The organism is Parapedobacter defluvii (genome assembly GCF_014642075.1).
Taxonomy (GTDB): domain Bacteria; phylum Bacteroidota; class Bacteroidia; order Sphingobacteriales; family Sphingobacteriaceae; genus Parapedobacter; species Parapedobacter defluvii.
Genome location: NZ_BMIK01000001.1, coordinates 230,687 through 692,059 on the forward strand (window position 1 = coordinate 230,687; position 461,373 = coordinate 692,059).

At 47.9% G+C, this 461,373-nt stretch carries 368 protein-coding genes and 3 pseudogenes (2 of these 371 only partly in view); 248 read left to right on the forward strand and 123 right to left on the reverse strand.

The genetic code is table 11. From position 1 onward, the window contains the following. From lptC to IEX60_RS00835, 6 genes are all read right to left on the reverse strand, one after another. Positions 1–509, reverse strand: partial view of an LPS export ABC transporter periplasmic protein LptC gene (lptC, locus tag IEX60_RS00810; protein ID WP_188746422.1) — the 5' portion only. 79 nt of this gene lie to the left of the window's left edge; only the first 509 of its 588 coding nucleotides appear in the window; the start codon lies at positions 507–509; its stop codon lies beyond the left edge, outside the window. 24 nt (positions 510–533) lie between these two features. Then, on the reverse strand, positions 534–1,871 hold the full coding sequence (gene bamG / locus IEX60_RS00815) for a BamG family beta-barrel-assembly machinery protein (protein ID WP_188746424.1): 1,338 nt from the start codon (positions 1,869–1,871) through the stop codon (positions 534–536). A gap of 8 nt (positions 1,872–1,879) precedes the next feature. Beyond that, on the reverse strand, positions 1,880–2,581 hold the full coding sequence (gene purQ, locus IEX60_RS00820) for a phosphoribosylformylglycinamidine synthase subunit PurQ (protein WP_188746427.1): 702 nt from the start codon (positions 2,579–2,581) through the stop codon (positions 1,880–1,882). 101 nt (positions 2,582–2,682) lie between these two features. Next, entirely contained in the window at positions 2,683–3,663 is a 981-nt protein-coding gene (locus tag IEX60_RS00825; protein WP_188746428.1) for a DUF6427 family protein, read from the reverse strand. 180 nt (positions 3,664–3,843) lie between these two features. Further along, positions 3,844–4,695, reverse strand: a complete 852-nt coding sequence (locus IEX60_RS00830) for a UDP-2,3-diacylglucosamine diphosphatase (RefSeq protein ID WP_188746431.1) — start codon at positions 4,693–4,695, stop codon at positions 3,844–3,846. A 218-nt stretch (positions 4,696–4,913) separates the two neighbouring features. After that, on the reverse strand, positions 4,914–5,561 hold the full coding sequence (locus IEX60_RS00835; protein ID WP_188746433.1) for an O-methyltransferase: 648 nt from the start codon (positions 5,559–5,561) through the stop codon (positions 4,914–4,916). Positions 5,562–5,694: 133 nt separating this feature from the next. On the opposite strand from IEX60_RS00835, the gene IEX60_RS00840 reads away from it, so the two are divergent. Beyond that, the gene (locus tag IEX60_RS00840) at positions 5,695–6,549 is read left to right on the forward strand and encodes an endonuclease/exonuclease/phosphatase family protein (RefSeq protein WP_229717337.1); all 855 of its coding nucleotides are present in this window, start codon (positions 5,695–5,697) and stop codon (positions 6,547–6,549) included. Between the two features lie 14 nt (positions 6,550–6,563). Here the strand turns inward: IEX60_RS00840 and ilvD are convergent, their stop codons facing one another. From ilvD to IEX60_RS00855, 3 genes are read right to left on the reverse strand one after another with little or no spacing between them, the layout of a single operon-like run. Next, positions 6,564–8,255 carry a dihydroxy-acid dehydratase gene (gene ilvD / locus IEX60_RS00845; protein WP_188746436.1) on the reverse strand — a complete coding sequence of 564 codons (1,692 nt, stop codon included), beginning with the start codon at positions 8,253–8,255 and terminating at the stop codon, positions 6,564–6,566. Positions 8,256–8,294: 39 nt separating this feature from the next. Then, positions 8,295–9,368: a Gfo/Idh/MocA family protein gene (locus tag IEX60_RS00850; RefSeq protein WP_188746438.1), complete on the reverse strand. Its 1,074-nt coding sequence runs from the start codon at positions 9,366–9,368 to the stop codon at positions 8,295–8,297. Continuing rightward, positions 9,355–10,245, reverse strand: coding sequence for an amidohydrolase family protein (locus tag IEX60_RS00855; RefSeq protein ID WP_188746440.1), 891 nt, complete (start codon positions 10,243–10,245; stop codon positions 9,355–9,357). Before IEX60_RS00855 ends, IEX60_RS00850 begins: the two co-directional genes overlap by 14 nt. Before the next feature lie 173 nt (positions 10,246–10,418). Between IEX60_RS00855 and IEX60_RS00860 the strand changes: the two genes are divergently transcribed. The 38 genes from IEX60_RS00860 to IEX60_RS01045 all read left to right on the forward strand — a co-directional run bounded on the left by IEX60_RS00860 (position 10,419) and on the right by IEX60_RS01045 (position 64,165). Further along, on the forward strand, positions 10,419–11,306 hold the full coding sequence (locus tag IEX60_RS00860) for an AraC family transcriptional regulator (protein ID WP_188746441.1): 888 nt from the start codon (positions 10,419–10,421) through the stop codon (positions 11,304–11,306). A 253-nt stretch (positions 11,307–11,559) separates the two neighbouring features. Beyond that, positions 11,560–14,601, forward strand: coding sequence for a SusC/RagA family TonB-linked outer membrane protein (locus tag IEX60_RS00865; protein WP_188746443.1), 3,042 nt, complete (start codon positions 11,560–11,562; stop codon positions 14,599–14,601). A 25-nt stretch (positions 14,602–14,626) separates the two neighbouring features. Beyond that, positions 14,627–16,408 (forward strand): RagB/SusD family nutrient uptake outer membrane protein, encoded by a 1,782-nt coding sequence (locus IEX60_RS00870; protein WP_188746445.1) that lies wholly within the window; start codon positions 14,627–14,629, stop codon positions 16,406–16,408. Next, on the forward strand, positions 16,399–17,667 hold the full coding sequence (locus tag IEX60_RS00875; protein ID WP_188746446.1) for a sugar MFS transporter: 1,269 nt from the start codon (positions 16,399–16,401) through the stop codon (positions 17,665–17,667). The genes IEX60_RS00870 and IEX60_RS00875 overlap by 10 nt, the downstream gene beginning before the upstream one ends. Positions 17,668–17,698: 31 nt before the next feature. Further along, complete coding sequence (locus IEX60_RS00880) at positions 17,699–20,425, forward strand: alpha-L-rhamnosidase (RefSeq protein WP_188746448.1); 2,727 nt, start codon at positions 17,699–17,701, stop codon at positions 20,423–20,425. Between the two features lie 5 nt (positions 20,426–20,430). After that, positions 20,431–22,236, forward strand: a complete 1,806-nt coding sequence (locus IEX60_RS00885; protein WP_188746450.1) for a glycoside hydrolase family 71/99 protein — start codon at positions 20,431–20,433, stop codon at positions 22,234–22,236. Beyond that, on the forward strand, positions 22,233–25,019 hold the full coding sequence (locus tag IEX60_RS00890) for a glycoside hydrolase family 78 protein (RefSeq protein WP_188746452.1): 2,787 nt from the start codon (positions 22,233–22,235) through the stop codon (positions 25,017–25,019). The genes IEX60_RS00885 and IEX60_RS00890 overlap by 4 nt, the downstream gene beginning before the upstream one ends. A 7-nt stretch (positions 25,020–25,026) precedes the next feature. Continuing rightward, complete coding sequence (locus tag IEX60_RS00895; protein ID WP_188746454.1) at positions 25,027–26,784, forward strand: hypothetical protein; 1,758 nt, start codon at positions 25,027–25,029, stop codon at positions 26,782–26,784. Further along, the gene (locus tag IEX60_RS00900) at positions 26,774–28,888 is read left to right on the forward strand and encodes a DUF5722 domain-containing protein (protein WP_188746457.1); all 2,115 of its coding nucleotides are present in this window, start codon (positions 26,774–26,776) and stop codon (positions 28,886–28,888) included. The genes IEX60_RS00895 and IEX60_RS00900 overlap by 11 nt, the downstream gene beginning before the upstream one ends. Then, a complete protein-coding gene (locus tag IEX60_RS00905) occupies positions 28,885–30,219 on the forward strand; it encodes an alpha/beta hydrolase family protein (protein WP_188746459.1) in 1,335 nt (444 codons plus the stop codon). Before IEX60_RS00900 ends, IEX60_RS00905 begins: the two co-directional genes overlap by 4 nt. 9 nt (positions 30,220–30,228) lie before the next feature. Further along, positions 30,229–31,416: an SGNH/GDSL hydrolase family protein gene (locus IEX60_RS00910; RefSeq protein ID WP_229717338.1), complete on the forward strand. Its 1,188-nt coding sequence runs from the start codon at positions 30,229–30,231 to the stop codon at positions 31,414–31,416. A 44-nt stretch (positions 31,417–31,460) separates the two neighbouring features. Next, on the forward strand, positions 31,461–32,390 hold the full coding sequence (locus tag IEX60_RS00915) for an alpha/beta hydrolase (RefSeq protein WP_188746461.1): 930 nt from the start codon (positions 31,461–31,463) through the stop codon (positions 32,388–32,390). A 136-nt stretch (positions 32,391–32,526) separates the two neighbouring features. Continuing rightward, positions 32,527–32,913, forward strand: coding sequence for a RidA family protein (locus tag IEX60_RS00920; RefSeq protein ID WP_188746463.1), 387 nt, complete (start codon positions 32,527–32,529; stop codon positions 32,911–32,913). Positions 32,914–32,919: 6 nt separating this feature from the next. Next, entirely contained in the window at positions 32,920–33,909 is a 990-nt protein-coding gene (locus tag IEX60_RS00925; RefSeq protein ID WP_188746465.1) for a 3-hydroxyacyl-CoA dehydrogenase family protein, read from the forward strand. Positions 33,910–33,915: 6 nt separating this feature from the next. Continuing rightward, positions 33,916–35,223 carry an aspartate aminotransferase family protein gene (locus IEX60_RS00930; RefSeq protein WP_188746467.1) on the forward strand — a complete coding sequence of 436 codons (1,308 nt, stop codon included), beginning with the start codon at positions 33,916–33,918 and terminating at the stop codon, positions 35,221–35,223. A gap of 6 nt (positions 35,224–35,229) precedes the next feature. Beyond that, the gene (locus IEX60_RS00935) at positions 35,230–36,111 is read left to right on the forward strand and encodes a 3-hydroxyacyl-CoA dehydrogenase NAD-binding domain-containing protein (protein WP_188746469.1); all 882 of its coding nucleotides are present in this window, start codon (positions 35,230–35,232) and stop codon (positions 36,109–36,111) included. Positions 36,112–36,183: 72 nt separating this feature from the next. Beyond that, the gene (locus IEX60_RS00940; RefSeq protein WP_188746471.1) at positions 36,184–37,266 is read left to right on the forward strand and encodes a dipeptidase; all 1,083 of its coding nucleotides are present in this window, start codon (positions 36,184–36,186) and stop codon (positions 37,264–37,266) included. A gap of 8 nt (positions 37,267–37,274) precedes the next feature. After that, complete coding sequence (locus tag IEX60_RS00945) at positions 37,275–38,636, forward strand: hypothetical protein (protein WP_188746473.1); 1,362 nt, start codon at positions 37,275–37,277, stop codon at positions 38,634–38,636. 15 nt (positions 38,637–38,651) lie between these two features. Next, positions 38,652–39,779, forward strand: coding sequence for a D-TA family PLP-dependent enzyme (locus IEX60_RS00950; protein ID WP_188746475.1), 1,128 nt, complete (start codon positions 38,652–38,654; stop codon positions 39,777–39,779). A 20-nt stretch (positions 39,780–39,799) separates the two neighbouring features. Then, positions 39,800–40,816, forward strand: a complete 1,017-nt coding sequence (locus tag IEX60_RS00955) for a glycoside hydrolase family 43 protein (protein ID WP_188746478.1) — start codon at positions 39,800–39,802, stop codon at positions 40,814–40,816. A gap of 13 nt (positions 40,817–40,829) precedes the next feature. Then, the gene (locus IEX60_RS00960) at positions 40,830–43,163 is read left to right on the forward strand and encodes a hypothetical protein (protein WP_229717339.1); all 2,334 of its coding nucleotides are present in this window, start codon (positions 40,830–40,832) and stop codon (positions 43,161–43,163) included. A 264-nt stretch (positions 43,164–43,427) separates the two neighbouring features. Next, positions 43,428–46,661 (forward strand): SusC/RagA family TonB-linked outer membrane protein, encoded by a 3,234-nt coding sequence (locus IEX60_RS00965; protein WP_229717340.1) that lies wholly within the window; start codon positions 43,428–43,430, stop codon positions 46,659–46,661. Positions 46,662–46,673: 12 nt separating this feature from the next. After that, complete coding sequence (locus IEX60_RS00970; protein WP_188746480.1) at positions 46,674–48,140, forward strand: RagB/SusD family nutrient uptake outer membrane protein; 1,467 nt, start codon at positions 46,674–46,676, stop codon at positions 48,138–48,140. Between the two features lie 11 nt (positions 48,141–48,151). Next, complete coding sequence (locus IEX60_RS00975; RefSeq protein ID WP_188746482.1) at positions 48,152–49,495, forward strand: sialidase family protein; 1,344 nt, start codon at positions 48,152–48,154, stop codon at positions 49,493–49,495. Between the two features lie 4 nt (positions 49,496–49,499). Next, positions 49,500–51,278 carry a DUF4350 domain-containing protein gene (locus IEX60_RS00980; RefSeq protein WP_188746484.1) on the forward strand — a complete coding sequence of 593 codons (1,779 nt, stop codon included), beginning with the start codon at positions 49,500–49,502 and terminating at the stop codon, positions 51,276–51,278. A 194-nt stretch (positions 51,279–51,472) separates the two neighbouring features. Then, complete coding sequence (locus tag IEX60_RS00985; RefSeq protein ID WP_229717341.1) at positions 51,473–52,528, forward strand: sialidase family protein; 1,056 nt, start codon at positions 51,473–51,475, stop codon at positions 52,526–52,528. Between the two features lie 5 nt (positions 52,529–52,533). Then, positions 52,534–54,033 (forward strand): sulfatase family protein, encoded by a 1,500-nt coding sequence (locus IEX60_RS00990; protein ID WP_188746489.1) that lies wholly within the window; start codon positions 52,534–52,536, stop codon positions 54,031–54,033. Between the two features lie 49 nt (positions 54,034–54,082). Further along, on the forward strand, positions 54,083–55,180 hold the full coding sequence (locus IEX60_RS00995; RefSeq protein ID WP_188746491.1) for a sialidase family protein: 1,098 nt from the start codon (positions 54,083–54,085) through the stop codon (positions 55,178–55,180). Positions 55,181–55,205: 25 nt separating this feature from the next. Then, on the forward strand, positions 55,206–56,147 hold the full coding sequence (locus IEX60_RS01000) for a dihydrodipicolinate synthase family protein (protein ID WP_188746493.1): 942 nt from the start codon (positions 55,206–55,208) through the stop codon (positions 56,145–56,147). A gap of 2 nt (positions 56,148–56,149) precedes the next feature. After that, on the forward strand, positions 56,150–56,863 hold the full coding sequence (locus IEX60_RS01005) for a GDSL-type esterase/lipase family protein (protein ID WP_188746496.1): 714 nt from the start codon (positions 56,150–56,152) through the stop codon (positions 56,861–56,863). Between the two features lies 1 nt (position 56,864). Further along, on the forward strand, positions 56,865–57,653 hold the full coding sequence (locus IEX60_RS01010) for an SDR family oxidoreductase (protein ID WP_188746498.1): 789 nt from the start codon (positions 56,865–56,867) through the stop codon (positions 57,651–57,653). Beyond that, entirely contained in the window at positions 57,644–58,630 is a 987-nt protein-coding gene (locus IEX60_RS01015; RefSeq protein ID WP_188746501.1) for a hypothetical protein, read from the forward strand. Before IEX60_RS01010 ends, IEX60_RS01015 begins: the two co-directional genes overlap by 10 nt. Next, positions 58,623–59,855, forward strand: coding sequence for an MFS transporter (locus tag IEX60_RS01020; protein ID WP_188746503.1), 1,233 nt, complete (start codon positions 58,623–58,625; stop codon positions 59,853–59,855). The genes IEX60_RS01015 and IEX60_RS01020 overlap by 8 nt, the downstream gene beginning before the upstream one ends. A gap of 63 nt (positions 59,856–59,918) precedes the next feature. Further along, on the forward strand, positions 59,919–60,713 hold the full coding sequence (locus tag IEX60_RS01025) for an HpcH/HpaI aldolase family protein (protein WP_188746505.1): 795 nt from the start codon (positions 59,919–59,921) through the stop codon (positions 60,711–60,713). 10 nt (positions 60,714–60,723) lie between these two features. Continuing rightward, positions 60,724–61,677 carry an aldo/keto reductase gene (locus IEX60_RS01030; protein ID WP_229717344.1) on the forward strand — a complete coding sequence of 318 codons (954 nt, stop codon included), beginning with the start codon at positions 60,724–60,726 and terminating at the stop codon, positions 61,675–61,677. Further along, complete coding sequence (locus IEX60_RS01035; RefSeq protein ID WP_188746508.1) at positions 61,674–62,594, forward strand: Gfo/Idh/MocA family protein; 921 nt, start codon at positions 61,674–61,676, stop codon at positions 62,592–62,594. The genes IEX60_RS01030 and IEX60_RS01035 overlap by 4 nt, the downstream gene beginning before the upstream one ends. 9 nt (positions 62,595–62,603) lie before the next feature. Continuing rightward, positions 62,604–63,380 carry an SDR family oxidoreductase gene (locus tag IEX60_RS01040; protein ID WP_188746509.1) on the forward strand — a complete coding sequence of 259 codons (777 nt, stop codon included), beginning with the start codon at positions 62,604–62,606 and terminating at the stop codon, positions 63,378–63,380. 11 nt (positions 63,381–63,391) lie between these two features. Next, positions 63,392–64,165 carry a 3-hydroxybutyrate dehydrogenase gene (locus IEX60_RS01045; protein ID WP_188746511.1) on the forward strand — a complete coding sequence of 258 codons (774 nt, stop codon included), beginning with the start codon at positions 63,392–63,394 and terminating at the stop codon, positions 64,163–64,165. Between the two features lie 27 nt (positions 64,166–64,192). Here the strand turns inward: IEX60_RS01045 and IEX60_RS01050 are convergent, their stop codons facing one another. After that, positions 64,193–65,146, reverse strand: coding sequence for a polysaccharide deacetylase family protein (locus IEX60_RS01050; protein WP_188746513.1), 954 nt, complete (start codon positions 65,144–65,146; stop codon positions 64,193–64,195). 194 nt (positions 65,147–65,340) lie between these two features. Between IEX60_RS01050 and IEX60_RS01055 the strand changes: the two genes are divergently transcribed. Continuing rightward, complete coding sequence (locus IEX60_RS01055) at positions 65,341–66,417, forward strand: dipeptidase (RefSeq protein ID WP_188746515.1); 1,077 nt, start codon at positions 65,341–65,343, stop codon at positions 66,415–66,417. A 9-nt stretch (positions 66,418–66,426) separates the two neighbouring features. Here IEX60_RS01055 and IEX60_RS01060 read toward each other — a convergent pair whose 3' ends face one another. The 3 genes from IEX60_RS01060 to IEX60_RS01070 form a co-directional block, all read right to left on the reverse strand. Continuing rightward, positions 66,427–67,302, reverse strand: a complete 876-nt coding sequence (locus IEX60_RS01060) for an AraC family transcriptional regulator (protein WP_188746517.1) — start codon at positions 67,300–67,302, stop codon at positions 66,427–66,429. Between the two features lie 121 nt (positions 67,303–67,423). Beyond that, positions 67,424–68,470, reverse strand: a complete 1,047-nt coding sequence (locus tag IEX60_RS01065; RefSeq protein WP_188746519.1) for an acyltransferase family protein — start codon at positions 68,468–68,470, stop codon at positions 67,424–67,426. 16 nt (positions 68,471–68,486) lie between these two features. Continuing rightward, positions 68,487–69,047 carry an ankyrin repeat domain-containing protein gene (locus tag IEX60_RS01070; protein WP_188746521.1) on the reverse strand — a complete coding sequence of 187 codons (561 nt, stop codon included), beginning with the start codon at positions 69,045–69,047 and terminating at the stop codon, positions 68,487–68,489. Between the two features lie 207 nt (positions 69,048–69,254). Between IEX60_RS01070 and IEX60_RS01075 the strand changes: the two genes are divergently transcribed. Then, positions 69,255–71,321, forward strand: coding sequence for a helix-turn-helix domain-containing protein (locus IEX60_RS01075; protein WP_188746523.1), 2,067 nt, complete (start codon positions 69,255–69,257; stop codon positions 71,319–71,321). Positions 71,322–71,347: 26 nt separating this feature from the next. Further along, entirely contained in the window at positions 71,348–72,319 is a 972-nt protein-coding gene (locus IEX60_RS01080; RefSeq protein WP_188746524.1) for a Gfo/Idh/MocA family protein, read from the forward strand. On the opposite strand, the gene IEX60_RS01085 is transcribed toward IEX60_RS01080, so the two are convergent. From IEX60_RS01085 to IEX60_RS01130, 10 genes are all read right to left on the reverse strand, one after another. After that, the gene (locus IEX60_RS01085) at positions 72,291–73,460 is read right to left on the reverse strand and encodes a PepSY-associated TM helix domain-containing protein (protein WP_188746526.1); all 1,170 of its coding nucleotides are present in this window, start codon (positions 73,458–73,460) and stop codon (positions 72,291–72,293) included. The genes IEX60_RS01080 and IEX60_RS01085 overlap by 29 nt on opposite strands. Before the next feature lie 4 nt (positions 73,461–73,464). Continuing rightward, complete coding sequence (locus tag IEX60_RS01090) at positions 73,465–76,074, reverse strand: TonB-dependent receptor domain-containing protein (protein ID WP_229717345.1); 2,610 nt, start codon at positions 76,072–76,074, stop codon at positions 73,465–73,467. Between the two features lie 139 nt (positions 76,075–76,213). After that, positions 76,214–77,182 carry a FecR family protein gene (locus IEX60_RS01095; protein WP_188746528.1) on the reverse strand — a complete coding sequence of 323 codons (969 nt, stop codon included), beginning with the start codon at positions 77,180–77,182 and terminating at the stop codon, positions 76,214–76,216. A gap of 121 nt (positions 77,183–77,303) precedes the next feature. Beyond that, a complete protein-coding gene (locus IEX60_RS01100; RefSeq protein WP_188746530.1) occupies positions 77,304–77,882 on the reverse strand; it encodes an RNA polymerase sigma-70 factor in 579 nt (192 codons plus the stop codon). A gap of 62 nt (positions 77,883–77,944) precedes the next feature. Next, positions 77,945–78,976: a sensor histidine kinase gene (locus IEX60_RS01105; protein ID WP_188746532.1), complete on the reverse strand. Its 1,032-nt coding sequence runs from the start codon at positions 78,974–78,976 to the stop codon at positions 77,945–77,947. A 20-nt stretch (positions 78,977–78,996) separates the two neighbouring features. Then, positions 78,997–79,338 carry a hypothetical protein gene (locus tag IEX60_RS01110; RefSeq protein WP_188746534.1) on the reverse strand — a complete coding sequence of 114 codons (342 nt, stop codon included), beginning with the start codon at positions 79,336–79,338 and terminating at the stop codon, positions 78,997–78,999. 7 nt (positions 79,339–79,345) lie between these two features. Further along, on the reverse strand, positions 79,346–79,747 hold the full coding sequence (locus tag IEX60_RS01115) for a response regulator (protein WP_188746536.1): 402 nt from the start codon (positions 79,745–79,747) through the stop codon (positions 79,346–79,348). Between the two features lie 154 nt (positions 79,748–79,901). Next, complete coding sequence (locus IEX60_RS01120) at positions 79,902–80,912, reverse strand: SMP-30/gluconolactonase/LRE family protein (RefSeq protein WP_188746538.1); 1,011 nt, start codon at positions 80,910–80,912, stop codon at positions 79,902–79,904. Continuing rightward, on the reverse strand, positions 80,909–81,160 hold the full coding sequence (locus IEX60_RS01125) for a DUF4342 domain-containing protein (RefSeq protein ID WP_188746540.1): 252 nt from the start codon (positions 81,158–81,160) through the stop codon (positions 80,909–80,911). The genes IEX60_RS01120 and IEX60_RS01125 overlap by 4 nt, the downstream gene beginning before the upstream one ends. Before the next feature lie 78 nt (positions 81,161–81,238). Further along, positions 81,239–81,484, reverse strand: coding sequence for a RagB/SusD family nutrient uptake outer membrane protein (locus tag IEX60_RS01130; RefSeq protein ID WP_188747550.1), 246 nt, complete (start codon positions 81,482–81,484; stop codon positions 81,239–81,241). 53 nt (positions 81,485–81,537) lie between these two features. On the opposite strand from IEX60_RS01130, the gene IEX60_RS01135 reads away from it, so the two are divergent. Both IEX60_RS01135 and IEX60_RS01140 read left to right on the forward strand, forming a co-directional pair. Then, positions 81,538–83,955, forward strand: coding sequence for a TonB-dependent receptor (locus IEX60_RS01135; protein ID WP_188746542.1), 2,418 nt, complete (start codon positions 81,538–81,540; stop codon positions 83,953–83,955). A 3-nt stretch (positions 83,956–83,958) separates the two neighbouring features. Then, a complete protein-coding gene (locus tag IEX60_RS01140; RefSeq protein ID WP_188746544.1) occupies positions 83,959–85,134 on the forward strand; it encodes a PepSY-associated TM helix domain-containing protein in 1,176 nt (391 codons plus the stop codon). A 166-nt stretch (positions 85,135–85,300) separates the two neighbouring features. Here the strand turns inward: IEX60_RS01140 and IEX60_RS01145 are convergent, their stop codons facing one another. Continuing rightward, the gene (locus IEX60_RS01145; RefSeq protein WP_188746546.1) at positions 85,301–86,479 is read right to left on the reverse strand and encodes an MFS transporter; all 1,179 of its coding nucleotides are present in this window, start codon (positions 86,477–86,479) and stop codon (positions 85,301–85,303) included. 69 nt (positions 86,480–86,548) lie between these two features. Here IEX60_RS01145 and IEX60_RS01150 point away from each other — a divergent pair, with 69 nt between their 5' ends. The 5 genes from IEX60_RS01150 (at position 86,549) to IEX60_RS01170 (ending at position 91,371) form a co-directional block, all read left to right on the forward strand. Continuing rightward, a complete protein-coding gene (locus tag IEX60_RS01150; protein WP_188746548.1) occupies positions 86,549–87,601 on the forward strand; it encodes a sensor histidine kinase in 1,053 nt (350 codons plus the stop codon). Next, a complete protein-coding gene (locus IEX60_RS01155; protein WP_188746550.1) occupies positions 87,598–88,314 on the forward strand; it encodes a LytR/AlgR family response regulator transcription factor in 717 nt (238 codons plus the stop codon). Before IEX60_RS01150 ends, IEX60_RS01155 begins: the two co-directional genes overlap by 4 nt. 113 nt (positions 88,315–88,427) lie before the next feature. Continuing rightward, a complete protein-coding gene (locus IEX60_RS01160) occupies positions 88,428–90,437 on the forward strand; it encodes a TonB-dependent receptor plug domain-containing protein (protein ID WP_188746552.1) in 2,010 nt (669 codons plus the stop codon). A 31-nt stretch (positions 90,438–90,468) separates the two neighbouring features. Further along, the gene (locus IEX60_RS01165; protein ID WP_188746555.1) at positions 90,469–91,110 is read left to right on the forward strand and encodes a hypothetical protein; all 642 of its coding nucleotides are present in this window, start codon (positions 90,469–90,471) and stop codon (positions 91,108–91,110) included. A gap of 18 nt (positions 91,111–91,128) precedes the next feature. Continuing rightward, entirely contained in the window at positions 91,129–91,371 is a 243-nt protein-coding gene (locus IEX60_RS01170; protein ID WP_188746557.1) for a hypothetical protein, read from the forward strand. A 52-nt stretch (positions 91,372–91,423) separates the two neighbouring features. Here IEX60_RS01170 and IEX60_RS01175 read toward each other — a convergent pair whose 3' ends face one another. Together IEX60_RS01175 and IEX60_RS01180 are read right to left on the reverse strand one after the other, a co-directional pair. Next, positions 91,424–92,008 carry a YdeI/OmpD-associated family protein gene (locus IEX60_RS01175; protein WP_188746559.1) on the reverse strand — a complete coding sequence of 195 codons (585 nt, stop codon included), beginning with the start codon at positions 92,006–92,008 and terminating at the stop codon, positions 91,424–91,426. Between the two features lie 23 nt (positions 92,009–92,031). Continuing rightward, positions 92,032–92,535: a DinB family protein gene (locus tag IEX60_RS01180; RefSeq protein ID WP_188746561.1), complete on the reverse strand. Its 504-nt coding sequence runs from the start codon at positions 92,533–92,535 to the stop codon at positions 92,032–92,034. 99 nt (positions 92,536–92,634) lie between these two features. On the opposite strand from IEX60_RS01180, the gene IEX60_RS01185 reads away from it, so the two are divergent. The 3 genes from IEX60_RS01185 to IEX60_RS01195 all read left to right on the forward strand — a co-directional run bounded on the left by IEX60_RS01185 (position 92,635) and on the right by IEX60_RS01195 (position 95,765). Continuing rightward, positions 92,635–93,237 (forward strand): DedA family protein, encoded by a 603-nt coding sequence (locus tag IEX60_RS01185; RefSeq protein WP_188746563.1) that lies wholly within the window; start codon positions 92,635–92,637, stop codon positions 93,235–93,237. A 212-nt stretch (positions 93,238–93,449) separates the two neighbouring features. After that, a complete protein-coding gene (locus IEX60_RS01190; RefSeq protein ID WP_188746565.1) occupies positions 93,450–94,814 on the forward strand; it encodes a Gfo/Idh/MocA family protein in 1,365 nt (454 codons plus the stop codon). A gap of 6 nt (positions 94,815–94,820) precedes the next feature. After that, positions 94,821–95,765, forward strand: a complete 945-nt coding sequence (locus IEX60_RS01195) for a sugar phosphate isomerase/epimerase family protein (protein ID WP_188746567.1) — start codon at positions 94,821–94,823, stop codon at positions 95,763–95,765. An 8-nt stretch (positions 95,766–95,773) separates the two neighbouring features. On the opposite strand, the gene IEX60_RS01200 is transcribed toward IEX60_RS01195, so the two are convergent. The 3 genes from IEX60_RS01200 to IEX60_RS01210 all read right to left on the reverse strand — a co-directional run bounded on the left by IEX60_RS01200 (position 95,774) and on the right by IEX60_RS01210 (position 97,797). Further along, positions 95,774–96,328, reverse strand: coding sequence for a dihydrofolate reductase family protein (locus IEX60_RS01200; protein ID WP_188746570.1), 555 nt, complete (start codon positions 96,326–96,328; stop codon positions 95,774–95,776). 147 nt (positions 96,329–96,475) lie between these two features. Next, positions 96,476–97,249 carry a hypothetical protein gene (locus IEX60_RS01205; RefSeq protein ID WP_188746572.1) on the reverse strand — a complete coding sequence of 258 codons (774 nt, stop codon included), beginning with the start codon at positions 97,247–97,249 and terminating at the stop codon, positions 96,476–96,478. Positions 97,250–97,575: 326 nt separating this feature from the next. After that, complete coding sequence (locus IEX60_RS01210; protein ID WP_188747552.1) at positions 97,576–97,797, reverse strand: TlpA disulfide reductase family protein; 222 nt, start codon at positions 97,795–97,797, stop codon at positions 97,576–97,578. A 348-nt stretch (positions 97,798–98,145) separates the two neighbouring features. Between IEX60_RS01210 and IEX60_RS01215 the strand changes: the two genes are divergently transcribed. Then, on the forward strand, positions 98,146–98,817 hold the full coding sequence (locus tag IEX60_RS01215; protein WP_188746574.1) for a hypothetical protein: 672 nt from the start codon (positions 98,146–98,148) through the stop codon (positions 98,815–98,817). A 19-nt stretch (positions 98,818–98,836) separates the two neighbouring features. Here the strand turns inward: IEX60_RS01215 and IEX60_RS01220 are convergent, their stop codons facing one another. From IEX60_RS01220 to proB, 6 genes are all read right to left on the reverse strand, one after another. Beyond that, positions 98,837–99,439: a hypothetical protein gene (locus IEX60_RS01220; RefSeq protein WP_188746576.1), complete on the reverse strand. Its 603-nt coding sequence runs from the start codon at positions 99,437–99,439 to the stop codon at positions 98,837–98,839. A 35-nt stretch (positions 99,440–99,474) separates the two neighbouring features. Continuing rightward, positions 99,475–99,672, reverse strand: coding sequence for a hypothetical protein (locus IEX60_RS01225; RefSeq protein ID WP_188746578.1), 198 nt, complete (start codon positions 99,670–99,672; stop codon positions 99,475–99,477). Positions 99,673–99,700: 28 nt separating this feature from the next. Next, a complete protein-coding gene (locus IEX60_RS01230; RefSeq protein ID WP_188746580.1) occupies positions 99,701–99,922 on the reverse strand; it encodes a hypothetical protein in 222 nt (73 codons plus the stop codon). Between the two features lie 83 nt (positions 99,923–100,005). Continuing rightward, positions 100,006–100,965 carry a TolB family protein gene (locus tag IEX60_RS01235; RefSeq protein WP_188746582.1) on the reverse strand — a complete coding sequence of 320 codons (960 nt, stop codon included), beginning with the start codon at positions 100,963–100,965 and terminating at the stop codon, positions 100,006–100,008. An 88-nt stretch (positions 100,966–101,053) separates the two neighbouring features. Then, positions 101,054–102,301: a glutamate-5-semialdehyde dehydrogenase gene (locus IEX60_RS01240; protein ID WP_188746584.1), complete on the reverse strand. Its 1,248-nt coding sequence runs from the start codon at positions 102,299–102,301 to the stop codon at positions 101,054–101,056. Between the two features lie 9 nt (positions 102,302–102,310). Then, a complete protein-coding gene (gene proB, locus IEX60_RS01245) occupies positions 102,311–103,345 on the reverse strand; it encodes a glutamate 5-kinase (RefSeq protein ID WP_188746586.1) in 1,035 nt (344 codons plus the stop codon). A 124-nt stretch (positions 103,346–103,469) separates the two neighbouring features. Here proB and IEX60_RS01250 point away from each other — a divergent pair, with 124 nt between their 5' ends. After that, a complete protein-coding gene (locus IEX60_RS01250; protein ID WP_188746588.1) occupies positions 103,470–104,327 on the forward strand; it encodes an SPFH domain-containing protein in 858 nt (285 codons plus the stop codon). Positions 104,328–104,365: 38 nt separating this feature from the next. Then, a complete protein-coding gene (locus tag IEX60_RS01255) occupies positions 104,366–104,539 on the forward strand; it encodes a type II toxin-antitoxin system antitoxin (protein WP_188746590.1) in 174 nt (57 codons plus the stop codon). A gap of 7 nt (positions 104,540–104,546) precedes the next feature. On the opposite strand, the gene IEX60_RS25055 is transcribed toward IEX60_RS01255, so the two are convergent. Further along, positions 104,547–104,780 carry a PH domain-containing protein gene (locus IEX60_RS25055; RefSeq protein WP_188747554.1) on the reverse strand — a complete coding sequence of 78 codons (234 nt, stop codon included), beginning with the start codon at positions 104,778–104,780 and terminating at the stop codon, positions 104,547–104,549. A 188-nt stretch (positions 104,781–104,968) separates the two neighbouring features. Here IEX60_RS25055 and IEX60_RS01265 point away from each other — a divergent pair, with 188 nt between their 5' ends. Beyond that, entirely contained in the window at positions 104,969–105,241 is a 273-nt protein-coding gene (locus tag IEX60_RS01265) for a type IX secretion system membrane protein PorP/SprF (protein ID WP_188746593.1), read from the forward strand. A 22-nt stretch (positions 105,242–105,263) separates the two neighbouring features. Here IEX60_RS01265 and IEX60_RS25060 read toward each other — a convergent pair whose 3' ends face one another. Together IEX60_RS25060 and IEX60_RS01275 are read right to left on the reverse strand one after the other, a co-directional pair. Next, the gene (locus tag IEX60_RS25060; protein WP_373284993.1) at positions 105,264–105,509 is read right to left on the reverse strand and encodes a putative toxin-antitoxin system toxin component, PIN family; all 246 of its coding nucleotides are present in this window, start codon (positions 105,507–105,509) and stop codon (positions 105,264–105,266) included. Positions 105,510–105,561: 52 nt separating this feature from the next. Beyond that, positions 105,562–105,756, reverse strand: coding sequence for a hypothetical protein (locus tag IEX60_RS01275; RefSeq protein ID WP_188746598.1), 195 nt, complete (start codon positions 105,754–105,756; stop codon positions 105,562–105,564). A gap of 283 nt (positions 105,757–106,039) precedes the next feature. Between IEX60_RS01275 and IEX60_RS01280 the strand changes: the two genes are divergently transcribed. After that, positions 106,040–107,665, forward strand: coding sequence for a hypothetical protein (locus IEX60_RS01280; protein ID WP_188746600.1), 1,626 nt, complete (start codon positions 106,040–106,042; stop codon positions 107,663–107,665). A gap of 679 nt (positions 107,666–108,344) precedes the next feature. Next, complete coding sequence (arr, locus tag IEX60_RS25065; protein WP_373284994.1) at positions 108,345–108,758, forward strand: NAD(+)--rifampin ADP-ribosyltransferase; 414 nt, start codon at positions 108,345–108,347, stop codon at positions 108,756–108,758. A gap of 412 nt (positions 108,759–109,170) precedes the next feature. On the opposite strand, the gene IEX60_RS01290 is transcribed toward arr, so the two are convergent. After that, the gene (locus tag IEX60_RS01290) at positions 109,171–109,509 is read right to left on the reverse strand and encodes a PadR family transcriptional regulator (RefSeq protein WP_188746604.1); all 339 of its coding nucleotides are present in this window, start codon (positions 109,507–109,509) and stop codon (positions 109,171–109,173) included. Between the two features lie 41 nt (positions 109,510–109,550). Between IEX60_RS01290 and IEX60_RS01295 the strand changes: the two genes are divergently transcribed. From IEX60_RS01295 to IEX60_RS25070, 3 genes are all read left to right on the forward strand, one after another. After that, positions 109,551–109,793: an IS1096 element passenger TnpR family protein gene (locus tag IEX60_RS01295; RefSeq protein WP_188747556.1), complete on the forward strand. Its 243-nt coding sequence runs from the start codon at positions 109,551–109,553 to the stop codon at positions 109,791–109,793. Between the two features lie 127 nt (positions 109,794–109,920). Further along, positions 109,921–110,079 carry a hypothetical protein gene (locus IEX60_RS01300; RefSeq protein ID WP_188746606.1) on the forward strand — a complete coding sequence of 53 codons (159 nt, stop codon included), beginning with the start codon at positions 109,921–109,923 and terminating at the stop codon, positions 110,077–110,079. A gap of 249 nt (positions 110,080–110,328) precedes the next feature. Next, on the forward strand, positions 110,329–110,457 hold the full coding sequence (locus IEX60_RS25070) for a GNAT family N-acetyltransferase (RefSeq protein ID WP_373284995.1): 129 nt from the start codon (positions 110,329–110,331) through the stop codon (positions 110,455–110,457). A gap of 670 nt (positions 110,458–111,127) precedes the next feature. Here the strand turns inward: IEX60_RS25070 and IEX60_RS01310 are convergent. The 4 genes from IEX60_RS01310 to IEX60_RS01325 all read right to left on the reverse strand — a co-directional run bounded on the left by IEX60_RS01310 (position 111,128) and on the right by IEX60_RS01325 (position 114,439). Next, entirely contained in the window at positions 111,128–112,816 is a 1,689-nt protein-coding gene (locus IEX60_RS01310; RefSeq protein ID WP_188746608.1) for a hypothetical protein, read from the reverse strand. A 6-nt stretch (positions 112,817–112,822) separates the two neighbouring features. Continuing rightward, on the reverse strand, positions 112,823–113,218 hold the full coding sequence (locus IEX60_RS01315; RefSeq protein ID WP_188746610.1) for a DUF5675 family protein: 396 nt from the start codon (positions 113,216–113,218) through the stop codon (positions 112,823–112,825). Between the two features lie 425 nt (positions 113,219–113,643). Continuing rightward, positions 113,644–113,853, reverse strand: coding sequence for a hypothetical protein (locus IEX60_RS01320; protein WP_188746612.1), 210 nt, complete (start codon positions 113,851–113,853; stop codon positions 113,644–113,646). A 148-nt stretch (positions 113,854–114,001) separates the two neighbouring features. Next, positions 114,002–114,439, reverse strand: a complete 438-nt coding sequence (locus IEX60_RS01325) for a PH domain-containing protein (protein WP_188746614.1) — start codon at positions 114,437–114,439, stop codon at positions 114,002–114,004. A gap of 181 nt (positions 114,440–114,620) precedes the next feature. On the opposite strand from IEX60_RS01325, the gene IEX60_RS01330 reads away from it, so the two are divergent. From IEX60_RS01330 to IEX60_RS01345, 4 genes are all read left to right on the forward strand, one after another. Further along, entirely contained in the window at positions 114,621–115,481 is an 861-nt protein-coding gene (locus tag IEX60_RS01330) for a hypothetical protein (RefSeq protein WP_188746616.1), read from the forward strand. Between the two features lie 428 nt (positions 115,482–115,909). After that, positions 115,910–116,524, forward strand: a complete 615-nt coding sequence (locus tag IEX60_RS01335) for a hypothetical protein (protein WP_188746618.1) — start codon at positions 115,910–115,912, stop codon at positions 116,522–116,524. A gap of 8 nt (positions 116,525–116,532) precedes the next feature. Continuing rightward, a complete protein-coding gene (locus IEX60_RS01340; protein ID WP_188746620.1) occupies positions 116,533–117,015 on the forward strand; it encodes a DUF6934 family protein in 483 nt (160 codons plus the stop codon). A gap of 17 nt (positions 117,016–117,032) precedes the next feature. Then, positions 117,033–117,224: a hypothetical protein gene (locus tag IEX60_RS01345; RefSeq protein ID WP_188746621.1), complete on the forward strand. Its 192-nt coding sequence runs from the start codon at positions 117,033–117,035 to the stop codon at positions 117,222–117,224. Between the two features lie 688 nt (positions 117,225–117,912). Here IEX60_RS01345 and IEX60_RS01350 read toward each other — a convergent pair. The 9 genes and pseudogenes from IEX60_RS01350 to IEX60_RS25090 all read right to left on the reverse strand — a co-directional run. Further along, the gene (locus tag IEX60_RS01350) at positions 117,913–118,440 is read right to left on the reverse strand and encodes a hypothetical protein (protein ID WP_188746624.1); all 528 of its coding nucleotides are present in this window, start codon (positions 118,438–118,440) and stop codon (positions 117,913–117,915) included. 183 nt (positions 118,441–118,623) lie between these two features. After that, positions 118,624–118,893, reverse strand: coding sequence for a putative toxin-antitoxin system toxin component, PIN family (locus IEX60_RS25075; RefSeq protein WP_188746625.1), 270 nt, complete (start codon positions 118,891–118,893; stop codon positions 118,624–118,626). A gap of 130 nt (positions 118,894–119,023) precedes the next feature. Next, positions 119,024–119,230, reverse strand: coding sequence for a hypothetical protein (locus tag IEX60_RS01360; RefSeq protein WP_188746627.1), 207 nt, complete (start codon positions 119,228–119,230; stop codon positions 119,024–119,026). Between the two features lie 188 nt (positions 119,231–119,418). Further along, positions 119,419–119,529: pseudogene (locus tag IEX60_RS25080) on the reverse strand (hypothetical protein); the annotation flags it as partial. A gap of 91 nt (positions 119,530–119,620) precedes the next feature. Beyond that, entirely contained in the window at positions 119,621–119,839 is a 219-nt protein-coding gene (locus IEX60_RS01365; protein WP_146088618.1) for a hypothetical protein, read from the reverse strand. A 326-nt stretch (positions 119,840–120,165) separates the two neighbouring features. After that, positions 120,166–120,510 carry a carboxymuconolactone decarboxylase family protein gene (locus IEX60_RS01370; RefSeq protein ID WP_229717346.1) on the reverse strand — a complete coding sequence of 115 codons (345 nt, stop codon included), beginning with the start codon at positions 120,508–120,510 and terminating at the stop codon, positions 120,166–120,168. Between the two features lie 65 nt (positions 120,511–120,575). Beyond that, positions 120,576–121,054 (reverse strand): annotated as a pseudogene (locus tag IEX60_RS25085) (Abi family protein). Between the two features lie 318 nt (positions 121,055–121,372). Then, on the reverse strand, positions 121,373–122,002 hold the full coding sequence (locus IEX60_RS24780) for a transposase (RefSeq protein WP_229717348.1): 630 nt from the start codon (positions 122,000–122,002) through the stop codon (positions 121,373–121,375). A 106-nt stretch (positions 122,003–122,108) separates the two neighbouring features. Next, positions 122,109–122,492, reverse strand: a pseudogene (locus IEX60_RS25090) (IS110 family transposase); the annotation flags it as partial. A gap of 387 nt (positions 122,493–122,879) precedes the next feature. On the opposite strand from IEX60_RS25090, the gene IEX60_RS01385 reads away from it, so the two are divergent. The 3 genes from IEX60_RS01385 to IEX60_RS01395 all read left to right on the forward strand — a co-directional run bounded on the left by IEX60_RS01385 (position 122,880) and on the right by IEX60_RS01395 (position 124,256). Continuing rightward, positions 122,880–123,146: a hypothetical protein gene (locus IEX60_RS01385; protein ID WP_188746629.1), complete on the forward strand. Its 267-nt coding sequence runs from the start codon at positions 122,880–122,882 to the stop codon at positions 123,144–123,146. Positions 123,147–123,363: 217 nt separating this feature from the next. Then, entirely contained in the window at positions 123,364–123,522 is a 159-nt protein-coding gene (locus IEX60_RS01390; protein WP_188746631.1) for a DUF3892 domain-containing protein, read from the forward strand. 305 nt (positions 123,523–123,827) lie between these two features. After that, positions 123,828–124,256: a hypothetical protein gene (locus tag IEX60_RS01395; protein WP_188746632.1), complete on the forward strand. Its 429-nt coding sequence runs from the start codon at positions 123,828–123,830 to the stop codon at positions 124,254–124,256. Positions 124,257–124,558: 302 nt separating this feature from the next. Here IEX60_RS01395 and IEX60_RS01400 read toward each other — a convergent pair whose 3' ends face one another. Next, a complete protein-coding gene (locus IEX60_RS01400) occupies positions 124,559–124,798 on the reverse strand; it encodes a helix-turn-helix domain-containing protein (protein ID WP_188746634.1) in 240 nt (79 codons plus the stop codon). Positions 124,799–125,272: 474 nt separating this feature from the next. Here IEX60_RS01400 and IEX60_RS01405 point away from each other — a divergent pair, with 474 nt between their 5' ends. From IEX60_RS01405 to IEX60_RS01440, 8 genes are all read left to right on the forward strand, one after another. Further along, a complete protein-coding gene (locus IEX60_RS01405; protein ID WP_188746637.1) occupies positions 125,273–125,863 on the forward strand; it encodes an RNA polymerase sigma-70 factor in 591 nt (196 codons plus the stop codon). A gap of 69 nt (positions 125,864–125,932) precedes the next feature. Further along, entirely contained in the window at positions 125,933–127,102 is a 1,170-nt protein-coding gene (locus IEX60_RS01410; RefSeq protein ID WP_188746639.1) for a FecR family protein, read from the forward strand. Between the two features lie 218 nt (positions 127,103–127,320). Continuing rightward, positions 127,321–130,572 carry a SusC/RagA family TonB-linked outer membrane protein gene (locus IEX60_RS01415; protein ID WP_188746642.1) on the forward strand — a complete coding sequence of 1,084 codons (3,252 nt, stop codon included), beginning with the start codon at positions 127,321–127,323 and terminating at the stop codon, positions 130,570–130,572. A 4-nt stretch (positions 130,573–130,576) separates the two neighbouring features. Further along, a complete protein-coding gene (locus IEX60_RS01420) occupies positions 130,577–132,283 on the forward strand; it encodes a RagB/SusD family nutrient uptake outer membrane protein (RefSeq protein ID WP_188746644.1) in 1,707 nt (568 codons plus the stop codon). A 117-nt stretch (positions 132,284–132,400) separates the two neighbouring features. Beyond that, positions 132,401–133,396, forward strand: coding sequence for a BT_3987 domain-containing protein (locus IEX60_RS01425; protein ID WP_188746646.1), 996 nt, complete (start codon positions 132,401–132,403; stop codon positions 133,394–133,396). Positions 133,397–133,408: 12 nt separating this feature from the next. Beyond that, positions 133,409–134,491: a hypothetical protein gene (locus tag IEX60_RS01430; protein WP_188746648.1), complete on the forward strand. Its 1,083-nt coding sequence runs from the start codon at positions 133,409–133,411 to the stop codon at positions 134,489–134,491. Next, positions 134,488–136,329 carry a right-handed parallel beta-helix repeat-containing protein gene (locus IEX60_RS01435; protein WP_229717350.1) on the forward strand — a complete coding sequence of 614 codons (1,842 nt, stop codon included), beginning with the start codon at positions 134,488–134,490 and terminating at the stop codon, positions 136,327–136,329. The genes IEX60_RS01430 and IEX60_RS01435 overlap by 4 nt, the downstream gene beginning before the upstream one ends. Positions 136,330–136,663: 334 nt before the next feature. Further along, a complete protein-coding gene (locus IEX60_RS01440; RefSeq protein ID WP_188746650.1) occupies positions 136,664–136,909 on the forward strand; it encodes an agmatine deiminase family protein in 246 nt (81 codons plus the stop codon). Positions 136,910–137,298: 389 nt separating this feature from the next. Here IEX60_RS01440 and IEX60_RS01445 read toward each other — a convergent pair whose 3' ends face one another. Then, positions 137,299–137,640: a WYL domain-containing protein gene (locus IEX60_RS01445; RefSeq protein WP_188746652.1), complete on the reverse strand. Its 342-nt coding sequence runs from the start codon at positions 137,638–137,640 to the stop codon at positions 137,299–137,301. Between the two features lie 167 nt (positions 137,641–137,807). Between IEX60_RS01445 and IEX60_RS01450 the strand changes: the two genes are divergently transcribed. After that, a complete protein-coding gene (locus IEX60_RS01450) occupies positions 137,808–138,635 on the forward strand; it encodes a HipA family kinase (protein WP_308420722.1) in 828 nt (275 codons plus the stop codon). Continuing rightward, a complete protein-coding gene (locus IEX60_RS01455; protein ID WP_188746656.1) occupies positions 138,632–139,465 on the forward strand; it encodes a glycosyltransferase family protein in 834 nt (277 codons plus the stop codon). The genes IEX60_RS01450 and IEX60_RS01455 overlap by 4 nt, the downstream gene beginning before the upstream one ends. A 105-nt stretch (positions 139,466–139,570) precedes the next feature. Here the strand turns inward: IEX60_RS01455 and IEX60_RS01460 are convergent, their stop codons facing one another. The 8 genes from IEX60_RS01460 to IEX60_RS01495 all read right to left on the reverse strand — a co-directional run bounded on the left by IEX60_RS01460 (position 139,571) and on the right by IEX60_RS01495 (position 148,301). Further along, positions 139,571–140,776 carry an N-6 DNA methylase gene (locus IEX60_RS01460; protein WP_188746658.1) on the reverse strand — a complete coding sequence of 402 codons (1,206 nt, stop codon included), beginning with the start codon at positions 140,774–140,776 and terminating at the stop codon, positions 139,571–139,573. Then, on the reverse strand, positions 140,776–141,627 hold the full coding sequence (locus IEX60_RS01465; protein ID WP_188746660.1) for a hypothetical protein: 852 nt from the start codon (positions 141,625–141,627) through the stop codon (positions 140,776–140,778). The genes IEX60_RS01460 and IEX60_RS01465 overlap by 1 nt, the downstream gene beginning before the upstream one ends. Next, on the reverse strand, positions 141,627–143,360 hold the full coding sequence (locus IEX60_RS01470; protein WP_188746662.1) for a zinc ribbon domain-containing protein: 1,734 nt from the start codon (positions 143,358–143,360) through the stop codon (positions 141,627–141,629). The genes IEX60_RS01465 and IEX60_RS01470 overlap by 1 nt, the downstream gene beginning before the upstream one ends. Positions 143,361–143,506: 146 nt before the next feature. Then, positions 143,507–144,418 carry a hypothetical protein gene (locus tag IEX60_RS01475; protein WP_188746664.1) on the reverse strand — a complete coding sequence of 304 codons (912 nt, stop codon included), beginning with the start codon at positions 144,416–144,418 and terminating at the stop codon, positions 143,507–143,509. After that, positions 144,408–146,414: an ORC-CDC6 family AAA ATPase gene (locus IEX60_RS01480; protein WP_188746667.1), complete on the reverse strand. Its 2,007-nt coding sequence runs from the start codon at positions 146,412–146,414 to the stop codon at positions 144,408–144,410. Before IEX60_RS01480 ends, IEX60_RS01475 begins: the two co-directional genes overlap by 11 nt. 9 nt (positions 146,415–146,423) lie before the next feature. Next, positions 146,424–147,314, reverse strand: coding sequence for a phosphoribosyltransferase-like protein (locus IEX60_RS01485; RefSeq protein WP_188746669.1), 891 nt, complete (start codon positions 147,312–147,314; stop codon positions 146,424–146,426). An 87-nt stretch (positions 147,315–147,401) separates the two neighbouring features. Then, positions 147,402–147,719, reverse strand: coding sequence for a hypothetical protein (locus IEX60_RS01490; protein ID WP_188746671.1), 318 nt, complete (start codon positions 147,717–147,719; stop codon positions 147,402–147,404). A gap of 309 nt (positions 147,720–148,028) precedes the next feature. Next, on the reverse strand, positions 148,029–148,301 hold the full coding sequence (locus IEX60_RS01495) for a helix-turn-helix domain-containing protein (RefSeq protein WP_188746673.1): 273 nt from the start codon (positions 148,299–148,301) through the stop codon (positions 148,029–148,031). A 608-nt stretch (positions 148,302–148,909) separates the two neighbouring features. Here IEX60_RS01495 and IEX60_RS01500 point away from each other — a divergent pair. Genes IEX60_RS01500 through IEX60_RS01510 form a run of 3 tightly spaced genes read left to right on the forward strand, consistent with a single transcriptional unit; the run spans position 148,910 to position 155,118 of the window. Next, on the forward strand, positions 148,910–150,520 hold the full coding sequence (locus IEX60_RS01500; RefSeq protein WP_188746675.1) for a carboxypeptidase-like regulatory domain-containing protein: 1,611 nt from the start codon (positions 148,910–148,912) through the stop codon (positions 150,518–150,520). A 22-nt stretch (positions 150,521–150,542) separates the two neighbouring features. Continuing rightward, complete coding sequence (locus IEX60_RS01505) at positions 150,543–153,728, forward strand: SusC/RagA family TonB-linked outer membrane protein (RefSeq protein ID WP_188746677.1); 3,186 nt, start codon at positions 150,543–150,545, stop codon at positions 153,726–153,728. Between the two features lie 10 nt (positions 153,729–153,738). Further along, complete coding sequence (locus IEX60_RS01510) at positions 153,739–155,118, forward strand: RagB/SusD family nutrient uptake outer membrane protein (RefSeq protein WP_188746679.1); 1,380 nt, start codon at positions 153,739–153,741, stop codon at positions 155,116–155,118. A gap of 50 nt (positions 155,119–155,168) precedes the next feature. Here the strand turns inward: IEX60_RS01510 and IEX60_RS01515 are convergent, their stop codons facing one another. Together IEX60_RS01515 and IEX60_RS01520 are read right to left on the reverse strand one after the other, a co-directional pair. Then, the gene (locus IEX60_RS01515; protein ID WP_188746682.1) at positions 155,169–155,570 is read right to left on the reverse strand and encodes a hypothetical protein; all 402 of its coding nucleotides are present in this window, start codon (positions 155,568–155,570) and stop codon (positions 155,169–155,171) included. Positions 155,571–155,657: 87 nt separating this feature from the next. Further along, complete coding sequence (locus IEX60_RS01520; protein WP_188746683.1) at positions 155,658–156,242, reverse strand: MauE/DoxX family redox-associated membrane protein; 585 nt, start codon at positions 156,240–156,242, stop codon at positions 155,658–155,660. A gap of 98 nt (positions 156,243–156,340) precedes the next feature. Between IEX60_RS01520 and vapB the strand changes: the two genes are divergently transcribed. After that, positions 156,341–156,544 (forward strand): type II toxin-antitoxin system VapB family antitoxin, encoded by a 204-nt coding sequence (gene vapB / locus IEX60_RS01525; protein ID WP_188746685.1) that lies wholly within the window; start codon positions 156,341–156,343, stop codon positions 156,542–156,544. A gap of 24 nt (positions 156,545–156,568) precedes the next feature. Here vapB and IEX60_RS01530 read toward each other — a convergent pair whose 3' ends face one another. Together IEX60_RS01530 and IEX60_RS01535 are read right to left on the reverse strand one after the other, a co-directional pair. Further along, on the reverse strand, positions 156,569–157,174 hold the full coding sequence (locus IEX60_RS01530) for a Crp/Fnr family transcriptional regulator (RefSeq protein ID WP_188746687.1): 606 nt from the start codon (positions 157,172–157,174) through the stop codon (positions 156,569–156,571). A 51-nt stretch (positions 157,175–157,225) separates the two neighbouring features. Continuing rightward, positions 157,226–157,633: a hypothetical protein gene (locus IEX60_RS01535; RefSeq protein ID WP_188746689.1), complete on the reverse strand. Its 408-nt coding sequence runs from the start codon at positions 157,631–157,633 to the stop codon at positions 157,226–157,228. A gap of 343 nt (positions 157,634–157,976) precedes the next feature. Between IEX60_RS01535 and IEX60_RS01540 the strand changes: the two genes are divergently transcribed. The 17 genes from IEX60_RS01540 (at position 157,977) to IEX60_RS01620 (ending at position 181,218) form a co-directional block, all read left to right on the forward strand. Next, a complete protein-coding gene (locus IEX60_RS01540) occupies positions 157,977–158,807 on the forward strand; it encodes a LytTR family transcriptional regulator DNA-binding domain-containing protein (RefSeq protein ID WP_188746691.1) in 831 nt (276 codons plus the stop codon). A 144-nt stretch (positions 158,808–158,951) separates the two neighbouring features. Beyond that, complete coding sequence (locus IEX60_RS01545; protein WP_188746693.1) at positions 158,952–159,488, forward strand: YceI family protein; 537 nt, start codon at positions 158,952–158,954, stop codon at positions 159,486–159,488. Positions 159,489–159,595: 107 nt separating this feature from the next. Then, entirely contained in the window at positions 159,596–160,396 is an 801-nt protein-coding gene (locus IEX60_RS01550; protein WP_188746695.1) for an IclR family transcriptional regulator, read from the forward strand. Positions 160,397–160,545: 149 nt separating this feature from the next. After that, the gene (locus IEX60_RS01555) at positions 160,546–163,662 is read left to right on the forward strand and encodes a SusC/RagA family TonB-linked outer membrane protein (protein ID WP_188746696.1); all 3,117 of its coding nucleotides are present in this window, start codon (positions 160,546–160,548) and stop codon (positions 163,660–163,662) included. Between the two features lie 22 nt (positions 163,663–163,684). Next, entirely contained in the window at positions 163,685–165,148 is a 1,464-nt protein-coding gene (locus tag IEX60_RS01560; protein ID WP_188746698.1) for a RagB/SusD family nutrient uptake outer membrane protein, read from the forward strand. A 13-nt stretch (positions 165,149–165,161) separates the two neighbouring features. Continuing rightward, the gene (locus IEX60_RS01565; protein WP_188746700.1) at positions 165,162–166,031 is read left to right on the forward strand and encodes a sugar phosphate isomerase/epimerase family protein; all 870 of its coding nucleotides are present in this window, start codon (positions 165,162–165,164) and stop codon (positions 166,029–166,031) included. Beyond that, positions 166,031–166,792 (forward strand): SDR family oxidoreductase, encoded by a 762-nt coding sequence (locus IEX60_RS01570; RefSeq protein WP_188746702.1) that lies wholly within the window; start codon positions 166,031–166,033, stop codon positions 166,790–166,792. The genes IEX60_RS01565 and IEX60_RS01570 overlap by 1 nt, the downstream gene beginning before the upstream one ends. 41 nt (positions 166,793–166,833) lie before the next feature. Then, a complete protein-coding gene (locus IEX60_RS01575; RefSeq protein WP_188746704.1) occupies positions 166,834–167,562 on the forward strand; it encodes an SDR family oxidoreductase in 729 nt (242 codons plus the stop codon). 9 nt (positions 167,563–167,571) lie between these two features. Continuing rightward, a complete protein-coding gene (locus IEX60_RS01580; RefSeq protein WP_188746706.1) occupies positions 167,572–169,065 on the forward strand; it encodes an FAD-dependent oxidoreductase in 1,494 nt (497 codons plus the stop codon). Next, on the forward strand, positions 169,058–170,611 hold the full coding sequence (locus IEX60_RS01585) for an SLC5 family protein (protein ID WP_188746708.1): 1,554 nt from the start codon (positions 169,058–169,060) through the stop codon (positions 170,609–170,611). The genes IEX60_RS01580 and IEX60_RS01585 overlap by 8 nt, the downstream gene beginning before the upstream one ends. A gap of 14 nt (positions 170,612–170,625) precedes the next feature. Then, positions 170,626–172,440 (forward strand): right-handed parallel beta-helix repeat-containing protein, encoded by a 1,815-nt coding sequence (locus IEX60_RS01590; protein WP_188746710.1) that lies wholly within the window; start codon positions 170,626–170,628, stop codon positions 172,438–172,440. 12 nt (positions 172,441–172,452) lie between these two features. Further along, on the forward strand, positions 172,453–174,153 hold the full coding sequence (locus IEX60_RS01595) for a glycerol-3-phosphate dehydrogenase/oxidase (RefSeq protein ID WP_188746713.1): 1,701 nt from the start codon (positions 172,453–172,455) through the stop codon (positions 174,151–174,153). Between the two features lie 2 nt (positions 174,154–174,155). Then, the gene (locus IEX60_RS01600; RefSeq protein WP_188746715.1) at positions 174,156–175,013 is read left to right on the forward strand and encodes a class I fructose-bisphosphate aldolase; all 858 of its coding nucleotides are present in this window, start codon (positions 174,156–174,158) and stop codon (positions 175,011–175,013) included. Beyond that, positions 174,997–176,496, forward strand: coding sequence for a CoA-acylating methylmalonate-semialdehyde dehydrogenase (locus IEX60_RS01605; protein ID WP_188746717.1), 1,500 nt, complete (start codon positions 174,997–174,999; stop codon positions 176,494–176,496). Before IEX60_RS01600 ends, IEX60_RS01605 begins: the two co-directional genes overlap by 17 nt. Beyond that, a complete protein-coding gene (locus IEX60_RS01610) occupies positions 176,496–177,674 on the forward strand; it encodes an iron-containing alcohol dehydrogenase (RefSeq protein WP_188746718.1) in 1,179 nt (392 codons plus the stop codon). The genes IEX60_RS01605 and IEX60_RS01610 overlap by 1 nt, the downstream gene beginning before the upstream one ends. A gap of 16 nt (positions 177,675–177,690) precedes the next feature. Next, positions 177,691–179,193, forward strand: coding sequence for an FGGY-family carbohydrate kinase (locus IEX60_RS01615; RefSeq protein ID WP_188746720.1), 1,503 nt, complete (start codon positions 177,691–177,693; stop codon positions 179,191–179,193). A gap of 153 nt (positions 179,194–179,346) precedes the next feature. Beyond that, positions 179,347–181,218, forward strand: a complete 1,872-nt coding sequence (locus IEX60_RS01620; RefSeq protein ID WP_188746723.1) for a tetratricopeptide repeat-containing sensor histidine kinase — start codon at positions 179,347–179,349, stop codon at positions 181,216–181,218. Positions 181,219–181,319: 101 nt separating this feature from the next. Here IEX60_RS01620 and IEX60_RS01625 read toward each other — a convergent pair whose 3' ends face one another. From IEX60_RS01625 to IEX60_RS01675, 11 genes are all read right to left on the reverse strand, one after another. After that, on the reverse strand, positions 181,320–181,625 hold the full coding sequence (locus IEX60_RS01625) for a DMT family transporter (RefSeq protein ID WP_229717351.1): 306 nt from the start codon (positions 181,623–181,625) through the stop codon (positions 181,320–181,322). 145 nt (positions 181,626–181,770) lie between these two features. Beyond that, positions 181,771–181,983: a hypervirulence associated TUDOR domain-containing protein gene (locus IEX60_RS01630; protein ID WP_188746725.1), complete on the reverse strand. Its 213-nt coding sequence runs from the start codon at positions 181,981–181,983 to the stop codon at positions 181,771–181,773. Positions 181,984–182,081: 98 nt separating this feature from the next. Continuing rightward, positions 182,082–183,335 carry an RNA polymerase sigma factor gene (locus IEX60_RS01635; protein ID WP_188746728.1) on the reverse strand — a complete coding sequence of 418 codons (1,254 nt, stop codon included), beginning with the start codon at positions 183,333–183,335 and terminating at the stop codon, positions 182,082–182,084. Positions 183,336–183,342: 7 nt separating this feature from the next. Then, positions 183,343–183,687, reverse strand: a complete 345-nt coding sequence (locus IEX60_RS01640; protein ID WP_188746730.1) for a YciI family protein — start codon at positions 183,685–183,687, stop codon at positions 183,343–183,345. A gap of 71 nt (positions 183,688–183,758) precedes the next feature. Further along, positions 183,759–183,938, reverse strand: a complete 180-nt coding sequence (locus IEX60_RS01645) for a hypothetical protein (RefSeq protein ID WP_188746732.1) — start codon at positions 183,936–183,938, stop codon at positions 183,759–183,761. 7 nt (positions 183,939–183,945) lie between these two features. Beyond that, complete coding sequence (locus IEX60_RS01650) at positions 183,946–184,698, reverse strand: HpcH/HpaI aldolase family protein (RefSeq protein ID WP_188746734.1); 753 nt, start codon at positions 184,696–184,698, stop codon at positions 183,946–183,948. After that, complete coding sequence (locus IEX60_RS01655; RefSeq protein WP_188746737.1) at positions 184,695–185,777, reverse strand: phosphotransferase family protein; 1,083 nt, start codon at positions 185,775–185,777, stop codon at positions 184,695–184,697. The genes IEX60_RS01650 and IEX60_RS01655 overlap by 4 nt, the downstream gene beginning before the upstream one ends. Beyond that, a complete protein-coding gene (locus tag IEX60_RS01660) occupies positions 185,777–186,778 on the reverse strand; it encodes a bile acid:sodium symporter family protein (RefSeq protein WP_188746738.1) in 1,002 nt (333 codons plus the stop codon). The genes IEX60_RS01655 and IEX60_RS01660 overlap by 1 nt, the downstream gene beginning before the upstream one ends. After that, positions 186,775–188,058 carry a sialidase family protein gene (locus IEX60_RS01665; protein WP_188746740.1) on the reverse strand — a complete coding sequence of 428 codons (1,284 nt, stop codon included), beginning with the start codon at positions 188,056–188,058 and terminating at the stop codon, positions 186,775–186,777. Before IEX60_RS01665 ends, IEX60_RS01660 begins: the two co-directional genes overlap by 4 nt. A gap of 37 nt (positions 188,059–188,095) precedes the next feature. Next, positions 188,096–189,733: a RagB/SusD family nutrient uptake outer membrane protein gene (locus IEX60_RS01670; protein ID WP_188746742.1), complete on the reverse strand. Its 1,638-nt coding sequence runs from the start codon at positions 189,731–189,733 to the stop codon at positions 188,096–188,098. A 10-nt stretch (positions 189,734–189,743) separates the two neighbouring features. After that, entirely contained in the window at positions 189,744–192,689 is a 2,946-nt protein-coding gene (locus IEX60_RS01675) for a SusC/RagA family TonB-linked outer membrane protein (RefSeq protein WP_188746744.1), read from the reverse strand. A 287-nt stretch (positions 192,690–192,976) separates the two neighbouring features. Here IEX60_RS01675 and IEX60_RS01680 point away from each other — a divergent pair, with 287 nt between their 5' ends. After that, positions 192,977–193,867, forward strand: coding sequence for a helix-turn-helix domain-containing protein (locus IEX60_RS01680; protein WP_188746746.1), 891 nt, complete (start codon positions 192,977–192,979; stop codon positions 193,865–193,867). Positions 193,868–193,908: 41 nt separating this feature from the next. On the opposite strand, the gene IEX60_RS01685 is transcribed toward IEX60_RS01680, so the two are convergent. Then, positions 193,909–194,463, reverse strand: coding sequence for a hypothetical protein (locus IEX60_RS01685; protein ID WP_188746748.1), 555 nt, complete (start codon positions 194,461–194,463; stop codon positions 193,909–193,911). 252 nt (positions 194,464–194,715) lie between these two features. Between IEX60_RS01685 and estT the strand changes: the two genes are divergently transcribed. Further along, a complete protein-coding gene (gene estT / locus IEX60_RS01690; RefSeq protein ID WP_188746750.1) occupies positions 194,716–195,564 on the forward strand; it encodes a macrolide hydrolase EstT in 849 nt (282 codons plus the stop codon). A 16-nt stretch (positions 195,565–195,580) separates the two neighbouring features. Here estT and IEX60_RS01695 read toward each other — a convergent pair whose 3' ends face one another. After that, positions 195,581–196,828, reverse strand: coding sequence for a metallophosphoesterase (locus tag IEX60_RS01695; RefSeq protein WP_188746753.1), 1,248 nt, complete (start codon positions 196,826–196,828; stop codon positions 195,581–195,583). A gap of 147 nt (positions 196,829–196,975) precedes the next feature. Between IEX60_RS01695 and IEX60_RS01700 the strand changes: the two genes are divergently transcribed. The 7 genes from IEX60_RS01700 to IEX60_RS01730 all read left to right on the forward strand — a co-directional run bounded on the left by IEX60_RS01700 (position 196,976) and on the right by IEX60_RS01730 (position 204,889). Beyond that, positions 196,976–197,605 carry a hypothetical protein gene (locus IEX60_RS01700; protein WP_188746755.1) on the forward strand — a complete coding sequence of 210 codons (630 nt, stop codon included), beginning with the start codon at positions 196,976–196,978 and terminating at the stop codon, positions 197,603–197,605. Further along, positions 197,605–197,898 carry a winged helix-turn-helix domain-containing protein gene (locus IEX60_RS01705; protein WP_188747562.1) on the forward strand — a complete coding sequence of 98 codons (294 nt, stop codon included), beginning with the start codon at positions 197,605–197,607 and terminating at the stop codon, positions 197,896–197,898. Before IEX60_RS01700 ends, IEX60_RS01705 begins: the two co-directional genes overlap by 1 nt. A 51-nt stretch (positions 197,899–197,949) precedes the next feature. Then, positions 197,950–199,404 carry a cell envelope integrity protein CreD gene (gene creD / locus IEX60_RS01710; protein WP_188746757.1) on the forward strand — a complete coding sequence of 485 codons (1,455 nt, stop codon included), beginning with the start codon at positions 197,950–197,952 and terminating at the stop codon, positions 199,402–199,404. Between the two features lie 67 nt (positions 199,405–199,471). Next, positions 199,472–200,341: a DUF4886 domain-containing protein gene (locus tag IEX60_RS01715; protein ID WP_188746759.1), complete on the forward strand. Its 870-nt coding sequence runs from the start codon at positions 199,472–199,474 to the stop codon at positions 200,339–200,341. Beyond that, entirely contained in the window at positions 200,338–201,468 is a 1,131-nt protein-coding gene (locus IEX60_RS01720) for an acetyltransferase domain-containing protein (RefSeq protein ID WP_229717352.1), read from the forward strand. Before IEX60_RS01715 ends, IEX60_RS01720 begins: the two co-directional genes overlap by 4 nt. A gap of 177 nt (positions 201,469–201,645) precedes the next feature. Beyond that, positions 201,646–203,058 carry a sugar MFS transporter gene (locus tag IEX60_RS01725; RefSeq protein WP_229717353.1) on the forward strand — a complete coding sequence of 471 codons (1,413 nt, stop codon included), beginning with the start codon at positions 201,646–201,648 and terminating at the stop codon, positions 203,056–203,058. 160 nt (positions 203,059–203,218) lie between these two features. Next, on the forward strand, positions 203,219–204,889 hold the full coding sequence (locus IEX60_RS01730; protein WP_188746761.1) for a sodium/sugar symporter: 1,671 nt from the start codon (positions 203,219–203,221) through the stop codon (positions 204,887–204,889). A gap of 17 nt (positions 204,890–204,906) precedes the next feature. On the opposite strand, the gene IEX60_RS01735 is transcribed toward IEX60_RS01730, so the two are convergent. After that, entirely contained in the window at positions 204,907–205,809 is a 903-nt protein-coding gene (locus IEX60_RS01735; protein ID WP_188746763.1) for an AraC family transcriptional regulator, read from the reverse strand. Between the two features lie 206 nt (positions 205,810–206,015). On the opposite strand from IEX60_RS01735, the gene IEX60_RS01740 reads away from it, so the two are divergent. The 8 genes from IEX60_RS01740 (at position 206,016) to IEX60_RS01775 (ending at position 220,177) form a co-directional block, all read left to right on the forward strand. Further along, entirely contained in the window at positions 206,016–206,771 is a 756-nt protein-coding gene (locus tag IEX60_RS01740) for an SDR family NAD(P)-dependent oxidoreductase (RefSeq protein WP_188746766.1), read from the forward strand. 2 nt (positions 206,772–206,773) lie between these two features. Next, on the forward strand, positions 206,774–207,529 hold the full coding sequence (locus IEX60_RS01745) for an SDR family NAD(P)-dependent oxidoreductase (RefSeq protein WP_188746768.1): 756 nt from the start codon (positions 206,774–206,776) through the stop codon (positions 207,527–207,529). A gap of 259 nt (positions 207,530–207,788) precedes the next feature. Beyond that, positions 207,789–210,011 (forward strand): hypothetical protein, encoded by a 2,223-nt coding sequence (locus tag IEX60_RS01750; protein ID WP_188746770.1) that lies wholly within the window; start codon positions 207,789–207,791, stop codon positions 210,009–210,011. Between the two features lie 38 nt (positions 210,012–210,049). Then, the gene (locus IEX60_RS01755; RefSeq protein WP_188746772.1) at positions 210,050–213,172 is read left to right on the forward strand and encodes a SusC/RagA family TonB-linked outer membrane protein; all 3,123 of its coding nucleotides are present in this window, start codon (positions 210,050–210,052) and stop codon (positions 213,170–213,172) included. Between the two features lie 49 nt (positions 213,173–213,221). After that, on the forward strand, positions 213,222–215,117 hold the full coding sequence (locus IEX60_RS01760; protein ID WP_188746774.1) for a RagB/SusD family nutrient uptake outer membrane protein: 1,896 nt from the start codon (positions 213,222–213,224) through the stop codon (positions 215,115–215,117). 29 nt (positions 215,118–215,146) lie between these two features. Next, positions 215,147–216,337 carry a DUF5000 domain-containing lipoprotein gene (locus tag IEX60_RS01765; protein WP_188746776.1) on the forward strand — a complete coding sequence of 397 codons (1,191 nt, stop codon included), beginning with the start codon at positions 215,147–215,149 and terminating at the stop codon, positions 216,335–216,337. A 94-nt stretch (positions 216,338–216,431) separates the two neighbouring features. Continuing rightward, positions 216,432–217,613 carry a DUF4998 domain-containing protein gene (locus IEX60_RS01770; RefSeq protein WP_188746778.1) on the forward strand — a complete coding sequence of 394 codons (1,182 nt, stop codon included), beginning with the start codon at positions 216,432–216,434 and terminating at the stop codon, positions 217,611–217,613. A 38-nt stretch (positions 217,614–217,651) separates the two neighbouring features. Further along, positions 217,652–220,177, forward strand: a complete 2,526-nt coding sequence (locus tag IEX60_RS01775; protein WP_188746780.1) for an alpha-galactosidase — start codon at positions 217,652–217,654, stop codon at positions 220,175–220,177. 324 nt (positions 220,178–220,501) lie between these two features. Here IEX60_RS01775 and IEX60_RS01780 read toward each other — a convergent pair whose 3' ends face one another. Continuing rightward, complete coding sequence (locus IEX60_RS01780) at positions 220,502–221,401, reverse strand: helix-turn-helix domain-containing protein (protein WP_188746781.1); 900 nt, start codon at positions 221,399–221,401, stop codon at positions 220,502–220,504. Between the two features lie 238 nt (positions 221,402–221,639). On the opposite strand from IEX60_RS01780, the gene IEX60_RS01785 reads away from it, so the two are divergent. From IEX60_RS01785 to IEX60_RS01825, 9 genes are all read left to right on the forward strand, one after another. After that, positions 221,640–224,750, forward strand: a complete 3,111-nt coding sequence (locus tag IEX60_RS01785) for a SusC/RagA family TonB-linked outer membrane protein (protein ID WP_188746782.1) — start codon at positions 221,640–221,642, stop codon at positions 224,748–224,750. A gap of 15 nt (positions 224,751–224,765) precedes the next feature. Next, positions 224,766–226,415, forward strand: a complete 1,650-nt coding sequence (locus tag IEX60_RS01790; RefSeq protein WP_188746783.1) for a RagB/SusD family nutrient uptake outer membrane protein — start codon at positions 224,766–224,768, stop codon at positions 226,413–226,415. 1 nt (position 226,416) lies between these two features. Further along, a complete protein-coding gene (locus IEX60_RS01795) occupies positions 226,417–229,119 on the forward strand; it encodes a glucosidase family protein (protein WP_188746784.1) in 2,703 nt (900 codons plus the stop codon). 7 nt (positions 229,120–229,126) lie between these two features. Continuing rightward, positions 229,127–230,752, forward strand: a complete 1,626-nt coding sequence (locus tag IEX60_RS01800; protein ID WP_188746785.1) for an SLC5 family protein — start codon at positions 229,127–229,129, stop codon at positions 230,750–230,752. 97 nt (positions 230,753–230,849) lie between these two features. Continuing rightward, positions 230,850–231,614, forward strand: coding sequence for a PIG-L deacetylase family protein (locus IEX60_RS01805; RefSeq protein WP_188746786.1), 765 nt, complete (start codon positions 230,850–230,852; stop codon positions 231,612–231,614). After that, a complete protein-coding gene (locus IEX60_RS01810; protein WP_188746787.1) occupies positions 231,601–232,542 on the forward strand; it encodes an aldose epimerase family protein in 942 nt (313 codons plus the stop codon). Before IEX60_RS01805 ends, IEX60_RS01810 begins: the two co-directional genes overlap by 14 nt. 25 nt (positions 232,543–232,567) lie before the next feature. Then, the gene (locus tag IEX60_RS01815) at positions 232,568–233,743 is read left to right on the forward strand and encodes a mandelate racemase/muconate lactonizing enzyme family protein (protein WP_188746788.1); all 1,176 of its coding nucleotides are present in this window, start codon (positions 232,568–232,570) and stop codon (positions 233,741–233,743) included. An 8-nt stretch (positions 233,744–233,751) separates the two neighbouring features. Beyond that, complete coding sequence (locus IEX60_RS01820; RefSeq protein WP_229717354.1) at positions 233,752–234,510, forward strand: SDR family NAD(P)-dependent oxidoreductase; 759 nt, start codon at positions 233,752–233,754, stop codon at positions 234,508–234,510. A 5-nt stretch (positions 234,511–234,515) separates the two neighbouring features. After that, positions 234,516–235,271 (forward strand): SDR family NAD(P)-dependent oxidoreductase, encoded by a 756-nt coding sequence (locus IEX60_RS01825; RefSeq protein ID WP_188746789.1) that lies wholly within the window; start codon positions 234,516–234,518, stop codon positions 235,269–235,271. 78 nt (positions 235,272–235,349) lie between these two features. Here IEX60_RS01825 and IEX60_RS01830 read toward each other — a convergent pair whose 3' ends face one another. Beyond that, a complete protein-coding gene (locus IEX60_RS01830) occupies positions 235,350–236,429 on the reverse strand; it encodes an exo-alpha-sialidase (RefSeq protein ID WP_188746790.1) in 1,080 nt (359 codons plus the stop codon). A gap of 130 nt (positions 236,430–236,559) precedes the next feature. Between IEX60_RS01830 and IEX60_RS01835 the strand changes: the two genes are divergently transcribed. From IEX60_RS01835 to IEX60_RS01845, 3 genes are all read left to right on the forward strand, one after another. After that, positions 236,560–236,703, forward strand: coding sequence for an SDR family oxidoreductase (locus tag IEX60_RS01835; protein ID WP_188746791.1), 144 nt, complete (start codon positions 236,560–236,562; stop codon positions 236,701–236,703). 323 nt (positions 236,704–237,026) lie between these two features. Then, positions 237,027–237,437, forward strand: coding sequence for an Rrf2 family transcriptional regulator (locus IEX60_RS01840; RefSeq protein WP_188746792.1), 411 nt, complete (start codon positions 237,027–237,029; stop codon positions 237,435–237,437). A gap of 43 nt (positions 237,438–237,480) precedes the next feature. Next, positions 237,481–238,329, forward strand: coding sequence for an SDR family oxidoreductase (locus IEX60_RS01845; RefSeq protein WP_188746793.1), 849 nt, complete (start codon positions 237,481–237,483; stop codon positions 238,327–238,329). A 27-nt stretch (positions 238,330–238,356) separates the two neighbouring features. On the opposite strand, the gene IEX60_RS24950 is transcribed toward IEX60_RS01845, so the two are convergent. Further along, positions 238,357–238,482: a hypothetical protein gene (locus tag IEX60_RS24950; RefSeq protein ID WP_262892301.1), complete on the reverse strand. Its 126-nt coding sequence runs from the start codon at positions 238,480–238,482 to the stop codon at positions 238,357–238,359. A 526-nt stretch (positions 238,483–239,008) separates the two neighbouring features. Here IEX60_RS24950 and IEX60_RS01850 point away from each other — a divergent pair. Continuing rightward, positions 239,009–240,034, forward strand: a complete 1,026-nt coding sequence (locus tag IEX60_RS01850; protein WP_188746795.1) for an NHL repeat-containing protein — start codon at positions 239,009–239,011, stop codon at positions 240,032–240,034. A 26-nt stretch (positions 240,035–240,060) separates the two neighbouring features. Here the strand turns inward: IEX60_RS01850 and IEX60_RS01855 are convergent, their stop codons facing one another. Further along, positions 240,061–240,777 (reverse strand): GntR family transcriptional regulator, encoded by a 717-nt coding sequence (locus tag IEX60_RS01855; protein WP_188746797.1) that lies wholly within the window; start codon positions 240,775–240,777, stop codon positions 240,061–240,063. Positions 240,778–241,106: 329 nt separating this feature from the next. Between IEX60_RS01855 and IEX60_RS01860 the strand changes: the two genes are divergently transcribed. The 32 genes from IEX60_RS01860 (at position 241,107) to IEX60_RS02015 (ending at position 285,964) form a co-directional block, all read left to right on the forward strand. After that, entirely contained in the window at positions 241,107–243,269 is a 2,163-nt protein-coding gene (locus tag IEX60_RS01860) for a GH92 family glycosyl hydrolase (protein ID WP_188746798.1), read from the forward strand. Positions 243,270–243,282: 13 nt separating this feature from the next. Next, on the forward strand, positions 243,283–244,539 hold the full coding sequence (locus tag IEX60_RS01865) for a hypothetical protein (RefSeq protein ID WP_188746799.1): 1,257 nt from the start codon (positions 243,283–243,285) through the stop codon (positions 244,537–244,539). A gap of 35 nt (positions 244,540–244,574) precedes the next feature. Then, positions 244,575–247,736 (forward strand): SusC/RagA family TonB-linked outer membrane protein, encoded by a 3,162-nt coding sequence (locus IEX60_RS01870; RefSeq protein WP_188746800.1) that lies wholly within the window; start codon positions 244,575–244,577, stop codon positions 247,734–247,736. Between the two features lie 11 nt (positions 247,737–247,747). Further along, a complete protein-coding gene (locus tag IEX60_RS01875; RefSeq protein WP_188746801.1) occupies positions 247,748–249,643 on the forward strand; it encodes a RagB/SusD family nutrient uptake outer membrane protein in 1,896 nt (631 codons plus the stop codon). Positions 249,644–249,661: 18 nt separating this feature from the next. Further along, positions 249,662–250,438, forward strand: coding sequence for a DUF3823 domain-containing protein (locus IEX60_RS01880; protein WP_229717355.1), 777 nt, complete (start codon positions 249,662–249,664; stop codon positions 250,436–250,438). Positions 250,439–250,448: 10 nt separating this feature from the next. Beyond that, positions 250,449–252,362, forward strand: a complete 1,914-nt coding sequence (locus IEX60_RS01885; protein WP_229717356.1) for a GxGYxYP domain-containing protein — start codon at positions 250,449–250,451, stop codon at positions 252,360–252,362. Between the two features lie 17 nt (positions 252,363–252,379). After that, entirely contained in the window at positions 252,380–254,125 is a 1,746-nt protein-coding gene (locus IEX60_RS01890) for a GxGYxYP domain-containing protein (RefSeq protein WP_188746802.1), read from the forward strand. Positions 254,126–254,257: 132 nt separating this feature from the next. Beyond that, positions 254,258–256,561 carry a GH92 family glycosyl hydrolase gene (locus tag IEX60_RS01895; RefSeq protein ID WP_188746803.1) on the forward strand — a complete coding sequence of 768 codons (2,304 nt, stop codon included), beginning with the start codon at positions 254,258–254,260 and terminating at the stop codon, positions 256,559–256,561. A 32-nt stretch (positions 256,562–256,593) separates the two neighbouring features. After that, complete coding sequence (locus tag IEX60_RS01900; RefSeq protein WP_188746804.1) at positions 256,594–257,799, forward strand: fascin domain-containing protein; 1,206 nt, start codon at positions 256,594–256,596, stop codon at positions 257,797–257,799. A 38-nt stretch (positions 257,800–257,837) separates the two neighbouring features. Continuing rightward, on the forward strand, positions 257,838–260,864 hold the full coding sequence (locus IEX60_RS01905) for a SusC/RagA family TonB-linked outer membrane protein (protein ID WP_188746806.1): 3,027 nt from the start codon (positions 257,838–257,840) through the stop codon (positions 260,862–260,864). Between the two features lie 22 nt (positions 260,865–260,886). Then, the gene (locus IEX60_RS01910; protein ID WP_188746808.1) at positions 260,887–262,503 is read left to right on the forward strand and encodes a RagB/SusD family nutrient uptake outer membrane protein; all 1,617 of its coding nucleotides are present in this window, start codon (positions 260,887–260,889) and stop codon (positions 262,501–262,503) included. Between the two features lie 16 nt (positions 262,504–262,519). Then, positions 262,520–263,380 carry a hypothetical protein gene (locus tag IEX60_RS01915; protein ID WP_188746809.1) on the forward strand — a complete coding sequence of 287 codons (861 nt, stop codon included), beginning with the start codon at positions 262,520–262,522 and terminating at the stop codon, positions 263,378–263,380. Between the two features lie 21 nt (positions 263,381–263,401). Next, entirely contained in the window at positions 263,402–264,706 is a 1,305-nt protein-coding gene (locus IEX60_RS01920) for a hypothetical protein (RefSeq protein ID WP_188746811.1), read from the forward strand. A gap of 75 nt (positions 264,707–264,781) precedes the next feature. Continuing rightward, a complete protein-coding gene (locus IEX60_RS01925) occupies positions 264,782–267,145 on the forward strand; it encodes a PSD1 and planctomycete cytochrome C domain-containing protein (RefSeq protein WP_229717357.1) in 2,364 nt (787 codons plus the stop codon). A gap of 20 nt (positions 267,146–267,165) precedes the next feature. Then, positions 267,166–268,644 (forward strand): DUF1501 domain-containing protein, encoded by a 1,479-nt coding sequence (locus IEX60_RS01930; RefSeq protein ID WP_229717358.1) that lies wholly within the window; start codon positions 267,166–267,168, stop codon positions 268,642–268,644. 69 nt (positions 268,645–268,713) lie between these two features. After that, positions 268,714–270,870: a chitobiase/beta-hexosaminidase C-terminal domain-containing protein gene (locus IEX60_RS01935; RefSeq protein ID WP_188746813.1), complete on the forward strand. Its 2,157-nt coding sequence runs from the start codon at positions 268,714–268,716 to the stop codon at positions 270,868–270,870. A gap of 48 nt (positions 270,871–270,918) precedes the next feature. Beyond that, the gene (locus IEX60_RS01940; RefSeq protein ID WP_188746816.1) at positions 270,919–271,749 is read left to right on the forward strand and encodes a class I fructose-bisphosphate aldolase; all 831 of its coding nucleotides are present in this window, start codon (positions 270,919–270,921) and stop codon (positions 271,747–271,749) included. A gap of 6 nt (positions 271,750–271,755) precedes the next feature. Then, positions 271,756–272,901 carry a Gfo/Idh/MocA family protein gene (locus tag IEX60_RS01945; protein WP_188746819.1) on the forward strand — a complete coding sequence of 382 codons (1,146 nt, stop codon included), beginning with the start codon at positions 271,756–271,758 and terminating at the stop codon, positions 272,899–272,901. A 32-nt stretch (positions 272,902–272,933) separates the two neighbouring features. Next, on the forward strand, positions 272,934–273,500 hold the full coding sequence (locus tag IEX60_RS01950) for a D-lyxose/D-mannose family sugar isomerase (protein WP_188746821.1): 567 nt from the start codon (positions 272,934–272,936) through the stop codon (positions 273,498–273,500). 10 nt (positions 273,501–273,510) lie between these two features. Then, entirely contained in the window at positions 273,511–274,569 is a 1,059-nt protein-coding gene (locus IEX60_RS01955) for a carbohydrate kinase family protein (protein WP_188746822.1), read from the forward strand. A 45-nt stretch (positions 274,570–274,614) separates the two neighbouring features. After that, positions 274,615–275,430 carry a sugar phosphate isomerase/epimerase family protein gene (locus IEX60_RS01960; protein WP_188746824.1) on the forward strand — a complete coding sequence of 272 codons (816 nt, stop codon included), beginning with the start codon at positions 274,615–274,617 and terminating at the stop codon, positions 275,428–275,430. A gap of 5 nt (positions 275,431–275,435) precedes the next feature. Continuing rightward, positions 275,436–276,335: an SMP-30/gluconolactonase/LRE family protein gene (locus tag IEX60_RS01965; RefSeq protein ID WP_262892302.1), complete on the forward strand. Its 900-nt coding sequence runs from the start codon at positions 275,436–275,438 to the stop codon at positions 276,333–276,335. 58 nt (positions 276,336–276,393) lie between these two features. Next, positions 276,394–277,038, forward strand: coding sequence for a 3-keto-disaccharide hydrolase (locus IEX60_RS01970; RefSeq protein ID WP_188746828.1), 645 nt, complete (start codon positions 276,394–276,396; stop codon positions 277,036–277,038). Further along, the gene (locus tag IEX60_RS01975; protein ID WP_188746829.1) at positions 277,038–277,892 is read left to right on the forward strand and encodes an AraC family transcriptional regulator; all 855 of its coding nucleotides are present in this window, start codon (positions 277,038–277,040) and stop codon (positions 277,890–277,892) included. The genes IEX60_RS01970 and IEX60_RS01975 overlap by 1 nt, the downstream gene beginning before the upstream one ends. 60 nt (positions 277,893–277,952) lie before the next feature. Further along, positions 277,953–278,381, forward strand: a complete 429-nt coding sequence (locus IEX60_RS01980) for a c-type cytochrome (RefSeq protein ID WP_188746830.1) — start codon at positions 277,953–277,955, stop codon at positions 278,379–278,381. Positions 278,382–278,585: 204 nt separating this feature from the next. Beyond that, entirely contained in the window at positions 278,586–279,962 is a 1,377-nt protein-coding gene (locus tag IEX60_RS01985; protein WP_188746831.1) for a Gfo/Idh/MocA family protein, read from the forward strand. Between the two features lie 154 nt (positions 279,963–280,116). Then, positions 280,117–281,433, forward strand: coding sequence for a Gfo/Idh/MocA family protein (locus IEX60_RS01990; protein WP_188746832.1), 1,317 nt, complete (start codon positions 280,117–280,119; stop codon positions 281,431–281,433). Continuing rightward, entirely contained in the window at positions 281,434–282,453 is a 1,020-nt protein-coding gene (locus tag IEX60_RS01995) for a formylglycine-generating enzyme family protein (RefSeq protein WP_229717359.1), read from the forward strand. 13 nt (positions 282,454–282,466) lie between these two features. Further along, positions 282,467–283,069, forward strand: a complete 603-nt coding sequence (locus tag IEX60_RS02000) for a 3-keto-disaccharide hydrolase (protein ID WP_188746833.1) — start codon at positions 282,467–282,469, stop codon at positions 283,067–283,069. Positions 283,070–283,124: 55 nt separating this feature from the next. Continuing rightward, complete coding sequence (locus IEX60_RS02005; RefSeq protein ID WP_188746834.1) at positions 283,125–284,207, forward strand: Gfo/Idh/MocA family protein; 1,083 nt, start codon at positions 283,125–283,127, stop codon at positions 284,205–284,207. An 11-nt stretch (positions 284,208–284,218) separates the two neighbouring features. Then, entirely contained in the window at positions 284,219–285,151 is a 933-nt protein-coding gene (locus IEX60_RS02010; RefSeq protein WP_188746835.1) for a sugar phosphate isomerase family, read from the forward strand. 21 nt (positions 285,152–285,172) lie between these two features. Then, entirely contained in the window at positions 285,173–285,964 is a 792-nt protein-coding gene (locus IEX60_RS02015; protein ID WP_188746837.1) for a PIG-L deacetylase family protein, read from the forward strand. Here IEX60_RS02015 and IEX60_RS02020 read toward each other — a convergent pair. Further along, positions 285,933–286,697 (reverse strand): SDR family NAD(P)-dependent oxidoreductase, encoded by a 765-nt coding sequence (locus tag IEX60_RS02020; RefSeq protein WP_188746840.1) that lies wholly within the window; start codon positions 286,695–286,697, stop codon positions 285,933–285,935. The genes IEX60_RS02015 and IEX60_RS02020 overlap by 32 nt on opposite strands. Before the next feature lie 322 nt (positions 286,698–287,019). Between IEX60_RS02020 and IEX60_RS02025 the strand changes: the two genes are divergently transcribed. The 21 genes from IEX60_RS02025 (at position 287,020) to IEX60_RS02125 (ending at position 322,290) form a co-directional block, all read left to right on the forward strand. Next, on the forward strand, positions 287,020–287,910 hold the full coding sequence (locus tag IEX60_RS02025) for an AraC family transcriptional regulator (protein WP_188746842.1): 891 nt from the start codon (positions 287,020–287,022) through the stop codon (positions 287,908–287,910). 307 nt (positions 287,911–288,217) lie between these two features. Beyond that, on the forward strand, positions 288,218–289,717 hold the full coding sequence (locus IEX60_RS02030; protein ID WP_188746844.1) for a M81 family metallopeptidase: 1,500 nt from the start codon (positions 288,218–288,220) through the stop codon (positions 289,715–289,717). Continuing rightward, positions 289,717–290,529 (forward strand): SMP-30/gluconolactonase/LRE family protein, encoded by an 813-nt coding sequence (locus tag IEX60_RS02035; protein ID WP_188746846.1) that lies wholly within the window; start codon positions 289,717–289,719, stop codon positions 290,527–290,529. Before IEX60_RS02030 ends, IEX60_RS02035 begins: the two co-directional genes overlap by 1 nt. 21 nt (positions 290,530–290,550) lie before the next feature. After that, entirely contained in the window at positions 290,551–291,945 is a 1,395-nt protein-coding gene (locus IEX60_RS02040) for a hypothetical protein (protein WP_188746848.1), read from the forward strand. A gap of 95 nt (positions 291,946–292,040) precedes the next feature. Continuing rightward, the gene (locus IEX60_RS02045) at positions 292,041–293,414 is read left to right on the forward strand and encodes a sugar porter family MFS transporter (protein WP_188746849.1); all 1,374 of its coding nucleotides are present in this window, start codon (positions 292,041–292,043) and stop codon (positions 293,412–293,414) included. Between the two features lie 82 nt (positions 293,415–293,496). Further along, the gene (locus IEX60_RS02050; protein WP_188746852.1) at positions 293,497–294,981 is read left to right on the forward strand and encodes a hypothetical protein; all 1,485 of its coding nucleotides are present in this window, start codon (positions 293,497–293,499) and stop codon (positions 294,979–294,981) included. Between the two features lie 41 nt (positions 294,982–295,022). Beyond that, positions 295,023–296,582, forward strand: coding sequence for a hypothetical protein (locus IEX60_RS02055; protein ID WP_188746854.1), 1,560 nt, complete (start codon positions 295,023–295,025; stop codon positions 296,580–296,582). A 27-nt stretch (positions 296,583–296,609) separates the two neighbouring features. Beyond that, entirely contained in the window at positions 296,610–297,575 is a 966-nt protein-coding gene (locus tag IEX60_RS02060) for a mannonate dehydratase (RefSeq protein WP_188746856.1), read from the forward strand. A 12-nt stretch (positions 297,576–297,587) separates the two neighbouring features. After that, entirely contained in the window at positions 297,588–300,578 is a 2,991-nt protein-coding gene (locus IEX60_RS02065; protein WP_188746858.1) for a cellulase family glycosylhydrolase, read from the forward strand. 41 nt (positions 300,579–300,619) lie between these two features. Next, positions 300,620–301,927, forward strand: coding sequence for an aspartate aminotransferase family protein (locus tag IEX60_RS02070; RefSeq protein ID WP_188746861.1), 1,308 nt, complete (start codon positions 300,620–300,622; stop codon positions 301,925–301,927). 16 nt (positions 301,928–301,943) lie between these two features. After that, a complete protein-coding gene (locus IEX60_RS02075) occupies positions 301,944–305,060 on the forward strand; it encodes a SusC/RagA family TonB-linked outer membrane protein (protein ID WP_188746863.1) in 3,117 nt (1,038 codons plus the stop codon). Between the two features lie 26 nt (positions 305,061–305,086). After that, positions 305,087–306,643 carry a RagB/SusD family nutrient uptake outer membrane protein gene (locus tag IEX60_RS02080; RefSeq protein WP_188746865.1) on the forward strand — a complete coding sequence of 519 codons (1,557 nt, stop codon included), beginning with the start codon at positions 305,087–305,089 and terminating at the stop codon, positions 306,641–306,643. A gap of 237 nt (positions 306,644–306,880) precedes the next feature. After that, positions 306,881–309,991 carry a SusC/RagA family TonB-linked outer membrane protein gene (locus IEX60_RS02085; protein ID WP_188746867.1) on the forward strand — a complete coding sequence of 1,037 codons (3,111 nt, stop codon included), beginning with the start codon at positions 306,881–306,883 and terminating at the stop codon, positions 309,989–309,991. Between the two features lie 16 nt (positions 309,992–310,007). Further along, the gene (locus tag IEX60_RS02090) at positions 310,008–311,738 is read left to right on the forward strand and encodes a RagB/SusD family nutrient uptake outer membrane protein (protein ID WP_188746869.1); all 1,731 of its coding nucleotides are present in this window, start codon (positions 310,008–310,010) and stop codon (positions 311,736–311,738) included. 42 nt (positions 311,739–311,780) lie between these two features. Beyond that, positions 311,781–313,124 (forward strand): hypothetical protein, encoded by a 1,344-nt coding sequence (locus IEX60_RS02095; protein WP_188746871.1) that lies wholly within the window; start codon positions 311,781–311,783, stop codon positions 313,122–313,124. A 23-nt stretch (positions 313,125–313,147) separates the two neighbouring features. Next, positions 313,148–313,873: a GDSL-type esterase/lipase family protein gene (locus IEX60_RS02100; protein WP_188746873.1), complete on the forward strand. Its 726-nt coding sequence runs from the start codon at positions 313,148–313,150 to the stop codon at positions 313,871–313,873. A gap of 7 nt (positions 313,874–313,880) precedes the next feature. Then, a complete protein-coding gene (locus IEX60_RS25020; protein WP_308420723.1) occupies positions 313,881–314,309 on the forward strand; it encodes a glycosyl hydrolase family 28-related protein in 429 nt (142 codons plus the stop codon). Further along, the gene (locus IEX60_RS02110) at positions 314,306–314,707 is read left to right on the forward strand and encodes a hypothetical protein (RefSeq protein WP_188746878.1); all 402 of its coding nucleotides are present in this window, start codon (positions 314,306–314,308) and stop codon (positions 314,705–314,707) included. The genes IEX60_RS25020 and IEX60_RS02110 overlap by 4 nt, the downstream gene beginning before the upstream one ends. A gap of 270 nt (positions 314,708–314,977) precedes the next feature. Next, complete coding sequence (locus IEX60_RS02115; protein ID WP_188746880.1) at positions 314,978–315,829, forward strand: fumarylacetoacetate hydrolase family protein; 852 nt, start codon at positions 314,978–314,980, stop codon at positions 315,827–315,829. Between the two features lie 20 nt (positions 315,830–315,849). After that, on the forward strand, positions 315,850–319,290 hold the full coding sequence (locus tag IEX60_RS02120) for a pyruvate carboxylase (RefSeq protein WP_188746882.1): 3,441 nt from the start codon (positions 315,850–315,852) through the stop codon (positions 319,288–319,290). A gap of 54 nt (positions 319,291–319,344) precedes the next feature. Beyond that, on the forward strand, positions 319,345–322,290 hold the full coding sequence (locus IEX60_RS02125) for an FAD-binding and (Fe-S)-binding domain-containing protein (RefSeq protein ID WP_229717360.1): 2,946 nt from the start codon (positions 319,345–319,347) through the stop codon (positions 322,288–322,290). A gap of 7 nt (positions 322,291–322,297) precedes the next feature. Here the strand turns inward: IEX60_RS02125 and IEX60_RS02130 are convergent, their stop codons facing one another. The 18 genes from IEX60_RS02130 to IEX60_RS02210 form a co-directional block, all read right to left on the reverse strand. Continuing rightward, positions 322,298–322,702 (reverse strand): response regulator, encoded by a 405-nt coding sequence (locus IEX60_RS02130; protein WP_188746884.1) that lies wholly within the window; start codon positions 322,700–322,702, stop codon positions 322,298–322,300. A gap of 16 nt (positions 322,703–322,718) precedes the next feature. After that, a complete protein-coding gene (locus tag IEX60_RS02135) occupies positions 322,719–325,394 on the reverse strand; it encodes a PAS domain-containing protein (protein ID WP_188746886.1) in 2,676 nt (891 codons plus the stop codon). 248 nt (positions 325,395–325,642) lie between these two features. After that, complete coding sequence (locus IEX60_RS02140) at positions 325,643–327,079, reverse strand: Glu/Leu/Phe/Val family dehydrogenase (protein ID WP_188746889.1); 1,437 nt, start codon at positions 327,077–327,079, stop codon at positions 325,643–325,645. Positions 327,080–327,087: 8 nt separating this feature from the next. Next, a complete protein-coding gene (locus tag IEX60_RS24795) occupies positions 327,088–327,306 on the reverse strand; it encodes a CcmD family protein (protein WP_229717361.1) in 219 nt (72 codons plus the stop codon). Positions 327,307–327,511: 205 nt separating this feature from the next. Further along, positions 327,512–328,180, reverse strand: coding sequence for a cytochrome c biogenesis protein (ccsA, locus tag IEX60_RS02145; protein WP_188746891.1), 669 nt, complete (start codon positions 328,178–328,180; stop codon positions 327,512–327,514). Between the two features lie 64 nt (positions 328,181–328,244). After that, positions 328,245–328,904: a heme exporter protein CcmB gene (locus IEX60_RS02150; protein WP_188746893.1), complete on the reverse strand. Its 660-nt coding sequence runs from the start codon at positions 328,902–328,904 to the stop codon at positions 328,245–328,247. 46 nt (positions 328,905–328,950) lie between these two features. After that, the gene (locus tag IEX60_RS02155) at positions 328,951–329,295 is read right to left on the reverse strand and encodes a YtxH domain-containing protein (protein WP_188746895.1); all 345 of its coding nucleotides are present in this window, start codon (positions 329,293–329,295) and stop codon (positions 328,951–328,953) included. Between the two features lie 95 nt (positions 329,296–329,390). Continuing rightward, a complete protein-coding gene (locus IEX60_RS02160; protein WP_188746897.1) occupies positions 329,391–330,308 on the reverse strand; it encodes a WD40 repeat domain-containing protein in 918 nt (305 codons plus the stop codon). A 15-nt stretch (positions 330,309–330,323) separates the two neighbouring features. Beyond that, complete coding sequence (gene hisIE, locus IEX60_RS02165) at positions 330,324–330,908, reverse strand: bifunctional phosphoribosyl-AMP cyclohydrolase/phosphoribosyl-ATP diphosphatase HisIE (protein WP_188746899.1); 585 nt, start codon at positions 330,906–330,908, stop codon at positions 330,324–330,326. A gap of 16 nt (positions 330,909–330,924) precedes the next feature. Then, the gene (hisF, locus tag IEX60_RS02170) at positions 330,925–331,677 is read right to left on the reverse strand and encodes an imidazole glycerol phosphate synthase subunit HisF (RefSeq protein ID WP_188746901.1); all 753 of its coding nucleotides are present in this window, start codon (positions 331,675–331,677) and stop codon (positions 330,925–330,927) included. A 6-nt stretch (positions 331,678–331,683) separates the two neighbouring features. Continuing rightward, entirely contained in the window at positions 331,684–332,433 is a 750-nt protein-coding gene (locus IEX60_RS02175; protein WP_188746903.1) for a 1-(5-phosphoribosyl)-5-[(5-phosphoribosylamino)methylideneamino]imidazole-4-carboxamide isomerase, read from the reverse strand. Between the two features lie 19 nt (positions 332,434–332,452). Next, positions 332,453–333,046, reverse strand: a complete 594-nt coding sequence (gene hisH, locus IEX60_RS02180) for an imidazole glycerol phosphate synthase subunit HisH (RefSeq protein WP_188746906.1) — start codon at positions 333,044–333,046, stop codon at positions 332,453–332,455. 86 nt (positions 333,047–333,132) lie between these two features. Then, the gene (gene hisB, locus IEX60_RS02185) at positions 333,133–334,272 is read right to left on the reverse strand and encodes a bifunctional histidinol-phosphatase/imidazoleglycerol-phosphate dehydratase HisB (protein WP_188746908.1); all 1,140 of its coding nucleotides are present in this window, start codon (positions 334,270–334,272) and stop codon (positions 333,133–333,135) included. 59 nt (positions 334,273–334,331) lie between these two features. Beyond that, the gene (gene hisC / locus IEX60_RS02190) at positions 334,332–335,396 is read right to left on the reverse strand and encodes a histidinol-phosphate transaminase (protein WP_188746909.1); all 1,065 of its coding nucleotides are present in this window, start codon (positions 335,394–335,396) and stop codon (positions 334,332–334,334) included. Positions 335,397–335,421: 25 nt separating this feature from the next. Further along, on the reverse strand, positions 335,422–336,333 hold the full coding sequence (locus IEX60_RS02195; RefSeq protein WP_188746911.1) for a ribonuclease Z: 912 nt from the start codon (positions 336,331–336,333) through the stop codon (positions 335,422–335,424). Next, the gene (locus tag IEX60_RS02200) at positions 336,330–336,767 is read right to left on the reverse strand and encodes an STAS domain-containing protein (protein WP_229717362.1); all 438 of its coding nucleotides are present in this window, start codon (positions 336,765–336,767) and stop codon (positions 336,330–336,332) included. Before IEX60_RS02200 ends, IEX60_RS02195 begins: the two co-directional genes overlap by 4 nt. A gap of 81 nt (positions 336,768–336,848) precedes the next feature. Further along, complete coding sequence (locus IEX60_RS02205) at positions 336,849–337,811, reverse strand: phosphoribosylaminoimidazolesuccinocarboxamide synthase (protein ID WP_188746913.1); 963 nt, start codon at positions 337,809–337,811, stop codon at positions 336,849–336,851. Between the two features lie 62 nt (positions 337,812–337,873). Beyond that, positions 337,874–338,842, reverse strand: coding sequence for a PhoH family protein (locus IEX60_RS02210; RefSeq protein ID WP_188746916.1), 969 nt, complete (start codon positions 338,840–338,842; stop codon positions 337,874–337,876). A gap of 233 nt (positions 338,843–339,075) precedes the next feature. On the opposite strand from IEX60_RS02210, the gene IEX60_RS02215 reads away from it, so the two are divergent. Genes IEX60_RS02215 through IEX60_RS02225 form a run of 3 tightly spaced genes read left to right on the forward strand, consistent with a single transcriptional unit; the run spans position 339,076 to position 342,292 of the window. Continuing rightward, complete coding sequence (locus IEX60_RS02215; RefSeq protein WP_188747592.1) at positions 339,076–339,855, forward strand: SAM hydrolase/SAM-dependent halogenase family protein; 780 nt, start codon at positions 339,076–339,078, stop codon at positions 339,853–339,855. Positions 339,856–339,867: 12 nt separating this feature from the next. After that, the gene (locus tag IEX60_RS02220) at positions 339,868–340,407 is read left to right on the forward strand and encodes a hypothetical protein (protein ID WP_188746918.1); all 540 of its coding nucleotides are present in this window, start codon (positions 339,868–339,870) and stop codon (positions 340,405–340,407) included. Positions 340,408–340,462: 55 nt separating this feature from the next. Continuing rightward, a complete protein-coding gene (locus tag IEX60_RS02225; protein ID WP_188746920.1) occupies positions 340,463–342,292 on the forward strand; it encodes an ABC transporter ATP-binding protein in 1,830 nt (609 codons plus the stop codon). Here IEX60_RS02225 and msrC read toward each other — a convergent pair. Both msrC and IEX60_RS24800 read right to left on the reverse strand, forming a co-directional pair. Continuing rightward, complete coding sequence (gene msrC / locus IEX60_RS02230; RefSeq protein WP_188746922.1) at positions 342,275–342,754, reverse strand: free L-methionine (R)-S-oxide reductase MsrC; 480 nt, start codon at positions 342,752–342,754, stop codon at positions 342,275–342,277. The two genes, IEX60_RS02225 and msrC, sit on opposite strands and share 18 nt — an antisense overlap. Positions 342,755–342,784: 30 nt before the next feature. Further along, a complete protein-coding gene (locus IEX60_RS24800; RefSeq protein ID WP_229717363.1) occupies positions 342,785–343,243 on the reverse strand; it encodes a transposase family protein in 459 nt (152 codons plus the stop codon). A gap of 111 nt (positions 343,244–343,354) precedes the next feature. Here IEX60_RS24800 and IEX60_RS02240 point away from each other — a divergent pair, with 111 nt between their 5' ends. The 14 genes from IEX60_RS02240 (at position 343,355) to IEX60_RS02305 (ending at position 363,140) form a co-directional block, all read left to right on the forward strand. Continuing rightward, positions 343,355–344,434 carry a LacI family DNA-binding transcriptional regulator gene (locus tag IEX60_RS02240; RefSeq protein WP_229717364.1) on the forward strand — a complete coding sequence of 360 codons (1,080 nt, stop codon included), beginning with the start codon at positions 343,355–343,357 and terminating at the stop codon, positions 344,432–344,434. A gap of 196 nt (positions 344,435–344,630) precedes the next feature. Beyond that, positions 344,631–345,623, forward strand: a complete 993-nt coding sequence (locus IEX60_RS02245) for a Gfo/Idh/MocA family protein (protein WP_229717365.1) — start codon at positions 344,631–344,633, stop codon at positions 345,621–345,623. Positions 345,624–345,665: 42 nt separating this feature from the next. After that, positions 345,666–347,006 (forward strand): Gfo/Idh/MocA family protein, encoded by a 1,341-nt coding sequence (locus IEX60_RS02250; RefSeq protein ID WP_229717366.1) that lies wholly within the window; start codon positions 345,666–345,668, stop codon positions 347,004–347,006. Between the two features lie 26 nt (positions 347,007–347,032). Then, entirely contained in the window at positions 347,033–348,352 is a 1,320-nt protein-coding gene (locus IEX60_RS02255; protein ID WP_188746926.1) for a sugar MFS transporter, read from the forward strand. A gap of 36 nt (positions 348,353–348,388) precedes the next feature. After that, a complete protein-coding gene (nagA, locus tag IEX60_RS02260) occupies positions 348,389–349,621 on the forward strand; it encodes an N-acetylglucosamine-6-phosphate deacetylase (RefSeq protein ID WP_188746928.1) in 1,233 nt (410 codons plus the stop codon). A 159-nt stretch (positions 349,622–349,780) separates the two neighbouring features. Beyond that, positions 349,781–351,286, forward strand: a complete 1,506-nt coding sequence (locus IEX60_RS02265; RefSeq protein WP_188746930.1) for an MFS transporter — start codon at positions 349,781–349,783, stop codon at positions 351,284–351,286. A 3-nt stretch (positions 351,287–351,289) separates the two neighbouring features. Continuing rightward, positions 351,290–351,514 (forward strand): DUF6814 family protein, encoded by a 225-nt coding sequence (locus IEX60_RS02270; RefSeq protein ID WP_188746932.1) that lies wholly within the window; start codon positions 351,290–351,292, stop codon positions 351,512–351,514. 117 nt (positions 351,515–351,631) lie between these two features. Continuing rightward, positions 351,632–353,143, forward strand: a complete 1,512-nt coding sequence (locus IEX60_RS02275) for a carbon-nitrogen hydrolase family protein (protein ID WP_188746934.1) — start codon at positions 351,632–351,634, stop codon at positions 353,141–353,143. 70 nt (positions 353,144–353,213) lie between these two features. Next, positions 353,214–353,810 carry an RNA polymerase sigma-70 factor gene (locus tag IEX60_RS02280; RefSeq protein WP_188746936.1) on the forward strand — a complete coding sequence of 199 codons (597 nt, stop codon included), beginning with the start codon at positions 353,214–353,216 and terminating at the stop codon, positions 353,808–353,810. A gap of 99 nt (positions 353,811–353,909) precedes the next feature. Beyond that, the gene (locus tag IEX60_RS02285) at positions 353,910–355,088 is read left to right on the forward strand and encodes a FecR family protein (RefSeq protein ID WP_188746938.1); all 1,179 of its coding nucleotides are present in this window, start codon (positions 353,910–353,912) and stop codon (positions 355,086–355,088) included. Between the two features lie 154 nt (positions 355,089–355,242). Then, complete coding sequence (locus IEX60_RS02290; protein ID WP_229717367.1) at positions 355,243–358,707, forward strand: SusC/RagA family TonB-linked outer membrane protein; 3,465 nt, start codon at positions 355,243–355,245, stop codon at positions 358,705–358,707. A 51-nt stretch (positions 358,708–358,758) separates the two neighbouring features. Beyond that, positions 358,759–360,657, forward strand: a complete 1,899-nt coding sequence (locus tag IEX60_RS02295) for a RagB/SusD family nutrient uptake outer membrane protein (protein ID WP_229717368.1) — start codon at positions 358,759–358,761, stop codon at positions 360,655–360,657. A 15-nt stretch (positions 360,658–360,672) separates the two neighbouring features. Next, complete coding sequence (locus tag IEX60_RS02300) at positions 360,673–361,887, forward strand: DUF4959 domain-containing protein (RefSeq protein ID WP_188746944.1); 1,215 nt, start codon at positions 360,673–360,675, stop codon at positions 361,885–361,887. Between the two features lie 23 nt (positions 361,888–361,910). Continuing rightward, positions 361,911–363,140 (forward strand): DUF4998 domain-containing protein, encoded by a 1,230-nt coding sequence (locus IEX60_RS02305; RefSeq protein WP_188746946.1) that lies wholly within the window; start codon positions 361,911–361,913, stop codon positions 363,138–363,140. 117 nt (positions 363,141–363,257) lie between these two features. On the opposite strand, the gene sov is transcribed toward IEX60_RS02305, so the two are convergent. The 4 genes from sov to dacB all read right to left on the reverse strand — a co-directional run bounded on the left by sov (position 363,258) and on the right by dacB (position 374,732). Next, on the reverse strand, positions 363,258–370,229 hold the full coding sequence (sov, locus tag IEX60_RS02310; RefSeq protein WP_188747598.1) for a T9SS outer membrane translocon Sov/SprA: 6,972 nt from the start codon (positions 370,227–370,229) through the stop codon (positions 363,258–363,260). Positions 370,230–370,359: 130 nt separating this feature from the next. After that, the gene (gene ruvA / locus IEX60_RS02315; protein WP_188746948.1) at positions 370,360–370,941 is read right to left on the reverse strand and encodes a Holliday junction branch migration protein RuvA; all 582 of its coding nucleotides are present in this window, start codon (positions 370,939–370,941) and stop codon (positions 370,360–370,362) included. An 8-nt stretch (positions 370,942–370,949) separates the two neighbouring features. Then, complete coding sequence (locus tag IEX60_RS02320; protein ID WP_188746950.1) at positions 370,950–373,238, reverse strand: NADP-dependent malic enzyme; 2,289 nt, start codon at positions 373,236–373,238, stop codon at positions 370,950–370,952. Positions 373,239–373,316: 78 nt separating this feature from the next. Further along, positions 373,317–374,732, reverse strand: a complete 1,416-nt coding sequence (gene dacB, locus IEX60_RS02325) for a D-alanyl-D-alanine carboxypeptidase/D-alanyl-D-alanine endopeptidase (protein ID WP_188746952.1) — start codon at positions 374,730–374,732, stop codon at positions 373,317–373,319. Between the two features lie 116 nt (positions 374,733–374,848). Between dacB and IEX60_RS02330 the strand changes: the two genes are divergently transcribed. After that, positions 374,849–376,375, forward strand: coding sequence for a GH3 family acyl-acid amido synthetase (locus IEX60_RS02330; protein ID WP_188746953.1), 1,527 nt, complete (start codon positions 374,849–374,851; stop codon positions 376,373–376,375). Here the strand turns inward: IEX60_RS02330 and IEX60_RS02335 are convergent. After that, on the reverse strand, positions 376,372–377,040 hold the full coding sequence (locus tag IEX60_RS02335) for a hypothetical protein (protein WP_188746955.1): 669 nt from the start codon (positions 377,038–377,040) through the stop codon (positions 376,372–376,374). The genes IEX60_RS02330 and IEX60_RS02335 overlap by 4 nt on opposite strands. Before the next feature lie 110 nt (positions 377,041–377,150). Between IEX60_RS02335 and IEX60_RS02340 the strand changes: the two genes are divergently transcribed. Beyond that, positions 377,151–378,929, forward strand: a complete 1,779-nt coding sequence (locus IEX60_RS02340) for an aminopeptidase P family protein (RefSeq protein ID WP_188746957.1) — start codon at positions 377,151–377,153, stop codon at positions 378,927–378,929. A gap of 214 nt (positions 378,930–379,143) precedes the next feature. On the opposite strand, the gene IEX60_RS02345 is transcribed toward IEX60_RS02340, so the two are convergent. Continuing rightward, entirely contained in the window at positions 379,144–381,684 is a 2,541-nt protein-coding gene (locus IEX60_RS02345) for a family 20 glycosylhydrolase (protein WP_188746959.1), read from the reverse strand. 159 nt (positions 381,685–381,843) lie between these two features. Here IEX60_RS02345 and IEX60_RS02350 point away from each other — a divergent pair, with 159 nt between their 5' ends. The 6 genes from IEX60_RS02350 to cysQ all read left to right on the forward strand — a co-directional run bounded on the left by IEX60_RS02350 (position 381,844) and on the right by cysQ (position 391,000). Beyond that, positions 381,844–384,915: a SusC/RagA family TonB-linked outer membrane protein gene (locus IEX60_RS02350; protein WP_188746961.1), complete on the forward strand. Its 3,072-nt coding sequence runs from the start codon at positions 381,844–381,846 to the stop codon at positions 384,913–384,915. Between the two features lie 106 nt (positions 384,916–385,021). Next, on the forward strand, positions 385,022–386,596 hold the full coding sequence (locus tag IEX60_RS02355) for a RagB/SusD family nutrient uptake outer membrane protein (protein ID WP_188746963.1): 1,575 nt from the start codon (positions 385,022–385,024) through the stop codon (positions 386,594–386,596). 3 nt (positions 386,597–386,599) lie between these two features. Next, positions 386,600–387,991 carry an aryl-sulfate sulfotransferase gene (locus IEX60_RS02360; RefSeq protein ID WP_188746965.1) on the forward strand — a complete coding sequence of 464 codons (1,392 nt, stop codon included), beginning with the start codon at positions 386,600–386,602 and terminating at the stop codon, positions 387,989–387,991. Then, complete coding sequence (chrA, locus tag IEX60_RS02365) at positions 387,988–389,196, forward strand: chromate efflux transporter (protein ID WP_188746968.1); 1,209 nt, start codon at positions 387,988–387,990, stop codon at positions 389,194–389,196. The genes IEX60_RS02360 and chrA overlap by 4 nt, the downstream gene beginning before the upstream one ends. Positions 389,197–389,199: 3 nt before the next feature. Next, complete coding sequence (locus IEX60_RS02370; protein WP_188746969.1) at positions 389,200–390,207, forward strand: sulfotransferase family protein; 1,008 nt, start codon at positions 389,200–389,202, stop codon at positions 390,205–390,207. Continuing rightward, the gene (cysQ, locus tag IEX60_RS02375; RefSeq protein ID WP_188746971.1) at positions 390,200–391,000 is read left to right on the forward strand and encodes a 3'(2'),5'-bisphosphate nucleotidase CysQ; all 801 of its coding nucleotides are present in this window, start codon (positions 390,200–390,202) and stop codon (positions 390,998–391,000) included. Before IEX60_RS02370 ends, cysQ begins: the two co-directional genes overlap by 8 nt. Here cysQ and cysC read toward each other — a convergent pair. From cysC to IEX60_RS02410, 7 genes are all read right to left on the reverse strand, one after another. Next, entirely contained in the window at positions 390,949–391,464 is a 516-nt protein-coding gene (gene cysC / locus IEX60_RS02380) for an adenylyl-sulfate kinase (RefSeq protein ID WP_188746973.1), read from the reverse strand. The genes cysQ and cysC overlap by 52 nt on opposite strands. Before the next feature lies 1 nt (position 391,465). Continuing rightward, positions 391,466–395,632, reverse strand: coding sequence for a hybrid sensor histidine kinase/response regulator transcription factor (locus tag IEX60_RS02385; protein WP_188746975.1), 4,167 nt, complete (start codon positions 395,630–395,632; stop codon positions 391,466–391,468). A 57-nt stretch (positions 395,633–395,689) separates the two neighbouring features. Beyond that, positions 395,690–396,547 carry a glycoside hydrolase family 16 protein gene (locus IEX60_RS02390; RefSeq protein ID WP_188746977.1) on the reverse strand — a complete coding sequence of 286 codons (858 nt, stop codon included), beginning with the start codon at positions 396,545–396,547 and terminating at the stop codon, positions 395,690–395,692. Between the two features lie 212 nt (positions 396,548–396,759). Then, positions 396,760–397,263, reverse strand: a complete 504-nt coding sequence (locus IEX60_RS02395; RefSeq protein WP_188746979.1) for a hypothetical protein — start codon at positions 397,261–397,263, stop codon at positions 396,760–396,762. Positions 397,264–397,436: 173 nt separating this feature from the next. Beyond that, positions 397,437–399,038 carry a SusD/RagB family nutrient-binding outer membrane lipoprotein gene (locus tag IEX60_RS02400; protein WP_188746981.1) on the reverse strand — a complete coding sequence of 534 codons (1,602 nt, stop codon included), beginning with the start codon at positions 399,036–399,038 and terminating at the stop codon, positions 397,437–397,439. 11 nt (positions 399,039–399,049) lie between these two features. Then, positions 399,050–402,433, reverse strand: a complete 3,384-nt coding sequence (locus IEX60_RS02405) for a SusC/RagA family TonB-linked outer membrane protein (RefSeq protein WP_229717369.1) — start codon at positions 402,431–402,433, stop codon at positions 399,050–399,052. A 154-nt stretch (positions 402,434–402,587) separates the two neighbouring features. Then, complete coding sequence (locus tag IEX60_RS02410; protein ID WP_229717370.1) at positions 402,588–403,781, reverse strand: ROK family protein; 1,194 nt, start codon at positions 403,779–403,781, stop codon at positions 402,588–402,590. A gap of 242 nt (positions 403,782–404,023) precedes the next feature. Between IEX60_RS02410 and IEX60_RS02415 the strand changes: the two genes are divergently transcribed. The 3 genes from IEX60_RS02415 (at position 404,024) to pnp (ending at position 407,934) form a co-directional block, all read left to right on the forward strand. After that, the gene (locus IEX60_RS02415; RefSeq protein WP_188746983.1) at positions 404,024–404,782 is read left to right on the forward strand and encodes a class I SAM-dependent methyltransferase; all 759 of its coding nucleotides are present in this window, start codon (positions 404,024–404,026) and stop codon (positions 404,780–404,782) included. Between the two features lie 341 nt (positions 404,783–405,123). Beyond that, complete coding sequence (gene rpsO, locus IEX60_RS02420) at positions 405,124–405,402, forward strand: 30S ribosomal protein S15 (RefSeq protein ID WP_188746985.1); 279 nt, start codon at positions 405,124–405,126, stop codon at positions 405,400–405,402. A gap of 393 nt (positions 405,403–405,795) precedes the next feature. Then, positions 405,796–407,934, forward strand: a complete 2,139-nt coding sequence (gene pnp / locus IEX60_RS02425) for a polyribonucleotide nucleotidyltransferase (RefSeq protein WP_188746987.1) — start codon at positions 405,796–405,798, stop codon at positions 407,932–407,934. 60 nt (positions 407,935–407,994) lie between these two features. On the opposite strand, the gene IEX60_RS02430 is transcribed toward pnp, so the two are convergent. Further along, entirely contained in the window at positions 407,995–410,235 is a 2,241-nt protein-coding gene (locus IEX60_RS02430; protein WP_188746989.1) for a GH92 family glycosyl hydrolase, read from the reverse strand. A 215-nt stretch (positions 410,236–410,450) separates the two neighbouring features. On the opposite strand from IEX60_RS02430, the gene IEX60_RS02435 reads away from it, so the two are divergent. Next, positions 410,451–411,470: a LacI family DNA-binding transcriptional regulator gene (locus tag IEX60_RS02435; protein ID WP_188746991.1), complete on the forward strand. Its 1,020-nt coding sequence runs from the start codon at positions 410,451–410,453 to the stop codon at positions 411,468–411,470. Here IEX60_RS02435 and IEX60_RS02440 read toward each other — a convergent pair. Further along, positions 411,424–411,804 (reverse strand): methionine-R-sulfoxide reductase, encoded by a 381-nt coding sequence (locus tag IEX60_RS02440; RefSeq protein ID WP_188746993.1) that lies wholly within the window; start codon positions 411,802–411,804, stop codon positions 411,424–411,426. The two genes, IEX60_RS02435 and IEX60_RS02440, sit on opposite strands and share 47 nt — an antisense overlap. 366 nt (positions 411,805–412,170) lie before the next feature. Here IEX60_RS02440 and IEX60_RS02445 point away from each other — a divergent pair, with 366 nt between their 5' ends. The 16 genes from IEX60_RS02445 to IEX60_RS02520 all read left to right on the forward strand — a co-directional run bounded on the left by IEX60_RS02445 (position 412,171) and on the right by IEX60_RS02520 (position 429,422). After that, positions 412,171–413,463, forward strand: a complete 1,293-nt coding sequence (locus IEX60_RS02445; protein ID WP_188746995.1) for a c-type cytochrome — start codon at positions 412,171–412,173, stop codon at positions 413,461–413,463. A 46-nt stretch (positions 413,464–413,509) separates the two neighbouring features. Continuing rightward, a complete protein-coding gene (locus IEX60_RS02450) occupies positions 413,510–416,524 on the forward strand; it encodes a TAT-variant-translocated molybdopterin oxidoreductase (RefSeq protein WP_188746997.1) in 3,015 nt (1,004 codons plus the stop codon). A gap of 31 nt (positions 416,525–416,555) precedes the next feature. Continuing rightward, positions 416,556–418,037: an NrfD/PsrC family molybdoenzyme membrane anchor subunit gene (gene nrfD, locus IEX60_RS02455; RefSeq protein WP_188746999.1), complete on the forward strand. Its 1,482-nt coding sequence runs from the start codon at positions 416,556–416,558 to the stop codon at positions 418,035–418,037. Between the two features lie 2 nt (positions 418,038–418,039). Further along, complete coding sequence (locus IEX60_RS02460) at positions 418,040–418,576, forward strand: DUF3341 domain-containing protein (protein WP_188747001.1); 537 nt, start codon at positions 418,040–418,042, stop codon at positions 418,574–418,576. Then, complete coding sequence (locus tag IEX60_RS02465) at positions 418,569–419,192, forward strand: c-type cytochrome (protein ID WP_308420725.1); 624 nt, start codon at positions 418,569–418,571, stop codon at positions 419,190–419,192. The genes IEX60_RS02460 and IEX60_RS02465 overlap by 8 nt, the downstream gene beginning before the upstream one ends. A gap of 20 nt (positions 419,193–419,212) precedes the next feature. Beyond that, a complete protein-coding gene (locus IEX60_RS02470) occupies positions 419,213–420,448 on the forward strand; it encodes a quinol:cytochrome C oxidoreductase (RefSeq protein ID WP_188747006.1) in 1,236 nt (411 codons plus the stop codon). Between the two features lie 94 nt (positions 420,449–420,542). Continuing rightward, a complete protein-coding gene (locus tag IEX60_RS02475) occupies positions 420,543–421,853 on the forward strand; it encodes a cytochrome c oxidase subunit II (protein WP_229717373.1) in 1,311 nt (436 codons plus the stop codon). Between the two features lie 32 nt (positions 421,854–421,885). After that, positions 421,886–423,778: a cytochrome c oxidase subunit I gene (locus tag IEX60_RS02480; protein ID WP_188747010.1), complete on the forward strand. Its 1,893-nt coding sequence runs from the start codon at positions 421,886–421,888 to the stop codon at positions 423,776–423,778. Between the two features lie 6 nt (positions 423,779–423,784). Continuing rightward, the gene (locus IEX60_RS02485) at positions 423,785–424,837 is read left to right on the forward strand and encodes a COX15/CtaA family protein (protein ID WP_188747012.1); all 1,053 of its coding nucleotides are present in this window, start codon (positions 423,785–423,787) and stop codon (positions 424,835–424,837) included. Between the two features lie 116 nt (positions 424,838–424,953). Continuing rightward, the gene (gene cyoE / locus IEX60_RS02490; RefSeq protein ID WP_373284996.1) at positions 424,954–425,853 is read left to right on the forward strand and encodes a heme o synthase; all 900 of its coding nucleotides are present in this window, start codon (positions 424,954–424,956) and stop codon (positions 425,851–425,853) included. A 5-nt stretch (positions 425,854–425,858) separates the two neighbouring features. Continuing rightward, a complete protein-coding gene (locus IEX60_RS02495; RefSeq protein ID WP_188747014.1) occupies positions 425,859–426,440 on the forward strand; it encodes a cytochrome c oxidase subunit 3 in 582 nt (193 codons plus the stop codon). Between the two features lie 9 nt (positions 426,441–426,449). Next, entirely contained in the window at positions 426,450–427,178 is a 729-nt protein-coding gene (locus tag IEX60_RS02500) for a cytochrome c oxidase subunit 3 (protein ID WP_188747017.1), read from the forward strand. A 25-nt stretch (positions 427,179–427,203) separates the two neighbouring features. Next, entirely contained in the window at positions 427,204–427,581 is a 378-nt protein-coding gene (locus IEX60_RS02505) for a cytochrome C oxidase subunit IV family protein (protein ID WP_188747019.1), read from the forward strand. A gap of 86 nt (positions 427,582–427,667) precedes the next feature. Further along, positions 427,668–428,294, forward strand: coding sequence for an SCO family protein (locus tag IEX60_RS02510; RefSeq protein ID WP_188747021.1), 627 nt, complete (start codon positions 427,668–427,670; stop codon positions 428,292–428,294). Positions 428,295–428,384: 90 nt separating this feature from the next. Continuing rightward, the gene (locus IEX60_RS02515) at positions 428,385–428,912 is read left to right on the forward strand and encodes a DUF420 domain-containing protein (RefSeq protein ID WP_229717374.1); all 528 of its coding nucleotides are present in this window, start codon (positions 428,385–428,387) and stop codon (positions 428,910–428,912) included. Positions 428,913–428,957: 45 nt separating this feature from the next. Beyond that, positions 428,958–429,422, forward strand: a complete 465-nt coding sequence (locus IEX60_RS02520; protein ID WP_188747024.1) for an ABC transporter ATPase — start codon at positions 428,958–428,960, stop codon at positions 429,420–429,422. A gap of 144 nt (positions 429,423–429,566) precedes the next feature. On the opposite strand, the gene mtgA is transcribed toward IEX60_RS02520, so the two are convergent. Next, positions 429,567–430,301, reverse strand: a complete 735-nt coding sequence (gene mtgA / locus IEX60_RS02525; RefSeq protein ID WP_188747026.1) for a monofunctional biosynthetic peptidoglycan transglycosylase — start codon at positions 430,299–430,301, stop codon at positions 429,567–429,569. Between the two features lie 371 nt (positions 430,302–430,672). Between mtgA and IEX60_RS02530 the strand changes: the two genes are divergently transcribed. The 12 genes from IEX60_RS02530 to IEX60_RS02585 all read left to right on the forward strand — a co-directional run bounded on the left by IEX60_RS02530 (position 430,673) and on the right by IEX60_RS02585 (position 444,672). After that, positions 430,673–431,182, forward strand: a complete 510-nt coding sequence (locus tag IEX60_RS02530; RefSeq protein WP_188747028.1) for a hypothetical protein — start codon at positions 430,673–430,675, stop codon at positions 431,180–431,182. 67 nt (positions 431,183–431,249) lie between these two features. Beyond that, positions 431,250–431,765 carry a hypothetical protein gene (locus IEX60_RS02535; protein ID WP_188747030.1) on the forward strand — a complete coding sequence of 172 codons (516 nt, stop codon included), beginning with the start codon at positions 431,250–431,252 and terminating at the stop codon, positions 431,763–431,765. A gap of 304 nt (positions 431,766–432,069) precedes the next feature. Then, positions 432,070–432,528, forward strand: coding sequence for a hypothetical protein (locus tag IEX60_RS02540; RefSeq protein WP_188747032.1), 459 nt, complete (start codon positions 432,070–432,072; stop codon positions 432,526–432,528). A 180-nt stretch (positions 432,529–432,708) separates the two neighbouring features. After that, on the forward strand, positions 432,709–435,318 hold the full coding sequence (gene mutS / locus IEX60_RS02545) for a DNA mismatch repair protein MutS (RefSeq protein WP_229717375.1): 2,610 nt from the start codon (positions 432,709–432,711) through the stop codon (positions 435,316–435,318). A 75-nt stretch (positions 435,319–435,393) separates the two neighbouring features. Beyond that, positions 435,394–435,852: a hypothetical protein gene (locus IEX60_RS02550; RefSeq protein WP_188747034.1), complete on the forward strand. Its 459-nt coding sequence runs from the start codon at positions 435,394–435,396 to the stop codon at positions 435,850–435,852. 104 nt (positions 435,853–435,956) lie between these two features. Beyond that, positions 435,957–437,291, forward strand: a complete 1,335-nt coding sequence (locus tag IEX60_RS02555; protein WP_188747036.1) for a dihydroorotase — start codon at positions 435,957–435,959, stop codon at positions 437,289–437,291. 16 nt (positions 437,292–437,307) lie between these two features. Next, positions 437,308–438,324, forward strand: coding sequence for a S66 peptidase family protein (locus tag IEX60_RS02560; protein WP_188747038.1), 1,017 nt, complete (start codon positions 437,308–437,310; stop codon positions 438,322–438,324). After that, positions 438,321–439,799 (forward strand): M14 family zinc carboxypeptidase, encoded by a 1,479-nt coding sequence (locus IEX60_RS02565; RefSeq protein ID WP_188747040.1) that lies wholly within the window; start codon positions 438,321–438,323, stop codon positions 439,797–439,799. The genes IEX60_RS02560 and IEX60_RS02565 overlap by 4 nt, the downstream gene beginning before the upstream one ends. Positions 439,800–439,962: 163 nt before the next feature. Continuing rightward, entirely contained in the window at positions 439,963–440,952 is a 990-nt protein-coding gene (locus IEX60_RS02570; RefSeq protein ID WP_188747042.1) for a DUF6807 domain-containing protein, read from the forward strand. Between the two features lie 19 nt (positions 440,953–440,971). Further along, positions 440,972–441,814 (forward strand): ThuA domain-containing protein, encoded by an 843-nt coding sequence (locus tag IEX60_RS02575; protein WP_188747044.1) that lies wholly within the window; start codon positions 440,972–440,974, stop codon positions 441,812–441,814. A 23-nt stretch (positions 441,815–441,837) separates the two neighbouring features. Beyond that, positions 441,838–443,256: a Gfo/Idh/MocA family protein gene (locus IEX60_RS02580; protein WP_188747046.1), complete on the forward strand. Its 1,419-nt coding sequence runs from the start codon at positions 441,838–441,840 to the stop codon at positions 443,254–443,256. 24 nt (positions 443,257–443,280) lie between these two features. Next, entirely contained in the window at positions 443,281–444,672 is a 1,392-nt protein-coding gene (locus tag IEX60_RS02585) for a putative oxidoreductase C-terminal domain-containing protein (RefSeq protein ID WP_188747048.1), read from the forward strand. A 35-nt stretch (positions 444,673–444,707) separates the two neighbouring features. Here IEX60_RS02585 and IEX60_RS02590 read toward each other — a convergent pair whose 3' ends face one another. Together IEX60_RS02590 and IEX60_RS02595 are read right to left on the reverse strand one after the other, a co-directional pair. Further along, positions 444,708–445,736 carry a dipeptide epimerase gene (locus IEX60_RS02590; RefSeq protein ID WP_188747050.1) on the reverse strand — a complete coding sequence of 343 codons (1,029 nt, stop codon included), beginning with the start codon at positions 445,734–445,736 and terminating at the stop codon, positions 444,708–444,710. Beyond that, positions 445,733–446,965 carry a C40 family peptidase gene (locus IEX60_RS02595; protein WP_188747052.1) on the reverse strand — a complete coding sequence of 411 codons (1,233 nt, stop codon included), beginning with the start codon at positions 446,963–446,965 and terminating at the stop codon, positions 445,733–445,735. Before IEX60_RS02595 ends, IEX60_RS02590 begins: the two co-directional genes overlap by 4 nt. 94 nt (positions 446,966–447,059) lie before the next feature. Between IEX60_RS02595 and IEX60_RS02600 the strand changes: the two genes are divergently transcribed. The 9 genes from IEX60_RS02600 to IEX60_RS02655 form a co-directional block, all read left to right on the forward strand. After that, a complete protein-coding gene (locus IEX60_RS02600) occupies positions 447,060–448,085 on the forward strand; it encodes a glycosylasparaginase (RefSeq protein WP_188747054.1) in 1,026 nt (341 codons plus the stop codon). 84 nt (positions 448,086–448,169) lie between these two features. After that, positions 448,170–451,160: a sensor histidine kinase gene (locus IEX60_RS02605; RefSeq protein WP_188747056.1), complete on the forward strand. Its 2,991-nt coding sequence runs from the start codon at positions 448,170–448,172 to the stop codon at positions 451,158–451,160. Positions 451,161–451,168: 8 nt separating this feature from the next. After that, positions 451,169–451,921, forward strand: a complete 753-nt coding sequence (locus IEX60_RS02610) for a hypothetical protein (RefSeq protein ID WP_188747059.1) — start codon at positions 451,169–451,171, stop codon at positions 451,919–451,921. Positions 451,922–452,042: 121 nt separating this feature from the next. Next, complete coding sequence (locus IEX60_RS02615; protein WP_188747061.1) at positions 452,043–452,675, forward strand: response regulator; 633 nt, start codon at positions 452,043–452,045, stop codon at positions 452,673–452,675. Positions 452,676–452,841: 166 nt separating this feature from the next. Further along, positions 452,842–453,486, forward strand: a complete 645-nt coding sequence (locus tag IEX60_RS02620) for a response regulator (RefSeq protein ID WP_188747063.1) — start codon at positions 452,842–452,844, stop codon at positions 453,484–453,486. 260 nt (positions 453,487–453,746) lie between these two features. Then, complete coding sequence (locus IEX60_RS02625; protein WP_188747065.1) at positions 453,747–454,382, forward strand: response regulator; 636 nt, start codon at positions 453,747–453,749, stop codon at positions 454,380–454,382. Positions 454,383–454,555: 173 nt separating this feature from the next. Further along, positions 454,556–457,234: a beta strand repeat-containing protein gene (locus tag IEX60_RS02630; protein WP_188747067.1), complete on the forward strand. Its 2,679-nt coding sequence runs from the start codon at positions 454,556–454,558 to the stop codon at positions 457,232–457,234. 799 nt (positions 457,235–458,033) lie between these two features. After that, positions 458,034–460,601, forward strand: coding sequence for a T9SS type B sorting domain-containing protein (locus tag IEX60_RS24805; RefSeq protein ID WP_373284997.1), 2,568 nt, complete (start codon positions 458,034–458,036; stop codon positions 460,599–460,601). Between the two features lie 137 nt (positions 460,602–460,738). Continuing rightward, positions 460,739–461,373, forward strand: partial view of a PorP/SprF family type IX secretion system membrane protein gene (locus IEX60_RS02655; RefSeq protein WP_188747070.1) — the 5' portion only. It continues 259 nt past the right edge of the window; 635 of the gene's 894 nt are visible here — the first part of the coding sequence; it begins with the start codon at positions 460,739–460,741; its stop codon lies off the right edge, out of view.

Genomic DNA, 461,373 nt, shown 5'->3' on the forward strand with positions numbered 1-461,373 from the left:
CCATCTGAATGAAATGAGGAACCCATGATGTGCCCCCTTCCATCCTTGAACTGCGCTTCAATAGGCACATGGTTATAAAACGTATTGGCTTTCTGATCGTGGATAACTTCTTCGGTTTTTATGACAGAACCATCGGCCCGCGTAATGACCACATTATCCCGGAATTCGGTCAGCTCTTCGGCCTCCTTCTGGATGGCATAGTTGGATGTGATGCGTTGGGTTTCCACTCCATTTTCATCGAAAAAAACGATGGTAACTCCCTTTTGGAATTCGTAGTACGGTTTTTCTACGTTATAATGCCGCATCTCCGGCGCGGTCATTTTTGCCTTTACCAGTGCGGAATCGCTGTAGACGACCGTGACGTGCAGGGAGATGTCTACCGGTTCTTCGGCCTGAATGGCGGCTATCCGGTCCACTTCCTTCAGGTCGGTTTCACAGGATGAAAACAGTAGGGTGCCGATGCAGGCACACGCTGCAAAACGAAAGATATTTCTGCCAATTAACCGCATCGCTGACCATCCTGAATCCAATCGCTAATCATAGCGGTTGCGCCTGAACCAACGTTCGTTGAGCGTAAACCCTAAGTTGAAGTTAATGTAGCGCTCGCGCACCAGGTTGTTGGACAGGGTACCCATCTGACCAAATTCGGTCGAGAAATTGATTTTATAAAAGGATGTTCCGAACAGGGAAGGCAGGGGAAAACCAAAACCTACCGTCAATGCCATTTGCTTGATATCCTGATTAGCGATGTTGATGTAAGACTTGTTATATTTAAAACCGAGCCGGTAATCCACTACGCCCAAGTAATTCACTGAGGTGATATCCGGAGTGATCTGGCCGCCGACCGAAAACCCATAACTGTCTGTGAGTCCCGGATTGTCTCCACCGATCCGGAAATCGCTCCATTTTGCATAATTGAAATCGCCACCGATCATCCAATGATTGCCCTTAGCAAAGCTGAAACCCACGCTGTGCTTCATTGGCATGCTGATTTGTTGTTTTTGACCTTCGTACGTATCAATGGAATCAACAGGTAGGTTTTCAAAGTCGTCTTTCACACTGGTTGGAGTACGGGTTACAACACGTGATGCCGTGGTGTTAAGTGGATTACCCGCGGTTCCGGTATAACCGATGGTCAGGCTTAGGTTGTTGCCAAGTGGCTGGAAATATTGGGCCCCATAATCAAAACTGAACCCCTTGATGTACTGGCTGCTATCTATCCGCACATTTAGGCCACCCACATCGTTTGGAAATTCAATGGATCGGATGTTGTTCAGCGTACCGAAAAGGTAGGATACATTGGCTCCTACACTGAAATTTTTGTTTAATTGGACTCCGTAGCCCAAATACGCTTTCGTGGCGCCTCCGGCTCCTGCATATACGGTCCGGATGTCTGTGGTATCAATGGATCCGGGGATGGCGTAACTAAACCCTACATCCGAAAAAGGCATGATGCCAAAGCTGATGCCGCCGGGGCGCCCCAATGGGATACCGAAGTTGATGTGGCTGAGTGCGAAATTGTAGGAATTTTCAGAAAGCTGGCTCCGGCTCAATTGTGTGACATTTCCAAATACACCGACATCTACTGTGGTAAGTCCCAAAGCGGAGTAGGATGCCGGATTGCCCACATTGATGTTGCCATAGCCGCTCAGGTAGCGTACGCCGGTTGCAATGCCACCCATCGCCCGTGTTTGAGGTAACAGATCCCCACGGATCTCTCCCAAACCAAAACGTGAATAAGGAGAACTGGTGGTAGAACGCTGACCGTATATCAGGGTACTTGACAAAAGGAAGACAAGAAAAACAAAAGCTTTCAGGGTATGCTGCATGATAATGTTCGGGTACTTTGGAATGGGGAAGTGATGCTGCATGTGCGTCATTAAATCGGATGCGATAAAGCCGTGGAGAGAATGGACTCGAAAATAACCAACCCATCCGTATTGCCCAATAGGTTATCCGCGGCACGTTCCGGATGTGGCATCATGCCAAATACATTCCGTGCACGGTTGCATACGCCGGCGATGTTTTCCACAGATCCATTGGGGTTTGCCGCGTCGGTTACGTGACCAGCCGCATCACAATAACGGAGTAATACTTGGTCGTTGTCATGTAGGGACTTCAGCGTATCGTTGTCAACAAAATAATTTCCCTCACCATGCGCAACCGGGATTTTATAGGCACGTCCGGTTTCCATTTGTGAGGTAATCAGGGACTGGGTGGTTTGAGGGGTTAAGTATATGTTTTCGCAAATAAATTTCCGTTGCCGGTTGTGTAACAGTGCTCCGGGTACCAAGCCCGCCTCGGCTAATATCTGGAAGCCATTACAGATGCCTAAGAGGTAACCTCCGTTGTTTGCATAGGCGATAATCTCCTGCATGATGGGGGAGAAACGTGCAATGGCACCGGAACGTAAATAGTCGCCATACGAAAATCCTCCCGGCAACACGATAAATTCCGCACCCTGTAAGTCGTGGTCTTTGTGCCACAGGCGGACCACTTCTTGTCCCATAATGTGTTCCAATACATAGATGATGTCCTCATCACAATTGGAACCCGGAAATATAACGACACCAAACTTCATGCAACGCTGTAAATTAAAAATGTATGCAAAGCTATCTAATTTTTAGTTGCCACAGGATACCCTTTTTGTTAAAAAAGGTTAAAACGCTGTTTATAAATTGCTTAGAAAAACTGAAAATAGATGATTGTGAGGACCAAAAGGACGTAAACGCTTTCATAGAACCATCTCGTGGTTGCGTAGTTAAAATAATACGTCATGCAAATGGCGATAGGGGGAACCGCCAAAAGAAAATGGCTTATGGACCAATCTGCATTGAGGTAAAAAGATACAACAGCGAGCATAAACATGCAGAAAAGCAATTGAAACGACTTACGGATATGCACAACGCTTTTAAAGAGATTCTGACGCAGCGAAAGGAAAAACAATACGAGGATAAAGATTACGGGAAGCAATACCAGGTAGTCGTAGATATCGATGTGTACGGATGTTGGGAAGGGATAAGCCAACGGGAGCCAGATTTCATAAAATTCTGCCATCCGGTCAAACCAGAGGTATACCACACCCAATAGAAAATAGACCGTAGCAAAGCCGATCGGCGCGGCCAGCCATTCACGCCAGTTGAAGGGACGAAAAATGATCAGGCTGCACCAGAGCAATAGCAGCATGACAATGAAGGGAAAATATACCAGACTTCCCAATGCGACAATCATGCCCAAGTCGAACATCAATGGCTTGATTTCGGCGTGTCGGTAGATGCTGAATAATTTATCCAGCATCCATATGGAAAGGAAGTTGCAAATGAGAATCGGCGATAGCACCAGGAATGGCAGGAAGAGGCTGGCCAGGGTCATGTACAGCAGCGCTGGCAGAAAGCTCGATCGGCCTACCAAGTTGAAGCGATTGACCGTCCGGTTAATCAACAGGGCTTGAAAGATGGTGAGTACCAACGTGATCAATACGTTGGCTTGCGGGGTAATGTTTTCCGGAGAAAGCTTGCCTGTGAAATTGGCAATGGCGGGCTCAAAAAAGACCGGCATCAGGTTTCTCGGTAAATGCATAAACACACCCAAGCACAGTACAAGGCCCGTTACGGATAATAGCAGGATGTTTAACGGCGTGTATTTCCGAAACTGATTAATCACGCTGCAATTATAGTGGTTAATTTTGACAGTTGACAGTTAATAATTGACAATTGATAGTTGACAATTGATAGTTGATAATTGACAGTTGTCCACTATCCACTATCCACTATCCATTATCCACTATCCACTATCCACTATCCATTATCCACTATCCATTATCCACTATCCACTATCCACTATCTAAGCCATCGGTTCCGATTTAAGCAGGTCGAGCAACCGGCGGATGTCAAGCTTGCCGTCCAGGCTGTCATTGTCGGATGTATCTGGATCCAGATCGGCAGTGAGGTAGTCGGCTGCTTGGTAGCGGTATACCTGCCAATTTCCTTTGTGATATTCAAGTGCGGTAAGGTTTTCCACCCAATCGCCGGAATTAAGATAGGTTACCGTTCCTTTTTCGGTCTCGATTTGCCGGATTTCGGGTTGATGTATGTGGCCACAGATGACGTATTGATACCCCTTTTCAATGGCCAACGTAGCGGCCGTTACTTCAAAGTTATTGATGAATTTAACGGCATTTTTGATGCTGTTTTTGATTTTTTTTGACAGGCTCATTTTTTCCCGGCCCAACTTCATCAGGATCCAATTAACCAAACTATTGAGCAAGATCAGGGTGTCGTATCCAATGGCACCGAGGCGCGCAAGCCACTTGGAATGTTGCATGGTGACGTCGAAAATGTCGCCGTGGAAAACCCATGCGCGTTTTTTTCCGACGCGTAAGGACAGTTTGTTGGTGATGGTCAGTGACCCCAATTGGAAATCGGCAAATTTACGTAGCATTTCATCGTGGTTGCCGGTCAGGTATGTCACCGGAACTCCTTCGGCTACGAACTTGAGGATTTTCCGGATTACCTTCATGTGCGATTCGGGCCAGTAGCGTTTGCTGAATTGCCAAATATCGATGATGTCCCCATTCAAAAGGATTTTTTTGGGTTTGATGCTCTTCAGATACCGTAGCAGTTCTTTGGCGTGGCATCCATAGGTGCCCAAATGTACGTCTGATAGGACGACCAGATCTACTTCCCGTTTGTTCATAGGCTGCGGGTATTACTTAATCTTCTTCCTCTTCAAACCGCACGTCGATGTATTTGGTAACTAAATAAGACAATCCACCGAGACACAGGATGATGATGCAACTGGTTAATTCTAATGTGTATACCATATTGCACACAAATGTGATGAATAAACATTACCTGAATATTATTAATGGGTTAAATAATATCCTGTATTTTTTGGAGTTTGAAAGATCACAGTTATTTTTTCCGGCTGATCGCGATACCTGAATTGCTCGACCGGTCTACCGTGGTTTCGTAGCCCGGCTGGCTGCTCACAAAATCCATATATTCCTTTATGCCGCCGATGGATTGCAGCACATTGTGGGCGGTGAAGGTACCGCCTGTTTTGAGTTTTGGGTCAACGTCTTTGAAATATTGGATGTACCAGTCCTTGTCTGCGTCCGAAAAGACAAAATCGAGCGGCCCCTCCACTCCCTTTACCAGCTGATGGGCATCGCCCAGCCGGAAATCCACAAGATCAGCCAGCCCCAGGAATTTTAGGTTTTCGATGGCCTCCCGTTGCCTGTTTTCGTCGATTTCAAGGGTGACGAGCCTACCGCCCGTTTTGCTGAGTGCCCAGGCAATCCAAACGGTAGAATGACCTGTGGATGTACCGATTTCCAGTGCAGACTGATAGTGGTTGTTTACGATGAGATCATGCAGTACCTTCCCGTCTTCATACGGCACATTGAGGTCCTGCCATGCCGACCGTTTTTCTGTCAGGAATTTTTCCACGCGTTTGTCCAATTCGCTTCGGGTCTCGGTGACCTGGGCCATGCATCCCGCCACTAGGCTAAACAAAAAGATGCACGACAGTGCTGGTTTGATTCGAAGAGCAACTTTCATGGCAATAACCGGTATATATGTGTAAAAACATATGGTGTCAGGTTTTATTTAGAGAATCCGGTTAATAATTAAAAAATGATAGCTTTGCAGGGGAGCATACTAGCAGGTTTTTGTGCATTTTTTAATACATCGTATGATATTCCGTCGACAACTGCTGAAATACATTGTTTATCTGCCAATCCTTGTGGTGACCTTGTTGGTGTCCGCCAAAAATGATGTAGAACCAATTGAAGGTCAATCGGCACCGGGGCAGGAATGGAAAGGTCCCGAATTGAAAGTAATGGCTTATAACATTCACCACTGCAATCCGCCCAGTCAGCCAGATTTGATTGACGTTGAAGCGATCGCCAAGGTCATTCAAAACGAGTCGCCAGATTTGGTGGCCCTGCAGGAAGTGGATGTGCATACGCGCCGGTCAGGCGAGGATCTGCACCAGGCAAAAGCGCTGGCAGAATTGACCGATATGCACTATTATTTCAGGAAAGCTATCGACTATGAAGGCGGTGAATACGGTATTGCCGTGCTTTCGAGGTTTCCGATTGAAGATACACTGGGTTTTGCATTGCCCATGGCACCCGGCCTTAACGCCGAACCCAGGGCTGTCGCAGCTGTCAAAGTGAAACTGCCGGATGGCCAAATGCTGATAGTTGCTAGCACACATCTTGATCTGGCTACACAGCATCGTTCTTTGCAGGCACAAAAAATTGTGGAATCCTTTACGAAAGACAATTACCCGGTGATCGTGGCCGGCGATTTCAATGATGTAGTGGGAAGCGAACCCATCGAAATCATGGATCAGGCATTCCGCCGGACCTGCGTAGGAGACAATTGCCCGGGGACGATTCCTGTAACAACTCCCAACCGAATTATCGACTATGTTTTTTATCGCCCATCTTCAGCGATGCGTGTGACCGAACACCGGGTTGTGGCAGAAACCTATGCGTCTGATCACCGTCCGGTGGTAGCTGTATTACAGCTAAAGGATTGACCGGTCCGCTCGTTTTATGCCGTGATTTTGCTATCAGTGATACATCCGATGGATGCAGATGATACCATCTGCGCATACTTGAATAATACACCCTGGGTGATTTTCGGAACAGGCTTGGTCCATTGTGACCGCCGCAGACTGATTTCGTCTTCGCTCAGTTTGGCATCTACCCGATTGTTGCGGACATCGATGGTCAGCGTATCGCCGTCCTTTAGCAGTGCAATGAGTCCTCCTTCTGCCGCTTCCGGTGAAATGTGGCCCACGACAAATCCGTGTGTGCCACCCGAGAAGCGGCCGTCCGTAATCAGTGCCACTTCCTTGCCGAGGCCCGCACCCATGATGGCAGCGGTCACCTTCAGCATCTCCGGCATGCCGGGACCACCTTTGGGCCCCACATAGCGAATGACGATCACGTCTCCTTTGCGGATTAGCCCTTTCTTTACGGTGTCGACGGTTTCATCTTCGCTGTCGAATACCCTTGCCGTACCTTCAAAGAACTCACCTTCTTTGCCGGTTATCTTCGCTACGGCACCTTGGGGGGCGATGTTCCCATAGAGGATTTGTAAGTGCCCGGTAGGTTTCAGGGGTTTATCCAGCGGCGTCAGAATATTCAGCTCGTTGTTCCAGGGCTGAATGTCTTCGAGGTTTTCACGAAGTGTTTTACCGGTAACGGTCAGGCAGTCGCCGTCAAGTAGTCCTTCTTCCAACAGAATTTTTAACACGGCGGGTGTACCGCCACTATCGTGTACGTCTTCCATCATGTATTTGCCGCTTGGTTTCAAGTCGGCAATCAGTGGCGTATGGTTACTGATGTACTGGAAATCATCCAATGTTAGGGGAAGGCCAAAAGCCTGTGCGATGGCCAGGTAATGCAAAACGGCATTGGTGGAACCGCCTAATGCCATCACGACCACCAATGCATTTTCCAGCGACCTGCGGGTAACGATGTCACGCGGCTTCAAATCCAATTGGAGCAGGTTTTTGATCGCTGCTGCGGCCGCAACGCATTCCTGCTTCTTTTCGTCGCTGGTAGCGGGGTTGGACGAGCTATAGGGGAGTGAGAGACCGAGTGCTTCGATGGATGAAGACATGGTGTTCGCCGTATACATGCCGCCGCATGCGCCTGCACCGGGGCATGCGTTGCGGATAATCTGACTCAGCTCTTCCTCATCTATGAGGCCCGCCACCTTAGCGCCATAGGCTTCAAACGTGGAAAGAACATTGATTTTTTTTCCTTTGTGCCGGCCGGAATGAATACTTCCGCCATAAATCATCAGTGCAGGACGGTTAAGCCGTCCCATGGCAATTGCCGCTCCGGGCATGTTTTTGTCGCATCCCATGATGGTGACCATCCCGTCATACCATTGGCCACCCATAACGGTTTCGATGCAATCCGCAATAAGGTCGCGCGAGGGCAGTGAGAAGTTCATGCCGAAGGTGCCCATGCTGATGGCATCGCTTACACCGATGGTGTTGAAGGTGAGTCCGTTCAAGTCGACTGTTTTGAGCGCGTCGGTGACAATCGCCGCGAGGTCATTGAGGTGCATGTTGCACGGATTTCCTGCCCAGCCCGCACTGGCAACGCCTATCTGCGGCAGCTTGATGGTCCGTTCGTCCAAGCCGATGGCATGCAGCATGGCCCGTGAGCCTGGCTGGTCTTCGTTTTCAGTAAGTTTACGGCTAAATTTATTTAATACAGTATCCATTAAGTACTTAGTAGTATGTTAGTAATTGCTAAACAGGGGTCATTCGGGAAGGATCGTACCACCTCCATCGTTTGATAAATACGCGGCTTCTACGAGGCGCATGGTATCATATGCGTGTTTCACCGAGGTAATGTGGGCAGCATCGGGATCTTCAATGGCGCATTGCAAATCGGCCATGGTGGCCATGAAGGCATCGGGGTACCAGGCACCGGGAATAGGTTCTTCCACCCAACCCTTGTCCGGATGTTCCGAAAGGAAATACGCAAAATGATCCGCTTCACCTTTCGGAAAATTGATGTTTTTTCCCAGTGTTGCCTTGATTGCACCTTTCGTTCCTTCCCATTTCACGAAAGAATCCTGGTGTTCCAATCCGAAGTCATGCCCATGATTGGTATTGACAAATGCACGGATGGGCCTGTCGTAGTCGAAAACAATGATGGAACGGGTGGAAGCCAATTGCATCTGTTTGGGATGCTGGAACGTTTTGGCATAAATCTGCTTCGGCATTCCCAAGAAGTATTTGATCATGTCCATATAGTGGATGCTGTGGTAAAGCATTTCCATGCGGGGGATACCGAATAGAAACTCCCACAGCTCCCAGGGATGATAGATATTCATCCGTATTTCCATATCATGCAAATCGCCGATGGCACCCTGGTCGATGAGGTGTTTGGCAGCAATGATGGAGGGAATCAATTTCATCTGGAAATTCACGCTGGCTGTGAACTGTTTGGATTCACAGATGCGGAGAATTTCTTTGGCCTCTTCCAATGTTTCGCCCATCGGTTTCTGCATCATCACGTTGGAGCCCCGGGGCAGTTGGCTGAGAATATCAATCAGCCGGGATGCCGGTACGGCGATGTCGAATACGGCACCCGGTGGGGTGCTGTGGATCAGTGCATCCAAGGAGCTATGTACTTCGGGGATCTCAAACAACGAGGCCACCCGTTTTGCCTTTTCGGGCTGTAGGTCATAGATACCAAGAACGGGCCAGTTTGCTTTCCGATAAGCCGGGAGATGGGCTTCTTCCATGATACCTCCGGCGCCGATGACGACGATCGGCCGGGGATGCGAGGGCAACCTAAAGTCGGCAGAAAGTTTATATTGTGTCATGTGGATCGTATGAATCAATTTGATAGAAATCAAGTGCATTTTGATAAAACACCCGGGTTAGTTCATCCGGCGAGAGCCCCCGGCACAATTGCAGGGCGGTGTCAAACCAACGCGCGTAGTCGGATGCGAGTGTCACGACGGGCCAGTCCCCGCCGAACGCCATGCGAGCCGGTCCGAAATGTTCCATGACCACCTCCACATAAGGCTGGAGATCGGCCACGGTCCACCGGTCCCAATCGGCTTCGGTAACCAAGCCCGAAAGCTTGCAATGGACACGAGGATTTTTTGCCAGTTCCGTTATGTGGTGTTTCCATTGCGAGAACGCGTTGGTTCGGATAGCAGGTTTGCCAAAGTGATCGAGCATATAGCGTACATCCGGAGCCGCCTCTACCAGCTTCACCGCAGCAAGTAGCTGGTGGGCTTTCACGCATAGATCAAAACTCAGATTGTGCTGGCATAACAACTCCATATGGGCAATGAAACGCGGATTACCATATAATGAGATGGATTCTTCTTCCAGCCGACGGATGCCCTTTACCAATTTGTTCGTTGTGAGCGCCTTCAATTTTTCGAGTGCCTGATCGGATTCCAATGGAAAATAGGCGACAATGCCGCAGATACGGGAGTCCTGTGTGGCTAGCTGTGTCACATAGTCGACCTCGGTTTGATATTCATCGGGCAGGCATTCACATTGAAGAAAGATCAAATTCGAAATAGGTATCTCTTTGGTCGCTTCCCGGTATTCGGCAAGTCCCAACGTTTTTTTTATGGCCGGTACGTCATCCAACCACGGATAGCTCATTTTGGAAAGGTCCCAAAAATGCACATGCGCATCTGTAATTCGAAGGCTACTATAACTGGTGTTTAACGGTGTCATAAAATTTTTTTAAAGGTATACGAAAAATTACCGTAGCGATGGTATTGGATTAGCCAGTATCTGTACGAATTTGATTTATTGCTATTTTATTGATCTTTTTATCTTATTTTCGGTATTTAATTGACATTATAGTTGTGAATTTATAAAATTCCTGTCAAAAAAATATATATCCAATGAAACCCATTTATGCCAAACCCCCATTAGGTAGTCGCGCAGCCTTCCAGGTCAGAAAGGATTATTTTGATGTGCTGGATACAAAATGGCATTATCATTCGGAATATGAGTTGGCCTATATTAACTATCCGCATGGCAAGCGGATAGCGGGCAATAGCATTGCTACCTTTGAAGGGGGCGATTTGGTGTTTTACGGTCCCAACCTTCCGCACGCCTGGTCGCACGAGCCCGTCGCAGAAGAACAGAAAGGTTATAATAAAGGCCTTTTATACGATGCCATTGTGGTTCACTTCAGTGAGTCGTGTTTTGGTGAATCTTTTTTTGCCATTCCGGAAATGAGTGCCATACAAGCGATCCTTAAGAAAAGCACACGGGGTTTACTGGTGCACGGTACGTCGCGAAAACGTATTGCACAATGGATGACACAGCTGGTGGATGATACGGGATCGAAGCGGGTTATTTTATTGCTCCAAATATTGGAAGAGTTGTCTACCTCAAAGGAATATGGTCTCCTGTCATCGGCGGGGTACTGGGATAACCTCAACGATCACGATGCGGTACGGATGAGCAGCATCTATGAGTATATCATTCAAAATTTCACCAAAGAGATCGCATTGGAGGAGATTGCTACCCAGGCGCATATTTCCCCTTCGGCTTTTTGCCGGTATTTCAAAGCGCGTACCAAGCGAACGCTTAAAGAATTTGTAAATGACCTGCGTATCAATTATGCGTGTCAACTGCTGGAGGAAAACCGGCATAGCATCACCCAGATCTGCTTTGAAGCGGGATTCAATAACATTTCCAATTTTAACCGCCGGTTTAAAGAAATCAAGGGAATTACCCCGCAACAGTACCGAACCAATATATTAGGTATCTATCATAAATAACCACAAACAAGTCAGACTGGGCTTGATTCAATCCTAAGCAAGGTCAAAAGCGTATTGATAGTAGCCAAATCCGTACTGGTCTGGATAGCTATTTACGGCTTTTTTTGTGTTTATAATTATAAACCCTGATAATCGATGCAGTATCAAGGACCCGTGGTATTTTTCCACATAAAGCTAACCAGTATCCGCTTGCTACTTGGACCGGCAGGCTTGCGCTAAACGATTAAATTAAACCTTTATGAAAAAGTTATGTATGTGTAGATGTTTACTCTTAACCTTACTTCTTGGGACACTAGTCAATTTTTCCCTTTATGCCCAGAACGCGGTTACAGGTTCCGTGAAGGATGAAAGCAGTAATCCACTTGCGGGTGTGTCTGTACAGGTCGAGGGAACCACGATCGGTACGAAAACCGACGAAAATGGTCAATATACCATTTCTGTTCCAGACGGCGACGCGGTGCTTGTTTTTTCATTTGTGGGGTATTCACCGGAAAAGGTGACTGTGGGAACACAACGGCGTGTTGACGTCACACTGCTGGGGTCTGCAACGGAGTTGGAAGAGGCCGTCATTGTGGGTTACGGAACTCAAAAGAAAGTAAGTGTGGTGGCTGCTATTTCGACGATGAAAGCCACGGCCCTGCGGCAAACGCCTGCCTCTAACATAGGTATTGCATTAGCCGGGCGTTTACCCGGATTGAGCGTACTTCAGCGGTCGGGGGTTCCGGGGGGTGAGCAATTGGATTTTTATATACGTGGCCGCAGCACGATCAATGGGCAGCAACCCCTGATGCTTGTTGACGGTGTGGAACGTGATTTTACAGCATTGGATCCCCGGGAAGTCGAAACCATCTCGATTTTGAAGGATGCTTCGGCTACCGCTGTGTATGGTGTACGCGGTGCAAATGGTGTCATCATGGTGACCACCCGGCGGGGACATTCGGGCAAACCGGTCATTGATATTACAACAGAACAATCCTTTCAGGCACCGACCCGTCTGCCGGCAATTGTGAACGCTTATGACTATGCCCGTTTATACAATCAGGTGGAGCTGCAAAACGGACGTGCACCGGTCTATGACGATGTTGCGCTGGAGCATTACCGGTTGGGCGATCGTCCGGAATTGTATCCGGTACGGGACTTTGTCCATGAATTTATGAAAGACGCATTTCCTATGCGGAGAGTTAACGTGAACGTAGGTGGTGGAAACGACCGGATGCGTTATTTCACTACGGTTGGATATCTCTTTCAGGATGGTATTTTCAAAACAGAGAAATTTGATGAATACGATTACGATCCCTCTTCGAAGGCCAATCGTGTCAACTTCCGGTCTAATTTTGACATCGATATCAATTCGTCGTTGAGCATGTTTCTCAACGTGAGCGGTTATATGCAAAAGAAGAACGATCCGGTCGTAGTGCCAAACAACGGAGCTTACCTAGATGATGTCAATGCATATTCCGTTGTAATCGGTTCGTTGCTGCAAACCCCCAGTAATTATCACAACGATATCACCCCCGACGGTGAGGTGCTTTCCACTCCTTTGAAAGGTGGGAACATTAACAATGTTCCTTACGGCATGCTGAACCGTTCGGGCTTCCGCAATACATTAACCAATCAGGTAACCGCAACATTGGGTGCGGAACAAAAGCTTGAATTTATCACGCCGGGCTTATCGGCAAAGGTGGTTGCTTCTTACGATGCCACTTCGATTAATCAGCAGATAAGGCAAAGAACCTTCCAGCTGTATGAGGCGAAACGGGATCCGAACGACCCGGACGGCGTGGTGTATGAACCGACGGGGACGATGACAAACAGTTCTTTATCTGACTCACAGGCCCAATCACAATGGAATTTGATGAATATCGATGCGTCGGTGAATTATTCCCGTACATTCGGCATGCACGATGTAACGGGTATGCTCCTGTTTAATCGGTATCAGCGGGTAATCAATATCGATCTTCCTTATAATTACGTGGGGTATGTCGGGCGTGCTACCTACGGCTACGATAACCGGTATCTTGCTGAAGTCAATTTTGGGTACAACGGTTCCGAACAGTTTGCACCCGGCCACAAAATGGGCTTTTTTCCTTCCTTCTCTGTGGGCTGGGTTGCCTCAGAGGAAGATTTTATAAAGGATGCGATGCCGTGGCTTTCATTTGCGAAGATCAGGGCCTCTTATGGGCAAGTGGGCAATGATAACATGAACGGAGCCCGCTTTGCGTTCCTTACTTTGTGGAACGGCAGTTATGAATCGCAAATTGGTAATACCGAACTTGAATGGGAGAAAGCCAGTAAGGCCAATATCGGATTGGAAACCCGCTTCTTCAACGATTTCAGTTTTGATGCAGACGTTTTTTATGAAAGGCGTAATAATATTTTGATTCCTGCCGATGGACTTGTCCCTACCGGAGTTTTTGGAACGGGAGGGGTGTTTGTTTCGGGAATCATTCCGAAGGTGAATGCAGGTGAAATCGAAAATAAGGGGTTTGAACTTGTGGGTGGCTATCAAAAGAGTTTCAATCCGGATACACGTCTTGACATCAAAGTGAATGGTGCTTTTAACCGCAACAAGGTGCTTTACCTGAGTGAAGTCTTGCTTCCCGAAGATTATACCTATCGCCTGCGTAGCACCGGTTATCGCTTAGGGCAGCAATGGGGATACAAAACCGCCGGTTTTTTTAACTCGGAAGACGAAATTCAGAACTGGTACGACCAATCAGGCATTGGAGCAACTCCCAAATTGGGCGATCTGAAATATGTGGATACAAACGGCGATGGAGTCGTTACCGAGCAAGATCAGGTACCCATTGGTAATCCTGAAATGCCCGAGTGGACATTTGGCGCAGCGTTTAGTTTCCAGATCAAGGGATTCGACTTTAGCATGATGTGGCAGGGAGTTGCGGGTAGAAGCTATCTTTTGACCGGACAACGAATATGGGAAACCTACAATTTCAACGAGTGGCATAAGGAAGCATGGAGCCAGGAGCGATTTGATGCCGGACTGCCGATTACGTATCCGCGCCTGGAACCGGGCAGCAATGCCAGCAAGCTTCCTTCTGATTTCTGGTATACCGATGGAAGTTACATCCGGCTGAAAAATGCGGAGATCGGCTATACGCTTCCGCAGCAACTATCAAAACGAATAGGGGCTACTTCTATACGGCTTTATGCCAATGGATTGAACCTGTTTACGTTTGATCGGTATCCGGTAAAATACCAGGATCCTGAACAGAATAATGAGTTATTGTATCCGGTTTTCAAAGCGTATAACTTCGGATTGAATGTGTCTTTTTAGCAGTTTCACGAAAATATTAACAATCATGAGGCAGATAATTTTAACGTTACTAGCAGGGTTGGGGCTTGTTTTCCAATATGGCTGCGAAAAGGTGCTGGAGAAAACCCCGGATGGTCAGACGACCATTGATAAAGTATTGAACAATTACAATCGTACCAAGGGACTGATTGATGTTGCTTACAATGAAATCTACCAAGCCCGTGATCAGATTTCATTCGTTCATAACACGATGGAGTGCTTGACCGATAATGCATTTTGGGCAGCTACTTACAATGCCTACGAATGGCACAACGGTGCACTTTCTTTATCCAATCCGGTAATCAATTGGCCCTGGGCTTCACCCAGTGAGCAGTTATGGCCCGACTTCTGGCGAGGCATTCGGTTGGCAAATAATGCCATTAAATACCTGCCGCAGTCAACGGTCATTACCGAACAGGAGCGGCGGACATGGATTGCGGAAGCACGTGTATTGCGTTGCTGGTACTACATGAATCTACTGGAGTTTTACGGTCCCATGCCTTGGATTGAGGAACCATTTGAGCCGACTTACATGGGATGGAATGAACTGGTACGGCCAACTTACGACGAGCTGGCTTCTAAAATTGAGCAGGAGTTGCTGGATGTAATTAATTCGCGGGTTTTGCCGGATCGTCAGCCTACGCAGGAAGCCCGCCGTGTGGACAATGGCATTGCGTATTCCATCCGTGCCCGTGTATTGTTATATAATGCTAGTCCGCTTAATAATCCCGAAAATGACCAAAACAAATGGCGACGGGCAGCTGACGCAGCCCAGGATGTACTAAATATGCCCAACTACAGCTTGGTGAGCATGTCCGATTACAAGCGCCTGTTCATCGGTGCATTTTCAACCCCGGTAACAGAGATTATCTGGCGGTCCTGGACCGATAATTCGCATATTAATAACGCGAATGGTGTAGACGTTGGCAGCTATCCCTATGCAAGTATCAACCACATGTGGAACTGCGGTGAGTCGCCCACACAAGAGTTAGTGGATGCCTTTGAAATGACAAATGGTGCCTTGCCTGTAACGTATGACGACGCTACCCGTACCCGTGTAACGGTGACGCCCGAGGCCGCTGAATTAGGTTATAGCGAGGCTGCCGGCGGCGATCCGTATGCTAACCGCGATGCTCGCTTTTACATCAACATTGTGCACAACATGATGAACTACGGCGTGCCCTATAACTGCACGGAACCCTACATCATCGAAACCTTTGTGGGTGGGCGTAATGGCTTTAACGACGTGATTTCGCAGGAAACGCAACGCTCCTGTACCGGCTATTACAGTGGTAAGGACAAGCAGATCAAATATTGGGGGCCGGGAGGCAGCCAAGGTCATGAGCCTACACACTGGGTGTTTTTCCGCCTGGCGGAATTTTACTTGCAAAAGGCAGAAGCGCTGTGTGAACTCGGTGATTTGGAAGGTGCCATGACCGCGCTGAATGTGATCCGGCAACGTGCCCTGCAGCCCAGACTTCAGGATGTACCCGGATTTGTTAATACCCAGGAATTTATCCGCGAGCGGATACGCAATGAGCGCCGTGTGGAATTCTGTCTGGAAGGACAGTACCGTTTTGACGATCAACGCCGGTGGAAGATTCTCAACGAAACGAACCGCTTCGTTACCGGCATGCGGATCACCAAGGGAGCCGATGGCAAATTCAGTTATGAACGGAAAAAAATCCGTGATTACCAATCGTATACCGACAAGTACCTGGTGATGCCGATTCCGCTGGAAGACGCGAAGAAAATGACTGGATTAACCCAGCCTGCGGCATGGCAATAGATCAAATAAGGCAGGAGGACGAAGTACGGAGCATAACTACGCCTCGTAAGCATACGTATGTGCTGCCATTGGTGATGGTTACCACGTTATTTTTCATGTGGGGTTTGGCCATCAGTATGCTGGATGTGCTGAACAAACATTTCCAGGATGTGTTGCAGGTGTCGAAGGGGCAGTCGGGGTTGGTGCAGTTCGCCGTGTACGGGGCCTATTTTCTAATGGCCTTGCCGGCGGGATATTTTGTACGGCGTTTCGGCTACCAGCGCGGAATATTACTGGGGCTATCCCTGTACGCGATGGGAGCTTTCTTATTTTATCCGGCAGCTCAGGTAGCTACGTTCGGTTTTTTCCTTACCGCACTGTTTGTAATTGGCTGCGGCCTGGCAATCATAGAAACAGCCGCTAATCCGTATGTAACGGTATTAGGAACTCCCGAAGGGGCCGTATTCAGGCTTAACCTTGCCCAATCCTTTAATGGGCTTGGCGTTGTCTTGGGGCCGCTGATCGGCGGGTTGGTTCTGTTTGCAGCGGACAATGGTTCCGGGTTGGAATCTGTCCGGCTGCCCTATCTGTTAATTGGTGGAGTGGTACTGCTGCTGTTTGTGGTGTTTTCTTTGGTAAAACTCCCGGAGATTGCCACGGAAAGTACGACAACTGAGGACGAAACGGATGCAGCAGCCGGGCAATCCAAGGGATTATTTCAATACCGCCATTTTGTGTATGGTTTGATTGCCCAGTTTTTTTACATCGGTGCCCAGGCAGGTGTGTGGGGCTTTTTTATAAACTATGCGGTGGATGATGTAGGAGATATGACCAATCAAACGGCTTCGTTTTATCTTTCGGCAGCGATGGTATTGTATACCGCGGGTCGCTTTATGGGGACCGCCTTGCTGCGGTATGTGTCACCCGTCAAGCTGTTGACGGTTTATGCGCTGGTCGCGGCGCTGTCTATGGTGCTGGTTATGCTCAACCTTGGGTTTATATCCTTGTATGCATTGATGTTAAGTTGTTTTTGTATGAGTATCATGTTCCCGACCATCTTTGCACTAGGGTTGAAAGGATTAGGTAAAGAGACGAAGAAAGCAGGATCCTATATGATTATGAGCATAGTGGGTGGTGCCTTAATTCCGCCAATGATGGGGCTGCTTGCAGATGCCGTGAATACGTCATCCGCTTTCGCATTACCCTGTCTTAGTTTTGTGGTCGTTTTCTGCTTTGCAAAGTGGGGGTACAAAGAACGTGTAAATGCGAGCGTGAGTTAATTGGTTGAAGGTTATAAACGAATAAAAACGAATGAACAAGTTAGGTATTGTGGTGGGAGACTTTATAAGGCAGTTTGTGCTATTGATGATTTTATGGAGTGCTCCGGTTTCGTCCGGATGGTGCATGGCCGATTGGCGGGTAGCGGGATTGAAGGTGGAGTATGCGGAGCATCCCAAGGGCATAGCTATTGCACGGCCCCAATTCAGTTGGCAAGTTTCCGGTGAACAACGGAATATCAAGCAGCAGGCTTATCAAATATGGGTAGCCGATTCGCCGGAAAAATTGGCCAGCTCCGAAGGAAATATCTGGGATAGCGGGGTTGTGCAATCGGCTCAGTCTGTGGGCGTTTTGTTCAATGGTCAAGATTTGGAGAGCCGTAAGGCTTACTACTGGAAAGTGAAAGTATGGGCGGAGCAGGGTGGGGAAGCCGTGGAAAGTGAGGTTGCATCTTTTGAAACGGCATTGCTGCATGAATCGGACTGGCAGGCAGACTGGGTAGGGTTTCCTTTTGGCTGGGTAGGCAAGGTGCTTTATTTCCGTCATGTCTTTCAGTGCCCTGCTGATGTTGTGTCCGGTAAAGTATACCTGGCGGGAATTGGATACCACGAGTTGTCGATCAATGGGCAAAAAATAGGAAAAAATGTCCTTGATCCTGCAACAAGCGACTATTCCAAGCGGATTTACTATACCACGCTTGACGTAACGGACCACCTCAAAAAGGAGAATGTAATGCTCATTGCAGTCGCTCCGGGTTGGTACGGTGTACCTAAGCTCCGGTTGCAGATGGAATTGGCATTTGCCGATGGAACAACCAAGCGAATCACCTCCAACGATATCCGGAATGTAACCTTGGGCCCAACCGTTCGCTCGGGCATCCTCGACGGCGAATATTACGATGCCCGGAAGGAACAGGAAAATTGGCTGCTTCCTACCGATACCATCATCAAGGGACTTCCGAATAAAACCTGGGGAGTCGCTCCCATTGTGGAGCCTCCTGGAGGCAAAATGGTATCGCAGCACATTGAACCCATTCAGGTTGTGGAAGAATTTCACCCGGTTGACATGAAGGAAGTGTCCCAGGGGGTCTATGTACTGGATGCCGGCCAGAATCTTGCCGGGTGGGTGAAGCTGCATGCAAAAGGAGAACGGGGAGATGTAGTGACCCTGAAATTTGCAGAAACAGTTTATCCGGATGGAACCGTAAACCAGGAGAATCTGCGGACGGCAGAAGCGACCGATACCTATGTGCTGAAGGGTGACCCAAAAGGAGAATCCTGGGAGCCAGCCTTCACCTATCACGGCTTCCGCTATGTGCAGGTGGAAGGGTATCGATCGCCGCCTGCGGTAACGGACTTTACCGTCAAACGGGTACGGTCTGCCGTGGCCGATGCGGGCCAATTTGCCAGCAGCAACGACCTGCTGAATGCCATCTGGCTTATGGTCAAACGTACGGAAGCGAGCAACCTCCATAGCATTCCAACGGATTGCCCGCAGCGCGATGAACGCATGGGCTGGATGAACGACATGACTGTGCGGATTGAGCAGGCGATCTATAATTTTGATATGTCCAGGTTCTATCCGAAATACTTGGACGACGTTGCAGATACCCAGGACGAATTGGGTAGAATTACCGATACCGCTCCGTTTCGATACGGCGGCAGGCCGGCGGATCCGGTTTCCGCGAGTTACCTGCTATTGGCATTGAAAACCTACGAATATTACGGGAATCGGGAGATCCTCCGCCAGCATTACCCGGGACTCAAAGCATGGGTGGATTATTTGACCACCCGTACCAAAGACGGGATTGTAGATTATAGCTATTACGGCGACTGGGCGCCCCCGGCGGAGTTCGGTGTGTCGGGAGCCGGTTACGGGGCGATTTCCAAAAACACACCCGGAGACCTGATGTCTACAGGCTTCCTGTATTATTGTGCGGATATCATTTCCCAGATGGCCACTGTGCTCGGGAATCAATCCGATGCAGAAACCTATAAGCGTTTGGCCACCGAAACCGGGGAGGCATTCAATCGCCAATTTTGGGATGAAAACGCCGGAGGATATGGTTCTAACAATCAATCCTGCAATTCCTTCGCCCTCTTCCTGGGCCTGGCAGATGGTGACCGCAAGACCCGGACATTGGAGAACCTGGTGAATGACGTAATTGAAAAAGAATACCACCTGACAACCGGCAATATCTGCACGAAATACGTATTAGAAGTGCTCACCGAAAATGGGCGTATCGATGTGGCTTATAAAATCGCTACCCAAACCACGTATCCCAGTTGGGGGTATATGTTGGCGAACGGAGCTACCACGCTATGGGAGCGGTGGGAATACGCTACCGGTGGATCCATGAATTCACACAATCACCCCATGATGGGTTCTGTCGGTTCGTGGCTGTATAAATACCTGCTGGGTATTGTGCCGTCGATCGATAAGCCGGGTTTCGAAGAATTTGTGATCAAGCCCTACATCCCGGCAGGATTGGATTCCTGCAAAGGGACGTACCAATCGGTACGGGGTGAGGTGGGAAGTGCCTGGCAAAAAAACCGTGGCAAACTGGCACTGGCGGTCAGCATTCCGGGAAACAGTACGGCAACCGTTTATGTGCCAGCCACGAGTGCAGGTAAATTGACCGTGGATGGTAAGCCTTACAGCAGGCATGACCAAGTGGTATACCGGGGCCAAGAAGGTACGTATGCGGTATTTACCGTACCTTCGGGTAACTATCGTTTTGAATCCGTTTGGAAAGATTGACAGCCATGAAAGTCTGGTTACTGCTTCTTCTTTTGTTGTCGGGATGGTTGCCTCCGGTATCGCGGGCACAGGAGCCCGGTACCTTCTATACGTTGAAAAATACCGTAGGCATCGACCAATTTGGCCGGTCTTTCAAACCTTATGGCGAAGAACGGCCCAATAAGCAAGTAGGTATGTTTTTCTGGTTATGGATCGGGCAGCCCTATGCCAGCGGGGCCTACGATGCAACGGAAATCCTGAAGCTGCCCGATGGAAAGCGCCTGCTCTTTGATTTCGATCACCAGAATGATCGCATCAGCCCGAATGGCCAGGCCCATTTCTGGGGGAAGCCACTTTGGGGATATTATAACTCGGAAGACGAATGGGTGATGCGCAGGCAAATACAGCTCCTCATACAGGCAGGGGTCGATTACATCGTGTTCGATGCGACCAATGCAGTCACCTATAAACCGGTTTACCTCAAACTGATGTCGGTGATCAGCGAATACCTGGCGGCAGGATGGCCTGCACCTAAAACGGTGTTCTACACGCATTCCCGGTCGATGCAGACAACCACGCAGCTTTACGAAGAGCTGTACAGCCAGCAACTGTATCCGGAAACCTGGTATCGGGTCAATGGCAAACCGCTGATTATTGCCTATGAACAGGTGGAAGACGATCATGCCGAAGCCCTGAGCCGGGGAGACACTGCCTATGTAGCTCCTCCATACCGTGAAGATATACAGGATTTCTTCTCTTTCAAGCGGCCGCAATGGCCTTTTGACCCCTTTCATGCAGACGGCTTTCCGTGGATTGAATGGTCTTTCCCACAGCCGCTGCATACCGATGTGATGAATGTAACCGTTGCCAGCCATCCCAGTGTACCCATGTCTTATTCGCTTACCCGAGACTCCGTCAACTGGGGAAGGGGATGGGATCCGTTTTTGAAAAAGAACGTGGCCGAAAACGTCGATCAAGGTACTTTTTTCCAACACCAATGGAACCACGCATTGAATGTGGACCCACCGCATGTCTTTGTGGGCGGCTGGAATGAGTGGATTGCTTATAAGCAACCCTGGGGAGGAGAGTATATGCTGTGCGATGCAACGGATAGGGAGTATTCGCGGGATATTGAACCGATGTCCGGTGGCTACGGGGATGCCTTTTATATCCAGCTGATTAAAAATATCAGGCAATATAAAACAACAGCCTGTGCAGCGGAACGTGTTAGAAATCGGAAGAAAGAGATCGATATTCACGCAGGTGTTGAACAATGGGATGATGCCAAGGCAGCATACCGCATGATCGGTGAAAAGCAACCGCCGCGGGACGCATATGGTGCGTCACAGACCCTGCGGTATACGCAGCCGGCTCCCCGGAACAATCTACAGCGGATTCAGGTATGTCACGACGATCAACATATTTATCTGTTGATCCGCGCGGCAGACGCTATCAAACCCTATAACGGTGACGGTAATTGGATGAACCTGTTTGTGGGCATCGGTCAGCCATCGCTCAAGGGATGGGAAGGCTATGAGTTCCTGATTAGCCGGGATTCCGCGGGAAATGACTTACGTATTGCCCGGTTGGCGGCGGATTTCGGCCAAATACCGGTGGGCACGGCAAGATTTACCGTTGAGGGGAATACCCTGCAAATGGAAATCCCCAGGGCAGCTTTGGGGATCGACGAGAAAACGGCTTCGCTTTACTTTAAGGTGGCAGACGGGGTCGATCATCCCGCGGATATCATGGATTATTACGTATCAGGTAGCGTGATGCCTATGGGACGGCTTAGCTACCAGTATGATTTAGAAGAACACACAACAAGATGAGATTGCAATTTATCGTTATCCTATTCCTATTCGTTGGTTCCTGCGGTTTGAAACAGCCTTCCTTGGAGGTGGTCTCGTTGACGGTGGAAGGGCGGGAGAATTTTCCGGGTATTGAAGAAAAACAACCACTTTTGAGCTGGGAGATCCGTTCGTCCAGCCGGGCTACGGAACAAACCGCCTACCAGGTACTGGTTTCATCATCCGGGGAAAAACTGGCGGACAACCAGGCGGATTTATGGGACAGCGGAAAAATTAATACCGATTCGAGTATTCATGTTGCTTACAAAGGTGTTGCCCTGGAGAGTTACCAGCGTTGTTATTGGAAGGTTAGGGTTTGGACCAATCACGGTGATTCTGTGTGGAGTGCGGTGCATCACTGGCAAATGGCGATGCTTCATCCGGAAGACTGGAAGGCGCAGTGGATCGGCTTGGATACGTTTAGTGCAGGCGATCGGCCCTACGATCAGGATACCCGGCTCGCTGCACGCTATTTACGCAAAGAGGCCACGATTGAAAAAGAAATCCAGGCCGCTACCGCCTATATCAGCGGACTGGGTTTGTATGAATGTTATATCAATGGCGAGAAGGTGGGCAATGATGTCTTGACGCCTACGTTGACGGACTATGACAAAAGAGTTCCTTACAATGCGTATGACGTGACCGACCGACTGAAAAAAGGGGCCAACGCAATCGGTGTGATTCTGGGGAACGGCCGGTTTTTCGGTATGCGGGATTTTCACGGCAATCCCAATCCGATGACGGGAAGCAGGCAGGTGACCTATGGTTTCCCCCGGCTGCTGCTGCAGATCCGCGTGGAATACCGGGATGGCAGTGTGGAGTACATTCATTCAGACGGGAGTTGGAAGGTTACGGACCAGGGGCCGATCCGTGCCAATAATGAATACGATGGAGAGGAATACGATGCAACCCTGGAATTTGCCGAATGGGATACACCCGGATTTGATGATCGGACCTGGAAGGCGGTTGATTTGATGGACGCGCCGAAGGGCGTTCTCTATTCACAGCCGAATGAGAACATAAAGATCAAGGAAACACTTGTTCCAAAAGAAGTATATGCAACCAATAGGGGAACTTATATGGTGGATATGGGGCAAAACATGGTTGGATGGCTGAAGATCAACCTGAAAGGAAACGCTGGGGATACCATAAAGCTGGTTTTCGCCGAACGGATGAAAAACCGGGACACATTATATACGGAAAACCTGCGGTATGCGCGGGCAACCGACACGTATGTCATGAAGGGAGAAGGCACGGAGCAGTGGCATCCCATCTTTACCTACCATGGATTCCGATATGTAGAAGTGTTTGGCCTGTCCACACCGCCAACAGTAGCTGATTTTGAAGGACAGGTCGTTTATGACGACGTGCAGACCATCGGTGATTTTACCTCTTCCAATGAAACCCTGAATCAGATTTTCAAGAATGCTTACTGGACGATACGGAGCAACTACCGGGGCATTCCGACGGATTGCCCCCAGCGGGACGAGCGGGTGGCATGGCTTGGCGACCGAATCATGAGTTCCTACGGCGAAAGCTTTATCTTCGACAATTCACGGTTATATGCCAAATGGATGGATGACATACAAGTCGCCCAAAACGAAAACGGCAGTCTTCCGGATGTTGTGCCGGCCTATTGGATCGTCCACAACGACAATGTAACGTATCCAAGTGCGTATATCATCATTCCCGAGATGCTGCGTAAGCAATTTGCAGACGAAGCTACCTATCGGAAGCACTATCCGGGGATGAAAAAATGGATGAATTACATGTGGGATACCTACAGCACCGATGACCTGGTTCTGAAGGATGTTTACGGCGACTGGTGTGTGGCTCCGGAAGAGGGTACGGATGTGATCTGGACGAATGACCCGAAACGTACAACCGATGGAGGGCTGGTTGCCGCTTCCTACTATTACTATTGTTTGACGCTGATGAAGAATTTTGCTTCGCTGCAAGGTATGGATGAAGATGCGGCTTATTTTGACACCCGTGCCCAACGTGTAAGAAGCGCATTCAATAAGCGGTTCTTCCATTCCGATAGCCTGTATTATGGCAACAATACCACCACGGCCAACCTGCTGCCACTGACGTTCGGTATGGTGGAAGCGGAAAACCGGGATGCGGTCTTTAACCGGATTTTGGAAAAAACAGCGGAATATGGCAATCACATCCATACGGGAATCATGGGGGCCATGTGGTATATGCGCGGGTTGTCCGATCATGGCAGACCGGATCTGGCGTATACCGTCGCGACCCAAAAAACCTATCCAAGCTGGGGCTATATGATCGAAAACGGAGCCACCACCATCTGGGAGCTTTGGAACGGCAATACCGGGCATCCGCTGATGAATTCCTGGAATCATCAGATGCTGTTGGGCGATCTGCTGATCTGGTATTACGAATACCTGGCGGGAATAAAGTCAGATCCGGGACAGACCGGATTTAAAGGGGTTGTCATGCATCCGATATTCCCGGAAGGACTGGAGTACGTTAACGCATCGTACCGGTCCATTTACGGAATGATCAAAAGCCACTGGCGAAAGGAGAATCAAACGCTGCGGTGGCAGATTACCATTCCACCGAATGCAACGGCCCGTGTTTCTTTACCGGCGAATACGGAAAAGGCGATTAAGGAAGGCGGAGTTCCCCTCGGGGAAGTACCCGAAATCAGACTGCTGGATAAAGACGATCGCCAGGTGTGGGTAGAAATCGGTTCCGGAGACTACGATTTTGTTGTGGCAGACGTTAAATGGGGGGAGTAAACTAATCATGAAGCGTTTTCTTTATATCGTTATCGCCTGGCAATCCGTTTTTTGGGTATACGCTCAGGGTAACGTTGATTCACCACCGGAAGCCAATCGCTTCTCTGTGATGAGCCTTTCGGGTACGGATGCCCTGGGCAGGCGTATCGAAGCCGCACGCAAAAGGCCGGAGGATGCCAAGTACGTCGGCGTATTTTATTCCGTTTGGTTGGGGCAACATCGTTCCGGACAGCAAGGGATATACGATATCCAGCAATTGCTGGACACGAATCCATCGGCCCTGAAGAATCCGGATGGTACCCCCGAGAGCCCGCTGCATGAATTCCACTTCTGGGGTGAGCCACTGTATGGCTATTATAGTATGAGTGATCCCTGGATTGCAGCCCGTCATATTGAATTGCTCACCAACGCTGCCATTGATTACCTTTGCATCGATGCGACCAATAATGTGGTTTATGAGTCTTCTACCAAAAACGTATTGGATGCGTTGTTGAATTTCCAGCAGCAGGGATTCAACGTTCCGAAGGTTGTATTTTACACCAATTCATATTCCGGGATTACGGTAGATAAACTATATGATCAGTTTTATAAATCGGGGATATATGAGACGCTGTGGTTTAAACCGGGCGGAAAACCGATGATTATCGGGATTACGGAAAAGAACGGAAATGCTTCCGATCAAACGAAATATGCACAGCAGGGTAAACCGTTCACCGAATATATAAAGCCAGCCATGAAGGACTATTTTGACGTTCGGGAATCCCAATGGCCAAACGGCGATTACCATGCGCATTCCATTCCCTGGATGAGCTGGCAGTATCCACAATGGAATCACCACGGTGCAGTGGCGGTGCCCGTAGCCCAGCATAGCCACTCGGTTATCTATGCCAGCAGCATGGATCCCGAGTGCAGTAGGGGTTACAACAACCGCACCAAGGAAGTGGAGACAGACTGGACGGCCGGGGCGAATTTTGAGACCATGTGGGACGCCGTTTTCGCCAGTAAAGAGAAGATTGATAACGTGCTGGTCACTTCTTTCAACGAATGGATGGCCATTAAGTATGCGAATGATGCACGCGATGTGTTTTTCGTAGACGTCTACAACCCTGAATTTTCGCGTGACATCGAAATGATGAAAGGTGGCTATAACGACAATTTCTACCTGCAACTGGTTCGGAATGTACGGAAGTTCAAATTTTCGGATGACGGGGATGGCGACGGTAATCCACGGGGAAATGTGCAGGCTACCTATGTCGATTTCAGAGGAGATGCCCGGCCCCGGAATTTTTCGAATGCAACCGGAACAGGTACCTATACCGATACGAGCAACCGAAATGATATCACGGAAATAAACGTTACCCACGATAACGAGAAGCTGTATTTCAGGATAAAAACCGACACCGACATTACGCCATATAATGGAACCGACCTCAATTGGATGAACATTCTGATCCGGTCAACGGGCGAGAAAGATTTTGCCGGATATCATTATATTATCAACCGGAAACCCGGATCAACCCATACCTCAATAGAACGGTCTGTAGGTGGGTACGATTGGGTAAAGAGCGGCGAAGCAACCTATGTTATCAACGGAAATGTAATGCAGGTGGCTGTATCTTTGGAACAGTTAGGACTGACGCCAGAAAACTGTGCTATCGAATTTAAGGTAGCCGATCACGTTACCCGATACGATGACATCATGGATTATTATGTTACCGGTGATAGCGCTCCTTTGGGTCGCCTGAGCTTTAGCTATGGACGGTAATATTCGCATCGGCATATTGGCTGTATTGCAGGCTATTTGGTTGGGGACGACAGCTTTTCATTTACAGGAGAAGCCTTGGTTGCTTCAATTCTGTAAGGAGCGATCGACCGAGATCGAATATTCCGAAGCCGGCGGCTATTTTTCGTTTATGACCACGGGCAACCATCCGGTTATCTCCACACTTCCATTTACCGGTGATCTTCCCGGAGAATATGCCATACTGAGTTTTGAGTATTTTGCCACCGATTACCAGGACAAGTTTACGATCGCATTGGTGGATGAAAATGGGGAGAAGCGGGAGTTGGAGACTCAGCTCGGGATCAGGGAGGGGTGGTCATTCCACTCGATTTCACTGACGGAGATAAGGGGTTTATGGGGAAAAAGGGGAGACTACCTGCAGATTATGCCGGGAGAAAAAAAGGGGTATGTCATACATGTCCGAAATTTGCATTTGCGTACCCTTACGGTTGCAGAAAAGAAAAAAGAACAGGAGCGGGAACAGAAAGAGGCGTCAGAGCAACGTTCGCTGATGCGCATGAACCGCTATTTATCCGCTTCTTTTGATTCGGAGGTCACAGACGTAGCGTTAGGGAAAAACACCGTTACGGTCAGTGGGAAGGCCGGCAATCAGGATCACCTCTTCCTGGCCGAAATACCGTTGTGGATGGATGCTTATGCGCTTGGAGAAATTACGCATCTGATCCCCCTTCGATCCGGGGGTACATTTAAACAGCAAATCGAACGTTTCAGTCCGACGGGTGATGACTGCGCTCTTTCGCGGTGGATGGTCGTTAGGAAAGTCGGAAATCAGATTTCGGCAGAAAGCAATGCGAGGTATGCGGATCGTATCTACGCGGTGAATCAGTATGCGGAAGAGCATCCGGCAAATAGAAAGGGTTTGGCAGATTTTGATGCATCTAGGCCAGAAATGATCGAAGACCTTGATTCGTTGGGTATTACCAGTGTAAATGTCAATTTTTGGTCGCGGGAAATACTCCGATCCAAGCCGGATAGCGCCACCGTGCCCCACTTGTATAACGGTCGCCTGTTTTATATCAATTCGGATTGGTTGAAACGGATGGATGCGACGATTATGGAAGCGACTAAAAGGAATATTATCGTTTCAGCGATTATTTTAATCGACCACGCAGCTGTTACCCCCGATGAGCATATTGCGTCGGTACTCCCTCATCCTGATTACGACCCCTCAGGGATCTATACGATGCCCGATATGACAACGAAAGAGGGTGTGATACACTATGCAGCGATGCTTGATTTTATCGCCAGCCGATATGGAAGAGCAGACAAAAAATTTGGTAGGATACATCATTGGATTGCTCACAATGAAATTAATGCAGGGTGGGTGTGGACAAATATCGGTGAAAAACATCCACTCCGTTATATGGATGTATACCATAAGTCTATGCGGGTTATTTATAACATCGCCCGGCAATATAATCCACATGCCAACGTGTTTATATCGTTGGATCACCATTGGCATCAGGTATCCGACCCTCAATTTTACCCTGCGACCACCTTGTTGGAAACATTATTGGAGTTTTGCCGAAAAGAAGGGGATTTTGAGTGGGGAATCGCTTATCATCCATTTCCGGAATCGTTGTTTGAACCCAAGAGCTGGCTCGATAAGCGAGTGGACTACACCTATGAGAGTCCGCTGATTACGTTTAAGAACATCGAGGTATTAGCTGCATGGACCAAAGATACGGGTACCTTTTTCAACGGAAGCAAACGCAGGGTGATACATTTTTCCGAACAAGGACCGAATTCCAAGTCTTATACACCTAACGACTTAACCGAACAGGCTGCCAGCTTGGCTTACGTTTGGAAAAAGATGAAAGCACTGGATGGCATAGAAACATTCCAGTATCATTTTTGGCGGGATTTCCGGGGCGAAGGAGGATTGCGATTGGGCTTAAGGCGTTTCCCAGACGATATTGACGCTCCTTCGGGCAAGAAGCCAATATGGAATCTTTATCAATCATTGGATACGCCGAAGGAAAACGAAGCCTGTGCCTTTGCATTGCCCATTATCGGGATAAAAGACTGGGAAGAAGTGAACTACAAGGGAAAAATCGAAAAATGAAGAAATTGAGAATACGTATGTTTTTTATTATCACTTATGCTTTCATGGCATTGTCTTCTCTATGTGAGGCCAATGGAAGGACGGTGACCGTACCGCCTACATCACAGGTAGAAAAAAGGGTGGTAAGTAGCGGCACGATATATCGTGTGGTTGTGAAGCACGCTGATACGGCTAACTACGCGGTATACAATGTATTCATCCCTGCCGGTGTGGAGAGGGTCCGTGGGGTGTTTATTCACCAACATGGCTGTGGCATGGAGGGACGAGGCGCATCAACTGCATATGACATACACTATCAGGCATTTGCTAAAAAGTGGGGATTGGCAATTGTGGGGCCGGACTTATATTACAGGAACGGATGCAACGTTTGGAAAAATCCCGAATCCGGATCGGGACCGTCTTTGCTGGAAGCTTTAGAAATGATCGGAAATGCGTCTTGCCATGCTGAATTGAAAGACGCGCCATGGCTCCTCTGGGGGCATTCGGGCGGTGGATATTGGACACTCGCCATGATGAAAAATTATTCCCAACGGATACTCGCCGCATTTTGCTATTCGCCGGCTTTTGATCCGGTATGGGACTATCCCGATGCAGCGCTGAAGATACCCCTTATGATTCGCCATGCCGGGGCAGGAGATGCCAATGCGTCTGATGTACGCTGCTGGCAAACAGCGGTAAATACGTTTCATAAACTGAGGGAGAAAGGGGGGCTTGTCAGCATCGCTTACACGCCGTATCAAAACCACAATTACAGTTTTGTGCGATACATGGCTATTCCGTTTTACGAATCGGTGCTTTCCAAACGTCTTCCCACAGGGGCACAGGGTTCATTTAAGGAAATGAAAGATATGGACAAAACCAAGGGATGGCTGGCCGATACCTTGTCACTGAATACGTATGCCTACGACAAATATCCCGGAGATCCAGCTGCATTGTCATGGTTGCCGGATTCCATAGTTGCAGCCAAATGGAAGGAATTTGTCATTACAGGAACGGTCATTGACCGGACTCCTCCGCCTGTGCCCTATGGATTGACAAAAAAACGCCTTCATAACATGGCTGTTGAACTGACCTGGAAAGCGGATGCCGATATCGAATCTGGTATTAAGCAGTTTCATATTTACGATGGAGCCCGATTGATTGCGCGGTTTCCCGAGCATGGTGTATACCAGTGGTTTGATACCAACGGGGACGATGCAATCCCCATGTCGGTATTACCGGAAATGAAAACGGTAGTAATGGTGCCCATGGCTGCGGACTCGACCCTTTCCATCAGTACCGTCAATCATTTTGAATTAGAATCGTCAAAAGTAGCTTTTCAAAGTAAATAACTGTATTGTATGAATGATACCTCACGCTTGAAATATACCTCATTAGGTTTGGTGATGATGGGCTTCTCGGCATTCCTTTATGCCAAGAAACCCACACCCGTATTATATAACCGGATCATTACCGGCCCAGGGGACTACCCAGAATTGGTAACTGACGGGGGGGATGCTCAATTTACGAGGGATGGATTGCGTATTGCCGGAAAAGATCGCATCGTTAAACTTAATTATTATTATGCGTTGGCCGAAAGGCTGGTACGGTACCATGTCCGGTTTTCTGAAGATGCGGTAGGTGTCTTCCAAAGTGACAAGGGAGATTTTAAGGCCTTCGTCGATATGCGTCATAAACGTATTTCCCTTGGTACGGATCCCGTTAGTGAAAAGGAGACTGACTTTTTGGACGCTAACCATGACTACATTGTGGAAGTGCACCGTGATTACCAAACTTCGAAATTGCGGATAGTAGACCTTTTTACGGGTGATTTTGCCGAAGTCTCCGCTACGATGGACGGGGCCGGAGGTGTGGGCGAGGGAGCCTTAGGAACTGGATTTTTTGTAGGACGCCAATACGATTACTACTGCTTTGGACTCGCGGAAGGAACCGCGTTATTCGTCAAACAAATCTGTGTGTTGGCGAAAGAATCCGATTTGACATTGTTGATCTATGGAGATTCCATTACCGAACCGGAAGGATACTTCCCAACAGCGGACTTCCCGTGTGCCTGGACACAGCTTATTATGGAACATATATCCGGAAAAGCGATGTCCAGTGGCCGTGGCGGTACCACCATTCATGAATTACTTGAGCGCATTAAAAACGAACTTCCTTATGTCCAGGCTAAGTATGTCATGATCACCATCGGTACCAATGGAGGAAATACGGAGGAAAACTTAAGTGAGCTGGTGGAATATATCCTAGCTCAGGGTTCGATTCCAATCCTGAATAACATTCCCTGCAACGAGAGCGGCACTCAGATTCCGGTAAATGCAATGATCGAAAAGGTACGCCAAAAGTACGGAATCAATGGGTGTAAGTTTGATTTAGCAACATCTTTAAACCACGACGGTCGGGAAGTGGATCAAACGACGATGTATTTTGAGGACTACGACTGGGGGAAAATTTACCATCATCCCAATGTAAAAGGGTCGCTGCAAATGTATACCCGGACGTTGATTGATGTCCCGGAAATCTACGAATAGCAGGTGTTCGTTTGTTGGTTGAATAAATTCTTGTACTTTGGCGTATGGAATCTGTAAAATCTCGCAATTTCAAATCGGCAATATTTTTTATCTTATCCCTTCTTGCGGTTACCTATTGCCCGGCACAGCAGCGTATACCGCTTTATGAAGGGGCCGTGCCCAATTCCAAACCGACAGCTGACCGGGAACGGGACGAACCGAATGCGGCGGTGGATACGCTGACCTTTCAGGTTTCTGTGCCCAGCTTGACCGTTTTTTTACCTCCTCCTGAAAGGGCCAATGGCACGGCCGTGATTATTTGCCCGGGCGGTGGATATCACGTATTGTTGACGAAGCGGGAGGGTTCGGATATTGCCCGGGAGTTTACTAAACTTGGCGTCGCTGCATTTGTGCTTCGGTACCGTTTGCCCGATGATGAAATCCTGGTTGATAAATCCATCGGCCCTTTGCAGGATGCCCAGCAGGCCATCCGCCTGGTGCGGGAAAGGGCCGGCGTTTGGGGGATAAATCCAGCCAAAATCGGTATCATGGGGTTTTCGGCGGGCGGACATCTGGCTGCTACTGCTGGCACTCATTTTGAAAAGGCTGCTATTGAGAACGTGCGGAATACAAGTTTGCGTCCGGATTTTATGCTGTTAATCAACCCGGTGATCAGTATGACGGATCGTGTCGGGCATACGGGATCACGGGATAACCTGTTGGGTGCCGCGCCACCCCTTGATCAGATCCAGGTCTTTTCAAATGAATTGCACGTGGATTCACTGACTCCACCCACTTTTTTGGTGCATTCGGATGCAGATGTAGTAGTACCGGTAGCGAATAGCTTTATTTTTTATGAGGCCCTCCACAAGAATAAGGTTACTGCGGGATTGTATATTTATCCTACCGGAGAGCATGGCTTTTTAACCGCTCCGACATTTGATGAGTGGTTTGGAAGGTGTATGTATTGGATGAAAGAACTGGCCTTACTGTAGTATCAGACGACGCGGATCCGGCAGCTGCGGGTGTTGAAAAATAATACTATAAATAAACATAAATGTAATAGACCTCCCAACGCTATTCCGCTACCTTTGTTTACAAGTAATTACCAGCGATAAAAACGTAGTGGATATGAGTAAACAAAAAATTGTGCACCCTAACCGGGATGCAAACTTTGTAACGGGAGCTTATTCCGATGGAGTCATTGCAGGAGGTTTTCTTTTTGTAAGCGGCCAGGCCTCTGTTGATTTCAAAACCTCCAAATTCGTATTAGGTACGATCGAAGAAGAAACCCAACGTACCCTTGATAATATTCAGGCCATTTTAGGGGCAGCCGGAGTTTCCCTAGATGACGTGGTAAAAACTACGGTACATCTGAAAGATATCGCCGAATTTGACCGTTTCAATGCGGTATATGCAACGTATTTCACCGGCGTCCGGCCTGCACGTACAACGGTGCAGTCGGTTTTGGCCGAAGGCATCCGTGTAGAGATTGATTGCATCGCGAAACTGCCGTAACGGGTTATGGACAACAGACAAATTAAACCCATACAGGTCGGTGTGGTGGGACTGGGACTGATGGGTAGTAGTATCGTCGTGTCTTTATTGGCTTCCGGTTATCCGGTGATTGCGCTGGCACCGGTGCCGGGTGAGAAAGAAAAAGCTGCCAAGCATATCGGCGATTTACTGCGCCATGCGAACGGGGCGGGTATTTTACCAAAAGGTATCTCGTCATGCGTCGACGCGTTGAAGCTGGTGGAAGATTATCAGCAATTGGCGGATTGCCGGGTGGTGCTGGAATGTGTGGTAGAAAATCAGGAAATAAAAAGAAGGGTTTATGAGCAGATCGCGGATTCGGTGGATAACAGCGCTGTGATCGCTTCCAATACGTCGGCCATCCCGATCAGTGAATTACAGCGGTTGGTGCCGAATCCAGGTCGTTTTTTAGGAATTCATTGGGCGGAGCCGGCCTATATGACCCGTTTTTTAGAGGTAACGTGTGGTCAGGATACCGATCTGCAGGTTGCAGAATATATAGTGTCATTGGGGCTGAGGTGGGGAAAAGAACCGACACTGCTCAAAAAGGATATCCGGGGGTTTATTACCAATCGGTTGATGTATGCGGTTTACCGGGAAGCGTTGTCATTGGTTGAAGCGGGGCATACTACCCTGACGGATGCCGATAAAGCTTTCCGCTACGATGCAGGCGCCTGGGTTACGCTGATGGGGATTTTCAGACGCATGAGTTTTATGGGGCTGGAGGATTCCCTGAATACATTCAAACGGTTATTCAGCCAACTCAACAATCGGGAAGATGTGCCCGCTATTATGCAACAACTGGTGGCGAATGAAGCCAAAGGAATACATAATCGATCCGGATTATACACGTATACGGAAGAAAACGCAAAAAAATGGGAGGCAGCGTTCGCGCAATTCAACCGGGATATCTATGAACTGGCCTCGCGGTATAACGAACGGCAATTGCCCCTGACAAGGAAAGAACATATATTGTAAGAAAGCATGGCGACAAATCGTTACCAGGAATCCGCCCGGTTATTGGGCCGGGCAAAACAGGTATTGGCAAGTGGGGTTTCTTCTGAATTCCGGAAATATAACCACCCGCATGCTATTTTTTATACACACGGCCAAGGAAGCCGCATTTACGACGTAGATGGAAATGAATACCTCGACTTTACCTTAAGTCAGGGCCCTTTGATCGTGGGGCATTCCCACCCCGCCGTGTTGGCTGCTATACAGGAATATTCCACACAAGGGCAATTGTTTGCAGGGCAACACCTGAAAGAAATCGAACTTGCGGAGAAACTCCACCAACTCATCCCCTCGGCTGAGTTGATGCGCTTCTGCCTGGATGGTTCCGAGGCGGTACAGACCGCTTTCCGTGTAGCACGGGCCAAAACCGGTAAACCAAAATTCCTCCGATTTGAAGGTCATTACCACGGTTGGCTGGATAATGTAGCGTGGGGCATCAGTGCACCTTCCATAGATGCGCTGGGCAGCCGGGAACATCCGCAGGCTTATCCCTGGTCAGGTGGTTTATCGGCCTACAGCCGGGAGGAATTTATGATACTACCCTGGAACGATATCGAGTTGGTACGCCGGACGGTGGCGGAGCATTGTGGTGAACTGGCGGCAATCATCACCGAACCGGTGATGTGTAATAACGGTTGCATCGTCCCGCAACCTGGATTTTTAGAGGGACTGCGTGAGCTATGTGACACGTATGGTATTGCCTTGATTTTTGATGAGGTGATCACGGGATTCCGGCTGGGTCTCGGAGGGGCGCAGCAATATTTCGGGGTTACGCCAGACCTGTCCATTTTTGCGAAAGCGATCGCAAGTGGATATCCCATCAGCGCCATTGTGGGAAAGCGGGAATGGATGGAAGAAATCGAGACAGCCCGTGTTATCCACGCCGGTACCATGAACGCCAGTAATGCGACCGTGGCCGCAGCGTTGGCTACCATCGACGTATTGGAGCAGGACCCTGATACGTATGCCCGTATGTTCCGATTGGGCAGAAAGTTGATGCAGGGCTTGCGAGAGGCCGCAGACAAAACAGGCCAATCCCTGTTGGTGCAGGGGATGGGTCCGATGTTCAATACTTCCTTTACACCGTTGCAACAGATACGTGATTACCGCGATACGCTTTCGAACGATAAGGCCAAATTGAATGCATTTATTGCCGGACTACACGACCGGGGTATCCGTGTAATCGGCAGAGGATTGTGGTATATCAGTGCGATACATACCGATGAAGAAATTGAACAGGCTGTTGCTGTCGCCACCGAAGTATTGAAATCCTTGTAACTACCTATGGCGCAGATGATAGAAGAAACGAATAAACCGCTCCCTCCCTTATTGATCGTCGGCGATGGAAAGCTGGCATACAGCGTCGTGGGTAATGCGCTACGCGCAGGTCATGAAACAACGCTATTGACATCGGATGCGGATGCGGCTTACCGGGCGGTGGCACAAGCGATACCGGAACGTATGAAAAAACTGATTTTATGGGAAGATTGGCCGGTTGCGTTGCCGCACGAATGGGTAGTTGCCGTTACGGAAGAGTGTAGCGATATCAAGCAACGACTCATCCGGCGACTGGAGGATTGCGTGAGCGACCACGCCATCATCGCGATTAACATGGAAGGTATCCCTTTGGAGGAGTTGCAGGCTTCCGGCCGGCATCCGGAGCGGATTCTGGGGTTGAACTGGTGCTACCCTGCGGATCTGACTTTTTTCCTGGAAATCATTTGCAATGAAGAGACGGATCCGGAACACGTACGTACACTGGAGGCAATGGCGAAAACAGCATGGGAAAAAGATCCCTATACTGTAAAATCTGGATTCAGTGTGCGTGCACGGATGATGGCAGCTTGGGCCAGGGAAGCATTTTACCTGGTGGAAAATAACTATGCTTCGATGGAGAGCATCGACCGCGCCTGTCGGAACGACGCCGGATATTACCTGCCTTTTGCGGGCAATTTCAGGTACATGGATCTGATGGGTACCTACGCGTACGGTGTGGTAATGAAGGACCTCAATCCGGAGCTTTCCAAGGCAACTGTTTTACCCGCATCCGTAGTGGATGACTTTCCCGACTATGGCGTCGATCATCCGGAGCATTGGGAAAAAATAGTTCGTAAATTTAGTGAGGAAATCAGGGAACTGATCTTAAAATATCCGCATGAAACCTGACATGCCAGCGCCTGACCAAAGGCGATGAAAATTCAGGTTCCATGAGGCCATTGAAAAATAAATTATTTTCGAATGACTCGATTGATCATTGATGCTCACCTGGACCTGGCGATGAACGCCATGGAATGGAACCGGGATCTGTCCCGTCCATTGGATGAGATACGTAACGGTGAATTGAACCTTCACGACCGGCCGGACCGGGGAAAGGGAACCGTCTGCCTGCCGGAATTGCGCAAGGGAAAGGTCGGCATCGTGGTTGCCACCCAGTTGGCGCGTGTCCGTCCATCCAGTTATACACCTACCGCATGGAATTCCCCGCAACAGGCGTGGGCCATGACCCAGGCGCAACTTAGCTGGTATCGGGAAATGGAGACCCTTGGGGAAATGGTGCAGATCGTGGATTTAGCGGGGTTGGAAAAACAGGTCGAACTGTGGAATGATGGCCAACAGGCAGATGAAGGCAAACCGGTCGGCTATATCCTAAGCTTGGAAGGGGCCGATTCATTGGTGGATATTGACTACCTTTATCGGGCGCACAGCTATGGCTTACGGGCAATGGGGCTGTCGCACTTCGGGCCCGGGCGATATGCCGATGGTACGAAGACCGCCGGTCGGATCCATCCGCAGGGGTTGGAACTGATGAAGGCAATGGGCGAGTTGAATCTGATTTTGGATGTCACCCACCTCACGGATGAAGGGTTTGACCAAGCGCTGGACCTATACGAAGGGCCGATATGGGCGAGTCATCATAACGTGCGGAAATTCGTGCCCAACCAACGGCAACTGACTGATGTACAGATCAAAAAGCTGATCGGAAGAGGAGCGGTTATCGGCGGGATGCTGGATTGCTGGGCAATGGACATCCGGTTTATCGATACGGTATCGGATCCATGGCAACTGGATATCCGGCTGGAACAATTGGTGGATCATTGGGATCACATCTGCCAGTTGGCCGGAAATCCCCATCACATTGGCATCGGCAGCGACCTGGATGGTATTTTTGGCACCGAACAAAGTCCATGGGATCTGAATTCCATTGCAGATTTGCAGAAATTTGAAGCTATTTTGCAGCGGCGTGGATACAGCGAGTCGGACATTGATCATATTTTTCACGGCAATTGGCTGCGGTTTCTGCGGAACGCGTGGAAGAAATAAGTAGTACTATGCAACAACATTCCTTTAAAGCCGGGACTGCACGGGTGGATATCACACCACCGTTGGGGACCGTAATCAATGGTGAATTTACGAGCCGCTATGCGAACCATATTGCCGATCCGCTTTATGCCAAGGCGATGGTCATGCAGGATGATGGGACCACCTTACTTTTCCTGATCGTGGATATCTGTGTCATGCAACGGGATTTTCTCGATGAGGTGAAGCATATCATTGCAGAAGAGACCGGCATCCCGTTAGAAAATCAGTTGATTTCCAGTACGCATACGCATTCGGCCGGTTCCGTTGCCGACTTACTGATGGGACATGTAGACTGGGGATACCGAAAGAAATTACCTGCCTTGCTTGTCGAGGCGGCCGTGATGGCGCAACGGAGCCTGATGCCTGCAAAAGTTGCCTATGGTTGGTTTGACGAGCCCAGGCATATGGTATGCCGGCGTTACCGCATGAAATCCGGCTACCAGCCGTTTAATCCGGTGAGCGGTGGAGTAGATGCGGTGAAAACCAATCCCTTCGGCGACGAGCGTGATATTGTCGAACGTACGTCTAAACCGGATACGGAATTGCGGTATTTGGCGGTGAAGGGTATAGACGATCAATGGATCGGTTTACTTGCCAATTATTCCCTGCACTACGTGGGCGATTGCGAGCGGGGTACGATCAGCGCGGATTATTTCGGATGCTTCGCCAAAGCACTGGCTGAATCCTTGGGTGCGGGTTCTGCATTCGTGGGCATGATGAGCAACGGAACCAGCGGCGAAGTAAATATCTGGGATTTCCTCGATCCCGACCGCTATCCGTCGGGGAATCATGAGAAAAGCCGGTTGATCGGCAGGGCGCTTGCCGCCGGCGTGGTGGAATCCCTAAACGATGTCGTTTGGGAAGCCCAACCCGTATTGGACAGCCGCTACGCCGAAATAACGGTGGGCCTGCGCAAACCGACGCCGACGGAATTGGAGCGTGCCAAAGAACTAGTAGAACAAACCGACTACGAAAACATCCATTTTGACCGGAAGGGATATCAGCAGGTGTATGCACGGGAGCAGGTATTACTAGCCGAATATCCGGATGAAAAGCAGGTACCGGTACAGGCATTCCGAATCGGTTCGGGCCTGATCGGTGCACTTCCGGGTGAGTTTTTCGCTGAAACAGGTTTGCGTATCAAAGTTGGGCGACCCGACAAAAAGTATTTTACAATTTGTTTAGCCAATGATTATGTAGGCTATGTGCCCCCGGCACATGAATTGAAACAGGGTGGCTACGAATGCTGGCGCTGCCGTTCAAGTCATTTGGCCGAAAATGCCGAAGATATCCTTAGGAATACCCTGGTGGCACAAATCAATAGTCTTTGACAAAAACGTTATCCTATGCAACCCATCGATACTTGGTACAGGATTCGCAAGGAGTCGGATGTCGATTCGCCGGCCTTGTTGGTGTTTCCGGAACGTATTAAACAGAACATCGCGCTCCTGAAAAGCATGATTGATGATCCAAAACGTTTACGGCCGCATGTAAAGACCCATAAGACCAAGGAGATTCTCCAGCTTCAACTCGACGCAGGGATTACCAAGTTCAAGTGTGCCACCCTGGCTGAAGCAGAAATGCTAGGCGAGTGCGGAACCCCGGATGTACTATTGGCATATCCATTGTATGGTCCGAAGCTATCCCTTTTTCTGTCGTTGAAGCAAAAATTCCCAAAAACCAAATTTTCGGCTATTGTAGACCATCCGGAAGCTGCGGATGCATTGTCAGCGGCCGCCGTACAGGAAGGAACGCTTGTTGACGTTTATGTGGACCTGAATATCGGAATGGGCCGTACCGGTATCAAACCCGGAGCGGAGGCGCTTGCCTTGTATCGACAATGCGGGCAATTGGAAGGACTGGCTATTCAAGGCTTCCATGCGTACGATGGCCACGTACACGAACGGGATATTGAAAAGCGGAAGGTGATCTGTGCGCGGAATTTTGAAGCAGTGGACCAGCTCATGCAACAGGTACAGCAGGCCGGGTTCCCAAAGCCACGCGTGGTTATCGGAGGCTCGCCGTCATTTCCGGTTTATGCGGCGTACCCCGATGTGGAATGCAGTCCGGGTACGTTTGTGCTATGGGATAAAGGATATGCCGACGGCCTACCGGACCAGCCGTTTCTTCCTGCAGCGGTATTGTTGACGCGTATCGTGTCTATGCCCGATGTGAACCGGCTGTGTGTGGACCTGGGGCACAAGGCCGTCGCGGCTGAAAATCCATTGGAGCGGAGGGTGTATTTCCTGAATGCCCCCGATCTGAAACCCATTAGCCAAAGTGAGGAACATCTGGTATTGGAAGCACCGTCGGGACATTCGTGGAAAGTGGGCGATGTGCTGTATGGATTGCCCTATCATATTTGCCCCACCGTGGCGCTATACAACTACCTCATGGTAATCGAACAAGGTACCTATGTTGGGCGCTGGGCCGTAGCGAGCAGAAACCGGTTGTCTAAGGTAAACGATTTGTGAATTGTTGCTATTTTTGAGCCATGCAGAAGAAAAGACAGTTTATTCCGTTGGTTATTTTCATGGTTTCCTACCTGTTGGGCGGGCTGTATGCAAGCGCGCAGGAGCAGGTTTCAAAAATACACATAAAGGATCTATCTATACGTGATCCGTATATCTTAGCGGATCAACAAAGTCAGTCCTATATCCTTTATAAATCAGCACCGGTCAAGAATAAACAAGGTGCGGATGCAAGCGGAGTGGTTGCCTACCGGAGTACGGACCTGGAATATTGGGAAGGCCCTTATGTGGTATACACGACGCCGCCGGACAACTGGATCAAGGGTGCGGTATGGGCGCCCGAAGTGCATTCCTATCAAGGAAAATATTACTTGTTTGCTACGCTTAATTCCGATATTGAATGGAAACTGCAACGGGAAGGTTTTCCAAAATACACCTTCAGGGGGACGCAGCTGTTTTATGCAGATAATCCCATGGGACCGTTTCTGCCGTTTGAGGAAAAGTTGCCGCATACGCCGATGGACCGCATGGCATTGGACGGAACGCTGTGGGTTGAAAATGGGATTCCTTATCTGATTTACTGCCACGAATGGGTGCAGATAGAAGATGGTACCCTAGAGTTGGTGCAACTGGAGCGGGACCTTTCAAAAACAGTGGGGCCTTCATTGACACTTTTCCATGCGTCAAGTGCTCCCTGGTCTACCGGAAGCCGTCACGCGGACGGTACGCTCACCTACGTTACAGATGGTTGTTTTCTCTATCGGACCCGGACGGGTAAGCTCTTGATGATCTGGTCCAGCTTCAAAGCGGGAAGTTACGCGATCGGTATTGCGGAGTCTACCACCGGAAAACTGACAGGACCGTGGATACAACAAGAAAAGTTGCTTTTTGATCAGAATGGCGGACATGGTATGTTATTCAAGACATTTGATGGGCGGCTTATGCTGACGTTCCATAGCCCCAATTCACCTTCGGGCGAAGAGCGTGCCAAAATTTACGAAGTGGTTGATACCGGAAATACGTTGGTTTTGAAAGATTAACCGGATGTAACTGATGAATTTTAACCGTAGACAGTTTATTGCTGCTAATGCGGCACTAGGTGGACTCTTATGGCTGAACCAACTGCCTTTTCCCGCTGCGGCCCGCACCATTTCGACCGATAAAGCTGCGTTGCAGGTAAGTCATTTTCCAAATGCGCTATATGCCTTCGTTTGGCGGAATTGGGGGTTGGTGCCGCTGGATCGGATGGCCAATACGGTGGGTGCCACACCCGCGCAGTTGCAATCGATCGCTTCGTTCATGGGGTTGGGGGATGCACCGAAAGTCACGGCTGAACAGTGGGAACGGAGCTACCTTACGGTTATTCGCCGTAATTGGCATCTCTTACCTAAAAGCCAACTTCAGGTATTGATGGGTTGGGATGAAGCCCAGTTGGAATTCACGTTAAAAGAAGACGATTTCTTCTACATCAAGTTAGGAAGCCTAAAACCAGCCTGCCCGCCTGTATACTACAATCAATTATCGGTGCTCGACGAAAAAACTAAAATTTCCTTTATGCAGTTGCTGAAAGCATCGTTTCCGGAAGGGTTGCCAACCGAACAGATGCCTTATTTTCAGTTTGTGAACGAATTGTCGGCACCGTTTACCGATGCGAAAGGAAAATCAACTGAGTCCATTCAGGCCGGTTTCAGCCCCCGGATTGCCTATCCGTATTTTGCGCTCTTTGGCGATCCCTTACTTGATCCGGAGATTGATTCCTATCCAGACGCGTACTTAGAGCGACTGGCTGCGTCGGGGGTAGATAGTATCTGGATGCACATTGTGTTGAGTAAACTTACACCCTTTCCCTGGGATCCTTCCATTAGTACCCACTGGGAACACCGCTTGACCAACCTCAAAGCCCTTACCGAACGGGTGCGGAAACACGGTATCGGCATTTACCTTTACCTGAATGAACCGAGGCATCAGCCGGAAGCCTTTTTTGAGAAATACCCTGATCTTCGTGGCCAAGGCACGGCATTATGTACCTCCCATCCGGCCGTACAGCAATACCTGGAAGGCTCCATCGCGTTGATTGTTGAGCGGGCGCCGCAGCTCGCGGGGTTCTTTTCGATCACAGCGTCCGAAAACCCGACCCACTGCTGGTCGCACGGACAGGGAGATAAATGCCCTAGATGTGCGTTACTGGGCCCGGAAAAAGTAATCAGTACATTAAACAACCTATATACGAAAGGAATTAACCGCGGTTATGCGTCCGCAGTTGCATCGGGAAAAGGTGACGTTGCGGACGGACGTCCGAAGTTGATTATTTGGGATTGGGGTTGGCGGGATGATTGGGCCGCAGGTATCATTCCGGAGTTAACCACCGACCATACCTTACTAATGAGTGTCAGCGAGTGGGAATTGGAGATTGAGCGAGGGGGCGTAAGGAGCAAGGTTGGAGAATATTCCATTTCCGCTATCGGACCCGGTCCCAGAGCCCGGCGGCATTGGGAGATTGCCAAACGGCATGGCCTGAAGACCATGGCCAAGATACAAGCCAATAATTCATGGGAGATCGGAGCGGTTCCCTACATACCCGCTGTGTATAACGTGGCCAAGCATATTGATCAACTCCGGAAGGAGGGCATAGCAGGCATCATGTTGAGCTGGACGCTCGGTGGGTATCCATCGCCTAATCTTGAAGTCGTTTCACTCATGGGGAGCGATCGGAATCTCCCGGCAGATGATGCGATCCGGACGGTCGCTAGGCGTCGTTTCGGAAGTGCAGCAGACGCGATTGTCGGCGCCTGGCGAGACGTTAGCACACATTTCAGCAAATTTCCATACCATATCAGTGTGGTTTATAATGCTCCGCTACAATGTGGGCCGGCTAACTTACTGTGGTCTGAACCGACGGACTACAAAGCCACGATGGTGGGGCTGCCTTATGACGATGTAACCAGTTGGCGGGCCATCTATCCCCCATCTGTTTTCGCGGGATTGCTTCGTGAAATCGGAGAGGCTTTTGCCGAGATTATACGTCGGTTAGACGATGATTGTACAAAGCTGAATTTAAACCAGACGGAGCAAAAAGCCGTACGGCTGGAACGAAATATTATCGAAACGATTTCCATTCATTATCAGAGTATTGCCAATCAAGTTGACTTTATTACCTTAAGAGACCAATTGCCTGACGCGGAATCAGATCGGGCAAGGGTTAAGCGAGCGCTTTCCGAGGTATTGAGCCGCGAAATCAGGCTTGCCCGGCGGATGGCGGCGCTGCAAACCAGCGATTCGCGACTGGGTTACGAAGCCTCCAATCAGTACTTTTATACATCAGCTGATTTATATGAGAAGGTTTTGAATTGTACAGAATTACTGAATAAGTGGGCAGCTGAAATGTAATCAGTCATTTGTTTCTGCCGTGAGTCCTCATGCATACCTAACCTAATAAAACCCTTATAGTACTATTTTTTATAATCAGTGGTACTATTTTTTATCTGTGATTTTAGTGCGAAATATTGTACTACTAATGTAAAGAAAAGTAGTAGGGTACGGTAAATAGCTCCGCTATATTTGAAATGTAATAACCAGTTATAGTGTATCAACTTGTGGGCGAGGGAAGGATGAATGGTAACAGAAATTGCCATACAGGTAAAATGTTAATATATGGTTCAATCATACTTTTATTTATCTAACGATGTTATGAAGAGTGGCTTTATTCAAAAAGGTGGCATTGTCTGTCTTATGTTGTTCTTGTTTTTCCAGATAACTGCGGTGCAAGCTCAATCACAGGTAAGTGGCCGGGTGACAAATACTGCTGGCGAGCCGTTATCAGGTGTCAATGTTACTATGGCAGGAACTGCAGTAGCGACCAATGATCAAGGAGAATATGTGATCAAGGTGCCACCGGGTGCCGAATCGATTGTGTTTTCGTATTTAGGTATGAAAACTCAGGAATTGGCTTTTACAGGTCAGCGTACTATTAATGTCACATTAGAGGCTGATGGGACTAATCTAGACGAGGTTGTCGTTGTGGGCTATGGAACGCAATCGAGAGAAACGTTGACAACGGCCGTTTCAAAAATGGATACCCGGGCATTGGAAAACATCCCTTATTCAAACGCCGCTTCGGCATTGCAGGGGACCGTGTCTGGCGTAAGGGTGCAGAGCACTTCGGGTCAGCCTGGAGCAGCGCCCCGCATTATTGTTCGAGGAGGGACATCCATAAATAACCCCAATGGTGCAGCACCTCTGTATATTATCGATGGAGTTATCAGATCAAATATGAATGATATCAATTCGGATGATATAGAATCCTTGCAAGTTTTAAAAGATGCTGCGTCAACTGCGATATACGGTGCCAGGGGCTCGAATGGTGTTGTAATCATCACTACCAAATCAGGTACCTCAAATAAGACCCGGGTGACTTATTCATATAACTTGACTTCATCAGAAGTTGGTAAGACCTATGATATGGCATCTGCAAGAGATTATATCTATTACAGTAGGATTGGGGCTGTCGCTGCTAACCGGAAAGTGCCCGGTTCTGATCAAGCGTTAGGGCAGCCATCAGCTTGGGGTACGGGGAATGATTTAACTAAAAATACGGGGTTCACCACACAATACCTGACTTCTGAAAATGAGCATAAATTAAACGAAGGCTGGCAAAGTATGCCGGATCCTGTTGATCCTTCGAAGACTATTATTTTTAAGGAAACAGACTGGCAGGATGTTCTGTTTCAACGTGCTATGTCCCATGATCATTATTTGTCCGTTTCAGGCGGGACGGACAAAGCACAGATTAGCGGCAGCGTAGGGTATCTTAAAAGCACCGGCGTGGCAATCACAACGGCTTATGATAGACTATCGGCCAACTTAAGTGGCGATTTGAAGATCAATGATAAACTCACCTTCAATAGTAAATTATTATATACCTACTCTGGCAACAATACGGTGTACAGTGATACGGAACTCTTTTTCCGGTCAGCTGGGTTAGCACCTACTGCCAAATATACCTTTGAAGATGGAACATTGGCTCCGGGTAATGCCAGAAATATGGGGAATCCTGCTTATTATTTGAATAACCGGGATAATAAAAATAGCATAGAGAATCTGAGTGTACTGGCTGGGGCGGAGTGGAGGCCCATTGATGGTTTGACGATATCTCCTCAAGCTTCTTTATATAAAGTTGCCAACGACAATTATGCATTTATTCACTCTTATCTCAATGGTGTGGGCAACTACAATGAAACACGTCCTGCCTCGTCGGCCTATAACAAAACCATGCAGACCCAAGCGGATCTTGTGGCTGCCTATAACAAAGTTTTCGATAAACACGGGATAGACGCGACTGCCGGTTTTTCATTTTTTAGGCGTTATGTTTTTGGATTATCTGCCTCCGGCCAGGGTGCAGCAACGAACTTGATTCCCACGTTGAATGCTTCTTCAACGCCAGTTGCTGTATCAGGTAATGAAAGTAACTTTGCGATGCTCGGTTATTTTGGACGCTTAAACTACAATTATGACCAAAAATACCTTGTGTCCATCACGGGGCGGTACGACGGTGCGTCTAACTTAGGCCAAAATCATAAGTGGGGGTTTTTCCCCGGAGTATCGTTAGGGTGGAATGTACATCGGGAAGATTTCTTTGAACTCATTTCGCCTGTTGTCTCCCAATTGAAGCTGCGTGGAAGCTATGGGGTAAACGGCAACATCAGTGGCTTATCAGATTTCCATGCACAAGGAGCTTATTCGGTTGGAAATCGATATTTGGGAGAATCGGCAATTGAGAATACCGTACTTGCCAATTCTGATTTACGATGGGAACAATCCAAGACATTTGACGTAGGGGTTGATCTTGGATTATTTGATAACCGGATTAGTGTATTGTTTGATTATTACAATCGTACTACCGATGATTTAATCACCAGTTTGACACTGCCTCCATCGACAGGATTTTCGAGTATAACAACTAACCTCGGCAGTTTGCAAAACAGAGGCATCGAAGTTGAATTTACGGCTGCATTAACCCGCAGTGATTCACCATTAGCATGGGATATTTCTTTCAATGCGTCCACTACTAAATCAAAGATATTGAAATTGCCCGAAAACGGAGCCGAGAATAATCGGGTAGGAGGTGTATATGTTTGGGACCCCAGCATCAATGGATATAACTGGTTAGGAGGATTGCAGGAAGGAGGACGAATAGGTGATTTCTTTGCGTGGCAACAAGTTGGAATTTATTCGACTGATGAGGAAGCAAAATCGGCACCAATTGATCAAACTATGCCTTTCGCTGACAAAACCAAATATGGTGGAGACGTTAACTATTTAGATTTGGATAGGAATGACACACTTGATACACGCGACTTGGTTTATCAGGGGAATCCATATCCAACCCTGACCGGTGGATTTTCAACTTCGCTGTCTTACAAGGGAATTGGCCTGTATATCAGAATGGATTATACTAAGGGGCACACCATTTATAATTATGCTAAGATATTTCAAAGCGGAACATGGGCGGGAAATCTGAATATCCCGCAAGAAATGGTTGACAAGGCCTGGAAGCAAGAAGGAGATATCGCTACCCGATCTCAATATATCCCCGGCACCGCAAATTATAGTTACTGGCGAGGCAGCGCCTATCATTTGACTTCCACCAATTCCGAATTTTATGAACGGGGGGATTTCCTTTGTCTACGTGAAATTACACTTAGCTACAATTTACCCCAATGGATCGCCAATAAAATAAAATTAAACGATATACGCTTAAATCTAACAGCGAACAACCTTTTTTATTTCACGGACTATACAGGAATGAACCCTGAAGATGGGGGACTAGACCAAGGTCGATATCCGATGCCGCGAAGCCTGATTTTTGGAATTAAACTAGGGTTATAAATGACAAGAACGATGAAAAAGAGTCTAAAAATAATTATAGTTGGCATACATATAGGCCTCTTAGGTGGGTTGAGTTCATGCGAAACTGCATTATCGCCCGATCCAACAAGCGTCATTACGAATGCATCTTTTTGGAAGACAGAAGATGATGCGAACGGTGCACTCACCGGCTTGTATGTAAAATTAAGGAGCCTGGCTAATCTCAATCTGTTTATCTGGGGTGAAGCACGTAGCGAGGTAATGGAATGGGGGCGGTTAAGTGGCACGTTGGATTATGACCGTTATTATAATAATACCTTGAATCCGACATCGGCGGGGCCAACTTGGCAAACGATTTATAGTGCGATTAATGACTGTAATTTAATTCTTCAGTATGTTCCGGGAATCAGTTTTGCCTCGGAGCAAAGTCGCAATACTATCATTGCACAGGCTTATACTGCGCGGGCTTTTCTGTACTTTGTTTTAGCACGTACATGGGGTGAAGTTCCCATTCGTACCGAACCATTGGAGGGATATTCGCCAGATGATATACATAAAGCACGCGCTAGCTTGGTGGATGTATTTCAGCTTATCAAACAAGATATCCAAACTGCTGAATCACTATATGCAGACAATTCCTTCCCCGGGGGAAGTAGAAATTACTGGACCAAGCCAGGGCTTTACGCGTTGAAAGCAGACGTATACCTTTGGACGGGAAAAAAGCTGGATGGAGGCGAAACTGATTTTAATGTGGCTATCGAGGCTTGCAATCAGGTTGGACAGGCAGATGTAGCGTTACTTCCCAATTTTGGTGATTTGTTTAAATACGATAATAAGAATAACAAGGAAATAATCATGGCTATTGGAAACAAGGAGTTTGAGGTTGGCAACAATTATTTCTATAACATGTATTCTGCCCGTCTTCCCAACGATCTGGATCCGATAACAGGAGAAGTGATAGGACAGACATCGGGTGGTGTAGTTTGGACAGTCACCGACTTGGTAAAGGATCAATTTACTGATGAGGATACGCGAAAGGATGCATCATTTATCGAATGGCAATCTGAAACGTTTTATCCTACCCTTATTGTCAAGGGGCGGGGTGTGTTGATATCGGGAGTTAGGTATTTTACGAGCGATTTTATTGTCTATCGTTATGCTGATGTTTTATTAATGAAAGCGGAAGCCAAGAATGCGATTGGACAGAATCCGGAGGAAGAAATCAATCAGATCAGACAACGAGCATTCCAGACTAATTTTGAAGATTATCGGTTTGTCAATGGATCTCCATCGGCTAATGACGACGCCATTTTGAAGGAACGGCTTCTTGAGCTTGTTTTCGAAGGCAAACGTTGGTGGGATTTAAACCGTTTTGATAAGGCTTTTGAAATAGTTCCTTCCCTTCAGTCACGTCAACAAGACCGATATTTAGAATATTTCCCGATTTCAGAGCAAGTGCTAAGCCTTGAACCAATGGTTAAACAAACAGCTGGATATTAAAACCAAATTAGATGAAAGCTTTATTCACAAACGCGATGCTGGGACTTGTGGCACTCAGCTGCCATCAATCCTCCGATGTCCCGATGACAGAATGGCAGGAGCAGGGAATTGCTTCTTATGCAGAAATTCAGCATGGTTTACCAACCTATGAGGGTGTGACAGGTGTTTATAAACGAAAAAATGAGGCCAACTTAACAGTTTCATTAGCGGAACCGTCTGTTGTAAGCGTGGCCGATCAGGAATATGGTTGGGGTTACTTTCAGTTTCCTAACATATATCGGGCACTGGATGGACGGTTGGTAGCGTCTTGGAACATGGGGGCAGATGCGGCCGAAAGCTATGGAAAGGGGCTTAATAGCTTTGCTGTTTCGAGTGATGAAGGAAAAACGTGGGAAGAAGTGGAAGGAGAGATGCCTTTGGGTGGGGGGCTCGTGTTGAAAGATGGCACATCCATTAAAAACCATACGCCAGTAGCGTTGAAAGTGTCTGAGCTGGATTTGCCCAAACCTGTTGATTCCAACAAGGAAGCCTACGGTAGGAGCTTTGCGTATTATCGTATGTCCGAGCTTCCAGATACCTTGCGTGGCGTATACATCGCTCGGCTCAGTCCTGGCAACAGCCGTTGGAATGTGGAACACAATGTGCTGAATGATCCAGAGGCATTGCGATATACGGATGGTAACTTATTTCCTGTAGTTTGGTGGGGCGATATGCGCATAGAGGCCGACGGTAGTGTTGCAACTGTTACGTATCCCAGCTTCTATGAGGTGTCAGGTAAGGTACCTGCGGCCGGAGTCAGTTTCTACCGTTCAAAGGATGGGGGTAAGTCTTGGGATATCGTGAGCAAAATTCCTTATCAACCCGACTTGAAGCTTGATTCCAATGGAGGTAAACGGCTTTCCTTAGGATTTACGGAACCTGCTTTTGAGATTCTCAAAGACAGTACTTATCTGTGTGTCATGCGTACTACGGATGGTTTGGGAAATAGTCCGATGTATTTGAGTAGTTCGGATGATCGTGGAAGAACATGGACCAAACCGCAAGTTTTTACCAGCTCTGGTGTATTACCCAAATTGTTGCAGTTGGACAATGGCGTATTGGTATTGGCTTCCGGTAGACCGGGGATGCAGCTTCGGTTTTCCACCGATGGCAAGGGCCACAAGTGGACAGACCCATTTGAAATGCTTCCGTTTGAAGGACAGAAGGAGCAGGTTTCATGTGGATATCCAGACTTGCTGCCCTTGGGGCCTAATCGTTTCTTAGTGATCTATTCTGATTTTTCCCATAAAAATGAAAAAGGGGAAATTAGAAAGGCTATAAAAGTGAGAGAGGTAACGGTGGAGCAAGTCGAATAACGGCATGATGCAAAAAGGAAATATAAATATAGTTCGGTGGCTTCGAATTGGTTTGATTTGGTTATCTTGCTTATCGATAACCCTTAGCTATGCTAAATGGTCTCAATCCATTCAAATGGGAGGGGATAGTGTGTTATGGTTCAATCCTCATTCATCTGAACGGACGCGATTACTTTTCGACTATTATCATCACGGGTTGCCCAATACCAAAGTAGGTAACCACCTAATTACCGGAAGTTGGGTGGATAATGACGGGCGTTATGGATGGGATGACTTCGTGCATACCAATACTTTTGATCATGCCTATACGATATTGGAAGAGGAATTTACCATTGGTGCAAATCGGCAACCCTACAAAGAAAACCTGTTGCAAACGACGGATGGAGTGGTGATTATTGCTGCAGATAATCCAAAGTTGATTCCTCGTTCGAAACTGATCAGTGATGAGGAAATCACGGCCTTGCGAAACTTCGTCAACCGGGGAGGGAGTCTGATGTTGATGTTGAATGGTGGTGGAGCAGGGAGGTTTTCGGAATCATTTGAATCAAAACAAGTCCGGAAACTTGTTAATGGCTTTGGGTTGGATTGGAATGATGATGATACGCATTATTCGGATAATGTGTTGCCTAAGGGACATCCTTATTTTTATGATGTACCAACGTTTCATTATGGGGCAGGTTGCACATTGAAAATTTTACCTGAAGCAAGCCGACCCGAGGTATTACTTAATGTTTATGCTGATGAAGGGTATCCAGATCGTTCGGTTAATGGACCAGGAATTGTAATGACGAGACCTGGCCGTGGTAAATTCATTTTGGTTGGCGATGCTGGCTCATGGACGGGAAACCTATCCAGACCTTGGGCAGAGAATGAGCGCGTGCTGAAGCAACTTTTCCGGTATATGAAACCTGATCAAGGAGTGCAAGCAGCAACCTATGAACTAGGTAAGCCGCTAATCTATGATGTTACCGTAGCGGGAATGCAGGCAATACCATTAGCTAATACACTTTCAGGGGTATCCCGGCCCCTGTATAAGTCCTTTTCTCCAAGGCCCATTACTGATATGCCGTTCATTGAATCAACTGCTTCGATAACGCTCATTCCGCGTGCTGAAACCGACTTAAAATCGATTCGTGCAGAAGGAATAGTTTCCGATTTTCAATGGTTTGACAGGCCAACTACATCTAGTGAGGAACAAACGTTTTCCTTGATGATCAGTAAACAGGGTAAAGTTTCAGATTTGGAGGCGAGTGGTGAACATGCACGGTGGCTCGCTCCAGACCTTCCGGCATTGATCGCATTGCTTCCTGTTGACGGGATACGTCCCGGCGATTCTTGGGAATCTATTGAAAATTTACGTATTCCTAATTTACGTGGCACGGATCTTCCAACAGTTAAGCTAACGAATATCGATATACACTATGTGAAAAATGACGTATGTGGCGACAAGGATTGCAGGCTTTTACAATCATCCGGCGAGATGTGGCTCGACGATTTAGGTATAAAAGTAACCGATCTTCTTCCGGAAGAAGAGGTAAAACGCGTAGGGGGTAGTAACTATCGCTATTTCAATAAGCGCGGCGGCAAACTCCTATTCAAGCGAGAACAATGGGTCGATATGCAATCGGGTATGGTAGTTAAGGCACGACTGCAGACGAGAGTGATCGCATGGATTCAGGATACGAGAAAGCCCGTAGCGACGAATAACGCGGATAAAGATAATGAGATGATCGTTTCATTGGCTAATATAACGACATTTAGTTTAAATGAAGCCCATAGATAGTATTTTTAGTCGAGAAGAATTGTTCAATATTTTAGGTTTTGGTTTAATAGGTCAACGATATGTTTATTAAAAGGATGCGATTAGTAGTCACTTTGATTGGATTAATTTGGTTGCAATGTGCTTATAGCAACATTCAGCGGGACACAATTCCTGTAGTACGAAAGGTCAAAGATGTGTTGATATATAAAGATACAATGTATCATAATGCTTTCCCTTCCATTATCAAGCAACCGGACGGGGAACTCCTTGTTGCTTTTCGTCGGGCTCCTGACAGGAAGGTATTTGGAGAATCGATAACCAGTCATGTTGATCCAAACAGTTATTTGGTGGCCGTGCGGTCACGGGATGGGGAACACTGGTCTCCGGAACCGGAACTGATTTATGCGCACCCATTTGGTGGGTCTCAAGATCCCTGTCTATTACAACTCCGTGACGGGAGTATTCTCTGCGCCAGTTATGGATGGGCTTTCCTGCGCCCTGAAGGAATGTCTAATCTGAAGCAGCCTTATTTTGAGGCTGGGGGCGCGATATTTTTAGGTGGCTATCTACTACGGTCGACCGATGGTGCAAAAACTTGGCAGGGGCCTATATATCCGCCGCACATTGAGCCGGAAATTAATTACAATGCAATGGGCAAGCCGCTTCCTGCTTATAACCGGGGCGCGCTATATGAGGGAAAGGACGGTCGTATCTTTTGGGTGGTTGCTGCTAGTGACGCAAACAAACCCAATAAAAAGACATCCAATTATCTGCTTATATCTGAAGATAAAGGACTCACCTGGAAATACAGCAGCGTGGTTGCTACTGACAGTCAAGCCTCATTTAATGAGACATCTGTATATGAAACTCCTAAAGGTGATATCGTCGCTTTTCTCCGCACAGCCAATATGGACGATCAGGCTTGTATTGCGCGATCAACGGATGGAGGTAAGAGTTTCGGGAATTGGGAAAAAATGGGTTTTCAGGGGCATCCCTTGCAGGCCATGCGATTACCCGATAATCGGGTGCTTTTAGTGTACGGATATCGACATAAACCTTATGGTATCCGGGCAAGGATTCTCAATCCGGAATGTACCGATTATGCAACGGCACCGGAAATCATACTGAGGGAAGATGGCGGGGGTACGGATTTAGGATATCCCTGGTCCGTACAATTAGATACGAATCATGTGTTGGTTGTTTATTACTACAATATAAATAACGGACCACGGCATATAGCAGGTACCCTTCTTGAGATACCAAGTAAGTAGTTCACATGAAGTGCAGCAGAAGTATATTTTATTTAAAGAGTATTATCATATTTCTGCTTTTCTGCGGTTATAGGCCGGTTGAGCGCAAACCAAACATATTACTTATCATCTCGGAGGACCACGGTCAACATTTATCCTGCTACGGAGACTCTGTTATCCAGACCCCTCATTTGGATGCGCTTGCAGATGAGGGTGTCTTATTTTACAATGCTTATGTAACACAATCCGTCTGTAGCCCCTCCCGCAGCTCAATATTATCTGGCTTATACCCACATCAAAATGGGCATTTGGGATTGGCCACGCATGGATATCATTATGTAGGAGCTGTTGAGAATATCTACCGGATTCTAAAACGAGAAGGGTATAGAACAGGAATGATCGGAAAATTACACGTGAATCCAGAAAGTGATTTTCCAATTGATTATCATCCAATTAAGGATTCGAATTTTGAAAAACGTTCATTGAAAAGATATAGCGAATATGCACGTGACTTTATCAATGCATCCGATGCGCCCTTTTTTCTGATGGTAAACTTCCCCGATGCCCATTGGCCGTTTCAAGCGCAGGTGGAACAACGACCCTTAAAAACGGTATCACCAGATGATATATCGGTTTTTCCATATATCGGATGGGACAATAAAACCATAAGAACCTATGTTGCGAATATTTACAACTGTATTTTACGATTGGACCAATGCATCGGAGAACTTGTACAAATGCTGACAGAATCGGGAAAGGAAGATAACACATTGGTGATTTATTTGTCTGATCATGGAGACCAGATGGCGCGGGGAAAATACGATGTCTATGAGGCTTCCAATCGTATACCCTTCATTGTTAAATGGCCCGGTGAAACCCAACGAGGCATGGTTTCTGAATCTTTGGTGTCCACTGTAGATATTGTTCCAACAATATTAGACGCACTTGATTTAGAGAAATCGGATGCCATGACAGGATCAAGTTTACTGCCTCTTCTGAAGAATCCCAATCATCGATTTAGAAAATACCTATTCACGGAAAAAAATTGTGATTATAAAGAATCTTACTTTCCGCGTAGAGCCGTCCGCGATCATCGCTTTAAGTTAATCTATACGCTTCTATCCGATAGGACTAATCCATTAGCAACTTCTTATTTATCAGACCTGTCAAATCCCGTGTTTATGGGTGGCCCCAAGCGGAAGGAGCTGATAGGTTCACCCGATATTATAAAAAAAATGTATGACGACTGGGAAAGACCTGCTCAAATTCAACTATATGATCTCCAAAACGATCCGTGGGAATATAACAATGTTTCTGAAGATCCACGTTTTTTAAAAGAAAAAGAGCGACTATTTAGAGCACTGAAGCAATGGCAAAAAGATACTGACGATCCGTTGCGCTTTCCGGATAAGTTGAAATTGCTCACTATAGAACACGATACAATCTCGACTTCCAGTAACAAAAAGAACTGGAATTATCCGAGTTATCTATATGGCCAGAAAGGAGAAAATAGCAGAGGGTATTGAAAGAAGGTTTGAGTGCTTTAAATAATGTTTCAAGACAACAATTAAATCGATGATTGCTACAATTTGTACTTTTTTATTGGGCGGCCTGTTGTTGGTTGACCCAATTGCTCATCTTAGCAATGTAGAGCCCCCTATTTATCGTGCGGAAATTAAAGAAAGGTATATTTCTGTAGACAGTGTATGTGCTTGGCCCAATTTAACCATGTTGGGTGATAGTACAATCATTGCCACCATTTTTAATAAACCTTCTCATGGCTTGGTGGAAGGTGATGTGGAATGCTGGGCAAGTAAGGATGGGACCGACTGGAAAAAACATGGAACTCCTGCACTGCACGATGCAACAGCGACCACCCGGACGAATGTGGCTGCTGGATTAACAAAGCATGGTGATTTGCTGGTTTTGTCATCCGGCTGGTTACTTAAGCCTGCAGAGGCACCTAACCCTTCAAGAGGAGCTATTATCAAAGCATGGATTTCCCGGTCTTCAGACGGAGGGAAAACTTGGACGGTTGATAAACACTCATTTCCCCCGGCAGAGAAAGGAAGGACGGAATATATTCCATTTGGTGATATTTTCATTGCGGATGATGGATCATTGCGGACAACGTGCTATTCAATTACAAGGGACCGGAGGGAAGATAAGGTGACTTTATTTCGAAGTGACGACGATGGATATACTTGGAAAAAGATGGTTGATATCATTGAACAACATAACGAAACAGCCCTTTTTCGGGTAAAAGATAACGTTTGGCTAGCTGCTGCAAGGAGCTCAACCGAAGCACATGTCAACTTGTTCCGTTCCGAAGACGACGGTTATACATGGCAAAAAATTAGGGCAATAACGGAATTGCGGCAGATCCCAGCGCATATTATGTTGTTGAAAGGGGGGCAGTTATTGCTGACCTACGGTAACCGTAATGCTGGCAGATTCGGTATTAAAGCCAAAGTAAGTGACGATAATGGAATCACGTGGAGTCAAGAAATAACGTTGATAGATGACCTATCAAGCGGAGATTCAGGATATCCATCCAGCGTGCAGCTTGCTTCCGGAGAAATCGTGACGGCATATTATGCCGCCGGAACCACCGCCCACCATCGTTATCACATGGGAACAGTCAAGTGGATATTGGAAAAAGCTGAAAAATAATAAAAGCATATTTATCGTAATCCATATGTTCGCAAATCCATTACAACCCAATACGCTGAAAGGAGTTTGGGGAACGTTGCAGATTCCTTTTAACACCGATGATACCATTGATTACCCGCTTCTGAATGAAGGGATCGATTTTTTGGTGAGAACATCACTACATGGTATCTATTCCAATGGCACGGCTGGAGAATTTTATAATCAGACGGAAGTGGAGTTTGATAAAATCAATGAAATGCTGGCAGAACGGTGTAAAAGAACGGAGCGTGCATTTCAGATCGGTGCTAGTCATATGAGCCCCATTATTTCCCTAGAACGAATCAGACGTGCCAAGGCGCTGAATCCACAGGCATTTCAGGTAATTTTTCCCGATTGGCTACCGATGACAATTGAAGAACAAATTCTTTTTATGATCAAAATAGCTGAGGAGGCGAATCCAATACCCATTGTACTTTATTTACCCGGGCATGCGAAGACAAAGTTAAGTGTGAAGGATTTGGAATACCTTTCCGATCATATTCCTGGTCTTATAGGCATTAAGATCGCAATGATTACTCCGGACCGATATGCGGATATGAGAAAACTGAATCAAAGGATGTCCGTGTTCATTCCTGGACATCATCTAGCAACCGGAATAAAGGAGAAGATTGGATCTGGTTCTTATTCCAATGTAGCTTGCATTAATCCAGACGCTGCCCGAAAATGGTATGACATCATGCTATCTGATGTGGAAAGAGGCATGCTGATTGAAAATATGGTAAGGAAATTCTTTGATGAGGAAATCATCCCGTTAGCCTCAAGGGGGTACTCCGACCCCGCTTTGGATAAATTGTTAGCTGCTGTGGGAGGTAAAATACCGGCAAATACCCGATTACGCTGGCCATATAAGAGCGCTGATGATAAACAAGTCGTTGCAGTGCGTGCTGCTGCAAGAAAGATATTACCCGATTTTTTTGATATACAGTAGCGATGCAATATAATATGCTGAAATCTATATCATTTGTTGTGTTTCTGCTTTATGTGGCCAACGCTGCTGCCCAATCGACATGGGATAGCCTATATAGGCCGGATATTTATCCGTTTCTTGTGGAGCAATCCCGACAATATTCACGATCCGAAAATGACATTATTTTCTTGGGGAACAGTATTACGTTTTGGGGGAATTGGACAGAAATGTTGAATAATCGATATGTCAGGAATCGGGGGATACCCGGAGATATAACCTATGGTGTGTTGGAAAGACTGCCATACATTGCGGAAGGTCATCCCGACCGTATTTTTATTATGATCGGAATTAATGATCTTGCACGTAATATTCCAGATCGTGTTATCTTAACTAATTATCGACGTATGATTAGAATAATTAAGGAAATTTCACCAAAAACAAAAATCTATTTTCATACGCTGCTTCCAACAAATGAGTCATTTGAAAAATTGAAAAGTCACTATGGTAAGGCAAAACACATACTGGATATCAATGCCGAATTGAAAATGCTGGGTACGAATGAATCGATACAAGTAATCGATCTATATAAGTACTTCGTCGGTTCCGATGGAAGGCTAAAATCTGTTTACACCTGGGATGGTGTGCACTTGACAGCGGCAGGTTATCGTTTGTGGCTCGACATTCTCAAAGAAAATGGATGTTTGCCTTCCGGTCAAAAGTTAACATCAACAAATTGATATGATTGCCGCAAATTCATTGTTTGACTTAGAAAATAGAACCATCTGGGTATTAGGTGGGGCAGGATATTTAGGTACTGCTGTTACGCTGTTATTAGCAAAAATGGGAAGCAATGTGGTATGCATAGACATGGGAGGTAAAGCTGAAAAACTGATCCAAGAAACCACATTATCGACAAAGATTACCGGGATCAGTTTAGATGCTAACAAGTTGGATGCAGTATCTTCTTTTATTGAAAATGAGTTAATGCATCAAAAGTGCCCCCATGGGTTTGTTAATCTAACCTATGCATCCAGTAACCGGCGATTTGAGGAATTGACTTACGCTGAATTTGATGAAGTAAACCACAGTGGAATCACAGCCCCTTTTTTCATCAGCAGGCTTATTGGTCAAAAAATGGCTGCAAATGGTGGCGGCAGTATTGTACTTTTTTCCAGTATGTATGGTATCGTGGCGCCTTACCCTTCGGTGTATCGTCAGCCCATGAATAAAAATCCGATAGAATACGGTATTGGGAAAGCGGCAATCAGTCAGATGGCCAAATATATGGCAGTCCATTGGGCGAGTCAACATGTACGGTGCAATTGCGTCGCTCCCGGACCTTTCCCGAACCCAATGGTGCAAAGTCAGCATCCGGATTTCGTTGAACGATTAAAGGACAAGGTGCCGATGCAACGCGTTGGTAGACCAGATGAAATAGCCGGGGTCGTAGCTTTCTTATTAGCCGATGCTTCCTCCTATATGACGGGGCAGACACTTGTTGTAGATGGGGGGTGGACATGTTGGTAATCGAATGTAAAAAGGTTAAGTTTTTATCAATATTGATAGTGGGTGGGTTTATACTGCTTTCAACTGTAGTACTTGCTGATCCGAAAATAATTCCAGATATGAGAAACGACGAACCATTGTCTGATTTGCGTTCCCTGTTACACACAGAAAAAGAATGGATTAAAGTACATGTAGCCGAATTCCTCATTTGGGAAAACGAATATACGGATGAGGTAAAAAATGTGTTTTTGGAGGAAGAACGTCAATTTAGAAATACGCCGAAATATAGAATTGGCATTTGGCGGGTACTGGCGCAGGTGGCCCAAACCAAGCAAGAACGTTGGAAATGGGAAAATAAAATTGTTGAAGTCTACTCTAACCCCACCAGCCCCGATCGCCCTCATGCCATTGAAACGTTGGCCAAGTTGAAACATGCCGCGCCGGGAATTTCACCCGATTGGGTAAGACAAATTAAGGATTCGGTTATTGACCCATTTGCAATCTATCGGCTTTGGAACGCTGCTTATAATCAGGAAGTAGGGATGGACTCGGTCAGAGCAACTTGCATTTCCTTGTTGGCCACATCTATACGGGAGGAACGTGACGAGCTTATTCCGGTTATTTCATATGTATTTCGTTATCTAAAGCCTTTTGAGATCGCGGACTGGGATAAAATCAAAACGGTTGCAATGGGATTTCAGGGAGATGAATCGGTTTATGCCAATTTGTTAGCTACTGCTTGGTTGACGGTGCCGGATTCAGCAGTCGGAGAGCTACAGCCTATAAAGAACAGGTTAACAGTGTTTTTAGATGAGAAAATACATTTATTGCAGGTTTTTAGTGCTTTTGCTGAAAAAGGAGGCGCTAACGAATTGAATCAATTGATAAGGATATATACCGAAATATCGGATAGAAATTTGCAAGAATATGATGCCGATGTCCATGCGATGGCAGCTTATGCGATTGTAAAAATAAAGGGAAGGTTGATTAATGACTAATCGAAAATTTTACCCCTGGTTTTTAGTAGCACTTCTGTGCATAGTTGGGGCGCTTAATTATCTCGACCGTATGACGATTACCACCATGCGGTCAAGCATCGTTGAAGCCATCCCCATGACGGATGCTGAATTCGGTTTGTTAACATCTGTCTTTCTTTGGGTATACGGGTTTGCCAGTCCGTTTGCGGGCTATCTTGCCGATCGATTTAATCGAAGTAAGGTCATTATCGGTAGTTTATTCTTTTGGTCGTTGGTTACGTGGTTGACCTCGATGGCAACTTCCTTTGAACAATTATTGGCGGCGAGGGCGTTAATGGGAATCAGTGAGGCATGCTATATTCCCGCTGCGATGGCATTGATTATGGATTGGCATACCGGCAGTACAAGGTCTACAGCTACCGGTATCCATGTGGCTGGAGTCATGGTTGGTCAAAGCCTCGGTTTTATCGGCGGATGGTTGGCGGAAGCGCATAGTTGGAATCACGCTTTCAGTATTTTCGGTATTGTTGGCATTGGGTATGCCTTTGTCTTAGTGTTTTTCCTGCACGACCGGAAAGCTGAAATCAAGGCAGGGGATTTGGATACCCATCAGCAAGAAGCTCAAACAGATCTTAGGGAGGCACTGAAGCGATTATTCGGTGATACTTCTTTCATCATGGTTTTGATCATCTGGGGAATAGCCGGAGCGATCAGTTGGATGGTAAGCGGCTGGTTGCCCACTTTCTACAAGGAAAGATTTAACCTTTCCCAAACGGAGGCAGGTATTTATTCCACGGCCTATTTTTTCCCGGCTATGCTGGTCGGCGTCATTGGCGGTGGGGCGTTGGCCGACTGGTGGTCTAAGACGAATTCCAGGGCACGGATGTGGTTGCCTGCCATCGGGTTCCTCATTGCAGTACCTGCTGTTTTTGTAGCCAGCTACACGATGCTGCTATGGGTAACAGTTATCGGTTTCTTGGTGTATGCATTAACACGGCCATTTATTGACGCCAACATGATGCCCATCTTGGGTATGATTGCAGATAAACGCTATCTTGCAACGGGTTACGGCTTTTTGAATCTGTGTAGTTGCGTTATTGGTGGGATCGGGATTTATATTGCCGGAGCTTTGCGGGATGAACAAGTAAATCTTACGCTGATATTTCAGTTAGCCGCGTTAAGCATGGTAGTCTGCGCACTGTTATTATTCCGGCTAAAACCTAAAGCCAAGCCAATCGATGAATAATGTAAGCCTCATCACCGATAAAGAACAAACCGAGTATAACGAGCGCATAAATAATTTAATAAGATGAGAAAAAGCAGGGTATTAAATAAATTACGATCGGGGGGCATCGCCAGCTGTTTTAAAGTTAACCTGAAAGATGCTCAGGTTTCCGAGATCGCCGCGATTGCCGGTTTCGATTGTGTGTGGGTAGATTTAGAGCACATTGGTCAGGATTGGTCGGTCATCGCTTCCCATGTATGGGCAACCAAAGCACATAATGCCGATCTGATGGTGCGTGTGCCGCGTGGTTCGTACAGTGACTACGTCAAGCCATTGGAAATGGACGCAACAGGTATACTGGTGCCCCATATAATGGGCCTAGAAGATGCTAAAAAGGTGATACATATGACCCGTTTTCATCCCGTTGGTCGGCGGCCGATAGATGGAGGCAATGCGGATGGAGCGTATACCGCACTGGATTTCAACGATTATTTAGTGTCAGCCAATCGTGAGCGCTTCATTGTATTGCAGATTGAAGATCCTGAGCCGTTGGATGAATTGGAGGAAATTGCTCAATTAGATGGATTTGATATGTTGTTCTTCGGTCCCGGTGATTTCAGCCAAGGCATCGGCGCTCCGGGACAATGGGATCATCCGCTGCTATTGGAGACACGGAGGCGTGTGGCCGAAGTAGCCAATCGGTATGGGAAATATGCAGCTACCGTCGGTTCATCAGCAAACCTGCAGGATTTGACGGATATGGGCTATCATTTTGTGAGTGTGGGAGCCGATGTAGTCGGATTGAGGGATTACTGCCGAAATATCGTTGGGACGTTTGGCCAAAAAGGAACACAGGGCAAATCGTATTTGGAACAATAAATAAACGGAAATGAAGAAACGAGCGTTGGGAAATACCGGTATACAGATTTCCGAGATTGCATTTGGGGGAGTCGAAATCGGCATTCCCTATGGGATTGGCGTAAAAAGTGAGGCAGATATGCTGACCGAGGCGGACGCCATTAAACTGCTGCACAATGCGCTGGGCCACGGAATCAATTTTTTCGATACGGCGAGGCTCTATGGCGAAAGTGAGCGCATCATGGGGAACGCTTTTTTCGGTAGGCGGCAGGAAACGATTCTAGCAACCAAATGCCGGCATCTCAGAGATTCCGAAGGGAAAATCCCCCCGTATGCGGCGCTTAATGAGCTGGTACGTACGTCTCTGAAGGAGAGTTTACGGGCACTGCGCACGGACTACATCGATCTGTACATGGTTCATTATGCAGATATAGACTTGCTGGCCAATGAAGACGTTCTCAACCTATTCACGAAATTGCGAGAAGAGGGTACAGTGAGGGCCATCGGAGTATCCGTTTATAAAACCGAAGAAACGAGGCAGGCGATTCAAGCCCACGTGTGGAACGCCATCCAATTGCCCTTCAACCTAATGGATCAAAGCCAGGGGCAATACTTTAACGATGCTGCCCAAAACGGAATCGGTATCATCGTCCGGTCCGTGCTGATGCGGGGCATGCTGAGCGACCGGAGGGCCAAATTACATCCAGCTCTCAAAGACGTCGAAACACACCTTGCCAAATATCGAGAGTTGTTGCGTGCAGGGTTTACCGATTTGCCTCAGTTGGCAACAAAATTTGCATTGGCTCATCCGGAGGTATCTGCCGTGTTGGTAGGGATTGACAAACAGGCCTATCTCGAAGATGCGCTGAACGCTGTCAAAGGTGTATACATGGACGATGACTTGTTGAAGGAGGCTCAGGCGTTAGCCTATCCGGACCCAGCGTTTTTGAATTTAGCAGAATGGGATAAAAACGGATGGTTATGATTCGTATCGGTATAATCGGCATGAGCGAAGGGAATGCACATCCCTACTCTTGGTCTTCCATCATTAATGGACGCTTTGACGGGAACGAAATCAGTCGGTTGGGGTACCCGGCTGTAACCGCTTATTTGGAAGCTAACCGGGATACATTGGGTATTCCGGATGCAACCGTGACCCATGTGTGGTGCCAGGAACGTACCCTGGCGGAAAGCATTGCACATTCGTCGGGCATTGCGTCCGTAGTAGCGCAATTGGATGAGATGGTGGGCCAGGTAGATGCGGTGATTTTGGGACGGGATGATCCCGAAAATCATGTGGCAATGGCTAAGCCGTTTATTGAAGCAAAAATTCCTGTTTTTATTGATAAGCCCCTGGCTTATTCGCGCGAAGATCTGGAATGGTTTGCAGACCAGGTTCGGAATGGACGATTCATTATGTCGTGTTCTTCCATGCGCTATGCCAACGAATGCCGTGTTGCCAAACAGGAGTTGTCCAGCCTGGGAAGCATCGAATTAATTACGGCGGTGGGAAAAAAAGACTGGAAGAAATACGGTATTCATCTGCTGGAGGCCATATTTGCAGTGATGCAAGATTTGAAGCCGTTGAGTGTGCAGCATATCGGCGAATTAGATCGGGAAATTGTCCATGTGCAGACGGCTGATGGTCCGGATATCATGCTTCATCTGTTTAATTCCATTTCTGGTACCTTTCAAGTATCTTTTTTTGGAACCAACCATTGGAAGCTGGTTGATATCCGGAATTCCTATTCGATGTTCCGCGATAACATGATCGAATTTGTCCGATCCGTACAGGAAGGAAAACCGCGTTTGCGTTTCGAAGATACCTATCAGCTCATCAACGTGATCCTAGCGGCGAATGAAAGTCGTTTGGAAAACGGAAAACGTATTTTACTATCCTAAGAAATTGCCATGAATGTAAAGGAACTATTGAGTTTAAAAAATAAAGTGATTGTGGTTACCGGAGGCTCGGGTAAATACGGCAAGTGCATTGTAGAAGGGCTCGCTGAAGCCGATGCTACCGTGATCACCACCTCCCGTGATCCAAAGAGTGCGGAGGGTACAGCGGAATCCTTCCGTCAGGTTGGCTATGACGTGCACGCTTTGGTGGTGGATCAGGCAATTCCCGATTCTGTAAATACATTAAAGCAGCAGATTACGGAAAGGTTTGGTAGGCTGGATGGTTTTGTGAACAATGCCGTATCACGCCCGATGAAAGGGTATGGCGCGCCTTTGGAACAATTTGAGTTATCCATGCGGGACAACGCTACGGGGATGTTTCACCTGCTCAGGGAAATGACGGATTTAATTGTTCGCTCGGGCGGAGGCAGCGTGATTAACATCGCCTCCATGATGGGGATGAAGGGACCCGATTTGTCCAATTATGAGGGTACCGACATGGGTGACCTACCTCCGGATTATTTCTTCCATAATGCGGGTTTGATTAACCTGACCCGGTACATGGCCAAAATGCATGCAGGCAAAAATGTACGTTTCAATTGCATCAGCCCCGGAGGATTGTTTAATGACCAGCCGGAGCAGTTTCTGAAAAACTATTGCAAAAAGGTTCCCTTGGGCCGGATGGCAAACCGGGATGATATCAAAGGACTGGTTGTTTTGTTAGCATCTGATGCGGGGGCGTATATAAACGGAGAGAATATCCTAATGGATGGCGGATTGAATGCCTAATTGTGAAGGATATGAATAACAGGGTAGTACTCATTACAGGAAGCGCAGGAGGCATCGGCCTTGAAATTGCAAAAGCAATGGCTGAGAATGGCTATACGGTATGTCTTACGGACTTGAATGGGGCTGCTGTGACATTGCAGGCAAATCTGCTAGTCGAGCAGGGTCATCTGGCCATAGGAATCGGTTGCGATGTGACGGACGAAAACCAATTGAAGTCAGCTATTCAGCACGTTGTTGCTGCATATGGTCGATTGGATGTGCTCATCAATAATGCTGGGGTGCAATATGTTTCAATGATCGAGGATTTTCCTTCCGAACGGTTTGAGCAGTTAGTAAAAATCATGCTTACCGCACCATTTTATTCCATAAAACATGCTTTTCCGATTATGAAAGCACAGCGATTTGGCCGGATTATCAACATGGCTTCCATTAATGGCTTGGTGGGATTTGTAGGCAAAGCGGCTTATAACAGTGCCAAACATGGTGTCATAGGGTTGACAAAAGTTGCCGCGTTGGAAGGGGCATTACACGGAATCACGGTAATTGCCCTTTGTCCAGGTTATGTGGATACTGACCTGGTCAGGAATCAATTGGGAGATATAGCCAAGCAACGTAATATTGAGGTTGAACATGTTTTAGAAGAAGTGATTTATCCGTTGGTACCGCAAAGGCGATTGCTTGACGTTTGTGAAATTGCGGATTATGTTATCTTTTTAGCCAGTGATCGGGCCAAAGGAATCACAGGACAAGCTGTAGTGATTGATGGGGGATATACTGCACAGTGATGGATATAGGGGGGATGGATTAAATGTTCAGGGGTTTGACGCCCGTTGTAATTCCAGCAATGGCCGGTAACTGATGAGCTGTACATTTTTTCTAGCTAAGGCTTCTCTGATCTTGCTGCTCTCGGTAAAAGCTTTTAATTCATCGGCACGTTTACGGGCCGTTCCGGTAATGGCTTCCAGCTCCGGGGTCAGCTCGGAAGCATGCAGATACAATTCAGTCACACCCGGTTTCAGGTTATCGATGATGTTTACCCAAAAATCTTCGACTTCTCCATAGTTCTGCAGCTCTTCGTAGATCAGATAATCGGGAAACACCAATCCCAGTTGGATGCATTTTTCGCGCATGCCACCCTGGCCATATTTTTCCAACGTAGATTGGGAGGCCATGCGTAGGGGAAGATTGAATGTTTTGGCTAAACGCGCATATTGTTCAAAATAGGCGGGATCCAATTGAAAAGTTCCCATATGCGAATCAATATGTGTGATGGGCAATCCATACGACAATGCTTTTTCAATCTGTGCTTTACCCTCTTCATACGCTTGTTCGGCATTGCCATGTTGGTAAACTTCTTGCACTCCTTTCCAGAAATACCCATTGCTATCAACCAGTGAGCGGACACGGTCGATCGGCGCAACCGGCCCCCATTTGTAGTGCTTCCATTCCGATGTTAGGGTAAGGTGCACTCCGAAATCCTTATCCGGATGGGTTTTCGCGAAATCCACAATTTCCGTTGCCCAAGGGCAGGTAAACATGATGGTGGAAGAAGAAATCAGCCCTTCCTGGAGGCCTTTGATGGTTCCTGTATTGGCTGCATGGCACATCCCCGCATCATCGTTATTGACGATGAGGAGTATGGCGTTTTTGGGATAGCCCAATCGTTCTACCAATGTTTGACTTGTTACGGTGGCCGCGTATCCGAGTAATAGGGAGAGTGTTAACGTCAGACGCGACCTGTTGTGGAGTGACCATTTTTTCATCATTCCCAAAGATATGGATTATGTTTAATGAATTTTATGGATGGTTTAGAAGAAAACAGTCGTATTGTATTAGCATCGAATGCCGATAGGCGTTAATTTTGTTTAAGGAAGCCCGGATGTGGGAAGAGACATTTGCTACTGAAGTATCCGGTTGACATTGTAAAAGAGAAACTGGAATCAGAAAAAAATAATCCATCATGTTACTGATCGACGCCCATTTGGATTTGGCAATGAATGCCCTGGAGTGGAACAGGGATTTGAAAAAGCCTGTACAAGCGATCCGCCAACGCGAAGCGGGGCTGAATGACAAGCCTGACCGTGGTAAAGGGACCGTGTCATTGCCAGACCTGAGAAGAGGGGAAATCGGGCTGGTGGTCGCCACGCAGATTGCACGGTATGTAGCACCCGGGAGTCCACTGAGTGGTTGGAATTCGCCCGAGCAAGCCTGGGCTCAAACACAGGGCCAACTGGCCTGGTACCGGGCAATGGAAGAAGCGGGCGAGATGGTACAAATTGCCGATTGTGTTGCGCTTGAGGAGCATATCGCACGATGGAACGATAAGTCGGTACCTAACGAGCATAAACCCATCGGATACATACTGAGTCTGGAAGGAGCTGATTCGCTGGTCGACCTCTCCTATTTGGAAAAAGCCTATGCCTATGGTCTACGAGCGATTGGGCCGGCGCACTACGGTGATGGACGATATGCACCCGGAACGGGTAGTTCCGGACCGCTTAAAGCTGCCGGAAGGGAATTGCTTCGCGAAATGGATCGGTTGAATATGGTGCTGGATGTGACGCATCTTACCGACGAGGGATTTAAGCAGGCACTCGATATTTTTCAAGGGCCAGTTTGGGCAAGTCATCACAATTGCCGGGCGCTCGTAAACCACCAACGACAGCTTACCGACGAGCAGATCCGTGAGCTCATTCGCCGGGATGCAGTGATTGGGGGTGTTTTTGATGCGTGGATGCTTCACAATCGTTGGGAAAGAGGGGTTTCAGATCCGGAAACAGCAGGCGTCTGTTTGGAGCGTATCGTCGATCATTTTGATCACATCTGTGAATTGGCGGGAAATACCCATCACATCGCAATCGGGAGTGATCTGGACGGTGGTTACGGAAAGGAGCAATCTCCATATGACCTTGATCGCATCAGTGATCTGCAACGGTTGGTGGAAATATTAGTGGCTCGCGGTTACTCCGAGGCGGATATTCAGCGGATTTTTCACGGTAATTGGCTACGATTCTTGCGCAAGAATTTGAAAGGATAGCACCAAGGTCTAAGCGGACTTCAACTCCAGCATGCGTCTGTATTCACTCGGCGACATCCCTTTCAGCCGCTTAAACTGCCGGTTAAAATTGGCTAAATTGTTGAATCCACACTCATACGCAATGTTTACCACGTTTTCATCGCTGTCTGCCAGCAATTTGCATACATGGCCGATGCGGATGGTGTTCAGGTATTCCACAAACGTCATCCGGTAGTGTTCTTTGAAGAAATTGCAGAAAGTGGTGGTGGCCATACTGGCTTCGGATGCTACCTCGTTCAACGTGATTTCGCGGTGGAAATTGCGCAGGATATAATCTGTGATTTTGCTGTACCGATCTGAATAATATCCCTGGGTATGCTGCATGTAATTGGGGCTGGCCAATGGTTCGTAATCGGTGCTGTGGGCAAGAATGTCAAATATAGCAAAAAGCGAGGATAGGCGCTTTAGTCCGCTTTCGCCGATCATCGCATTCATCAAGCAATTGATTTGCAACCGTGTCCTGCCATTGATGACTAAGCCACGTTTTGATAAATCAAGCACTTTTTTGAGCGGTTCCATTTCAGGTAGGCAGAGGAAATTTTCACCCAGGAAATCTTCCACGAAATGCACGACTACCGCACTGGCTTCCTGCTTGGCCTGACCCTGTACGTAGGCGGCATCATTCACCCATACATGGGGGAGTGCAGGGCCCATAAAGACCAGATCGCCCTCATCAAAATGCCCGATGTGATCACCTACCATTCGTCTGCCCGTGCTTCTATTCACCAAGACAAACTCATATTCGGGATGATAGTGCCAGGGACAGGGAAAATAAGTGCCCTGTTCGGTAAATACGATAAAGGATTTGTCAAACTCCTTGGGCAAACGGTATTCTACAGCTTTCATAGCCTGGTCAGTAAGTTAGTGATGCTAATTTACTGATTTCGGATATGGAATCCAATGGGTTGGCGTGATAATGGTAAAATAGTATTAGAATTGAGAAATAATATAGAAATGGAGCTGCCGGTCAATTCAACCCAAACAAAGGCCTTAGGAATCTTAATCGCCGGATAATCAGCTCGTACGATAAAAAGCATCCTGCTGTGGTAAACAACAAAACCAAGAGGAACTGGATCGGCACGGGGATGGGAAGTGGAAAGATAAGCAGCGACCCCAAGTAGAGGAAGATCATGTGTACGATATAGATCGGATACGCAGCTTTACTTAGGTAACTTAACACCTTGCTGGGGTGATTGAGGTACCGATAGCCCAATGCAAAGACAGTGAGGATCCAACAGTTGGACTCTATGGATAGCAAATAGAGGGGAGCCATCGGTTGAAAAAAGATCAGTCGCAAAACGAAGAGACCAACAGCAGCTGTAAAAAATAGCCACCACCAGCGGAGTAGCATATTCCAAAATGGGCTGCCGCACCACACGAAAAAGAAACCGAAGAAAAAAGCCAGCAATCCCAGGAAAAATCCGTGCCAGGTCATTGCATACAGTTCGAATGGTATCGGATGAAGGATCAATGCCTCCGCGATAAATAGGGCAAACACGGGGAGCAACCCCAATGGCGTACGCAATACATTTGCTGCCCAACGGGCAAACCGTTGACCTTCCTGCCGTTTTAGATAGAGAAAGGCCGGGGATAAGAGGACGACATAGCTAAACAGGTTGCCCAAAAACCAGAGGTGACCCGGGCCGGGAGTATAACCTGGGTCAAAATGGTAGTAACGTTGCCAAAGGTATATATGAACCGGCACGATCGCCACCATGCCAAATAGGAATGGTAGCAGGATCCGTCTGGCGCGTTCCCGTACAAGCTGACTCCAGGTGCGGTTGCGCAGGGCAAAATAAACTCCCATGCCGGATACGAAGAATAACAACGGAATCCGCCATACATTCAGCAGGGTCATGGGGATCCAAAGGGATAACCAGGGTTGGTCATTACCGATGAACCCAATCGCAATACCCCAGGGCTGGAAACCGATGGCTACATGGTATATTAACAGCAGACCGATGGCTATAACCCGGATCCAATCGATGTCATACCTTCTTTCTAATGTACGCATGGGAAGGATTGTTTGGTTACTTTAACAGATTTGCGATTTCCGGCCTGACTTTTTCGAGGTGGGGATAGTCAAGTTTCAATCCCATTGGTGCCAACACCTTACCCACCATATCGTACGTACTTTTTACTTCCTTAAAAGGCGCAGCGACAGATTCGTATGCGGTTGCACCGTATTTATTCTTAATGGTTTTATCTGCCCCGGCATTTAACAGCAGTTGGACAATTTCACGCCGACCAAAGAAAGCGGCACTGATGAGGGCGGTAGAACCTTCGCTATTCCGGAAATTGAGGTCGGCACCTGCATCAATAAGAAGCTTAGCCATCTCAGGTTGCCCGAACACTGCTGCGGTGATGAGCGGACTTGATCCGCCGAAAGGATCCTTAACGTTGATATCCTTGCCCGCGGCGAGGTATTGCCGAAGTGCTGCTTCATCGCCGGTGGCTACGGCCGTATGAATGTCGTTTGCGGATGCGTTTTGTTGTGTGGAACGATTGTCGCCTGTGCAGGCCGCTATAAAGGCGACACAAAGGAACAGGATCCAGTTGGCAGTTTGGTGAAATGTGTGTGGAATGTGCATGATCGTGTGAATTTAACAGATACAATTACGGATTGATTTGTGAACGAAACAAAGGTCTGCTACCTCACGGTTTTGGAACAGCAGCTATGCGGAAAAATGTGTCAAGTTTGATAACGTGGATGAAAATTATGGCGCATTCCTATAAATTATGGCGCAAGTACTCCCGCAACTGTTATCTTTGTTTGTTGATGCAATGCGCAGTGAACCATGTCTGATTCTTCTCCCATTGATAACCAATTCATTGCCCAGGTAGCCGCTACGGTTATGGAAAACCTGTCAGACGAGCACTTCGGCGTGTCTGAATTGGCGGCTAAGATGCATATGAGTCGGTCCAATCTGCTTCGGCGGATTAAGCATGCTACCCATCAATCTGCGAGTCAACTGATCCGGGAAATCCGGTTGAAGCGTAGCATGGAGTTACTGGGTAGCGGCGATTTCACCGTTTCGGAGGTAGCCCACCGGGTGGGATTCAGCGGAACCTCTTATTTCATCAAATGTTTCCGTGAGTATTACGGTTATCCACCGGGAGAGGCAGGGAAGCGGCGGGGAGCCGGACAGCCTGTTGCAGATAACGGAACACCGGGACAAAGGCGCTTCGGATCCCGGCTCTTACTTGCAGGCGCTTTGATCGCGGTGGTTGCGGTCGGCATCGGTATCTACCTCGCGACCCGTCCGGCATCCCAAGAGCCGCTCGAAAAATCCCTCGTCGTTTTGCCTTTCAAAAATGACAGCAGTGACTCAACCAATCGGTATCTGATCAATGGATTGATGGAAGCCACATTAAACCACCTGCAGCAGATAAAAGATTTGCGGGTGGTCAGCCGGACTTCGGCCGAGAAGTACCGGCATACTGCCAAGTCTATTCCCGAATTGGCCGACGAGCTGCACGTCAGCTATGTAGTGGAGGGGAGCGGACAGAAAATCGGCAACCGCATCGTGCTCAACATCCAGTTGATAGACGCGCAGAAAGACAACCACCTATGGGCAAGGCAATATGAACGGGAGGTGACCGATATCTTCCGGCTCCAGCAAGAAATTGCCAAAGATATCGCCGGCGAGGTTCGCGCGATTGTAACGTGGGAAGAACAGAAACGGATTGAGCGGATACCGACCACGGATCTGGTGGCCTACGACCTGTTTTTGAAGGCAACGGAACGGACGCGTCAGGGAGGGCGGGAGAATCTGCAAACCGCTGTTTCACTGCTCGACAAGGCGATTGAACGTGACCCTGAATTTGCACTCGCCTATGCCGTGAAGGCAATTGCGTACTACTACCTGGATGTATTTCAGGTGCAACGGCAGTATGGCGAGGTAATCGGCATAAACGCAGACAAGGCATTGTTATACGATCCATCTTCGGCTGAATGTTTGTTTGCCAAGGGATTATATTACGTCAACCAGAAGGCGTATGAGTCAGCGATTCCCTACCTGGAAAAAGCACTGGAGTACAAACCCAATTCGGCGTTGGTCATCCATTTCCTCTCCGATTTCTACAATAGCTATGTGCCCAATACCGCCAAATACCTGGAATACGCCCTTCAGGGAATCCGGTTGGATCCGGCTGCGAATGACAGTGCCACCACGAGTTTTAACTACCTGCACCTGAGTAACGCGTTAGCCCAGACGGGCTTTATCGACGAGTCACTGCGGTATATCGAGCAATCGTTAGCCTACAATCCGGACAATTCTTTTGCGCAATGGGTCCGGGCAGTGGTCGTATATGCAAAATACCGGGATCCTGCCCGGACAGAAAAGCTGTTGCAGACCCAATTGGCGAAAGATTCGAATCAGATGCACATCCTGCAGGAGCTGGGCAAGTTGTATTTTCATACCGGAAAGGATAAGGCTGCGTTTCGCTATTACCAGCGTTTTTTGCAATTGCGCGAAGCACAGCAGCTGGATTTTTTCCCGACGGTCGATTTAGACATGGCCATCCTTTGGTCCAGACGGGGCGACCGGGAGAAATCCGAACGTTGTTTTGCCCGCTTCAAAGCTTTTGCCGATGCCGATCAATCGATTTATAAACACATGAACCTAGCGATGTACGCCGCATACCGGGGCAATGTTCCCGATGTGATCAATCACCTTCGTTTATTTTCAAAGGAAGACAATTACCAATATTGGGTCCTCTTATTTAAGGACGATATCATGGTTGCACGTTTTAAGGATGAGCCGGCTTTTAAGGCAGCGTTTGGCGAGATCGAAACGAAATTCTGGAATAAAAACACCGAAATCAGGGAGACATTGGAAGAGAAGGGATTGTTGCACGATTAAATGTTGTACGATTAAATTTAGAACATATGGAAATAAACTGGGGAATTATCGGCGTAGGAGATGTAACGGAAGTGAAGAGCGGCCCTGCATTCCAAAAAATCGAACACTCCGATTTGGTGGCTGTTATGCGCCGGGATGCCGCCAAAGCAAAGGACTATGCGGAAAGACATGGGGTGCCCAGGTGGTATTCTGATGCACAACAGCTTATTGACGACCCGGAAGTGAATGCAATTTACATTGCAACGCCACCGGATTCACATGTGTTTTATGCGTCGGCGGCTCTTCGGGCCGGAAAGCCGGTATACCTCGAAAAGCCGATGACGTTGAACGCAACCGAAGCAGACGAACTGTTGCGGTTGCAGCAAACCCATCGGGGCAAACTGACGGTTGCCCATTACCGGCGGGAACAGCTCTATTTCAAAAAGGTAAAAGAACTTATTGATTCGCATATCGGTGTACCGAGGATCGCCAGCCTACGCTACCATCAGCAGCCGCTTTCTGCAGAAACCATGCAATCTCCCCGTATGCAATGGCGATTGAATCCAACGCAATCGGGCGGGGGGCTGTTTCACGATCTGGCCCCGCACCAGATCGACCTGATGTATTATTTTTTTGGAAACATTGCGTTCAGCAAGGGTATTGCACATAATCAAGCGGGGCTATACCGTGCTGCCGATGTCGTATCCGGACAGATTTTATTTGAAAATAACGTGCTTTTCAATGGGCAATGGGCATTTAACGTAGCCGAAGATTCGGATGTCTGTGAAGTGATCGGTTCGGAAGGACGGATATCGTTCTCCGTATTCAACTATCAGCCGATCGAACTGGTCAACGAACAGGGAGTCCGGCGTTTTGCATTTGAACCGCCTGCCCACGTACAGCAGCCGATGATTGCTGCCGTTGTTGCCTATTTCCGGGAAGAAGGTCCCAACCCCTGCAGTGCACAAGAGGGTCGCGAAGTGATGCGTGTCATGGACAGTTTTGCCGGCGGATTTTAGTGGTTTGGCTCTTTTTACCCCATTTTTGGTTATACCAGATGAGAAAACCGGTGATGGGTAGCGACGCGCAAACAAGCGAGGCGAGGAAGGCGAGTATCTTACCGGGTAATCCGAGGAATGATCCCACGTGGAGGTCGAAGTTCATGGCCCGTATTCTTTCAGCCCCGTTGAGACCGTCTGTTCCGTAACTGCTTAACAATTTACCCGTATGCCGATCGTAATAAGACCATTCAAAATAATAAGTACGGCTTTTTAGTTGTCGGATCTGAAAATCATAGGGTGCAGTGGGCTTATCCCGGACGCGCATGGACACCATATCGGCTTTGGGGTATTTTTGCAATACATCGTTCAATGCCCGATCCAGTGATGAGGTTGAGGTAGTGGACGGAGGCATAGTCACCGGAACTACCCGCTCTACTTTTCGCTGCCCTCCGCTGAACAGGAAGTATAGCGATTGATCAACCCAGGTGAAGGAAAAAACCAATCCCGTTCCGGCCAATACCAGAGCGGGAATGAGGGTATAAAATCCCAGGACATTGTGCAGGTCGTAATTGACCCGTTTGAATTTAGCGCGCCATTTGATTTGAAAACTTTGTTTGAGCGCCTTTCGCGTCCATTTTTTTGGCCACCAGAGGATGAGTCCGCTGAGGAGTAAAAAAACAAAAATCAACACGGAATACGCGACGATAGGTTGACCGATTTTATGCCCAAGCAATAAGTGGGTGTGCACGGCAAGTACAAGCTGGAAAAATTCGTTGTTGGTATTTTCCACATGGATGACTTCAGCCGTATAGGGATTCACGTATACACGGAAATTATAGCGGAAATAACCCCAATGGCCGAAGCCATCAGGGTTGATATCCAGCGCCCGGAAGGTCCAGCTGCGATTGGGCGCGGGATGGATATCGCATCGGCTGATTTCATATTCGTTGCCAAGGGCTTCTTGGACGTTTGCCAGCATAACGGACAGCGGCTGCACCGTATGGTTCGTCGGCGTTACGAATAGGCGATCGGGGTAACATATTGCCTTAAGTTCATCGGTAAATACGTAGATACATCCCGTGATGCTCACGATAAAGACCACCAGGCCCGTAACGATACCCAGCCACAGGTGCAACCATCCATTTAACCGGCTAAGCATGGTGTTAAAAAGAATAGCTAATACTTAGATTAGCCTTCGCACCGTTGCCCATGTAGTACTGTTCGTTCCGTGCATTATATTGGCTGTAAAAGGGAAAATATGCATTGTTGAACAGGTTTTCCACACCGAGGCTTGCACGCAAGGCCCGGTTAAACTGATAGGAAGCATTCAGGTTAACCAGGTTGACCGCCTTGGTAGGCCCCTCTGCATTCCGGTATTTACCGTTGTCTTGGGGAGCAAAGCGGTCGCGGTTGCCTGTGTGTGCCCAAAAGAGTTGTAGTTCAAGCTTTTCAGCCGGAGCATAGTACACATAGGCCGTCGCTTTGGGAGGTGCTATGCGTGCGCCGGTAAGGTATTGCTTGGTACCATTCTCCAATTCGGCTTTACCTTCTACATAAGCATAGGTTGCTCCTATTGATAGGTTCGGTAGCAGATAGGCGTCTGCAGTCAATTCATACCCGTAGACACGTTCCGGAGCCCGTTGTGGAATCATGTGGCCATCGCCGCGATCCACCAAATTGGCTCCCAATTCAGACGTGCTGATATAATAAGCAGCGGTGAGATGGAATTTGCCGAATCGGCTGCTAACACCCGCTTCGTAATTGTTGGTAATGATCGGGTCAGTCTGTACCTGTGAGAGCGTACTTTCTTCGGCACTTCGTACAATACGTCCCAGTTCGTTAAGTCCAAACCCCTGTGAAAAACTCACAAACGGATTGAGTGCATCGAACTTGGTGTAGCGGAACCCCGCATTGAACATGGTAGCGCGGTAAGAAATGGTCCCTCCGGTCACGGCAATAACCCCTTCTCCATTCGGCCCCTTGGCCAAGGTATTGAAGTCGGCTATCTTCACTTGGGCGTTTTCGTATCGGATACCTCCCTTGAAGATCAGGTACTGGGCAATATCTGCCTTCAGCTGCGCATAGGGTGCAAAGTTTGTCATGTTCATATCAGGTACATAAATCCGGCCATCGAGCAGGGGTTGGCTGGTTACATCGCCAAGCAGATCCAGTCCGTAGACCACATTTCCCTTCAACACGTTCCCGCCCCATGGGGTGCTCAGGTTTAAACGTACTCCCCGCTTTTTGGAGCTGATCTGGGTCTGTCCGGGGCCGTACCAGCCTGACGAACTCGCTACGTATCGATTGGTTGAAAGAAACCGGTGGTAGTAGCCCGTCAGTTCCAGCGACGTATGCAGGGGAAGTGCTTCGTGGCGATAGGTGAGGTACGCATTGTGGTTCTGCGGAGTACCTGCCGGTGCACCGGGGTACTCGCCTTTGACGCCGATCGCGGGTCGTTCACCGTACACACCATCCTGGTTGATGTAGTCGGTTTCCTGCAGGCTTTTGAATGTGTTGTAAGAAAGCGTCAGATTGCTCACCTCGTTGAGTTGGTAAGCAGCTTTTGCAAAGATGTTGTAAGAATAAGTCTGACTCAGTCCGTCGTCTTGTGCAAGTACATTGCCGTCGGCATCCTTGAATACACCGTTGTAGTTATAGGTACCGCCCACTACGTACGAAAATTTATTAAGTGTGCCGTGGAGCGTTTGCGATAGCCGGTAACCAACCGTATTGGCTAAATACGCCGGATGGCCATTGGTACCCACGGTGGTTTGTCCGGCAATTTTCTTGTTCCCATCGGGTTTTTTGGTAATGTAGTTGATGATACCGCCTCCCGATCCGTTACCGTAAATGGAGGTAGCTCCCTTGATTACTTCCACACGCTCGATGACCGCAGGGTCGATGGAGCGGATATCGCGGTTGCCATTCATCAGTGGCGTAGACTGGGGAATACCGTCAATGAGCACCAACACGCTGCGCCCACGGAGTGTCTGGCCGGAGTTGGTCGCCTTATTGGTTGACGGGCCGAGGCCCGGGACAGTAAAACCGAGTATTTCGCTGATCGAGTTGTTGATGGTCGCCTGCTTTTCGATCTGCGCGGTGTTGAGTATCGTCACGGAGGAAGGCACTTCGTCGATGCTTTCCTGCACGCGGCTAGCGGTTACCACCACTTCAGATAGCTGCCCCATCTGCTGAAGGGTGAAGCCTACTTCCTGGGTTTGGTTGGCCGCCACTTCGATCGCATGCAGTTCGTTGCCGTATCCAACCGAAGTTGCTTTTAATTGATAGGATCCGGGTTCCACATTTTCGAGCCTGAAATGGCCCCGTTCATCGGTACGTGTGCTGCGGTACCCCTGGATACCCACGGTTACGTAAGGCGCGGGTTTGCCGTCGGAGGTCTGCACGGTTCCGACGATGGTGCTTTTGCCTTGTGACGCCTGAATAAGAATTTGATTGCCCTTGGTACGGGCAGCTTTGATACCATCGCCCAGGAGCTGCACGAGTATGTCAGAGACCGTTGCATTCGTAAACTGCAGATTTACTCGCCGGTCTAAATCCAACAATGTGTTGCTGTAAGAAAAGGTACAATGGGCAACTTCCCCAATGCGTTCAAATGCTTCCGTCAACGTAATTCCCGTAGCCTGGACAGAAATACGCCGTTGCAGGGGATCATTTTGTGCATGGGAAAGCAGGGGGGCGAATACCATGCAAAAGAAGGTGAATAAAAAGGGAAGCAGGTATCGAAGGCCCGCTGGACTTAGGTCAAATTTCATACTTTTGTACATATGCTGATTGAGTTAAACAATTAGTGTATTTCAAATTTGGCCGGGTATTGGTTTGCGAGACGGATGCCCGGCCTTTATTTTCGGAATGTGTTTTTATCGTATTCTTAGGAAGGATCTTTCATGTTACTTAGTATATCGTGATGTGTTGATTAATTATCTGATAACGGAATTGCATGACAAATGAGAGGTCATCCATAAGTTCCTTTAAAGCGGCATTGTCAAAAGAGCCTGTGAACGTCATGGTGTTAAGTTCTTCACGTTTAATCTCGACGGTTACACCGTACCATCGCTGGATACGCTTGGCAATATCAGCGAGGCGATGGTTGTTGAATACCAAGTTATTGGTTTTCCAAGCCAGCCTATCTGTGGGTATGTTGTCAATGGAGGTGAGGGAACCCCCGGTTTGGTACCTGGCACCCTCGCCTGCATGAACAACGAGCTCTTTGGATGCATGCAGTGACGCAAAGCGGACCGAACCCTGTTCGACAAGCACAGTTTGTTGTTCGTCGGGATAAGCGGTGAGATTGAATGCCGTTCCCAGCACCTCGGTGACGGTTTGATCCGTTGTAATGCGAAAAGGTCGTTTGCTATCAGCAGTTACATCAAAATAGGCTTCTCCCACGAGATATACCTCGCGGCTGTCGGCCGGGAAGCGGTCCGGATAACGTAACGTACTGCCTGCATTGAGGTATACCACCGTTCCGTCCGGCAAGGTAAGCTGCCCCTTTTTTCCATTGGGGATTTCCACTGTCCGGGTGATTTGTGCGGCGGGTGCATCCACCGGATTTTTATTCTTTTTCAAGAATAGCAGCAGCGTTCCCACACTCAGTACCGCGAGGAAGATCGCTGCGACGCGGATGATTGGTTTAAATTTTATGCTGCGAGGCCCGGTGGTAACACTTTCTTTTGGTGATTGATGTTGTTGCAATCCCTGATTGTCCTGTATGCGTTGCCATATTCGGTCTCCGATGTCTGGGTCATCGTCTTCAGCAGGAGACGGATGAGACGTTGCCGATGGAGTCGTTTCATTAAGCCAGGCGATTACGGCGTCCCGTTCCTCCGGGCTACACAACCCTTCGTGATATCTCTGAAGCATTTCAGGCGTAACCTCCATATATTTCCTGCCATTTGTTATTGGTTATTCGGATGACAGGAAGAAACGGAGGGATTCGCTGGATAGGTTTTTTATAAATTACTGACTCAGTGATTGTTAATTTCTATCTATTTTGGAGGTAGAACGTTTCGCCATATTGTTTTCTCAGTTTTCTTGAGAGAAAATGACGTGCCCGTATCAGGTGTTCCTTTACGGTGTGTACGGATATATCCATCGTGTTGGCTACTTCGCGGTAGCTGTAGCCTTCTTCAATATTGAGTTTGTAGACTTGCTGACATCGATCGGGTAGTTGATCTACCAATGCTTCAACATGAGCAGATAGTTCACGGAAATAGCAGTGCTCTTCTGTGTCGTTGCGGTCGTTACTGGGAGTCGCTGTAAGGCTATCTTCGTGTTTCTTACGGGAAGCAAGCTGCCGGTGGTAATCGAATATTTTTAATTTCACAGCCCGGAACAGATAGCCTTCAACAGTTGCGGTGTCGATGGCCATTTTATCTTTTCTTTGCCAAAGGCTCTCAAACACACTTTGGATGATTTCTTCGGCAACGGCTTGATTACGCACGTACGATAGGCAGTAGCGGTATAACTTGCTCCAATGTGCCCGATAAAGCGATTCAAAATAGGCTGCGTCCAATTCCTTGGAAGGTTGTTGAGCGGTTATGGTATTGCCTGATGTTGCCACAGTTGGTGCAAAATTAATCTTATTCAGAATAAATCCAAATAATTGATTAAATACACGCTGGATTATTGTGCGGCGGCTGAATGATTTTCAATAGGGAGTGAAACAATAAACTGGGAGCCACTTTGTCCGTCGCTTTCCACCCTGATGGTACCTCCGTGTGATTCAATAATCATTTTTGTGAGGTAAAGCCCCAGTCCGGTTGTAGGTTCTCCCGCAGTGCCCGGTCGTTTTGCTTTGGTAAATTTATCAAATATCCGTTTCTGCATGGCTTTCGGGATGCCGATCCCGGTATCATGAACCACAACCTGGGCTCCACCGTCGGGCGCTTCGCGGGTGGATACGGTAATTACCCCTCCCGGGTGGGTAAACTTGATGCTATTCCAAAGTATATTATTGATGGCCCGTGTCAGTTTCGGACGGTCTGCTTTAATCACTTTATTAGACCGCAGTTGTTTGGTTAAAACAAGTTGTTTTATCTCAAATTTATCAGAAAGCGAATCTGCGCATGTATCTACCAGTTCGTCTAGATTCTCGTCCGCAAGCATCAGTGCTTCGTCTTGGGATTGTTCGATGATGAGGATATCCTGAATGAGTACCTGTGCATAATCACACGTTTCACTTAGCTTATCAATCAGGTATTGGTGTTTGTTCAATGCAGGGTCTGCCTTCAATATGGTTCCCAACATGCTTATGGTGGCGATGGGACTACGTAGGTCGTGTGCTACCGCCAGCAAAGCAACTTTTTGCTTTTCATGATATGCGTGAAGGTGGAATAGGATGTCAGACTGTTTGATGATACCGAAGAAGCTGTTTTGATAATTGACCGGAAGTACATTATTTCCGGTTGTTCTCATGAGGTTGAGTACTGTATTTATTGAGTCAGAATAATTCACTGTGGGGCGGTAAAGCAAGCAGTCGATAACCAACTGGTGCGGCTTCATGGCGAGGTCGGCAGCTGTCAGGATTCCAATGGGTTTTTTATGATCCAGTACAACCACGGCATCCTGTTGCTGCAATAGCTTCTTCGCAACGCTAACCCCCGTATAGGCATCGAGCGTTACATATTGCTTGGTTATCAATGCCGTTATATTCATACTTCAGATGTATCTGGGTTTTATTCGTTAATATTATACATCGATATCCGTACCTTCACATCCACTTGTATGAGTTCACCTTCCCCTACATGCCTGAATACATGACGCTGCAATACCTGAATGAGCCGTTCTGCCGGAATTTTGGTCAGCAGTTTCCGGTTTATGAATACGGCTTCTATGTGTTCAGCCTCAGCACCGGTATCTACAGCTTGAAATACACCGGGAGCGAGCAGGTCCAGGGATTTCCCCAACCCGTGCTTACCCTGTACCGCATTTTTGGCTAACACCAGTACATCGTTTGATAGCGGTAGCTTAAGCTCTTCAAAGCTGATGTCAATTCCGTATGTTTTGCCTGCGTTCAAGAGAATACTATTTAAAGAATAATACCAACGGCTCCTGCGTCATCAACTTGCACAAGGTTTCTCTGGTCAGCGGTTTTTTGTTGAAAGCAATTACCTGATCATATGATTTTGATTTTACTTCATCGAACACTTCTTCAGAGGCTGTATTGACAATGACCCACACATCTTTTCCGTAGGGTTTTGTGCAAATGGAATCCAGCACCCCCCATCCGTCTATGTGAGGCATATGGATGTCAAGCAGAATTAGTATTTTTTTGCCGGCTAAAGCTTCCCGTTCAATGTGTTCAAGCGCGCTGAGTCCATCGTAGCACACCGTGGGTTCATCGAGTGGCCACACTGATTTAACCAATGTCTTTTGTATTTTCCCCAGCATCACGTCATCGTCTACAATAAATATACTCAGATCCATATAACCTTTTCCCATCTCATAACAGACGGCAAAGGTAGGAACGTGTATTAATTATACAAGTTTAAACTACTTGATAATCAGATATTGTAGCGGATTTCTGACACGGGAAGGCTTAAGAGACCTTGTTGTTCAGATCTGATGGAATGAAGAAGGGTTACCGTAATTTCAGTCTCAGTACATACCCATCATTGGTGATATAGATGGTCTTTTCATCGGCTGATAAAGCGACGTTCGATGCCGCCTCGTCCAGCTTTATTTTTCCCAGCACATTGCCTTCCTGGTTGAATATCCATATTCCCCCCGGACCGCTGGCAAATACATTTCCGTTTTTATCGATTTTCAGCCCATCGGGTAAGCCTTTTAGGCCATCGCGCTCGTCTGTGGCACTGTAAAATAAGGTCGGAGTCGACAGCGTATCCCCCACGTTCAGCATGTACCAGTTGGCGGCATTGGGATCCGAGCTGGCTATCAATACTTTTTTCTCACCCGGGAAGAATGCAATGCCATTGGGTCTGGTGATGCTGTTAGCCAGCAAGGTAACCTCGCCGTTTGGTGTTACTTTGTATACGCCGTTGAAGGGGATTTCCTTGGTAGGATCGTCGTCATTTTGTGCAGGCAGTCCATAAGGCGGATCGGTAAAAAACAGGTCGCCGGCGCTGTTATACACGGCATCGTTCGGACTGTTGAAACGCTTACCGTTGTATTGGTTTACCAACGTAACATACGTTGCGTTGGGCTGGTTTAAGGATGCATCCATTCTGGCCATCTGCCGGTTGCCATGCTGGCAGAGAACGAGGTTGCCCGACCCGTCTAACACAAGCCCGTTGCTGCCGGGCTCTTTGCTATTGCTGGGTGTGGTATCGGTGTAGCCGCTCGGCCGCAGGTAAACTTCCATTCCCTTTTTTTCCGTCCATTTATAGACGGTATTGGTCGGAACATCCGAAAACAGGAGCATCTGTTCACTTTCTATCCACAGCGGGCCTTCACTCCATTCAAAACCTTCTGCAATAATTTCAGCCCTGGCATTTGTGTCGAGAATGGCATCCAACGCCGGATCGAGGCGCTCAATGCTGCCGGTGCGTTTATACTTTGTCTGCTGGGAGTGCTGTGTGTTGTTACAGGCCATTGCCGCAACCAAAACGAAAGGGATTGAAAGCCACTTCATAAGCCCTCCGCATCTTCGTCGCGTTCCACCGTGATGGAACATTCGGTAACCAGGGCAGCGAGTGCACCGACAGCCGCAAAGAGCGGAGCCAGCAAGGCGCCCACCACACCTACGGTTACCGGGAAGCTCATGATTTCCTTGCCGGATTTGTCGGATATGATGATTTTCCGTACGTTGCCCTCGGCAATGATATCTTTGATCTTTTTTAGTAATTCCTCACCTTTTACGAAAAATGATTCTTTGTTCATGGCCTTTCCTGTTATCCAGAAACAAAGATAACATTCTCGGCTCAACTTATTGCAGCGAATCTCTTATTGGTCCATCCGTTAGAAATAACCGGGATTTTGAATGATTTGTGGATTGATATCAACTTCCGATTGGGGAATGGGAAACAACAGGTGGTGTTCGTCAATCACATAAGCGTCCGATGCTAAGAACGGTTGTTCTTCCTTGATGCGATCTCCGAATGCATTGATTACTTCCAGCGCCTGTCCGGTTCTGATCAGGTCTGTCCAGCGGTGGTTTTCAAAAGCCAGCTCGACACGCCGTTCATGGAGGATAAGAAATTTTATTGTTTAGATTTAATTTAAATTATATTTTTGACGCACATTTATCAAAGGGTTATATGAATACTAAATATTACAGCATTTTTCTTTTTCTATGTATTTCTACGCTAGCTTGTGCGCAAACCGGTACGATTAGCGGTACCATACATACGGTGGATGGACGCCCTGCGGAGTCCGTGAATATTACGATAAAGGGGACCAACCGGGGTGCCACAGCCGATGGGAGGGGTAATTACCAGATTAACAACGTACGGGAGGGAACCCAAGTTGTGGTGGCTTCTTTTATCGGTTTGGTAACGCAGGAGCAGACTGTGACGGTCCGCGCCGGAGAAACCGCGGTCGTCAATTTTGTGCTTGCCGAAAATGAGGCTCAATTGCGTGAGGTCATTGTTTCCGCGCAGCGATCGCCCAACCGCAATACGCAGGTTGCAAAAATCCCGCTTAAAAATCTCGAAAATCCACAGGTATACAATTCGGTATCGGCCGAGGTAATGAAGCAGCAGGTGGTGACCACGTATGACGATGCATTCCGCAACATTCCCGGCATCACACGTACCTGGGAGGCCACTGGCCGTGCGGGCGACGGGGCAGCATACTTTGCCTTGCGCGGTTTTGATGCGCAGCCGGCGTTGACCAATGGGTTGCCGGGACTGGCCAGCGGCAACCTGGATCCGGCGAACGTGGAGGAAATCCAGGTAATCAAAGGACCATCGGGCACCCTATTCGGTGGGAGCTTCTACAGCTATGGCGGACTGATCAATACGGTTACGAAACAGCCCTATGACGGATTTGGTGGTGAAGTAACGTACAATTTCGGTAGTTACGGTTTGAACCGGATCACGGCGGATATCAACACCCCCCTGAGCAAGACGGAGAAAATTACGGCACGCGTCAATGCGGCCTACCATTCGGAAGGAAGCTTTCAGGATGCGGGTTTTAAAAAGTCATTTTTCATTGCCCCTACGCTGGCTTATCACGTCAATGATCGGCTTTCTTTCAACGTGATGGCCGAGATATTGGAAGAAGAACGGTCCGTAGCACCGGTGTTTTTTCATTCCGATCGCTTAAGTCCGCTTGATTTCCGCACCATTGAGGAGCTAAACCTCAATCCGAAGCTGTCCTTCACCAGCAATGACATCACCATCAAGAACCCCAAATATAACCTGCAGGCACAGATGGTCTATAAGCTGTCTGAACAGTGGACCTCCCAAACGGTGGTTTCCCGTGGTACGGTGAAGTCCGATGGATACTATACGTATATTTGGGATGACGTGGCGGGTGACAATTCCTTTAGCCAGTATTTCCACAAGGAACAGTTCACGCTGCATACAACCACCATCCAGCAAAACTTCAACGGTGATTTCAGGATCGGTAACCTGCGTAACCGCTTGCTGGTAGGCTTGGATTATTACAGCCGCAACGCCATTGATAACGGTTCGGGCTGGGGTTGGGCCCGTAATGTAACGCCACAGGGCGATGTGGATTACATCGATCCGTTTTCGGGAGAAGAGTTGCCCCCGGTATACCTCACGCAAGCGTCTGTAGAAAACCTGTTGGGAGGCTTGGAAGGCACATCGAGTAACATCGTAAACAGTTCCTATGGGGCTTATTTTTCCAACGTGCTCAACGTAACTCCTGGTTTGACGGCCATGGTAAGCCTTCGGGCTGACTACTTCGACTCCAAGGGCGAAAAAAGCATGACGGACGACGACTATGACCAATTTGCACTGTCGCCGAAATTAGGATTGGTATACCAACCCCTGCGCGATAAGCTGTCGCTCTTTGTCAACTACATGAATGCATTCATCAATGTAGACCCCCAATCGGTATACGATACCGATGGGAATTTTTTGGAAGTTAAGTCATTCAAGCCTGAGCAAGCCAATCAGTGGGAGTACGGTGTAAAGGCCAATCTGTTTGGCGATAAACTATTTGGCACGGTATCGGTTTACGACATCAAGGTGTCGGATCGTGTCTATCCCGACCCGGCAAACCCCAATAATTCCGTACAGGGAGGCAAGGTAGGCAGCAAAGGATTTGAGATCGACCTGAATGCCCACCCGGCACGGGGATTGAGTTTGCTGGCGGGATACAGTTATAACGAGACCAAGGTGATCACCGGCAATGGCGATGATTTCTATTCGGAGCCGGGCCGTAGCCCCGGAGGGCAAGGGCCGCAGCATTTGGCCAATCTGTGGGCAAACTACCGTTTCCCCGAAGGAAAACTCAAAAACTACGGCGTCGGTCTTGGGGGCAATTACGCCGGCCGGTATAAGGTGATTGATAATAGTGCAACCGGGGTATTTTACCTGCCCGCCTATACGCTGGTCAATGCAAGTTTGTTTTATAACGGTGACCGCGTGCGAATTACCGCGAATCTGAATAACCTGACCAATGAGCAATACTACACCGGCTACTGGTCGGTCAATCCGCAAAAAAGACGTAATTTTGCTGCCAGCATAGCCTATAAATTTTAACGAATGAGGGCACAGACAATCAATCGGTGGTTTCACATCCATAAATGGACCAGTCTCGTCTGTACACTGTTTCTGTTGATGCTGTGTATTACCGGATTACCGTTGGTATTCTATGAAGAAATAGATCATTTTCTGCACGACGAAATCGAGGCAACGCCCCCCACCGAGGGGGCGCCCCATCTTTCGGCCGATGTGGTACTTAGAGCGGCGATGGAAGAGCTGCCCGGTAAAGTGGCCAAATACGCATTCTGGGACGAAGACCATCATCCGGGGCAGTTGTTCCTGACCCTGGCTGATTCGGCAGAAGCACCCATAGAAGCCGACCATTACCTCACCATGAACCAATATACGGCTCATGTGCTGGAAGCACCGCCCAACGAAATGGACTTTATGCTGGTGATGTACTACCTGCATGTCGAGATGCTGGCAGGTATTCCGGGGAAGCTATTTCTCGGGTTTATGGGGGTGCTGTTCATGTTATCGATGATTTCAGGCGTAGTATTGTATGGGCCGATCATGAAACGGTTCGATTTCGGGATGATCCGTACGGAGAAATCCCGCCGGCTGCGTTGGCTCGACCTGCACAACCTGTTGGGCATTGTGACGCTTGCCTGGGCATCGGTGGTGGGTATTTCCGGCGTGATCAATACGTTGGCCGACCCGGCGCTGGAGGCATGGCGCGACGGGCAGCTTGCCGAAATGGTTGCAACCTATAAGGATCAGCCTAAGGCAAGCGGTGAATTTGCCTCCCTGCAGGCAGCTCTTGATACCGCCCGGGCTGCTGCTCCCGAAATGGAGGTCTCATTTGTGGCATTTCCGGGTACACTGTATTCCAGCAACCACCACTATGCTGTGTATATGGTAGGGAACACACCGCTGACATCACGCATCATCAAGCCGGCACTCATCGACGCCAAAACCGGCCAGCTCACCGATATGCGCGATATGCCCTGGTACCTCAAAGCCATCTTTATTTCCCAACCCTTCCACTTTGGCGACTATGGGGGCATTCCCATGAAAATCCTGTGGGTGGTTTTGGACCTGTTCACGATAATCGTCCTAATTTCGGGACTGTATTTATGGTTTGCCAGGCGGAAAGCGCGTGCCGCCCAGTTGAAGCGGGTTCTTCGGCAGGCTGAATCGCTTACATTATCCAGTCTACAGGAAGATGCAAACTAACCAGCAGCATACTTTTTTAAAGCTTTGGGGCATACCGGTGTTCCTCTTTGTGATTACCATTGCGGGACTGCTGTTGGCCATCATAGGCACCGGAATTTGGCATGGTCTCTCCTGGATCACCCTTTCCATCCCTGTATATTTTACGGTGAAACACGGGAAGGCTTTTTTATCTTCTCACGCCGTAGGTGAGGGCGACCAAAAGCAAAAGAGCAGCCAAAAAGCCAAAGGCCGCCGCCAATGAAAAATGGTGGGCGATAAATCCCAGTAAAGCTGGCCCGGTAAGCTGACCGGCGTATCCGATGGTTGTGATAGCGGGTATGCTTACCGTAGGTGAAATTCCGGGCAATCTGCCGCCTTCGCTGAAAAACAACGGTACAATATTAGCCGCTCCGATCCCCACCAGCACAAAGCCGAAAAGTGCTAAGAAAACCCACGGACTGAAAATGGCAATCACTACCCCGCCTGCCGCCACCAGGCTGCCGCCAACCACGACAGTCCTGCCGTTCAGACGGGCTACGATGCCATCTCCCACTAATCGCATAACTGCCATGGCAACGGAAAAAGCTGCATATCCTGCTCCGGAAAAAACAGGATCAATGCCCTTAATATCCCGTAGGAAAATAGCGCTCCAATCCAGCATGGCACCTTCCGCAAGGAAAACGGCAAAACACATCATCCCCAGGAAAAGGACACTTCCATGAAGCCATTGGAAACGCTGTTTGGGGGGAGTGGTTTGTTTTTCGTTGGTCGAAAACCGTTCAATCGCTTCCTGCTCAATATTGCGGGGAAAGAGGTTTTTATATTGTATGCCGGTGATCAGCACAAGCAATACCGAAATACTGATAGCCGCATGCACGGGATTCAGTCCGAGCTTAATCAAAAAGCCCAGCCCGAGCGAACCGAATAGCCCGCCTACACTGAAAAGCCCATGAAGCGAGGACATGATGGGGCGGCCGAACAGGTTTTGAACCTGTACACCGTGTGCATTCATTGCTACATCAATGGACCCAATGCTTGCGCCAAATACAAATAGCGCAACCGCCATCGGGATAACCGACGGAATGAGGAGCAACAACGGCAGGGAAATCGCCATGACACACGCACTGCAAGCCATAACGATGCGGCTGCCGAAGCGATTCGCTAATATACCGGCAAGCGGCATCATGATCAGCGCCCCTCCGCCCAGCAGCAGCAGCAACAGCCCCAGGTTGGCCTCGTTCAATTCCAAACGATCCTTGGCATACGGTACCATCGGTGCCCAACTGGACATGCCCAAGCCACATACTAAAAAGATCAATTGGGTGGCCTTGCGCGCATTTTTCAGGTAAGCCGGTGTTGCATCCATACGTAACTATTTTTCGCAAAATAATGCTTTTTTTCATTATGGGCCTTGCCTTGTTGTTGCAATTGAAACGTGAGTTCGTTAGGTTTGTCTTTACGCATGCGTGTCTCATCCTCATACATCGTCTTTTTTTTCCATGCCATTGTATGGGGCGGCATCCTTTTTTTTCCATTTTTTATCGCAGATCCGGAGACGGAATATGCCATCGGTGCCATTCCCGGTGCTTTTTTCACCTTGGCGGGTCTCATTCACCTGACGTTGTTTTATGTCAATGCATACTACCTCTTTCCCAAGTTCTTTAATCGGCGTATATGGTGGCTGTATGTGCTGCTGTCTGTTATTTTAGTGGGTGCCTCACTTGCGCTCAAGACGGTTATGCTACACGGGTTATTTCCCGAAATACCGACAACAGCTGCTACCAACCGGATTGTCTTTGCGCCCAGTTTCGGATTTTATGTTGCCAGCATTGTTTATCGCAAAATATTGAACAACATCCACCGGGAGCGCCAGCAGAAGGAGGAACGGGCAGAGCGGTTGGCTACCGAACTGAAATTCCTGCGTTCGCAGATCAACCCGCACTTTTTGTTCAATACGCTTACCAACCTTGTGTCGTTGGCACGGAAAAAATCCGAATTGCTGGAACCTGCACTGATCCAGCTTTCCGACCTGATGCGTTACATGCTGTACGATACACAGGGCAGACGTGTACCGCTGTCGAAGGAAATCACGTACCTCCGCAACTACATCGGGCTGCAGCAACTTCGCTTTGAAGAGAACATCGACGTGTCTACTGCAATCGAATTGCCTCCCGATACGGAGCCGCAATACCTCATCGAACCCATGCTGCTTATCCCTTTTGTCGAGAATGCCTTTAAGCATGGCACCAGCCACCTGGAGCATCCGGAAATTATCGTCCGCCTGTCGGAACAGCAGGGACAATTGGTGTTCAACGTCAGAAACCGGATTGCACCCCCTTCGGTCGAAACCAGCAAAGACCGGGATTCCGGAATCGGCCTTGCAAACGTTAAAAAAAGGCTGGATCTCCTGTACCGCGATGCCTATCGACTCGATATTGACGAACGGGACGGTTGGTATGAGGTGACCCTTAAACTCATCCTGTCATGATGCGATGCTTAGCGATAGACGATGAAAAACTGGTCCGTGATCTCCTGGAAGACAACATACGGAAGGTACCCTACCTTCAGTTAGTGGCCAGCTGCAAAAATGCGATGGAAGCGATTGACGTGCTTCAGCGGGAATCCATCGACCTGATCTTTCTCGATATCCAGATGCCTGGACTCAGCGGCTTGCAGTTCCTTCGTTCGCTTCCGAATCCCCCGTTGGTGGTTTTGGTGACCGCCTATGAACAATATGCATTGGAGGGGTTTGAATTGGACGTGGTGGATTACCTGTTGAAACCGTATGGATTCGACCGGTTTCTCAAAGCCTGCAACCGGGCGTTCGAGCGTCATCAATCGCGGCAAGATGCCCTGCGCACGTCGGCATCTCCTGCGGACGACTTCTTTTTTGTCAACGTTGAGTATACTCAGGTTAAAATCAACGTTGCGGATATCCGTTACGTCGAAGGGCTCAAGGATTATGTAAAGATTCATCTGGTATCAAGCGATAAGCCCGTGCTCACGCGGATGACCCTTAAATCGATGGAGGAGCGCCTGGCAGGAGCACCGTTCATTCGCACGCACAAATCGTATTTGGTTTCCATTCCCCATGTTACCGCGGTCAAACGAGATACAATTTATATCGGAGAGCGGGAACTTCCCATCGGTGACGCCTATCGGGAGCAGGTCGAACGCATCATCCGCCCGTCCATCAACTAAGAAAGTCTACACATTCTGGCTGTTCGTCGCAGCTACACGCCGGTTGGTCTACACATCCAAAATCGGAAGGATATGCCCTGTAGTTTTGTTACTGGATCAAACGGAACAACACTATGGAAACTCCAGGAATCATCGGCCTTTTGATAACCGTACTATTGTTATCAGGCAACCTAGGCGCGGTAAGCCAAGAGCGGCCAAAAGACAGTCTTACCAATCAAACAGATCGCATCGCCAAAGGGGAGAAGCGGAGGGTACTGGAAGAGGTGCAGGTCAGCGCGGGCACCTTTGAGGCGAGCGACAAGGCGAAGGGGGCCTCGCTCACCCCGATTGATGCCGTGACCGTTGCCGGAAGCAATAACGACCTGTCGCAGGCACTTCGCGCATTGCCGGGTGCACAGCAGATCGGCGAGCAGGAAGGTTTGTTTGTACGCGGCGGCACCGGTGAGGAGGCCAAGCAATTCATGGATGGCATTTTGGTGAAGCACCCCAATTTTCCTTCCGTGCCGGGTATCCCGCAGTATGCACGCATCGATCCATTCCTGTTCAAGGGTATCCTGTTCAGCACGGGTGGCTACTCGGCCCTGTATGGCCAGGCGATGAGCAGTGCACTGATTTTGGAGAGTATCGATATTCCCGAAGCCACCGAGGCCAGTTTCAGTTTATTTCCGGCGAATACCGGGATAGGATTCCAACGGCGGGCGGACGACGGTAACAGCGGTTATGGTATCAATCTGGCATACAGCAACCAACGGCTGTATAATTCCGTTGTTCCCCAAGCCCCCGAATACTTCGCAGGCCCCAGTTACTTGCAGGGAGACGCCCATTTCCGGATCAAAACGGGCGACCGCGGAATCCTGAAGTTCTATACCAATTGGAACGGCAGTGAAGTGGGTCTTACCCAACCGGACATCAACAACCCGGACCTCCGCTCGGCGTACTCCGTGCGCGGGCGGAATACATACAACAACCTGAGTATGGTCCGCTATTTTGGCAATAACTGGAAAATGGACGCCAGCGGGGGGTACAGTTTCCTCCGCACAGCCATCCGTTCGGATGATGCCGGACATTCCGATCTGGATGAACACTTTGCCCAGTTGCGTGCCGTTTTCACCAAAGGGTTCGCCCGCAATCAGGCCATCCGTTTCGGTGCCGAGCATTTCTTTACCCGCGAAACGGGGATGTGGGAAGATCGGCCTGTCGGGCTTACCGACCAACTCACTGCTGCATTTGCGGAGGGAGATATTTACCTTACCCCGAATATGGCCGCCAAAATAGGCGGACGTGCCGAACATTCATCTGCCTTGCGGCGCTGGGCGTTCGCTCCCCGTGCCAGCCTCGGCTATCGCCTTGGGGCAGCCGACCAGTTGAATGCGGCGTACGGTATTTTCTACCAGACACCCGCATCGGTTTACCTGTATGACCACCCTGAGCTGGGATTCTCACAGGCTACACACTACGTTGTTAACTTTACCCACAACGCCGGCAACCGGTTTTTCAGGGCAGAGGCGTATTACAAGCGGTACCGCGGACTGTTGCGGACGGATCCCGTACTCGCTACCTCCGGTACGGGCGATGCTAAGGGCTTCGAATTCTTTTTCCGTGACAAGCGCACGTTTACCAACCTGGATTACTGGGTTACGTATACCTATATCGATACCAAGCGGCAGTTTCTGGACTATCCTGAACTGCTGAAACCGACCTTTGCTGCGCCTCATACGGGTACGCTGGCGGTGAAGAAATTTTTCCCGGCTCTTTCCACCAACGTCAATGTGTCGTATGCGTTCGCTTCGGGCAGGCCGTATTATGACATTGCACCGTCATCCGGATCGGAGGCATCGATAATCCGGCAGGCAGGTACCACAAAGCCGTACAGCGTTGTAAATCTGCACATCGCCTACCTAACCAGTTTCTTCCGGCGGTCGAAGCTGAAAAATTTTTCAGGTATCGGTGTGGGTGTAAGCAACCTGTTGGGTACCAAGCAGGTATTCGGCTACAACTACAGTGCCGATGGCCAGCATCGGCAGGCCATTACCCTCCCTGCGCCCCGCTATTACTACATCGGTGTGTTTATGAATTGGGGCGTGGACCGCAGGGACGATTTTATGGACAATCAACTTCTTTAATTATCACATCATACACAAAATCACAAAAGCAATGAAACGAGTTATGATCATGCTTGTAGCACTGATTTCGATCAGCGGCTTCGCCCAAGAGCAGGGCGGCTCAAGCACCCTTGAACAATTGGTGGCCAAATTGGATAGCGTCACCACAGTGGCAGACTACGAGGCACTGGAAGCCCAATTCGCAACGCTTTCCGAGACCGATGAACAATGGCTGTCACCCTACTATGCAGCGTTATGCGATGCCAACATCGGATTTCTGCTTGAAAAGGAAGGCGAGCGTATCGAACCCTACAGCGATCGCGGCCTTGAACAGTTGAAAGAAGCCCGGGCGCGGATCGACACTGCGACACAGCGAAAAGAACTGGCTGAGGTATATGTGGTGGCCAGTCTACTGTACCGCACCAAGGTATTCATCAATCCGATGACCATGGGGCCTAAGTACGGTCCGACCGCAGGAAAATACCTGGAGCTGGCGTTGAATCTTGAAGCCGACAATCCCCGCGCCATTTACGTAGATGCCTGGAATAAATACCATACCCCGAAAGCGTGGGGAGGCGATAAGGGCTTGGCGAGGCAACTCGCCCAAAAGAGCCTGGCATTGTTGGCTAAAGAGCCTCAAGGTGTCCATCCTCATTGGGGAATCCGCGAGAATAAGGAGTTATTAAACGATTAATCACAAAAAAATACAGTTATGTTTTTTCCATTCATCATGATCGTGCGGCTGCTGTTTGCGGCCAGCATGGTCTTCATTATCGGTTATGTTTTCGGTGGGTTTTCGAAGAAACGGTCGTTGACCCGGCTGACCAAAGTCGCCGTCGTATTGATCATCGTACTGTTTGTCGCGGCAAATATATTTTTCACGCGGCAGCTGATTCATGGACATAAAGACGGACGCTTTGGCGGCTTTTGCACCGAGCAATCGCACACGCCATAAAAGGAGCCGCAGGGAGAGAGCCGTTTTAGTAATAATGAGACGGCTCTCTTTTTCAATCCATTAATCCTTTTCCTTCCAATATTTTAGGGATATACTTTTCAATTCGGGATTCCCGGGTTTTGGACTGCTTAGCCTGTGAAAAGTAAAAAATATAGGCCCGTTGCCTACCGGGCGTCAAGGCTTTGAAAGCCGTTTTCAGGGCCGGAAATTCTTCCAATTTCTGTTGAAGTTCTTCGGGGATGGTAAAATCCTCCGTCTTTTTCAAGGGTACTTTCAATCCGGCCTTTTCCACTTCAACGGCTTGGTGAACATAAGCTTTCAGGGTTTGCTCCAACGCTGTGATTTCCTTAACGGTGGTAAACCGGATCTGACGTGCCGCTTGTACATTTTCCGTTTGTTGGATTAATATTCCATGGTCGTCTTTCAGTAAGGCACCCTTAAAAAAAAGCAGGGCGCAGTATTCTTTAAACCCGTGTATGAGTACGATATTTTTACGGTGGAACGTGTAGCAGGGCTGGCCCCATTTCAATTCTTCGGTGAGCCCGCAATCGAGGATAATCCTTCGTAAAGCGGCATACTCCCTCTTCCATTTGCTATCCTCGTTAAAAAACCAGTCAACTTTTGGGTTTGTCGTCATATCCCGCTTATATTGAGGAAGCGTTAACTACCCTTACTTTCTTCGTAAGTTGGTCCGTAGAGCCCAGGCACTTTGTTGCCGGTGGCACGCAGGTAAACAATCATCTCGCCACGGTGGTGGTAAACATGATTAAAGAGAAAACTACGCGCAACGATGCCCCTCGGCATCGGGCCAAGCACGGTGCGATCGCCGATTTTCATGGTCCAAGGGGTCTGCAAGCTTTCTTCGGTGACGGAGTTCAGCGCTGCCCGGGCCTTTTCAACGTTTTTTTCAAAAAAGTCAAGGGTTGCATGGAGGTCATCCGGCGCTCCGCGTTCAACACGGTCGGCGGCCACATCATATACGTCCTGAGTAAGTGTGCCTACGTACCAGTAGTAGATTGTGGCAATGTGTTGTGCCAGTTCACCCATTGTCCAAGAAGTTGGGGCAGGCCTAAAGCCGAGATCTTTCTCAGGGATTGCCTGCAATAATCTCCGGGTACTGTTTACTTCGTGTTCAAATTCAGCGATTAAGGATTGTACAATCATAATGGATGTATTTTGTATTTCAACGGGTGTACCCAGTGTTTTAGTATTTTTAAGACGTTTATTCCCTATCTTTAACGGCAGATAACGATCAATTAAAAGATGTTTGATGCGGAGGCGTTAATTCAATTCGGTGGGTTGCTGCTTATTCTGTTAGCAATTTATGCGCAAACCGGGCTCATTTTCTTTTTTTTCCTTCCCAGTGGTGCACTTCTTTTTATGGCCGGGGTGTTGATTGCTAGCGGTTCGTTTTCGCACAGTCTTTTCGTGCTATGCAGTTTGGGTATCCTGGCTTCTTTACTGGGCAATGCCACCGGGTACATGATTGGCTATAAGGCTGGACCGCTTTTGTACCGCAGGCCGGATTCGAGGTTTTTCAAAAAGCAGCATTTAACCGTAGCCGAAAAATTTTACAACAAATATGGTGCACTGGCTTTGTCCATTGGTGTATTTTTTCCGTTGATCCGTACGTTTGGGCCCGTTGTTGCCGGTATTATCCAACTGAAATTTAGCCGTGTCGTACTATTTGTCTTTTTAGGTTCCGTGGGCTGGATCCTTTCCATTGCGGCGGCCGGCTATCTCATAGGCAGCATGCCGTTTTTACGGCCTTATCTCAACTATGTCGTCGTTGGCATCATTGTTCTTGTCACCGTGCCGATCGTCATTAAAATCATCAAGGGGTTTCGGAAAAATATTCGGAGCTAAAAAAACGAAAGGCCCGGCATTTTGGGGTAGCCGGACCTTTCTTATCAACCTAAACCTACATCATAAACGTAGGCGCTGCTTGCTTATTGTTTATTCATTCAAAAATTTATTCATCATCACCTGATCAATGCTTGGATAACGGAGCAGGGGGTATAGTCGTCATTTAAATATTATCTTTATACTTTTGTTCCTCAAAGAAAAAACCGAAGATTATGATTGACTTTAGTCTGAACCGCAGGGAATTTATTCAAGGTACGGGCGCTGCGCTAACCCTGTCGGCCCTGAAAACCAACCGGTTGGTATTTGCAGGCACGGCATCCGGCAACCTGCGGGTTGGTTTAATTGGTGCCGGCTGGTACGGGAAAAGCGACCTTTTCAAGCTCATTCAGGTCAGCGATGTTCAGGTTGTCGCCGTGTGCGACGTGGATAGAAACCATTTGGAAGAAGCCGGAAAGATGATCAGTGAGCGGCAGGTTTCAAAGAAAGTACCCGCATTGTACGGAGATTACCGGAAGATGCTGGCAGACCATAAATTGGATCTCGTTCTCATCGGTACTCCCGATCATTGGCATGCGCGCCAAGCCATTGACGCCATGACCTCCGGTGCACATCTTTATTTGCAAAAGCCCGTTAGCGTAGATGTGCTGGAAGGAGAAGCCATACTCAACACCGCACGGAAATACAACCGGAAAGTGCAGATAGGCACACAAAGGCGAAGCACACCCCATCTCATTGATGCGAAAGAACGGGTGATTGATAAAGGTTTGCTAGGCAAGATATCCCATGTGGAGATGTGTTGTTACTACCACATGCGAAAGAATGGGAATCCGCCTGTAGCACCCGTTCCCGACTTTCTGGATTACGAAATGTGGACTGGCCCAGCACCATTGCGCCCCTATGATGGTTTGCCGCATGGCAGCTGGTGGCGGACGTTTATGGAGTATGGAAACGGAATTACCGGCGATATGTGCGTCCATATGTTTGACGCGGTACGCTGGCTGTTGCAACTTAAATGGCCAAAACGGGTCAGTGCCACCGGAGGCATCTACGTTCAAAAAGGAGGGAAGTCAAACATTGCCGATACGCAGACGGCTATTTTTGAGTACGATGAACTGAACTGCGTGTGGCAGCATCGTGCATGGGGAACCCCGGCTGATCCCGATTATCCGTGGGCATTTATTATTTACGGGGATAAAGGCACCCTAAAGGGAAGTGTCATGAAGTATGAGTTTATCCCCGTTGGCAATGGCGACCGTATCGTGAAAGATGTGGTGTATGAGCGGGAAGAATTCCCGGAAGATCTAAACGAACCCCGGATAGAGTTGCACACGGCACCCGCTACGCGGCGGCACATGCTCAACCTCCTGTCGGCTATTGAAAACGACCAGTTACCCGTTGCAGATATTGAAGAGGGGCATATATCCACCGCCAGCTGCATATTAGCCAATTTATCCATGCAGTTGAATCGGCCACTTGCCTACGATCCGCAAAAGAGAATATGTATGGACGATCCCGAAGCAACCCAGCTATTAAGGCGGCCCTACCGGACACCCTGGCAACACCCCTATATAAGGTAGTTAACTATGAAAATCGAAATAACACGCCGTGAAATGCTGCGCAATTCAGGCATAGCACTCGCTGCAGGCGGACTCATGGGAACAACATCTTTTTCTCCGCGCCCGTTTCGGGTGAGTCTCAATACCTCAACTATCCGTGGCTATCAACTCCCGGTCGAAAAACAGATTGACCTTTGCGCGGAAGCTGGTTTTGACGGGATTGAGCTATGGGTAAGCGATGTGGAAGCCTACGTTAAACAGGGCGGAACAGTAGCGGAGCTGGGCAGGCGCATCAAACAGCATGGACTGGTACTGGAAAACATGATTGCTTTTTCGACCTGGATGGCAGACGATGCAGTAGAAAGAGCCGCAGGAATACAAAAAATGCATCAGGACATGGAGCTGACGGCAGGTTTAGGGGGGAAATATATCGCGGCTCCCGTTCAGGGCATACCTGCTGTCGTGAAGCAGAAATTGCCGGAATACAGTGACCGTTATCGCGTGATTCTTGAGGAAGGCGTCCAAGCGGGCGTTACGCCTCTTTTGGAACTGTGGGGTGGTGGCGCATTAAACCAACTTTCTGATACGGCTGCCATCACGATAGGCGCTGCCCATCCGAACGCATCCATCTTGCTGGACTTTTACCACCTTTACCGCGGTGGCAATTCGTTTGATTCACTCAGGCAGCTAAACGGCGGTGTTTTGCCGGTATTCCATATAAACGACTATCCCGGATCTATCCCCCGGGAAGCGCTGGAAGATGCTGACCGGGTATTTCCCGGTGACGGTTCCTGCCCGTTTAATGAAATTCTGCCGCTTTTGCAGGAGATAGGTTTCCGTGGGGCCTTTTCCATCGAACTTTTTAATAAGACTTACTGGGACTCAATGGACGTCGTGACACTGCTGAAGAAAAGCTACCATAAAACGGCCGCTGCATTGTCAAACAAAGGCGGCAAACATGGGGGATCCTGAACAACAGGTTATTTTGTATACCTTACTACAATACCGCCTGTTTCAAGCGGTTGACTGGAAATCAGGGATAAATTTTCGGCCGCTATTCCCTGGCTGAACAAGGGCCGGCCACTGCCCAAAATAACCGGGGCAATCCCGATGCGGTATTCATCAATTAAATGATCGTTGATAAACGTCTCAGAAAGGTTAGCGCTGCCAAATATATACATATCCCCGTCGCCCTGAGCCTTTAGCCTGGAAATTTCAGCAGAAGCATTTTCTTTGATCAAGGTAGTATTATTCCAATCGGCAGATTTCAATGTGCTGGAAAAAACAAGTTTAGGTATCTTGTTCATCAGGCGTGCAGTTTCTGTGTTTTCGTCGGTTGCTTTTGTCCAATGAGCGGCCATTCCTTCATAGGTTACCCGTCCGAAAACCAGGTAGTCTGCTGCATTTAACTGTTCAATGCTAAACTTTTCAAGCTCCTTTCCCCAAATCACATTGTGAAAAGGTAAGTCCCAATTTTGGCTTCCCTCAAAATAACCATCGAGGGTAATGATATTCCACATGATTAGCTTTCTCATTGTATCGTCAATTAGTCCGTTTCGGAAAATGCTAAATTAGTCGGTTAGGTCGGAAAAACTGTGGGTAAAAACTGACAGGATGGGGGGGTAGATGCGACAAAATAGTTGTAAGCCCTTTGCCAGGTTTGATCGCCCTAAGTACTAAACTTACAATCCACCGCCATTATAATTTCCACGGATTTCCGCAATCTCCACGTTTTTTTCATACTGCAGTATACCCGTTGCCTTCGATAGGCTAAAGTAGTGGTCGTTTACGTAGATCACGTCATGGAGACCCCAGTCACCGTAAGTGATGGAAAGCGATCGGATACGGCATGTGTAAGTCGTGTCATTCACTGATCCTTCGGTTTCCAATACCCTATTGCCAGCTATCTGGTATCCCCCCAAGTTCATGTTATAGTTTACCCAAAGGTACTGGATTAGTTCAGCTACCGCTGGCATATCCATCACACCCTTGTAACGGCCTATGGTATGATCGGGATTGAATTTGTCCAGCGTTGGCTCAAAATAACTGGATTTATGTACCCGGAAACGGATGATATGTCCACTTTCCGTCCTTGCTGGGTACTCGAAGTATTTTGCCGTTTGCGACGAACCCTGTGGAACGGTTTGCCCCGAGGAGTTCTCTCGGCTCAATTCTACCCATGTCAATGCTTGCCGCTCGTCATCGGTGTGCAATTCAATCCATTCGTGTTTCCGCTCCGGTTGAGGTTTTATACTTACGGTATTGACATAGTAGGTGGAACTTGTTGGGTCCGCTTCCTGATAGAATCCTTCCGGAAAGATATGATCGGTTTCGTAGGCCAGCCTCAGAAATTCGTTGTGTTCTTTAGGGACAGGTATAAGATCCTTTTTCTTGCATCCTGCAATCAGTAGGCAAGCCATCAATATAGGTGATAGGGTATACGGGTGAAACTTCATTTAGCGCTATATAATCGTTGTCTTATTACATAGACGAGTTTTTCCTTGTTAATGCTACAATCAGCTACCGATCTACAAGGCAAATCATTCCGCGCTTATAACAATCCAGTCTCTTTCGCAAACTGTGTCGGTCAACCGGTAGATTCCAGCTTTAAAAGAGAGAACTTGCTCCAGCCGCTGTGCTAAAACCGCACGGACCTCGGCTACCGTAGACGCCACCGCTACCATAGTGCCTGTCTCATCTACCAAAAACACACCGCCACCGGAAATATCAAGCCCCTATTTTTCCATATATCCTGGGCATCGCTGATCGCCAAGATATTGAGTCAAGGGTATCGATCCATCTGTGCAGCCCGGATATCCGCTTCTTTATCTCTTTCACGGGCCACACCGACAATCTCAAACCTGCGGTCCTTGTATTCTTCGTACACTGGAATCAGTTCGATTCCTTTTCGGTAGTATGGGCTGCACCAAGACGCCCATAGATTGATAATCGTTATTTTACCTTTGATACGTTGCCCACCTTCTTTATTGGATAGATTCGAGATGAGTTTCTAACGCTTTTGTATATGTATGGTTTGGGTGGAGGTAAGGATATGGAGGGCTTTTTGCCATAATCGGTTATATAAAGCTATACGAGTTCAGGACCCTCATCCGTACGGTTCTTAATAAATTGATTTTTAATTGGGTGCCGGCAAATGTAGCCATATCCCGTAGCGGATCCTATACCCAATAGCGGGTATATCAAAAGACCCTTGAAATGTTCGTGGTGAATCCACCAATGGGAAAACTCCCTCACACAAACCAGGTGTTCACTCATTAGAACTGCTAGCTTACTCATTGCCGGCTAAACCTATATAACGGGGCATTATTTTAGTCGTCAAGATGAATTTGCCATGAATACTTATAAAAAGATTGCCATTCTTTGTTTGATGGTGCTTTCCGGATTGCAGGGATGCAAAAAGGATTCCGCTACTGCCGACGACTCAGCGAAATTGAAGGTGTACAGCCTGGAAGGCATCGGGAATGCTGCAGTAAAGGACGCAAAGTGCGGGATTGATTTAGCCAATGGGCGGCTTTATTCCGTGGTGGCGGGGCAGCAGCATCAAAACGAGATCGATATCGCCTATGGATACATGACCACGGGTGATCCATCTTACTATGCACGATGTTTTCTCAACCTAAGTTATGCGGGGTGTTTCTGCGGTGGGTCATCTTACTTTTCCTATGGAGACCAACCCAATCGACAAGGGTATTCCTCATATTCCGTACTCAACGCCACCCGTATTGAAGCGGGAAGCGAGCAAATCAATTTTGACCAACTTGCCGCGCGTGGCACTAAAGCAGCACTGGATGAGGTGTTTGCGGCGCAACCAAATTCAAATGGCAGTGTCAATGAAGTGACGTTTGCAGACGGGGCCGACAATCTTGTTGTATCCCACATACTATTTACCACGGTAAAAGGTAAACGTGGCGTTATCCGTATTAAGCCCTATGTAAAGAACCGCCAGCAAAATTACCATCTACAGGCAAACGAGATTTCCATCGATGTGGTGGTGGAACCGTGAAACCTCTTTCCTCAACCAACTATTTTGGCTTTCCTTGCCTGAACACCCTCCAGGTGAGAAATAATTCAAGTAAACCCTTGGCAAAAACAATAACAGCTATAATCTCCACCCAGTAGATCAGATCGGGCTGGAACATCCGGAGTACTTTCCATAACAGCACATTCAGCAACAGGTACACGACCAGCAAGGGCCAGGCAAAGTGCAGTACCGAGATCCAGGTTATGCGCCATATCCAATCAGACCTCGTAGAAATTCCTTGTTGTTTTAGGTGTTGATACCGCCTGGAAATTCTCCTCAGTGAAAAGATCAGCAGTACCGTTAAAGCTACTATCACGGTATCAAATAGGATATACAAGTTTCTGATGCCCACACCCTGTTTGGGAGGGGGGCGGTTTGCGGCGAGATTCAAAACATGTTGCGCCATACCCCGGACGGTAGAACCATCAAGAGCCGTAGCACCATGTGGCGACGAAAAAGCATCCAGTGCACACATCACATTTGCAGCAATAAATACACCTATCCGTTCATCGGGATCGAAAAACACAGAACTTTGAAAATTGGGCGTCCCGCCATCGTGGTTTATCAGGTCATATCCGTCCATTTGGGAAGATTCCCACCCCATGGCATACGTATGCGGGGGCGGCGCGGTATGTCAACTCAATTCCCTCCGGCGAAAGAATGCGGGCATCCCGATATTTTCCATGGTTCATTTGAGCGATGCGGCAGGCGCATCTTCTCAACAATGTAGGCATCTATGGCTTTAAAATCGGTTTTATCTTCAGGCGTCTGTGCGAAAAGTTGAGACGTATTAATCCCTGTAAGGATCATGCTTAACCATACGATGAAGGGCGACATAAGGCAATTGTTTAAGCCTTTGTTTGTTTCATTTTACGTCCTCATATCCCCATTCCTGTTCTTCACGTAGCTCCTGTCCGTTGTAACTTCCATAGCGGATAACGGTGCATACCATCCAGATCACCAACAGGGGAGATAGGGAATAAAGGATAAGCAGCATGGGAAGATCCGGGTGAAGCCGGCTTTTCACCACGAAAATTACCAGGTAAGCCATTACTGCTATGATCACAAATGCTGGACGCTTTAACATGGCTTTTTATTTTAATAACCGCTGGGGAGCGATTTTGTTCACCAAGGTAAAGCTGCTTCCAGTCCTTCAGGGCTACCGCTGCACTACTCAATCCAGCATGTACCACCATCAACCGCCGGCAGGGTATTTTCACCTTTCGGCTGTATGACGATGACCTCTTTGCCATCATCCATGTTATGGATCTCTCCGTCGTTCGGTATAACGGCAAGATTCCAGTAAAAGAATGTCGGCCCGATTTTTTTGGCTACCAGCAAATGTTTCCCGTCCGGAGAGAAATCGGCATGGATTTCTTCGCCATTGCTTTCCGTTACCTGGCGCAAATTGCTGCCATCTATGTCCATCACGTGGATATGATTGCTAACCATCAAGGCGAGCTGTGTGCCCTGTTTATTCACCCTGAGGTTGCCCCATTGCGTGTATGGCATATCTTTTACCAACGAGAGGCTGGTATATGGAGGGTCAGACCGAAATATATATCGATCGTTCAACGTAAATAACAGACTGTTGCCGGGTAGCCACAACACCTCATCGCTGATTCCAAACGCCAGGGCTTCCGTTCCCACATTTACCGCTTCCAAGTGGGTAAGCACATTTCCATCTAAATCCGTAATGACAATGCCATTGTCAAAAGTGGGATTGTAGACCACTTTTGTATTGTCCGGAGAGAGAAAAGCTTCTATGTTGGTGTCGGTACCATAAGGCGAGTCGTAGTCGAATTCATCGACAATGGCCCCATCTGAATTGCGTACCAGCGTGAGTTTGGCTACGTCAAACACACCGGCTTCCCGCTCGCTGGTCAGTCTAAACTGCTCATCCCAGCTCATGTCCCAATTATTGAAGCCGTACGTATTGAAGGTGAAGTAGACGCTTTGTTGGTTGGTTTTCAGGTCCAACTGATACACATTGCCGGTAAAAGTATAAATGAGTTTTCCGGTTAAGCGGCCACCTTGGTTATCCGGATTGCCTGCATCGTCTTTAGCACATGATAGCACACCAAAAGCAGCAAGCATGGCAAACGCCATTGTTTTTATTCTCGTAACCATAATACCTCAAGTTATAAAAACAAAGATATCGGATGGTTTAACGCCAGACAATCCACGAAAACAAGGAAAATGAAAAGCACAATCCGGCCTAACGGATTTGGCCATCACCACTCACCAGCCACTTTTCAGTAACCAGTTTCTCCAGTGCAAACGGACCCCGGGCATGGAGCTTTTGGGTGGAAATGCCGATTTCGGCTCCCAGGCCAAACTCGCCACCGTCGGTAAAGCGGGTAGATGCGTTAGCATATACTGCGGCGGCATCCACGGTATGCATAAACGCATCGATATGCGCCGGATCGGTAGAGACAATGCACTCGGAATGCTTGGAGGAGTACGCCTCGATGTGATCCAGCGCTTCTTCCAGCCCCTCAACGACTTTGACGGAGCACTTCAGGTCCAGGAACTCCCTGCCGAAATCATCCGCGGAGGCATGCTGCAGGTGAGGATATCCCACCCCTTGGAGCCATTGGAAGGCCTGCGGGTCGGCGTAGACCTCCACCTGATGTTCGGCAAAATAAGGAGCCAGTTTGGTGAGCAATGGACCGGCAACCTGTTGATCTACCAATACGGTATCCAGTGCATTGCAGACGGACGGGCGTGATATCTTCGCGTTGGCAACGATGCGGGCGGCTTTATCGAGGTCGGCGGTTTCATCCACATACGTGTGGCATACCCCGGCACCGGTTTCAATGACCGGTACTTTGGCATGGTCCCTGACGTAGTCGATCAGTGCCTGTGATCCGCGTGGAATCAGGATATCCACATAATCCTTGGCTGTGAGCAGTTCGCCCATCAGCTCGCGTGCGGTAGGAAGCAGTTGCACAATATCCGGATTAATACCCGCAGCTTCGATCGCCTGTCGGATCAATGATACGAGGTAGCTGTTGGTAAACCAGGCATCCGAACCGCCGCGCAGCAGGCAAACATTGCCCGACTGGATGCACAGGGCTACCACGTCGACCGTTACATTAGGCCGTGATTCATAAATAACACCCACCACCCCGAGCGGTACCGATCGTTTTTCGATTTGTAGGCCGTTTTCGAGGGTTTTCTGAAGCAGCACCTTATTGGTAGGGTCTTCCAGGTTGGCTACGTCAATCACGCTAGCGGCCAGTGCCTGGATGCGTTCTTCGGTAAGCTTCAGCCGGTCGTACTTGGGATCCTGCGGATCCATGCGATCCAGGTCCTTTTTGTTTTCTTCGATAATGGCGTCCTGATGGGCGAGCAATAGTGCGGAAATAGCTTGTAGAAGCTGCTTTTTCTGGGATAACGTCAGCATGCCCATTGCTTTCTTTGCTTGGCGTGCCTGTACCAACTGTTGTTTTATACTATCCATCGGTTACTGTTATAAGAGGACAATGTCGTCCGCATGTGCAATTTCGATATTCTTTTTGTCGGTGGTATTTTCAATCACTGCTGATTCGATCTTGGATTTAGCCACGGCATGTACGAGGCCCTGTTCGTCCGCAATCTGGAACACCTCGCCGGTCATGAACCCGCCGATTACTTCCGTGACCCCAACGGCAAGTAGGCTTCGACGTTTTTTTAAGGCCTCCAGGGCACCTTTATCAACCAGAACCTTGCCGGAAATAAGGCTACCGGTGGCCATCCACTTGTGTCTGGACGATACTTTCTTGGGCTGTGCCCGGCAGTTGGTGCCGGTTGTGCCTGCCACGGCTTTCAGGATAGCGTCTTCGGTACGCATGCTAAAAATGACTGCTTCAATGCCCAGCTGGTTGGCTATTCTCGCGAAATTCAGTTTGGAGGTCATGCCACCCAGGCCTACTGCGGATTTTTCCTTCCTGGCTAATGACAAGGTCTGCTTGTCGATCACCGGGATTTCGCGGATCACCTGTCCGGCTGCATCCAATACACCGGGCACCGATGTGCTGAACAGGATTTTTTCGGCACCGAATCCCACTGCGATGAGCGTAGCGAGCTCATCATTGTCGGAAAACTTCAGTTCCTTGTTGCTTACCACATCGTTTTCATTCGCAATGGGGATGATGTGGTTGCGCCACAGGGTCTCGTAAGTGTTCTTCAATTGGAGAAACTGATCGCGGTTGGCAAAATGCTGCCGTTCACAGAGACTCTGCGCCAAGGCGATTTTGTACGGCTTGAAATACGTGGCATAAATGCCCACCAAGAGGGGGTTACCGATTGCTGCGGCTGCTTTGCGCTCCGGCAGTGTACCCCTGTAATGCGGGATAAAGGCTTTTCCTGCCGCTACGGCCCCGGATGACACAAGCACGATGTTGTAATGTTCCTGCAGTTTGGCCGTTTGCCGCGCTATTTCTACGATAATCTGTTCATCGACTGCTCCGTCTGCCGCGGTGATCGACGCGGAGCCAAATTTGATGACGATGATGGGTTTCTTCATGAGCTATTGAAAACGATCGCTAATTTCGCAAATTTTGGTTGAATCTAGCGTGTTTTTGTAATACGCTCTTGCAATTCTAAAAAATATATGATATTATTGTGATATCAAACCAATATTAAAAAACATGATACAAGAAAAGAGTACCACTGCGATTTCGGGATATTTATCCTTTGTCATTCTACTGGTTAGCTTGGGCGTTGCCGGTTATGGCGTATATAGCCAGTCCATAGGTCTGATTGTGGCCGGTGTCTTGCTTGCGCTCATCATGTTAAAAGGTTGGTTAATCATCAATCCCAATGAGTCAGCCGCATTGATTCTATTTGGCAATTATCAGGGAACCGTAAGAAAAGACGGATTCTTCTGGGTAAATCCGTTGGTGATCAAGCGCACGGTATCCCTTAAGGCACGTAATCTCGATGGGCAGAAAATCAAGGTAAATGATAAACTGGGCAATCCCATTGAAATTGCTGCCGTGGTGGTTTGGCAGGTTAGCGACACGGCAAAGGCGTTATTTGCTGTAGACGACTATGCGAAATATGTTCAAATACAGAGCGAAGCTGCGGTACGCCATTTGGCCAACCAATTCGCCTATGATAATTTTGAAGATGAGGATACTGCTGCGATTACGTTGAAAGATGGTGCGCAGCAGGTGAATGGCATATTGGAGAATGAGCTGAACGAGCGGCTGGCCATGGCAGGTATTGATGTAATTGAGGCAAGGATCACCCATTTGGCGTATGCTCCGGAAATCGCCAGTGCCATGTTGCAACGGCAGCAGGCTACTGCCGTGGTCGCCGCACGGCGGCAAATTGTAGACGGAGCTGTGGGTATGGTAGAGATGGCACTGGAAAAGCTCTCGGAAAAGGACATTGTACAACTCGACGAAGAGCGGAAAGCCGCCATGGTAAGTAATCTATTGGTCGTGTTATGCGGCGAACGGAATGTTTCACCCGTTGTCAATGCGGGTACACTTTATCATTAATGATATCTTTGCATTTATAAAAATCAGGAAATCAATTAATGGCCGACAAAGCAGATAAAAAGGCATTTGCACTTCGCATCAATGCAGATATGCTGAAAGCGTTGGAAGAATGGGCAGCAGAGGACTTCAGGAGCACCAATGGCCAGATTGAGTTTTTGCTTGCGCAGGCCCTGGCAAAGCGCAAGCGAGGAAAAAGCAGGGACGCCGGGTAATTTGGTCTTACACCACCTCAATCTCTGGATTCAATTTTATCAGATTGGCAATAAATTCCGGTTTATCTTTCGGCGATATGGCGATACTATAAAATCTATTGTAGAAGATTTCGAGCCGGTACAGCGAAGGTGCGGGAGCGCTGATTGGGTTTCTGGTTTCTTCAATTTCCGGATCGACATAAGGGGTATTTTCTTTCGCTTGTATAACAGACCAGCGTAGATGGTTAACGCACCTCGGGATATTTGGTCTTCGATCGGACGAAGATTGGGGTCTATTAAAATCAGCGCGAAGTTAAGAGGTTAACAAATGCATGGCGTTACCGGTATTTATTTATCGCCGGCGATTCGGTGGAGACAAAATACAAGTAAACTTTGTAGCCTTTTTCTGCTGCGCGGCGCATAATATCTCAAGATTGGACTCACGCGAAAATGCCGTCTATTTTAGTGACTTATGCTGAGAGCCTGAGGCCGCAGGCGGAGGTCTCTGCGCTGGTATTCATTAAGCGGGTATTCGGCATCGGCGCGAATGTGCGGAGCTACGGGGAGTTTGCGGGGATGGCACAGTTTTACTTTGGGGGCTTCGGTTTGGGCTACAGCTACCAGTTCAACCCGGGCAACCAACCGCTGAACCGGCGTATCGGTAACACTACCCATGAGATCGGTCTGCAATACCGGTTCAGTGGAATGGCTGGGCTATTATAGCGTGCTTCACAAGGTAGGCAGCTCATTGTTCTAAAAACGTACTGGCATTAATAATTGAGATATCCTTATATGGGTGTAGTACGAATAAATCTTGATCCCCAGTGATTATGGCGTTCGCTTTAGCACTCAATGCGACTTCCAAAAATTTATTGTCTTTTGGATCCCGACAATCCGTTACAGTATGGCGTGGATTTATATACACAGCAAGCGAGAGATACCGATCGAACTTCGGGCGAACGAATACACCTTTAAACTCGTCGGCAGTCACTTTAGACAAGACTATTTGGCCTATTCTTCGAGCCCTATTTATGCTTGCCTAGCTACAGAATTTGGTAATAGGAATGATCCAACAGCTTATCAAATTCAGCTTCCTTCAACTCGCGGAGCATATCAGTTATTTTACGCTCATATTCTGCCTTCAGCGCAGGAGCACCGTTTCTCCAACCTCGGGCCAAAGCACTATCAACTTCCAATACGATGCGATCCATAATCATGTTCTTTTCTGTCAAATGCATTTATACAGATTTACAAGATATTTTAATAAACCGCTAAACTCCCCACTGAATTCCGATTAGATGGAAAAATCGACAGTTTGCGTTTCAAAGGGTGGCGTGCTGAGGTATATCTTTTATACGTTGGTTTTAAATGAAAATCATTACCTTAGCCTGCAGAAGAGATTGAATGCTATTATTTTAACCTCCAGCCTATGTGTTTTTCTTAAGCCTTTCCGCGAATTTCCTTAAAAATCAATTACCTAATCAACATCATCCGTTAACGCTATTACTTATTACAACCGTTATGAAAACCAGATTACTTTTCCTTTTGCTTTTTATATCCTCATTATCTTATGGCCAAAATTCCCTATCCATGCTTGGGTCCAATTATTCTTTTGCAAAGGGAAATATTGATGTAGAGGTACTTACCGAAATCATTCAGCAAAAGCAGGGGGAAGTTACGCGCCGTGTTTTCCATAACCTAATTATCAAATCTTTCAAAGATGCAAATGATTTTGAGGCCAGCTTTGCGACCTATCATTACATTTATAATGTGATGAACAGTCTTTTGGCCGAAAAGAACAAAACGGTTATCACACGACAAATTCTGAATGGTGTGCTAGAGTATGCCATTGTTTATGCCTTCACCCGGGAGTTTGTTTCTTCTGAATTCAAGAAATCGGAAGATAGCATCGTTTTTAAAACAGCCGAAGTAAAAATTCAGCCAGAAGTGCTTTTAGGTTTGTTGGATATCAAACCCTGGCAAGGAAGTAATGGAAGTTCCGATGGTAATAAGAGCAGGATGGACCTAAAAAAAACTTCGAATGGTGAATGGAAGACATTTAATATTCTATTAGATATGGCGTTGGATATCTTTTTAAATGACACCACAGCCAGCGCATTCTCCAAGTACGGACTATTTAACTTACTAGCCGAAAAATCAAACCTGCATACTTGGTATGATAGATATAATGCTTATAAAAAAATAGCTACGTCAAACGCCGATTCAGCAACACTTGCCGGTTTTAGAAATAAAATGCTGACCGCATACGATGCATTCAAAAATGCGTCGGTTTATGCCAGCGACTTATTGAAGATTCGCAAAGATTTGGAGATCACATATTTTAAGCAGACCTCTCTTACAGACCAACAGTATGATGCGATAAAGAATGTATTGCGTTTATCGGTAAAAACGGTAAAGCCATATTCGGACAATAATTTAATAGGGACCCTCACGGAATACCTGTTAGACTATATTTTTGTAGAATTTCCTGCCACTGCATCTGATGGTGTTGTTACCGCATCTGCGCAGTCTCAAAGTCAGAAGGGCATTATTTATATCGATGCGGAAGGTCTTATATCCAACTTATACGATAAATTTTCAGGAAGTAAAAAGAGGAGCACTATAGCCCACAGCGCTTGGTTTATTGCGCCCAGGCCCTTTTTAACTATCGGAACAACCTATGGCGATCCTTTCAGAACTCAAAATGCTTTGCTTGTTGATGATAATGAGGTGTCGAACTTGAAGAATATCTATTTTGCGAGCGAAAAAATAGGCCTGAAATTGACATTTATGGATAAGGCTTATACGCATTCCTTCGCACCGGGTGAAGAGTTCAAATACCATGGAAGCAAAACTTTCTGGCAGGAGCCCCAAAAAGAACCGCTCATTACACGCATAGAGACACTTTTTTACGGTTCTGGTCTTTTATATAATGTGATAGATATTAAATCGCAGCGGAATTTCAATTACGCGTTAGCCGGAGGTGCGCTTGGCATCACTTTCTTTAACGGCTTAATGTTAAATGCCGGCGGAGCGGTACCAATTAACGATGGAGAATTAAGTAATAAATGGATGTTTACCTTCTCATTTGATATACCCATTATCGAATATTTGTCAGCAGTTTCAAAGCGAAGAGGTGGACGTTAAACAAAGTAGTACAAATTGCTTGAGGGGTTCAGTTGCGATGCTTATACTCTCAGAGTGCGCAGCAGTTTTATTTTCAATTTTCTTTTCGTTTGATTGTCGTTCTAAGCCGATGCACAACATTCAAATATATGCAATCCGCTCTCCTAATCAAAAATGCTTATAATATGTTTGGATAGAAGCAGAGGTTGTAAAACCCACTATTTAACCCCAAGTTTCTTTAGAAAGGGACAGCTGCTATAATAAAAACGATGCTTTTGCAGGCTTTATTTTGCAGCAGTAATTATTGTCTAAAACGTTCTTATCTTTAGAAAGAGGCCCCTACATTTGTGTTTCACAAAAAAAACAATACATGGAATTCAATTCGAGTAATCCCGTTGTGAAACGCTGCCTTGAAGGCATGGACATAGCCGAAAACGGAAAACCCGAAGAGGCAAACCGGCTGTTCCTTAAGGCCTGGCACGAAGCTACCGACGACCTTGAAAAATTTATTGCTGCTTATTATGTAGCTCGGCATCAAGAAAGCAATGCCGAGCGGCTGCAATGGTACGAAACCGCTTTGCAGTTCGCCTTGGCGATAAATGACGGTTCCGTACACAGTGCTTTTCCCTCGCTCTACGCCCATATTGCCAAATGCTATGAAGAGTTGGGCGATCCTGCCCAGGCAAAGAAGCACCATGACTTGGCGGTTACGTTTGCCAGCAAACCGGCTGACAACGGCCCCTTCTATCATGGAACGCGAGCCGACTTGAAAGTGGGCGATTTGCTGACCGCCGGACGCCCATCTAATTACCACCCCGGCGTCATCATGAACCATATTTACTTCACCGCCATGGTTAACGGGGCAGGGTTTGCCGCTGCATTGGCAAATGGTGAAGGGCACGAACGTGTTTACATCGTTGAACCGACCGGGAGCTTTGAAAATGACCCGAACGTTACGGATAAAAAGTTTCCCGGCAACCCCACGCGTTCCTATCGGACCAGGGCGCCCATGAAAATCGTCGGTGAAGTAACGGAATGGGTGCGGCAAACGCCGGAAGCCATACGGCAATTCCGGGAAAAACTGGCCAAAAACAAGGGAGAGATAATTAATTGAGGGGAAAGCAACTCCATTTGTAAAAGGATGTCGGTCTTCGAGCGGTCTTCTACCCGTTCCAGTAAGCGACTTTTGCTTTGCCGCAAATGTTCTTTAATCAATGTAAATGAGATATCGTCTACACTGGCCGACATGTTTGGTCGATCATCAAAGGGCATCTGATTGGCTGGCGCTATCAAGTCCTCGCGTCTTCACGGTGCTGGATCCACACGGCATTAGCGGTGCGCCGCAGACATTGGGGGCCAATCTGTCCTGATCAAATCAACTCAATTTGCCAGTCCAACGCGGCGTCTTTTTTTCATACGCAGAAATATAACTACCGATACGATCAAAAATGCAAGAAGTAACGTCATGTAGAATAAATTGAGACTCATGGATTTCAGGGTTACCCTCCATTGGGCGATGCTGTTTTCTATGCTAAACTCGGGTTTGCTTTCCATAATTTTTGAATCACTTCATTAATAATTGTCCAATTTTCATGCTCCGTTACCAGTTCCCGCTTACCATCGTTGCTGATACGGTAGTACTTTCTCCGGCGTCCGGACTCGGCTGTTTTCCAGTCGGATCGAAGCAAGCCTTTTTTCTCCAGTTTATGTAGTACAGGGTATAGGGTTCCGTCTCCCCATTCGATTTTACCGTTTGATAGTTCTTTTACCTTCTGGATAATTTCATAGCCGTATGACTCCTTTTCAGCCAATATGGAAAGGATAATGGGGATGGAGGACGCTCCGACGAGTTCTTTTGATATCATACATTGAAGTTCAATGCATCAAATATACATAGAAGTTCAAGATATGCAAGAAAGAACCTGAATTTTGGCAGTATCAAATCGTATGTACTCCGGAAGATGTCGGTAACATCCGCGGTTATCGTGAAATGGTCGATACGTTTGCCCATGGCACAACAGCGGAAAAGCAGAGTTTCCGCCAATGGCTTGGCCTACGAACAAACGAGGATTGGGACCCGGCATACTACAACCAACGCGAGGTCAACAAACGCATGGCGTTGATCGCACCGGAAGAGTTGACGTTTTAAATATTTGCTTGGGGTGTCCCCGGTCGGGCGGGAGCTAAGCGATGAGCTTGGCTCCCGCTTTTTGGCGTAAAGCTTGTTGTAGTTGTAAATAGAAGTCATTATCTTTGTAACCAGTAGTTTATACGTTATGGCAATCGCAATTAAATCGATACCTGTTCTTAAATCAGAAGCAGCTGAAGCTTTTGAAAAGAGGGTGTATGCCAATAACGACAAAAGGGCTACCATTGATTTTTCAAAACAGATTAACCAAGCAGCCAAGATTTTAGCCAAGGCCAAAATCAAATAGACCCATTGTTTTGTTGGTAGACAAGTGTACCCTAAAACCTTATGGTGAAGAGTTACTTCATCAATGTGAACCGTTTGATTGCGGAGATGGCGATTTGAATGATTTTTTTGCCAATGATTCCCTGCGTTATTCTCGGAATCTCATGGGCAAATCATATTGTTTCACGCTTGATGCTGATCCTCGGATGATCGAAAAAAGAAAGTGAACCAACAAATCCCAAGGGAAAAACAATTCCGGAGTTATCCTCCTGTGCTAATTGGCCGGCTTGGTGTCAATAGTGCATTTCGCGGCAAGGGCATCGGCCATGAATTGATGGACTTTATCAAGTCTTGGTTCGTGGATGCAGCAATAAAACCGGTTGTCGTTTTATTGTCGTAGATGCTTATAATAACAAAGGAGCGCTGGGATATTACGAACGTGAAGGATTCGGTTTTCTTTTTAGCACAGAAGATCAGGAAAAGGAATATCTGGACTACCCTCAGGATCATCAGCTTCATACGAGGTTGATGTATTTTGACTGATTGTTTTGACTTCATAAGTTACACCTAACAAAGATGGACATCCGCGCTGAATGAGCGGGTCGGTATCGGAATGGTTATGTCCAACGGCCTTGATCATCAATTCAAGTATTCACCGGATAAATTTGCCATTGTTAAGCATATTTTGGATGATGAGCGATACCTGATTGTTAAAAATTATCTGAGATCCATTGAATGAGATATTAATAACGAAAAAGGTCAGCAGGAGCAATTATTTTCTGGGCAAACCTTTAAAAACCCCAGCGTACAACCGATCAGAAGAACCACCAATTATGGGAGCATACGGGATTCTAACTTCCCTGATTTTGGGATGTTGATGAGTGAGGTGGGGATTGTGGAGGATTACGTCAACAAAAACGATGTTAGGCCTTTCTTTACAGAATTATAGCCACTATTTACAGTAGTCGATTTGCAATATACACCTTTACCAATCGTGGCACGATAAGACCTGAAAATTGGGTCTTATCGTACCACAAAAGGTAATATAGTACAGTTTCATTTTCCAATTCTCACTTAGGATAAGATCCTAGCACAACCGTTACAACCTTCTCCTGAAATACATTTTGAGCGATTTGATCAATTATCGTGATGGTAACGGTATCGCCGGGATCGTAACTATTTAGCGCATTTGTCAAACTTTGACCGTCATATACGTCATCCGCCTCTATTGAGGTTATTAACGTGCCTGGTGTAATATTATTCATGTGCAATGCCCCGCCGGCAGTAATTGGTCCAAGTATTATCCCTCTGATATTCCTCCATTGCCCCGAAAATCCATCTGAAATAAACATATTACCTTGATAAGGTATCACGTCGGTTAATCCTAAATGCGCCCTAACACCAACATCTTGCGATATCGCTACGTTCTGAGATACTGCATGTTGAACGGAAATCTTTTTGGTTTGGCTCCATTGTGCTTCCATAGCAGTCATTTCATTGCTGTTCAACACCCTTCTAAACGAATTGTTGCCGTTTGCGCGATAATCCCCCCATCGTACGCCATGTGCTATAAAACCGACATAATCCTTCTTACCCAATGCAGCAACGGCATCACCAATGTTTACTTCTAAATTTGGGTCATTATACTGCAACGCCCGTACGTAATCCAGATGCAGTTTTTGTAAATCAGTATTCCCTTCAAGTCGGGCTTTCTCAGCTGCCGCTATATGGTTTTGTATGGCCTGCTGTTGGGATATCGTAGGAAAAAAAGCATTTTCGAACATGGCAATCATGTCATCATCAGCATCGTACATTTCAATGGTGGTATTGGAAAACCGTTCATCTGAAAATTGGTTATTTACCTGCTGATCAAAATGCGATTTCATTGATTTACGCCTACTACCGAAACCTAGAAAAGACCAGCCGCTCGATTTCTGGGTTACCGTGCTTTCTTGGGCCTCGCTCAAAAACTGATTGATGATCATGCTCGCATTTATGCGTGCATTGATATAGCTGCCTTTTGTATCCAAGAATTTGTACTTGGCAAGAACGGAAAAGTTTCCTCCGGCAATTCTATTTTTGATATATTGCGAGGGCCGGTCAATAGAAACACTATTAAAGGCGCCGCCCATAGATACCGTTGTTCCGGGGATGCGTTCACTTGCGACGACATCATTCCCTACCTTCACAGTCACCTCCAATTCAGAAAGAGATATGAGTTGAGCTGCATACTGATTATAGGCATCTATATAATGTTGCTGTTGGAGAATATATTGTTCATATTGGTTCGCGAGCGCCATAATTTGCGATGCAAATACACCCGCATTCGGATTAATGATTGGCCCTCCGAATGTGTTTTTCACAATAGGGGGATAATAAAATCGAAGGGTGGAACCCGAAGTTAGTGCGGCGCCAATTGCTGCCTTTTGGCTCTCGTTCGGCAAAGACAAGTTAGCTATTATCGGTATCGTTATAGAATAAACATCGGTATCATAGCTGTTTGTCTCATAGCCTTCGGAATCAATGAATTTGACGCTTTTGATATCAACCTCAAGCAGCGGCATAATAAACATCTTGGCCGTACTGCCACTTGCCGTGGTTTCTACGAAACCATGTGTGTGATAGGGAAAGTACCTACCCGTATTGTCAATAGCAATGTAGTTCCGAACCTCGAATCGCTTTGAATTGGGAGTTACTTGAGGAAAAACACGTGGTATCCAAAAGAAAACTGCTAAGAAGCAGACAGAAAGCTTTTTCATAACTTGTTATTTGAAGGTGACTGTGATCGGTTTGTTCGGTGTACGATTAGGTGTATCTGTTCCATAAAATGCCTTTTTCAGTCTTGAATAAGCCAAAGCACTATTCTGGACACTGCAGTTACCTACGTTAGCTCCTGTACCAACTAATACGCAACCTTTAATTTCCCTGGTATAATTTCCCATATGGATTTGCACCCCTGTCCGGTTGGGTACGTTCTCAAGTTGAATCCGCCATCCGTCGGCCTTATCATAGCGCAGTATTCCGCTGTATGTCCCCGGAGGAATACAACTTACGTTGTTCAGATTATCTTTCCACGGCAGCTCCAACGTATAGCAAAGAACTTCGCCATTCGCAATAAGATATCCCATCGTGCACGCAGATGCGGATGTTTTTCGCTCCACGATCAAATCGAGCTTTTCCTGGGTATAAAATGTTATATAATTAAATACTAGTAGGAGAGTTAAAATAGGTTGCATAAGTTGTAATATTTGGTCATATCTTAGTGGAGAAGATTAAAGAAGTACCTGAGACACCTGAGCTCTCCAATTGGAGTGTTGTCTGTCCTTTATACCGAAATCGATATCTACAAGGCCCGGCTGATTTCTTGTAAGGTTCAACCAAATTTCTTGCAAGTCTATACTGGCTATTCTGTTCTTTTAGGTCCATGTTGCAGATTTGAAATGCCAAGGATTAATATCGGCTAAATATAATATATTTCAGTCTATATATAAATACCCACAAGTAAGTATTTTACAATAATTTATGGTCTTCTCTTCATATATTTAGTAGATGTCCTCATTATTCAATCCCGCATTAGACGCGTTGATTAAACCGGTACAAAAATACCCCGGTGTTTCGATTCCGGGGCCTTCCATGTGGTAAAATGGATGTATTGCTTATCATATTCCGATACTGACACTGGAGCATTCATCATTTGAAATTTCGATTTAAGGTCTTCCCATAAGAATGGATCGCCGCGTAAGCCCCAGCCTGACGGAGTATCGTCGAAGTATTTTGAAGCGTTGCTCCGTTTCATGATGCGGAACTGGTTATGCTGGCTAATTATTTATGACAAAAATACGAAGACAAATCAAACTATTCAATAGTCATTAATTGAAAAATAGCCTAGCCCCTAACCCATTGGGGCGGCCCCTGTTTCGTCACGAAACAGGGATTTTTTAGTTTTACACCACCTCGATCTCCGGATTCAGTCTCGTCAGCTCCGTAATAAACCCGGCTTTATCCTCCGGCGATATGACAACACTGTCAAACCTGTTGTAAAAAATTTCGAGTCGGTCCAACGAAGGAGCGGGAGCACTAATAAGGGTTCGGGTTTTCTCAATTTTCCGGATAGAAGCAACGGGTATTTTCTTCCGCTTGTATAACCAGCCGCCGTGGATGATCAGCATACCGCGGTCAACGGCATAATAAGTTGCCAGAAAAAGCTGGATGCACAGGGCGGTGCATACGATCATGAGCACCGCGATCCCAAATCCCACCAACTGCCCTGTTTGATTGGGCTGTTTCAGGGGCAAAATAACTGTCAGCAGCGTAGAACCTAACATGATTCCCACGATTGGTATAAAAAGTACCAAATCTACCTTCGCTTTGTATTTTGTCATAGGCAACAAAATACGAAATTTTGCCAAGCGGTTTTCCCATACTATCAGAAATCTTCCTCAGAGCCGATTATAAACGGATATAACCGTTTAAAGACGGCTGTCATTTTGCTAAATAAAATATCATACACTATTTTTGCCTCACAGTCAAACCCCACAGAATACCAATGAAAAGCAATGCACTATGGCAAAACAAGCATTTACCGAAACTCAGGGTAAAGAACGCGCGGAAAGTCAGCAGTTTGATAAAATCATCCGGCAGAATATGCCTATTCTTTTTCCGGCGCTTATGGAAAAAGTATTTGGTCTGCATATCGTGGAATATACTCTGCTTGACGACAAGCTCCAGACCACAAAGCAATTGGAAGTGGATGCGTTGCAGAAAGCTACAGATACCGAAGGCAATACATTCATCATCCATCTGGAAGTTCAGACCAAAAATGACAAGTACATGGCTATACGGCTGTTGGAGTATCGTGCTATGTTGAACCGTATTCATGGGCTTCTGGTGAAGCAATACGTATTATATATCGGCGGAGGCAATATGAATATGCAAGACTGCATTATAGAGCCCGATCTTCAATTCGCGTACAAGTTGATCGATTTTTCGACACTACCGCACGAGTGGTTTCTATCTTCGGAACATATTGAGGAACAGCTGCTAGCTGTGTTGGGCAAGCTGGGAGATAAGGAGCCGACCAAGCTAATGGAGGAGGTAATTTCCGCGATTGACAGACAACCTATTAATCGTGTAGCTAAAATTAAATATTTCAAGCAGTTGCGTGTGTTGGCGCAATTGCGTAAATTTACAGACACAAAGAAAGTGAGGGACATGATGTTAAAGACAGCTTCATTTTTTAAGGTAGAAAAGGATCCTTTTTATAAGCAGGGTGCCGAAGAAGCCGCTGAGCAAAAAAGCTATGAGTTCGTTCAGAACTTAATTCAGAACACTGAATTCGATGATGCCAAAATCGCATCTTTGGCAGTGGTAGCAGTGTCTTTTGTTGAGAAAGTTCGCGCTGATCTGGCCAAGAAGAAGAAATAACGGTAGTTGATACCGCCGTGTAATGATATGGACCATCCGTCAATCGGCGGATGGTTTTTGTTTGTGGTTTCGAGACTTTTCGAAGGTAAATTATACGTTGACCGTTACAGGCTTACTATCTTAGCAGCAATCTCTTTGCAATACGCAATATTTCCCAATAAGCACATCGTTTCAGTTTCAATCTTGAAAAGAGCGGTAGCAATGGTTCTTTCATTCGCTCCATTTATTTTTAGGTTGAATATTTGGGGGAGATAACTATAATATTCGTCTCTCGCTTCTTTGTACACGTTCACGCCAATTGGATCCATTCATATAAGTTCAAACACTACAACCGAAACCCGCATGGATTACCTATTTGAAATTTACTCGTTTTCGGGGATTGTAAACCGGTTATATCATTTCTACTTTTGTTGCCGGGAGAATAAATTATGAAAACAAGTCTATTCATTCCATTTACCTTATGGATGGCCCTAGCTTTGCTAATGGGGTGTAGCAAAGACGAAAATGAACAACTCGGCAAAGGCCGCTTCGGCGAGCAGTTCGGCGGCACACCCTATCGTGGCGATGCAACGGGTGAATTATTTGTCGACGACGAGTTAATTTATGTTTGGGAGGGTTCGGCGACTGTTTCTGCTATTGAACAGACGGCAGATTCCGTGTCGCTTGTCTTTCTGGCCAACTTTGGCGATGAAGGTGAGGTCAACCTCAAGATGCGCGGCCGCGACCACAATGGAGATTTTCTATTGGAAAGCCCCGACGGTGTTTTGCACGTGGTAGATAGCAAGATTTCTGGCAGGATAGAAAATACGGCACAAACGATAGCGCTTTCCGGGGATGTCCATGAGCGATATGTTTCCGCAGATATTGAAGTCCTGTTCAACCAGGGTACTGACGTGTTTCCAGCGGGCTCGATGCTAAAACTGGCCTTCCGTACCTCGCGTGAAACCGAGGACACCGGGGACGGCGACGGTTGTACCATGCGATTGGTTCCGATCTGGTCTCCAAATGGGATGACCATGGGGATGGTTCCCGACTGCGATTGATGCTTCGCTTGATTCCTACGATCGGAATAAAAAGTGCCAAATCTACCTTCGATTTGTATTTTGTCATAGGCAACAAGTTGTTGCCCAATGTCTACAACCTTGCTTTTGGCCCTATTGGTGAAGACGGGGAGATCGACGACCAAGTCGTGGTGAGACACAAGGACATTAATCTGGTTTTCTCAAGTGTCCTTTTTTATGCCTACTTTTTTTTGTTGGCCAACGAAGACAAGGGCTACAGCATTGGCGTGGATGGCTCCAATGACATTAGAGCATACCTATATCATCGCATGTTTAATTACAATAGTCGCGAGTTGGCCGACATGTTTTATATCGTTGGTGTCGATTGGTATGTCCGACTGCTCCGCAATGGCACGGACATTGAGCGAGATAGGGAAGGGTACGCGCTTTTCAAACCCCGTCCGGAATGTTTTGATTTAGAAAGGAATCCTGCGGATTTGTATCGGTATTATATGTTTTCGTTAACAGATTAAATTGTATTTTTGTAATTATGAGACCCACAATCAAAAGCAAAGTGGACGCGATCAAGGCGATAGCCCAAAAGGCTGATTCGTCACACTTCCGTTCGGCCAAGCCGCCACGCACTTCCGGCGACAGCCTGTCGAAGGCTATCCGCGATGAACGGGAAGCGGCTATTTTCCAAGAAGAACTTAAACTAGCATTCAAGCAATCCAAAAGGTAATTCTTTACACAATAGCGATGGCAAAAATTAGGGTAGAAAATACAGAAATCACCATTCTGTCAGTTTAAGAAAGGGATTACATTTCGCTGACGGATATGGCAAATGCCAAAGCGAGTGCAAGCCGTGCGGCTGATATCGTCAAAACTGGATAAGGAACCGTTATACCCTTGAATTTTTGGGAACTTGGGAGCAAATCAATAATCCGCAGTTTAAAGTGGTCGAATTTGACCACTTTAAATCACAGGCAGGTTTACCGAGCTTTGTATTGAGCGTCTCGGAGTGGATAGAAAAAGCAAACGCCATAGGAATCATTGTAAAAAAGGGGAAATCGCGGAGAACCGTCATTTCAAAAATGCGAGCATGATGAATTTCACAAAGGAAATTCGACAATCACTGATCCCATAACCCCATCATAAACGGTCCCTACCGCCCCCCTATTTTTAAACTCACAAGCCAGCTATCACCACCACAAACTTTAGTAGATCAGGCAAAATAAATACCTACAAAAGAGAATCATTCAATATACCCGATCCTACGGGAAAAAAGCCGTATTCCAGTTCACTATGGCGGTTTGCCATTCCTGACTCAGCGAATACCACTTCATTGTTTTCGAGCGCACGGAGAAGGGTTTCGTAACGCTCAAAGAGCGTTTAAGTTTAATAATAATCGATGCGGATAATAACAAGGTCTAAGCATATATATACTGCTTATACATTTCTAATTTTATGGCCAACGTTAGGCCTTTTGTGCCCCGGCCCAATGGAGAGGGAAGTAGCGTGCATTTGATCTGTTTTCCCTGATGCGTGATTGTTGCCTGAGGACCGGTTAGAAATAAGCCGGTGAGTCTGCCCATGATAACGGGCGGAAGACCCTTTTGAGAATGAATAAACCATTTCCATGCACTTTGATAGACAAACAAGAATTCCTCGATGTTGTGTTTCACGGCCAATTGAAGCACATCATTGTACCTTTTAGGAATGATGTCCTTGTCGCTCGGGGATTTTGGAACGGCCCGTTCATATTCCAATATGATATCAGTCATGCCTATGTTTAGATCCTTCAAAAGTTGGATCTTCCTATTCTTATCGAACAAATAGCCGCCTTTTCCAACAATAGGCATGCCTTCATTTATCGCCGTCAAAATATCCCATAGTCTTGTATTACTGCTGTTGGAATAGTAGAACGGCGCACTTTCCGGTGGTAGTGTACCAATCAATAATTTTTTAGCATTATCCGGGGATAATCGGTTTAAATGGATGTAGACGCATTCCGTCGTTTTTATTGAGTAAATATATCGGTTGAGGTAAATTGTTTTCCGTTGTCTAGCAAATTTACCTTTTTATTTACAAAATCTTTTGAGTTGGTGGCACTGTTCGGAAACCACGGTTTTCTGGGTGGGTCAAAAACGGATCACTCTCTCCAATTCGGTCAGCGTAATCATTTTTGTTTTTCGGTAAGTGCCGGTTTGGAGAACGATTTTATCGCCGGATACAAGATAATCAGCCTTTGATTTTGCGCATAGGGCAAAGAGGTAATTGTCCTTATTGTCCGATACGACCTTGGGAATATCAGTGAGTTTGTAGGTTTTGGTTGTTAGGTCGTGAAGTTTTGCGACTTTAGAAACACTTTCCGGAGGTACGAACTTCCTGAGTTTTGGTCTCGCAAGCACATCCGTTTCTCTGATCTTAACGCTTCGCAGCTTGCTATACGTATATCTGACTCGGCCATATGGACAATAAAATCGAGCCTACGGTTGATGGTTAGGCTGACCCAGATATTGCAATCCAATATAAGGATCATTACTGAGGTTTAGCGCTGCGAACGGCTCGGCTTTCCTGCACAATTTCGTCCATGGTAAGCGTCTTGCCCGGATTGATGGAATTGTTGATTTCCTTAGCGAGGGCAATGGCGTTGCTTTCCCGCGTGACTGTCACACCCAGCTCCTTTAATAATTTCTTTACAAGCGACGTCTTATTTTCAGGCACTTTAATCAAAAATGTATCCATAATAGCAAATTTAATAAAAGTATTTCTATTTGGCAAAGTCGAACTATTGCCGGAACTTGCCTGGTATCGGAATGGTTATGTCCAACGGTCTTGATCATCAATTCAAGTATTCACCGGATAAACTCGCCATTGTTAAGCATATTTTGGAAGAGGAGCGATACCTGATTGTTACTACAACCAACGCGAGATCAACAAGCGCATGGCGTTGATCGCACCGGAAGAGTTGACACCGTATCTGCCACTGTTCCTAAGACTTTTTGACGGTCGTCATTATTCGAGTTTACCAAATCATCAACTTCCTGATGTTTGTCATGGCGGCATTCGTAACCAGGGGAGTATTCTTCGACCCCAAGTCACCCCGGGATGATTTTCTTGTCAAATACGAATAGCTTAGTCCTCTTCACTCAGTAATTGGTTTAGTTTGGCTTCGGTTAATCCCTTTTTTTTTGCTGTTTTCCCAGCTTTATCCAATAGCTTATCAAATTCAGCTTCCTTCAATTCACGTAGTATATCAGCTATTTTACGCTCATATTCTGCCTTCAGCGCAGGAGCACTGTTTCTCCAAGCCCGGGCCAATGCACTATCAACTTCCAATACGATGCGATCCATGATTATGTTCCTTTCTGTCAAATGCATTTATACAAAAATGCAAAATGTTTTCATAAACCTAAACTCTCCGCTAAATTCCGCGCCCATACATCAAGGCTATAGAAGTAACCTCGTAATTTTATCCCTCCAAGGTAATCGTAAAGTAATTCTTTACAACTGAATTTTAGCATAGATTACTTTCATTGTGTATGTTAACCGTGGGTTGACTTATGTTTTGTTTGGAGGTATTAAAAAGTTCTACCAATGGGGACTAGGCCTTCCATTCCCTTGCTCCGCAACTCGCCGACAAATGCAGCTTCGATATATGATTAGTGATAGCAGGAGATTTATTTACCCGAAGTAGCTTCCTCGAAAAGACGCATAGCTAAAAGACCATTTCCAACTGCACCCCCTGCGCGAAGTGCCGCCGCGATAAACACCGTTTCCGCAATCTCCTCACGGGTCGCGCCTGCCTCAACAGCGTTTTGGATGTGTGATTCAATACAATATGCACACTGAGTGGTTAACGCAACAGCAACGGACATCAATTCACGGTATTTAACGGGAATGATGCCATCGCTTCGTTCAGCGGTATACTTAAGCTGCAAAAATGCCTCAGCCTCTTTTTTGGCAGCGTCAATGAGGGTGCGAACATATGCGCGATCTTTTGGAGTTTGATATTCTGACATCATTATTTGTTTTAATAGCACGTAAAATTTTAGCCGGTTTGTTTAGCTCTTGGGTGTATCTTCAATACCTATAGCCAACCATGAAGATCCGTTGCCGATTCGTATTCACCTTGTTTTTTGCGGTGCTCTTTGATAAATATATCTTTTGAACGGTCTATTTCCTCTTCGATGCCGGATAAGGTCTTAATCAATTCAGGGATATTAATAAACAGATCTGTATTTTGAAACCACCACGGGTCGAATTCGTGAGAAAGATGATATATCAATTTGCTGCGGAGGCTTATTTCAATTTTTTCAATGACATCAAATAACAAAATACGTAGCTCTCTATCAAAGTTGTATAGGTTTATAACATCCGAAATTTACTGTTGGGCTTAAAAATATGTTGTTCTTTATCTGCTTGCATTGGCCACCAATACCCTGCTAATCGGTAATAGCTGATATGGCTGAGAAAATGCTCGCAATTATCTTCTTTCCTGATTTCTAAGCCTCTGGCTGTAAGTTGTGCAATTTGTTCATCAATAGTAAAGGCTGCTTTGTTATACATTTGGTTCAGTCCATTAATTCAGATTACTTGGTTTAGAAAAAGCTAAAAAGCAAAAGACACGCCCTAGGACGCTGTTCTCATGGGTAGCGTGGCGTGTACTGTTAATGCAAAGATACAACAATAAGTATATTTCCTCTATAAATTATAATCCAATACAACATACTCTCTCCATAGGAGAGATGAAAAACTAATTTCCTCTACGAGCTCGGAGCTCAAACGCATTTTCTTGCCATTAGCACGCTTATGTATGCCAGTTTGTAAGACGGGGTCGCTGCCACCACAAATATAAGGGCCTTAACGTGCTACCTTTGGTCAACGCTACGCAGCAACGGCCTTGTAAGGTTGCTTTTTGGCTAATATATTCCAGATGACCACCAATAGTTTCCTGGCATTTGCCATCAGCGCCTTGTTATGGTTCATTCTTTTCTTAAGGGTGTTGTACCTTAGGAAGAAATGGGTCTGTCTGGTCCTGCTGGCCCCCCATGCACATTGGATCAGCATGATGCGAAGGTATTTATTTCCATGCAGGGTCTTTCGACCCTTTATTTTTCCCGCGCTCTGGTCATTCCTTGGCCTGAGGCCGGCCCAGCCCACCAGGTTTGATGCCGTTGAAAAGATTCCCATGTCAGCACTGATCTCTGCGAGTATGCCGGCAGCACTTTGTTCTTTGATTCCGGGGACGCTTTGCAGGAGTTCGAGTTCCTGGCTATAATACCTGCCGCATAGTTCGATCAGTTTTTCTTTGCACGCGGTCAGCTGTCTGTGGAAGAACTCGGCCTCTTCCAATGCCATTGCCAGCACGTCCATGTCCGTTGCCGAGACGATGCCCGTAAGGGCTTCCTTTATGGTCCGGATGCCGTGTTTGTTCTTGGTACGGGTATGCACCAGGCCCACCAGCACATCCGGGTCGGTCTGACCCATGGATATCGCCCGGACTACCTTGCGCATCGATTTTGCCTCCTATGTCCGACACATAATTGCTCAGACGGATATTGCAGCGCTGGAGTGTGAGGTCTATGGATTGGTCCGCCCGTTGAAGGTTCCTGTTCAGGTAGGTGATCCTGCGGTTGTATTGGCGGAGCTCCTGGATACGGCTGTCCGGCACAAAGCTCCCTTTGATAAGGCCCTTTTGGAGAACCGTGGCTATCCAGTGGGCATCTTTTACGTCGGTTTTCCTACCGGGAAGCTGCCTGATGAAGTAGGGATTGACCAGCTTGACATCAAAATCCGGTTCCAGGATACGCCACAACGGTATCCAGTACACGCTCGTGCTCTCCATAGCGACATGGCCGACATGAAATTCCACCAACGTATCACGCAAACGCTCAAGATCCGGGGTCAAGGTACCGAATACTTCTTCGATCTTTTCCCCTGATTCGGTTAATATGCACATAAAAACACTATCTTTATGCACATCAAGGCCACAAAATCTTTCCATATTACTTTGTTTTTTAGTCCATTATAAAGATAATAAGGATGGACGATGTGGCCTCCATTTTATTGAACGCGTTTATAATTCCTGATTTTTATGTAAGTTTGTGAAAGCTTTTTCATCAATTATTTGAACCAATGTAGACGGGTTCTTCTTTATTATTCCATTCTATACAAGGCTCGGTTGACTCGATTGACAAAATGATAGGGAAAACAAGCAATATCCTACATTTATCAAAGTAACGATGGGATTACCTGTATTGAGACCCGGTCGGAAAACGAACCAAGCATATCGCAAACGTTTTCGAAGAAAAAGAGGAGGTAGACGAAAAAAGCAATGTGCAAATTTCGCACATTAGTACTTCGGATAGGCCTGTCAAGTTCTACAACCTCGATGTCATATCATCTCAGTCGGTTATCGCGTCAAAAGCCATCAAAGGGAGCCAAGCGCGCGACGTGCGGAAAAAGATTGCTGGAACAACTGGCGACTGATTTGACTATGCTTCATGGTAACAAACCTGATGATATCATCTGGGACCCGTATGCGCTGGATTCCCTGAAAATACCCGAGCGGCATCAGTATAGTGAGTCTGAATTGGAAAGCCGGATTATCGAGCTCCTGCAACATGCCATTGATCATGGCAGTGTTTTTAATGTATAGAAAAACGATGTCAAGCCTTCCTTTGCGGAGTAATTATAGCCAATTATCGCAGGTAGTCGATTTGTGATATTTTGTCAGTTGATAGCAAAAGATCAATTAATGTCTACAAAAATCGGAATTCCCGATTTTCCAATTACTCCCCCCTTATGGTTTCCCGTAAGAATCCATACTTACCACGGGTAGCTTTGGAGTCAGATTCTATCACATCAACTATAGCATGTCAAGCAGACACGAAATCAAATGCATCAACAAAACCAACCGTACCAGCGCTCATGAGCGGATTGAGCGTATCGGCGGTATGAATGGCACCGGAACCTGGTGGTCCCTCACGCAGCAAGAAGCAATTGCAGGTATCGAAGAGGGCCGTTGGGAGTAGAACCAGCCGCTATTTTTGTAACCAATTTAGTAATTCGTATATTGCATTCCAAAACGACCATCAAAGCCGTCAGGCCGAACAGTATCTATACGTATAATGAAAAGCTGCGCGAATTGAGGTGCCGCGATTACGACAGCGGACTTTACCATGACTGTAATTAAAATATGGCTGTTCAACAAGAGATAAAAGACCTGATATATACGTATTATCCAAAGGGATTAAGCATCGGCGATCAGTACGCATCATCAAAGGAGTATCATTCCCGAAGACAAAAAATTGATGAGGCGATAGCCAGCAAGTCTCTTATGTCAAAGTGGAAAAGCTTCAAGGAAAAATTCGAAAAGCTTATCACGGATAGGTCTTACTCGTTGTCGGACTATTCATTCGGCGGCGGCTCTCCTTCGTTTCACGTCAGTGTCAGTCCGAATGCCTTTATGGAAACGGATAATAACGTCTTGGTATTCACGATCGCGATTAGTGTCATATCGGACTTTTGGGCTTACCGGTTCATAGATAGAACGGATACCGCTTGGGAAGCGAGATACTCACCAGCAAGTGAGAAAGAAAGAGAGCTGCTCTCGCAGGTTGGCCAGATCATGAAGGAAACGTTCCCTGGTCATCGACTACTTGAAGAGAAATACCTGTCGGAGGCGTATGATGACGTTGAATCAAGCATAGGACTAAAAAGATCGCCTAGCGTATTCGATTTATTGTTCGTTGACCACGATAACTAATGCAGACGGGAATTGACGATATATTAATAAACCGGGTGGGAAGTTGGTTTTGTTCGGCTAAAGTGGTTAGTTGACCATTTGTTGTTTCCGCAATTAACAGCATTGACTCGCCGGAATTATCAAAGAGATAACGCTTTAACTTACCATTTTGGCTTTCGGCATCGTTTAGACCCTTTTTTAAGCTTGACGTTGCTTGTTAATTTTGGATACTATTGTTAAATAGGTTTTTTTCGGTGCCATTGGCGAAGGCTTCCGATAATCACGAGGTGGGCGTGGCACACTCGAAAAATCCTACAAGCACGTCATGTGTGCGGATAAATCAGCCTTTTCCATTCGTCGATCATTTCAGGTTTCCAGTTGATGTGAGCAAAGAAAGGGTGGGAGATATCTACACCCGTGATGCCTTCAAAAAGCTCATTATGTTGCTTAAGGGCGAAGCGCTTTACCCACGCATTCACCGAAACCAAACTCATGTCCGTCTGCTCTGCTGCTTTTGCCGAGGACAGCCCATCGGCCTTGAGAAAAACCGCACGGCAACGCATACGGAAACAGTGGCTCGGGCCGTTGCGGAAGCCCTGCTCGAGTTAGTGCCGTTGTCCCTCCGTTAATTCTATTGTTTTATCTTCCCCATTTATTCCTATAAACAATAATCGGACACAAAGAAAAAACAAATGCTTTATATAAACTAATTATGAACATTTACTTATGATTATAGGTTACCGCTCCGCGTCTGCGTACTTCGTACGCTAGGTGGTGTCTGCGGCAGTTGCAATATGCTAGTTATTAGGTGGTAAAACTGTTAATGGTATTATTTACTGAATTAATAATTTTGGGATATAAACAACATTAAACCAATATATAACAAGCAATCACTTTATAAAAAAGTTGAGATTATGCATCGCCACTCCCGCCCACGAATGCCAGCGAATTAAAGTTTTCTGACGCATTCGAACTTAGGTTAACCGGAAATTGGCTAACTTTGCGTAAACCAACGAAAACTGATTAGGTGCAAAAAAATGGATTATGCCAAGCAGCTCGATATCGTCCTCCTGGAGCAGATTCGTGATGGAAACGAACAGGCATTTGCTGCGTTGTATGATCGCTATGCTGGCCGGTTGTATGGAAACCTGATCAAACTGGTGAAGGATCGTGACGTGGCGCAGGAACTGCTTCAGGATGTTTTTTTAAAAATCTGGGAAAAGCGGAAATCGATCCGCGTCGAATCGTCGTTTGCGGCGTATCTTTTTGCCATTACCAAACACATGGCACTTAATTTTTCAAGACGTGTCGTATTGGATGCGAAAGTAGTTTCATCACTGGCTGCTGAGGCACCCGACGGGTATTCGCACATTGAGGAGGGGATGATTGCCAAAGAACTGGAACGGCTATATGATAATGCGGTGAACGCACTTCCTCCCAAGCGACGGGTGGTTTATATACGATGCAAACACGAAGGCAAAACCTACGAACAGGTGAGCCGCGAACTGGGGATTTCCACATCCACCATAAACGACCACATGGTTAAGGCTTTGCGCTTTATCGAACAGCACTTACGATATGATGGGGTGGTCGGTTTGATCCTGATCGCCGGATTGCCCTATTTTTAAATTTTTTTTTTCACCGAGCAGATGTTGGCCCAGGGTTAGGTGTCTTATCTTTAAAAGACAGGAGAACCTTTGGCACAAGAAAGAGTATTAGCACGCCTTTTCAGGAAGTATTTAACCCATGAGTTGACCGCGGATGAGCTTACCGAACTTCGTGTGCTCCTCGAAGACGAGTCCAATAGGATGCGCTGGGACGAGCTGGCGCACGAGTCGCTGGTTGAACCGGTTTCAGACGATTTTTTGGGAGATCCGGCTGTTAAGCAAGAGCTTGCTCGGTCTTTTTCAACAATCCGAAGGCGTATGGCCCGGCCGAAGCTTCAGCGGACGCTTTTTCCGGCGGCTGCGGCGATGCTGGCACTGGCCATTGGCCTATGGTGGTTTGCCGGTGGATCCAGCCAACCGTCTGACCCGGCCTTGGCATCCGAATTTGGGAGCGATGCGCTGCCTGGAAGAAATAAGGCCTACCTCATGTTGCCCAATGGCGAGCGCATACCATTGAGCGGCGAGCAGAGTGGTATCGTGGTCAACAAAGGAGTGCGTTACGAAAACGGGGGCATGGTTGTGCGCGAAACCGGTGCGACGTTGCCTACAACTGCGGATACCTTGTTGTTGTCGACGCCGGCGGGCGGACAGTATGCAGTGACGTTTTCCGATGGGTCGCGCGTGTGGCTCAACGCCGGATCGACATTGAAATATCCCATGCGTTTTGGGGATGAGTGTCGAAGCGTCGTCCTGGAGGGCGAAGGTTATTTTGAGGTGGAACCGGATGCTATACCGTTTTCGGTGCATACGGCAGGGCAAACAGTAACCGTATTGGGTACCGCTTTCAACATCTATGGGTACCCGGAAGAAGGGCAGGTGGAGACCACGCTGGTGAATGGGTCGGTAACGGTCAGCAATCATCATTCAGGCACGGTGCATCGGCTCAGGCCCGGCCAACAAAGCATTGTCAATGTAACGCAAACAGCTATCAACGATGTAGCGGTAACGGATTTTACCGCTTGGAGGCAGGGGATGTTCATCTTTAATGATACCGAGCTGACCAAAGCCATCAAGCAGTTGGGCCGGTGGTACAATGTGGATGTGGTTTACGAGGGAGCGCCGCCCAACACCTCTTTTTTCGGAGAGATTGGCAGGGATAAGTCATTGTCGCAGGTGCTGAGCCTGCTCAAGCGCAGCGGCGTTAATTTCCGCATCAAGGAAGCAGTAAACGACCGGAAAGTACTGACGGTCATTCCATAACCAATTTAATAACTTAATAACGACGGCTATGATATAACGGATATTTACTTGATTCGGTGCCTTAATGTACCGAAAAAAAACCGGATGGTGTTGACGCACCATCCGGCAATGCTTGGCGTAAACAGTCTTATTTTTTTACCAAACGTTACAAACATATGAATTATTCTTTATGTGTTAAGGGCATGTGTTGGCCCTTAACCACAAGATGGCTACTCGTTATGAAACTTGCCTTGCTTTTAACCTGTGTATTTACCGTGCATGTGTATGCCGCTACTTATGCCCAGTTGCTTACGATCCGGGCGAAGGAAAAGCCCTTAGCTGAAGTAATGAAGCAGGTGAAGCAGCAGTCTGGCGTTACCTACTTCTTGAACGGCCGTGACATTGCCTTACAAAAAGTCACGGTAAACGTAACAAATAAACCGATTGCTGAAGCAATGGATAGCATGCTTGCTGGATTGCCCCTGGTGTGGACCCTTGACGATGGCGTGGTCGTTGTGGCCGCCGCGCCACCCGTTGGCGAACGGCAGCAGGAACGGCGGGCAACCGGCACCGTCGTTGACGATCAGCGCCTTCCGCTTTCGGGCGTGACTGTATCAGTAGCCGGAACGCCGACCGTGGCCACGACAACCGATGAGGACGGCAAGTTTCAGCTGGTATTGCCCGACGGCGTGGACTCGCTGGCTTTTTCGCTCATCGGTTATTATAGCGAAACGTGGGCAGTGCCTGCTACGGGAGCGATGCAGGTGACGATGCGAGCAGCCGTGAGCGACTTGGATGAGGTGGTGGTTGTGGGGATGAACTTTAGGCAAGCCAAACGATCGGTAACCGGCGCCATGGCCACCATCCAGACCAAAGAGCTTCGGCAGAGCCCCGTTGCCAACCTCAACAACGCGTTGGCCGGCAGGCTGCCGGGTTTGATCAGCGTGCAGTCGTCCGGGCAACCGGGCGACGATGCAGCATCGCTCTACATTAGGGGAATTGCTACCTATGGCTCGAATACGGCACCGTTGATCGTGATCGATGGGTTACCGCGGGGCCAAGGCAGTTTCAGCCAAATCGATCCCAACGAAGTGGAATCGGTTTCCATCTTGAAAGATGCTTCATCTTCGGCATTATACGGTATCCAAGGTGCCAACGGTGTAATTGTCGTGACCACCAAACGGGGTCGCGATGGCCAGAAACCGATCATCGATTTTACCACGCAGCAAGCACTGCAACAGGTTGTTCGACTACCCAAGCCGATTAGTACCTACCAGAGTGCATTGTATTTTAATGAATACGATACGAATAACAATTCCGAGCCTCGATTCAGCGAGGAGGCATTGGAAATCGTACGGTCGGGTTCGGATCTGTTCCTATACCCGGAAGTCAATTGGTTTGACGAGATACTGGAGAAAAACGCATGGCAGGGGCAGTATAACCTCAATATTTCAGGGAGTACCAACCGCGTGCGGTATTTCGTGTCAGGCAGCCATATTTCGCAGGGCGCCTTGTTGAAGCACGATGATCTGTTTTATGAGAACTATGGGAAAAAGAACGGTTTTTCGCGCTATAACTTCCGCTCTAACATCGATATCCAGGCCACGAAAGGACTTCAGTTGCAGGTGGACCTCGCCGGGCGCCTCGAACGGCGCATCGGCCCGTCTTCGGGTTTCCAGGAAGTGTTTAGCCTACTTAACAATATGCCACCCTTTGCGCTGCCGATCTTTAACCCCGACGGGACATTAGGAGCGGCTAGCAATGTCGAAATCCCATTCTGGCGCAACCCTTACGGCCTGGTTACGCAAAGTGGTTATTATGAGAACTCAACCAACGTGATGTATGGAACGATTTCGGCCCGGCATAGCCTGGATTTCCTGCTGGATGGTTTGTCTGCCCAGGGGTTTTTCAGTTTCGAAAACAACAACTTCAACCGAACAATGCGGAACCAGGAATTTGATTCGTATTGGTACCGCGGGTTGGATATGGATGGACTGCCCATGTACCAGCAGACGCGGATCGCGACCACGTTGGCGACATCGGGGAACAATGACATAGAACGGTCCAATTATCTCGACTTCAGGTTGCAGTACGAACAGGGGTGGGATCGCCATCAATTCGCGGCGCAAGTGTTGGGCAACCGGACCCTGCGGATCTATAACCACGAGCTTCCCTATGCCTACCAAGGCGTGAGTGCCCGTACCACGTACAGCTACGATGCGAAATATTTCCTCGAAGCGAACGTTTCTTACAACGGCTCCGAAAACTTCCCGAAGGGTGAACGCTATGGATTTTTTCCCGCGGTATCCGTTGGATGGGTGGCTAGCGATGAGGCCTTCCTGAAAGAGACGCCCGGGCTGAATTTCCTGAAAATAAGGGGCTCGTACGGCTTGGTGGGGAACGACAAAATCGGCGGCCAGCGGTGGTTGTACCTCAGTGATTTTGCGGCAGGCGGTGGCTATGGGCTGGGATTGAGCCCAACGTGGAGGCCTGGGTATAACGAGTCTCGCGTGGGCAATCCGTTCGTAACGTGGGAGCAGGCCCGTAAGGCCAATGTAGGCTTTGAGCTTTCGGTGTTGAAACAAGACATGCTGCAATTGACGTTTGACGTCTTCCATGAACGGCGTTCGAATATCCTGACCACTCCGGGCACCGTGCCTGACTACTTGGGCATATCGACGCTGGCGCCTTTGAATGCCGGCGAGGTGGTGAACAAAGGGGTAGACGGCGAGCTGCGGTTCAACAAACGTTGGTCTGACTTCGGTTTATTCGGTACCCTGCAATTTACCTATGCCCGCAACCGAGTCGTGGAAAATGACCAGCCTAATCCGGCATTCCCCTACCAAGACCTGCGGGGCTATGAAATCGGTTACACGCTGGGGTACCGATCCATCGGCTATTTTACTTCGCAGGACGATATCGATAACAGCGCCCAGCAACAGTTTGACAATAAGCTGATACCCGGCGACATCAAATACCTGGATGTGAACAGCGACGGTGTGATCGATGCATTTGACCGCGTACCCATCCTGGTACAGAACGTACCGCGCTACATGGGCGGCATATCGTTGGGCGGGTCTTATAAATCCGTTGATTTCTCCTTATTGTTGAACGGCGCAGGGGGCGGTACCGCCCGCTATGTGCCGAAGCCGCTGGATCCGATCATCTTGCAACGGTGGACGGAAGAAAACCAGGAAAACGCCAAAGTGCCGGTGGCCAAAAACTCATCCAACAACACGTTGATGTCAGACTTCTATAATTTCCAGACGGACTACCTCAAACTGCGTAACGCCGAAATCGGGTATGCGCTGCATAGCGAATGGCTTAAACATAGGGGGATTAGCGCGATGCGTGTGTTTATTAACGGCCAGAACTTGGCCATTTGGGATCGGCTATGGGTCAAAGACCGCGATCCGGAGGTGAGTGGTACCGATAACTTGCCATACCCCATCCAGCGGATTTTCAATTTTGGGTTAAACATTAGGTTATAACGAGATGAAGACAATATATCAATACCTATCCGGCTTATCGGTGCTGTGTGTGCTGCTATTTGCCGGATGTGAACAGGACTACTTGGAGCGGTCGCCCAGCGACATCATAGACGAGGAAAAAGTGTTTTCCAACCTGAATAATGCGGAAGCGTTCCTGAACAATGCGTACCGGGAAGTACCCCAGCTGGTTTATCGCACCACCAATAGTGGTTCGAGTTATTTCAACCTGGGTTCGGCGACCGACGAATCTGCCCAGATGTGGGGGCATGCGCTGTCGGTGATGGATTTCAATAACGGGAACTGGAACTCGGTATCTTTTCCGTTATTCTGGACATGGCCGGCGTATTACCAGTCGATCCGGCGGATCAATATCTTCTTGAAAAACTACGACCGGATTCCGGAAGAAGTTTCGGGCCAATCGGCCAGCGTGCGTAAACAGCGCCTGCTGGGGGAAGCGTATGCATTACGGGCATACTATTATTTCTTGCTGTATACGATGTGGGGAGAGGTACCGGTATTGACCGATCCGTTGCTGCCGGGAGGCAGTGAAAGCGTGTACCTGCCGCGTAAGCCTCTACCTGAGCTCATAGACCAGATCGACGCCGATTTGCGCGCCGCGGAAGGCCTCCTGCCGCCAAGCCATCCCGACTCGGACTTTGGGCGCATAACGTCGGTTGCCGTAAAGGCGATCCGAGCGCGTTTGCTGTTGTATTTCGCGAGTCCGCTTTCCAATCCGGCGGACGATGCAGCTCGCTGGGAACGGGCCGAAGAGGCGGCATGGGAAGCCATCCAGGATGCCGAGGAGAATGGATACGCGCTCTCGCTGACCGACAATGGTGGAAGAAAGGCGTATGAGCGCATTTTTTTGGAAATGCGCAACCCCGAAACGCTCTGGTCTAGTTTTGGCCCCTTTGAAGGTAATGGCAGCTATTGGGATTTTTGGGCCAGCTCACTGGGCCAGGGGGGGTGGTACGGCGAAGGACCCCTCCAGGACTTTGTGGATGCCTATGAAACCAAAGCCGGCGAATTGCCCGTGTTGGGGTACGCGCCCGATGGGACGCAGATCGTCAATCCGGCTTCGGGCTACGATCCGCAGCGCCCGTTTGAAAACCGCGATGATCGGTTTTACCAAACGGTGCTCTACCATGGAGCGATGTGGAAGGGACGCCCGGTGAATGTGGCGCCCGGAGGCATGGACTATTCGACCGACAAGCCCCGGGTGAATTACTTTTGGCGGAAATATACCTTAGAAGACCATAACCTCTATACCGGAACGGGCATGGCCGAACGCCGGTTCGTCTTGTTCCGCCTCTCCGAGCTATACTTAAACTATGCGGAAGCCCGCAATGAGCGGCTGGGTGCGCCCGATGACGCCATTTACGATGCCGTGAATGTATTGCGCAGACGGGCCGGGCTGCCCAATCTGCCCGCAGGGTTGAGTAAGGAAAGCATGCGCGAACGGATCCGGCATGAGCGTAAGATCGAACTGGCCATGGAAAACCACCGCTTTTTCGATGTAAGGCGGTGGCAGATCGCAGAAGTGGTGGATAATCGTGCCGTAAGGCGCATCAACGTATCGGCGGCCGGAGACATCACCTACCCGGTATGGGGCAACCGTGTATTTGATCGTACCAAGCATTACTTGTTCCCGATTCCGCAGCTGGAGGTCGAAAAAAGCGGCGGCGTCCTGATACAGAATCCAGGTTGGTAGTCTTTTGATTTACGTAATGGGAAAGATAATAAAATGAACCCGACATGATTAATCCCCCAACTGGCGGATTGATCATCAACGGCTCCATCTGACAACTGAAAACTGAAGAATACACAGATGAAAGAGATCACGAAATGGGCCATCATGCTAATGGCCTGCGTTGCACAGGTAATGACCGGGTGCGATAAACAAGTAACTATTGAAGACAGGGGCAGCTACCAAAAGCTCTATATCCCACAGGCGGCAAGGGGTGCTGTCGCCGTTGCCTTCACGACCGGCGACACCGAACCCGATACGGTGACCTTCGGGGTGGCGGTAGGCGGATTCGACGTGCCCACCAATGCCATAACGGTACGCTTCGAAGTGGCCGAAGAGGCAGTAGCGGCCTATAACGCTGCAAACCGGACTGACTACCCGCTACTGCCACCGGAAGCATTGGCGCTCCTGGACCCAGAACTGGGTATTCCCGCCGGGCAGGTCAATTCGGCAGTGGGCAAGTTGGTGATCGACCCGCAGTACCTCGAAAGCGATGCGGCCTACCTACTGCCCATTCGGATAGCCGACGTGTCCGGCCAGATCGGTCGGTATGCCGAAGATATCCACACGTTGTATGTCGTGGTGACGGTGGCACCAGCGCCGCCGGTGTACCACGAAGACCTCGATCGCACAGGTTGGGAGGTGGCGTCGTACTCCTCCCACGATCCGTGGGAAGGGGGAGCTGAAGGGCACGCCAATTCGGTGCTTGACGGAAATTTCTATACGTTTTGGGTGAGCAAATGGATGGGTGGAGAACTGCCATTGCCCCATCATATCGTCATCGATATGAAGGCATCGCAAACGTTGCATGGCGTTTCGTTTATGAACCGAACGTTCTGGGACGAGTATACGAACGGGCAGCCCCGAGAGGTGACGGTGGAACTATCGGCCGATGGGACAAGCTGGGAACTGGCCAAAGCGTTCACGGATATTCCGAATCCCGAAGGGACGGCAGCAGGCAACTGGATCCGTTTGACATTCGATGCACCGATGGATGCCCGTTATTTCAAGTTTATCGTAACGGGGATACACGGGGTCGGCTCTGTAACGTCGGTAGCCGAGCTTGGCGCCTTTTAGCACGGAGGGGATATGAATAGATACGTTCTGCTCCCGCTGGTGTTAGGCCTATTCTCGTGCGGAAAGCAGGCAGAGGGCCCTGCTGTTGACCATGAAACGGAACTGCGGGTGGGCTGGCAGGTGAGCCAGCCCACTGCCCAACCGTATACGTTTGACCAGCTGCCGGGCATCGCTCGCTACCGGGGGGATTTGTACATGCTCGGCAATGCCGGCACACCCTGGAACAACGCCGATGACGATCGGTGGAACGGGTGGGCGCTGTATAAGGGAAGTGGCCCGGACGACCTCTCGGAAATGCCCCAACCCCGGATGGCTGCTAACTTTCCATACCTGCGGACCGAGGGCAACGAGTGGTGCTATTATTGGCTGATGGGATTGTGGGTGGATGAGGCCACCGGTATTTTTTACTCCATTGCCTACAGCGAATATAACTACATGAACGGATGGGACTCGGAAGCCAAGGAGCGGCGGTTGGGATTGGCGGTATCGCATGACCAGGGGAGCACCTGGACCTATGAGGGCGATATTGTTACGCAGGATAAGTCATCGCCGCCGCCGGCCAATAGCCAATATTACGGCGTGGGCGACATAAGTTTTTTCGTGCCGGGCGACGGGTATGCATACATCTATTACAAACAGGGGTACTATTCGTTAACCACACTTCACCGCACCCAACAGGATATTTCAGTGGCCCGTTGTGCGCTTGACGATCGGTTGGCACCCGGGAAGTGGAAAAAATTCTATGCAGGCGGGTGGGATGAACCGGGCCTTGGCGGAAAGGAGACTGCCATCATCCCGTATGTCAATATAGCCAATGTGGCCTATAACACCTATCTGGATCATTTTGTCTGCATCGGCAATGCGCCATCAGGGCGATCGTTCATCAGTTTTGCCACGGATATGGAACGCCAGGACTGGACTGAGCGGGATTTCAGCTTTCCCGATATCACATCGTTTTACAATTGGCAGGTAAATAGTGAGGACGGCAATGCCCATCGGATGGGAAAGCAAATTGAACTGTATACCGCCGGTATCGATGCGGCCAGTGGCCAGCGCACCGGTTTCCGGTATACCATAACTTTTACAAAAGAATGAAACGCTTAGGTATTTTTTGTTTAATGGCCGCTGGCCTGATGTTCGGCCCGGAGAAAGTCGTGGTAGCTTCGGAAATGGCACCGGTCGTAATTCGCGTAGCGGATAGCGGCCTGATGCCCAATACACGATTGAATGTGGAACCCATGATCCGTAAATGGTTACGGATGCACCGCGACCACCCTGTCCATTTGGTCTTCCCGGCGGGGCGTTATGACTTCTGGCCCCACCACCGCGATGAAGCGTTGTTTGCCCCCTCGGTAGCATTCAATCTGACCGGAATGAAAAATGTGACGGTCACGGGCGCGGGTACCGCCTTTGTCTTCCACGGCCGGATGATGCCATTCAGGATCGACCACGCAACCGATATCCGGCTGGAAGGGTTCAGTATCGATTGGGATCGGCCCTTCGTCTCGCAGGGACAGATCGTATCGATCACAGACGACTACGTAGATATGTCGATCGATAGCCGGGCCTATCCGTATGAGATCGTAGGCGACTCGATTTTTTTCCTGGGGGAAGGCTGGCGGAGCCCGATCACCAAGAATTACAATAATCTCTACGACAAAGACAGGAAGGAAATCGTTTACCAAACACGGGATAACCCGCTGGGCGATCTCCCCGGTGCCCCTGCCACCAAGTTGGACGGCGACCTGGTGCGGTTCCATTTCCGGCCAAAGGTTAAACCTGAAGTCGGTACCTTTGTAGCACTCTACCATGGAGCTTATATTACCGATGGCATCCTGGTGATCAATAGTGAGCGTGTTGAAATAGTAGATGTAACCATCTATCATACGTTGAGTTGTGGGGTGAGCGGTTATCGGAGCACCGACATCTCCCTTAAAAACGTGCAAATCATAGCCAATGAAGCGAAGGGAAGAGTGTTCAGTGTGATTGCTGATGCCACGCATTTTAACGGCTGCAAAGGGACGATAGTCATGGACGGTGTGACTATGACCGGTGCGGGCGATGATTTTACCAATGTGCATGGGATGTATGCACCCGTCGATTCGGTGACCGGCGATCGGTCGGTCATGGTGAAACCGAACGCACGCTACATTGGTTTTGACGAGGGGGAAATAGCCTGGGTAGTCGATACGTTAACCATGCAGCCGAAGGATTCGATACGGGTGGTCGGACAGGCAACCGTGTGGCATGCCGGAAAGGTGGTGGGGTACCGGGTAACCTTCGACCGGCCCCACCGGGGCGCGGTATCGGCAGGCGACCTGCTCGAAAACGCCGATCGTAACCCTGATGTCTTCGTCCGTAATTGCCGGGTGCTGAAGCGGCACCGGGCGCGTGGGATACTGGTGACCACGGCTGGAAAAGTGGTGATCGAGCATAATTACTTCAATACCGCTGGTGCAGCCATTCTTATTGAGGGTGACACCGACCTTTGGTACGAATCGGGCGGGGTACGCGACGTGCTGATCTCCAATAACGTATTCGAAAACTGCTATACGTCTGGAAACAACATCATCGACAGCCCGTGGGGGTGGGGAGAAGGCGTCATCACAATAACGCCGTCTATCCGGCCGGACCGGCCGGATTTTCCGACTTTTCACCGGAACATCCGGATCATGGAAAATACCTTCAGGCACTATGACCACGCCATCTTGTATGCACGATCGGTTTCGGGGTTGGTATTTGCGAAGAACCGCCTGTTGCGGACCTTTGACTATGAGCCGTTTTACCGCCCGGTTGGCATTTACCTGGATGGCTGCAAAGCGGTTACATTGGCGGACAACGAGGCAGACGATGACTTTTTGGGGAAGTCCATCCATTTTGAACACATGCCTAAGCGGGAAATCACCCAGCGAGGGCAGCGGGTGTTTAAGTGACGCGTTGTTGCCTCCTCCAGCGGTATTGCTTGCCCTTGGAAGTGTGAAATCTGCAGCGGACCCGTCTTGTTTTAAACGAGACGGGTTTTTGCATCAAACGGTACTTCGTCACAATCGTTTGAAGTTTCTCCACGAAAGTATATCGCAGATCATATCAAAGAATGCCCGTGGCCTTATTGTTATGAACTGGAACTTGGACCTCCTCCGCCTTTTTCAGCACCCAGTACGATATATCAATAGGGTTATTAGGTCTTAAAGTATCGAATCCGACCTCAAGTAAAACCCCTTCTTTAATGCCGGGAGCAGCATCAAAGAGAGCTTTGAAATCCCAGTGATGATGAAGGTAATTAAAATGCCTTATAATGTTTACCAACAAGCGCAACGATCAAGCAAATGCAATTATTTGGAAATGGACGGCTGCATAGTCGTTCCGACTTTTGGCTTCAAAGAAGACGAGGAAGTAGTTGAGCAATTCGAAAGCATATTTAGCGGGAAGAAGATCGTAACTTTAGATAGCAATGACATAGCCAATGAAGGCGGTGTGTTAATTTGCATAACATGGAATATAAAGGCCAATTAACAAAGTAGTAGGCGGTATTACCACTTAAACTTCCTAAAAAGGTGAATGTACTGGGCCGACCAATTTCACGAAATCCTTTTCTGCTTTCGATCGTTCATTTGCGATTTAGCTTTGTGCTTGGCGTATTTGGCCTCGGCTTTTTTCACCTTCGCTATCGTCTTAACCCTTTCGATGATTATTCGATAACGCTGTACGACGGAGTTCATTATAGGTGGTGTGCTAAGGACCGTAGGTGGTGTGTTAAGCTTGTTAGGAGGTGATGTGATAACGACCTTAGGTAGTGTGTTGAGCTTGTTAAGTGGTGGCGTGTTAAGACCGAAGGTGGTGTGTTAAGCTCAGAAGTTGGCGTCAAGCGTACCAAAAAAAAAGCACGTTTTACGATTTGGTTATCACCCCAACGCTCCCCTCAGCCTTTCCTCAATTTTCAATTTAAAATCCTCCGGCTCCAATACTCTCACGCGTTCGCCGTGCGAAAGAATCACCGTTTCCAATTCAAAATTAGGGATCACGTCGATCGAAACCGTCACACCCTCTTCCGACTTCGAAACGATCCGTTGCGATCCGTGTAGCGGTTTGGATAATATGTACGGAGCGGACTTCGCCGTAAAAAACAATACAATACGTTGCAGTGTCTGTCCCTCGATGCGGCTCACACCGGTGATATCCTCAAAATAATCAATCGGGTCGAAACACGTATTTTCGATAAAGGCAGTTTCTTTGCTTTCCTCCATGCTTATAATGCGGTCAAGTGCCAGCGTAGAAATTCGCTGTAGAAAATCCGGCGGAAGTACGCCACATTCTCTGATTTTTCCTGAGGACCATATTTGCCTATTGGTCCTCAATTTTTTCTCTTTCCATTGAAATTCATATCTTTACCTCAACTAACTGCTTTTACCTTTTGCTGCCATCCAGAGTATCCATATCACCCATTAGCCGAGCAATAGAAACTGGTGGAAGCAGGCCTGTTGTGGTAATGGCGGATGACTTTGAGGAGTATATTTGTAAGTACGACTCCAATGGCAAGTTAATCAACGAATATTGCTCGCTTTGTTTTCTTGATGCTTGGGGAATACCCCATCTGCCAGGAGCATTAGTAAACATACTGCCGGAGCATATTAATCCTGAAATAATTTCAAATCGAACGCAGCCTCACCATTTCGGTAAACCAAGTTTCGGATTACGCTACCAGAAAGAAACGGTGGACGTCTCTAACATGTTTGTCGGCCTCAAGGGCAATTATCACGAGCTCGGCAAGTATCAGAGTAGGCATACATTATTGAAGATTGCTTTGTTCGATTTATGGCTAGCTAACACCGATAGAAGCGCAAACAACTACAACCTATTGGTGCAGTCTGTCGAAGAGCGATTTCAGATTATCCCAATAGACCATTCCGACGTTTTCGATGGGTGCCGGTTGGGGCAGGAGCTGGCTCAGCTCACGCCGGAAGACAGTATTTTATATGCTGATTTGGCGCACGTTTTGTTGTATAATCCAAAGAAAATAGCCGATGAGGCCAATGCGATTTTGGATAACTTTCCTACCTTTGTATTAAATTGTGGTAATATGTTGCCCGATATTGTTGCAGGGATGCCCGATGGATGGTGCCTCAATAAACAGCAATTGGAACAGCAGATCCGCGAAGCGGTGGTCGAAAACAACGCGTGGTTGAAGGATACCGAGGCTAACTTTAGGGAATTGGTGGCGCCGCTAACAAAAGGAGCATGATGAGGACGTTTTATTCCATCCTGTATTGCAGTATTCGTCCGAATCAGGATGAACGCATCACTATTGGCCTATTTATGGCTGATGGTGTCCAATGTCATTTTGCCTATGCAGCCGATAAGCTGAACGTTATTAAGGATTTGTTACCCGATGGAGGATATCAGCTCGTTAAATCAAATTTACGGGCTATCGAGCAACTTGCTACGTCATGCCAGTCTGATCTACTCAAAGGACATAAGGGCCAACGATTTTTAAGCGAGAGCTATTTGGAATATCTCTCCGTATATGCAAACAATCTGCTTACTTTTTCTAAACCTGTGCCGCTGAATGTGGCGCTTGATGAGCACACATTCGATAGGCTGTTTGAAAAATTTGTATTTACTTTACCCCAGCAGCGACAAAAAGTGCCGGACTCCACTGCTTACGCAAAGCGACGTTTGGTTAAGTCGATTGGCAGGCATGTAAACTTTGATGTAGAGCTTACCGAAAATGACTTCGCAGGTCTGATTGTTCCGTCAAAAGTATCGTTTATCGGTAGAAATGATGTGAAGGTAGTAGGGGAAATAAGTGATTTCAGCAAGGCTCTCCACATACTCAAGCCTCAAATCGGTGCACACCTTTTTTTGGTTGATACCATTAGGCGACAGGAGAAAGATGCCAAATTTTTCTTCGTAGGTGACGAGCCTTCCAAAAAACTAAAAGATCATCACGATATCTGGGAAAGCCTAAAAAATTACCAGCCTATTGAGTGGGTGCCAACTGATGAGGTGCAACAAATAGAGGAGTATATGGCAGATCATGATGTGTCTCCTTTTTTTGAAGTCCAAGTATAACGATTTTATAGGCTAAACAGCTGTCCGAAAAAAGGGGGGGGTACATAGGCACACCGGCACACCTGCTAAAGTTTGCGATCACTTTTTTTTGCCGGAATATCGATTTTATTCTTCAGCAATTTTTTCGGAAGAGGCGGCATTTTTAATAGGAAAATTCATTAAATCAGATAAGCTAATTACCTTTGCGCAAACTCCATGAGAATTTGCTTTAAACCATTCCTTGCCTTCTTCGGAAGTTAGGGAATTCCACAATGCCAAAGCTTGTATATCAGGTAGTGTTATTTTTAACAAGCAATCTGAAATAGGCAGTTTTCCACTTTTTATTTTAGCCATCTTTCCGATTTTTCCCACTCTTGAGATAATTATATCTCCTGGCTCAGCGCAAACAAAGCCATCAAAACTTTTACTTTCTTCACCCCCAAGATCGAGATTAATAGATAGGTTGGGCAAATTCGTAGAATGCAGGTATTTTATTTTTAAATTCTTCAATTCTTTATGTGTTTTGTTGCCTCGTTTAATTATCGGTTTCAAATGCTTCAGACAGATTTGATTTGTGCAGAATTGGTTTGCTTTTTTCCATTTGTTATATTTGTAATCCATTCTCTCGACTAGAGCATCTTGGTCAATATCAATCTGATCCACTATTTTGCCGAGTTCATTAGATAGAAAGACAGGAACGTAAGAGCTAGTTGATGAACCTTTTTCGATAATAACAATATGAGTGAGTGCTTCTGTTTTCTTAAAAATGTTTTCTGGAAGCTGGATGACAGCTTTAATATTATGAGAAGTCAGTAAAGATGATCTTAATGATATAAATTCTTTTCCCGTTATCAGTCCATCGGGAAGGATAATTCCTAACTCGCCTTTTCTAACTAAAATTTCAAGATTTTTGGCCAAAAATAAAACATCGGAAGTAATTTTCTTTAAATCCTTGCATTCATCAAGTTGAGCCTTTTCAAAAATGGTAAGTATATCGGGAGTGGGATTTACCTTTAGGTAAGGAGGATTACAGATGGCTATGTCAATAGAATCACAAATATTTAGTCTTTCTATGATGTTTTCCTTAATTGTGTCTAATTGAAAAGATTTTACGTTTGGAAACTCAAACTCAGTCCTCATCCTTTGGATGGAATGATCATCAATATCTGTGACATAGAACGATGCATTAGACCATCTTTCGAATGCGGCACGAAATAGCGCGCCGTCGCCAACACCTAATTCAACGATATTTTTGGGATTGGAAATAGACAGGTTATCGATTAATAGTTTCGAGAATATCTGATTTGTATAATATCTGCCTAAAATATCCATTATAGATTAAAATAACTTTTTTTGTACTTATTATATAATTTCAATCTTGTATACGAAGGTTGGGGGGGAGCAAGACGGGAATAAAATGTCTCAAAATAACCGTTGAATTTATCCCGATCCTTTGAATAGTCCCATGTCCAAACTGTATTAGTTTTCTTTTTCGAACCATCTAAAATTAGCCTTTTAAGTATTCCAGCAAAAAGAAAGTTATTAGAAATCCTTACCGTGTTATGGCAAACGGAAATTATTGTTTGAAGCGTATTAAAGTCACATTTTATTGGTTTTTCAACATTATGAAGGTGTTTATCCAACCCCAATGAGATAGCATTTTTAGAACCAAATTTGCCAAATCTATGGACGATGCAGTGCCGTAGCTCGCAAATCTCGCTAAAAGAGTTCAAATTTGAAGATAAATCAGGAGAAAGATTTGATTCCTGGATATTAAGATTTAGAAAATTATTAATGGAGGTTATTATGTTTTTTTTTCCTGCGAATGATACATCTTCGAATAGAGCTTCCGGAAGCGTATTTTTTTTGTTAGATAATACGGCTCCATAGGTTACTTGCCGTTTTTCACAAATGTTCCTACAGGTATCGTCAATTAGGATTAACTTTCTGAATAACGCTCTAAAATAGCTCTCGATTGCAGAAATATATCCTAGAATTATTAGATTTCCTAATACCGCCGAAGGGTTTGCCGTCATTAATTTATTGATTTCTATACCATTTGTGATAAAGCTGTCAATAGGGGATATGTCAGAATCAATATAGGCTCTATCAATTGCCTTATTGAGGTCATAAGGTGTAAGCCCTGGAAGGACGGCGTTGGCTGAAGGTAAAGTTAACATCATTAAGCTAGAAATTCATCGACGGTTTTTAATACCTCATTGTAAATTTTATTCGACCTTATTTGTCCAATTTGAGGTATTTTTCTGAGTTCAGACCCCGGATCTTGAAGACTAATTATATCGCCAACTGTATTCAGCCTAATCGTTAATAGCTTGTCTTTAGTCCAATTGGTAAGAGGTAACTCATTGACTGAAATTTTTAGACACGTTTCAAAGGCTGATTGATTTACTAGTTCATTGCCGCATATATGGCAGAACCTTTGTTCAGGGCTTAGACGTGGCGTACTACAATTTTGACAGGGAGGTAGGTCAAGCGTGAGGCCTTCCAATTCTTTCTTGCCCAACAAGTTCTGTATCGATCGTCGCAAAGGCTGCTTTCTTGCTTTTAGATTTAGTGAGTTTAAAACCTCTTTAAATCCTCCTTTATTAGATTTTACAAACGTTCTATTTTGAATTAGAAATATCATATGCGGAATATACCGTCTGTACTCCCGTCGTTCGTTACTTCCCTCTTGTTGGCCATGCTTGACAGGTGTATCTTCATATAACAATCCGGCTTCAATAAGAAACCGGATCATCCTATCAGCTAATTTATATTGTTCGATGCTTTCACTACTAATTCCTATCATTAAATTTCGCTCGCTTATCAACCTGCTATTGTCATCTTTGATTTCTTGAGTAATTTGTTTAAACAAGTGATTGCCGGCCTCGATTACTTTCCGGTACTGAATAAGCTTTTGAGAAATAGACAAATATTCAGTTTCTATAAATTGCACTTGTTGTTCTATAACAGCATTAAATTTAGCATTAGCAACCTTTTCAGGTCTTGATTTATAATTTCTAAGCAAACTTATAAACGCTCGTGGAACCCCAAAGGAAGCAAACTTGAATAATTCAATAAGTTCAGTGCTCACTCCTTCTTTGAAATTTTCGAATCGCTTTTTTATCAAACTATCCATGAAGGATGAGTAGGTAGGAGATTCAACACTTAGCCAACATTCAACCATTTCGGCATCATGTCCCATGTGGAACCTGGGGCCAAATTGAGTTGTACCTGGATAAACCGAAGCCTTTGGGCTAATAATTTTTGTTTTTAAACTTCTAAAAACGTCGAAAAACTCAACCAGATACTCTGGAGTTAAAGTCAGAGCAGCATCATCCAACATTAGAATTAGCCTTTTCCTGCCTGTTTCGGTTGTTAATTGTTCCAAAAAAATAATAAGCCAATTGATATTCAGTATACTAATTAAGGGATCATCACTTAATTGCGACGCTTTCAACTTTTCTGCCTTTGCTACAAATTCTTGAATAGTCACTTTGTTCAATGGGTTTGAATCTATACCCCATAGAGGGATCGACTTCTTTTCATCCTCGATAATGCCAATAGCGCTCAATAGAATTTTACAAAGTACCCACGTGTGGAAAATTTGAATTGCGTTTGGAGCTTTCGTTAAAAATGGTTCGAGGTGGTAGTATTTGCTAAATGAGACAAATAAGGAAAGAGGTTTATTATTATCTTTTTGACATTTGAGATGGGCGATTTTCATTTGATGTGTTTTACCAGTGCCTCTCGGGCCAACTAATAATTTCGCACCAACGCCGAGCAATTTTTGCTGAATATGATTAAAGTGTTCGTTTTCAACGTTCCAAAGTTCTAGGTCGGAATCGTCTATGTAGTCAGACCTTTCTTCGAACTCTTTCTCATCGTAAACACTTGTAACGGATAAAACGGTCATAGATAAATTATTAGACTTAGCGGTGAAGATAGGAATTTTTTTGCAGGCTTTTTGATTATAATGTCAAAGCACATTTTAGATTTTGAGGATGTTTTTTGAAAAAAAATAGCTATTAATTTATCTTATGAATGGGCAAATAGGGAGTATCATATATCGTAGTTAATATTGAATAAATGCCAATTTCCGATACCGAGTCCCTTGCCTAATTTTTCTCGTGGATGATCATATAGGACTGCAACTTTGGTTTTAGGCATTAGTACCAAAAAAAGACAAGCTCCGATATTCATTGGTTTTGTAGCAAAAGGAGCAATAAACATTTCCCAATCGTCTTCTAATCCTTTATAAATGTACAACAATTTCTTGTAAACTGATAATGGGTCAGTGGCCCCACAGTAACTTACACCACCAGAGATTCGCCTATCTTTCATTACTGCTAAATTATTTGTGAAAGAGTGCATTTCCCACCCAGGAGAAAAGGCTGGGACTCCAAAAACCACACAACATTCCGCGCCGTGGATTTGTGTGTCTTCTAGCGCTCGGTCAATCCGCTCAGATTCAAAACCGCATAAGAAAACGACTTTTTGAACAATATCATTTGTGATGGTTAAAGAATGGCCTGGAATTGCTTCAAACCCCACTGATTCTTCACATAACTCAAAATCTCTCCTGTGTAAAACCTCTCTAAGGGACTTATTTTGATTGTATTCACTTGGTTCGATATAAATTATTGAGAAGCTATTCTTGTTTAGATCTTTGAATGACTGTAAGAGAATGAGTAATTCTGCAAACCCCAAACTCGTCGCATCCAAAATTATGTTATTGCTAGTAAAATGTTTGAGCTCATCATTAACATCATCCTTGTCCACTATGGTTTCATCAATTTGAATCTTAAACTCTTTAGGATGGTATTTAAACATTATCACTTTAGATGCTTTTTTTTTGACGAAATCTGACGCGATGGAACACCGTTCGTCATTCTCTTCACCTATAATTCCATAATCCCAAGTTTCAAATATTAGTTGATCGCTGCTAGAACCATACTGCATCTCAATTTCCATATTCAAAAGGTGTTAGGTTTGAAAATAGGTTTAGTTCATCAGAAATAGGAAGCATGTTCCACTTTTTTAATGTCATTCGCAAAAAGGATTCAAAATCTTCGAAATTCCCACAAATTATCGTCTCAATCTGGCTTGGCTGTAGATCAAATCGTCTTTTTTTTCGATAGCTTATGTGGAAATAAGGTGCATAAATTGGGTTCAAAACATATTCAAAATCCTCTGTTTCTAACTTGCTTTTGCCACCCTTTTGCTTTGTTATTTTATTTTCGTAAAAAACTGACCACTTTATAGCTTCTTGTAAAAGTGATTGAGCCTCAGAATTCAAAACCCCCTTTACACTAAAATGATTTTGTTCCGGTTCACTTTGTGTGATTCGTTTTTGTGCGTATTTAAAGTATGTGCCAAGTCTTAAAACGATCGTATGAAGTTTATTGCCGAAGTTTCCAAATGACTTAACCTCTTTTAAAAAACTTGAACTAGCTTGCTTCGCTGCATCAGCTTGAGATTTAACACTGATTTGTCGCAGACTAATAGAGCTTGATAATCTTTCATTGGTTATTGATTTAAAGCACAGCTCTAGAAAATGCCTTAAATTGGTTTTCGATAATAAACAAAAGGAGTCGAAACCCGCGTATAGAGGGCACGTCCTCCCCAAAGGTTCATAGATCAGAAGAATACACCCAAACAGATTGTTATGTAGCCAACCAGTATTTCCGGTAAATTTATTCTTTTCACCATTTTCTAGTTTCCCGAGTTCAAATAAGATGTCGTCAACCTTTACGCCCTTTCTGGAGAGAAGCGAAGGTATAATGATTGTCGCAGCTGGTTGTTTGTAGGAAATAAGTTTTTCCGGTTTGATCTTTGCTGCTTGTGATCTTAGCGATTGTTTTAGTAGCGTTTCGTGTCGGTTTCGCAATACTGTATCTTTTAGTATATTTTCGGCAATCGAATCGGGGGATATTGAAGGAAGAAAACCATTAGCGGCTTTTAATACTTTTGATTTGTACTCCGGAGATCTTCTTCTTTTTAACGATTCTGACGAAGAGCTTCTTAGATCACTGATAGAAATAGGTGAATCAACTATGTTATTTTCTATTTTCATCAATCGTAAAAATAATATCTCGGCAGCGAATAAATCAAAGCTAATAGCACCTTCGTAATAAGATTCTAAATCGTATTCTCTGTAATCATGTATTTCAGAGAGTTGTTCTTTCCCAATAGTCTGTTTTTCAGCGAAGGAATTCCTTTTCATTGCCAAATTGAAAACTAAAGGGATTTCGCTGTGTTTCAACCATGTATTTATTAACTTTTGTTGTTCTTCAAGTAGGTTTTCATATTCGTCGATATAAACAAAGAAATTTGAGTTTTTAAAAGCAGGTGCCTGTAGAATTAGTTCAGTAAGGAGTTCGTTTACAAATATTTTAGGAAGGAATACCGGGTGTTCAATTTGCCTAATTGATCCGACCCATGTTTGAAAAGTATTAAATTCACGCCTTAAGAATGTTTTTAGCTTGTGAAAATTGCCCGGTATAGCTTTGTTGAAGCTGTCTAATATATTAAAATCCAGATTTTCAAGTTTGATTTGGTCAAAATCGGCGAAGCTTGAACTGGCAATACTTTCGACACTTTTTAATACTTCTTGACTTATGAGTAATGTGGCCATATGTTCAAATGCTTTCTCCCAAGTTTCATTTTCTAAACTTCTTTTTGATAATTGTTTAGCAAATTGAGTATCGATTTTCCAATATAAACCAATATGTTTTAGATCGTCTTGAATTATATCTGTTCTTTTAGGTGAAAATTGTGTTTGGTGACAAAGAAATCTAAGTAAGCTCGTTTTCCCACACCCCCTCCCTCCGACAATTACTCTAGGTTTTCGGGCAGTTAATAAATCCAAATTATCATAAAATGGAGGAATCACAAATTCTTCCCAAAGGTCGAATCCTAATTCCTCTGCTCTATTCTGCGCTAGCGGATTTTCTTGTCTTATATTCATTGGTCAAATTTAATGATGAAATAATGAGATCCAATTGTCCGACTGATAATGAAGTATCTGAAGGGAATTATCTGGAGCAGCATGTTCAAATGATAATGTTATTTCTAAGTTGCCGTAACCGAAAGGAGTAACTGGATCAAATGGAATTGCTCTATCTGTCATCAAGTCTTTATAAAACCTCCTTGCTTCATCCTGTTCTCCCCCGAAATAGTTGTTAAAAAAAGAATGAGCTTCGGTTACTAGCAGTTCGGCGTACGTTATATGCATGTTTTTGGCGGAATGTTTAACCTGACTGATCCCTATTTCATGAGCAATTAGTGGTGCGTATATAAAACAACCCTGTTCGATTTCTTTATATATATTGGCATATACCAAGGTTTCATCAAATTGCACACCAGTTCCCAAAAAATCATCTATAAAGATAAATGCTTTAACCCCGTTTTCAACACTTCTTTTTATATCACTTGGATAAATCATCCACTTTTCTTGTATTCCAAAATGCCGTTTAAAAAATCGCAAAATCTCGAAAGAACTTTTTGTTACTGGGTCGTCCGTCGTAATTACCGGGATGAATCGAACTAGGGGATCAGTTATCTTGCTTTGCATGTTTAAAGGAAATGTTGCCATTTCCTTGAGCCCTATTTGCCTAAAAGTGTTGTTTAGTGCTTTGTTTAAGATAGTATTGATCAGAGAAAAAGTTTGTTGGTTAGACCGGTAAATCAAAGAATCGAGTACGCATGCTGAAAAATATTTTTCCTCATCTGTTTTAAAATTTTTCCGCCATACATTCAGTTGATTTATGTCAATTCCACTCCATATTCCTGACTCAATTAATGCTTGACTTCGATCTCTGATTTCATTGTAATAAATATTCCACTCAGGAGGCAAAATAATTGGCATTTTGAATTAATTTTAAGTTTTGTTTTTTATTTATTATTGATTTGCACCTGTCTGAAGCTTACTCAAGGCCTTTGGAATAATCCTAAGTTACCTTATATCCATTTCTATATACCGCTGGATAATTGCAGCAAACCCCTTTTCAAGCCAAAAGTCTGACGAGACCATGCCGCTTGACATACCCCCTTTATTGTACCTTTCTACGAAAATATTGTTGCCGCGTTTAGGTGGTTCGCCTGTCAATTCTTTAAAGAATTTGTGTAATAACTGCTCTAATTCTGATGCTGATACGGGAACATTCGTCTTTTGAAATTTCGATTTAAGATCTTCCCATAAGAATGGATCGCCGCGTAAGCCCCAGCTTGATGGAGTATCGCTGAAGTACTTTGAAGCGTTGTTCTGTTTCATGATGTGGAACTGGTTATGTTGGTCAATTATTTATGACCAAGATACGAAGACAAATCAAATTAATCAAATAGTCAACATGGCCTTTTGTCAACAAATTGCTTGCAGGGTTAAATTTCGATCACTATATTGGGCGTAGGTTTAGGTTGATAGCCCCTAACCCCATTGGGGCGGTCCCTGTTTCGACAAGAAGCAGGGATTTTTTATACATTGTTCCATAGGGCAGGCATCTAAGAATTTCCGGTTTATTTTATGGCTTGATAAATCAGAATAAAGAAATACCCCAGTTTCGCGATGCGGGGCCGCCCAAGATTATTTCTTCTCCCGTTCTTCGGTTTTAATTTGGGCTGGTGATTTTCCTTCTTTTGGCTGCGTTTCAATGAGCAGAAGCTGTCTGTTCACATTTAGTACTTCCGCTATTTTTGGTAACCTGGAAGCTTCCGGGTAGCCTTTATGATTTATCCATTCTGATACAGTTCCACTGTTTACACCCACTAACTCGGCAAAAACTTCTTTTTTCACACCTTGTTCTGCTAAGATTGCGCCGATTCGATATATGGGTTCTTTCTTTTCTTTTTTTGCCATTTTTCCTTCAAAATGACGTTAAAGCTATGTTTCTTTAGCAAGATATGCAAATTGCAAATGTCTGTGTATGAATGGATTATTATTTTTTAATCATAATATTTTATGAATAAAACATAATTATTTATGATTTATTCATAAATAATGTATATTTGAATTTAGATATTTAACGATTAGACAAGGTAATAAAAAGAGTCTTGCGGCTACAGATTCTGACGCCGTAACGCAAGGCAGCAATTTTTATACCCATGTCTATACTTGGATATGTATCTTTGCATAACAAGATAGATGTGGGGTTGCTGTAAATCCGCGTTACGTAAGGCGTCAGAAACTTTAATGTAGCCGTGGTGTGCAGCCCCATATTTATTAGGTTGCTCACTATGATAGAGACTCGTTACTAACCATAACGAGTTGTGAAATTAAAAATAAGAACCATCACATCTAAGCTCATCCAACCTATCCAAGATAGGAGGGATGATGGTCGCGTAGTATCCAAAACGTGGATAGTTTCCACGAGTAATCTCTTTCAAAGCGTCGCGAAAAGCCCCGTCTGATTATTGTAAGAAGCTGCATTTGTTAATTCAATTCTTACATCTAAATCAAAAATATAAATGAAGCAAAATTTACGCTTAACGACCATGCTTTGGCCTTTACTGAGGTCATTTACCCCTCGCTTATTGCGATCGACGGAGCCTAAGTCAACTAGCCAACATATATACGTCGGTTCCATCGGCAGGATTACCAGCCGCCTTATTTGGCGGAGTGCGGGACGGCTTCGGGACCGCTCCCAGACTGCTGCGGTCACACTGGCGGTATCGGGGCGTTCCGCTAGGAGTCACAGTGCTGTTTTTAGGCACCGAAACCCGAACGATAGTGCCGGAATATCGCACGAAGGCCCGACCATGATGCAGAGCGGTTTGGGCGCGGATATACCTAAGGGTAAATCCTCCATGGAGACATGCTTTCGCCCACCTTCCCTTACCCTTCTTTCGGGTCCTATCCCCATGTGTCCCGCATATACTTCGGTAAAAAAACCAAAAAGCGACACGTTAGCGAATAGCAAGCGGCTACATAGCGGGAGAAAGGCATATATGGAGGGACATGGAATGGGGTGGAACGGATGCTCGTCAACCACTTGGGGTTGGTTCAAATATGCCGGTGCAATTGTTCTACCCTTGCTCGGCCGCGCTTTGGCAATTTCTCGAAGCGTTGTCGAAGGTTTCTCGAAGCACAGTCGAACACTTGTCGAAGCGTTGTCGAAGGATTGTCGAACAAGTCTCGAACAACAGTCGAACGCCTGTCGAAGAAATTTTGAAGAATCATGTGTTTGGACCCATGCGATGGCTCCAGCCCGTTATGGGCTGGGCCTCGCTTTGGGATTGATGGCAACACTGTTTCTAACGATCATGTGTTTGGAAGCCCGTGCGCAGGCACCTGGCGTTCTGTCGGGGCCTGCTGTCACGGCGCTAAACCAAACCCTTATCGAAGGAACGGTACGCTCGGCATCCACCAACATGCCTATCGAAGGTGCCAAAGTTCGTCTCTCGCACTCTGATACGATTGTGTTTACAGATGCAGACGGCACTTTCTCTATCGCTACCGCGAGAAAAGAAGGTGAGGTAGAAGCAAGCTTTGCCGGATACATGCCGGTACGCAAACCTTTTGACGAGACCGGTATCGGCGCATCGGCATCCACTTTCCGTTTACCCACAGATGTTACAACCGTTGACAAACTATTACTTGGCGATACCATTCCGGTTAGTCTGTGGGATCTACCGCTTACGGTAGTAAACCATCCGAAGGGCAGACATACCGTGACCCTGCGGGAATACCAAGATAGGAAGCTGATTGTACTGGATTTTTGGGCACGCTGGTGCTCGCCCTGTGTCAAGTCGGTAGACCACTGGGGCCAAGCGCAAACGGAGTTTCCCGATGAACTGGCTGTCATCACGGTGCATGTCGACTTTCCCGATCGGGCGTTGCCATTCATGCAAAACCGTGGATGGCAGGTACCTGCTGTGATAGGGGTTCCCGGAGACTATCTGAACGCCTACTTCCACCATGCACGGCAGGTGGGCAGTGTTATCTGGATATATCAGGGCAGATTCTATGCCGCACCCAAAGATAAGAAGTATCCGATTGCGGAGCTGAGGAAGTTGCTGAATGGGGATCCGATAAGCGATATCCCCTCGACTGCGACATACCTGCACACAACCAAATGAAACCATAAACTAACAGAATAAAATGAAACATTTTTTAATCATGGCTGCCTTTGCTTTCTTCGGCTGGCAGGCGAATGCCCAAACTGTTGTTGGAGGCACTATCCGGGATGCGGCAGATGGACATCCACTGACCGGAGTGACCCTCAAATTGAAGCGTGCACACCTAACCCTGAAAAGCGATTCCAATGGCCATTTCAGGATGTCCCTGCAAAGACCGGATACACTCATGGTCAGCTATGTAGGATATACTTCACAATCCGTTGCTGTCGGACCGGATCAGAAAGACCTAACCATTATGCTTGACCGCAGTGACAACGTACTGGAAACTGTGGAAATCAGTACGGGCTATTACCGGCTTCCGAAAGAACGGGCTACAGGAAGTTTCGTTCACATCGACAACCAATTGCTGAATAGAAGCATGGGGGGCAATGTGCTTCAACGGCTGGAAGGCATAGCGCCCGGTGTCCAATTCGTCAATTCAGGTGGAACTACGGCCGCTGATATACGCGTACGTGGCCTGAGTACGATTGAATCGGATGAAACACCATTGATCATATTGGATAACTTTCCCTACGAAGGCTCGCTGGATAACATCGATCCCGATGATATCGAGAGCATCACAGTCTTGAAAGACGCTGCGGCCGCCAGTATCTGGGGTGCACGGGCAGGCAACGGTGTTATGGTGATCACCAGTAAAAAGGCAGCTCAAGATGGGAGGGTTCATATCTCCCTCAACGCAAACACCAATATCACCGAAAAGCCCGATCTGCTTTACTCTAAAAGCTGGCTCCCCTCGGCTACCGTGATGGAAATCGAGAAAAAGCGCTATGAGCTCGGCCACTACACGTTTAACGAGCGGACGCCTGTACCGCTATATGTCGAGTGGCTGCGGGCTTTTGACGAAGGATTGATCAGCGCACCGCAATTGGAGGAACAGGAAAGGGTAATGCGAAACACCGATGCACGCCGGCAGGCAATGGATTACCTGTACCGCGGTGGCGGATTCAGGCAGTATACACTGAATGTATCAGGCGGAGCCGAGCGGTATGGATATGAAATATCAGGCGCTTACTACAATAACTTGGATAACTTGGTCGGTAACAACAGCAAACGCTACAATCTGGGTGTCCGCAATCGCTTCAAACCCTATGATGGTATGGAAATCAGTGTAGGCATTGCCTACGTGGGCCACCAATCGGTAAATAACGGAGTGGATTATTCCAGCCTGTCTGTGCCTAATGTCGGCATATCGCCTTACATGCGGTTGATGGATGAAAACGGTAATCCACTGCCCGTGGTGAAAGGTATCCGGTTCGGCTATGCCGAACAGGCGGAGGCCAATGGCCTGTTGGATTGGCTATACCGGCCTGTTGAAGAAAGAAATTTGATAGATAATACGGCTCGCAGCAATGAATTGCGCCTGAATAGTGAATGGACGGCCAAGCTTTGGAAGGGCTTCTCTGCGAGTGCCATTTACCAGTATGTACGGGGCAATGAGCAATCGCAGTTTCACTACCACAAAGACAGCTATTTTGTACGTGACCTTGTAAATGCCTTCACCCAGCCCAATGGCAATAGCATAGTTCCGAACAATGGTATTTTGCTGACGGGCAACCCTGCAGAGCGCTTTTCGCATTTCGGCCGTACCCAGGTCGATTACCAAGCCACCTACCACGTTCAGCATAGTATCTCTGCATTGGTGGGGGCGGAAATCCGCCATAGCCAGCAGGAAGTGCTGCCTGGGACGATACTGTATAATTACGACGACAACTACCTGACGGGGAGTGCTCAATTCAACTATAACGAGCTCTATCCTACCTTGCCCGCAGGATCGCCCAACCGCCGGTTACAGGGGCCATCGTCGGTTCGTCGGTTTTTGGTAAACCGTGATTTGTCGTACTATGCCAATGCAAGCTATGTCTACGCAAACCGTTACATGCTGAGCGGCAGTTTGCGGTGGGACGGGTCAAATCTCTTTGGTGTAAAGGCCAACCAGAAAGGAGTGCCTTTATGGTCGGTAGGCGGTGGATGGGAGCTAAGTCGCGAGGGGTTCTATCCGTGGGCCGTATGGCTGCCCTATGTACGGCTTAGGGCTACCTATGGCATCAGCGGAAATGTAAACAAGCGTGTTACCCATTTCCCGACAGTCCGCTACGGTACAACTCCGGTAGGGTTGACGGCTGCCATGATAACAAGTGTCGGCAACCCATCCTTACAATGGGAACGGGTTTCTACGGCAAACTTCGCGCTCGAATGGCGGTCAGCAAATAACCGGCTCACCGGCTCGGTAGAGAAGTTTACCAAACAGGGCAGCGATCTGATCGGGGATGAATTTATGGATCCCACAACGGGCATAACCGGGAGTTATAAGATCAATTATGCCAGCATACGTACTTCGGGGTGGGACATACAGCTCAACAGTCGTAACACCACAGGCAGAGTGGGATGGAACACGACCTTGCTGATGAGTTGGGTAGACAACGAGGTGACCCACTACAATGGCAATGAAACATTAGCCACGTATAGGTATCTCGCCTCCTCCAAGCCGCCGGTAGTCCACACCTCGCGGGATCTGGTTTACGCGCTGCCGTGGTATGGCCTTTCTCCGGAAAATGGGTATCCCATCGCCTACCTGGATGGCCAGCCTACCGACGACTATCGGACGTATTACAACCAACTGATATTGGATGACCTGGTTTCTGCCGGTGTCACAGTGCCGCCTTTCTATGGCTCGTTGCGGAATGACCTGAGCTACGCAAACCTCAATATTGGCGTATTGCTCACGTGGAAATCGGGCTATGTATTCCGTAGAAGTTCGTTTTATCCCGGAGGGGAGTTTACTGGAAATTTCCATGAGGATTATTTCAGGAGATGGGCGAAGCCCGGGGATGAGCTGCACACCGATGTGCCGGCCTATTTGCCGCTTGAGGCAATTGGTTCTGGCAATTATATGGCCACGGTTTACAGCGAGTCGGAAGCGTTAATCACGAAGGGAGATCACATCCGCATACAGGATGTCAACCTAAGTTACACGCTGCCGAAGCGGATTACGGAAAACCTTAACATGCAGTCCATTCGCATTTCGGCGTATGCGCGGAATCTGGGTATATTATGGAAAGCCAATAAGCAGGGGATCGATCCCGATTATGTAAATGCGCTGTACGGGGCACCCCGATCATATTCATTGGGGCTGAACGTAACTTTTTAATTTATTAGCTATGAGAACAATCATCATTGGAGCAATGGGAATGCTCGCTTTATTGTCGCAATCCTGCGGCCACGAATTTCTCGAAGTAAAATCGGATATCAGTATCGGATCTCCGTCTACGATAGCAGACTATCAGGCGCTGTTGGACAATGGCAATTCGGTCATGAACAACAATGCATCGTTCGTACTGGGTATGATAGGTGGGGAGGAGTTCTACATAGACGATTCGCGCTGGCTTAACTATCCATCCATAAGCCAGAAAAATGCATATGTATGGGCAGAGAATGTATACGAGCGCGAGTCCGTTGGGGATTGGAACAGTGGGTATCAGCGGATACTGTATGCAAATATGGCATTGGAAGGCCTGAAAAATATTGAACCGTCCGCAGTAGAGCGGGACGCATGGAACATGGCACAGGGTTCGGCATTATTTTTCCGTGCGTGGAATTACTTCCAACTGGCACAGCTTTTTTGTAAACCCTACGAAGCTGTGACCGCCGCGAACGAATTGGGGCTTCCGCTAAGACTGGAGCCGGATGTCACAATCAAAAGCAGGCGGGCCTCGCTTTCGGAAACGTATGGCCGGATGTTGGCAGATTTGGAGGAGGCGCAGCTATTGCTTCCGGATAAACCTTCTGTTAAGATGCGTCCATCAAAAGTGGCGTGTTATGCATTGCTGGCCCGGATTTATTTACAGATGGAAAATTATGAGCTTGCTGAGCAATATGCCGAAAAGACGCTTCGTATACAGGATGACTTGATTGATTACAATGCATTGCCGATAGAAGCCAGTTATCCGTTCCCTACAGGCTATGGGGCCGAAAATGAAGAGGTGATTTTTTTCTGTTACATTCCTTCTTATCCCATGTTTTCAACGGCACAGATGCATGTAGAAGAAGGGTTACTGAACCTATATCATGACAATGACCTCCGGTTGTCCGTGTTCTATGCAACCGGCAGTGGGGGTAATGTCTTTTTCAGAGGCTCCTATTACGGCTCGATAGCGCCTTTCGTAGGGCTTTCTACCTCTGAGGTGCTATTGATACGCGCGGAATGTTACGCCCGGCGTGGAGCGTTGGAACTGGCATTAGCAGATATGAACAGATTGGGTATTCATCGTTTTGAGCATGGATATTTCGGCTCTTTTGAGGGGCTTAATTCTGAACAGGTATTACAGTTGGTGTTGGAAGAACGAAGGCGTGAATTGGCATTTCGGGGGATACGATGGGAAGACAGGAGACGCCTGAATAAGGATAGCCGGTTTGCCACGACGATAAGCCGAACGATAGGCGGCAGGTTGTATGAATTGACTCCGGGAAGCAATCGCTACGTATGGCCGTTGCCCGATGAGGTGATCGAATTGACCGGTATGCAGCAGAACCCGCGATAAGGATTATAAAAGAAGGGAGAATCACCTGATCTCCCTTCTTTTGTCCGGAGTTAGTTTTCCGGCACTTGCCGTGCATACCCATCGGCAGACCCGGCGCTAAGCGGATCGATCTCCGCGCCTAACCCGTCCGCTTGATCAACCGTTTTATTGATAGGGTCTTCGTTGGGAGGAAACAGAGACATATCAAGATAGACTGCGCAAGGAGGTGTAAGCGTTTGAGTTATACTGCATTCCTCCGATTCAAGTTCCTCACCAATGAAGGAAACGATTTCCTGATTTTGCGGGTTGTCTTCAGAACCTGAACCGGTATGCTGGATTTGATACCACCCACTTTCAGGCGCTGCAAACCGTTCAGCATATTTAAACGCCGAGAACCCGATAAATGTGGCCGCCAGGGCCAGGGTGAAGAATTGGTCCTTGACCACCTTCACCGATTTAGAAAAAAAGCTCATAATTAGAAAATTAAGGGCATACCCGTTTTGCCTGCGGCATGCGCACAGGGATCCATAATTGATGAAGGCCGCCTCGCTACAGGCTTCCTACATCTTCGGTTTACATTGTACGGCCCCGCGCCGGAATACAGCAAACCTGCGCGGAAAACGAAAACGTTGAATCAGCGCGCAATGTGTTCTTGGGGTACTCACTGCACGCTGTTTGAAAAACAGGCGTACAAACTTCCGGTACGGTGGGCGTCCCGCGCCGCGGGCGCGTGTAAACCAAATGCCGACAATAGAAAAAAGGAGAAAGACGGCATTGAACCATAAGTGTTCTTCCCAGCTTAAGCCGCTGATAACCGACCCGCAGCCGCAGGGGCGCTTTTCATACCAACCCAGTACGCCAAAAAGTATAAAGAGGGTGAGACCGAACATAAGTGCCGTGGAAAGCCACATTCCTTGGTAAATACGCCGCCGGTTATTCCGCCAGGCAATCAGCACAGCGGCAAGTAGTTCCAACAGGGGTAGCAGCCAGAACAGGATATCCGCCCACCAATCGGGGATCGGCTGCCGCAGCAGGACGCTGTGGAACCCTTTCAGATCCCACAGCTTATCCGCTGCTACCGGAACCCACAACCCAACCAAAGCTAACCGGACAATGAAAATGATATGTTTTCTGTTGAGTTTCATATTACAAAGATCGGTCAGATAGGAGGGGTGCACCTGCTTCTGGAGAAGCAAGTTTTATAGATATTTTTATTATCTTTGATTGTTGTTAGCTAAATATAATGGGACAGGTTCAACTTGTTGAGAAAATAAAAAAGATACCTCCAGCGTACCAGCAGGAGGTAGAAGATTTTATCGATTTTATATTGAGTAAAAAGCGATCAGTTGTTGCAAAGAAAGTTTCTCCTAGGAAAGTGGGACTTCTGAAAGGGAAGCTTAAAATGGCTGAGGACTTTGATGATCCGTTATGGCCAAATATCCGTTAAAAGTGATTTGGTAGAAAACTCAAGCTAGATATCCCGGTTCACCCGCGTAATCGTTATCCGCGAAATATTCAGATAATCCGCATGCTCCTGTTGCGACGTAACGAGCCGTAGCGGTTTCATGTAATCATCCCGCACAAACTCCGCGTAGCGCTCCCGTTCGTCTTTCATGAGCATCAACCGATTCTTGGCCCGGTATTGCTTCAACTTTTTCTGCTCCATCACATCCACCAGCGTATCGGCTTCGCGGCACGATTCTTTGTAAGCTCGCAATGCATCCGCCGGAATGCGGATAACCGTGCTGCGCCGAAGGGCCGCAACGAAGTAATATACCTGTTTGTTCGTATACAGATTACGGGTGGTGAGCACCGTATCACCCGGCAAGAGCAAACGGTCGATACGTCGGCGACCATCGAGGTCCCACCACAACGTGGCCAGTAGTCCGTCGCATACCAAATATAGGTAATCCCGGTGGCGGCCGTCTTCATCCGGCTCGAACAGTAGCGTACCCCGTTTCATTTCAATCACCTGGGCATAGGTGTGCAGCCATTCGCGGTGGGATGCGTCCACGGGGCAGTAGCGGGCCCAGTAGTTTAGCAGAAATAGCAAAGCTGAGTCTTTTTCCAGTTTCATTGCATCTGGCAAGAAAAGAGTGGAGCCAATGGCTGACTCCACTCCTGAACATTAATCTTCACCCGGAGGTATGGCAAACGTAATCTGCAAAGACTCTGTGATGGCATAGCCCGTTTGTGGTGCATAGGTGGCTGTGCTGGATTCTCCAGTGATCAGCAGCTTGCCCGGATGATCGATCGGAGGCAACTCCTTATCGGCAGCATAAGGCATCACGAGTTGGATGGGTAGCCTGAGTGATAGGAAATGCGAGATTTTCTCGGATAGGAAAGTGAAGTAGCCTTCGGGGATGTTTGCCAAGTAGGTCAGCTGGTGCGCCTTCATGTCGAAATGCTTTTCCAGCCAAGCGGTGAGATTCTTTTGCGCTTCTTGGCTTTCTTGCTGCAAATCGCTTTCGGGGAGGTCATACAACGATGCTAACACCTGCTGTGCCCCCAAGGAATCCAATACGGGTTTTTCCATGATTTTTGAATTTAAATTATTGATTATTAATTAGTTAAAAGTAATTTTTTGGATCACATCGGTAAAACTATGAAATGCAGTGATCCGAGACGAATCAGTTTTGACCAAACGGAAAAATCAGCCGCTGAAACGGAAGTGGAATAGACGCTTGAGGCAGGAATGATTTGGAGGCGTTAGTGAATAATCACTATATTCGTGTTATCACACACGAACCATGTACCTATTCGTTAAACCAAAAAATAAATACATGAAAATGAATATTTGCCGATCAATGGGCAGTATTTGCAGAACAATAAGACGTCAAGGCGACATTTGTTACTTGCCATTTCCTTGGCGTTTGGGAATGGCGGTGCCTGTAGCTGTACTGATGGTGTTGATAGGTAAGCGCTGGGAATGGATTGTAGCGCTGTTCAGGGATCATCTGGTACAGTTGTTGGTCTCTTTTTCGGGTAGCTATGTCATTGTCGTCGTTGTTTCGGGCTATGCCCATTGGGCCAACAGGTGGCTCGATACCCAATCGAGCTGGCAAGACCAATTCAAAAGCCGGTTGCTTGGCCAGTTAGCTATGCCACTGGTAGGTGGCTGGGTGTTAAGTATATTACTTGCCTTTGTATTGTTTGCCTGTTTTGGGGTCGATATCCACAGGTCAGGTTATCTGCGGTTCGAGGTGTGGATAGTATTGCTCCTGCTTTCCGTTATGAATGCAGGTTACGCTGTGTGGTATCTACATAAATATCAGCCGGATACCGAGTGGGAAACTGCTTATATTGAGGTAACAGAGGGGCATAAAGAAAAGCGAAAACTGCGCATTTCCGAATTGGACATCGGTTGCATACAGGCAGCCAACGGTTTCAGGTTGGTACGCACCATTGAGGGAGACACTTATTTCACTAATAAAAGCATTGTTGAACTCGAAAAAATCTTAAATCCAAAGTACTTTTATAAGCTGAAACGTAAATACCTGATAAACATTACAGTTATTAGGAGATTGACTAAGAATAAAACAACCAGGTTGGACAGAGACAGCGGAAGCGAAATGACCGTTTACAGTTCGGTCGTAACTTTTGGGAATGAGCAGATGGGGCTTTTCGAGGAAACATTGGTGAAAGGAACGGTGAAGCATTTTGAAACGTGGTGGAATGAGAACTCGGAAAAGAAAAAGAGGAGAAAATAATTTACCGCACGCCAGCGATATGCGATGTGTGCCTGCACCCAGCTTTTCACCCTTATCTTCCTGCACAAGCATGCCAATCGCATCGGCGGTGCAGTAATAATTTGCTGTTTAACTACATTTGTAATCACTAAAAACGTGAATACGATGAAAAAGAAAATTCTTTATTCCGGCATTGTCTGCGTATGGTTGCTTTCGGCATTTACCTCGGCTTATTTTATTGGATGGCAGGTAAAAGGAGACGACTACACGGTGAAGTTTAGTACTGAGGGGGCTTCGGGCACATTGAAAGGACTGAAAGGAACCATCGAGTTCGATTGTTTAGACCTAGCGAATTCGAAATTCGATGTCACTGTGGATGTGAATACAATAAGCACCGGCATAGGGCTCAAAAACAAGCATGCTAAGGCGGCGGACTTTCTGGATGCTGAGAAATATCCCACCATCCGCTTTACCTCAAATGCGGTTACACCTACAGAAAATGGTTTTGTAGCCAATGGAAACCTGACCATCAAGGACGTTACCCGGGAGATTTCTATCCCGTTCACATTTGACGGATCGGGCGATGAAGGAGTGTTCCGAGGCAATTTCGAATTGAACAGAACCGACTACCACCTCGAGAAAAAGCGGATAGGCGAAGTCATCGCCGTAGAGTTGGTCGTGCCTGTCAATAAACAGCAATAGCCGCCTTTCTCCACCCTTTCTTTGACCCTGGTTCTGCCGTGACGCAAAATATTTGATTTTTACATCGCAATGTCTTATCATTGGACGTTTTCAATCCAGTCGTGCATATGTCAGTCGAAGAAGAAGGAGATAATAACAACAGTTCGAAATACCACGTTCCCAATTTGGAGCGTGCACTTTACATGATTGAACTACTTTCCAGTTCGCCCTCCGGAATGGGAATCACCGAGATCAGCAACCAACTCGGTATTTCGAAAAACAGCACCTTCCGGATTGCTATGACACTGCTCCACTACGGATACCTGACGAGGGATGAAAACTCAAAAGCTTTTAACCTTTCCGGTAAACTCCTATCCGTAGGCTATGCGGCGGTCACCGAGCAAAATCTACTGGAGAAATCAATGGACGTATTGCGCGACCTGCGGAATACGACAAAAGAAACCGTGCTGATCGGGATTATTTTGGCAGACGAAGGGGTGGTACTTGAACAGGTACCGGGTCTACATTCCTTTAAATTCTGGATTGACGTGGGTACAAGATTTCCCCTCCACACCGCAGTGCCCAGCAAGGCGATCTTGGCGTATCTTCCGGAAAAGATACAGCAATCGATTTGTTCGCGCATTGAATTCAAAAAGTATACAAACAAGACCATTACCAAGCTGGATGACTTTTTGGATGAACTAAAAAAGGTAAAGGAAACGGGCTATGCCATTGATGGGGGTGAAGAGGTAGAAGGGATGCACTGCATCGGAGCACCGATTTTCAACGGCAATTCGTATCCCGTAGCGGCAATCTGGGTAACCGGCCCATCTGACCGGCTCCCGGTTACCCAATTCGAACCCATGGGGAAAGTAGTCAAAGAGCATGCCCTGCGGATTTCTCAACGGTTGGGCTACTTTTCTAAATAACAGTCACTTCACGATTCGTTTCTAAGTAAGACCCTTCGCCGGGGGCACTCAAACGTGCTGCCCGGTAGTCTTGTTTTTTTAAATTTTTTTGTTTGATATATAAAATTAGTTTCTACATTTGAAACTGTAAGCTAAATTATAAACGAATTATGGGACAAAAGAAATTCATGAAGGCAATGCTGATGATGGGGATACTGCCTTTAGCGGTATGCTTTAATCAGGTGTGCTATGCTGTCGAAAGGATGCAGCAAACAACGGTACAAGGTACCGTACGTGATGCACAGACTTCGAGCCTACTCACAGGTGTAAGCGTTAGTGTAAAAGGGACGGGCCATTCGGTAACGACCGATGCGGACGGTAAGTTTAGTATATCGGTTCCAGGCCGGGCTGCGGTGCTCGTATTTACCAATGTAGGTTACATCAGCAAGGAGGTTGCAGCGGAGGGCGGAAGACTCGACATATTGCTCGTTCCGTCAGAAACGGAATTGGATGAAGTAATTGTTGTGGGGTACGGTACCCAACGAAAAGCCGACCTTACGGGGGCGGTGTCCATTGTGGGTGCCAAAGAAATTACGCAACGGCCGGTCGATCGGGTAGAACAGGGGTTGCAGGGAAGGATACCGGGTGTGCAGGTAACGTCAACCACGGGGGCTCCGGCGGGTGGTATGCGTATCCGAATCCGTGGGAGTAATTCCATTCAATATGGGAATAGCCCGTTATATGTAATAGACGGCTTTCCAATGGGCGGATCAAGTGAGTTCATGAACCCGAATGATGTCGAATCCATCACGGTGCTCAAAGACGCTTCCGCAACGGCGATTTACGGGGCGCGGGGAGCAAACGGCGTTGTATTGATAACAACAAAAAAGGGCATACAGGGGGCCACGCAAATCACCTACGATGCGTATTACGGCAGCCAAAGCGTAACGAAAAAGCTTGACCTGCTAAGCGCGAAGGATTATGCAACATTGGCACGGACATTTTGGAGCCGGTTCCGGAACGGCAGTTTGATCAGCCGGGCCTATTCAGAAGAAGAAATTGCGAAGATGGGTGAGGGCACCGATTGGCAGGACGCGATTTTTCAGACTGCCCCGATGCACAGCCACAACTTGGCGGTACGGGGCGGAAATGAAAAAACACGGTTTGCGTTATCGGGAAACTACTTCGATCAGGATGGGATTATCATTTTCTCTAAATTCAAAAAGGCAAATGTCGCCTTGAACTTAGATCATTCCATCTCGGAAAAGTTGAAGATTGGTGCAAATGTGTCCTTTGGTTACAACAAAGATCGCCCCATCCAGCACAGTACCACGGGCCATGGCAATTCCGGTGTGGTATATGCGGCGTTGCAATCGGATCCGGTGCAACCGGTGAAGTACGAGGATGGTACGTACAGCTCGCAGGACCGATTGTGGACAACTACGGGCCTTTATGCCAATCCGGCCATCCAGAATCCGGTAGAAATGGCGGAAAAAGCGGAAGCGCTGAATACGCGGATGAGGTTGCTGGGCAATTTTTATGCGCAATATGAGCTGGTCGAGGGGCTTGTCGCCAAAACAACGTTTGGCACGTATCTCACCAATGGACGGAATAGAAGTTACCTGCCGTCGTACTTTGTCAATTCACGGACCACCGGGGGCAGCGGTAGCGTTTCCTCCTCCGAACTGTTTAACTGGGTAAACGAGAATACACTAACCTACAAAAAGTCAATTGACGACCGGCATAACCTGGAGGTATTGGGTGGGTTCACCATGCAACGTGAATCGGAGGAGTCGCTTTCGGCAACTTCGTATGATTATTTTACCGATGTTCTCGGCTTTTACAACCTCGGCCTTGGCGAGGATCCACAGTATCCGTCTACCGGATATTCAAGGTGGTCCATGGTTTCATTCCTCGGCCGGGTGAATTATGATTTCGATAGCCGCTATCTCTTCACAGTTTCGGCAAGGTACGATGGATCCAGCCGGTTCGGAAAGAATAACCGCTTCGGCTTCTTTCCTTCGGCAGCGGTTGCCTGGAATATCAAAAACGAGGAGTTTTTAAAACCCATTACATGGCTTAGCGAACTGAAATTACGTTCGAGTATCGGGGTCACCGGCAATCAATCGATTCCGTTGTATCGCAACTTGCAGACGTATGGACTGGGTAGTCCGTATTCGTTCGGCGGCCAATTCGTCACATCCATTGTGCCGGAAGCGCTTGTAAACGAAGACATGAAATGGGAAAGCACCCGGCAGATTGATGTGGGGCTTGACATCGGGTTTTGGAACAACCGCCTGAGCTTGGTAGCCGACTATTACCACAAAAAGACAAGCGATCTGCTTTTTAGCGTCGAAATACCCCGGCAGGGTGGATTTACTTCCATGTTGCAAAATATCGGAAGCGTACAGAATAAAGGCGTCGAGCTCGGTATAACGGGCGTAATCAGTGAAGGTGATTTCCGGTGGGATGCATCCGCTAACATTTCCTTCAACCGGAATAAAGTTTTGCAATTGGCAGATGCGGATCGCTTTTTCGGCTCTTCCATCAGCTCCTATCTGATTCAGCGCAATGGCGGGGCGGGAACCGTCGTCATGGTGGATCAACCCATTGGCATGTTTTGGGGAAATATCTTTGACGGGCTCTGGCAAACTCAGGCTGAATTTGATGCAGGTCATATGGCAGGAAATGGCAATTCAGGTCCCGGATTTGAGAACTTTCGGGATACCGATGGAAATGGTACGTTCGAAGAAGGGCTGGACGAGACCATTATCGGCAACCCGCATCCTGACTATGTGTTTGGATTCAATACCAATTTGGCGTATAAAGGGTTTGATCTCGGTATCTTCCTGAATGGGGTACAGGGCAACGATGTGCTCAACCTCAACTTGATTGACCTGACCACCCAGGTGAATGGTATGAACGGATTGGCGATTTACAAAGAAGCGTGGAATGGCCCGGGAACCAGCAACCGTATTGCGAAGATTGACCGCCCCGATGGAAGACAGGGTACGTTCCCGAACCGCGTGAGTACGAATTACCTGGAAGATGGGTCGTTTGTACGGTTAAGCAATGTGACCCTGGGTTATACCCTTCCGCTGGCGAACAGCAAGCTGCGCACGGCAAGGGTGTATGTAGCTGGCGAAAACCTATATACCTGGACAAACTACACCGGGTATGATCCGGAAGTCAATTCGCTCGGCGACAACAATACGGTATTTGGGGTAGATATGAATGCATACCCGCGGGCACGGATGTTCCGCGTGGGTATACAGGTTGGGTTTTAACTAATTTTAATCGATAAGAGCAATGAAAACTTCGATTTATAGCAGTTTGGTCATCATGGGGCTGCTAACCATGGGATGCGAAAAGTTTCTGGATGAACAGCCCCGGTCAGCCATTGGAAGCGATGGTTTTTTTCAAACACAAGCCGATGCACTTGCGGGTGTGAATGCCGTCTATTCGGCATTGAGCGGCTATTACAATGGAAATGCATGGTATTTTGGCGACGTATCCACGGAAGTGGCCAACAGGGGAGAGCTGACAGGCGGCCTCGATGTAATGGACTATACGGCCGCCGATCCGGTATTCCGTGATTTCTGGACAATCATGTACCGCGGAATCAACTACGCAAACAATGTCATCAAGTGGGTACCCTCGATGGAGATTAACGAACAACTCCGTGATCGATATGTAGGGGAAGCAAAGTTTCTGCGCGGATTGTTTTATTTCGAGCTGGTCCGCGGATTTGGCGGGGTACCGTTAATGACGGAGCCGACGGAAAACACCGCAAATAACAGCATTCCGCGTGCGGATTTGGCAAACGTTTATGCGCTGATCGTCAGTGATCTACAGGCAGCTGCTGCCGCATTGCCACCGTCTTACAGCGGTTCGGATCGGGGCCGCGCAACTAGCGGTGCGGCTCAGGGCCTGCTAGCGAAGGTTTACCTTACTCAGGGCAATTGGCAGCAGGCCCGCGAAGCGGCGAAGGCAGTTATGGAGAGTGAAACGTATAGTTTGTTTGCAAATTTTGCGGATGTGTTTAAGCTGGCCAACGAAAACGGAAAGGAACACCTGTTTTCCGTACAATACACTTCCGGAAATTCAAGGGGCGGTGGGAGTTCGCTGACGTCTTCGTTTGCATCCCGGAATCCGAACATCTTGCTGAATGGTGCCATCGCAGGTACCGCTGTTGCCACCGAACGGGCATTCTATGATGCTGTGCCGGATCATTACCGGAAACGGATTTCCATGGTGGCTGAATTCCCAAGCGCATACTATCCGGAAATTACGGTTTCGGGTATTGCACAGGCCGGGCCTGTACCGATGAAGTATTGGGATCCCACCTACGGCATTAACGTCGGTGGAGACGCCAATTGGATCGTCTTGAGATACGCCGATGTGCTGTTGATGTTTGCGGAGGCCGAAAACGAACTATCCGGCCCTACCGATGCGGCTTACGAGGCCATCAATGCCGTCCGTAAACGTGCGAGGGATGAAAACGCGAATGGGATGGACGAAGCGGAGGAATTGGCCGAACTGCCAAATCTCGAAGGACTGTCAAAAGAAGATTTCCGGGTGGCGGTGTGGGCCGAACGCCGGATGGAACTTTGCTTTGAAGGCCATCACCGGTGGGACTTGCTGCGTACCGGACGCTTCGTGGACGTCATGAAGGCAAGCGGCCGGAACGTGGAGGCGAAACATGAATTATTCCCCATTCCGCTGTTGGAGCGGCAGGCCAATCCGGCGTTGACCCAAAACGATAACTATTAAACGATAATCGAGGATGGGATTGACAACAGGTCAAAAAGTAATAGCGGTAGGTTGCGGCTGGTGGGGGTTTCGCGAACGTGCATTTGCGACCCACCTGGATAGTTGCGCAGCTACTGGATTCCGTACGTTGGAGATCGGCATCGGCGACGAGTTTGCGGCAACTTTCCCGATGAATACGGATCGGCAACAGGCTGCCGAAGCAATGTCCAAGGCTGCAAAGGCAGGCATCAAGCTTTCCTTTGCAACCGCCGAGAACGACTTTTCACTCGCCGACCCGCAAGCGCACCGGCGGATGTTGGAACATGTGCTTGCCGTTATCGACATCGCCCGCCTATTCGGTGTATCGCATCTCCGCCTGTTTGCGGGGTTTACACCGGCAAAGGAGGTGACTGCCCGGCGGTATGAACAGGTTGTCGATGCATTCAAGGTAGTGAATGAACGGTGCGTGGAATATGGGATTGCGATTAGTGTCGAAACGCATGGAAAAATCACTTGGAAAGGAGACGTGGCCCATCATGAAAATACCATCAGTACAGACCCACATTACCTTGAGCGGCTCGTGAGGGATCTTCCGCCCAATATCGGGTTTAACTACGATCCGGGAAATATAAAAGCCGTTTGGCCTGAAGAATCGGATTGCCTGGTGTCAATCATTAACGAACGTATCAACTACTGCCACCTGAAAGACTGGATTGCGCGTGACGGGGGGTGGGTTGCCGGCGCGATAGGCGATGGTACGCTTGACTACAGCTCGCTGCTGCCCAAGATTTCATTTGACGGGATTTACCTGATCGAATACGAACCCCTGGACGATGTTGAAGAGGGGATCAGGCGGAGTTTGACATATCTGGAACAACTTGGGTATCGAATTAATCTGAAATAATGCACCAAAAAAAAGAACAGGGGAACCGCATAGCATTGGTAACGGGTGCTTCGAAAGGGTTGGGTGCTGCCATTGCTGTACGGCTGGCTGAAACCGGGCTGGCGGTGGCGGTAAATTACCACCGTGACCGAAAAGGCGCCGAGGCTGTCGTTGAGCAGATCAGGGCGGCGGGAGGAAGAGCGGAGGCGTTTCAGGCGGATGTGACCGATGCGGACGGGGCGAACGCATTGATTGAGGCCGTCAACCTGCGTATGGGCGGCCCGACTGTTTTGGTAAACAATGCAACCGGCCCGCAACCGTTTATTCCAATCGAGCTTCAGAAATGGGACGATTACCAGGCCCAGCTTGATTTTTTCCTGAGAGCTCCGTTCCTGCTTTTGCGAGGGGTGTTGCGGCACATGAAAAGTGCAGGCTTCGGGCGGATCATCAACATCGGCAGCGAGGTGGTGGAATTGGGAAATGCTGAATTCAGCCACTACGTAGCCGCTAAGGCGGCGATGCTGGGCATCACCCGGTCCTGGGCAACCGAATTGGGGGTTCATGGGATTACCGTGAACCTGGTGGCCCCCGGCTGGATACCGGTTCAACGGCACGAAGGGACACCCCAATCGGAATTGGATGCGTATTGTGCCGGTTTACCACTGAATCGGATGGGTAAGCCGGAAGAGGTGGGGGATGCCGTAGCATTTTTGGCGAGCGACCGCAGTGGATTTATTACCGGACAACGGATTGCGGTAAACGGGGGCAAGACACTCAGTTAATGATTTTTTAAACGATAATTACATATTAGATAACAATTAGAATGAGCGAACTAACGAATAAGGTAGCATTGGTTACAGGGGCATCCTCGGGATTTGGTGTAGGTATAGCAAAAGCATTGGCTGCCAGTGGATGTAAGGTGTGGATAACGGCTAGAAATATTCAGAAGCTGGAACAAACAGCAACTGAAATCGGTGCTACTCCGTTGCAAGCGGATGCAACAAACCCGGCCGACTGGGATCGTGTAATCAATCACATCGTGGCGGATGCCGGGCAGTTGGATATCCTGGTGAATAATGCCGGGGGGGCAGTGAAAATAGCTCCGATTACCGAATTTGGCGATGAAGCAATTGCGGAGGTAATCAACGTAAACCTGATGTCGGCAATGATGGGCAGCAGGCGTGCAGCTGCGGTGATGAAAGAACAGCAATCGGGTACCATTATCAACATATCTTCCATCTGCGCGCAACAGGCGTGGACCGGCTGGGGGATCTACGCAGCGGCAAAAGCGGGGCTTGATCAGTTTACCCGCTCGTTATATGTGGAAATGCGGCCTTTTAATGTGCGTGCCACCGCACTGATTCCGTCATGGGGTGCCACAGATTTCAATCGGAATGCGCAATTGGAACATCCCCAGCCGGAAGTTGCGGCACGGATGATCAGTCCGGAGCAAATGGGAAAGTTGGTGGTACAAATCTGTTCGCTGGATGCAAACCTGGTCGTCCCCGAACTCACGGTCTTACCGCTTATCCAGGAAATCGAACCGTATTAAACAGGCAAGATGAACGCATCTCAAAAGGAACATCTTAACGTTGACTTGGTGATCGTCGGCGCGGGTAGCGGCGGGGTTGCAGCGGCGATTGCTGCGGGCCGGTTGGGCATAACGGTATTGTTGGTGGAAAAACAACACGGGTTGGGGGGCAACGCTTCGCTGGGTGGCGTAAACGTATGGGAAATGGGCGTTGGCGGTACGGGGATACCATTTGAGATCTATAAACGATTAAAAACGAAAGCCAATGGCGTGGGAATCTATCGGTTCAATATCCATCGGAAATGGCAGCAGAAGCGAGGGGAGCAGCCGCTGCATCCGGGAGCGGAGCTGACCATTGACCCCAGCTTGCGCTACGTGGATACCCTGCTTCGGCACGGCTCGGAAACGGGTATTGATAACGAGGCGTTTGTACGGGCGAACTGGCATGGCGTGCCATTCGACCCCAACGCCTACCAAGAAGTACTTCGTGAGTTACTGGCAGAATCCGGGTATATATCGGTTAGGCTGGGCACCACTTTTAACCGGATAATCAGTGGCAATGACGGCAGGTTGCATGCGGTCGAGCTGGAGGATGGAACGTTGGTTTACGCCCGTTATTTTATCGATGCGACGGATAATGCATACCTCTGTGAGGCTGCGGGGGCGCAATTGTGCATGGGGCAGGAAAGCCGCGAAGTGTATGGTGAGCCGGATGCCCCGCTGCAGCCCACGCAGCAGCTGAACGGCGTGTCGCTGATCTACCGGATAGGGAAAGCGGGGGAAGCGGAAGAAGAGGAAATGCCGACGTTGGCTGCTGAATTGGCTACGCTGCCAGACCAATGCTGGTGGGCGGCTGATTTTCCATTGGCCAGTATCGTGCAATACCCCAACGGTGACTTGAATGTAAACATGCTTCCCACAATGGAGGGGGCGGAATTCGCGGGTTTGGCAAGTTACGAAATAGCGTATGCCGAATGTCGAAAGCGGGTTCTCGCGCACTTCCGTTACATCCGGGAAACCTATCCGCCGTACCGGAATTACGTGATCAAATGGCTGGCTCCCCGATTGGGCGTGCGTGAGGGGCGCCGCATCATCGCAGCTTACCAGCTTACCCAGCATGACCTACTGAAGGGCCTCGCAGGTCAAGACCACCCGGATATCATCGCGATTGCCGATCATCCCATGGATACCCATGGTTCGACTACCGGGCGCGCGGGCTGTGTGGAATTGGACCAACCGTATGGAATTCCTTTCCGGTCGCTGATCCCCAAGGGCTTCCGGAACCTGTTGATTGCATCGCGGGCGGCGGGGTTCAGCTCATTGGCGGCTTCGAGCTGCCGGCTTACCCGAACCATGATGCAACTGGGCCAGGCCGCCGGATCGGCAGCTGGGTTGGCGAGCGTGCAGGATAGCGATTTCCCGGAACTTGACGCGGCCAAACTGCGGGAGAGCCTGAAACAGCAGCACGTTCAGCTGACCTACCCGATGGAGGATCACTTAAAAAATTACCTGACCCATGAATAACCTCGATATCACCATCATCGTGTTTTACCTGCTCGCACTGTTGGCGGTAGGGCTCTACGTCAGTTTTACACACAAACAGAAAAAGAGCAGCGACCTGTTTTTGGCAGGCAAGTCATTGACATGGAAAACCGTGGGGCTTTCCATCTTCGGTACCAATGTCAGCCCGCTTAACATCATCAGTACCTGTGGGCTGGCCTATACGTACGGCATGGTGGCCTGTAATTTCCAATGGTTGGCCTGGATTTATATCCTGCTGCTTAGTTTGGTGTTTTTGCCGTATTACTTACGGCATAATATTCAAACGATGCCGCAATTCATGCTGAGGCGCTATGACGAATCCTGCAGGAAAGCCCTCTCCTGGATTGTGTTCCTGCAGATTTCCATCGGAGCGGGGTCAGTCCTCTATGCCGGGTCCATGCTGGTCAGCCAGCTGATTGGGTTCCCGATTTGGCAATGTGTCATATTGATGACGGCATTCGCGATGAGTTTTACGGTAACCGGGGGGCTCAAAGCCGTGGCGATAACGGATTCTTTCCAATCGGTGGTCATGGTTTTTGTGTGTGTCTTCATCGGCTACGTTGCGCTGGCCGATGTAACGGACTGGAGCCTCTTCACCCGGAAGCTGGATGCGGATTATTGGAAACTGCTGCGTCCTTCGGACGACCCGAATTACCCGTGGCAAGCCATTGTTTTCGGTTACCCCATCATGTCCATTTGGTACTGGTGCGCCAATCAGAACATTGTGCAGACCACACTGGGCAGCAAAAGCCTCGAAGAAGGTAATAAGGGAATATTGTTCCTCGGCTATTTGAAATTACTGATTCCGGTGCTATTTATCTTACCGGGTATTTTAGCGAAAGTGCTATTGCAGGATCTCGAAAACCCGGATGATGCCTTATTGCGCTTGATCTACCAATACCTGCCGCATGGTCTTGTCGGGTTGGCGATTGGGGTGTTGATTGCCGCGCTGGTCGGATCGCTTACGGCCATGTATAATTCAGGGAGCACCATTTTCGCATTAGACATCTTGCCTAATTTCACAAAATCCGATGCACCTCCCACGCTGGCGCAGGGGCGCACGGTGATGGCAACGTTGGCGATTCTGGCGATGTTGATTGCCATCGGACTGGACCGGGTGGAAGGGTTTAACTTGTTTGAAAAGGTGAATGCCATTTTCTCCTTTTTGTGCCCTTCATTGGTTGCGGTATTCATCTGGGGCATCTTCTGGAAAAAGATTTCTTCAAAGGCGGCATTTTATACGCTCATTGCCGGAAATATTCCCTGTATCCTGATCAGTATCCTTTACCTGTCGCAATACCCAAGCCGGGAATTTTATCCGAATTTTTTCCTGATTTCCTTTTACCTGTTTGCCGCACTCAGCGTGTTGTTGATCGTGCTATCCTACCGATATCCCGATACGGATGGCAGGCCGCGGCCCATATTTGAAAGGACGCAGCTGAGCGAAAACCCGTTTTCACGATCACTGAAGTGGGGTTGGGGAATCTTAGCGGCGATCATGATCGCCCTGTATAGCTATTTTAACTAATTAAACCGATTGAGATGATAAATCAATTCAAGCAAATTTTGGTACACGCGCGCATCGCATTGCTGGCAGCGGGTGTGTTGGTGGGTTACGCCGTAAAGGGCCAAACGGTGATCTACATTGCGCCGGAAGGGAGCGATGCAGCAAACGGTTCCGCGCAACACCCCGTTGCAACCCTCGAAGCCGCCATCCGGGTGCTGGAAAAGCGCCCCGCTGCGGATTCCTTGACCCTGCAACTCGCTGGTGGAACGTATCGGTTATCAACACCGCTCGTACTGGATGATACATCGCCCATCGCACGGTGGAAGCAGGTGGAAATAAGAGCCGCCGATGGCCAGCAGGCGATAGTTTCCGGTAATCGGTTGATGGAAGGAAAATGGCAGGCCGCCGGGAATAACCTCTGGAAATGCAGCGTGGAAGGTGTTTTCAACCAGCTGTTCGTGGATGGCAAACGGGCAACCCGGTCGAGGTATCCCAATGCGGGGGAATGGTTGGAGCCGGATTCGATTAATTTCGGGAAGCATGAACTGTACTTCCAGGGTAAGCTGCCGGCGGCCTTCGAAAAAATTAAAGGGGCTGAACTTCATGCCACGGGTATGTGGCATTGGAACCGTCAGTATATCGAACGCTTCGATAGCAAGGGACAACGCGTTGTGACGGTAACCTATCCCGGTACCGAGGCGAGCTATACCAAAATTGGTAAACGCGATCGTGTACATTTCGAAAATGCCAAGGCGTTTTTAGATACCGAAGGCGAATGGTACCTGGACCGCGAAAAGCGATTGTTATATTATTTCTCCAAAGAAAGGCCGGACGACAAAGTCTTCGAATATCCAGTGTTAACCGAGCTGTTTCGCCTGTCAGGGTCGGGCAGCCAGCAGATCAGCGATTTTTCGTTCAACGGAATTACGTTTGAAGGCACCGAATGGGACATGACGGCCGTCGAACGGAAAGGATTGCAGGCCGGTTTCTGGGGTACGGGGCGGACGGATTCCGTATACGCTCCTCCGGCGGCGCTTTCGCTGGCGTGGGTTACGAACAGCAGAATTACTCATTGCACATTCCGCAACCTCGGAGAAGGCGCCATTTCGTTTGGCGAGGGGTGTGCTTATAATGCAATTGAAGGGAATCGATTTGAAGACATCGGCAGCAATGTGATCCAAATTGGGTACCGCCGTGCGTACCTGGGCAAAGGGCATCCGTTGCACCTGGACTTTGAAGATGCGGCCCTCGTATCGCACCACAACCTCATCCGGAACAATGTGCTGGATCATTTCGGTACCACGGATCGTGGGGCCGTCGGCATTTGGATCGGCTATTCACACAATAACCGGATAGATTACAATCGGATAACCAATTTCCCCTATGCGGGAATCAACGTGGGATGGTATTGGGGAACGGATACTACATTGGTCGCTACCAATTGCCACCACAATACCATTGCTTGGAACGATATATCCAAAGGCATGCGTTATCTCTCGGATGGTGCGGGGATTTATTTGGTAGGCAATCAGCCGGGGACCGTCATTCACGATAATTTTGTGCACCAGATCGGCGGTGGATTTACCATTACATCGGGTATCTATGTGGATGAAGGGGGGGCGAATATGACCATCACAGGCAACTATTTCGATGCCTTGGATAACCCGAACGAAGCCCACGCCATTAAACTGCACAAAAATGCCATCCCGACCATGGAAATATATAACAATGGCGGTGAATACCGGGTGCACCCCATCCATACCAATCCGGCTTATAAATACGGAAAGTATGCGGAAGTGAGGTTGGTAAAGCCGCTTTTTCCACAGCGTTATGGCGTCCAGTTAAAGTAACCGGGGGGAGATATGGCAAGGTCACGGTCGGAAACCATCGCTCATTTTCAAAACCAGCCGGAAATACCGGTATTGATCCTTGGCGCGGGAATCAATGGAGTGGGGTTGTTGCGCGAGCTTGCGCTCCAGGGCATCGATGCGCTTTTGGTAGACAAATCGGATATCGCTGCGGGCGCCAGTTCGGCACCTTCACGAATGATTCACGGGGGGTTGCGCTACCTGGAAAACCGGGAGACGCGTTTGGTACGGGAAAGTCTGAAAGAGCGAAATCTCCTGCTACGGAACGCACCGCACTACGTGAAGCCGCTGGCAACGACAATCCCCATTTTTCATCGAACATCGGGCATTTTTAATGCTATGAAGGTTTTTTTTGGATTAAAAGGGAAGTCGGTAAACCGGGGTGCACTGTTGGTCAAAATCGGATTAACTGCGTACGACTGGTATACCCGCCACCACCGGATGATGCCGAAACATCGACTGTGGTCCAAAGCGGAGTCGTTGCGGTACCGGCCGGCACTTAACCCTGCTGTGGTAGCCACTGCCACGTATTACGATGCGTGGATATCTTATCCGGAACGCCTCTGCGTAGAGTTGGTCAATGACGCGTTGCAGATAAACCCGCGGTGCGCCTTTCTGAATTACTGCAGCCTCGCACAGCTGACACCAAACGGTGGGGTCGTGCTGCAAGACCATCTCACGGGCGAAGCCTTTGAGGTGATTCCGAAAGTGGTGGTCAATGCGACGGGTGCATGGATTGACCAAACCAACTTATCGATGGAAGGCGAAACATCGTTCATCGGCGGTACAAAGGGCTCGCACTTGGTTATCAGTAACCGGGAGCTCTATGAGGCCGCGAAGGGTCAGATGCTCTTTTATGAAAATGCGGAAGGACGTATTTGCATTCTTTTCCCCATACATGGCAACGTATTGGTGGGATCTACCGATGTACGTATAGACCACCCCGATAAGGTGGTCTGCGAACCCTGGGAGGTGGCATATATGCTGGAGTCTGTTAAACAGGTGTTTCCTTCCATCGATATCAAGCCTTCGGAAATTATATTCCGGTTTACAGGAGTGCGCCCACTGCCACATTCGGGAGCAGCCGTTACGGCGCAGATATCCCGCGATCATGCCATCCGGACGCTGCCACCCGCGGGTAAGCGCCGGTTTCCGGTCTATTCACTGGTAGGTGGTAAATGGACTACTTTTCGGGCCTTTTCAGCCATCGCCACTTCACAGATCGCGGCTTACTTAAACGTACCCGTGGTTGCCGACAGCGAGCAAACGCCGATCGGTGGCGGTAAGGACTTTCCGACGACCGACGTGGCTAGGAATGCATGGCTTGCTAAGATGAAACGTTTACATCCGGCACTTGCCGATCAGCGCCTGCGGTTACTGCTGGCGCGCTACGGTACCACGGCCGAAGCAGTCTGTGATTTTTGCAGTGCGGGCGAAGACCGGCCACTGCATTCCCTGCCCGAATATACGTGCCGTGAAATCGAATTCCTGATCCGATCCGAATACGTGGTACACCTGGATGACCTCATCCTTCGCCGTACGGTGATGGCCTTTACCGGCGCCGTAAGCCGCCCGCTGTTGGAAGAACTGGCCACCCTATTTGCGGGCGTAAAGGGACTGCGGGGTGTCGAAGCGCAAGAAATAACACGAACAATAGCCATTTTACAGGAAAAACATCAAGTTAACATCAACTAATTATGTATCAATCAACAAAGGTCCGATTAAATCGGATGTTCAATGAGTCCGGCAAATGCCTGGATGTGGCCGTAGATCACGGTGTTTTTAATGAGTACGACTTCCTGGACGGACTGGAGCATATGGAATCGGTTGTCCGCAGTTTGGTGAGTGCCGGTCCGGACGCCATACAGACCAACTATGGGCAAAGCGATATTTTGCAACGCACACCTGGTAAGTCAAAACCTGCATTGGTGATGCGGGTCGACTATGGAAATCCATATAATGCCATGACACACAAAGTGATGTTTAGCGAGCTGCAGAACGAGGAAGAGCCGATACTGGAGGCTTTACGTATGGATGCATCCTGCATCGTGGTTAATTTGCTTTTAGTGCCGGGCGAACCCGCACTTCACCGGGCAAGCCTGCGGAACATCAGCAGGCTCCGTGGGGTATGTGATCGCTATGGGATGCCCATGATGATCGAACCTTTGGTGATGAAAGGAAACGACAGCCGCGGCGGATACCAAGTGGATGGGAATAAAAAGTTGGTGGTTCCGTTGGTTAGGCAGGCACGGGAACTGGGGGCAGATGTCATTAAGGCCGACCCGACCGACCACGTGGAAGATTATCACGAAGTGGTGGAAGCCGCCCGGTGCCCCGTGTTGGTGCGCGGCGGCGGCAAAGCAGATTTAAAAGATTTGTTTGTAAGAAGTTATGGGTATTTGCAGCAAGGGGCCATGGGTTTGGTATACGGCAGGAATATTTACCAACATCCGAACCCGTCACAAATCGTAAAGGCGTTCATGCACATGATCCATAAGGGAGCTACTCCGGAAGAGGCCTGGCAAATCTATTCAACCGATGGAAAAAGCAACTGATTTTATCGATCGGTTTAGCCATGTGCCGCTGTTGGTGGGCAACCAATGGACAGACAGCGGCAGCAGAGGCACCACGCCGGTTTATAACCCGTCCAGGGGGCAGGTGATCGCCCATACGCCTTGCGGCATCGCGGATGATGTGGACCGGGCCGTAAGGGCGGCCAAAGAAGCATTCCCATCCTGGGCAGCGGTTCCCGCCCCCAAACGGGCCGATATCCTCTTTCGCTACCGGGAGCTGCTTGCCCAGCATATGGAACACATTGCCTGGATGATAACCCTAGAGAATGGAAAGACCATTGAGGAAGCAAGGGGCGATATTCGGCGTGGATTTGAAGTGGTTGAGTTTGCTTGCGGCATAGCGCACCTGACAAAGGGAGAAAACCTGGGGCAGCTTGCATCCGAGATGGACGGATTGACCATGCGCGAACCCTTGGGCGTATGCGTGGGTATCAGTCCGTTTAATTTTCCGGCTATGGTGGCCATGTGGATGTTCCCACTGGCGATTGCCTGTGGAAATACCTTTGTATTGAAGCCAAGCGAAAAGGTACCATTAACGGCATTGTATCTGGCTGACTTATTGGTGCAGGCAGATCTCCCGGCGGGGGTATTTAATGTGGTACACGGCGGTCGTGAAGTGGTGGAAGCACTGTGTGTGCATCCGGATGTCGCCGCCATTAGTTTCGTAGGCTCTTCTGAAATTGCCTTGCGGGTGTACCAACTGGGTACCAGTCGCGGCAAACGTGTTCAGGCAGGTGGGGGCGCTAAAAACGTCCACGTAGTCATGCCCGATGCCGATTTTGATTCGGCGGTCCGGGCGGTGGTTGGGGCAGCATTCGGATGTGCCGGCCAGCGTTGCATGGCCGGATCGACGCTGATGATTCCGAATGGAACCGGCTCCGCGTTTCTGCAGAAGTTGAAGGTGGCGGTTGATCAACTGACAGTTGGCGATACAACTGGCCAGTTGGATGTGCAGATGGGCCCCGTCATTGACGGGCCGGCAAGAGATCGTATATCCGATACGATTGAACATGCCGTTGGGCAGGGTGCCAAAGCAATGCGCGATGGACGCACGTACCAAGACACCGATGGCTTTTTCTTACGGCCTACGTTGTTGGATGAGGTAAGCCCCGATATGGAGGTGTTCCATCGGGAGGTCTTCGGTCCCGTATTGTCGATCGTACACACAACAACGCTGGATGAATCCATTCGTTTAGCAAACAAACTACCTTTTGGAAACGGTGCAACGATCTATACCCGTAACGGTGGTGCGGCAAGGAAATTTGCACGGGAAATGAAATGCGGGATGATCGGCGTAAACGTGGGTGTTCCGGCGCCGATGTCTATTTTCCCGTTTTCGGGTTGGAACCAATCGTTTTACGGCGACCTGCACCTTCAGGGAACCGAAGGAATACTTTTCTATACCCGCCAAAAGGTATTGCTTTCCCGGTGGGATACGAACTATGAACGGATAAATGGATGGTAATGGAACAACCGATCGTAACTGCTTATGACTTCAACGCACCCCGGCAAATCATTGCCGGTGGCGGGACATTCGGAAAGTTGCCCCAACTGGTCAAAGGGTTGAAGGGTACCAACGTGCTGGTCGTAACCGATGGATACCTTTGGGAGCAAGGGCTGGTCCGTGAGGCCATTAGCAGCCTTTCAGAGGCCGGTATCAAGAGTGTCGTTTTCCACCGTATTTCTCCCGACCCTACGATGGGCAGCGTACTGGAAGGGCTTGCGTTGCTGCGGCAGCATTCCTGTGATGCGATTGTTGCACTGGGCGGGGGAAGCCCCATCGATGCGGCAAAGGCTATTTCGATATTGGCAACCAACATCGGGCCATTGACCCGTTATGCCGGGTATCATCAGGTTCCAAACCCCGGCATGCCACTGATTGCCGTGCCCACCACCGCCGGTACAGGGAGCGAGGCAACACGGGTAGCCGTAATCACCGATGAACTGCGGCAGGTTAAGATGATGCTATTTGACAATGCACTTTTACCGGATATTGCGTTGGTAGATTATCGGTTATCGATGACCATGCCTCCCCAACTCACCGCATACGTCGGCATAGATACCCTTACTCACGGGTTAGAGGCGTATGTATCAAAAAAGCGGAATCCCTTATCGGACCCGATTGCGTTATCTTGTATCGGGCTCGTAGGCCAGCACCTGCTCAGGGCCTATGCCTGCCCTGCAGACCATGTTGCGCGTGAAGGGATGGCCATCGCAGCCTGCCAGGGTGGACTGGCTTTCTCCAACAGCAGTGTCTGTCTCGTTCACGGCATGAGCCGCCCATTGGGTGCAGTGTATCATTTGGCCCACGGCCTGTCCAATGCAATCTTGTTGCCAACGGTTACCCGGTTTTCAGTAGCGGGTTGCGTAGCGCGCTACGCAACCGCGGCACGGACCATGGGCATCGCAGCGCCTGAATTGACCGATATAGAGGCGGCCGATGCATTGGTATACGAATTGGAAGCGATGAACCGGCAGCTAAATGTTCCGCGATTACGCGATTGCATCGGCGTATCACGGACTACGTTCGAGCAGTCGGTCAGTAAAATGGCTGCTGATGCCCTGGCGTCCGGAAGCCCCCAAAACAATCCGGTGGTACCGACAATGTCGGAAATTGAGCAGTTATATTTGAGTTGCTGGTAACCTAAAAAGTGAATGCATGGAATCGTATCTATTGGGGATAGATTGCGGTAACACCGTATGTAAGGCAACCATCTTTTCCTTGACAGGGCAATCCATGGGTACCGCTTCGGGCCGTATGAAAACGATACTGCCCAAACCGGGCTATTACGAATACGATCTCAACGAATTATGGATGGGCGTGTCCGGTGTCATCCGTACAGCCATTCACGCTGCAGGCATTGCCTCATCGGCCATTTTGGCGGTGGGTGTTTGCGGCCATGGAAATGGTCTTTATGGCTTGGATGGCGATGGCAAACCAGTGGTGGGCATCCAGTCACTGGATTTCAGGGCCGAAGCGATTTGCCAACGGTGGAACGACGAAGGGGTGTCTGCAGCTGCGCTCCCGTTTTCAAGGCAATATTGCTGGCCGGGTCAGACCAATTCGTTGTTAGCTTGGTTACGCCTACATGATTTATCGACCTATCTGCGCCTCAGAACGGTGTTTTTCTGCAAAGACTACCTGAATTATTGTTTAACGGGGGTGGTTTCGACAGATTATTCGGACCTCTCGGTTACGAATCTGATGGCCATGGAAGATCGCAAGCTGAACGCGGAGTTGTTCAACCTGTTCGGACTCCCCGGCGCACAGACAACACTCCCCCAACCCCGGCAAAGCAAGGAGGTGATCGGCAGGGTCAGTCAGGCAGCATCGCATCAAACCGGATTACCCGAAGGGATACCCGTGGTTGCCGGAATGATTGACCTGGTTGCGAATATGGTAGGCTGCGGTTCAATCCATCCCAGTGCGGTAACCCTCATTTCCGGATCCTGGAGCGTCAACTGCTTGCTGTCTGATGCACAAATTCAAACCAAAGAATTGGCCATGGTTTCCCTGTTTGCAGATCCCATTTTACAGGTAGCTGTGGAGGCAAGTCCCACTGCCATGACAAACCTGGAGTGGTTTGTCAATCAATTTATGAAAAGAGCGAAAAAGAAATGCAATCGGAAGGGCACATCCGTTTTTGCCTATTGCGATAAAAGGCTTGCAGATCGGGGCCGAGTCGACTCGGATGTGCTGTTCCTGCCCTTTTTGCACGGTAACAACCTGAAGGGAATTATCCGTTCGGGATTTTACAACCTTTCGGGTTCGCATACGAAAGACGATATGTTACAGGCGGTTTATGAAGGGATTGCATTCAGCCACTTAGCCCACGTGCAGCGGCTTCGTTCGATCGGTCCGGAAATCCACAGCGCACGGTTTACCGGCGGTGGTGCCCGCAGCCCCGTTTTCTCCCAATTGCTTTCGAGCGTTTTGCAGATACCGCTGGAATGCGTACAGGTGGCAGAAACCGGTTGTTTGGGTGCGGCCATAACGGCTGCTGTCGGCATTGGCCTCTACCCCGATTATCACGTGGCTTGTGGACAGATGGTTACCCCCGGAAAAACCTATGTTCCCGACGAAGCAATGGCTAGTTATTATCAGGAAAAATTTGATGGCTATACAGCATTGGTGCAGTCGATCATCAAACGAAGGGCATAGCGTTTGTAAAAACCTGCTTTTTACACTGCACTGGCCATTTGGAGGTTGGCGGGATGTCTGGTAGGGCGCCTCCGGGTGTAGTCAATTGCATGTGGTGTGGAATAATCTAGTTTCCTAAAATTGTGTTACCTTAGTGGTACATCAATAATACCGATGAAGACCAATGGGAAACGTCTTACGCGGATGTGGATGGCCGTATGCCTACTCAGCGCTCAGGTGGTATCTGCGCAGGTGGATGAAGCCGCCGGCTTAAAACGGTCACTGGGACGAATCGCGGACAGCGAGGCCTTGGTAGATGCGCTGAATCGCCTGGCGATGATTTCATATGAAACAAGTGCAGATACCACTTTTTACTATACCGTACGTGCACGTCGGTTGGCGGACAGCCTGGATTACGACAAAGGGAAAGCAGATGCCCTTAACAACCTGGGAGTGGTATACGACATCAAAGGGAACCAACAGCTGGCGCTGAAGTATTATAACGATGCAAACTTGGCCTACACCCGGTTGGATGATTCGGTCAACCAAGTGCAGACTGCCATGAACATTGGTGGCGTATACAAACAACTGGGAAAAGACCAACGATCCCTTGAGTATTTCAGGTCGGCCCTCAAACTCGGATATCAGCTTTCGAACGATTCGATCCTGTCTTTGGTGATATATAATTACCTGTTGTGGTTTCCAACGCAGATTCCGCTTGAGGAGAAACGGCAGTACATCCGGGAGGCTACAGCCATTGCAAGCCGGTATAATGACGCGCGCGTGCTGATCGCGCTGGATCACCTGATCGCGAAAGAGTTGATCGAGCAAGGCGATCGGAAAGGGGGGATTGCGCTGTGGGATAGTGTCATTAATCGAGCCATCCGGAAACAGCTTTACTATGTTAGTATGGATATGCTGGTGGAAATAGCTGACTATTTTGTACCGGATGATGCGGATCGGGCCGCTGCGTATTATCGCCGCGGGTTGGAAATCGCCAAGAATCATGAGTATCTGTTTTACAGGCGGCTATTTGCCCGGAAATTGTTTGACCTACACACATCGCGCAACGAGCAACAAGAAGCGGCAAGCTATGGCCAATTACTGATTGCGCTGTTTGATGAGCAGGAGCAACTGGACAATAGTGCGGGTATCGATTACCTGGATTATGCCATCAAAGAGCAGCAATTTGAGCGGCTGGCGGAAAGAGCAAGGTACCAAACGTTTTTTCTAGTATTGGCGGTGGTAGGGTGTGTCCTGGCGATTGGCATTAGTGTGGTCATTCGGCGGACACTGAAGATATCCCGGCGGTTGAATGCGCAGATCGTCGAACAAAATCAGCAAATGCTGATCACATTAAATGCCTTGGAGCAGAGCCAGGCAGAGAACGGCCGGATGATGCGTATTGTGGCGCACGATCTGCGTAATCCCATCGGCGCAATCGGCTCCGCTGCATCGTTGATGCTTGAGGCCGACAACCTGCCGATCAACGAACAAAAAATGCTTAAATTGGTTCACAAATCAGCAGCAGACGCTCTCGATTTGGTAAACGACCTCCTGCATACGCACGAACGGCCCGACGATCTGCCTAAGGATACCGTAGATCTGGACCGGCTACTTCATTATTGCGTGGACCAGATGGCGGTTAAAGCAGCCGCAAAAAACCAACTAATCACGTTGCATAGCCACCCGTCTCTCATTGTTGCCAACCGCGAAAAGCTGTGGCGTGTTTTTAACAACTTGATCGGAAACGCCATCAAATTCAGTTCACCGGGCGAACGGATTGTTGTATCGCTTGAGGTTAACCCGAACCATGTACTTATTTCCGTCAGAGACCAAGGTATCGGGATACCGGAACACTTGCGTACCAAAGTATTCGATATGTTTACCGATGCGCGCCGCCAGGGTACGGAAGGCGAGCAACCGTTTGGTTTGGGATTGGCTATTTCCAAACAAATTGTGGAAGCGCACGGTGGCCGGATATGGTTTGAAGGTAATGCCGATGGAACACCGGGCACCACATTTTTCGTTGAGCTGCCGCGTTGATTGTTTCTTCATTTTACCTCTGCTTCAACAACGGCGGCCGGCGGTTCCTATTTCTCATTCAAACCGCATAACGGGCATTTAAAAGGAATAAACAACTGATTTTACCTGGCATATTTCTTTGATGCGTATACGCAGGCAATCACACCCACGGTAACCGCTAGCATGCCAAGGCTTACGTGTTCGTGAAGCAACGTTGCCGCGAGTGCCAGGCCGAAAAATGGCTGCAGCAGCTGCAACTGACCCACCGAGGCGATGCCGCCCTGTGCCAGCCCCCGGTACTGTAAGGCCAGCGCACTCAGCAACGGAAAGCCCACCACCACCCCGATGGCTACGACGACCAGGGGAAAGAGGTGGTTTCGCGCAGGGCGCTTTTCACCCGAAATCAACAGCACCGCTAGCGCGAGCACCCCGCAATGCCGGCGCGGGCCAGCGTGAGGAATACCGGATGGAAGTCGAGTACTGCAGCACGCGTAGCGGGCAGGGAACCACTGAAAAGGCCGACACCTATGAACCCGTTGATCCAGCCGCGGGTCGTCTGCGAAATTGCCATGCCTACTTCTTTTTGGTCAGTGCCGAACCTTTATGGGCAGCGATGTGATCCGATTTGTCGCTTTTGATTTCATACTGTGGATCTGCCTCGGTGGCATGGTGGGTATAACCTTTGTAATTGAAATTTGCGGTGTGCACCTGGATGATGGTACCCGAAACGCGGCCAGCTTCTGAATTCCAGCTTACTTTATCGCCAACTTTAAATTTTTTGGACATGATGCGGATTTTTTAACTGCCTGCAACGGTATCACCGTGCGGGAATGCCCGATGTACGTTACCTTTTGAAGAGGCTAAGTTACTAAAAAGGATATACTTCAATCTTTCAATGTTTGCATCCGTTTCCGGATCAGTTGGCTATCCAAGGGGTTCTGGGCAAGGGATAGGGCGTCCTCATAAGCTGTAAGCGCACGGGCGGTGTTTCCCGCACGCTCGTAAACATGACCTTTCGTAGCGGCAAGAAGAAAGGCGGTTCCAGGGTTTTCATCCGCTGCGATGGTTTCCAGCTCCGCAATGACCGGGAGTGGTCCCAGCGCATAGCTTTTGGCAATAATGCGGTTCAGGCGGATGAGCGTGGAGGCAGGTTCAAGACTTTCCAGCAATTGGTACAGCTGATGGATGGCCTTCCAGTCGGTCGCTTCGAAATGGGGGGCAGCACAATGGTGCGAGGCGATCAGTGCTTCCAGGTAGTACTTGCCCGCACACCCGCTTTGCCGTGCCTGATCGAGGTAGTGGAACCCTTCTGCGATCAGCTTCCGGTCCCACAGCGAACGGTTCTGCGCTTCCAGCGGAATCCAATCGTCGTAGGCTGCCAGCCGTGCGGGGAAGCGGGCAACACCGAAAAACATCAACGCCAGGAGTGCGTCCACTTCCGCTTGGGGAGGGGCTACGGACCGCAATAACCTGGCAAGGCGAAGGGCTTCATAGCAGAGGTCAGAGTCAATGCCTTTGGTATCGCGTGTGGCTTTATAGCCTTCGTTAAATAGGAGGTAAAGGATCATGCAGACGGTGGTCGACTGCCGGGCGGCGTCCGTAAGTGCCTGCCGGCCCAGCTTGAGCGCTTTTTGCCGCAACCGTGCTTTGCTGCGCTGCAGTGCTTTTTTAACGGCTTCCGTTTTCATTTGCAGGGCGTTGGCCAGTTCCGGTATTCCAAAGCCACAAAGAATGTGCAGGGTGATGAGGATGCGATCACGCTCACCAAGTGCCGGATGGCAGCATGCAACCAGCAATTGGATCTGGCCATCGGTACTTTCCTCATCTGTCAGCACGGGATCCGGATCGGTAGCGGAGACACCCTGCAACTGTATTTCCATTTCGTCCACGTGACTGTATCGCGAGGTACGCTTTAGCGCGTTGATCAGCTTATTGCGGGCAACCCGTGAGAGCCATGCACGCGGGTGTTCGGGAGGGCCGTGGTAACGCCAGTGTGTCAATGCAGTTTCGAACGTATCCTGTACCGCATCGAGAATGGTATCCAGGTGCTCCATACCATACACCCGGGCAAGGGATGCAACCATCCTGCCCGAGTGTTCACGGAAAAAGTGCGCCGCAAGTTGTCCGCTAGTGTCCATGGGTTGATCAGTCTTCCATCGGCATGATTTCGCGCACTTCCACCGCGCGGTCCCAATCCAGATCGGGATTCCCCTTGGCAATCTCGATCGCTTCTTCCAACGATTCGGCTAAGAGAATGTAATAGCCGCTGACGCATTCCTTGCCTTCCAGGAAGGGGCCGTCGGATACGATGCGCTGCTTGCCACGGATGTGGGCACCACCGGCTTCCAGCGGCTGTGCTTCCTTAAATTGCCCTTTTTCCCTGAGCTCTTCCACCCAACGGTAATGTTTCTCGATACAGGCTTGCATTTCTTCCGCCGATAACTCGTCGTAGTTGGCGTCTTCGCGGATCAACATCAAAAATTCTTTCATTGCAAAATAATTTTGTTTTTATTTTTTGTTTATACCTGAGACAACCGGTGCCTGCTTTTGGGGACAAATTTTTAAAATATGTCTCCGCAGCAAGATACGCGATTTAATCTGTTCTGAAAATAAGGCGTCAGCGCACTTTGTGGTTTTATCATCTGGATAAACCGCGTAGCTCCACCGTAAGGGAGCAATCCGAAGATGGAACGATCGGCAAACGATACCGTACCGCCGTGAAACGCTGACGGTACGGTCATTGGTTATTCAATCTTCCTGATGGCCGAAGTTTCGGATAAGCCGCTCGTAGCCCTGCCGCAGCAATGCCAGGTCGGAATCGACGGCAATGCAGGAATACCTCAGTGTTAGCAGGGTGTCAACCTGTAGATGGTCCCTGAGCAGGATACCGGCCCGTTTGCCATGCTTGGCAGCGGCGGCTGCCACGCGGTGGAGCGCATCGTCAAACGTTGGCTTCTCAGGCACCGTCTCGTTTGCCAGCGCAAGCTTGAGATCGGCAGGACCTACGAACAGTACATCCACCCCGTTTACCGCCGCGATGGCCTCACTCTGGTTTACGCCTGCTAAATCTTCGATCTGCGCAAACAACAGGGGATGTACCTTGGCTGGGTCGGCGGGAGGGACCGTGCCATAACCGTAAGCTCTTACCGAAGAAGAGTAGCCGCGACACCCATCTGGTGGATACCGCATCGCCTGCACGCATTGAGCTGCCTCCTGTGCGGAACGGACATGGGGCAGCATAATGCCATCGGCACCCCAGTCCAGCGCGCGGGCAATCAGCGATGGCAGCAATTCCGGTACGCGTACAATGACTGCGGGCGGACGATGGGAAACACTCCGCAGAATCTCCGGCATCGATGCATCCGACGTGGCACCGTGCTCGAAGTCGATCAGTATCCAATCAAACGCATATTGGCTGGCTAATTCAGCTACCACGGGCGAGCCGGTGCTGATCCATGTTCCAAGGGAGAAGGCATGCTCCCGTATGTGTGTTGTACTCATAGCGTCGAAATATCTTTTTTATGCTGCAGGCCCTCACAGGCGCTGTGAATGCGTGCCAGCGTAAAGTGCTTCAGGTCATGAGTGCCGTTATTCATAAAGAAGTCGTCCGGCATGTCGAAGTAATTGCCCCGCACACGGATGACCGCCTTGAAGATCATATTGCGTAGCAAATGCAGCCAAAACCGTTTTTCAAAATGATCCGGTAACGGGCGCTCCTCCACATAGCCACGGATGGCAGCAGATACCATTGCACCGGTATGAAAACAAGCCAGGAGAGACAGGTCATCCGTAGGATCACCGCTGATGGCGTCGTCCCAATCGATAAATGCACAGATTCGTTGGCCGTCACTCAGTATGTTCCAGAAGGCAAGGTCTTTATGCACCAGGCATCCCCGGTCGAGCTCAAGCAGCGAGGCATGGTCAGCTACTAACCCCTGGATGTGTTGTCTTGTTGACGGGTTGATGAACTCGGTCGTTACGAGGAAGCCCAGGTGCTCTTCGAGGTTCAGTAGGAAATAATCGCGATAGCTGGCATGGTACCCTTGGAGGTGACCGGCGGATAGGAAGGTTTCCACATCAAACAAGCCGAACTTTTCAGGCGTTAGGGCCTGCCACTGACCAATATACCGGCCGATTTCATGGGCGATGCCAAGAGTATCGAGGCCATCGCCATGGCTTTGATGGTTCAGGTCGCGACAGTTGATCAATTCCATCACCTGGATGGCAAAGGGCACCGCGGTACGCGATACATCCGTGAGATAGATCGCGGGGCAGGGCACATGCAATGCTCGGACCCTTGCCATGACTTCTGACTCGATGGCCATGTAGTTATCGCGTTCCGAGCCATATTCCAACCGGATAAAGTAGTCACCATCGGGATAAGTAGCCGTAAATGTGATGTGATTTCCCTGCCCATGAGCTGGCGTTACGTTCATGAGGCCCGTTTTGAAATGAGTTGACAGGTAATCCGCCACCTGCCCACCGAGTTGGTCCAGCGGTGTGGTATCGGTATTGCGTGTGTTCCCGGAAGCGAATATCCGATCAGACTTCCAGTAATAAATATCCCTGCGCCCTGCCATCAATCTTTTGGTGTTTTGCGGTGCCACCACGATGCTAATATGGATCCGGTGATGTTCATTAATGGTCCAAAGATGGCAGGTGCCAATCCGATGGTTGCGAGTTTGCCCATTTCTTTGGCAATCCCCGATGCCAGTCCGCCATTTTGCATGCCTACTTCGATGGCCACGGTACGGCAATCGCGCTCGCTCATTTTAAACAGCCGGGCCGACCAATAGCCGAGGAAATAACCGGAGAGGTTATGTACGAGGACGAGGCAAAGCAGAAGCGGACCAATGGAAAACAGGTTGTCACGGCCCGCCGCGGCGATGACCACAATGGAGAAGGCGATGCCAAACATCGAGACGTAGGGCATCACACGGTCCAGCCATACTACCTTGCCGTGGAAAAGCCGGTTGAACAGCAACCCGGCCGCAATGGGCAGGATGACCATTTTCATAATATCCCACATCATTTCCCACGCATTGATCTCGATAAATGCGCCAGCGAGCGCCTTCATCAGGAACGGGGTAACAAATGGAGAAAGCATTGTAGAAACGGCGGTAATGGTGATAGATAGTGCAACATTGGCCCTTGCTAAATAAGAAATGACATTGGACGCCATCCCATTGGGCGAGCAGCCGATGAGGATAATGCCTGCGGCGATTTCCGGCTCGAACCCGCTGAAACTGGCCAGTGTAAAACCCAGCAGCGGCATGATGATAAAATGGCTGACCACACCGATGAATACCCCTTTTGGGGTCTTGACCACGCCAACGAAGTCGGCTATACCCATCGTGGTACCCATACCGAACATGATCAACTGTATGGAAGGTGTAATAAGGGCGGACAGGTCAAAGCTGCCCCATTTGGTGAAGTACTGCGGGTAGCTGACCGCCGCCGTAAAGCTGGCGAGGATGACCATCGTGTAGCTGAAACCCTTAAGCTTCGGATACCGTTGAAAGGCGATGGCCAGGACGATGAAGAAAACGATTAATAGGGGTGGAAAAATTTCTGTGATCATTTCTTTTTTGTGAGTGGTCGAACAGCGGTCATTTTCAATTTGGATTGCGGATTGATAATCCTGCTCGCTAGAATATCATCTTCGGTAAATTTGGCCAATGCAATCTCGCCGGGGCCACGGTTGTGATCATAGGTAATATAAATAGTGCCATCGGGCGCTTGAAACCCATCGGGATAAGTGACATTTTCCCGATCATCTATGACTAGTCCGCCTTTCCATGTTTGGCCATCGTCGTCTGAGAGCCACGCACTGAAATAGTTTCGTCCTTCATTTTTATGCAATTCTTTGCCATTTTTAATCAAGAGAATGCGTCCGGACTTCAACCGCCGAAAGAAAAACCGGGAACTTGGATGTTGAATCTCGGCTGCTGTAAAAGAGGGTTCTGACCAAGTAAACCCTTTATCTCCAGAAAACGATTCCATGATCCCCTTTCGTGTCCGTGTCATCATCCACAGTTTGCCGTCCTTCTTTTCCACTATCATTGCTTCATGCCAATCCGGGTTGGAGAACGTGCGTATACCCCGCAATTCCCAGTTTTTTCCTTGGTCCGTAGATACCAGCACGTTTACGCCCCGGTAGGGATCCAATTCGGGAAACGTGCCCTTAAAAGGACCGAACCCTTCATTCTGCAACAGGTAAGATGGCAATACCCATTCACCTGTTGACAGTACTGTAGGCTTATTAAGCATCGCGCCGTGCGAAATGCGCTTGGGTTCGGACCATACTGGGTGTTCATCGTCCGGATTCTCACAAACAATTGCCCAAAGCCCACCTCTACCATCGAAATGATTCATGGTCTGATCAAAGAATAACCAAAGTTTTCCGGATGGATCTGTCCAGAAATTGCCAATGATAACGGTTCTTTGGATGGGTATCGATGAAGAGCGCCCGTCAATAACCAAACGCGGCTTGGACCAGGTTTCACCATTATCGTCACTGGTGGCTGCCAACAAATAAGAGCTTGGGCAGTCGCATTCGCCTATCCATGCGAGCCAAATACGGCCTTTAGTTGTTCGTTCCATCGTAAGCGACATCACATAGTGTTGCGTATCATAATCATATTCGGGAAGTGGCGAAGTGTTGATTCTGGGTGGTATCAGAGCGAGGTCCGCAACCTGTCGCATGAGCTTGGTTTCATACGTTTTGATTTCTTCCGGTCCCATTTTCTGAAACTTAACTTCGTGCTTTTTACCTGGAATAGGGCGGATATGTTTTTTGTCTTGCGACATCACAGGTAGGGCGATTACAGCCAATAGTATATAAAAAAGGGGTTTCTTCATGGGAAAATAGTTATTTTATTGTTTTGTATTGCCTCTATTAGTAACCGGGGTTTTGTTCGAGTTTAGCACCGATATTGGCGTCGATTGCCACCTGTGGGATTGGCCAAAATTCATGGTGATCCTGTATGGTTGTGCGTGTTTCATCCAGCATAGCATGTTTCCTAACACGCTCTACCAATTTGCCGGTACGTACGAGTGTGCGGTGCCGGGGTTCTTCTGCAATCAGCTCGCGGGCTCTTTCATCCAGGATGTAATCTAAATCGACTTCTCCAGGTTCAACAGGCTTGGCATGGGCGCGTACACGTACCTGATTGATATCCGCAGCAGCCGAGAGTAGATCACCCTTTTTCAGGTAGGCTTCCGCACGTAATAGGTAAGTTTCGGCCAAGCGGTATACGATGAAATCTGAGCTCGTCAAACCGGCCCGCACCGGATTATCCCTGCCCAACCATCCGATTTTACCTTCTACTTTCCGTATAGTTGGATAGATCATCTGGAAGGTATCCTGATTTTGTATGTGTTCTTTTTTCACCTGCTGACCAAAGTAGGCGGATGCTGGATTGTTATAATAATAGGTTCTCCGGATGTTATAGGACGAATTGCGCATGTCGTTATCCCAATTATCTTTCCAAAGATCATATAAGAAGTAATTGGTGGGCCGGCATAGTCCGACCCCGCGGCCTAGACTATCCGCTACGATCATGCCTGGTTTTCCATCTGGATCCTTTACGTTGACATAAAACGGAACCCAATATCGAAGCGTGGGGTTTCCACCTTGAAATGTCGTAGAATATCCTCCGGGTATTTGATCTTCGAATTGCCAAACGTAAATCGATTCCATATTTCCTGAACTGCGGTTATGATTACCAGTCTTGAATAGATCTGAGAACACATCTCCGGGTTTGTCGGCGTCAACACCAAACCGTTCCGTCATCAGCTTATAAAGGCCCGAATTGATAATCCGGGAGGCGCTTTCTATGGCTTGGTCGTATTGCTCCAAACTGAGATAAACTTCCGTCAAAAGATGGTCTGCTGCTGCTTTTACGATCCTTCCTTCATTTTCTTTGCTGACCGTTGGTGGGAGCCATTGGGTTGCAAATTCAAGATCTTCTTTTGCAAATTCATATACTTCCTTTCTAGAATTCCGTACGAAATCTACTTTCGGACCTGAAAAGATGGTATCAACTATCGGTACGCCTCCATACAAGTTAGCAAGTAAATTATGTACATACGCTCTGAAAAATTTAGCTTCTGCAATCACCGCATTTTTTTCTGCTTCATTATCCCAAATGCCTTCGTTTTCTACTTTATTCGCATATACAATGACGGCGTTTGCACGGGGCAGCATATCGGCATAGGCCCAATGCCAATAGCGCTCCACACATGCAGCGACCGGTGTCAGGAAGGTTTCCCAGTTTTTGAAATTGGGAGTTGCTTTTTCCCCATTATTGATCACATCCGTGCCCACTTGCAGATTCATATACCAAGGTAGGTAATCGTATTTTACTAATTCATCCCGTGCACCGTAATGCAATGCAGTGATGTAATTCTGAAATCCTTGTTTGGATACAAGGACGTTGTCCGAATTGAGAATCAGGGGATCCTCCCGAAGCAAATCGTTGTTACAAGATAGGAAGATCCACGTAATAAAAAGTGTATATAGTGTCGTTTTCATGGCATTTTTTTTACAATGCAACATTAATTCCAAGTGTGAATGTACGGGAAGCGGGTATCCCGTTTTGGTTTGCTCCACTTTCTGGATCGGCTCCGGGCCAGTCTGTAAAGGTGTATAGGTTTTTTCCGCTTACGTACACGCGCAACGTATTTAAGTTGAGTTTGTCCAAGAATCGGGCTCCCGAAAAGTCGTAAGCAAATGAGACGTCCTGAATGCGGACAAAGCTTCGACTTCGGTAGTACGCATGACCCAACGGATTGAGGTAGGTTACCGATGGGCTGCTAGTTGATTTGTTTTCTGGAGTCCACCATCCGGCATCTATGCGGTTATAATTGCGGTGTGTATGGATACCCGGATCTAAGTCTATCGAAGCGATCCATCCATGCATTGCGTTGACGAAAGCAGACAACGTGAATCCTTTGTAACGGAACGTATTGGTAAGCCCCCATCGGTATTTGGGTTGTCCGGTTTGACCAACGATTGTCCGATCGCCAGTCGGTTCAATGATGCCGTTGCCATCCAGGTCTTTTAAACGAACCCATCCCGGTTTACTGTTGGTGGGTATTTCATCACCTTCTTGATAAATTCCATCAAATACATAATCGTATGCTACATTAATCGGTTTTCCGATAAACCATCTGTTGCCGAGATCATCTTCTTCTTTTCCTTCCGAATTAGGCCCATATAGACTGATGATCTTGTTCCGGTTGTGCGAATACACAGCCTGGGTGCTCCATTCGAACTGTGCAGATTTCAAATTAACCGAATTGATGGATACTTCTACGCCCCGGTTGCCGGTAGCCCCGATGTTTGTCCAAACACCACTTACACCCGTCATCTGTGGAAGTGCCCGCCAAACCAATAAATCGTTGGTTCTGGTTTGGTACACCTCGACAGACCCTCCTAAGCGCTGACGGAGCAGTTCGACATCCAAGGCAGTATTAAATGTATATGTGGTTTCCCACTTGAGGTTATCATTACCCATACCCGAAGGATAAATACCCACTAAGGAACTCCCACCATCTCCAAAGACATACCGATTCATGCCGGATCGACCAAGAGACTGATAGGGGCTGATTGCTTGGTTTCCCACCGCGCCGTATGAAACCCGAAGTTTCAATAGGTCAATCCCCTTAGCATTTGCCATAAACGGTTCATCAGATACAATCCATCCGAGAGCCGCGGATGGGAAAGTCGCATATTTGTTGTTAGCGGCAAAAACAGAACTTCCATCTCGCCGCGCGGTTAATGTGATCAGATAGCGACGCTTAAATTGGTAATTCAAACGGGCCATGGAAGAAACGCCGTCGGTCTTTTCGGCCGCTGAGCTATTAGTTAAAACAGCTCCTAAATTGAGGTTATTCCAACCTAAGACATCCGTAGAAAGTTCACTTGCAGTTGCTGTCGTAGATTCCCACTTGGTATGGTTTGTACCATACATGAGCGTAATATCAAACTGGTGGTCTTGGTTGATTTGTTTTGTGTAGGTAAGGATATTTTCCAGTACCCAATCAAAATCATTCTGATTGAACTTGTCTGCCGATGTGGTATTGGCGGCGATGTGTTTATCCTGCCTCATAAAGTTGTAATTGTGACGCCAACGAATATTTGGCGAGTAATTTAATCGATAAGACAATCCGTCAATAAATGGGATATCGACAACCGCATATAGATTTGCGAAGATGTTGTTCCATATTTCTTCATTAGTGGTAAGAATCGAGCGCCTTACCGGATTACTTTGATTGGTCTGATCTTCGGGCAATAAATTCAGGGTAGGTTCGCCGTCTGGATAGAATGGCGTTGAATAGGGACCTATGTTGCTGGCCTGTGCGGGTTCCAATCCAGAATAATCCCGCCAGGAATATATGCTATTGACTCCTACTTTCAGCCAATCGGTTATTGCTGTTTCGAGATTAGATCGGACCGATACCCGTTTCATGTTATCGTTTAGATATAACCCTTTTTCGTTGACTAACGCAGATGACAATAGGTAATTTGTCCGCTTGGTGTTGCCAGATACACTCAAGTCATAGGAACCGATGTTACTGTTTTGGGAGACGATATTCCAGTGATCAACTACATGGCCGCTTTCGTAGTTTGCCAGCTCAGATGGATGAAGCAAATCCGATATATTTTCATAGGGTAATCCAACTGCCTTATTGTAATCAATCTTCCGTTGAATATAACGTTCGGGAGTAAGAAGTTTCACTTTGTAAGCACGGTCTGCTATGCCTGCAAACGCATTCAGTCGAATGGTCGGTTTCTCTGTTGTACCCCGTTTTGATGTGATTAAGATCACACCGTTGGCAGCACGGGAACCGTAGATGGCTGCTGCGCTGGCATCTTTCAGAATCTCCATCGATTCGATGTCATTCGGATTGATTTCGGCAAGACTGCCGTTGAAAAAGATTCCATCAAGCACAATGAGTGGATTGTTGCCGCCGCTCAGGGACCGCGGGCCCCGGATTAAGATGGAGCCGTTCTGCCCTGGCCGGCCATTGTCAATAAACTGTACCCCCGCCACCCTGCCGCGCAGAGATTGAGTGACGTTGGTGTTGGGCAGATTTTCTGTCTGTTTCATATCTACCTTAATCACCGACCCGGTTACATTACGACGTGTCTGCGTTCCATAGCCAACCACCACAACTTCATCGAGCGAGGCGGTACTCAGTATAAGGGTTGCATCAACCGTATGAAGATTGGCGGTAGGCAGTTGTAACGTTTCATAGCCCACATTGCTGAAAACTAGCGTATCCGATTCCATGACAGTAATGGAGTAATGGCCAGATGGATCGGTAGCAACTTGACGCCCCGCCCTCTTCGTCGATACGGATACACCAGCCAAAGGACCTTCGGGGCCAATTACGGTACCCGAAACCGTACGTGATGGTTGCTGGGATAGAACACTCAGGGGGATGAGCGTTGCGAGAAAAAAGAATAAGTGCATTTTTTTCATATCTGTCTATATTGGTTTTTCAGTCAAACGGCTCCCAATAAATGGGATTACACGGTTGCAAATATCTACCGAAAGAGGCGCACTCCTGTTCACCCGATTAGCAACTGTGTATACCGATTTATCATTTTTGTTGGTTGAAATGCGGATTAATTGACTTGATTTTATTTGTTAAATAGCTGTTAAACAGTATTTTGAATGCGGTTTGAATCTGCGGAGTCCGCGAAAGGCACATTTGTATATGTATACACTTTTCCATATCATTGTATGAGTCCAATTAACCAGTAAGTATGAAACCGCACTTCCATTTGGTGCCGCGCAACGCGGAATATCCTTATCTATGCAGGCAACATACGCTGCCCAATCTGGGTACGGTATGGCATTATCACCCCGAACTGGAGTTGCATTACATCATCAGGGGTGAGGGGGTACGTTTTGTGGGTGATAACATCAGCAGTTTTGCTGCGGGTGAATTACTATTACTCGGCGAAAATCTTACACACATGTGGCGGTGCACCCGGAAGTATTTTCTCGGAAACCCCGATGTCACCGCGGAGGCAATCGTCGTACAGTTTCTTCCTGACTTTATGGGAAAAGATTTCATGCTTAAGCGGGAGTCGGCTGCTGTACACGCATTATTCGAGCGTGCAAAGTATGGGTTTGTGGTGCACGGAAAAACCAAGAAACAGGTGGTAGACTTAATGCGTAAATCGGTTTCAGTTGAAGGGCTGGATCGCCTGATATTAATTATGAACATGGTACATATCCTGGCGAACAGCGATGAATTGACCCAAATCGCAACGGGATGGACTACACATCATGTGAATCGGGAGGAAGCAGGGCGCATCAATGAGGTATACCACTATATCCTCGCGCGATACCGGGAAGAGATTACGCTTCCGGAGATCGCTTCCGTGGCACATTTAAGCGTAACATCTTTTTGCCGGTATTTCAAAATGATGACCAAGAAAACATTCAAGGATTTTTTGATCGAAGTGCGGATTAGCCATGCCAAACGGATGCTGATCGAAGACCAGCATTACACCACCGAGGCAATCTGTTTTGAATGTGGTTTCAGCAACCGATCTAATTTTTTCCGTCACTTCAGGAATATCGTCGGCTGCACACCTGTTGAATACAAACGGCAATATGCGTTGGAAACATATTGCCGTAAGATGTAGCCTCACTATCTTTCGGGGGCTTGTCAATGGTATCCGGCCGCTCAGCGGACCGCAATGGTGGTTTCGGGGGAATCGGCAAGGAGCAGGTCCGCACGCTCAATCGATTCATTTACGTAATTTTCCACTTCCGAGAATGCGGCGGGAATAGCTGTCAGACCCGCATAGGCTTCTTTGGTTTTGCTCAATGCATTGGCTTCGCGTTCTAGTGCGTTCTTTAACTGGGTTTGTAGGGTGGCCATGCGGCGTGCTTCTTGAGCCGACCGCTGTTCGTGTTCCTTGATGTACTTTGCCTTGATTTCGGCAATGATCTTTTTGCTTTCTTCCACACGGATGTTGTTGTCAATATCTTTTTGGTATACGGCTACGAAGTAAGCTTCGTCGCGCTCAAGTTCTGCATGGCTGCCGGCACTGTTACGGATCCGTTGAACCGATAGGTCGTATTGGTTCCACAATATACTGATGTTGTTTTGGTGGAAGGCGATCTTTGATTTGAAGTCGTCCGCGTGGATAGCCGTGGGGGCTTTGAGCGGATGGGCAAAAAGAGTAGTTCCTAGGTTGGCGGTGGCAAAGAGTGCGATAATTACAAGCGTTTTCATGATGTCTTTTTTTACAATTATTGTTTCTGTTTTTTCTTAATTCATGTGGCTTCGTTCCGTCGGGCGTCCCCAAGCTGATCGTTGCCATCGTGCCAATCCATATTACATTTTTGTACCAAATCTGTAAGGTTCTGATAAACAGTGGAATATTTTTTTCGCGGGAATGTGAGCTGTTCGATAGCGGACAGTGGGTGTACGCTTGCGCACAAAGCGGACAGGTAACTTTCTATTTTATACTGTAAATTAGCGGCCATGAAACATTCGGAACGAATTGTATCTCATGGTGATGTTTCCCTCAGTACGGAACACTTCGGGAAACGGGGGCAGCCGGCTGTTCTCCTGCTTGCCGGTGCAACGGTATCGATGTTATTCTGGGACGAAGAATTCTGTCAGCTGTTGGCCGACAGGGGCTTCTTTGTTATCCGGTATGACAACCGGGATGTAGGGCGGTCTACTACCTATGAACCGGGAACCACTCCTTATGACCTGCTCGATTTGCTGGACGATGCCATCGCTATACTGGATGATTATCACTTGGAGAAAGCTCATCTCGTGGGGATGTCCCTCGGTGGGCTGATTGCACAGATGGCCGCCCTGAAGTACCCTCGACGGGTGGAATCGCTCACCCTGATCGCCACAGGCCCATGGGGTAATCCCGATCCGGGGATTCCGGAAATGGATACACGGATTTTGGATTTCCAGGCAAAATCGGCTACAGTCGATTGGACAAACGAGGACACCGTGGTTGACTACCTGTTGGAAGGTGCCGCGTTGATGAGCGGACAAAAGCCGCTTGACCGGGCGCGCACCGAGCGCACCGTTAGACAGGAATTCCGGCGGGCCAATCGGTACATCAGTATGTTCAACCACGCTGCGCTGCAGGGCGGGGAAGCGTATTATAATCGGCTTGATGAAATCCGGCAACCGACGTTGATCATGCATGGGACCGATGATCTCATTTGGCATTACCGGAATTCGGATACCCTGTTGAAAGGGATCAAAGGATCAAAACGGATGACATTAGCGGGTACCGGACATGAATTGCACCCCCAGGACTGGCCTGCGATCGTGAAGGGGATCGCGAACCTCGCCGGCTGTTAAGCGTAGTTTTTTGGACCTACTGCGCACGTACCAATTCCAGGAGGGTGATTTCCGGGGGCATCCCCAAACGGCCGAGGTAACCCAGAAAACCAAAGCCACGGTTTACGTACAGGAACTGCCGTCCTTGCTGGTATAAGCCAGCCCACTGTTTGTAAAAATACTGAACAGGACTCCATTTAAACCACCGCGACTCGATACCGAACTGCATGCCATGTGTGTGTCCGCTTAGTGTAAGCACGATCTGTGGATGCCTACCCACCACCTCAGCCGTCCAATGCGATGGATCGTGGCTCAGCAAAATGGCTGGCCTGTCGCTTGGGGTGCCCGAAAGCGCCTGCTCAAGGCTGCCATACCGGGAAAATGCCGCCCGCCCGCTCCAGTTTTCGACGCCCAATAGGGTAAGGGTATCGCCATCTTTGTGCAAGGTAGCTGATTCGTTGAGCAGCAAACGCCATCCGGCTTGACGCTGATATTGCATAAGCCGATGAAGATTTTCCTGCTTTGCTGCGGATGAAGGCCAACGGACGTAATCGCCGTAGTCGTGATTACCCAATACGGAATAAACACCCATCGGTGCACGGAGATGGGCGAAGATCGTAAGATAGGGCTTGAACTCGTCGGCTCGGTCATTAACCAGATCTCCTGAAAATAGGATGAGATCCGGAGCTAAGGACATGGCCTTGTCTACGCCCCTGCGTACGGCATTTGGATTGTCAAAACTGCCGGAATGGATATCCGAAAGCTGAACGATGCGCAGTCCGTGAAATGCTTCCGGAAGGCCGTCAACGGGAATCCGGACCGTCCGGACCTGATACCGGTAGCGCCTTGATACCCCGTATAGCAAGCTGAGAAACAACAGGCCGCCCGAAAGCATGGCGAACTGGCCGACAAAGGGACTCCGGGAAATGGCGGTGTTTTCGGCAGATGCCGGAGCAGCCCATGCGGTATGCAATCCGGTAAACACGGCCTTGACGCCGATCCACAAATCGCCGATAAACATGACCGCAGCCATCAGCAGCTGACCCAGGAAGACAGCAATCAGGGTATGTACGGTATATTTGACAAGAGCGCTCGGCCAACCGTTGTCAGACAAACGGCGGTAAACCAACGGACTGATCAACGCGCAAAGGCCAATACCTGTAAATGCCGCCAACAGTAACTGCCTGGCAGGCTCGTCTACACCGCTTAACCCGGTGTAGACTGCCGTAAAAGCATAATATACCAACCAGCCAAAGAATATAAGGAGAAAAAGAAGTGTTCTCATCCGTTTTTATGTATAAAGTTGCAAATATCGGATAAGCGCCCCGAAAGCTATGTTGACCCAACGTCAAATAAATAACCGTTTCTGTCAAAAAAATCCTTGTAAATATGGAAAGCCTTTCTTTACTTTGTAATTCAAAGTGCTTTTTATATGAATCACGAACAACTTCAATCCGAACTGCTTTCCATCCGTCACCTGATGGAGCGATCGGCCAAATTCATCTCCCTAAGTGGCTTGTCAGGTATTCTTGCGGGGTGTTATGCATTAGTGGGAGCAGCACTGGGATACCGTGAGGTATACGGATTTGCCAGTAAAATGGGCTATCGGGATCACTATGTAACCGAAGAGGAAGTGTTGGTGAAGCTGATCGTGATCGCATCAACCGTACTGCTTTTGTCGGTGGGCACGGCCATTTGGCTATCCGCACGGAAGGCCCGCAAACAGGGTCAGGGTATATGGAATCCGGCAAGCCGCGGACTACTCAAAGCGGTGGGCGTACCACTGGTTACAGGGGGCCTGTTCGTGCTGGTCATGATTGCCCGCGGAACCTACGGATTGGTGGCTCCGGCCTGCTTGATTTTCTACGGACTGGCGCTGGTGGCTGGCGGGCAGTATACCTACCGGGACGTGAAGGGTTTGGGAGTTCTACAAATCGCATTGGGGCTGCTGGCAGCGTGCCTGCCGGGCTATGGTATTATTTTCTGGTCGCTCGGATTCGGCGTGTTGCACATCTTTTACGGCTTTATCATGTACTTCAAATACGACCGGAGGGTAGCGTGATGCTCGAACATTTCGACAAGGCGTTTGAAAACCGGGTGCGCCTGCAGATCATGGCGGTACTGGCAGCCAATGAGCGGTACGATTTCAATGCACTTAAGGAATTGCTGGGGGTGACCGATGGCAACCTCGCCTCACACCTTAAAGCATTGGAGAAGGTGGCATACATTGAAGTCAATAAATCGTTCGTGGGGCGTAAGACCAATACCAGTTACCAAGCCTCTGAAAAAGGGAAAAAGGCATTTGCCAAACACCTGGAAACCCTGGAAAATTTAATCAAACAACAGAAACAATAATTTTTTTGCTTATTTACTTTGTATTTCAAAGTGCTTTTAAAAACTGATAAAATGGAAACAAAAACACAATTGACATCGGGATTGGGCTACTGGCTCAATAATTCGGTAACCCTTAAACTTTTTGTAATCGGCCTGTTGGCCATTGTATTGCTGATTCCCTCATTCCAGGTAACTTCCCTCATCCGGGAACGGCAGCAACGGCAGCGGAGTGTAGTCGCAGAAATTGGCCGCAGTTGGTCCGGACCCCAGGTATTGGGCGGCCCGGTGTTGGTAGTGCCTTATAAAACGATGGTCAAGACCGTAGTGGGTGACGTGGAAAAGCTGGAAGAGCGTGTCCAACACCTTTACATGCTGCCGGAAGACTTGCACATTGCTGCCGAAACGGATACCAAGCTATTGCACCGCGGTATTTTTGATGCGGCGGTGTACGAGGCAAAGGTGGGTATGAAAGGCCGGTTTGGACCATTGGACTTAGCTAAAGCCGATGTAACACCCGAGCAGGTCTTGTGGGAGAAAGCACGGCTCGCCATCGGCGTTGGCGACCTCCGGGGCCTTAAGAACAGCCCAACCATCACGCTCGGTGAACAGGCGTACGAACCCGAAACGGAATATGCAGACATCGGGGTATTTAGCAATAACCTCGTGACTGCTCCTAAGCTATCCGGTGAGCCGTGGGAACAACTTCCCTTTGCCTTGACGCTCGACCTTCGCGGCAGCGAGAGCCTCCGCTTCCTGCAACTGGCCAAACATACCCACGTGGAGGCTTCGGGCAATTGGGGTGCACCGAAATTTTTCGGGAAGTTTCTGCCCGATGAGCGTGAAATCCGGGATTCAGGCTTTACTGCCCAATGGGAAGTACCGCACTTTTCGCGGACGCTGCCGCAGCAATGGACCGCCGCCCAAGCCACCATCGGCGAGCGCATCGAACCGGACGGAAGCGATGACTACTACGAAGCGGTGACATTTGCCGATATGCCCGTAGCCGCATCGGCAGATAAAACACACGAAGCCACGGGATTCGGCATCCAGTTTCTCCAACCGGTAGATCATTACCAAAAAGCGGAACGCACCGCTAAATATGCCATCCTGATCATTGTGCTGACATTTGTAGCACTGTTTTTTACGGAGGTGATTACCAAACGCCGGATACACATCATCCAATATGTGCTCATCGGTGCGGCGATGATTGTGTACTATACGTTGCTGCTTTCGTTTTCAGAACAGGTGGGCTTCAATGCGGCTTATGCAATCGCTTCAGTGGCTACCATTGCCTTGATTGGTGGCTTCCTGGCGCAACTGCTGCACCGGCGCCGGGTAGCGCTGATTTTCTCCGCGATACTCACGGTATTCTACGTGTTTATTTTTGTGATCATCCAGTTGCAGGATATGGCGTTATTATTTGGTAGCATCGGATTGTTTATCACAGTAGCGCTGCTGATGTATTTTTCGGGACGCATCAACTGGATGCGTACAGATACGGACGAAGTTGCGGTACAGGCACCCTGACGTTTGTTAAATGCGTAAAATCGCATTTTACGTTTGCATAAAGCACTGGCTTTTGCTATAATTGAACATGCGTATAGTTAATCGATCAGTTGCTTTATTGTTTTTCGTGTGTATCGCCTGCGGTTTGCATGCGCAGACCGCAGACACGCTCCGGGTATTGGCAATCGGAAACAGTTTTTCTGAGGACGCCGTTGAGCAATATCTCCACGAAATGGCGGAAGTAACGGGTAAGCCGCTGCTCATTGGCAACCTGTACATCGGCGGGGCGCCCCTGTCGTTGCACTGGAACAATGTACAATCCGATAACGCGGCTTACAGTTATCGGAAAATCAACGTGGATGGTCAAAAAACCACAACGGAAAAAGTCAGCATCCGTACGGCGTTGCAGGACGAGCGCTGGGATTATGTATCGCTCCAGCAGGCTAGTCCGCTATCGGGGCAGTTTGATACGTATGTACGGCCGCTTAAAGGTGTGTACCGGTACGTAGACAGCGTGACCGGTGGAAAGGTGCGTTTGATCTGGCACCAAACCTGGGCCTATTCACCCACTTCCACGCATGAAGGCTTCGCGAATTACAACCGTGACCAGCAGACCATGTATCGGGCCATCATGGACGCTTCTGCAAAAGCCAAAACGTTGATGCCCTTTAATCGGCTGATCCCCAGCGGTACGGCTATCCAGAACGCACGTACGGCACTGGGGGATGACTTAACACGGGATGGGTATCACCTGGATCTGCACATCGGGCGGTTCATTGCGGCTTGTACCTGGTTTGAATCGCTGTTTGGCGAGCAGGCCCCTGTAACGAAGTACCGCCCGGAACAGGTGTCCGAAAGGGAAGCTCAAGTGGCACAGCAGGCCGCACATGCGGCGGTACAGCAGCCTTTTTCGGTCACAGAAATAGCGGTGGAAGAAGCCGGGGAGGTAGGCCGGTGACGGCCAGAATTCACTCCATTGATCGGGTACGCGGGTTCGTGATGTTACTGATGGCGCTTGACCACATCCGTGACCTGATGCACATCGGATCGCTTTCTGGAGATCCTACTGATTTGTCTGCGACTACGCCGGCCTTGTTTCTTACTCGGTGGGTTACCCATCTCTGCGCACCGACATTTGTGCTGCTGTCAGGCGCATCGGCTTATCTTTCTTTGCAGAAACGGGGCGATATCGGAGCAGCCCGACGGTTTCTCATCGGCCGGGGTCTGTGGCTTGTGATTCTTGAATTTACGGTCGTCAATTTCGGGATTTGGTTTGATGTGCATTTCGAAGTGTTTCTCCTGCAAGTTATTGCTGCCATTGGTTTGGGTTTCGTCGTGCTGGGTGCATTGCTTACGTGGAATCCAAAAATCCTGGGAATCATCGGCGTGGGCATCGTTGCACTGCAGCATGTATTTTCTTCCACAACGTCGCATCTCTTCGTGCCTGGATTGATTCCCCTCGGTGAAAATCACAACCTGTTGGTTGGGTATCCCCCGATACCCTGGATCGCAATTTTGTTGGTGGGTTTTGGGTGCGGCAGGTGGTTTGAACATACCCGGTTGGATAGACGACGGTTGTTTGCCATCGTCGGGCTAGTTTGTATCGGATTATTTGTGGTACTACGGGCGCTCAATGTATATGGAGATCCGGCACCTTGGAGTATCCAGCAGAACGGGTTATTTACGTGCTTGTCATTTATCAACGTGACCAAATATCCGCCGTCGTTACTGTTTGACCTGCTGATGCTCGGCTGGATGTTTTTATTGCTTTCGCTGGCCGAATGTGCGGGTAACCGCATGACGGCGGTTTTGGAAGTCTACGGTAGGGTACCGCTGTTCTATTACTTATGGCATTGGTATTTGATCCATCCCCTTTTATTCATCGTACTGTTTGCACAGGGGTTTTCACCGGCTGATTTCAGGTTTGGATTCAACTTCGGTAGGCCGGAAGGCACCAGTGGATTGGAACTTTGGGCAGTCTATTTGCTGTGGCTCGGAGTGATCGCTGCATTGTACCCAGTTTGCCGTTGGTACGACCAATATAAGCAGCGAAACCGAAAGCAGAAGTGGCTGAGTTACCTTTAATTAGTATATTTGGAGACAGTGCTTGTAAATACAAGATATAGTACCGATATTTCCGCCCTAGCAATTGTTTCTCAACGGTAGCGGAGGGAACGATAAAGTTTTTTTTATTTCGTATAAAATTATAGTTGCATTTGGAAGCAACTTTATCTAAGTTTGGCCGATTATAAATAGAAAATTATGACGCAATCTCAGGATGCTAAATCGAATTACAGCGTTTCTTTAGCCACTTTAACTACCTTGTTTTTCATGTGGGGGTTTATCACGTGCATGAATGATATCCTCATTCCGCACTTGAAAGAGCTGTTTCAGCTGAATTATTTCCAGGCAATGCTGGTGCAATTCGCTTTTTTTGGAGCATACTTTATTGGCTCGGTGATTTATTTTGCCGTATCCTATTTTTCCGGCGATCCGATCAATAAAATTGGGTATAAAGGGGGGATCATCATCGGTTTATTGATTTCGGCACTGGGATGCCTGTTGTTTTATCCGGCAGAACAGATGGCCATCTACCCCATGTTTTTACTGGCATTGTTTACCCTTGGGTTGGGGTTTACGCTGCTGCAGATTTCCGCCAATCCCTACGTGGCCATTCTTGGGCCGCCCGAAGGGGCGTCCAGCAGGCTTAACCTGGCACAGGCATTTAACTCGTTGGGTACAACCATCGCACCTGTACTAGGAGGATACCTGATTTTTGAATTTTTTGCCGAGGGCGGCGAAATTACGCCGGATGCGACCAAGATTCCCTACCTGATATTCGGATTGCTATTTGTATTGCTGGCAGTATTCGTCCGGATGATCAAGCTACCCCGGTTTAAAGCCGAAGAAGTGGGTGGCGGTAAATTGGGTGCATTGGCTTTCCCGCAATTGCGCGGCGGGGTATTGGGCATTTTCTTTTATGTCGGTGCAGAAGTGGCAATTGGGAGTCTGATCATCAGTTTTATCAGTCAACCGGATGTGATGGGACTGGATGAGCATGTGGGTAAAAATTACCTGGCTTTGTATTGGGGCGGAGCAATGATCGGCCGCTTCCTGGGTTCGATTTCACTGAACGACAAATTGAACGCGACGAAGAAGGCTAGTTACATGGTGCTGGCGGCGATTGCTGTTTTTTTGGTCATCTATAGCATCGTCGACCTCTCTTTCAACCAGATCGCTACATTCCTTATTTTTATCGTACTGAATTTTGTGGCATTTGCCATTGGTAGGTCGGTAGCCGCCCGTGCGTTGACGGTATTTGCATTGGTAAATATCGGGCTGATACTTGCCACGGTATTGGGCTCCGGCAGCTGGGCTATGTGGACATTGCTGGCCGTGGGATTATTCAATTCCATCATGTGGTCTAATATCTTTACGCTGGCCATTACCGGGTTGGGCGCGCACACCAGTCAGGGTGCCTCGTTGCTTGTAATGGGCATCCTGGGGGGAGCACTGATTCCGCTTTTGCAGGGATGGATGGCCGATGTCGTTGGGTTGAAACCTTCCTTTATCATACCGGCAATCTGTTACGCGTATGTTGCCGGGTACGGGCTGTATTGCAGCCGCAAGCTGGGAAAGGTCACGCAATCTGAGCCGGTGGCAGGAGGACATTAAAAGTAAAGTCCCCCTATGCGCCGATGCTGTTGTCATCGCGGTGCATTGGCAAATGGTGCATTGGCAAATAGTGTATCAACCTACGCAAATTTTGTGTGGGCCTTCCCTGATTTTGTGGGTTAATTTTGCGGACGCAATTAGATAGCCAATAAAGATCCCCATGAATAAGTTAGCCACCGGAGATTACATCGTTTTTATCGTTTATTTCCTGATCGTGGCAGGTTATGGCCTCTGGATCTATTTCCGGAAAAGGGCTGCCCGGGAATCCACGAAGGAATATTTCCTGGCGGAGGGAAAGTTGACCTGGTGGGCCATCGGCGCTTCGCTTATTGCTTCCAATATTTCTGCCGAACAGTTTATCGGTATGAGTGGGTCGGGCTTTAAGATGGGGCTGGCAATTGCGTCGTATGAATGGATGTCGGCATTGACCTTGATTATCGTGGCGGTTTTCTTCATTCCGGTTTACCTGAAAAACAAGATCTTTACGATGCCTCAGTTTTTGAGCCAGCGGTACAACGATACGGTTGGTTTGATTATGGCGGTTTTCTGGCTGCTGCTCTATGTCGTAGTCAACCTCACTTCCATCCTGTTTCTCGGCGCATTGGCAATTAACAGCATATCGGGGTTGGATCTGACGGTCTGTATGTACTTCCTCGCGGGCTTTGCCATCGTGATTACGCTGGGAGGCATGAAAGTGATCGGTTATACGGATGTCATACAGGTGGCTTTCCTAATTTTCGGCGGGCTGGCTACTACCTACCTGGCATTGAACCTCGTCGCCGATCATTTCGGCGATTCAGGTATCGTGCACGGCTTTAAACGGATGACCGAACATGCCGGCGACCATTTTGAAATGATATTGCACCGGGATAATCCCAATTATTTCGATCTGCCCGGCCTGAGTGTGATCCTGGGCGGACTGTGGATCGCGAACCTCAACTATTGGGGGTGTAACCAGTACATCACACAGCGTGCATTGGGGGCTGATCTGAAGACGGCAAGAAGAGGAATTCTCTTTGCCGCTTTTTTGAAACTGCTCATGCCATTGATCGTGGTCATACCGGGGATTGCCGCGTACGTATTGTACCAGCAGGGTAGTTTCCAGCAATCCATGGCCACCGATGGTACCTTGAATCCCGACCGTGCGTATCCGGTGCTGTTGAACCTCTTGCCCGTAGGGCTCAAAGGCCTTTCCTTTGCCGCCCTTACGGCGGCGGTAGTTGCATCATTGGCCGGAAAAGCCAACAGTATTGCGACCATATTCACATTGGATATCTACAAACGGATGGCCGGCAAGACGGTTTCCGAGGAGAAATTGGTTGGAATCGGGAAATTGACCGTTATCTGCGCAATGGTGCTTGCCGTGGTGATCGCACCCTATTTGGGGATAGACAAAAAGGGCGGGTTCCAATACATCCAAGAATATACAGGATTTGTTTCCCCGGGTATTTTTGCCATGTTTATCTTGGGCTTTTTCTGGAAAGGTACCACCTCCAATGCGGCCCTGTTTGCAACCATCGGAGGGTTTTTTCTGTCCATCGTATTGAAGTTTTCTCCCCACTGGTTCAGTTGGTCATTCCTTGAACCGATCGGCTTTGCAAAGCTGAATGATGCGGGTGTATACGAAATCCCGTTCCTGGACCGGATGAGTATCGTTTTTGTATTATGTGTGCTCGGCATGTGGGGGATCAGCCGGTGGGACCGGAGCCGGGGTGTACAGACGAAGGGACTGGACGTAGATCGTAAGCTATTTGCCGTAGACAGGGGCTTTGCTGTGGGGGCATTACTGGTTTGCGGGATATTGGTGGCGCTGTATACCGTGTTTTGGTAAATTTCAGAAACCTGTATTCAGGCAATCTCCCCCAACAGTGTCTCAGCGGCACCCACGTGATTGGAACGGTATTCCATCGGGGTAACGCCCATGATGCCCTTAAACTGCCGGTTGAAATACGAGATGTTCCGGTAACCGCATTCGAAGCAGATGCTGGCAATATTCCAATTTTCTTTGGCCAATAAGTTTGTCGCGTGCGTCACCCGTACGTAGTTAACGAACTGCGAAAATGTCTTTTCCGTCCGCCGTTTGAAGTAACGGCAGAATGCGGCTTCATTCATGCAGGCGATGGAAGCGGCTTCCTTGCTGTCTGGTTCTTCTTTGAAATGGTCAATGATGTACCGGATTACTTTTTCCAGCCGTTCGGCATCTCCCTGTTCGTGCCTGACTTTGGGAATCACACTGTCGATCGAAATCAGGTGTTCGCGCATGTCAGATAGTCGATGAAGCATCTGTAACAACAGCAGGAGTGCCTCCATCCCTTTGCTTTGTGTAATGCGGTGAAAGCTCTTTGCCAACTGACTGTCCAGTATGTTCAGCTTAAGCCCCAACGACGAAGCTTGCAGGAGAGCACGGATGTTTGCCAATTCCGCACGCTCGAAGAAGGTTTTGCCTAAAAAATCTTCTTTAAAAAAAATAACAATGGCATGTGCAGTTTCTCCGGTTTCCTTAAACGACCGGTCATTTAGGAAGCAATGTGCCAATCCTGGCCCGAAGAGGAAAATCTCGCCATCCGTAAAGTTCAGGATTTTGGTACCCGCATAGAGTTTTCCATGGCTTTTCGGAATCATGATTAACTCATAGGCATCGTGGAAGTGGTACGGCGAATTGAAGTGCGGTTGCAGGTATTCTCGTACAATGAAGCTCATGCCGGCGGTTCCGCTCTGGTGTTGGTATACGCTCTTTAAATGGTGTTGCATGGTATGAATTTATAAATGGTAGTACATAATTAACTAAAATATATGAAAAATGCAACGAAAATCGGATTATGTGTAAATAGTGTATTAGATGTTGCAAAAGAGGTGTTTCCCCAAGGAAGTTAATCCCCGTAATTTAGCCAATGCTAACAAGGAATGATAAACCGGGTGAAAGACGGAATCCCAACACAATAATTTAACGATAACGAATGAAGAAACGATTTGAAAATCAGGTTGCCTTGGTATCGGGCGGTGCCGATGGACTGGGAAAAGCCATCGGAAGCCGACTGGCCGCGGAAGGTGCAACCGTTATTTTGGCCGATAAAGACGAAGCGAAATTAGCCGTTACCGTTGAGCAACTGAATGAGCAGGACAGAACGGCTACGGGTATGCCGCTGGATGTAACGGATGAGCGATCGGTAGGCAAGCTGTATACGCAAATTGCCAAGCAGTTCGGCCGATTGGATGTGATGGTGAATTCAGCGGGTATCGTCGGCCCCACCAACACACCGATTCAAGCGTATGACACCGCAGCATTTGACGGTATTTACCAAGTGAATCTGAAAGGGACATTCTTGATGACCAAATACGCGATACCCTTGATGACAGCGCGTAATTACGGGCGTATCCTGCTGATTGCATCCATCGCGGGCAAAGAAGGGAATCCGAATATGGTGGGTTATTCTGCCACAAAAGCGGGGGTCATCGGCCTGGTAAAAGCTGTGGGCAAAGAGTGCGCAACCACGGGCATTACGGTGAATGGCTTGGCCCCAGCGGTGATCAAGACCGCGATGAATGCCGACACGGCACCTGAGCAGCTCCGGTATATGACCGAAAAGATACCGATGGGTAGATTGGGTACCGTGGATGAGGTAGCATCCGTGGCCACCTGGATCGTATCACCGGAGGCCAGTTTTTCTACGGGGTTTGTGTTTGACATTTCCGGTGGGAGGGCTACGTACTAACAATGAACGGGAAAAGAGCTGTGATACTGGGCGGATCATCGGGTATTGGAAAAGCGGTAGCCATACGCTTCGCTGGCCAGGGGTATCGGGTATTCATCGGATCGTCCGATCTGAATAAAGGCAATGCGGTGTGTTCGGTGCTACCGGGCGAAGGCCATCGTGCATTTGAGGTTGACGTGCGAAAGGAGGCACACATCCAATCGCTGGCAAACTGGATTGCCGAAGCGTGCGGAGATTTCGACGTGTTGGTGAATAGCGTTGGAGTTTCACAGGGAATGCCAGCCCTGGATAGTGATTTCGAAAAATGGGATAATGCATTGCAGGTGATGCTGTACGGTACGGTAAAAAGCTGCCGGTTGCTCGTACCCTTGATTAAGGATGGCGGGCGGTTGATCCATATCACCTCCATCCACCATGAGCGTGTGGAAATGGGAAGTTCGGCTTATGGGATGGCAAAAGCTGCGATTACCCAGTTTACCCGGTCGTTGGCATTGGAACTGGCACCGAGGGGTATTCTGGCCAATACGGTGGCACCGGGGTTTATCGATACGCCCATGTCGGTCAAAGCGGATGGCAGGAACGAGCTGCAGACGGAGTGGTTCCGTGACAATTATGTGAAATACAATCACCTGCCGTTAAAGCGTCCCGGGAGGCCGGAAGAAGTAGCCGGGGCAGTTTACTTTCTGGCAGGGCCGGACGCATCGTATATAACGGGATCGGTGTTAACGGTAGACGGGGGACTGACAATAACATTTTGATTCCTGTAAATAGTGTATCATAACAAGCAAATCTTGTGCTTTTAAGATGCTTGATTTTTGTTGATTTTAGTGAATGTGAAAACCAATATTCTATAGACCTGGGTAAAAAGATCCTGCGAACCGCGGATGTCGTAATCGGAAGATGTTTTATCGATAATAAAGGATTGCTATGTTGTTGATTAAATGGTTGATATGTGTATGTTTTGTTTTATTTTTTCCAATAGGGATAACTAGGGTTCAGGCACAGTTACCTCCGATTGTGATTGAAGACAACGGGTCTGTAGAATTAAATGCCGGACTGCTGAAACGGAAACTCCAAGTAGATGAAATGGGAGTGCGAACCGAGGTGCTTAGTGTATCTGACCGAAATATCCTTTCAGGAAAAGCACCCGAACTCACGTTTCGGATTTACTGTGCTGTGCCTAATAACGCACCGGAAGGACTGGCTGACGCAAGTGGGACGGAAAGTGCGATTTCGTTGAAAGATGATTTGGCGGAAACAGACCAACTGCAGGTGAACGACGACGATGTCAGTAACGTGCAGCAAGTAACTTGGAAACAGGTAGCCACCTGTAGCGCATCTACGTGGGGAACTGTGTTTGCCGAGCACAAAATTATACAGTTCCAACCCGAACCAAATGTCCATCAACTGCGGGTGCGCTACAGAAGCAAGGAAACAGGTAACCTCGATGGCTTGGCGGTTGATGTTGTATACGAAATTCACGGGGAGTATCCTGCCATTAGAAAATGGATAGAGATTACTAACAACAGCAAATTGTGGTTGAAGTTTGACAGCTTGATGATCGATGACATACGCCTGTCTGCGGACTATCGGAACATTGTCGACCTGACGCCTTCTGGCAGAGGAGCAGTATCCAGCATCCGGGCTTTTTCCGACAACGACCAAGCGCTGGGCGTATTGCAGGTCAGTGAGGTTCCTTCAGCACTGCGTGTCATCTCCGAAGAGGGAGCCATGGGGTATCATCCGGATCATTTTGAGTGGGTATTGGGACCCGCTGAACGCTTTAAATCCGAACCCGTTTTTACTTATGCCTATACAGGATCATCGACTAAAACAACGTCAGCAGTCTCCACTGCGCTAGACAGGGCTGTTGAGACGCATTTCCAGCAATATTTGCAGCGCGTGGTAGGATTAAAGGCATTCGATCCGTCGGTATCCGTCCCTTTGTGGTGCAGTTGGTCCAACTATGGGCCGTTGATCAACGACCATAATATGAAGATTGCGGCTGATATCGCTGCTGACATCGGAATTAAAACCATGCTACTAGACGCGGGATGGTCGGAAGCGAAGACACCCAACGCTATTGCACGGTTCAGCGTTGTTCCCGACGCTGCGAACTTTCCCGATTTTAGCCAGACAACGACGTATATCCGTGATAAAGGATTAAATACCGGTTTATGGGTAACTTGTTTCCGGGATCCGGAGCGTTCGGCTGATTTAAAGGCATTACCTGGGGCATACAGCTATCCCAAAGTGGAGCGCGACGGGGCCTTGGCAATGAGTTACGCCAGCAATTGGCGGTTTTATTATGCCTATGATCTGGTTACTCTATACGATCGTTACCATGCGACTTACTTTAAACAGGATTTGACAAATATCAAATTCGGTGACATTGCCAAGGGACATGATAGCCGCACACCCAAAGAATCGTTGCTCAGAGGATTGAGAGGGTTGTTTGAGGCACAGGAGGCAATTGCCACAATGGCTCCGGATGTACAGTTGGAATTGACCCATGAAATCTATTGGGGTACTCCGGGTACACCCTGTGATGTCGCGGCGTTGAAATACGTCCATTACTTCCATGTGCCACCCAACGACTACGCAGGGGCTGGAAATCCACGACAAAGGGCCGCAGCTCAACCGCTCCTGAATACGGATAGCCTTCAGGCTCGTTTAATCGCAGGATGCTGGAATGCCCGTCAACAGTTCTTTGTGCATAGAGGGCTACCGCTTCGATCCATTGAGTATTATGGTGCAGCTACGGTGAATTTTGCCGGAAGTTTGACGCCTAAGATCCAACAAAGGCAGCTTTGCAGTTGGTTTATGGGGGTACCCAGTGTATTTGCTGGGGACCTGGAGTCACTGAGCGAGTTAAACAGGTCGGTTTACCGGGAGGGATTTGCCCTGCTGGATCGATTGAATAAGCAATACGATGTTTACGCCTATTTTCAATTCAGCGGTGTGCCCGCACCAACTGACACGGATTGGCATTGGTGGGGTAAACTCAATGAAACGGGCTGCGGTGCGGTAGTGGTCTTAAGAGGCAGTGGAGGGGCGGATACCCGGAACATCAATGTACCCTGGGTGCAACCGGAAGGTACCTATCGTGTGCGTGCATGTTTTGCAAACCGCGAGGCGGGTGTTTTTTCAGGTGAAGAATTAATAAACGGAAAGCTGTCGTTGGCATTGGAACGTTATGGACAGGAAATCCTCGAAATCATGCCGGCAGCGAATCGGTAGGCGCTGTTAAAAATAATTTGTAATCAATTATAGCAATTATGGGAAAAATAAGTACAAAAAAAATCCGTTACGTACTGATACTTTGGTTGATGGCAATATGTACGGGGGTGGTGTGGGCGCAGGAGGTCCGTGTGACCGGGAGCGTAAAAGATACGACGGGCACCTTGCCCGGTGTAACGGTACAAATCAAAGGAACAAGTAACGGTACCCAAACGGACGAAAACGGTAATTACGTCATCGACGTGCCTTCCAGTTCGTCGGTCCTGGTGTATTCGATGGTCGGCTATGTCAGCCAGGAAATCCAGGTAAATAGGCAAACAACGATCGATGTAGTACTGAACACAGATCCAAGTGCCTTAGACGAAGTAGTGGTGGTAGGCTTCGGCCAGCAGAAACGGAGCGATATGGTGGGCTCCGTAACATCAGTGAGTGCCAGTGAATTGAAGAAAAATCCTTCCAGCAACCTGACGACAGCCCTGGCCGGCAGGGTCGCAGGGATGATTGCCTATCAACGCAGCGGAGAGCCGGGGCAGGATAATGCCGATTTTTTTATCCGGGGAGTCACGACGTTCGGATATAAGGTGGATCCGTTGATTTTGATTGACAACATGGAGGTAACCACCACCCAACTGGCCCGGCTTCAACCGGATGACATAGCCAGCTTCAGCATTATGAAAGATGCTACGGCCACTGCGGTATATGGAGCCCGTGGAGCCAATGGCGTTATTCTGGTAACGACCAAGCAAGGGCAGGTGGGCAAAGCGGCCCTGTCTTTCCGGATTGAAAACTCGCTGTCCGCGCCCACCAAAAATGTAGAGCTGGCCGATCCGGTTACGTTTATGAAGCAATATAACGAGGCGGTCTATACACGTACACCCCTGGGACAGATCAATCCGAATACACTGTTGTATTCGGATGAAAAAATCATGAATACCGAGCTTGGTATGAATCCATACGTGTATCCGGCGAATGACTGGCGGAAGATGATGTTCAAGGATTATGCGATGAACCAACGAATGAACCTTAATGTAAGCGGAGGGGGCGGAGTTGCGCAATATTTCGTTTCCGGTACATTCAACCGGGATAATGGTGTCTTAAAAGTGGACAGCCGCAATAACTTCAATAACAATATCGACCTGAAAAGTTATGCCCTCCGCTCTAACGTGAACATCAACCTTACGAAAACAACGGAAATGGTAGTGCGGCTGAACGGAAATTTTGACGACTATACCGGGCCGATTTACGGCGGTGAAGATATGTATAGGCGCGTGGTGAGATCCAATCCGGTTCTGTTCCCCGCTTACTTCCCCAAAGACCAACAGCATCAAACGGTCAATCACATTATGTATGGGAACTACGATACGGGCAATTATCGGAATCCATATGCAGACATGACGCGGGGCTATAAAGACTATGCTTCTTCAACCATGGCCGCCCAGCTCGAACTCAAACATGACTTTTCGTATTTGACGGAAGGTCTGTCTTTTGAAGCTATGCTAAATACCAATCGATATGCCTATTTTGATATGGTAAGGGCATACAGTCCATTTTATTATACATTAAATGGGTATGACCGGTTTACGGATACGTATGGAATCAGTAATGTGAATGAAGCAACCGCAACCGAATACCTGAGTTATGAGCCGGGAGAAAAAACCGTTAATTCTTCATTCTACCTGCAATCTATCTTGAATTATAGCAGGAATTTCAATCAGAAGCATGGAATAAGCGGCTTATTGGTTTTTATGATGCGGGAGTACCTGGACGCAAATGCCAAAGACCTCCAGTTGTCCTTACCTTTTAGAAATTTGGGTCTTTCGGGTAGGGCAACTTATTCCTTTGACAATCGGTATTTTGCCGAATTTAACTTTGGCTACAATGGGTCGGAGCGGTTTCATCAATCGAAGCGGTTTGGCTTTTTCCCTTCGGCCGGTTTGGCTTGGAGCGTATCCAACGAAAAATTCTTTGCATCCGCAAAAGACGTAGTAACCAACCTGCGGTTGAGAGCAACCTATGGTTTTGTTGGAAATGATGCCATCGGGTCTCCCGAAGACCGATTTTTCTATCTATCCAACGTAAACATGAATGATGGAGATCGCAGGGCAACTTTTGGCCGTGACCAAACGTATCTCCGCAATGGCATTTCTGTAGGAAGGTATGCCAACGAGGATATCACCTGGGAGACCGCACTGAAGCAGAACTATGCGCTTGAATTGGGTTTGTTCAATAAAATGAACCTGCAGGCAGAGTTTTTCCATGAATACCGTAAAAATATCTTGATGACGAGAAGTTACGTGCCGGTTACCATGGGATTATCCGCCCCGATCCGGGCTAACGTGGGTGAAGCATCTTCCAAAGGGTTGGACATGTCCATGGATTACCAACAGTCATGGTATACCGGATGGTGGTTGTCAGTAAGGGCTAATTTTACATACGCGACCAATCAGTACCGAAGGTTTGAAGAGCCGCAGTACAGTGAGCAATACCGTTATCACGTGGGAAATTCGATCAACCAACGGTATGGTTATATAGCCGAAAAATTGTTTGTCGACGACTACGAAGCTTATAATTCACCGGCACAGCCTTTTGGCGAATACCGGGGAGGGGATATCAAGTACTTAGATGTCAACAACGACGGAAAAATCACAGAGGATGACATTGTGCCGATCGGCAATCCGGATGTCCCCGAGATCGTCTACGGATTTGGGTTCTCTGCTGGATATAAAGGATTGGATTTTTCGGCCTTTTTTCAAGGGCTTTCGAACGAGTCTTTTTGGATTGACGTCAACAATACGTATCCTTTTGTCAATGACACGCAACTGCTAAAGGCCTACGCCGACAGCCACTGGGCCGAAGACAACCAAGACGTATATGCACTTTGGCCGAGGCTAAGTACCTCTATTATCAGCAACAACGTGCAGAGCAGCACCTGGTTTATGCGCGATGGGACTTTTCTGCGGCTGAAACAGGTAGAAGTAGGTTATACACTGCCGGCTGGTGTGCAAAAAAAGCTGCACGCTACCAATTTCAGGATATTTCTGAATGGGAGTAATCTTTTGACATTCAGTAAATTCAAGCTGTGGGATGTGGAAATGGCAGGGAACGGGTTGGGCTATCCGGTGCAGCGGATCTATAACATCGGATTAAACGTCAATTTTTGATACGGTGAGGTAACCAATTAGTACTGACAACTAAAAAGAAAATAAACAGATGAATAGTACGCGACTAAAATATTGCTGTTCAGCATTGATCATATGCTTGAATATGTTGACGGCATGTGATAACTATTTGGACATTGTGCCTGACAATGTTCCCACGCTTGATAATGCATTTACCGTGAGAACACAAGCTGAAAAATTCCTCCATACCTGTTACTCGTATATGCCGAGAAACAGCGACCTCGGATCGGATCCGGCCATGCTGGGCGGCGATGAAATCTGGCGTATCAACGAGCGGGGCGGAGCAATGTTTGATATCGCCCGTGGGCTGATGAACGTGGTGAGTCCGTATGGCGACAACTGGCAACTGATGTACCGTGCCTTGAGAGACTGCAATATCTTCCTGGAGAATATCGAGAATGTCCCCGATATGGAAGCGCCTGAGCGTGCACGATGGGCAAGCGAAGTGAAGTTTTTGAAGGCATATTATCATTTCTGCCTGGTAAGGATGTACGGCCCTGTTCCCATTATCAAGGAAAATCTGCCAATTTCGGCAGATCCCGACGAAGTGAAAGTAATGCGAGACCCTGTAGATTCTTGCTTTAACTACATCGTGGATTTAATCGATGAATCGTTGGAATACCTGCCTACCGAAATAGCCAATCCGATGGATGAACTCGGTAGGGTAACCGCGGCAACAGCGCTCGCGATGAAAGCGAAAGTTTTGGTAACGGCGGCGAGTCCCCTGTTCAACGGAAATACGGACCAGGCTGCCTTGAAAAATCCGGACGGGCAACCCTTGTTTAACCCCACATTTGATCCGGCCAAGTGGGAAAGGGCTGCGCAGGCGTGCAAGGAGGCGATCGAGGCTTGCCACGATGCCGGTTTCAGCCTGTACTATTTCCAGCCTGAGTTTGGGCAATATAACCTCACAGATAGCATCACGACACAGATGAACATACGCAACAGCCTCTGTGAGAAATGGAACAGTGAAATTATTTGGGCTAACACGCAGACCAACTCGAGCAGTATTCAGGTATTAGCTACTACGTTCATCGACCCGCAATATCTGGACAATTGGCCGCTGCGGGGAGAACTTTCACCCCCTATGAAGATCGCCGAGATGTTTTATTCTCAACATGGAGTGCCGATTGAAGAAGACAAAACATGGAACTACGGCTCCAGATACAGCCTCCGCGAAGCCACAGAACAGGATGAGCTGTATATCCGGAAGAATTTTGTTACCGCAGGTTTGCATTTTGATCGCGAACCCAGGTTCTACGCCGATCTGGGATTTGACGGCGGGATATGGTATGGACAGGGAAAGTACGATGATAAAAAGCCGGACGAGCTTTTCTATCTGGAAGCCATGGGCGGACAGCGCAACGGTAGTAATCTCTCTGACCGCGGCACCATAACGGGATATTTTATAAAGAAGTACATCCATTATCAGAACGTGATCGGCACCGGCACGAATTATTCGGTTACCTCTTACCCCTGGCCCATCATCCGGCTGGCAGACGTATACTTGTTGTACGCAGAGGCCCTCAACGAGTCTGCGGGCCCTTCAGCAGAAGTATACAAATACCTTGATCTGGTAAGGGAACGTGCCGGATTGGCCGGCGTGGAAGAATCTTGGGCAGATTATTCCAGCAATCCGGATAAACCCAAAGAAAAAGATGGACTGCGGCAGATTATCCAACAGGAACGGTTGATAGAATTGGCTTTTGAAGGACACAGGTTCTGGGACGTCAGGCGATGGAAAGATGCAACCCGGATGCTCAACCAACCCATCGTCGGCTGGGATTTGAAACAACAGGTGGCTAATGCCTATTACCGACCGAAGGTCATCTACGATCAAACGTTCGGCACAAAAGACTATTTCTGGCCCATAAAAGATGAATACATCGTTGTGAATCGGAATTTGGTACAAAACATAGGATGGTAAACACGATTACCAGTTATAACATGAGTTTTATGAAAATTAAAAATATAGCCCTCATCGCTTTCGCAGGAATAGCGATCGGATTCGCTGGTTGTTCGGAAGCCGAACGCCTCGACCACTTGGATGTAGACAAACCCGCTCCGGCACCGGTGACGGACGTGCAAGTCACTGCGACACCCGGAGGGGCGGTTATTACGTACAAACTTCCGGATGATCCGAACCTGTCTTATGTGAAAGCGGTGTATGAAATCCAGCCCGGAACGATCCGCGAAACGAAAGCATCGCGGTATTACGATACGTTACGGGTTGAAGGATTTGGCAGCACGGCAAGTTACCCCATTAAAATCTTCAGTGTGGGCAAAAATGAGAAAGCTTCCGAGCCGGTGGAAATAGCGGTCAACCCGATGACACCTCCCGTATTGTCCGTCTTTGAAACCGTAGACTTGGCGGCGACGTTCGGGGGGGTCAAAGTTTCCTTTGAAAACAGTAGCAAAGCCAATTTGGCCATCGTGGTGATGGTCGATTCGAGCGGCCGGGATACCTGGGCACCGGTGACGACCTTCTTCACCAGCAGCGAAAAGGCTACGTATGCGGCCAGGGGAATGGAGGATAAAGAAAAAAAGATCGGCCTGTTTGTAAGGGATCGTTGGGGCAACCGGTCGGATACCCTTATAAAACAACTCACCCCGTTGTACGAAGAGGTTATACCAAAGGATAATTTTAAATTGGTCAAATTACCCAGTGATACCTGGCAAAATACGTTTAATTATAACATCGAAAAGATATGGGACGGCATTACCAATAATTCCGAAAACGTATGGATTGTGTCTGCAACGTATGCCATACCGCAATGGTTTACAGTAGATATGGGGGTGGCTGCTACCTTCAGCCGGATGAAAGTTTATCAACGGGCCAATTATCCGTACATCGCTCCCATGATTAAAGCTTTCGAGATTTATGGAAGCAATGATCCGGACCCGGATGGCGGGTGGAACAATTGGGAGCTGTTGGGCTCCTTTACTTCGATCAAACCGTCTGGACTGCCATTTGGATCTACCACCACCGAGGATATCGAATATGCCGTGATCAATGGAGAAGATTTTGACTTTGACGGGACGATGACGACCCCTGTCCGGTACATACGATTTAAGACCTTGGAGACGTGGGCACCGGGGGGTGGTGTGCAGACCTCCGAGATTTCGTTTTGGGGGCAGGTGAATTAAACTATTTTAATTAATCGAAGGAATCATGGATAAGAGGCTATTAATAATACTTTGGATCTTGGGCTTATGCTCGTTGTGGAGCGCCTGCAAAAAGATGGATCATACTTACGAACAGTATGTCCAAAAGGGCGGCAGAATATATACAGAGCGACCTGCCGATGTTCGGTTGAGTGGTGGCTTGAACCGCATAAAAATCAGCTGGCCCAAAGGGCCGGACCCAAGTGTGGTCAAAGCACGGATTTTCTGGAATGTTTCTGCGGATTCCACAGAAATTCCGGTCGAATCATCGATGGATACGGTTTCCTGCATGATCAATAATCTTCCGGAAGGAAACTATTCGTTTATAATCGTTACTTATGATAAAGAAGGCAACCGCTCGGTACCTTTGGAAGTATTCGGAAGTACTTATGGCGAAAAGTATCAGGCACGGCTGTTGGATAGGCCTGTGTTGGCTTCCCAACAAAAAAGAAGCGGGGAGATGTTTATCGCCTGGGGCGTAGCCGATACGGCGATGGGGGCTTTTGCGACGGAAATCAAATATGTGAATCTGACCGGGGATACAGTGCATAGGAACGTCGATGCGATCGTTGATTCGACATTTTTTCAGGACTACCTAACCGGAACATCCTATTTTTACCGGACGCTGTTCCTGCCCGATTCCAATGCGTTGGATACGTTCCGGACCGCATATTCCGAACAGCTGGTGGAGGAATATGTGCCGCCGGCAAAGATCGAACTGAGCAGCCGCTACCTCAAGAATTTTGCGGCACCATTTCAAAGCGAGACGTACGACGGCGCACGATGGGGTACGCTGAAAGATTGGGTCACCAACGATGCGATGCGCAATCAAGGCCCCGCCGGTAATAAGATTTATGGCGGATATGATAACATCAACAACTCGGGCTCTTTTGGTTTGCAAAAATGGGGAGATGGCGATCCTGCGATTGTAAACGGGAAAATGTATCAGACAATCACCCTGCCGGCCGGGGATTATGAAGTAGTGTGGACAACAGATGGTAACTCATCCGCTGTAAACCGGGGTACCGAGGGGCGTTATCTGGTGGTGGCCGAGGGGAATACACTTCCTGATGTTGTTGACATAGGCAATGCATTAGGCAGCGTTTCTTTTATGACAGGCGTGGATCGCTTCAATGTCAAGGTGAATTTTTCGTTGGAGGAACCCACCGAGGTATCGATCGGTATTTTGGTTAACTTTACCAGCGGTCAGCAGGCCGTAAGAGCAGGGGCACTCCGGTTGTGGGGTCCTGATCTGTAATTCGATTTGTATTCATTGTATTAGCTATTCAGTTTCTAATGAGACGATTTTTGATTGCTGTTGTCTTGTGGATTGCTCCCGGACTGTCGTTTGCGCAGATCACATGGGATGGAAAACAGCTCACCATCGAAAACGAAGTGATGACACAGGTAATCGCATTTGACAACGGCAGGGTTGTGCCGGTGTCTATGTGGAATAAGCAACTCGGAAAGGAACTGCTGGTATCAGCAGATCACGTCCCCTGGTTTGAATTTGTGATCAATAACCAACTGGTGCACGCCTTGCAATCTACATGGAAATACCAAAACCATGAAGTGCATAAGCTCAGCAATGGAGGAACAGAATTAGTGTTGCAGATAGCCGGACAGAAGCAACTGAAAGGATTAATAGTGGAGGTGCACAAACAATACTTTCCTTTTTCTTCGCTGACACGTGAAATGCTCTTCCTGAAAGTAAGAGGCAAGCAGCAGTTTACATTGAATAAACTTCATGGTGCTCTCCATTTCATCTTCCCGCAATATGCGTTTTCAGATAATCGTCCACAGACTCATTTGAAAGAAACCCGGATAGCAACTTACGCCCAGGAAGTGTTGCCGGATTTCCAGCAATCTTACACGTGGGATCAACGGAATCAGGTAAACAACCTTGCTTACTGTCATATGTTTGCTCCTGATTCCTTGTCTTTTTCATTGCAAAGAGGCGATACGGTATGTGTCAAAGGGCCCTTTCAAACCACTCAGATGGAAGGTTATACCTTACTTAGTGCCTATGAGCATGCTTCGCAGGATACGCGAAGAGGATTTGAAGCGATGTATCAGCCAAGTGCAGGAGACCGATTTGCCAACGATGGGGCACAGGGTGTGATCGGTGAAAACGATCTGGATAATACCAACGAGAGTTTATGGTTTATCGGTATGGAAACGTCGAAGAAGGATGATCAGTTAAGGTTGGCCGTCTCCATACGGAGAGGAGGATATCTTGAAGATGAAATCGTGGATGAGGCGCATCCCTACCAGACCGTCTGGACAGCAATGGCATGTTACGAAGATGCAGCAGAAACGGAAGCGATCATCCACCGGTATGTCATGGAACAGATAACCGATCATCCACCGGCACGCATTCCTCATTTTTATTACAATACATGGGGAATGCAGCGGTCATCTGCTGATGTAAGGGGCGTTTTTACGGAAGAGCGTATTAAAGAAGAGATCGGCTATGCCGCGGAGTTGGGAGCCGAATTATTTGTATTGGACGATGGCTGGGAAGTGACCCAGGGAGTATGGACGCCGAACCAGCGGCTACTTAAGGGTATTGCGCCATTGCTGGCTGAAATCAAAAGCCGGGGTATGATTCCCGGAATCTGGTTGTCGCCCATGGGAATCGACGCAACGGCAGAACGCTTTAAAGAACACCCCGAGTGGGTGATCCTGGACAAAAACGGAAATCCCGTCAAAGGACAATGGAATCATCCTGTATTTGATATGGTGGGAGGTTTTTACGATGTTTTTGTCAATGACTGTAAATGGTTGATTGATCAAGGGGTTCGTTACTTTAAGTGGGATGCCATCAACTCCTTTCCCAGTTCCCTTGCGGGGTTGGCTCATGGCGATAGTACATACAGCGCGCAGGAACGTAAGGATCGGTATGATTATCTCCTGCCGTTTTATGTGACGCGAGCTATGCGAGCGTTACGGGAATATCATCCCGATGTGGTAGTGGAAATCGATGTGACAGAGCCGCAGCGGTGCATGGTCGGTTTGATGCCATTGCAGGAGGGTAAATTGTTCTGGATGAATAATGGCGCTTCGGGCTATGGCGACTATAGCAGCTACCGGACTAAGTCTATGCGAAGCATTACGAATCGATTTGCCGGGGTTTTGCCAAGCCAGGTATTCACATTTGCCGTCTACCCTCACAATGCAGCACCCTTTTATGCACAGCGGTATAATGTCAACACATCGATTGTGGGTGGCCATGGATTTTGGGGCAATCTTAAACAAATCAACGGGCAACAACGAGAAGGGGTGAATGCATTGATTTCAAAGAGTAAAAGGGTGCGTCCGCATATCGCTCAACTGCCCACCCGTGTTTACGGACGCATAGGCGGATCTCCGGAATTGTATACCTGTGTCAATGAAGCAACGGCTTACGGCCAGGTAATTGGGTTTAGTGGCTCGGCATTGTCCTATATTCACCGCGTGAATGTGGACAGCACGCAGTTCCTGGGAGTACTCAATCACGCATATTCTTATTCGGACGGTGTGTTAAGCTTACCGTTTCAGTTCGCCATGCCGGATGACACACGCGAAGCATTTATTTTGGGAAATGACGGTAAAGGAATCTCCATTGTATCGTCCACCGGATGGATTGATGATGTTACCCTTGAGGAGAACGTCGTGCATATCCGCCTGGGTGCCGCCTCCCATTTGGTCTTGAAATTAAAAGCAAGAGCGATAACGATGTCTGTTGATGGCCAGGAATTACTGTCACCGCAACAATCGGAGAGTAATTTACTGCGCTGTTCGGGAGAAGCCGGACAAGTTATTGAAGTTACTTGGGAATAAAAATAGCATATTTTATTTTAAAGCATGATCTTCTTCCGGTTTCAGAAAATGACTTGCTTCTACAGCGATTCCGATAGCTTGAGCTTGACGTAATGCCTCGTCCAGTACGATGTTGATAGGTGTGATTTCCGTGTTAGTATTGCTTTTGTAGCATGTATTGGATTGTCTATTGTAGGCGGAAAACAGCGACCATCTCGATTTTTCCGATAGGTTGGCTTCAGAACCCATAAACCAGTTCCATCGTCTGAAGTGCCAGCTCCGCAAAATGTTGCGAAGCGCCGATCTGTTCTCCAGCAAAACCAACAACCAGGGCGATAACTGAATTTAATCGGCCTGGTTGTCCATGATCAGGCTTTCATTGGAACCCTGGAAAGCCCTCCGGTATTCTTTTGGACTTTGCCCGGTGATTTCCCGGAACTGCCGATTGAAATAGGAGAGGTTTTTGAAGCCGCATTCGTAACAGATACGCAATATGTCCCATTCTTCCGTCAGAAGCAGGCTGGTGGCATGGGTGATGCGTACATGGTTGACGAACTGCGAAAAGGTCTGTTCCATGCGCCGTTTGAAATACCGGCAGAAGGCTGCTTCATTGAGGTAAATCAGTTCCGCCGCTTTCTTGCTGTCCAGATCGCCCTTGAAATTTTCAATCACGTATTTCAATACGGGTTCCAGCCGGGCGGAATCTTTGTTGGTCAGTTTCATGGCGGATTGGGTTTCATTCATGACTTCCAACTGCGGGGCAGGCAATTGAGATAGATGATTTAACAATTGCAAAAAGAGAATCAGCTCATTCATCCCCTTTTCTTGGAGCATTTTTGAAAATAACGTATATACTTGGTCGTCCACGTGCCTTACCTGGACACCGTGGATCGCTTTGTTCAGCAATTCCCTCACTTTGACATATTCCGTGTTATCAAAGAAGCCGGTTCCAAGGAAATCTTCCTTAAAAAAAATAGCAATGGCATGTGCGGTTTCTCCCGATTCGATGAAAGACTTTTCGTTGTAAAAACAGTGGCCGAAACCCGGCCCGAAAAGGTAGACTTCACCCCCATTGAAGTTCACGATTTTTTTACCTGCGTAAAGCTTTCCATAGCTTTTTTTAATCCAGATCAGTTCATACAAATCATGGAAGTGAAATGGCGAGGTAAAATACGTTTGTATATATTCCTTTGTCAGAAATCCGAGACCGGAAGGGTGCGATTGGTGTTCGAAAATGACCTTCATACGCTTGCTGTTTCCGACACATAAATAGCAACTAATTTTCAGATTAACAAATTTGACTGCTTTTTGGCTTCATAAGTAAATATTGTATCGGTAATGGCAAATAAGGTAGTGTCAAACCCGATGAATGCCTAATACTTTTGCTTTATCCAATTATAGATAGAATCGTGGGCGGGGTCAATGTGATATGAATTCATCTTATACGAGTAAAATATGACCCAACAAAATGATGTCGAAAATTATGAAAAAAAGAAGCAAACAACTTTCGGTGATCGAGCTGTGTCTCATCCTGTTTTGTGGAGCGGTTTTTAGTGCGACTGCCACCGCGCAGCAACTGACCACGATAACAGGTGCCGTTACCGACTCCGTAAACAGTGAGCCACTTGCGGGAGTTACGGTCGAAGCTCAAGGCGGATCGTCCGTACAGACCGATCCGTCCGGGGCCTTTTCCATCCGGGTATCACTTCCGGCAACACTTATTTTTACCAATGTGGGGTACCAACAAACCCGCTTTGAAGTGACGGGCACCCAACCCTTGGTTGTCAGGCTGGTTCCGTCATCGGAGGATTTGGAAGAAGTGGTGGTGATCGGCTATGGTACCCAGAAAAAGACATCACTGACGGCTGCGGTGTCAACACTCAAAGGCAACGACATACAGTCCGTACCCGTTGCGAATTTGAGCAACACGTTGGGCGGCCGTGTGGCGGGCGTTATTGTAAATCAAGGATCCGGCGAGCCGGGAAGGGATGGCTCCAATATTTTCATACGGGGGATTTCCTCAACGGGCAATAACCAGCCGCTGTTGGTGGTAGATGGCATACCGAGAGATTTTACCCAATTGGATCCAAATAACATAGAAACATTCACGATTCTAAAGGATGCGGCGGCCGTGGCGCCGTACGGTGTGGCGGGAGCAAACGGCGTGGTTTTGGTAACTACCAAGCGGGGAAAACAGGGAAAGGCGACATTGACTTACAATGGTTATGTCGGATTTCAGAATCCAACGGTACTCCCCGCGTATTTGAGTTCATACGAAGAAGCGTCTTTAAAAAATGAGGCTGCCAAAAATGTAGGCCTGCCGGAGCCCTTTTCCGATTACGCCCTGCAGAAATTTAAAGACGGGTCGGATCCGGATGCCTATCCAAACCATGATGTTTGGAATCACATTGTTTCCCGCGACGCATTGTTAACCAATCACAGTATTGAGTTGTCCGGGGGATCCGAAGCAGTGCGCTACTATGGTAGCTTTGGTTACCAGAAGCAAGACGGGATGTGGAAAACGACAACCACCAATCGATTTAACTGGGCGGTAAACCTTGAGGTCGACGCAACTCGTTCAACCAAGATTACTGCGAGTATAATCGGGAGATCCAATAACAGGTATTACCCTCCTTCGGATCAGAACCTGGGTGGATCGGGACGCACCGGGAGAATATTTGAATTAGCTGGTTTTGCCCAGGTTGGATACGGGCCTTTGTTTTTCAGTAATGGGATGTTTGGCAACTACGTATCTTCGGCAATTTTTGGTACAGGCTATGAAAAAGTAAAGAATAGTCCCCAGTTTAACCAACTTACAATAGACCAGAAAATTCCATTTATCGAAGGGCTTTCTTTTAAGGGTACATTTGCCTATGACCCTGAATTTGTCGATTCGAAATTGTGGAAGACGCCCATGCACATTGCTACAATCGATACAACCCAACGGCCCTATGTCATTACGGATGCTACATTTGGGGATCCAAAGCCCCTGCTGGTTGAAAGTTTCAGAAAATATCAGCAATTTACTTACCAAGCCAGTTTCAACTATGCACGCTCGTTTTCACAAAACGATATCAGCGCGCTGGTTGCGTTTGAATCCAAGACAAATTCGACACGTGGTACGGATGTGATAAGAAGGAACTATAACCTGATCATCGATGAAGTGGATATGGGCAGCCCGAATCCGGTAGATCGGGAAGTTGCAGGTACTTCGAGTGTGGCGAAACAGCTCGGACTGGTGTATCGGCTTACGTATGCCTTTGCCGACAAATATCTGCTGGAAGCAAGCGGGCGGTACGACGGCAGCTATTATTTTGCTCCCGGAAATCGCTTTGGATTCTTTCCGGCGTTTTCATTGGGCTGGCGGATCTCGGAAGAGAAATTTTTCAAAAACCGGATAGAGGGATTGACGAATCTGAAATTAAGGGGGTCGTATGGCGAAGTCGGTGCGCTGGCCGGCAGTCCATTTCAATACCTGAGTACCTACGGAGTGGTCGGCACATCGTACGCGTTCAACGGAACGGCAGTACAAGGGGTTTATGAGCGCGCTGAATCCAATCCTAACATCACTTGGGAAAGGGCGAAAAAGATGGATATCGGACTGGAAATTGGCCTTTGGAACGATAAGCTATACCTGGAGACAGACTATTTTTATGAGAAACGGTCAAATATGCTGCTTAACCCCAATGTTGTTATTCCCGTGGAGTACGGAATCGGGTTAAGTCAGGAAAATGCGGGCATCATGAGTAACCGGGGAATTGAATTCTCATTTCGGGCTTCGCATCCGCTATCAAACAGCTTGAGTGTGTCGCTGGGTGGTAATTTTACCTATGCGAAAAACAAGTTGTTGCAGGTATTTGAAACGGACGTGACGTATAACAATCCGAATCGCAGATTGACGGGCCGATCGTTGGGGACACAGTTCGGATACAGGTCAATAGGGTATTTCCAAGCGGACGATTTTGATGGAAGTGGCAATTTGAAACCCGGTATCGCAACGCAGCCCTGGGAACCTGTCCAACCGGGTGATATCCGCTACGAAGACGTTGACGGAAACGGAAAAATAGACGAGAACGACTTTGTTCCGATTGGATATCCCACCGGGTCACCGGGAATACTGTATGGTTTTTCGCCCTCGGTGACGTTTAAGAATCTTTCGCTTGAGGCACTGTTTCAAGGAGCGGCGAATACGAGCTGGTATTACCACCCATCGTCTATCATGCCTTTCTGGAATGGAATGAAGCCTTATAAACATAACCTCGACTACTGGACACCCGAAAATACGGACGCGCGTAATCCGAGACTAACACCTTCGCCAACTACGAATAATTCGGTAACTTCATCGTTTTGGGTGGGGAGTGCCGCCTATTTACGGTTGAAAACTGTTACGCTGTCGTATGCATTGCCGGCTACTTTGGCCACTCGTATGCATTTGCAGAGCGCACGCATTTATGTGGCGGGACAAAACCTGTTGACGTGGACAGACCTTCTTTATGATCCGGAGATCGGAACCAACAACTCGTACGCGCCAACTAGTGCTTGGACATATCCACAGCAAAAGGTGATGTCGTTTGGATTAACCCTTGTGTATTAATTTTTATTTTTTGTCATGAAACATGTAAATCTAAATAAACCTGTTGTCGCTTGGAGTACAGTGTTGGTCATTATCGCCAGTTTTGCAGCCTGCGGTGATACACTGAACGTGGCTCCCAAAGACCAAATTGCAGACCAGACACTTTGGGAAACAACTGACAATGCAGATCTGTTTTTGAATGATATTTATACGGCTATTCCAAGTCCGGTCGGAAGCGGTGATCCGCTGGAGAATTTTACCGATAATTCGGTCAATGGAGTTGCTGGGCGCTACAGCTCAACGGTGTACGGGAATTCAAGTTACACGCCAAGTAATGGGCCAAGCCAGTGGGGGCACTATGCCAACATACGAAAGTGTAATTTATTCATTCAAAAAGTCAACGAATCCACGTTACCGGAAGATTGGAAGACCCTTCGTTTAGCGGAAGTCCGGTTTCTGCGTGCATACTTCTATTCATTGCTTGCTTTACATCATGGTGGTGTTCCGATTATCACGGACGTGCTGGACCGGTATACGCAGGGAGATGAGATTTTCAGGGAGCGGAATACGTTTGAGGAAACCGTGCATTTTATTACCGCCGAATGCAGTGAGATTGCCGCAGATCTACCATTGACCGCACCGTCAGGGAGGATCACCCGCGGAGCTGCACTGACCCTGAAAGCATGGTGTGAGCTTTTTGATGCCAGTCCATTGTATAATGTTTCGAATGACAAAGCAAAATGGCAGTTGGCTTCCGATACCTACAGACAGGTAATGGACCTAGGCGTGTATGAACTGTTTCCCGACTACGGTTCGCTCTTTCTGGAAACAAACAACAATAATAGTGAGGTCATTTTCGACCGTGTGCACGTAGGGGGTACTTCGCTCGCCAACACACGTGCCCAAAACTATGGACCTACCTTTGTGAATGGAGTTGCAAGAGCATGGGCAGGCTCAAACCCAACACAGGAGTTGGTAAATGAGTATGTGATGGCCAATGGATTGCCCATCGGCAACCCCGCTTCAGGCTTCGACCGTGAAAACCCGTATGTCGGTCGTGAACAGCGGTTTTACACCGATATTATTTATGACGGTGCCGAGTGGCTGGGATATGAAATCATCATGAAACAAGGAGTGGGAAGTAAAAATCAGACCGATTTGAGCGATAACAATGAAGCAACGAATACAGGTTACTACTGGAGGAAAGCGATAGATCCGCAATATGCGAATCTGGGAAATATCGAGAACGGGGCTCATTTTATTATTTTCAGGTATGCAGAAGTGCTCCTCGGTTATGCCGAAGCCCAAAACGAAGCGGTAGGCCCCGATCAATCCGTGTACGAGGCGGTAAACTTGGTGAGGGAACGGGTTGGTTTGCCCCCTGCTGATGAAGGGCTGGATCAAGAGCAGATGCGGGAGGTGATTGATCGGGAGCGCAGGGTAGAACTCGCTTCCGAAGAAAAACGGTGGTATGATATCATCCGCTGGAAGAAAGCGGAGAGTGTATTAAATGGTCGTTTACATGCGGTGTCGATCGAATTGGAAAATGGAAAATGGACATACAAATCGGTTCCGGCAGGCGGGGGGACGAGGGTGTTCCACCCGGAAAAGAATTACGTATATCCAATTCCCCAATCTGCGATAGATGCCAATCCCAAATTAGTTCAGAACCCAAATTATGATTGATATGAAATTTATTTTTTTCACATTTTTTCTGCTGCTGAGTTTCCACGGTTTTACGCAAAAAAGCAATGAGATTGTGGTAGAATGGAAAGAGTCGCCTGCCTCAGGGAGTTTTCGGGTGACAAACGGAAATCTCTCATCGCTTAAAATCACAGAGGGCCAAGGGAAAGTCAAGGGAAATGAATTTTATTTCCGGTCAAACAAAAGCGGACGCGTACAATTAACGCTAGATGGGGTAGAACTAACTAAAGGAAGCCGGTCTACCGTCGTCACGTTGGACGCTCCGAATACTTCGAATGGTTCGTTTTCATTTTTCCTACGGGATGTGACCGCGGAGTACCCGATTTACTTGCCCGATTATGGGGTTGTTGTGCTAAAAGCCGACGATCCTCGCTCCTATGCAGCCGTCGAAAAGGAGATTCTGTCACGGAAACTGGCAACCAAACTCCAGCGCCTTGAGGCGGCACCGGAAGAAACGTCATTTTCGTCTGTTGCTGGTCGTGTGAGGAACATGTCCGTACCTACCTGGCTCGGCATCAGCCGTGACTTCCGGATTTTTGAGGTGGCCGAGTGCCTGCCCGATGCGGCACGCGGCGAAGCGAATATCATTACGCCGAGACGCTCTTCTTCCCCTTTATTGTTGCCGGAAACCGAGAATAACCCGGTGAATTACCTTTACACAGTAGGCCGGGGCATCGGTGTGCAGGACAACATCTCGCGGCGGCTCGAACAGGGCATACTGCCGATCCTGCACAGTACACTGACGGACGATGACATCCGCTATCAATCCACGACGTTCGTCTCCCTCGAAAAATCAGCACTTTCGGCTGAAACGCCGATCGGAACCGACTTCTTGGTGGCCGATAGTTACAGCGGAGGGCATATGTTCACCGAGGAGCAGAAGAATGTGTTGGATGCGAGACGGGAAAAGGAACTCAACTCGGAAGAAGAGACGGTATTATACTTCCGTTCGGAGGCCACAAATACCGGAACGGTGCCGCGCTATGCGTGGTTTAAAGCACCGCGGCCCGGCACAGGATGGCATCACAAAAACGATTATACCTTTGATGCCGCCACCGGCTTTTCGACCTACGCTTCCGGAAAGGTATTTTGCATTTCCCGGTTGAACGGAGAGCCACTCCAGAATGAGGAAATAGCGGTGCTACTGCAACCCAATGAAAAGATCGTATTTGAATTTTTGGTGCCGCATAGTCCGGTTTCGGAAGAGCGAGCTACAGGATTGGAAAAACAATCTTTTCAACAACGCTATGACGAGGCCAAGAAATTCTGGCTGGGCAAACTCCAGCAAGCTGCTTTTATCCGGCTGCCGGAAAAACGGATAGAAGAGATGGTGCAGGCTGGTCTGCTGCACTTGGACTTAATCACATTTGGCAAGGATCCCGACAGCACACTGGCACCAAACATTGGTGTGTATTCTCCCATAGGTACCGAAAGTGCCCCGATCATCCAGTTTTACAATTCCATGGGCTGGCAGGATGTAGCCAAGCGTTCACTGACTTATTTTTTGGATAAACAGCATGATGATGGTTTTATCCAGAATTTTGGGGGATACATGGTGGAAACCGGAGCCGCTCTTTGGACCATGGGGGAATATTTCAGGTACACAGCAGACAAAGAATGGGCTAGGCAGTCGGCTCCGAAACTGCTGAAATCCTGTGATTTTCTGATCGCATGGCGTGACCGTAATAAAAAAGAGGAACTACGCGGTCGCGGATACGGCATGATTGAAGGAAAAGTAGCCGACCCGGAAGATCATTTCCACCAGTTTATGCTGAATGGTTACGCTTACCTTGGCGTGAGCCGCGTAGCAGAAATCCTCGCCGCCATTGGTTCGGACCAAGCAGACCGGATCAGAAAAGAAGCCGCTGCCTGGAAATCCGACATCCGTGAGTCGTTCTTCAACGTTATGGCCCTATCGCCAGTGGTTCCGTTGGGTGATGGTACATGGTGTCCCACCGCTCCTCCTTGGACAGAAGCACCGGGTCTGCGTGCCCTTTATATGAAACCAGAAGCCTTCTGGTCGCACGGCACGGTCACTGTTTCGGATGCGATGCTGGGACCGCTATACTTAGTTTTCTGCGAAGTGCTCCATGTGGATGAACCCGCGGCGAAGATGCTGCTGAATTACAACAGCGAATTGTTCTACCAAGGAAATGCAGCATTCAGCCAGCCCTATTACAGCCGGCATAATTGGATGCAGGCAAAGCTGGGCATGACAAAACCCTTTCTTGAAACCTATTACAGCACGTTTGCTGCGCTCGCTGATCGCGAGACATATACCTTCTGGGAACATCTTTATAAAGTAAGCCCTCACAAAACGCATGAAGAAGGCTGGTTTCTGATGGAAACCCGATGGATGCTGTACCAGGAAGCGGGAGATACACTCAGCCTATTCAAAACGATCCCGCGGGATTGGATGAAAGACGGCGAGACAATCGAGTTGGGGGGTGTGCAGAGTTACTTTGGCAAACTCAACGTGAAAGCCACTTCGCATGTGAATAGTGGATTCATCGAGGCATCCGTTGAAAGCGATGCCTCAAGAAAGCCAGATGTAGTAACGATCCGCTTGCCGCATCCGGAACATAAGGAACCGGTAAATGTGGAGGGTGGCGTTTACGATCGAGAAACGGAGACCGTGACGATTTCACCGTTCACAGGCAAGTCAACCGTTGTCATTCAATATTAACCTGTGTATGACAACAAACAACACCTTTGATATCCTCACGATCGTTGGTTATTTCGTGCTGATCCTTGGCGTAGGCCTATGGTCGGGGCGGGGTAAAAAGGGAAGCGCTGCAAATTACTTTGTCTCGAAGGGAACACTTCCATTTTGGGCCATTGGGGCGGCATATGTCGCCTCGGGCCTGAATCCCGAACAGCTCATCGGTATGAACGGGATGGGCTATTTGGTGGGATTACCGCTGGTCAATTCGTATTTGATTGCCATCGTGGTGTATAGTGCACTTATCTTTTTCTTTTTTCCGCTCTATCTGCGCAACAATATCATGACGATGCCACAGTATCTGGGGGCTCGTTTCAGCAAAGGAAGCCAAAATATATTCAGTGTATTACTGCTGTTGAGCTACATCCTGTTGAACCTGTCCGTGATTCTGTACGGAGGTGCTAAGCTTTTTGAGGGTATCTATGGAGTTCCCGTTTGGCTGGGTGTACTGATCCTGGGGTTGATCGCGGGTGCGTATACAATGTACGGCGGGATGAAATTCGTGATCAACGCTGCGCTGTTCGATTTCTTCCTTGTTTTTACAGCGGGTGCTATCCTATTCATTTTGGGTTACCTGAAACTGAATAACGGATGGAATGATGTGGTGGAGCATGCGCCCGGCGGTTTTCACCTGATGCAACCGATGGATACACCGGTTATGCCCTGGCATGCCGTTCTCTTTTCCCTGTTCAATCTCCAGTTGTTTTATTCCTGCATCAATCAGGCGCTTGTACAACGAGGGTTGGGGGCCAGGAGTGAATGGGATGTGCGCATGGCGATTGTATTGGCAGCTGTCTTTGTGCTGTTCAGACCGTTTATAGAGATTTTCCCCGGGATGATCGCCCGCGCGCTTGCTTTCACCGGACACGAGGAGTTTAAAATCCTGCCGGGAGAGGTGGACAATGTGTACCCGATGTTGATCAATAACCTAATTCCCACAGGTCTGAAAGGGCTCGTATTGATTGGCACGCTGGCCACGGTTATGTCTACTACCGCTGCTTTTCTGAATTCCATTTCAACCTTGTTTACCTATGATGTCTACAAAAAGTGGATCAACAAGGACGCCAGCGATAAAAAACTGGTGAAGGTGGGAGTATTGACGACACTCTCGCTGATGGTATTCAGCATTCTGTATGCGCCGGTGATCGCCAATTTCGGCGGGATATTTTTATATTTCCAATCGCTGTCTACTTACCTCGCCGTGCCGGTGGCCACCTGCTTTTTATTCGGGATGTTTTGGAAACGGGCAACACCCGCGGCGGCGTTGACTGTGATGATAACAGGTATTCCGTTGGGCGCGTTGATCCAGCTGGTTTTTATTCCCCTGCTGTTTTCCCAAGAGACAATTGCGGCGTATAGCCTGACCAATTTTTACGTAACCGGAGGCATCACCCAGGTTTTCTGCGCCATGCTGATGATTGTGGTCAGTTTAAACAGCCAACCCCGGGAGATAAGCGAAATCAGATCGTATTTATGGACCCCTAAACTGCTGCGGTTGCCGCCGCAGGAAACCCGGCCGCCGTGGTGGCGATCGGTTTGGTTGTGGTGGGGCTTGGTCGCCGTGGTTTATATGGGGTGTTATCTTATGCTATGGTAAAGGCCACTAATGCACGGATAATCGCTGATTATCTGTAGATATTTGTGCATCCGTGGCAAACAAGTATGAAGGGATATATAAAAAGACAACTGGATATATGGCAAGAAATAAAACAGTATTATGCCTGATGGCCCATCCCGATGATGCGGAGATTCTGAGTGGTGGCACGTTGGCCCTGCTAGCGCAGCAAGGTTGGGACGTAGTGATCGCGACCATGACACCCGGGCAGGCGGGTTCCACAACCCTGGGGCCGGATGAAATCAGCACGGTGCGCAGGCAGGAGGCGGCCGATGCGGCGGCGCTTCTCGGGGGAAATTACCGCTGCGTGGAAAGCGAAGATGTATTCATCCTGTATGATAAGCCTACGTTGCAGAACGTAATTGTGCTTTTCAGGCAGGTAAACCCGGCATTGGTGATCACAGCCAGTCCTACCGATTATATGCTTGACCACGAAATCACGAGCCAACTGGCCCAAACGGCCTGCATGGCAGCGACCATCCCGAATATCCGGATTGAAGGAACGGCGCCCATTCAACAGGTACCTCATTTGTATTATGCCGATGCAATACAGGGGAAAGACCGGCTGGGCCAGTCGATTGCAGCAAATATACTGATAGACATCAGCTCGGTTATGCCACTGAAAGAAGCGATGCTGTGCTGCCATAAAAGCCAACGGGCCTGGTTGCAAAAGATTTCCGGTGTGGATGAATATGTCATCATGATGAAGGAGTTTTCTGCACAGAATGGAGCCCGGGTCGGCTGCGAATATGCCGAAGGTTACCGCCAGCACCTCGGGTTCAGCTATCCCCAGGATGATTTGCTGAAAAATGAACTGGCAGAATGGACACATGAAAGAAGATAGTATGGTGAAATTTTCGAAACGACAGGTGAATGGACTGGAAGTGCTCTCCGGCGAAAACAACGACATCCGGTTTGAAATGGTGCCTGCACTGGGCGGTAAATTGACCAGTGTGTTTAACAAAAAACTGCAAAAGGAATTCCTTTGGCACAATAGGGGCCTGGCGTTGGCGGAAAATAGTGCAGGAGATGATTATGACAGCAATTTCTGGGGCGGTATTGATGAATTGCTGCCCAATGACATACCGGAGATTGTAGATGGGATTGATTATCCGGACCACGGAGAACTTTGGACGACCCGGTTGGAATATACGCTTGCAGACGACCACGTCTCCGTGTTTGGGCAATTGCCAAAGAGCAACTTGTTTTATGCAAAGACGGTTTCCCTTCTCGAAGGTAGCGGCATTAAATTGGAATATCAGATCGTGAACCGGGCGGAAAGGCGGAGGCATTTTTTATGGAAACTCCATGCAGCGTTGCACATTGAGCCGGGCGACCGCCTGGAGAGCCCCGCGATCAAAGCACGTGTGGTTTATCCGCAGTCTTCACGTTTCGGAAATCAGGATGAATTCAATTGGCCAATGATCGAAGGGATGGATGCAGCGCTGGTACCTGCAAAAGACAATACCATGGATTTTTTCTACCTCTACGATTTGCCGGAAAGCCACATGAGCCTGGTAAGTGATGAAGGGAACCATCGGTTTACGTATCGGTACGATGGAGCCATTTTTCCGTATCAGTGGTATTTTGCGTCCTACGGACAATTCCGTAACCATTATACGGCAATTTTGGAACCGGCTTCGGCTATGCCGGTCAGCGTAAACGAGGCTGCAGCCCTGGGGCAGTGTTCGGTGCTGGAACCGGGGGAGGCCCTTCATACCGTGGTCACGATTCATGCGGGGGCAACTAATGAAATCAACAAACGAAAATAAGTTAATAAACGGAAATAAGTTAAACATGAAGATAGAATCAGTCGATTTTTTTTACCTGAGCATGCCTGAAGTATTGGACATTGGCGATGGCAGTCAGGATGCCGTATTGGTACGGGTCAGGGCCGGTGGCCTGGAAGGTTGGGGCGAATGTGAGGCAGCGCCGTTGCCCACGATTGCCGCGTATGTATGCCCCATGTCCCACAGCGCGTGCAAGCCGGTGAAACATTCGGTAGAGGGCATGGACTTGAACGAACCGGCCGACATCCATAAGATTGGCAGGCATGTACATGCCAACAGTTTTGATCTGTTACAGGCAGATCACACACTGTCCGGCATTGACATTGCGCTTTGGGATTTGTTGGGCAAAAAGCTGGAAGAGCCGGTATACCGGCTATTGGGTTACAAAAAAGCCTATTCCAAAATACCGTATGCATCCCAATTGTTTGGGGATACACCGGAAGAAACATATGAAAAAGCCAAACAGTCCGGTGGCTCGGGGTACCGGGCGGTTAAGTTCGGTTGGGGACCGATAGGCCGTGGGTCTGTGGCCGAGGATGCGGCGCATTTCCACGCCGCGCGGGAAGGTTTGGGTACCGATGCTTATCTTATGATCGATATCGGTACCGTTTGGGGCGAAGACGTCGCGTCGGCAACGGGCCGGCTTGCAGCACTTAAGGCAGTAAATGCATATTGGCTGGAGGAGCCATTTGCCAATATGGCGCTCAGCGCTTACAGCCAACTGGCGGATGGCAAGCCCCGGGTTCCCCTCGCAGCAGGAGAAGGCTGTAATAGCTATGTGCAGGCTGCCGCGATGTTGGACTATGCCGGACTGAAATTTATCCAGATTGATACCGGAAGAATCGGTGGGATTACACCTGCTAAACGTGTGGCCGACGATGCGGTACGGAAGGGAATTAGTTATGTCAACCACACGTTTACCTCTCATTTGGCCCTGAGTGCATCCCTGCAACCCTATGCAGGCATCGAAAAAGATGTGATCTGTGAGTATCCCGTTGAGCCTAAACAACTGGCACTGGATATCACCACGAATAAGATGACGCTGAATAGCGAGGGGCGAGTGGAGGTTCCCGAAGCACCCGGGTTGGGAATGTCGGTCAATAGGGAGTCGTTGAGGAAGTACATCGTGGATACCGAAATTAAGGTAAAGGGAGCCTTGATTTATCAAACCCCTGCATTATAAGTTACAAGATGATGAGCGAACGATTCAAAGGTCAGGTAGCCGTAATCTCCGGCGGAGCGGAAGGTTTGGGCAAAGCCATTGCGCTGCGTTTGGCCAGGGAAGGGGCCAGGCTGGTAATAGTTGATTTTAATAAGGAAAAGTTAGCGAAAACTGTCGAAGCACTGGCGATGGAAGGGCATGAAGTCATGGGGGAAGCCGTGGATGTTTCGAACGAAGATGAGGTAAGGGAAGGTTTCAAAAGTGCGATGGAACGGTTTGGCAGAATTGATGTCATGGTTAATTCGGCAGGCATCGTAGGTCCGACCAGCACCTCCATTCTGGACTATTCCGTAGCAGATTTCGACAAGATCTATACGGTTAATCTCAGAGGGGCCTTTCTGATGGCAAAGTATGCGCTGAAGTACATGTCTGAAAAAGGGTACGGCCGCATATTACTCATCGCTTCCATAGCGGGTAAAGAAGGAAACCCCTTCATGGCGGGTTATTCGGCAACCAAAGCAGGGGTGATCGGGCTGGTGAAAGGACTGGGAAAGGAATTCGCTACCACGGGTATCACCATCAATGGATTGGCTCCCGCAGTGATCAGAACCGCGATGAATGCCGATACGGATCCGGAGCAGCTGGCATATATGGCGAGTAAAATACCGATGGGCCGGTTGGGAACCGTGGAAGAGGTAGCTGCGGCGACCAGTTTTATCGTGTCTCCCGAAAATAGCTTTTCAACAGGTTTTATCTACGACATATCAGGTGGCAGAGCCACATATTAAAAACGATGGTACAAAAAAAAGTAGTGGTATTAGGTGGGTCTTCGGGAATCGGAAAGGCCATTTCGGAACGTTTTGCACAAGAAGGCTATCAGGTTATTATTGCATCGTCCGATCCAGCAAAACTGGAGGCGGCAAGGGCGTGCCTGACGGGGTCGGGTCATGAAACATTTCAGTTGGATATCCGGAGTGAAGCACAAGTGGAGGCGTTTGCGTCGCATATACAAAACACACATAGAGATTTTGATGTGCTGATCAATAGCATCGGAATTTCTGAACATTTGCATGCGGTAAATTCTAGGTTTGAAGAATGGGACAATGCCTTGCAGGTAATGCTCTACGGAACGGTCAAGAGCTGCCGTGTATTGGTGCCACTGATGAAACCGGGGGGGCGGATTATCCATATCACGTCCATCCACTACAGCCGGGTCGAGAAAGGGAGCTCTGCGTATGGAATGGCAAAAGCAGCGATTACCCAGTTCACGCGTTCATTGGCATTGGAACTGGCTCCAAACAACATACTTGCCAATACCATCGCCCCCGGTTTCATCAACACACCCATGTCGATAGATCCGAACGGGCAGAATGAATTGGAAACGGAGTGGTTTCAGGACAATTATGTGAAATATAATCATTTACCGCTGAAACGCGCGGGCCGCCCCGAAGAAGTAGCGGGAGTGGCCTTTTTTCTGGCGGGGCCGGATGCAACGTATATGACGGGTTCGGTGTTGACGGTAGACGGCGGATTAACCATTACATTTTAGGTAATGGCACTATTAACCTTATTTTCCAAACGTGGCTAGGTCGCTATAGACAGTAAGCGGCGTAGGGTACTTATTTTGTTAATCTATCTCATTGTAAGTGATTGTCCGGTATGCAAATTGTCTTACGCCTGCAGCATTCTGATTCCGGGCGTAATACAATCTTACAACTTTGCTGCCTTCTAAATCGCCATATTCACTGATTAGGTTGGGATATCCTGCCGTTTCCTCTGCATTCTTGCTGATGGCTAGTGGCTGCTCCCAAGTAATGCCATCAACACTTGAAGACATATATAGGACACCGTTCCATCCGGCATATACCATGACCCAACGCTTCAAAAAATCATTCCACATAACAGACGGGTTGGCCCCAGCCTGCGAGGTTAATCCTGCTAACTTATGATCAACTCCGCCTATACCGGTTTCACTGTCATAACCGTCAATCGTAAAATTACGACCATCCCACTTTTTCCATGTATCGGGTGAACCGTAAGGATCGTCTGAAGCGGCCATGCAAATTTTATAATCTTCTCCTTCTATATTGGCTGAGTAATAGCAGATAAACTGCTGCCGGTCTTCGTTATATACCACGCAACCATCGCCCAAACCGCTCCATCGTGCCTCTCGGGGTTTGGTGTAGTTAACATTCAATATTTTCTCACCCTTTGTCCATGTACGACCATTATCTGATGAATAGGCTATTCCGATACTTTTAAATGCCGTTAAACTCCCCCATCTACTCTCTGCATGGAAAAAGCCAGCCAACCTGCCGTCTATTAACCGATGTACACCGATAAACCATGATCCTGCGTCAGTAAAATCCGAGATCTGATTGAATCCTACTCCAAAAACGCGATTTTGTGGTCTTAATTGATCAATTTGATCCTCTGGAAAGGGCGTATTACCTTCCGTCCTAAAACTATAATTTTCAGCCCAATAAAGCACAAACTTCTCCGACCCTTCTTCCTTGACGGCGGATATTTTTCCATCCGGCCAATATCCTTGCATATCTACCCCCGACTGGTCTACAATAATTGGTTCAGAAAGTGAAAAGTCATTCCAGACACCGAAAGCTTTCGGCGCATCGATCTGCTTTTCAATCAGTGACGCATCTTTACTACAGGCGACGTAAAAAAGTGTGCTTATAAAAAATATTATCATAGGCTGGGTTCTTCGTTTCATGCTGTTCTTCTAATATTCCAAATAATAATTAATGGAAACACTTTAATTGCTAATGCATTAACCTAAACGAAAATAATTCGCTGTATATTATCGCTATGCAACAAAATATGTGAAATATAATCATTTACCGCTGAAACGCGCGGGCCGCCCCGAAGAAGTAGCGGGAGTGGCCTTTTTTCTGGCGGGGCCGGATGCAACGTATATGACGGGTTCGGTGTTGACGGTAGACGGCGGATTAACCATTACATTTTAGAACATAGCTTAGAACACAGTCCGCGTACCTGCTGCCTGACTGCTCCTAGACTGCTGCGCGTGGCATTGCCATGTGCCTGCGCTGCGCTGGCAGTCGGTTGGCTGTTTTTCGCACGCTGACTGCAAGGTGACCGCACCCTGACCGCCAGCTGACTCCCCTATGATACGGCGCCTTTCGGTAACGGTCGGTTGGCAGGGACACGGTCTGCCGGGTGATTAAACAGTTGACCTGACAAGGTGACGGCATTGACACCCTATGGTTCAGTTACGTAAAATGTAATAATATTTGTTACAGTTAAAATGGATGTGTATCTTTGCCCTGACATGAATAATACAAGGTTTGCGACCGTGCTGCATATTTTGGCGATGCTGGCGGATAGTGAAGGAGTATGGCTGAGTTCCGATTGGATCGCGGGAAGTATCAACATCAATCCGGTAATGGTGCGAAAAGAGTTGGGACTCTTGCAAGACCGGGGCTGGGTGGTAAGCCGCAAAGGCAAAGTAGGTGGCTACATGCTGCAAACACCGGCCAAAGGCATCTCACTGGCCGACATCTATGGCTTGGTAAAGAATACAGAGGTGCTGGGGCGTAAAAATCGCCATACCAACCCCCAATGTCCGATTGGTAAGGATATCAACCGGCAACTGGAGGGGCTTTTCTCCCACACAGAAGGACTGGTATCGGGTTATCTACGGGAGATTACACTAGATGCGTTTGTGAAGCAGTTTCACTGATTTTTTTTGATTTTAAATGTAACAAAGTTCATTACATAATAACATGGCAAAAATAGGAGTAACAGGTGCGACGGGACAACTGGGCCGTCTCGTCATCAAACAATTGAAAACAAAAACGGCAGCAGAAAATGTGGTGGCGCTGGTGAGAAATCCCGGAAAGGCAATTGATCTGGGAGTCGAAGTGCGGGCGTTTGACTATACTAAACCCGAATCCCTGGGTGAGGCATTGAAGGGCATCGATCACCTGCTGTTGATCTCTTCCAATGAAGTGGGGCAGCGCAAAGCGCAGCACGAGAATGTGATCCGGGCTGCGCAGCAGGCAGGGGTAAGCTGGATCGTATATACCAGCTTACTGCATGCCGATACGTCTACGCTGAGCCTGGCAGGCGAGCACCTCGCAACCGAAGAGCTGCTGAAAGCGTCGGGTATTCCGTATACCCTCCTGCGAAATGGTTGGTACACCGAAAACTATACCGGCTCGGTGGCTGGAGCCATCGCCGCCGGTGCGTTCATCGGCAGTGCCGGTACGGGTAAGATCGCGTCCGCTGCTCGCGTGGATTATGCCGAGGCGGCTGCCGTTGTACTCACCGACGAAAGCCATCGGAGCAAGGTGTACGAATTGGCGGGTGACGAAGCGTATACGCTGGCAGACCTAGCGGCGGAGGTATCCCGGCAGACCGGCAAGGATATTCCGTATAATGACCTTCCCGAGAATGAATACGTCGAAAGGCTGAGATCCTTAGGCTTGCCCGGGAGCCTGGCACATGCCATTGCCGGTTGGGATGCAAGTGCTGCCAAAGGCGACCTATTTGACGATAGCCATACGCTATCGTGGCTGATTGGCCACCCGACCACGCCGCTCGCGGATACGGTTAAAGTAGCCTTAGGTTAACCGCCTTGATCTGGGTAGCTGCCACCATCACTCCGTACTCAATTTTTTAAAGTAAACCATCAGATGCGTGCGCATCTGGCTGCGGAATTGCTCGGGATCTCCGTGTTTGAGGGTGTTGAGCAGGTCGCGGTGAGCTAAACTCTCGCGGTTCATCGCGGGACTTCACGACCGGGGAGTAAGGGTAATTGGCAGAGGACTGTGGTATATCAGCGCTGTTCATACGGAAAAGGATGTAGACAACGCGATCAAAACGGCTACCGATGTATTGAGGGAGCTGCCGTAAACCTTACATCCTCCTTGCTTACCTCTCCTTTACTTTTTCTGTACCTTTTTCTTACCCCTTTGGTAAAGAATTGGTATAGCGGAGGTAAGGAACTGGTAGAGAATTGGTATAGCAGAGGTAAAGAAATGGTAAGGAACTGGTAAAGAATTGGTATAGCGGAGGTAAGGAATTGGTAAGGAAATGGTAACCGAGTAGTAAGCGAGAACTAAGGCAGTACTAAGCAAGGGGTAAGCAACTGGTAACCGTAAGGTATAACGTTTCTACTTTTGGGATAACTCCAGGACAGATAAACTTGTGTATTCAAGTAGGTTTATCTATGTTTGTACTGACAAAGCTCGATTTCGGCTATTCTTTCAATTAGAAAGCAATTGTAACCTACATTATAGGAAGTAGCAAATGAACAGAAGAACATTTATCGGCCACACGGCTATCGGTATTTCAGCAATGGCAGTAAAACCCGTATTTTCCGGCAAAAACGAAGCCCCCTTGTATGGACACAACGGAAGAACCTATCGTCAGGTGAAAGGCTGGGGCGAATTGGATGCTTCCCGGTTTCCGGTCAAAGATTGCCATGAAATGGTGCAGGACAGTAAGGGACGCATTTTTCTGCTTACCAACGAAACCCGCAATAATGTATTGATATACAATACCCGGGGGAAATTGATCGATAGCTGGGGTAAAGAATATCCCGGTGCACATGGCTTAACCATCGCAGGAAAGGGTAAAGATGAATTTCTGCTCATTACCGATACTGAACGGCATGAGGTGTACAAAACCACATTGGATGGTAAGCTGTTGATGACGTTGGATTTTCCCGAAACTGCTGGTTTGTATGAAAAAAAAGAAGCTTATATACCCACGGAAACAACCGTAGCGCCCAATGGTGATATTTATGTAGCGGATGGGTATGGACAGCAGTATATTCTGCATTACAGTGCCGATGGTAAGCTAAAAGGTTGGTTCGGTGGCCGGGGCGAGGGAGATAAGTTTCTGGATAATGCCCACGGCATCTGTGTAGACCAGCGCAGCGGTGATGCTACCCTTTTGATAACTGACCGGACCCGCTGCTGCTTCAAAAGATTTACGATGGCAGGCGAGCTACTGGAAATTATCAATGTGCCAGGCGCTTGTGTCTGCCGTCCGGTTATTCACGGCGACTTGTTGTATGCAGCGGTTCTGCGGTCGCCCGACATGAATAACGCCAATTCAGGTTTCGTGACCATCTTGGATAAGGAAAACCGTGTGATTTCGAATATCGGTGGCTCTGAACCCATATATCGCGATGGAAAACTCCAACCCCTGTCGCAGCAGCCATCTTTATTTAAACATCCCCATGATGTATGTGTGGACCGGGACGAAAATATCTATGTTGCTCAGTGGGCTTCGGGTAATGTATATCCTTATAAGTTTGAACGGGTCTGATATTTTTTTCCGTCCCTAAAGGCGTATTAGAAGTAATCCTGGATAAAATATTCTTCCGTATTGCAGTACAGGAAAGAATAGATAATCAGGTTGGGTCTGTTGGTATGCATACTGCGTTTCATATGCAGTATCGGTTTGCTTTGCTTGACAGAAAGCAAGTCGGATAGTGTTTTATCTGCCGCTACGGCCCAGATCTTTTGCTCTCCTTCCTTAATCTCCACCTTATGGTATTTATTCAGGGTTTCGAACAAGGAATTTTTTTCGAGGTTATGCATGGTAAACCGGGGCAGGTCGATGTCGGTAATATAGGTTTCTTCGTATAACGTAGGCAGTCCGTTGACGTGGCGCAGACGCGACAGATAGAGGCAGCCCGCTTCCCGCTGGACAGCGGATAATTCGTAGGGAAAGTCATCCGGCCAGGTCGTCTTATGCGTTTTGACCAAAATCTGTGTACGCAGGTTTTTCTTTCCCACGCCCGCAGTCGATCCTTTGATGGACAAGATACCCAAGCCGTTTTTCGGCTCGGATACAATACTCCCCTTGCCGTGATGACGGACGATGTATCCCATCCGCATCAGCTCGCCCAATGCCTGCCGGACCGTCGGTCGGGTAGTTCGATAGCTTTTGCATAGCTCATTTTCAGAAGGCAGTAAGTCCCCCTTTTTGTAATGCCCATCATCGATTTGCTTTTTTAAGTCGCTGATTAGGATTTTATAGATCGGTGTGTTGAGTTCCTTAGCCATATGGATCATATCTGCGAAGCAAAAATAGGTAATTTATTGTTGTTGTGTATACAAGTAAATTGTTTCGGAATTATTTTGGGAATCGTCTGAGTTGTAAAACCTAACATATTTTACTTGTATATACAAATAAATCATTTTTTACTGAGATTTAGGAATAGTTTATTTATATGTAATTTGTTTGTGTATAGATTGTTGTGTGCTTTATTGAGGGGTTGCTTTAGAAGCAAGTTAAATATTTATTGATTTTTTTCTTGTATATACAAGTTTGATTCTTATATTTGCTATAGAATATTATAAAGAACCAGTTTTTCAAACCTGTAAATACAAGTATGCAACGATATATCGCAATTTGCTTAATTGTCGGAATTTTCTTTTCTGCTTGCAGTAATTCGACAAATGAGAGAAAGAGAGGCTTGAATTATGTGGATCCTACAATCGGAGGGGTTGGACTGATTTTGGAGCCGACACGCCCGCTTGTGCACCTCCCCAATAGTATGGTGCGGATATATCCGCTTAAGAAAGATGAATTGGATGACCGGATAGGGGGCTTCCCCCTGACGGTCATTTCTCACCGTATCGGCTCTGCTTTTGCTTTTTTACCGGTGTTCGGCGATGACGATCCGTGGCAGTCAACGATTCTCATCCATACTCAGGAAGCACATCCCTATAGTTATGAGGTGTCAGATGCCCGCACGTATGACCGGGTGGCCGTGGCTCCGGGGGCAAAGAGCGGTGTTTTCCAAATGGAGCGGGCGGATGGATCGACTACTCATCGGTTGCGGTTTTCAATCATCAACGCCTCCGGATTTATTAAAGCACAGGGCGACAGCGCGCTGGTGGGTGAAGAGGATTACAACGGGATGAAGGTGTTTTTTTACGCCTCGTTCGATGGGACCCTTCAAGACATCGAAGAGCAGGGACCGGAAAACCGAAAAAATGTGCTGGCGACGGTGAATGCGACCGGTAACAAACTCGATCTGCGATACGGAATTTCCTACATCAGCACTGAACAAGCGAAGGCAAATTTGGAACAGGAGATCGCTCAAAAAGACTTTGCGACGGTAAAAGTGGAAGCCGAGCAGGCTTGGGACAAGGTGTTGTCGAAAGTGCAGGTACGTGGTTGGGACGAAGCTAAAAAGCGCGTGTTTTATACAGCGTTGTACCGTACCTATGAACGTATGGTAGACATCAACGAACACGGTCGGTATTATAGCGCATACGACCACCAGGTACATCAATCCGATGAACCGTTTTATGTGGATAACTGGATCTGGGATACCTACATTGCTTCTCATCCATTGAACATGATCCTTGATCCAGAGAAGGATCAGGCCATGATCCGGTCTTACATCGAGATGTATCGGCAGACGGGTTGGATGCCTTCATTTGCGGTTACTTTCGGCGATTGGCCCGCGATGGTGGGTAATCATGCCTCGGCTTGGATGGCCGATGCCTGGGCTAAGGGATTGCGTGATTTTGACGTGAAAGCTGCTTATGAGGGCTTACGTAAAAATTCGCTTGAAGCCACGCTGTTGCCGTGGCGAAACGGTCCGCCAAGCGAGCTGGACGACTTTTATAACGAACACGGATATTTTCCGGCACTGGCGCCGGGGCAACCTGAACCGGTAGATCGTGTAGACCCGAATTGGGAGAAACGGCAGGCTGTATCGGTCACGCTGGAGAACAGCTTCAGCGATTGGTGCATTGCGCAATTGGCGGAGCCTGCCGGAAAAGGAGAGGAAAAGGAGTTATTCCTGAAGCGGTCCCAGTTTTATCACCATGTATTCAGGCAGGATAAAGGTATCGTCTGGCCGAAAGATGCCAATGGCAACTGGATTGAACCTTATGACCCCAGTCTCTCGGGCAGGGAATATTTTACCGAAGTGAACGCCTATACCTACAATTGGCATGTGAAACATGATTTAGAAGGATTGTTCCAATTGATGGGGGGCAAAACAGTGGCGGAAGCAAAATTGGATGAGCTGTTCAGGGCCGATTTGGGTCTTCCTAAATGGAAATTCTGGGCGGTGCAGCCGGATGCTTCCGGATTGGTGGGCCAGTTTGTCATGGGAAATGAACCCAGCCTTCACATCCCCTACCTCTACAATTATTTGGGTAGTCCGTGGAAAACGCAAAAGCGGATCCGCATGCTGCTCGATACCTGGTTTACTGACAATGTGTTTGGTATGCCGGGAGACGAGGATGGTGGTGCGATGTCAGCATGGGTGGTATTTTCGATGATGGGGTTTTTCCAGATGACTCCCGGTGTGCCTGTATACACGATCGGAAGTCCTTCGTTTGAGGAGGTTGCCGTCCAGTTACCGAATGGGAAGGAATTTAAGGTGATTGCGAAAGGTAATTCGCCGCAACATGTGTATGTGCAACGTGCTGCACTCAATGGCAAAGAGTTGAAAGAGCTGTTTTTTACGCACGAACAATTGATGGAAGGCGGGGTGCTGGAATTGGAGATGGGCGATAAACAAGCAAAATAAGCAGGGTACAAGAATGAATGCGATGAAAATTGGTCGTTTATTTAGGATAACGGTACTTTTATTTGTTGTGGCTTCCGCAAGCTCTGTTTGCTACGGTTACTCGGAGGGTTGGATTAACCTCAAGTCCTACGGTGTACTTTCTACCAATTCGGGAGCTGTCAATCGAGATCATTTGCAAAAAGCCATTGATGAAGCAAGCCAAAACGGCGGAACGCTGTTTTTGGAACCTTCGGCAGACGGATATGAAATAGCATCGGGGGTAGTTCTGAAGGAAAACGTATTCCTGAGGGGAGGGAGTCCGGTTTCTCCCCGCGGTTCCAAACACCCTGAACGCATGGCTCCTGTAGGCAGCTTAATTCGCATTACGGATCATAAACATCCCTTTATTTCGGTGCAATCTGCAACCGCGATTTCCAACATTCAGTTTTGGTATCCCGAACAGACGCACGCCGATGCGGAAGCGATTCACGTATATCCTCCTACCATCACATTAGATAGGTCCGGCCGGGTTGAGGGTGTGACCCTATCGGCATTAACCTTTTACGGAGAATATGAAACAATGGACTTCCGTGCGACAGCCGACAAACATTGTGAACTGTTGCTTATAAGGGATTGTTACGGTTATCCACTCAGCGGACAGTTCATTACGATCGATTATTGCTACGATATCCCCCGGATATTGGACTGCCACGTAAATCCGGCAATCATGCGCAGTTTTGACCGCACATATGGCAAAGCAATGGTGGATGCGGTGATCCGAAACCAAACGTATGCCTACCAGATAGACCATACGGACAATGCGCAACTGATCGATGTATTTACATTCGGCACCTATGGAGGGATACTGCTTGGTGCCGAATCATATGGTCAACTGACCAACTTTAACTTCGATTGCGTAACCATCGGTATCCATAAACTAGGAGCGAATACCTTTAATCGGAACTGGATGGTGGCACAGGGTTCGATAATCGCCAATACAGGCGAGGATATTCAGTCTATCCATCCAATCCTGGTGGAAGGGAGTGGGCATTTATCACTCAGCAATGTGGAGGCATTTTCCGGCCATAACCCGGCGCTGACAACGGTGGGGAAGTCATATGGATATCTAATGGTGCGCGATGCGGGTGAGCTGACGATTTCGATTTCAGGGGCTCGGATGGCCAATTATATAGCGGATAATCCAATTGCTAAAGTTAATTCAGATCAGGCGGTTATAACCGTAGCAACGTCATTTGACAAGAAGAATAACGTGTTATCAGGTACCTTTTAGGCTGCCGGATAAACCAAAGATGGATTTATATACTAATGAATATGAACAATGCATGGAAATTAATTGCTCAACAGGCCATTAGATGTATGTTGATGCTATTGGGGAGCGTTTTCCTGGTAAACCAGGTGGCGGCTGCGGAACAGGGGGTAACCTATAGACAGGAACAGGTAAATGTAGTCGGTACGGTGCGGTCAGGAAGCGAACCCTTGGTGGGTGTATCGGTATCTTCTGCCGCTAATCCCAGCCTGGGAGTGTCTACGGATGACAAGGGAAGTTATCAGGTTTTGGTGAACACGAACGATACCCTGATTTTTTCGTTCGTAGGCTATGCCCAGCAACGCATCGCAGTAAACGGAAGAACCCGCGTGGATGTCGAATTGTTGCCACTGGACCAACAACTCGAAGAAATCGTCGTAGTAGGTTACGGAACCCAAAAGCGGGCGAATCTGACGGGCGCGATCAGCACGATCCAGGCAGAGGAAATCCAGACCACCACGCACTCCAGCCTTGCACAGAAGTTGCAGGGGAAAGTACCGGGGCTGCAGATCCGTCAGAACACAGGTGGCCCCGGCGATTTTGATGCGATGATCAACATCCGGGGGTTCGGCTCGCCATTGTATGTGATCGATGGTATCGTACGGGACGGTGGGAGCGAGTTTCAACGATTGAACCCGGATGACATAGCGAGTATTTCCGTGCTGAAAGATGCATCGGCTGCTATCTATGGCGTAAATGCCGCAAATGGGGTTATTATCGTGACTACCAAAAAAGGGAACAAAGGCAAAACCCAGTTCCAATATAATGTGGTGGTTGGCATGCAGTCGCCAACAGATATGCCGGAAATTGCTAATGCGGCACAATGGATGGAAATGCGGAACGATGCGGCGGTGAATGCGGGACTCCCACCTTATATTTCAAAGGAAGAACTCGAAAAATACCAACAGGGACTGCCTGGTTACGAAAGTACCAACTGGTACGACGAAACCATGAAGCCCTGGGCCGGCCAGCAGCAACACACCCTATCTGCACAGGGGGGATCTGAAAAGATAAGCTATTTTTCCAGCTTTGGATTTTTAAGAGACAACGGCTTACTGAAATCGAATGCGATTGACTACGATCGCTATACTTTCCGTACAAATTTAACTGCGGATGTGACCAAAAACCTGACTGCATCGGTCGAAGTATCCGGCCGGTATGATCGGAAAGATGGTGCTGGCTATAGTATTTTTGACATCATCCGCGGTACCATATCGGCACTGCCGACTAATAAACCCTACCTGAATGGCAACACCGATTACCCCACTCATATTACCGACGGACAGAGCTCCAATCCAGTGGCGATCTCGGATCCTAATATTTCAGGATACACGCAGGACGTGAATAAGCAGTTTCAATCTGCCGTAACGCTTACCTACAAAGTTCCCTTTGTAGAAGGATTGCAATTGAAGGGGCTTGCCTCCTACGATGGGAACAGTTATCTGAATAAAGCGTTGACCAAAAGTTATAAGCTGTATGCGTACGACGAAGCTGCAGATGCGTACAATGCCGTTACGCTGCGGCATCCGACCGTATTGGGTAACGGGTATTCGGATATGAACAGGGTCAGTCTGCAAGCCCATGTTATTTATAATACGGTGTTGGCCGATAGCCACAATATCGGTGCTACCGTAGTATACGAAGAACGGAACGGTTGGACCCGGTCTTCCGGGCTCTCCCGAGAGTTCCAATACTTTACAAACGATCAGATCGATATGGGCGATCAAAACAATCAGCGTACCAGCGGCATGGAAAGCCAATGGGGTAATCGGTCATTCATTGGTAGGTTTACCTATGATTACATGGGCAAATACCTCTTTGAGGCGGCGGCCCGGTATGATGGCTCGTATCGTTACCACCCGGATAGGCGCTGGGGCCTGTTCCCGGTCGTTTCAGCCGGATGGCGGATTTCGGAAGAACCGTTTTTCAAAGATAATGTGTCTTTTGTTTCCAACCTGAAGGTGCGCGGCTCGTACGGATTGGTGGGTGAAGATGCAGGCGATCCGTTTCAGTATTTTCCCGGTTTTACCACGAGCGGAGGAGGTGGCTACGAGTTTTCAAACGGCAGCTACGTTTCCGGTGTCGCTGCTCCGAGCATTGTGAATGAGCAACTTACTTGGTTTGAATCGAGTATCAAGGATATCGGTGTCGATTTGGGCCTGTTTGACGGTCAGTTAAATTTGGAGTTCGATGTGTATCAGCGTGATCGTAGCGGATTGTTAGCGGTCCGAAATGTCTCGTTGCCGAATACATTCGGCGGAACCTTACCCCAGGAGAACCTGAATAGCGATCGCACACGTGGATTGGAGTTTGCATTTGGATACGCAAAGGCAATCGGTGATTTCCGGTTTAATGTTAGCGGAAATTTCAACTTTGCCCGCACCATGAATGTGTATGTAGAACGTGGGCCATTTGTCAATAGCATGGACAGGTGGCGGAACGGGCAGGCCAACCGGTGGAGCGACGTAGTATGGATGTATGACATGATCGGGCAATTCCAGTCTGAAGAGGAATTGCTGTATGCGCCCATTCAAAACGGAGAACTGGGTAACAGCCGCGAAATGGTCGGCGACTTTCAATACCGGGATGTGAATGGTGATGGAATAATTGATGGTGAGGATGTGCTGCCGCTTGCCTGGGGTGGAAATCCAAAAATGTTTTATGGGTTGACATTGGGCGCTAATTGGAAAGGGTTTGACCTAAACATGCTATGGCAGGGATCGGGTAACTATTCCGTGCGGTTTACCCATGCATATGCAGAAACGTTTTGGGGAGATGGCAATTTGCCGGCTTATTTCTACGACCGTTGGCATCTTTCGGATCCTTATGATCCCAGTAGCGAATGGATACCCGGTAAGTGGCCGGCTACGCGTCGCATATCCGATATCGGAGCGATGTACAACGAGAGCTCGGTTTGGCGCCGGGATGCATCATACCTTCGCCTGAAGAGTTTGGAGCTTGGGTATTCCATTAACCAACAGGTGCTTCAACGCGTGGGGCTGCAGGGGCTACGGATCTATGTGAATGGGTATAACCTGTGGACCATAACCGATCCATTTGTAAAAGCATTCGATCCGGAGCAGATCGAAGGTGCCCTGAACACCGGTTGGGTCTATCCATTGAGCAGGAGTTTTAACGTAGGGGCTAACTTGACTTTTTAATCCGCAGAAACATGAAAACACGTATTTTTAATATACTATTGCTTTCGGTCATCTTCTTTTCCGGTTGCAGGGATGTGCTGGATCTACGACCGTTGGACAAACTGGATGGTGAAACGCTGTTTGCGACGCCGGAAGGGGTGAGGGTGTACCTCGCCAACTTATACGGGCAGCTACCCATCGAAGATTTTTCATTCGGACGCCTGGGATTCAATACAGCTAACCAAAATACCGGAGGTATTGCCCCGGCTACGCAGACCGACGATGCAGCAAATTCGGAATTCAGCCACCTATTGGATGGCGGAGGCAATTATCAATGGTGGGACCCGGGCTATAAGCTGATCCGGGATATCAATCTCCTGCTGGAGACCATACCAACGGTGTCTTCGCTAAGTGATGCGGATAAGGCTACGTTATTGAGTGAAGGACATTTCCTTCGGGCTTTTACCTATTTTGCGTTGGTGAAGCGTTACGGTGGCGTTCCGTTGATTACCAGTGTTCAGCAATATACGCCCGACGTAGAGAGTCTGAAAGTGCCGAGAAGTACTGAAAAAGATACCTGGGACTTTGTATTGGCGGAGTGCGATGCAGCCATTGAATCTTTACCGGCTTCAAGGACAGAAGATAACCGCAGGGCGACAAAATGGGTAGCTTATGCCTTGAAATCACGCGCTGCACTTCATGCTGCCTCGTTGGCCAAATATTGGTCGAAGGCACCCCTCTCTGGGCCCGCTGTATCCCAAGGCCTTGTCGGACTGGAATCATCGCTGGCCAATCACTATTACGAAATATGTATTGAAGCGTCGCGTAAAATCATGGACGAAGGCGGTTTTTCCTTGCACAAACCGACACCTGCCTCTCCCGAAGAGGCCACTGCCAATTACATGGAGCTTTTCCAGAATCCGAACGGTGCTACCGGCGAAGTAATTTTTATCAAGGGATATACCAACCCAGGTTCATCCGGGCACAGCTATGATTTTTGGTTCAATCCGAACCAAACATCCGATGGCGCGCCACACCCGGGGCGGATGAATCCGACACTTGATTTTGTTGACTTGTATGAAAGTTACAGCAATCCGGGGCACAGCACGCCGATTGTTACGACCACGGATGGGAATGTAACGGATTACAACGGATTTAATGCCAATAAGACCTACCTGCGGTTTGATACTCCATACGATATTTTTAAAGATAAGGATGCCCGGTTGTGGGCAACGGTGGTATTGCCTGGTACAGAGTGGAAAGGTAAAACCATTGTTATCCAAGGTGGTTATATCCAACCGGACGGTACGCCGAAGATCGAGACGAAAGATCAAATTACGGTAAACGGTGCGACTTACTACACCTATGGCGCTGCCGATTGGACGAACTATTCCGGATTTGAAGTATACCTGGGGAATATGACACGTACCGGATTCAGCTTCAAGAAATTTCTGTCGCCCAATCCGGTGCCGCCTAATCTTACCTATTCAACGACGGATTGGATCGAATTCCGCTATGCGGAAATACTGCTGAATTATGCCGAAGCAGTGGTGGAAAGCAATTATACCGCCAATGGTGCACAAGCGGCTGCCAAAGATGCGATCAATGCCATCCGCCGACGTGCGGGGCACACGGTAGCTATTGAATTGAACCTAGAAAATGTACTGCGTGAACGCCGCGTGGAACTTGCCTTTGAAAATAAGCGCTACTGGGACCTGGTCCGCAGACGGGATTATCACGAGAAATTCAATAACACCATCCGCAAGGCCTTGGTGCCCGTGCTGGATCTCCGGGTTAGTCCGGCAAAGTACATTTTTATCCGGAAGAACCTTTCACGTGAAAACCCACTGACATTCCCGACGAATTTTTACTACGTAAGCATTCCCGGAATCGGCGCTAATGGTTTGGTTCAAAATCCGCAGTACTAACGATTAATTGAAATGAAGATGAGACAGATAAAACCTGCCATGTTAGCGGCTATCGCAAAAGGCGGTAAAAATACAGGTTCCATGAGGCATTTAAAAACAAATTATGTGCGAATGAAGCGGTTGTTGGCTATCGTAGCATGGGCTGTATTGGCCAGTGCCTGCGAATTGGATAACTACGATGCGCCCAATGCGCAGCTTTCAGGAAATATCATTGATGCAGAAACCAACGAGTTGGTACAGCAGGATATCATCCGGGGCACGACCATCAAACTCATTGAACACGGTTATGACCCGGTTCAGCCACAATACCTGCGTGTTAAAAACGACGGTACCTATGCCAATACGCTGCTGTTTGCCAATACGTATACAATACAACCCGAGCTGCGGAATTTCGTCCAGGTAGAGGAGCAGGAAATACAGATTGGAAGCGATACGAAACTGGATTTTCGTGTTCAGCCCTATATTCGCGTGAAGGAAGCCTCGATTGTAAAAGAAGGGACCAAAATCGTGGCGACGTTCAAATTGCAACAAACGGTACCCGAAGTGGTGAGCCGCATTGGGCTATACGCCGATGCAGAGCCAATTGTAGGGGAGCCCATACGGGACGTAGCCGCAGAAGTACAATTAGGCAGAACGGTTGACGAGGATGAGACGTTTACCCTTGTCATTGACGCAGCAGACAACCGGGCAGTACTGAAATCCGGAAACCAATACTTCTTCAGGGTTGGTGCATTGATCAATGTGCCGGAAGCAAAGTTTAACTATGCACCCGCGGTCGCGATAACCGTCGATTAAGTTAACTGCGATGCGTTTCATTACCATAGTTGGGATTATCGTCGGATTCATGGGATGCAGCTTGTCATATGGACAGACCACTGCGTCGTCCAATCCGATCGCTGTATTCGACCTGGCATATACACTGGAGGGTACCTGGGATGATCCCCAGGAGGTGAAACAGGCCTGGGATCATGCCCATACATTGGCTACACTGCAGGGATTGGTCAACAGGAAGTCTCCACGGTTATATACGTATTTTGTTAAGAACGGGAAACACGACATCGATCGGTATTGGTGGGATAAATACCGTGCAGCGGGACAGTGGCTGGCGGGAAAAGACACGGTAGTCTATCCGGATATCCGTTCCTTGGTTAAGGCGTTCAGAACGGATATTGAGGGGGTGGTTGTGTATGACCCGGCCGTGCCTGCTACCAGTAACGTAGCATCTGCGGTTGCGGGTGCAGACCGACTGATTGCGGTACGCTACGATTCCGATGAAGGAAGCCTCTATCAGCAGTTGGTAACATCCGGGCCGCGGTTACCTGTAAAAGTCTGGCTGGTGAAAAAAGATGGAAAGTCGCTTTTCACGGGTTCTGGACAGATACCGGGTACCTCCCGGCAGTCAAGTGGTTCAGCAAAGAATGATGCATACCGATGGTTTATCGAACATTACCTCAAAAAGGGTAAATGTAACACCGCATTTGGTGCCTATTACATCGACCAGCATTGGATGACCCAGCCGAAGCGGATAAACCGCAATCACCATACGCTGTCCAACCACGACTACTTTGTCAGTAAAAATGCCTTTTTCTTTGACCTCAGTCCCTGGGCGGACGAACCCGCTACGGACGACCCCCAACAACGGCCGGGTACCGACCTGGAAACACTGAAAGAGTTCTTGCTGCTCGCTTATCAGCAAAATGACAATGGAAATACGTTTACCCATATCGGCGGATTCCCGCCATGGGCGTTCAAGTACACGCAGCATGCAGGTGGAAAGCATGATGATGTGCCCACGGAATGGGAGTATTCGCGGATCATCAGTGCCTATAATGCGTTTAAGGATGCGGATGCCATTGGCTACGGCGCATTGGCCAACGCGTCGTTTTGGCAACACTATCCGTTAAAAGACAGTTACCCACAGCAGCAGGTCACCGATGCGGAGCTGGTGGAGCGCGGTTACCTCACCACAGATGGTAAGCTGGTGGAAAACGGAAAAGAATACCTGGTGTTCTACGTGGGCGACTACGATGCGGCTTCCTGGTTATCGCAGACCACCCCGACACTGTGGGACGATCCCAATCGGGGGAAGGTACCCCTGATGTGGTGTATCAGCCCGGTGCTTGCCCAGCGTGTGCCCATGGCCATGGAATACCGGAGATTATCGGCAACTGCAAACGATTATTTTGCGGCGGCAGATAACGGCGCGGGATACCTGATGCCGGGTATGCTGCAGGTACCACGCGACGTATCCGGCTTGCCCGACGCAACCGGGCAGTGGGCGGAACATAATATCCCTTATTACAAGCAATGGGGCCTTTCCATTACGGGGTTTGTCATCGATGGGGAAGCGCCCGGTTTGAATGAAGCGGGATTGGATGCATACGAACGATTCAGCCCGGATGGCATCGTGCCGCAGAAAGTGCCGTTGACGCTGTTGCACGGTGAGATGCCCGTACTCCGTTCGGACGAGGATGTGAATCAGGAAGATCCCGCAGTCGCTGCACAGATCATCGTCAACCGGGTAGACAAACGCCCCCTGCGTTTTCACTGGTTCCGCAACATCCTGAAATCACCGACCTGGTATGTGCAGGTAGTGGATGAAATCCATAAACGCAATCCAGCGATCGAGCTTTTGGATGGGCCTACTTTTTTTGCCTTATACCGTAAGTACTTGGAAAACACGCCTGATGCAGCCAAAGGGCTGTGGCCGGACAACTAATAAAAAGGGAGTTTAGCATGAGGATTATGAATTTTAATCAGTTGATGTGCGCGTTGTTTATGCTGTGCTATGGGATGTTAGTTGCATCCTGTGAACCGGCAGACAGTTCCAATAAACTGTATACGTACACATTAAGCGGAGATACCACGGCAGATGCCTATGATGAGGCGGTGACGGTGGCTTGTATTCAGGGAATATTGAATCGGGATGCGACGCAGCTCTATTTGCTTTCCGAGACGTATGATCGGCCGGCATATTGGCTCGATACTTTATCTGCATCGGGTAAATGGTTGGAAAAAAAGGAACGTACGCCAGTGGCTACGTTGGATGAGTTGGTTTCGCTGGCAGGCAAACAGATCAAAGGTGCCATCATCTGGGATCCGGAAGTGCCGGCATCCCTGAATGTAGCCACTACATTGGCGGGGTTGGAAGACGGAATCGTCATGAGCCCCAAACAGGCGGACCTGTACTTGGCTAACTGGAAATTACCCATTATCAAAGATTTCAGGGGGATGTTTACCGGAAATGAAACCGGAAGTAAAAAAAATGATGCCTACCGTTGGGCCATCCGGGAATTTTTGGAAACGGGCCGATGCGACCCTCATTGGCTATGCCTCTATGAAGATGCCTATATGACCCGAAAAAAAGGAGATGTCAGCTATGTCGTCACCCGGGATTGGCCGGTCCGCAACAAATCCTTTGTCTACGATCTTTCGCCTTGGGGCGACGAGACACCGCTGGATGACCCCGACCAACGGCTCGGGACCGACCTCGAAACCTATCAATTGATGCTGGAAGCCGTGCAGAAACTGACAAAAGGCGAGCAGATGACCGAAGTGGCCGGCTTTTTCTCGTTTCCGAAGTACAGCAACATTCCCGGATACGAAAGCAAGCACGACCCGGTACCAACGGAATGGGAAACGGTTTACCTCATATCGCCCTATAACTGCTACCAGAATACGGTTGCCCACCTATGTTTCAATCAGTCTCTCCATGCCCAGGCACCGGTGGGCGAGCTAAAGCAGGGGCGGCCTGAACAGAAAGAGCCGGAAGCGGGGAAAACGTACCTCTGCATCCTGATGGCGGACTACGATTCCGCTACACCGCTCTATGATTTTCTACCCAAGCATTGGAACGATCCTGCACGAGGTGAAATTCCGCTGGCATGGGGTATTAATCCCAATTTGATTGAAACCTATCCGGATGTCATTCAGCATTTTTATAACACGAAGAGCGCCAACGACTTTTTTACGGCCGATGCAAGTGCTGCGGGTTATATGAACCCCAATCGGATCGATTCAGCTTCTCTTCCCCTGTTTATCGAGCATAATAAGCGGTTTTACAACCGCTTGGATATGTCACTCTCACCCATGGTATTGGATTGGGATGAACCAACTGATGCGGTGAAGGACGCATTTACACAGTTTTCCGGTGATGGGTTCGCTACGATTGTAATTGACTTTCACGATACCGGTGGAAAAGTACCCGAACCGCATGTTTGGGAGGGAATGCCGGTGATGGAGTTGATCAATTCGGCTTGTAACTTCTCCACGCCCCAGCAAACAGCGAAAGAGATGTCGATGGAAATACCTGCCACCAGTAAGGGAAGCGAGTCCACATTCTATTTTTTCCGTATCGTGTGGACGAGCCCCAGTCAGGTGATCGCAGCGTTAAACGAACTGCGGAAGTTAAGACCGGAACTGGATATCGAAGTGGTTGATCCGTATAATTTTTTCCACTTATATAAATCTACCAAAGGTTAGGGAAAATAGGTGAAATCAATAAGCGAATCATAACGACTAATTATAAATTCATGAAACCTGCTCTGTCAACGCCTGACAAAAGGCGATAAAATGTAGGTTCCATGAGGCCATTAAAAATTTAATTATTTTCGAATGAAACCATACATCTGCATTTTCGTAAAGTGCATCGTCGCCTTTTTCGTGGTGTTTCACATCGCGCCTGCCCAGCCGCAGGCGGCTGCCAGTCAGAATCCCGTGGATTGGGTAAATCCATTAATGGGAACGGACTCGAAGTTCGAATTGTCTAACGGAAACCAATATCCGGTCATTGCCCTGCCCTGGGGAATGAATTTCTGGTCGCCGCAAACGGGGAAAATGGGTAATGGGTGGCTGTATCAATATTCGGCAGATAAGATCCGGGGGATCAAGCAGACCCATCAGGCCAGTGTATGGATCGGGGATTATGGCCAGTTTTCATTGATGCCCGTTACAGGTTCACTGAAGGTGGATGAGGAGGAGCGCGCCAGTTGGTTTTCACATAAGGCGGAAGTAGTCAAACCGCATTATTACAGCGTTTACCTTGCCGACCACGACGTAACCGCCGAAGTGACACCCACAGAACGGGCCTCAAAATTCCGTTTTACGTATCCCGAAACGGATAGTGCGTACCTCGTCATCGATGCGTTTGACAATGGATCATTCATCCAGATCATTCCCGAAGAACGTAAGGTGATCGGTTATACCACGAAAAACAGTGGCGGGGTACCGGAAAATTTCAGGAATTATTTCGTTTTGACATTCGATAAACCGTTTACCTACGCGGCTACCTATGACAGCATCCAGAAACAATCCGGGTTGGAATTTACCGGGAATCATGCCATCGGCGTAATCGCTTTTCAAACCAAACGCGGAGAAAAAATAGAAGCAAGTGTCGCCTCTTCGTTCATCAGTCACGAACAGGCCGAACAAAACCTCGCCGAGCTTGGCGACGATGGATTCGACGCGATTAAGGCCAAGGGAGAAGCAATATGGAACAAAGAGCTGGGTCGCATTGCCGTAACAGGAGGCACGGATGCGCAATTGCGTACATTTTACTCCTGCCTGTACCGCGTATTGCTTTACCCACGTAAGTTCTACGAATACGATGCCGATGGAAACAGGATACATTACAGCCCGTATAACGGGCAGGTTTTACCGGGTTATCTCTTTACCGACAATGGATTCTGGGATACCTTCCGGGCCGTGTTCCCCTTTTTCAGCCTGATGTACCCCAGCCTGACGGGTCAGATCATGGAGGGCTTGGTGAACACCTATAAAGAGAGTGGTTGGCTGCCCGAATGGGCGAGCCCTGGCCACCGGGAAAGCATGATCGGCTCCAATTCGGCCTCCGTCGTGGCCGAAGCGTACCTGAAGGGTGCCCGGGGATTTGATATCAACACCTTGTATGAAGCCCTGTTAAAGAACAGTGAAAATGAAGGGCCGTTATCCTCGGTGGGCCGCCGCGGAGTGAACTATTATAACGAATTGGGCTATGTGCCCTATGACGTAGGTATCAATGAAAACGCGGCACGGACGTTGGAATATGCCTATGACGATTTTGCAATTTATAGGTTGGCGAAAGCATTGGGTCGGCCCGCGAACGAGATCGATCGGTTTGCTAAACGGGCCAACAATTATAAAAACCTGTTTGACCCGACCTCAGGTTTAATGCGTGGAAAAAATAAGGATGGTAAGTTCCAAGCACCATTCAATCCATTCAAATGGGGAGACGCTTTTACGGAAGGCAACAGTTGGCATTATAGCTGGTCCGTTTTTCATGATGTCCAAGGGTTAATCGATCTGATGGGCGGAAAGGATAATTTCACGGCTAAGCTGGATTCGGTATTCACCCTGCCACCGGTGTATGACGAGAGCTACTACGGAATCGTGATCCATGAAATACGCGAGATGCAGGTCATGAACATGGGACAATATGCCCACGGCAACCAACCGATTCAGCACATGACGTACCTGTACAACTTTGCGGGCCAGCCCTGGAAGAGCCAATATTGGGTAAGGGAGGTGATGGACCGGTTGTATCATCCCGGCCCCGATGGATATTGCGGAGACGAGGACAACGGACAGACGTCCGCGTGGTATGTGTTTTCGGCGCTGGGCTTCTATCCCGTTTGCCCTGCGATGGATCAATACGTGATCGGCTCGCCGCTTTTTGAAACCGCGACCTTGATGCTCGAAAATGGGAATCATTTGATTATCAGCGCTTCCGAAAATAAAGCTGCCAACCGGTTTATCCACGGTGCCAAACTTAATGGTAAGCCCTATACGAAAAATTGGATCAGCCATTCGGATGTGATCAACGGTGCTACATTGGAGCTGAACATGGCGGACAAGCCGAACAAAAACCGGGGTATAGATGAGGCGGACTTTCCGTTCTCATTGTCCAAAGATGAACAATAAAAGCCAGTTTAAGATAACCAATTAAAAACCAAATGATGAAAAAGTTACTGTTTGCAATGGGGTGCGTTGCCATGATCGGTTGCTCGCGCCAGGAGTCGGAGCTGGAGTTGAATACAGACAGCCTCGATGTGCCCGACCGTCTGGAAACAACGCTTGCGATGCTTCCAAACGGACCGGTGAAAATTCGATTTACGGTCACCGGAAAATATGTGGGTATTCTAAATAGTTATAACGGCGCTGAGGCACTGAAAAACGGCGTGGGGACGCATGAGGTATATGATATCGCCGATGCCGGGGGAGGCTATGTGGGACTCATATCCCGAAAAAATGGTCAGTTTCTTCAAGCCGCTGCTACCGGTAGCCACTACCTTTACGCCAATGGCGGAAGTACCTGTGACAGCGACTGGGAAAAATTCCTGGTAGAAGATGGGATAGGGGGCGGATTCGCTTTCAAATGTAAAGCGAACAACAAATATTTGAACGTAGAAAACATACCTAACATGCCGATCCGCGCCTTTGCTGATGCAATAAATACGTGGGAAACGTTTGAGGTAAAACAGGTCGTGGATATGTGGCAGGCGGTTACCGCTTTCGCGGATAATTTTCCCACGAAGAGCAAATTTCAGGGAGCAGGTCCGCTAACCGATTGGATTAAATATACCGACGAGAAGCGAAACGGCACGTATTTGTGGCAATTCGAATTGTTTGGTACGGATAGCCGTTATCCAAATAATGAACATCCCGTATGGAATCCGTATAGCTTAATGTGGATTGGAGATTGGGAAGTGTTGGTATCGTATGGTACGCAGCCCAAATACAGTCCAGTAGACAATCCGGCGTCTGCATGGACAATTCCGCGCTGTGTGAGATACCTGGAGCCTGTCGCTTCGGTATCGCCCTCCCTGACACGCAACCGTTATACACTTAATCTTTCAAGTTGCGTGAAAACAAGCGTCGCGACTCCTAGTGAATATGGTTCGAACTCAACAGCTTATGTGCTCGATCTAAGTAATGTGGGTTCGCAGGAAAATATGGGTTCACGTTGGGTCATCAACCTACACTACCGGGATGGATCGGAATACTTCGTCTATGACCTCGGGCCTGCTGTTGGCGTCTTTGCCCCCAAATACGGGATTGTCGGCTATGACAATGGATCGGGTGTTTGGGAACATTATACGAACATCCAGAACCAACCCGCTCACGACGATATTTATTGCCTGTCAGGCGTGGGAGATTAAGACAGGCAAAACTATCATACCAAATTATATATAGCATTATGAATCGATTTTTATGTGTTTTTTTTCTGCTTTTCCTGTTTCAGAAAGCAGCATTCAGCGCCCAGAATCAACAAGAACAGGTGGAGGTCGTCGGTACGGTTTCGGCCAGTGACGGCACACCCCTATCGGGTGTATCGGTAACCCCCTTATTGTATCCCAACAGCAGGGCAGCTACGGGTACGGATGGGCAATACCGCATCCATACTGTCCAAAATGATACGCTGCTTTTCACATTTGTAGGGTACCAGCCCTTGAAGGTACCGGTCGCGGGAAGGAATCAGATCAATGTGGTACTGGAAGGGGCAGATACCTTTATGGATGAGGTGGTTGTTGTTGCCTATGGCGAACAAAAGAAGGTAAGCCTTACGGGAGCGATTTCCTCAGTAGCTACGAAAGAGTTGCGGCAAAGCCCTGTGGCGAACCTCAGTAATGCGCTTGCAGGTAGGTTGCCGGGCTTGGTGGCCTTTCAGCCCAGCGGTGAGCCGGGTAACGACCTTTCTCAGTTATTCATCCGCGGTGTGTCGACCTTTAATAATGCAGCACCATTGGTTGTGGTCGACGGTGTTTTGGGACGTGATTTCGCACAATTAGACCCTAACGAAGTAGAAAGCATCAGTATTCTGAAAGATGCGTCGTCAACGGCGGTGTACGGTGTGAGGGGCGCAAATGGCGTCATATTGGTAACTACCCGGAGGGGAAAGTCCGGAAGACCCCAGATATCCTTTTCGTCCGAACTGGGGTATCAAAGCCCCATCCGATTACCCCAGTTTCTCGATTCATATAATTACGCGCTTTTATACAATGAAGCGCTGAAGAATGATAACCTGCCGGAAAAATTCAGTGCCCAGGATCTGGAATACTATCGGATCGGTGCTGATCCCTATCTCTATCCGAATACCGACTGGTTTGGGGAATTTCTAAAACCCTATACTCCCATGACCCGGGCGAATCTAAACATCAGCGGAGGAGGGGATAAAGTGCGGTATTTTGTTTCCGCCAGTGCTTTGACACAGGATGGCATCTATAACTTTACAAAGTTGAATGAGTACGATTCCAATGCAAAATTCAATCGGTATAATTTTCGATCTAACATCGATATTGATCTCACGAAAAATTTCACGGTGGGATTGGATTTGGCGGGCCGTGTGGAGAACCGCAATTACCCTGGCCGGGATACGTGGCTGATATTTACCATTCTGAATCGCATCCCACCTACCTATCCGATCACAAATGCGGACGGGTCGCTTGCTGGCGATGGGCTTAATCCGGAAAATCCCATGGGGCTTATTGCCTATGGCGGATACCGTGACTACTACGGAAATTTCCTGCAAGGGACGTATCGCATGAGCCATAAACTGAACTTTGTTACAGAGGGTCTTTCAGCCAGGGCCGCCTTCGCATTTGACGGGGCGTTTGACTACAACATCAGCGCAAGCCGGGGCTATGCCGTCTATCAGTTGCGGGAAGACGGCGGATACAATCAATTTGGCAACGACACCGAATTGGGAATAGGCAAGGGATACGCTTACAACCGTACCGTCAATTTTGAGGCTGCTCTCGATTACAACAGACGATTCGGTGACCACCTGGTTTCGGGGCTGTTCTTATATAATCAGAACCGGCGGGTAGAGCATGCCGATAGCTATAATATTCCCTTTTCATATGTCGGCTATGTAGGGCGGTTTACGTATTCATATCAAGACCGGTTGTTCGGAGAAATCAACGTTGGGTACAATGGATCGGAACAGTTTCCCAAAGGGAGCCGATTCGGATTTTTCCCTTCGGTTTCCGCGGGCTGGGTGATCTCGGAAGAGGGATTTTTCGACAAGGATGCCGGGACGGTGAATTTCCTGAAGCTCAGGGCGTCGTATGGTGAAGTGGGGAACGATCGGTTGGGAGCCCGGAGATTCCTGTATCAACAAACCTTTCAGGGAGCAGGAGGTTATCGGTTCGGTAACGGTCAGGTAGGTTACGGCGGGATAGCGGAAGGACCGTTGGCGAATGAAGACATTACGTGGGAACGTGCGAGAAAACTCAACGTCGGGTTGGAATTGGGATTATGGGACGATCAGTTGTTTCTAACGGCAGATGCTTTTCACGAACGCCGCGATAATATTTTAACTACCCGGGGAACGGTATCTGCCATTGTGGGCAGATCCGGAGGCGACCTGCCACCGGTTAATATCGGTGTGGTTCAGAACCGGGGGTTGGATATGGAACTGACCTATCGGAATCCAGCAAGTAAAAAGGTGAATTACAGCGTTAGCGGAAACCTGACGTTTGCGCGTAACAAAGTACTGTTCATGGATGAAGAGCACCGTGAGTTTGACTATCAATATCGTACAGGACAGCGTGTGGGACAGCCTTTCGGTTTGGTGGCTATCGGCTTTTTTGAGTCGTATGAAGACATCGCAAACAGCCCTCCGCATACCTTCGTGACCCAGGAGTCCCTGCGGCCGGGTGATATTAAGTACAAAGATATCAACAACGACGGCGTCATTGATGCAAACGATGAAATGCCCATCGGGTACAACACCGGAATACCGGAGCTGATGTTCGGATTGTCATCCCGGGTTTCGTACGGTGGTTTTGATTTCAGTGTGTTATTTCAGGGAGCTTCCCACTCGTCCGTCTTTATGGATAACTTCCCGATCTGGGAGTTCCGGGGAGGCGGGGCCGGTAAAGTTAACGAATGGCACCTCGAACGCTGGACACCCGAAACAGCCGCTACGGCAACGTATCCGCGGCTATCCAGCACAGATAACCCCAATAACCACCGGCTATCTACGTTCTGGATGCGTCCGCGTAATTATGTACGCCTGAAGAATATTGAGCTGGGGTATTCATTTGGGGCCTCTGCCTTGAAAACCATCAAAATTCAAAAGGTACGGTTCTATGTTAATGCATATAACCTGTTTACGTGGGACAAGGCTGAAATTGTTGATCCCGAAGCGCCGGCATGGGCGGGAAATGACAACTATCCACAACAGCGTGTCATAAACGGTGGTATTACACTTGATTTTTAAGGCCGACTAACAAATGATAAACATGAAAAGATTTTTGAATTGCCTGTTGTTACTTGTGCTGGCAACCGGCTGCGAAAAAAGTATATTGGACAGGCAGCCTAATGACCAGATGACGGAAGCTGCTGCCTTTGAAGACCTCCTGGTAACCGAGAAATTTTTGAATAACGTTTATGCCGAATTGTATGGAAGTCTCTATAACCGGACGCCCAATTATCTGTTGGCCGGGACTACAGACGATGCAGATGCGGCAAATTTAACGACAGGTGGCTATCAATTCAACATCGGATCGCTGAGCCCAACGGGCAATCCATTGGGTGATTATTGGAGCATTTACTATGCCGCAATCCGGAAAGCCAACATATTCCTTAAAAATATCGATAATGTACCCGGCGACGGAGCGATAAAACAGCGTATGAAGGGGGAAGCCTTGTTTCTTAAAGCGTTCTTCTATCAGCAATTGTTTAAGTTTTACGGACCCTTCATTATTGTAGATCAGGTACTGAGTGTAAACGATGACCTGGCGCTGCCACGCAACACGGTAAGTGAATGTGCTTCGTACATCACAGGTCTGGCGGATGAGGCCGCCAAACTGCTTCCGGTAGCACATGAGTCCAGCCAATTGGGACGGGCTACGAAAGGGGCAGCACTTGCATTGAAAGCGGAAGCATTGTTGTTTTTTGCGAGTCCGTTATATAACCCCACCAACGAGGTACAGCGCTGGGTGGATGCGGCGGATGCCGCTGAAGCCATCCTGACCGGGAGCGATTTTAATTACGAACTTTATAACAATTACCAGAACTTGTTTTTGGTAAACAATAACTCCGAAGTGATCTATGCCTATATGGCAAGTGCCAGCACCAACGCGATGGAGGCAGCGAATGGTCCGTCAGGTTATGGCGGATGGAGCGGTACGTCCCCTACCCAGGAACTGGTTGACGCCTACGAAATGGTCAATGGTATGGCACCGTTGAATCCCGATGGGTCGGTCAACCCTTTATCGGGCTACGATCCGGCAAAACCTTATGAGAACAGGGATCCCCGGTTCTATGCAAGTATCCTGTATAACGGTGCACCGTGGCAAGGCCGTGCGATTGAATCGTTCGTTGGTGGGGCGGACGGCATCTCCATTGGTACGCACACGAGAAGCCAAACCGGTTATTTTTTAAAGAAGTTTTTGGATGAATCGCTTGTCGTTAACAGTTCCCAACGGCGGGCTGCCACCTGGATTTTATTCCGCCTAGGCACGGTGATGCTGGATTTTGCCGAAAGCCGCAATGAAGCAAGCGGCCCCGACGCCGATGTCTATGCAGCAGTCAACGCCATCCGTGCGCGGGCTAATATGCCCGAATTGCCGGAAGGCCTTACTCAGGATGAAATGCGCGAACGCATCCGGCACGAACGCCGTATCGAGCTAGCGTTTGAGGATAACCGCTTTTGGGATGTACGACGTTGGAAAATTGGTATTGAAACGTTCGGAAAGCCGATTCATGGAATGCGCATTACACGGGTAGGCGACGCCTTGAACTATGAACGTGTTCAGGTCAGATCACGGGTATTTGATGATAGGAGACATTTTTTCCCCATCCCCCAATCGGAGATAAATAAAAATTCAAATCTGGAACAGAATGCGGGCTGGTAAACAAAACGAACGTAAAATGAAAGCAATGGTTTATAAATGGCTGACAAGCCGCTACCTCTTAATGATGGTGGTGGCGCTGGTGTGGGCAGGATGTAAAGAGACGGAAAAGATGGCTCCCTGTGAATCTGATTTTTTCTATGACGGTTCACCCTTCAGGCAGGGGGAAGCTGAAACACTTCTGCCTAGCTACAATTCGGGAGCGGAGATTCCCGGGGTTTTCAGTGCACCGCAAGGATTGGTATTGAAAGATACCTTGACGGGTGAAATTGATTTGGCAGCGAGTGCTCCCGGTGCTTATGCCGTGCGGAAAACAATGATTGGCAATCCTACCTGCGGCAATCGGATTATGCTGGCATATCTGTCAATATTGCCTCCACCCAGCTTACTGAGCAACGCCGACCAGGCCGATGGCTGGGGTTGGGCTGGGAATGGATTTGTTGACGGGGAGGACAAGAAAGAAGGGCAAGCGTCTATAAAAACAACGGCAGACGGCGGAGGGAACCTGTTGCTGCTACAGCACAATGTGCCAACCCCCTTAAATACGCGGGTAAGTAAAGAGCTGGGTGAACTGCACCTGTGGTTTTATATTTCAGATCCGTCGCAATTTGATCAGGGTGCCGAGATTGGCCAATTTGAGCTCTCCAGTTCCGGCGAGCCAGACAAGAACGAGCTCACGTGGCCCATTGTCATGAACGGTATGGGGCTAAGTGCCGGTTGGAATGAATTGGTGTTTAAGTTCAAGGATGCGTCGGTGACGGGAGGTGATCCCAACCTATCGGCAATCAATTTCTTCCGGGTGTACCTCTTCGCGAAAGGGGATGCAACCTATCCCATTACCATCGGACTGGATGATCTAAAAATATTGGCAGCAGAATAATTTGAAAGAAAAATGAGCTTCATGAATTGGTTTGGGGTCATCGTGTGTGTGGCGTTGTTTTCTTGTACGGCGAAAGTTGGTGCGGAACACACAGATAAACCCGAAGACGAACAAACGAATGAAAAACCGGTCTGGAAAATCGAGAACGGCAAGTTTTACCGTGACGGCGAATGGGTGTTTTTAAAAATTGCCAAGCCTCTCCGTAATTTTGCGGATGGCAATGCGGTGCAGCAATTGATTAATGACCTGGATAAATTAAAGTCTAAACATTACAACGTAATCGAGATCAATTGTTATTGGCATCATTTTGATCACGATGGCGACGGTGTTCCCGACGTGTCGCTGGAGCCATTGAATCGGTTGATCAATACGATCTATACCAAAGGGATGATCCCCTGCTTGTCGGTAGAGACGTATGCGGTAGGAGGAGGGCAAATGCCGGCAGGATTTTGGGATCGATTCCCGGATGCCGATGCCATCAATGACCAGGGAAAAACAGTGACAGACACCGAGTACGGGTTTGGGTCGAGGGTGGTGTCCATTTTTCACGATGGTTACCGGGAAGCAGCCAGAACGTTTATCAAAGAACTCACTGCTGGGGTCGACTATGAAAAAATAGGTTATTTTGAGACCACCGTGGAGCCGCAGTACATGGGAACCATCAATCTGTGTTTCAGTGCGCATGCGAAACACGCATACGATGCATGGTTAACTGAAAATAAGATTACCGATCCCGCTGCAAAAATGCCGGAAGCATTCCCGATCCCACAATCATTCGTAAATAACCTATACTGGAATAAATTCAGGGCACAATTTCTAGCCGGATGGGTGAATGGGGATGCTGCGGCCTTCCGCGAGGTGGCAGGACCGAATGCATATATTGCCGTAGACTACCTCGATGCCGACGAAGATACCATGATGAAGCGAAACGGTAATCCGGAGGAATTTTTGGCTCATCTAACTGCCCCGAATATCATTCAGGTAAATTGGAGCTGGTTCTTTCCGGAAAACCATCCGAATCAGAAGGCCTATGACCGGGTACATCATGCGAACGATACCTACCATCGGAATTGGGCAATTACTGAGCATATGACGTTCAATGGAAGCGATTTTAATCACTTTAGTGATGAAGAGCTTCGGGAGATTTTACGTAATACATTGAAACAGGGGACACGTTTCGGTTGGGAGTTTGTATCGATCGATAATGCTACAAACGGAAGTTTTAGTTTGTACAACGATGATTGGTCGCCAAAGAGAGTGATGGGCATTGTCGATCTCCACTGGGATGATTGGCTAGCCTATATACGTGAAATAGAGGCACAATAATGGTGTATTGTCTTGTATATACAAGTTGAATTACTATATTTGCGTTAAATGCAGTTGTGAGGAGGGACCAAAATTATGATTCAAGCTAGGTTAATCCATATACTCGTAAGTCGATTCCGGAAGTGGATGGCGGTATGGGCAATCGGTTCGGTGGTCTTTTTGCTGGCGACATGTGACACCGCCACCGAAACAGGTGGGACTACTGCCGGTTTGCCGGATGTTGTGGATTATAATTTTCATATCCGGCCGATATTATCTGATAAGTGTTTCGCCTGCCACGGCCCGGATAACAATACGCGGGAGGCAGGGCTCCGGCTGGATACAAAAGAAGGAGCTTATCAGGCTTTGTCTGAGAATCCGGGTATGTATGCCATCGTGCCCGGCAAACCGGAGGAGAGCGCAGTTTACCACCGGTTGGTTACCGACGATGAAACGTATCGTATGCCTCCGGTTTCGTCAAACCTGACGCTGACCGACAGGGAAATTAACTTGATTACACGTTGGATTGAACAGGGTGCCGAATATAAACCACATTGGGCATTTACGCCTCCTGTAAAGGCCGAAGTTCCGCAGGATGACGGCAATGGATGGGCAAGGAATGAGATTGATCGTTTCGTTCTCCAACGGATGAAATCGGAAGGGTTAAAGCCTAACCCTGTTGCTGAAAAGCACCATTTGCTGCGCCGGGTAAGCCTGGACATAACGGGATTGCCGCCGTCGCCCGCCCAGATCGAACGTTTTCTGGCCGATGATTCGCCGGAGGCGTATGAAAAGATGGTGGATGAACTATTGGCATCCGATGCCTACGGCGAGCGAATGGCATTGCACTGGCTGGATGTAGCACGTTATGCGGACTCTTACGGCTATCAGGATGACGACATCCGTACCCAGTGGCCCTGGCGCGATTGGGTGATTCACGCATTCAACGAGAACATGCCGTACGACAGGTTTATTACCTGGCAATTGGCCGGCGATCTGCTGCCCGACGCATCGAAGGAACAGATATTGGCCACTGCTTTTAACAGGAATCATAAAATTACCGAAGAAGGTGGCGTAATCGATGAGGAATACCGGGTTGCCTATACCATCGACAAAACCAACACCTATTCAAAAGGTATCTTGGGCATCACCATGGAGTGTGCGCAATGCCACGATCATAAATACGATCCCTTTTCGCAGAAGAATTATTATAGTTTATTTGCCTTTTTCAACAACACATTGGAAAATGGGTTAGAAGGATTGGTGAATTCCGGTCCGTCTAAGACGCCCCGGTTAACGATTACCCAGGATGACCTGAACGGCATACTTAATTTTATCAATAAATGGGATGATCAGGAACAGGTTTCGGTATCGGTAATGGGTGAACGTGACGAGGTGCGGCCCACATTCCTCTTAGACCGGGGTGTATACGACGCGCCCAAGGAACGTGTCTTCCCCGGAACACCGGAGTCTGTACTTGATTTTGACAGTACCCGGTATGCACCGAACCGGCTGGGCTTAGCGCAGTGGACGTTCAGTAAAGACAATCCACTGACGGCACGTGTGTTCGTCAACCAGTTGTGGGCACTGTTTTTCGGCAACGGACTGGTATCCACCATCGCCGACTTCGGCAATCAGGGTACGCTGCCCACACATCCTGAATTGCTCGATTGGATGGCCGTCGATTTTCAGGAAAACGGTTGGGATATCAAACGATTGGTTAAGCAGTTTGTCATGAGCGCCACGTATCGGCAGTCGTCTCAGATAACGGATCAACACCGGAAACGGGATCCGGATAACCGCTACTATGCGCGTGCCGCCCGGATCCGATTACCCGCTGAAATGATCCGCGATCAGGTACTGGCAAGCAGCGGCCTGCTGAACCGGACCATCGGCGGCCCAAGTATTAAGCCCTATCAACCGGACGGAATATGGGAAATTACCAGCCCGGGAAGGGGGGCGTTGGCGCACTATGTACAGGACCACGGCGATGCCTTGTACAGACGGGGTATTTATGTGTTCTTTAAAGTAACGCTGCCTCCGCCCAGCATGCTTATTTTCGACTCAAGCAACCGGGATATGTGCGAAGTAACCCGGCAGCGCACCAATACACCCTTACAGGCGTTGGTTATGCTGAATGATCCGACGGTCTTGGAAGGTGCCCGTGTATTTGCGGGCGAATTATTGGCCGAGCAAGCCGATGCTTCGCCGGACACGTGGATACAAACGGCGTTTAAGCGGATTTTGTGTCGGGATGCAACGGAAGGGGAGCTGGAAGTATTGCAGCAGTATTACGAAGAAGAACAGCAGCGCTTCCGGCAGGATTCCGGTGAAGCGGATAAATTCCTGCAAGTAGGGGAAGCGCCGCTCAGGGAAGACATTCCCGCCGTTGAATATGCGGCATTGATGGCAGTGATTCATGCGATCTATAACCTGGAAGAAGCTACAACACGAGTATAGGACCATAAAAACGCTGAGCAATGGAAAAGAAAAACGTGCCTTCCATGGAAAAGGAAATTTTAAATGCTAAACTGTTTCAAAACCGGCGGCAGTTTCTGTCGAGTTTAAGTATCGGCATAGGCAGTGCAGCGCTGGGCTCGCTGTTGATGCCTGGTTTGTTTTCCGGTGGGAAGAGCGGGCAGGATGCATTGGCAAAAGCAATACCCCATTTTGCTCCCAAAGCAAAACGTGTCATCTATCTGTTCCAATCCGGCGGTGTGTCGCAACTGGAATCATTCGATTACAAACCGAAATTAAGGGAAATGCTCGGGCAGGACTTACCTGAATCGGTACGCGGAGGACAGCGCCTCACCGGAATGACGTCCGGTCAGGCTTCCTTCCCTTTAGTGGGATCCTATTTTGATTTTGCGCAATATGGCGAAAGCAGGGCCTGGGTAAGTAGCCTCTTCCCGCACACCGCCAAGATTGTAGACGACCTCTGTATTGTAAAGTCGATGCATACGGATGCCATAAACCACGATCCTGCCATTACTTTTTTTCAAACGGGAGCACAGCAGGGCAACCGGCCGAGCATGGGTGCCTGGCTGAGCTATGGCCTGGGCAGCGAAAATGAAAACCTCCCCGCATTTTGTGTATTGATATCAAAGGGAAAAGGTGATAACCAGGGGATTTATTCGAAATTATGGACAAACGGGTTTCTCGACTCAGTTCATCAGGGAGTCCAATTCATGGGCGGCCCGAACCCGGTATTGTATTTGAATAATCCCGAAGGCACAGATAAGGTAAGCCGGCGGAATCTGCTCGATAAGCTGGGGAAATTGAACGCCATGCAGTTTGAAGTGTTCGGTGATGCCGAGATTACCGCTAAGGTGCAGCAGTATGAAATGGCCTACCGGATGCAGACTTCTGTGCCGGAAGTAACGGATGTATCGAAAGAACCGGATCATATCGTAAAAATGTATGGGTCCGAATGCCTGGTGCCGGGAACCTATGCAGCAAATTGTTTGCTGGCAAGGAAGTTATCGGAGAGCGGTGTCCGCTTCGTCCAGCTTTATCATCAGGGGTGGGACCAGCATGGGGGGCTTCCGGGCATGATGGCCCTGCAGGCGAAAGATGTTGATCAGGCTTCTGCCGCGTTGGTGACCGACTTGAAGCAACGGGGATTGCTCGACGAGACCTTGGTAATATGGGGCGGTGAATTCGGTCGGACAAATTACTGCCAGGGACACCTCGAGTTTAACAACTACGGGCGCGATCACCATCCGCGCAGTTTCAGCATTTGGATGGCGGGCGGTGGCGTGAAACCGGGCCTGGTATACGGAGAGACCGATGAATTCGGCTATAACATCGTAAAAGATCCGGTGCATGTGCATGATTTCCATGCAACGGTACTCCATTTGCTGGGGCTGGATCACGAACGATTAACCTATCAACACCTGGGAAGAAGGTATCGGCTCACGGATGTCGCAGGCAATGTGGTAAAAAGTATTATTGCTTAGTTTTCCAGCCGTAAATTCTAATCGCATGCAACCAATTTTTGGAGTTGAACGTATAATAAGGGGCTGTTGATGAAAATACCAAACTGGCGGCTGAATACGCTGATAGGCCTCAATTGCTTTATCCTTTTTTTTCTACTGTTCGAACACCTTGTCCGCGTGCCGGTATGGATGCAGGTTATCGGAAGAGTACATCCGATGCTGCTGCATTTCCCGATTGTCTTGCTGCTGATGGCCGGTATATTTATCAACTTCAGTCGACAGTTGGAAAAGACGCTATCCATAAAACCGCTGATCCGAGAAACCTTATTTGTAGCTGCATTGACCGCCGCCATAACGGTAATTATGGGTCTTCTACTTGCCCAGGAGGAAGGGTATGAAGGAGGTAATTTGCAGTGGCACAAATGGACAGGTGTGGGTATTTCTTTTTTATCGGGGGTGCTTGTGTGTGCTCAGGGACTTCAATATACCCGCTATCGATTCTGGTTTGCTGCGGTTACCAACTTATGTCTGTTGCTGGTGCTGATAGCCGGACATTTTGGGGCGGCGTTGACACACGGCGAACAGTTTGTATTTGAGCCCCTGAAACAAAATAATACGGAAGTATTCGACATCAACACCGCGCAGGTGTTTGATGATGCCGTACTTCCCATACTGAAAGCCAAATGCCTGTCGTGTCACAATGCAGGGAAATCAAAAGGTGAATTGATTTTAGCGGATTCCGCCTCGATGGCAAAGGGTGGTAAAAACGGAGTGTTGTTACAGGCAGGAAATCCGATGGAAAGCCTGTTAATACAGCGGTTGCTGTTAGATATCGAACACGAACATCACATGCCCCCTAAAGGCAAGCCGCAACTGACGCCGGAAGAACTTACGTTGCTTCAGGCGTGGGTAGCCAAGGGTGCCCAATTTAATCTGCCCGTAGCGATGCTGAATGCCGATGACAGTCTCCTGTTGGCCATTGGAGCGGTTTATCCGATCCATAAGGAGGAAAATTTTGATTTCCCCGCGGCGGATGCGAAGCAGATCGAAAAACTTTCAACACCCTATCGGGTGATCCGTGTATTAGCAGATGGATCACCGGCACTTTCGGTGAGCTTTTACGGAGCGGGCTTTTATACCGACCAAGCGTTGGCGGAGCTGGAACCGATCGCACAACAGATCGTTTCGTTGAATGTTGACGGTATGCCCATCGGCAAGCAAGGATTGGAGACAGTCGCGAAATTCAAAAATCTCCGTGATATCAATTTGAATGATACCCCGATCGATGATGCAGGCCTGACGGCATTGCATGCACTGCCCAAATTGGGTAGCGTCAGATTAAGTGGAACGGCTATTACGGCCGCTGGAATCAAAGAGTTGCTGGCCAACGACGCATTACGGCGGGTGTATATCTGGAATACACCCATTACCAATGAAGAGGTCTCCCAATTGACGGCTTCGTTTCCAACGAAGGTTGTTGAAATGGGCTTTGTCGATGATGGGCAGACAACGTTATCGTTGACGGTACCGCAGATCACCCCGGCGCGGACTTTTTTCCGCGATGAGCTGCAGATTACGATGAGTCACCCCATCCCCGGTGTAGAAATCCGCTACTCGCTGGATGGAAAGGAGCCGGATAGTTCGAACAGCACCGTATTTGATAAGCCAATTTCGATCCGAAGCAACCAACAATTATCGGTGAAAGCATTTAAGGAAGGATGGGCGCCAAGTCCCACCATCGTGCGCGGGTATGTGAGATCGGCGAAAACACCGGACCGTATTGTGATGGAAGGCCGGCCCCATTATTTATATCCCGCACGCAGGGAAATCTCGTTTTTTGATTTGGAGAGTGGAGGTAACAACCATGCCGATGGAAAATGGCAGGGGTACCTAAAGTCGCCTTTGTCGGCCGTAATGCATTTTGATGAACCAACGGCAATCGATACCTTGACGCTTAGCGTGATGCAAAACTATCAAGGGATTACGTATATGCCCGTTTATGCACCGGAGTATATCGAAGTATGGGGAGGCGCCGATACAACGGAAGAAAAATTATTGGCAAAGTTATCACCCGTACCGGGTAAACCCGAACAACTGGAAGGGCATAGGCTGATCGATTGCCCCATCCATACCACCAACCTGCGCTACCTGAAACTGATTGCCCGGCCTTACCGGAAGATTCCTGATGGATATCCCGGTGCGGGCGGGGAGGCCTGGTTATTTGTCGATGAAATTATTTTAAAATAATTTTTATAACTTGTATATACAAGTTGATTTAATGGTTATATTTGTGTTATGAAAACTTATAGATTAAACAGACTCTTTAACAGGAGCTCAGGCAATTGCTTTGATGTAGCCATAGACCACGGGTTCTTTAATGAGTATTCTTTTTTGCAGGGTATTGAAAGCATCAAGAATGCCGTGGATGTGTTGGTGGATGCAGCCCCCGATGCCATTCAGCTTACGGTTGGTCAGGCACATTATCTACAGTCCCTTCCCGGACGGGAGAAACCGTCACTGGTTTTACGTACCGACGTAGCCAATGTATACGGTAAGCAATTGCCGCGTACCTTATTCAGCCGGATGATCGAAAATCCGGTAGAGCAGGCGGTCCGTTTGGATGCCGCATGCGTCGTCGTGAACCTATTCAGCATTCCGGATGAACCGGAGGTGACCGACCAATGTATTCAGAATATATTGAAGATAAAGCCTGAGACGGAACGTTATGGTATCCCGCTGATGGTAGAGCCGCTGGTATTCCGCCCAAACAGCGAAGCCGGTGGGTATATGGTGAATGGCGACCCGGAAAAAATCATTCCATTGGTGAGGCAGGGCGTGGAACTCGGTGCGGATATCATCAAGGCGGATCCTACCGATAACGTGAATGACTACCATCGCGTCGTAGAAACTGCAGGAGACATTCCGGTATTGGTACGTGGTGGCGGAAAAGCGAGCGATGAGGAAATCCTTCAACGTACCTATGGTTTGATGCAGCAGGGGGTGAGAGGCATTGTATATGGAAGGAATGTAATTCAGCATGCCAATCCAAGCGGAATGACCCGTGCGTTGATGGCCATTGTACATGAAAAAGCTAAACCAGCCGAAGTAATCGGATTGTTAAAATAGGCATAAATGAAAACAGTAAACATAGGCATCATTGGCGGCGGATTGATGGGACGCGAGGCGGCGAGCGCATTTGGACGCTGGTTTGCCTTAAAGGATTTCCCCGTGCGGGTTCAGCTTACCGCGGTTTGCGATCTGAATGAAAGCATATTATCTTGGTACAAACAAATTGACAGTGTTTCGTTGCTGACAACGGACTACCGGGAACTGATCAACAGTGATCAGGTGGATGTGGTATACATTGCCGTTCCGCATAACCTGCACCGTGAATTATACATTGATATCTTGCGGGCAGGCAAAGATTTGCTGGGTGAGAAACCTTTCGGTATTGATCAGGAGGCAGCGGAAGCGATCGCTGCCGAGGCGACCAAGTTAGGACGATTTGTGCGTTGCAGTTCGGAAATGCCTTTTCTGCCCGGACCACAGCGGGTTATCGCCGAAGTGCAATCCGGAAGATTAGGCCGGATATTTGAAGTCCGGTCGGGTTTCCTCCACGCGAGCGATATGAATGCGCAGAAACCGATCAATTGGAAGCGCCAATCACAATATTGCGGTGAAATCGGTGTGATGGGAGATTTGGGTATGCATGCATTGCATGTGCCGCTTCGGTTAGGTTGGAAGCCGACCAAGGTGTTTGCCCAATTGCAAAAGATCATCACTGAGCGGCCCGATGGAAAAGGGGGAATGGCGGTATGTGATACCTGGAACAATGCTACATTGAGTACCCAGGTAGAAATCAATGGTGAGCAGGTGCCCATGCAACTGGAAATGAAACGACTGGCACCGGGTGAAACAAATACTTGGTACATTGAGATTTACGGAACGGAAGGCGGTGTGCGGTACAGCACCAAGGATACGAAAGCCTTTTGGCAGTTCACCAATGGCGCCGAGCAGTGGTGGAAGCGCACGGACCTCGGATTTCAAATGCCCTTTGAAACCATCACGGGTGGTATTTTCGAAGCAGGCTTTCCGGATTGTTTCATGCAAATGTTCGCGGCTTATATTGCAGAGCGTGAAGGTTTGTTGGACGGGAAGTTTGGCTGTGCAACGCCTGAGGAAGCCGTGGATAGCCATCGGGTATTTAACGCAGCGTTGCGTTCACAGGAAACGGGTACGTTCGTGAATGTCTCTTTCCCTTCCACACTTGTAGTATGACCCCGGTAACAAAAAAAGAAAAGAAGTAATCAATGAAACGGTCAGAGATAAATTATGCGGTGCGTTCTGCGATCAATTTTTTCGAACGCAATGGTTGGGCATTGCCACCCAATCCCGCGTGGGACGTAACGGATTTTGGATTAGGGATTTTTCGTAAGGAAGGGCTGGTATTGGTGAATCTTGCCGCAGAGCCCGAATATTGTGAAAAGCTGATGTACGCCTGGAGAGACCAGACCACACCGGCACATTACCATAAGCAGAAAAAGGAGGATATTATATGCCGAGCGGGTGAACTCGCGGTTACGTTGTGGGGAGAAAATCCCGAAACCGTTGAACAGGAATTTATAAACGTTAAAATCAACGGTGAATATCGTCCAATTAGCAATGGCCAGCCCATTGTGTTAAAAGCAGGTGAACGCATCACGATTACTCCGCTGCTTTGGCATGCATTTTATCCGGTTTCTCCCGAGTGTATCATTGGCGAGGTATCTACCGCCAACGATGATGAAAACGATAATTTCTTTTGGGATACCGAGATCGGACGATTTCCCGAAATCATAGAAGACGAACCTCCGTTGGTGAAGTTGCTGAATGAATAATCCATTGACCATGTCGAAAAATCATACGAATCGGTCGGGGCTGCTGGTAGCGGGCAATTGGATATTGGATCAGGTGAAACTGATCGATAAGTTTCCGGCGGAACAATCCCTTGTCAATATTCTGCATGAGTACACGAGTAATGGCGGATCAGCCTATAATATCCTGATGGATTTAACCAAACTGGAAGCTCCCTTTCGGTTGGAGGCAGTCGGTTTGGTTGGAAACGATTTCAATGGTATACGGATTGTAGATCATTGCCGCGAAGCGGGTATTGACGTGCGGCAATTGCAAATGATACCTGACATACCGACCTCCTATACCATTGTGACTTCCGTTAAGCAGACGGGGAAACGCACATTTTTCCATCATCGGGGAGCCAATTCCCTATTGGATATGGATCATTTTGATTTCCGGATTTCAAATGCAAAAATCTTTCACCTGGGATACCTGCTTCTACTGGATCGCCTGGATGAAATTCAGCCAAACGGAAGGACCAAGGCTTCGTTTGTGTTAGAGAATGCCAAAAAAGAGGGCTTTTTGACCTCCATTGATTTGGTGAGCGAAGATTCGGATCGGTTCACAACCATCATTCCCTGTGCATTGCCTTACGTAGATTATCTTTTTCTAAACGAATACGAGGCAAGCCAACTTTCGGGGGTTAATTTAATGGAAGTAACAGACCCGGCTGAAATGGACAGGCGATGCCAGGATGTTTTTAAGGTCATTTTCCGGATGGGGGTCAGTGAGTGGATCATTATTCATCATCCGGACGGCGTATGGGCTTCACACCGTGATGGTCGTCAGTTATTCCAACCCAGTCTGCAGCTCCCCCAGGAGAAAGTCATAGGGGCAAACGGTGCAGGCGATGCACTTGCCGCCGGTGTTTTGCTGGGTATACACGAAGGTTGGAATATGGAAGCATGCCTTGATTTGGGCGTTTGTGCAGCAGCAGCCAGCTTATCGCATGTAACGTGCTCCGATGGAATGCTTCCCCATACGGACTGCCTGGCACTTTCTAAGGTATATGGATACCGGGAAAAGAAAAGCCGGATCGGATGGGAAAGTTAAAATAAAAAAGCACATCCTGATTTGAAACGCTTATAATTGTAGGACATGAAGATGAAAATAATAGGTATGTTGGCAATAGCAGGCTGGTGTTTTGCCTGTGGCTCAACCATCCAAAAGGAGCGCGCTCCTATAGGGGTTGCCTTGTATTCGTTTAATCGCTTTTCGTTGAAGGACGGGTTAAAGAAAGCGAAAGAAAGTGGTGCAGCTTATGTAGAGGGTTTTTCTTTTCATCAACCGCGTGGAAAATTCGGGGAGAAATCATTTGCCGAACTGAGCGAGTCGGAACTTGCGGATGTCCAATCCCTGTTGCAGGAGAATGACTTGCACATGGTTTCTATGTATGCCGATGGTAAAACCCTTGATGAATGGCAGGTGTTGTTCGAAAAGGGAAAGCAGCTTGGTTTGAAGTTTCTTGTTGGCGAGCCGGAACCTCAGTTTTGGGATAAATTGGATAGTCTATCGGCAGATTATGGAATAAAACTGGCCCTCCACCAACATAGGAAAGGACAAAGCCGCTTCTGGCACCCTGATTCCGTTCTAGCCGCTTTAAAAGGGCATCCGCATTTTGCGGTATGCGGTGATTTGGGGCATTGGGTGAGAAGTGGCCTAGATCCGGTGGAATGCCTAAAACAGTTGGAAGGACATTTGGTAAGCATCCATGCGAAAGATCTGGATTCCTTCGGGAATCCGGAGGCGGCTGACATAAAAGTGGGAACCGGAGTGATTGACTACAAGGCGGTATTTACAGAACTAAGGCGTCAGAAGTTCCAGGGGTTTATCTTTGTTGAATGTGAGCACGATTGGGATAACAATTTCGATGAAGTAAAAGCAGCAGTCGATTTTCTGAGCCGACAGGAATAGATGTAATGATAGTTGAGGAAAACAGGGTAAAAAAGTTGGAGGTACCGGGTTGTATACTCGGTGAAAGTCCAATGTGGCATTCAGGTCGCGGTAGTGCCTTTTGGGTGGACATCCTCGGAAATACCCTTGTTGAGTATCAACTGGGCGATGGCTTGGTAACCCAATACAAAGGAAGCCGGATGATTTCGTTCGTTTGTCCGGTCGGCGGAACTAACAATTTGCTCGTTGCCGGTGCGCAGGGTGGCATAGGTACGTATGATCTGAGGTCTCAGGAGCTGTCATTGATTTCCGATTTGAACCGGGAATGGGAAAATCACCGGTGCAATGATGGCGCAGTGGATTGCTTGGGGAATCTGTGGATCGGGACGACCCATATGGATCATGAGCCGGGTGGGGGGGATCTATATCGCATTTCCGACGCATGGCAGGCAGAAAAAAAAATTGAAAGGGTGTCGATCTCTAATGGAATATGCTGGTCGGCCGATAACCGGACCCTATATTACATAGATAGCCCGACGAAAGAAATTAGGGCATTCAGGCACGATGCAGTGACCGGTAAGGTTGCTTTCGATCGGTTAGCGGTGAAAATTTCAGCATCCATGGGTTTTCCGGATGGCATGTCCATGGATGTTGCAGGAACCATTTGGGTAGCTATCTGGGGAGGAGGGGGTGTAGGCGGATTCAATCCGATTTCGGGAGCGATGGAGCATTGGATTCCCATACCGGCACCTCATGTGTCGTCCTGCGCGTTTGTAGGCCCTCATTTGGATTACTTGCTTGTGACGACTGCCCAGAAGGAAATGGACGATGAACAACTGGCGCAATATCCCGATAGCGGGTGCACCTTCCTGGTAGCGATGGAGGTGCCTGGATTGCCTACTTACGATTGCCAATTGCCGACGTAAGGAAGTGTGATGATCGCATTGACAAGCTTGAATGCGTAACAACTATAAATTCAGCATTATGTATAGATATCAGTTTTTTTTGGCGGCATTCTTCCTGTTATTGAGTGGCGTGTCAATTGCCCAAGAGGGCAACAATGCCACAGATGGGTGGATATCACTGTTTGATGGAAAGACATTGAATGGGTGGAAAGTGAACGAACATCCCGAAACATTTCGCGTGGAAGACGGAGCGATTGTGGTAAATGGCGAGCGATCACATCTTTTTTACGCTGGCGATGTGAATAACCACGATTTTAAGAACTTCGAATTGAAAGTGGACGTAATGACGTTCCCGGGTTCAAATTCAGGGATTTATTTCCATACACAATTTCAGGAGGTAGGTTTCCCGGAGATAGGCCATGAAGTACAGGTAAATATTTCGCATACCGATTGGCGCCGATCGGGTAGCATTTATGGCATTGTCCATGTTGATACGGTTCCGGTGAAGGACAAGCAGTGGTATACGCAACACATTATTGTACAGGGCAAGACCGTCCGGATTCTGATTGATGGAAAGCTCATCCTGGAGTATAATGAACCGGATACAACGATAAAACCCCATACCGGGCATACGATTTCAAGCGGGACTTTTGCGTTGCAGGGGCACGATCCGGGTAGTAAAGTGCTGTTCCGCAACATTCGTGTAAAGATACTTCCCGATTAATGATTCCTGTATCCCGGCCCATACCGATTACTCCGTCCCAGTCTTTTGCGGTGAAACACTTGCGGGGGGTGGCCTGCAACATTCCCTATCATGTGCACGATGCGCATGAATTAATACTCATACGTTCGGGCTCGGGAAGCTTTTATGTGGGTAATACCATCCGGAAGTTCCAGGCTGGTGATGTGTTTTTACTGGCTCCGGGAGTACCGCACTGGTTCAAATGTGAACAATTGGCTGGATGCGATGCAGAAGAAGATGAATTTATTGTTCTTCAGTTTTACCGGTCATTTTTGGGTGAAACTTATTTTGATCTTCCAGAGCACGGAAAGTTAAAGCGATTGTTTACGGCGGAGGGTTTGGCCTTAACATTTAAAGAGCTGACACGGGATTCACTGACTGAATTTATGCTGTCAATGCCGCACGCCATCGGGCAGGGACGGCTGCTGTTGGTACTTCGGTTGCTTGCCGTGTTGGGCGATAATCCGAGTTGCGCGCCGTTGCATTATACAATATCCACAGAAATGGACCTGCAGGGCAAAGAGACGCTGGGCCGTATCCAAACGTATGTTGCGGATCGGATACGTGATCGGATTTACCTCGAAGAGGTAGCCGGGTTAGTGAACATGAGTGTTCCTACCTTTTGCCGTTACTTTAAACAGTGGACGGGAAAAACACTGACAGACTTTGTACAGGAAATGCGGGTGGAACATGCGTGTGAGTTGCTGAAAGGTACCTCATTGTCGATTCAAAAGATATGCCGGGACAGTGGATTCCAATCTACGGCTCATTTCATCCGGTTGCTTAAGCGGCTGAAGGGAATGACGCCCCAGGAGTTTCGGAAAATGTTTACATAAACAGGTTAAGTTCTTTTAAAAAGCCCTTCTTTTTGGTAGTTTTACCAAAATCCAATCATCATGCACGCTTTTATGTTTTGTTCTGCTACGTTGCTGGCCGTTGTTATCTTGGCTGTCGGATGCGGGGGAAATGCAAACCACAGCGAGAAAAGCGCGGTCCGTGAGCATCCAAACAAACCCATCGAAAAGCTTGCCGGAGATGTAGACGTTGTGCCTACAGCTGAAATGCTGGATAAAGGAAGGGTATTAATGTCTTATTCAGATTGCTTTACCTGTCACAAAGAAACCGATCGAAAGCGTGGCCCTGCCTTTCAAGATATCGCGGCCCGTTACCCAATGAACAGTAATTACATCCGTGTCCTTGCCAAGCGGATTATTTTAGGGGCCAAAGGTTCATGGGGAAATGTTGTGATGCCGCCCCATCCGGCGGTTTCGGAAGAAGACGCCGAAACGATGGTTATGTACGTTCTTTCGTTAGACAGGAAGTAGTTCCCTAAGATGATACTGAAATTTGCTGCTTGTATACACAAATCATGTCAATTGCTTTGACGGTGCAATTCGTGTAAAGTTGTTGTTTTAGCGATTATTCATTGATTTTCTGTTTTTTCTTGTATATACAAGTATAATATATATCTTTGTTTAGGTAGAAGGATAACCAATTTTTTGAACCTGTTAATAGATATATGCTGGGGTATGAAAAACGATCATTCAACATCACGTAGAAAATTTTTACGCACCGCTGCAACCGCAGCTATCGGTGTACCGTTTATTTTGGAATCCGCATCCAAAGCGTTTGCGGCGCTGCCCAAAGAAAAGCTTCGGCATGCCTGTATCGGTGTCGGCGGTATGGGAGGGCATGACCTTCAGAACTTCAAATCTCATCCGAATGTAGAAATCGTCGCCTTGTGCGATGTCGATGAAAACATCTTGCAAAAAGCTGCCGAGCTGGTACCCGGCGCACGTCTCTACACGGATTGGCGCGAACTTCTAAAAAAAGAGAAAAACAAGATTGACTCCGTTAATGTAACGGTACCCGATCATAATCACTTCATTATTGCCATGAGCGCTATTAAGGCAGGTAAACACGTGTATTGTCAAAAGCCTATGTGCCATGATGTTGCAGAAGTGCGTGTGCTTACACAAGCAGCTATAAAAGCGGGGGTAATTACACAATTGGGAACCCAGATAGCCTCATCCATTGGTGACCGGACGGGTGTTCAATGGATTAAGGAAGGTATTATCGGAAAAGTGAAACATGCTTATCTATGCTCGAACCGCTCGGGCATAGCGGGATACCGTCTTGAGGGGCCACGACCCGTACAAGGCCAGGAGGTACCTTCCGGTTTGCATTGGGACAATTGGATTGGTACGGCTCCCATGCGACCTTATGCGCCATCTATTTATCATCCGGCAATATGGCGCGCCTGGCAGGATTTCGGCACGGGGTGGTCGGGCGATATCGGCTGTCATATCTTCGATGCCGTTTGGAAAGGATTGGGCATGACATCGCCGATATCTGTAGTGGCAGAAGTGCAGAAATCCTGGAAGGATTCACCGGATCGTCGGGCCGATACATGGCCGCAAGGCAATCACATTACTTGGATGTTCCCCGGTAACGACCGGACGGCATCCAAAACGCTTCCTGTAGAATGGTTTGATGGTGAATTCTACCCTCCCGAAGAGGTACGCGCGCTGTACCCGGGCGAGAAATATCCCGAAGAGGCAGCTATGCTGATTGGTACCGAAGGGGCACTACTTATTCCGCATGGGGGAACACCGGTACTGCTTCCGGAGAGTAAGTTCAAGGATCATAAGCGTCCGGATTTGGAAGAGCGGAATCATTACCATCACTTTGTAGATGCTTGCTTAGGCGGACCAAAAACCGAATCGCATTTTGCACAGACCGGACCGATGACCGAGGCCATACTTTTAGGGACTGTAGCGATACGTGTGCCGGATACGGTATTGGAATGGGATGCAGTTAATATGAAATTTCCAAATTATCCGGATGCCGAAAAATACCTGCGCCGTACGTATCGAAAAGGTTGGCAGGTAGATGGATTTAGTTAGCGACAAATACAGTTTCAGTCTTTTTTGTGTATACAAGATAGTTTTTTAGTTTTGTGAGGCAAGTGGATGGTTGGCCATGCAGGCCACAATCATTAAACTTGAAGTTCCAATTATTAATTCTCGTTTAAAGAATCAGATGCTTTAACAAAAACAAATGGAGAAAAACTATTCATCGTTACCATCAGGAAGTCGCCGTTCTTTTTTGAAAACCGCAGGTGTGGCTGTTATCGGCGGCAGTGTTGCTTATCACTTCGGCATGCCCTATGCGCTGGGCAATGTTCCGGGGAGAAAAGAAGTGCTAAAAATTGGTCTCATAGGTTGTGGTGGCCGCGGTACCGGAGCAGCGATCCAGGCAATTAAATCCGACCCCAATGTGATACTCACCGCAATGGGCGACGTTTTCGAGGATCGGATGGAACAATCCTACGAAGCGTTGTCCAAGGCGATTCCAGACAAGATCAAGGTTAAAAAAAGGGACAAGTTTCTGGGTTTCGACGCCTACCAGCGGGTGATTGATTCGGGCGTTGATGTGGTGCTTTTGACCGCGCCGCCAGCATTCCGGCCGGGTCATTTTGCCGCTGCCGTAGCTGCAGGCAAGCATGCCTTCTGCGAAAAGCCGATGGCAGTTGACGCGCCCGGTGTCCGGTCGGTATTGGAATCCGCACGAAAAGCAAAAGAGAAAAACCTCGGAGTTTTTGCAGGCTTCTGTTTCCGGCACGATGCAGCAAATCAAGCAGCCTTTCAGCAGATCCTGAACGGCCAGGTGGGTAACGTACGGACAGTTACCGGTTTCCGCTACGGAGGTGAATTACCCAGCGACTATTCGAAGATGCAGGGGACTGGACTGGAATATCAATTGCGTAACTGGTACTATCAAAATTGGTTATCCGGAGATTTTATCGTTGAGGTGGCGTGCCACAGTGCGGATATGATGAGTTGGGCACTGGGCGATGAAATGCCAATAAAGGCGATTGGATCGGGAGGACGTCAACAGCGGGTAGAGGAGCGATTCGGTAACATCTACGACCATTTTGCCATTGAATACGAATACCGGGAAGGTGTCAGAGGATTTCTTTTCACCCGCCAGCAGCGGGGTGCCTTTTCCAGAAATACCATCGATGTAACCGGCAGTGAAGGAGACGCGCATTTGGTGATGGGACAACTTCATGAAATCCGAGGGAAACATCCCTGGAAATTTGATGGCAAACCAAATAACATGTTTCAGGCAGAACACGATGCGTTCTTTGCTTCGATACGATCGGGAAATCCCATAAACGATGGCGAATGGATGGCCAATAGTACCATGATGGCCATTTTGGGTAGGATGGCTGCTTACAGCGGTCAGGAAATCACTTGGGAGGAAGCCCTCAATTCCAACCAGGTATTGGGGCCGAAACTGGAAGAATACGATTGGGATTTGCAATGGCAGTCACCTCCTGTAGCGATCCCCGGCGTCACTAAAGTGCTGTAAATGATGATAAAAATGGGATACTGGTTTCCGTGGTCAACGTCAGACATGCTGATCTGCTGTCTGTTGCCCCTACTGGCCTTTGGGCAACTGATTGCACAAGAGACCGATTTTTCCGATTACCAACAGCCGCTACCGGGGTCTGATCTGTTCATTGACATGGTGGCAATCCAGGGTGGCGTGTTCAAGATGGGAAGTCCGGCAGATGAGAAAGGGCGTCGGACCGATGAGGGGCCTCAAGTTGACGTACGTGTGGCACCTTTTTGGATTGGGAAGTATGAGATATCCTGGGACATATACGAGTATTTTATCTACGAATCCGGTGACCCAACGGTTGCACAGGAGTCTGCATTGCAGGATGTAGACGGGATTACCCGACCTACACCGCCTTACTTGGATATGACCATGGGAATGGGGAAAGAGGGGAAGCCAGCGATTGCCATGACGCATTATAATGCCATTCAGTTTTGCAGGTGGTTATATACCCGGACGGGTGTTTTTTACCGACTTCCAACGGAAGCAGAATGGGAATATGCGTGTAGGGCTGGCGCCGAAACCGCCTTTTTTTTCGGTGACAACGGAGATGATTTGGGAGATTACGCGTGGTACGCTGCTAACAGTGAGGGAAAAACCCACGTAATTGGCACAAAGAAGCCAAATGCTTGGGGTCTGTATGATATGTTGGGAAACGTTTGTGAATGGACATTCGATCAGTATGCCCCAACTAGTTATAAGCAATGGGGAAAAGTTGAGCCCATTGATAATCCTGTAAATCCACCCGTGGAATTGTATCCGCACGCGGTGAGAGGTGGATCTTTTCAGGACGAAGCTGAAAACCTTAGGTCTGCGGCGCGCGCGTATTCAGACCCGAGCTGGAAGGAGCTGGATCCCCAAACACCGAAAAGTAATTGGTGGTTTCCCTTTACGCCCTTTGTCGGGTTGCGGATCGTTCGTCCGGCCGTACAGCCCTCGCCAGCGGAAATCGAGGCTTATTACACCATTGAACCCATTCCGGAATATTAAATAAAAAAACGAGATGAAACGAAATTCAAAAATTCTATTGGTAGCATTGTGCGTGTTAGTCCATTTTACAGCCTTAGGGCAACGTAAAAGTTTGTTTAACGGGAAAGACTTAACCGGATGGACCATCCACGGCACGGAGAAATGGTATGTTGAAAACGGGGAACTGGTCTGTGAAAGCGGTCCCGATAAGCAGTATGGTTATTTATCAACCAATGACACGTACAAAGACTTTGAGCTGATTGTTCATTTTAAGCAGGAAGCCGATGGCAACAGCGGTGTGTTTATCCGCTCCGATATCGAAGGAGTCAAAATCAGCGGCTGGCAGGTTGAAGTGGCGCCACCGGGGCATGATACCGGAGGCATTTATGAATCCTATGGTCGTGGATGGTTGGTGCAACCCGAGCCGGAAAAGGATAAATACCTAAAAGTTGGCGAATGGAATACAATGAAAATACGGGCAGTTGGCAATGAGGTTACCAGTTGGCTGAACGGAAAGAAAATGGTCCATTTGTCGGATGAGAAAATTGGAGCAGCAAATGGCTTCATTGCACTGCAGATTCATGACGGCGGTGGTATTAAGGTACGGTGGAAAGATCTATCGATCAAGGAGCTTTGAGATGGTAGATAGGTGGCTTCGGCTATCAGAAAATAAGTAGTTAGGAGGATTAAGGATGGACGAACGAAAAAAAGTAGTCCGGGTACTCGTAGTTGGGTGTGGCAACATGGGTGCGTCGCACGCCCGAGCCTATCACGATGCTCCCGGTTTCGAAATATGCGGATTGGTTTCGCGCGGTGACAGTAAAAGGAAACTGAACGAAAAGTTGAGAAGTAATTACCCGCTGTTCGCTGATTTTGAAGCAGCATTGGTAGCGACCCAGCCCGATGCCGTGTGCCTATCCACCTATCCGGATACCCACGAGTCCTATGCGGTCCGTGCCATGGAACAGGGGTGCCATGTGTTTGTGGAAAAGCCGATTGCCAGTACCGTCGAAGGGGCAGAACACGTGGCTGCGGTTTCCAGACAGACGGGAAAGAAGGTGGTAGTTGGATACATTCTCCGTCATCATCCTTCGTGGCAACGTTTTATTGCGGAAGCGCAGCAACTGGGCAAGCCATTGGTGATGCGGATGAACCTGAATCAGCAGAGCGACGGTGATATGTGGACGCTCCACCGTAACCTCATGGCCAGCCTGAGTCCCATTGTGGATTGTGGCGTGCACTACATCGATGTCATGTGCCAGATGGTGCGCTCGAAGCCAAAGCAAGTCTATGCAATCGGTGCGAGATTAACCGACGAAATCGCGTCAGACAATTACAACTATGGCCAGTTGCAGATACGGTTTGAAGATGGATCGGTGGGATGGTATGAAGCAGGTTGGGGCCCTATGGTCAGTGAAACCGCTTTTTTTGTAAAAGACGTTTTCGGTCCAAAAGGCTCGGTGTCAATCGTAGCCAAAGAAGCCGGGGCTTCGGGAAAATCGGATTCCATTGAGGCGCACACCAAGACTGAATCGTTGTTGGTACACCATGCTGAACTGGATAGCAACGAACAATTTGCAAAACCCGATGAATGGATTGACCTGACGGATGAACCGGATCATCAGGAGTTATGCAACCGCGAGCAAGCTTATTTTCTAAAAGCAATCCGGGAAGACATGGACTTGACGGCGCACTTAGCGGATGCAGTGAACAGCCTGCGTATCGCATTTGCGTGTGATGAGTCGGTGAAAACGGGCAATGTAGTGGAGTTATAGCAAATCGTGTAATGAGCAGAACGATCAGCAGACTTGCGGAAGGATGGTGGGACTATACCACGCTGGACGAACAGATTCACCGCGATGCGGCCAGATTACGTGTCAAAGATATCGAACAGCTTTCGCGGCCGGGCTTCCGGGTGGTCTTACATGATACACTTGAGTCTTTTTATCTTGCAGAGGCATTGGAATACGTCCGTGCCTGGAAGCAGTCCACGCCTTCAAATCCGACGGGAATCTGTGGGCCGATTGGACCGACGGAGCAATTGCCTTTGGTGGCACAACTGGTGAACGATCTGGAAATCTCGTTAAAGCATGCTCATTTCTGGGGCATGGATGAATGGTATGAAAACGGTAAAAGCGTAGCCAGGTCGCACCCGTTGTCTTTCGCCCGTGCCAATGACGAGCTGCTGTTCAGCCGGATAAAACCCCATCTCCGGATACCCGATGAGCATATCCACTATCCATCAGCCGATCAATTGGATCGTTACAGCGAAAGCTTTGATGAAATCCGCTGTCTGGTGATGCAGGGAGGACAGGGAGATGCCAAACATTGGGCGTTCAACGATCCACTCAAACGGGAAGGTATTTATAAAGATGCGCCCCCCACACCGGAAGAATACCGTGCTTTGCCTGCACGTATTGTAGACCTGCATCCCATTACGTTGATGCAAAATGCACGGACATCGGGCGGTGGATACGTGGTAGGCGTCCCGATGCAGGCGCTTACCGTGGGCCCCAAGGAAACTTGGAAAGCGGAGAAGGTATCGATCTGGCAGGCTGGTAACCACGACAACCCGTTTGGTATGCGTCTTACGGCCTTCATGATCTCAAAAGGCATTGAAGATACTTCGGTACCGATGTCGCTGCTCGCCAGCCATCCGGATGTGGAGTTCCATTATTACCGGCATGCACTGAAGGATGTAGCAACGGAGATGCACTGATCGATTCTATATGCAGAGAAGATGAAAGAGAAGGTAACGAATACGGCATTGGCCATCGTGGCTCATCCCGATGATGCAGAGCTGTTATGTGCAGGGACACTTGCGTTGCTGAAAGACAGCGGTTGGCGGATCGAGCTTGCCACGATGACGCCGGGGGACGGCGGAACAACCACATTAAGCCGGGAAGAAATCAGTGCCATCCGCAAAGCGGAGGCATCCAAAGCAGCGGGTCTGCTGAATGGACACTACCAATGCCTGGAATGCGAGGATATCTTTATATTATATGATAAGCCAACGTTATTGAAGGTAATCGAGCTGATACGGCAAATCCGTCCCCGTATGGTGCTGACGATGAGCCCGCTTTGCTACATGGTAGATCACGAGATGACCAGCAAACTGGTGCAGACGGCCTGTTTTAGTGCGGGTGTTAAAAACATCAAGACCACTTCGCCCCCTTTTTTTCATGTTCCACATCTGTACTATTTGGATGCCATGGAAGGTAAGGATCGTTTGGGGCAGGAAGTAAAACCCTCTATGGTGATAGATATCACGGATAAGATTGACCTGAAAGAAGCGATGCTGGTATGCCACGCTTCACAGCGGGAGTGGCTGCGGGACCACCACGGAATGGATGAATACGTACTTGCAATGCGGTCATTTTCGGCGAAACAGGGCCGATTAGCCGGCGTTCCTTTCGGTGAAGGGTTCCGTCAGCATTTGGGACATGCCTTCCCGCAGGACAACCTGCTGGCGAAGGAATTGGAAGCGTATGCAAAAGCCCCTAATGCATCATCCAACCTCCATCGACATTGAGGGTTTGTCCGGTGATGAAGTCGCTATCTGGCGAGGCTAAAAAAACGAAAGCACCGTCCAGATCGCCGATCAGTTGCCTTCGGGGAATGGATTGGAGTTGCGTCATCTGTACATCGGTTTCCTGCTGAGCTTCGACGGACCCGACTTTAGCTAATTCGGTTTCAGTTTTGATAGCACCCGGCGTAATGCAGTTGACGGTGATGTTGTCATCGCCGATCTCCCTTGCAAGGGCACGTGTGAAGCCGATGATGGCCCCTTTTGATGCAACGTAATGGACATAGTTTGTCTTGCCGAACCAAAACGTGACCGATGATACATTAATGATCTTGCCATATTGTTGTTTCTGCATATAAGGGTAAACAGCTTTGCAGCAAATAAACTGGGAACGGACATTATTGGCCATGACGCGATCCCATTCTGCCACGGAAATTTCATTCCACTTTTGCCGGGGGTCTATCGCAGCATTATTAACCAAGATATCGACGGTTCCGTAATGGGCGACGGTGGTTTCCACCATGCGTTGAACATCATCTTCGTTGGATACGTCGGCGCGAAAAGCAAACGCTTCACCGCCATTTTTCCTGATCTCGTCAACCACGGCGAGTGCCAGCCGCTCATTTGACAGGTAATTGACCACAACTTTGGCTCCTTCTTTGGCAAATCGGAGCGCGATACCTTTGCCGATGGACTGGGAGGATCCGGTGACGATGGCTACTTTGTTTGCTAATTTCATTTGTCAACTTAAAATATAATAAAGATAAAGGTAAGCGGATATTTTGAAGGTTGCTACCGGGATATTGACTGAAAATATCGCCCGGTTATCTTTCGGTTGGTAAAACTATCTGCTGATGTTAATTGGATTATACTTTTTGTTAATGTAAGGTTAGCTTTTGTTGTGCGATAGCTGTACCTTTGTTACGATCCGGGAACTGTGCGAACATATCCGGGGTGTTTAGCTAACCAATAGGCGGTATCCGTTACCGTTTGGAAATATAAACCTGTAAATAGCGGGAGTGGCTTAAATAAAGTTTTTGTCTTTAAATTTAAAGAGCACAATGAAGGTCATCGAAACTGAAATCACGCCATTTATAAAAAATCCGGTACACCTGGATATGCGGGAAGATTCTTACCTGTCATCGCCTTATCATGCAAAACCGGCCTATCATAAACATCCCGAACTACAATTGACACTGATTTTGGAAGGTCATGGCAAGCGAATCATCGGCAATGAAGTGGCCGACTTCAAGTCGGGGGATATGGTGTTTATCGGATCAAATGTTCCGCATGTGTGGTTGAGTGATCCCGTATATTTTGAAAAGGATTCCAAATTGAAGTCTAAAGTGATCACGGTATATATCAGTCCGGCGGTCTTTCAGAATATATTTGAGTTGATTGAAGAGATGGATGACATCAAACTGATGGTACGGGAAGCATCAAAGGGGATCAATATTTACGGGAAGACCCGAAGTTTGATTGCAGACAAGTTGATTAAGCTGTCATCAAAAACGGGATTTGAGAAAGTAGTTGGACTCTTGCAGGTACTGAGCATTATCGCCCGATCGGCGGAGAAGCGCCTGATTCTTGAACATGATACCGCGGAGGATAACGGGCAGTATCCCGATCGGCTGATCCAAGTGCTGAAATTTATGACCGATAACCTAAAACGGCAGATTACACTGGACGAAGTAGCCGAAATTGCCTGTATGACCAAACCTTCGTTTTGCCGTTTTTTCAAATCCAGAACGCACAAGAAATTCTCGCAGTACTTGGAAGAACTACGTATTAACGAAGCCTGCAAATTATTGATTGAGACCGACCATCCGATTTCTGATGTAGCCCACCTGTGCGGTTACAATTCCGATTCCCATTTCTGCAAGGTATTCAAAGAGCATATGGGAAAAAGCCCGTTCCGGTTTCGCAGTGACGTACCCAAACATAGTTGTTAACTCGTTGCATTTCAGGTGTTAAAATAGCTCCTATGGCGATGATTTTTTGGATTTTCACCCTGAAAAGCGATCTGTGCATCCGCTGAGGAGGAACTGGCACTTGGTAATCTTATTCCATTTATGGGTAAAACCAACCAACTGCGTCTGCTTATTCCCACATACTTTTACAATGAGAAAAGAAAGCACGGTGTTGATCCGATTAATACGTATGTTATACAAATACTACGGTTTAATTTTAATCGTTCGTTGAGCTACTGTTTGTAGGCTACGGCTACAACACCTATCAATTATTAGCTATCAAAGAATAATGGGACAGCGACAAGGGAAGCCATATCGGGTAGCATTGTTAGGATTATACCACGAGTCCAATACGTTTATTGCCAGGAAAACAACATTTGAGGATTTTCAGAACAGTCACTTGTTGCGTGGAGAGGAAATCATTGCAGAATACCGGGATGCCTACCATGAGATCGGTGGCATGTTAGCGGTAATGGACAGAGAGGGGGTGGAAGTCCTGCCACTCCTGTTTGCAGAGGCCACACCGGGTGGTACCGTTACAGCGACAGCCTACCAACGATTGTTGGATGAAATGACGACATTGCTTGCCGGAACATTGCCCATTGATGGGTGCCTGGTAGTTCCGCATGGGGCCGGCGTTTCTGAAGAACAGCGGGATATGGACGGGCATTGGTTGGGCAAAGTTCGGGAGCTTGTTGGTCCGGATGTTCCCATTGTGGGAACGATTGACCCTCACGCCAACGTGAGTAGGGCTATGGTGGAAGCTACCGATGCATTGATCGCTTACCGTACAAATCCACACGTTGATCAGCGTGATACAGGTAGGATTGCCGGTGAATTGATGATAAAATGCCTCAACGGTACGATAAAGCCCAATCAATGCCTGGCAAAGCCTCCTGTAACAATCAGCATTGAACAACAGTACACGGCTGCGTACCCTTGCACGTTGCTCTATGAGGAAGCTGCAGTACTCATGCAGTGGCCGGGTGTATTGTCTGTGAGCGTAGTATTGGGATTTCCATATGCAGATGTACCGGAAATGGGAACATCTTTTTTGGTCGTGACCGATGACGATCGGCAAGCCGGGGTTGCGGTGGCACAGCGATTGGAAGCATTATTGATTACACATCGCTATGCATTTGTAGGAAAACTGGAAACCGTCGATGCACAATTGGCGGAGATGTACCGATTAGAAAAACCGATACTTTGGTTGGATATGGGAGATAATGTGGGTGGAGGTTCGCTTGGCGACAGCGTGGTGCTGTTGAAAGCGCTGGAACGCGATGGGCGTTTGCGTGGCTTTACCTGTATATTTGATCCGGTGGCGGTGACTGTCTTGCGGAAATACGAACGTGGTGCGCAAGTGAAAATTTTATTCGGGAATGATTACTCCCTCGGCTTGAGCCACAATCCCTATGCAGCAAAGGTCTGCATACTGGACAAAGTGGATGGTAAATTCCGGGAAACAACACCCCGGCACGGAGGGCAGGTGCAATACGATATGGGTGAAACGGTATTGGTTGAAACAGCGGCCGGAAATGTGGTAATGATCCATTCGCTGCGCGTGCCGCCATTCAGTTTGAGTCAACTGACGTCGTTTGGATTGGACCCTGCAGGTTTTGACGTGTTGATTGCCAAGGGAGTGAACGCACCGATCGCAGCCTATGGTACAGTTTGCCATACTATTATGCAGGCAAATACGCCCGGTGTTACGCAGGCCGATATGACCACTATGGAATTTCGAGTCCGACCGAAGCCTTTATTTCCATTTGAAGATATTTCGACGTGATGAACCTAGCTGAACGTATCGTATTGCCTTGGTATACCGAAGGCCCTGTCGTAGACGGGGAGGGAGCTATTTATTTTACAACGCTGAGCGGAGGATCCATTATGCGCTTGGATGTCATCGGTGGTGAAGTGACCCAATGGGCCCAAGGCAACAAACCGAATGGGCAGTTGATCCTTCAAGATGGGGATCACCTGGTCTGTGACAGCGGCAATGCGAGTGTGAACAGGTATGACGCAGCCGGTAACTGGAAAAAGCACGAAATTATCGAGGAGTGTGCAGGGTGCAAAATTCATATGCCCAATGATTTGGCATGCGATGCCTCCGGTGGCGTGTATTTTACCGACTCCATCCGGGAAACCGGCAAAGTTTGTTACTATGGGCCCGATGGTAGCCAGCGAATCATCACAGATAAACTGGATTTCCCGAATGGCATCGCGCTCTCTCCGGATGGGAAAGGGCTGCTGATTGCAGAAAGTTACCGGAATCGGATTCTATGGATGCCGATTGCCTCATCCGGCTTGCCGGAAGGCGGGTGGGAGGTATTTGCAGAATTACCGAAAAATAGAGATCCGGAGGGTTATAACCTGCCCGATGGAATTAAATTCCATTCGGATGGTACATTGTGGGTAGCCCATTATGGGATGCAGGCAGTTCAGGTACTGGATGGTAACGGCAAGCTGCTAAAGACCCTGGCGATGGATTTTCCGTTACCCAGCAATTTGTGTTTGACAGATAGACACCTTATTGTAACCGGAGGGAGTGCTGAACCAGGGCCCGGAGGAATACGAATTATCAGGTTGACCGGAAATTAAACCACAATCAATATTGGAATCATGGGTTATAAACAACTTATTAAATCTTGTATAATCGTCTTTGCAACCGGGCTGTCTGCTGTTGCTTGCCAATCACCGGAGGAAGCCACTTCGGTACGTAAATCCACATTAGAAACGATTGGTCTGTATGCTTTTGATGCTGCGGAAGAGGAACATTATATATTCTGGAAGGCCTGCGGATACAATTTCCTGCAATTCATTGACAAAGGGCTTTGGTTATCCCCTGAGGAACAAGATGGGTATTATGAACGCTTGGCGCGTGGCATCGAGGATGCCCAGCGACATGGTTTTAAGGTGGGTATATTGTTGCAATCCAACTTGTTGTCGTATCCCCACGATTGGTGGGAGACATTTGACCCCCGGGACAGTATGCAGATGCAGGCCCGGCTGGCAACCATCGAAGCGGTAGTCAAACGGTGCCGCAAAGCAGATGTAATGGAATTTTACGCTGGAGATCCCGGTGGTGCCCCCGATTCGCTTGGTGCCGAGGGTATTGCCCTATGGAAAGACATGGCTCAGGAAGTGAGGCATCTCGTGCACCAATATGCACCAACGGCAATGTTCAACGTCAACATCTGGGCGGTGTCGCATTGGGATTATATCCAGATTAGCCCATGGGCGACCTTCTTTTGGGATAAAGAGGTACAATATGGACGGGAAATCGCGGGCGATACATCGCTGGTCAATCCGATGACCGGTATTGAATTTCCACTGCATAACTATTATCGGTCGCTGGCTTTCAAAGCCTATGAAGAGGCGGGCGTTGATCCGGAACGCTTTCCAACAGCAGATGGCATCCGGGCATTAAAGCAGCGCGGCATAGAACGCATATGGGGATGGGCGCATTTCCTGATTGATGAGGTGGACGACGGATATACGGGATATGCGGGTATGAAGACCCATCCTGCCCAAGCCGAAACCAGGTACCTTCATCGGATTGTCTCCGATGCCCGGCAGATCGGATTAACGGGAATGATCAGCAATTGCGATGGTTCCAACTCAGCGGTCGAGGCGATGAATGTCTATGCATTTGCTCGGTTCTGCCAAGACGGAGACCTCACGCCGGAAAAAGTGATTGATGAGTATGCCAGCTATCTGGGAGCCGATACCACATCCCAGGAAGTCATTGCCCAAGTGATCCGGTTTATCGAGAATCACAGTACGTGGGAGCAAAGTCTGCCCGAACGAAATCGGGTGGCAGCCTTCACTTGTCGGTTCGAAACCGCAGGTGCTGCGTTGGATGCACTTGAACGGATACCGCACCACAGCAGTCAGACCAAACAATTTCCGTTGCTAGAATCTCCAGCGGAATATCTGATTAGATTGAAAGACCGCCTACGCGATATCGCGGCATTGAACCCCGATGTTTCATCGCCATCGTCAACGCAAAGGTAATCGGATTACAGTTTCGGTTAACACCGAAGTACAAACATCAGGTTTACACGGCTATTTTTGAATAAATGGAAGACGAGTCTTAGTAGAAGCAGGCAATGATACAGGAAGAAAAAGGAAATAAAGTTTATACATATTTGATCGTATTGGTCGCTTCCATTGGGGGCTTCATGTTTGGGTTCGATTTGGTCATCATCGCCGGCGCACTGCCTTTTTTGGAAGTGGATTTTCAGCTGACGCCGGCGCTGAAGGGATTTGCGGTAAGCAGTGCGATCTTGGGATCTGTATCCGGGCCGTTAGTTGGTATGTGGTTTACCGAACGCTTGGGCCGGCGTAAAACCATGATGCTCGCCGCTTTATTTTTTATGGTATCCACCATCGGGTCGGCATTTGCCTTTGGTATTTGGGACTTCGCGGTATGGCGCTTCCTAGGTGGAGTGGGTATCGGCTTAGCCATGATCTCCTCTCCCATTTATATCGCCGAGTTATCACCACCCCATTTACGGGGCGTGTTGGTAAATGTGAACCAGCTTTCTAACGTTATCGGAATCAATTTGGCGGTTGTCGTGGGGTATTTCTTTTCATTCGATGGTTGGGGATGGCGTTGGATGTTCGGTTCGCAGGCTGTGCCTGTGGCTCTACTCATTGTCGGCCTGCTCCTTGTACCCGAAAGCCCCAGGTGGCTGGCCGCCCGGAACAGGCTTGCCGATGCGCTCGATGTGTTGACAAAAATCAATGGCCGGTGGCGGGCAGCGCAGGAATTGGAAGAAATTAAAGCCGAATTGACACGCTCAGCGATGGACAACGGTTCATTTCATGAGCTTTGGCGGCCAGGAATCAGGCAAGCGTTGCTTATCGGCATCGTCATTATGGTATTCTCGCAGATCAACGGTGTTAACATGATTTTGCTCTATGCCCCAACCATTATGACGGAGGTAGGGATCAGTTTCGGTTCGAGCGCAATCCTCAGCTCCATTCCCGTTTATTTATTGATTTTACTGACTACCCTCTTGGCCTTTCCATTCATTAAGAAATTTTCCCGCCGTGGGTTGCTGATGGGCGGTGTTGCATTCATGGTCTTGGGGCATTTGATAATGGCAATTAATCTGTTTTTAGGCTGGCCGCCGCTGTTTTCGCTGATTCCAATGTTAATCTCTGCCGGTGCCTTTACCATCGGCTTGGCACCATTAAGCTGGATTATTGTTGCTGAAATCTTTCCCAATCGGGTGAGGGGGAAGGCGCTTGCGGTGGTATGCTTCTTTCTGTATGCGGCATCTTTTATCACCGCCCAGTTCTTTCCGATACTAACAGATTGGTTTACGAGAAATTATGATACCGCCGCAGGAGTTTACCTCATTTTTGCAGGCATCTGCTCCTTGGGATTGTGGTTTTCCTGGCGGTTTGTGCCGGAAACCAAAGGGCTTAGCCTGGAAAAGATCAGCGAGTTTTGGGAGGAACGCAGGCATGGTTAAGGCGTTGATATTTTTAGCTGCGTGCCTACTTCTTTCGGGGGCTATCCGAGCACAGGAGACGGCCGGCCAAAAATTGGTGGGGATGTATATTCACCAAGGATGGTCCTATAACCATCCGTATGCAGCACGTACTTGGACATTGGAAAATTGGCAGCAATACCTAGGCGGTATCAGCGCGCTTGGCTATAACAGTATACTGATCTGGCCAATGCTGGAGACGATGCCCAATCCGATGACGCCAAGTGACAGTGCGCATGTAGATCGGATGCGGGCTGTAATCGATCTTGCACACCGTAAATTCAAGATGAAGACATTTGTTGTATTGTGTGCGAATATCGGACCCAAAAGTGAGCTGGCGAGTACATACTCCTATGAAGACCGGCCGCTCTATGGCATTGATGAATACATCGATCCGGCCGATCCGGTGAAATTGGGAAAATTGATGGCATGGCGCGAGGAACTGTTGAAACCATTGAAAGCCGCAGATGGTATTTTCATCATCGATAGTGATCCGGGTGGATATCCGAATTCGACCAATCCGGAGTTTGCCTACCTCCTCACTGCACACCGACGCATGCTTGATCGGCTTCGCCCCGGGATTGAAATTTACTATTGGGCCTGGACGGGCTGGGAATCCTACGGCAGATTCCATGCAACAGGGCATTTTAGTATGGGAACGCAGGAAGAAATCCAGGATGCATTATCTCTTATTGAAAAACAGCGCCCTGAGCCGTGGGGTGTAGCAACACATTGGTTGGGATACGGGGCTCAGGTTGATGCCGAGATGAAAGATCGTGTACTGGCGTATAATTACGGTGCAATCGAAGCCGATCCAGCATTTCCCTTTACCTTATTTGGTCCAGCAGCTTACGAAGGCGGCATGAATACGGGAAGTAGAGGAGTGTTCGGAAATGCACTGACACACTGCGTGCAACTCCCCAATACGTTTGCTTTTGCAAGAGGAGCGTTGGGTCTGACCGCCGAAAGAGGCGATTACATAGCCTTTGCCGATCAGCTGATCGAAGGCGCGGGCGAATCGATCGTAGAAGGTTGGGAGGCATTACAGGGAACGGACGCGGTGCGCATGAAAGCTGCGGCAATGAAGCTGATCAACTTGAGTAAATCCGATCTGAAGACGGGGAAATTCCGGGGATTACTCTTCGGAGATCCAAAGCGATTCGTGGATGATTTAATCGGCCAACTTCAGATGGCAGCGGCCCTGTTTACCTTGAAGCGGACGTTGGGTGATGGGGAAGGCATGGTAACCAAGACATCGGTTGCCGCTTTTAGCGCGTTCATTACTGCTGTGGAAGATTGGCATGACAGACACGGGTACAATAGCTATTGGTTTTGGCCTCCGATGACGGAAACCTTGACACGGCTACCTACCGATCGGTTAAAGCCCTTTTTGGAGGGCGGTCCTTGGTGGGAAGACGGCGTTGGTGATACGCCCGGTGAGCGCATAGGCGATGCGTACGAAAAAATACAAACTTACACCCCCCGGCTGATTGCAGCGATGAAAAGTGCCCTGGATGATTTACGAATGCAGGGGCAGGGCAATAAATAAAATAGGAAACCATACAAAGATAACAGATGATAAAAGTGAACATGAAACGAATATTGATGCTTGCGATGGCGATAACCGTTTGCTGTACGGCCAGCGCCCAACAATCCGCAAACAATCCAACGGGGAAATTACTGGGTATCTATGTGCACCAGCACTGGTCGTACAACCATCCATACGCTGCCCGTACCTGGACGTTGGATGATTGGACCGGCTATCTGGATGGGGTGAAAAAATTGGGTTATAACAGTGTGTTGATTTGGCCGATGCTCGAAACGATTCCGGATCCGATGACACCAAGCGACGAAGCCAACCTGGAAAAAATCGCCAAAGTCATCGATATTGCGAAGAATCGGTATCAGTTGAAAGTGTCGATTGTGTTCTGCCCCAATGTTTCACCAAAAAGTGAAATCGGCCGCCAATACACTTTTGAAAAACGACCGTTTTTCCATACAGATGATCGCGTAGATCCCGGCGATCCCGTGGCGTTCGGCAAATTGATGGAATGGCGTGAGAAACTCTTCCGGCCGTTGGCGAATGCCGACGGATTATTTGTCATCGATAGCGACCCGGGAGGGTATCCAGGATCGACGAACCTGGAATTTGCATATATCCTGACGGCTCACCGCCGGATGCTGGATAGGCTACGTCCGGGTATTGAAATCTACTATTGGGCCCATTTCGGATGGGAATCCTATGGTAAGTTTTATGCCACGGGTGAGCTGGTACATGGGACTGCCGAAGAGGTGCAGGATGCCATGAAATTGATCGAACGGCAAAATATCGGCCCATGGGGCGTGGCCAGCAGTGGCTTCGGTCCTAGCGTGGGCGATGCCATCGGGATGAGCGATCGGGTGTTGGCATTTAATTACGGTGCCATCGAGGGTGAGCCGTCGTTTCCCCTGACCATTTATGGGACAGATAACGCGTACAACGGTGGAAGAAACGGTGCTGAACGTGGGGTATTTGGAAACGTGCAAAGTCATTGCCTCCAATTGCCGAATACCTTTGCTTTCGCAAGAGGAGCTCAGGGACTACCCGTGGAACGTGCCGATTATGTGGCTTTTGCCAATGAGCTGATCGTCGGACAGGGTGAAACAATTGTAGAAGGTTGGGAATCGCTCCAGAGTGGAGACAGCAAACGGATGGATAAAGCTGCAAAGCGGCTGCGGGCCCTGACAAAGCGGCCGCTGGAGACTGGTAGCTTAAAAGGGCTGTTGTTTGGGGATGTGAATCGATTTATTGAAGATCTGGCCGTTCAATTGGATGTGATGTCTTCGCTACAGACATTCAGCAATGCCGTTAATCGCTATCCGAAATCCCATAAAGCTGTGAAAATTGCGTTCTCTGCATTCGTAGAAGCTGTTGAAACCTGGCAGACGCGCCATGGGTACAGCAATCATTGGTATTGGCCTACCATGATAGAAGCACTTAAGAAACTGGAGGCCAAACCGGTTGACGAAACATTGGCAACGTTGACTTGGGTGAGTGAAGAAGGAGATACGCCTTTTGAGCGTGTAAAAAATGGGCTGGCGAGGTTAGAAGACTATTCACCCAGATTGATCAAAGCAATGAGGCAAGCATTGGCGGAGTGGGGTAAGTAAAGCGATATATAACAGATATAAATAACCATGAAGATATCAGACATACTTCCGCCTTTTCGTCATCGCCTATGGACAATAGCGAAGCAAGGCGGAGCTACCCACGCGGTATCCCGGCTTCCTTTAGGTGCAGACGGTAAGATATCCTGGGAATATCTGGACTTGCTCCATCTCAAGGAAAGCTATCAGAATTTCGGTCTCCAACTGGAGGTTATAGAACCTGGATTGGATGGGCAGATGCACGACATGAAATTGGGTACGGACAAACGAGATCTGGATATTGAACACTGTAAGCAACTGATCCGCAACATGGGGACGTTGGGTATTCCGGTGTTTTGTTACAATTTTATGGCAAAGTTTAATTGGGTCCGGACGTCGACGACGACGCCTACAAGGGGAGGTGCTTTGGTTACCAGCTACGATCATTCGCTGATGGAGCACGCCCCGCTGACCGATGCAGGAATCGTAACGGCGGATACCTTGTGGGAAAATATTAAGTATTTCCTGGAGGCCGTTGTGCCCGTTGCTGAAGAATACAAAGTAAAGCTTGCACTCCACCCCGATGATCCGCCCGTAGCTAGTATACGGGGAATTTCAAGAATCGTCACCAGCGCTGCAGCGCTGCAGAAAGTGCTGGACATGGTGCCAAGCCCTTATAGCGGGATCACGCTCTGTCAAGGGACACTTGCCGCCGCAGGAGAAGATATTCCTGCTATCATCCGCGAATTCGGGCATAAAAAGAAAATTTTCTTCGTGCATTTCCGGGACGTCAAAGGTACGGCCGAGCGATTTACAGAAACGTTTCACGACGATGGGCAAACCAACATGCTAGAAGCGGTAAAAGCGTACAGAGAAGTCGGGTTTGACGGTCCGGTACGCATAGATCATGCACCTACACTAGAAGGAGAGGACAATAAAGACCCCGGTTATGCCGAAATGGGGCGGCTATTTGCGCTTGGATACCTCCGGGGGCTCATGGATCATGCAGGTTATTAAAAATGGCGACCGATGAATAGGAGAGATTATCTGAGATCGTTGGCTATCGGATCGGTGGGCTTTTCCGTTTCGCCTTTTGAATCGCTAACGAAGGGGACGTCACAGGAAAATACGGATACGTTGCCGGCGGGAAAACTGAAAGGAGACGAAATATACCCTGCGGCTGGATACGGTACAACGACATTTTTGGTAGCCGATGCCGCCGTTATCCGTCGGCTCGAAAATCAATTGCCATCCGGTTTTATTCCACTTCCGCTTCAAACACTCAATGCAGATGAATTGGTGGGCCGATTGGCCGAGGGAAATGCCTTGGTTTGGTTGGGCGAACCGGGTAACTTACCTCCTGCGCTTTCGGTAGGCGGGTATGTGATTTCCGATGATGAGTTAGACATCGGTGTAAAATCAGATAGTCCAATTTTGTGGCCGCACCTGCCATTGACCCGAGCAAAGGTCATGGGTGCGTACATTGCTCCGCCAAAGGGAATGCCTTATCACAATGTGGATGAGGAAATCCGGGCAGACTTTTTGCCGATATGGGAGGCAAAGGATCGGTTTGGAAATGTGGTCGGATATCCGGCGGTATACATGAATTATTTTGCACCGTCCTTGGCGTTGGGCAGATTCGAAGGGTGCGAATGTTTCTTTTTTTTCGTCCATGAACCGTTAAAGTTAATGGACGAACAACAATGGAAATCCATACTTGATCAGTTGGATCGGAAACGCAGAAGTTTTCTCCAGGTAACAGATTTTAATACCAATTACACTGCATTTTATAAAAAAGAACGGGTACAGCTCCGTGTGCGCCTTCGCAACCGCAACCAGCGTGCGGTATCCGTCCAATTCCGTTTTTCCATACGCTATCCCGATGCTACGGATTTTCAGCCTTTGGGTCTCCTCAGGCGGGTTCCAGAAGGAAGAAGCAGCACCGAAGCGATTTTTGACTTTGTGCCGAGATTTCAACCCGGGTTATGCGAGGTAAGGCTTGAGGTGCTGCAGGACGTTTCGAAAGCCGAACTACTGGCTGTGGATGGCAATCTGGAGGTTATCGAAGTCCGGTACCTCGCGTTTAAGCTGGCGGCTGATCAGGTGAATACCTCTGTGAACCACGAAATAGTCGGACCCAGCTTTAAAATCGATGGCGAGGAGGCCTTTTGGGCAGGAACACACTATTATCCGTCAAGTTCGTGGTGGGAATGGGTATGGCGGGATTACCGCCCGTTGAAGGCCGAGGAAGATCTTGCAGCAATTCGGAAAGCCGGATATCGCATCATACGGGTGTGGATTAATCCGGTTATCGACGAACAGGTATTGCGCTCGATCGACGTAGCGATCGAACAGGCGGCGCGGAATGGGATTGTCGTGATCCTGACATTGTTTACCCAATGGGTACGGCAAATGGGATTTCAACGTGACTCGGGCGAACAGGTGTTGTTTGATTTCAGGCATCCAAGAGATTTTAACCTCATCTCCGTGTCGCTCAGGAACCTCGATTTGCAACGCGAATTTATTTCGATCCTGGCCAGCCGTTGGAAAAATGCAGGTAACCTCATCTATAATTTGTCCAACGAAGTGTATATCAAGGATCCGGACACCTCTCAGATGGATAAGGAAGTGCAGGACTGGGAGGAAGTGACCATGAGCCGAGGAACTTTACGAGATTCATTGCTTTATAAGCGGTGGGCGAATGTCATGACGGCGGTGCTAAGAAAAGCCGGATCTGACCAACTGGTTTTACCCGGTTACGTATTTTCGACCGTGGATGGCGGAGACGTCAACGTAGCCAATGCAGACGCCCCCATGGTACCCTGGCACAACTATTATCCCGCGGAGCATGCCGGGTTGAAATTGCAGTATCTCGACCCCATTTCTTTCAATAAGCCGATTTTGCTGGAAGAGTTTGGCTATGGTGAATGGAATCCGACGGAGCGATACGACGGAACTGCCCACTATGCGTTGGCCGGTGGTGCGGCGGGGGCTGTTTCCTACGAATGGGGACTAAGCTGGCTCTCCAAGGAGTCCTGCTATTGGCCGTTACCGCTTCGGGAAACACTGGTCGATGATCCGGATCCCAGGTGGTTTGCACCGTTTGCGGATATGGCAAGATTGATGTCCGACAAGGGGGTAGGGATGTGTCCGACGCCAAGTGGAACGGGCTATGGATCGATTTATCATGGAACGCCATTTCCGGCATCGGCGGCAGTCGCACTGGGTAGACTGGGCTTGTTTGGGGCGGGCTTGCAACGGGTCGCTGCCCCGGAAACGGCGTATGTAGTGATCCCGAAAGCACAACTTCAGGCCATCAACACCCTAGATGACACATTCCGGAAACTGTGGGAAAACCATGTGTTGTTCGGCGTTTGGCAGGAGGATCAGCTGGCATCACTTCCAGACAAGGTACAGGTTTTGATCTGTCCGCATGCACTCGGCCCCGAAGGGACCGCAGTGATTGAGCGGTTAAGGGCAAGCGGGGTGTCCGTGTTTACGGACGATACATGGGTTTCAAGCCAACTACTGGATCGGGTAACGGTAGAGGCGGGTGGCGAAGGAATCAGGGTCGTCATGAGGCGGACAGCTAAAGGGATGTTGTTGACTGCGGCAGTGGAGCAGCCGGTAGATCAAGCTGTACTTGCTTATTCATATGAGAAGGTGGGAATGGGGTTGACGGATTTCGGTGTCGTGCACCTGACCAAAAGCGGAATACCATTGGTGGAAGGCGCCCGCAAGATCTATATCGGCAAGCGCCAATTCTGTGATGTCGAAAGTGGCCGTGCCATTTTCGCAACCGAGCAGCCGGATTTATTGAAAGCTGCAACGGTTAAGTTGATGGTGACTCAACCTACGCGCATCACATTCCAGCGGACAATTAGTCAACTATGTATTTCAGATGGTTTTGGTCATGAACATCCAATACAAGGTGGTTTCAAAGGGAATGTACTAACGGTGGATGATCAGCTGGCTCGATACGTTATCCTCGTCAAGTTTGGAAAAGGGAGGATGGGCTAAAAAAGTAAGAAGAAAAACGTCAGAACGATATACATAAAAGAATGGGTAGTTATAAAAATTCTGCGATCTTATTGGATCGCGCAAAGCAAGTATTGGCAGGGGGCGTCTCTTCGGAATTCCGGAAATATAATCACCCCCACGCGATCTTTTATTCCCACGGAAAAGGTAGCCGAATATACGATGTCGACGGGAATGAGTATCTGGATTTTACATTGAGTCAAGGTCCGTTAATCTTGGGTCATTCCCATCCACACGTGTTAAAATCAGTAGCAGAATATTCGGAAGAAGGGCAGTTGTATGCCGGACAGCATATCCGGGAAGTAGAGTTAGCTGAAAAATTGAATGCGCTGATTCCTTCGGCTGAGTTGATGAGGTTTTGCCTGGACGGGTCTGAAGCTGTACAGACGGCATTCAGGGTAGCCCGTGCAAAGACAGGACGGAAAAAATTTCTACGGTTTGAAGGGCATTACCATGGCTGGTTGGACAATGTGGCCTATGGCATCTCGGCTCCTAATGCGGACGCATTGGGCGACCGCGAGCAGCCCAATGTGTTTCCGTGGACTGCCGGCCTTCCGGATTCTTCACGGGATGATTTCATCGTATTGCCCTGGAACGATCTGGAATTGGTAGGGCGGGTACTGGAAAAGCGGCATGAAGAAATCGCGGCAATCATTACGGAGCCCATTATGTGCAACAACGGATGTATTCTGCCAAAAGAAGGCTTTTTATCGGGCTTACGCGAGCTATGCAATAAATATGGGGTAACACTCATATTTGACGAGGTAATAACAGGTTTCCGGGTGGGACTGGGTGGGGCACAGTCCTACTATGGGGTGACTCCGGATCTGTCAATTTTTGCCAAGGCAATGGGCAGCGGTTATCCAATCAGTGCGATCGTGGGCAAACGCGAATGGATGGAACTTGTGGCAGCAGGAAAGGTAATCCATGCGGGAACCATGAACGCTGGAAATCCAACAGTCGCTGCTGCGTTGGCAACCATCGAGGTACTCGAACAGGAGATGCCCTATGATCGGATGCACCGGTTAGGCAGAAAGCTGATGCAAGGCTTGCAAAGAACTGCAGCGGAAGCTGCTCAGGATCTGTCTGTACAGGGGCTGGGACCGATGTTCGTAACCTATTTCGGTGTATCGCAGCCGCTGTCGGACTACCGGGATACGTTGGGTACCAACAAAGCGAAGCTGGGCCGTTTTGTAGCGGGACTGCATGATGCGGGTGTGCGCGTCATCGGCCGCGGACTGTGGTACATCAGCGCTGCACATACCGAGGCAGAGATCAATCAGGCCATTGAGGTAGCCAGCCGGGTGCTTCACGATATGAATTCAGCATGATTAAAATTATGAGCAGATGAATAGGATATTTTTTAGGTTTCGAATCCAGCCACTGGTGCTTATGCTGGTTGTCGCGGCATCGGCGTATGTAAAGGGAATGGCGCAGGAAAAAACGGAAGTCCGAGGAGTGGTGCGCGATGCAGAAACCCAGCAGGGAATGGCCGGTGTGACGGTAGCCGCTTCAGGGGCAACCGTGAAAACGGACAGCATCGGAAGTTATCGAATGGAGGTTGGCCCGAACGCAGTGCTGACATTCAGTTCCGTTGGCTATGAATCCGTTGAAATTCCGGTCAACAGCCGGCGTGTGGTCGATGTCATGTTGCAGAAATCCACGACAGCATTGGATCAAGTGGTTGTCATTGGTTACGGTACGCAACGCAAATCGGATTTGACGGGTTCCGTTGGATCGATCAGTGAAAGGACATTAAAGGAACGTCCAGCATCGTCTGTAAACGAGATGCTCGCTGGTCGTATTTCCGGTGTGCAGGTGAATGTCAATTCGGGCAGACCTGGAGGGTTTACCAATGTAAGAGTGCGGGGATTCAGCTCCATCAATAGCTCGAATGACCCACTGTATGTCATTGACGGGGTCATGACCGAAAGCATGGGTTTTATTAATCCGACGGATATCGTATCGATCGAAATCCTGAAAGATGCTTCATCTACTGCAATTTATGGAGCAAGGGGTGCAAATGGCGTGATTTTGATAACCACGAAGCGGGGTAAATCGGGATTCAGCGAAGTGAACTATAATGTTGATGTCAGCACGCCGACTCTTGGCCCTAATATGCCGAAATACCTGAACGCCAGGGAATATTTGCAGGTGGAGGATATCGCTTACCGAAATATCGAGAAATACGACCCTGTCGGTTGGGCCGACGGCAAATACGAGCTCAGGAATCCGGCACTGAACCGGACCGATCCCAGGCTTTTCGACAGTGAGGGAAATCCGTTGTATGACACCGATTGGATGGACGAAGCCACTCAGCACCGAATCTCTCAAAACCATCAACTGGGAATTACCGGAGGGTCAGATAGCAGATCCTATGCGGTTTCCCTGGGTTACCGCGATGACCAGGGGCTTATTAAAACATCTTATATGAAACGGTATAACGGCCGCTTAACATTTGACGATCAAGTCAGGGATTGGTTGAAGGTTGGCGGTACGCTGACGTATAACTACCAAACGGAAAACAGGGTAGATCAAGATTATCTTCCGATCCGGATGATTGCAGAAGGCTTGCCGTTTTTGCCCGTGAAATATCCCGATGGCTCGTGGAGCGCAAACAGAGACTATCCATATGCAGAAGCAAGCTTGAACCCCATCCAGTACCTTTATGAACGCAAGTATATATTGAATACGCAGACAGCATTGGGTAATATCTATTCCAACATTCGTCTCTTTGAGGGATTGGAGATGCGCACGGAATTGGGTACTTCCAATATCACTCAGGAAATCAACACGTCGGTGAGCCGCGGACTTTCTATCATGGGAGAACAGGGGTCGGCGTCGGTAAACAATGGGCGCACGAATTTCTGGTCACTCGATCATTACTTTACCTATAACAACAGCTTGTCCGATGTCCATTCCATCAATGCGATGCTTGGAATGTCCTGGCAGGAATCCAGCGCTTTCGGAATCAATGTGAGTGTACAGAATTTTCCAAGCGACTACTTTGGGTTTAACAACATCGGTGCCGGCAGCAATAACCCGATATACGGTTCGGGCGCATCCCGGTTTTCCTTCAACTCCTATTTTGGGCGTGTAAACTACAGTATGTTTAACAAATATTTGCTGACGGTAACCGGACGAATTGATGGCTCGTCGAAATTTGGAGACAATTATAAATATGCATTTTTCCCCTCGGCCGCACTGGCCTGGCGGGTGTCTGACGAGCCGTTTTTGCGCCAAAACGAGGTAGTCTCTAATTTGAAATTGCGCATGAGTTACGGGGTAACGGGAAATTCCGAAATCCCGCCCTATTCTTCTTTATCACTCCTGAACTCCGGCTACATAGCCGTGCTGGGAGACCAGCGTGTGGGCGGCACCGGAATTGGCAGATTGGCTAATCCGGATCTGCGTTGGGAGAAAACGGCGCAAAGCGATGTGGGCGTGGAGCTAGGTCTTTTCAATAACCGGATCGCCATTGAAGGAGACCTCTATTACCGGAAAACGACCGACATGCTGCTGGACGCACCCGTTCCCCGAAGCAGCGGCTATGCCACGATACGGCGAAATGTGGGATCCATGGAAAACAAAGGGATAGAGCTTACAGTAAATTCACGCAACATTGAAAGCAATGCGTTTTCGTGGAAGACCACGTTCAACATCTCCATGAATAGAAACAAGGTGCTTTCACTGGCTACACCTTCCGATATCATTGGTGTCGGTGGCGTGGTGTTCATTAATCCGACGAATATCATCCGGGAAGGGGCCCCGGTGGGATCGTTTTACGGACTGATCAGAGAAGGGATATGGAGTGAGGCAGAACGTGAGGAGGCTGCAAAATTTGCGAGTTACCGTAATGGCTTGCCCATTCTGCCCGGAGATATAAAATACCGTGACGTCAACGGAGACTATGCAATAACCGATGCAGACCGGATGATTATCGGAAATGGCAGCCCGGATGGTTGGGGAGCATTGGTCAACGAATTTACATACCGGAATTGGGGGCTCACGGTAGATCTTCAATATGCCTATGGAAATGATGTCTTTGAGTTGAGCATGGGATCCAGCGAAGACCGGGTGGCACTGGCTAATAGTTACCGGACTGTGCTCAATGCCTGGACCCCGGAAAATCAGCACTCAATCATCCCCGAATTACGGGATACGCGTGCGGGATATGTCATTAATGAAGACACGCATTGGCTAAAAGACGGTTCATTTGTTCGGGGACGGAACCTGGCATTGAGTTATACCCTGCCGAGTGGCATGACACAGCGTTGGGGCGTCAATCAATTGCGCGTATACGCGTCGCTCCAGAACTTTTTCCTGATTGTCAGCGATGAGGTAAATGGCGATCCGGAAACAGTGGGGACGGGATTTGGTGCCGGAGCATTTTCACAAGGGTTGACTTATCACGCGTACCCCAAGCCAACATTGTATATGTTGGGCGTAAATGTTAGTTTTTGATTTTTAAGGAGATGAGGATATTTGCTATGAAGTTTTTTTCATCAAGGTCTACGGTAATCGCTGTATTAACCGTTTGCTGCGGACTATCCATATGGGGATGCTCGGGTTTTCTCAAGGAAGTCGATCCGACAAATTTAACCAAAGAAAGCTTTTTCACGATTCCGGAACATGCCGAGTCTGCAATTGCCGCTGTCTATGCAGATACGCGCTTTATCGGTGATTATGCGGGATCATTTTCTGCGAACTGGCAGCTGCTGGAAGCACTGACGGGGACATCAACAACGGAAAGTGCGGAGAATGCCAGCCTAAACAATCTGTATTCGTTGGTACACGATGGTAACAACAGGCATATCGTTAACTGGTGGAATGGACTGTACCGCGTAATAGCGCAGGCTAATCTCGTTATTGAGAATGTGCCCAACATCAGTCCGATGGATGAAGAACAACGGTCTAAGATCATGGGGGAAGCTTATTTCCTGAGAGCCTGGGCCTATTTTTATGCAGTACGGCTGTGGGGAGATATTCCATTGATTACTAAACCCCAAAATGCCGGTTCGGATGATTTCTTTCCCCAAAGAACCTCAATTGAAGAAGTTTACGCGCTGATCGTCAATGATCTGGTTAATGCAGAATCTGCAGGGCTACCCTGGATGGACAAATCAGGGCGTGTCTCATTGGCTGCGGTAAAATCCCAATTGGCCATGGTGTATTTGACCATGGCGGGATACCCGTTAAATAAAGGCAACGCATACTATCAATTGGCGGCTGAAAAATCCGGAGAAGTCATTACATACGCACGCGCAAACCCGGGTATTTTGAACCTGTTTGGCGACTACTCGGCATTTAGGGATCCATCCAGAAAAAACGAGCTTGAGCAGATTTTTATGATCCAATTCCATGGTAGCATTGTACCTAATATGCAGGGGCTTTTCACCCGACCGAATTTTAAACCGGTGTCTGTCACGAATACAGGGGTTGGCACCACCGTTCCGACACTGGACTTCTACAATTCGTTTGCGGACGATGACCTCCGGAAGAAAGACAAAACGGGGTTTTTCTATACGAGCTACTATACCAATGGGTCCGGTGCGCTATTCAGCTTGGGCGGTCCTTACATTTTCAAGTTTTTTAATACCATTGCAAATGGCGCACCGGGTCAAACAGGTACAGGGGTAGATGACCTGAATATTCATCAGATCCGCTTTGCCGAGGTGTTACTGGTGTTTGCTGAGGCAACAAATGAAAGTACCGGAATATCGGACGATGCGTATGAAGCACTGACGCGCATTCGAACCCGGGCTGGCCTGACGACTGCCGCACGGAACTCATTTAGCAAGGAAACCTTTCGGGAAGCCATCTGGAAAGAACGGTGGCATGAGTTATGTTATGAGGGGATTACCTGGTTTGATATGGTGAGGCTTCGAAAAGTTTACAATGAACGGACGGACAGGTTTGATGATTTTGTCGGACATGTCAACCTGAGTTCTAATCAGACCCTCAAAGACCGGCACCTGCTGCTACCGCTGCCCACGCTGGAAATGTCTGATAATCCAAACTTGAGACCCCAAAACCCGGGTTACTGATTTTGCTGGATAATTCGGCCATGAAAAAGCCTGTTTGGTATTCACCGAACGGGCTTTTTCAATGTGTTTTTACCTTAGTAAGACGCCGTTTTTGTCCATAAAAAAGGATAGGTAATAGTGATATAGTTTCTGTTAACCCTGTCATATTTAAATGATTGGTGGTGATGTAAATTTGTTGTGATCAGCTTGTGACACTTTTGGATGTGTGAACACAAGAATAACTAACCTAATAAAAATATGAATAAGAATGTTTTACTAATCAACCAATTAAAAGGCATCCTATTGATGATGCTTGCGTTGCTGATGGAATTACCTGCCCAATCTCAGCAGTTACTGGATATTTCGGGAACTGTGCGTGATTCGGAGAACCAGGAGGTTTTGCCAGGTGTAACCGTTACCATCGCGTCCTCCGGCTTCAGTGTGAAAACGGATATCGATGGACAATTCCATTTGCAAGCCAAGCCTGAAGAAACGCTGGTATTCCGACATGTGGGATTTGATGAACAATATGTTTACGTTGACAGCCGGGTTAACATCGACGTCTTGCTGGTGAAATCCACCGTTGGCTTGGATGAGGTGGCAGTTGTAGCGTATGCTACGCAAAAGAAAGAAACCATCACGGGAGCTATCGCCTCCGTGAAGACCAAGGAATTGAAGCAAAGCCCAGCAGCGAATCTGGCGGTCACATTGGCCGGGCGGTTGCCCGGATTGACTACACTACAAACCAGCGGTGAGCCGGGACGGGATGTCACTGCCTTGTTTATACGGGGGAGAGCAACCATTAACCAAACTGCACCCATTGTGTTGATTGATGGTATCGAACGGGAGTTGACCCATATCGACCCTAATGAAGTCGAGTCGATCACGATCTTAAAAGATGCTTCCTCGACCGCTTTGTTTGGTGTGCGCGGTGCGAACGGTGTCATCTTAGTGACCACAAAACGGGGTACGTCTGAGGTGCCCGAAATCAATCTAAGTGCGGAAGGTGCCGTTCAGGATTTTCCGAAGTTTTTTGATATGGTCAACTCGTATGATTATGCCTCACTCCGGAACCTGGCATTAAAAAACGATGGGCTGCCGGCACAGTTCTCGGAAAAAGCGCTGGAAATGTACAGAACTGGTGCGGATCCCGTGAACTATCCGAATACGAATTGGCGGGACATCATGATGAAAGACGTAGCGTTGCAGCAGCGATACAATTTGAATATTTCGGGCACAACCAACAATCGATCCATGAAGTATTTTGTGAATGCAACCTATCTAAATCAGGGCGGACAGTTTAACGTAGAGCAGGATCTGCCTTATGATCCGTCATTCAAGCTGGATCGATACTCTTTCCGATCGAATATCGATTTACAACTGAATAATCGGCTGTCAGCGTTCATGAATGTTGCAGGCTATTTGGAAAAGCAGAATATGCCGATGAGTATTTTAAATAGGCTGGGAGATATCCCGACTCAATTGGAGGGTATGTCTCCGGCACTGTACATCATCTCATTCATGACGCGTGTCCCGGCCAATGTGCCCATGCTAACCCCCGAGGGTGAAGTAACCACGGGCCCGAATATTGACTGGCCGGCATATGGACTGTTGAATAGATCTGGATACGTAAAACAAACCCGCAGCAACGTATTGGCGACGTTTGGTATGAATCAAGAATTGGATATGGTTACCAAGGGCTTATCCGCCCGGTTGGTCATGTCCTTTGATACCCGGTCCATTAATAACCTTTACGGTGCACGAGAGTTCATCAGGTATATGCAGGTAATCAATCCCAGTTCTGACCCGACGATACCCGATGAGATTTATTTTTCACAGTACGGGGGGTGGCTAAATACTCCCATCACAATAGGGGGCGGTTCAAATTTTGTGTCGCTGTTCAATTTTCAGGCATACTTGAATTATAATAGGCAGTTTGACAAACATGCCATAACGGGAATGGCTTTTTATCAGCAACAGCAAAATATCCAAGGCATTGCGTTGCCCTTTAACCTGCGTGGTTTTGCAGGACGGTTGACCTATGGATACGATAACAAGTATTTCATGGAGTTCAACGCGGGTTACAACGGATCCGAACAGTTTGCCAAAGGTAAACGTTTTGGATTTTTTCCGGCGATCTCTGCGGGGTGGTTGATTTCGAACGAACCGACATTTAAGGATCACGATTACATTTCCCACCTGAAATTAAGGGGATCCTATGGGCTGGTCGGAAACGATCAATTGGGGGGTAGGCGTTTTCTCTATTTGGATGACATCTACCTAGGGGCAGGCGGATATTCTACAAGCCTCGGACTGGGCCAACACATTGGCATCAATATGCTGAAAAATGCCGATATCACGTGGGAGATCGCCAGAAAAACCAACGTGGGGTTTGAACTGGGATTATTTAATGAATTAGACCTTATTGTAGATGTATTTAAAGAAAAGCGCGACAATATTTTGCGGAACCGTTCCACCATACCATTGATCAACGGGTTTCCGGCAAGTGTGCTTCCTCCGGTTAATATTGGCGTAATCGAGAATAAAGGGTACGAAATCGAGTTGAACTACCGGAAGGCGGTAACGGCAGATTTATCTATTTTGACAAAGCTTAATTTTAATCACGCAAAGAACAAACAGCTGTTTGCGGATGAACCGTTATTGAATCCCGATTTTGCCTACCAATACCGCGCTACCGGATATCCTTTGGGACAAAACTTTGGTTATATCGTAGAGGGCTTCTTTAAAGATGCCGAAGACATTGCCAATTCTCCGCAGCAAGTGGTTGGAGGGCATGAGTCGAGACCCGGTAACTTTAAGTACAAGGACCTTAACATGGATGGGACCGTCAATGAGTTGGATATGGCCCCGTTGAAATATACGGCAATACCGGAATATACATTTGGGGCGGCATTTAATGTCAATTACAAACAATGGGATGTCAGCGTGCTGTTTCAAGGTGTAGCCAATGTAGGAAGAATAATGGGAGACAATGGAATGTGGGCTGGATCGGGATTTTCTAACTATTCGGATTGGCATCGGTACAGTTGGACGCCCGAACGGGCCGCCAATGGGGAAACCATCAAGTATCCCCGTTTGACTACCCAGGCATCTCCCGATGAACGATTAAACGATTTCTTTTACGTAGATGGCAGCTTTTTGAGGCTGCGCAATGTTGAGCTGGGCTATACGTTCCCCGTCAAGCTCGTGACGCGCATGGGTATCAAGCGTATTCGTCTGTACACCAATGGTCTCAATCTGTATACCTGGGATAAACTTCCATTTGATGGGATTGATCCTGAATTGACAAGTGCGTACGCCTATCCCATTCAGCGGTTGTTCAACTTCGGGGTAAATGTTACATTTTAATTGGGAGGTTAAAAACATGAAAAAAATATCCATTTTAGCGCTTATAACGGTCTTCACCGTACTATCGTGTAAAGAAAGTCCACTTGATATCACGCCCGATGGGAGAATCACATTTGACGAGGTATTTAAAGATGAAATTCAGACCGAATCTTTTGTAAATACGATCTATTCAAAAATACCGCTTTATTTTTTCAATTATAATAACTATGGATTTCTTGCGGGCATAACCGATGAAGCGCAGGAAGTGAGGAACACATTTATCGGTGGGATGGCCCTGCAATGGCAGATCGGTGCTTTAACACCTTCAGCAAATCCCCTTGCGGGTATGTTGGATTATGGGCTTTGGTGGCAGGGAATTGGCCATGCGAACCTTTTCCTATCCTATATTGACAATGCAAATATTGAGGATCCTGCTAAGAAAAGCCGCTTAAAGGCTGAAGTGCAGTTGCTGCGTGCTTTTTTCTATTGGGAACTCACGAAACAATATGGTGCCATGCCCGTGGTGACAGAACCTTTTGCTCCCGGGTTTGCTTTTGAGTCGTTAACGCGTCCGAGCTTTGAGGAAACGGTCGATTTCATTGTCAGTGATTGCGACGCTGTCATCGCAAACGCGAATATGCCATTACGGATTACCAATGCTTCGGAACGTGGTCGTTTCCCTAAGGCCGTTGCTTATGCCATTAAGTCGCAAGCCCTGTTGTTCAATGCAAGCCCACTCTGGAATGCGACGAACGAGCAATCCAAGTGGCAGCGGGCTGCTGATGCGGGACGCGATGCATTGCAGGCACTTACGGTGCAGGGAGATTTCCGATTATTTGACGACTATGGCAATTATTTCATCCGGTCTCAAGATCTTGGTGCTTCTATCTTGGATCGCGAAACCATCCACGAGATTCCAGCAGATGCGGGTGTTTTTTCCGTTATCAATACCATCCCGAGCAATGGAGAACTGATTGGTACCAGTGCCGGGGCATGCCCCTCACAGGAACTAGTAGATAGCTATGAAATGCAAGCGACTGGCGAGCCGGCGATTTTGGGATATCAGGATAGCGACCACTTGCAGCCTATTATTAATGCCAGTTCTGGTTACGATGAGAATAACCCGTACGCAGGACGTGATCCCCGCTTTTATGCGACCGTCTTTCACAACGGATCTTATTATGGACCTATAAACGGGAGGGAACATACGGTTGAAACATTTATCGGTGGACGCGATCAACTGCTGGCCTATGCACAGTTTACCAACACCAGGACCGGTTATTATCTAAAAAAATTCTATGACCCGTTAATTCCAGCCAATCAATTGGTACAACAAACCCGTTGGAAGAAATACCGCTTAGCCGAAATTTACCTCAATTTTGCAGAAGCCGAGAATGAAGCAAACGGGCCTTTGGGGGCATATGAAGCTGTCAATACAGTAAGAAGGCGGGCGGATATGCCTGATTTACCCGCTGGTTTAAACCAAGAGCAAATGCGTGATCGCATCAGACGGGAAAGGCGGGTTGAATTTGCGTATGAAGAGCATCGCTTTTGGGATGTCAGAAGATGGAAAATTTTGTCAGAAACGGATAAGCTTGTGACGGGGATAGAGATACGGAAACAAGGAGATGGGTCATTTACTTACCAGCGATTTGTAACCGAGCGCCGGTCGGCAGGATGGCAGGATAAATACCTGTTATTTCCCATTCCATTGAGCGAAACCAATCTAATCCCTGATTTTAATAACAATCAAAATCCCGGTTGGTAACGGATGAGTGCGCAGTTTTTCATAAGCTTGAATAGGTGGGCAATGTTTCGAATATTGGGGTTGCTGGCTTCTTTGCTGCTGTATATGGAAACAACGCAGGCGATGTTGCAGCGAAGTACCCCGCTGCCCGACTCGACTTTCGAGACCGTGGGTGTATACTTGTGGCCATCCTGGGCAAGAGAAACAACAGGTGATTATGAATTCTGGAAAGCCAGCGGTTATAATACGATTTTCTTCCTAGTTACCGGTATCAGCTTTGTGCCGCCGGCGGTACGTGATGCTAATCTGGTGGCTTATCGTAAACGCATTGAAGATGCCCAGGAGGCAGGGTTCAAAGTAGGTATTGTGCTGCTTTCCAATATCAGTAAGACCGGACACAGTTACGACCCAAGGGATGAACAACAAATGACCGGGCGTCTAGCCGATATCAAACTAGTTATTCAAAGTTTATCTATTGCCAACAGCATCACGTTTTTCGCGGGAGATCCCGGTGGTGCTCCCTCTAAATTAGGCTCGGATGGAGTGAAGTATTTTTGGGAGATGGCGTTGAAAGTACAGGCCATGGTTGGACAATATGCTCCCCATTCGTTGTTCAATATCAATTTGTGGGCAATAACGCATTGGGATGACATCAATATATCTCCTTTTTCGGTTGATTTTTGGAGAAAAGAAGTTGAATACAGTAAAGTGTTGCTTGCTAATACCGATTTTAAGGAGACTGGGATCGAATTTCCATTGCATAATTATTACCGATCATTGGCATTACATGAATATACAAAGGCGGGGCTTGAACCAGAGAAATATCCCACGAAGCAAGATATCGCTGATTTATACGCTAGGGGAGTAAAGCAACAATGGGCGTGGCCGTACTTTCTCATTGATGAAGTTGATGACGGTTACACGGGTTACTTAATTTCCAAGGTCCATCCCACCCAATCTGAGACAAGGTATATACGGGATATTGTGGTAGTGTCTAGGAAGTTGGGGCTCAATGGAATGATCGTGAATGCTGCAATCGATTCCTTGGGATTCCAAACAGAGGTACTAAACGTATATGCATTGGGACGAATGTGTTCGGATCCCCTATTAACGCCTGAACAAGTGATTGACGATTTTGCTGGACTCATTGCTAATGCGGATACGAGGCGTGTACTTGCCGATGTGCTGATGTTTGTAGAAAATAACAGCACCTGGGAGGCGAGTATCCCTCCCTCCTTTCGGATGCCTTCGTTTAACTCCAAATATAAGCAAGCAAATGCTGCATTGGATGCTTTGGCATATGTTGAAGCGAATACCGCTTTTCAATTTCCGTTGCCTATTGCGCCTGAAGAATATTTGGAAAGGTTGAGAACTCGTTTGTTGGACATCGCAGGTTCTGAGCTATGACGATCGCCAAAATAGTTCGGAATTTGTTTGTTGGATTAGTTGTCCTGATCCCGATATTATGGGGAAACGCTAAGCTAAGGCTTCCGACTACCAACAGGATGCAGGTTGCTGTGGCACTGCTGTACCTGATGCCATTTCAATACGTGCAGTCTTCCATGCATTATTTAGATGGGAAACAGCCGAAGGTGGTTTTTATGGGAAACTCAATCACCTTGGGTTGGGAAACATATTATCCGGAACTCTTTGACGGGGGATATTGGGTTAATCGTGGGATTGCTGGGCAAACAACATTCCAAATGCTTAATCGGTTTGAAGCGGATGTACTGGCCGCCGATCCGGAAATAGTTGTGCTGATGGGAGGAACGAATGATATTGCTGGATTGGGTGGGTCAATAACGGTAGATTCTATTTTTATCAACATTACTCAAATGGTGGAGTTAGCCTTAAATCGGCAGGTTGAGGTGGCACTTTGCTCCGTATTACCTGCCCATGAATTTTATTGTTGCCCCGACGTACGACCCATCCCAAAGATTGCAGCACTAAATGCTAAACTCAGTAATTACGCCAAGCGCAAGAAATTGGTTTATATAGACTATTATTCGTTACTGGTAGACGAACGGAAAGGGATTGGGAAGGATTGGACGGAAGACGGCGTACATCCCAATAGGGCAGGATATGCAAAGATGCTACCCCTAACAATCGCTTCAATCTTGAAAGCTTATGGGAAATACGCCGAAAACAATAAGTAGACGAGCATTGCTTGCATCCGTAGGTGCTTCAACGACATTGCTTTCTGCCGGTAGTTTGATGGCGGCTACTGCCACCGATACGCATCGGACAACACGATTCAATGTGAAGTCCTTCGGAGCCAAAGGGGATGGTATTCATGATGATACATCGGCAATCCAAGAAGCGATAAAAGCAACGGAAGATATTGGAGGTGAGTTGGAGTTTCCGCCTTGTCCTGTACACTATGTTGTAAGTAACCTGACCATTTCAAGACCCATAATAATTTGCGGAGGAGGAAGTAATATCCTTGTTGTTGGCTTATCTGCGAAGCGGTACATTTCAATACGTGTATGGCTGACTATGTCGGCGGGGATGGATTTCGATTCGAGCAGGTTTGGTACCTTTATTTGGTTGCTATTGTGTCGTCGTTATGTAGCCAAAATGGCCTACATATGAAAGATTGCCGATTTGTAAATGGCTCCAATGTAACGACAGCCGGAAGGAGTAAAATGCCGGATTCTCCCTTAAAGGCACATGGAATATTAGGTCATCGCACTTCGGATCTCGTGTTTTCAGTGGTCAGTAGCCGCTTTAATACCGGAGATGGGATCCACCTGATTGATTGCCAACAAACTTCTTGGACGGCCCTGCATCTGTTTGAGAATGATGGTTTTGGCCTGCAGGAGTGCCTGGATAAACCGGATAACCATCCATTCAATATTCTTACGAATCTTATCTTGAAAGCTAATCGAGCGGGAAATTATAAAATCTTCTCTCCCAGCACGCATATTGGCCATTCGGTACTTGATTCGGGTGAGCTGCGGCTTGCCGATCATGGCCCCATTGTATGTTAAGCTAGGTAATATGCCTTTGGATAAATCTGTTATAAAATCCGGTAAACGATAGGCGGGCATCAACCTATTGGTTGGTTAATTTTGTTACTGTCAATAATCAGCAGTTGATATGTGTTTCTCATGCCACTATCCAATCTTATCAAAATCACATGTTATATTGCCATATAAGGAATAATACCAGGCATGCTTACTATTTTTGAGGTGAAGGGATGAGTGACGCAATCGATTTGAATAAATTGTTGCATATCGATATAAAATTCTACAACCATTATGAAGTTAATCCGTTTCGGTGCCCCGGGGGCAGAGCGCCCGGGTATTTTGGATGAACATGGCACAAGGCGGGACCTTTCCAGCCGTTTTCGCGATTGGGACCGCAGCTTTTTCAACGAGGGAGGGCTGGAGCGCATAAAGGAATACCTTTCCATCAATCCCAGACCCACCGCGGTAAGCGAAAATGAACGCTGGGCAGCACCCATTGCCCGTCCGGGCAAGGTCATCTGTATCGGGCTGAATTATTCCGATCACGCCAAAGAGTCGAATATGGCGATTCCACAGGAGCCTATTGTCTTTCAGAAAGGATCCAATACGGTGGTTGGTCCCTACGATCCCATTGTCATTCCGCGTGGCAGTGAAAAGACAGATTGGGAAGTGGAGCTCGGAGTGGTTATCGGCAAAAATGCGCGGTACCTACAGAACACGGACGAGGCGAAGGAATATATCCTGGGATACTGTGTCGTCAATGACGTGTCTGAACGCGCGTTTCAGTTGGAGCGCGGCGGTCAGTGGACAAAGGGAAAGTCGTGCGACAATTTCAGTCCTACAGGCCCTTGGTTGTTGACGGCCGATGAAGTGACGGATGTACATAACTTACAGCTGAAGCTCCTTGTAAATGGCCGGACTATGCAGGAGGGCAGTACGAAAAATCTGATCTTCGATGTATATTATATCATTCATTACCTGTCGCAGTTCATGACCTTGGAAGCTGGAGATCTAATCCTGACAGGTACTCCCGCTGGCGTGGGTTTGGGAATGAAACCTCCCGTCTACCTGAAATCCGGCGACGTAGTAGAACTCAGTGTGGAAGGGCTCGGTGAGCAGAAACAGGTTTGCGAACAGGCATAAACCCCTAAAGGGAAGAGCATATGAACATCAAAAAAGTACTCATCGCCAATCGCGGTGAGATTGCCATCCGGATTAGTCGGGCGTGCAATGAGTTGGGTATTGGTACGGTAGCCGTTTATACGTTTGAAGATCGATACTCGTTGCATCGTTATAAGGCAGACGAAGCTTACCAAATCGGGTTGGATAGCGAGCCGCTTAAACCCTATCTGGATATGGAAGCTATCCTGACCACTGCCAAAGAAAGTGGTGTAGACGCGATCCATCCGGGATATGGTTTTTTGTCTGAAAATGCGGCATTTGCGCGACGTTGCGCCGAAGAGGGTATTATTTTCATCGGTCCGTCTCCGGAAGTAATGGATAAATTGGGCGATAAAGTGCGTGCCAAAGCCGCAGCGCAGAAGGCAGGTGTACCTATTATTGGCAGCAGCCGTGAAGCATTAGATAGCATCGCTGCGGCATTATCCGAAGCATGGCGTATCGGTTATCCCTTAATGCTTAAAGCGGCAGCAGGTGGCGGTGGCCGCGGAATGCGGGTGGTACGTAATGACAGTGAGCTGGAGGTTGCATTTGACAGCGCGAGGAACGAAGCATTGAACGCGTTTGGAGATGGAACCGTCTTTCTGGAAAAATACATCGAAAATCCCCGGCATATTGAAGTACAGATTGTGGGCGATCACCATGGCAACGTGATGCATCTGTATGAACGCGATTGTTCGGTACAGCGTAGATTCCAGAAGGTTGTAGAGGTTGCTCCGGCGGCAAACCTTGCGGAGGAAACCCGCGACAGATTATATTCCTATGCAACGGCTATTGCCCATGAAGCGGGATATAACAATGTCGGCACAGTCGAGTTTTTGGTGGATGGAGAAGGCCGGGTTTATTTCATCGAAGTAAATCCACGTATCCAGGTTGAGCATACCGTTACAGAAATGGTCACGGGTATTGATCTTATTAAAACCCAACTATACATCGCTTCCGGATACAGGCTCACCGATCCACAGGTTGGCTTGGGAGATCAGGAAGCAATCCCGTTGAATGGTTACGCCATCCAGTGCCGCATTACGACCGAAGACCCGTCGGATGGTTTCAAGCCAGACTATGGCACCATTATTACCTATCGAAATGCTGCTGGATTTGGTGTGCGATTGGATGAAGGCAGTGCGTATCCGGGCATGAAAGTGAGCCCATTCTTTGATTCGATGTTGGCCAAGGTGAGTACACATGGTAATACGCTGGAGGAGGCTGCCAAGCGGATGGATAGGGCGCTCCGGGAATTTCGTATCCGGGGTGTAAAAAATAACATCGGCTTTTTGGAGAACTTGGTGACCCATCCGGTATTTCTATCGGGGCGGGCGACTGTGGGGTTTATCGCCATGCATCCCGAATTGTTCAAATCAGCGGGGAGACAAGATCGTGGTACCAAATTGTTGGCATTCCTTGGAGAGCTTTCGGTCAATGGGAATCCGGATACCAAAGGCAAGCCGAAGCCGCCGAAACTGGAATTGCCGGTAGTACCAATGGCCAACCCGCATGCGCCTTTTCCAAAAGGTACAAAAGACCGTCTCACTGAACTCGGTCCCGAAGGATTATGCGAATGGCTGGTGAACGACAAACGGATTCATTATACAGATACCACCCTGCGCGATGCGCATCAGTCCCTATTAGCTACACGTGTCCGTACGTATGACATGCTGAAGGTGGCTTCGGGGTTTGCAAAAGCGCATCCACAGGTATTCAGTATGGAAGTGTGGGGCGGCGCCACGTTTGATGTTTGCTTACGTTTTCAATTGGAAGATCCGTGGAAGCGCTTGGCAAATTTACGCAAAGCAATTCCCAATATTCTTTTGCAGATGCTCATCCGTGGATGTAACGGGGTAGGCTACTCCGCTTATCCTGATAACCTGATAGCCGCATTCGTGGAAAAAAGTTGGGAGACCGGCGTGGACTTATTCCGCATCTTCGATTCGCTCAATTGGATGGAAAACATTGCACCCTGTATTGAGATGGTACGGAAACGTACCGGTGGTATCGCTGAGGGGACATTGTGTTATACCGGAGATATCCTGAACCCGCAACGCACAAAGTACGACCTCAACTACTACCTGCGTATGGCGAAGGATCTGGAGAATGCCGGTGCCCATATGTTGGGTATCAAAGACATGTCAGGTCTATTAAAACCTTACGCCGCGGCAGAGCTCGTTGCTGCATTGAAGGATACCGTAAAAATACCCATTCATCTCCACACACATGATACGTCATCGTTGCAGACCGCTACCTATCTCAAGGCCATTGAGGCGGGCGTTGACGTGGTAGACTGCGCGTTGGGTGCACTATCGGGGCTGACTTCCCAACCCAATTTCAATGCGGTGGTTGAAATGATGCGTTTTCACGAACGTGAGAACCCTTTTGATATCGATAGTCTCAACGCCTACAGTGATTACTGGGAGACGGTACGGACCTATTATGCGCCTTTTGAGTCGGGCATGAAAGCCGGATCCGCAGAGGTATTCCGTCACGAAATTCCGGGAGGGCAATACTCCAATTTGAAACAGCAGGCGACGGCATTGGGATTGGGTGACCGGATTGACGACATCAAACGTAGTTACGCGGAGGCCAATGAACTGTTTGGCGACATTGTAAAAGTAACCCCCAGTTCCAAAGTGGTGGGTGACATGGCGCAATACATGGTGGCCAATAACTTGAGCAAAGACGATGTATTATCGCGAGGAGATAGTTTGTCGTTTCCTGATTCGGTGGTATCTTTCTTCCGCGGAGACATTGGCCAACCCGAAGGAGGTTTCCCTATTAAATTGCAGCGTATGGTTTTGAAGGGACAACAGGCTTATTCCGAGCGTCCCAATAAACACTTACCTCCTTTGAATCTGGAGGCAGATTTCAAGTTGTTTTTGAAGGAGAATGGAGAAGACTTGACATTTACAGATTATCTGAGCTATCAATTTTATCCGAAAGTATTTGGAGAATACCTGAAAGCTTACCGGAAATATGGAGACGTATCGGTCGTACCTACTCAGTATTTTCTGTATGGTATGGAACCCGGGGAAGAAACCACTGTGCAGCTGACAAAAGGAAAGACCCTCTTGGTGAAGTTGGTATCCATTGGCCCCGCCGATCACGAAGGTAATCGTACCGTATTCTTTAAATTAAATGGGCAGACCCGGAATCTTGAAATACGGGATGGAAAATCTGAAACCGTGCGGAAGGAAAATAGAAAAGTGAATCCATCCGATCCAAGGCAGGTGGGATCTCCTTTGCAAGGGATGCTGACTGCGGTTTTTGTTGCAGTTGGGGATACGGTGTCGGCAAATCAGCCGCTGTTTGTTATCGAAGCAATGAAAATGGAAACCACTGTCACTTCAGCGGTGCAAGGTGTAGTGAAACAGGTGGAACTCTCGGCAGGAACGCTGGTAAATACCGATGACCTGGTGTTGGAGTTGGAATAATCAATGCGCGTGTATCGTTAATAGCCAGGGGATGTGTATCTTTAACAATTGAGAATGGGAGTGTACAAAATGGACGAAAGTTTATTGACGTTAAGCAAAACCCTGAAAGGTCCTATCTATTACGACGATAGTACCCAACATCAAACGATACTTCGTGCCTATTCCACGGATGCATCCGTCTATCAGGAGCGTCCGCTAGCGGTAGCTATTCCCAAAGATGTAGCGGATCTAAAAGCCCTGATTACATTTGCATCTAGCGGAGGCGTAACATTGATTCCACGGACGGCGGGGACTTCCTTAGCAGGACAGGTGGTTGGCCAGGGCATCGTGGTGGATGTATCCAAGCACTTTAATCGTGTACTGGAATTGAACGTGGAAGAGCGTTGGGTACGGGTACAACCGGGAGTTATCCGCGATGACCTCAACGCTTACCTGAAACCATATGGATTGATGTTTGGCCCGGAAACGTCCACCGCCAGCCGGGCAATGATCGGTGGAATGGTGGGCAATAATTCCAGCGGCTTACATTCTATTTCGTGGGGGGATACGCGCAGTCACCTCCTGTCGGCAAACGTATTGCTCGACGATGGTTCGGAAGCGGTGTTCGAAGCAGTGGATGAGGGAACGTTATTCAGCAAATTAACACTGACCAATCGTGAGGGCGATATTTATCGGGCAATGAATGACCTGTTGTCGAATCCGGTAAATCAGGAAGCCATCAAGGCGGGCTATCCCAAACCGTCGCTTACCCGGCGTAATACGGGATATGCACTGGATCTATTAGGTGACACAACAAAGCCTTTCAACTTCTGCAAACTGCTCGCCGGATCAGAGGGTACATTAGGGATCCTCACCGAAGCGAAGCTCAATCTGTTGCCGTTGCCCCCGAAAGAAATCGGACTGCTATGCATCCACTGCCATACACTTATCGAATCCCTGCACGCGAATATCGTTGCCCTTCGGCATCATCCCGAGGCGTCAGAACTGGTAGATAAGTATATCATGGATTTCACCAAGGGACATCCAACGTATCAATATAACCGCTTCTTCATCGAGGGGGACCCCGAAGCACTGCTGATGGTGGAGTTCAGGGGAGAGACATTGGAAGAAGTAGCGGCTAAGGCCAATTCCCTGCGGCAGGAGTTAAGGACACAAGGACTGGGGTATGCGCATCCGTTGATCACCGGTCCGCAGACCAACCTGGTATGGGACGTACGTAAGGCAGGCCTCGGACTTATCCGTAACCTACCGGGAGATACGCAGCCCGTAAACCTGATTGAAGATTGTGCGGTATCGCCCGAAGACCTACCTGCCTACATCACGGATTTACAGGGTGTGTTGACGGATCACGGGTTGAATGCCTCCTATTATGCACATGCGGGTGCTGGCGAGCTGCATGTGGAGCCGTTGATTAACCTGAAGACCGCCGAAGGGCGCCGCGCCTTTCGGAGTGTATTGGCTGAGACCGTCAAGTTGGTACGTAAATACAATGGTTCGCTTAGTGGCGAGCATGGCGACGGACGGTTACGTGGCGAGTTCATAGCCAATGCCCTGGGCAAAGACGTATACCAATTGCTGCAACAGGTCAAACGCATTTTTGATCCAAGTGGCATCTTCAATGCCCATAAGATCGTCGATACGCCACCGATGGACAAATCCCTGCGTTATGAACAGGATACTTCGTCCATCAAAATCGACACTGTATTCGATTTCAGCCGTCAGGAAAGCATCCTCCGGTTGTCCGAGAAATGTTCTGGTTCCGGCGATTGCCGTAAGACGCACATTACAGGAGGAACCATGTGCCCTTCGTACATGGCTACGCGCGAGGAGAAGGATACCACACGCGCACGTGCTAACATGCTGCGCCAATTTCTGACCCATTCATCGAAAGCCAACCGATTTGATCATCCCGAAATTAAGGAGGTGATGGATTTGTGCCTAAGCTGCAAAGGTTGCAAAACGGAATGTCCGTCGAGTGTCGACATAGCGAAAATGAAAGCTGAATTCCTGCAGCATTACTACGACGCAAACGGCACCCCTTTCCGTGCTTGGGTCATTGCCAACTTTACCAAATCGCAGCAGCTTGCCTCTTTTTTTCCAAGGCTATATAATGCGGTTATTCACCATAAAGCGCTCTCTGCTGTGGTAAAGCGGATGTTGGGATTCGCCAAAGACCGGTCACTGCCGGACGTAGGGGATACAACGCTGCGTAAGTGGGTGAAGAAGCAGCGGCCAGTCAGTCAAACGGGTACACGGGGACGGCAGGTCTATCTGTTCTGTGATGAATTTACAGACTATAACGACGTAAGTATCGGCCAAACAACCTATCGACTGCTGACGGCACTGGGCTACGAAGTAAAGCTGGCCCGGCATTTGGAAAGTGGTCGGACTTACCTTTCCAAAGGGCTGCTGCGGAAAGCGAAGGAAATTGCCAACCGGAATGTGCGTTACCTGAAAGATATTGTCACCGCGGAGACACCGCTGGTCGGTATCGAGCCGTCAGCAATTCTGACCTTCCGCGATGAATATCCGGAGCTGGTCGATAAGGAGCTCGTGGCAGATGCCTACAAACTGGCAGGGAATGCATTGCTTATCGACGAGTTTCTGGCAAAGGAAATGGAGTCGGGATACATCCAACGTTCTAGGTTTGAGGGGGCACCTCGCGACATTAAACTGCATGGACACTGTTACCAAAAGGCTTTTCATCTGGTGGATAAAACCGCCAAAATTCTTGCGTTTCCCGAAGGATACCGGGTAGAAGTCATTCCTTCCGGATGTTGTGGTATGGCGGGGTCTTTTGGCTACGAAAAGGAGCATTACGAGGTGTCCATGAAGGTGGGCGAGCTGGTATTGCTCCCAACGGTCAGGAAGACGCCTGACAGCATCTTAATTGCCGCACCCGGTACCAGTTGCCGCCATCAAATTAAAGACGGTGCGGGCAGAAAAGCGTACCATCCGGTCGAAATCCTATGGGAAGCTCTGCATAAGAAGGAACCGTAATCGGCAATCAGTACGAAAAAAAAGTCGTTAAATAGCTTGATGACTTCAGGGCAAGTAGGCTCTCTCTTTTTATAGGTTTGATCAGATAATCGATCAACTGGGGATAGGTTTTAGCACGTTTCCTATCCGCTTTGTTAATGGAAGAAGTTACAATGACGACGTGAATATTTTCCGGATAAGGAAACGCCTGTAACGCGTCAAGTACCTGCCATCCATTCTTCACCGGCATGTTAATATCAAGGAAAACCAAAAAGAATTTGTCGAGCGCAATTTCTTGTCCAATGGTCTCAAGGGCTTCCTCACCGTTTGTGCAGATGGTTGGGTTGCACGCGATGCCTGTGTCTCGGAGCAATACCTTAGCGATCAGATTGAACATTTTGTCGTCATCGACGACCATGACGCGTAACTCCATCGATCTGCATTTATTTTTATCTGCTAATCTGCTCAGTTTTATCCGTGATATCCCTCAAAATATTATCTAACTCAGTCGCAGAATCCTTAATGGCCCCCAGTAATTCGTCGCTTTCGATGCCCGAATCGGGACAATGTTGAATGAGATCTGCGAGTCCCATAATGCGTGCCAACGGGGCTCTCACCACATGAGATTGCATCCAGGCAATGTCTTGCAGTTTTTTGTTTTGTGCCTCTATGGCTTGGATATAATCCAGTTTTTCGCTGATATCATGTGCCAGAATTACCTCAGCTTTTCGGCCATGGAACTTAATAATGTTGCTTTTTACTTCGACATAGATCCGCTCCCCGCTTTTTTTTCGGTGTACATAGACACTGGTTGTGAATAATTCGTCATGTTGCTTGGAGTAGGCTACCGCCGCTTCCATTTTCGGTATCTCTTCAGGTGGTCGGATATCCCGTATGGTCATTGCAAGGAATTCCTCGCGCGTGTATCCATAATGCTTGATAGCGGCGTCATTTACGTCCAGAAAGCGATAGGTATCGAGATCGTATACCCACATGGGCTGTGGGCTCAGGTGAAAGAGGTTGCTGTACTTCTTTTCTGATTCTGCTACAATTTTAAGTTGCTGCTCAATTTCTGCATGCAGCTTATTCAGCGCCAGTTCTGCCAATTTAGCTTCTGTAATGTCCAGGCATGCACCGATCATTTTCCGCGAACCATCGGCCTTAAGAACAAGTTTTGCCCAAGATCTAAGGTGTCGAATTTCTCCTTCCGGGCGTACAATTCGTTCTTCAAATACGGTATCTTTTCCCTTTTTAATGGCGTTGTGGAGGATATCATAAACACGTTGCCGATCGTCAGCGTGTACACGCGACAGATACGCACTGAAGCCGGGAGTATATGCGGCTTTATCAAGCCCATAGATATCGAAAAGGGTATCTGACCAAGTGACATGGTCGGATTCGATATCCCATTGCCAGGTACCTAAGTGAGCCAATGCCTGCCCTTGTTGCATCATCAGCGTCGTTTCTTGAGCAAGTTCTGCATGATGATGATTCTCCAGAATCATATTCAGGAATGCACCGGCACGATCGATGAATGCCAATTCGTCTTCATTTGGATTCCGGATGTGCTTGTAATAGATACCGAAAACGGCCACAACTTCGCCTTGCGCATTGACAACAGGAGAAGACCAACAGGATTTGAGTCCGTGGTTCAGCGGTTGTTCTTTAAAATCTGCCCATAGGGGGTTGTTCGCAATATCGGCGACGATCACCGGCTTTTTGGTATACGCTGCACTTCCACATGATCCTGCATACTCACCTATGGGTAAGTTGTGGATGTGTTGGAGGTAGGCTGTTGGCAACGATGGCGCTATCCAGCTAAAGAGACGTCCGTTTCGGATTTGATTGATGGAACAGGCCATTCCCGGGAATAGGGCTTCGATACCTAACACGTAGGTGGAAAGTATATGTTCAATCGAAGCGTCTTTTTTTTCATTGAGTTCCAATATGGTCCGTTCAAGTTGATTCAACTCGGCAAAACGTTTGGCTTCTGTAATATCGACCATAATGCCCCGTAGCCAGCGTGGTTTGTTGGATTCGGAAATAACCGATACGATATCTTTGATCCAGATGATGTCGCCATTTTTCTTAACCATGCGGTAGTCAAAGGTGTGGTTTGCGGATTTTTTGGTGTGTTTCTGACAATAGGAGACGGCATTTTCCCGATCGGCCTCATAAATGTTTTTCTCCCAAAATCCTGGGTCTGCCAGCCACTCGTCGGCAGTATAACCCAAAAGCCATTTCACCTTGTCACTGATGAAGGTTGCTTCAAATGTTTCCGCATCGGCCTCCCATACGACGCCATCAATGGTCTGGATGAGGTTGTGGAATTTGTGCTCAGATGAAATCAGTGCTTCTTCGGTGTTCTTCTTTTCTGTAATATCCTGTGCCGTACCATATATGCGTACGCATATGCCATTTACCAGCTCAGCTTTGCCAATGGTAAGTATCCACCGCTTATGCCCTTTTGCTGTAGTCACCGGGAGGGCAATGCGGAAAATAGTACCGTCATGGGTTGCCTTTTGAAGCGCCTTTGAGAGTGCTTTACGATCGTTAGTGTCGCTGTAAAAAGCCATCGCTGAATGAAAATCCAGCGGATATTCCGGCCCCATCTCAAAGATTTCACGCAGCTCCTGAGACCAACTGATGGTCTGGAGTGCCCTGTTGATCTCCCAACTGCCGATACGAGCCGCCTGCTGTGTCTCTTGAAGGAATTTTCCGTGATTTACGGACTCAGTTACATCGGTCATCGAGCGGACGATAAACTGTATTTCACCGCAGTCATCGAGTACCGGCGTATGTTGGATTTCAAGGTATTTTATGTCGATGTGTGTGGGCGACGCTATGGCCGGAGAGGCGAATTTCTGCGGAACGAGTTTATGGGCTTGTTTAGTGCTAAGTATCGCATCAAAACTCTTTTTCCACTCGTTATCGTTAAGGTATGGATTAGTTGGAAAAACTTCAAAGAAACCCTTACCAAGTAGTTCTTCCCGCTGCTTATTTGTTAGGGTCAGGTAGGAGTCATTGGCATCGACAATGGTAAATAACGGTGCATTCGGAAGAAGAATGAGGGTAGGTGTGGGTGAAACCCGAAACACAGCCGTATATTCCATTTCCTTATGCATCGGTGGGACATTTTTAATGTTATCCGTAAAAATAAGGTGATTTTTGTTAATGTCCTAATATTTTGGTGGATGAATCGATCCGATATAGAATTGTTGCAGGTAGGAATCGGAAAGCTCAAAGGGGTTTAAAAACGAGAAAAATAGAACACCGATAACGCAGATAAAAAAGATCCTCGCTGATTAATCCGCGTTGATCTGCTCGATCCGTGTTATCGGTGTGCCATCCCTTTTAGACGAGATTATTACAATCAGGGCCAGATACCCAGATTCTGATACGAAATGGCAATCTTGTCAATTGACCCCACAAAGGCCGCTGTTCTCAGCGTGTCAATATCCTTATTCGAATTCTTAATCTCCCGGATTTCATGGTAAGAGCGTATCATGGTATCTTCCAGTCCGGAATTGACTAACTCCAATTCATCGGCCCCTTTTACAATAGCCATACGTTGGGCGGTGGTGAGTGACTTACCCGTGATCGTTTCAACCGTGTTAACCAGGTTAAGATTGGACATTTCTTCATATCGTTTATCCATCCGGCCGAAAGCTACGTGCGAAAGGTTTTTTAGCCACTCAAAATAAGAAACGGTCACACCGCCCGCATTGCAATACATATCCGGTATGATAATGCCGCCATTTTTAACAAATAGTGCTTCAGCACCCGGAGTGGTTGGCCCGTTGGCGCCCTCCGCAATGATTTTTGCTTTAATACGACCGATGTTTTCTTCAGTTAATTGGTTTTCGAGGGCTGCCGGCACGAGAATATCACATGCTTGCTCCAGCCCTTCTGCCGGGTTTTTAAACTGTTTAGTTGCTTTTTTGTAGTTGAGAATTGAACCGGTGTTTTTTCGATGTTCGACAATGGCATCGGGATCCAATCCGTCGGGATTATAAAGTGCACCATCGTATTCGCAAATGCCTACGATAACGGCTCCGAATTCCATCAACACTTTAGCTGTGTTGTATCCCACGTTACCCAGGCCCTGTATAATTATTTTTTTTCCGGCAATACCCGGCGTAAGCCCGATTTGATTCATGTCTTCGGCCACATCTACACATTCACGTATTGCGATAGCCACGCCACGTCCGGTTGCGGCTTTACGGCCGCTGATACCGTGCAAAGACAATGGCTTGCCCGTTACACAACCAAAGGCATCCAACTGCCCCGGATTCATAGTGGTATATGTATCAGCAATCCAGCTCATTTCTCGTTCGCCGGTACCGTAATCTGGTGCGGGAACGTCGATGGCAGGACCAATAAAATTTTTTTTGATTAATTCGACCGTATATCTACGCGTGATGGTTTCCAGTTCGCTGACGGAGTAGTTTTTTGGATTGATACAAATTCCGCCTTTTGCGCCTCCGAACGGTACATTGACGATTGCACACTTATAAGTCATCAAAGCAGCAAGCGCCATGACCTCGTCTTCATTGACCATATCACTGTACCGAATACCTCCCTTAGTAGGAAGCATGTGCTGTGAATGTTCCACGCGCCAGGCATTGATTACCTCAATCTGATCCCCTCTCCGGAACGGAAAGCTAAACCGGTAAACACTGTTACATACCTTGATCTGATTCAATAGACCCTGCGGATGCTTGGTAAACTGAGCAGCATGATCAAAAAATTGGGATACATCGTCAAAAAAGTGAGGTTCTTGTACTGGTTTTTCCTTTGATTTAGCCATGTCAATCGTTAATGTTTTTGCTGTTTTTCCAATTTCGAAAGTTTTTTGTCAATAGTAAACAGGTATATGGCTAATCCCAAAAATAGGATAACCAATACGGCCACTACGACATAAATCTTACCTGAACTGCGCAACCCCGAAGCCATTTCAACTCCGTTGTTGGACTGTGCAAAGCTACATATTAACCCATTGATAACTAGGAGCAAAGAAAGAATTACCTTTTTCATATTGATTTGCGAAAAACGTTGTCAATTTTTATTGTAATAATTGGATTTTTTGATGGAAATGAAGCTTGCATGATTTATTTTTCACTTTTTGTTTTTTCTCAGCGGTGTTCAAAAAATCATTTCGCTTCGTTTGTGCCTTTTTTAAAAGGGTAATTCATGCAGGTTTTAATGTTTTATCAATTTACAATTGCCGCGCTATCAAAAATTAGTCCGCTGCAGTATGGCTTTGGTACTCCAGTTTTCGAATGCGGAACCGCAAAGTCATTAACCAGGTGCCCACCAGTATCCAGCCCAGTGACGCCGGATATAAAACCGCTTTCATGGATCCATCCAAGTCAAAATCCCCGAATCCTGAGTTGCCGCCGGCACCTGGATGCAATGAGTCGGTATTTTTGGGAAGGATATACATAAGCACGATCATAATTGGGAAAGCGAATATGTTATAGATGGCGGATATTCTACCCCGTTTCTGTTCTTCCTCCAGCGCATTGCGGAGCACAAGGTAAGCCAGGTACATGAGTGTAGCGATGGCTGATCCATTTGTTTTCGGGTCGTTTGGCCAGGGGGCCCCCCAAGTGAAATTTGCCCAAATCATGCCGGTTGCCAAACCCAGTAAACAAAAGACAATCCCAACATTGACACTTTCTACAGCTACAAGATCATGTTTGGGGTCATTTGACGATAAATATTTTATACTGTAAATAACCGAAATCAGATAAAGGGTGAACATGGCAAACCACATGGGTACATGAAAATATACATTGCGGATTGTTTCATGCACAATAGGCAACGCCGGTACTTTGCCCAAAATTCCCATAATGATACTGTACAACAATAATAGAATTGCCAGAATTTTCCACCAGTAATGTTTCATTTTATTAGACACCAGACATTAGACATTAGACACCGATCACTCATTACCCACCACCGATCACTAATCAATCTCTCCAAAGGTAAGGAAATAACAACAAAGAAATGGCCACCGTGATGATATTGATTGCCAATAATACAACGAGTTCATCCGTGCTGACACTGCGATCCAGCCCGTCCATCGCATTTTTGGAAACCTTGATAAGAATGAGTAATAAGGGGATGACGATGGGGAAACTGAGGATCGCCATTAATGTACTGTTGTTACCTGCTTTCGCACTGATACCAGACACCATGGTGAATACGGAGGCAAAACTCATACTCCCAAGAATTACCACAAGGAAATAGAGTACCGGATCGCCCAACGGATTTCGAAAGATGATGGAATATACCAAATAAGCTATTGCAGAAAGCAGTAGCATAACCAGGATATTATAGCCAATTTTGGAAAGGATGACGGCCTTTGCACTGGAGATCGTATAATAATACAGCTGACGGCTACGGCTTTCCTGGACGAAGCTTTTATTGATCGCATTGACCGACGCGAACAGAAGAATAATCCAAAATAGTGCATTCCAAGTAGTGGGATCCACGGATTTAAATGCCTGATAGCAAACAAAAACCGTAGATACCACATAAAGTAAAATCCCATTGATGGCATACTTAAAACGCCATTCAAGCAAAATCTCTTTGCGAATAAGGGAGGTAACTTCTTTGAGTAAGCTCATCCCCGCAAAGATACAATTCGCGCGTTATTGCAGACTAAGTAACTGCTTATATTTCTTCCTCTGCACGACGGGTAGCTGTTTTAACCGCATTGCTTGCCTTCGAAATACCTTCTTTGGCCAACCGATCTGCTTTGCTGATAGCTGACTGGCTTTTACTTTTGGCTTCTGTACGGAGATCGTCAATTTCTTTGGAGGCCCGGTCGACTAATTTTGAAGCTTTGTGTAGACCGTCTTTCGTATTCTTTCTAATGGATTTTGATAGCTCGCGTATGCCATCACTCGCGCGATCCAATTGTTTGCGGCCTTCCTTTGTACCCAATAGTAGCCACGCTACTGTACCAGCTGCAAGTCCAACCAATGCATACGTAACAATGCTGTTTTTCGTGTTCATCTCAATGTCCTTTTTTTTTGTTATAACTTTCTTCAACCACTCTTGGTTTTATAACGTAAGAACAAGGGATCTCAAAAAATGTTTGCGGCTATGGATTAATTGGTTATATCCCAAACAATCGCCTGTTTGTCGTCACCTACGGATATCAATTGATTTTTATACGTATTCCATGCGATGTCATTTACAGAAAGCCGGTGGCTGTCAAACCCTCTTTCAAGACTGATGACCCGTAGCAGTCTGAAATCGTCTGCCGACCAGATTTTAATACTTTTATCCCGGCTGGCGGTCGCAAAGACCGGTAAAAAAGGGTGATACTTAATGGCATATACCGTAAATAGATGTGGGGTAAACGTACTGACAATGGAAAAATCGGCTGTGTTTAGGATGTTCAGTTTTGCGTCCCGGCCTCCCGTAAGTAGATATCGGCCATCGGGCGAAAAGCACAGTGAGGTAATGGGAAGGGTATGGGCGGGCAGTTCTTCGATAAAAGAATAGTCAAGTGCGCTATATAACTTGACTTTCCCATCCTTCGCTCCAAAGGCTACCCAATTTTCGTCGCTGCTTATGGCAATGGTGCGGACTGTTTGGTCAGACACTTTAAAATGATATAATAAACTGAATGTATGCGTATTCCAAACGGATACCGTACCATCTTCCGACGCCAAAATAAGTTCGGGCTTGGTTTTAAAAGATTTAATTGAAAAGACCGGGCGCCGGTGATGTTCAAGTTTTGCAATCAGCTCGCGGGTCTCCGTATGTACGATTCTGCCCATGCCATCGCGGGTACCGACTGCAAGCAGTGGGGTTCCGGATAACAGATGCAGTGCATATACGGAAAACTGCACCGGATATATAATGCGTTCGAAGGCCATCTTCTCCAAATTCCACTCAACAACGCCTTTGTCGTTACCGCCGGTATATACAGTAGAAGCTGTGGCTCCGTTTTCAACCGTAAAAATCGGATTTTGGTGTCCGGATAACGTTCCTGCTTTATGGATCCTGAGTGTATTCATGGTAGCCAGTCCTGTCTACCGATGCCTGCTTTCGAGGTTTTTGGCAATCGTCTCCAATGAAATACCCTTTTCTGTTAGCAACACCAATAGGTGAAATACAAGATCGGATGTTTCGTTGATAAAATCTTTATCCGCTTCGGCTAGCGCGGCAATCACAGTTTCCACAGCCTCTTCGCCCACTTTTTGAGCAATTTTATTCAGTCCGCGTTCACGGAGTCGATTCACATACGAATCTGTGGTCGGAAATTCGTAGCGATTCGCGATGATATTTGTTAGTTCAAAAATAAAATTCTGGTTGTAATCCGTGCTAAAACAGCTCCGGCTGCCGGTATGGCACGTTGGGCCCTTTGGCAGGGCCTTAATCAATATCGTATCCTGGTCGCAATCGATATGTGTACTGACAACATTCAGAAAGTGGCCGCTTTCTTCGCCTTTTGTCCACAATCTGTTTTTGCTCCTTGAGAAAAACGTAACACGGCCCTCGGCTTGCGTTTTCTGCCAAGCTTCCTCATTCATATAGCCCAGCATTAATACCTCCAATGTCTGTGCATCCTGTATGATAGCCGGAACAAGTCCCCCGCTTTTTTCAAAATCTAACATCTTTATGTTTCCTGTGTTACCTGATTTCAATTCCATGTTGCCGCAACGTGTCTTTCAATTGGGGAATCAGTATTTCGCCGTAATGGAATACCGAAGCAGCTAAAGCAGCATCGACGTTGCTCTGTTGAAATACATCTACAAAATGCTGTTCATTGCCGGCTCCGCCCGAAGCAATCAGCGGGATGGATAAACGGTCGTTGATTTTTTTTAGCAACGAACAGTCAAAGCCGTTTTTGGTTCCATCATGGTCCATGGAAGTCAATAAAATTTCTCCGGCCCCCCGGCTTTCCGCTTCCTTAATCCAATGTTCGGTTTCCAGGTCCGTTTTTAGTCGGCCACCGTTGAGATGTACGTAGTTTTTACCATCCACATAACGTGTATCCACAGCCACCACCACGAACTGTATACCGAAAGCATCTGCCAATTGGTTAATCAGGTCAGGATTACGCACCGCCGCTGAATTGATGGAGATTTTATCAGCACCAGCATGTAACAGTACATCAGCGTCAGCCAATTCATTGATGCCACCGCCAATGGTAAACGGGATGTTTACCTGCCTCGCCACCGCTTTCACTAACGCTACCGTAGTTTTGCGTCTTTCATGCGTTGCCGTGATGTCTAAAAAAACCAATTCGTCTGCACCCTGCCTGGAGTACTGCCAGGCTAACTCAACAGGGTCTCCTGCATCGCGGAGGTCCACGAAATTTACACCTTTTACCGTACGCCCATCTTTGACGTCTAAGCAGGGAATGATGCGCTTAGCCAGCATGACAATTTAAAAACGGATGAGGGACTTCAGATTCCACTCTTTGATTTGTTCAATGGTAATGCGATTCTCATAAATGGCTTTTCCTACTACACACGCCTCAACTTTGATTGCGTCTAACGCGTGAATATCGTCCATTGAGCTGATACCCCCGGATGCAATGAGTTTAATGATGGGAGAGTGATCCAACAATTTTTTGTATAGTTCCACGCCCGCACCGCCCAATTTGCCATCTTTATTGATATCTGTACATAAGAATCGGAAAAAACCTAAGGAAAGACAGCGGTCAATATAGTCAAGTAATTTGACCGGGGAGCTTTCCATCCATCCGGAATATTTAATGACTTCGTCCAACACATCAATGGCGATCACCACCTGATCTGCATATTTGTGTTTGCCCCGGTTCAGCTTGCTGAGTTCATCCAAAAATGAAGGGTTGGTAATGGCCTGTGTACCCACTACCACCCGGTGTATTCCCGCATCGACTAATTCCATTACCTTTTCAATGCTGCGCACCCCGCCACCATACTGCACCTTCATGTCGGTATGGCGGACAATATCAAACAAGTACGACTGATTTGAAAAGTCTCCCTTGGCGCCGTTGAGGTCAACGATATGCACAAATTCGGTGCCGTTGAATTGATACTTTTCGATCATCTCTTCAAGGCTGACCTCATAAACAGTTGCATCATCGTAATTGCCCTCACGCAGGCGGACAACTTTCTTATCCAATACATCTATTGCCGGAATGATATACATATCTTCTGAAAGGTTGATTTTAATGTAAGTTTGAAAAATTCAATAATAACTGTTCTCCCGCTTCCCCCGATTTTTCTGGATGAAACTGAACCCCATAGAAGTTTCGATCCTGTAATGAAGCCGAAAACTTCAATCCATATTCGGTAAAAGCGGCCGTAAAAGTAGCATTATATTCAATAAAATAAGAGTGTACAAAGTAAAAGTAGGCATCTTTTTTTATATCTGCGAACAATGCACACCGATTTTCGTGGAAAACCTTATTCCATCCCATATGCGGAACTTTTTCCGCAATCCGGTTTTCGAAGTGTAGTGTTTTTAACGGAACGATATCCAATAGCGGACTGTTGCCCTCCTCTGAATGTGAGGTAAGTAATTGCATACCTACACAAATTCCCAAAACGGGTTTTTTCAGTTGCCTAATCGGTTCAGCCAGCCCCGATGCCTGTAACTTTCGCATGGCTGTACCTGCATGCCCCACTCCCGGAATGACAATGCGGTCGTACGCCGCTAATTCATCCTGTGTATTGACCATACCATACGGAATGTGTAAACGCTCCAGCGCTGCCGTCAGCGAGAAAATATTGCCTGCCCCGTAATTGATGATTCCTGTCATATTCAGCTGTCAGCTGTCAGCTTTCGGCTTTCGGCCGTCGGCTTCACTTTCTACTTATTAACTTCTAACTTCGTATCTCGTACTTATCAAAGAATTCCTTTCGTACTCGGAAGCTCCATACGTTCTGCATCCCTTCTTACCGCCCTTTTGATTGATTTGGCAAATGCTTTGAATATGGCTTCTATCTTATGGTGTTCGTTCTCGCCTTCCGCTTTAATATTCAGGTTGCATCGGGCGCCATCCGAAAAGGATTTAAAAAAATGGAAGAACATTTCTGTAGGCATGTCACCTATTTTTTCCCGTTTGAATGCTGCATCCCATACGATCCAGGATCTGCCTCCGAAATCGATGGCAACCTGTGCGAGACAATCGTCCATCGGAAGCGTAAAGGCATAGCGTTCGATACCCCGTTTATCCCCCAGGGTTTTGGCTATAATTTCGCCCAAAGCAATCCCCGTATCTTCAATCGTGTGGTGTTCATCAATATGCAAATCGCCGGTTGCCTGTATGGTAAGGTCAATACTTCCGTGCCGGGCTATTTGATCAAGCATGTGATCAAAAAAGGGAAGTCCGGTATGGATATCCGCCTTTCCTTTACCGTCCAGATTTAACCGGATATAAATGTCGGTTTCGTTGGTTTTGCGGCGGTGCTCACCTACCCGGTCTCCCAGTTTGAGAAACTCGTAAATCGTCTTCCAATCGGAGGTCTCCAAAGCGACCACAGCATCGTCGATTTCGTGTGCTTCGGCAGCGCCAAGGGAATCGTTATTCCGCAACCAAATGGCTTTCGCACCTAAATTCTGCGCCAATTTTACGTCGTTGACACGATCGCCGATGACAAAAGAATGGGCGAGGTCATATTTCTCAGCATCGAAATACGAGGTCAGCAGTGCCGTTCCCGGTTTGCGTGTGGGTGCAAGTTCATGCGGAAATGTACGGTCTATATGTTCTGCGGCAAATACGACACCCTCGCCGGCAAATGTGTCGATGATAAACCGGTGTACAGGCCAAAAATTAGCTTCGGGATGCGAATCTGTGCCCAATCCATCCTGGTTGGATACGAGTACCAGCTCAAAGTCCAGCTCGTTGGCAATGCGTGGCAGATACTGCAAGGCACCGGGATAAAATTTTAATTTAGCAAATGAGTCAATCTGCTCGTCTTCCGGTTCGATAATCAGCGTACCGTCCCGGTCTATGAAAAGTAATCGTTTAATCGCGTCAGGCATTGATTGTTTTTAATTGCCTCAATTTTATGGTTGAGTTGAAACGGTCAAATTTAGCTAAATTAATGCGCAAAAGCAAATTCGTCCAGCGCCTCCAATAGCAACTTGTTTTCGTCGGGAGTTCCTACCGTAATGCGCAGGCAACCCTCACATAATTCCACTTTGGAACGGTCGCGCACGATAATACTTTTTTCGACTAAATAATCATATAGCTGTCGCGGGTTGGTAGTTTTAGCCAGTATAAAGTTGGCGTCAGACGGATACACGCGCAACACAAACGCCAGTGAACTTAATTTGGTGGAGAGTTTTTCCCGTTCGGACACCGTTTCCCGTATCCATTCATTTACCTTATCCACATTATCCAGGGCTTTTAAGGCAAGTTCCTGTGTCGCCTGGTTAATGTTATAGGGTGGCTTTATTTTGTTGAATACTTCGATAATTTCCTCACTCGCAAAGGCCATTCCCAAGCGTAACCCTGCTAGTCCCCAAGCTTTGGAAAGGGTTTGCAGGACTACGAGATTGCTATACTCCGTCAGTTCTTGGATAAATGTCTTTTGCCGTGCGTAGTTGATATATGCTTCATCAATGACCACCAACCCCTTAAAGTTGGCCAAAATGGTTTCTACATCTTCGCGGTGCAATGAATTTCCGGTTGGGTTGTTGGGCGAACACAAAAAGATAATTCGGGTATTGGCATCGATGGCTTCCGCAATACCCTCCAGGTTCAGTTGAAAATCTTCCGTTAAGTTTACTTTTTTAACAGCTGCATCGTTGATATGGGCGGATACTTCGTACATTCCATAGGTGGGTGGTACAAGGATTACGTTATCCACCCCCGGCCGGCAAAAAGCCCGATAGAGGATATCAATGGCCTCATCGCTGCCATTGCCAAGGAAAATATTCCGTGGGGGAACCCCTTTGATACCGCTTAACTTTACTTTCAGTTGTTGCTGTAAAGGGTCGGGATAGCGATTGTAATTGCCGTCCAATGGAGAGCCGTAGGCATTCTCATTGGCGTCCAAAAGTACAGATGCTTCTCCTTTAAACTCATCACGGGCCGATGAGTAAGGGATTAAATTCCGGATGTTGTCTCTTAATATACCGGTCAAATCAAACGAATTAGCCATTGCCAATTTTACAGTTATTATATAGTTATACGTTATACCAATTTCCCTCCAACGCCAAATCGGTATTCGGGAAAATGGATTTGCTTTCTTCCAGCAGCGGTTTCAGATCCTTGTACCTCGCAGAGTAATGTCCAATCAGTAATTTCCTCGCTTGTACCTTCGTTGCAATCTGCCCTGCTTGGCGTGCGGTGGTATGAAAGGTCTCCACGGCTCTATTCAACATGTCATGCAAAAATGTTGCCTCATGGTATAATAGGTCCACTCCTTGAATAAAAGGAAGGTACCGCTCCGTCATAACGGTGTCGGAACAATACGCATAGCTTCGCGGTATAGGAGGGGGGAGGGTCAGTTCCTGCCAACGGTATACCGTTCCGTCGGAAGCCGTATAATCATTCCCGCGTTTAATCAATGGAAGATAAGCAGTAGGTATACCAATCGCCTCCGTTTTCGTGCGGTCAATCGTAGGCATTCGTTTCTTCTCATCAAACCGGAATCCCGTACAGGCAATTCGATGGTCTAACGGGAAACTACTAACTAAGATGTGTTCGTTTTCTAAGATTGACTCACCGGTTTGATCCTGCGTCGGATGAAAAAGCAACGGATAGCGCAATACGGTTTGCGAATGAAGAAAATGTAGGTCAATTATTTCCTGTAAAGCAGGTGGCCCATATATATGTAGTTCCTCTTTACGGCCTACTAAATGCATGGACGAAATAAGTCCGATCAAACCGAGGTAATGATCACCATGTAAATGGCTGATAAAAATATGTTTGATACGGTTACTTCGGATTCCGTATTTGATGAGTTGCACTTGCGTACCTTCTCCGCAATCCAACAGATACAGTTGCTCGTTGATATTGATCAACTGTGCGGTTGGATGACGGCCATATATCGGTGTAGCAGAACTACTTCCTAATATTAATACTTCAAACCTCATTCTTTTTCTACCGCACCCTTCAGGTCTTTTTCAAGTTCCTGCGAAAATATCAGATCTTCAGCCTCGGCGGTGTTGTGTGCAAGCGTCAATACACCGCCCAGATTACATACCGAAATAAGGCTTTTGATCTGTTGATTTACACAGGCTAATATAAATATGCCGCCTGCAGCCTTGCAAAGACGGTGTGCCATTAGGCCGGTTCGTAATCCGGATGAATCCGCTTCTTTTACCTGTGACAAATCGAGGATGATATTTCGTTGGCCACCGGTATTCCGCAAAAGAAATTCTGCCTTAATCTTTGGTGCCGATTCACCGTCCAGTATTTCTACGTGAGGCTGGATGATGACATATTTATCGTGTTTATCAATTGTGAATTTCATTCGAAAATAATAGTGATGGAGCTTGCGTTTGCCTTTGGCTTCCGCAGGTTTCATCTGTTTATTTTTTTTAGTTGTTCATTGCTTGCTTGTTTCTAACAGTGGCCACGCTGCCTTTGGCGGATAAGTGGTCGGTGCCTAACCCGTCTTCACGGGATGGAGCCTTTCAAGAGCCGTTACGGTATTACGTTGTATCCGTTCCAATACAGCTGTATCATCCGGATACTCGAAACGCTCACCCGTAATATGCTCAAAGAGTTCAATGTATCTTTCGGAAATCGACCAAACAATCTCATCGGTCATTTCTGGTATATTTTGTCCTTCCTTCCCCTGAAAACCATTTTCAATCAGCCATTTCCGGACGAACTCTTTGGATAACTGCCGTTGAGGTTTGCCTTCATCCTGCAGTTGCGCATAAGTATCCGCATAGAAGTAACGCGACGAATCCGGTGTGTGGATTTCATCTATCAAAAATATGTCGTCGTCTATTTTGCCAAATTCATATTTGGTGTCTACCAAGATCAAGCCTCTTTCGGCAGCTAAGTCGGTGCCCCGTTTGAACAGCGCGAGGGTATAGGCCGCTAGCTGCCGGTAGTCGGCTTCGGACACAATGCCCTGTTCCAGTATCGCTGCACGTGAAATATCCGCGTCGTGTCCGATGGTGGCTTTTGTGGTCGGAGTAATAATGGGCTGGGGCAAACGGTCGTTTTCTTTTAGTCCATCAGGAAGCGGCTCCCCGCATATTTCGCGTTTGCCCGATTGGTATTCGCGCCACGCATGTCCAGCTAAGTATCCACGGACAACCATCTCCACTTTAAAGGGTTGGCATAGCCGACCGATCGTTACACTGGGATCGGGTACGGCTATTACCCAATTGGGTACGATATCTTCTGTCGCCTTTAAAAATTTGGCGGCAATTTGATTGAGTACCTGCCCTTTGTAGGGAATAGCCCGAGGAAGTACAACATCAAATGCGGAGATACGGTCTGTGGCGACCATGGCCAAATAAGTATCGGCGATGGTATATACATCCCGTACTTTACCCCGATAAAAGGCAGTCTGACCTTCGAAATGGAAATTTGTTTCTTTTACTGTATTCATTTTTTTTAGCTTTCAGCGATCAGCTCACCTCTCACTTCGTACTTCTAACCTCGTACTTCAATTTATATATCCCCGTATGCTTCCAGTATTCTTCTTACCAATTTGTGCCGCACCACATCTCCGCCACTTAGATAAATCATGTCAATACCCTCAATTCCATCCAGAAGTTTTAGTGCAGTTTGTAAACCGGACTGCTGTTTTTTGGGTAAGTCAATCTGCGTAACGTCTCCCGTTACGATGAATTTGGCAGTGGGCCCCATTCTTGTCAGAAACATCTTCATCTGCATGTCAGTGGCATTTTGAGCCTCATCCAAAATAACAAAACAGTTGTCAAGTGTGCGCCCCCGCATAAAAGCTAAAGGCGCAACTTCTATGGTACGGTTCTCCAAAAATACTTTTAGTTTTTCCGCGGGAATCATGTCGTCAAGTGCATCATACAGGGGGCGTAAATATGGATCTACTTTTTCTTTAAGATCCCCCGGTAAAAAACCTAGATTTTCTCCGGCTTCCACCGCGGGCCGGGTCAATATAATGCGCCTCACCTCCTTGTTCCGCAGCGCTCGCACAGCGAGCGCAACAGCGGTATAGGTCTTACCCGTTCCAGCCGGACCGATTGCAAACAAAATATCGTTTTTCAGGATGCTTTCCACCATCCGCCGCTGATTCGGTGTACGTGCCTTTACAACGATGCCATTAGGGCCGAAAACAATTGGCTCTCCACCCCCGGAAGGGGTTGCCTCTGTCTTTTCTGCCTTTTTAGCGGGTACACCATTGGATGTTTTTATGTCCAAAATGTTCTCTACATCATTGGCAGTTAAATTGTTGTATTGTTCAACATGTGCAACTATCCGATCGAAAGACGATTTGAATACCGAAATTTCCTGTTCATCCCCCAATACTTTTACTTCATTGCCGCGAGCCACGATTTTTAATTTTGGAAACTGTCTTTTAAACAATTCGAAATGCTCATTGTGTGCGCCCCACAGCACCGCAGGATTCACATATTCTAACGTAAGATTTAATTCGTTCAAATTCGATCTTTCACTATTGACTGTCAACTATTTAATTTTAATGTTTCTTGCCTTTTTTATGATACAGCTTTCTGTATGGGCTGTCATACGACTGTCGTCTCGCAGCTTTCAAAGATAGCGATAAATTACGATTCGTATTGGCTAAATAAAAAATCTGCTTTTCCCGCAAAGTTGAATAATTGGATATGATGGCAACTTTATCTAAGTTTGCATCCATTGCAATCGAGGCGGGTATGGGTATTATTACCTTAACAACAGATTTAGGACATAAAGATTTTTATCAAGCAGCATTAAAAGGCAGTATTATCAGCCAATTTCCCGCTGTGCAACTGGTTGATGTATCCCACGAGATTCCTCCTTTTGATATTCAGTATGCAGCGTTTGTGGTAAAAAACGCGTATCCTTATTTCCCGCCCAAAACGGTTCATCTCATCGGTATTGATTCCGTGTTTAACCAAAACACCCGGTATCTTGCTTTACAATACAACAATCACTATTTCATCGGTACGGATAACGGTCTGTTTTCACTGATATTGGACGGCCCTCCAGCAGAAGCCGTAGAAATTAACATCATCCAGGATTTAAAATATTTACATTTCCCACTGACCGATATTTTTGCCAAGGCGGCATGCCACCTTGCCAAGGGAGGCAAATTGACGGATATAGGAGATCCGGTAGACGGTGTAGTAGACCGGACACTGGTACAACCGGTGGTCGAAAAGGATAGCTTACGCGGCAGTGTCGTATTTGTGGATTCATTTGGTAATGTGATTAGCAATATCAGCAAAGAACTATTTAACAAGGTACAGCGCGGCCGTAACTTTGTATTGTATTTCCGGCGCAATGAGACAATCGATCAGATGAGCTGGCATTATAACGAGGTGCCCGAAGGTGAAAAGCTTTGTCTCTTTGGCATCACCAACTATTTAGAGATTGCGATAAACAAAGGAAATGCCAGTGGGCTATTGGGGCTCAACAAAGGAGACATCATCCGGGTGGAATTCAAAAAATAATGGTTTTTTATCATGCGACCTTATCAGTTTAACTGCATTTACATCGTATTATTTTTTTTGTTAAGTTGTGTGTCGTTTTCGTTTGCTCAGGAAACGTCAGACACGACCGGCTATGAAAATCAGCGCCAAAAAGTCAATAAGCTGTTGACTGAACGCAGCCAACGATTTGGACAATTTAATGAAAGCCTTCAAAAGCGCACCGGCATTTTCGGACTAAAGACCAAAAAGGATATGCAGTCGTCTATCGATATCCTGAAGCAGATTGTCCTTACTGATAACGACATATTTCAGGAAACCAAAGCCCTGCTGGATTATAAGGATTTTGAGAAGTCGCAGATCGCCGAAAGGGCTTCGGAATTTGATGGGCGCATTAACGGATATATCAGGACCATCAGCAAACTGCAACGCGAACACGAAAGAATGACCAACGAGATCAATGCGTTAGAAAAGGCAAACCATTTTTATCAGGGGTTAGTGATATTTTTCGGTTTGGTGATATTGGGCGCCGGGGTCTTTTTTGTTATGAAACGCCAAAAATTGACGAAGGCGTGATATGTGCCCCGGTTATTGTCATTACTTTTGCGCCTATAGTTTTTAATTATAGGACATGGCAAGACAACGGTTAAATAGCGGGGATAAGCCATCGGAGGACCTGCCCAAACCGAAACTTACAAAAACAACACTTCGGAAAGCTGCCAAATTGCTGGGATATCTTCGGCCGTATCGGGTGAAGTTTATCGTCGGAATGGTGTTTTTGTTCTTGTCTAGCCTGACTGCGCTGACCTTCCCTGCACTTTTGGGGGCTATGATCGATGCCGCACAGGGTAAAGTGAAGTATGAATGGCTTGCTGTGGATATCCATACCATCGGAGCCATTTCTTTCGTTATCCTTTTTATCCAGTCCGCCGTTTCCTTCTTCCGGATTCGTCTTTTTGTAGAAGTTGCCGAAAAGTCGCTGGCTGACATCCGCAGGGATTCCTATTACAAACTTATCACATTTCCACTTGATTTTTTTGCCAACCGTAGGGTGGGTGAATTGAATAGCCGCTTATCTGCAGATTTGGCTCAGATACAGGATACAATGACCACCACATTGGCAGAAATCATCCGGCAGGTTATTTTGCTAATTGGTGGTGTGTGTTGGCTGTTCATTGTATCTTCAAAACTCACCCTGCTCAATCTCAGTATCCTACCCGTATTGGTAGTGGTTGCAGTGATTTTTGGTAGGTTTATCCGGAAACTTTCGCGCAAAGCGCAGGATAAACTCGCTGAGTCCAACACCGTAGTCCAAGAAACGTTGCAGGGTATCAGTAATGTGAAGGCGTTTGTCAATGAAGCCTATGAAGCATCTCGTTATTCCCGTACACTCGACGCGGTTGTTAAAATTGCTGTCAAGGGCGCAACGTATCGTGGTGTCTTTGCTTCATTTATCATCTTCTGTCTCTTCGGCGCTGTGGTTGCTGTCATTTGGTATGGGTCGTCGCTGGTTTCCGCTGGCGACATTTCCGTAGGGGATTTGACTACCTATATCCTATACTCTATATTCGTAGCAGGCTCTATGGGTACTTTCCCCGAGCTATATGCAAATATCCAAAAGGCAATTGGCGCGAGTGAACGTGTCATTGAAATACTGGATGAGCAACAAGAAGATGTGGGATTGTTGCAGGAAGAAAAAGTTATTTCCTATCCCATCAAAGGCAGTATCGCGTTTGATAATGTTACATTTGCGTATCCTTCCCGTCCGGAAATCACCGTGCTGAAAAATGTGTCTTTTGCCGCGCCGGCCGGTGATAAAATTGCAATCGTGGGTCCAAGCGGTACAGGCAAATCAACCATTGCTGCATTGGTACTGCAATTTTATAAGCCGGATAGTGGCCGTATTCTGTTTGATGGCCGTGAGGCCAGCAGTTACCCGTTGACGGATATTCGCAGTCAGGTTGCCATCGTACCTCAGGACGTATTGCTTTTTGGAGGTACCATTCGGGAAAACATCGCTTATGGCCGGCTTTCAGCCGATGCAGAAGAAATTATTACGGCGGCCAAGCGGGCCAATGCCCATAACTTTATCATGGATTTTCCTGAAGGGTACGATACCGTGGTAGGTGAACGCGGTGTCAAATTGTCGGGCGGGCAACGCCAGCGCATCGCCATTGCACGGGCCCTGCTTAAAGATCCTGCTATTTTAATTCTTGACGAAGCAACTTCTTCACTGGATTCCGAATCCGAACGTCAGGTACAACAAGCGCTGGAAGAGTTGATGAAGAATCGCACATCTATTATCATCGCTCACCGGCTTTCTACCATTCGCGAAGCCAACCAAATCGTGGTGGTCGAATGCGGGCAGGTGGTGGCTTCCGGTACCCATGACGAGTTGATGGATCAGGGAGACGGGCTATACCACCATTTGTACAAACTCCAATTAGATACCGCGCGTTAGTAACCGGGTAACTTCTTGAAGGTAATGTACATCCACTGCATCAAAGTAGTTCAGGTATTCACTGTCCACATCCAATACAGCAATCACTTCGCTTTGCTTAAATATAGGCACGACAATTTCCGATTTGGATACCGAACTGCAAGCGATATGGCCGGGGAAGGCGTCCACATCCGGTACAGTACATGTTTTCCGCTGGGCCCACGCCTGGCCGCATACGCCTTTGCCCTTTCTGATACGGGTACAGGCTAATGGGCCTTGGAAGGGGCCAAGAACAAGCTCATCGGTGTTAACCAGGTAAAAACCTACCCAAAAGAAATCGAACTGAGCCTTAAGTACTGCGGATATATTGGCCATGTTGGCAATCAGATTATCTTCTCCGGCAATCAATGTATCTAGTTGAGGTAGCAATGCCTGATACTGCATTTCTTTGGTGCCCTGGGCAATGTAAAGTTCTTCTGCCATTTTCTTACAATCCACTCCAATGATTAGAAATCAAATGTACATGAAGTTTTTGGAATTGCGTATGCGCATCTCACGCCGGAAAGAGCACTGCAATTGGGTAGGTAACAGAAAATCCTGAGAACTTTTTCTAATGGGCTTCTTATCCAACAAGCTTTCTACAGTCTTTGTCTGGTAGTTATGCATTAGATATACAGTATTTGTCCAGTAGTTATTCAGTAGTAACCCAGATTCTTCATACTTCATTGATACTGGATATCTAATGAATGCCCATTGGATATAGAGGGGATGAAAAATAACTGTCCCCCAGCTTCCGTTCGTATCCATATCCTTCCCGAAATGGCCATAGGACCTTATGTCCTCCCATGTCTCACATCCGCAGATAACTGCCGGTATGGTAATGAAAACGATATCCGTCAAAAGGTGCTCTTCGGTCCGTTCTACACGCGGGTCGCATCTTCTTTTTCTGCACAGGAAAACGATTAATCCCATGTCCTGCAAATACTAATTCCTAACTTCCTAACATTTTTGATGCGTTTACCCCTGCAAGCATTATTCGCAAATTTCGGAAATTCCACAAATCAACTATTTTTGACACCAATTATGAGTTTGAGAAATGAACAAATGGCAGGCCGTCTTTCTGGCGTAAAAGAAATAGCGAGAAGAGCGAACGTTTCAATTGCTACTGTGGATCGTGTTATCCATAATCGGAAAGGCGTTTCGGAAACGACTCGACAGAAAATCAATGAAATCATTCAGGAAATAGGGTTTCAACCCAATATTTTAGCTAGCCGTCTCGCTTCGAAGAAGACCAATCGTTTTGCTGTTTTAATTCCCGATGCAAGGGAAACCGATTATTGGAAGGCATCGTTAGACGGAATCGAGCGGGCCTATCAAGAGATCAAGCAATACGGTGTCTTCTTGGATCGGTATTTATTTGATCTCAACGATAAAAGTACGTTTGTCAAATATGTGAATGATATGCTCAAAGGCAGCTACGACGGTGTCGTTATGGCTCCTTCGTTTATCGAAGAAGCGGCCAGCTTCGCTTCGGCCTGTGCCGATAGACAGATTCCATACGTATTTATCAATTCTGACGTGCCAAACCGGGATAGCCTGACCTATATCGGCCCCCATTTGTATCAGAGTGGCTATCAGGCCGGGCAGCTCATCCGCTTCGGATTAAAGCAGGGAAAAGTGCTGATTGTTAATATATCGAAGGAAATCGATGCGTATCATCATTTGCTCCGAAAGGAAGAAGGGTTTCGCCAATACATGGAAAACACCAACACTCCCGAAGCCCCTATCAGGGTTGAGAAGATTGATATTACCAATACAACAGATGAAGCGATACAGGATGCGCTTGACACATTCTTGAAAGAGCATACCGATATAGATGCTTTTTTTGTAACCAACTCAAGGGTAAAGAGTGTTGCAAAATACCTTCGCAATACTGCACGGCAACATCGCATCTTGATCGGATATGATTTATCGGAAGAAAACATCGAGTACCTAAAAGATGGAACCATCGATTTCCTGATTGGCCAAAAGCCCGAAGAGCAGGGATATTTGGGTGTAATGTCGTTATTCCAACACGTAGTGGCGGATAAGAAAATAGCGAAGGAACAGTATATGCCGATTGACATTATTACCAAAGAAAATTTCGAATTTTATAAAAATTAACCGCTGATTTATAAAAATTTTGCAAATTTAAAATCTATTCAGTTACTTAGCGGGTACGTTACCATTTGTGAATTTAGCAATAAATCTGAGGTTTTAGGAAGATAGCATAGGTAGTTGACGGCTACTCATTTGGATTTTATAGTTTCGGGTACGTACCCGTAATGGTGTTGGCAAGTTTTGATTTATAAAAAATGACATGGATAGAAGAAAATTCATTGCAAATGTTACCTGCGCTGCTGCAGGAATAGGAATGGGATTTCCTGCAGTTGAGGCTGTTGGTAAGCACATACTGTCACCGCTAAAGCGCGTGGGAATCATCGGGTTGGATACATCGCACAGCTTGGCATTTACTAAGGGCTTAAACGACCCTTCCAGCGCATTGAGCACTTCCGGCTACCGGGTTACAGCTGCATATCCATATGGGAGTACAATTGAAGTCAGTACGAGCCGTATTCCGGGTTACATTAAAGACATTCAGCCGTACGGGGTGAAGATCGTGGAATCAATCCCTGCTTTGATGGCCGAGGTTGACTATGTACTGTTAGAGACCAACGACGGCAATCCGCGGCTCATGCAGGCCAAAGAGGTTATTGAGGCAGGGAAACCTATTTTTATCGATAAGCCTGTGGCGGCATCCTTCACAGATGTCCAAAAAATCTATGCACTGGCAGCCCAAAAACAGGTACCTGTTTTCTCTGCCTCGTCGCTGCGGTATATGGACACCATTCAGGATGCCATCAACGGTAAAATCGGTAAAATTTTAGGGGCAGACACCTATAGCCCGGCAGCATTGGAACCGCATCATCCCGATCTTTTCTGGTACGGAATTCATGGTGTAGAGTCTCTCATTGCGTTAATGGGGGTAGGGTGCAAGGATGTAATACGTATCTATACCGAAGGGACAGATGTGGTGGTGGGAACCTGGTCAGATGGCCGTATAGGTACCTTCCGCGGTACACGTACGGGCAAGCACACGTACGGTGGTACAGCGTATGGAGAGAAGGGCGATCTGACTTTGGGACCGTATAACGGTTACGATACATTACTAACCAAGATCATCCAGTTTTTCGATACCGGGAAGTCGCCGGTAGACACTCAAGAAACCTTAGAAATCTATCGGTTTATGGCTGCGGCCGATATCAGTAAGTCGCGCGGCGGTGCTAAGGTGGCATTAGCGGAGGTTGGTTAAGTGATACATTACTCTTTTATTAACTAAATGATCGAAAGCAAAATGAACGCAAGAAGGGATTTTATTAAAAAAACAACAATAGGCACCGCGGCTTTGTCAGTTGGCGGATTTTTTTCCGGCTTTGGCACACGGGCTTATGCGGGTATTATCGGAGCTAACGATCGCATCCGTGTAGCCATGATGGGCGTTAATTCGCGTGGCCTTGCGTTGGCTAACAACTTTTCATCACAATCCAATTGTGAAGTTGTTTATATCTGCGATGTAGATTCCCGCGCAGCCGATAAGTGTGCCGGAGCCGTGGAAGGCAAACAAGGTTCACGGCCTAAAATTGAAGCGGACATCCGGAAATTACTGGAGAAAAAGGATTTTGATGCATTGGTGGTCGCCGCGCCGGATCACTGGCATGCGCCGGCTGCGATCATGGCTTCACAAGCCGGAAAACACGTATATCTTGAAAAGCCAGCCAGCCATAACCCAAGGGAAGGAGAGCTCTTGATTGCCACACAGAAAAAATATGGAAACGTAATCCAGATGGGGAACCAGCGGCGGTCATGGCCTAACGTTGCCCAGGCTATCCAGGAACTCCATAACGGTATTATCGGTAAGGCCTATCTCGCTAAAACGTGGTACACCAATAACAGACCATCTATCGGTGTCGGTAAAACCGCGGCGGTACCCGGTTGGCTGAATTACGATTTGTGGCAGGGTCCTGCTCCGCGCCGCACCTTTAAAGATAACCTGATCCATTACAACTGGCATTGGTTCTGGCATTGGGGAACGGGCGAAGCATTAAACAACGGAACACATATGGTCGATTTGGCCCGTTGGGGTTTACAGGTAGACTATCCGACGAAAGTGACATCGGCCGGTGGCCGCTACCGGTATCAGGACGATTGGGAAACACCCGATACCCAGATCATTAACCTGGAGTTTTCTGACAAAAGCATGATCACCTGGGAAGGCAGAAGCTGTAACGGTACACCGGTAGAAGGATCTACGGTCGGCGTTATCTTCTACGGAGAAAATGGCTCGTTGCAAATTGAAGGAGGTAATGCGTATAAGGTGTATGACCTGAAAGGTAAACTGATGAAAGAAGTTAAAAACGATGTAACCATTGACGCACGAAATCTGACGGATCCGTCACAGGCTTTGGATGCCATCCATATCCAAAACTTTTTCGAAGGGATCAAAAACGGGCAGAAATTGGCGTCCGATATCGGAAGTGGCCACGTCAGCACCTTACTGGTGCAATTGGGTAACATCGCACAGCGCAGCGGTGGGCTTTTGGAAACGGATCCGTCGAATGGCCATATCCTGAATAACAAAGAAGCACAGAAACTTTGGGGGCGTGAATATGAAAAGGGCTGGGAACCGAAGGTTTAAGCGTAGCACGCATAGGTGGTAACTAAATGGCAGCATCGGCAAATTCGACGGTCAGCGTAGCATCGCTGTCGCGCCGCGATACGATCGTATCTATCCTCATCATCGCCGGGATGTTCTTCATCTTCGGATTCCTCTCCTGGATCAATGCGATACTCATCCCGTATTTCAAAATTGCATGCGAGCTTACCCACTTTCAGTCTTATCTTGTAGCATTCGCGTTTTACATCGCTTATTTCGTGATGTCTGTACCCTCATCCTACTTACTGAAGGCGGTCGGATTTAAGAAGGGTATGATGATCGGTTTTTTTGCACTTAGTTTGGGCGCATTCATCTTTGTCCCAGCCGCGATGACGCGTACGTATGGCTTGTTTCTCCTGGGGCTTTTTACGATAGGCGTAGGGCTGGCAATTCTGCAGACTGCCGCCAATCCATATATCACTATTCTGGGTCCAAAGGAACGTGCGGCACAACGTATCAGCATCATGGGCATCTGCAACAAATTTGCCGGGATTGTGGCACCGTTGCTGTTTGCCGCAGCGGTTTTGCGCCCCACAGATCAAGCGTTGTTTGATAGCCTGGCATCCATGGCCGATGATGCGCGTGCCGCGGCGCTCGATGAATTGGTACGAAGGGTTATCGTTCCTTATTCGGTGGTAGGTGCGGTATTGTTGCTCGTGGGCATCGGTGTACGCTATTCACCCTTGCCGGAAATTGATACCGGTGAAGAGGAGGGAGATATTGCCCAGGCGAATACCGGAAAGACGAATATATTCCAGTTTCCCCATTTGGTTCTCGGGGCGGTGGCAATCTTTATCCATGTGGGAGCACAGGTAATATCCATCGATACCGTTATCAATTATGCAGGTTCGATGGGTATCTCCTTGGTTGAGGCAAAAGTATTTCCCTCGTACACGTTGAGCATGGCTATTGTAGGTTATTTTTTAGGAATTTCGGTTATTCCGAGGTGGATCAGCCAGAAAAATATGCTGCGTCTCGTGACCTTTATGGGTGCGGTGCTTTCCGTATTGATTGTTTTTACCCGCGGCGAGGTGACGCTTTTTGGGCACCAAACGGATGTATCCATTTGGTTTATTGTCTTATTGGGAATCCCTAATTCGCTCACTTGGGCCGGCATTTGGCCGCTGGCGATAGACGGTCTTGGCCGTTTTACCAAGATAGGCGCTTCCCTCATGATTATGGGGTTGTGTGGAAATGCCATACTGCCGTTGGTATATGGTTACTTTGCCGATAAAATCGGCCTGCGGGAGGCGTATTGGGTACTGCTGCCGTGTTATCTGTATTTGATTTATTATGCGATGTGGGGTCACAAGCTTCGGAGGTGGTAAAGAAGGTCCGTTGCATCAAAATTGGTGAAAATACACATGTCAAAAAGTGATATAAAGATTATAAACGGTGAGATTATCACCCCATACCGTATCGTCAGGAACGGACAGTTATTTATACGGAATGGTAGGATTGAAGCGATAAGCGAACGCGACATAGACGTGCCGGACGCCCGGGTTATTGATGCCGGCGGGCATTACGTTGCACCCGGGTTTATCGACATCCATGTGCACGGTGGAGGTGGGAGTGACTTTATGGACGATAACGTTGAGTCCTTTCTAGCAGTGGCCGAAACACACGCCCGTTATGGTACCACTGCCATGCTGCCTACTGTACTTACGAATACCAAAGTGGAAATTATCCGGTCGCTCAAACGGTATGAACAGGCGGCGGCAAGCAACATGCGTGGCTCGCGGTTTCTGGGTGTGCACATTGAAGGGCCCTATTTTTCCATGGAACAACGTGGTGCCCAGGATCCACGCTATATCCGGGATCCCGATCCGGCTGAATATTTCGAGATTCTGGACAGCTCGTCGTCCATCAAACGGTGGAGCGTTGCACCGGAAAAAAAGGGAGCGGTTCCGTTCGGAAGCATACTGCGTGAACGTGGCATCTTACCTTCCATCGCCCACTCCGATGCATTGTATAGCGATGTTGCCCACGCATTCGAAAATGGATATTCGCTCGTAACTCATCTGTATTCCGCCATGTCCGGTGTTACACGTCGGAATGCTTTCCGCTACGGAGGTATCATTGAAAGTGCGTACCTAATTGACGAACTGGATGTGGAGATTATTGCCGATGGCAGACACCTGCCGCCGGAATTGCTTAAGTTGGTTTATAAGATCAAGGGCCCTGACCGTACCGCGCTGATTACCGATGCAATGCGCGCCGCAGCCATGCCGGAAGGAAATAGTATACTTGGGAGTCTGACCGACGGCATAGAAGTACTTGTTGAAGACGGTGTGGCAAAATTGCCTGATCGTTCGGCGTTTGCGGGTAGCACTGCCACGGCCGACCGGTTAATACGCACCATGCGGGATATGGCCGATATACCCCTTATCGACGCCGTGCGTATGGCTACCACCACCCCCGCTCGCATACTGGGCCTTCAAGGGTCCATAGGTGCGCTCGCTCCCCGGATGGATGCAGATGTGATTATCTTTGATAACGACGTCAACATAAAAATGACGATGATTCAAGGCTGCATTGTTTACGAACCCGATTCGGAAACGACAAACTTCAGTGAAAACAATGAATACGACAGTTAATACTGCAAGACCACGGAGACACTGCTTTTTTCAGAAATATTAAAATTAGAAAGTTGAATTAATTGGAATTCATTATTCATTGTGCTTATCCATAAATAATCTTACTTTAGCGCGTTAACATTTTTTAGATAGCTGCTAATACTGTTATAAACCGAGTTTATGGACGAAAATTCTGTTGGAGGCGTTGCTGCTTCCTCCAAAAAAACCTTGTGGAAAGTCATCGGTGCCTCCTCCTTGGGCACATTGATCGAATGGTATGATTTTTACATCTTTGGCAGTCTTGCCATCGTGATCTCTACCAAATTTTTTCCACCCGATAACCCCACGGCCGCGTTTCTGTCTACTTTGGCTACATTTGCCGCCGGCTTTGTCGTGAGGCCTTTTGGAGCGCTTTTTTTTGGCCGTTTAGGAGATATCATCGGCCGCAAGTACACGTTTATGGTTACGTTATTGTTGATGGGTTTGTCAACGTGCGCCATCGGGCTTGTGCCGGGATATCAGACGATCGGTTTCGTCGCCCCTGTATTGGTGTTGGTATTACGCTTGTTGCAAGGACTGGCACTTGGGGGAGAATACGGCGGAGCAGCCACGTATGTAGCCGAACATTCGGAACCGCATAAGCGGGGGTTCCGTACTTCCTGGATACAGACGACCGCAACGGTTGGGTTGTTTATTTCCCTCGCGGTTATTATGCTCACCAAAAGCAGCATGTCTGCCGAGTCATTCGATGACTGGGGATGGCGTGTACCCTTCCTGATCTCCTCCGTTATGGTAGTCGTGTCCTATTTTATCCGGCGCAACATGGATGAGTCGCCATTGTTCAAAAAGGCCAAAAGCGAAGGAAAAACGTCCAGCAATCCGCTGAAGGAATCCTTCGGAAACAAGTATAATTTCAAATTTGTCCTGCTTGCACTGTTCGGTGCAACGATGGGGCAGGGGGTTATCTGGTATACCGGCCAGTTTTATGCACTGTCATTCCTGCAGAACGTGTGTCATGTAGACTTTGATCAGACCAACTTTATCATTGGTACAGCGTTGTTGGCCGGTACCGGTTTTTTTGTCTTTTTCGGCTGGCTGTCTGATCGCATTGGGCGCAAGCCCGTGATGCTCGCGGGTATGTTGCTGGCTATCCTGACGTACCGGCCCATATATGACCGGATGTACCAGCTAACGGATGTTACCGTTAAGCAGGAATTGGTAGATCAACAACGTACAGAAGGAAATATCCTTATGAAGGCATACGATGATGGGAGTACCGCCACTTGGGTAAGTGAAGGCGAATCAGTAAAGCAGACCGTACATGTGGGCAAGGGAGCCTTTTTTTCAATCGCACTGCTGGTATTTATTCAGGTACTGTATGTAACGATGGTGTATGGTCCGATCGCGGCGTTTCTGGTAGAGATGTTTCCGGTTCGGATTCGTTATACGTCCATGTCCTTACCTTACCATGTGGGGAATGGCATATTCGGCGGTCTACTGCCTGCGGTGGCAACTTATCTGGTTACAAAAGCACAGATGGCGAATACCGCTGCCCAGCAGATTTCGGGAAATGCGCCCTATGAAAAGCCGCATTTGGAAGGGCTTTGGTATCCCATTCTGATCGCCGGTGTGAGTTTTGTCATCGGCCTGCTTTATCTTAAAAATAAAAATCAAAATGTCCAATAAGCCATGAATACGATCAAGCGCATATTAGGTGTGGTTTGGATTCTGCTCGGACTGGCAGCAGGTTATTACCTGATCGTCAGCCAAGCCATCCCCCAGTTTACCAGTGGAAAAACGGAGGACTTGGTGCCCGCTATTATCTATACATTTATTCTGATGCCCATCATAACCGGGGGGCTGTGTATTTTTGGCTGGTATGCATTGCAGGGCGAGTACAACACAGTTGAATAGCCGGTACGCGGTTGCTGCTACGGCTCTGTAAAGGCTGCATCCGCTTGCAGCTGTCAAAATGATTCATTACGTTTAGGCAGGATTCAGTATTTTAGTAGTTCCTGTAATTCGACGTATATGGATATCCAGGTTAGAAAATTATCACTCAAGGATTACAACGATTTGATTGATTCCATGAACCAGGCCTACGGCGGGGTGGGCAGTCTCTGGACGCGTAATCATATCAAGGACTTAATCGGCATGTTCCCCGATGGGCAGCTATGTGTAGAGGTCGACGGCCGTGTGGTTGCCTGTGCATTGGCCATCGTGATTGATACACAAAAAACGGACATTACCCATCCGTACCGGGAAATCATTGCCGAAGGGACGTTTTCCACCCACGACCCGGAAGGGAATGTACTGTATGGGATTGAGGTATTCGTTCATCCTGAATTCCGCGACTTGCGGTTGGGAAGAAGGCTATACGATGCCCGTAAGGAATTGTGTGAACACTGGAACCTGAAAGGTATTCTCGCGGGCGGGCGGCTACCAAAATACCATGAACATGCGGACGAACTTACGCCCAGACAGTATATTGAGAAAGTGAAACGAAAGGAAATTTATGATCCTGCGCTCACTTTCCAACTGGCCAACGACTTCCATGTCAAAAAAATATTGAAAAACTACTTGCCGGGAGATACGGAATCCCGGGAATATGCGACCTTGTTGGAGTGGAACAATATCTATTACGAGCCGAAAACCCGGGCAGCGTCGCCCACCAAAAAGAACATCAGACTGGGATTGGTGCAATGGCAGATGCGTACCTTCCGGGATGTCCAAGCGTTTCATGAGCAGGTTGAATTTTTTGTGGATGCCGTAAGTGGATACGGCGCAGATTTTGTGCTGTTTCCGGAATTTTTTAATACACCGTTAATGGAGCCATATAACCACCTGCCTACCACGGAGGCGATGCGGGAACTGGCCAAACTCACCGAACAGACACAGCAGCAAATCCAGCAATTAGCGGTTTCGTACAACGTGAATATCATCGCGGGGTCCATGCCTTTTGTGGATGAGGTAAATAAGCTATATAATGTCTCGTATCTCTGCCATCGGAATGGCAAGACGGAGGAATACAGGAAAGTGCACATTACACCTAATGAAACGAAATATTATGGAATGTATGGCGGAGACGAGGTCCGCGTGTTTGATACCGATTGCGGAAAGGTAGGCATACTGATTTGTTACGATGTGGAGTTTCCCGAGCTGGGAAGAATATTGGCCGATCAGGGAATGCAGATTTTGTTTGTGCCTTTTCTCACCGATACCCAAAACGGATACATCCGGGTTCGGAACTGCGCGCAGGCGCGCGCAATCGAAAATGAGTGCTACGTAGCCATTGCCGGTTCGGTAGGTAATTTGCCCAAGGTAAACAATATGGATATCCAATATGCCCAGTCGGCGGTATTCACACCTTCTGATTTTGCATTTCCCAACAATGCTGTCAAGGCAGAAGCCACACCCAATACCGAAATGGTGTTGGTGGTGGACGTCGATCTGAATTTATTAAAAGAGCTGAATCAATACGGTACGGTAAAAAATCTGTTTGATCGACGAAAAGATTTATATCGCGTGTCGTTGAATAAATAGCTAGTTTTCCCATAGGTATGGAGGCAGGATGCGGCAGGATAGTTTTTCGGGTCGTTTTAAATACAATTGTGTGGCAGATGACGCAATGGGAGATTCCTGTTTGTGCCGGGCTAACCATGAAAGTAAATCGATTTTGCAAATGTTGTCTAACAAAACAGGAATCTCTAAACGTACCTTTAACGAGCTATTTGAGCGTTACTATAGGCCTATTTGCTATTTTGTACTCCAACTAACGAATGATGAGCAGCAGGCCGAGGATATTGCTTCCGAGTGTTTCCAAAAGGTTTGGACGAATCGAATGAGCTTCGATGGATTAGCATCTGTGAAGGCGTTTTTATACAAAGCGGCCAAAAATGCAGCGCTTAACTATTTGAAGTCAATGAAAGTCCGCTCAACAGCACATAGTGAAATCCTATACTTATCTGAACATACCGAAGATTTCATCCTGGCCAAAATTATGCAGACCCAGCTCCTGACCTATATCTACGATAAAGTTGAAAAGATGCCCCCCAAGATAAAGGAGGTCTTCAACCTGATTTATCAAGATGGTCTCTCTACCAAAGAAATTTCAGAAAAATTGAATACGTCTGAGCAGAATGTTCGTAACGCCAAAACCCGGGCACTTAACCTGCTCAAGAAAACGCTGGCGACAAAGACTCCCGCATAGCTATAGCTGCGTAGGTACCTTTCTTCTTCCGAAAAAATATTTTTCAATTCGATGGGTTGAATTTTTGTGTCAGTTGTTATAATACTGAAACAAACTAATATGAACCCAGAATCAGAACGAATAGAAGAATTGTTCAGGTTGTTTATCGACGGCGATCTCACCGAATTGCAACGGATCGAATTGGAAGGGTATTTACGAAAATACCCTGAATTGAATGCGTTGTATACTGAACTTTGTGACGATGATTCGTTTTTGATTCGTGAATGGAAAACTTTTACCGCGATCGAAGGGGCCGAGGCCCCAAGACATTACCGCGGTGGGCGTACTTATTTTTTGTTTTCTCCGATTCGGCTGGTTGCGGGTATAGCGGTGTTCCTCGTGGCGTTGGCTGCTGTATGGCTTTATAGGAATTATCCGGTAAAAGCAGATTTGCTAACCCGGAAAGAGCGGTACAAGAACGACGTTATTGCAGGGTCAAATAGGGCAGTTGCTACATTTGCAGACGGTAACTTGTTGTTTCTTGGCGATACGGTATCCGTATACGGGCAAGGGAGTGCCCGGGCTAACGGAGTAGAATTTTCCGAGGGTCAAATCAAATATTTACCTTCAAAAAACGATAATTCAGGCAGTTCTGGCTTTAATACGGTTACCACGCCGCAGGGCGGACAGTATTGCATTGTTTTACCCGATGGTAGCACTGCGAAATTAAATGCAGCATCAAGTATCCGTTTTCCGAAAGCTTTTGATCGGAAGCAGCGTGTGGTAGAAATACAAGGAGAGGTCTATTTCGATATCGCCCCGGATAAAAAACGCCCATTTATTGTGAACTTACCCAATGGTGCACAAATTGAAGTATTAGGTACCTCGTTTAATGTAAAGGCTTATCCGGATGATCCAACGATAAAAACAACTTTAGATAAGGGCAGTGTAAAATTCAAAGCAGGTCAGGATGCGCTGTTGATGAAATCAGGGGAGCAGGTTCAACTCGCTACCCATGCTTCAAATCCGGTGTTATTAAAACAAAAGGTGGGATTGAATACCGAAACTTCCTGGAAAGACGGCTACTTTAACTTTGAAAATGCGGATTTGAAGACAATTATGAAAGAAGTCGCCCGGTGGTACGATGTGGATGTCGAATACAAAACACAGATTACCGAGCAATTCAGCATACTCATGCTTCCCCGGAGCTTTTCTATTTCCAGGCTGCTGGAGTTGCTGGAATTAACAGGTCACGTCAAATTTATAATCGATGGGAGGAGGATTACCGTTATGACATAAAGAATACTACCCTATAAATCTGGAGAAGCCACACCGGCTGCAACCGATGTGGCAGATTCGTCCAGTTCAGTAACACCTATAAAGCTTTGCGATCACTTTTAGGTTATGTGTTATATAGCTAAACGAAATCAAAATTATGCAATTTTTTTCTTTTATGGGGAGAAATATATACGTATCCCCTGTCACTAAGTTTTTATTGTATTTGAAAATCACCGCGTTTTTTATCGTATTCGCTTCCCTTCAAATCCATGCAAAGGGAGTGGCGCAAACTGTCCGCCTGGACATGTCCAACGGTAGTGTAACTGCATTGATTAAAGATATACAACGGCAAACCGGATACGCCTTTTTGTATAACCTCAACGATATCAAAGAACTCGATGCAATCAGTATTTCCATCGAATCCGATAATATCCGTGAGGTGCTTGCCGAAAGCTTGAAGGATCTTCCCCTCGATTTTCTGGTGAAGGAAGACGAGAAGGTGGTTATTCTAAAAAGAAGCACCAAAAAAATAAATCGGGAGCGGCTTCTTGCCAGCCTGCGGCAACAATCCACTGTTCAGGGAATTGTCGTCGATACGTCCGGCACCCCGCTCACCGGGGTGACTGTGTCGGTGAAAAATCGGGCGAGTATGGCAACAAGTACCGACGTAAACGGGCGGTATGTGCTGCAGGTGCCGGAAGATGCCGTTTTGGTATTTACGATGGTCGGGTACCACACCCACGAAGTGATTGTAGGTAACCAGCGAGAAATCGATGTGGTACTTGAAATGTCGGCTTCATTACTAGACGACGTTGTTGTGGTTGGCTTCGGCACGCAGAAACGGACGAATTTGGTCGCCTCGGTCACGTCCGTTAGTCCCGGCAACCTGAAAGTGCCTTCCAGTAACCTAACCACTGCATTGGCGGGTCAGGCGGCGGGTATTATCGCGTATCAGCGAAGCGGGGAACCCGGGCAGGATAATGCGGATTTCTTTGTCCGAGGGATCACGACTTTTGGGACAAATACCAACCCATTGATCTTAATTGACGGTATCGAACTCACATCAAACGATCTTGCTCGCCTTCGCCCCGACGACATCCAGAGTTTCTCCATCCTGAAAGATGCTACTGCAACAGCTTTGTACGGTTCCCGCGGTGCAAACGGGGTGATTTTAGTTGTTACGAAACAGGGTAAAGAAGGTCCTGCGAAATTTTCATTCCGCGTAGAAAATTCGATATCGGCTCCCACGCAAACGGTTGATGTTGCGGATCCCGTGACGTATATGAGGATGCATAACGAAGCGATCCTTACCCGGGATCCTTTGGGAACCATTCTGTATTCGCAGGAAAAGATTGAAATGACGGAGGCAGGCAGGTATCCGCTTATTTATCCCGCAAACGACTGGAAAAGTATGTTGTTCAAGAATTATACGATGAATCAGCGCAGTAACTTGAATGTCAGCGGAGGTGGAGGAGTTGCGCGTTACTATGTTGCCGGCTCATTCAATCGCGACAATGGTATCCTGAACGTGGATAAACGCAATAATTTCAATAACAACATCGCCATTAATAATTACGATTTGCGTTCGACTGTCAATATAGACCTTACCAAATGGACCGAATTAATTGTACGTTTGAGTGCCAATTTCGAAGAATACAAAGGTCCTTTGCGCGGAGGAGCGGATATGTATAATTTAATGGTACATTCCAATCCGGTGCTGTTCCCTGCTTATTACCCTGCAGACGAAGATTTCCAATATGCACAACATATTTTGTTCGGCAACTTCAACAACAGTAAAATCAACCCCTATGCAGAAATGGTTCGCGGTTACAAAGAGAAATCGCGCTCGCAGATATTGGCTCAGTTAGAATTGAAGCAGGATTTGGAGTTCATTACTAAAGGGCTGACTGGCAGGGGAATGTTAAATATCAGCCGCTTATCGCAATTTGCGGTCAACCGGTCATATAATCCGTTTTATTATGAACTTAGCAGATATAACAGGCTGACGGGAGATTACAACTTAGTAGAAACGGAGATTGGTACTGAATATTTAGGATATGGAGAATTGCCTAACGATAGGGAACAATATTCCTCGTTTTATTTTGAAGGAAGCTTAAACCATGTTCGTGATTTCGGGAAACATAGCATCAGCAATATGTTGGTGTTTCAGGCACGGGAGACGTTGACCGCCAACGCAGGTTCGCTGCAATTGTCGCTCCCTTCCAGAAATGTAGGTTTGGTGGGGCGGTCAACCTATTCGTATGACTCGCGTTATATTGCCGAATTTAATTTTGGATATAACGGAAGCGAACGTTTCGATAAAAATAACCGTTTCGGTTTTTTCCCATCGGCAGGCGCGGCATGGATCATATCCAACGAAAAGTTCTGGGAAGATATAAAACCCGTTGTTAGCAATCTGAAACTGCGCTATACGTATGGCTTAATCGGGAACGATCAGATTGGTAGAGCCGAAGACCGATTTTTTTATCTTTCCGAGGTGAATATGGATAACGACGGAAGACGGGCCATTTTCGGATCGGAATATAATACGGTTTATAACGGCATCACGATTAGCCGATACGCCAATCCCTATATATCCTGGGAAAAATCATATAAACAGAATTTTGCGCTTGAATTAGGTTTTTGGAATGAACTGAATATCGTTGCGGAATATTTTACTGAAAAAAGAGACAATATCCTGATGGATCGGGCTAGTATTCCCAATACGATGGGCTTGACTGCAACACCAAGAGCAAATGTAGGTGAAGCATCGGGCAAAGGTGTAGATATGATGTTGGAATACCAGAAAAACTGGAATAGCAACTTCTGGTCTTCGGCGCGCGCAAACTTTACGTATGCGACCAGCCGATTTGATGTGTATGAAGAACCGGAATACAACGAACCTTGGCGCTCAAGAGTAGGCATGTCATTAAATCAGGCAATCGGGTATATTGCCGAACGGCTTTTTGTTGATGATGAAGAAGCTGCCAGTTCGCCACCGCAAAATGTCGGTACTTCTCAATATGGCGGCGGAGATATCAAATACCTGGATGTAAACCGTGATGGTAAGATTACCGAAGCGGATAAAGTTCCCTTAGGTTATCCTGAAGTTCCTGAAATTGTTTATGGATTTGGGATTTCAACCGGATTTAAAGGATTTGATTTTTCGGTATTTTTTCAAGGGGCAGCCCGGCAATCGTTTTGGATCAATGCACATAGTACAGCTCCTTTTCTTGCTGAGGCCCAGATTCTTCAAGCCTATGCCGACAGTTATTGGTCTGAAGAAAATCAAAATTTATATGCTACCTGGCCCCGGCTGGATACAAGGATCAATACAAACAATGTACCGGGAGCCTATATTGACTCAAATGGTGCATATCAATGGCCCTCAGACCAACGAAATACCTGGTTTATGCGCAATGGCAGTTTTCTGCGCGTTAAGCAGGCGGAGTTGGGCTATACAGTACCCGATCGGTTAATTGAGCGGATAAAAATGAATAATCTCCGGATCTATCTCAGCGGAACCAACCTGCTTGTTTTCAGTAAATTTAAAATGTGGGATGTGGAAATGGCCGGTAATGGATTGGGCTATCCGAATCAGCGGGTATTTAACATTGGGGTAAATTTTAATTTTAACTAGTTAAGTGTAAGCGATATGAAAAGATTTAAAATTATAATAGTTGCCGCTGTAATGAGCTTAACCGCGTGCAGCAATTGGCTGGACGTAGTACCCGACGGTATTGCTACCTTGGATATGGCATTCAATTCGAGAACGCAAGCCCGTAAATATTTGGCGACCTGTTATTCGTATATGCCAAAAAATGGAGGATCCGGCGATCCGACCACATTAGGGGGCGACGATATATGGACGAGAAGAACCACCCATTTTTCCGGTCGTTTTTCACTTGCCGGTTTGGATATAGGTGAGGGATTGCAAAACGCTACCAATCCCATCCTTGCAAGATGGAGCACGATGTATGAGGCATTACGTGTTTGCAATACGTTTTTGGAAAATGTCGATTTAGTCCCCGACTTACCTGCTTGGGAACGAGAGCAGTGGGCCGCTGAGGCAAAAGTTTTGAAGGCGTATTATCATTTCAGTTTGGTACAGATGTACGGTCCGATACCCCTGATCCGGGAAAATATGCCCGTGGATGCGGATGTGTATGCGGTGAAAGTAGAACGGGAACCGGTAGACGAATGTTTCAATTATATCGTGCAATTATTGGATGAAGCATCTGAAGGTGACATGCTACCCACGATTATATTGGATCCGGCAAGCGATTATGGACGTATTACCAAACCCATCGCGCTTTCGCTGAAGGCAAAAGTGTTGGTAACAGCGGCAAGTCCGTTGTTCAACGGTAATAACGATCAGGCAACGTTGAAAAATCACGACGGCACGCTCCTGTTCGATGCAGCTTTCAAAGCCGAGAAATGGGAAGCGGCAGTGGCCGCATGCAAAGAAGCGATTGATATTTGCCATGAAGCTGGGATCCGGTTATATGCGTTTGACGATGCGGCCAACCGATACAACGATACGACCGTCTTAAATATAACCCTCCGGAATGCTTTTAACCTACGTTCAAACAGTGAAATTATCTGGGCAAATACGCAAATGATTTCAATTCCCACGAGTGGGGGAATGATCCATGCATCCATGCCTAAACTCAATCCGGATTATGTCAATAGCAACGATATTTGCCAGTGGTTGGGTATGCCGATCAAAGTTGCCGAAATGTTTTATACCGAAAATGGTGTACCGCTTGAGGAGGATAAAACGAGAAATATCGGAGATCTGTATAACCTGAGAACCGCACAGGCAGCCGATAAACTTTACATCCGGCAGGGAAGAACCACGATTGATATGCATTTCGACCGTGAACCCCGTTTTTATGCATGGGTAGGCTTCGATGGCGGTGTGTGGTTCGGAGCAGGGCAATACAATGACAAAGATGCATCGTCGTTACGATACCTTGCCTTTAAAATGGGCGAAACAGACGGTACGCAGGGACAGGGTAACTGGACCGGCTATCTCCCCAAAAAATTCATCCCTTATGAGGCACAGCTGAATGCAATCAACAGTATATCTTCACCCAGTTATGCCTGGCCTGTCATGCGGTTAAGCGATCTGTATCTGTTATATGCCGAAGCGATAAACGAAGCCGAAGGTCCCAACGGAGCCAATAGCGCTGAACTGTTTCGATACATCGATCTGGTTCGCGCCCGCGCCGGTTTAAAAGGCGTGAAGGAATCGTGGGATAGATATACCAATAATCAGAAGTACAATACCCAGGCTGGTATGCGTGGAATTGTACAACAGGAACGCTTGATCGAACTTTCGTTCGAAGGACAACGTTTTTGGGATATACGGCGGTGGAAAACCGCGCCGACTGAATACCATACCCCGCTGCAAGGGTGGAACATGATGGTGTCTACCGTTGATGGGACAGAAGAAGAAGTCAACCGGTTGATGTACCAACCGCAGCTTTTGTTAAAACAAGAATTTGGCGTCCGCGATTATTTTTGGCCGATCAGAACCGCAGATATTGAAGTGAATCCAAACTTGGTACAAAATATTGGGTGGTAACGATTAAAATATTACATGATGAAAAATAGAATTATAGCTATCATTACCTTACTAATGCCGATTCTATGGATCAGTTGCAAGGAAGAAGGTCGTATTGATTTTATCGACGATACCGCCGCAGCTCCTGGTCAGGTGACCAATGTAACCGTAGAAAACAGACCGGGAGGCGCCGTATTGAAATATGCATTGCCTATAGATAAAAATTTGCTTTACGTCCGTGCTGAATATGAAATCAAACCCGGGGTAATACGCGAAACAAAATCTTCGTATTTCAAAGATTCCTTAGTGCTGGAAGGATTCGGTACCCCGGATACTTACGACGTCAAACTATATTCCGTAGGGAAAAATGAAAAAGAATCAGCACCTTATATTGTCCAAATTAACCCAACGACGGCTCCCGTACAACTGGCAACGAAAAAGTTCCGGGATACGTTCGGAGGAGTAGCGATCGATTTTGAAAATCCGGAAGAAGCAAATTTGGCAATCGTATTGATGGCGGATACGGCGAATTTGGGGTATATGAGTGAGCTAATCACGTACTATACGGCTACGCCAAAAGGAACGTTTACATATCGCGGTGTTGACGGATTAGATCCCGTAGAACAGGAATTTGCGGTGTACATCCGCGATCGATGGGGTAATTTTTCCGATACCTTGACCGCTACAGTGACACCGTGGTTTGAGGAGTTTATTCCCAAATCTACATGGAACGCTTATACGTTGCCGGGTGATATACCTCCGGTTAATTCAGGTTACCCAACGACAAGAATCTGGGATGAGAATTATGACCAGGATGGATTTCATGGCTTGGAAACCCAGATGCTTCCGCACAACATCACATGGGACCTGGGAAGGACCGTCAAATTAAGTCGTTTGAAATATTGGCCTCGTAAGCATTCAGACGACAGATGGAAGAGAGGACATGCGAAAGTATTTGAAATATGGGGTTCTGTTTCGCCCAACCCTACCGGAGAACTTGACGACAGTTGGATACCGCTCGGACGATTTGAGAGTTTGAAACCATCCGGGCCCGGCTCGCAAATTACCCAGGAAGACATTTCGTTTGCAGACGAAGGCATCGAATTTGAATTTGGCGTGACTGATTTTGCCCCGAATCCATTCACCCCGGTCAGGTATATTAGGTTCAGGACCGTATCTACCTATGCCAATGCGTCATTTTCGACCGTTCACATTTTGGAATTGAGCTTTTGGGGAGAATTAATCAATTAAACTTAGATCATTAAAAATCATTTATGATGAAGAATACACTATTTGTCATCTTTATTGGGGTCATTTTGGGATTCTCTTCATGCGATAGCGAAACGGATATTTACGAGGGCTATGTTGTTCCAAACGGATTGGTATATCCGGGGCCGGCACATACCCCGGTTGCGCATCCCGGCGATAATCGCATCAAAATATCGTGGCTGAGGGGTACCGATCCCAGGGTACAGAAAGCAAGAATATTCTGGAATAATTACACCGACTCGGTTGAACTGCCTGTGGCCGCCGACGTAGATACGGTCAGCTATATTATCGACCCGATTAGCGAAGGCACCTATTCATTTATGATTCACACCTATGACGACGAAGGGAATAAGTCTATTCCCATTGAAATGATGGGTGCCGTGTATGGCGATAGTTACCGGAGCTTGCTGACTAATCGTTTGTTGAAGAGCACCTATTACGATGGACAGGATCTTAAACTGAATTGGGGAACAGCCGAAAGCTCTGAAGTAGGTATCCATCTGAACTGGACGGATATAAACGGTGTCAGCCAGACCATGGATGTCGATACATTGGAGACCGAAACGCTGATTCCAAACTTCAACATCGATAAGCCTTTATCCTACAGTACGACCTATAAACCAGACTCGCTGGCAATAGATGTATTTCAGGCAACAACGGTTGAAACAATGATTGATCCGGTGGTATTGATCCCGCAGGCTAACTGGGTTGAAAAGCCTATGCCGGGTGATGTGGGGATTAATGGTAGTTATCCCTTAACGAATTTGTGGGACGGAAATACAACCAATTTCATGCACTCGGATGATCCTGCAACTTTACCAAGTACAATTACATGGGATTTAGGTCTGAAAACAAAACTGAGTAGGATGAAGCTGTGGCCACGGAACAATAATGACGACCGTTGGAACAGAGGTCATCCGAGGGTATTTGAAATATACGGATCATTAGAACCAAATCCGGATGGCAGTCTGGACGGTAGTTGGACGCTTTTGGGTAAATTTGAATGTGTTCAACCGTCAGGTAATGGAACTGCCGATCCTTGGCAGGCTCCTACAAGTGAAGATATTGCGCTTTCTGATAATGGTTTAGAATTTGAATTTGTGCCGGGCGACTCGGTCAATCCCGATGCAACGGTAAGGTACATCCGGTTCAGAAGCATTGAACATTTCAATCCTACTCAACCCCCTCGTATTTTACTTGCTGAAATCAGTTTTTGGGGAACGTTGGTGAAATAGCACCGATTCTTTCTCAAGCAAGTTAGAAAGTCCAAAAGGAACCTAGTGGCGTGAACGAAGTGAGCGTTACAGTTCCGTTGGGCTTTCTAACTGCCTATTGTAGTTCTAAACTACCTATTATTGCAACATCAACCTCAAATTAAATCCAAAGTTCGCATAAGAGGTCGCAAACGTCTGCGAAGTATATGGTCTTACCGAATTGCTATCGAAGAAAAGGCGGATGTTGAACCGTTGGTTGATGACATAGTCGACAGCCGGGCGGTACGAAATACTTTTGTTGCCCGCTGATACTTCCGATTCGTTGATGTCCGAACGATAAACGAGTGTTTTCAGGTCGTTTAGTGATACATCTAATCGGAAATTGAGGTCGTTACTCATTTTGAAATTGCTGAACCATCCGAAAGGCATCCGGAATCCCGTTGCCCGGTACCCGGCGCCAAAAACAAATGACTGATCGTTAAGAAGCGCCAGCTGACTGTTTTGCAGGCTTAGGTTCAGCGTACGTGCACGACGGTATTCTGCATTGGCAGTCAGGTTATTTTTGAAACGGGCGTCAAAGCCCAGTAGGGGGGCGAACTGCTCAAAAATGGAAATCTGCTGAAACTGGAATTCCGGAAGGAAATTTTGATTGACATCCCGTTCCGAAGGGAATCCGTTGTTCTCCGCATAACGGATCAGCGAATTGTATCCATTGATGGAATAGCGGGTATTGTACCCATGGCGCAGGGTAAGCGATGTGATAAATTCGCTGAACAATGGAATCCTGTTTAACCCATTATAGGTCACATTCCAGTTTGGGATCGGGATATTCGGGAAACTGCCGAGCTTCATGCGTTCGGCATCTTTGCCCCGATAGGCGGCAAGAAACGAGTTTACGACCACATCCTGGGCCGTTTTTCCATACCCGTCTGCAAAGCCGTCCGTCTGTCCGGACGAGTTGGGATTCAACCGGCCGAAACGCTGGGAAACTACTTGTCGGTTTCGTTCAAACGTACGGAACAGGGCCTCGTGGTCTTTGAAGGATGTTCCGATGGTCAGGTAGGAAATGCTGTAATTACCCGTCGTAACGGGCGTTAGGCTTTCAAAAGCACGCGTCTGTCCGGAATATTGAAACGATGTCGTATAATTTTGGTTGTTCAGCTTCACCGCTGTTAGCTCAATACTCAAATCACGCAAGGGTTCCAATATGGCACGCATGGACAGGTCTTCCGTCAGCGATGTCATGTAAAGCTGGGTTTGCAGCGTATCCGTAGTAATCCACCCATTGTTGGCTGCACGTTCGCGGATATCACGCTGACTTCCGAAGAGGAAGCCCCATCCCGGCGCATGCCGGTCAAAGTCGTAACCCAGGATGTTTGTTTGGGGTGTATACCCGGGCAGGAAAGTGTTTTGCACCCTTGTATAAGCAGCATTAACATTTTTGATGCTGGTCAGCAATCCGGTAAAAAACGCTGCGGTGCCACTGGCATCTAAGCCGGTGTTATTGCGGATAAAGCCGAATTTGTTGTACAGTCCCGCCATGTTAAAGGTCGGGTTCACCTGAATGGTACGCGAATTCTGGATGCTATTGCCCATGCTGATATCCGGGCTAAGCATCGATAGGAGGGGCTCGGTCTGCCAGTTGAACTGCGTGCCGTAACGGGCATCCACGTTTACCCAATCCAGGCCCGGTAGCTTATGGATAGGCAGTGTATACGTGATATTCATCATGTGGCTATAGTCCGTAGTCCGTCCCAACCGCCAGAAATTCTCCCAAAGCGTATCCCGTTTCAGGCCATTCATGCGTCCATCCGGTTCATCCACGATGGCATAATTAGTTGCATTGAAGTCGAGTTTCAACGATTTGGAAAGATTCCAGCTGATGCCGTAGATACGGTTCATCGTGAAATTCTTGTTATACAACGTTCCCATGCTGGGAAGGAAATTGTCTGCCGAATTATTCTCCCTCAGCGTGTTCTCGTTATAAATCCGGTTCACATCGATGCGGAAGTTAAGGAGCGATGGCATGAGGTTGAAGTTGAAATCGCTCAGAATACCCAGGTGTTTGTTTTTGATGAATTTCTTGAGTGGCTCGAACGTCAGGTCATCGCTGCTTGCGAACGTATAATCGAATGCGGCCCGGTAGTTTTTCTGCAAAGCGACTTCCGTCAGGTAATCGCGGTGGTAGTTTTGCGAATATGCATACGTGGCACTGAAGTTTTCGATATCCCAGGGGCGTACCGGCTTTTCGATGTTGGTGCGTATCTTGCGTACATTGGTCAGATTGAAACTCCGGCGTATGGTAAAATCCTGTGTTACGCGGAGCAATGAATCCCGTTGGTTACGGGAAAGATTGGCCAAGGCACTGTTCAATTCGATATCGGGTACCAGCGGGTTGTATTCGGGTGTGCCTACCTGCCGTGTGTAGCTGAAAAATAACGGTATCCGCAATCCATAATTGACGGGGAAAAATTTGCCCAATTCAGCATTGGTCACCAGGTCTAAATACAAATCATCACTACGGCTCCGCTCACCGATGCGCTGTTCGATGGAACCGAAACCCACCGTACTTTTGCTTCCCGAGACAGTTACATTGGCGAAATCCGCCAATTGGGCATTTACACGCGCTGTCACAGCCCATCCTCCCTTATCATCAAAATCGGTGAGCCGCATTTCGTTGAACCAAAACAGCCCCGATTTGTCTAACCCATCGTCGTTGGCGATGCTGGCTTCGCTGCCCCGTAATGGATTCATGACGCCAAGCATGTAAAAGCGAACTTTGCTGATATCCGGTTGACCCACGATGGTTACACGGTTTTCGCCGTCAAAGAAGGTAAACGGCTCATTAATGGGCCATGGCTGGCCATCACGCATTGCACGGTTTCGGGCCTCTTTTGCCTCCTGAAAAATAGCGATGCGGATATTCATCCGGTTTTCCTGTGGCCAGATTAATTCCGCATCCCGGGTACCCGGCTGGGTAATTTTCAGCGGCATATCGTATTGATAGTAATTGTACTGATCGTCTGTACCTATGCGGACAAAAGCCCGGAAGTCGCCGTCTTGCAGGTACAGACCCTCTGCGTGAATAAACATCTGCAGGCGACCATAAGCCCGGAAATCATTGGTTGCCGTACGGTAGGCGGCACGGCCATAGCCATCGCGTAGATCTTTCACATCCAGTGAGAGCGACTGTTCATTAAGCTGTACGTTGTTATTCAGATTACCCCAATCCAGTTGCCGTTCGATACCCGGTGGAACGACATAGGGGATGGGTTGACGGTTGCCGTTCTGCTCGATGTTCACGGCCGCCACCTCCACGGTCGAATTGTCCAGTGGTACGTTGCCCATGGATGGCTCGGCTATTACTTTCGCATTGTTATTCTCCGAATTATAGCGGCGCCATTCGCCGCGTACCAGTTGCAGTTGAGCGAGCCTTACTACAGCTGTATCCGCAAAATTTGTCATAAACATCCGTACAAACCGAATGGATTTAAAATCGCGGATGTCGCCCACGCGTTCCTGATATTGCGAGAGCGGGATGCGGAACTGGTACCATTTTACCTGGGTTTTGCGTCCATCGCGCAATTCCACATCGGCCGTGTGCATGTCCGAAATGTAATTCTGTCCTACTTGCATATCCTGGGGCCGCAACGAAATCCGGTATTGGTAGTACTCTTCGGCCTCGTTCATGTTGTTGTCGCGGTTGATGTCTTCCCCATCGGGAAGCAGGGTAGAAGCGGATGTCTCCACCCCAACGGACTGTTCGGGTGTTTTGGAGTTTCCTTCGGGGCCATTAAACCGTTCGTACCGTTTAAGGATACCTGCCTGTTGGTTGTCGAGTTCCGGGCCACGGAAATACTGGAAGTTGTCGCCCGACGGGTCGTTCGCCAACTCCTGTGCGGCGGTGGGGTTCAGCAGCCCCTGCATCCGGCTCAGAAAGTCGCCATGGAACCCCCGTTCGTCGGCATCACCCAGCCCATCCAGACCGATGTCCTGCCGCGCACGTGCAGCCGGGTCGTTGTCAAATGCCTGGATGACGGGCTGGTTCCGTGGCACCCTTCCCCAATTGGTCTCATCAATTTGGGACAAGTCGCCTGAAGGGGACATACCGTTTTCCATCGCTTTCCGCCCGTCTTTCAGAATATCTTCAGAAATGTTGCCCAGGTTAAAATACAGATCTCCACCTTGAGACCCCGGGTTGGTCAGGAACGGATCCATCATCCATATTTCGACAAACTCGATGTTCTGTGCTTCAAAATCAGGTGCATCGATTTTGCGGAACATACCCCCCCAACGGCTTCGGGGATTGGCCAGGGTACCGTCCGGATTGACCCCGCTGGTGGTATAGTTATATGGGCCGCGCACCGTGGGATAGAAGGCCAAATCCAACGTAGACAGGAAGATGGGCAAGCCCGTCGTGGATTCACGGTAAGGGAATACTTCCTGTTCGAGTACCTCACGTACACGGTGGTTGGAAAGCTCTGCGCTGTTGATGTTTTTGGGAGTCAGGTTAATGTTCCGGTAAAATATCGGATCGATGTTATAGAACGCCAGTCGGGCGCGGTTAAATCCATATTCCAGGTTATCCATCAGCTCGGATTCAGGAAATAGCTGGGGGGTGCCGGATAGCTGCCAGTTATAGGCACCTTTTATATCGATGAATGAGCGGCTGTTTTCAAAGTCGTCGATGTAGGTAATGCCGCTGCGCGTACCCGCAAAGTCGAGTGCACGCGGATGGCCGGGAAGCAGTTGTGCAAACTCACCATAAAACGAAATAGAAGAAGGTTCTTTGGTATCCAGAAACGGAATCTTATCCACCATCCGGGTTAGCCAGCGTGAGGGCGAATTGTAGGTGAGGTCTAATCCCCACATCGTATTGGAAATGGGTTCTTCGCCGATGTTTACCTTTTGGGTAAGTGGCCGCTCCGTGAGGTTCATGATGGTACCGCCCAGTTGCAACTTATCATTCACCAGGTAATCGAGCCTTCCTCCTAACATCGTACGCTGCTGCAAACCGAATAATTGGTTATTCTCCATCTTGATGCGGATGGGTTGCCCCGACTGCAGCAATGCCTGATTGAGAATACGCACACGGCCGATGTCGTAGTCGACCATGAAATCCACACCTTCCTGGAGCGGTGCCGGACCCGCAAAGACCTGTACTGATCCGCGGGGAACATTGATGGCACCCAGTTGAAATTCGGTGCCCACTTCCGATTCATAGGAACCTTTGATCAGGTAGCGGTTTTGATTGGGAAAATATTGTTGTGCAATGACTTTGGTTGAGTCATATAGCGCCTGGTACGTATATTTATCGATCAGTGCCTGTTCGGCACCGGGCATGAATTGGCGGGCGAGATCACTGCCAAAAGGTTCTACCAACGGAAACATGATTCGCCCACGTTCGGGGTCAATGGTAATCCCGGGCAGAAAGTCGAAGAAACCGTCAGGCTGCTGGGCATTCTGAGGATTGAGCCGATCCAGTCCGGTCAGCTGTATCCACAGTTTGTTTTGCGTATTCTGCCCCTCGTACATAGCAGGACGTTCCACGCCGCTTTCATCTTCGATACGGAAAATATTGAACCGGAAATTATTCTGTCCCACCCCATATGCACCGATGGAATAGATGTTTTTCATCATCAGATCCCAGATCGGTAAGTTGGTTTTCAGGATTTCATTTTTAAGCAACTTAGCCACGAGCATCCGGGGTTCGGAAGGCGTAACGGGTACATCGGTAGAAAACTCACCCACCTGGTATTCGCGGCCACCGGCGGTGTACCGATAAGCAACCGCCAGAATTTGGTCGTTGTTGAGCGGCATGTTGAGGGAGATGAATCCCAGTCGCCTGTTTACGGTATATTCCGTGCCCTCGCGGAGTTTACGGGCGTAGGTAAGTTTGGCGTAGTTGTCGTTGGCCCCCGGTCCGCTAAACAGTGTCTGGATCGCATTGGATTGCGTAAGACGGGCATCGGGGGGAAGTATTTCCAGCAGGTTGTTGGATATTTGTTGTCCTGTCTGCCCGGGGATCCCTGTAGAAGGATAACGGCTGCCCCGCTGTGCAATGGCCGGGTGGTATGGATTAAATTCCCCCAAATCCATCAGTGCCAGCACATCCCGTGAATCATCCACCGAGTTGCTCCGATTGCTGACCCACACCTCAATCTGTGTGATGTTTACATCCGTTGTTAAAATAGGGGCAAGGGCCATTGCCCGGTTGAAGTTATCCCGGAAATATTGGGCAAGGAAATAGTGCTGGTTGTCCTCATATTCGTCGGCTTTTAGCGCAAATTCACTTTCCTGTGCACCGTTTTTGATGGTGATTTCCCGTTGCTGAGAACGCTGTTGGGAAAATATGCCGGTTACGTTCAGCTTGCCGAACTGCAACTGTGTTTTAAGACCGAAGAGCGCCTGCGTGCCGTTGATCAGCGTGGTATTAAGCGGCATGCTTACATTACCCAATTCGATCCGTTTGATGATGTCGTCGTCTTTCCCTGTATAATCGAGCCGGATTTGGTTTTCGAAATCAAATTGGGCTTCCGTGTTGTAGTTGGTGGTTAATTTCAGCCGGTCACCGATTTGCCCGGTCATATTCATCTGGATGCGTTGGTCAAAATCAAAACCCCACTGCCTGCGCTGCCGTTCGTTAAACATCGGATTGGCGTTTTTGTTGTGCTGCGCCATGATACTGATATCCGCGCTTCCACGGGGAATGATGTCAATGGTGTTTCCGCCAAAGATTTTTTCAAACGCTTCACTCTGTACATAAATAGTGGGAATCAGCCGGTCCTGCCGGTAATCTGTCAGCTGTTTATCCGAGAGTTCACGCCAATAACTGCGTTTCTGTAACGTACTTTCATACGCCTGATACTCATCGATGGTAAGGTATTGCGGAGGGCGGTACAGACGGCTTCCTAGTTTTTCGCGGATGATGTACTGCCGGGTCAGCGGATCAAAGATCACTTCCCGGTCGATATTCGATGGAATACCGAGATCAAGCGCATTCTTTTTCTGATATAGATTCAGAAAGGGGAGATCTTTAAGCGGATATTTCAGTTTCACACTATCCCGTCGGAGTGAATCGGCCACGGTCTGCGCATGCGCATTGCCCATAGCGACCACTGCAAGAAGCAACACAAACAAACAACAGCGTAGCGAGAACGTCTTGTCCAACTGGTAAATGTTTTAGTATAATAAGCCTTATTTTATGCCGCCAATTTAGTCAAAATTCCGAAAAGAACACTCAAAGCTTTTTTAAGGCGCTCTTGATAAGTGCTTCCACGCTGAGGCCGGGGGCTGTCTGGATAATGCCAGCCAGCACTTTTTCGGCCTGTGCACGTGCGAATCCGAGCATCACCAGCGCGCTGAGAGCTTCTTCGGGCACGCTTTGTGGCGTATGTACTGCAATCAACGCGTCAGGCCCTTGTTTTTTGAGTTTGTCCTGCAATTCAAGCACCAAGCGCTGGGCTGTTTTGGGCCCAATCCCTTTGATCCGCTGAATCAGTGGAACATTTCCTTGAATGATAGCGGATTGGATTTCTTCGGGCGTAATGGATGAAAGGATCATCCGTCCCGTATTGGGGCCGATTCCCGATACAGAGATTAAATGTTCAAATAAACTGCGTTCGCCTTCATCGGCAAAACCAAACAGGGTATGTGCATCTTCGCGCACCTGAAAACTGATGTACAGTTTGCACTGTTCGGTATCTTTGATTTGCGAGTAGGTATGCAGCGAGATGTGGACGTGATAACCCACTCCGCCCACATCCATGACTACATGTGTGGGGGCTTTATACGCGAGTCTACCCTTCAGATATGCATACATGGCTGGTGTTATTTTTTCTTGCGGACAAGGGGGACCCTGGATTGTACATCTACGACAGCAATCGTGACCATATTGACAATTTCACGTACGGAACTATCCAGCTGAAGTACGTGTACCGGCTTGTTCATTCCCAGTAAAATAGGGCCCACCGCTTCTGCATTGCCGATTTCCTGAAGCAATTTATAGGCGATGTTGCCTGATTCGAGATTAGGAAATACCAACGTGTTGGCCGGACTTCCATTCAGCGAACTGAACGGAAAATTGGCAGCCAATAGGTCACTGTTCATCGCGAAATTGGCTTGCATTTCTCCGTCCACAACCAGTTCCGGATGCCGTTCATGGAGCAGACGCACCGCTTCGCGTACTTTGTTCGGTACATCCCCATCGTTCGAGCCGAAATTCGAGTAGGACAGAAGCGCAATACGCGGCGTAATGTTCATTTTTTTTACGGCTTCGTGCAACAATAAGGTAATGTCGACCAATTCTTCGGCTGTGGGATCGGCATTGACGGTAGTATCTCCGAAAAATACCGGTCCTTTGGATGTGAGCATCATGTACATGCCCGCAACGCGGCTGCCGGGTTGGGAGCCGATTACGTGCAGAGCGGGGCGGACCGTCGTGGCATAGTTTTTTGTCAGTCCTGAAATCAGTGTATCCGCCTCCCCAAATTGTACCATGCTTGCTCCGAAATAATTCCGGTCTAACATTAGCTTTTGCGCATCCAGGTATGAAATACCCCGACGCTGTCTTTTGGTGTAAAGAAAATCGACGTATTTGAGAAAGCGTGGATTTCCTTTTTCTTCCAGGGGGTCGATGATCTCCACATTATCCAATTCCAGCAGATTTTCATCGATGAGTTGTTGGATTTTCTTCCTATTTCCCAACAGGATGGGGATAGCGATGCCCTCCTCCTTTACAATTTGGGCGGCACGGAGTGTTTTATAGTTGTCGGCTTCGGCAAAAACTACCCGCTTGGGATCACGTCTGGCGGCTTCGGTAAGGTTCCGCATAATCCGGTCATCCTGTCCAAGCCGTTGACGCAGCTCTTCCGCATATTTATCCCAGTCGGTAATTTCTTTCCGCGCAACACCCGAATCCATAGCAGCTTTGGCTACGGCCAGTGACACCTCGGTGATCAATCGTGGATCTGTGGGTTTTGGAATGATGTATTCCGGACCGAATTTTAGGTTGTGTGTGTCGTATGCTTGGTTAACCGCTTCGGGTACCGGCTTCTTGGCCAATTCGGCAAGTGCCTGGACCGCTGCAATCTTCATTTCTTCGTTAATCATGGTTGCCCGCACATCCAGCGCACCGCGGAAGATATAGGGGAAGCCCAAGACATTATTTACCTGATTGGGATAGTCGGAACGCCCAGTAGCCATGATGACGTCTTTGCGTGTTTTTACCGCCAGTGGATAGGCAATTTCCGGGTTGGGATTTGCCATGGCAAATACAATCGGGTTTTTAGCCATGCTTTTCAGCATTTCCGGGGTAACTACATCCGCAATCGAAAGACCGATGAATACATCTGCGCCCTTTAGCGCTTCATCCAACGAGTCGATGGCCTGTGTGGTGGCAAATTCTGCCTTCGTGCCGTCAAGACCAGCACGGTCCTGGCGGATACAGCCTTTGCTGTCTAACATCACAATATTTTCCTTGCGTGCCCCCAGCGCGATATACATCCGTGTACAGGAAATGGCAGCTGCTCCTGCGCCGTTCACCACAATTTTTACCTTTTCGAGCTTCTTTTTCTGCAAGGCACAGGCATTGATGAGTGCTGCACCCGAAATGATGGCTGTTCCATGTTGGTCATCGTGCATAACGGGTATATTCAACTCTTCCTTAAGTCGCCGTTCAATTTCAAAGCATTCGGGCGCTTTGATATCTTCCAGGTTGACACCGCCGAAGGTAGGTTCCAAGCATTTAACGATACGGACAAACTCATCGACGTTTTTTGTGTTCAGCTCGATGTCAAACACATCGATGTCTGCGAATATTTTAAATAATAATCCCTTGCCTTCCATTACCGGTTTGCCCGCCTCGGGACCAATGTCTCCCAAACCTAATACAGCGGTACCGTTGCTGATAACTGCTATTAGATTGCCTTTTGCAGTATATTTATACACATCTTCTGTATGATCTGCAATCCGAAGGCATGGTTCTGCCACACCGGGCGAATAGGCTAATGATAGATCCCGTTGTGAGTGAGTGGGTTTCGTAGGGATGACAGCAATCTTACCCGGTCTTCCGTTGGCATGGTAGTCCAGTGCATCTTGCTTACGATTGGTTTTATTCATGATTCATTTGGTTTCTGCAGCCGCAATCCGGTGCAAAGGTAGGGTTTTTTTAGGTACTTCTAATCTCTAACCTCGTACCTATTTCAGCGTATCCAGCAACCTGAACATCCGTTGCCGCATGGGTGTTGCTGTACCTTGATAATTATTGACCAGTAAGGCAAAGACAAGCGGAGTACCTTCTTTACTGGTTTGATAACCTACATAACCCAACACACCACCTATGGTGCCACTTTTCATTTTCATGCCATTGTACACGGGAAGACTCTCGAAAAAGCTGGCAAACCAAGGTTCCTTTTTTGCAGCCAGGAGAATATGGGCCAGTACATGGGTTGTTACCCTATTTTCAGGAGAGAGACCGCTGCCATCCAGCATACGCAGTTCTCCCTCGGGGATACCGGTTTTATCGGTCCAGAACTTTTGGAGCAGTTCTGTCGCATCGCGTGTATCGGTTTTTCCGGCGAGCCGGTATGCAATGGCTTTCAGTAAGGCTTCACCATATAAGTTGATACTTTTCTGATTAAACCAATAAATTAACTCGCCGAGTGCAGGGGAATGATGTGTATAAAGGATTTTGCCACCGCTGGGCACCTCACCTCCCGCGAGGAGCAGCAGATGGGCGGTAGTGGGCATATTTGTCTGTTCAATGGCTGCGGAGTCTAACGCATGGTGCAACTGATAGGCAGCGTCGTAGGCGCCGTCTGGCACAGAAAGGTAAACTGTCTTCTTCAGGTCGAGGCCATAGGTGCCACGCAGGTAGATGCGTGATGAGTAAGGAGCACTGAATGCATATACCCGGTCACCCGTACCGCGCTCACCGGTTAATGTTTCGTTCACCAACTGCAGGTAACTTACATCGCTGGTGGTATGGGCAATTTGTGTGGCTGTACCGGCACTACGGCCAGCCTGGAAATTCACACCTACTGAATTTTCACGCCAATTGAGGGCAGACACACCCGCACCGTAATAATTACCCATGTCTTGCCAGGTCCATCCCCCCGGTGCCGTTTGCCCATGATACAGGCGATCATCTGCTAGGATTCTGCCGTCCACTTTACGGATGCCCGCAGCCTGGATGGCTTTCACCCATGCCGATAGAAGGATGGTATCTGCCGTCTGCGGAAAACGGTCGCTACCCAGGGAAGGATCTCCCGTTCCATGGATGACGATATCGCCCTTCAGCGTACCCGAATCATCAATCTGACCCGTATAGGAAAGTGTGGTTTCGAATGTATAATCGGCCCCCAATACCTGATAAGCCGCCGCAGCGGTAACTGTTTTGAGTGTAGAGGCGGGTGCCATGCCGAGTTTCTCGTTTTTTGCAAAAACTACCTGGCCCGTTCCGGCATTAAGGACAATGAGTGAAGCCATTCCATTGGCAAGGCTCTCATGCGTTTCAAAAGCCCGGAACGCCGTGGCAATCTTTTGTGCTAAGGGTTGGGCAGTTAGGTGATGGGTGAGAAAAAAGAATAGTAAAAAAGATAATGACTTCTGCATCTCGTAACTGTTTTCTGAAGCGAAGGTAACCAAAGTTGCCGAAACACAAAGATATGAGCAATAACCAACAAAAATGTAACTGTACTGTTGTCTTACAATAAGCAGGAAAGACAGCTATGGCCATCATCGGTGAACTCATCAAACGGACAATTGACGTAACAGGATATATCAGCGGCGACCCCTCACCGGTAAAAGCCCAAATGAAGGTCTTGCGCGATTTGTTGGAAAAAGCTAAGTATACCGCATTTGGAAAGAAATATCACTTTGAAGCTATGCTATCTGAAGCGGATCCGATACCAGCCTTCCAGCAAGCGGTGCCTGTGTATGATTACGATACCTTGTATGCGGAATGGTGGCATTACCTGCATGAGGGCCATCAAAACGTAACCTGGCCGGGAGGGCAGCGTTATTTTGCATTGAGCAGCGGTACCACGACCAACAGTAAGGCAATTCCCGTTACAGATGATATGCTGGACGCCATTAAGCGGTCAGGTATCCAACAGATTATGAGTCTTAGAAATTTCGACCTACCAGGCGATTTTTTTGAAAAACAGATCATGATGCTCGGCAGCAGTACGGCATTGACACCCAACGGCGAGTTTCTGCAGGGAGAGATCAGTGGTATCAGTGCTGCGAATATACCCTTGTGGTTCAGGCGCTTTTATAAGCCTGGCGCTCGGATTGCGGCTACTCCCTCCTGGGAAGAACGGGTACGTAAGATTGCCAAGTACGCGCCGAGATGGGACATCGGCAGCATGACCGGTATTCCTTCCTGGTCTGAGTTGTTGCTCAAAGAAATCATCCGCTACAACAAAGCAGATACCATACACGATATCTGGCCCAACCTGCAGGTGTATACATCGGGTGGTGTGGCATTTGAACCCTATAAAAAGAGCTTTGAAACATTGCTTGCCAAGCCGCTGATCTATATGGATACTTACCTTGCTTCCGAAGGGTATTTGGCCACACAGAAAAGGCCGGACACGCAGTCCATGGCTTTGATCGTAGACAACGGGGTGTTCTTTGAATTTGTTCCCTTTACGGAAGAAAATATGGACGAACACGGATGTGTCAGACAAGATGCCCAGGTATTGACCCTGGAGGATGTGCAACCCAATGTGCAGTATGTACTGCTGATTTCAACCGTGGCAGGGGCGTGGCGCTATATGATAGGTGATACGGTCATGATTACCGACATAGAAAGAGCGGAGATTATTATCACGGGTAGGACAAAGCATTTCCTGAATGTAGTAGGCGAACAACTTTCGGTACACCAAATGAATGCGGCCATGAAGAAACTCGCCGAGCAATTTGACGCAGAGGTGCTGGAATTTACCGTTGCCGCTGTCCGCAGGGGGCAAGATTACATTAACAAATGGTATCTGGGTACCGACAAAGTGCTGGATGCGGCAGCTGCCACCTCATTTTTAGATCGCGAATTGGCTGAGCTTAATAAAAACTACAAAGTGGCCCGTAACAAGGCGCTCAAAGATGTAGCTGTGGAAATCGTGCCCGTGGATCACTTTTATCAATGGAGCAAGGCAACCAAAAAAATGGGTGGGCAGACCAAAATACCCCGCGTTATGAAAGAAGAAGATTTCAGGGAATTTGAAAATTTTCTAGCAAAGCTAACGCATCGTTAATGCTTCGATTCCGTTTCGGCTTCGCGTAGCACTTCTTCTTCTTCGGCCAGTATCTTCTCTTTTTCACGATCGTCCTCGTTTTCTAACTCCGACACCAGTTCAACGATGTCATCGGGAGATAAGTATAAGGCTGCAATTTTATCTTTATAGGCCTGCGGTAATTCCGTATGATCCAAAATGAATGATTTCGTGGCGAGTAAGTAGGGGCCCATGCCGTGGTTGACTGCAAAGGAGTCAGCAACGCGTTCGGCTTTGCGGATGTACTTTTTTGATAACCAATAGGAAATCCCAAACCCCATCAGTTCCCAGGTACTCTTACTTTCATAATCCATAATATGCCCCAGTTCGTGACCTATCCAGCCAATCATCACGCTATCGGGCACCTGCCGGATGGCTTCAAAGCTGTGTTCGAGTTTAAAAACGGGATTGATCAAAATCTCATAGACACGTTTTTCCCGCTTTTTAAACAGGGAGCCAACTACGGGGCGTGCCGCCATTACTGAACCTTTTAGTTTTTGCGTGAATGTAAAGCGGATGTTGGTATCTTTCAGTTCGGGGTAATGGGACAGGGCTGTCAACACCTGTTGTTCGATGACTGCCGGAATCGTCTTGTTGCATTTGTACGTGAAAAGTTCTGAAAATAGCGCTAAGCACAGTAAACCCATATTGCTAATATAACACTTGCTTTATACAAATGTTTCAGTCATGACGTAACAATTCCATGGTATCAAATCCGCTACATTTCTTAACTTGCACCCATCAAAGGAAAACGGAGATGACACATGAAGAAAAGCTGGCCGCTATCCGCGGCCTGATGAAACAGCAACGTATTGACGCATATATCATTCCTTCATCAGACCCACATATCAGTGAGTATTTGCCTGACCGTTACAAATGTGTGGCTTGGGCTTCGGGATTTACCGGATCCGCCGGCACATTAGCCATTACCGAGGATTTTGCAGGGCTATGGACAGATTCACGGTATTTCGTGCAGGCCACCGAGCAATTGGATGGAAGCGGATATGCGCTGGTAAAGCTGCAGGTGCAACACGCACCGGAGTATGCCGACTGGCTCGCCGAAAATCTACCGGAAAATGCAGTGGTCGCTTTTGATGGAGAACTGACATCGGTAGCATTGGCAAACGCGCTGGCCAACAAACTGAGACCATTGGGTATAGAAGTGCGCGGAACTGTGGATTTGCTTACTCAACTGTGGCATAATCGCCCCATATTGCCCACCGCGCCGGCCTATGTGTTGGAAGAAGCAATCACGGGGGAGACCACCGGCCTCAAGCTTCGGCGGCTGCGCGACGAGATGAAACGGAACCGCATAAATGCTCATTTTATTTCTTCATTGGATGACCTGGCGTGGCTATTCAATATTCGGGGAAGTGATGTGGCCTGCAATCCGGTGGTATTGGGATTCGGACTGATTACCGCCACGAAAGCAACCCTGTTTATTGACCGGCAAAAGCTGCAACGGGAAGACGTTGTTCAGTTAAATGAAGCCGGTGTCGATTTAGCCGACTATGCCGACGCGGAAAGCGCATTGAAGCAGCAGAATGGAGTTTCTTCCATGCTTATCGATCCAAAACGTACGTGTTTTGCCCGTTACGATGCCATACCAGACTCAATTTCTATCCTTGAGCAAACCAACCCGACCACCTATTTTAAGGCGGTCAAAAATCGGGTGGAAATAGACCATACGCGGAATACCATGGTAAAAGACGGTGTGGCATTGACCAAATTTTTTAAGTGGTTGGAAGAAACCGTTGGGAAGGAGCCCATTGCCGAAATTTCGTTGGCGGAGCGGCTATTCCAGTTCCGCGCCGAACAAGCGGACTTTGTAGGCGAGAGCTTTGATACCATTGCAGCCTATAAGGTACATGGTGCATTGCCCCATTATAAGGCTACACCGGTTAGCAGCAGCACATTGCAACCCGATGGACTGCTATTGGTGGATTCAGGAGGACAGTATCGTACAGGCACCACAGACATCACACGTGTAATATCGTTGGGGCAAATAACGGATCCACAACGGACGGATTATACCTTGGTGCTCAGGGGAATGATCGAAGGAAGTACCGCTATTTTTCCCAAGGGTACGCGCGGATATCAGGTGGATGCGATTACCCGTAAACCCCTGTGGGATCACCTGCGTAACTACGGGCACGGTACGGGGCACGGGGTCGGCTTCTTTCTGAATGTACACGAAGGGCCGCATGTATTTAATACCGCTGCGGTGGATATACCGATCGCATCGGGTATGATTACTTCAATTGAACCGGGATTGTATCGTGAAGGGAATTATGGTATCCGTATTGAAAACCTTGTCTTAGCCGTCGATAACGAACAGACTGCGTTCGGTCCGTTCTTATCCTTTGAGACGCTAACCTTATGTTATATTGATACGGATTTAGTGGATAAAACATTACTGGATACCAAACACATTGACTGGTTGAATCAATATCATGCAACCGTGTACCAAAGACTGGCACCACATTTGAATAAAGAAGAACAAAACTGGTTGGCAGAAAAGACGAAAGCGATATAAATTTGACTACATAGAAGCGCCGATTGCCGGGGAGGCAACCGGCGTCTTCCTACCTAATTAAAACAAACCAAAATCGTTATCTCGTGGCATGCCATACAATATGGTGCTTTTTCCGCTGAATTTTCAGTAAAAAAACCTCTTGCTAAAGGGTCGAAGTTTGTGCAAACTTACAATTTATAGATGAATTGTGAGCGTTAAAAAATGTTAAAAAAAATTATTTAAGGACCACGATCATCCGGCTGGACCGGGCAGTTCCTTTGTGGAATGCTTTAAACCGGTAGATTCCTTTCTCTTTCAAGGGACCATTAACTACCTTGTCTGTCGGGGTAGGAACCCCGCCATCTACCGTATAGCGTACTTCTAACGCTTCAGATTCTGTATTCACATGTATATGGTTATTGTCGATTTTGATGCCCGGAGTGGGAATCCGGTAAAGAATGTCTTTCCAGTACCGATCAAACCGTGGGAGTTCACGCTGCCACAAAACAGTATTGAACCTGTTCCATGCCTCATTGTATTGCTTTTCGAACGTTTCGTTTGGAGCAGTTGCCCAGGCAGGGTGCGGAGCCCACGCCCGCTCAGCGAAGGCGATGAGCTTCGGATACAGCATGTAGTCGAAGTTTTCGTTATGGAGGATGGTCTCTGCCCATAGGGCACATTGCAATCCATTTACGTGTTTTCTTCCTTCTGCGCTCAGCCTTGCTTTGTCGCGCAGGGAAGCGGTGTCAATCGGTTGATCCAGGTCATCGCGCAAAAATGTGCGGTAGTAATTCTCCGGCATGAAGCCAAATATTTTTTCCGGGTTGACATATCCACCCCAATACATGCCCGGTTCATAAAAGCTCCGGGTTGATGCCAGGTCAAGGTACATATGGGTCACATTGGATAGTACGATGTCGAATCCCTGGTTGGCCAACCGATAGGCCAGGTCTTCGGCCCCCGTACCGTATACATTATTCCATACATCCAACAAGTATCCGTTTTTTCGGAGTTCGGGAACGACTTCCATCTTTTTACGACCGTTTACATCCACACGTTTCATTCCGATTTCTTCCCATCCGTGCATGCGGATGTCTTTCTTTGCCAGAATCCCGCCAACCCGGTTGAAGAAATATTCCCAGAGGTCATCTACGGTTTTGAATGAGGGGTTCTCACGCAAGAGACGCTGTACGGCTTCAGATTGCTCCCATACCCCGGCGGGTACTTCGTCGCCCCCCATATGGACGATCTTCAGTTCCGTTCCGGCATCCTGGTACATCAGGGCCAATTCGGTGACTACCTTTTCAACAAAGCGATAGGTCGATTCCATCGCGGGGTTGATGGCATCGTCGGTCCAGCCCTGTACGGTGCTGTATTTCGATTTATCCTGCGGGTCACTGAGTAAGTATTCGGTTGCTTTATCGGCATCCGACTGCACATGGGTATGGTACCGATGTTCCATGGATTTGATGGCGGCCCGTGCGTGCCCGGGTGTTTCAAGTTCGGGGATTACGGTGATAAACCGGTCTTTAGCATACGTCAGTATATCGATAAAGTCTTTTCGGCTGTAGAATCCGCTGCCACGGGTAGCTGCTGAATCGGGTCCGGAGCCGTGCGACGGGGGGAGGTGATGGTTCCGATCTGACGTGTGCCCCCGGTATCCACCGAAGGAGGTCAACTCGGGTAACCCCGGAATGGCAATGCGCCAGCCTTCGTCGTCGTTGAAATGTAAATGCAAGACGTTGATTTTGTAGGCTGCCATCCGATCCAGCACCTGTAATAACTTCTCCTTGGGTAAAAAGTTACGTGCAACATCCAGCATCAACGATCGATGTTTAAAGCGGGGCCGATCATCCACTTCCATACCCGGCAAGATACATTTGCCATCGCGGTAGTGATCGAGGATCAGGCTCTTCAGGGTTTGTATACCGTAAAACATGCCCGAAGCAGTGCCTGCACTGATCTCAATACCAGTATTTTCGATGCGCAATTGATAGGCTTCTTCTTCGAGGTTCCAAAACTTCAGCTTAATTCCCCCTTTCGTGGGGTCATTGACCGTGCGAACGCCAAGTTGCGTGTATTTTTTAAGCTCATCCACCAAATAAGCCGCCTGGCCGGCAAACGGATTATCGGCAACGACCAGAAAGCCATCGGTAAGGGCGTATTGCTGCCCATTGGATTTTGCGGACTGCGGACTAGGGATGAGTTGGTGGGCTACGTCAACGGGTAACTCCGGTATCAGCCGTTTGTTGCGTTCGTAGATTTCTTCCGCAAGCGCATTCTCAGGGAGAACCAGTTGGTCGTATTGCGGGTTTTCGTTGGTGAAGGAGTGGTATTGATCCGGTTGATCGTCGTATACCAAGTAGAATCCGGTTGGAAAATCGGAGATGTTCCGCAGCAGTGCCTGCCGGATGGGAATTACCAGCGTGTTGCCATCGATGTGAAAATCAGCGGTGGGCGCGATGTAATTTAGATCTCCATTGACGGGAATAAGGGTAAATTTCCCGCCATCGGAGCCATCAATCTGTGGATTTTTATATGAGTTGAAATAAAGCTTCCAGTTCTTTTGGTTTAAGTTGTGCGACTGCGGGAGCTGCAGGCTTACATAGGAAACCGGTACCGGCTGTCCATTGGCATCGGTATGGATTCCGATCGAGTAAGTAAAATCATGCGAAGACCGTTTGCCTGTCATACAGGCCGACAGTAAAAAGCCAAAAACCAAAAGGATAACCGGTGTATTCATTTTCATATTGAAAACAAAACTAATCGCCTGCATTGAAATCTTTTTTACCATATTCCTGAAAAATTGGGCTACAGTCCGGCAGCAAATCGGGATGAACGGACAAAAAATAAGGACTATAGGAATTTTAGGTAAGCCCGGGTAGGGTAAATTTGTGATGAACTCCAATGTACAACGTAAATTAATAGGAACACTATGGTAAATTGTAAACCCAAGGTTATCCGACTGACAAGCCTGCTGTTGTTTTTGTGGATGGGGGGAAGTACCCTGTTGGCAAACGCTCAAACCCAAATCAATGTTTCCGGTACGGTCGTCGATGAAAATGGAACGGTGCTCAGCGATGTCAATATCGGTGTCGCGGATGGTGCCACCCTAACCAAGTCAACAGAAATGGGGACATTCACGCTTGTTGTGCCGGCAAACAGTCAGCTCGTATTTTCACGCGTAGGGTATGCCCGTCAAACCCATCAGGCCGGAAGTACATCGGTCACCGGACTAACCATTACACTGGGAGCCGAGCAAAAGACACTCGATGAAGTGGTGGTGGTCGGCTATGGTACGCGCGACCGGAGCTTGTTTGCAGGTTCAGCCGTTTCGCTAAACGCTGAGGACCTCAACAAATCGTCCATCTCGGTGGGAAATATGTTGCAGGGCCGTGCCGCCGGTGTGCAGGTAAGCCAAAATAACGGTACCCCCGGTGCCGGCTTATCGATCCGCATCCGGGGTACCAACTCCATCAATGCGGATAGCGAACCGCTGTACGTGATCGATGGGTTCCCCGCATCCGAGGGAATCGGTATGACCCTCAAACCCGAGGATATCGAAAGCATCACCATCCTGAAAGACGCGGCTTCCACGTCCATCTATGGAGCACGTGGAGCAAACGGTGTGGTGTTGGTCACGACCAAAAAGGGAACCGACAAAAAAAGTAACCTGAATGTCAACAGTTCGGTGGGGTACCAACGCGTTATCGACCGCTACGACCTGTTGGGTCCCTATGATTTCGCGTTGCGGCGCAACCGGATGTCAGAAGCAAATGGGGAGTTGCCTCCATATTCCTCCGGCCGTTTGGATTCACTGCAATCGGGGATATTAGGTACCGATTGGCAAAACGAGGTTTTCCGGGTAGGGCGTGTCAACGACCATTCCCTTAGCTTCATCGGCGGGACCAATAAAACCGGGGTGTACACCAGTTTTGATTACCTGGGACAGGAAGGGGTCGTCGTGCACTCCAAATACCGAAGGATCGGAGCACGTATCAATGTGGACCACCACGTGAGCGACCAATTTACGCTTTCAGGCCGTGTATTCGGAAACTATGGTGTCCAGAACGATCTTCCCTTGGCCCCTTCAACCATCAACGGATTTCTGAAACAGGTGATGAGTGCGAATCCGGCATCAACATTTGATTCGGGTGTCCCTCCACGGCTGGATGCACAGAATCCATTGCACTTCGTGGAGGCCGAAGACCGCGAAAATACCAGCTATCGTACCAATGGCTATTTCTCCATGAAGTATGAGCCGGTCCGTGACCTCTTTTTGCAGGCAGATTTCGGTGCCGACATCAATAAAACGGAGCAATTTTATTTTGCACCGTCCACCGTGCCCAATGCATCGGCAACGAAGGGCAGAGGGTCCATCGTTTCGTTTGATTCAAAAGAGCTCATCTTTAATCCCACCGCCCGCTACAACCGTACTTTTGACAAGCACAATATCGGATTGCTGGCCGGTTACAACTACCAAACGTATCTCTATTTTGAATATGGAACCAATGCAACCAATTTTGCCAGTGACAACCTGGGGTATAATAACCTGAGTACGGCGCAGAACTTTACCAGTTACTCCGCCCGTAACCGCACCAACCGGGCCAGCTGGTTTGGCCGGGTTGATTACGATTACGATACCCGCTATAGTTTGACGGCAACCTATCGCATCGACGGATCTTCGGTATTCGGTAAGTCAAATAAATTGGGGTATTTCCCTTCGGTAGCCGCGGCATGGAATGTAAAGAACGAAAGTTTTGCCGAAGACCTGACCTGGTTGTCGCAAGCCAAGCTGCGGGCCAGCTACGGCCTCACGGGCAACGACCGGATCAGTCCGGGTATTTCCCTGGCTACCTATGCCAGCAACAACTCCACCAAATACACGGAAGATGGCCTCACAACGGTCAACGGGATTGCCGTGACCCGGCTTTCAAATCAGAATTTAAAATGGGAAAGCACGAAGGCCCTGGATCTTGGGATTGATATCGGTTTTGCGGACGACCGGATCGTTTTCGTAGCCGACTATTACGACAAGTATACCGACAACCTGTTGTTAGACCGGAACATCGCGCCCTCCACGGGATTCTTGTTCCGGACGGGCAATGCCGGGGCGGTATCCAACAAAGGATGGGAAGTTGCATTGCAGACCGTCAACATACGGAACGACCACGTTGAATGGAATACGTCCATCAATTATTCCCACAACCGCAACCAAGTCCGCTCATTGGGAAGTAACAATGCCGATATCTATGTGGGATCTGTCAAACCCGATGGTGCCGCAAATTTTGAGGACCCTTTCATTATCCGTGTAGGTGAACCCATCGGTTCCATTAACGGGTATGTGTACGACGGTATCCTGAAACCAGGTGATCCCGCATTGACAACTACGCATCCCAATGCTCAGGTGGGCGATCCCAAATATGTGGACACCAACGGGGATGGCATTCTCAACACGGACGACCGTGTGGTACTCGGTACCGGTGTGCCTACTTCCTTCTTCGGAATGACCAATAGCGTGGGTTACAAAGGATTTAACTTAACCGTGGTGCTTCAGGGACAGGCTGGCGGTAAATTGGTGAATGTACAAAGCCTGGATATGATGGATCCGTTATCGACCGGAAATGTGCTGGCGTTCACGGAACCGGAAACATGGACACCGGATAATCCAAACGGTACGTTACCCCAACGGGGTTTTTACGGCACCAGCCACGGCGGGTGGGTCAATTCCCGGTTTGTGGAGAGTTCGGATTACCTGCGCCTGAAAAACGTTACACTGGCCTATCAACTTCCTTCTTCCCTCCTGTCAAAAATCCGGGTATCCCAGTTGCAGCTCTACGTCAATGCGCAAAACCTCCATACCTGGACACCCTATACGGGCTTGGATCCGGAAATCGGCAACCTGGTTTCGAATGATCAGCAAAATAGAAATGTGGGTAGGGGCCTTGATTTCAATGCCTATCCACTGGCCAAAATGTATATCTTTGGATTGAGGTTGACTTTTTAACTATAAAAACCGAACAGTAATGAAACCTGCCATGTCAGCGGCTGACGCAAAAAAAGACGATGAAAATGCAGGTTCCATTAGGCTATTAAAAATAAATTATTTTCTAATGAACTACCAAGTAAAACCAACCTTATATATGTTCCTGCTCTGCTCATTGTTGCCAATCTCGTGCGAGAACGGCTTGCAGGAAGAATCGTATTCTGTTTTCGATGAAACTACGCTGACCAAGCCCGAAAACGGTTTGCAGGGTGTGCGCGGTGTGTACGCTGCGCTCCGGGATAACGGTGGCAACGGGTATTATGCCGGTTACCTGCACCAGTTAACGGAATATCCGTCTGATATTGTCACCACCAAACCCGACAGTCGGCAAGGAATCCAGCTGGATCAGTTGACCTACGATGCCAGCAATTCCATCGTCAATGACGTATGGGCAAGTATCTTCCGGTTGATTTCGAGAGCCAACGAATCGGAATACCTCATCGGAAAAATCGACTACGTGGGCAACGGCGAGTCGGAGGAAGTTAAAATGCAGCATTTGGCAGAAGTACGTTTCCTGCGTGCCCTGGCCTATTACGATGCGACATCGCTGTGGGGAGATGTGCCGCTGAACCTGAAATCATCGGCTGATTTTACCGAAGCAGACGAGAACCCGCCGTTGGTGCCGCAGGCAACCATTGAAGAGCAGATCGTCGTTGACCTCCAATATGCCGAGGAACATCTTCCTTCCAGTTATCCCGCGGAACAGAACGGCCGGGCTACAAAGGGTGCGGCACAGGGGTTGCTGGCCAGGTTGTATCTGCGGCGTGGAGAATGGCAGAAAGTGGCAGATAAATGTGCCGAGGTGATTTCCGGTGGGGTCTACGATTTGCGTACCGCGGCCGAAGGTGGTGTCGTTGCGTTGTTTGACAACATGAACCGATCCGACAATGAATTCATTTTTGTGATGAAATCTTCCAGTGAACCGGGCTCCTACGGTATTTTGTCCAACAGCTTCGGCATCCAGTCCGTTCCGTGGGACTACAACCGGGGTTGGGGTAATTTTCCGATTCACCGTGAATTTTATGCAAAGTTCAACCTGCAGGATCAACGGCGTCAGCTGTTGCTGGGTACCTATAAGGCACTGTACGGACAGATCATTACCTTACCGAAGGAGTTTGGCGGCGAAGGAGGTAGTTTGCCCGATACCGTACAGGCGCAATATACCTATGGGCTCAAATATCCCCACGTCAATAATTATAACTATGCCGGATACAATAATGTCAGTGTCATCCGGTATTCGGACATCCTGTTGATGCGGGCTGAAGCCCTCAACGAACTAAATGGCCCCAATAACGAATCGGTATCGTTGATCAACGACGTGAGAACACGCAGCAATGCGCCGGTTGTCCAATTATCGGACTTCGGATCCAAGGAAGCGCTGCGGGATTTTATCTTTGACGAGCGCGGATTGGAATTGTTTATGGAGGGACGCCGTCGGGACGACCTGATCCGGTGGGGGCGCAGTGCCACCAACGGTACCGACCCGCTATCGAAGTTTAAGGAGAAGGTCAAACCCCTGCTTCGGGACCAAAACACCTATTCGGATGCGGTCAACTATGCATTATACCCCTATCCGATCCAGGAGATACAGGCAAATACATCGCTGGATGTCAGTATTAACAAAGGCCGGGTAAGGCAATAGCGGATGGTACGGAACCTTGCCCTGTATACGGTGGTTACGGCGCTGATCGTTATCGGCGCCTTTGCCCTTTATCGGGTTTGGCAACCGTTGAATATCGAAGCGATCGAGCTGCATTACCTGCCGGAAAACCGGTTGCGCGTGCGGGTGAACGTTGCCACAAATAAATCGGCTTCCGTACAGGTTAAGTACTGGCTGAAGGGCGGCATGGATACTCTATGGTCGGATGTGTATGCGGACCAATCCAGTCACGCGGTGATTCTCTATAACCTCCTGCCCCAGCGCCAATATGCCTATCAGGTAAAAGCGCGGCGTGGGGCGGATACCGACTGGAGCAACGTATATTCCATTGAAACCAAATCGATCTATCATACCACGCCCTATTTTACCTTAGACAGCATCGCCGGCTCCATCCGGGAGGACATGCAAAACCGGTACTTCCTTACACAGATACTCACTGAACCCGGGGCTGCGGTGATCATCAATGGATTGGGCGATATGGTGTGGTATGAACCCTTTGCGAAGGGCGTGAAAGTTTCTTCCTGGACACCTGATCGTACCGTATTATGCATCATCGGATCGGAAGATATACCCGCTTCGGGCGGAGACGAGATCGTAGAGGTAAACCTCAAGGGTGAGTATGTGAAGCATTTCAAGGTGGGGGAGGGGGATATGGATAAACGGGTGCATCACGAGGTACGTAAGGATGCGGAAGGTAATATTTACGCGATTACCTTTGACCATAAATTGTTTGACCTGAGCACGGTGGGTGGGGGGTCTGCCGATACCGTCAGGGCCGATGGCATCGTGGTCTTCGATCCCGACGGGAAGAAAATCTGGGAATGGTCGGTGCTGGATCACCTGGATGTGCTGCATTATCCAACGATATTGAAAGATAAGAACGATCTCGTGCATGGCAATGCCCTGTACGACGACGGAAACGGATATTTCCTGATGTCGTTCCGCGATTTGAACCAGATTTGGAAAATCCACAAAAAGACCGGGGAGGTATTATGGAAGTTTGGTCAGGGCGGCGATTTTCCCATGCAGGAGGACGACTTGTTTTTCGCCCAGCATTACGTCCATATAAATCGTCGTGGCGAGCTGATGATTTTGGATAACGGGATCAAACGCAAGCAGTCGAGGGCGTTGTCTTTTAAATTGGATGAGCCCAACAGACAGTATCGGCGTACGCTGGAAGTCAAGTACCCGCCCGCTTTTTTTTCGTCCGTAAAAGGCAATTCGGCGCTATTGGGTGAAGGCAATGTGCTGACTTGTTTGACAGACCCCCGGCTGTTTGTGCTTTCCGACGATGCGGGCAACCTGCTCTGGAAAATCAGCATGGGGGGCGATCCCTACCGCATTGAAGAAATTCCGTTAGTAGCCGCAACGCCATGAACAGCCAGCTGATGACCCATAATCCGGCACGTACGGCCATGGATTCACTCCTGCGGCTTTCCTGGGGTATCTTTAAAGTGGGTGCCGTGGCTTTTGGCGGTCACGCTGCCCTGGTGGTCATGGTCGAACGTTTTTTGGTTACCGAGAAAAAACTGTTGAGCAGCGAAGAGGTCCTAAATGCCATGAGTCTGGCCACGCTTCTGCCGGGGCCGTTGGCGGTTAACGTGGTTTGCTATTTGGGGTACCGGCTGCATGGCTGGCTGGGAGCATGTGCATTTTTCATGGCCATCACTGCTCCTCCCACCCTCTTGATGGTGGCGATTGCTGCGTGGTATTACCAGGCAGCAGACCAAGCCGGAGCGGGCGGTTCGAATCGGTTTGTGCTGTTAGCGGTTGCCGCCGTGATCTTATCTACGGGCGCTGCCCTGTACAAAAAGCAGGTTGGTAAGGATGTGACCGGATTGTTTCTGAGTATACTGGCGTTTGCGACGACGCTCTTATACCGCGGTTTTACCGGCTCAGTTGTATTGATTCTGGTGGGTGCGGCGGTGGGCTATATCGCCTACCGAGAGGAACCCGAGCCGACAATCCGGGTACCCCATACGGCTTCCCGGTCGGTGGCCGGGCCTGTTATCCTTACCTTGCTGGCGATAGTTCTCATCGGGTATTTATTGGGGGGATACCGGCTGGTACCGTACGGATCCTGGCAGGTACTGTCGGTTTTCAGTGGCATGAGCCTCACGCTTTTCGGCGGAGGCATGGTCATTATACCGTATATGCAATCCATTTTGGTCGATGAACTGCATTGGCTTCCGGTAAAGGAATATGTGGATGCCATTGCATTCGGACAGGTTACGCCGGGGCCCATTCTCGTCAGCGTCACATTTATCGGGTATAAGATTGCAGGCATCGTGGGCGCCCTATTGGCCACACTGGCAATTTTTGTTCCTTCTGCCAGCTTGATGATTGTACTTGCACAGTATATCAACTATCGGCATGCCGGCATCAAGGCGGTGTTCAAGGGGATCCGTCCGGTCGTGATCGGGATGATCCTGGCGGCGGGTGTTCAGCTGGTCCTGGCCATGCCTCATTTTTCGTGGGCCGCTGTTTTATTTGGGTTGGCCGGATTAGCCGGGTTGTCTTTCGGGCGGCTGAATCCGATTTATCTGATTCTTTTGGGATTTATGATCGACTTTATTTTTTGAAATATGGAGATACAAGGCATACAAATCATCGGTACCCAGCGTTCGGGTTCCAACCTGCTCCGGGTGATACTTAATCAGTCCGAGCAATTGGTTTCACCGCATCCCGCGCATCTGTTGGCTAATTTTGTGCCCTTGATGCCCTATTACGGCACATTGGATGCCATTTCTTACAGGCGCCTGGTGGAAGATGCGGTCGACTATATCCACGTGAATCCCGTCGACTGGGGTGTGCGCCTGGATAAAGATGAAATTTACCGGATGGCCGGTCAATTCAGTCTTTTCGAGCTGAATAAAAATATCTACGAATTCCTTGCGCGCCGATGCGGCGCGGGGTATTGGTGTTGCAAAAGCATGGGCAATATGTACTTTTCCGACGAGCTGGAGAAGGTATCTGCCGGTCTCAAATACATTTACCTCTACCGCGATGGGCGTGATGTCGCCCTGTCGTTTCAGAAGGCCATCGTCGGTGAAAAGCACAGTTACCACATTGCCAAGCAGTGGCATAACGATCAGCAGGCCTGTTTGCAACTGCGGGATCGGGTGCCCGCCGAACGGTTCTTTATGTTGAATTACGAGCGGCTTATCCTGCATCCCGAGCAAACCATCCGGCAACTGTGTGAATTTTTGGGTATCGAATTTCAGGATGCCATGCTGCACTATTACACTTCGGATGAATCCCGGCGGACCGCCGAAGGGGGTGCAATGTGGACAAACCTGACAAAGCCGGTCATGCAGGACAATGCCAATAAATACCTGCGGGAAATGTCGGCAGAGGATATCCGTATCTTTGAATCGGTAGCGTTTGATAGTTTGGTGGCGTTGGGATACGAACCCATTACCCCGCGTGCGGATCTTCTCAGTTTTACCTGGGAAGACGTAGCGGCTTTCAATGTGAGAAACGATCAGTTAAAGCGTGCGTTCAAGGCATCCGAAGACGATAAAAAAAGGAGGCAGCCGCAGCTTAACTTAATTAGTCGCATCAGGGAAACCGAACTGAGTGTGTATGGATAAAAAACGAGATATCCCGGCTATCGCCGATATCGCGCGGAAGGCTGGAGAGGCAATTCTGGATGTATATCACACGGATACGGACCAATGGGAAATCCAACAGAAGCATGATAATTCGCCCCTTACCCTGGCGGATACCGTATCCCACCGGATCATCGCGGATGGCCTGAAAAGTATTTTCCCGGCAATCCCCATGCTGTCGGAAGAAGGCAAGGACATTCCTTACGAGAAGCGGAAGAAGATGGACCGTTACTGGTGTGTGGATCCTTTGGACGGTACGAAGGAATTTATTTCCCGCAACGGAGAGTTTACGGTGAACATTGCGCTGATTGCGGGAAATGAACCTGTTTTTGGCGTGATTTATGTGCCCGTAACCGGTGTGTTGTATTACGGCCTGAAAGACGAAGGAAGTTTCAAGACCGAAGGTGGGGAAACCCGGCGTATACAGGCGAGCCCGTCCCATAATCCGGTAGCCGTGGGCAGCAAGTCACACAAGACTGCCGAAGAGGAGGCTTTTTTATCGTCCCTGGATATCCGGGACGTGGTCAGCATCGGAAGTTCCCTGAAATTCTGCCTGATTGCCGAGGGGAAAGCGCAGGTATACTACCGGCATGGCCCCACCATGGAGTGGGATACGGCTGCGGGCCATGCCATAGCCGTTGCCAGTGGCGCCCGGATGACACAAGCGGATGGCAGCGCATTTGTATATAACAAACCCAGCTTGGTAAACGGAAGTTTCATCTGCTACTCGGTCAACTTACACCACAAAATAGCTGCGCTTTCTTCCGGTGTATGATGCCGCGTATCAATGGATAAAACACGTGCATCCGGCAGCTCAAAGGAAGCGGATACGCCGGTAAAATCGGGAATACGACGTTCCCTGGCTTTCCGGTAAAGCCCTTTTACATCCCGGCGCTCACATTCGGATGCGGGGCAATCCAGGTAAACCAAAAGCAGTTCTTCCCCTACGATCCCGGATACCAATTGCCGGTGGGCATCCATGGGTGTGATAAAACTGCCGATGCAAACGATGTTCTGTTTCACCAACAGATCGGCGATGTGGCTGGCACGCCGGATATTCTCCGCACGGTCCTCGTTGGAGAACCCCAGATCAGCGTTCAGCCCCGCCCTCAATTCATCCCCATCCAACAGCACAACGCTCCGGCCGAGCTGTTCCAGTTTTTCGGCGAGCAACCGCGATAGGGTCGTTTTGCCGGCTCCTGATAACCCGAAAAGCCATATCACCCGTTTGTTGATCATGTTATTTGGTGTTTTTCTGATACGCTTTGGGCGATACGTTCATCTGCTTTGAAAACGACTTCGAGAAGTAAGACACGGAATTGAATCCCACCGAGTAGGCGATCTGGCTGACATTCATTTTGCCTTCGTGCAGTAATTTCTCTGCTTCGGCCAGGCGGATGGACTTGATGTAATCGTGCACTCCCTTGCCCGTAATGGCCTTGAATTTTGCGTAGAGGACAGAGCGGCTCATACCGAATTGACGGCACAGGCTCTTGTAGTCAAGGTCGTATTCGGTCATGTGGGTTACCACAAAATTCCGAACATCTTCCATAAACGCTTTGTCGAGTTCGGACAACCCCATATCGGCTGCCACGGGCGTATTTTCGTCTATCAGCTCTTTGGAAGTCGGCTTGGGCCTGTCGAGGAAATTGCCGATGACGGCAAGCAGCAGGTCCGCATGGAGGGGCTTCGTCAGGTAGATATCCGCCCCCGCTTTATACCCTAAAAGCTGGCTGGCTTCCTGGTCTTCACTAGTTAGCAGCAATACGGGGATGTGTGAGGTCATAATATCGCCTTTTATCGACTTGGTCAGCGATAATCCGTCAACACCCGGCATAATCAAATCCGTAATAATCAGATCAGGCTGGGTCTTCCGGGCGATATCCAACCCTTCCTGTCCGTTGCAGGCTTCATCCACTTCAAAGTAATTTTCCAGGATGTGCCTGAGTAGCGACCGGATACTTTGGTTATCATCGACTACCAGGATCCGCACGTTGGCAAATTTATGCAGGGATTCGGCAACCATCGGCGCGGGGCCGACGAGGTCCCGTTGTTGGCTCTCGGGTTTCACCTGTACATTCGGAAGTGAAATGGTGAATACCGATCCTTTACCTTTGGCGCTTTGTATGGATAGCTCGCCGTTATGGGCCTTGATAAATTCCCGGCAGATCTGAAACCCCAGGCCTGTGCCGGTTTCGCCATTGGTGCCCATGGTTGAACCCGATTGATCCTGAAAGATTTTTTCGATTTGGACATTGTCCATACCCACTCCATTGTCCCGTATCTTGATGTGAACGTATTCGTGATCCTGAATGCATTCAAACACAACCTGTCCGCCTTCGTTGGTGTATTTGATGGAGTTGCTGAGAATATTCCGGATGATCGTACTCACCATTTGATAATCCGCAAACAGCCGGACCCCGGGGTCTACCGAGACGCTGCACGTTATATTTTTTCCCTGCAACTGCAAGTTGAAAAGATAGATGTTCTTTTGGATCAGGTCATACAGATTAAAAGATTTTGGTGAAAAGTGCAATTTGTTGGCTTTGGTTTTTCCCCATTCCAGCAGGTTGATAACCAGGTTGCTCAACGAATTGGATGACAGGCTCAGGTCATCGATGTAGGCCGTAATCTCCTTTTGGGAAAGGTGCGGGAGGTTCTCTTTCAACAAATCGGTAAGTCCGGTGAGTGCCGATAGCGGGTTTTTAAGGTCGTGCACGAGAATGGACAGAAACTTATCCTTCATCTGGTTGTTCGTTTCCAGTTCACTGATGACCGTTTCCAGTTTGTTGTTTTGTTCGATAATTTTTTGCTGTTGCCGGCTGATTTCGTCGTTTTTTAACGCGAGCGTGGAATTTTGATTCCGAATTTCATTATTTGTCGCCACGAGCTCGCTGTTGGCGTTGTGCAGGAGCATGGTCTTCTCCGCGATTTTTTGTTCCAATAAGGTGTTTTGCAGCCGAATGTTCCTCAATCGGTAGTAATAGATGGATACGATAAGGGCGGCTGTCAACACAAAAACCAGGGTTTTAAACCACCAGGTTAACCAAAAAGGCGGGGTAATGGCGATCCGGATACTGGCTACGTTATCTGACCAGTTACCGTTGTTGTCGGTCCCCCTTACCAGTAAGTTGTACATCCCGGGTGGAAGGTTGTTGAAAGAAAGCGTGTTTTTCGTTCCCAGCGGCAACCATTTCGGGTCCAATCCATCGAGTTTATACGCATAGGCCCTCAACGCCGGATCCACATAATTGAGCGAGGCGAACTCCAGCGAGAATATATTTTGTGTATGATCCAGCGTAATGGTTTCCGTATAGTTGATATCTTGCGCCAATGGGGTAGGCTGTTCCGGTGTGCTGATGGGGACATCGACATTGCCGAGTTGAAAATTCGTAAATACCAGGGAAGGTGCATAATTCCGGGGTTTCACTCCGGATTTGTTGATCACGTTGAGTCCATTGACCCCGCCGAAATACAGGTTGCCTTCGCGGTCCACGAGTTTGGCCCGTCTGAACTCATCCCCCTGCAGTCCATTGGAGGGCATGTAGTTGACCATCGCTTGTGTCCGGTCATCGATTTTTGTGATCCCCTTGTTGGTGGCCGCCCAGATATGACCGAAATTGTCCGTTACAACCGCATTGACGATGTCACTCTGAATGGCAGAATTGGAAGTGAAGTATACGTTGTTCCGTCGGTGTGCGTAATCCAGCTTGTTCAGCCCATAGGATGTTCCGATCCAGATGTTTCCGTGCCGGTCTTCCGCGAAGCTCTTCACCGTGTTGTTGGAAAGCGGGCTGCCGTCCAGATCCGAATCGGTCGTGATTGCGTCGAATGATCCGGTTTCAGCGTTGTACAGTCCGATGCCGCTTCCTTCGGTTCCCATCCAGATGGTACCATCGGAAGATTCAAAGAGCGAAAGTATATGGTTGCTGTTGATGTCTTTCTCCATCCCATAATGCCGAAATTTCCTTTCGGATGGATGGTATAGCGTCACCCCGCCTCCGTACGTGCCGATCCAGATACGGCCACTCCGGTCTTTCAGTAAACAGTTGATGTTGTCGTTTTTTAATTCCAGGGTGTTAGCCGTATTTATCCGGGTTGAACCCGTTTTTCCCGGGCGATAGCGATAAATCCCCTCCCCCCAGGTGCCTACCCATAATTCGCCGTCGTCGCTTTCGGTGATCGAAACGACATAACGTCCGGCACTTGCCTGTTGAAAAGGAATGTTCCGACCGTTGGCGAAGGTGTTTTGGGTCTTATCAAACCGGTTGAGTCCGCCGCCGTCCGTGCCAATCCAGATGTTGCCTTCGGCATCCTGAAAAAGGCAATTCACAATGTTGTTGCTCAGACTGTGGGGATTGTCGGTATTTCTGAAATGCAGAATGTTGATTTCGTCGATATTGACCATGGATATGCCCGCCCCCGAGGTTCCTATCCACATATTGCCTTTCCGGTCCCGCCGGATGCAATTGATTGAATTGCCCGCAATACTTCGGGTGTCTTGTTTGTCTGCACGGTATACCTGGCAGCGCTGCTGCTGCATGTTCAGGATATACAGGCCTTCGTTTTCGGTGCCGCACCAGATCTGTCCATCGATATCTTCGCCGATGCACAATACTTTGGTTGGTCCCGTTAGCTTGCCCGCAAATCCGAGATGTGCATTGGTAAGGCTATCTTGCTTTGAATCGTAGTAATATATGCCTGATGTGGCAGAACTTACCCAGATCCGACCCGATTGATCGATATGGACATCCGTAACCGGGCCATCGTCCGATGTATGATACCGGTGAATGATCCGCCCCTTACGATCGGTAACGACTACGCCTTGCTCATAGGTGCCCACCCACAGATTTCCATGCGGATCCTGTTCGGAGCATGTAACTGGAAAGTCAACCTCCGTACGCCCGATCTTTTTTTGTTGATGGTCATATAGCAATAACCCGGATAATCGGCTGCAAAGCAATACGTCGCCTTCCCGGGTTGTTGAAAAGGAGATCACATTAGATAAGTCTATCGCCTTATCGGCCAGGTAAACATCTGCGCCTTTGATTTGCCGGGTAACCGGATCAAAGATGTTAGGACATTGCGAATCCGATGTGGCAATCCATAACTGTTTGTCTTTGTCCTGAACGATGGACTTGATGTCATTGGAGTACAAGCTATGTTTACTGTCCGGTGTTTTCCGGATGATGTGGAATTGGTAGCTGTCGTATTTGTTGATCCCATCCTGCGTACCAAACCATAGAAAGCCCAGATCGTCTTCGAAGATGGTTTGTATGGTGTTTTGGGAGAGGCCGTCCGATGTTTTCAGCTGTTTGAACTTCAAATAATCCCATTGTGCCCAAGCGGTCATACACGGACTCAGACAGACAAACGCGAGGCAGCAACGGAATAAGACCCTATTCATGATCAGATTTATACAAACTTAACTATATTTTTATATGCAATATAGCTAATATTTCGATTAAGGAGTAAAGGTGAAATCGTTTACGACTACCTCCACACTGGGGCTGTTTAGTTCATAATTGCTGACATTTTTGTATTTCGTCCACAGTTGGATATAAACAGGCATTGCTTTCGTGGGCACGTTGCCCGGCTCGTCAAATGTCCATCCCGAGGCACCGCCCGGTGTATTCACGAAGGATGCAGAAGTGCCGTGACCGTGATAGCTTTGGAAGGTTATTTTATCGGGGGCTCGTGTGTATACATGGGTGGTGTAAGTTCCCTCCAACGGTTCGGAGTAATCGACATGTACATAATTTACCTCCGGATTTGAAGTCGTTACCTGATTCCGGTATACGGTATAATTGCACCAGTTGTTGGAAGCGACATTCCAACGTGTAAACTCGAAGTCAATTTCATTGATGTAATCCGTTCCGCCATACTGAAACAGTCCAAAGATCACGTCCTTCTGCAATTCGCTGAGATCGTGGTCAACTTTCCAGGTGTACGTGCCGTACTGGTAATCATTTTCACTCTGTAATTCTGCGCAAAGGTAGCGGCCATCCGACTGCCGCGTGATTTTCAGATGGAGTCTATCCTGGTTATCCACCCACACATTTTGGCTGCTCCAGATGTTCTCACCCGGTCCCCTCGGCTCGTCGCGGTTGGTTGCATGCTTTACAAGCCAGGTAATTCCTTTCCATTCGATCCGGTATTGGCCATCTTCACCGAGGATGGGAGTGGTACTATCGGCGGAGGGTGCTTCCGGGATTGGGTGGTCTTCTTTCTCCGATTCTGTGGCTGTGGAATCAGCCCGGTCACAGGCTAGACAGGAAGTGAACAGGCAAAATACGGCCATAGCGCTCTTGATCGTTCTCATAAAAACGGTGCTTGAATTTGGGTTTATCATATTGCCAAATTTAAAGCCGCGGGCTGCTTAAAAATTTCCTATATGCCTAATTTTTGGTCCAAGGGTTCTAAGAATTACATTCAGGTTGATCGGTCGTTATCTTGCCAGGAGTCATCCATGATAAAAACGGTGCCATACAACGTCATTTGCAGGTACCTTGCGGAAGTAGTTGTGCAGGAAGTTTAATCCCGTGTAAAATAATGTTTAAACGAAAGGGTGTCTAAAATGCGTCCATCGGGTCCGGCTAAAGCAACCGCGGCTTCTACTAACCATCGTTTGCTATCTATCTGTTCGCCTTTCAGCTTCCCACCTATGGGTTTTAGGGGGATGGTATTGCAATTTGGGCACATGGTTATGTGTACGACCTTTTCACTGGCAATCGTATTTTTATCGAGATTGAAAAAGGTGCGACCTTTGGGAATTTCAAAGAATAATCCGGTGTAGGGTGTGCCGTCTGTGTGGTTAGCTGACCAATACTTTTTATATTGGAAAACGATGTTTTTACCGTCTACTACGCGTAACGCTTCCAAGCGCGATGATTCCCTGAAATGTGTCTCACAAGTCGGGCATTCAGTGAGGTTATCGGGTGTAAGGCTTGTTAATTTCTCTTTTTCGCAAGATAGGATGAGTACCGTGCAAACGAAGAAAATGGATGTCGTCTTATACAAATTATTTTTTCGTTTCATAATCAGTTAGTTTTTTAGCTAAACGAAAGTATGTGGTAAAATGCTACATAAGCGGAGATGCTGGTCGCAAATGTTGCGGTGGTAGTGCCGGAAAATCATCCGGTATTATGCGGCAACGGGGAAGAATATGATATCCTTCCCCGGCACGCTAATTTCTAAATTTATACGATAAGCTAATTCACGTCCCACCAAACACGTGTTGCCATCCAATCCTGAGCAGACTTCCCACCCGTTACAGCGTTAACATTTGTCACGTTGTATTGATATTCCGCATCTGCATAATTAAGGCGGAGATACCGTCCGTAGGTGGTTTGCCACAGATTATCTGAGTTGGTTGATTTGGGTGTCTTATCCGTTCTGCGCTGGAGTGCCCATGCTTCGTAAGGTTGTCTGAAATTGTCCAGCCATGCCTGGGCATAAATGAGCTTTAATGCTTCATCTTCTGAGAGGTCCGTAACAAATGCCACTGTTGGCTTGGATGATATCCAGGCAAGTTGCGCCGAAGTGGGTAATGCAGAAGGCTTGTTTACGGTCCATACTTCACTAGCCATAGCCATAGCTGTCCAAAAATCAACCGAAGATTTGATGCCTGCTTCGTAATTTGACTTTGCATCTACCATGCTGACCGGTCTTCCGATGCCCCGTACAGCGGCTTCAGCTTTTAGGAAATAGACTTCTGCAGCGGTAATGATCAGTTCGGGAATGTTTTTATCTCGTCCGAAATAATAGTTAACGTTAGAAAATAAATTTCCGCTGCCTTTGTTTGCCCAGTCGTCGTCCCGTCTGATGTTATAAGGTTCGCCACCATCGGATCCAGCTACGTTTTGTTCTTTTGCCACCCATTGATTATTGGCGTTTGTCTCAAAGAATATTTTCGCACGTTGGTCAAATATACCGCTACCGTCCGCATTGTTGTTGTCGCTCATCATATTCCAGGCAGTCGATCCCATACGGAGATAGATACCTGAATTAAATGACCATTCTCTGCCTTCTCCTGTAAAGTTTTGAGCCGCAGGAGAAACTCCAGTATGTTCTGTGTTTTCGAATAAGGGCAGGGCCAGTGCTTCTTGTATATGCTGCGTTGCAACATCAGGGTTAACTTCATACATGCGCATTGCATAGCGCAACCGTAGAGAATTTCCGAACTTTTGCCATTTGGCAATGTCGTTGTTAAAAAGGGTTTCTGAAGCACCTAAACTGATTTGGTCTGTCGAAGTAGATAAGGTACTCACGGCTTCTTTTAACTCGCTCAGAAGTGTTTCGTAGATATCTTTCTGTGTATCGAATTTTACCGTATAGAAAGCATTGCCTTCATCTGCACGACCTGCTTCCGTATAAGGAATGTCGCCAAAAATATCCGTCATTTTGAATGTTTTATAAGCTTTCAAAATCGTAAGCATATTTTGGATCTGTCTAAGCTTTGGCGCATCCGGAGATTCATTGATCTGTCGCTCGATATTTCTGATATTAATCAAGGTCCGGTAGTAGTTTTTCCAGATGTCGTTACTGGCTGCCTCCATTCGGTAACCTGACGAGCCGATTACGGTTCCTAATTGTGTAATCGGATAGATCCACGAATTGGCCACACTTTGTTCGTTCCAGGTCAACTCAAGACTAGCCACGACACCATTGAAGAGATTGTTGATATTGGCCGCTTGATCTTCCTTCCAGGGTGTGTTTATTTCTTCAAAATCTTTGGTGCAGGATGTGTTCACAGCCGATATCAGGCAGCCGGAGAAAACACATATGATAAACTTGATATTAAATTTTTTCATGACGCTGTTAATTAGAATGACGCACTGACACTGAAACCAAATGATCTAACACTGGGCAAGGCCCCAAACTCAATACCTTGCGCATTTCCGATGCCATTTATTGCTTCGGGGTTCAACTGGTCAGGTAGGCTGGTATACAAATAGAATAGATCCCGACCTATGATTGAAAGATTTAATCCTTGTATGAACTTCGTGTTTTTGATTACGGAAGACGGCACCTGATAAGATAACCTCACTTCACGAAGTTTAATCCAGGAATTGTCAAGAACAGCCAAGCTTCTCGGCATGTTGATGCTCGACCAGGCAGCATATGCACCGGCGTATTTCCACATGTAGTGAACTACATCGTTATTTACGCCCGTAACTTCGCCGGTTGCGTTATCTACAAAGACCCCGTCAAGAATAACACCATGGTTTGCTGTTGTACCATCGGGATACGTGTAAGGAAGCCCATTGCCATCACGTTCGTATAACGTTTCAGGGGCTAAGCCGTTACCCATTGCTGTTGAATAGCTGCCGCTCCAGATGTCACCACCCCATTTGAAGTCGAAAAGACCGTATAATGAGAAATTTTTAAATCGAAGATTCGTACCAAGACCGCCGGTTAATTTCGGATTAGCATTTCCGATGGGTACCTGTTCGGATGTGACAACATAACGAGTGCCAGCCACGTTGCCATTCCCGTCTAATACGCGTTCTACCACACGTTGGCCGTCTTTATAAGTAAAATCATGGCCATAAATGGTTCCATAATTTTCACCTACTTTTACCTTCATGGTAACGCCATTGTTTCCGAACATCTCGTCAAGATAATATTCGTCGATACCAGGAGCAAGGGCAATGAGCTTGTTTGTGTTGTGAGCGCCGTTTAGCGTCAGATCCCAAGAAAAATCGGCAGAACGAATGGGGGTAGCCCGTACCGTAAATTCGAATCCCCTATTTAGAAGCTCGCCGGAATTTGTCCTTACTGCGGAAACACCGGAAGATGGTGCAACGTTGAGATCAATAATCTGAGAGGTAGAGTTTACTTGATAATAGGTGAACGTCAATCCCAGTTTATTTTGAAGAAAGCTGAGGTCGGTGCCGAGTTCATACGAATTTGAACGTTGAGGTTTCAGTAAGTCTAAGGGGAGCAGTTTTTCGGGAATCATCCGGGTGGATTGACCGCCAAATGTCCCTGAATCATAGATGTATGTAGTTTGGTAAGGATTGGTGCCGCTGGCACTCCCTGCATAAGCTACCCTAAGTTTTCCATAGTCGATCCAGGATGGCTTATGGGTCAGATTCTCGGTGAATATATAGCTCAGCGATGCCGCGGGATAAAAATAACTGTTTGTGCGTGCGGGCAGTGTGGATGACCAGTCGTTACGTCCTGTTAATTCCAAAAACAGGAAGTCATCATAGGAAATGTTCGCGATACCGAATACCGAATTGATTTTTTGCTGAGCTCTGTCTTCGGTGGGTTGAAAGTCAGTGGCATTTCCAGTTTTGTTGATATTTTTTAAGAAAAATAAGTATGGAATATTAAAAGGTCCATCGTTCCAGCCTTGTGTTGCCCGGTAGTTGGTGCTCCAAGCGCTGCCGCCGATCGAGATGCTTGTATTGAAAAGGGAACCACCCAGATTGTCTCGATGTGCCGTGGCTAGGAATTCCAGGTTTCGGTCGGTGGTTTTATACATTTCATGGCCATATTTCCCATTGATGCCTTCTGGATCAATTGGGTAATTTTTCTTTTCGAGTTCATCAGAAGAAAAGTTGCCCGACACACGGCCCATAAGTGTTAACCAATCTGTTAAATCAGCATTTAGCTTAATAGTACCTAATAATTGATCGCGGTTTAGAATATTATTATTCATATAGGTGTTCCAATATATATCCCTGCCGTATTGTCCATATGGATATCCAAGTGGGTATACAGAACCGTCCAATAGGTTTTTACTGCCATCCGCGTTCCTATACAAATCTTGTTCGATATTTTGGAAGTCTCGCGACATGCCATAAGTAGTGAATTTTCCCCATGAGTTGTTGCTATCGCCTACATTCGGTGAATTGTAGCGCGTATAATTGATATAGCTGGCACTGATGTCTGCCGTGACTTTCTTCGATATTTTGACATTGCTCCCGAGGTTAAATGTATTGTTGTTGAAATTACTGTTCGGGAGAATTGCTGTGTTATCCTGCCGGGTGTATGACACACGTACACTGCCAAGATCATTAGCACCGCTGAAGGCGACATTGTGTGTTTGCGTGTTGCCGTTCCGGTAGAACGACTGGATATTGTCGGGTTGAGGCGAATACGTCCGAACGGTTCCATCCCACCAAAGAACCTGTTGGTTTTCCATTTTTGCACCCCATGAAGCGCCGGTACCATACCAACTGAAATAATCCCACGTGTTTAGTCCGCCCGGTACAGCCCCCTGGCTTAACCATCTTTGATCCGTTATGCCTGACCCCGCCCATGGATCCTGGCCGGGATACCTTAACTTTCCGCTCTCATCGGTCGGTAAGCTTGGGACTGCCGAATACAGGGCGATAGCACCTCCATATCCGTATACATTCTGCATTTCTTGAAAGCGGAAGGGGTCGTTTAGACGCAACGAATAGCTGTAATCGACACCCAATCCTTCCTTTAATTTCCCCTTTTTTGTATTGATTAGGATAACGCCATTGCCTCCTCTTGCACCATATAGCGCAGCCGCTGTTGGCCCTTTTAAGACGTTGATTTCTTCGATATCTTCTGGGTTGATAAAATTCAGAATCGAACCCCAGTCTTGGTAAGTACCTGCAGCTCGGTTAATGTCGTTGCCACTACTCGCTATTTGGCTGTTGTCCATCGGCATGCCGTCAATTACATACAGCGGTTGGTTATTGCCGGAAATCGATGTGTTACCTCGGATAACAACCCGTTGTGATCCCCCTTCGACGCCATTTGGGACACTGATATTCAAACCTGCAATTTTCCCCATGAGTCCGGTGGCTACGGTAGGAGCGTTTGCCTGTGTAATATCTTCGCCCCCAACTTTCTGGATCGAATACCCCAAAGACCTTGCTTCTCTTTTGATGCCCATCGCCGTAATCACCACTTCGCCAATTTCGCCACTGGCCTCTTCAAGTGTAACACTGATGATACTAGACGCACCCACCAAAACAGATTGTGAAGTATATCCCAGTGCGCTGAATTGGAGGGTTTCCCCTGTGGAAGCCTCGATCGAATAATGTCCGCTGGCATTGGTCTGCGTGCCGCGGTTGGTGCCCGTTACTTGTACGGTTACTCCTTCGATGGGACCATTTGCATCCGTCACAGTTCCTGTGATGGATGTCTGTGCATGAACATATAGCGCTGCACTCAGGAGTGCAAAGGCCATGACACAGCATTTCATGTACAAATTTCTCATGTTGTAAATTGGTTAGTGTTCATAATTTGATTAATTGGATTGAAAAAAAGTATGACAGACAGCTGTCGAATCATTAAAGATGCCGGTGTGTGTTTTAAGTAAATCTATTAATTGGTTTTTGTCTATAATGTTAATTTGGCGTAGGCTTGAGCATCTAATTCCCGTGCAATTCACAATTTTCAATCACCAGGCTGGCTGCGCCCAATAACTCCGCTTGGTAGCCTAGGTTGGAAATCGCTACATCCGTTTGTTCAGCAAGTTTAGGGATACAAAACTCGTTGATGGCCCGTTGTACGGGGGCTAACAATAATTTTCCGGCGGCTGCACCTCTACCACTTAGGACAACGCGTTCGGGATTCATGATGTGAATCAGGGTCGCAATGCCTTTGCCTACCATGAACGCAGCGTCCGAAAGGGACTCCACTGCCAATTGATCACCTATTTTTGCGGCTTCTATAAGCAAATCACCTTCTGCTTTTTCCTTTGCTTCAAATAGCTTTTGCAGGTTGGAAGTCGTCCCTTTTGCCATCGCTTGCTTCGCATTTTCGACAGCTACCAGGAGTGACGCGTCTACTTCTAAACAACCCCGCTTGCCGCACGAGCAGAGTTTGTTCGTATGTGACAGCGGAATGTGGCTGAATTCACCGGCATATCCATTGTGGCCCCTGAATAGGCTTCCGTTCACAATCATACCCAGCCCGATACCCCATCCCATATTGACTACCATGACATCTTTTAACCCCCGTGCTGCACCAAAATGCAGCTCCGAAATGGCAATGACGCTAGAGTCGTTTTCAATGTATACCGGCAATCCCAATGATTGCGTCAATTTGTCGCGTAATCCGATCTCTTTAGAGCCGGTAGGTAGAAACGACGCATTGAGCCCTTTTTCTACATCAATAAACCCGGGCATGCCAATGCCAACGCCGAGCACATGCTCGTGCTTGATACCCGTTTGGTCAATATAAGAGCGAATAAACTGGCAAAGCTGGTTCAATGCTGCCCCGTTGTCTTTTAGTGGCAGTGTGATAGACACTTCCGAACCGATGATTTCATTGGCTAGGTTGTATGCTACGATCCGGCTCACAAACTGGTCCATTGCCACTGCGAGAATATACTGCTTTTTCTTGCTGCTGAGGCGGTATTTAGCAGGTCTTCTGCCTCCGGTAGATGGTGCCAGGCCATGTTGGACGGCGTATCCTTCTTTCACCAGATTATTGATAATACTGGTGATATTAGGTACACTCTTATTCGTAAACGTGCTCAACTCGGCTAACGATAAAGGCCCGTTATAATAGAGACGTTTGAATACTGATAGTTTGAGCTGATCTTGCCGTTCGTATTTCACAATTTATGTACAAAGGGTTAATTATTCATTGTTTATGCAAACTTAATAAATAATTAATTTTATATGCAAATACTTTTTAAAAATATATAGAAAGATTTTATAAATAACTGTTTTGTAGTATTTTAATTTATTGTATTATGAAATTCCCCCGGATATGACAGGGTTTGAATTTCAGATTTTTTATCTTATTTTTACTCCAATGAACAGAAAAATCTCCACATACAAAAACCGATTCCTGGTTTATGTCGAAAAATAGTATAAGCCGGTTTTCCCATAGGGCGATGCTTTACGACCGGTTCCGGCCACATTATCCGCAGGAGTTGGTGGCTTTTCTCCGGGAGCGTATTGATCCGGATTCGGGGCAGGCGGTGGCAGACATTGCAGCGGGCACAGGTATATTTACCGAACAAATTGCACAGTGGGGAAATACGGTCTTTGTTGTTGAGCCCAATGCTTCTATGAGGCGGCTGGCGCATCGGAGACTGGCGGGGTTTAAAAATTGTATTTTTGTGGATGGAACGGCAGAATCTACCGGCTTGCCGGACCAGTCCGTTGATATGGTCGTTTCTGCGCAGGCATTCCACTGGTTCGATCTGACCAAAACCAAAGCCGAATTTAAACGCATCGGACGGGACAGCTTGTTGGTAGCCGTTGTATGGAATCTGAGAAATACCGACAGCTTATTTGAGCAGGAATACGAGTCGTTGGTCCGTACGTATGGGGTGGATTATTTAAGCGTCAGCCAACGAAGGATGGCTACGGAGGAGGTATTGACATTTTTTGCGCCTACAGCCCCAGAATACCGGATTTTTGAACATGCGGATTTCCTCGGCTTTACAGCCTTGCGTGGACGGATGCTATCCTATTCGTTTATGCCCGATGAAACATCGCCCGTTTACGAAGAGATGTTGGAGGCCGTAGCTGCATTGTTCGATCGGCATCAGGAGAACGGAAAGGTGCGTCTTTCCTACCAGACCCGGTTGTTTATTGGCGGCATCTGATGGAAACAGTCAGGCTAACCTCCGGAGGTTTTGAGATGCCGGTGGACGCTTGGAGTTTTATTGGAGTTTTATTGGAGTTTGCTTCGGGTCTGCTTGGGTGATCCGATTAGACGTAGACTGGACTTGGTTTGGTCTCCGACTGGCGAAACCAAACCAAGTCCAGTCTAAGCGTACTTCAAATCCAAACCCGGTCAGCATCCAGGTCCGAAGCGGACTACAATAGGGAGGCAAGCCCAATCCAAGGAAAACAGAATGCCATTTGGAAGTTAATGGAAATTAACCTACTTTTGCACCCGATTTAATTCATTTTTATTTTTCAACGCTTTAATATTATTCAAGTAATGTATTTAAGTAAAGAGTACAAAGCGGATATCTTCGCTGAATTTGCCGGAGGGGCAACCAATACCGGTTCTGCCGAGGGGCAGGTGGCTTTGTTCACCAAACGGATTGCTCATTTGACGGAGCATTTGAAATCAAACAGGAAAGACTTTGCTACGCAACGTTCTTTGCAGAAGCTGGTCGGTAAACGCCGTTCGTTATTGAAATACCTTTACAACAAGGACATCGAGCGCTACCGGGCTATCATCAAGGCTTTGGGCTTGCGTGATATCATAAAATAGCTTTCAGGTACAATTTTCAATGAAGCCATCCGCCCTAGACGGATGGCTTTTTATTTTTATTACTTTTCATTCGTGAATAAGAATAATTAGTTTTTAAAGGCCTCATGGAACCTACATTTTCATTGGCACCATTTGTTTTCAGCGGCAATGAAGCTTGCGTTAGCCTCTGGCTTCCGCAGGTTTCATCACCTTTTGCGTAAGGTGCTGACATGGTAGGTTTCAGCTGACAGTCTTATTTTTCAAACGCAGATGAGAGACCGATAAACGCCGGGTTGCGGCTTTATAAAACTTGCATATGCTGTGGCGTTTATCTAAGTTTGTCCCAAATTAAAAAAAGTATATTAAAAAAATGGGTGTGCGCTGAAGACGAAACGCACATCGAATGAAACAACAATGAGTTACAACGAAATTAAAACAACAATCGATATGGGCGCGGGTCGCCAGATCGAGGTTTCCACTGGGAAATTGGCTAAGCAGGCAGATGGCTCGGTGGTGGTAAAGCAGGGAAAGACCATGTTGCTTGCCACGGTGGTTTCCGCGCAGGAAGCCAAACCCGGAACGGATTTCTTGCCGCTTTCGGTCGACTATCAAGAAAAATATGCCGCTACGGGGCGTATTCCGGGCGGGTTTTTACGGCGGGAAGCACGCCTTTCGGATTATGAGATCCTTATTTCACGTTTGGTAGACCGCGCATTGCGGCCGTTATTTCCCGATGATTATCATGCGGATACGCAGGTAATGATTTCATTGATATCGGCTGATAAGGATATTATGCCCGACGCGCTGGCCGGCCTGGCTGCCTCTGCAGCGATTGCTGTATCTGATATTCCTTTCAACGGTCCGATTTCAGAAGTGCGGGTGGCAAAAATCGACGGGCAGTTGGTCATCAACCCCTTGTTGAGTGAATTGGAGCGGGCTACACTCGAATTTATCGTGGCAGGCTCGGCCAATGACATCGTCATGGTAGAAGGTGAAGCGAAGGAAATCTCGGAAGCTGAAATGGTGGAGGCAATTGAGTTTGCGCATCAGGCCATCAAAAAACAGGTACAGGCCCAAGTGGAACTGGCACAATTGGTGGGTAAAACAGTCAAACGTGAATACAATCACGAGCCAAGCAATCCTGAGTTACGTGACCAGATTTTTGCGGCGACATATGACCAGGTTTACGCGGTCGCCAAGGCGGCATCGGCAAAACACGAACGCAGCGAACTGTTCAAACAGATCGGTGAGGCTTTTATAGAAACGACGTTCAGTGAAGAGGAGATCGACGATGATACAGCATTCCTGATCAAAAAATATTACCACGATGTACAGTATGAGGCAGTACGTAATCTCATATTGAACGAGGGGATCCGGTTAGATGGCCGGGACGTCCGCACGGTACGCCCGATATGGAGTGAGGTAGATTACCTGCCTGCGGCGCACGGATCGGCGGTATTTACGCGTGGCGAAACGCAGTCCCTGACCTCTGTTACGTTAGGAGCGAAAGATGACGAACAGATGATTGATGGAGCGTTTATCCATGGATACAACAAATTTATCCTGCATTACAATTTCCCGGCATTTTCTACCGGCGAAGTGCGGCCTAACCGGGGCCCCGGGCGCCGGGAAGTAGGGCATGGTAATTTGGCCATGCGCTCATTGAAACAGGTGTTGCCTACCGGCGATGAAAATCCTTACACCATCCGCATCGTTTCGGATATCCTTGAGTCAAATGGATCGTCATCCATGGCTACGGTATGTGCAGGTACGTTGGCTTTAATGGATGCAGGGATAAAAATCAAGGCTCCGGTATCCGGAATCGCAATGGGCTTGATTACCGATGAGAAATCGGATAAGTATGCGATTTTGAGCGACATTTTGGGTGATGAAGACCACCTCGGGGATATGGACTTTAAGGTTACAGGAACGGAGAAAGGGATTGTAGGTTGCCAAATGGATCTCAAAATCAACGGGCTGAAGTGGGAAGTACTTACCCAAGCCCTGGAACAGGCGAAAGAAGCCCGTTTGCATATCCTGAACGAGATGAAGAAAACCCTTGCGGAACCACGTACGGATTACAAACCCCATGCACCACGTATTGTTAGCTTTACCATCGATAAAGAGTTTATCGGTGCAGTAATCGGGCCGGGTGGAAAAATCATCCAGGAGATGCAGCGCGAAACCGGAGCGACCATCGCCATTGAAGAAGTGGACAATAAAGGTGTCGTGCAGGTATTCGCCGAAGACAAGGCGTCAATTGACGATGCAGTACGCCGCATTAAAGCGATTGCTGCAAAACCGGAAATCGGCGAAGTTTACGAAGGTAAGGTGAAATCCATCATGCCGTTCGGCGCGTTCATTGAAATTATTCCGGGAAAAGATGGACTGCTTCATATCTCAGAAATTGATTGGAAGCGGTTTGAAACCATGGACGGTATTTTCAATGTAGGTGATATCGTGAAGGTGAAACTGCTGGATATTGATAAGCAAGGTAAACTGAAACTTTCCCGTAAGGCGTTGCTTCCCAAACCGGAAAAAAAGGAAGCGTAAAGTAAGGTACGAAGTACGAGGTAAAAAGCCGGGCTACCCAAGTGGATAGACCGGCTTTTTTTACTCCTTACCCGGCCACGATTCGGGTTTCCGGCCGTAGCGCTTATTGGGTTTAGCTCCCATCTTAAATACCAATTCTCCTCCGTTAAGCAGATCTTCGTGCCGGATGTACGTGTTTTCGTAGGGTACTCCGTTGAGGGTAACCGACTGAATGTACTTGTTTTTGGTTCCGCTACCAAGTGTACGGATGGTGAACGTCTTATTTGTTGGAAGGGCGAACACCACTTCATCTGCCATGGGGCTTCCAAACACATATTCGCCGCTAGCCGGGTTAACCGGATACAGTCCCGCAATACTCCATACAGCCCAGGCACTCATCTGCCCCACGTCTTCATTGCCTGCGTAGCCATCCGGCCGGTCGTGGTACATGGAATCCACAATCTCGTGGAGCCGTTCCTGTGTTTTCCATGCTTCGCCGATGTAGCTATACATGTATGCAATGTGATGACTGGGTTCGTTGCCGTGCGCATATTGTCCGATAAATCCGCTTGCATCCGGCGAAATATTTTCTCCGTGCATTTCCGATGGTGCAGCGAATAGTTCGTCGAGCTTGCTATTCAGGCCATCATTGCCACCGTATAACTGCGCAAGTCCGCGCACGTCGTGGGGTACGAAAAACGAGTGCTGCCAGGCATTCCCTTCAATGTATTGACTTTTGTCAAAATCGTGCTCAGACCAAAAAGGGTCAAAAGGCTCCACAAATTTTCCGTCGCTTGTTTTGGCACGCATAAAGCCGGTTTGACTATCAAAAAGATGGGCATATGATTTTGCCCGGTTCATAAACGTCGCGTAATCCGCAGTTTTATTCAATTTCTTGGCAACCTGGGCGATGCACCAATCGTCGAATGCATATTCCAATGTAACGGTTACGCTTCCCCCTGCCTTGTCTTGAGGCAGGTAACCATATTCGATGTAGTCGGGTACACCCCGGATATCCTGATAGGCACTGTTAAGCATAGCCTCGTAGGCACGCTCTGCGTCCAAACCTGGCCAGTCTTTTAAGATGGCATCGGCCAGAACGGGAATAGCGTGGTATCCCGTCATAGTATTCGTTTCCCAGGTGCTCAGATCCCAGACAGGCAGTAGCCCGTTTTCGTCGTGGAACGCCAGCAGGCTGTTGAGTATGTCCGTATAACGCTGGGGTTGGGTAAGTGTAAAAAGCGGATTGAGCGCACGAAACGTGTCCCAAAGCGAGAAAAGTGTATACCGGTTTGTCCCTTCAGGCATTATTTTGATAGCTCCGTTGGCGTTTTGGTAGGTGCCATCGGCATCTGAATAAAGGGTGGGGGCTACAGCCGTGTGGTATAGTGCAGTATAAAAGATGCGTTTCAGTCGATCATCTTGGGTATTAATTTTGATCTTTTGCAGCTCGCTTTCCCATTTATTTTCAGCTGCTTTACGGATACCGTTGAAGTCCCACGTGGGAATCTCCCGCAAAGCACCGATGGCCTTATCATAGCTGGTCATGGATAAAGCAACCTTCATCTCAATCGTTTGATGGGTATTGCCGTCAAAGAAAAGCTGAACTGACGCACCTTTTCCTTTGTCGTAGGTTTCTACCATATCGCTCATATCAGAAGCCGATTGACCGTCGTTAAGGATGCTTCGCACGATAGGTTTGGAAGTGCGTGCCGCAAAATATACCTTCTGTACCTTGGCCCATCCCGTCGAATACCGGTATCCCACCAGTGTACTATCGTTCAATATGCTGATGTGCGTTTCCGTGGGGCTGTCCCAGTTGACGTGGAAGGCCAGGTCGAAGCGGATAATGGGGGTGCTTCCGTCCGGATAGGTATAGCGGTGGTAGCCGCAACGCTCAGTGGCTGTCAATTCGGCGTTAACGCCGTTGTTTAGCATGACCTGATAATAACCCGGAGAGGCCTGTTCGTCATCGTGGCTGAAGCGCATTGTTATCCGTTGTGTGGTGTCATCCAACGGTGCTGTCAACGGCAATACGGAAATATCCAGCCAGTCGCCGATGCCGGTACCACTTAAATGCATGTGGCTGAATCCGGCAATCAGGCTATCGCTGTAATGGTATCCACTGCACCAATCCCAGCCTCCGCGGCCATTGTCGGGACTTAACTGTACCATACCGAACGGGACAGTAGCGCCCGGGAACGTATGGCCATGGCCACCGGTTCCGATGAATGGGTCCACATAGGAAATCAACGAATCCTGGGCCTGTATAGGTAAACTGAAGCCGATGAGAACGGCAAAAGTGCTTAAACGCATTAGCATGATTAATTCAATAGAGTTGTCCGTATAATTTGCAGTAAAACTAATTTATTATTTCAGCTTCACCAAAAAAATCCATACGTTTGCCTGGGTGCTAAAAAAATTAAGCTTTTTTGCTAAAAAGCCGGAAGACTGGGAATCCAACAGCTGAGAGCTGACACCCGATTGCCAAAAGCTGACAGCTGAGAGCCGATAACTAGTAAATTAACAATAATGAAATGAAGAAAAAAATCCTCATCAGTGACATCGCAAGAGATTTAGGTGTATCGGTTACAACCGTTTCATTCATCCTCAACGGCAAAGCCAAGGAGAAACGTATCAGCGACGGATTAACCAAGCGCGTACTCGACTATGTAAAGAAGGTGGGATATAAGCCCAATGAACTGGCTAAAAGCCTGCGTACCGGGAAAACCAAGATCATCGGTTTGGTGATTGAAGACATTTCCAATCCGTTTTTTGCCAATATTGCCAGGCTTATTGAGGCAAAAGCATACAGCAAAGGCTATCGTATTTTATATTGCAGCACCGACAATCAGCCTGAAAAGACCATCGAACTCATTGAACTGTTCCGGGATCGGCATGTAGATGGATATATTATTACCCCCTCCGAGGGAGTACGCGAGACCATTGAATCGCTGATTGGCAATCATTTGCCACTGGTCCTGTTTGATCGGTATATACCCGGTATCGATGCTAACTATGTGATTTCCGATAATTTAAAGGGGGCGTATGACGCCACCGCACACCTGGCCCAACGGGGGTATAAGCGGATTGCATTGGTTACCCTCTACTCTTCGCAAACGCAGATGCGGGATCGTATGAACGGTTACATGCGGGCCATCGATACCTATCAATTGCAGCCGTATGTCAAAAAAGTGAATATGGAAGACGACGAGCAGACGGCAATTCAGGATTTTCATGCATTTATGAGAGATCAGCAGCCGGATGCAATTTTCTTTGCTACCAATTACTTAGCTATCAGAGGGCTCAAGGCGCTCAAGCAACGTGATATGCCGATGCCTGCTGTCGTTTCATACGATGATCATACGCTCTTTAAATTGTTTACACCAACGATTACCGCAGTTTCGCAACCCATAGAGGCCATTGCGGATGAGTTAATCAATACATTACTCAATCAGCTTGACGGTAAAGGTAAGGAGACGAAACAAGTGGTACTACCGTCAGAATTGGTTATCCGGGAGTCTTCATCGGCACAAATTTCAGCGACAGCGAATTGACACAGTGGCGTGTATTTTTGGCGGTAAATCGTTCACCGCAAAACACATGACCCAGGTGTCCGCCACAGTTCGCACAGACAATTTCCGTGCGCCGCCCATCGGAATCCGGTATGCGCTGGATAGCTCCCGGAATTTCATCGTCAAAACTCGGCCAGCCACAGTGAGATTCAAATTTGTCTTCCGATCGGAAAAGCGGAGCTTCACACCGTTTGCATACATAAATTCCAATTGCTTTGTTTGTAAGCAACGCCCCCGTGAAGGGTCTTTCTGTACCTTTGTGGATGATAACATACGCCTCTTCGGGCGTCAGTTCATTGTATTTTGCCGTCTTCATCAGCTAATCTCCTCACGGGTTGCCAGCAAGGCAACCTGCCTATGCAAATTAGTATACGCAAAAAGTAAGAAAAAGTTTTTTTTGTAGTCCCGTTCTATTGTAAAAATTAAATCTCAAAAAACAAAATTTTTAAAATCGAACCGGGAAAATGTGGTCGATGGATATTTGTTATAAAATACATCATATGCGCTGAAATCGCAGCTTTTTATCAATTTAGAACGATTATAAATTATTAAATTAAGTCATCCAATTGTCACCGATACGCCAATAAGTTATACTTTTGTGGCATTGTTAAAAGGGTGTAGTTCCATTGATTCAGAAAACCCAATTTTTTACGTTTATCATAATTTGTATAAAGTGCTCAATATGAGAAATATCTCATTAGTTTTCAGAAGAATTGTCAGGCCGGTATCCGTTGCGTTGGTGTTGCTGCTTGTGGTTTCTTCGTTGCAGGCTCAGGATGCGAAAGAAGGGGAGACGATTTTCAAAGCCAATTGTTCCTCCTGTCATAAGGTGTTCGGTAAATTCTTGGGCCCTGAATTGGCTGGGGTAAACGAGCGGCACGATGAAGCATGGTTGCTGAAGTGGATTCACAATGCTCCTGCGATGATTGCATCGGGCGATCCCGCAGCCTTGGAATTGGATGCCCAGTATCCCGCGGCAGCCATGACGGCATTTCCTCAGCTTCAGGAAGGCCAGATCAAAAGCATTTTAGCGTATATAAAATCAGAAGAGGAAAAGAAAGCGGCAGGTGATGCTGCAGGCGGTGCAACCGGCAGTGGTAACGGTGCGGCAGCGGCTGCCAGCGGCGATGCGAGCAACTTCATGATCATTGGCTTGGTGGCAGTAATTGCGCTGGCTTTTGTAGTGATTTTGGTGCTGAATCGGGTGATCCGCACGTTGGAACGGGTGATTGCGAACAGCAAAGACCTGATTCCCGAGCCCGAGCTTACCGAAAAGGAAGGGAAAGATTACCTGGGTAAACTGAAAAAACTGGCCAAGAACAAAAAGCTGGTATTTTTTGCGGTGCTGATGCTTGTTGTGTTCCTGGGTTCAGCAGGTTGGAAAACCCTTTGGAATGTGGGAGTACACGAAGGATATCAGCCGGTACAACCCATCAAATTCTCTCACCAGTTACACGCAGGTGTCAATCAGATCGAATGCCAATATTGCCATGGGGGGGCGTTTAAGTCAAAGAATGCTTCGATACCATCCGCTAACGTATGTATGAACTGCCACAAAGCGATTACGGCCAGTGACAAGTACGATGGTGAGTTGTCTCCGGAAATTGCGAAGATTTACCGGGCCTTGGATTATAATCCGGAAACCATGGAGTATGGCCCCAACCAACGTCCCATTGAATGGGTACGTATCCACAATCTGCCTGATTTTGCCTATTTCAACCATTCGCAGCACGTCGTGGTAGCCGGCGTGGAATGCCAAACCTGCCACGGACCGATTGAGACGATGGCAGAGGTATACCAATACTCACCGCTTACCATGAAATGGTGTGTGGATTGCCACCAGAAAACAGAGGTAAACCACCAAGGCAATGCTTACTATGACCAGCTGATTGCGGCACATGAGAAGTTGAAAAAAGGTGAGAAGGTAACCGCCGCCATGCTGGGTGGATTGGAATGCGGCAAATGCCACTACTAAAATAAACACGTTATATAGACATACGCAATACTTAGATATAGCTTAAATGGAGAGCAATAAGAAATATTGGAAGGGTTTGGAAGAATTGCAACAGACGCCGGCTTTTGTAGAGAAAAGCAAGGGTGAATTTGCCGAACCGATTCCCGTAGAAGATGTTTTGAACGAAGCTGGCTTGAGTACCAGGACCCCCCGCCGGGATTTCCTGAAAGCGTTGGGGTTTGGTTTGGGGGCCGTTACACTGGCGGCTTGCGAACGTACACCGGTACACAAGGCCGTCCCTTACCTGATTAAACCGGAGGAAGTAACGCCGGGGATCCCCAACTTCTATGCGTCCAGTTTCAAAGGGCAAAGCGTATTGGTAAGAACGCGCGAAGGCCGTCCCATCTTATTGGAGGCCAATCCTTCCGCCGTGGGATTAAACTGCGGTACCGATGCATCTGCTCAGGCTTCAGTACTTGATCTCTACGATACATCCAAATTGAAAGGCCCTAAATTCAAGGGCTCCGATATTTCGTGGGATGCGTTGGATACAAATGTAGTAACAGCCCTCGATGCCGCCAATGCTGCGGGAAAGCAAATCCGGATTGTTTCCTCGACGCTAAACAGCCCTTCGGCACTTGCAGCCATCGCACGATTTACTGAAAAATACCCGACCACCCGCTTAATTGAGGTGGATGCGGTTTCTTACAGTGGTATCATCAAAGCGAATCAAAATAGCTTTGGCAAATCGGTAGTGCCGCATTATCGCTTTGACAATGCCGACATTATTGTCAGTGTGGCTGCTGATTTTCTGGGTACCTGGCTGAGTGGCGAAGAACATACCCAGCAATACATCAGCAATCGCGATTACAAGAGCCTTCAAAAAGGCAAGATGTCCCGCCATATCCAATTTGAGGGAGGCATGAGCCTCACCGGAACGAATGCAGACGTGCGTGTGGCGATTAAGCCGTCTGAAGAAGGACCGTTATTGATTGCACTTTACAATGCCATCACGGGCAGCAGCTTGCCGGGTGCACTCAGCACCAACCAAAAGGCACAAACTGCGTTGAAGCTGGTGGTACAGGAGCTGCAGCAGGCACGTGGCCGTGCAGTGGTCGTATCTGGATCTAATGAGGTTGCGATGCAGACCTTGACCAATGCCATCAACGTTGCACTTCAAAGCTACGGCAGCACGATTGATCTGGATAACCCTTCCTATCAGTATAAAGGCGATGACGAAGCGTTTACGACGTTCCTGGCCGAGGCAAACCGGGGTGATATCGATGTCGCATTCTTTTTGGACAGCAACCCCTTGTACAGTTATCCGGACGTAACGGCAGTGAAGGACGCATTGGGCAAGATCAAGTTCAAATTGTCGTTCGCCGACCGTGAAGACGAGACGGCTTCGGAACTGGATGCAATTGCACCAAATCATAATTTTTTGGAATCCTGGGGAGATGCCCATCCCCGGGGAGGATATTATACAATCGTACAACCGACGATCAATCCGGTATACAATACCCGTCAGGCGGAACATAGCTTGTTACTGTGGGCCGGTGAGAAGACCGATTACTATACATTTGTAAAAAACTACTGGGAACAGCAGCTGCTGGTTGGCAGCAGCAAAACGTGGAAAGACGTACTGCAGACGGGATTTGAATACAAAGGAGAGCAACCTGCAGCCACTTATAGCTTTGATTTTGCATCGCTTGGTGCGGTTGCCAATGCGATTGCTTTGCACAGCAAAGCCTTGGCTAAAGACGTCGAAGTTCAATTATACCAAAGCATAGCCATTAAAGATGGCAAACAGGGAAATAATGCGTATCTGCATGAATTGCCCGATCCGGTGTCTAAAGTAACGTGGGATAATTACGCTGCCATCAATCCAAAGTTTGCCGAATCGCTGGGATTGGGTGAAAACAGTTTGGTAGAGGTAGCAGGTGAAAATGGCTACAAGGTAACGCTTCCGGTGCTGATGCAGCCGGGACAGGCCATGGGAACTGTCTCCATTGCAGTAGGGTACGGACGTACGAAAGTCGGGAAAGCCGGGGATAATGTAGGTAAAAATGCGTATCCGTTTGCGAAGTTGGCGAATGGTACACTGCAGTTCAATACGACTGCTAAATTGGCCAAAGCGAGCGGAACCTATGAGCTGGCGCAAACCCAGACTCACCACACCATCGAAGGACGGAATGTGATTCGTGAAACTACGTTTACGAAGTACAAAGAGAATCCGGGGCATAATGCCGGCAAATGGACGGATTCACATAAGACCTATGACCTTTGGAACAAGTACGAACAGCCAGGGCACAAGTGGGTAATGGCGATCGATTTGAATGCATGTACAGGATGCGGTGCCTGTATCGTAGCTTGTAACATCGAGAATAACATACCTGTGGTAGGGCGTGACGAGGTGCGTCGCCGCCGCGAGATGCACTGGATGCGTATAGACCGCTATTATGCGATCGAGCAGAGCGGTACTTCGTATACCAAAGAGGATGAGATCCGGAACCTGGACGACATGGAAAATGTATCGGTGGTACACCAACCCATGATGTGTCAGCACTGTGAACACGCTCCCTGCGAAACGGTATGCCCGGTGCTAGCCACGGTACACTCTTCAGAGGGATTGAACCACATGGCGTACAACCGTTGCTTTGGTACCCGTTATTGTGCCAACAACTGCCCCTATAAGGTACGCCGCTTCAACTGGTTTAACTATTGGAACGATTCACGGTTCGACAATTACCTGAACAACGAATTTACCCAGCTGGTATTAAATCCGGATGTCGTTTCCCGCTCACGTGGGGTGATGGAGAAATGCTCGATGTGTATCCAGCGGATTCAGGCGGGTAAATTGAAAGCCAAGATGGAGAAACGCCCCTTGAAAGAGGGAGACATTACCCTGGCTTGCGGTTCGGCATGTTCGGCCAACGCCATTATCTTTGGCGATGCCAATGATCCCAATTCGGAAGTATCCAAGGCTTTGAAGAATGAACGGGTGTACTATGTGTTGGAGGAGATCAATGTGCAACCCGGTATCGGTTACATGACGAAGGTGAGAAATACGTATGAGGCTTAACCAATTCTTTTTGTTTTTGAAAAAATAGACTATGTCATCGCATAACGAATCAATATTAAGAGAACCCCTGGTAACCGGCAAAGACATTACGTATGCCAAAGTGACCGATGATATTCTGCTTCCGGTAGAGAATAAGCCTAATAAAGCGTGGTGGATCGGATTTATTCTGGCTGCATTGGGCGCATTATTGTGGGTATTCAGTGTGGGATATACATTTTGGACAGGTATTGGAGCCTGGGGGCTCAATAAGACAGTAGGCTGGGCATGGGATATCACCGACTTTGTGTGGTGGGTAGGTATTGGCCATGCCGGTACGTTGATTTCCGCTGTGTTATTGTTGTTCCGCCAGAACTGGCGGAATTCGATTAACCGCTCGGCAGAGGCAATGACCATTTTTGCGGTGATCTGTGCGGCTACCTATGTGGTTGCCCACATGGGCCGTCCATGGTTGGCTTACTGGATTTTTCCGTTACCAAACCAATTCGGATCGTTGTGGGTGAATTTTAATTCGCCGCTGGTATGGGATGCATTTGCAATCTCTACTTACTTTACGGTATCCCTCGTTTTTTGGTACTGCGGCCTTTTGCCGGACATTGCATCGGTACGTGACCGTGCTGCCGGATTAAAACGACGGATTTATTCGATTATGTCGTTTGGCTGGAATGGATCCGTAAAGACATGGCAGCGATTCGAAATTGTTTCCCTGATATTAGCGGGTATATCCACGCCACTGGTACTTTCTGTACACACGATCGTATCCATGGACTTTGCGACTTCGGTAATTCCGGGATGGCATACCACGATCTTTCCGCCTTACTTTGTCGCCGGAGCTATTTTTTCGGGATTTGCCATGGTACAAACGCTGTTGCTGGTCATGCGTAAAGTACTGAACTTTGAGAACTATATTACGATGTTCCACATCGAGTCCATGAATAAAATTATCATGGTTACAGGTTCTATCGTTGGTATCGCTTATCTGACCGAGCTGTTCATTGCCTGGTACTCGGGGTCCGAATACGAGATGTATGCGTTTGCTAACCGGATTGCAGGTCCGTATTGGTGGGCGTACTGGACGATGATGACCTGTAATGTGATTTCCCCGCAGTTATTCTGGTTCAAGAAAATCCGTACAAGTATTCCCATTTCATGGGTGCTGTCCATCGTCGTAAATATCGGTATGTGGTTCGAGCGGTTTGTCATCATTGTAACTTCGCTTCACCGCGATTACCTCCCTTCCAGCTGGGCCATGTTCTATCCCACCTGGACAGATGTCGGTATTTTTGTTGGATCCATCGGTCTGTTTTTCACGCTGTTCCTGCTGTTCCTGCGGTTCCTGCCGGGTATTGCGATTGCCGAGGTGAAATTATTGTTGAAGAGCGCGAGCTTACAGCAGAAAACCAAATTGATCAAGGAGGGTCATCTGGATAAGGAACAGGTGGAATTCTTTAGGAATTCATTGACGAAATACGATTCCGTGACAGCGGACGAAATCAAAGAATTAGAAATCAAGTAGCAATGAGTAATTTCAAGTATATCATCGGAAGTTTTGCGGATCCGGACGAACTGATGGACGGGATCGATAAGCTGCAAGCCAACAACGTCAGCATATATGATTGTTTCACGCCGATGCCCATTCACGGCATAGAGGCCAAGCTGGGTGTAAAGCCGTCACGTCTTCCCATTGCTGCGTTTTGTTTCGGCTTGTTGGGCGGAACATTGGGGTTCAGCCTCCTGTATTATACGATGTTTTACGATTGGCCCATGAATATTGGCGGTAAGCCTGCATTGCCTCTGCCCGATTTTGTGCCTGTGACCTTTGAGTGTACCATTCTGATCACAGCGTTGGGCATGGTAGCTACGTTTTTTTACCGCAATCACTTGTTTCCGGGACGTGCTCCCCGCGTAATGGACTTGCGTGCCACCGACGACCGGTTTATCCTGGCAGTTGATGCCAATGACAATACCGACCACGCAAAAATCGAAACGCTGTTAAAAGAAGCGGGTGCTGTAGAAGTGAAGTACAATGAACGAAAATATGTTAGTTATGAATAAAATGAGACTTCTTAGCGTTGTGAGCACAGCGGTTGCAATTGCAGCCGTGGCGGCCGCGTGCGGCGATCGGACCACACGCAGCACGGGCTGGGAGTTTTCGCGTAATATGTATGACCCCATCGGTTATAATCCGGATCAGCCAAATGCAAATTTCAAAGATGGAAAGACGGCGCAGGTACCGCCTGCGGGCACAACACCGGTGGGATTTGAGCGGTTTCCCTATTCTGCCAGCAACGAAGATTACGAACGTGCGGGTGTTGAAGTGGTAAATCCACTTGTGCATACCGAGGAAAACCTTGCACAGGGCAAGGCGCTTTATCAGGTCTATTGCGCGGTATGCCATGGCCCGGAGGGGCACGGCGATGGGCCGATTACCAAAGACCGGACGTTGGAGGCCGAATCCCGGCAGCTTGAGAACTTTCCTCCCCCTCCTTCTTATGCGAAATCAGACGGAATTAACTCGTCACGGGGTGGGCAGATGGCTGATCTCACGGATGGAAAGATTTATCATACAATCACCTATGGATTGAACATGATGGGATCCCACGCGTCACAGCTAACACCCGAGGAACGCTGGAAAGTGGTTATGTATGTTAGGGAATTACAAAAGAATTAATATTATATCAGCTATATTAAATGGGAAATCATAGTCATCATCACGATTATAACTTCAGCGAGCAATTTACGTTCACGGGGAAAGCGAGGGTACTGAGCCTGGTTGCTTTAGCCGTCGGTGTTGTGGCAATCGCCATAGGCTTGCTTTCCAGCGACCACATTATCGTGGAGCGGACCTACGCAAATTTATTGCTGATGGGGTATTATTTCACCTGTGTGTGCATGGCAGGCGGATTCTTTTTGGCCATACAGTATGTAACACAATCAGGCTGGTCGTCGGGTATGATCCGAATCCCACAGGCAATGGCCAGTGTATTGCCCATTGCGGCGCTGATCTTATTATTGATCACCGTTGTGGGCCTATTTTCGCATAACCTGTACCACCATTGGTACGGAGAAGGACTTACAGATCCGAATAGCCCTAATTACGATGCGTTAGTGGCTGGCAAGTCCGCGTTTTTGAATGCACCGGGATTTTTGATCCGTCAGGTGGTTTTCATGGGTGCATATAGCATCTGCTCGTGGCTGCTGGCGAGGTATTCGTATAACGAAGATCTTGATGGCGGACTTTATTCCTATAAGAGGAGCTTTAAATTGTCGGCACTGTTTCTCGTGATTTTCGGATTTACCACGCCGATATGGGCATTCGATACCATCATGTCTTTGGAAGCCCACTGGTTTTCCACCATGTTCGGGTGGTACAATTTCGCAGCGATGTGGGTGAGCGGGCTTTGTGTGATTACGTTGATTATCATTCTGTTGAAAAAGGCAGGTTACATGGCTTGGATAAATGAAAACCACCTGCATGATTTAGGGAAGTTGATTTTTGGATTTTCCATTTTTTGGACGTATGTATGGTTTGCTCAGTTTATGCTGATCTGGTATGCCAATATACCCGAGGAAACCGTTTACTTTTATAAAAGATGGGAGCCGGAATATAAGCCTTGGTTTTGGATCAACGTGGTGATTAATTTCGTAGCGCCTGTCTTGATTTTAGTCAATAGGGATTTTGTGCGCAATAGCAGGATATTAGCTTTTGTTTGCATATTGTTATTGTTGGGGCATTGGTTGGACTATTACATCATGATCATGCCGGGCACCGTAGAAGTGCACCGTGGGTTTGGATGGATTGAAGTGGGTACAGCCCTTGGTTTTGTAGGACTTTTCTCGTTCCTTGTATTCAATAAGCTCAGCAAGCATGCATTGGCACCGGCTAAGCACCCCTTTTTGGAGGAGAGTTTACATCATCAGATTTGAGGTACGAGGTTAGAGGTACAACAGTAATATTAAAACACGGATAATCGTTATAAATAGAATGGGCTTTATAAAACATAGCAAGTTTAAAACAGTTTTGACGCTGGCATTCGTTTTGGGAATCGCGCTGTTTAACGGGGCTTTTGCCCAGGATGCAGATACGAGTGCGCAGGTTGCCGACACCGCTGTTGTGGCGGCCGATACCGTTGGGGCCGATACCGCCTCCGCAAGTGCGGATACCGCAGCTACCGGTGCTGATACAGCCGTTGCCGCGACACCGGGAGGAACCAGTACAAGTGCCGCACCTGCTGCAGAAGCGGCAGATACAGGTGTGAATATCGATCCACAGGTATACAAGAACTTTTTTTATGGGATACTATTGGTCCTTTTAATCTGTGTGCTGGTCGGGGTAATCGGGAAGATTATTCAAGTCTACGAATTGACCAGGCGAATGAATGGGAAGGATACCACCTATTATCTATATAACTTCAATGCCGTATTGTTTTTGGTTGCATTGGTCTTAGGCTTATACGGTGTGTATTGGTCTTATGTACATCACGGTGGCCAATCGTTCCGGGAGGCTGTTACGGAACACGGTCAGCGGATTGATACAATGTTCATCATAACCACCATTATCTGTACGATCGTATTGGTTGTGATGCACATTGGCTTATTTTTCTTTGCCTATTTGTACCGCGCGCGCGCTACTCGTAAAGCATACTTCTATCCACACAATAATACCATTGAGAAAATATGGACCATTACGCCGGCCATCGTGCTGACAATTCTGGTATTGTTTGGCTTTTTTACCTGGCGTAGTATCACCAACGTGCCGGAAGAAGCTCAGAAGAATGCCCTGCATATCGAGGTGGTGGGTGAGCAATTTACCTGGACGGTTCGCTATCCGGGGAGAGATGGTCAACTCGGTGAACGTAATTATCGGCTTACTACCCCTTTGAACGGCCTGGGAATGGATTTCAATGATAAGAAGAACTGGGACGATCAACTGGGATCGGAAATTGTACTTCCCGTGAATAGGCCGGTACGCGTGCAGATCGGGTCAAAAGATATTTTGCATAGCTTTTATATGCCGGATTTCCGGGTGCAGATGAATGCTGTACCGGGTATGAAGACCTACTTTCAGTTTACACCAACCGTAACAACGGAGGAGATGCGCGACCGTTTGGGCGACTACAAGTACGATTTTGTAATGCTCTGTGCGAAGATCTGCGGCGGTGGTCACTACAACATGCAGAAGAAAGTGAGAATTGTAACCGAAGAGGAATATCAGGCATGGCTTAATGAACAACCCTACTTCTTTACAGAAGATCTCAGAAAAGAGTTTAAAGTATCGCAGACGAAAGATGAGCCAACCGAAAACAAGTTGTTGGCCAATGTACATGAATAGGGATTAAGGAGTAACGTATTTAATACACAGATATGTCAAGTATAGCAAGCGTAGGTACGCATAGTGTGGATCACCATGGAGAACATGGGCATCACCATGAGTCATTTTGGACTAAATATGTGTTTAGTCAGGATCACAAAATGATTGCTAAACAATTTTTGATTACCGGTATAGTGATGGCGGTTTTCGCCATGATTTTATCGATATTGTTCCGGATGCAACTGGCTTGGCCTGATAAAGAATTCCCTATTCTGGAAGTCTTTTTAGGTAAATGGGCAGAAGGTGGCAGAATCAACCCGGAGTTTTTCCTGGCACTGGTGACCATTCACGGTACCATCATGGTATTTTTTGTGCTCACCGCGGGACTCAGCGGAACGTTTGCCAACTTGTTGATTCCGTACCAACTAGGTGCGCGGGATATGGCATCGCCATTTATGAACATGCTGTCCTATTGGTTTTTCTTTGGGGCCTGCGTGGTCATGATTTCGTCGTTTTTCATTGAGAGCGGTCCGGCAAGTGCAGGATGGACGGTTTATCCACCTTTGTCCGCAGTACCTAAAGCAATTAGCGGCTCAGGGCTTGGCATGACACTTTGGTTGATCAGCATGGTGATGTTTATCGTCTCACAGGTGCTCGGAGGTACCAATTACATCAGTACGGTATTGAATATGCGGACCAAAGGAATGGACCTTTGGAAAATGCCGCTGACTATATGGGCGTTGTTCCTGACCGCTATTGTGGGACTGTTGTCATTCCCTGTACTGGTGTCTGCCGTAGTACTGTTGATTTTTGACCGTAGTATGGGTACGAGCTTTTACCTGTCGGAATTGGTGGTTCAGGGGCAGATCCTGCCCAACGAGGGTGGTAGCCCGATTTTATTCCAGCACTTATTCTGGTTTTTGGGGCACCCCGAGGTTTACATCGTGTTAATGCCTGCTTTGGGGCTTACTTCCGAAGTGATTTCTACAAACTCCCGCAAACCGATTTTCGGTTACCATGCCATGGTGTATTCCCTGATCGGTATTACGGTTCTGTCGTTTATCGTGTGGGGGCACCACATGTTTGTAACGGGTATGAATCCTTTTCTGGGTGGGGTATTCATGATCACTACATTGATTATTGCGGTTCCGTCAGCCGTGAAATCATTCAACTACCTCGCTACGTTGTGGCGGGGGAATATCCGGTTCACACCGGCGATGCTGTTTGCCATCGGGATGGTGTCTTTCTTTATCTCAGGTGGTTTGACAGGACTGTATTTGGGTAATTCGGCGTTGGACATTAACCTGCACGATACCTACTTTGTAGTGGCCCACTTCCACTTGGTGATGGGCTCTGCCTCCATATTCGGTATGCTATGCGGGGTATACCATTGGTATCCCAAGATGTTCGGACGGATGATGAACGAGAAGCTAGGGTATTTGCATTTCTGGCTTACGTTCGTAGGCGCATACTTTGTGTTTTTCCCCATGCACTTCATGGGGATTGATGGCGTGCCCCGTAGGTATTATGCATTTACGGAATTTCCATTTATGGAAAAATGGATCTCGGTGAATGTCTTTATTACCTGGTCTGCGATTATCGCGGGCTTGGGACAAATCGCATTCATCTGGAATTTCTTTGCTTCGATGCGGTATGGTAAAGTGGCCACCCAAAATCCATGGGGTGCCAATACGCTGGAATGGACAACGCCGGTGAAACACATTCATGGAAACTGGCCGGGTGAAATTCCGACTGTTTACCGTTGGCCTTATGATTACAGCAAACCGGGACATCACGAAGATTTTATTCCGCAGACGGTACCATTTTCGGAAACGATGAGTTCGAATCTTCCGCATGACTTCGAAGGAAATGTGGAAGCCGAACGTATACAGCGGGAATGGGAGCGGGCAAATGCAGCAACACAGCCCGAAAGCGAAAAGGAGTGATAACTGATGTTTCCGCCTGCAGAGAAGAGGTTTTTATGGATCAACAAAATCACGATTGTTTCGTTGTTTGTATTGATACTGGCAGGCGGGGTGGTGCGCAGTACGGGGTCCGGTATGGGATGCCCGGATTGGCCGAAGTGTTTTGATCGCTTAGTTCCGCCTACGGATGCTTCCCAATTGCCTTCCGGCTATGAGGAAAAATACATCGCAGGAAGAAAGGCAAAAAATGAGCGGTTTGCGACCATGCTTGAGCGTTTCGGCAATAAGGAGCTGGCAGCACGCATCAGACACGATGAGAGTATTCTTCAGCATGAAGAGTTCAATGCTGCAAAAACATGGACAGAGTATGTCAATCGGCTGGTGGGAGCGATTACGGGGATGTTGATCTTAGGCTGTGCCATTTTTTCTTTTACGTTCTTTAAAACAAAGCGATCCATTTTCGTATGGAGTGTGATTAATGTAGTAGCTGTAGGGTATCAGGCCTGGTTGGGTTCATTGGTGGTTTCAACGAATCTGATGCCCTGGATGATTACGGTACATATGCTGTTGGCACTGGTCATTGTTGGAATCAGTATTTATACGTATTTCAAGGCACGATCGTTGCGCGACAAGGATTTGTTGATTAACCACACGTCAAGTGGGATTAAATGGTTGGCGGCCGTGTCGCTGCTGCTGATTGTGATACAGGTTGCAGTGGGAACGGGCGTACGGGAGGAAATTGATTTGATTTCGGATGCGGCTAATGGGCTGAATAGAAGTCAATGGCTTGGCCAACTGAGTGAGGTGTTTGACATGCACCGTATGTTGGCATTGGTATCGGCAATTATGATCGTATTGCTTTTCTTCGTGGTCCGTTCACGATTTGCACCCAATACGCATCAAAGCCGGTTTACCAATTTGGTATTACTCCTGCTTGTGTTGCAGATTGGGAGCGCGGGAGTATTGGGATACTTTGATATTCCACCGTTTGCACAGACGGTACATTTGGTGTTAGCAAGCTTATTGTTTGGTACGCAGTATTATCTGATGCTTTTGTTGGGTAAGGTTTCGTGGAAGTAAATTTGATAAAGGAAGATAGTTAAATGAAGATATCGAATCGGGATATGCAGGCTGATAAATTGGGGGGGAACGTTGTTGTGCACAAGCAGGATAAAGGGCATGTGCTGGGCGAATTGATGTTATTTATAGCTGATTTTAAGAAGTTGGTTAAAATCCGGCTTACGATGACCGTGGTGTTCTCAGCTTCCATTGCGTTTCTTATCGGCGCTAAGCAGCAGGGGGATATCAATTGGCTTCATTGGGTGATTTTGACGGTAGGCGGATTCCTGGTTACCGGATCGGCCAATGGATTCAACGAAATCATTGAGCGTGATTTGGACAAACTGATGAAGCGTACGGCAGATCGACCCATTCCGGCCGGCCGCATGACCACCGGACAGGCCTTGGTGCTGAGCTTATTAATGGGAATTGCGGGAACATATACGTTGGTGACACTCAATTTCATTGCGGGGTTGCTATCGGTGTTTTCTATTTTATTATATGCCTTTATCTACACGCCGTTAAAAAGAAAATCGCCCATTGCGGTATTTGTAGGGGCATTTCCCGGCGCTTTGCCGCCATTGATTGGTTATTACGCGGCGTTTAGCCAAAATGATCTGGCATTATATAGCCAACAGAACGCTGCGGTAATCGTTATTATTCCCCTGGTGTTGTTTATCATTCAGTTTGTCTGGCAGTTTCCGCATTTTTGGGGCATTGCCTGGGTGCTTGATGAAGACTATAAACGGGCGGGATTTCGGTTGTTGCCAACCATGAAACGCGACAAAGTGTCGGCATTCATGGTATTTCTGTCAACTTTATTGATGATACCCGTTAGTTTGCTTCCTTATTACTTCGGATTTGGAGGAATTGTTGTTTCCCTGGTTTCCGTTGCGGGCGCACTCTTGTTCAGTTGGTACGGGTTGAAGTTGTTTTTAAAGTGCGATTTGGCGGCAGCGCGTAAGGTGATGTTTACCTCGTTTTTTTACCTACCCCTGATCCAATTGATATTACTATTTGATTTTAATGCGTTATGATCGCTATGGCACAATATACGCAAAATAAAGAAGATCTGACTCAGCAGAAGGCGAAGAAATTCAACCTTTGGCTGGGCATGATCGGCATGTTTATGATGTTTGCGGCACTGTCAAGCGGATTTATCGTATACACTGCGGGCGGTGCAGACCGGGGCATCAAGACGTTGCTGCCACAAGCATTTATATATAGTACGATACTGATTGTGCTAAGCAGTGTAACCATGCAATTGGCTTACGTCGCTGCGAAGCGGACGTTATTTACCAGGCAGCGGATTTTGCTGGTCATCACCATTTTGTTGGGACTTGGTTTTTTTGCCATGCAAGTGCATGCTTGGGGGATATTGAGTGACCGCGGGGTGGTGTTTGTGAACAGCAATGCGTCCCAATCGTTCATCTATGTGTTCACGGGGATGCACTTGGCGCACATTGCGGCTGGTATTTTGGTGCTGGTCCGGGCATTGGTAGGACGTATGCGGAACGTTTCCCAGGTAAATAATGTCTTCCGGATGGATTTAGCCGCGTTATTTTGGCATTTTCTGGGCATTCTATGGATTTATATTTATGTTTTTTTACTTTTGAATCAATAACACTGAACAATGAGTACAACTGTAACGCAATTGGATAAGGTAAAAACCGGACGGTGGAACGGGGGTCGATCGCCTTTCAATGTGGAGTATGGCAAAATCATGATGTGGTTTTTTCTTACTTCAGATGCTTTTACGTTTTCCGCGTTCCTGATTTATTACGGCACGCAGCGTTTTGCCCACCTCACTTGGCCTGATCCCGATAAGGTATTCCAGTCCATCCCATTGATTGCAGACCACGGCTATCCCCTCGTGTTCGTGGGTATCATGACGTTTATCTTGATCATGAGTTCGGTGACCATGGTGCTTGCTGTTGAAGCGGGACATCGCAATGCCAAGAAGGAAGTGGTCGGCTGGATGGTGGCTACCATCATCGGAGGCTTGATGTTTATCGGCTGCCAGGCGATGGAGTGGACCCACTTGCATCATGAAGGATTCTGGTGGGGCAGCATTCCAGGGCAGGAAGGCGTCTCGCCCGAGGTAAGTTTGGCACCTTTCTTTTCAAAGGAGATTTCGGAAGTGTCGGCACAGCAGTTTGCTAATCTTTTCTTTACCATTACCGGTTTCCACGGATTTCACGTTTCAGTGGGTATCCTGTTGAATATTATTGTATTGGGAATGGTGTTGGCCAACACATTTGAACGTCGGGGATCTTACTTGATGGTGGAAAAAGTGGGGCTTTACTGGCACTTTGTAGATCTCGTATGGGTATTCGTATTTACATTCTTTTATTTGGTATAATTAGTTAAAAACACACTAGTAAGCTATGGCTTCTCAACATCACGATCAGGCAGTAGGGCACGAAGAAGGGCACCACGAAGGTATGACCAAAGGCAGGATTTGGCGGGTCTTTTTTTACCTGCTTGCAATCACTGCGTTGGAATTTTTTATCGCGTTGGTTTTAGTCCACGGAGGAGTTATCAGCAAAGGTTTGGGGGTGAATATTGTTTACATCGCGTTAACTTTGCTTAAGGCATATTATATTGTTGCCTATTTCATGCACCTCAAATTTGAAACCTTCGGGTTCATCATGTCGGTAACCATCGTGTTTTTATTTATTATTTATCTCATTGCTTTGATGCTAACCGAAGGGACGTATCTGAAAGGACATTTTAGCCCGTTCCCTTTTTGGCCGAATCCCTAATGGACACTGTCGGGCAAACGAAAGGTTTAAAAAAGGTTATTATCCTGGTAGTTATCTTATTACTGCCAGGATTTTTATATTATTTGTTGGAGAAAAAAGGTCAGAACCGCTACCAGAATTTGCCGATTTATGGCGAAAAGGTGTTGACAGGTACAGTCAGTAAACGGATGGGTAAGGAGATCCCCGATACGTTATTCCATCAAATCAAGCCATTTTCACTGACTAATCAGGAGGGTAAAACGGTAGAAGTGCTAGCCAACGATACCAGCATTGCTGTGGTCAATTTCTTTTTCAGCCGCTGCGCAACGTTCTGTAAGCATATGAACGACGAAATGAATCGTGTGGCAGACCGTTTTGCAAACAATGAGATGGTCAATTTTTATACGATCACGGTAGACACCGCTTACGATACACCCGCGGTTTTAAAGGAGTATGCGCAAGCTTATCACCCCGAAACCAAGAAATGGCATTTCTTAACAGCGGGGAAAGATAATGTGTATGACATCGCCCGGGAAGGTTTTCTGGTGGATGCGGTACAAGATACAACGCAGGAAGCTGGTTTTATCCACAGCTCATCACTCATCTTGGTTGATTCCAAACGCCGCATCCGGGGATATTATGATGTCAATCATATGAAAGAAGTAGATCGGCTGATCGATGAGATCAAGCTGTTGTTGGTGCAGGAGATCAGGGAAAAAAGCCCGTATAAGTGAGAGGTACGAGGTTAGAGGTACGGGGGTTAGAAGTACGAAGTTAGAGGTACATGAAAGAGGAGGTTTGAAATGCAAGAAAGTAGTGATTTGATGGAACGAAAATATAACCGATGGATCGTTGTCCTTTCCATCGCTATTCCACTTGTCGTGGCTATTTTGTTTGGCGTAAACCTGCGGGATTTGGGATATGATGTGAAACCGCTTACTTTTCTGCCTCCCATCTATGCAACAATCAACGGTATTACCGCTGTGTTGTTGGTGTGTGCCGTGCTGGCAATCCGAAAAGGGAATCGTAAGTTACACGAGCGGTTGGTAAAGATCTGTATTGGCTGCTCGGTTGCATTCCTGGCCATGTATGTGGCTTATCACATGACCGCCGAGTCTACCCCATATGGAGGTGAGGGGGCTATCCGCTATGTTTATTTCTTTATCCTGATCACCCATATCCTGCTGTCCATTGTGATCATCCCGTTTGTGCTGATTACGTTCGTCCGCGGCCTGTCGGGCAATTTCATTAAACACCGGAAGATTGCCAGGATCACCTTTCCGCTTTGGCTTTATGTGGCAGTGACCGGTGTGGTGGTATATTTGATGATCTCGCCGTATTATGGGAGTTGAGCCTTACATCGCATTCCCCTAAAATTTCCGTATTTTTGTCTTTGTATGGAACGTATTTGGATATATCAAGCGGATCGGGAACTGACCGAAGGCGAAAAAAAACATATATTGGATAAATTGAGCGGCTTTACTTCCCAGTGGAAGGCGCACGGTAAGGCGTTGGCGGCAAAAGCGGAAATCCGGTATGATCGGTTTATTATCTTGATGGTGGATGACGGCGTGGCTCCCCCCACAGGCTGCTCCATTGATAAGTCCGTACATTTGCTAAAAGAAATCGAAACGGAAACCGGGTTAAGCTTTTTCGATCGCATGCAGGTGGCTTACCGTGATGCCGAAGGTATTAAGGCCGTTTCGCGTGCGGAGTTTGAGCAATTAATAGCAGCAGGTGAAGTGACCGACCGTACCTTGGTATTCAACAACCTGATCGCTTCATACCCCGACTTGGAAACCGCCTGGGAAGTGCCTTTGAAGGACAGTTGGCACGCAAAGGTGTTTTTAATTGATAGTTGATAGTTGATAGTTGAAAATTGATAATTCACTATCCACTATCCATTATCCACTATCCACTATCCATTATCCATTATCCATTATCCACTATCCATTATCCACTATCCATTATCCACTATCCATTATCCACTATCCACTATCCATTAATCAAGGAATTTCACTATACCCCATGTATCGGACAATTGTATTGGCCTTCCGGTTGATGAAGCCCGTAGGTTTTGCCGGCGACCAGCGCCGGGGGTTGGGCAACACCGCTATGAGCAATGCGGCTTGGCGTTTCGTCAGGCTTCCGGCTGATTTACCATAATAATACTGCGCCGCGGCTTCTGCACCGTATAAGCCGTCTCCGGTCTCGATGACATTGAGATAAACTTCGAGAATCCGCTTTTTGCTCCAGAACAATTCAATCAATAGGGTGAAATAGGTTTCGAATCCTTTCCGTAGCCAAGAACGTTTGGGCCAAAGGAATACATTCTTGGCGGTCTGTTGGCTAATCGTACTTCCACCGCGTAACCGGCCGCCATCTTTGTTGCGCTGATACGCATCGGCAATGGCTTCTCGATCAAATCCCCAATGGGTGAGAAAACGGGCATCTTCACCGGCGATGGCCGCGCGTTTTAAATTATCCGACAAGTCCTCGTACCGTACCCATTGCTTGGTGATTTTCCATTCCTTGCCCTCACTTTTACGTTCAAATCCACGTTGTATCATCAACCAGGTAATGGGTGGGTTGATAAAGCTGAGCAGCAGGACCCAAACGATGGTAACGGTAAAGAATGCGACAACCACACGCAACGTCCAACGTAAGTAAACGTTGCCGACTTTGGGTATGAACCGGGATAACTGCCGGGCCTTTTTCTTGCGCTTTCGCTTCGCTGCCATAGTTCTGTGGTGCGAATATACAAATTGAAGCAATACAAACAACGGTACTCAATATCCGGATTTTTTAACCAATTGGTCATTGTACGAGACCAAATATTTCGAGTTTTTAGAGAAATTCATGAACACCAACTCGTACTACAATGCCCCGATTATTAACACATTAGCGACTGAAGCGTTGAAGAGGTTATTTACGGTATGTTACATCCGATTGTGAATATTGATACTTTTTTTCATCTTAATAAAAATGCACTTGTAATTTATTAGAAGTATATGAGCCGTCCATGTTTAAAATTTCATTTTTATCACACAAGGAAATGTAAATTTTAAATAGGACAAGCTCCATTTGACCGGTGGAATAGAATTATTTACAGATGAAACATCCTATTATATTTGTTATTCTTGCTTTTCTCTCTTCAGCAGTAATCTCGCAAGACAAATTTGCCGAGGGCAAAATGATTGTTGAGGGAACAGCTTTTGAGATATCATTTCCGAGAACCGAAAATATGGTTGTAAGTAGTAGTTTGCCACAATATAAAAATGGTTACCCATTGCCGAAAAGCCCAACTCCTCCGCTGCCGATACGGGATGGTGATATGATAATAGATACCCTTACGGATAGAACGATTATTTACAAAGTACTCAAAGACAAGATAGAGAAGCTAAAAATGAATGGTGAGCAGCTTACCATTCGTTATGTTTTTGGACAAGACGGGAACGTTCTTGACATATCTTCCTACAGCCTTCCAAAAAACACGCTCATCACGCCAAAAGAGTTAGCCCAGATTGACAAGTGTCTACGCAAGAAGGTTAAAGCAACCTTCAAGGAGCGTGAGTATATCGAATTTCCGGCCATTAGATATGGTCGGCAAATCAGGTTTTGAACGGCATAAAGCCTTCCGAAACTCGGACTGTGAAAACAACTCGAATTGTCCCTAAAATGATCTAAAGATGAAAATTAATAATTTTAAATACGGATTCATATTTGCTTTTTTGGTTATGAGCTTACCCATGTTTGCACAACGCGCTATCAAAGAAGGAAAATATAAGATTAACGAGCGCACGCTTATAGTAAAGCAGGAACAAGAACGCCTTTTGATCACCGAAGAACAAAACAAGGCAATTTCAGACTTTAAGAAAAATCCAAAAATCTATTCCCGGATTGATCGGGTTGATTTCGAGGGAAAACAAACGGTGACATATTTGATTGCCAATACCTTAGGTCAAGACAAGATGCAGCAATTGCGATCGTCTGGTTATATCCTCGTTACACTATATCCAGAATCGGATGGAAGTGTAAACGGGATTCAATTATATACTAAATCCGAGACAGGGCTTACCATCGAAGAAATAGACAAGATAATATTTGCTTTGAAAGAAAAAATAACTATTGAAATACCTTCCGATTTGGGTACAACCGCCAAAATAGCTCCCGTAAGTCAGGTAATACATTTTAATAAATTGTAGCTTAGAAAGTGTTATTTGCGCTCAGTACGTTACAGTGCTCGGGGACGATTATGTGCAGACCCAATTATAATATTCCCTTAGCGAGCTAAATTTAAAATTAATCTAACCGAGCAATTAGTGATGAAAGAAGTAATGTCGAAACCAGAAATTGGAAGTATAATCATCTCTTCACTTGATGATCTAAGGTGGCTTGGAGAAGAGAAGTTGGTATCATGCGAGGGTACAAATCCATTACGTTACAAAACGGCAAAATGGAGCAATTATTGCTGTTGATGATTTCAAGTTTAATAACCCTTAATTTACAATGATTGTAAGATGCATAGCCAATACGGGGAAAGCGTTACGTGCTTTTGAACCTAACGAGTTGCCAGACGATTATACGGGGAAGTTTGGTACGACCGCGCATACCATTTTTCATCAATTGGATATTGGAAAGGAGTATTTGGTGACAGCTATGATTTTTTGGCACCAGGATGTTGTACAGTATTTATTGTATGGCCACACCGAAACTTGGATACTCCCCGCACCTGCACCGCTATTTACGATTATGGAAGCCAAATTGAGCCGTAATTGGTATTTCAAACAGTATGAACCAGGGCATCGGCTCTATAAGTCTTTCCTTGGAGTTATGGGATATAAAGAACTTATTACCGACGATAACCATCTTGAGTCGCTTTTGGAGAGAGAACATGAGGCAGAACAGATTTTTTACAAAAGAGTCATTGAGATGGAACGAGAATTTCAGAAGCATGACTTAGCGTGATATCTAATTCGTAGCATTGGTTGGTTTGAAAGTCCGGCAGACTTTTTGAAGCTTGTCAAATCCCCTCCATAATCCTATTTTTCCTCGGCGCAACTTTTTTCAATGGCCGGGGAGAGACCGAATAAATTGCATATAAAAGGGAATTTATCTAAGTTTACGGCCACGCAGAAAATAACCGGCTTGGCAAAGGCAGTAAAAAAAGAAACCCCCCTGATGCAGCAATACAACAGCATCAAGGTAAAATATCCCGGCACATTGTTATTGTTCCGGGTAGGAGACTTCTATGAGACATTTGGAGAAGATGCGGTAAAGGCAGCCGGAATCCTGGGGATCGTATTGACCAAACGGGGCAATGGCAGCGAATCGGAGACCGCGTTGGCAGGCTTCCCGCACCATTCACTGGAGACGTACCTCCCTAAGCTGGTCCGTGCCGGGCAGCGGGTGGCTATATGCGATCAACTGGAAGATCCCAAGACAACCAAGACTATCGTCAAACGCGGGGTTACCGAATTGGTAACACCGGGAGTGTCCTACAACGACAACATTGTCCAACAGAAATCGAACAATTACCTGGCGTCCGTTTTTTTTGATAAACAGCAGGTAGGCATTGCGTTTTTGGATATCTCTACGGGGGAATTTTTGGTGTCGCAGGGTATGCAGGACTACATAGACAAACTTCTGCAAGGGTTCAAGCCAACCGAAGTGATCATGGGGAAGCGTCAGTATAAGACATTCGTGGAACAGTATGGAGCCCATTTCTATACCTATGCGCTTGATGAATGGCCCTATACGGGTAATTATGCGGTTGAAACGCTGCTTAAGCATTTTGAAGTCAAGTCCTTGAAAGGGTTTGGCATTGAACGCCTCCCGCTGGGCGTTGTGGCTGCGGGGGTGGCATTGCATTACCTCAACGAAACCGAACATCGTAACCTGCAACACATATCTACCCTCTCGCGCATCGAGGAAGACCGGTATATGTGGCTCGACCGATTCACGATCCGTAACTTGGAATTGGTGGGTTCAGCCAACGAAAATGCCGTCACACTGGCGGATGTATTGGATCAGACAGCTACCTCGATGGGTGCCCGGCTACTGAAACGCTGGATGGTTATGCCGTTGAAAAGCCAGTCGGCTATCAACGAGCGATTGGATGTGGTAGACTATTTTTATACCCATAAGGACTTGCGGGATGAGCTGATCAGCGAAATCAAACAGATCGGAGATCTGGAACGCCTGATTAGCAAAGTGGGGCTGCAACGTGCAAATCCACGGGAAGTTGCGCAGTTGAAGCGTGCGTTGCTGGCGGTCGAAAAACTGAAAGCCCGTGTCGGCCAGACAGCATCCAAATCGCTGAAAACGATTGCAGACCAGTTGGATCCGTGTACCCCTATCCGCGAACAAATTGAGGCGTTTCTCAATCCGGAGCCGCCCGTGTCGGTGAACAAGGGAAATGTGATTGCTTCAGGGGTAAATGAGGAATTGGATAAGCTGCGAAAGGTGGCCTATGGTGGCAAGGATTACCTGCTTGAGATTCAAAAGCGGGAATCGGAGGCAACGGGTATCCCCTCGTTAAAAATCGCCTTCAACAATGTCTTTGGTTACTACCTTGAAGTGACCAACGCACATAAAGATAAGGTGCCCGCCGAATGGGTGCGTAAGCAAACCCTCGTCAACGCCGAACGGTACATCACCGAAGAGCTCAAGGAATACGAAGAACAGATACTGGGTGCCGAAGAAAAGATCCAGGCACTGGAAACGAGATTGTATGCGGAGTTGCTTGCAGCGGTTGCCGCATATATTAAACCGGTACAAACCGATGCCCAGTTGATTGCCCGGCTGGATGTCCTGCTCAATTTTGCGCTGGTTGCGGAAAAAAACCATTACGTGCGTCCTGAAATCAACAACGGAAAGGCAATAGATATCAAAGGAGGACGCCACCCGGTCATCGAGCAAAATTTACCAATCGGGGAAGATTACATTACCAACGATGTTTTCCTTGATAATGATAGCCAGCAGATTATCATCATCACCGGCCCTAATATGGCGGGTAAGTCGGCGTTACTGCGTCAAACCGGATTGATTGTGCTGATGGCCCAGATGGGCAGCTTTGTTCCCGCTAAAGAGGCATGTATCGGGCTGATCGATAAGATATTCACCCGTGTGGGGGCATCCGATAACCTGTCTTCCGGTGAATCGACGTTTATGGTGGAAATGAACGAGACGGCGAGCATCATGAATAACCTCTCCGAAAGGAGTTTGATTCTACTGGATGAAATCGGGCGGGGTACCAGTACCTACGACGGTATTTCCATTGCCTGGGCAATCGCAGAATTTCTGCACAACCACCCCACGGCACGCGCGAAGACGTTATTTGCTACCCATTACCACGAACTGAATGAACTGGCGACCTCCTTTTCACGGATCAAAAATTTCAATGTATCTGTAAAAGAGGTGAATAACAAAGTGATATTTCTGCGCAAACTGGTACCCGGCGGAAGCGAGCATAGTTTTGGTATCCATGTCGCAAAACTGGCCGGTATGCCGCCTAAATTGCTGCAGCGCGCGAATGAAATTCTCAAACGCCTCGAACAGGAACGAACGGGCGGCGAGCGCATCAAGGATAGCATAAAAAAAATCCAAAAGCAGGCTTATCAGTTGCAGATGTTTTCCATCGACGATCCCATTCTCGTGAAAATCCGCGATATGCTCAATAATCTCGACGTCAATACCCTCACTCCCGTGGAGGCCTTAATGAAATTGGATGAGATTCAGCGCTTGTTGAAGAACTGATTTTAAACCTTGGCATAACTTCTGCTGTCTTACCGGTAGAAGTTAAGTCGTATGTTGTACATAGAAGATAAGGTCATGAAGAAGTTATTGATTTGTATCGCCGCTTTTGTATTCCTGTTAGGTTCTACGTTCGATGCTAATGCCCAAAAGCGGGGCAAAGGACATTGGGAAAAGGAAAGAAAAGAGTATGCAAAGCACCACAAAAAACGCGAAAGGGATTTTCATGGCGATGCCAAGTACAATCATTCATATAGGAAGCACTATGACAGACGCGATCACGCATATAGAAAATACGTCAAACAAAAGGGACTCCGCTACCGAGACCACGATGCTTGGTACTACGGAAAGCGTTTTCATTACCGCACGGAATATGTCTACTTCCCCGCATATCGTACGTATTACGACCCTTACCGCAGGGGATATGTGTACCGGCGTAACCATGCTTGGGTATTTGCGCCAACCATGCCTTCGTTTATGGTGGGGCTGAATGTTGATGCCCTAAATGTGCAATTCACGGCCACCGTACCTTTATAGGGAGATATATCCGCTGCTTTTTTCGCGTAAGTTTGACTAAGTTTGTATGAGCCAAACCGCGGAGGCTCAGATCATTTATGTATCTTTGCCGAAAAGTCAGAAGCATGCCGACAACCCTTATTAAAGCTGCTACCATTGTCAACGAAGGGAAGACAATTACAGCAGATCTATTGATTTCCGATGGACGCATTGAAAAAATAGGTACAGAAATTTCGGCACCGGCCGATGTCGAAATCAATGCAGAAGGTTTACACGTATTTCCCGGCTTAATTGACGATCAAGTGCATTTTCGTGAACCGGGCCTAACCTACAAAGCCGATATTTGGCATGAAAGCCGTGCTGCGGTAGCCGGTGGTACTACTTCATTTATGGAGATGCCTAATACCGTTCCGAATACGCTTACCCAGCAACTTTTGCAGGATAAATACGACATAGCTTCCAAACAATCCCTGGCTAATTATTCCTTTTACATGGGGGCTGCCAATGACAACCTGGAGGAGGTTTTGCGCACCAATCCCCGGGAGGTATGTGGCATTAAAGTATTTATGGGGTCTTCCACGGGCAATATGTTGGTGGATGATGAGCACACGTTGGAAGGCATATTCTCCAGTTCGCCCATGCTGATTGCGACCCATTGCGAAGATGAAGCAACCATCCGGCAAAACATGGAGCTATACAAGGCGGTACATGGCGATCGGCTCACCCCCGATATGCATCCGCTGATTCGCTCGGCGGAAGCTTGCTACATCTCATCGTCACGTGCGGTGACCTTAGCCAGAAAGTATGGCTCGCGGCTACACGTCCTCCACATTTCAACGGCAAGGGAGACCAACCTGTTCGAAAACAATTTGCCATTGGCAGACAAACGTATTACCGCCGAGGCATGTATCCATCACCTTTGGTTCAGTAATGCGGACTACGCGGAAAAAGGAAATTTCATCAAGTGGAATCCTGCCGTAAAAACCCGTGAAGATCGCGATGGCATATTGCGGGCGGTGCTGGATGGAAGGATTGATGTCATTGCTACCGATCATGCACCCCACACCCTGGCCGAAAAACAGCAGCCCTATTTGCAAGCACCTTCTGGCGGACCCTTGATACAGCACGCCTTGCAGGCACTGCTGGATATGCATCAGGCGGGGAAGCTTACCCTTGAGGAACTGGTTCAAAAGACGGCACACAATACAGCCATTTGTTTCCAGCTTGACGGGCGTGGGTTTGTCCGCGAAGGGTATTGGGCAGACCTGGTATTGGTTGACCTGAACAAACCGTATACCGTCGGGAAACACAACATCTTATCCAAGTGCGGGTGGTCGCCTTTTGAAGGACACACGTTCACATCGACTGTGATGCATACCTTTGTTTCAGGTAGCTTGGTGTATACCAATGGCGCAATAGTGGAAGGCGGTAATGCGCAGCGATTGATGTTTAATCGATAAATACCGTTGGAAAGCTATGGATAAACGAACGTTCATCAGGGTAATGGGCTTAGGAATGGTGGCTTTGCCGCTGTCAGCGACAAAATTAGGCAACGCCGCCCGTCCACACCCAAGCGTTTTCCCGTCCCTCATCGGCGAAGGCGATACCGTAGGGGTTATTACACCTTCGTCGCCCTTGGTTGACGACGAAGGGTATGCCATTGCTGACAAAAATTTCTCGACGTTGGGGCTTCGTGTTAAATGGGGAGCGAACGTCGGAAAAAGATATGGATATTTGGCCGGAACGGACGCAGAGCGTTTGGCGGATTTGGAAAGTATGTTTGCGGATCCGGACGTAAAAGCCATTGTCTGCCTGCGTGGTGGGTCGGGTGCAGCAAGGTTACTGGATAAACTGGATTACCAGCTGATTGCCCAAAACCCCAAGATTTTTTTGGGCTATAGCGATATTACGGCTTTTCATCAGGCCATCCATACGCAAACCGGGCTGATTACCTTTCACGGAGCGGTGGCAAACAGCCATTGGACACCCATGGTCATTAATCAATTCAGGCAGTTGTTTTTTGAGGGGACGTTGCCCACATACACCGCCGTGGGTATGCCCGTTAAAACAATAACCGGTGGAACAGCTGAAGGTAAACTGCTGGGAGGTAACCTAACGGTCTTAACCGGCATTGCGGGGTCTGATTATTTTCCCGATTTTGAAAACAGCATTCTCTTCTTGGAAGAAATCGGCGAAGAACCGTATCGGATTGACCGGATGTTCAGTCAGTTAGCATTATCGGGTGCGTTGAAGAAGATTAAGGGGTTTGTTTTCGGCAAATGTTCCGATTGTGATTCCAAAAATCCGGCTAACTCGCTCACCGTGGAACAGATATTGTACGACTATATCAGTCCACTGGGCATACCTGCCTTTCAAGGGGCGTTGATAGGGCACATCGACGAACAACTTATTCTCCCCGTGGGAGCGAAAGTGCGTATCGATGCAACTCAGGGCAGTATCCACGTAGTCGAACCCATTTTTAAGACGGGATGAAACAGTTTGTTTATTTCCTCACCATCATACTGGCTTCTACCGCTTGCCAAGGCAGCGGACAAAGCCGTATTACCTATGTGCCTGATACGGCTGCATTGAGTAAAGCTTTCGAAGCCTATCGGGAGACCACCATCGTTCACCGCCGATTTAAACACGCAGATATTGAACCCCTTATCCTCAAACGCGAGGGAGCGGGTGTTTTTGAAGTAACCCAATTGGGGATTTCTGTCCTCAAAAAGCCGATCTATCAGTTAAAATATGGGGTAGGAGCAAAAAAAGTGATGCTGTGGTCCCAGATGCACGGCAACGAGCCAACAGCCACTATGGCGCTGATGGATATTTTCAATTTCCTGGAGGGCCGGGATGATGGTATGGATAGCATACGGAACGTGCTGAAAACGCAGACGAGTCTGTATTTCATACCGATGCTCAATCCCGACGGTGCCGATGTATATACGCGTCGTAATGCGATGGACATCGATCTGAACCGTGATGCACGTGCGGGAGAAACGGTGGAAGGAAGGCTGCTTACGCAGGCTGCGAAAACCGTGCAACCCGATTTCGGGTTTAACTTGCACGACATGAATATCTACTACAACGTACCTGGCACATCCAATCCGGTGACTATCGCATTGCTGGCACCGGCTTACAATGAGAAACGTGACATCAACGAGGTACGGGGCAATGCCATGAAAATTGCCGTCAGCATAAACCGTATACTGCAGGGATATGTGCCGAACGGGGTAGCCAAATACGATGATACGTATTCGCCCCGTGGTTTCGGCGACAATTTTCAAAGCTGGGGGACGAGTACGGTCTTGATCGAATCGGGGGGCTACAGGGGTGACCCGGAAAAACAGTTTATCCGGAAACTTAATTTTATCGTCATTCTCAATTCCCTGATAGAGATTGCACAGGGCAGCTATCGCCAGTATGATATCGCCGAATATGAAACCATGCCTTTCAGTGCCTCCCAGCTTTCAGATTTGGTATTGCGCCATGTAGGCGTAGCGCGTGACTCGATGAATTATAAAATCGATCTGTCCATCAATCGGTATGAGCAAACAGACGATCGTGACTACTACATCCGGTCGTCCATCGCAGATGTAGGCGATTTGCAGGAGATTTACGGATACGATGAACTGGATGCGGAAGGATACCATTTTATGCAAGGCGAGGTGTATCCGGGCATATTCGATGGCATCGGGGAAATTTCCCCGGAACAGGCAATGGAATTTTTACGCCAGGGTTACTACGCCGTTCAGGTGGCCAACGTGCCGGAGAACCGTCATCACCAGCTCCCGCTTGTGGTATTTAATCAGCGGAAGCCCATCGCGACCGGCCCGGTACTAGGCGGTGCCGCTAATTTCTTTTTAGCCCGCGACGGGCGGCCTACCTATGCAGTTATCAATGGTTACTTGATAGACCTTTCCACCGACAAACCGCCCGAGGGACTGAAAAATTATGTATGGTAGCATTGACATACGCTACTGTTCTGTTAGTTTAGTATATCGGTTGAATGCAAGTAAATCCGTGAATATGCGGGTTTGGATGGATAAAGAGATACCAGTTATTCCATTATCTGTGAGGATTTGATAACTTTATTGCCTTGAATACTTGTTATAAGTCTACAGTACCATGTTAAAGACCGCTGTGATTGCATTTTCAGTATCTTTAGGCATGATGTGTCAGGTTTCCGGGCAGACAGCTGCACCCGCCGGAAAATACCAGGTAGAGAAAGGGCCGGATGAACTGGTGTTGAAAAATCCGGAGGGGAACCCACTCCTTACCTACCGGTATACGGTGAAGCAACCACCCGCCGGAGTTGACCAAGCCTATGGCCGATCGGGCTATGTCCATCCGTTGAACACTCCTTCAGGGAAAGTGCTTACCTCCATCCAACCCGCGGACCATTACCATCATTATGGCCTTTGGAATCCATGGACACACGTCGAGTACCAGGGAAAGTTGTACGATCTATGGAATATCGGAGATAAAAAGGGTACGGTGCGCTTTGTGCGTTTCGAGGATACATTCGCTGATACGCAGCAAGCTGGATTTGAGGCTGTGCACGATCACGTCATTTTTAATGAGGGAAAAGAAACGGTGATTATCCAGGAACACCTGAACATCACCGTTTCCCAACTGGATGCCAATCGATATCAATGCGATATTTATTCCGTATTGCGGCCGGTTAGGGACGCAGACGTGATTTTGAAGGAATACCGCTATGGCGGATTGGGATTCAGAGCAACCCCCGAATGGACAAATACGAATAGCCAGGTGCTGACCTCCTCGGGTAAAACACGCAAGGATGCCGATGGATCGTTGGAACGGTGGGCGATCGTTTCGGGAACACTTGGCATCGGCGAAGGGGGTATACTCTTTCTCTCGCATCCGGATAATTATAATTTTCCGGAACCTGTACGGGTATGGCCCGAAGACGCCAACGGCGGCAGGGGCGATCAATTTTTCAATTTTTCACCAACCAAGAATAAAGACTGGGTATTGCAATCCGGAAAAACTTACTCCCTGCGCTATCGGCTGATCATTTTCGATGGCACACTTTCGCCCGAAGATGCTGAACGCATGTGGAAATCTTTTTCGCTCGATAAACCCATGGATTAAACAATAGATGACGATAACCATGAAATTCCACTTTTCCTTTCGCCGGATACTTTTGGGACTTTTATCCCTTTTGCTGTTACCGGTAAGTATAACGTTTGCACAGTCGGTGGATTGGAAAAAAGTTAAGATCCTCGTTTATACCAAGAACGGAGTAGGGTTCGTACATGACAACATCGAAAATTCAATCCTGGCATTCAAAGCAATGAGCCAACAGTATGGATTTGCTGTGGATGCAACGGACGATCCTTCGGTATTCACCGATGAAAACCTGAAACAATACGATGTACTCGTATTTTCGAATACCAATAACGATGTTTTTGATACGGATGCCCAACGGGTAGCGCTGATGCGATATATTCAGGCAGGAGGCGGGTTCGTAGGTATTCATTCCGCGTCGGGCACGGAGCGTAACTGGAAATGGTTCAAACAATTGCTGGGTGCAACATTCTATTGGCACGATAAATTTCAGCCATTTACAGTAAACATACTGGATGCGGGGCATCCGTCGGTAAAACATCTGCCGCGGAGATGGATCCGCGAAAAAGGAGATGAATTTTACTACCTCAAACAGCTCAGTGTGAACCTGCATGTGGTGGCTGTAAACGATGCAACAACCCTGCAGGGTGAAGACGAGCGTCGTTTGGATACGTTCGGCGATGTATTCCCTTCCGTATGGTGCCACGAATTTGATGGAGGCCGGTCATGGTATACTTCCCTAGGCCATGATAAAGGCGATTATATGGATGAAGCATTCAGAAAACATATTCTTGGCGGCATTGAATGGGTTATTCAGGAAACGAAGGGACGGGATTACAGCAAGGCATACGCCACTAGCCCCGAAGAAGAAGTCAGGGAACGTTAGACAGATTTGAAAATCAATTGATCATGGATAAAAAGCAACAACAACTGAATAGACGGTCGTTCATCAAGCAAACAGCAGGGGGGGCTGCCCTGTTGGCGGCTGCATCAGCTTTTCCAACCATCGTGCCTGCATCGGTATTTGGAAAAAATGCACCGAGTAACCGCATCCACATCGGCCAGATTGGCTTCGGACGCATCGCCAAATCACATGACCTGCCGGAAATCCTGAAACACGAATTTATCCGGGTGGTTGCGGTGGCTGATGTGGACCGCAACCGGCTGGCTGCAGGCAAAGAGTGGCTGGAGCAACAGCAAGCCGCAAAAACTGGAGGGAAATCCCCCGTTGATGTAAAAACCTATGGCGACTACCGGGACCTGATCACGGACAAGGACGTGGATGCGGTGGTGATCAGCACACCCGATCATTGGCACGCTCAACCAGCGATGGAGGCCGCGGTGGCCGGCAAGCATGTTTATATGCAGAAGCCAACCTCGCTGACCATTAAAGAAGGCCGTATGATGGCCGACATGGTATCACGGAAGGGGATCGTTTTCCAATTGGGCAGTCAGCAGCGTTCAATAAATCCGTGGCCGCAATTCAGACGTGCATGTGAGTTAGTACGCAATGGCCGCATAGGCATCGTCAGGCGTGTGATCATCGGATTGCCAGGAGACCCCGCCGGAGGTAATCCGGCTGAAATGCCGGTGCCTGAAAATCTGGATTACGATCGTTGGCTCGGATCTACACCTTTGGTGCCCTATACGTTGGATCGCGTGCATTCCCAAACGGATATCTACGAGCGCCCGGGATGGTTGCGTTGTGAGCAGTTCGGTGCGGGGATGATTACGGGATGGGGGTCCCATCATATCGATATTGCGCATTGGGGACTTAATACCGAACTTACCGGGCCACTGGAGGCAGAAGGCCGGGCGACCTTCCCAACATCTGGTTTGTGGGATGTACACGGTGATTTTGAAGTGGAAATGCGGTATCCGGGTGATGTCGTTATGCAGATCAGCGGCGCCTATCCCAATGGTGTGCGGTTTGAAGGTACGGAGGGATGGGTCTTCGTATCGCGGGGTGATGTAGGCGTTACGGCTACCGACCCGGGGGCCAGTGGTAAGGAAAACGAGGCGTTCAAAGCGAGCAACAGCAAGATACTGAATTCGGTGATCGGGGAAAATGAAATCCAGCTATATGAGAGTCCCGAACAGCACACAAACTGGTTGGAATGCATCCGCAGCGGGAAACAGACCATCAGCCATGTGGAAATAGCCCACCGTTCGGGGTCTGCTTGTCTCATTGCGCATGCTGCCATGAAACTTGGACGCAGGCTCCGCTGGGATGCAAATAAGGAAGTGTTTATTGGCGATGATGAGGCAAATGCGCTGCTTGCACGGCCGCAGCGTGCTCCGTATGGTACCGAATATGTAACAGAATAGGACGACAAACAAAAGAGAAAATAAATGAATAAACAAAAAAGCCTGATTGCGTTGGCGGCCATCGCTTGCCTTTCGGCGTGTAATCCAGCAAGGGAAGGAATGCAAAAGAAGGATATCCGATTAATCACCGTGGCACCCGGCCATTTTCATGCGGCCCTGGTACAGAAAACCATGTATCCGCAGGTTGATAGTGTGGTACATGTGTATGCGCCTGACGGATCGGAAGTGGATGCTCACTTGGCGCTCATCGATCAATATAATACACAGTCGGACAATCCGACGTCGTGGGAAGAAAAAGTATACCGGGGCGATGACTTTCTACAAAAAATGCTGGCCGAAAAAGAAGGAAACGTGGTGGTATTGGCGGGTAATAACAAACATAAAATCGATTACATCACCCAATCGATCACTGCAGGATTGAATGTATTGGCAGACAAGCCTGTGGTGATTGATGCCGAAGGGTTTGCAGCGTTGAAACAAGCATTTACATCCGCTTCCGATAAGGGTGTGCTGCTTTATGACATCATGACTGAACGGTACGAAATCAATACCATGCTTCAGAAAGCTTTCTCCCAGCAATCGGATTTCTTTGGCGGGTTGGTAACCGGTACCGCTGACAATCCTGCAATTACAAAGGAAAGTGTACACCACTTTTTCAAGGAAGTATCCGGCAAGCCACTTTCGCGTCCGGCGTGGTTTTACGATACCAAACAACAGGGCGAGGGGATCGTTGACGTTACCACACACTTGGTAGATCTCGTGCAGTGGGAAAGTTTTCCCGATCAAGTCATCAACTACGAACAGGATATCCAGTTTGTTGATGCAAAACGTTGGCCCACACAAATCACCCCGGCGCAATTCGAGCGGTCGACCGGTCTCAAGGAATTCCCCGGATTTTTATCAGAGTCGGTCGACGGCCAGGGAAACCTTTCGGTATTTGCGAATGGCGAAATCAATTATAAGCTGAAAGATATCCATGCAAAAGTATCGGTAATCTGGAATTTCGAAGCACCCCAGGGAGCTGGCGACCTCCATTATTCCATCATGCGTGGGCGTTACGCCAACCTGATTGTACAGCAGGGTGCGGAAGAACAGTATAAACCGATGCTATATATCGAATCTACCGGAGAGCGGGATGCGAAGGCATTCGAAGAGGCCCTTGCGAAGGCCATTGAACAATTGAGCAGCTCGTATAAAGGATTGAAGTCTGAGGCGGTAGCAGACGGACGTTACCGGATCAGCGTAGACCCGTCCTTGATTACTACGCACGAAGAACATTTTGCACAGGTAACTGAAAAATACCTTGGATTTCTGCAATCAGGCACCATACCGGAGTGGGAAGTGCCCAATATGCTTGCCAAATACTATTTGACCACGAAAGCATTGGCTGAAGCCCAAACCGTATCTGCCCCTTAGCATTTAGGAAGCCCTGCTTTTTTCAGTGGGGCTTCCTATACAGGGATGATTCCGATGCCCGGTCTGCCGGGCAATGTTATTTTGCCATCAACAATTTCCATACCCCGATATACATCGTTGCTGGTTAACAGTGCCCCATCTAGATCTGCCCAATCCACAACGGGTGATAGCTGTGCTGCCGCGGTAATGGCACACGATGTTTCCGTCATACATCCCAGCATGACCTTCATGTCAAGTGCCCGGGCCAGTTCAACCATTTGATGGGCTTCCCGCATACCGGCGCATTTCATCAGTTTGACGTTGATGCCGTTATAGACACCGAATGCCTTTCGCACATCGGCAAGCCGCTGTACAGCCTCATCGGCTATTGTCGGAATCGGGCTGTTTTCCGTAAGCCAGGCATTGTCATCCACTTGCTCCGTTGGCATGGGCTGTTCGAGGAGTATGACACCCCGGTCTGCCAGCCAATGGGCCATTTCCAGAGCTTCCTCTTTGTTTTTCCAACCTTGGTTTACGTCGGCGCACAAAGGTTTATCGGTTACCTCACGGATGGTCTCTATGATCTGCTTGTCGGTATCCAAGCCCAGTTTTACTTTCAGCAGTTTGTAAGGAGCAGCCTCCTGTACTTTCTGTCTGACCATTTCCGGCGTGTCAATGCCGATGGTGAAAGACGTGTGTGGTGCATTGGCAGGATTAAAACCCCATATGCGATGCCAGGGTTGCCCCATTATTTTTCCGAGCAGGTCATGCAGCGCGATATCTATAGCGGCTTTGGCCGCGGTGTTTTTGGGCGCTATGCTATCAACATATCGAAGGATATCGGCCGTGAGAAAGGGATCGTTGAAGGGGGAAAGGTCCACCTTGTCCAAAAAAGCCAACACACTTTCTTCAGATTCACCGAGATAGGGAGGCATAGAGGCTTCTCCATAGCCAATAACCCCATTAAATTCAAGTTCGGTTAAGACGGTCGGGGTCGTACTCCGGGAAGCCGAAGCCACGGTAAAAACATGTTTAAGTTTCAGGGTGTGAGGCCGGTAGCGCAGTGTGAATTTCCCGAGGTTCATTTTTTGCCTGTGTTGTAGTATGGATGCTCAGCCAGAGGTTGGAGGGCGGAATCGTCCTGACCGATATACCGGCGTGCGGCTATCAGGGTGCGTGTATCCAACGCTCCGTAGTTGGATGCCTCCGGCAATAGGCTGTTGATCTGTACGGACCCCGCTGCATGGATAAATTCACCGTTGCCCAGGTAGAGGGCCACGTGGGTGACTCTTGCCGTAGGAGGGCGGTCTGTGCCCGATGCAAAAAAAAGTAAATCACCGGGCTGTAGATTTTGAATCGCCTTTTTAATATCCAGTGTGCCGCCAGACAGGATATCGATCGGTTGGCCTGCCAGCACCTGCTGTGAAGCATCCCGCGGGATAACCAGGCCATTCATGTAAAAAGCCGTTTTGGTAAAACCGCTGCAGTCTACGCCTTTCACCGAGGTTCCACCCCAAAGGTAAGGGAGTCCCATCATGGTTTCTGCCGTTTTGATTACATTTTCTGCGGTAAGACGGCGTGTGCCCAGCCACTTGTCAAAAGGTAATACCAACTTACTGTTAATATAGCCGATCCGTCCATCGGGGTATGATACGTGTACAAAATCGTTGGATGCATCCAGCATCGTCAGTATATCGCCCATTACCAAATCCGAAATCCGCAGAGATTGCTCATCAGGCTGTGTATACGCGTGTCCAAAATCAGCGGTAACGATGACTTTGCTGCTTATTTGCCACGCTTCGAGCTGTGTAGCCGATTTCGGTGTAATAGATGATTCACTGACCCACGCAATATAGCCTTCGGGTGTCCGCACGCGATAGTAGCCGTCTTTCCGTTGGAGTAAATCTACCTGCGTACCCAATAGGATTTGAGTGGCCAGTTCTGACTGGTTACTGGGTTCAACGCGCAGGTTAGCCACAGAAAGATTGACAATACCAGTAACTTTCCCTTCCACGCTGCTGTCGGGCAAAAGATTTATCGCTATTTTTGTGCGTGGAATATGATTCTCGACCAGCAACTGGCTGAATTGTTTCGCCGCAGCGGATTCTGTCGTGTTTACCTGGTAGTGGGGAGATGAACCATTTAGAAGCTTTAATTCGAAAATTGCTGTGCGCTTGTCGGGAATAAATTGCTGGATGGTCTGTTCGGTTATTTGTAAGATTTTCTTATACTCGGCTGAATCTGCTAAGTTGCTTTTTGCAAAGCTTGGCATTAGATAAAACAAGGACAATAACGGCACATACCAGATTTTCATGTTGAGGTAAGTTTCTGTCTAAGGTAAAATATAAATTGCTACTTTACAATTTTTAAATAACCATACTCGTAGTTTAACAAGAAACCAGATTTACATGATCAGCAGGCGTAAGTTTATCCGGTCGGGCGCGTTAGGTGTATCGGCACTTTCTCTGAGTGGGCGAATACCCACTTTGGAGCATGAAAATGTAGTGAATAGAGCGCCTGCCAAACCCATCGTCATTGCTACCTGGGATTTTGGCGTAGCAGCAAATCAGGCGGCCTGGGAGGTGCTTAGACAGGAGGGTAGGGCACTGGATGCAGTGGAAGCGGGTGTACGTGTGCCGGAAGCCGACCTGGGAAATTCAACGGTAGGAAAGGGAGGATATCCCGACCGGGATGGACACGTGTCATTGGACGCATGCATCATGGATGAAAAGGGGAATTGTGGTTCCGTGGCTGCATTGGAGCATATCAGTCACCCCATTTCCGTAGCACGCTTGGTCATGGAAAAGACGCCACACGTCATGTTGGTGGGTGAGGGGGCGTTGCAGTTTGCACTTGAGAATGGGTTCGAACGGGAAAACCTGCTTACCCCCAAGGCTGAGAAAGCGTGGAAGGAATGGCTGAAAGATAAAAATTATCAACCTGTTATCAATATTGAAAACAAGTCTTTTACCACAGAACGACTGCCCGGAAACGAGCACAACCACGACACCATCGGAATGTTGGCATTGGATGCGCACGGCAATCTGTCTGGTGCCTGTACAACCAGCGGAATGGCTTTTAAAATGCGGGGGAGGGTAGGAGATAGCCCCATCATCGGCGCCGGGTTGTATGTAGACAATGAAGTTGGTGGCGCAACGGCTACCGGGGTAGGCGAGGAAGTGATTCGTACGGTGGGTAGTTTTCTGGTTGTTGAACTGATGCGGCAGGGATATCCACCGGAAGAGGCGTGCCGGGAAGCGGTTGGCCGTATTGCCAAGAAAAAGCCGGATATCGCCAAAGAAATACAAGTGGGATTTCTGGCGCTCAATAAAAAAGGGGAATATGGTGCTTTTGCATTGCAAAAGGGCTTTTCATATGCGATTTGCCATGCCGAGCAGCGCGATTTGCTACTTGATAGCGCTAGCTTATATTAGTGTATAAAAAGGATTAATCATCAAATTTTAATATTTATTCTAAAACAATATCGATAATTTTCTATTTTTGAGGGCATCTGCCGAATGAAAAACACTAAACCCGATAGTAGAATAAGGCGCCTTGCGTTTATTGTGTTGTTAATCCTGCTAGGCGGTCACTGTGCCTATCTCAATGCAGCACCTTATCACTATACGCAAATACTTCCGGGAATCGATCGCTATCATACCATGATTACCCAAACGTCAAAAGATCGATTTGGGATGATTTGGATGCTATCTGGCGGGCAGCTCTACCGTTACGACGGGGTGAATGTGGTACCCTTTTCGAAACTATATGGTCATCCTTTACCCTTTTATGAAGTAAGTGATTTTTCTGCCGATCCTTGGGGATATTTATGGATCGGTACGCGCAATGGGTTAGCCATCTTTGATTTAAAAACCTGGACGTTTGTCAAGGAAGGCCATTACTTAAATGATCTGGTTGGCATCCGGGCAGCTTCCTACTTCAAGTCGGACAATGCGTTCTACCTGGCAGATTGGCAAGGTCGTCTATGGCACATCGATGCCTTGTCAAAACAGTTGCTTTTTCAATTCGATTCACATGCGGTATATGAGCGTCGTCCCATCGGAAGGATGCTGGTAGCCGATCGTGAGCACGTTTGGTTTGCCTTCGGAGATCATTTGTATGAATACGACCGGCAAACAAACCGGAAACGGTCTGTGGAATTTCCGGAAGGATTATTCAGTCGTGTTGAGGATCTGCTGCCGGTAAAAGGGGGCGTCTTAATCCGTATTTATTCCCAGGGCTATTATATTTTTGATGGTACATCTTTCCGGTATTTAGACCGAAGTCAATTTCCGATCAATGATTTTACGAATTGGAATCACTGGTCGTTTGAAAGGAACGACAAAATAGTCGTATTCCACGAAGATAAATACATGGAATTTAGTCGCGATACGGCCTTCCGTCTGTTGAACGAGAGCCGGCATCAAATCGACGAACAGATATTACGCAAGCGGTTGAATGGCTGGCAACAGGAAGGCGATGAATGCCTTCTTAGTACGGATGGTGGGTTGTTCAGTATATTTCCCACAAAAATCAGCTTCGATTTTATCAAATGCGGAAGTGCCAGAGGCATGATTAAACAAAACGGAACATTTTATTTTGGCGGGTACGGATATTTGGATGCACTTCCGAAAGATAAAGACCTTCGGCTTTATACAAGCGAACCGGAAAATAATTATTATGCCTTCTTAACGCTTTCTAAGGATACAGCATGCATCGCGTTGGAAGGCGATTTCCTATGCTATCTAATCAATGGTAAAGTAATGCCCGCTCCGTTGCATATACCCAGCCATGTAAACGAGCGCTTTTCTGGTATGGCCTATTGCGTCGTCCAGCAAATGGCGGATACGCTGTTGGTAGGTACCTATAATGGTATCTGGAAATACGCCCGATCTTCAGGCAAGGTATATCCGCTTGTATGCCCAAAGAGTGGCTTTTTCAGCCGCGGCATGCGGGTACAGTCAATTGCCTATTCAGAAGCCGGGATTACCTTTACTACCGATGAAGGGTACTTCTGCTGGAGAAATAACCAGTTTCGTAAAGTATACCCAACCGACCAGGCCAAGCTGAATATTTATGCACATACCCAATTTGGAGACTCCATTTATTTAGCTACCAAGGGACGTGGATTGGTGGTGACCGACCGCAGCGGACAACATGCCCAAATAATCGGGACCCATGAAGGGCTAGCGAGTAACACGGTTTACCAACTAATATGGGTAGACAGTACGTTGTTTATGGGGACACATGAAGGCCTGTCTATCAGAAAGGGTAATCATTTGTACAATTATTATCATACCGATGGGCTTCCTTTTGAAGAATTCAATCATCAGGCTATCTATTACGATTCAGATACAGGGGAGTTATTTATGGGAGGTATAGGAGGTTATATCCGCTTCCAACCTGCTAAGTTTGCCCGGCCTGCAGATACCTATATTGACACACCCATGATAGCCGGTACGAGTCTGGGTATGAAGACAAACCGATATGTGGATGTGTATGCCAGCCAACTGCTTCAAGACACTATTCGGCTGCCGTCGGATGCGGTTTGGCTCTCCATGGATTTCGCCCGCCCAAATCAATACAGACAGATTTACCGCATGCTGTTTAAGATTGCACCGTTAATGGATGAATACCAAGAGATGCCGGTATCGGCACAAATCAATTTATCGGGAATGTCTGCGGGTAATTACTACATATCCGTAAAAGTACAGGCAATTAATAACCGTACGGTCGAAAAGCAACGGACATGGGTTATTTACAAAGCACCCACTTTTACCGAAACGTTGACTTTTTACATGTTACTGATTCTGATAGTCAGTGGAACGACGGGATTTATCCTGTATGAGCGGGCGCGTAAGATAAAAGGAGAAAACCGGTTGCGGAAAAGAATTTCACGCGATCTGCACGATGAGGTGGGAGGCTTGCTTACCGGTATTTCGATGCAGACGGACCTGCTGCGGTTAAAGACCGGCAACACCCGTTTGGAATCTGTCGATTCCATTGGTAACTATAGCCGTGAGGCCATCCAGATGATGGATGATATCATATGGGCGGTTGATTCACGTAACAATCAGCAAGGAAGCCTAAGCGATCGGATGAAATATTTAGCGGGGCAACTGCTGGAACCTATGGACATCACAGTCAGGTTTGAGGTAGATCAACAGGAGGATAGGAAAATTCCGCAGGTCATACGGCAAAACCTATATTTGATTTACAAAGAAGCGATACACAATGTCTGTAAACATGCGCGGGCAGATACCGTACATGTTAAACTGCATCACAGTGGTGCGGAGATAGAGCTTGTGGTACGCGATAATGGGCAACACGTTGAACAACCTGCACATCCAAGCCGGAGGCCGGGGCATGGAAAACGAAATATGCGCGTAAGGGCTGAACAAATCGGTGGACGATATAAGGCGGGTTATACAGCAGAGGGATACGAAGTATCGGTGATCGTACCCTTATATAAGGGGCACCATTGGATGAATCCACTGAAATATTTTTAACAAGACCGATGCATTCGCTTGTCATTACGTTCGCTATTATTGGTATACTGCTTAGTGCACTGGGTATCGTACTTCGGCTTTTAAAGGGAAAAGCACAACGCAATCCGGCAGAGCTACTGTTAAGCATCGCCTTGTTCGGTATCATGTGGCAGGTATTTGTTCATTTGATGATCCTGACCCACCAGATTGTTAAACTTCCGAACCTTTATAACAAAGGGATTCCACTCTATTACCTGGTTGCGCCGGCGCTTTATTTTTACATCCGGATGAAGCTGCAACCGGAACAGAGGCTTCCCAAATATTGGTATATTCATCTCATTCCATTTCTTTTCGGATTGATCGATATCCTTCCGTACGTATTTATAGACGATACCGAAAAAGTAGCTTTTTTGGAGCGGATGGTGGCCGACACGCGTTTAGGATATCAGCATCCATATGGATTCATTCCCCAGCATGTCCATTACATGATACGTCTATTTTTGGCTTTCATTTATTTGATCATGCAATGGGGTATGTTGTTTTTGATAGATCATACGGATTCCCCCGTTTCATTACGAACGCTGAGATCGTTGGTATTTCTGACCATTTTATATACGTTATTCATTGCCTTTCAGGTAGGGATGTTATTTAATATCTTTTTTAACCGGATGCAGGGCGGTTATATTCTTACAGATGCCGATCAACTCATTTGGTTAAGCATCATGTATGTGCTTCTCAGCTGCTGGATCTGCTTTGGTGCGTTGAAGCGGCAACGGAAATGAATGTTTTTTGAAAACTACACGAAAAGGGTAGGACGGTCGTTGCTAAATTTAACTACCTTTACGATCGTCTTTGAAAAACACTATTTCCTGACCATTAAGGGGAATAAATTTACATTTATCTATGAAAAGTGATCAATTTAAACTGGCTATAATTGAAGATAACCCTATAATATTAAAAGCCTTGGAGGGGTATTTTAAAACAGCTTCCAAATTTGAACTTTTAATTACGGCGGCTTCTACTGAGGACTTCGTCAGTATATGGAAAGATCAACGTATTGACATTGTACTTTGTGACATCGGTCTTCCCGGCAAATCGGGCATCGAAGCAACTTGGTATATTAAGCGTAAATCTTACGTGACACAAGTGGTCATGTTTACGGTATTTGAAGACAAAGAAACGATTTTTCAGGCACTTTGCGCGGGAGCTTCCGGTTACCTGCTTAAGGACACCCCACTCCCAAAAATTGAAGAGCAACTCATCGAAGTGATGGACGGGGGGTCGGTAATGAGTCCACAGGTTGCCCGGATGGTTATCGGGTACTTTAATCCCTTGTTAGATAAGGTGGAACCTAACGAAATTGATCGGTTAACTACAAGGGAAATTGAAATTATTTCCATGCTTCAGCACGGTGCTTCCTATAAAACGGTGGCTAAGCGCCTTTTCATCAGTGTTGATACGGTGAAGTTTCATATTCGCAACATTTACAGTAAGCTACAGATCAGTTCCCGTACTGAGCTTATTAATAAATACTAACTATTTTCAAAACCACCCTTTCGGGTAGGTGATTCAACTACTTAAACCTGTATTTTCGCAAGCGTCTATGATAATGAAATTTACGGGAGGTATCAGCAATCGATCCCTAACGATATCGAACGCATATTGGCAAATGCAGTTAAGATCAATCAGATAGGTGGAAACAATGAAGCCTGAAAAACATAAACTAGCTGTCGTTGAGGACAATCGGATTATTTTGGATTCGGTGGCCGAGTTCTTTGATGCCTCGGAACGATTCGATCTTGTTCTGACAGCTGCGTCGTCCGAGCAGTTTATGGACAGTTGGAAAGAACAGCGAATTGATCTGTTGTTGTGTGATATCGGTCTCCCTGGGAAATCGGGCATAGAGACGGCATGGTATGTTAAGCGCCGATCGAGTTCTACGCAGGTGGTTATGTATACCGTATTTGATGATAAAGACGCCATTTTTCAGGCGTTATGCGCGGGAGCATCCGGTTACCTGCTCAAAAATACACCGCTTTCTCAAGTCGAAGATCGGTTGATGGAAGTACTGGATGGCGGGTCTGTTATGAGCCCACATGTAGCACGTATGGTCATTGGGCATTTCAACCCTCATTTGGACAAGGCATATATTACGGATGCCGAGCGGCTTACCCCCCGTGAAATAGAAATTGTGTCGATGCTGCAAAATGGCGATTCCTATAAAATAGTTGCCGAGAAGTTTTTTATTAGCGTGGATACGGTGAAGTTCCATATCCGGAATATTTATGGGAAGCTGCAGATCAATAGCCGAGCCGAATTAATCAATAAATACAGGCGACCCACCTAAAGCAAACATGTTTCGGGTTTGTGCCAGATTCCCCTTGTTGCGGTGGTAGAACGCAACGCTGGTATACCTACACCGATACATGCCAATGCAGCCGTTAGCCAGCTGCCCGACCATCGGGCGGCTGCGCAACGCTGCGGAACCCCAACTGATTTTATGGCTTTTTCAAAACCACCCTTTTGGGTAGGAAAAGCTATTTCTTAGGTCGATACTTTTGCGCTTACGTTTACGGACGTGAATTTACCGATTGAAAGATACAGTACATGAAGTCAGCTAAGTATCACTTGGCCATTATTGAGGATAAACCTATCATTCTAGAGGCATTGATGGAATATTTCGCTTCATCAACGCATTTCTGTTTGGTACTGATGGCACCATCTAGTGAACATTTCTTGGCCAATTGGTGGGAACAGCGCATCGATTTGCTGCTGTGTGACAGCAGCCTTCCTGAAAAATCCTGCGTTGAGGTTACCTGGGACGTGAAACGTCGGTCGCCATCTACTCAGGTTGTTATTTTTACCGTATTCGAGGACCAAGATGTGCTTTTTCAGTCGCTCTGTGCCGGTGCTTCGGACTATTTGTTGAAGAACTGTCCGTTGCCGGAGATCGAACGGCAAATGCTGGCGGTATTAAACGGAGGGTCGGTGATGAGTGCACAGGTGGCCCGGTTAATTCTTGCCCATTTCAGATCCCTTAAATCAGCCGCCAGCTATCCATATATAGAATGGCTTACCCCTCAGGAGCTTGAAATTGTAACGTTGCTGCAAAAGGGAGATTCGTATAGGCAAGTGGGGGAAAAGCTTTCCCTTAGTGTAGGAACGATAAAGTTCCATATAAGGAATGTATATGGGAAATTGCAATTGAACAGTAGAACGAAATTGGTTGATAAATATAAGTAGTTGAACTGTGAATCAGCATATCGTCATGATGACCTACAACAAAGGTACTTAAACCGGCAAATATGATATCTGAAAATATTTTCAAAACGAATAGCAGGATGAATAGATTTTTACGTGCGTTTTTAAAGAGGGTTATTAAAGACTTGGGTCTTTTTTCAACTTCAAAGATCTCTATGGGAGTGATCTTGGGTGTTGTTTGCTTTTTTCAATTGACTTTTGCACAAATCACACCAACACTCACACCGACATCGGCACCGCTTTCATACGTGACCGTGGGCAATGAAACAGTTATTGACCCTAATCTTACAATTAGCGGTACAGCGATAACACAGGTAACCGGGGCTACGGTCACCATTGGCAATGCTCAGGCTGGTGATGAATTGTTGTATGCTAACGGTAGCGGTATCAGTGGCAGTTTTAGCGGGAGTACGTTGACGCTAAGTGGAGCTGCCAGTGCGGCAACTTACCAAGCACAGTTGCGAACGGTACGCTTCAAAGCAGGTGGAGGAAGTAATCCGAGCACAGTGGCACGTACTATTACTTTCAACATCATTATTTCGGCCAATAAATCGGGAGCTACCTTGGCAGAACTTGGTATAAGAGGTACAGGGCTTGCTGCCGATGGGTCTGTAATTCCGGTTGGTGCCGGTAATACTCCGGATCCGCGTTGGACTGTTCGGGTGGCACCAAACGGGTCTTTCGGCCCGGCTTACAGGAATGAAGTCAATCCGACGTGGCTGCAGACGACGGGCAATCCACCGGTGTCCACTAATCCCAACGTTGCGAATTCCGGTGCATGGATAGTACCACAAATCGGCGATGTGAATGCTCCTGGTGGCCAAGAAAACGACTATCGGCTCACGGTTAATTTTACCAATCTCAATCCAGCATCAATCAATATTGCTGGAACATGGGCAGCGGATAATGTTGCTCAGAATATTTTTGTAAATAATGTTTCTACAGGACAAACGGGTTCAACTTTTACAGAATCACCTAAATCTTTCTCCCTTACTTCCGCGCATGGCCTCGTAGCGGGAACAAACACGGTTGACTTCAGGGTCCGTAATGAAGGAACAACAAGCAATCCCGCTGGTATAATCGTGAAAATAACCTCAGTTACGGCCACCGGCAGTGCCTCAGGAAGCCGAACGATTAACGTTGCATCGGTAAGTGCAGCAAATTCGGCAGTCACTGTATCTCCGGCTAGCGTCATCGCCAATGGGGAGAGCTATTCGACAGTTACGGTAACGGTTCGTGATGTGGCAAATACGGCCATCACAGGCTTAGGGGTTGCGGCGTTCACACCGCAACTGTTGGTGGGAGGTAGCCCAAGCGGAACGGCCAACTTTACTGACTTCATTGAAGTCGGTGGTGGGGTCTATACCTTCCGTGCAAAGAATACAGCTGCGCAGTCAGGCAGTGTTCAAATAGCCGCTCGTGGCGTTGCGATAACGCAGCAACCAGCATTGACATTCACCGCACAAACAATCCACGCAGGCAATTCAACCGTAACGCGCAATCCGGCAAGTGTAACAGCGGATGGGACAACCTTTTCTACGGTGACCGTAACGGTAAAGGATGCAGATAATCAGCCAATCTCCGGCACAACCGTGACGTTGGCACAAAATGCAGGTGCTAATTCTCAGATATCGACTGCGAGTGGACCGTCCGACGCGAGTGGAGTGGTCGCTTTTACGGTGACCAATACCAAAGCTGAGACGGTAACTTATACGGCAACGGCGGGCGGAACGGAATTGAATGCAGACCAGGTAACAGTTACATTTACCGCCGGACCTGCGGCTAAATTCCAGGTATTAATGCCGGGAGAGACGGCAGCGCCGGGTACACTCACTGGAAAATCCGGAACGCCGGATGATCAGGTTGCAGGAGGTGAGTTTACATTGACCGTACGCTTGGTAGATGTTAATTGGAATTTGGTGGTAGCCAATACGGGTGCACTTTTATCATCTTCCGATGCTGCCGCTGCAATAAAACCCTCGACGAGTGAGCAGCCACTACCTAATGCGCTGCTAACCATTCAAAATGGAGTTGGAACAATTACTGCTATCTTTAAAACAATTGGCCTTCAAACGATTACAGCATCGTCGCCTCCCCTTCCGGCTACTCAGTACGACTCAGATGAAGGAAGTCAGACATTAGTGCAGGCGGCTGCCGCCAATCATTTGGTTTTTTCAGTTTCGCCTTCGAATACCGCTGCGGGTGAGACAATCTCGCCGGCAGTAGTCGTCCATATTGTGGATGAATATGGGAATGTGGTCGCCAACGTGCCTAACGGTGGAATTAAACTTACATTAGAAAATAATGAAGAAGGCGCCGTTCTTGATGGTACGGCTTCGGTGGAAGATCAGGATTTAGATGGAATTATTTCATTTAACGATTTATCCATTGAAAAGGCAGGCACCTATCAACTAAAGGCAGAGGTGATACCGGGTACTACGGGAGAAGGTGAAGGTATTGATCCGGCGACATCAGGTAATTTCACGATTAGCGCCGGTTCGGCGGATGCTTCCCATACGACGGCTTCGGTGCCTGCGGGCACGGCCGGCGAGGTGACCACGGTCACCATCACCGTCCTGGATGAATACGACAACCCGGTCACGGGCGTATCGGGCGACCTTTCGGTCACGGTGGGGGGCTCCAACTCCGGTTCCACGGTTGGTTCGGTCACGGACAACGGTGACGGGACCTACACGGTCAGCTACACGCCGACAATCGCCGGCACGGACAACCTCGCCATCGCCCTGGCCGGCACGGCCATCAGCGGCAGCCCGTACAGCAGCGCGGTGTCCGCCGGTTCGGCGGATGCTTCCCATACGACGGCTTCNCAGTGAAGTATCACCGGGGCCGCTCGCTAAACTCGTCATCCTGACGCAACCAAGTGCGACGGCCAACAGCGGCGAAGCATTCGGACAGCAACCGACAATAGAACTTCAGGATGCTTTTGGGAATCCGGCAACCGCTCAGGGCAGTTCAAGAACAATATTGAGTGCTACAGTCTCGTCGGGTAACGGTAGCTTAATCGGGATGGCTGCAGTAAGGCTGACTGGCACCACAGAGCGTTGGAGTTTCGCAGATTTGGGAATCATGGGTGAAGCAGGCACCTATGAGTTGGAATTTAGTCTGACAACGCAGCCTGTGGATTATGGTGTCTTACCAATAAAGTCCGATGCAATTGTTTTGTCTGCAGGTGCCCCGGACGCATCCGCTACAACTGCAGTGGTTGCATCAGGCACAGCGGGTGAGCCGACCACCATTACCATTACGGTGCGCGACAGCGAAGGCAATCCGATTAGTGGGGTACCGCTCGGCGATTTTGAAATCACCACAGGCGGTGCAAACAGCGGTGCTATAATGGGAGACATCGATGACAATGGCGACGGCACCTATACCGTCACTTATGTGCCGACAATCGCTGGCACGGATAACATCACTATTACATTGGGTGGTAATGAAATTGGAGACAGTCCGTACACGTCCGACGTGTCCTTCGGCGCACTTGCAGAATTGATACTTGTAGGGGACGATACTGACCTCGCGTCTGGAGGCACCCGCAGTGTGACCGTGACATTGAAAGACGCCTATGGAAATACCATTACTTCCGGTGTTGAAAGCACGGTGGAAGTTATCTTTATGCAACAAGGGGGCCAGGGATCGATAACCGGACTCTCAACGGTCGATGCGGCGAATGGCGTTGCTGAAATCACACTTACCGGCGAAAAAGCTGGAACGGTAATTCTAATAGCCGGCACAACTGTGCCGACATTGGAGTCCAACACACTTACCTTCGATGTAACGGTAAATAAATCAGCCTTGCAGACTGCGGTTAATGAAGCCAATGGATTGACGGAAACAGATTATGCGCCAACCAATTGGAAGATTCTGGAAGCGGTACGTGCAATAGCGGAGGAAGTTTTGGCCAATGATCATGCTACACAACAGGAAATAGACGATGCTTTGGTAGCTCTTCAAAATGCGCTGGCGGGGCTGACAGTCGACAAGGCCGGTTTGCAGTCGGCGATCGGAGAAGCCGAAGGCTTGACCGAGAGCGATTATTCGCCGGAGAGCTGGTCTGCCTTGCAGGGTGCGCTTGAAGCTGCCCAGGCAGTATACGATGACCCAGATGCGACCCAATCAGAAATAGATGCCGCCGAACAGGCACTTCGCGACGCGATGGGTAACCTGACGGTTGACAAAACGGCACTTCAAAACACTGTAAATGAGGCTAATGACTTGAATGAGGTGGATTATACACCCGAAAGTTGGGAGAACCTACAAGGAGCAATTGCAGAAGCTAAAACGGTACTGGATAATCCAAATGCCACGCAGGCCGAAGTGGACGAAGCGTTAGAAAATTTGAATAAAGCGTTAGCGGCTCTCTCAGCAGGAAACGTCCTGACGGCTCCTACTGCTGTCGAAGCACAGGCTGGAGACAAACGTGTGCAGCTCACCTGGGTAGCTCCAGAAAATACCAAAGGTGCACCGATAACCGATTACATCATTCAGTATACCACAGATAACGGTGCAACGTGGCATACTATTGAGGATGGTATTTCTACGGATATCGAAGCAGTGCTAACAGGCCTTATGAACAACATACCGTATCGCTTCCGCGTGGCGGCGCAAAATGCGGCCGGTACGGGCGCATTTAGTGCCGCCACGTCCGCAGTGGTGCCGTCGGCACCAGTACCGGATCAGTCGGGCGAACTGCCTGCCTTGCAACCAGGTGAAGCGATCGTCATCGTGGATGGTAAACCGAAACCGGTAACATTGGAGGTCATGGATAACAGTTATTTACGCCTTAGCGGCGATGGCTTTTCAATGGATATGGCTTCCATCGGCATCAATGACCAAATCATCCCCATCACGGATGTCGAAGCGGTCATTCGCATCATCCGTGGCCAAGGAGCTTCGGTACAGGTAAAAGGATATGGCTTTGAACCGGGTACGGTGATTACGCTTTATATCTTCTCTGATCCGCAAATGCTTGGGCATATTCCCGTACAGGCCGATGGTACATTCAACGGTACGCTGCCGATTCCGGCCAACCTTGAACTGGGCCGTCATACCTTGCAGGCCAACGGTGTGGTGCGGAATACAAAAGAAGAACGCTCGGTATCTGTTGGTGTATGGGTTGTCGAAGAGTTGACACAGCAGATTACATTTGGCGCGTTGCCGGAAAAAACATACGGCGAAGCAGCATTTGCACTGCAGGCGACGTCAGACAGTGGATTACCGGTATCTTATCGAATTACGGATATGCAAGGCAACGCTACGGGTATTGCTACCATCGTCAATGGTAATCAGGTCCGCATCAACGGAGCGGGTTCTGTGCGGATAGTTGCTTCTCAACCTGGTTCTGGATATTATGCTGCTGCTGAAGATGTGGTGCAAACATTGGTTATCAAGCCAGCAAACTTGATCGTTGCTGCGTTACCCGCGAGCCGGCCATATGGCGAAGTCAACCCTGTATTTGAACTCCGGTATACCGGATTCGTAAATGGCGATACCCAAGCGGCGTTGGATAACGTGCCGGTGGCTACCACTGTGGCTAACGCCGACAGTGACATAGGAGAGTACACCATTACCGTTGGCGGTGGCTCATCGTCAGATTATGTGTTTAATTACACGAATTCCATTCTTACCATCCTTCGGGCGCATCAGGAGATCCGGTTCAATCAAGATACCGAGGTTGACCGTAATGCCGGAAGTATACAGTTGGATGTAAGCAGCAGCAGCGGCCTGCCTGTTACTTTATCGCTTGATGACGAACAAGTAGCTGTTCTGAATGGACATACGCTCGACGTATTGCGATTGGGTACTGTGACGATTACCGCCACACAAGAAGGTAATTTGAATTACTTCCCGGCAGAACCTGTGAGTATAACCATCCGGGTAACGGATGACAGCGACTTCCCCGTGAAGGTCCATAAAGCCGTATCGCCAAATGGTGATGGCATCAATGAGTTTCTAATGATAGAAGGGATCCGGGATTATCCAGAAAACCGGGTAACCATCATCAATAAAAACGGCACCGTGCTATACGAGATCTCGGGATACGACAATGGAACCAGGGCTTTCCGCGGTATATCTACAGGACAGCTGCAATTACCGGCGGGCACGTATTTCTATATCGTCGAAATCAAGGATAACGATGGTAGATTGCGTGCACAGAAGGGGTATTTCGTGATGAGATATTAAAAGTGGTCAGCAGTTGACGAATGTAAGTTGAAAAATAGAAAATTAAAGATAATGAAACCATCATGATTTATTCAATCGCACACGGGAATGAATAAATCTGATAGCTTCATCACCGTTAAAAAACAAATTATATACAGATGAAAAAAGTATTCATGGTACTGGCAGTTTGCGCTTGGGCAATAGATGTTGCTGCTCAGCAACCCCTAACGCACACGCAGCACGGCCAGTTGCGCACCGTATTGAACCCAGCAGCGAGCCTGCTTGCGGAGGGCGGAGAAGTGAGTGTGATCGGCCGGCGGCAGTGGGCAGGGATGGAAGGGGCTCCTACGGTGTTCTGGGGGAGTGGCCACGTAGGATTCAAAGACCTCGGCGCAACGGCGGGGCTCATTGTCAGACACGAGAGTTTGGCGGTTGAGAAGCTTTCAGAAGCCAGTGCCTTTTTCGCAAAGAGTGTGCGAATCTCGCAGTCGGAATGGGTGGGTTTGTCGCTTAACGCTGGTGTCGGTTACCTTGATGGTCGTTTCTCACAATTGGATCCCCAAGACCCTGCATTCCGGGAGGACGTACGGGAAACAGATGCCCTGGTGGGATTCGGAGTGATGCTGTACCGGCCGGGCCGTTACTATGTGGGGCTGTCGCTTCCGCGACTGATGTTGGGGAATTTGGGGGTGGAACGAGACAGCCGTTACAACTTCCGGAACATTTACCACTTGACAGCAGGTGCGTTGTTTGCCCTCGGAACGGACTTCCACTTCCGTCCGAGTGTGTTGGT

What these genes read in the sequence shown, in the direction of transcription:
- IEX60_RS01140 (WP_188746544.1), top strand. Translation starts at nt 83,959, where the DNA reads ATGAGGGCACAGACAATCAATCGGTGGTTTCACATCCATAAATGGACC.
- IEX60_RS02135 (WP_188746886.1), bottom strand. Translation starts at nt 325,394, where the DNA reads ATGCATAAGGAAATGGAATATACGGCTGTGTTTCGGGTTTCACCCACA.
- IEX60_RS02540 (WP_188747032.1), top strand. Translation starts at nt 432,070, where the DNA reads ATGATTGTAAGATGCATAGCCAATACGGGGAAAGCGTTACGTGCTTTT.
- IEX60_RS02445 (WP_188746995.1), top strand. Translation starts at nt 412,171, where the DNA reads ATGAGAAATATCTCATTAGTTTTCAGAAGAATTGTCAGGCCGGTATCC.
- nagA (WP_188746928.1), top strand. Translation starts at nt 348,389, where the DNA reads ATGTCAAAAAGTGATATAAAGATTATAAACGGTGAGATTATCACCCCA.
- IEX60_RS01700 (WP_188746755.1), top strand. Translation starts at nt 196,976, where the DNA reads ATGAATCACGAACAACTTCAATCCGAACTGCTTTCCATCCGTCACCTG.
- IEX60_RS02110 (WP_188746878.1), top strand. Translation starts at nt 314,306, where the DNA reads ATGAAAGATTGCCGATTTGTAAATGGCTCCAATGTAACGACAGCCGGA.
- IEX60_RS01030 (WP_229717344.1), top strand. Translation starts at nt 60,724, where the DNA reads ATGAAGAAACGAGCGTTGGGAAATACCGGTATACAGATTTCCGAGATT.
- IEX60_RS01015 (WP_188746501.1), top strand. Translation starts at nt 57,644, where the DNA reads ATGTTGGTAATCGAATGTAAAAAGGTTAAGTTTTTATCAATATTGATA.
- IEX60_RS02600 (WP_188747054.1), top strand. Translation starts at nt 447,060, where the DNA reads ATGATCAGCAGGCGTAAGTTTATCCGGTCGGGCGCGTTAGGTGTATCG.
- IEX60_RS02485 (WP_188747012.1), top strand. Translation starts at nt 423,785, where the DNA reads ATGTTTCCGCCTGCAGAGAAGAGGTTTTTATGGATCAACAAAATCACG.
- IEX60_RS02350 (WP_188746961.1), top strand. Translation starts at nt 381,844, where the DNA reads ATGGTAAATTGTAAACCCAAGGTTATCCGACTGACAAGCCTGCTGTTG.
- IEX60_RS02590 (WP_188747050.1), bottom strand. Translation starts at nt 445,736, where the DNA reads ATGAACCTCGGGAAATTCACACTGCGCTACCGGCCTCACACCCTGAAA.
- IEX60_RS01310 (WP_188746608.1), bottom strand. Translation starts at nt 112,816, where the DNA reads ATGAAAAAGCTTTCTGTCTGCTTCTTAGCAGTTTTCTTTTGGATACCA.
- IEX60_RS00855 (WP_188746440.1), bottom strand. Translation starts at nt 10,245, where the DNA reads ATGACACCGTTAAACACCAGTTATAGTAGCCTTCGAATTACAGATGCG.
- IEX60_RS01370 (WP_229717346.1), bottom strand. Translation starts at nt 120,510, where the DNA reads ATGATGTCAGAATATCAAACTCCAAAAGATCGCGCATATGTTCGCACC.
- IEX60_RS01445 (WP_188746652.1), bottom strand. Translation starts at nt 137,640, where the DNA reads ATGGAGGAAAGCAAAGAAACTGCCTTTATCGAAAATACGTGTTTCGAC.
- IEX60_RS01875 (WP_188746801.1), top strand. Translation starts at nt 247,748, where the DNA reads ATGAAAACACGTATTTTTAATATACTATTGCTTTCGGTCATCTTCTTT.
- IEX60_RS01020 (WP_188746503.1), top strand. Translation starts at nt 58,623, where the DNA reads ATGACTAATCGAAAATTTTACCCCTGGTTTTTAGTAGCACTTCTGTGC.
- IEX60_RS01170 (WP_188746557.1), top strand. Translation starts at nt 91,129, where the DNA reads ATGTTTTTTCCATTCATCATGATCGTGCGGCTGCTGTTTGCGGCCAGC.
- IEX60_RS01360 (WP_188746627.1), bottom strand. Translation starts at nt 119,230, where the DNA reads ATGGATACATTTTTGATTAAAGTGCCTGAAAATAAGACGTCGCTTGTA.
- IEX60_RS01200 (WP_188746570.1), bottom strand. Translation starts at nt 96,328, where the DNA reads ATGAGAAAGCTAATCATGTGGAATATCATTACCCTCGATGGTTATTTT.
- vapB (WP_188746685.1), top strand. Translation starts at nt 156,341, where the DNA reads ATGGGACAGGTTCAACTTGTTGAGAAAATAAAAAAGATACCTCCAGCG.
- IEX60_RS01965 (WP_262892302.1), top strand. Translation starts at nt 275,436, where the DNA reads ATGATAGTTGAGGAAAACAGGGTAAAAAAGTTGGAGGTACCGGGTTGT.
- IEX60_RS01420 (WP_188746644.1), top strand. Translation starts at nt 130,577, where the DNA reads ATGAAGACAATATATCAATACCTATCCGGCTTATCGGTGCTGTGTGTG.
- IEX60_RS02150 (WP_188746893.1), bottom strand. Translation starts at nt 328,904, where the DNA reads ATGAGCTTACTCAAAGAAGTTACCTCCCTTATTCGCAAAGAGATTTTG.
- IEX60_RS02080 (WP_188746865.1), top strand. Translation starts at nt 305,087, where the DNA reads ATGAAGTTTTTTTCATCAAGGTCTACGGTAATCGCTGTATTAACCGTT.
- IEX60_RS02360 (WP_188746965.1), top strand. Translation starts at nt 386,600, where the DNA reads ATGGTACGGAACCTTGCCCTGTATACGGTGGTTACGGCGCTGATCGTT.
- IEX60_RS02060 (WP_188746856.1), top strand. Translation starts at nt 296,610, where the DNA reads ATGAAGATATCAGACATACTTCCGCCTTTTCGTCATCGCCTATGGACA.
- IEX60_RS02585 (WP_188747048.1), top strand. Translation starts at nt 443,281, where the DNA reads ATGAATAAACAAAAAAGCCTGATTGCGTTGGCGGCCATCGCTTGCCTT.
- IEX60_RS02390 (WP_188746977.1), bottom strand. Translation starts at nt 396,547, where the DNA reads ATGAGAACGATCAAGAGCGCTATGGCCGTATTTTGCCTGTTCACTTCC.
- IEX60_RS01225 (WP_188746578.1), bottom strand. Translation starts at nt 99,672, where the DNA reads ATGTCGCCCTTCATCGTATGGTTAAGCATGATCCTTACAGGGATTAAT.
- IEX60_RS01770 (WP_188746778.1), top strand. Translation starts at nt 216,432, where the DNA reads ATGGATCATACTTACGAACAGTATGTCCAAAAGGGCGGCAGAATATAT.
- IEX60_RS02245 (WP_229717365.1), top strand. Translation starts at nt 344,631, where the DNA reads ATGGATAGAAGAAAATTCATTGCAAATGTTACCTGCGCTGCTGCAGGA.
- IEX60_RS01595 (WP_188746713.1), top strand. Translation starts at nt 172,453, where the DNA reads ATGGCAAGGTCACGGTCGGAAACCATCGCTCATTTTCAAAACCAGCCG.
- IEX60_RS01515 (WP_188746682.1), bottom strand. Translation starts at nt 155,570, where the DNA reads ATGAGCTTTTTTTCTAAATCGGTGAAGGTGGTCAAGGACCAATTCTTC.
- IEX60_RS01050 (WP_188746513.1), bottom strand. Translation starts at nt 65,146, where the DNA reads ATGATGAAAAAATGGTCACTCCACAACAGGTCGCGTCTGACGTTAACA.
- cysQ (WP_188746971.1), top strand. Translation starts at nt 390,200, where the DNA reads ATGGATAAAAAACGAGATATCCCGGCTATCGCCGATATCGCGCGGAAG.
- IEX60_RS02465 (WP_308420725.1), top strand. Translation starts at nt 418,569, where the DNA reads ATGAATAAAATGAGACTTCTTAGCGTTGTGAGCACAGCGGTTGCAATT.
- IEX60_RS02550 (WP_188747034.1), top strand. Translation starts at nt 435,394, where the DNA reads ATGAAGAAGTTATTGATTTGTATCGCCGCTTTTGTATTCCTGTTAGGT.
- IEX60_RS02330 (WP_188746953.1), top strand. Translation starts at nt 374,849, where the DNA reads ATGGCCATCATCGGTGAACTCATCAAACGGACAATTGACGTAACAGGA.
- IEX60_RS02470 (WP_188747006.1), top strand. Translation starts at nt 419,213, where the DNA reads ATGGGAAATCATAGTCATCATCACGATTATAACTTCAGCGAGCAATTT.
- IEX60_RS01175 (WP_188746559.1), bottom strand. Translation starts at nt 92,008, where the DNA reads ATGACGACAAACCCAAAAGTTGACTGGTTTTTTAACGAGGATAGCAAA.
- IEX60_RS01850 (WP_188746795.1), top strand. Translation starts at nt 239,009, where the DNA reads ATGAACAGAAGAACATTTATCGGCCACACGGCTATCGGTATTTCAGCA.
- IEX60_RS00900 (WP_188746457.1), top strand. Translation starts at nt 26,774, where the DNA reads ATGGACGGTAATATTCGCATCGGCATATTGGCTGTATTGCAGGCTATT.
- IEX60_RS01975 (WP_188746829.1), top strand. Translation starts at nt 277,038, where the DNA reads ATGATTCCTGTATCCCGGCCCATACCGATTACTCCGTCCCAGTCTTTT.
- IEX60_RS02240 (WP_229717364.1), top strand. Translation starts at nt 343,355, where the DNA reads ATGAGTTTGAGAAATGAACAAATGGCAGGCCGTCTTTCTGGCGTAAAA.
- IEX60_RS01995 (WP_229717359.1), top strand. Translation starts at nt 281,434, where the DNA reads ATGATGATAAAAATGGGATACTGGTTTCCGTGGTCAACGTCAGACATG.
- IEX60_RS01520 (WP_188746683.1), bottom strand. Translation starts at nt 156,242, where the DNA reads ATGAAACTCAACAGAAAACATATCATTTTCATTGTCCGGTTAGCTTTG.
- IEX60_RS02320 (WP_188746950.1), bottom strand. Translation starts at nt 373,238, where the DNA reads ATGAATAAAACCAATCGTAAGCAAGATGCACTGGACTACCATGCCAAC.
- IEX60_RS01555 (WP_188746696.1), top strand. Translation starts at nt 160,546, where the DNA reads ATGGGACAAAAGAAATTCATGAAGGCAATGCTGATGATGGGGATACTG.
- IEX60_RS00960 (WP_229717339.1), top strand. Translation starts at nt 40,830, where the DNA reads ATGAATTTTAACCGTAGACAGTTTATTGCTGCTAATGCGGCACTAGGT.
- IEX60_RS02340 (WP_188746957.1), top strand. Translation starts at nt 377,151, where the DNA reads ATGACACATGAAGAAAAGCTGGCCGCTATCCGCGGCCTGATGAAACAG.
- IEX60_RS01390 (WP_188746631.1), top strand. Translation starts at nt 123,364, where the DNA reads ATGTCAAGCAGACACGAAATCAAATGCATCAACAAAACCAACCGTACC.
- IEX60_RS01635 (WP_188746728.1), bottom strand. Translation starts at nt 183,335, where the DNA reads ATGGACACTAGCGGACAACTTGCGGCGCACTTTTTCCGTGAACACTCG.
- IEX60_RS01890 (WP_188746802.1), top strand. Translation starts at nt 252,380, where the DNA reads ATGAGGATTATGAATTTTAATCAGTTGATGTGCGCGTTGTTTATGCTG.
- IEX60_RS01205 (WP_188746572.1), bottom strand. Translation starts at nt 97,249, where the DNA reads ATGAAGTTTCACCCGTATACCCTATCACCTATATTGATGGCTTGCCTA.
- IEX60_RS02625 (WP_188747065.1), top strand. Translation starts at nt 453,747, where the DNA reads ATGAAGTCAGCTAAGTATCACTTGGCCATTATTGAGGATAAACCTATC.
- proB (WP_188746586.1), bottom strand. Translation starts at nt 103,345, where the DNA reads ATGAAGAAACCCATCATCGTCATCAAATTTGGCTCCGCGTCGATCACC.
- IEX60_RS02305 (WP_188746946.1), top strand. Translation starts at nt 361,911, where the DNA reads ATGATGAAGAATACACTATTTGTCATCTTTATTGGGGTCATTTTGGGA.
- IEX60_RS01925 (WP_229717357.1), top strand. Translation starts at nt 264,782, where the DNA reads ATGATTCAAGCTAGGTTAATCCATATACTCGTAAGTCGATTCCGGAAG.
- IEX60_RS01070 (WP_188746521.1), bottom strand. Translation starts at nt 69,047, where the DNA reads ATGCACATTCCACACACATTTCACCAAACTGCCAACTGGATCCTGTTC.
- IEX60_RS01740 (WP_188746766.1), top strand. Translation starts at nt 206,016, where the DNA reads ATGAAGAAACGATTTGAAAATCAGGTTGCCTTGGTATCGGGCGGTGCC.
- IEX60_RS00955 (WP_188746478.1), top strand. Translation starts at nt 39,800, where the DNA reads ATGCAGAAGAAAAGACAGTTTATTCCGTTGGTTATTTTCATGGTTTCC.
- IEX60_RS24800 (WP_229717363.1), bottom strand. Translation starts at nt 343,243, where the DNA reads ATGGGATTAATCGTTTTCCTGTGCAGAAAAAGAAGATGCGACCCGCGT.
- IEX60_RS01185 (WP_188746563.1), top strand. Translation starts at nt 92,635, where the DNA reads ATGTTTGATGCGGAGGCGTTAATTCAATTCGGTGGGTTGCTGCTTATT.
- IEX60_RS01530 (WP_188746687.1), bottom strand. Translation starts at nt 157,174, where the DNA reads ATGAAACTGGAAAAAGACTCAGCTTTGCTATTTCTGCTAAACTACTGG.
- IEX60_RS00950 (WP_188746475.1), top strand. Translation starts at nt 38,652, where the DNA reads ATGCAACCCATCGATACTTGGTACAGGATTCGCAAGGAGTCGGATGTC.
- IEX60_RS01755 (WP_188746772.1), top strand. Translation starts at nt 210,050, where the DNA reads ATGGGAAAAATAAGTACAAAAAAAATCCGTTACGTACTGATACTTTGG.
- IEX60_RS01435 (WP_229717350.1), top strand. Translation starts at nt 134,488, where the DNA reads ATGAAACGCTTAGGTATTTTTTGTTTAATGGCCGCTGGCCTGATGTTC.
- hisH (WP_188746906.1), bottom strand. Translation starts at nt 333,046, where the DNA reads ATGACAGGAATCATCAATTACGGGGCAGGCAATATTTTCTCGCTGACG.
- IEX60_RS01880 (WP_229717355.1), top strand. Translation starts at nt 249,662, where the DNA reads ATGAGACAGATAAAACCTGCCATGTTAGCGGCTATCGCAAAAGGCGGT.
- IEX60_RS00935 (WP_188746469.1), top strand. Translation starts at nt 35,230, where the DNA reads ATGGCGCAGATGATAGAAGAAACGAATAAACCGCTCCCTCCCTTATTG.
- IEX60_RS01585 (WP_188746708.1), top strand. Translation starts at nt 169,058, where the DNA reads ATGAATAACCTCGATATCACCATCATCGTGTTTTACCTGCTCGCACTG.
- IEX60_RS01345 (WP_188746621.1), top strand. Translation starts at nt 117,033, where the DNA reads ATGAGACCCACAATCAAAAGCAAAGTGGACGCGATCAAGGCGATAGCC.
- IEX60_RS02255 (WP_188746926.1), top strand. Translation starts at nt 347,033, where the DNA reads ATGGCAGCATCGGCAAATTCGACGGTCAGCGTAGCATCGCTGTCGCGC.
- IEX60_RS02570 (WP_188747042.1), top strand. Translation starts at nt 439,963, where the DNA reads ATGTTAAAGACCGCTGTGATTGCATTTTCAGTATCTTTAGGCATGATG.
- IEX60_RS01155 (WP_188746550.1), top strand. Translation starts at nt 87,598, where the DNA reads ATGATGCGATGCTTAGCGATAGACGATGAAAAACTGGTCCGTGATCTC.
- IEX60_RS01290 (WP_188746604.1), bottom strand. Translation starts at nt 109,509, where the DNA reads ATGATATCAAAAGAACTCGTCGGAGCGTCCTCCATCCCCATTATCCTT.
- IEX60_RS01580 (WP_188746706.1), top strand. Translation starts at nt 167,572, where the DNA reads ATGAACGCATCTCAAAAGGAACATCTTAACGTTGACTTGGTGATCGTC.
- IEX60_RS02535 (WP_188747030.1), top strand. Translation starts at nt 431,250, where the DNA reads ATGAAAATTAATAATTTTAAATACGGATTCATATTTGCTTTTTTGGTT.
- nrfD (WP_188746999.1), top strand. Translation starts at nt 416,556, where the DNA reads ATGTCATCGCATAACGAATCAATATTAAGAGAACCCCTGGTAACCGGC.
- IEX60_RS01980 (WP_188746830.1), top strand. Translation starts at nt 277,953, where the DNA reads ATGCACGCTTTTATGTTTTGTTCTGCTACGTTGCTGGCCGTTGTTATC.
- IEX60_RS02225 (WP_188746920.1), top strand. Translation starts at nt 340,463, where the DNA reads ATGGCAAGACAACGGTTAAATAGCGGGGATAAGCCATCGGAGGACCTG.
- IEX60_RS02095 (WP_188746871.1), top strand. Translation starts at nt 311,781, where the DNA reads ATGTTTCGAATATTGGGGTTGCTGGCTTCTTTGCTGCTGTATATGGAA.
- IEX60_RS02385 (WP_188746975.1), bottom strand. Translation starts at nt 395,632, where the DNA reads ATGAATAGGGTCTTATTCCGTTGCTGCCTCGCGTTTGTCTGTCTGAGT.
- IEX60_RS02140 (WP_188746889.1), bottom strand. Translation starts at nt 327,079, where the DNA reads ATGGCTAAATCAAAGGAAAAACCAGTACAAGAACCTCACTTTTTTGAC.
- IEX60_RS01190 (WP_188746565.1), top strand. Translation starts at nt 93,450, where the DNA reads ATGATTGACTTTAGTCTGAACCGCAGGGAATTTATTCAAGGTACGGGC.
- IEX60_RS01430 (WP_188746648.1), top strand. Translation starts at nt 133,409, where the DNA reads ATGAATAGATACGTTCTGCTCCCGCTGGTGTTAGGCCTATTCTCGTGC.
- IEX60_RS02415 (WP_188746983.1), top strand. Translation starts at nt 404,024, where the DNA reads ATGTCGAAAAATAGTATAAGCCGGTTTTCCCATAGGGCGATGCTTTAC.
- IEX60_RS02085 (WP_188746867.1), top strand. Translation starts at nt 306,881, where the DNA reads ATGAATAAGAATGTTTTACTAATCAACCAATTAAAAGGCATCCTATTG.
- IEX60_RS00915 (WP_188746461.1), top strand. Translation starts at nt 31,461, where the DNA reads ATGGAATCTGTAAAATCTCGCAATTTCAAATCGGCAATATTTTTTATC.
- IEX60_RS02205 (WP_188746913.1), bottom strand. Translation starts at nt 337,811, where the DNA reads ATGAATACAGTAAAAGAAACAAATTTCCATTTCGAAGGTCAGACTGCC.
- IEX60_RS01485 (WP_188746669.1), bottom strand. Translation starts at nt 147,314, where the DNA reads ATGCCAATTATTTTGCCTCCTGAGTGGAATATTTATTACAATGAAATC.
- IEX60_RS00980 (WP_188746484.1), top strand. Translation starts at nt 49,500, where the DNA reads ATGATGCAAAAAGGAAATATAAATATAGTTCGGTGGCTTCGAATTGGT.
- IEX60_RS02020 (WP_188746840.1), bottom strand. Translation starts at nt 286,697, where the DNA reads ATGAAATTAGCAAACAAAGTAGCCATCGTCACCGGATCCTCCCAGTCC.
- IEX60_RS01055 (WP_188746515.1), top strand. Translation starts at nt 65,341, where the DNA reads ATGTTACTGATCGACGCCCATTTGGATTTGGCAATGAATGCCCTGGAG.
- IEX60_RS01895 (WP_188746803.1), top strand. Translation starts at nt 254,258, where the DNA reads ATGAAACCATACATCTGCATTTTCGTAAAGTGCATCGTCGCCTTTTTC.
- IEX60_RS02295 (WP_229717368.1), top strand. Translation starts at nt 358,759, where the DNA reads ATGAGCTTAACCGCGTGCAGCAATTGGCTGGACGTAGTACCCGACGGT.
- IEX60_RS02530 (WP_188747028.1), top strand. Translation starts at nt 430,673, where the DNA reads ATGAAACATCCTATTATATTTGTTATTCTTGCTTTTCTCTCTTCAGCA.
- IEX60_RS01955 (WP_188746822.1), top strand. Translation starts at nt 273,511, where the DNA reads ATGTCGAAAAATCATACGAATCGGTCGGGGCTGCTGGTAGCGGGCAAT.
- IEX60_RS01090 (WP_229717345.1), bottom strand. Translation starts at nt 76,074, where the DNA reads ATGAAATTTGACCTAAGTCCAGCGGGCCTTCGATACCTGCTTCCCTTT.
- hisIE (WP_188746899.1), bottom strand. Translation starts at nt 330,908, where the DNA reads ATGTTAGATTTTGAAAAAAGCGGGGGACTTGTTCCGGCTATCATACAG.
- IEX60_RS01855 (WP_188746797.1), bottom strand. Translation starts at nt 240,777, where the DNA reads ATGGCTAAGGAACTCAACACACCGATCTATAAAATCCTAATCAGCGAC.
- ccsA (WP_188746891.1), bottom strand. Translation starts at nt 328,180, where the DNA reads ATGAAACATTACTGGTGGAAAATTCTGGCAATTCTATTATTGTTGTAC.
- IEX60_RS02505 (WP_188747019.1), top strand. Translation starts at nt 427,204, where the DNA reads ATGGCTTCTCAACATCACGATCAGGCAGTAGGGCACGAAGAAGGGCAC.
- IEX60_RS02300 (WP_188746944.1), top strand. Translation starts at nt 360,673, where the DNA reads ATGATGAAAAATAGAATTATAGCTATCATTACCTTACTAATGCCGATT.
- IEX60_RS00920 (WP_188746463.1), top strand. Translation starts at nt 32,527, where the DNA reads ATGAGTAAACAAAAAATTGTGCACCCTAACCGGGATGCAAACTTTGTA.
- IEX60_RS01685 (WP_188746748.1), bottom strand. Translation starts at nt 194,463, where the DNA reads ATGAAAACGCTTGTAATTATCGCACTCTTTGCCACCGCCAACCTAGGA.
- IEX60_RS01935 (WP_188746813.1), top strand. Translation starts at nt 268,714, where the DNA reads ATGAAAATACCAAACTGGCGGCTGAATACGCTGATAGGCCTCAATTGC.
- IEX60_RS00850 (WP_188746438.1), bottom strand. Translation starts at nt 9,368, where the DNA reads ATGACACAATATAAACTTTCTGCCGACTTTAGGTTGCCCTCGCATCCC.
- IEX60_RS02400 (WP_188746981.1), bottom strand. Translation starts at nt 399,038, where the DNA reads ATGAAAAAATTTAATATCAAGTTTATCATATGTGTTTTCTCCGGCTGC.
- IEX60_RS01680 (WP_188746746.1), top strand. Translation starts at nt 192,977, where the DNA reads ATGAAACCGCACTTCCATTTGGTGCCGCGCAACGCGGAATATCCTTAT.
- IEX60_RS00895 (WP_188746454.1), top strand. Translation starts at nt 25,027, where the DNA reads ATGAAGCGTTTTCTTTATATCGTTATCGCCTGGCAATCCGTTTTTTGG.
- IEX60_RS01470 (WP_188746662.1), bottom strand. Translation starts at nt 143,360, where the DNA reads ATGACCGTTTTATCCGTTACAAGTGTTTACGATGAGAAAGAGTTCGAA.
- IEX60_RS02440 (WP_188746993.1), bottom strand. Translation starts at nt 411,804, where the DNA reads ATGAAGACGGCAAAATACAATGAACTGACGCCCGAAGAGGCGTATGTT.
- IEX60_RS01640 (WP_188746730.1), bottom strand. Translation starts at nt 183,687, where the DNA reads ATGAAAGAATTTTTGATGTTGATCCGCGAAGACGCCAACTACGACGAG.
- IEX60_RS01275 (WP_188746598.1), bottom strand. Translation starts at nt 105,756, where the DNA reads ATGCATTTGACAGAAAAGAACATGATTATGGATCGCATCGTATTGGAA.
- cyoE (WP_373284996.1), top strand. Translation starts at nt 424,954, where the DNA reads ATGTTATTTATAGCTGATTTTAAGAAGTTGGTTAAAATCCGGCTTACG.
- IEX60_RS02610 (WP_188747059.1), top strand. Translation starts at nt 451,169, where the DNA reads ATGCATTCGCTTGTCATTACGTTCGCTATTATTGGTATACTGCTTAGT.
- IEX60_RS01045 (WP_188746511.1), top strand. Translation starts at nt 63,392, where the DNA reads ATGAATAACAGGGTAGTACTCATTACAGGAAGCGCAGGAGGCATCGGC.
- IEX60_RS02285 (WP_188746938.1), top strand. Translation starts at nt 353,910, where the DNA reads ATGAACCCAGAATCAGAACGAATAGAAGAATTGTTCAGGTTGTTTATC.
- IEX60_RS02595 (WP_188747052.1), bottom strand. Translation starts at nt 446,965, where the DNA reads ATGAAAATCTGGTATGTGCCGTTATTGTCCTTGTTTTATCTAATGCCA.
- pnp (WP_188746987.1), top strand. Translation starts at nt 405,796, where the DNA reads ATGAGTTACAACGAAATTAAAACAACAATCGATATGGGCGCGGGTCGC.
- IEX60_RS02000 (WP_188746833.1), top strand. Translation starts at nt 282,467, where the DNA reads ATGAAACGAAATTCAAAAATTCTATTGGTAGCATTGTGCGTGTTAGTC.
- IEX60_RS01195 (WP_188746567.1), top strand. Translation starts at nt 94,821, where the DNA reads ATGAAAATCGAAATAACACGCCGTGAAATGCTGCGCAATTCAGGCATA.
- IEX60_RS01455 (WP_188746656.1), top strand. Translation starts at nt 138,632, where the DNA reads ATGATGAGGACGTTTTATTCCATCCTGTATTGCAGTATTCGTCCGAAT.
- IEX60_RS01920 (WP_188746811.1), top strand. Translation starts at nt 263,402, where the DNA reads ATGAATTGGTTTGGGGTCATCGTGTGTGTGGCGTTGTTTTCTTGTACG.
- IEX60_RS01805 (WP_188746786.1), top strand. Translation starts at nt 230,850, where the DNA reads ATGGCAAGAAATAAAACAGTATTATGCCTGATGGCCCATCCCGATGAT.
- hisF (WP_188746901.1), bottom strand. Translation starts at nt 331,677, where the DNA reads ATGCTGGCTAAGCGCATCATTCCCTGCTTAGACGTCAAAGATGGGCGT.
- IEX60_RS24780 (WP_229717348.1), bottom strand. Translation starts at nt 122,002, where the DNA reads ATGCGCAAGGTAGTCCGGGCGATATCCATGGGTCAGACCGACCCGGAT.
- IEX60_RS02395 (WP_188746979.1), bottom strand. Translation starts at nt 397,263, where the DNA reads ATGAAACGAAAAAATAATTTGTATAAGACGACATCCATTTTCTTCGTT.
- IEX60_RS01665 (WP_188746740.1), bottom strand. Translation starts at nt 188,058, where the DNA reads ATGAAGAAACCCCTTTTTTATATACTATTGGCTGTAATCGCCCTACCT.
- IEX60_RS01365 (WP_146088618.1), bottom strand. Translation starts at nt 119,839, where the DNA reads ATGGATCGCATCGTATTGGAAGTTGATAGTGCATTGGCCCGGGCTTGG.
- IEX60_RS01985 (WP_188746831.1), top strand. Translation starts at nt 278,586, where the DNA reads ATGAAAAACGATCATTCAACATCACGTAGAAAATTTTTACGCACCGCT.
- IEX60_RS01250 (WP_188746588.1), top strand. Translation starts at nt 103,470, where the DNA reads ATGATACAAGAAAAGAGTACCACTGCGATTTCGGGATATTTATCCTTT.
- IEX60_RS02515 (WP_229717374.1), top strand. Translation starts at nt 428,385, where the DNA reads ATGGAACGAAAATATAACCGATGGATCGTTGTCCTTTCCATCGCTATT.
- IEX60_RS01500 (WP_188746675.1), top strand. Translation starts at nt 148,910, where the DNA reads ATGAAGCAAAATTTACGCTTAACGACCATGCTTTGGCCTTTACTGAGG.
- IEX60_RS02155 (WP_188746895.1), bottom strand. Translation starts at nt 329,295, where the DNA reads ATGAACACGAAAAACAGCATTGTTACGTATGCATTGGTTGGACTTGCA.
- IEX60_RS02605 (WP_188747056.1), top strand. Translation starts at nt 448,170, where the DNA reads ATGAAAAACACTAAACCCGATAGTAGAATAAGGCGCCTTGCGTTTATT.
- IEX60_RS01115 (WP_188746536.1), bottom strand. Translation starts at nt 79,747, where the DNA reads ATGGATCTGAGTATATTTATTGTAGACGATGACGTGATGCTGGGGAAA.
- IEX60_RS01005 (WP_188746496.1), top strand. Translation starts at nt 56,150, where the DNA reads ATGCAATATAATATGCTGAAATCTATATCATTTGTTGTGTTTCTGCTT.
- IEX60_RS01660 (WP_188746738.1), bottom strand. Translation starts at nt 186,778, where the DNA reads ATGATCACAGAAATTTTTCCACCCCTATTAATCGTTTTCTTCATCGTC.
- IEX60_RS01060 (WP_188746517.1), bottom strand. Translation starts at nt 67,302, where the DNA reads ATGAAAGCTGTAGAATACCGTTTGCCCAAGGAGTTTGACAAATCCTTT.
- IEX60_RS02045 (WP_188746849.1), top strand. Translation starts at nt 292,041, where the DNA reads ATGATACAGGAAGAAAAAGGAAATAAAGTTTATACATATTTGATCGTA.
- IEX60_RS00940 (WP_188746471.1), top strand. Translation starts at nt 36,184, where the DNA reads ATGACTCGATTGATCATTGATGCTCACCTGGACCTGGCGATGAACGCC.
- IEX60_RS01780 (WP_188746781.1), bottom strand. Translation starts at nt 221,401, where the DNA reads ATGAAGGTCATTTTCGAACACCAATCGCACCCTTCCGGTCTCGGATTT.
- IEX60_RS01400 (WP_188746634.1), bottom strand. Translation starts at nt 124,798, where the DNA reads ATGCGTTGCCGTGCGGTTTTTCTCAAGGCCGATGGGCTGTCCTCGGCA.
- IEX60_RS02090 (WP_188746869.1), top strand. Translation starts at nt 310,008, where the DNA reads ATGAAAAAAATATCCATTTTAGCGCTTATAACGGTCTTCACCGTACTA.
- sov (WP_188747598.1), bottom strand. Translation starts at nt 370,229, where the DNA reads ATGGGCAATGCGCATGCGCAGACCGTGGCCGATTCACTCCGACGGGAT.
- IEX60_RS01790 (WP_188746783.1), top strand. Translation starts at nt 224,766, where the DNA reads ATGAAACATGTAAATCTAAATAAACCTGTTGTCGCTTGGAGTACAGTG.
- IEX60_RS02430 (WP_188746989.1), bottom strand. Translation starts at nt 410,235, where the DNA reads ATGCTAATGCGTTTAAGCACTTTTGCCGTTCTCATCGGCTTCAGTTTA.
- IEX60_RS02480 (WP_188747010.1), top strand. Translation starts at nt 421,886, where the DNA reads ATGTCAAGTATAGCAAGCGTAGGTACGCATAGTGTGGATCACCATGGA.
- IEX60_RS01675 (WP_188746744.1), bottom strand. Translation starts at nt 192,689, where the DNA reads ATGAAAAAAATGCACTTATTCTTTTTTCTCGCAACGCTCATCCCCCTG.
- IEX60_RS01860 (WP_188746798.1), top strand. Translation starts at nt 241,107, where the DNA reads ATGCAACGATATATCGCAATTTGCTTAATTGTCGGAATTTTCTTTTCT.
- IEX60_RS02250 (WP_229717366.1), top strand. Translation starts at nt 345,666, where the DNA reads ATGAACGCAAGAAGGGATTTTATTAAAAAAACAACAATAGGCACCGCG.
- IEX60_RS01490 (WP_188746671.1), bottom strand. Translation starts at nt 147,719, where the DNA reads ATGAAACAGAACAACGCTTCAAAGTACTTCAGCGATACTCCATCAAGC.
- IEX60_RS01505 (WP_188746677.1), top strand. Translation starts at nt 150,543, where the DNA reads ATGAAACATTTTTTAATCATGGCTGCCTTTGCTTTCTTCGGCTGGCAG.
- IEX60_RS00885 (WP_188746450.1), top strand. Translation starts at nt 20,431, where the DNA reads ATGAAAGTCTGGTTACTGCTTCTTCTTTTGTTGTCGGGATGGTTGCCT.
- IEX60_RS01945 (WP_188746819.1), top strand. Translation starts at nt 271,756, where the DNA reads ATGAAAACAGTAAACATAGGCATCATTGGCGGCGGATTGATGGGACGC.
- IEX60_RS01040 (WP_188746509.1), top strand. Translation starts at nt 62,604, where the DNA reads ATGAATGTAAAGGAACTATTGAGTTTAAAAAATAAAGTGATTGTGGTT.
- IEX60_RS02200 (WP_229717362.1), bottom strand. Translation starts at nt 336,767, where the DNA reads ATGAAACCTGCGGAAGCCAAAGGCAAACGCAAGCTCCATCACTATTAT.
- hisC (WP_188746909.1), bottom strand. Translation starts at nt 335,396, where the DNA reads ATGGCTAATTCGTTTGATTTGACCGGTATATTAAGAGACAACATCCGG.
- IEX60_RS00840 (WP_229717337.1), top strand. Translation starts at nt 5,695, where the DNA reads ATGATATTCCGTCGACAACTGCTGAAATACATTGTTTATCTGCCAATC.
- IEX60_RS01085 (WP_188746526.1), bottom strand. Translation starts at nt 73,460, where the DNA reads ATGCTTAGCCGGTTAAATGGATGGTTGCACCTGTGGCTGGGTATCGTT.
- purQ (WP_188746427.1), bottom strand. Translation starts at nt 2,581, where the DNA reads ATGAAGTTTGGTGTCGTTATATTTCCGGGTTCCAATTGTGATGAGGAC.
- IEX60_RS01550 (WP_188746695.1), top strand. Translation starts at nt 159,596, where the DNA reads ATGTCAGTCGAAGAAGAAGGAGATAATAACAACAGTTCGAAATACCAC.
- IEX60_RS01330 (WP_188746616.1), top strand. Translation starts at nt 114,621, where the DNA reads ATGGCAAAACAAGCATTTACCGAAACTCAGGGTAAAGAACGCGCGGAA.
- IEX60_RS02275 (WP_188746934.1), top strand. Translation starts at nt 351,632, where the DNA reads ATGGATATCCAGGTTAGAAAATTATCACTCAAGGATTACAACGATTTG.
- IEX60_RS01600 (WP_188746715.1), top strand. Translation starts at nt 174,156, where the DNA reads ATGTATCAATCAACAAAGGTCCGATTAAATCGGATGTTCAATGAGTCC.
- IEX60_RS00875 (WP_188746446.1), top strand. Translation starts at nt 16,399, where the DNA reads ATGGCAATAGATCAAATAAGGCAGGAGGACGAAGTACGGAGCATAACT.
- IEX60_RS02125 (WP_229717360.1), top strand. Translation starts at nt 319,345, where the DNA reads ATGGGAGTGTACAAAATGGACGAAAGTTTATTGACGTTAAGCAAAACC.
- IEX60_RS01415 (WP_188746642.1), top strand. Translation starts at nt 127,321, where the DNA reads ATGAAACTTGCCTTGCTTTTAACCTGTGTATTTACCGTGCATGTGTAT.
- IEX60_RS01165 (WP_188746555.1), top strand. Translation starts at nt 90,469, where the DNA reads ATGAAACGAGTTATGATCATGCTTGTAGCACTGATTTCGATCAGCGGC.
- IEX60_RS00975 (WP_188746482.1), top strand. Translation starts at nt 48,152, where the DNA reads ATGAAAGCTTTATTCACAAACGCGATGCTGGGACTTGTGGCACTCAGC.
- IEX60_RS01815 (WP_188746788.1), top strand. Translation starts at nt 232,568, where the DNA reads ATGAAGATAGAATCAGTCGATTTTTTTTACCTGAGCATGCCTGAAGTA.
- IEX60_RS02195 (WP_188746911.1), bottom strand. Translation starts at nt 336,333, where the DNA reads ATGAGGTTTGAAGTATTAATATTAGGAAGTAGTTCTGCTACACCGATA.
- IEX60_RS02070 (WP_188746861.1), top strand. Translation starts at nt 300,620, where the DNA reads ATGGGTAGTTATAAAAATTCTGCGATCTTATTGGATCGCGCAAAGCAA.
- IEX60_RS01620 (WP_188746723.1), top strand. Translation starts at nt 179,347, where the DNA reads ATGAAGACCAATGGGAAACGTCTTACGCGGATGTGGATGGCCGTATGC.
- IEX60_RS01545 (WP_188746693.1), top strand. Translation starts at nt 158,952, where the DNA reads ATGAAAAAGAAAATTCTTTATTCCGGCATTGTCTGCGTATGGTTGCTT.
- IEX60_RS01010 (WP_188746498.1), top strand. Translation starts at nt 56,865, where the DNA reads ATGATTGCCGCAAATTCATTGTTTGACTTAGAAAATAGAACCATCTGG.
- IEX60_RS01575 (WP_188746704.1), top strand. Translation starts at nt 166,834, where the DNA reads ATGAGCGAACTAACGAATAAGGTAGCATTGGTTACAGGGGCATCCTCG.
- IEX60_RS00930 (WP_188746467.1), top strand. Translation starts at nt 33,916, where the DNA reads ATGGCGACAAATCGTTACCAGGAATCCGCCCGGTTATTGGGCCGGGCA.
- dacB (WP_188746952.1), bottom strand. Translation starts at nt 374,732, where the DNA reads ATGCAGAAGTCATTATCTTTTTTACTATTCTTTTTTCTCACCCATCAC.
- IEX60_RS02215 (WP_188747592.1), top strand. Translation starts at nt 339,076, where the DNA reads ATGGGTATTATTACCTTAACAACAGATTTAGGACATAAAGATTTTTAT.
- IEX60_RS01910 (WP_188746808.1), top strand. Translation starts at nt 260,887, where the DNA reads ATGAAAAGATTTTTGAATTGCCTGTTGTTACTTGTGCTGGCAACCGGC.
- IEX60_RS00945 (WP_188746473.1), top strand. Translation starts at nt 37,275, where the DNA reads ATGCAACAACATTCCTTTAAAGCCGGGACTGCACGGGTGGATATCACA.
- IEX60_RS01235 (WP_188746582.1), bottom strand. Translation starts at nt 100,965, where the DNA reads ATGGTTACGAGAATAAAAACAATGGCGTTTGCCATGCTTGCTGCTTTT.
- IEX60_RS01725 (WP_229717353.1), top strand. Translation starts at nt 201,646, where the DNA reads ATGACGCAATCTCAGGATGCTAAATCGAATTACAGCGTTTCTTTAGCC.
- IEX60_RS01930 (WP_229717358.1), top strand. Translation starts at nt 267,166, where the DNA reads ATGGAAAAGAAAAACGTGCCTTCCATGGAAAAGGAAATTTTAAATGCT.
- IEX60_RS01840 (WP_188746792.1), top strand. Translation starts at nt 237,027, where the DNA reads ATGAATAATACAAGGTTTGCGACCGTGCTGCATATTTTGGCGATGCTG.
- IEX60_RS01335 (WP_188746618.1), top strand. Translation starts at nt 115,910, where the DNA reads ATGAAAACAAGTCTATTCATTCCATTTACCTTATGGATGGCCCTAGCT.
- IEX60_RS00990 (WP_188746489.1), top strand. Translation starts at nt 52,534, where the DNA reads ATGAAGTGCAGCAGAAGTATATTTTATTTAAAGAGTATTATCATATTT.
- IEX60_RS01970 (WP_188746828.1), top strand. Translation starts at nt 276,394, where the DNA reads ATGTATAGATATCAGTTTTTTTTGGCGGCATTCTTCCTGTTATTGAGT.
- IEX60_RS01950 (WP_188746821.1), top strand. Translation starts at nt 272,934, where the DNA reads ATGAAACGGTCAGAGATAAATTATGCGGTGCGTTCTGCGATCAATTTT.
- IEX60_RS01425 (WP_188746646.1), top strand. Translation starts at nt 132,401, where the DNA reads ATGAAAGAGATCACGAAATGGGCCATCATGCTAATGGCCTGCGTTGCA.
- IEX60_RS01605 (WP_188746717.1), top strand. Translation starts at nt 174,997, where the DNA reads ATGGAAAAAGCAACTGATTTTATCGATCGGTTTAGCCATGTGCCGCTG.
- IEX60_RS02065 (WP_188746858.1), top strand. Translation starts at nt 297,588, where the DNA reads ATGAATAGGAGAGATTATCTGAGATCGTTGGCTATCGGATCGGTGGGC.
- IEX60_RS01760 (WP_188746774.1), top strand. Translation starts at nt 213,222, where the DNA reads ATGAATAGTACGCGACTAAAATATTGCTGTTCAGCATTGATCATATGC.
- IEX60_RS00865 (WP_188746443.1), top strand. Translation starts at nt 11,560, where the DNA reads ATGTGTAGATGTTTACTCTTAACCTTACTTCTTGGGACACTAGTCAAT.
- IEX60_RS02160 (WP_188746897.1), bottom strand. Translation starts at nt 330,308, where the DNA reads ATGAATACACTCAGGATCCATAAAGCAGGAACGTTATCCGGACACCAA.
- IEX60_RS02370 (WP_188746969.1), top strand. Translation starts at nt 389,200, where the DNA reads ATGGAGATACAAGGCATACAAATCATCGGTACCCAGCGTTCGGGTTCC.
- IEX60_RS01650 (WP_188746734.1), bottom strand. Translation starts at nt 184,698, where the DNA reads ATGAGTACAACACACATACGGGAGCATGCCTTCTCCCTTGGAACATGG.
- chrA (WP_188746968.1), top strand. Translation starts at nt 387,988, where the DNA reads ATGAACAGCCAGCTGATGACCCATAATCCGGCACGTACGGCCATGGAT.
- IEX60_RS02220 (WP_188746918.1), top strand. Translation starts at nt 339,868, where the DNA reads ATGCGACCTTATCAGTTTAACTGCATTTACATCGTATTATTTTTTTTG.
- IEX60_RS01590 (WP_188746710.1), top strand. Translation starts at nt 170,626, where the DNA reads ATGATAAATCAATTCAAGCAAATTTTGGTACACGCGCGCATCGCATTG.
- IEX60_RS02580 (WP_188747046.1), top strand. Translation starts at nt 441,838, where the DNA reads ATGGATAAAAAGCAACAACAACTGAATAGACGGTCGTTCATCAAGCAA.
- IEX60_RS01300 (WP_188746606.1), top strand. Translation starts at nt 109,921, where the DNA reads ATGGCAATCGCAATTAAATCGATACCTGTTCTTAAATCAGAAGCAGCT.
- IEX60_RS01885 (WP_229717356.1), top strand. Translation starts at nt 250,449, where the DNA reads ATGCGTTTCATTACCATAGTTGGGATTATCGTCGGATTCATGGGATGC.
- IEX60_RS01915 (WP_188746809.1), top strand. Translation starts at nt 262,520, where the DNA reads ATGAAAGCAATGGTTTATAAATGGCTGACAAGCCGCTACCTCTTAATG.
- IEX60_RS00880 (WP_188746448.1), top strand. Translation starts at nt 17,699, where the DNA reads ATGAACAAGTTAGGTATTGTGGTGGGAGACTTTATAAGGCAGTTTGTG.
- IEX60_RS01440 (WP_188746650.1), top strand. Translation starts at nt 136,664, where the DNA reads ATGATGAAGGTAATTAAAATGCCTTATAATGTTTACCAACAAGCGCAA.
- IEX60_RS01135 (WP_188746542.1), top strand. Translation starts at nt 81,538, where the DNA reads ATGAATACTAAATATTACAGCATTTTTCTTTTTCTATGTATTTCTACG.
- IEX60_RS01830 (WP_188746790.1), bottom strand. Translation starts at nt 236,429, where the DNA reads ATGATAATATTTTTTATAAGCACACTTTTTTACGTCGCCTGTAGTAAA.
- IEX60_RS00985 (WP_229717341.1), top strand. Translation starts at nt 51,473, where the DNA reads ATGTATCATAATGCTTTCCCTTCCATTATCAAGCAACCGGACGGGGAA.
- IEX60_RS01940 (WP_188746816.1), top strand. Translation starts at nt 270,919, where the DNA reads ATGAAAACTTATAGATTAAACAGACTCTTTAACAGGAGCTCAGGCAAT.
- IEX60_RS24950 (WP_262892301.1), bottom strand. Translation starts at nt 238,482, where the DNA reads ATGAACCGCGAGAGTTTAGCTCACCGCGACCTGCTCAACACCCTCAAA.
- IEX60_RS02565 (WP_188747040.1), top strand. Translation starts at nt 438,321, where the DNA reads ATGAAACAGTTTGTTTATTTCCTCACCATCATACTGGCTTCTACCGCT.
- IEX60_RS01395 (WP_188746632.1), top strand. Translation starts at nt 123,828, where the DNA reads ATGTCAAAGTGGAAAAGCTTCAAGGAAAAATTCGAAAAGCTTATCACG.
- IEX60_RS01655 (WP_188746737.1), bottom strand. Translation starts at nt 185,777, where the DNA reads ATGGCAGGGCGCAGGGATATTTATTACTGGAAGTCTGATCGGATATTC.
- IEX60_RS01735 (WP_188746763.1), bottom strand. Translation starts at nt 205,809, where the DNA reads ATGCAACACCATTTAAAGAGCGTATACCAACACCAGAGCGGAACCGCC.
- IEX60_RS01320 (WP_188746612.1), bottom strand. Translation starts at nt 113,853, where the DNA reads ATGAAACGGAGCAACGCTTCAAAATACTTCGACGATACTCCGTCAGGC.
- IEX60_RS02035 (WP_188746846.1), top strand. Translation starts at nt 289,717, where the DNA reads ATGAACCTAGCTGAACGTATCGTATTGCCTTGGTATACCGAAGGCCCT.
- ruvA (WP_188746948.1), bottom strand. Translation starts at nt 370,941, where the DNA reads ATGTATGCATATCTGAAGGGTAGACTCGCGTATAAAGCCCCCACACAT.
- IEX60_RS01570 (WP_188746702.1), top strand. Translation starts at nt 166,031, where the DNA reads ATGCACCAAAAAAAAGAACAGGGGAACCGCATAGCATTGGTAACGGGT.
- rpsO (WP_188746985.1), top strand. Translation starts at nt 405,124, where the DNA reads ATGTATTTAAGTAAAGAGTACAAAGCGGATATCTTCGCTGAATTTGCC.
- IEX60_RS02050 (WP_188746852.1), top strand. Translation starts at nt 293,497, where the DNA reads ATGTATATTCACCAAGGATGGTCCTATAACCATCCGTATGCAGCACGT.
- IEX60_RS01845 (WP_188746793.1), top strand. Translation starts at nt 237,481, where the DNA reads ATGGCAAAAATAGGAGTAACAGGTGCGACGGGACAACTGGGCCGTCTC.
- IEX60_RS01645 (WP_188746732.1), bottom strand. Translation starts at nt 183,938, where the DNA reads ATGACCGTACCGTCAGCGTTTCACGGCGGTACGGTATCGTTTGCCGAT.
- IEX60_RS00830 (WP_188746431.1), bottom strand. Translation starts at nt 4,695, where the DNA reads ATGAACAAACGGGAAGTAGATCTGGTCGTCCTATCAGACGTACATTTG.
- IEX60_RS01405 (WP_188746637.1), top strand. Translation starts at nt 125,273, where the DNA reads ATGGATTATGCCAAGCAGCTCGATATCGTCCTCCTGGAGCAGATTCGT.
- IEX60_RS01280 (WP_188746600.1), top strand. Translation starts at nt 106,040, where the DNA reads ATGAAAACCAGATTACTTTTCCTTTTGCTTTTTATATCCTCATTATCT.
- IEX60_RS02270 (WP_188746932.1), top strand. Translation starts at nt 351,290, where the DNA reads ATGAATACGATCAAGCGCATATTAGGTGTGGTTTGGATTCTGCTCGGA.
- estT (WP_188746750.1), top strand. Translation starts at nt 194,716, where the DNA reads ATGAAACATTCGGAACGAATTGTATCTCATGGTGATGTTTCCCTCAGT.
- IEX60_RS01670 (WP_188746742.1), bottom strand. Translation starts at nt 189,733, where the DNA reads ATGAAAACGACACTATATACACTTTTTATTACGTGGATCTTCCTATCT.
- IEX60_RS02575 (WP_188747044.1), top strand. Translation starts at nt 440,972, where the DNA reads ATGAAATTCCACTTTTCCTTTCGCCGGATACTTTTGGGACTTTTATCC.
- hisB (WP_188746908.1), bottom strand. Translation starts at nt 334,272, where the DNA reads ATGCCTGACGCGATTAAACGATTACTTTTCATAGACCGGGACGGTACG.
- IEX60_RS01795 (WP_188746784.1), top strand. Translation starts at nt 226,417, where the DNA reads ATGAAATTTATTTTTTTCACATTTTTTCTGCTGCTGAGTTTCCACGGT.
- IEX60_RS02040 (WP_188746848.1), top strand. Translation starts at nt 290,551, where the DNA reads ATGGGTTATAAACAACTTATTAAATCTTGTATAATCGTCTTTGCAACC.
- IEX60_RS02015 (WP_188746837.1), top strand. Translation starts at nt 285,173, where the DNA reads ATGAAAGAGAAGGTAACGAATACGGCATTGGCCATCGTGGCTCATCCC.
- IEX60_RS01865 (WP_188746799.1), top strand. Translation starts at nt 243,283, where the DNA reads ATGAATGCGATGAAAATTGGTCGTTTATTTAGGATAACGGTACTTTTA.
- IEX60_RS01540 (WP_188746691.1), top strand. Translation starts at nt 157,977, where the DNA reads ATGGCGGTGCCTGTAGCTGTACTGATGGTGTTGATAGGTAAGCGCTGG.
- IEX60_RS00905 (WP_188746459.1), top strand. Translation starts at nt 28,885, where the DNA reads ATGAAGAAATTGAGAATACGTATGTTTTTTATTATCACTTATGCTTTC.
- IEX60_RS02025 (WP_188746842.1), top strand. Translation starts at nt 287,020, where the DNA reads ATGAAGGTCATCGAAACTGAAATCACGCCATTTATAAAAAATCCGGTA.
- IEX60_RS01510 (WP_188746679.1), top strand. Translation starts at nt 153,739, where the DNA reads ATGAGAACAATCATCATTGGAGCAATGGGAATGCTCGCTTTATTGTCG.
- IEX60_RS24805 (WP_373284997.1), top strand. Translation starts at nt 458,034, where the DNA reads ATGCAACAAGGGGGCCAGGGATCGATAACCGGACTCTCAACGGTCGAT.
- IEX60_RS01800 (WP_188746785.1), top strand. Translation starts at nt 229,127, where the DNA reads ATGACAACAAACAACACCTTTGATATCCTCACGATCGTTGGTTATTTC.
- IEX60_RS01565 (WP_188746700.1), top strand. Translation starts at nt 165,162, where the DNA reads ATGGGATTGACAACAGGTCAAAAAGTAATAGCGGTAGGTTGCGGCTGG.
- IEX60_RS01230 (WP_188746580.1), bottom strand. Translation starts at nt 99,922, where the DNA reads ATGTTAAAGCGTCCAGCATTTGTGATCATAGCAGTAATGGCTTACCTG.
- ilvD (WP_188746436.1), bottom strand. Translation starts at nt 8,255, where the DNA reads ATGGATACTGTATTAAATAAATTTAGCCGTAAACTTACTGAAAACGAA.
- IEX60_RS01715 (WP_188746759.1), top strand. Translation starts at nt 199,472, where the DNA reads ATGCGTATAGTTAATCGATCAGTTGCTTTATTGTTTTTCGTGTGTATC.
- IEX60_RS01240 (WP_188746584.1), bottom strand. Translation starts at nt 102,301, where the DNA reads ATGGATAGTATAAAACAACAGTTGGTACAGGCACGCCAAGCAAAGAAA.
- IEX60_RS01220 (WP_188746576.1), bottom strand. Translation starts at nt 99,439, where the DNA reads ATGGGGTGGGAATCTTCCCAAATGGACGGATATGACCTGATAAACCAC.
- IEX60_RS02495 (WP_188747014.1), top strand. Translation starts at nt 425,859, where the DNA reads ATGGCACAATATACGCAAAATAAAGAAGATCTGACTCAGCAGAAGGCG.
- IEX60_RS01560 (WP_188746698.1), top strand. Translation starts at nt 163,685, where the DNA reads ATGAAAACTTCGATTTATAGCAGTTTGGTCATCATGGGGCTGCTAACC.
- IEX60_RS01035 (WP_188746508.1), top strand. Translation starts at nt 61,674, where the DNA reads ATGATTCGTATCGGTATAATCGGCATGAGCGAAGGGAATGCACATCCC.
- IEX60_RS01905 (WP_188746806.1), top strand. Translation starts at nt 257,838, where the DNA reads ATGAATCGATTTTTATGTGTTTTTTTTCTGCTTTTCCTGTTTCAGAAA.
- IEX60_RS01810 (WP_188746787.1), top strand. Translation starts at nt 231,601, where the DNA reads ATGAAAGAAGATAGTATGGTGAAATTTTCGAAACGACAGGTGAATGGA.
- IEX60_RS02055 (WP_188746854.1), top strand. Translation starts at nt 295,023, where the DNA reads ATGAAACGAATATTGATGCTTGCGATGGCGATAACCGTTTGCTGTACG.
- IEX60_RS02500 (WP_188747017.1), top strand. Translation starts at nt 426,450, where the DNA reads ATGAGTACAACTGTAACGCAATTGGATAAGGTAAAAACCGGACGGTGG.
- IEX60_RS00860 (WP_188746441.1), top strand. Translation starts at nt 10,419, where the DNA reads ATGAAACCCATTTATGCCAAACCCCCATTAGGTAGTCGCGCAGCCTTC.
- IEX60_RS02355 (WP_188746963.1), top strand. Translation starts at nt 385,022, where the DNA reads ATGAACTACCAAGTAAAACCAACCTTATATATGTTCCTGCTCTGCTCA.
- IEX60_RS02075 (WP_188746863.1), top strand. Translation starts at nt 301,944, where the DNA reads ATGAATAGGATATTTTTTAGGTTTCGAATCCAGCCACTGGTGCTTATG.
- IEX60_RS01180 (WP_188746561.1), bottom strand. Translation starts at nt 92,535, where the DNA reads ATGATTGTACAATCCTTAATCGCTGAATTTGAACACGAAGTAAACAGT.
- IEX60_RS02115 (WP_188746880.1), top strand. Translation starts at nt 314,978, where the DNA reads ATGAAGTTAATCCGTTTCGGTGCCCCGGGGGCAGAGCGCCCGGGTATT.
- creD (WP_188746757.1), top strand. Translation starts at nt 197,950, where the DNA reads ATGGAAACAAAAACACAATTGACATCGGGATTGGGCTACTGGCTCAAT.
- IEX60_RS01065 (WP_188746519.1), bottom strand. Translation starts at nt 68,470, where the DNA reads ATGCGTACATTAGAAAGAAGGTATGACATCGATTGGATCCGGGTTATA.
- IEX60_RS01075 (WP_188746523.1), top strand. Translation starts at nt 69,255, where the DNA reads ATGTCTGATTCTTCTCCCATTGATAACCAATTCATTGCCCAGGTAGCC.
- IEX60_RS01730 (WP_188746761.1), top strand. Translation starts at nt 203,219, where the DNA reads ATGAATAAGTTAGCCACCGGAGATTACATCGTTTTTATCGTTTATTTC.
- msrC (WP_188746922.1), bottom strand. Translation starts at nt 342,754, where the DNA reads ATGGCAGAAGAACTTTACATTGCCCAGGGCACCAAAGAAATGCAGTAT.
- IEX60_RS01480 (WP_188746667.1), bottom strand. Translation starts at nt 146,414, where the DNA reads ATGAATATAAGACAAGAAAATCCGCTAGCGCAGAATAGAGCAGAGGAA.
- IEX60_RS00965 (WP_229717340.1), top strand. Translation starts at nt 43,428, where the DNA reads ATGGTTCAATCATACTTTTATTTATCTAACGATGTTATGAAGAGTGGC.
- IEX60_RS02010 (WP_188746835.1), top strand. Translation starts at nt 284,219, where the DNA reads ATGAGCAGAACGATCAGCAGACTTGCGGAAGGATGGTGGGACTATACC.
- IEX60_RS01160 (WP_188746552.1), top strand. Translation starts at nt 88,428, where the DNA reads ATGGAAACTCCAGGAATCATCGGCCTTTTGATAACCGTACTATTGTTA.
- IEX60_RS01785 (WP_188746782.1), top strand. Translation starts at nt 221,640, where the DNA reads ATGAAAAAAAGAAGCAAACAACTTTCGGTGATCGAGCTGTGTCTCATC.
- IEX60_RS24795 (WP_229717361.1), bottom strand. Translation starts at nt 327,306, where the DNA reads ATGAAAAAGGTAATTCTTTCTTTGCTCCTAGTTATCAATGGGTTAATA.
- IEX60_RS02520 (WP_188747024.1), top strand. Translation starts at nt 428,958, where the DNA reads ATGGAACGTATTTGGATATATCAAGCGGATCGGGAACTGACCGAAGGC.
- IEX60_RS01610 (WP_188746718.1), top strand. Translation starts at nt 176,496, where the DNA reads ATGGAACAACCGATCGTAACTGCTTATGACTTCAACGCACCCCGGCAA.
- IEX60_RS01900 (WP_188746804.1), top strand. Translation starts at nt 256,594, where the DNA reads ATGATGAAAAAGTTACTGTTTGCAATGGGGTGCGTTGCCATGATCGGT.
- IEX60_RS02345 (WP_188746959.1), bottom strand. Translation starts at nt 381,684, where the DNA reads ATGCAGGCGATTAGTTTTGTTTTCAATATGAAAATGAATACACCGGTT.
- IEX60_RS01705 (WP_188747562.1), top strand. Translation starts at nt 197,605, where the DNA reads ATGCTCGAACATTTCGACAAGGCGTTTGAAAACCGGGTGCGCCTGCAG.
- IEX60_RS01385 (WP_188746629.1), top strand. Translation starts at nt 122,880, where the DNA reads ATGTCATATCATCTCAGTCGGTTATCGCGTCAAAAGCCATCAAAGGGA.
- IEX60_RS02030 (WP_188746844.1), top strand. Translation starts at nt 288,218, where the DNA reads ATGGGACAGCGACAAGGGAAGCCATATCGGGTAGCATTGTTAGGATTA.
- IEX60_RS00970 (WP_188746480.1), top strand. Translation starts at nt 46,674, where the DNA reads ATGAAAAAGAGTCTAAAAATAATTATAGTTGGCATACATATAGGCCTC.
- IEX60_RS01870 (WP_188746800.1), top strand. Translation starts at nt 244,575, where the DNA reads ATGAATATGAACAATGCATGGAAATTAATTGCTCAACAGGCCATTAGA.
- IEX60_RS02405 (WP_229717369.1), bottom strand. Translation starts at nt 402,433, where the DNA reads ATGAGAAATTTGTACATGAAATGCTGTGTCATGGCCTTTGCACTCCTG.
- IEX60_RS01825 (WP_188746789.1), top strand. Translation starts at nt 234,516, where the DNA reads ATGGTACAAAAAAAAGTAGTGGTATTAGGTGGGTCTTCGGGAATCGGA.
- IEX60_RS01255 (WP_188746590.1), top strand. Translation starts at nt 104,366, where the DNA reads ATGGCCGACAAAGCAGATAAAAAGGCATTTGCACTTCGCATCAATGCA.
- IEX60_RS02120 (WP_188746882.1), top strand. Translation starts at nt 315,850, where the DNA reads ATGAACATCAAAAAAGTACTCATCGCCAATCGCGGTGAGATTGCCATC.
- mtgA (WP_188747026.1), bottom strand. Translation starts at nt 430,301, where the DNA reads ATGGCAGCGAAGCGAAAGCGCAAGAAAAAGGCCCGGCAGTTATCCCGG.
- IEX60_RS01325 (WP_188746614.1), bottom strand. Translation starts at nt 114,439, where the DNA reads ATGACAAAATACAAAGCGAAGGTAGATTTGGTACTTTTTATACCAATC.
- IEX60_RS00835 (WP_188746433.1), bottom strand. Translation starts at nt 5,561, where the DNA reads ATGAAAGTTGCTCTTCGAATCAAACCAGCACTGTCGTGCATCTTTTTG.
- IEX60_RS01465 (WP_188746660.1), bottom strand. Translation starts at nt 141,627, where the DNA reads ATGATGTTAACTTTACCTTCAGCCAACGCCGTCCTTCCAGGGCTTACA.
- IEX60_RS01265 (WP_188746593.1), top strand. Translation starts at nt 104,969, where the DNA reads ATGCCGTCTATTTTAGTGACTTATGCTGAGAGCCTGAGGCCGCAGGCG.
- IEX60_RS01495 (WP_188746673.1), bottom strand. Translation starts at nt 148,301, where the DNA reads ATGGCAAAAAAAGAAAAGAAAGAACCCATATATCGAATCGGCGCAATC.
- IEX60_RS00890 (WP_188746452.1), top strand. Translation starts at nt 22,233, where the DNA reads ATGAGATTGCAATTTATCGTTATCCTATTCCTATTCGTTGGTTCCTGC.
- IEX60_RS01990 (WP_188746832.1), top strand. Translation starts at nt 280,117, where the DNA reads ATGGAGAAAAACTATTCATCGTTACCATCAGGAAGTCGCCGTTCTTTT.
- IEX60_RS01105 (WP_188746532.1), bottom strand. Translation starts at nt 78,976, where the DNA reads ATGAATATAACGGCATTGATAACCAAGCAATATGTAACGCTCGATGCC.
- IEX60_RS02555 (WP_188747036.1), top strand. Translation starts at nt 435,957, where the DNA reads ATGCCGACAACCCTTATTAAAGCTGCTACCATTGTCAACGAAGGGAAG.
- IEX60_RS01095 (WP_188746528.1), bottom strand. Translation starts at nt 77,182, where the DNA reads ATGCTTCAGAGATATCACGAAGGGTTGTGTAGCCCGGAGGAACGGGAC.
- IEX60_RS01080 (WP_188746524.1), top strand. Translation starts at nt 71,348, where the DNA reads ATGGAAATAAACTGGGGAATTATCGGCGTAGGAGATGTAACGGAAGTG.
- IEX60_RS02615 (WP_188747061.1), top strand. Translation starts at nt 452,043, where the DNA reads ATGAAAAGTGATCAATTTAAACTGGCTATAATTGAAGATAACCCTATA.
- IEX60_RS01215 (WP_188746574.1), top strand. Translation starts at nt 98,146, where the DNA reads ATGAATACTTATAAAAAGATTGCCATTCTTTGTTTGATGGTGCTTTCC.
- IEX60_RS02265 (WP_188746930.1), top strand. Translation starts at nt 349,781, where the DNA reads ATGGACGAAAATTCTGTTGGAGGCGTTGCTGCTTCCTCCAAAAAAACC.
- IEX60_RS01745 (WP_188746768.1), top strand. Translation starts at nt 206,774, where the DNA reads ATGAACGGGAAAAGAGCTGTGATACTGGGCGGATCATCGGGTATTGGA.
- IEX60_RS01695 (WP_188746753.1), bottom strand. Translation starts at nt 196,828, where the DNA reads ATGAGAACACTTCTTTTTCTCCTTATATTCTTTGGCTGGTTGGTATAT.
- IEX60_RS01475 (WP_188746664.1), bottom strand. Translation starts at nt 144,418, where the DNA reads ATGGAAATTGAGATGCAGTATGGTTCTAGCAGCGATCAACTAATATTT.
- IEX60_RS02290 (WP_229717367.1), top strand. Translation starts at nt 355,243, where the DNA reads ATGGGGAGAAATATATACGTATCCCCTGTCACTAAGTTTTTATTGTAT.
- IEX60_RS01000 (WP_188746493.1), top strand. Translation starts at nt 55,206, where the DNA reads ATGTTCGCAAATCCATTACAACCCAATACGCTGAAAGGAGTTTGGGGA.
- IEX60_RS01960 (WP_188746824.1), top strand. Translation starts at nt 274,615, where the DNA reads ATGAAGATGAAAATAATAGGTATGTTGGCAATAGCAGGCTGGTGTTTT.
- IEX60_RS01460 (WP_188746658.1), bottom strand. Translation starts at nt 140,776, where the DNA reads ATGGATATTTTAGGCAGATATTATACAAATCAGATATTCTCGAAACTA.
- IEX60_RS02435 (WP_188746991.1), top strand. Translation starts at nt 410,451, where the DNA reads ATGAAGAAAAAAATCCTCATCAGTGACATCGCAAGAGATTTAGGTGTA.
- IEX60_RS02620 (WP_188747063.1), top strand. Translation starts at nt 452,842, where the DNA reads ATGAAGCCTGAAAAACATAAACTAGCTGTCGTTGAGGACAATCGGATT.
- IEX60_RS01615 (WP_188746720.1), top strand. Translation starts at nt 177,691, where the DNA reads ATGGAATCGTATCTATTGGGGATAGATTGCGGTAACACCGTATGTAAG.
- IEX60_RS00910 (WP_229717338.1), top strand. Translation starts at nt 30,229, where the DNA reads ATGAATGATACCTCACGCTTGAAATATACCTCATTAGGTTTGGTGATG.
- IEX60_RS02335 (WP_188746955.1), bottom strand. Translation starts at nt 377,040, where the DNA reads ATGGGTTTACTGTGCTTAGCGCTATTTTCAGAACTTTTCACGTACAAA.
- IEX60_RS02560 (WP_188747038.1), top strand. Translation starts at nt 437,308, where the DNA reads ATGGATAAACGAACGTTCATCAGGGTAATGGGCTTAGGAATGGTGGCT.
- IEX60_RS00995 (WP_188746491.1), top strand. Translation starts at nt 54,083, where the DNA reads ATGATTGCTACAATTTGTACTTTTTTATTGGGCGGCCTGTTGTTGGTT.
- IEX60_RS02460 (WP_188747001.1), top strand. Translation starts at nt 418,040, where the DNA reads ATGAGTAATTTCAAGTATATCATCGGAAGTTTTGCGGATCCGGACGAA.
- IEX60_RS01535 (WP_188746689.1), bottom strand. Translation starts at nt 157,633, where the DNA reads ATGGAAAAACCCGTATTGGATTCCTTGGGGGCACAGCAGGTGTTAGCA.
- IEX60_RS01125 (WP_188746540.1), bottom strand. Translation starts at nt 81,160, where the DNA reads ATGAACAAAGAATCATTTTTCGTAAAAGGTGAGGAATTACTAAAAAAG.
- IEX60_RS01820 (WP_229717354.1), top strand. Translation starts at nt 233,752, where the DNA reads ATGATGAGCGAACGATTCAAAGGTCAGGTAGCCGTAATCTCCGGCGGA.
- IEX60_RS02450 (WP_188746997.1), top strand. Translation starts at nt 413,510, where the DNA reads ATGGAGAGCAATAAGAAATATTGGAAGGGTTTGGAAGAATTGCAACAG.
- IEX60_RS02005 (WP_188746834.1), top strand. Translation starts at nt 283,125, where the DNA reads ATGGACGAACGAAAAAAAGTAGTCCGGGTACTCGTAGTTGGGTGTGGC.
- IEX60_RS01630 (WP_188746725.1), bottom strand. Translation starts at nt 181,983, where the DNA reads ATGTCCAAAAAATTTAAAGTTGGCGATAAAGTAAGCTGGAATTCAGAA.
- IEX60_RS01025 (WP_188746505.1), top strand. Translation starts at nt 59,919, where the DNA reads ATGAGAAAAAGCAGGGTATTAAATAAATTACGATCGGGGGGCATCGCC.
- IEX60_RS02175 (WP_188746903.1), bottom strand. Translation starts at nt 332,433, where the DNA reads ATGTATATCATTCCGGCAATAGATGTATTGGATAAGAAAGTTGTCCGC.
- IEX60_RS00925 (WP_188746465.1), top strand. Translation starts at nt 32,920, where the DNA reads ATGGACAACAGACAAATTAAACCCATACAGGTCGGTGTGGTGGGACTG.
- IEX60_RS00870 (WP_188746445.1), top strand. Translation starts at nt 14,627, where the DNA reads ATGAGGCAGATAATTTTAACGTTACTAGCAGGGTTGGGGCTTGTTTTC.
- bamG (WP_188746424.1), bottom strand. Translation starts at nt 1,871, where the DNA reads ATGCAGCATCACTTCCCCATTCCAAAGTACCCGAACATTATCATGCAG.
- IEX60_RS02130 (WP_188746884.1), bottom strand. Translation starts at nt 322,702, where the DNA reads ATGGAGTTACGCGTCATGGTCGTCGATGACGACAAAATGTTCAATCTG.
- IEX60_RS01145 (WP_188746546.1), bottom strand. Translation starts at nt 86,479, where the DNA reads ATGGATGCAACACCGGCTTACCTGAAAAATGCGCGCAAGGCCACCCAA.
- IEX60_RS01765 (WP_188746776.1), top strand. Translation starts at nt 215,147, where the DNA reads ATGAAAATTAAAAATATAGCCCTCATCGCTTTCGCAGGAATAGCGATC.
- IEX60_RS01120 (WP_188746538.1), bottom strand. Translation starts at nt 80,912, where the DNA reads ATGAAGTGGCTTTCAATCCCTTTCGTTTTGGTTGCGGCAATGGCCTGT.
- cysC (WP_188746973.1), bottom strand. Translation starts at nt 391,464, where the DNA reads ATGATCAACAAACGGGTGATATGGCTTTTCGGGTTATCAGGAGCCGGC.
- IEX60_RS01775 (WP_188746780.1), top strand. Translation starts at nt 217,652, where the DNA reads ATGAGACGATTTTTGATTGCTGTTGTCTTGTGGATTGCTCCCGGACTG.